We start from the raw sequence: 458746 nt of genomic DNA, 5'->3' as shown, positions 1-458746 counted from the left end.
ACTTGGACGACATGATCAGAAAATTCGAGGCCAGCGGCAAGATCGGCTGCTTTCTGGCAGTGCACGCGCCGCTGACTTACCATTTGGCCGACATCGCGGAAGATGGCCGCGTGCGCGAGTTTCGTGCGGCCGAGACATCGGAGATCTGGATCAATGGCGGCTACTTTATATTCCGTCCGGAAATTTTCAACTACATGCGCGACGGCGAGGAACTCGTTGTCGAGCCGTTCAAGCGTCTGATCGATGACAACATGCTGATGGCGTACAAGCACGAGGGTTTCTGGCGTTCAATGGACACGCTGCGCGATTGGCAATCACTCGAAGACATGGTCGAAAAGGGCGACATGCCCTGGAGTATGATAGCCACCGCCGAGAAGAATAGGCGTAGTATGGGGTTGGCCGCATCATGAAGGGGCTTGGTCTCGCGCGTGGCGGCGAGGAACTCTCGATTCTGTGCGTCGGGGCCCATTCCGACGACATTGAGATCGGCGCGGGAGGCACAATCCTCAGTCTGATCGCGTCGGAGGTCAAACTTCACGTCTACTGGTGCGTCTTAAGCGCCGGCGGCCAGCGGTCGGCCGAAGCCAGGGCTTCGGCCGAAGCCTTCCTCGAAGGATCCCATTCGTCCACGATCGACGTTGCGGATTTTGAAGACGGCTATTTCCCAGTTCACAGCCGATCGATAAAGCACTGGCTGATGGACGTAAGATCAAGGGTTCATCCCGACGTGATATTAACCCATGCCAGGTTCGACGCCCATCAGGACCATAGGGAGGTCAACCAACTGACCTGGAACGTTTTCCGCGATCACCTTGTGCTCGAATACGAGATTCCGAAATGGGACGGCGATCTTTGCCAACCCAATGCGTATGTGCCGATTGCAGCCCACGTGCTGGAACGCAAGATCCAACTCCTTCACGAGCACTTCGGGACACAGCGCTCAAAGGACTGGTTCGATCGGGAGACATTCGCCGGGCTTGCGCGGTTGCGTGGAATGGAATGCCGGGCACCCGAGCACTTTGCGGAGGCCTTCACGCTTAGGAAGGTCAAAATATTGTAGCGATAGCCCTCCGGGGTCGCTGTCGCAAGGATTGGTCCCCCAGGACGGCACGACCAGTTCCACGAGAGAGCAGCAACCTCGTCCTCGCCATTGACGAAGTGTCACTTCCGGCTGGTTGCTGGACAGTGAGGCAGGAGTGCTTTGGACGCCTCGCAATGGTTAGTCTTTAGGAACAGGACATATGGGAGCTGGCTATATGCGGGGCGTCCACCACGGGTGTCCAGCGGGACGGAGGTCCCTCAATTGTGCAGCAATCATCCCCCAGATCAGACGCTACGCGAGAGCAAAACGGCCCGCACGATTTAACCAAAGTTAGCGTCTCATTTGCTTCGTCACTCCACAGCCAGAGATCCTTCGGCGAAGAGATCGTTGACCTTGTAAGCGACTTCCGTCCGGTTGGTCGCCTTAAGCTTTTTCATGATGTTGCGGATGTGCACCTTCACGGTGCTTTCTCTCAGGTTCAGCTCATAGGCGATGATCTTGTTCGCCTTGCCGCGTCGGAGCGCCTGGGCGACCTCAGCCTGTCTGAGCGTGAACATGCCTGTCAAAGGTGTTTCAAGGCTGCCTGAATCTATCAGGTGCCGCATGGACAGGACACTACTTGCAGGAACGAAAATGCCTCCTGCCACCGCAAGATTGATCGCCTCGACACAGACGTCGATCCCGACAGAGGTCGGAATGTAGCCACGTGCGCCACATTCGAGAGCCGCCAGTATCTGTGCAAGGTCTTCTGTGTCGGCCAAGATCACCACAGGCACCGACCTGAACTCGGACGAAATGCGCCTGATCTGATCCGCTATGCCATGGTCGGTGACTTTCCGGCCGCCCAGGTTGAAAAGAATGGCTGCAAGGATCATCCCCTCTTTCACGCGCCATTCGTCTATCGAACCCTTGGCCTCGACGGCCATGCCGAGTTCGTGGTCTTCCAAGGCCGATGCCAGACATTCGCGATCTAGCGCCCTTCCGTCCAAGATGAGGAGGCATTCTCTGCCTACTTGTTCATGGACCGTTGCTTTTCCGCCGGACGGAATTCCTGCCGGCTCTACCGAAGTGTATTTATGCAGTTCTACTGTGGAACTCATACTCTAACCCACCCTTTTCCCAACAAAATTCGCCCTGAGGCGGCAATTAGCCCCTCACTCGCCAGTTTCTTCAGAAAGTATAGTAATGCCCACCCGTTCTGAGAGCCTGGCTGGAATTGTCCAACCTGGTGCACCCGCTGTTCCTCATTCCCAGCCAGAACAGCGTGAGTAGCTTATGGGCTATTCACAAGCGGGCGCTAACATAAGTTAATTTTCGGTAAATTTTTGAGCCACGAAATCCCGACGCCTACCGGGAAACGCGAAGCCAGGGCGGCCGCGCCGCGCTTGTGCCGACACAGATACGCGTTGCGAAGGCTCGGGCTGAGGTGGCCACCTGAGGACCATCCTCCGTCAGCAAACACATATCCAGAACGGATCCGGCATTCTGGATCTCGGCTTCCAGCGCGTCGATCAGTCTTTCGACAGCTTTGCTGGCAATATGGCTGTCAGGGTACTTGGCTTTCACAGTGGCGCACTCGTAGATTTCCTTGAATTGCCTGACCCTGCTTGGGTCCGAACATGCGATATACATCGTGGGTGTCATATCGCCTCTCCTCCTTATGGTGGATTCTAGACAACCCGCCCGTTGCCAGCCTTCGGTCCGTCACGCGCATTTCTTAGTGCCGACATAGATGCGGCCATTCAGCCCAGGATCGCATTTTGCGCCGGCCACTGCCTTCACCATCAAGGGCAAGGGCGATGGAGACGAGCGCGTCCGCTACCTCCCTTCGCGGGTGAAGGCTACCCCCTTTGACTCTCTTGCGGGGGATACTCACCTGCCGAAAGATTGGCCATCGGACAGCTTGCTGTATCCGCTCACCGGGAACTCGATCGGCATGCAGGTGTCTTTGCCGGGACTGCTAGTATGCGCGGCTATTTTGCTTGTTGCGTACTATTCAAGGGGAATGCTGATCATTGGCTTGATCGCTTCCCAGGCTTTCGGTGCGACGGCCGTGATGACCCTGAGCTTTCTGGGTGGCTCATCCCCCTTGATCTACACCTTATTCGCGGGCCTGCTCGTCACGGCCGTCGCCGCGAGACGGCGTATCTGGTTTGATCTTGGATTCGTGTTCGGAAGCATCGGGTCGATCTGGGTCCTTACAAGCCTTATGCTTTACGCAATCATCGGATCATGGCTGTTTCCGAGGTTCTTTGCGGGACAGACGACCGTATTCGTGCAGTCCAAGAACCGTGGAACAGTCGTAGAAGATTCGTTGGCGCCCGTTTCAGCCAACATTTCGCAGACGGGCTACTTTATTCTTGGTGGCCTCGCCGCGATAGCACTTTGCGCCCTGCTGCTGCACTCCAACCGGATCGATCAAATCAGGCGCGGCTTCTTTTTGTGGTGCGGCCTGCACGCGGGAATGGGGCTGATCGATTTCATTGGCAAGACCGCGGGGGCGGGAGACTTTCTGGCCCCGATCAGAACCGCCAACTACGCGATTATATCGAACGCGGTCGAGGCAGGCTTTGTGCGGATCACCGGGCCTTTTTCGGAGGCCTCTTCGTTCGCCAGCGTTTCTCTCGCCTGCCTGGCATTCTGCTACAGCTACTGGAGAAAGACCAAATCACCGCTTGCGAAATGGCTGGCCGGAATCCTGCTCTTCTTGTCCATTCTGTCGACTTCATCGACGGCTTACGTCGGGCTGACACTGCTATGCATCCCCGTTGCGTTGTCCATGCTACAGTCGGTCATCAGGGGAAAAGTTGCGCGCGAAGAGATACTGATAATAGCTCTCATGGTGGTGGGCGGGACCGCCGTACTGGGCATTAGTCTTTACAAAGCCGAGGCGTTGGACCCGTTCGTCAGACTGATCAACAGCACCATCATTAACAAAGCGGATTCCGGGTCAGGCCATGAGCGCACTTATTGGAATGTAAAGAGCCTGCAGTCGTTTCTCGATACGAGCGGACTGGGCGTTGGTTTCGGCAGTTCAAGGGCATCGAGTTGGCCGATCGCTGTCCTGTCGCAGTTGGGTCTGTTTGGATCGCTGATGATAGTGGCCCTGCTCTATGTCGTGACCAGAGGCCTGGGCGCGGTTCGGGAACGGGTGGATGCAGAGACAGATGCAATCGTGACGAGCGTCAGGAATGCTGCCCTTGCAAGCATAATTGCAATGTCGGTGTCGGGTGGCAGCGCTGATCCAGGCATCCTCTTCTTCATCGCACTTGCAGTTGTTTGCGCCACGAGAGCCCGTGCTCGGCGCGGCGTAGCCGCCTTGGAACGAAGCGTTCCGGCGCCGGGCCACGCCACCGTCAACGTCCTGTAATCCAGTTCCGCCGAATTGGCTTCGCGGTGGCAAAGGTTCCTGGCGATGTGCCAGGCCCCCGTCCTGTGCAATATCGGCAGCGAAGTCGAATAAGGGACGGTCGTCGCGATCGAGCGTGCGACAGTACCGCGGCGGTCGCTTGCGAACGAGTAGAAGGGCTGCCGGCAATGTGCATTCGAAGCTTGCGTGGCTGTATCGAGGAGGTGCAGCAGCATCGTGCGGCCTTCTCCGCTTACGTGGTCTCGGGGTATAAAAGTGATCAGAAGCCGCTGCCGTAAGTCAAGTGCGGCCAGGACAGCTGCACAAAGCTTGCTGCATCCCGACGGAGCCAACTAGGTCCAGGGCTATCGGGAATTTGTCAAAAGACTTTTATGCTGCAATCGATATTTGCTTCCATAACGGGCCGACGACTTTCGTCAGAAACAGTCACCGAAAGGTTGCTTTGTAACCCGCCCTGAACTTCGTCCTGTGCCATGGCGACCAGCATTTTAACCGCGTCTACCCGGGCCTCGAGCGCACCAACGTAGTGGGTGCCCTCTGTATCGGGAGAATGGGATTTGCCGTCCCGGATATCGAAAAAAAACAGCGGCATTTTTGCGCCCGTGCTTAAAGCTGTGCGTTCGTCAGAGCAGAAGACTTGCTTCTTGCTCACGGCTGCTTAAGGCATTCCCCTGGGGGATTCTAGCAACCGCAGATGGTCAATGGGACGCGGCTGTGGAGAACTCGAATGGCGGCGATCACAAAATATTACAAGGTTTATTAACGCCAGGAAACGCTCCTTATGGGTGGTCCTGGAGGTCGCAATCCAGCCTACGTTGGAACGCGGCACGGTCGTCGATCAGATCGCGGCATCACGACATTCAGCGGTATTCGGATCTTTGCGGGCATCAGGGCTTGCAGGGCACCGCGGAAATAGCCCGACAACGATGCTCGCCGGCTTTCCATGTCGTGAAAGGGATCAACCAAACTGATAGATAGGCCGGAAGAACGGTTCCGGTAAGCTACCGCCTCGACAACCGCATTTGTGTCGTTCGGAGTGTCCTGTCTTGTCGCTGAATTTCGTTGACGAAGCCCGGCCCAACACGTTCGAGTTTGAAACCTCGGCGCTGATAAAGGCGTCCGGGTTTAGGGAATATGATGCGCGCTGGTGGTTTGGCCAGGTCGCGCCCGAACTTAACCTGATCGGCGTCCAGGCGCTCGGAATGGGGCTTGGCACGCTGATCCGCCGTGTCGGTGCCGGTCCCGATATCGTCACCGGGCATGATTTCCGCTCCTATTCGCTTGGCATCAAGCTGGCGCTGGTGTCCGGTTTGATGGCTGCAGGCGCTCGGGTGAGGGACATCGGACTGGCGTTGTCGCCGATGGCCTATTTCGCCCAGTTCGCACTGGACGTGCCTTCGGTCGCTATGGTCACCGCCTCTCATAACGAGAATGGCTGGACCGGGGTCAAGATGGGCGCGGCGCGGCCGCTGACTTTCGGGCCGGAAGAGATGAGCGCGCTGAAGCAGATTGTAATGGCCGGCGATTTCGACCTTGTCGGCGGCGGGTCTTATGATTTCGTTCCCAATTTTCGCGAAACGTATCTCGACGATCTGACCCGGGGCAAGCGCATCTCGAAAAAGCTCAAGGTCGTGGCCGCTTGCGGCAATGGCACCGCCGGCGCCTTTGCGCCTGAAGCGCTGGAACGGATCGGCTGTGAAGTGATCCCGCTCGATGTCGAACTCGACCACACCTTTCCGCGCTACAATCCCAATCCCGAGGATATGCAGATGCTGCATGCCATCAGGGACAAGGTGCTTGAGACTGGAGCCGATGTCGGCCTTGGCTTCGACGGTGACGGCGACCGCTGCGGCGTCGTCGACAATGAGGGCAATGAGATTTTTGCCGACAAGGTCGGTGTGATGCTGGCGCGCGATATCTCCAGCCAGCATCCGGGCTCGACCTTCGTCGTCGACGTCAAGTCGACCGGCCTGTTCAACACGGACAGCGTGCTGCGCGCCAACAGCGCCATCACCGACTACTGGAAGACCGGCCACTCCTACATCAAGCGCCGCGTCGCCGAGCTTGGCGCCGTCGCCGGTTTCGAAAAGTCGGGCCATTTCTTCTTCAATCCGCCGATCGGGCGCGGATATGACGATGGGCTGGTCACCGCCATCGCCATCTGCCAGATGCTGGATCGCAGCTCCGGCAGCTCGATGGCCGATCTCTACCGCGCGCTGCCGCTGACCTTTGGCACGCCGACCATGTCGCCGCACTGCGCGGACGATGTGAAGTATGGCGTCGTCGCGCGGGTGGTTGCCGACTTTCAGGCCATGAAGCGGGATGGAACGGTTTTTGCGGGCCAGAAGATCGCCGACCTCATCACCGTCAACGGCGTGCGCGTTGTCGCCGAAGACGGCACCTGGGGACTGGTGCGCGCCTCTTCGAACAAGCCGGAACTGGTCGTGGTCGTCGAAAGCCCGGTGTCGTCGCAGCGTCGACGGGAGATGTTCGAGGCTGTCGACACCGTGCTGCGCCGCAGCCCCGAGGTGGGCGCCTACAACCAGACATTCTGAGTATCCTTAGGCCGCCGGCTGACAGCCGCACGTCTGCCTGATCGATCACACCCCAACGCGCGCGCTGTTGGAGCTCGCGGCGTCAAAAGTACCGTTGTGGGTCACCTGCGCTTCGCCCAGTAATTGCAGGACCCATCCCGGCGTCCGAGTGAACCTTGGTGGCCGCTGGGATACGCATCATGATCGGAGACGCGCCGCTCGGCTGCAACAGGTGCAAACTTCCCCTGTCGGTGATGAGACCCAAGGATCAGTCGCTTGACCTGTCCTGGTTGTGGCGCGCTCTTCTCGTCAACAGGCGGATGCCATCTTCATCCATGATGAGCTGAGTGCGATACCCGTCGAATTTGATCTCGTGAATCCAGTCGCCCCGCTCGGGCGGGTGTCGACAAGCTCCGGCTCAATAGGTGGGATGAACTTCAAACGCATGAACTGCCTCGCAAGACTGCGATTCAATATAGCGTGCGCTAAAAAATGGTTCCGGACCATTTTAGACGAATTGAATGTTTGATAGCCATGGCGAATCCGACCTTGGACCACCAATCCCCGGCAAGCTGCACGGTGGCCAGCCAGCCCACGAGACGACAATTTCCATACCTGCCCGATTTGCGGTCAGCAGGTCGACATGCGCGACCTGCGCCGTCATTTGGCACGAACGGCCGAGGCACAGACCGCTGCTGCTGTTGGTTGATCAGGCGAGAATGCCGCTCGAACGGGGCGGCGTTTCGTTGCCCCGGACCCCTCCGACTGCCTCTTCTCAAAAGCTGTTCCATTGCGCGGAGCAAAGTCACGATTCAGAAGGGAGTCTCGCGTGGCATCGGTCGTGCGGCAACGCGAAATCCATCGACCTTCATTCAAATGTTCTGTTGACAAAAAACACGACCCGCCAGCACTAAACCAGGACGGGCCGTCTTGTTGATGCGATCACTCTTGGCCCAGAGGTCCTTCCGCGAAGAGATCGTTCACCTTGTAGGCGACCTCCGTGCGGTTGGTCGCCTTCAATTTCTTCATGATGTTTCGGATGTGAACCTTCACAGTGCTTTCGCGAAGGTTCAGTTCGTGGGCGATGATCTTGTTCGCCTTGCCGCGTCGCAGTGCCTGGGCGACCTCTGCCTGCCTGAGCGTGAACATGCCCGTCAAGGGCCGGGCGTCGCAGTTGCCTGATTTTATCAGGTGCCGCATGGAAAGGACACTACTGGCCGGAACGAAGATGCCTCCGGCTGCAGCCAAGTTGATCGCCTCGACACACACATCGATCCCGACCGAAGTCGGAATGTAGCCGCGTGCGCCGCATTCGAGAGCCGTCAGCACCTGTGCAAGATCTTCGGTGTCGGCCAGGATGACCACCGGAACGGTCTTGAACTCGGACGAAATATGCCTGATTTCTTCTGCAATGCCGTGATCGGTGACCTTCCGGCCCCCGAGGTTGAAGAGTATGGTTGAAAGGGGAGAAGCCGAACCCTTCCTTATGCGCCATTCCTCGATCGAACCCATGGCGACGACCACCATGCCCAATTCATGATCCTCAAGCGCCGAAGCGAGACACTCGCGGTCCAAGGCCCTCCCGTCCAGCATGAGAAGGTATTGCTTACCTGCTTCTTGGTGGAGATTTTCTGTGCCGCTGGACGGAACTCTTGATCGATTTGACGAACCGTAACTGTGCAGTCCTGCTGTAGAAACCATACCGATACTCACCCTTCCCCAACGAAGGTACCTGTGGCGCCCGATAAGTGCCCTTTCTTAGAATTGGAAGTTTTGGTACCCGACCCCTTTTCCACGCTCAAGGCTGATTGCGAACCTCAAGCAACGTGGCTGCTGACATCTAAAGCAGCCTCGGGAGTGTAGGAGCTATTTATTAGCATTCTCTAACATAAGTTAATTTTTTCGGTAAATTTTTACGTTGAGAAGACGGGACTCCAAACCGGTTTGACCCGCGCGAGCGGCCCGAACTAAGGCGCATGCCCGTGCCGCACCAGGCTATAGATATCCTCGGTTACCGCGCACTGTGTTGGTTGCACGCGCTCTTGCGATTAATTCGGCGGGTCTCATACGATAGGCGGTGGTTGGGTTTGCTCGCACCTCCTGACAACGCTGCATCATACCTCCAAAAGCTTCGTTGACGATGTATACACCACGCTGAACACTGGATTGCCGGCGTCTGCTCGAGCTTACGCTGCCTGTCTGCGAACAAATGCGGAGACAGGATAGGGGAGCCACCGCCGCCCAACACCCCATGGCTCCCCTATCGCTCCGCATGGCGACCCACTTCCGAAATTTGATTTTGAACGGCAAGCACGATCCGCCTGCAGGGCATGGCTGACGTCGGCAGATGAAGCGGTTCATCGTGAGCCTTCGCCAGACAACGTCCGGGTCTCAGGCGGTCCCCAGGGGGTTTGCTTCGCATAGCTGCTGAAAATCCAGAACCGTCCCGTCAGTCTGGATCTCGGCTTCGAATGCCTCGATCAGCCGTTTGGCGGCTTTGCTGGCAATGTGCGAATCGGGGTAAGTTGCCTCCACAACGCGCGCGCGCTCGTAGACTTCCCTGAATTGCCTGACCTGCTTGGGACCGAATACGCGATGTACAACCTGAGTGGTCATACCGCTTCTCCTCCTGGTGGCGGAACTTGAATTAACCTGCCCGTTGTCAAGCGCGCGCATGATTTCATCATCGGCACAGGATTACAACTGAAAGCCCAACAAGCCTGCGCCGGTATTGTAAGATACCAATTTCCTTGGTCGAGGCGTTCTTTAGTAGCGTTCGCTCGATTGCGAGTTAGCCGTTTGCAGGAGGCAAGGTCGCATGGTGAAGATTGCCAGAACCGCTGACCAGCCTTCGTGACGCCTTGCTCGAAACAAAAAAGCCAGGAGGCTTTTGCCTACTCATCCCGATGCCGCCCAGGGACTACGCGAAGCTGGCGTCGTCATTGGCCATTCGGTGCTGATCGTGGTTGACATCGACCGGGAAGGAGATCTCAGCGGTTACGGCATCGCTCGCCCCCCTGTCGCAAGCAATCCTCATAATGATGGTGGTTGCTGGGCTACAGAGAGGGCCCGTATCCTTCAGAAAAGAGGGCCGAGCAACGATTTCGGGTCGGGGGCGCCGGTCACCCGTAGCACGAGGCCCATGGTTGCTACTCGATGCTCAGGCCTGCCACACGATTCATTTATGATCTTTCAAGGGGAACCAAGAGTGCTTGGGCAGAGCGATATCCAATCGGCTGGGGGCTCAACGAAGACCGGACGAAGCGACTGGCACTGTAGGTCGCGGATTTACGATTTTGGTAATCAATGGAGGCCATCAGAGGGAAGGGGAGGCGGTGTTGGTCATCGAACGACACTACATCGCACCGGGCAAGTCGATGTGTTGAAAGCTTCGGCCCGCCTGCGTCGGCGCCGAACAACGGAGGCTCGGTCGAAATGGGAAATAACCCATCCGCGCATCCCGTTGATACGCAATGCAATCATACCGTCAAAAGGGCTAACTTCGAAATGCGGTGGGGAGAACCCGCCACCTTAATCATAATGGAGGAGCCGACACTATCGACATGGCTGTGGTATTTTGTCTGCCGGGTCACGTAAAGGAGCGGTGAGTGGAACAGGTCACGACTTGCTGGGCCAGTCAGCTGGCGGAAGGACGCCTCAATGGTTTCGTGCCAATCCAACAACAGCGCTCAACGATGGCTGGACTTGAATCCGAGCGCGCCGAGAGGCATGCCAAGGCTTGTGGGTTGAGACGGCTTCGGTCCTACGCCCAGTGGCTCGTGCCAGATGATCTGGCCGTGTTCATTGAAGAGATCGATTGTTCCGCAGTCTTCGGGCGTGACGGCAAGTTGCTGGGGAAGAGGCATCCATGGTCTCGGACGGACTAAGGGCTAACGCCGCACGAGCGGCCGAATTTCTGGAGGTGCTGGGCAATGCGCGGCGGCTGCACATTTTGAGCTTGCTGCTCGACTATGAATTGCCGGATCGCAAAATTCGCGAACGGCTTAATATTAGCCGGACAGCCTCGTGGCACCACATAGCCAAGCTCCGGGAAGTTGGGCTCGTAAAAATCCGCCGGGACGGCCGGAATGTATATTTTTCCTCTGAAAATCGAGCGGTACGCGATCTGCTTTGCAAATGGAATGTTATGGTTGCTGTCCAGCAGTCTGGGCAAGCGGTTCCGCTCGGTGGCGGTGCCTTGGCGGTGACATGCCAGGATCTTGTGCACTCGGCCCCCGGTCTGGAAAACCGAGTTTGTCAAAGCGTCAGCGATTCCCGGAGGGACGAGTGATCATCCCCAGGAATCTCGATTAGACACCGTTGGATCGAGAAGATCACCCGCGCGATTGTTGCCACCCGCCGGTTTTCTCTGCGGCGTCAGCCCCCGGATCGCGAAACGGCTGACGCATACCCTGTGGATCGGCGAATGCCGCCGACTATGGTCGCGCTGACGACGCGCCCGATTGGACGTACTCCGACTTGCGCTATAAACACTCGGTATCCTGCTACTGCCTCAAGGCCGGCATAGAAATAAATCCTGCGGTCAGTCAGTTGCCAGCGGGTAGGTCAGGTGCGGTGCCACCCCTTAAAATATAGACAGGTTTCTTCGCGTGGAGCCCCATCCATGATCTTTGGGCCGTTGCACGTTGTAAAGTTCCTCAATAGAGACAAAGCCGATCAAATGGGAAACTCGAAATATGCAGAATGACGCTGAAGCACCGCAGGTCCAGTTGTTGCAGCTCACCGCCGACATAGTGGCGGCATATGTCCAGAAGAACGCCATTCCGGCGGCCGGTCTTCCCGAATTGATCGCCAGCGTCAATTCTGCCTTGTCGGGATTGGGTCGGCCGGTGGAAGCGACGCCGCCCGCGTTTGTTCCGGCAGTCAATCCAAAAAAGTCCGTGTTTCCCGATTACATCATCAGCCTGGAGGACGGACGCAAGTTCAAGTCTATGAAGCGCCACCTTGGGTTGCTGGGAATGACACCCGACGAGTACAGAGCCAGGTGGGGGCTCGCCAAGGACTATCCCATGGTTGCACCGAGCTACGCGGCCCAGCGGTCAGCCCTCGCGAAATCCAGCGGACTCGGCCGCAAGCCAACTGCAAAAACGCCGTTGAGGAAAACACCAGCGAATCGGAAAGCTAAGGCCTAACAACAAGTGTCTATCAAAGGCGGCGGGGCAAACTGGATCACTAGGCAAGCATCACAATATCGCTCGGCTCTAAAAATCGGCCTGGATAACAACATACCGTCCTCTGTTGAAAGTGACCGTGAGCCATCAGCAGCTCTGACGAATGCCTGGCAACCGATGGATGGTGAGACCACCGGACACTCATTGGGAGACCCCAGGGCGCAGCGTCCAATCTCATATGGTGCGGGGATGGCGGTAGGCTGCGGCGGCTGATCGGCCTCGCACCTGTTCAGAGACAGGAAACTGCTCCATCCTTTTACCAGTTGCTCCGTTACGGCCGCAGCAATCTAGTGCGTGGTGCCTCCGCGCTCGGCATGTAGACAAGTTCTTCACCTGGAGACGCATTCATGATCGGCGGGCGTGTTGCCGTCTCTCTTGGTACTTTCGATTTGTGCAAACAATCCATAATTACGATAAGACGTTTCACTATCTCCGTTTCGAGGTCCAATGTCTGAAGTGGACTGGCTGAGCCATCTCCTGCAAATCATCACCGTGACCGGCCAGCTCGAGGTCCGCTGCGCCTATGGTGCACCGTGGCGCGTTGCCTGGAACAAGGCTGCCGCGAACGAAATTCCCTACCACGTCATAGTCAAGGGCCGGGCCATTCTCGAGGATCCGAAGACGAGAGCGGCGCGGGAGCTGCTGAGCGGAGATATTGTGCTGCTGCCTCACGGCGCGGCGCATGTACTGCACGACGGTAGCGGGCAAACACCAATTCCTACCCAGCAACGCCGGGGGTCAGCCGGATGGATGCTGAGCGAGAATGATGGCGAGGGCGAGCAACTGGATCTGCTGTGTGGGCGATTTTTTATCGCGCCACCCCATGATCGACTGATCCGCAACTACCTGCCCGCCAACCTGGTGACACGCGCTGTGGACAGCCATGGAGAAGACGGCATGGGGTCCGCATCCAACCAACTTGCCGGTCTTGTCGGGCTGATGCGGATGGAGTCCTCCGGTGACAGGGCGGGAGGGCGCGCCATTCTCAACGCGCTTTCCTCGGCGCTTTTCACACTGGTACTGCGCGCGGCGAGCCAATCCGGGAAAGCCCCCGAAGGCTTGTTGGCCCTGGCTGGCCATCCGCGGCTGGCACCAGCAATTGCGGCAATGTTCGCCGATGCGGCACGGCCTTGGAAACTGCCCGATCTGGCCGATTTGTGCGGGATGTCGCGCGCTACGTTCATGCGCCAGTTTCAGGACAAGCTGGGTCGCTCCGCCCTCGATTTTTTGACTGATCTGCGCATGAGCCTGGCCGCCAACGAGTTGAAGAAGCCAGCCATCAGCGCCGAGGCCGTGGCCGAGACCGTCGGGTATCAATCCGTTTCGGCATTCCGGCATGTCTTCGCCGAAAGGATGGGGATGACGCCGGGGGAGTGGCGGCGACTGGCGCACAAGGGCGAGTAACGCACACGGTCTGGGATCGCGAAGGCGCAGTTTGATCCTTTCGCGCATCATACTGAGCTGAATCAGTCTCGAAATAATCACTCGTCCTCGTAAATTGGGCTCCGCAATCACTTGATAAGGGAGCCATCCAATGAACTGCATCGCCACCACCGGACCCGCAACCCGCGTAGCCGCCGAGATCTTCGGGGAGAGCGGGAAGAGCGAAAACGCTTTCGCCACGAACGCCGTCATCGAAACGATCCTGAGCCGCAGTGCCGCAAAGTACTACGACCCTGCTGCCACCTTGAGCGACGACCAGATCCGCGACCTGGTGCGTATCGGCACGTCCGCGCCAACCTCCTTCCACCTGCAGAACTGGCGTTTCATCGCCGTACGCTCGCCGGAAGCCAAGGCCCGGCTGCGTCCGATCGCCTGGAATCAGCCCGCGATCACCGACGCGGCCGTGACCTTCATCATCATCGGCCAGCTGGCCGATGCCAGCACCGTTCCAGCCCGCCTGGCACCCGTAGTGAAAGCCGGCATCATGCCGGCGCACCTGGTGCCGGAGTGGGAAATCCCCGCTCGCGGTCTGTATGATGATCAGCCGCAGCGCCAGCGCGACGAAGCAGTGCGCTCCGCGACCTTTGGCGCCGCGGCGATCATCTACATGGCCCGGTCGCTGGGCCTGGGTTCGACGCCGATGATTGGTTTCGACGCTGAAGCCGTGCACCGCGAGTTCGGCCTGGCCGAAGACGAAGTGCCGGTCATGCTGTTGACCGTCGGACCGGAGCGAGCTGGCAACTGGCCGCAGAAGCCGCGCATGCCGGTGGCCGATGTGCTGGACTTCGCATAACGAAAATCCTGGAATCGCGGGCGCGCGAGAGCTCCGAGGAACCCAGGCAGGGACCTCAAGGTCGTCGTGGAGGACGCGAAGCCGACGCGTGAAAGCTCGAAAGAGCTGCCACGCCCGCTAATTACCCCAACACAAATGTCTGAGGAGACAATTCCCATGAAAGCGATCGTAGTGACGGACCAGGCTGCAGGAGAGGCCGGGATGAAGCTGGTACAGCGGCCCGAGCCGCGGGCGGCAATAAACGATGTTGTTGTGGAGGTTCATGCGGCGGGATTCGTCAACACCGAACTGGAGTGGCCTTCGACCTGGGCCGATCGAGCCTTCCGTGACCGGACGCCATCGATCCTCGGCCATGAGCTCGCAGGTGTGGTCACTGCGCTCGGCTACGGCACCACGGGACTGTCAATCGGTCAGCGCGTATTCGGCCTCGCCGACTGGCATCGCGACGGGACCCTCGCTGAGTATGTCGCCATGGAGGCACGCAATCTCGCGCCGCTGCCCGGCGACGTTGACTTCACGGTGGGTGCGAGCCTGCCGATCTCCGGCCTGACCGCGTGGCAGGGGCTGTTCCAGCATGGCCGCCTTCAGGCGGGGCAAAGCGTGCTCGCGCACGGCGCGGCCGGTGCCGTCGGTTCGATGGTGACGCAGCTTGCAAGGGAGGCCGGGGCCTATGTCATCGGCAGCGGACGCGCCGCCGACCGCCAGAAGGCGCTCGACTTCGGCGCGAATGAGTTCGTCGATCTCGACAACGACAAACTGGAGGAGGTTGGCGGCGTCGACCTGGTGTTCGACGTCATCGGCGGCGATATCCAGAAGCGGTCCGCGGCCCTGATCCGGGCCGGAGGAACGCTTGTGACAGTCGTTGGACCGACGGATATTCGACCTGCAGATGGCCTGGCGATTGACTTCATCGTCGAGGCTGATCGCGGCCAGCTTTGGGAGATCGTTCAGCGGATCCGGGACGGACGACTGCGGACGAATATCGGCAAGGTCTCCAGCCTTGAAGATGCCGTCGCCACCTTCAATTCGACCGAGCGGCGTGCGGGAAAGACGATCATCCGCGTTCGGCCGTGAGGACTCGGGGGAGAGAGGGCAGTTCCTCTCCTTGAAAGCCTAAGGTCCGCGGCAAATGCCGCAGCGTCAGATGTGATTGCATCTTGGGAGTTCGAGTTCGCTAGCCTCTGCCTGCAGCAATCCCGGTAGCTGGCGAGATTTTGATCCAATACTGCGTTGTTTGTTGAATCTGAAGCCTGGAGGCAAAGACCCAGGCTTGGCGGCGAGAGACGATTAAACATTGATCGATAGCTTTAGACCTTGCTTTGCCGTCGCGTGGTATATGCGCGTAGGCTAATGTCCGTCGGGAGTAGAAACATGCTGAGAATTGTTGGGCGGTTCGCGCGTTCCCATGACGGTTCGATGGCCCCGTTGTTTGTTTTCATGCTGGCGCCCATCATCACCGCCATCGGGTTCTCGGTCGACTATACCAGGGCGGTCCAGACCCGGTCCAACGAGCAGCAGGCGCTGGATGCCGCGGTCCTATCGATCACCGGTATGGACACAACTTCAACGTTGGCGCAGCGCCAGACTATGCTGCAGAATACCTTCATCGCCAACCATGGCCTGGGTACCCCGACACTGAACAGCTTTGTGGTTTCCGCCAATGGCACCGCCACCGCGCAGGCCATGGCAAGTTACTCCATGCCCACCGTGTTCATGCAGATCGCCAGGATCAACACGGTGCCGGTCGCCGTTGGGTCGGCGGCGAGCAAGACGCCGGCCCTGGTGCAGACTACCTTCAAGGTTTCCAAGGTGTCGGGCTGGTGGAACAAGACGATGACGCTCTACGGCACGACATTTGGAGCGACGGTGGCCAAGCCGCTGATGTCGATCGAGTATACCTATAACGGCTTCGGTGATCCGAAAGGCTACGGCACAACGAATGTGTACACAATCACCAACAACGGCGGGGCCGACATCAAGACGCTTGTCCAGTCGCAAGTTTGCACCACCGCCAGCGTGAGCACCTTCACGGGTCTGACTGCAGACGCGATACTCCAGACCAGCGGCACCAAGAAATATTCAACCACTTGCCTCAACACCATGTACCCAGCCAACAGCGCCGGCGCGTCGATCGACGTCAGCCAGATGGCTGGCCTCTCCCTGCAGATGTACGTGCCATCGGGCAACCCGAAGTACCTAAAGTCGGATGATCCGACCACCTCCAACCGACTCTACAGCGGCGTGGACGCGAACAACCTGACCGAGACCCCGACTGGGCAGAAGGTCGACATCTTCACCATCGTGCCTTGTGGTGTAACCAGCTATCAAGCCTGGGAGGACGGCGGCACAACCGTGCCGACGCCGTCTTCAAATGCCGACTTCTTCTACAGCGTCACCGGCAAGTGCGACTTCAACAAGCGCCCCTCGATAACGGCCCTGACACAGTAGGAGGTGCATCTCTTGCCTTTGGAAAGCGGCACGTGCTGCGCGTGTGACAAGACTTGATACCGGGATCACGCTCATCGGGCAAAGTCTGCCGCGTCCGATCATCCTGGCCCGATAGCATATCAGCGGCTGGTGCATCCGGAAGGCGAGGTGGCGGCGGCGCGCGGCTCCGGAGTGGCGCAAGCGGTGTTCACTTTGGGTACCACGGCGACGGCAGCGATCGAGGATGGCGTGGCGGTGAGCCAGTCTCCAGTCTGGTTCCTGCTCTATCGGCAAAGCAATCGCGGTTTTAATGGCACGGCACTTGGCCAAGCGATCTGTGTAGCGGTCGACATGCCGAAGCCAGGCGATCGCCGTAGGCAGTTCCGGGCAGGATTCAAAATTCCCGACGCCTCGCAACGCCATACTCCAAGCACCGGAACACCGGCGTGCTCAAAGTTGGCACTGCGCAGCGTCGGCCATGCCGACCTGGGCGGATATTGCCTGGCTGCGTTCGCTGACAACCCTGCCGCTTATCCTGAAGAGCATCCTCGATCCTGAGGATGCTGAGCAGGCGATCGGAACGGGTGTCGATGCCATCGCGGTCTCGAACCACGGTGCGCGTAACCTCGACACCCTCCCGGCAACCATCGACTCCCTGCCCGCCATCGCGGACCGGTGGCCGGACGGATTCCCATCATCCTTGCTGGAAGCGTGAGCCGTCGCGCCGATGTTGAAGATGCTTGCCCTGGTGCAACCGCAGTCATGATTGGCCGCCCCTATGTCTACGCCCTGGCAACCGATGGTGCCGAGGGCGCAACCTGCTTCGCCGAGACTTGGAGATGGCAATGGCGCTGACAGGCCGGGCGCGCATCGGCGAGATCGACCGGCCGGTAATCTGGTGAAGCCCGAAACTATTTTTCAGCAAGTTCAGCATTGCACTTTTCGCTTCACCTCCGTCGCGCCCTTTGTCCGGCCGAGCGCCGACTACCTGGATGTCCGATTAGATTTACAGCTGGCGGTCTGCTGTCGGCCACAATCGTGCCTTCGCATTTTGACTACTGGCGTCGAACTTGCCGTGAGGATGACTCGGACGGAGGACAGGAGCGCGATGCAACTGACTGCCTTTACCGGCTTCGTAGCCGTTTACCGGCCGTTATAGCACAATCGATGCCGGACCGAAGTGCACGGACAATGGCACCGTCGTGTACAATGTCGCACAATGGTATAGAAAGGCGGTGGTTCGCGAGCCGAACGAAACTGCGAACCATGGTGTTGCCGGTCGCTACTTCTGGTGCTGAGTTGCGCCAACTTCCCGCCGCCAAGGCGGGTTTTTTGTTTCTGCCCTTCGTTACGATCAAGGCTCCGATCAGGCAGGCTTCGAGACGATGATGGCCAGCGATGCCAATCTGCCTTCGCTCAGGCTACGGATGTAGTTCTTGCGTCGCTGCACGAATTCGGTGCCGAGCACGATTTCATTGACCTGACGTTGCACAGGCGAAGGAATGATGCCGGAACTGGCCCTTTGCATCGCCAGTTCGACATGTTCGCCGGTCTCGTCGATGACTTCGTCAATATGGAAGCCCGCGTCGGCGAACAGGGTCTTCAGGGTATCCCGGTCAACAAGGTGGCTGGTTTCCGGCGCAACCGCCCAGGGCAAGGGATAATTCGGCTCGCCGGCAGCCAGCACGGCTTCGGTCCAGATCAGTTTGCCGCCCGGCTTCAGAACGCGAAAAGCCTGCCCGATGACGGCGGCCTTGTCGGCGATGTTCATCCCGACATAGAAGCAGATTGCCGCGTTGAATGTGTTGTCGGCGAAGGGCAGTTTCGCCGCGTCGGCTTCGTGGAAGCGAACCTTGTCGCCAAGGCCGCTGAGCATGGTCAGTCGGCCGGATGCCTCGACAAAGACTGGTGTGAGGTCGACACCGTCGACCTGGCAGCCATAGGTGGCGGCCAGGAAGCGCGCCGGGCCGCCAATGCCGCTGCCGACATCAAGGATCCGGTCGGTGGGCGAGGGGGCAAGACGACCTCCATGGTCTCGCGTGGCGATGAGCTCGCGGCCGTGAAGCTGGTCGAACGGATAGAGCTGCGCGGCATTGATTTTATCGGGCTTCGCATCGGAAATCGCGGCCAATATACGCTCGACGATGCCGTCGCTGCCGTAATGCGTGGTGACGTTGCTCATTGCTGTCCTCCTCGAACAGCCAGCTTCCCATCAATAGGTTGTCTCCGCAACGCGCGCTGATTCAGGAGTGTGATTCATGACCCGCTACGCCACCGTCATCACCGATGCTGACGGCCGGGAAATCGTCAGCGCCATCGGCGAATTCGCAGGCACTGCGCCGCACCCACACCTGGGGCGTGGCGAGCAGGTCGCATCCGGCGTAGAAATCGGCATGGTGCAGGATGGGGCCGGGCCGATAGCAAGTTGCGCGGCTACAATCTCGTCGAGCTCAAAATCGGTAACCTGGTTTTAGGGCTGGAACCCCAGACTAGCTTATAGCGCAAGGTCGGCACTCTGTCAGGCGGCGCCGGACTCCTGGCCGCGCTCAGAGCGGGCAAAGTCGCGGGCTGCGGCAGTGCCTGCGGGAAAGCCGCTGCGATCGCTGTAGTCGCGCGGCTTGGTCCCCCTGCGAGAGTGGCGCGCGGTGACGCCTTTCGCACCGATGATGTCGAGCAAAGCGATTCCGGCGACCACGGCAAGCGCAATGCCCACGTTGTCGCGCTTTGGATTGTCATGCCGATAAGCTGACAGCAACGTCGCGATGTCCAGGCCGTCGCCAGCCACCCGGCTCCAAAGCCCAGCCTGCTTGTCCACGGAAAGCGAGAGTATGCCGCTGCTTATCTCCCGCGCCCCATAGGCTCGGATGAGATCTTGCTTGCCGCTCATGCCGAGCGCACCGGCAATCCGCTCGGCACCAACCAGTTCGACGACGCCCAGCGCGATGCTGAACCAGCCGAGCTTGCGGGCAAGGCCATCGAAGGCACCGGCCACACTCGGCCCGGCCTGCAGCACTTTGGGATCGCCAGGCGATCGGGTGATGTTGGTGAGTTTAGCGACCACGTTCATGACGATTCCCTACGGTTTCAAAACTACCTTGATGCAGCTGTCCTGCTTGTCGCGGAACACCTTGTACATCTCGGGTCCCTGCTCGAGCCCGACGGTGTGGGTGATGACGAAGGAAGGGTCGATCTGGCCGTCCACGATGCGGCGCAGCAGATCCTCGGTCCAACGGGTGACATGGGTCTGCCCCATGCGGAAGGTGAGGCCCTTGTTCATCGCCTGTCCCATCGGAATCTTGTCGACCAGCCCGCTGTAGACGCCGGGGATCGAGATCACGCCGGCCGGCCGGCAGACATAGATCATCTCGCGCAACACATGCGGTCGATCATTTTCCATCAGCATCAACTGCTTTGCGCGATCGTAGACGGTGTCGGGCTGGGCCAGCGAGACATGGCTTTCCATGCCGACGCAATCGATGCACTTCTCCGGGCCATTTGCGCCGGTGAGTTCCTGCAGCCGTTCGACGACACTTTCCTCGGCGAAATTAATGGTGATGGCACCGCCGGCCGCCCCCATGGAAAGCCGTTCCGGCAGGCAATCGATCGCCACCACCTGTTTGGCGCCGAGCAGCAGGGCGCTGCGTATTGCCATCTGCCCGACTGGGCCGCAGCCCCACACCGCAACCGTATCCGTAGGCTCTATGTCGCACTGTGCCGCGGCCTGCCATCCGGTGGGAAAAATATCGCCGAGGAAGAGAACCTGCTCGTCGGTAAGGTTGTCAGGCACCTTTACGTGCGTGGCGTCGGCGAACGGCACCCGCAGGTATTCCGCCTGTCCCCCGGGATAGCCGCCCGTCAAATGGGTGTAGCCAAACAGACCAGCGGTGGTGTGCCCGAACACCTTGTCGCCGAGGTTCTTCTTGCGGTTCGTACGTTCGCAAACCGAAAAGTTCTGTCTCTTGCACTGGTCGCACTCACCGCAGATTATGGTGAACGGTACGACAATGCGGTCTCCCTTGTTCAGAGCGCCGTTGACGCCCCTGCCGACCTCCACGACCTCTCCCATCATCTCGTGGCCCATAATGTCGCCTGGCAGCATGGCTGGCACGTAGTTGTGGTAAAGGTGAAGGTCGGAGCCGCAGATGGCACAACTCGTCACCTTGATAATCGCGTCCCGTTCATCCTCAATTTCTGGATCGGAGACCTGATCGCAGCGTATGTCTTCCTTACCGTGCCAGACCAACGCACGCATAGCCCGCTCCTCTGTTGGCAAGGTCGATCGGGGACCCGCGCTTGGCAAGCGGGCCATGCTATTCATCGACCGTGCCCGCGGCCTGTCGAACCGCGATGGCCGACCTATGTTCCGAGAGCTTGAGAGAATATTTTGGGCCATTCCAAACGGCGCCTTCGCCTGACCGCGCCCCGCTTGCCGCTCCGTCTGAAGTCGGTTCCTTAGTCTTAATGCAGCTACGGCATGTCTTCGCTGTTTGTGCCATGCACGTTGGAGCCGTGCACGAGGGACTGGATTTCGTCTAGATCGATGTTGCCGTCACCATTCTCGTCGATGCTATTGAACATCCTGCCGACCGCGCTTTGAACCTCAGCCTCGGACAATGACCTGTCCCCATCCGTGTCCAACAGGCCAAACATAAGTCGCATGCCGGCACCGCGCATCATTTGGTGCCCCCGGTGTCGAGCCATTCTGTGTCCTCTGCCCCAGTCACCACGATTTCGCCAATGGTCGCCATGACGGCTAGCTTCATCGGGACGGTCAGCATGCCCGTTGCGGTCGCCCTGGTCGTTGCGGCTATCTTCGTCACGGAAAGCTTCTTCAGAACCGCGATCCTGGTGCATTCTCTCCCGGACAGCTTGCTCAACCATCTCATGGCATGCCTCCATCGAACCATCGGCCGTGTTTGTTTGGGTCAAACTGGGGCTCGGTCAGATTGTTCCCTCAAGGGGATGAGGTCACGGCGAAGTTACAGGCCATGTGCCCGTGGGCGCAGGGCGACCACAACCAGAATGGTGGAGATGGTGATGGCATTCATGTCGTCGTAGCCGTCTTCTGGAATGGCGGAACGTGCCAAGGTGTTGCAGCGCTGTGGTGAAGCTTGCTTCGCTGCCGCGGCCTGCAGGGCGAGAGATCGCGCATCTCGATCTGCATCCACACGACTGGAAGCCAGAACAGGCCGGTAATGAGGTAAAGCAGGATCGAAAAGCGCAATCCACCTCTCGGTCGGCGAATAGGCGGAATGCCAGGCGAGGGCATGAGCCACCACCGCGGTTGCAGTGAACACGAATTCAGCGATCACGGCGATGCGTGCGACCGCTACGATGGTCGCGGAATTTGCGGTCTGATGGGCGAGCAGCATGAAGAAGGCGATGCCGGCCGGACGGCGAGTTGTTCGCAGACCGCCTCGGACGGTTCAGTGCAAGGATCAATCCCCCTGCGCCGCTCATGGACGCAGCGCCAGCTCAGGGACCTGATCGGCGGGATCCGCGATGGTCATGGACCCGATTCCCGGCGGATTGTGGGCTGGATCGTTTGACAAGCGATCGGAATGTCAGGAAATCAGAGCGAGGCGGCGCGGCACAACCGGCGGCCAGCGCCTTGGCGAAGGTGACGCATGTCGACCTGCTGACCGCACGTCGGACAGATGTAGGAATATCCTTTTTGGGCTCGCCGCTGTAGAGCTTGCCGGGAATTGATCCACCAAGATCAGATAGCTCGTCATATCCATCGACTTGTCTCAAATGTTACCGAACTGTTCTGCGCATATTCCCGTCCGCTCGGTCAAAGTCTAACGATCAGGGAAGCACATTGGAAAGCACATGCGGTAACGGTTGATTCAACCATTGCTGGTATGTTGGTGTGGGTGGCGACTCCGACAGTTGGGCGGGCGCTTCAGTGCCGGAGCCGCCTGCGCAGTCCGGTTGGGGTTTGACCGCGCCGTCCTATAATGGGACAGCGCGGTCAACGATTCGTTAAAATGCTCCGGAGCTAATTAAACGTGTGCTAAATTGAATCGCAGTGTTGCGAGTCAGCTCATGCGTTTGAAGGTCATCAGGCTATCGCGCAGGAAGGACGAGGCGGTGTTAGCCGTCAGTCATTCTATCTCACGCGCTGACGACCTCTGGCGCCTTCCAAGTCATCACTTGTGACATCAGCCGTTGAATCGAAGCCGGTCCAACCGCCTGCTTCGTTTCGCTTCGCCGGAACCACCGATAGCTTCGCCCGTTGCTAAGCTGCCCCGTGACACACGGAATCATCGATCACTGCTTGATGTATGGCTAGCGACGGTGACTCACCAGAGACATGAACTCAGAAAAGAACCAACGAAGCTGGACCGCGTTTAACGTGTTGACTGGGCAGCCAGCAGACCCGTGGGCGCTACGGCTAAGCTATGCCCGGACTCTTGTTCGCCTTTTGAACGCTGTCGAGTTGAAGCGAAAGGTCACATGCGGCGAAAGATTGAATAAAGAAGCCGGGGTACCGCTTCAGCGGTGCCGACGGAAACCGTCATTATCCAGTCCCAGTGCAGCCGCCCATGGCGCGCTCCAGTAGACCGCGAAAAGCCACATCGACGGAAGAAAGATCGGCAGCCATTCGATCGAGTTTGAATTAGCGCGGATTGTCCGCTCAAGCAGCGGATCCCCAGTCATGGTCGGGGCGAGAACGCCCGTCCTCTTGTGGGTTCTGGCGACTGTCAGCGCTATGCCAAAAATCATTAGGCTGCAAAGCAGCGTCACAATAGCCACCGAGAAATACCGTTCCATGCCTGCCTCCTCTCGTCGCGGAACAGGCAGGCAAGCAAAGGTTGTCGCCAGTGGCAAGCTGCATGTGCGTCCCTGACAACCAATCGCCAGGATTTTGCGGCCGGCTTGAGCCGCGAGCTCTTGTCTCCCCTATGGCGACAGGGTCTTTGCCGAAGGACGCTTAGAGCCGCTTATGCTAAGCTTCTTTCACTGCTATATCTGAAATGCAGGCAGGACGTCCGCAACCCCGGAAAGCCAAGGGATGGATTGGGATCGAGAACGCGACGATCGCGATCACCGTCGAAGGCATTGATCGCGCCGATTCCAATGTGCGCCGTGTCGGACTTCCGGCTTTTAGACCATGCGACAGCTCCCTGACTCGAGAGGCGAACCCACTACGGCGCACTAGACGCGGAAAGGGAGAATGCTGGTTCAGTGGGGGGCCCTTGGGCCCAACGGACCGCACCGGCCACTACGGAAGAGATTTGGACAGTCCGCGGTGCTCAAGCCATAGTTCGATGTGTTCATGGCGCGAGGGGCGCCTGCTATCTTGACATGGTACGCGGTCACAGCGTGGACCTCCTGAATGGCGAGGACCCGAAACATGGATGGCCGAGGCAATTCGCTCGTGTAGCAACGCGTCCGGGGCAACCGAGCCACAGTTGTTCTTAAGCATTTTAATAAAATATCAGCGTTGTCCTATATCCGCAGGACACTATACCGCCGGATCATACCGGCTATTGTGCAACTCGGTGGCGCCTTAGCGCGTACTAATATGAGCGGCAGGCGAAGCTTGCTGCACATCGTAAGGCAACCACAGGAGAGTGTCATGGCTAGTATCTTCGCGAGAACTGCCAAAACATTGGCGAGTGGCGTGATCATTTCAGTTTTGTGCATGCCGGCAAATGCCGCCGGAATTGGCGCCGGTGCGGGCGCATCCGTTGGGGGTAGCGGCGGCATCAATGCCGGTGCTGGTGCCTCTATCGGCGGTTCGGGCGGCGTGGACGCCGGAGCGGGTGCGTCTATCGGGGGTTCGAGCGGCGGCAATGCTGGCGCAGGCGCCTCAGTCGGTGGCTCCAGCGGCGTCAATGCCGGTCTGGGCGCCTCCGTCGGCGGCTCTAGTGGCATCAATGCTGGGGCAGGTGCGACGGTTGGTGGCACTAACGGCGTGACGGCAGGTGTTGGCGCAACTGTGGGCGGCACGAGCGGCATTGGTGTTGGTGCCGGACTGGGCGTTGGCAATGGTGTCAATGCCGGTGTTGGCGTTGAAACAAGCCCCTCCAACCCTTCCAATCCGAGCAATCCTTCTAATCCCAGCAATCGTAGACTGGTCAACGTCGTAGCTGACCTGTCGGATACGCAACTCGCACGGATGAAGAAACGTTGTGTGGACGTGCTCGGCAGTCAGGGGACCTACGATCGCGACTTACGCCAGCTTTGCCTGCTGATCTCCCGCCGCTAAAAAGAACAGCCGGGACGGAAGTGCGAACCAGCCGCAAGGCGGTGTGACACTCTCCTGCCTTTGGCCAGTCAGAAAGCCCGTTTCCGCAAGTGACGGGCTTTTTGCCGCCATTAGTTTAAATTGACGCTGCATCATTTCTTCCAATTAGCGCCAATGTGAAGAAAACGGGAACGACGTGCTAATATCGAGTGTGCTCCAAATTATTTGATTTGCCGTGAGCGCTGGAGAAATACCATTCCAATGGCGTCAAAAAAATTGGAAAGTGGCCGACATATCATTGGCGCTAATGTGGAGATTTAAACTAAACTTTAAGACGAAAACCCGACTTTGATTTCTGTTGGGATATCTTACCATGTGAATTGAAGATCAGTATATTTCCACGAATGTATAATATATGTGATGATTGGATCGTCATTTCCGGCAATACTTCCTAACTGAATTGCGGATACCATTAGCAACAGCAAATATCCCTTTACGCGTTGAGCTCAGCGGTCTCTGAGATGTTAGTTGAATCTTAACGGAATTTGTGCCAAATGCATTTTGGGTCGGGAGCTTTCGACGGTTATCGCCATTGGCGAGCAGCCGAAAGATAAGGAGCACACTGAATGCGTGCCTGCCTCGCGGCCTTTTTGGCTCTCATTTCCGCGGCATCCCTGACCGACCCAGCCCTTGCGGCGGTCGCGACAGGCAACATGACGGTTCGCATTACCATTACCGCCGAATGCAAGGTTCAGACCGCCAGCGATCTGGATTTCGGCTCAAAAGGCGTAATCGACGCCAATGCCGATCAAACCAGTACCATCGGCGTGCAGTGCACTTCCGGTCAGACCTACAATGTGGGTCTGAGCGCAGGCGCGGGTGCTGGTGCGACCGTAGCAGTTCGCAAAATGACCGGCCCTGGTGCCGCTACGGTTAACTACATGCTGTACAGGGACACTGGGCGCACCCAGCCGTGGGGGATCACAGTCGGCACCGATACGGTTGCAGGAACCGGAAACGGCAACGTGCAAAACCTGACTGTCTATGGGCGAGTCCCGCCGCAAACAACGCCGGCCGCAGGCGTCTACACGGATACCGTCGCGATAACCGTGACATATTGAACTTCCCAAACGGAGGATACGACATGCGACCCATGCAGTCATGCGTAGGGGCGGCAGCGCTCCTTTTGCTGTGCGTCAGCCTTTCGGCAGCCGCTTCCCTTAGAGTGGCCCCAACCAGCCTGGAGTTGATTGCGCCCGACAGCGCGGCAGTTTTGAATCTGCACAATGATGCCAAGCGGCCGATAAACGTGCAGATACGCGTATTCCGTTGGCGTCAGGCTGACGGCGTAGAGCAGTTGGAGCCGACCACCGACGTGGTTGCCAGCCCGCCATCGACCCAGGTCGGGCCGAATGCCGACTATTCCGTTCGCGTGCTCCGCGTCAGCAAGGCGCGAGTGAAGACCGAGGAAAGCTATCGCCTGCTTGTAGACGAGCTGCCCGACCCATCGCGCAGGAAGGCTGGGACCGTGACGCTGGTGCTGCGCTATTCCGTGCCGGTCTTTTTTCGCAATCCCGACTCCAAGGCACCTGACGTGTCCTTCAGCATGTCGCGGAAGGGCCGCAGCCTTGTTCTGACGGCGCGTAACAATGGTGAAAGCCGGCTGAGGTTATCCAACATCGATCTGACGCAAGGCGGCAAGAAGGTCGCCAGTCGCAGCGGACTTGTCGGCTACATTCTTGGCGGAGCCACCATGCAATGGCCGATCGGCAGCAGCAAATCGCTGGCCGCAAGCTCTGTGGTGCTGAAGGCACAGAGCGATTTTGGACCATTTGATGCTCCGGTTGCGATCAAAGGGCGGTAGAATCGCGGTCGTCGCTGCAGGCACCTTTCTAACTTTCCTGCCGGCGAACGCGCAGGCTCCGCAGGCTCAAATTGCGGAACCCGCCCCGGACCAAACAGGACGTCGCGACCTTTATCTCGAGGTGTTCATCAATGACGTTTCGACGGAGCTGATAGGGACCTTCACGCAGTTCCCCGACGGGCGCCTGGCGGCGACGCCGGACGAATTGAAGCAGGTCGGCCTGAAGCCCGTAGATAGCGCAAACGCGGACGGGCTGGTCAGGCTGGACCAACTGCCCGATGTTGCCTTTCGTATTGATGAGCCGACGCAGCGCCTCTTTGTCACGACCACGAACGAGGGGCGCGCCGCCCGCGTCGTCGATGTTCAGGCCGCTGAGAAGGGAGATCGTATTCAGGCGCAGTCGGGTTATGGCGGCGTATTCAACTACTCTCTCTTCGCAAGTTCCAACTCCCTGGTTGAGAACAGGGTTGACCTGTTTCAGGGAATTTCAGGAGCCTTTGATGCGCGCGTGTTCAGCCCCTACGGCACGCTCAACCAATCCTTCATTGCCGGCTATTCCGATGGCGAGTTCGGTGGCTTCACACGGCTTAATACGACGTGGAGCTATTCAGACCCTGAACGGATGATGACCTACAGGGCGGGGGACTTCATTTCCGGCGGGCTGGCCTGGACGCGGCCGGTCTATCTCGGTGGCATACAAGCACAGCGCAACTTCGCGCTCCGGTCGGACCTGGTCACGCTGCCGCTGCCGTCCTTCGGCGGAACCGCTGCGGTTCCTTCCACCCTCGAAGTCTATGCCCAGAACGTCCGCACCTATACCGGAGAGATTCCCGCCGGGCCTTTTCAGGTCACCAATTTGCCAGTCTTTGCCGGAGCCGGTGAAGCGCAGGTCGTGTTGAGGGATAGCCTCGGTCGCGAGACCACAACGAGGCTCCCCTTCTATACCTCCAGCGACATGCTGGGACAGGGCTTGCTCGATTTCTCGGCGGAGATCGGGTTTCCACGGCGTAACTTCGGCACCGAGTCCAACGATTACGCCAACGGGGTGTTTGGGGTCGCCACCGCACGCTACGGTCTCACCAATTGGCTGACGCTTGAGGGCCATGCCGAGGGCGGCGAAGGATTGATCAACGGTGGTGTAGGCGCCGCCTTTCCGCTTGGACCATATGGCGCAGCCTCAGTCGCCGTCGCCGGCAGCCATCAGGACGGTCGCACGGGTTCGCTTGTCAACGCGTCTCTGGAAATGAGCTACGAAGGGTGGTCGATCTACGGTCGCATCCAACGCGCCTTCGGCGACTATGATGACATCGCCGCGGTGACGGCAGAGCCGACGTTGTCAGAGCCCGGTGACGTGCCGATCTTCAGCACGGGCGTGCCTCGCGCAATAGACCAGCTCACGCTCAGCATCCCGGCGCCGATAGATTTTTCCAGCCTCAATCTCTCCTATACGCATCTTGAAAGTGCCGAAGGCCAGAAGAGCCAGATCGTTGGCCTTTCCTACAGCCAACAGATATTCAAGCGAAGCAGCCTTTATGCCACTGCCTTTACCGACCTTGAGGATAGCGGCGGCTTTGGAGTCTTCGCCGGCCTATCGGTTCCGTTCGGTGACGATATCACCGCTTCCACGGGAATAGAGCAGGGACCGGACGGCCTGAATGTCGTCGCCGACATCGCCAAGTCGCAGCGGTTGGAAGACGGCAGCATTGGCTGGCGAGCACGAACCTCGGAAGGCGACACGCCCAACCGGTCGGCCGCAGCAAGCTATCGCGCGCGCTTCGCCCGCTTCGAGGCTGGCGTCCAACAATACGGGAAGGACGTGCGGGCAACTGCGCAAATGGATGGCGCGATTGCCGTGGCAGGCGGCGGGGTCTTTGCCACAAATCGCATAGACGATGCTTTCGCCGTGGTCGAAGTCGGCGCTCCTGATGTCGACGTCCAGTTCCAGAACAGGCCGGTGGGAAAGACCAATCGGCAAGGGCGCATCCTGGTCCCCGGGCTTAACTCCTACGAACCGAACACGGTCTCCATCGATCCAAAGAATCTGCCAGTGAATGCGGACGTTCCGGCAACCAAGGAAGTCGTGATGCCAGCCGATCGCAGCGGGGTCGTGGTGAAGTTCGGCGTTTCGGAAGCGCCCGAAGCAGCGGTCGTCACTCTGGTCGACAGCACAGGGACCCCTTTGGAAGCCGGCCTGAAGGGGCGCATGGAGGCTGGCTCCGAAGAGTTTGTCATCGGCTACGATGGTGAGGCGTACATTCGAGGCTTAAGCGCACAGAACACGGTCGTGATCGATCGTCTGGATGGCACCTCCTGCAAGGCCGATTTTTTCTACACGCCCGCACCCGGTCAGCAAGTCGCAATCAAGGACGTGGCATGCAGGTAAACATGGGAGAACGAATGCTCCGTCTTGTCATCTTCATGGCCTTTGCCATGTTTCCGTTGTCCGCTTTGGCGCAAAGCTGCAGCTTCAGCGTCTCGAACATGAATTTCGGGTTGGTTGACACCCTCTCGGGCAGTCAGACCAACACGACCGCGACCATCAACATGAATTGCAGCGGCATTGTCGGTCAGCGCATCCTGATCTGTGCGCATCTTGCGGCCGGCACAGGCGGCGCGTCGTCGGCGACGGCCCGCCAGATGTTTAGCGGAGCCAACGCACTCAACTATCAGCTCTATTCCGACTCGGCACGCAGCGTGGTTTGGGGTTCTTATGCCTGGGCCTACGCTTCCCGCCCTCCGGCACTGGCATTGACCCCAAATGTATTGGGCTCAGCCACTGGAACGGCGACTATCTATGGCGCCGTGGCCGGAGGGCAGGGAACCGTTCCACCTGGAACCTACCTTTCGACATTCTCCGGTGCGCAGGTCGAATTTCGCTATCGCTATACCTCCGGCAGCAGTTGCAGTACCGCCTCCGGTACGGTGGCGGCTGATCCGACTTTCACCATCAATGCGACGGTCGCCGCCAACTGCCTTGTATCGACGCAGAACATCGATTTTGGATCAAAGGGGGTACTTGACGGCAATGTTGATGCCACCGGCCAGGTGTCAGTCACCTGCACACCAGCAGCGGCCTACACGGTCTCGCTGAATGGCGGCACGACAGGATCGCCGCCGACAACTCGCAAGATGTCGAAAGGCGTGGAAACAGTGACCTATGGCCTCTACAAGAATGCTGATCGAACTCAGCCTTGGGGCGACGCTTCCGTGCCCGGCAGCACAGTGCCGGGAACTGGAACTGGGGTCCCGCAAGTCTTCACGGTTTATGGTCGCGTCCCGCCGCAGGCCACTCCTTCCGCAGGCGTATACACCGACACGGTTGTCGTCACTGTGACCTATTGAGCGATGAAGGCCTTTCCGACAAGACCTTGGTCCGAATTGACATTTAGCTGACCCGCTCGAATGATCCGGCCAATGCAGGGGCAGGGATCATGCTGGTAACAAGCATCGCGAACGGCACCTTCGAGCCGGAGGAACTGTCTCTTCTCCAGGGGCTGTTCGATATGCTTTGTGAGCTGCGCGGCATTAACCGCGAAAGCCCCGAAGCTACGACGGCTGCCGAAAGCCTGATTGCACGCTACAAAGCCGGCCTTCGCGGCGATGAACTTTTTCTATCGGTCGCGCCGGAGTAGCTGCAGCTCCAACTCTCTTCAGGCAATCCATCGGGAACCATTAAGGTCACAAAGGGGTTGGGCTCGGTCTAACCGTGCGGGCCAACCATGCAAGAGCTTTCTCCCGAGCAACAGCAGGCTACATCGCGTCTCATTCGGTCGTGGATTACTTCAGAGACGCTGCGCCATCAAATCCGCCAACTGCTGGGAGGTCCAGCAGATTGGGATGTGACCGAGCAGCATCGGTCCATGCTTGACGAGCTGGATCGGAAGCTGAACGAATGACCCATGGCACAGCAGCGGTACGACTTAAGGCAAGAGCCAGGTAGAAGCTGGACGGTGTTCGACGTGTTCACCGGCCTGACGGCTGATGCGTGGGGCGCGCCGGCTGAAGGTCTGGACATGGGACATGCCGACGATCTGGTTGGCCTGCGAACGGCATTGACCTGAAGCGTAGGGTCGCCCGAGGTGACTTCTAACCGTTGCTTCAATCTTCCCGCCGACCGCATCGACAGATGGTGATTTGGCAGGCTCGCCTATCGTGCTCTCTACCCGCTGCAGGATCGTATCGAGGGGCTCCGCGACCAGGATCTCGGCGAGCGGTCGATAGACGAATCCCAGGGACTCGGCGCGAGCAGACAGCTGAAGGCCCTTGCGATCCTCGGATTTGACTTCGCCGCGTCGGGAGTAACCCGTCCTTTCAGCGTGCGCAGCCCAATGGTCTCCTGGGCGTCTTGCTCCCAGCGCTACAGCTCGAACCGCAGTTGACGTTGATCCGGCGGCAACACATCGCCTAGCGACGAAGCGTGACGCCATTCGGATGAGTTTCATGCCGCCCGTTCGCCAGTCGCTTCAATTGCCAAAGGGGGTGCGGTTCTATGTCAAAAGGGTAGGTCGGCACGATCAGTTTACCAAGCAAGGGTGACGGTGACCGTGCCGACCGGCACTGGTCATAAGGAGGGACCCAAACAACCAGATCTACAAACTACGCGCAAAACGGTAATCCCGCAACTAAGCCCCATGGCCTAGGCTGCCCGTCAGGGCCATTGCGCGATAGCACCATAGGCATCAGAGTTGGGTATATATTAGCTTGTGCTTGCGGCGGCCCACCCCCGCCCGCCCGGCCGGCGCCTAACGTCCCAACAAACCCGCCACAGGCGCCGGCCACCCCTCCAATCGCTTACCGAGATGTGGATTGTGGGGGATGCGCACCATGTGTCGAGCGATGACCAGTCGATGCCCGTCCGCGTGAACGTCTGCGCCCGCCGTCCTCTGGGGTCAACCTGGGGAGAATTCGACCATGGAACACAGTTTGGCTGAAATAGCGGCGCGGCTCTCCCGCGATCGCCTGGGTCGCGGCGGCCCTTGCATGATATGGACCGTCTAGCTCCGATAGTTGGGCTTCGCCATTTGCTCGGCTACAGTTAGAACCACTATGGCTCAAAGCCCCTCCAGCATCATCGGTTCGCCGGCTCAAGGATCAGGTAAGTTCCGGCTCCACCTCAGTGATCATCCCTGACGCCAAGGGAAGCCCGCTTTGAACTGCACATTTTACGTCGCGGACCCCATGTCGGTCTGGTCGCCATGTTAGCCGACGCTAAATCAGAGCGATGCGACACTTCTTGCTGGGCCTTACAGTCTGTCTCTATTGCACCACATTGCTAAGGGCCGAAGCATGGCAGCCCTTTGGCGTCCGGCAGCTTGGCTTTACATTCGATATTCCTCCAGGTTTCGTCCTCACCCAGCACTCGGATCAAGGCGCGGCTTTTCAGGGGCCGAGAGAAGCGTCCCTAGTCATTTGGGGCGCACGATTGGGCAAAGCCAGTTTTCGCGCCGAGATCGAGCACCGCATGATAGAGGACAAAAAGTCCGGTTGGCGACTGACCTATCGGCGCATAACATCCAGATGGGCAAGCTATTCGGGTGTCAAGAATGGCGAGATCCGCTATGTCCGCGCAATCACGGTCTGCGGCGACCGCGCCGCGCTTTTCACAATTGATTACAGGAAATCGGAAAAGAAGCCATATGAGCCTGTTGTCGTGCGCATGGTCCGGTCCCTGAAGGCACAGGGCTGCTAAACTGGGGGTGGGTGGGCAACGCAGATTGCTGCGCCCTGAATTGCTGCCCGGGAAGACGACGCGGACAGCATCATCCCGACCGCTTCCTGCAACGGAGGGGCGATCATTTCCATTACTATCGCCGTGTGCCCGGAGAGGTCAGGGACCTCGACGAGCGCTGCGTGCTCGTGCGCCGCGCCCTCGACAACACAGACCGGATAAAGGCGCGCACCGCCCGAGATCTCCATGAGGCTGCTGACAATGCTTTGTGGGCTTCGTTGATGCTGGTGAAAATCCACATCAAGCGCGTCGAGTCCCTGGGATTCGTCTATCGACCTCTCGCAGAGATATTGGTCGCCGAGCTCCTCGGCACGATCCTGCGGACTAGCCGAGAGCACGATAGGCGAGCCTGCCAAATCATCATCTGTTGACGCGGTCGGCGGCCGCCGAGAACAATACACACTGTCTATTCACTGCGCCGCTCGTTCGAAGACCGCATGAAGAACGGTAGGCTCGGCGAGGAGCTTCGGCGCATGTTGATGGGCTACCCGATCTACCGGCCGAAATATGGCGAGGACGGCGACATGAAGATGTGGCAACAGGAACTATGAAGATCGTGTGGCCGCTCGATCCTGGGATCGTATGACCCGCTGACGCACTGCGGCAAGACGTTCTTCCTTCGCCCGGTTGTCCTGCAAGGCGCGTTCCAAGTGGTCGTATAACGGGAGCCATGCCTCACCATGCTCACCTCGTGCCACAATGATTTCGGCGACGCGGTCGAGTACTCGCTCAATCCGCTGTGCCGTGACTGGTCGAGGCGTGGGCGAGTATCGCCTCACGGCTTCGCCCGTCCGCAAGGCCATGAATGCACCATGCCTTATGTGTAGCGGACTTTTTGGTGCAGTGAAGGCCTGTGTTCGGCTTGGGCTGCAATCGGCGGCTGCGGCTTGCAAATGTGAAAGGCTCTTTGCTCATCGGGGTTGGCAGCGGGAGGGCGATCGTCCGGACCCCCCGAATACGATAGCGCGAGTTGCCGGCGCAGCCCGTCCGTCATCTGGTCAACCGAGCCTCTCCTCCTCGTGAGCGCGTGGCAGATTGTTTGCTGCGGCGGCGTGATTGCCGCCGCAGAGAGTTTTAACGGTTAGTCCGTGTGCACTGCCAATCTTCGGCCCTGTCATCCAAGACGGCGCCAAGGGAACGTCTTCGATCACACCCACCCTGCGTGCCCAGGTCGCAAACGCCTTGTGCGCGGCCTCGACCGACTTGCGACCATCATACGCCGAGTAGCATGTATCACAGGCCGCTCCGTGGAGAAGGCCGCGCCTTTCGACCGGCCATTCTTCCAGAAATTCTATGGCATCCATGACGCAACCGATCTTTTTGAGGACGAAACTGTCATCTCGCACGAAAATCGGCTGTTTGAACGTAGCGCTCTCCATCGTGACCTCCCTTCAAGCCCTAAAGCGGCGCTTGTGTCTCTTCGGGTGACGGAGGATGATTCCTCGGCAAAACATGCCGGTCTGCGTGACGCCTTCGGCACAGAGAGGATATTGGAAATGGCTCTTTTCAGTTCAAGAGAGAATTGGCCGGCCGAGCCCAGCAGCCTCTTGGCAATTGGCACCTCATCCCGCTGCCAGCGCGTCTGTCCGCGAGGCCCTCGGCCCACCAACCTGCACGTCGGCGATCTTGCCGTCGCGTAGCAAGGCCTCTAACCGGCTATTTGGATTTGCGTCACGAGCTGCGTAGCTGGAAGAGCATCAGCGCAGCGAAGGCGGCGTTGTGTTTTCCTTTACTCATGTCCATTGCGGCCACTCCACACAGCGCGGGATATAGGTCGTCAAACCGAGCGCATCAATTCTGGCACGTCAACGCCTTTCATCGCCGCCGGCATCGTCTCGCGAAAAAAAGAGCGGGCCCGGAAGAGTCGGACCCGCCAGCGGCTATGATCAGGCTGCAGAGAGCGGTCGGTCATTCGCGAGCCAAAGGCTGGCTGCTGCCAGGGCAGCAACCACAGCGCCAGCGATGGCGTGCGACCACATTGCTGCCGCCAGGCCGGCAAAGCCAAGCACCCAAGGTGCGGCCACAATCCACAGGCCGACGACAAGGTTCGCCCATTCCTCATATTTGTGGAACGCCACCAACGCGCGCGCTGCGATCAGAACGGTGATTACGCCCGCGATGAGGGCGTGCCAGACGGCAACAGCATCGGCAGCATAGCCAAGGAGCCAAGGCGAGAGCGCCAGCGCGATGCCGGCAAGGATGTTTACGACATCGAGCGCCGGCCTGCTGCTGTCGGAAGCGAGATTCTTCAACATCGTCATTCTCCTTTCCTGCGTTTCAGTACGTCAATGTACCGCCCTTGAGTCGAGGGCGGGTGCGGCAGCGGGCCTGTTCGGCCCGATGCCGCAAAGCTTCTTGGGTCCGGATTTGAAACGGACGCAGTCCTTCGGCGAGATCGGCTCAGTCAGGAGGAAGGGTTCGATCTCCCGAGGTTCGAACGCATTGCCGGCGATCTCACTCAATGCGAGATGCGGCCGGCTCTTCGGGCTGGCCGCCAACCGGGGCGCTGCGCCGCGCGCCAGTGCGCGCGCCCGCCCTGCTGCCGAGACCGCAAGTGCGAAGGGGTTCGGGATGGTCCGTTGGGCGTCGAAGACGATCAGTGGGTCCATCCTTGCCTCCAATCATGCGGCTATCCGGGATCGTACCGGGCTGAGCCGAGTCTGGAATCTCTGGGTACTGCCTTCCAAGGCCAGCAGAGCGAGCTCAACCTCGTCCAATCGCGTCGGACGTGCATTTTCCGGCATGCCTTCAGCGGTGGCCAGGTCGATCAGGTACTCGTTCCAGGCCCAGTTCTTGAGCACGGCACGTTTCTCGTCGGGTGCGAGTACCGGGTCATCCACCACCTCCATCGGAGAGGCATAGAATGTCTCGGGCTCGGAAAGCGCCGTCTGTATGTGCGCTGCCTGTGCACCAGCGCCATAGTTGTGGCTTGCCTGGAGCCATGCCAATTGTAGCCGTTGCCAAACCACGTCGGAAAAGGCGTGCCTCTCCTCCGATGCTTGCCTGTTGCTGACCTTGGCCTGAGAGCCAGAAGATGGAGCCTGCACCACGTAGCTGAGGCCTTGGCGCTCCGCATAACGGATCGCCGCCCCCAGCGTCGGAAAATCCAGTTGAACCTGGGTCAGGGTGTCCCGGCCGCCCGTATAGCCCATCAGCGGCTCGATGAACGGGGCTGTGCGAGGTTCGAAGATCAATCGCCAGTCCTGGCGGGGCTTTGCCGAGGTCGTGGCCGAGCGGCATGGCTGGTAGATCCGTGCCGTCACGCCGTCCGGAAACACTGACCGCCCCATTGACAAAGCCGGTTCGTCGACACGAGGCCGATTGTCATTGTCCGGCCGGCCGGAAGTCCTTGTTGGGTTTCTGATGTCGCTGCTTTGAACTGTCTCCATTGTCTGTCCCTCCCATCATGAAGGGTGGTACGAGCAGCGGCCGTGACGGCCGCTGCTCATACTGCCGTGCGTCAGTTCTTGCCGTTGATTGCGATCCGCTTGGCCTTCGCCTGCGCCCGCTCGGTCTTGGGCAAGGTCACGGTCAGCACCCCGTTCTTGAAGGCGGCGTTGACCTTGTCTTCCTCGACCTCGTAGCCGAGCGGAATGAGGCGCTCGAAGCGACCGTAGAAGCGCTCGGAGAACTGCCGGTCTTTGTCCTCGGTCTCGGAACGCTTCTCGCCTTTAAGCTTGAGCGCCCCGTTGTCCAGCAGGACTTCTATGTCGCTCTCGTCCAGGCCGGGTATTTCCGCCGTGACGCGGACTTCCTTGTCCGTGTCGGAAATTTCGACGCTGGGCCAAGTGGCGGCAAAAGAGGGACTGAAGGCCGGCAGTCTGGCGCCGAAGCTGCGGAAGGCGTCATCGAACAGCCGGTTTACCTCCCGGTGGAGGGAGACGAAGGGGTCTCGATCTCCATCAGGGAAGAGACTGGGCGCCGAGTTTCCGTTGCCCCGGCCCCATGGGATCAAGTCACGTACGCTCATTGTCTTTCTCCTTTCGTAGGTCTGTGAGCCGGGCCGGACGCCCGGCTCAAGCGATGCCTTCATCGTGGATTGCTCAGGCCGCCAGCTTCTCGGTCTCGACCTTGGGGGCTTCGATCTTCGGCATGGGAGCCCCGCTGGAGATCTCGACCTTGCGCGGTTTCATCTCCTCGGGAACCTCGCGCTTGAGATCGATGCTCAGCAGCCCGTTCTCAAGGCTGGCGCCAGCAACTTTGACATGATCGGCCAGTTCGAACCGACGCTCGAAAGCGCGCCCGTTGATGCCGCGGTAGAGATACTGGTCGTTCTCATCGCCGGATTGCGACCCGCTCACGACCAGCATGTTGGGCTGGTGAGTGATGGTCAGCTGGTCCTGCGAGAAACCGGCGACCGCCATCGTGATGCGATAGTCATCATCATCAACCTTGGCGATATCGTAGGGCGGCCAGTTGTCGAACGAGGCCACACGGCTCGCATTTTCAAGCATGTCGACCATGCGGTCGAAGCCGATGCTGGACCGGTACAGGGGGGTAAAATCGAGGTTCATAACCACATCCTCCTTTGAGCAACATGGATCATAGGAGGCGCCAAGAGCCTTGCCGCCTCCTGGTCTTGCCGGCCCCATCAGGCGACCGGCGACCATCAATTTAGAATCGCGACTTGCACCTTCAAGAGGTATTAGGAAAATTTTCAGCGGCAATCCGGTCGAAACGCACCCATGCCACCCCCCGCCGGCGGGGTCACTCGCCGACGGGTCAATGGTTCACGAACAATCAGGTCGCGCTTAAATCCGATCGATGAATGGCACGAACCCGGCCACCATCGCGCTGTCACTGCCATCAGGACCGGCAAGCTCGTCCGATTGATCCAATTGTTGCAATGCATCCATGATCGCATCGAAGCTGACTGGTTCACCCGCCCTCGGCAGCATGCGAAGCGCTGGCACGGATTCTACCGCGCAGGCATCCGACGCCCATGACGAAAGGATGGCGCGCTTCTCCTGACCGTCCAGGGCAACGTCGGCCAAAACGTCGTGGGGATGTTTGAAATGCCGTGCCGGGTGCAGCAATCGGTCCAGAAAAACATCGGGGGCCACGGGTTCAATCGAGGCAAAATGGGTCGAAATGGCTGCTTCCATTGATGGTCCTCCGCTTCAGAAAATCTCCTGCGTGTTTGAGTTTGGCGGCTCTCGCGATTCCCGCCAGACGAAATTTTGGGACGTCTCAAGCAAGTTTCAATGGCTTGGCACGGGTCACATTTCCCGTGGTCAACGCCTTAGAACCATTTTATCCAGCCCGTGAAACAATCGGCGAGAATCTCAGTTCTGACGTCGGGCGAAAATCAAGGACCCGAATCCGGCAGGAGAACCAGTCATGTCTTACCTCTCTAGGAACTTGTGCATTGGCTTGATCACAGGAGCCCTGATGCTCTCGACTGGCGGCCTTGCTCCGGCCACCGCACAGGAAATTCCGAACGACTTCAGCGCAATCGTGCGTCAGAAGCTGCCCGCGGTTGTCGCCATCACGACCAGGCAGATCATCCAGGATCAAACGACGCTCAACGACTTTCTCAATCCCTTCGACGGAGGAGGGCGTATCCAGCCCCAGGTGCGGGAAGCACTCGGCTCCGGCTTTGTGATCAGTCCCGAAGGCTACATCGTCACCAATAACCATGTCGTCGCCGACGCAACTGAGATTCACGTCGTGTTCTCCGACAAGGAGACGGCGCCCGCCCGGGTGGTGGGCCGCGATCCGGCAACCGACATCGCGGTATTGAAAGTCGATCCTCGGCCCAACATGACGGCGACGGCCTGGGGGGATTCGGACGCGATGCAACCAGGGGCCTGGACCATCGCCATCGGCAGTCCCTTCGGCCTCGGGGGCACGGTCACTGTCGGCGTCCTTTCTGCCCGCTCTCGCGATATCCAGGCCGGTCCTTACGACGATTTCCTGCAGACTGACGCCTCGATCAACAGAGGTAACTCGGGAGGTCCTTTGTTCAACGCGCGCGGCGAAGTCATCGGAGTCAACACGGCAATCGTGTCGCCGTCAGGCGGTAGCATAGGCATTGGGTTCGCGGTGCCCTCGCGCACAGCTCGGACTATCGTCGACCAACTGATCAGCACTGGCCGCATCGAGCGCGGCTTCATCGGCGTGCGTCTTCAGGAGATCACGCCCTCCATCGCCGAGGCGCTCGGAATGCCGGGCGCCAAGGGCGCGCTGGTTGCCTCGGTCGAGGCAGGCAGCCCGGCGCAGAAAGCGGGAATCCAGGCCGGCGACGTGATAACCCGGTTCAACGACAAGGACATCCAAGGCGTCCATGACCTGACGCTGGCGGCAGCAAGCCAGAAGCCGGGATCGAAAGTGACCGTAACAACGAACCGGGGCGGCACAAACCAGGAATTGTCGCTGACTGTCGATCGACGCAGGGACCAGGAGGAACAGACCGGTGCCATTCCAAGCCTGGGTACTGAGGACCAGCGCCTTGGTATGTCGCTGAGCGCCATTCCGGACGAAGCGCGCCAGCAACTCGGCCTACAGGCCGACACCACGGGCGTGTTCGTCCAGGATGTCGCTCCCAACAGTCTTGCGGCCGAAAGCGGCATCCGGCCCGGCGACGTCATCGTGTCGGCCAACAACCGAAACATGACCCAGCCGTCTGACGTCCGCGAGGAATGGGCGAAATCCCGTCAGCAGAAAAAGCCAGTGCTGTTCCGTATCGACCGGCGGGGACAATCGCTTTTCGTTGCTGTGGCAAACTCCTGACTGACAGGCCAGAGACGGCGTCGCGATCTGTGCTGCTGGGCTGCCCCCTACCGGAGCGCACCAGAGTTGTGAAGCCGATGAGCGGTATGTTTGAAGTGGCGGTCCGGCTCAACATGCGGCTGCGGGAACTGCTCTGCGGCTTTGCGCGCACGGTCGGCGACTCCGGTCGGCGAGGCGAAAGTCCTTACGTTTCGGCGCATCCGGCGACCACACAGGTGGACAACAAAAGCCTGCGATCCGCTTCTGAGCGCGTGTGCTTTTATCGATGTAAGGAACTTCGCGCCGCAGGTTTAGACTAGCGATCTCTGGCGTGTGAACGCAAGAGAAGTCGGCGATCTCCGAAATCGGTTGATTGATCAATGCTGTAGCGTTGTCCAGTGGCCGGCTGAGCCGCACGAGGCCTGTGATGCCTGCTACTCGGCTACGATGGTCGGGAGTCTGGAGCCCACGCGCAAGACCGACTGAACTGAAACGGGCACAAAGGTCGGTTTCATCAAGGATGTGTCTGCAACGCTGCCGTGGATGACAGGGCCAAATTGCGCATTCGATGGGTTTGCTGATTTATTCCAGGCGGGTGCCCGGTTCAGCCGGGTCGTCTTCGTCGGGCTTAAGCAGGTCGATAAGCGCGGCCGCTCGTGTTCCCGGAAGCGGGCGCCCCTGTCCCATTAACGCCTCGTCAGCAAAAGCCCATGCCCATGCCTCTCTCAATTCCTCGATCGACGCACCCGTTGCGATGATCTCCGCAACCGTAATATCGTCGGCTGATCCAATGACGGAGAGAACTTCTTGCCGTGTCATCGTTTGACCGCGTTCTGACTACAACTGAACTAGATGGAGATTTCATGGAGCACTTGCAACCGATCTAATGAGGGCTGTCGCAGGATTCCCTTGCGCAAGATCAGGGGCTGCGCAATGGGCGCCATTCACCTAGCCAAACGCGCGCCACATAGGGCGCAGGGCGCAGAAATCGACGGAGCCCATGCGCTCGGCATTTGCGAAGACCCGGCAAGTCATCCAGATGATCGCCCATCACTGAGGCCATTTGGTGGAACTCCCCCTGGACCATCCACGCAGCCGGAATCGGCCATGGGTGTTCTGAACAACCCGGAAACTCGTTTCAGGGGATTATTCTCGAAATCGTAGTCTGCCGGGCGCGATGTGGAGATTACAGGGGAACCCTTCGTCTCGGTGGTCCAAAGTCCCTGAACTAACCTGTTATCGTCGACGCACGGGAAACCCCGTGATTCAGAAGAGCAGATCTCGGGCCACGCACGGCCTATGCCCCGAGGCTGCCCGGCCGAATGTGTTTGCGCGCGGATAACTCCGGTCTGTGAAGCAGCACCCTGTTGCGGCCCGTCTGCTTGGCAAGGTAAAGTGCGGCATCCGCTCGCTGCTGTAACTGCTCCGGCGAGATCGCCTCAGAGGTCTGAACGGCAACTCCAATGCTCAGGGTGACCCAGCGCGACACACGGGATCCAGGGTTGGGCAAAGCGGCAGCCTCGACGCTCTTACGCATTCGTTCAGCCACAGCGGCGGCCTCTTCCTCGTTCACCCCGGGCAGGAGCACGAGGAATTCTTCGCCGCCATAACGGGCAACGTGATCGCGATCACGCCTCACGTTTTCCTTCAAGATAGTTGCGACCTTTACCAAACACCGATCTCCCTCCGCATGGCCGAGGTGGTCGTTTAGCTTCTTGAAGTTGTCAATGTCGCACATCAGCATCGCGGCACCGGCAAGGCAACGTTTGTCACTTCCCCATAGGCGCTCGAGTGTTTCCGTCATCCAGCGACGGTTGGAGATGCCGGTGAGTGGATCGGTCCTCGCCAGGAGTACCAGTCGATCATTCGCTTTCGCCAGTTCGGCGACCCTGCGTCGGTCGCGAAGCTCAAACAGGAAAGTCTTTTGAGCAAGAATTGTCATGATGCGCCGCGCGGCCACCGTTGCAAAGATACCGCTGGCGAAGAACAGCGTTCCAGCCACTGCACTCCCATGCGCGATGGCCGGGTTCTGCAGTTGAAGCATGAGATAGAGTCCGAGCGCCAGCGCAGCGATCGTCATCGTCCACGCCAGCGGGATCCCGAAGATTATGATGGCTGTGATGGCCACGAACAACATGACGTTCAATTGCCGTTCGTAGAACTCGCCACCAGCGCTTGCTCCGACCAATGCGACTGACAACAAGATCAGGAACATGCCTGCGATCAGCGAAGCTCCTTGGAGCCAAGCCGCCTGCGGTTTACGCCAGGCTAGGACCACGGCCAACGCGACGGGCGGGATGATGGCGCCGGGCAGGAGCATGGACTGCGCTACGCCCCATGGAAGCAACGCCGCGTTCAGTGCCAACGTCAGCACATCCAAAAATGCCACCCAGATCATCCACGCGCGGATGATTTTCGCCGTTTGCGACCAGACACGTGCTCGAAATAGGCGTTCGATCTCGCCACGCAGGCTGATTTCGCGCGTACGGCGCGCCAGAAGCCGGTCGACCTCAGCGGCTAGGGCAGGATCATCCTGCACATCGGGGGGCATCAGATCTGACAAGTCGATAGGCCCTACGCTGCTTTCTCCTGAACATCTATCCAAGCCATAGGCGGTCGGCGGTGGGCAAGCATGTCAACTTACCCTGAAGTTTTGATTTATAGCTGCGATTTGCGAACAATCAGTCCCAAACCATCCGATGCTCGATGCGTAGCCGAATTAACCTTTGTAATTGCGGTGGCGCTGCACCGCTGTTATCCACGCCCCGCCGCTGGGCTCGGCGAAATGTTCCGAGAGCTTCTGAAGTTGACCGCGTGAAGGAACGGGTGATGCCGATTCTTGTCATGTCGACCTTTCGAGTATTGCCTGCAGACCAACAGGATGGATTTGGCCATGAAAGGAAGCCGACCGGTTATTTCGTTGTTGGATTTCGACATACTCTCCCGGGTTCTTACGTCAGCCATCAGGGAGAGCCCGGAATCCGATTCGACGGTCCAGGCCCGCGAGCTTGTGTGCCTATACACCGGGAAAAAGTCAGCCGACCAAAATTTGATCGCGGCCTTGCTTCACGCCAGTCGCGCCCAGCTGGACGTGGAAGCATCCAAGGCCAATCGCCCGGCCAGAATTGACTGAGTGCCTGCATCTGCTCGACGTGACCTCTCACCGGGTTGTCTCCTCGACGGAGCTACGTCCGAGACGAAGCCCAAAGGCGCGACCGACTGAGACGCAGAGCAGAATTCCCGCAGGCGACAGGACGAATATCCTGACCGCGACACGATAGCCAGCAGGTCACCGAATGGACCTTTGGAAGTCATGGCAGCGGGTTGGACTTCGATCGAGATGGCCGAGGCCATCGAGCATCCGGCCGTGGCCGACCGTCGTGGGCGCGAGGAAAACGCTGCTCTAGATCCTGCTGCTCGCACGAGCATTTTTACCCCAGGGCCATAAATTTTGCACTGACCTGAGGAACACGCATCTGCAGTCGAAGTTCGGGATGTGCTTGGTGAGGACGACTCCCTCCTTGAAACGACCAAGCTCTGGTGCGAGGGCCCGCCTCCGGTTCCGAGACCCGGGCCTGTGCAATGCAAGCATGCGTTAAGTTTTTTCTGCAGGCCTGGAACCTCTCTCTGAAATCGAAATTGGGTCTGCAGCTTGGCTCCCGGGCCAGGTCTCAAAGCAGGGCCCGCCGCTGTTTGTGTCCTCAGTGGCGGGCCCACTTCGTTTCCGCTCAACGCTACATTGCGATTGACTAAAGCAACGAACATCCAATGAACGCAATCTCACATGCATCGATCCATGGCCAGGTCGGCACGATCATTTTTTGGGTGACGGTGACCACGCCGACCAGTTGGTCACAAGGAGAACCAAACGACGAGACCTATAGCTACGGGCACAACGGCAATCCGGCCCTCCGCGATTTGTCGCGTCGGGTGTTCTTTCCTCCCGATTGCCGCAGCGTCGCAGTGCGACGAGCCGGTGAGATTGGCCGAAGGCCTGACGCCGGAAACGCGCGAGCGCGCCAAAACTACTGGATGATGCGCGGTGATGGTGGGATTGCTATCTTTAACTATGCCGATTTGCGGCTCTTGGCCTTTGGCCGGTCTTGGCCGATGCCTTCCTTGGCGAGGCTCTTTCGCAAAACCGAGGCCAGGTCGACCACGTTCTCCTGAGGCTTTGGCGCTGGTTTCGGCGGTTTTTTGCCCTTGCGCTTGGCGTCGATCATGGCAATCAACGCATCCTCGTAAGTATCCTCGAATTTCGAAGGATCGAACTTTGTCACCTTCTTGTCGATGAGAAGCCCCGCGATTTCGAGCAAATCCGAATCGTAATTTGGGCTTTTCACGTCATTAAAGACGGTGTCTTCCGATGTCATCTCATTGTGGGTGCGCAACTCGGTCAGCAGCATTCCTTTTTCAAACGGCTGTATCAATACTTCGCGGCCGCGCTGATAGAGTACGACGCAGGAACGTGCCGCGACGCGCTTCTTGGCCATCGCATCGCGCAGGACGGCAAAGGCCTCAAGGGAAGCGCCATCTGCCGGGATCAAGTAGTAGGGCTTTTCGAGATAGCGCGTGTCGATCTCGGCAACCGGAACAAAGGAATCGACATCAAGCGTATGCTGGGACGTCAGTTTCAGTTTCTTGATCTCGTCCGGCTCGACGTGGATGAAATCGCCCTTGTCCGCCTCATAGCCTTTGATCTGATCCTCGGCTTCGACAACATCCCCGGTGCCTTCGTCGACATAGGCACTCTTCACGGGTAAACCGTCGCTGCGGTTCAAAATCTTGAAGTGGATTTTCGATGCCTCGCTGGTGGCACCCACTATCTTGACCCCGCACGACACGGAACCGACCCTCAGAAAACCCTTCCAGACCGCGCGTGGCGCCACCATGCCGTTTCTCCTAGACGTCGACTTCCGCACAACGCCAGGCACACGGTTCTGTTCCGCGTCATGGGCAGCACCTTGTCGCAAGCTTATTCCTCACGGTAGTCCAGCAGCTTCGCATGGCGAAGCTTCTCCTCGCCTTTCAGGAACCGCACGCGACCGACCAGACCAGGCTTGAGCCATTCGGCCTTTTCTTTCTTGAGACCGATCGGCACTGGTCCCCCGACCTTCCCTTGCACGCGATCCCAAAGTCGCTGGCGCTTGTCAGCTTTAAACGCAACGAAAGCGCCGCCGGCATATCGGCCTTTGTCGGCCATGAGCACCATTGCGGGCTTTCCGGCCTCGCGCTGCACGCCAATAATGTCCATTTCCTTTTCGGCATAGCACTTGATCTTGCGCCAGTTCATCGTCGGTCCGCTGCGATAGACGCTGTCCTTGCGCTTCGAGACCATGCCCTCCAACCCTGCCCTGTCGACCAGGTGATAAACCGCGTCACCGGTGCCGGGCATGGCTTTGCTGACCTGAATGCGGCCGACGGCTGGAATCAGTTCCTGCAGGATCTCGCGGCGGTCTTCCACCGGCATGTTGCGCAAATCATGCCCGTTCAGGTGCAGGAGGTCGAATGCCACCAAATACAGATCGCGCGACGGCTCACGACGGGTGACGGCTGACTGCAGGGCCTGGAAGTCGGACAGGCCGGCCTCGTTGACCGTGATTGTCTCGCCATCGATGATGAAACTTTCCGCCTCGATCGCCTCTGCCTCTCCGGCAAGTTCGATATAGCGGCCTGTCCAGTCGTATCCGTTCTTGGTGAACAGCCGGATCCCGTTTTCATCCTTCATGATTTGGGTCCGATACCCGTCGAATTTGATCTCATGGAGCCATTCGTCGCCCTGCGGTGGCGTTTCGACCAGCTCGGGCTCCATGGGCTTGATGAACTTCAGACGCATGCGCTGACTCGCATAGTGCGATTCAATTAGCGCGCGCTAAAATGGTTCCGGAACATTTTAGACGAATTGAATGTTTGATGGTTATGACGAAGCTATCCGACCTTGGACCTCCGATTCCCGGCACGCAGCACGGCGGCGAGCCTGCCGACGAGCGCGACAATTTCATGACCTGTCCGGTCTGCGGCCAGCCGTTCGACATGCGCGATTTCCGCCAGGTCGCTTGGCACAATCTGCCTCAGCATGAACCGCTGGAATCGGAGCTTGCCACGGGCCGGAACGCGAACTGGTTGCGGATCCGACCATTGAAATAGCGGCCCTTGGCAAAGGCAGATTTGAAATCGGCGACGATCTCCGGCGGTACATCCAGAAAGTCGTACTGCCTGCCACTCGCTACAAACCACACTGAGAGAACCCTGGTTTCCGGGTCGTATTCGAACTTGCGTATTGAGGTCGACGGCATGGTGCACCAGGTCATTGCCAGTGAGCGACCCGCGAGATGGCCCGCCCTGTGAGGAAGCAGAGAGCGGGCCGACCACGGCTGTACGTCCATGGCCATCATCGCCTCCACGGAAGGACGGTGACAGCATTCCAACTCCCATTGGATTTCGGTGTTCCACACATAAACAAAAAGGCCCGCCACCTCTCGGCAGCGGGCAGTGTAGGTCGCTAGGATCACCCAGCGGTACCTAAAGTACACCCCGCCTCGCCAAAAGGGAAATGTTAGGTATCTCTAATGGATGATTCGGACCCTGGGGCTGACCGTGGGGTATCAAATCCGAGAATATCCTGCGGGCCAGGTCGATAGCGGAATACCGAGCTGGGGCCCCGACATCCTATTGGGCCGCCGCACAGGCAACGAAAATGCCCGTGACGCTACACCGATCCGGAAACTACTTTCTTGAGGTGACCGATGCGAGCACGGGAGGGTGTTCGCCTACCAATACACCGATTTGCTCTACTGAGTGGCTTTGAGCAGCGGCTGCTGCTTCACCTCCGGGCCAAACCGGCCGCTCCATTCATAGCCGCAGCGGGCTGTCCTAGGGATAGTTGGACTGGACGGTGTGTTGATTCACCCCTGCTGGATGGCTGAGGTGCAAAACCATGCAAACCACAATGCCCCGATACGCGACAGAAAAGCCGTTGCATCGTCGACTTTATTCAAGCCGGAATTCAACCGCATGCTTGTCGGACTCACGAATGAGGCCACTGTCCATGGCGGCTTCGAACGCCTTGGTGAAATACTGATCATCGGAGGCCTCGTGATCCTGCTGCGCAAGATCGATCGGCAGCGCTCCGATCACGCGGCCCGTTGTCTTCTCGATAACCGTGACGGTCCTCTGCATCATGGTTTGTTGACCGTGTCGTCGACTGCGTTGGCCGTTGCCTTGACGTCCCGGCCGACGCCTCGGACGGTGTTGGCGCAGGCCGCAAGGGCAAAGGCACAGGCAAGAATGACAATCGGTGTGATGCGTAGCAGTTTCATGGACGGGTTCTCCTATTTGTGATTATCAAGTCCGCTTTGCCGTATCGCACCTGTAACCGCCATCACCTTGTTGTGGGCGGCCGCTTCATCTGCGGTGTCAAAGGGCGTTGCGATGGTCGTCCCATCCAGAGCCAGTATCACAGCCAGGAACGGAAGGCCGATCAGCGGTGGTGCGTAGACAACGTACGCTGGGCGGGCATTCTTCATCGCCCATGTAGCACCATTTGTCGGTCAGGACCTAATCCCCCTTAAAATGCCGAAGCGCCTCTATTCTTCACATCGCCGACTTCCTGCACCACCGTGGCAAGCGATTCCTTCTATAGGAAACAGCCATGATTTTTCCTTCCGGGTAGTGATTGGGGTATGGTCGTGGAGAAATCTGCTGACAGCAAGTCGGCGACCTGGCCCCAAGTCATATGCGTGCGAGGATGGCCATGGATCAGAAGCAGAGGCGGCCCAGATCCGCCATGCCGAAGCCTTATCGGCCCGCCCTCGGTTTTTTACCAACATTTCAAGCACGAAGTTGTCGAACATCTGCCATCCTCAAAAAGGGGCGGTTGTCGGCTTGAAGAACTCCATGAGCATGGATTGGTTCGGGACGTGCCAATCGCGACTGCAGATCGTTTCGGCTCCCGGTTAGCTTTCGCTCAGGGCTCATTCTGGACGCGAATGGCTAGACGGATTTAACGGAGCAGGCCCTCGTCGTCGAACGCGTTCCAGCCCTTCAACTTGGGCCGGGGAGCGTCATCTCTGGGGTTATTCCCGGCACCGCGACCCTTCTCGCTACCCTTTCCCGCCCGCGTCAGGGCAGCCTTGCCGGCGCCACGTCGCCTGTTCTCTGTAACTTGCTGCGCGTCCTCTTCACGCCAAAGGCTTGGCAGATCACGATCAAGGATGTCTTCGATGTGCTTGGGATCGAACACGTGGAAGGTGACGGCCTTGGATCGACCGCGCATCTTCACGGTGCGGGTGCCAATGCTTTGCAGCCGTCCGTTTTTCAGCCACTTGTGACGCTCACGCGAAGAGATCGCAAGGATGTCTTCGGCCTCGCGCGGCAGGACCGGGAGTACTGCGATGGTTTCCAGTGCCTTGGCGATCTTGTTCGAGGCGGCCTCGAACTCTTCGGCATCGTCTTCGCGCATCCGCAATGTCATGCGACCAGTCTCGGCTTTGACGTACTTCCTCACCGCCCAAGGCAGGCGGGCACGTATTTCACGCTCGATACCTTTCGTGCGCACCGACGAGCCAAGCGTCGCTGATGGCGGAAGGGGCCACTCGGTAATCAGTGACAACGAGGTGCTGACGCTTTGGCGAGAGCCGCGATCTCGAGGGGCCACAATTGCCGCAGCCAAGCCGCCAAGAATCTTTCGTGTTTGCGCAAAACGCACCGGCATCTGAGCTAGTCGCTTCCTTGTCGCACGGTTTCTACCGCCAGCGACCCGGCCGGCAGGGCCTTCAACAGCTCCACCTCGGGTTTCGTGAGGTGGATCCATGCCGCCCAATCATCCGGGCGCAGAACCACAATCTGGCGATTGTGGATGGGCGCCACGTCCAGGCCGGGTTCCGTCGTCAGCATTGCGAATGTCGGGGGCTTGTTGCCTTCGCCATCGCGCCACAGGCCGGCGATCGCCATGAACGAGGCGCCGTTGAGCGTGAAGCGATGCTTAGCCTTTGGAGACTTCTTTCCCGTGAATTCGAAGAAAGCCGACGCCGGAATAAGGCAGCGCTTGCTGTTGGAGAAGTTCCGTCCTTCCGAGCGGAAGTTGAAGATCGGCCCGCCTTTGGGCCCGGAGGGCGGAAAGGCAAAGGTCATGCGCGTGAGTTCGATCGTGTCTCCGGCGGCGCGCATGATCGGGGCGGGATCACTGATGCGGATGTCATCCGCCTGCGGCAGATCCAGTTCGGTTTGATAAGTGGGAATGTCGAGCGCCAGCAATTGCCTCATCCTGCAATATCGGCCCAGGCGATATGCTGCTCATAGTCGTTGCACATAGCTGCCCACGCTTTCAGTCAGTTGATGACTTATAACAGATAACGCGGCTTGGCTGCGGCGCCACCATCCGGAGATTTTCCGCTATGCCCGAAATCTCGCGATCTGCTTGAGCATCGCGCAGTTTGTCCGTGATGACATCGCCGTGGCTCACAATGATGCGCTCAAGGTCCGGTTCATCAGACCATCTGCGGAAAGCCGCGCCCAGCGCCTACCGCCGCCAGGCCAGCGGGCAGTTCTCATGGGGAAGCACTGAATGGGAACAGTGCAACGGCCGAAGTTTGACAGCGCGATTTTGTTCCACCGTCCGTGATCAGCTTCGCGCCATTTTGGAAAACCGTACAGCACTCTGGTCTGTTCGACTTCATGTGGTATGGCTCGCTATGTCTTGGACCTTTCCGACACCGCAGTGCTGACCGAGATTCTGGCAGAGTTCGCCCGTTCTGGTGCTGGCTCCCGTCTCGATCTGATATGCAAGGCTGCGATGCCAAGGGCAACGAATCCAGCAGTTCAGGGTAGGGTTACGGGTCCTGAGAACCGCGACGTGATGCTTCACCGGCCAACCTGCCATTGAAAAACCCGCCACTGAGGGAGCAGTAACGGGCCTCCGGTGTATGCTCGGCCAGGGAAACCGAGCGCAATCCAAACTTCATTTTCGGAGCCATTTTGCAGTGGGTCCGCCCCTGCTGGCGGGCAGAGGCGGACCCGGCCAAGGCTTGGGACCTAGGCCCGGCAGCGGGGGACGCTGCCGCCGTTTCCAACCTGCATCGACATATCAGGTTCCACTAATGCACAAAAAGCCCGCCACCTTTGAGCAGCGGGCGTTCCAAAGCTGCAATTCTCTTGATTAATCGATAATCCCGGAGAGCCCGGATGAGTTGGGCGAAGCCGTGAAGGCACGGGTCACGCCGGCGATGGATCCGCAGCAGAGATCGCCGAACGAAACGACTGCGGGAAACGCGGTCGCTGATTTGCTCAGGCCTGCCGGTAGATGTGGCCTTCGTCGACGGTGGTCAAACGGCGCGTATCTCGACTGCGGCCGGACGGCGACCTCGCCGAACCGCTCGGCAACACGATCGAGGCCCCGCGGCATGCGGGAGCGCCGTGCTCGGTGACGACAAGCTCGGCTGCAATGCCGCAAGTTGCCACCGAAGTCGCCGACGATGCATTTCGAAGCCGTGCACGGGCGACGTGGATAGACGTGTCGTCGGCAATCAAAGTCCCGTCAGCCTCCCGCCACAGAGGTGCTCCGGCGATGGCCGGGAACCTGTGCAACCACAGCCACCCGGTATGTAGGAACGGAACGAGGCAGTCTGCGGCTGGCTCCATCGCCGCCCATTTGTTAGGCGCAACGATGTTGCAGACCGTGACGAGGGAGACGAAGTCCGGTGCTACAAGGCGAACCAGTCGATCGAAGGTCGCGAAATCATCAGCCAGAAGATGGCGAGCACTGCCGCGAAGGCAGGAAAGCCAAAGGCGAACCAGAGCCGAAACAAGGTGTCATAGCGCTGTGGTGGAGGTTGCTTCTCTGCCGCGGCCTGCATAGCGAGATTGCGCATCTCGATCTGCATCCACACGACTGGAAGCCAGAACAGGCCGGTGATGAGGTAGAGCAGGATCGAAAGCACAATCCACCCCTCGGTCAGCGGATAGCCGGAATGCCAGGCGAGGAATGCACCGGTGACAGGTTGGGCGACGACGGCGGTTGCAGTGAAAATGAAATCGGCGATCACGACCATGCGTGCGACCGCCGCGATGGTCGCGGAATTTCCGGTCCGGTGAGCGAGCAGCATGAAGAAGGCGATGCCGGCGCCGGTGCCCAGCAGCACGGCCGCGCCGACGACATGCAGGAACTTGAGCATGAAGTAGGTCATCAGCGTTCCTCCAGGACCGCCAGCGCGACAAAATGCAGAACCAGGATCGGCAGGATCTTCAGGAATGGGCCGAGCGGCTCGTTCCACAGTTCTGGTCGCAGCATGGTCCCCGCGATCGCATAGAAAAGAGCCACCGCGATCGCCCCGAACAGCCCCAGCCGACTGGTCGGTCGCCAGGCGATCAACGCGCCGACCGCCATGTCGGCCAGCGCTCCGGCGATGACCGCCGGTTCCGCCAGCGGACCGATGGCCGTGCCGACCAGCAAGTCGACCCCGCGGCGCCAGCCGGTGGTCAGGGAAATGATGCCGGTCATGATCCAGAAGAAGGGCAGGACAGTAAAGATCGCCGGCTTGACGAAATAGAGACGGGCGAACCATCGCTCCTGCACCGTCGCGGGATTGAGCTTTAGCGCCGCTTCGAGGCTGGATGGTTGGATCCCTGTCGCTGTGATCCACGCCTGCGGGTCGCCGACAGCGCCCCGCACGATTTCCTTGGCCGCATTGCTGCGCATCGGCGGGCGCCAGCCGAGCAGAGCCGCCGCATCGCCGACCCGGTACAGGCCGGCCGCGACGCTACCGGGCAGAGTGAACTCTCCAGCCGGTCTCGACCCGAGCCAGCGGCGGTAGAGGCCGACCACCTTTCTCATCGGCAGCGCTTCAGGTCCGGCAAGGTCAAGCGCAAGGTGCGATGCGCTATCGGGCCGGAGAAAATGCAGGACAGTGGCGATCACGTCATCCAACTGTACGACCTGAAGCCGACCCGTGCTGGGCATCACCGGCAACAGTGGCAATGCGGCCAGTCCGCGAAACAGCGCACTGGCGCCGAACGCCGGCCGGCCCAGCACGACCGACGGGCGCAGGATGACCCAGTCCAAATCGCGCGCCATCAACGCCTGGTCGCCAGCCAGCTTGGTGGCCGAGAAGGCGGACGGCTGCAGCCGATCGACCCCGATTGCCGAGAAGTGAATGACTTTTCTCACGCCCGCCTGCTCACAGGCGGCAAAGAGTGCCGATGCGCCATCCGCATGCACACCGCCAGTGCTTTCTTGCGCGCTGTCCTGCAGCACGCCGGCGCAGTTGACGACCGCGTCGATGCCTATCAGATGCGGGCTCCAGTCCTGCGTCTGCAGCGCCTTTGCCATGTCGAGCAAGACAGGCGGCAAGCCTCTGAAGGGCGCGGCGCCGGCACGATGCAGCACGCGAACGATTTCATATCCATCGGCGGCCAGGCGCGCACAAAGAGAAGCTCCGATCAGACCCGACGCGCCGGTGACGAGGACCCTCACCTGGCACCTGAAAACTGCAGTGACAGTCGCGCCTCATCCTGTCTGCACGCGGAGCCGGACGAAACAGCGGTGTCGCTGCGATCGGGCCGCACGATCGAGCGATTCCGCGCGCCTCGCCGAGGGCAGATGGAAGCGAGCGTCGCGGCGCTGCTGGCGCGTCCGGCCAGAGCTCCGACAGTTTCGAGCAACGATATCGAGCGGAAGCTCGGGTTGATTGTTCCTTTGGTTTCTACCATGGGCGCTGATCCCAAGCTGCCACGGATGTTCCTGCAACCATTCATGGGCAAGGCGAATTGTTCGCGCAGGAATGATCGCCTCGGACGGTTCGGTGCAACGACCGTATCCACTATTTGCTCATGCACGCAGCGCCAGCCAACCTGATCGACGGTGTCGATGGACTCGATCTCCCTCCCGCCCAACGCGTTCAGCTAGATCTAGGCGGCATCTTGCAGCGCCCTTTCATTTACGTTGGTTTCTCCAAGCTGCGTCAACGCCTCGTCCGTTGCCTTCTCTTCGTCGAGCGTCTGCTGCAGCAGCGGAACCGCGTCATTCAAGCCGAGCAGCCTTGCCCAGGTTACCAATGTCCCATAACGGGCGATCTCATAATGCTCGACGGCCTGGGCAGCGGCAACAAGCCCGGCGTCGAGGGCCGGCGCCGCCTGGAACTCCTCCAGTATCTCCCCGCCCTCCTCAATGATGCCGTCGATCGCGGGACAGGTCTTGCCCTGCGCGCGCTTGCCGAAAATCTCGAACACCTGCTGCAGCCGCTCAACCTGACCCTCAGTCTCGTCGCGGTGCTTCTCGAACGCGGCGGTCAACTCTTGCGATTCGGCACCCCTGGCCATTTTCTTGAGGGCACTTAAGATCTTGCGCTCCGCGTAGTATATGTCCTTCAAGGCTTCGTAAAATAGATCTTCCAGGCCCTTTGTGCTGCTCTGGGCGCTTTTCTTCGTCGCCATCTCCATGTCCCACTTCGAGTTCAATGCTTCGCGGCATATGCAGCTCTAACAACCAAGGCCATCGGTTGTTCCTCGCCCTCAAAGACATGGTGGGAACACGAGCAAGGACCGTGATCTCGCTCCGTTCTGGTCGGCACAACCGGCGCCATGTCGCCTCTGCGCCTGGCTAGCCTCGCGGCCGCTTGTCAAGCCGCCTGCCGCGCCTTAACCGGCGTTCTCGCCTATCGAAGTCGATTGCTGGTCACGCTTTCGCCGATCAATGTTGATAAGACGGCGGTCGGGGGCCGCGGCGCCGGAACGACCTCTTCAGCGTTTTGTGGGCAAGCTGCTGTGAGACCAGATCGCGCGCTTTTCGGCACATATTGCAAGCCACAATGGTCGCTCGGCTGCCTCTGCCGGTCTAAACGGGACCCGGCCCGCGGCATGCCCGGATGGTTGAAGCGGATTGTTGAAAAGGTGTGTCGGGGTGAACTAGATCATCCGCCGCCATCGGTTGCGACGATCGAGTTGCTCCTACCGGCCGCCCGACCGCCGTTTCGCTTCTTCATCGATCCTGCGACCTGAGAATCTTGAGTGCCTCGTCCTTGGTGAGGCCGCACTTTCGGGCAAAGTAGTTCGCTTCGATGGCCCTTTCGCGATCCGTCCGAGACGCGGTGTTCTGCTTGGCCTTCTTGCCCATCGATGCTATCGCCTCGATTATATCGCCTGCTGGTGATCAAGCGCCTACGCCGTGGGAGGGCTCACGCGGGGATCGGGTCACCAATCTTGCAGCTCCGCTGCCTGGCTCGAACTGTGGTTTGACGCGATTGTTCTGCGATTGCAAAACTTCGCAAGAGATGCCTGGCGCCGGACTTTGCTGTGGCCATTCGGGATCTGTCATCCCATCGCTGTGACCTGCAGACGAATGCAGAGCCTCAGCAGTTTTTCGCCGCTTTCATCGTGGGTTAGTCCCGACAACATGTTCGTTCCAGTACCCGGAGGAAAAAACGTGCGCGACCAGTCTTTTTCCCATCTGGAGGCGCTCATTGATGTGCGTCCCGACACGAATTTCACCCCTAGCGCGCCATGGCCTCGCGGATCGGCCACTGCGTCACTCGATGCAATATGGAACAATCCTCGCGGGCGGATGTTGGGCAACCCAACCCCCTGGAGGATTGCCAATGTTCATGCACAACAAGCGCCTGCAATACACCGTCCGCGTTTCGGAGCCTAATCCCCGCCTGGCCTGCATGATCATGGAACAATTCGGTGGCGCCGATGGCGAGCTTGCCGCGGCGATGCGCTATTTCACGCAAGGCCTCGGCGAGGATGATCTTGGCCGTCGCGACATGTTGCTCGACATAGCCACTGAAGAACTCAGCCACCTTGAGGTGGTGGGATCGATCGTCACCATGCTGAACAAGGGGCTCAAGGCACAACTTGCCGAAGGCCAGATGAAAGAAGCGGACCTTTATGTGATGATCGGCGCCAGCGGTACGACAGCCAAGGAATCCATCCTGTTTGGCGGTGCTCCCGCGCTGTGCGACTCAGCCGGCGTTCCCTGGACCGCGGCCTATGTCGACTCACGCGGTGAACCTACCGTGGATTTGCGGTCGAACATCGCCGCTGAAGCGCGCGCCAAGATCGTTTACGAACGCCTCATCAACATCACCGATGATCCGGGCATCAAGGACGCGCTCGGCTTCCTGATGACACGCGAGATCGCTCATCAAAAGTCGTTTGAGAAAGCACTCTACGCCATCGAAAACAATTTCCCGTCAGGCAAGCTCCCGGGCATCGAGAGGTACGCCAGCATGTACGTCAACACCTCTCAAGGTGACGGCGATACCAATGGTCCATGGAATTCCGGCGAAGAGTGGGATCGGATCGATGACCTTGAAGAGGTGATGCCCGTCGACGGCGGAGACGGCTTGGCAACCGTCAAAATGGGCGCCAGAGACATGAAGGTGGTGGCCAAGATGGCCGACCGTACTCTTTCTGATCCGGCGTCCGATCCGATCACGGGCGCTGATCTAGGTGCCGGTCCGGGAGCTGGCCGAACCAAGAACGCGGATTTTGGCGGCGCGGCAAGCATTCAGGAGGCCCCGGCCGTGGCCGAGGCTGCTGTCAAACGCGCACGTAAGCGTTAGTTTGAACTGACCTCATTGCGGGCAACTATGTTCGGGGCAGGAAGCTAACGACGAAAGCAGGGCATCCGACTGGCAGCAGCGGACTGGCCGGAGTGCTCGCTATTTGCTGAGTGGGTGAAGCACATATGGCCACCGCCGCACCACGATCAGAGTCGGAACATGCGGGGCATTCGGAGAAGGTCCGTGCCTACGGTTGCGAGAACCGGTGCATTGTCGCAATCGGAGCCTCGGCGGGGGGCCTCGACGCGCTGAAGAGACTTGTCCGGGATATTTCGCCGGACATTCCGGCGGCCCTCCTCATCGTACAGCACGTCGGCCTCACGAGTTACCTCGGCGACATTCTTGGTCGCGCTGCCAGCATGCCCGTAGCGAATGCCGCCAGCGGCACGAAGGTTAAAAACGGGCACATCTTCGTTGCACCGCCAGGAGCTCACCTGCTTTTACATGATGATCACATTCTGCTGCGGCGCGGGCCGCGGGAGAATTTGGCGCGCCCTGCCATCGATCCCCTTTTTCGATCAGCGGCCTGCAGCTTTGGCGGCAGCGTGATTGGTGTCGTGCTCACGGGCAGCCTCTCCGACGGGACCGCCGGCTTGCGCGCCATCAAGATTTGCGGAGGGGTCAGCGTGGTCCAAGATCCCGACGACGCTGAAGTACCCGATATGCCGCTGAGCGCCTTGCAGAATGTGGAAGTCGGCCATTGCGTCGCCCTGTCCGAAATGGCTGGCCTGTTGCGCAGGCTTGCGTCCGAACTCGCAGGGCCGACACCAGAAATCCCGCCTGTCATCCGCCTTGAGGCTGCGATTGCTGCTCAGGAGCACAGCACAATGGAACAGACAGAACGCCAGCTTGGCACCCCCTCAACATTTGTCTGCCCCGAATGTCACGGACCGCTTTGGGAGATCGAAGACGGGCCGATTACCCGTTACCGTTGTCACACCGGACATGCATTCGGAGCGGACGTTTTGATGCAGGCCCAGGCGGACGATGCGGAACAGGCCCTTTGGAGCCTTCTAAGAGCGCACCAGCAGCGGGCCGAGTTGGCGAAACGGACGGCGAAACGAGAAGCCGCTCGGGAAAGACATAGCTTGGCCAGCCAAATGGCTACGCGGGCCGCGGAACACGAAGCCGACGCGAAGCTTATTGAAGAAATTATCCATCGTCGAAGGCCGTGACAAAACATACGCCCCGACAACCATGAACTTATTTCGGTCCGGGGCTCACGGTTACCGGTTGGCGGCGTCACTTGCCGCGCTCGCCGCTCCGTCTGAAGTAAGTCCTCACCTCTAAACAGCTACGGCATGTCTTCGCTGTTTCGGCCATGCATGTTGGAGCCGTGCATGAAGGACTGGATTTCGTCCAGATCGATCTTGCCATCACCATTCTCGTCGATGTTGCTGAAGATCCTGCCGACCCCGCCTTCAACCTCGTTCTGGGACAATGAACCGTCGCCATCCGTGTCCAACAGTCCAAACACCAGTCGCATGCCGGCACCGCGCATCATTTGGTGACCACGGTGTCGATCCATTCTGTGTCCTCTGCCCCAGTCGCCACGATTTAGCCAATGGTCGCCATGACGGCTAGCTTCATCGGGGCGGTCAGCATCCTTGATGCGGCCGTCCTGGTTCATGTAGCGATCTTCCTCATCGCGGAAACCTTCCTCAGAACCGCGATCCTGCTTCATTCTCTCCCGGACCGCTTGCTCAACCATCTGGCGGATCATTTCGCGTGTTGGTCCGTCCGCTTGTCGGTTGATATCCGGCAACTGCCCGCCGACCGGCTGTTCGGTGGCCGGAGGGGGTGCGGGTGTCGAGGGGGCCGGTGTTCCGCTTGTCTGGGCCAACGCGGGGAAGGTCAGAGCTATGAAAGCGGCCGCGGCCGTCGTGACGTGTGAATGTCTCATGGCGTGCTCCATCTATCGCGCCTGCTTGCTTGGAAGGCCAAACTGGAGCTCGATCTGTTTGTTCCCTGAGGGGACTAGGTTCCGGCGAAGGCAAGCTGCTCGTGAGCCCTTGGGCCAAGCCTCGAATGCCTGTGATTAATGAAGCGGCTAGTTCGGCTTCCGCAATGCGTCAAACGATTGCCCCGGCGATCGCCGCGATTGGGCGGTCAAGGGAATTCAGCACCGGGGCCCCAAAGCAGATGATCCCGTCCGCAACCTGCTGGTCGTCGCAGCTGAAGCCATTCGTGCGGATATCGCGCATTTCAGCAATGAGGTCGTCAATAGTTTGCACGCTTTCTGTGTTCGAGGCTCGGGAAGACCATCGGCATAGAGCCGCCGTACTTCGAAATCGCTCATCTGGCTGAGAAAGGCTTTGCCGGTGGCCGTAAAGGCTGCGGGCAAACGCATTCCTGGACGGAACTGGATCAGCGAATGGCTAACGCTCGAATTGCGTGCGGCGAGATAGAAGACCTCTCTCCCTTCGAGCACCGAAAGGATAATTGTTGCCCCCGGGCAACTCCGTCTCGCCAACTCCGTCGCCACGTCGGATTGCTGGGCAAAGGCGTTCGACCATCGCATGACGGGGGGCCTAACTGGAAGGTCTGGTCGCCGCGGCGTATCAAGAGCTCCAAGTGTACGAGCGTCGAACATAGCGCATGCGCAGAAGAACGCGCGATTCCAAGCTCGCGAGCCAGATCCGATAGCGTTGGGGAAGTTCGTGATCTCGCGACGATGTCCAAGATACGCACCCCACGGTTCAGGGCAGGGGGAAGGGCCGCTTTCGCGCCTCGTTTTGATTGATCTCGGTGTCAGCCATGGCCCCTCCCAAGCGCGTCACGCCTAAACCTTGAGGTGACAGGGCCGCAGATAGCGAGCCATCGGGCAAAAATCGAAAGGCCGGAAGGGTTGCCGTACGGTTTTACAAGGCAACGACGCTAGGTCGTTCGAACAAAAACCGCGCTGTCGAGATTGGGTCATTGCACTGTTCCCATTCGGTGCTTTCCCCATGAGAACTGCCCACTGGCCTGACGGCTGGCGGGCTTTTTTGTATCAGCGGAACCTTATTACTCATGCTCAGTTCTTGGCGGCAGCGCCCCGCACGCTGCTGGCCAAGGAAAGGCAACCCTTGGCCGGGCCCGCATCGGTCCTCACCCAAGCGGTGCGGGCCCACTGTCGATGCTGCCGAGCCCGTCTTCACACCCTTGGGCGTATCTTTCGAACAGTTCCACCTTTTCTGGATAAGGAAGGCGGTGTAAACGCTGGCAACCTTCGCACCGATAGTGGGCGGCAACGATAAACCAACGCCCTGGCTTGGTGAACTCGTTTCCACATCCGGGGCATTTGAGTGTCATCTCAACCGAAGATAGTTTCTGGGAGAGCGGCATCAGGTCGCGTAACTCAAACTGCCGACGCCAGAATCAGCGTTATCCCCACCACCGTCGACCTTGTCGGACGTGTGAAGACCTTGAAGCGAGAGGACAAGCTAGGCCACGCGACTTTGCGGGCGATCCGTGAGGCGAAATCGTGAGGTTAAATGAAGTAAGCCCGCCGCTGAGCACACAACAACAGCGACGGGCCTTGCTCGCCTACGCTTGGTGGGGATTGATAACCAAGCTGAACTTAACTTGGATTTCAGAAACAGGTTCCAGCGCTACCAAAAGATTTGATCGCAGGTGGCCCGGCACCGGGTCTCGAAATCGGTGGCGGGGCCTTGCTCGGCTGTTTCAAGGAGATTTCCGTACCAATCGCGTCCCGAACTTCCATTTCAGAGACATGTTCCCTGGTCGTGGGACAGACACTTCAGCCTTTACAGGACGGCTTGATTTGGGGGGCCTTGGGCGTCGCTAGTGCTTGAAGCGAAGCTTCTGCAAAGTCCGACCGTAGATGGTAGCGAACAGCAGAGGCGTCCCTGACTTCCATGCGGACGCAAGCAAGCTCGTCAAGCAAGACACGCCCGCTGGCGCATAAGGTTGGCACGGATCGCACGCGAAAGCTCGATGTCGCTGAGGCGTTGGGAATGGGAAAAGTCAGCCCGATGTAGCACGTTCGTTTATTGATCACCTAATTGCCCACTGCTGCGGGCGTAGGCGGAGATCGATGAGGTCCCCGCAGATCTGACAATGCCCGCTATGCGGATAGCGACGGCATCAAGTCCGCCCTGGCAATCTCGTCAGGACGTGTGCCGCCGCTTCGGCCGTGTGGGCAGTGCACCCGAGAAGGTCGCCACCGCCTAACCTTGCCGGGTATTGGCGACGCCGGCCTATTGGCGACGCAATCCCAAACTCCCCACGATCCGTCGCTCAATATGACAGTTGAATCTGTGCTGGTGATTTTCCATGCAACCTCGAGGGGAGAGATGGTTCTGCTTGGAATGGGAAGCGTGGTGGGCTGGGTGGCGTAAGGCCAAGGTATAGTATGCCAACGACGTTGACCTCCCTGAAGGATGTCGATCTGAAGCGCCGGATTGCGAGATGATCTCTAATGGCAACCGGTTGTGCTCCCCAATGATCTAAGTCAGGTCTGGAGACGAGCGGATGTCTCCAAGCAGCCTCACGTAGTCTGCCTCCGGCTGACCGTAGGTGCCATTTGCAGATGCCAGAAGGCCGCTGCGGTCCCGGATACGCACTTCGCCACGTCGGGAATAGATGAACCCGCGTCCTTCCAGCACCTGAAGCCCAACGGTAACTCCCGGACGCCTCGAGCCCAGCATGATGGCTAGAAACTCATGGGTGATCACAACGCGTCCACCGTGGACCCGATCATCACACATTAGAAGCCATCGCGCCAAACGCTCTTCAAGGTTTGCGCGCGCGTTGATCAGCGCCGTATAGCTGGTCTGGATGTGGAGATACTGGACATAGCGCAAGAGTAAGAGGCGCAGCGTCGGGCTGTTCGCGAGTGCCGCCTTGAATGGCTCAGCTCCGATCCTGAAAGCGTTGCCGGGCAGCTGGACAAAACATTCATGCGCGGCATAGTCAGCCCCCATCACGAGCGCCGCACCAGTCATTCCCTCAAAACCGATAAGCGCAACCTCGGCTTCCCTCCCCAAGGTCCTCGCAACCACAGAACCGATGCCGTCCTCCAGGAAGTACACCGTAGTGATCTCCGAAGCGGCTTGCTCCAGATTCATTCTCAAATTGAGGGCACATGGCTCAAGGTGTGGCTGCAGAAGCGCTAGGTCATCGGGGTTGAGCCGACACAGCAATCCGTTTTTATAGGAATTGTTTTTTGGATTGGTCATGGCTCAATCCCGCCTGGGGCAAGAGCTTTCCAATCTCCTTGCCGTCCGCGCCCGTAAAAACGTGCAGACGATCTTGTGACGCTACGCCTCTTGGCGCGACAATCATAGGAGAATGCGAATCGATGCACGGCGAGCCCCCGCCACCGTGATTACAAAAGACTTGGAAGAAATGTCAGAGTTGGAAACGTACCGAGCTCGGGTTTGTACTAAACCGACATTCTGACGCCCCGGCCTGCCCGTCTTCATTTTGCCTGACCAGCGGAAGCGGCAACGGCCTAGTCTTGGCTTCTGACAGCAACGATGCGAGGCATGGCCGAGCCTCGCTTCGACTCCCGTGCCCGTCTCGCCATCTTGTACCTTCGTCGCGACCTGACTGCTTCCTCCGCCTGCTCGCGCGACATCTCCCCCGCGCGGCCAAACGGCTTCTTTTCTGGCATTCGATTGTCGTTGGCACGTTGGGTCACTGCCATGTCCGTCTCCGTTCGGAGCCGAACTTCGATTTGCCGGAACTATTCCATGCAGCACCCGCTGGTGCTGAGCGTGTTTTGAGCTGAGGTGAGGCGTTGTGAGGTCAAATTCCGTCGCGCTGCATTTCTAGCCTTGCATTAGAAACGCCATCCAGAATCCGGTGATAAAGCACGTCGAGCAAGTGGAGGTATTCAATCAATCTTGCCGGGCCGACCGGCCTTGGATTCCTCCAAGTCCAACTGGGCGCGATTGGCATGAACCAATGCTGCGATCAAATTTTCGTCGGCTGACTTTTTGCCGGTGTAGAGGCGCACAAGCTCGCGCGCCTGGACCTTCCAATTGGAGTCCGGGCTATCCCGGATGGCTGACGTAAGAGCCCGGGAGAGTATGTCGAAATCCAACAACGAAATACTCGGTCGGCTTCCTTTCACGATCAAATCCATCCTGTTGATCTGCGGCGTTCGCGACACTCGAAAGGACAATGACCAGCATCGGCATCACCCAAAATAGGTCCATTCCTTCACGTGCTCAAGTTTCGGAAGCTCTCGCTGACCGATCATAGGACGCAGCGGCGCAGCGTAAATACCGCAGGGCAGCACCACTGCAATAACAAAGGTTAAGCGGTAGGCATAAAGCCGACTAGCTGCGGTTTTCTTGTCCAGCTTGCCTCTTCGGCAGCCCTGCCGATGACCGAACGCGTCAAAGATAAGCGGAACCTAATCTCCCGGCGTAGCTTGTCTCGATATGAGCGATCATGCCGAGAAACTAGTACCTCGCCCTCCACCAAGGTGGCAGAACCCGAAAGGAATTCTGATCTCGGCCGCTGTCGCTGTGCTTGCGTTCTGTGCTCTTCGCGGCTGGTGGAACTTTAGATGAGCACACGCGGCATCAACTTTCTGCACAAGTGGATTGCTAACGACATCCCAGAGACGGCGCCTCCCGACGCGGTCTCAATCGGTGAACTCACCCACAAGCTCCTGGCCGACGCCAAAGCGGTCGGCATCAAGAGAATAGAGCTGGATGAGGATGTGGATAGCCTTTACCGTATTTTCGTCGAAGCCATCGCTCACTTCGACGCCGGAATTCCAGAGTAGGTCCGCGGAGCTACGGTCCCGTTCAAAAAGCGGATGCATCCGCTGGTGGGATTTTTATCAGATGGCGATGCCGTTCGAACAACACCAGCTTGTCTGGGTAGCCGAGACGAATCCTGGCATTGCAGGCCTCGCAACGAAACATGGATATTACCTTGAACCATGATCCTCGCCTTACAATAGGATGGCAGCATTTGGGGCAGTCGAAAACGAGCTCCGCATCTCCCAACTCGTCAGGTATGGGCATTGAAAGTCCTTTGTGGGGAGTTTGATCCATCCGGCAAACTGCGGTCAGGGTAAGCCCCGTGACGGTTGTAGAAGATTGGGTAGTCATAGGTCCATCCCACGCTACAATCCCTTTCAAGGCTAGGGTTCGCCCCCCGTGCGAACCGACGACCGCGGGGAGGGACGTAGCTGTGGCTGCCCACGCAACATCGATCTCCCGAGACAGTTCCTTACCGGAAGCCAAGCTCGGACCAATGCGTTTTGGCGGCGGGACTTAGGTCCGGCCCGTGAACTCCGCCACGTTTGTATCTGGCTTGGTCTTCAGCGAGCTACCCATCCGGTAATGCTGCCCGCAGGTGTCGACGGGGTGGCGGGCTAGTCAGTCTTTTCATGAGCAGCTCGGAACTGCCCCTCCGCGAAGCACCTCCGCGCCTCTTGAGCCGTCGCCTCACCAGCCATAGCGGCCATGCAGGCGCGGACAGCTTGGTTCCACTTAAGGCCACGCTTCGTCCATTTCACCAGATATTCGGAAGCGGCCTCCACGCTGTTGACGTTGTAGGTCATGCCGGGTCGCTCCCCGATGACGGGAACCGGAGGGGTGAACCAGTGGGTTGCCATCATACGACCCTCCCTCGCGACAATCGACGCTTGAGGTCTTCGGCATTCAGTATGCCTACCAGATCTTCGGCGTATTCCTGATCCAAATATTCCGCCGGTGCCCCCCATGCATCGGCTGGCTGTCCGGTAAACACGTCGAATACCGTCCAGCTCTCGTCCGAGTCTTGCCTTAAGCCGTATCGCAGTTGCACCACGAGGCTAATTTAGGAGATCGGAATGTCTGATGCAAATGTCCGAGCGAGGGGATCGTGTGACTGGGGGGCACGTCAGCCAGGAGCTGCCAGCCCTGCTTGTGAATTGAGAAGGTTTGCGAGGCCCGTGATGATCTGGGGCATAACGAACGGCTTGGTTATCATGAGGCTGTTTGGCACTCCAAGTGACGGCCAGTCCTCCGCACCATCGCCACTCATGTAAATGACTGGCAAACTGGGGTTGACGGTCCGCATGTGACGGGCGACGTCCCAGCCGGTGGGGCCTTCTCCGATCCTTATATCGGTCAGGAGGGCTGCGACACCATCCGGGTTACGATCAAAGGCCGCGATGGCATTGTCCCCTTTATAGCGGCAATCACCTCGAACCCGGCTTCACGCAGCGAGTGTTCGATATCCAGGAGGATAAGGCTCTCATCCTCCACGACCAGGACGGCACCTGAGTTCATTCGACGCCAGCTTCGCTCGTTGGTATCCGGGCATGCAACGGTGGCCGGCTGCGAATGTTCCTCGACGCCCCTAACATTGCTACTCGGGCAGCAGCATTTCCTCCTCCTCAGCCGCATCCTCGAAGAGTACACGGAAGTCGTTGGTCGGCATCTTGCCATCCATCGCCGTCAGGCAGGCCTCCGCCGCCAGTCGCCATTTGGGGCCACGGTTGGACCACTTCAGTAGTTCCTCGGCGGCAGTGTCGATACGGCTGATCCCAAGGCGGAATCCCGGTCTGTCGGTCTTGACGTAGACAGGCGGGTTGAACCAACGAAGGGGCATCAGGATTCGCGCACGTCGAACGCAACGAAAAGCTCCCGTTTCGTGGCACAATCGACGATCATCGCGACCAACTGGCAGTCCGTCTCATGGAGATAAAGGCCGCGCTCGCGCACTGCTGTAATGGTTGCTTTCACGGAAATGATGGCGCCCGGTTGAGGGCCCAAAAGGACTTCTCGAACCAGCTCCTTGGCCGTCGTCTGCGCAGGCCGGACAGGTGTTTGAATGTCCATCCCATCCTCCCAGAGAGACAGAACCTCAATCGTCTATTCTGTGGCGCACTTTCTGAAAAAGACAAGTACCAGAAGCGTACAAAGCGGGTAGTAACGGGCGCGACCTTCTTGGGTCTGTGCGCTGTCATCAGACCATCCATGGGCGCTCATGGTCATCCAAACACAGCGCGGAAGGTCGGCCACCCCGAAGGAAGAATGTGCCTGTTCGGACATACATCGTCCGGAAGATGGTGGGATTACGGTCGCAGGAGCGCGCCGCCAAACTGCGCCCATAAGCGTTCGCACTCTCTCGCCCTTAGGCTCGGCGTCGCCGGTTCGCCGTAGAAGACCATGGCTCGGCGAACGTCGTATCCAGCACCGATGCGTTCGCCACGAATTGAATGGCCATTCCCAAGGTGAGGGGAGCGATTTTGGCACCCGCTTTGGTCGTGAGGTCAACCACACCGAACACTTCCGCACTGGCACGCCTGCCAGCCAAAACGGCCCTCGAGATGGCACTCTTCACGGCGAGGAGCATTTCGGTCAGTCGTCCGCTGAAACGGCTCTACAAACTCTCAAAAGCAAGGTTTGTTCCCGGTCACGCGGCATCTCCCCAAGTGCCGGTGTTCGGCTGCAAAAACCAAACTGGATCACGCGGCCTTTCTCATACCTGTGTAGTTGATATCAATCTGCTCGACCGGAAGGTCAGGCCGCCTAGCCCAGTTCCTCTCAGCGTCAAGCAGTTCATTCGGCCCAGTCAAGCCGTTCATGAACAGCCTGAGCACGTGCGCAGCTATGCGCTCTCCTCTCTCCGAAGCGAGAGGTACGCCGCACTCGTTGCAGACCGTGTGACAAACGTGGGCCAGCATCTCAACATCGCTCGGCTCCAAAAATCGGCCCGGATACAACAGACCATTTCCTTGTTAGACGATTGCGATGGATGTCCCTTACGCAAGGTCAGCGGCAGCCACAATCAACTATGATAGTGACGTCTCGACGCTGGCAAGAAAGCAGGTCGGTCGCGCTGGCTGGCCACGGGTCGTCTGCTCTGGGCAGCGCGGCGGAACATTAGCGCCCGCTGTAAGTTGGGCGCCAACCCCAACAGGTTCTTCATGGCGCAGGTTCCTTCCTCGAACATTTTGATACGCAAGCTCCAGACCATCTCGGAACTCGCAGAACCAGATATTGCAATTTTGGGAAATGCCCGGATTGAGGAGAAGCAATATCAGGCCAACGCAGACATTCTGCGCGATGGCGACCAGCCGACGCTTTCGTTTGTTGTTCTTGACGGCATGATAGGCTCGACCAAAATGACAGGCGACGGCAAACGCCAAATCACCTCCTTTTTTGTTCCCGGCGACATTCCCGACCTTCATGGACTGCGTCTGTCGGTCATGGATTGCACCTTTACGGCTCTAATGCCCTCTCGGGTGGGCTTCATGCGGCACGACGCTCTTCGCTCTATTTGCGACCAGCACCCTTCGATAACCACAGTGTTTTGGCGCTCGACGCTTGTCGATGCGGCGATCTATCGAGAGTGGGTCACCAACGTCGGAAGACGCGACGCCTATACTCGCATGGCTCATATTTTGTGCGAACTTATTGTCCGCCTCCGCGCAGTCGGCCGCATAGAAGATCATGTGGCCCGCCTTCCGATAACGCAGGCTGCGCTTGGTGATGCGCTCGGCCTTTCCACCGTACACGTGAACCGAGTTCTTCAGGATCTTAGACGCGACGGCCTGATATCCACCGTGGGCTCGCATTTTCATGCAACCGACTGGTCAGGGCTCGTTCGCGCCGGGGATTTTGATGGGATGTATCTGCACCAAAGGGCCGCTGACGTGTTGCGCCAATAGAGGTGTTCCATGGCGATATTTCTTTGACAGCAGTGTCCGCGACGAGCTCATAAAAGACGATGAGGGGATCGAATGTGATGGGATCGAGGAAGCATGCCGAGAGGGCATGGACGGGCTCAGAGATTTGGCGCTTGAATTCTTCAAGGACCCCGATGGCCAGCAATTGGCGATCTATGTCAGGGACGAGGCTGGTGAAAGGCTGCTGAGCTTGAGCATCACCCTTCAGGGAAGCTGAGTGGCTTTGAGCTTACTCGGGTTCGCTGTGTAGCCGCGCAGGGGCTCCAGCGTGCGAACCCGCCGTACGCATCGGCGGGGCCTTACGACAGACCGCCGGGACCGTTGTGCCGCAACCAATGAGCCGGTCGGTTTGCGAACGTCAATAGCGCCGAGGAAGGCTAATCGGCGGGTCGCGCGGGACTCATGGTGGTGCGCGGTCTCAGCGCCCAGAAGACCTCGATCACGAGTAGACGCGCGTCTTGCATGGGCCTGGCCTGCGCGAGGCTGTTCTTTGGGCAAGAAAGTGTTAAGACCGGAACATCCGTGCGCGCCCAGGGTTGGATCACTGCGGTCTACGTCCGGCATGCTTGGAGCGCTATAATCGAACTTAGAGCGCTATAATCGAACTAGCCGAACGTAATCGGCTTCTGGCTTGCCGTAGGTGCCGTTTGCGCAGGCCGCAAGTCCGCTGCGGTCCCTGATGTGCACTTCGCCACGTCGAGAATAGATGAAACCACGTCCTTCCAGCACTTGCAGCCCAACGGTAACGCCTGGGCGTCTTGCTCCAAGCATGACGGCAAGAAACTCATGGGTGATCGCAAGGCGCTCGCCGTGGACCCGATCGTCACACATTAGAAGCCAGCGCGCCAACCGCTCTTCAAGGTTTGATTTTGCGTTGATCAGGGCCGTATAGCTGGTCTGGATGTGGAAGTAGTGGACATAGCGCAACAGGATACGCCCTCTGGCGCGCGATTGACAGTGAAATGCAACCTGATGCACGGCGGCCCCTCGGCCGCCCAATTACAAATCAGGGGTGTACAAAGTTAAAGGGTTGGAATCGTACAGACTCTGCTCCGTACGAATCTGACTATTTCCTGATCGAGGCAAAAGCGGGCATGATGTGCATCTTGGAAGGATGTCGACATTATCCGGTGGAATAAGGAACCAGCTCTCCCCTTAGGGCTGGATAGCGCCTGCCTTCTCGACTAGCCGCTGTAGCAGCTAGTGGGACTCAGCAATAATGCGGCGCGTTGACGTGATGTTCGGAAAGGATGATGTCAGCCTCAGCGACGGCATGCCGCTGGCGTTGGTGCGCAGCCATAATGAATAGCTAGGGCCGCGTCTTCATCTATCGGGCGGCTCACGCACCAACTCGACCGTGACCTTCACGGTGAATAGGAGCTTGCTGGTGTGATCGCGGACATGGATGGCAACCTCTCTGAAAGTGCCGTCCGGCATCCGGTCTTTGGCCATTTCAAGCAACGCTCTTGCTGCCTCATCTTCAGCGGCTTCCCGGCTCGCAATTTCGGTTCCTTCAGGATCGGGAAAGACTTCGCCATCGTCGGTTAAATCAAAGAAGAAGCGGGCCATGCGACCCTAATTCCGAACCCCCAAAAAGGTTTCCTTGTAGCGCTACTTGCTGGTGATCCAATCCACCAGGCCAGTTTCCATTCGCTCGCACCCGGCGAATTCATGTGCCAGGCTCGTGGCCAGATCACGCCATTGATACTCAGGCACACCCGTTTGCCTGACCAACTCTCGGAATGCCGAGCGGAGAATGTCGGCGTCAAAGGCGGAGACGGCGACGCTTGCCACGCCCGGATCTTCCCACCCTCGCGCCATGTCATCGTGGTGACGTTGGCGAAGGCGTTTGAGCAGTTCGCGCGATGTCTCGATTGCGCGCCTTGAACGATCCACGTCATGGCGAAACTTGGCAGTTCCGATCATGGAATTATGCCGAACAAGATAGCCGGTTGCGATTACGGCTTGTGCAACTTCTAAATGCGTTCGAACCATCGCGGCCTCCCTTCCAGCGAAAGGAATTGTTTACCCCGTTGTCCAGCATAACCCCAACGGATTCGCTGTACGTTTTCAACCAATCGGCTATTCGGCGATTGTCGGCCAATTGCTGGGTTCTAGCTCCGGTGAGCGGCACTTCACCTCAAAGTGCCGTGGCGGCCGGCGCAGAGGTGCGCGAACCCTGGCGCCGACCAACAGAATCTGAGCGGTCATGCCTCGCGCTGGTGGAGTATATCGGCCCTTCGGGAACCACAGGGACGCCAAACACAACGACCCGGAGAAGTCGGTGCGCACAGTCACCATTCATTTACAATATTAGCGCAGGCTGAAAATCGGACATGCAGGGTAGCTCGTACATGGCCCTTAGCCCCGGTGAAGACCCAGCGCCAGCGCTTCTGTTTCGCTGCTGGGTAGGCCCTGTCCGCACTCCTGCTTGACTGCGCGACTGCGAGAACAACGCCTCGCGGGTTCCCAATTCCTTGCAAACAGTTAGATCCGAGAGCTAAGTGCGGCATAGGCTGGTAGGGCAGGCGACCAGAGCGATCTTTCGAAGAACGAAGTCGTCCTCCCGCACGAATCGGCTGCTTGAACGTACACTTTCCATAGAAAACTCCCTTCTGACCGCCGAGCAGGTTGCCGCTTCGCAAGTACTCTCAGAGAAAAATATTGGAGGGTCTTGTCCCAGCTTGACGCATCAAGGAACTCAAAGGGGGTGGTCTCTAAGGCGACCCTACGCGACATTAGCGGCTGCTATTGCGTTCGCCAATTCTTCTTCAGTAAACGGCTTGCTGAGAATTTTGATGTCGCGAGTCCCCGGGAGTTCGGCGTAGCCCGTTGCTATAATGACGGGTACGTTCGGCCACTGGACTTTGATCGTATTCGATAGCTGCAGGCCCGTCATCTTCGGCATAGCATGATCCGTTATGACGAGGTCGAACGGCTGCTCCTCCAGCAACCTGAGGGCTGCCGCCGCAGAATGCGCCTCCGCGACAGTATGGCCGAGATCCTCGAGCATTGCCGCGGTGTTCAAAAGGACCAGCGCATCGTCATCCACTGCCAGAATCCGCAGCGACGCCGTCTCAATGGCTTCCTCGGCAAGAACATCCGGCCCGCGCGCGACTTCCGAGCTCGCGGTGGCCACCGGCAGCCACAGTTCCGCCGTCGTTCCTGCTCCCTTGCGGCTCCTAAGCGTCAGGCGCCCGCCCATTTGTTCTGTCATCCCATGGACCATAGACAGACCGAGACCCGTGCCTTTGCCTACGCCTTTTGTGGTGAAGAACGGTTCTGTCGCCCGAGCTAGTGTTTCTTCGTCCATTCCTTCGCCAGCGTCTGCTACCGAGAGGCAGACGTAGGGGCCCGGGGCCAAGCCAGCCTCTTTGCTTTCGCCGACCTGTTCCATCCGAGTGGAGATGACGATCGTTCCGCCGCCAGGCATCGCGTCCCTGGCATTGACGCACAGATTGAGCAATGCGAGTTCGATTTGACTTTCATCAACCATCACACGATCAAGCGAGAGCGGAAATTTCGTCTCTATGATCGCCCTTGAGCCCAGCGATCGTTCCAAGAGATCCTTCATTCCGTCTATGAGCCCTATCAAATCGACAGGCTTTGGATCGAGTTGCTGCCGCCGGGCAAAGGCCAGCATGCGCTGCGTCAAGGACGCTCCCCGTCGCGCGCCGAGCACCGCGTTGTCGAGAAGACGCAGCAATTGTGGATCGTCGGGAAGCCGTTTGCGGAGCAGCTCAAGACTACCCAGAATCGCCATCAGCAAATTATTGAAATCGTGAGCGACGCCGCCCGTCAGTTTGCCGATCGCATCCATTTTTTGGGAGTGGAAAAGGGCCTCACGTGCCTGATCCAAGGACTCCTGCGCCTTCTTCCGCTCCGTAATGTCGCGTGTGATCTTCGCGAACCCCAGGAGTTCGCCATCCTCGTGCCGAATGGCGTCGATGACCACGTGCGACCAGAACGCAGTGCCGTCTTTGCGTATACGCCAGCCTTCGCGCTCAACTCGCCCTTCACGGGCGGCGATCTCCAAGGCACTTTGCGGACTGCCTCGCTCGCGATCCTCGGGCGTGTAGAATTGAGAAAAGTGCTTGCCGATTATTTCGTCGGCCGAGTAACCTTTGATGCGTTCTGCACCCGAGTTCCAGCTCGTGATTACGCCTCCAGGATCAAGCATGTAGATCGCGTAGTCCGTCACGCCCTGAACCAGACGCTGGAACTGCTCCTGATTTTTCCGGATTTCCTCCTCCGCTTTCTTGCGCTCGGTAAGATCACGGGTGACTTTGGCGAAGCCGGTTAGTTTGCCGCTTGGATCGAGTATAGGATCCACCACAACGTGAGCCCAGAAAGGAGTCCCGTCGCGACGAACCCTCCAGCCCTCGGTCACAAATTTGCCATCGCGGACTGCTGTCTCCAGAGTCCGCGATGGAAGACCAGCTTCGCGATCCTCCTCCGTGTAGAAGCACGAGAAATGCTGACCGATGATCTCGCTGGCGGAATAGCCTTTGAACCGCTCGGCCCCCGCGTTCCAACTCGTCACGGTTCCCGAACGGTCCAACATATAGATCGCATAATCAGTAACGGCCTCGACGAGAACGCGGTAGCGATCCTCATCGGCTTTATCGACGGTTCCTTGAATCATACCCCATCCGTTCATTTGTTAACTCTGTGAAACTGCTGGCGTCTTGGATGGTTCCACAGACGATGGGAAGGCGTGCGCGCTGTGGCACAGGCCGTGACTGCCGTGGCCTGCAACGAGCTACTTGCCTGACGGGGGCGCGGCCATTACAGAAATTGGAATTTCAGATACCGGGCCGGGCCGCCGATCGCTCCACCCAGTTCTACTTCGAACCTGTGATACTGGCGGCTTGCGATTCCTGTTTGGAGACGATGGCGGAATGACCGAGCGAAAGAAGCAGCCCGTTGTAAGTTCCGGCATTGCCGGCTTGGACGAAATTCTTCGCGGTGGATTGCCCGCTTCAAATTTCTATATCGTGCAAGGCGATCCAGGCGCAGGCAAGACGACGGCGGCGTTGCAATTCCTGCGCGCTGGTGTGGCAGCCGGTGAACGCTGCATCTATGTCAGCCTTTCGCAAACCGCCGCCGAACTGCAAGCGATTGCGTCCTCACACGGCTGGACGCTTGATGGCATCCGCGTTGAGGAATTGTCCGCTTCGGAGACCCTGAGCGGAGCGGCCGATCAGACGATTTTCCAGACTGCGGACCTTCGATTGGATGAGACGCGCAAGGCGATTGAACGCGCGATTGAAGAACACAAGCCACACAGGCTTGTTTATGACTCGCTGCTCGAGATCCGGCTGATTACCGGCGACACACCGAGGTTCCGGCGCGAGCTGATTGGTTTCAAGGCCTTCCTGGCCAAGCGGGGCATTGTGGCGGTGTTGCTCGACACCCAGACCAGCGGAGGCGATCACAATGGCGAGGAAATCGAGGGCATTGCCCACGGCGTGATCCGGCTTGATAAATCTCTCGAGGACTACGGCGGCGTGCGGCGGCGTATTGAAGTCAGCAAACTGCGCGGTGTGCCGTTTGCAGACGGTTATCACGATATGGCTATTCGCGAAGGCGAAGGCGTTGTGGTTTTTCCGAGGATTGTGCCCGGGTCGCCTGCCGAAGTGACCAAGCCGCAGCTGATCAAGTCAGGGGTAGACGCTCTCGACGAGATGTTCGGCGGCGGCCAGGAATCGGGAACCATAACGCTCGTGATTGGTCAGTCGGGGACAGGCAAGTCGACGATGTCGTCGCTTTACGCCACTGCCGCGCTTCAGCGGGGCGAAAGCGTGGCCCTGTTCCTGTTTGAGGAGCGGCTGGAGACTTTCTTTCGCCGGTCCGAGGGACTTGGGATGGATCTTCGGCAGTTCTACAGGGATGGCCAACTCGTCATCTACGATTTTAGTCCGAACGAAATCTCGCCCGGAGAGTTCGGCCAGATTGTGCAGCAAGTCGTCAGTCGCAACAATACCCGCGTAGTCGTGATTGACAGCTTCACCGGCTATCTGAATTCTCTTCCCCACCGGGAAAAGGCGGTGCTGGACATCCAGTCTCTCCTGAAACATCTCGCTCGCGCTGACGTGCTAACCATGCTCATTGTCGCCCAGCATGGCTTGCTCGGGCAGAATGTTGGAATCGACGTGGACGTCAGTTTTCTCGGCGACACCGTGCTTCTGCTGCGCATGTCCGAGCATGAAGGCCGCCTTAGGCGCAATATCACGGTCGTCAAGAAACGCCACGGTCCCCACGATCTCGATGTCCGGGAACTTTTCATCGCGAGTTCCGGCGTTTCCGTGGTTGCTTACAATCCTCTGCCCGAGACGTGAGCGACGTCGAGCGAAACGGGCTGGGAACACTGGATTGGGTGCTCATTTTGGCGCCTTACCGCAAGGATGCTGGTTACACCGCCTCCCTGCTGCAGGAACGTGGTTTACGGGCTCGAGCGGCGAGCCCCGAGGACTTAGAGGGATTGCTTGCACTGTCTCCTGGAGTGCTGGTTGTTACCCATGAAGCCTTAAATCCTCAGGCTATCGCAACAGTTGAAAGTTTCCTTCAGGCGCAGCCGAATTGGTCGGAAATTCCAATCGTTGTTTTGTTGGACCGTGGGGCACAGCAGTCACGCATCCAAGCGGCGCTGAGCGCTGCCTGGCCACGTTCACGTCAGATATACTATCAGCGTCCAGTGGCTGCGCTCGAACTAATAAGCGGAATCCAGTCGGCACTCCTCACCAGAATTCGCCAGCGCGACGTGCGTGACTATCTTGAGCGGGAGACGGAACTCCGCCTTGAACTAAATCATCGAGTGAAAAACATCCTGGCGACCGTCATATCCATCTTCGATATGACCAGGCGCGGTGCGATCTCGGCAGAAGGGCTTGCAGAAGACTTCAAAGGGCGATTGAGAGCCTTGTCGGATGTTCATTCTGCAGTTTTTGCTGCCGGTGGCGAGACCGTGGCCTTAACGGATGTCGCAAAATCGGTCCTCGCGCCATACCTTTCCAAGCAACAAACTGCCATCACGATCGACGGACCCGAGGTGCTGCTTTCGCGCGATGCCGGTACAACTCTCGCCCTCTCGCTTCATGAACTAGCAACAAACGCCATTAAATATGGCGGCTTGTCCCGCCCCGAAGGCAGGATACGAATGGAATGGAATATAACGGCGAGTTCGGAACCAGTGCTGACGCTGAGATGGATCGAATCAGGAGGACCGTCGGTAGTTCAACCCTCGCGAGTAGGATATGGAACACGCTATATGCGCGCCGCATTGACCAGCCTATTTGGAGAGGCTCCAGATCTTGTTTTCGCGTCGGATGGCCTGCGTTTCTCTATTCGCGGCCTACTGTCCCGCCTTGCACCCGATGAACGGCTAGGCTGATCGCGGCAGCGCCTACAATTTGGGCAGCGGAAATTCTAAGGTCGGTTGAGACCGGTGACCACTCCCTTGGCATTCAACGACCGCGCAATCTGAAGCTCGGTCCGACCAGCCTTCACGTATTCATGGTAGATCCAGCGCACCGTCGCAATTTCATCAGGTGGTCCAGGCACGAGGATGCCCCGATCCGTCTGGAGGCCCTTGTACTCTTTGAGAGCGAGCATGGTCTTTGTGCACCCAAGCTGGTCGATGAACCGGCGCCTCAGGCCCAGGCCGGCCGACCCTCCCTGCCGGTGTCACCATTCGAACGAGCCTGCACTGGCCGGCAAACACCTTGACCGACAACACCCGGCTGTGCTCGGCACGCCATCGTGCGCTTTATCGCCTTGAGCAGGTCTGATCCGATGCTGCCATCGTTTGCGAACTGTTCGCCAAAATATTCAATTCAACGCCGGCAACACGACACCGATACTCGTACGACGCACTCTCATCGGGGTTCGGGAATCGCCCCCAGCGGCTCACATCGTAGACGATGACGATTCGAAATCCGCGTTCTTCGTTTCGACATCCGCCAACAGCCTTTGCTTCGAGGTTCAAGCGCAGCGACCGGCGTCCTCGTATGTGGCCACGGTGTCGTAGTTCATCGCATCCGCGAATGCACGGATTGCATCCTTCTGATTGTCGATCGAATAGCTCTGGTGGTCGGTGGACATTCGCAGGTATTGAGCTGCGCGCACGCGCTGTGCGTTCTCAGCAGGTCGACGGACCGTGTGCGCCTGTTCCATCATTTAGCGCCTGGAAGGCAGATTGAACGTCCGCTTGAACCGGACGATCCTAGCGGTATGAGGCTTCAATCTCGTTACACAATGATCGACACTTTGTACCGACTGGGACTTGTCGCCATAAAACGAGAAGCGAGGAAAATAGCAGGCAGGCTTCTATCAACACCCGAGAAACCATGTCTTTTATCGTGACGGCTCGTGCCCCCGTTCCGCCGCATTGCAGCCGCAGGTGGCAAGCCATAGGGATATCAGGCCTTCAAGGGAGACCTTACATGAACGTTCACAAAGTCATAGCCGCCGTGCTGATGACCGCGGCACTGGCCGGGTGCGCGCAGACCGAAGGCCAGCAGCGGGCCGGAACTGGCGCTCTGATCGGCGGCGCTGGCGGCGCCCTCGTCGGTCAGGCCATCGGCGGCAACACCGAAAGCACGCTCATCGGCGCTGCCGGCGGCGCCCTGCTCGGCGCCGTCGTCGGCTCGGCCACTACGCCGCAGCGTCGCGGCGAACAGATGTGCCGCTACCAGGACCGCCGCGGCCGCATCTACACGGCGCCGTGCGACGACAGGTACTACAACGGCGATTATTAAGCAGGGTTAGTCTGCTCATCCGTTGTCTGAGTGGGAAATGGGAACGGAAGCTCCACTGTGGGGCGGTGGCCCTGCTGGTACATTGTTTCTGGTCGCGCCGCCGGCGGCGGCGCTGCGTTGTCATCTTTTGCCCATAACATAGTGCTACCAGCAAGGACGGCGGGTCTCTGGAGGTCGTGATGACTGAGAGCCTTGCCGGCACCCTGAAGAGCCGTGGCAAACAGGCAGCCAAGCGGCTGCTTGGCTATGATTCCCGCAACTGGCTGCGTATCCGCCAGATCGAGGCTTTCAGCCTCTTTCTCGAAGCCAGCAACCGTAAATCCTCCGACGTGATCGAGATCTCGCCCGGCTGGAACCGCTATTGGCGCACGATGTGCTCCAACTACCGCTCTGTCGACTTCCCCGCCTTCGACATCTGCAACGACCGCACCGATGAGCAGTATTCGATCGTCATCGCCGACCAGGTGCTGGAACACGTGCAGCGTCCGCAGGCGGCGGTGCGGAACATCCACGCCATGACCCGACCCGGCGGTTGGGCGATGGTGGCAACGCCCTTCCTGTTTCGCGTGCACGCCAGACCGCACGACTACAACAGATGGACGCCCGCCGGTCTCAAGCAGCTGATGGTGGACGGCGGCTTCCCCGAAGCCAACGTCAAGGTCCACGGCTGGGGCAACAAGGCCTGCGCCAGGGCCCATATCGGTGGCCCTGTTCGCGCCTACGGCCTGTGGCGGGATCTCAGTAACGACGAGGAATACCCGCTGATGGTCTGGGCGTTCGCTAAGAAGGGGTGAGTGGTGGAAGCCGCGCTCCATCCCGGTCATAGCCAGGGTGTCTGGCTGGACACTTGACCGGATCCGCCGCCAGTGACCTACTTCGAAATCCGAGGAGCCGTTCGCGAATGGACATTCGAGCCACATTGACGGAGCTTTGCGAGGCCTTCAATGCGCACGATCTGGACCGCATCATGGCGTTCTTTGCCGACGACTGCGTTCTGGAGATGCCAAGGGGGGCCGAGCCTTGGGGAACGCGCTGCGAGGGCAAGCGCAGCGTACGAGACGCGCTAGCGACACGCTTTGAGGGTTTGCCCGATGTGCATTACGGCAGTGGACAGCACTTTGCGGACGAGGCTGCCAGCACCGGCATGTCGAAATGGACCCTCACCGGCACCACCCGCGAGGGCGTCAAAAAGGAAGTTCGAGGTTGCGATTTCTACACATTTCGTGACGGAAAGGTGATCCGCAAGGACTCATACTGGAAGATCGTGGAGTAGGGGGTTGGCATTCCTGTCGGATCTTTTCGTTGTCCCGCATTCCAAAACAGGTGGATTACGCGATGCACGTTTGCATCGCTGCACTCGCCGACGAAATGCCAACCTCAGAATTCCGGAACGCATTCAAAGTAGCTGCCAAGGATGAAACCACCTCCAGCTATTCCATGTCCGGCACGTCGCCACCCGCAAACAGAGTCGTCGGCTCGCCATAAGCCACCGAAGGGTTACCCTCGCGCGACCACGCAATGAGGCCAGCATGCTTGCCGGTTTGCAGGTCGCCGGTCTCATGACGGTGGAAGGCCGTGACCACGATCAGCCTGGTGCTTTCTGTTGGGAGAGTAAACTATTCAACCTGGAAGGGTTTTTCCGCTGACCAACAGCCGGTTGAAGTTGAACGGCGCAGGGGGAAGCATCTCTGTCATCTCGAATAGAGGCACAGGGCCTTCCGGGTCCGGTGCTTTCTGCTTGGCCTTCAGGTCCGTGATCTCCTCGTCGCGCCGCGCAATCCGGCTTTCCAGATTGGCAATGCGCTCCGCAAGGAAATAGCGCCCCACGGCAAATCCGCCGGCGCCGAACAATGCGGCAGACGTAGCAAAGGCCAACGGGTTAGCCGCCACCAGCGCAGAGTTGCTTTGTATGAAAGCGATAAGGTCATGCATGGCTAAAAAGCTCTCCTGTCACGCCGGGAACGATTCAACCTGCCGAGGTCGCGCGAGGGGTCGCAATACCAAGTCTCCTCCGATCAGTTTATGGGCAACTTCGTTTCCCGGCCTCGCCCTGCCGTGCGGAGCGCCGCGAGTGCGTCAGCACAAGCTGCCTCGGAGGTCGTTCCGTTCATCCGCGCTATCCTAGCCGCAGGGCGGGACTTCGCAATGTCCACGCCGGTCATCCTACAACAGGGTATCGTCGTAGCCAATGGAACCTATCCCCGGATGCCTGGGCTATGGCGAGTATCTGAGTCTCTGGCTCGCGGTTGTAGGCCATCAGCGCCTTCACGGTCTCAAGCGGGCTTTCGTAGCGGGCGACAAGCTTCACGGCTTCAGAGTGCAACTCGGCTTTGACCTCGGCATTGAAGTACATCGTTCCCATCGCGGTTCCTCCTAGCGTGTCGCACGCGTGATGGAGGGAGCACATCAAGTCGCTCCTAAGTTCGCCGTTGAGCAGGTTCATCCCTTTGAGCGCCTTACGTGATGATCGGCATGAGCATGGCAGTTGGCCTTTCCGGCAGGCTCGGGAAGTGAACAGAACGGGAACATAAATGTCAAGCAAGAATTGACTCGGGCGAGGGGTCAATTCCTATTTTTGGCCATGCCGGACGCGGCAGAACTCGGTCGGCTATGTCCTGGCATGCTGCAGCCACCCTCAAGGCGCGGCTCCACTCGGTCCTTAACCCCTAGGCCGGTTGAGCATTGAAGCCAACGTGCCCGCGTTCGACGTCCCCATGCCTTTTACCTCGGAGGCGGCCAGTGGATCGAGGCCAGCAGGGAGTCGTCGAGGATCAATAAACCGAAAGCAGCATTCTGCCAATTTCCCAGCCGATGAATGCTCGCGGCGGGAAGCGGCCGGTCGCTGCAGCCCAGGCGCGCTTCACTCCTCCCGGAATGCTCGCTGAATCTGATCGGCCAGGGGCTTGACGAGATAGGACAGCATCGTGCGGCTGCTGGTCGTGAAGAACACCTCGACCGGCATGCCGGGCGCCAGGGTCAGTCTTTTGAGTCTGGCAAGTTCCGTGCGCGGCAAAACGATATGCACGGTGTAATAACCGGCGCCGGTGCGCTCGTCGGTGCTGAGATCGGCGGAGATCTTGCTGACGCTTCCGTTGAGTTCAGGCGTGGTCCGCTGATTGAAGGCCGAAAGCCGCAGCGTCGCCTCCTGCCCCTGTTTCAGCTGATCGATGTCCTGTGGAGCGACACGGGCTTCGACGGTCAGTCGGTCCGCGACCGGCACGATGAGCATGACCGGTTCGCCCGCAGTGATGACACCCCCAATCGTATGTACGGCAAGCTGAAGGACGACGCCGGCCTGCGGGCTTCGAATGTCGATGCGCTTGAGCTGGTCCTCGGCCGATACCTTGCGTTCGACTAGCTCCGAGAGTTTTGCCTGGACCTCACGCAGCTCCGTGGCGACTTCGCTGCGCAGATCCTGATCGATCTGGATGATCTGCAGGCGGATTTCCGACGTGTGACCTTTCGACTGCGCTATCGCCGCGATCAACTGCCCGTGTTCAGCCTCCAGCCGCACGGCCTCGCGCTCGAGCGCGGTGATGCGATCGATCGAGACCAGCTTGCGCTCCCATAATGTGCGCATGCCCGCGAGCTCGGTTCCGATCAGCTTGATTTCCTGGCTCTTGGCGTCCTTTTGCTCGGTCAGGCCGGAGACTTCTTCGGCGAGCTGGGAGATACGTTCCGCCAACTGCGCCTTCTGGCCAGCGCGTGCCTGCCGGCGGAACTCGAAGAGCGACTGCTCTCCGGCCATTGTTCCGCTGACATCCGGATCGTCCCGCCGAGACATCAGCGACGGCGGAAAACCGATGGCGTCCGCACCATCGCGCTCGGCCTTGAGACGTGCCAGGCGGGCATCGAGTTCATCCGCGCTCTTGGTGACAATGGCCAGATTGGCGCGGGTGACGGTTTCATCCAGATGAATCAGAACCTGTCCCGCTTGCACGGCATCGCCTTCGCGCACGAAGATTTGGCCGACCACGCCGCCCGTCGGATGCTGCACCTTTTTGACGCTGGAATCGACAACCAGCTTTCCCGATCCAATGACCGCGCCAGAGAGGTCGATCACGGCGGCAAGGCTGCCCGCTCCACCGACCAGTAGGATGGAGGTCGCAATGCCGCCAAGCAGATAACGTCGAATGGCCCGGTCGATCACCGATGTCGCCCTCTCCGGCATCAGAGCGCCGCCTCTTCAGGACTTGGGACAACTTTCAACGGAACGCTGATGGGACGGGTCACATTGGTCATGATCTCATTCTTCGGGCCAAAGGCCTGAATGCTGCCGTTCGTCATGACAAGGATCTGGTCAAGACTTTGCAATGCACTCGGGCGATGCGCCACCACGATGGCCATGCCGCCTCTGTCGCGCACGCCTTGGATCGCCGCCGTCAAGGCGGCTTCGCCATCGGCATCGAGATTGGAATTCGGCTCGTCGAGTATGACAAGAAACGGATCGCCATAGAGAGCACGCGCCAAAGCGACCCTCTGTCGCTGGCCCGCCGAAAGCGCCGACCCGGCCTCGCCAATGCGCGTTTCATAACCTTCAGGCAGGTGAACCACCAGATCATGAACACCGGCGGCGCGCGCAGCGGTCAGTATTTTGTCCGAGGGGGGCCGGGGTTCGAAGCGAGCTATGTTCTCGGCAATGGTGCCGTCGAACAGCTCGACATCCTGCGGCAGATAACCGACATGCTTGCCTAGGTCTTCCGACGACCACTGGTCGAGCGTCGCACCGTCGAGCCTGACGGTACCGCGCACTGGCAGCCAGACGCCGGCGATGGCTCTGACGAGCGAGGATTTTCCCGAAGCGCTCGGACCGATGATGCCGAGGCCGGCGCCCTTCTCCAGCACGAAGCCCGCATCCTGGACGACAAGGCGGCGCTCGCCCGGCGGCGCCACACTGATGCGCTCTACCGAGAGGCGAAACGACGGCGGCGGCAGCGAGACAGTTGTTGCAGCCTCGGGCAGCAGCCCCAGAAGGTGGGTGAGGCGGGCCCCGGCCTGGCGGGCGCTGACGAAGCTCTTCCAATGCACGATCGCGAGTTCAATCGGTGCCAGCGCCCGGCTCATTATGATCGAGCTGGCAATCATGATGCCTCCTGTTGCCTCCTGATGGATGACGAGCCAGGCGCCGATCGCCAGGATGCCGGATTGAAGCATCATGCGCACGACTTTCGAAATCGTTCCGAGCGTCCCCGCCAAATCGCTCGCCTTGGCATTCGTCTTGAGATAGTCGTCGTTGACGGCAGACCAGCGATCGGCAATGCGTGGGCCAAAACCCATTGCCTGAAGCACCTCGACGTTGCGGCGTGTCGCTTCCGCCAGCGTGTTGCGCGAAGCGGCCTGGCTGTTAGCACGTTTCGCCGTCTCCCTCGTGCGTAGTTCCGCCAGTAAGGTCAGGGCAAACAGAATGATGGCGCCCAAGAGCGCGGTCATGCCGATCCAGAAATGGAACAGGAAACAGATTGCGAGATAAAGCGGCATCCAGGGCAGGTCGAACAGCGCGGTCGGCCCAGCGCTCGACAGGAACGATCGGACCTGATCGAGGTCCCGCAATGACTGCAAGCCATCGCCGGGAAGCTTCGTGCGCAACGGCAGACGCATCAGTGCGGTGTAGACCTGCCCGCTGAGCCGCGCATCGAGCGCCATGCCGATACGCACCAGCAGCCGCGATCGGATCAGCTCAAGAACGCCCTGGAAGAGGAACAGCGTGCCCGCAAACAAGCAAAGGCCGACAAGCGTCGGCACGCTGCGGCCGGGGATGACGCGATCGTAGACCTGCAGCATGAAGAACGAGCCGGTCAGCGCCAGGACATTGACGACCCCGCTCATCAAGGCGATGCCGGCGAATGCCCGCCGAAAGGAAGCCAATACGGCCGTGAGCGTTGTTCGCGGCGGCTCAGAAGGGCGGGAGTGAGACATCGTCCTTCACCTCGGGCCTAGTGCGGCGGCAAGCGGCAATGAACGCGTTCGAGACCAGTTGGTGAAGGATGTCGGTTTCACTCCATCTTCCAGCATGGCACCTAGATGAACCAGTCATTCAGCGCGTAGGCATGAACATAGTCGACGTGCATTTCAGAAGGGGTGGCAAGCCCGTCGGCGGGCGCTCCCGCCATGCCGCCGACAGCCTGGTCGACCAGCATATACATTGGCTTGTGCATGTCGGCAGGCGTTGGTGCGCGGGCAACTTCGACATCGTCGAAATACCAGACCAGTTCGCTTGGGGTCCAAAGCACCCCATATTTGTGGAACCCTGCGGTATCCGCTGCATATACGGTCGAGGTCACTTTTGTATGCGACCCCGTGGCATTCGAGTGGCTGGTCAGGGTGAGCTTGTTGGGATCCTGGCCGATCATCTCCACTGCGTCCAGTTCCGGCGGCCAGGAGCCATCCGCCGGAAGAAGCCAGAAGGCCGGCCATGCACCCTGCTTTTCGGGCATGTCGGCTCGAATTTCGAAATAGCCGTAGGTCTGTGCGAAGGAATGGTAGGTCGTCAGCAGACCTGACGTGTAATCATAGTTGTTTATGTAGGGCTTGATCGCATCGGGAGCCCGGGCGGCCGTAATGGTGAGAACACCGTCCTGTACGCTGAACGGGTTGACCGAACTCGTGGGGGCGTAGCTGGTGTCGATATACCACTGAAGCTCGCTGTTGGTGGTGAGCGAGCTGCCGTTCGGAGCACCCCACCAGAAGTTCGTATCCCAGGTCCCGCTAGAACCGCTGTGCAGGTTCAACGTATTGAACTCGTCCGAGAAGGTGAGCGTCAGATGCGACTTGTCCAGGGCGAGATCGAACTGGTTGGCGCTGAACTGGTCGATGGTCTTGTTCTCGAAGACGAGAAACTCGGTTGGCGACAGGGTAAGTCGGACGTTCGATCCCGACTGCACCATGGCGGCGTGCACCTGGTCGAAAGAGAGGAAGCCGTAGCCTCCGACGCGCACGGTGTCGTCGGCGCCGAAGTCGAGAATAAGGTCGCTGCCATTGCCTGGTTTGACGACGAAAATGTCAGCGCCGGAGCCACCCTTGAGAACGTCGTCGCCCTTCAAGCCGTCGAGCGTCTGCTGGCCGGAACCGCCGACGACGATATTGTTCAATGCGTTTCCGAAGGCATATTGTTTATCGCCGGTGACCGTCAGATTCTCAAAATTCGCCGGCAGCCTGTAGCTCATCCAGGTCGAGATCGTATCGATGCCCTCGTTGGGCAGCTCCGCCGCTTTGTTTTTCGCGGAGTACAGGTAGTAGATATCGTCGCCCTGGCCGCCATACATCGTAACGCTGACGCTGCCGTCGCCATACAGCGAATCGTTGTAGATGCTGCCGTAGAGGGCCGGGCCCGAATTCGTCGCCGAGTACCACCTTGCGGAGGACCCACTATAGGGGAGCGGAACGCCCTTGGCATTGGTTACGGCGGCCATTTTGCTTGCAGCTCCGTTGGTTTGTTCCAAGCCCTAACACGATGCAAGGCAAAAGGAGCCGATAGGTTTTGTCTTCAAACTCAGGAGGGTTATCAAAACGTAAATGCCCGAGGGGCAGGACGCGTCCGTCAGGCGAAGCTGGCTTGAGCGTGAAGTGGGGCGACTGGGGCCGGTTGGGCGAAGAGCGCGCACCAACGAGAATGCTGCCGAAACGTGGCAGGCTTCTGAGCGGAACCTTGGACCCGAATCGCAAGTTTGGCGGGACACCCGCGAGAGCCCTGCCCATCGGGCGCGGATGCGGGACCTTCCCCCTAGCCGCCGAACGCTTGCGGCCATTCCTCGCAGATCAGAGGCCGAGGGTCTGACCCGTTTCCATCTGAAGGAAATCTGCCGACGAATTCCGCAACACCGAGTTCTGGAACGCGTCAAGGGCAGAGCCGTGGGTGATATCGACCAGCACGGCCGCTGCGGCTTCAACCTTATCGGCCGCTTCGTCTACCTTGTCGAAACGCATCAGCATTCGATCGTGGAGCATCGACAACCGCGTGGCGTGGTAAAGCACGCTGCGCTTATGGTAATCCGAGTCCAGCGGCTCAAACAGTATTGTCATGACGGCAACTCCTCGCCATTTCATGTCCATTCGGGGGTGATTTGGAGGCCGCCCGCGTATAGATATTGGTCTGGCGCTCCCGAGGCCTCCGTCACGCGCTGTTGAGCTGCCCGGACCCTGCAGCACAGGGCGATATTCACCACGCCATTTTTCCTGTCCGTTTCTTCCTTTGCGCGCCTCAACGATTTCTCAGCACGTTTGAAGCGCAACCTTGAACTGCCAAGTTTCAAGAATTTCAGCCATCGTTCCGCTTCCTATGCGGTTGCTTCCCTCGGCTGATAATTACGGCTGTTCTGTTTGGTTCCGGCCAATCGCGACCGGCTCCCAGATTTTACAGAGCCAGGCCGATCTGGCGCTGCCGATTTAAATCTCTCCGGCAATGGGCTTGAGCGCATCTTCTGTCTCAGGCTCCAGCGGGACGCCGGCGACGTTCCGGAGCATCAAAGCGGCGCGCTGAAGGACGGACTGCAAATCCGCCCCGGATATATCCGCGATGCGATCGACCGCGCTTCAACCTCTTCCGCGATAAATAGGCGCGCCGATGATCATTCCTTCGACCATGTCCTCTCCGAGGAGGTTTCAGCTTGTTTGGGAATGGCATGTGCTGGCCAAGTGGTCTATCTCACGCACCACCAGAACCTGTGCGAAATTGCCAGGACGGTTGTGCACGGCGTGACGGCCACGAACTCGGATAGCGATCCAGGGGCCGCTGGAGGTCAAAAAATTGCGCCGTTCGCAACCGCGGTGGAGGTAGGTCCGGAGAGCCAAAAACGTCGGCTGCGGTCGAATGAACAGCCGCCTTGTGTGCATGCGTTATGAACCATCGGATCGATCTTTGAACGAGCAAACTGGCCAAAAGGCGCGCATTGCTGCTCCTCAATCCAAAGGCGCGGCGCGGCCAGGAGCTGATCGCCCCGATTGTGGAGCGGCTGGAGCGCGGCCGGCTTTCTGTCACTGTCGAAAAGTTCGAGGCGTTGCCGGAGATCGCTCGTGACATCGTTCGCTTGCGCCAAACGGCGGACCTTGTGGTCGTGTGCGGTGGCGATGGTTCGTTGTCGGCGGCGGCGATGGCTGTAGTGGAAAGCCGCCTGCCGATGGGCATTATTCCTATGGGAACGGCTAATGACCTCGCTCGCACACTCGACATCCCTATGGATTTTCTGCAGGCCGCTGACGTGATCGTGCGGGGCCGACTCCGGCAGATCGATATCGGCACGGTCAATGGCAATGCCTTCTTCAACGTTGCGAGTATCGGACTCAGCACTGAATTGGCGAAGGGTCTGGATCCCACTTTGAAGAAGCGTTTCGGCAGGCTCGGCTATGCGCTGGCGGCGGTGAAAGTGTTGACGCGGGCCACGCGATTCCACGCGAAGATTATTGAGAAAGGCGCGTCGACCGACGTCGAAACCTACCAGATTGCGGTGGGAAACGGTCGCCATTACGGCGGCGGCAACGTGGTGGAAGAGACGGCCGAGATCGATGACGGACATCTCGATCTTTATAGCTTGGAAATGACGAACCTCTGGAAGCTGGCGCTGATGCTCCGCTCCTTCCGGTCTGGAAGGCATGGCGCCTGGCGAGAGGTGCGCACGGCTAGGTGCGTCGAGTTCGACATCGAGACGGAGAAGCCGATGCCGGTCAACACCGATGGTGAGATCGTCACCTCGACACCAGCCCATTTCAAGGTCCATCCAAAGGCGATCTCGGTCTTCGCGCCTCCGCCCGTCGACGACGCTGACCTCCACTAGGCAAGCAATTTGGCCCCACGATCGTCCCGAGGTCATCAAAACGGCGACAACGACCGGTCCATACGAGAAGCGGCGAGCTCGACAAATTATGATTTCCTTGGTCTGTTGCTAGCAGGTCGACATGCGCGACTTGGGGCCGTGGCCGCTTGGCACGACCGGCCTGAAAAGAGTCCTTGGCCGGAGCTTTGCGTCATGAGCCGGAATGCAAACGGTTGCTGCGGCTCGTTACAACGCGCCTTGGCAAAGGTGCCGAACGCGGCCCTTAGGCGTTCCCGAAGGCTGGTTCAAAATGAACTGATATGTGATGCAGGCAAAGGATTGTTGCCCTTTGCCGTTCGAATATTAGCAACCTCTTGACGACCGCCGGCCGCGCTCCAGAATCTCTCACATGGCGCAGAGACAGACTGGCATCGACTTTGGGCTCGAGGTGACGGCAGGCGGCGTCACTCATCTGGAACTGCGCGACGACCGTCGGGCAAGCAACGCGCCGGAGAAGGCAAAGGCGCCGGGCCACGCCACGCCGGTCGACTATGAAGCTGGCAAGGCCACGGTCGGCGGTTTGGTCACAGTCGAAGCGGGCTCCCATCAGGGGATGGAAACGCGCCGCGCCGGTGCTTCGCGATGAGAAAATCCGGGACTGACAATCTCGTCCCGGCCATCAAGAGCCCCGGCGATGCGCCGTCGATGAAGGGCGCAGAGCAGTTCGAGATTTTCCCCGACTACGGCCCGACGATCAACAGGCGCCACATGGTAGCGGCAGCGGTGGTGGCAGTCCCGCTCCTGTTCGGTTTCACTGGCCTTGCCATCCGTTATGCCGCTGTTGCTTCAACATTGGCAGAGCCAGGCTTCGAGGCTTATGCTCGTGCGCTCTGCCGATGGGATTGCCACTGGTATGTGGATATTTCCGAACGCGGCTACGAGCGCTTTCCCATCCCGAACCAAAGCAATGTCGGACGATGGGGCTTCTTTCCATTCTACCCGTTGCTGGTAGCGGTGATCCGAGCGATTTTTCCTTTCCCCACGATAGTGGTCGCAACCGTCGCTTCACTTGCATGCAGCTACGCCGCATGTCTGGTGGCATGGCCGCTGCTGAAGAAGAACATGCAGGCCTATGTGCTGTACTGCGCTTTTTTGCTTAGTGGCCCGTTCTCCTTCCACTTCACCACTTTCCTTTCCGAACCTCTTTTCGTGCTCCTGACCTCGAGCGTTTTCCTGGCACTCAAACGCTCCAGCTATCCCGCCGCTGGCATCTCGTCAGCGCTCCTCTCGGCAACGCGGCTTGTTGGGGTCCTTGTCGTCTTTGCGACCGTCATTGAAATGTTCCAACAGCATCGGAAAGGGGGCGGCTCACCACTCTCCTTTCCTCGTTGGGTGCTCGGTCGGCCGGATCTGCTCGTCGCTATCTTGATCTCGCCTGCCGGCTTGTTCGCTTACATCCTGTTTTTGTATGTCACTGTCGGCGACGGCTTTGCGTTCCTGCACGTCCAACGCGCCTTTGGACGAGTGGCTGGGAACCCGATCCTGTTTCTGTGGGACGGCCTCTCAGCGTTTCCCAAGACCGGGTGGCTGCCCACGGCGCCGCAATGGAGTGCGCTCGCGGCAATCGCCGGGCTGGCGCTATCAGTCGTGCTGATGGCTCGCAAGCAATATGGCGCTGGTATCTTTTGCGCGATCAGCATTGTCGTGCCATTGATTACGAATCTGGCCTCCATGGTCAGATACGTCATTGGGCTTGCGCCTCTGATACTGTTGATGGCGTTCTTGCTGTCGGCATCGAAACTGACCTGGATAGCCGCTTTGTTTCTCTTTCTGGTCGCCTGCTATTTCATGACAGTGGCATGGATTGGGGGCTACCTTGCTTTGGTCTGACGTCGGCAACCCCTACGCACGCGCGATCTCGCTTGGGTGTTACGCGCTCGCCGCGGCTTTGGCCGTGTCAGAAATCCTCATCCTTGCGCTGGCTCTCCATCCGAATGTCCACCCCGACTATCGGGCCTATTACATCGACCGCACGACAACCTGCCTCAACCGCGATACCGTTGGCATCTACTCACTCGGCCAGACAGTGTCCTTCCGGTCCGACGGCGCCAAACGGGCTTCCGGCATGAAAGTTTGTGGCTGGTCGGGGCCAGCAGCCGACGGCACGCATTCGCTGGGTGAAACCTCGCGGCTCCGCCTGCAGATACCGCCGCTTCGCGACGGCCTAAAGGCAACGCTACAAATGGCCGCTGTCGTTCGTCCGCCACAGATGACCCAGAGGGTGATTATCTCAGTCCATGGCGTATCCGTGCATAAGGTTACGCTGTCGGGCAAGCAACCCATGACCGTCTCGTTCTTCATTCCGCACGCAGCTTTTTCGAACGCCAGCACGTTCGAGATGACGTTTGACTATCTCGACGGGATCCCGCCCAGCAAGGCCGCCAGCAGCATTTACAAACGCTCCATCAAATTGGTGTCGTTTCGACTGGACGCCGTTTAAGTATTATCGCCGCTGGCGGGAGCGGTTGCCCTGCCGACCGGGACGGCGATCGGCAAAAACCCACCGGTCAAGGACGAAGAAATTGATGGTGGGAACGAGCAGGCACGTAATCAGGACGGGAACGACGAGCGGCAAGCCCAGCTTCACCGTCATAAGTGCCGGCGCGCCATAGGCAATGGCAAAGCCTGTTGCCGCCAGCAGGAGAAAACGTGGCGCTGCGGTTCGATGCGACCGGCCCGACACGAACGTCAGGTATTTGTGCGCGAGATACGAAAACAAGGTGGCTGCGGCATATGCCCCAAGCGAAGCCTGGATGGGCGTGAAACCGAGCAGTTGCGATTTGGAAAAAGCGGCAACCAAAGCGGCATACAGAATTGTGGCAGAGATGCCGACCATGCCGAAGCGTGCCAGCAGCGTGAGCGCGTCGTCGCCGGGAGACAGGTGCTCAGGCACGCGCACTAGACACATACTGTGCTCCCAACGGCAGGCGGGCGAGCATGCGCTCGACGTTTCGGGCAAACGGTCTGCCTGACGGCAGCAGCAGGAAGTGCTCGGACCGGATGTTCGTGAAGCCTGTCATCTGCAAGAGTGACGCTGTTTTGGCTGCGCTGAGCAGCACGGCATCTCGGTCGAAGGGACACCGGAACACAGCCAGACGCGTCAGCGGGTTATAGGGATTATGCTCGATGATGCAGGCGACACCGCCCGGGCGAAGGACGCGCCGCATCTCGCGTACGAACTCAAGCCAGGAAGCTGGCGGTACATGATGGACGACGCAGCTGGCGAAGGCCAGATCGAAGACGCCGTTGTCGTATGGCAGGGTCAGGCTGGAGCAGACCTTGTACATGACGCCAGGATTTTCCTCCCTGGCACGCAGGATGGAGTCCGGCGAGATGTCGCAGCCGTCCAGGGACGCGAAGGCGCCTTTGAGAAATGGATGGAGAACGCCTACGCCGCAGCCGACATCAAGCGCCCGCACACCCGAGCCATCAGGGCCCAGCCCTCGTTCAACCACAACGCGTCGCAGAAACTCGGCCTTGGCCTTAAGAAAGAAGTCGTGCTTAAGCCCTGAAAATCGGATCGATCCCTGGACTGTCTCGTCATAGATCGATCTATAACTGTCGAAGAGTTCGGACATTGGCCGGCACTCCAATCCGGGATTTTCGAGACGATCGTCGGTTCTTGACGGGAACGGCAGGCATCGCCCGGTCGAAGCCGGTGAGGCGATCGATCACGTAAAGTGGGCGCCGTTTCACTTCAGCGTGGATGCTTCCGACATACATCCCGACTACGCCGGTCATGAAAAGGTTGATGCCGCACAGGAGCGATACAATCATCACGGTCGAGGTCCAGCCGGCAACAACGCCGGTTTCAAAAGCCCAGGCATAAATTGCAAACGCACCAAAGGCGACGGCCAGCGCAGAAATGGCCAAGCCACCCCAGAGCGCCAGGCGCAGCGGCCGTTCCGAGAAGCTGACGATGGCGTGAGCAGCAAGATGCACCATCTTCCAGAATGGATATTTGGTCTGGCCAAGGGCTCGTGCTGGACGTTCGAACGGCACCGCCGCCTGCTTGAATCCCATCCAGCCAAACATGCCCCTGACGAAGCGATCCTGTTCGGGCATCTGTCTGAAAGTTCTCAGCGCTTTGGGGCCGACCAACCGGAAATCTCCAACGTCGCGCGGAATGTCGACGGTCGTCATCTTTTCCAGTAAGCGATAAAAGAGACTTGCCGTGAAGCGCTTGAACAAAGATTCGCCTTCGCGTTTAACGCGCCGGGCATAGACAATCTCGAAACCTTCCTTCCACTTCGCCACCAGATCGAGGACCACCTCGGGTGGGTCTTGGAGGTCGGCATCCATGACGATGACAGCATCCCCCTGGGCGGCGTCCATACCGGCTGTAATTGCTATCTGGTGCCCAAAATTGCGGGAAAGCTCGATCAGCCGAAAACGAGGCTCGGCGGCAACCACGCACCGAAGGTATCTGACGCTGCCGTCGCGGCTTCCGTCATCAACGAAAATAGCCTCGGTCTCACCGTCCAGCTGGTGGATTAGCAACCTGATGCGCTCGACCAGGCGAGGCAGCACTTGTTCTTCGTTGTATATCGGCAGAACCAGTGAGTAGCGCAGCGACACGTTCGCTCCGGTCCCGGTACCTTGGATCACAGTGGCCTCCATGCCGATGAAATGAAACGCCAGCCCCAAAGTTCCATAAGACGTTACTAATTTAATGGTTGTCGTAGGCGGGTGGCGAACTGTACGTTCTGAACGTCTTCGGTCTGATTAGGAGTGAGATATCGTTTCGCGCACCGGCGGAGCAATGCGCTGTTTTCGTCATTTCCCAATCAATTGGGTAAGGCCGCCTTGCCAGCTCTTGTCAGCGCGTCGGCGCGCGATAATTTTTGTGGGGAAGGGACTTCGATCAAAAGGAGCCGACGATGGAACACCAAACTCTCAGCCAACTGCAGACAATTGCAGATGTAGAACCCCTGTCGACATACCCGATCATGACCCGCCAACAGCGCATCGAGCGCTGGGCAGAGTTGCTGGAACAAAGTCCCGAGCGACGCCTGAGAGCGCTTACTGGCACTGAGTATCTGAAGCGCGAAGCTCGCGACGCGGCGCGCGGTGAGGGCTCGCCGATTACAGTGGCCTTCGAGGACCCGCTACTGCGTGCGTTAGGCCTGAAGGATGACACCTATGGGGAAGCAAAGCGCTTCTTCGAACTGTCCGACGGGGAATTGCATGACATCGTCTGCAGTTGCCATGTCGGAACCACGTTCAGAGGGCAGTGGGCTGCCGCTCGAGTCCGCCGGTCAATCGGAGGGAACAGGCTTCTCAAGTGGCTTAGAGAGAGAATGTGGCATTGAGGTCGCCAAGGACGGCGATTGAAGCTCGTTCAGAGCGAGGTGGATGAACGATTGGCGCGCCAGCGCTCCGCCGTGGTGACGAGGGGGTTCGGCACCCAAAGGTTGTCACGCAAACGGGTGGGCGCTCTACTTGCGGTGCGTTCCAGGCAAGGCTGCATTCCCAGGGGCAGGATTCTGGGCTTCTCTTTGCGGCTGGCACCCTCTGTTGCGCTAACCTCGGCGGCGCCTGGCCTGAATGGCAGCAAAAGTCACTGGGCGAAAATCCCAGGCGTCGACCCCGACATCGTGCTGGCGCGTCATTGGCTTCAGCCGGCCATGAGAATGGCCGTGCAGGTTTATTGATTTCTTGCCGATCTGGTTCCAGGTGCGGAACGGGTAGTGGCAAAGAACCAGGAAACTGCCCTCGACAGTTAGCTCCTTGTAGTGTTGGACGCTTGCCCAAGCCGAAGCGCCGAGCGTTACCACGCCGTCGTTGTTGCCGATGATCAGGTGCTTGGTGCCGTGGAGGCAGGACAGCAGCGAAGACACTGTCTCGGCAGATCCCTTGGCGAAGTCGCCGAGGTGCCAAACCTCGTCGCTTGGAGCAACAGTCTCGTTCCAAAGTTCAATCAGTGCTTGGTCATGCCCCGCCAATGAACTGAAGGGGCGGGGGCCGAGCCGCAGAATGCGGGGATCGTTGAAATGCGTGTCGGAGGTGAAGAAGATCATGCCGCCGCCGGCTGTGACGAGCGATCGACGATCGCTTCTAAGTTCGGTTGCCGGAGCTTTTTTTGGGTCCACCATCGATCCTGATTTGGGCTTCCCTGAGCATCTTGAGTGCCTCCTCCTTGGTGAGGCCGCACTTGCGCGCAAAGTAGAGCGCTTCGATCGCCCTTTCACGATCCGCCGTGGCTTCTGAGGGCTGTTTGGACTTCTTACCCATCGTTCCCAATCACCTTTTGATGCCACCGAACCATCACCGTGCCGGGTTTGTTCCCCCCTCGGATCTGCTAACCTGCCGAGCGTCGCCGCCTGATACGCCGATGAAACAACATCCGAGCCCTGCAACCGGCATCATCTCCAACAACGAGCGAGCAGGTCGGCCCTTAGGTGTATAAATTCCACGCCGGCGTGGGGAGGGACCGGCGGTGCGCTTTATGGGTGAGCCAGTCTACAGGCGCTTCTAAGCGCCACGCGACCAAGCCGGCGGGGGCGGAGCATCGTCGTTGGTTCAAGGATCCGTTCTGGTCCGCCCTCGCTCAAAAACCGGAACGTCTTCATCATCTCCTTCGCTTCGTCCGGTAGGGATGTCTTCAGCGAAGCTGCGGGTCATCTCTTCGGTGTCGCTCAACCCGTCGACCGTTTCATTTGCGCCGGCCCCCTCGTCGTGACGGCCCGTGATCTCGCTTCGAGGCTGCGCGCCGATCGGCTGCTCGATGTCGTGGGACCCCAAAACGCCCGGTTCCGCACCGTGTCTATCCTCGTGGCCTGCGATGCTCTCCAGTACGGCCGCATCCTCCTCGGGGATGGGCTTGTCATTGGCAAAGTCGCTCTTTTGCTTCCGGGTTGTTATCGGCATGTTGTGAACTCCTACGCAGTGAATCGCACAACGTACGACTACGGCCGAAGTTGCGAGGCGGCCGCTTTGATTTTAAGGAACCCCGACTTCGGGCAAGCGGTCGCAAAATGGAGACAGCGGCGCACGTGCTGAAATGGAACAATCAAGCGCGCAAGTTGGCACGATGGCGGGATTTTGAACGAAGCACTCCTCTCCTCGCTATCGACTCCAGTCGGGTAAGGCCTGCTCCGAGCCACGGTTCTTGCACGGCGCTTTGCAAAAGGCGCCAATCGAGGCCGAACGAACTGCGCTCGGATGCTTTACAGCCGCCAACAGGCTGCGCGGTCGCGTCGTTTTTCGCCGCTTAATGGCACAGCGATGGCGAAGGTGGCGGACGAGCCTTAAGCACCAGCTTACGAGTATGCGTGCCTCGCTGGCGAGCTTGCCCACATTCGCGCGGCGCGAACTAGAGACGCTGCCGCGATACGTGCGGGCAGCAGATAGACTGACACACAGGAAGCGGCCTCCGAATGTGATGAAGCAGCCCACGTTAGGCGCGAGTTGGGCGCAGTCACTCAGCAGCTGCCGGTGTGATCATCACCGGCGAAGCCTGTCGGCGAGGCGGAGCCCAAGGGCCAAAATCGTCAAGGTGGGATTCGCCTGGCTGGATGTTGCCAGAACCGAGCCGCCCGCGATGTGCAGGTTCATCAGTCCATGAACTCGGCATTCAGCGTCAACAACCCCGTCGGTCGGGCTCGCAGACATTCGCGTGGTACCGAGGTGATGACCGTCCATGGCGCCTGATTTGCCTGCCATTTCGATCACATGGCCAGGTTCAAATCCTGAAATGGTAGCTCCGATCTTCTCCAGCTTCCAACCGAGCAGTCGATAGGCGCGCGCGATGCTTTGGAGATCGTTGCTCGTGGTTTTCCAATCGACGCGCAGCTTCGGCATACCCAATCGGTCGCGTTCGCTCACCAACGTCAGTCTGCTTGCGGGGTTCGGCTCCTGTTCCGAATGAAACTCAAGATTGACCCCATTGGCGCGCGGACCCAATACGATGGAGGGCAGCTTTCGCCGTGCGAAAGTTCTGTTCGCCATCCAGCGCAAACCGAAGCGCCCGAGGCGCACTGGCGACGATACGACGTTCTGAACGTGCGCGAGCTTTTGGTCCAGCGTCACTGAATACTGCTGCCGACCTCTGAGGTGTTTCGGGAGAAATGTCCTTTTCACGAGATACATCGCCGAGAGGATGGGGTCGTTGTGGCTGGGATCGGCTGGATCTGGGAGATGGGTGCGGAAGATCTGGTTGAGCAAGCAATGCTCCCGCTGCGCTCGCTCCGTGAGCGACAGCCGCCTTCGGCAGTAGATGCCGGCCGTGTCCCGCTCGTAGCCAAAAGCAACCGCCTGCGGGGCGTTCGGCAACTTTAATGCTCCGCCTGTGGCTCCCAGATGGGCCATATAGAAACGACCGAGCTGATCTCGGGCGTTGCCGATACCAGCTGGCATCACATCATTCGAGGCAAGTAGCAATCGGGTGGTCTCAAAGCCGCCAGCGGCTACAATGTAATGGCAAGCCGTGACCTCACGCTTTTTGTGCCCTTCAAGTCAACACAGTCGATGTGGTGGACGCAACGCCCGTTCGGCGCCAGGCGAATTCCCGTCGCCGCAGCGTTTAACCAGATGTGGATATGACGCGAAGTCCGCAGCAACCCGGAAAGCCGTTTCCAGACGTTGGTTGGTCGACTAAACCGCTCCAGGCGGGTCCTGAACAAATCGCCGTCGACGCCCTCGAATAGTTCAACGCGAGAACCAGGCAACGCGCTTGTTGGATCGTAGTCGTAAGACCCGACCTCGATCACCTCGTGCGCCCGACGGTAGTAGGGCAGCAGGGTTTCATAGGTGATCGGCCAGCCCGAATTGCACACCCATTCCCGCTTCTGGAAGTCGATGCCATCGAACGGCACGCAGCGGCCACCCCATGCTCGGCTCGATCCTCCCAGCGCTCGTATCCGGAAATTCTGGACAGGCGGGTGGACGAGGGGATCTGCGACAATGCCGTGGTAGAGCTCCTGCGATCTCTTGGTCTGCCACCTGCCGCCCGCTTCCAGAACGCAGACGCGTAGCTTTGCATTTTCGAGCGCCGCGGCAATGGCCAGGCCGACAGTGCCACCTCCGACAATGCAGATGTCGTAGGCAAGTCCGTCGCCCGCTGCGGTGAATTGAGCGATCAACGTTCACTCCGGATTTGTTCGATCCCCGAAGGCACGCTCCCACCCTTCGCGCCCGGCTTGGGCGAAGCAGGTAGCGCGTGAGGAGCAGTTGGCAACCACCCGATTGATCGCATTTGAAGCGCCGGCCCAAAAGAGGTGGCTTTGGTGGCGAGGTCCGTGACGACTTCAAGGGGCCCGAACCGGAAGAGTTTTTGTTGCGACCACCCTCAAAGGGCATGGTTATGGTGAACGCACTTCTCAGCCTGAGTTCGGTGGTGGTATTCCGGTTCCATTCGCGAGATTTCCCGCCCATGGCTCGCCGACAGACACGCTGTTGGCTCCGGCTGAAGCCTTGCCTCTGCTTGCGAGGTTGCCATGGCGATCCGGAACCTCGAGGCATGTGGAGAGTTGTCCAGCAGCCCAGCGGAGATCCAAGCCATGGCGCTACCAGATGCCAGTTCCGGCGCGGCCGCGCAGCCGAAACGCTCTAGCAAGCCGGCAATCCCATCGCCGCACGCCACAAGGCTTCCGGAGCAGGATTATCGATAGACGGGCGCCCAACGATATGAAGGACAATGGCCCATGAACGTCGCCAACCTGCAATTGGAAGGTTTGCTTATGGCGGTCGCTGCCGTCAATAACGCCTTGGTCCGGAGGGGCCTTCTTTCGGTTGATGATATCGATATGGCTTTGAAAACCGCGGAGGCCTCGTTCACGGCTGATGAGCGCCTCTTCGAGGACATGTCGCCCGCCAACCGGGACGCAGTCTCTTTTCCTTTGCGGCTTTTGCGGTTGGCTAACACCAAACAGTTCGAAGCGGGTGTGCCACCGTTTGCCGAGCTGGCCAGGCAAGTCGGGATAACCAAGCAGCCCTACAACGATCAGATGTGAAGGGAGGAAGACAGGCAGGTGCAGGAAATCGTCGTGGTCAACAAGGTGGTCGAATTCCGGGGAGAGGCGGTGACCGCATACCGTGACGGTCACGCACACTGCAATGCCACCGCTTTCGGCGAGGCGGGCCGCGACCCTGGACGCGAGACCATTCCCGCATTGAACCCGTAGCTCTGGCGAAGGCACCACATGGAATATTTTTCGAGCACAAGGAACATGTCAGCCCACGGGTGTTTAGGCCGCAATGACAATCATCGCCGTCACGACAATGAACTACCCTCTCGCCGTCTCCCCTGGCCCGAAGCGACGCAGGCTCTCAGCAATTGCGCGACTGGAACGAAGCCGCGGCAAGTGGCTGGCGCAGAACCGGATCCACATGACCGGTAAGCAGAAACAGGAGCCGGTCGCGGGCAGCGAACCACAATGCGGCTGCCATGAGCCGTGCGGTTCCAGATGGTTGGCTGCATTCCAAGATCGACAGCAACCGAAACAACAAGCGCCTTTAGGGTCTGCCTGCGCGCGTGGCCTCGAAAGCCTTGGCCATGAACGATGACCCTGTAGATTCGCTCGCCAACGCAATTCACCACCGCAGCGCAATTCTGTTTGTTGGGGCAGGGGTGTCGATCAGTGTTGGACTCCCTTCTTGGGAGAAGCTGATAGAGCGAATGGCAAAGGAGCTCGGTGTCGACGACGAATTTTCCATGCGACGCGATCGTTTTCAAACCCTGGCCGAGTACTATCGGATCAAGCATGGCAGCATCGGGCCACTTCGCAGTTGGATGGACCGAAATTGGTCTGTCCCCAAGGACCGGATCGAGAAATCCGAGTTGCATCGTCTCATCGTGAAGCTCGATTTCCCTGTCATCTACACAACCAATTATGACCGTAACCTGGAACTGGCTTATGAAATATACGGTCGGGACTACGTGAAAGTGGCCAATGCACGCGATGTAGCGCAGGCCCGCCAAGGCGTTACCCACATCGTCAAATTCCATGGTGATTTCGACGAGGATTCTTCCCTCGTCCTCACCGAAACGGACTACCTTGATCGTCTCTCCTTCAATTCTCCGCTGGACGTGCGTTTTCGCTCGGATGCACTCGGCAGCACGATCCTCTTCATTGGCTATAGCCTTTCCGACCCAAACATTCGGTTGTTGCTGCACCGTCTCTGGCAGACGTGGCATCGGTCCGGCTATGAGAAAGATCGCCCGCCGTCGTTCATCTTCATGACCAGCCGAAACCCTGTGGAGGAGGCCGTGCTTGGACGTTGGGGCATTTCGGTCGTCGTCGGCGAAATCGACGAGCCGCAAGCTGCTTTGGTGGACTTCCTCAGCCGGCTGGCGGAGATGGTTGGGGACGGAGCCGAGCCTGGAGAGACGACCCATGAGGGAACCGTCGTCAGACAAAGAGCGATTGAAACAGTCAGGTCAAGGGGCAGCTAGGCGGGCTCTCAAGGAACGCCCTACGGCAGAGAACGTCGTTCCAGAGGCGATCATAGCCAGTTTGTGTGGCCAGTTTGAAAATCGCATCCCATAGAGCATGCGATCTCCCATGTGAGCTTTCAACTATTCTGGCGGACGCGCTGGAACATTCTCGCATCAACAAGCTTCGAAGGGGGCACTGTTCCCGTTCAGTGTGTTTTCCCCCTGTGAGACTGCCCGCCGCCGAAAGGTGGCGGGCTTTTTTGTTGGGACGCAACCTTGGACATTATAGCGACCTTGGCCGGACACGCGCAGCGTCGCTTCCCATCATCGGTGCCGAAGTTGGCGACAGCTTCGAAGTCCTCCCGATGCGATCGCAATTTTTGGGATAGATGTTCGTGTGGTGCCTGTCGGCGACCTGGACGCTGCCTACCAGAACCGGCCTCCTCCGGTCCGAACCACGGCGCTGGAACCCTTGTGAAAAGATCGATGTTCGGCATGCAGCTTGGCCTGCACAGCCAAGCGGTCTGGTGCGGCCCGTCGCCGCCTGGTCCGTTCAGCGGCGGGCCTTTGTGTGGTGATGACGCCACCGGCATTATTTGGCCAAGCTGGGAACCTGTGTCGCGAATCAAAGTTTGGGTGGCAGCTTGGCTTACAACCCCGGGCCAAGTGGTCTCAAAGCAAGACCCGTCATTGCTGATCAATGACGGGTCTTCGCTGTGCATCGATCGATTGACCAACATCCCGAAGCTCAGCGCCGCGCCCCGTCCTTCGCACAGAGCGTTGGCGTCACACGCCTGTCATGGGACGAGCTTATTCGCTGAAGAACCGGCCTGCGGCCAGCGACCTGCGTTTTTAGGATGGCTCGACGCCGAGGTCGGTCCGCTCCTGCCTACCTGGCTGCCGTTGCCGGTCGGAGGGCGGGAGAGGAATGACCTCCTGCTCACTGCGCCCGGCAGCTTCGCCGAGTTTGTATGCCGCATATAAGGCGCCGATTCTGACTAGCCAACGGATCATCGCGATCTCCTTTGGCGCCAGAACACAGCGGCTTTCGATATGTTCCACATGCTGGAAGCGCCACCCTCCGCATCGTGCAGAATGGCGAGTGCTACAGACCGTCGCGGCATGCCGACGTTTGGCATGTCTATCAGTGTCGATGCTCTCATCAACGCCTCGGCAATCTTTATCATTTCATCTCGGCCATCGTAATCTGTGCGCCGCGGCAAGGTGCTTGCAGCGGATGAGGGCCGCTCGATCATGTGGCGGCCGCTACGGGACGCCGTCCTAAACGTGAAGCCAGGCTCAAACGAACCTCCTCGGTTTTATGAACCAAAGCTCTGCCGTCGTCGCTGTCATGCAACGAGATGGTCAGAAAACGAGTGATCGAACCAAGCATCAGCCGGACGTGCTGGCAGGCGAACACTCTTCCGCTGCCTCGTCGGTTACCCTTCCCGTCCCGGTGGAGCGTCACTGGCCTTGTCGTTGCCTTGTAAGCTGGGGCACTCGCGCGGCCTCGTTGTCCCTCGCTGCGAGACTGTCGTCAGACGCTTGGTATATCTGTCGAACAATTCCACCTTTTCTGGATAGGTAAGGCGGTGTAAACGCTGGCAACCTTCGCACCGATAGTGGGCGGCAGCGATGAACCAACGCCCCGGTTTGATGAAAGCCGTTCCGCATGCCGGACATTCGAGCGTCATCTCAATCGAAGACAGTGTCTGGGGGAGCGGCATCAGGTCCCGTGGCTCAAACCGCCGCCGCCAGAAGCAGCGTTATACCCACGACCGTCGACCCACAGATCGTCGCTAGAAGCACAATCGGCCGCGGATACTCGGTGGGTGCTGCGCTGGTGAGGTCGGAACCTCGAAATCTCACGGCGCTGGGCGACTGGACGTCGGCAGCGGTAGACTTGTCATTGCACGCTAGCACAGAAAGACGCTGGGCGATATCGGCGGCGATGAGAGGATCGTCCGACACCAACTTCGACCAGTCCGAAACAGTGCCGATTTCGTGATGCAACATCGTTCCCTCCCAGGTGATCGCACAACTGCGAGATCTGACCTTTGTTCCTTTGATTTTTGCGAGGGGGGAAGTCGCGCCCGCTGTCTCGATGGACGGCGGGTCACATGCGACTGATCGCTATTTCCGGGGCTCCGGGAACTTGATTATCGTCGCGCTGTCTTCCGGCTCCAGCGGCTCGTGGCCAGGCCGTTCGTGCCACATGACTTGCCGCAAATCGGTCTGATCGACTTTCTGGCCGCAAGATGGACACGCGTAGAAGCGGTCCTTTTCGCGAATGCAATTACCCCCGTTGCGGGGGATGCGAGGTCCAAGGTCAGACAGTTTTGTCATGGCGACGAAAATCACCGCCGGAGGAAAAAGTTCCCGCCATTTCAGCAAAAAGCAACGGAACACTCTTTGGCGCCCGAGGTTCGATGAGCTGAAAGCATCGTGACTGCATGGACGCTTCCGCCAGCCCATCGACAGCCTCTATGGCACGATCCACGATGCCATCTCCACTACGATCCTGGTTTGACCGGATGATGCTCGCGGCCGCAGGTTCCTCGACGATTGGATCGCGAGCCATCTGCCGTTTCCAGAACCGGCTCCCCCCATGGCTGCCAGCGACCTTGCGGACCAGCCGCCGGTGATGCCGGTACCAAGCCTGACGAGGGCAATGAAGAAGTCAGGAGCGTATCGGAAGTAATGTTCAAACGATGCATACAGCAACGACGCCTCACCGGCTTGACCGGTTTCTTGGCTCGCGCCTTTAGGTGGGCTGTGGGTCAAGTGGATTGCTAATACGAGGCTCAAGGACCTTTATCGTTATGCTTGTCTCTGCCGGCTGCGCCACATTCTATTGGTGGTGGAGAGACTGCTATGCCCTTCAGGGCGGGCTAGCGATGGAGCGCCTTCGAAGGTGAAAGCAATTCCCGCGTCCTCAAACGCCTGACGCATGGCCGCGATCTTGTGGGGACGCGGATTTCGAATACCGTTCTCAAAATCTCTGATCGTCATTTCGCTAACGCTCGCTTTTGCGGCAAGCCGTACTCGCGGCCAGTTCAGCAGGGCGCGTGCTGCTCTCGATTGAGCTGGTGAAAGTTGGGTTCGGCTGTCCATAGGATTTGAACATTCGATACGTCTAAAATGTTCCTTCGATCTATCGACGATCGAAAGATCGAGCAATTCCCGCGCGGGGGACGGTCGTCACGAGCGATGTCTCAGCGATGCATGCGTCAGGCAATAGGCCGGCACTGGGACGAGGGGGGCAAGCAGTGGGCGCCTGAAGCGAGCGCTGAGGGTTGGCGGGCGTCCGCCCGCTATCGCAACCAACCCTGTTGCGGCTCGTTAACCTATGCTGGTTGGTCCCAGCACACTCCAGAACCTGCCCGCCACCCCTTCGCGGTGGCCGGCTTTTTGTTAATCAGCGGAACCTGATATGCCACGGCAGGTTGGAAGAGCGGCAGCGTCCCCCGCTGCCGGTCGAGGTCCCCAAGCCTCGCCCGGGTCCGCCTCTACCCGCAAGTGGGGGCGGACCCACTAAATATGTTGCGGATCCAGGCAACCTGGTTTGTTGCTGATGACGGGCCTTCGCGCTGGCGCTGCTACACACCTCATTGCAAGCACTCTACCGTGTCTGGGCCCGACCAAAGCCCGACATGGAATCGCAAAGGTCTGACCTATGAAACAAGGAAGCCTTTTCCACATTTGGAATGTGACCGTCGATCATCGTCCCTTCATCGTCGGTTGGTTGTTTACCCGCCACGGCTCGCTTGGCGTGGCGGGTACTCATTCATGGAGAGTGTATGCAGCCTGGTGAGATCATCGCGAACGTGTTTGCAGCGGGGTTGGTCAGTGTCCTGGTAGCAGTCGTTTTTCTGATTTTCGGGAACCCGCTCTGGCCTGAACGACACGTCCGGATGGTCATCATCCCGCCTGTCCATCGAATGACAACCACCGCTATCAAAAATGCCTGGCCAGACCTGCCGGACAAAATTGATTTGAACGTTTCGCGCCCGAGGCCGGCCACCGGTGAGCGGATCTGAAGCGTCCTTCGAAGCGCACTGACCTGGAGCGTTATGGCGCGCGCCCTGTGCTAGGGTGGCCGGTCAGCTTTCCGGTCTAGACTGAAGTGCATTGTGGATATGTGTTGCTGCGGTGGCGGCATGGCCAAACGCAACGGCAATTTGATTGAGGCCCTCAGCCACGTCTCCAATGGCATAGAGACCCGCAGTCGACGTTTCTAGGTGTCGGCTGACCAGAACATATCCTTGCGCGTCACACTCTGCACCGAGTGCGACGGCAAGTTCAGAGCGCACATCAGACCCCATTGCGGGGTACACCACATCCAATTCCCGCATTGGCGCACCGTCGGGCATGACAACGCCGAACCCGGTTGCCCGAGCAACAAGATCCTCGACGGTGTCCCAGATTTCGATGCCGCCTGCCGAGGCCATGCCGCGGGCGGCATCCGAAATATCCTCCGGATAGTTGGCGAGCAAGGTAACCTGACCGCTGTACTCCTTCAAAAACAGGGCTTCCTTGAGCGCCAGATGCTCTGGGCCGACGACGCCGATGCGCTTGCCCACGGCCTCATAGGCGTCGCAGACCGGACACAGTCGGACAGTGCCGGCCGCGACGGCCTCCTCCAGCCCTTCTATTGCCGGGGCCTTGTCCACGATCCCGGTTGCAAGAACCACGCGCTTTGCTCGGATGGTCCCGAAGGTGGTCGTCAGCACAAAGGTCCCGTCGCGCTTCTTGGCGCCCGCTACACGACCGTCCACTACGCCTGCACCGTATCTCTGTGCCTGGGCTTTGAGACGGCCGAGCAACTCTGACCCGCTTACGCCGTCCGGGAAGCCAGGACAGTTATGCGATTTTGGAATGAGCTTGGCTCGTGCGTCGCCGGCGTCGACCACGATCACCGAATGCAGGAATCTGGCCAGATACATGCCTGCCGCAAGTCCTGCGGGGCCGCCGCCGACAATAGCCACGTCGAATTCATGACCGCGGGAAGAAATTGGCATTTCGCCCAACATTGCAAACAGGATCTTGTTCCCTGCTTTGGCAGAGGGGATGAGCAGGCGACGGTCAGGCCTCCAAACGTGATTTACGCGGCAACTCGTCGAGGTCCCTTTCACCGGGCGATGGCGCGCGCCTCAATCTGATTTGCGCAGTCTTCGCCATCAAGCGATTCCAGCTTCTGCAAATCAGGCTTCAATTCGAGGTGCCCGAAAATGCCGACATGGCATTTCACAGGCCAACTTGCCATTAGACCTGCGACCGTGCGCATTTCCCAAGCCCACGCGATTCGAATCGGATCGACCTGCCGGGAAAACCCACCTGATAGCCCCGTCCTTCCGATCCGAAGGGGCGCAATGCTGATCGTCTGAAGGGCCGCTCAAATTTACTGACCCAGTCGAGGTGCAGACTATCATAGTTGATTGTTGCTGCCGGTGACCTCGCGTAATCAAAGGCTCACGAGGCTTTCCAACAGAGGACGGTATGTTGTATCCAGGTCGATTTTTGGAACCGAGCGATATTGTGATGCTTGCCCGTGTTTGTGCGACGGTCTGCGAACAGCGCGGCGTACCTGTTGCTTCGCGGGCCGGAGAACGGACAGCTGCGCACGTACTCAGGCTGTTTCTGAACGGCTTGACTGGGGAGAATGAGCTGATCGATGCTGAGAAGAACTGGGCTCGCGGGAGTGATCTGGCTTTCGAGGGGGCTCCTGTCAGCTACGAAAACAAAAGAGAGGCCGCGTGATTCAAGCTTCCTGAGAATTGAATGTAGCCAAGAAAACTGCTCGCCCACGGGTCAGGCACCAGAGGCACCCTCCCTGCAATCGGGGGCGTTGCTGTGGCACTTCAGGTGAGAAAAGGATCTCCGCACGCCGCCCGATCCGTGGTGTCCGGGCGATTTTCCAGGTGGACTCGACATGAGGCAAGCGCATGCTTTTTGATCCCGGCTCGGGCCTTCCTGGTTTGGGGCTGAAGCGTCGGATTGGTCGGGGCACATCGATGTCTGTCAAAGTCCGAAGACCGCTTCGTAAGATCCGTTTCTAAACGCTGCCGATCCGCTCCTGGCCAAACGCCGCCGGACCGCTTTGGCCCAGCAATGAGCGAAGCAACAAAAGGGGCGGTTTGGCCGTTCTCATTAGTCGCACTGGCGGGCCGGGGCATTCGAAGACATGACTACGCCGCAAATTTTGTCATTTGCCGTAACCTTCGTGATGATGGCGGCGTTCGTGTGGGGTCGCTATCGATATGATCTGGTCGCGGCTGTGGCACTGTTGCTTGCTGTCGCGGTTGGCATTGTGCCTTTTGACGAAGCCTTCAGCGGGTTCAGCGACGATATCGTGGTTATTGTCGGCAGTGCTCTGCTGGTGAGCGCAGGGATAGCACGCTCGGGAATCATGGAGGCAGCGATCAAGCGCTTTGCTCCGAAATTATCGGGAGTTCGGTCGCAACTGGCGCTGCTGGTGATCGTGGTCACGATCCTCTCTGCCTTTGTAAAGAATATCGGGGCGCTCGCTATCATGATTCCGATCGCCTTCCAGTTCGCGCGCCGGTCTAACATTTCACCCTCGATATTCCTGATGCCCATGGCATTCGGGTCACTGCTCGGCGGACTAATGACGCAGGTGGGAACATCACCCAACATCGTAGTGTCCCGAGTGCGAGAGGAGCTGATCGGAACCGCCTTCACAATGTTCGACTTCACACCTGTTGGAGCTGCCATAGCCGCTGCCGGAACGATCTTCCTGCTGTTTTTCTATTGGTTGTTGCCGGTGCGCGAAAAGCATGGCGGGTCACTGAATGAAGCCCTCGACATCAAGAATTACCTTACAGAGGCTCGAATTGTCGCCGACTCCACGGTGCTCGGGAAAACCGTCGCAGACCTCATGAAGCTCGCCGGGGGCGATGCAATCGTGACGTCGATCCTGCGCAATCGCACGATGCGGATGACGCCACTGCCCGACGTGGTCCTCAAGGTGGATGACATCCTGTTGCTCGAGGGCGACCCAGAAGCGCTGGATCGCCTTGTCTCCCAGGGCAGGCTCAGCGTGACCGGGGATAGGGGCGGTGGTGACGACACCACCAACGAAATGGTCGCTATCGAAGCCGTAATCGGTGAAAGCTCCTCTTTGATCGGCTGGACCGCCCAGCGCCTTGCCCTTTACGATCGCTTCAATGTCAACCTCCTGGCCGTCAGCCGTCGTGGGGAGCGCCTCGACCGCAGGCTGGCCGCAGTCGAGCTGAGGCTCGGGGACGTTGTCGTCTTGCGGGGCAGTGCAGCGAGGATGCCCGAGATACTTCGTGAACTCGGCTGCTTACCGCTGGCAGAAAGGGCTATCCTTCTTGGCAGCGTCCGCAAGGGTATCGTGCCGGTAGTGGTCCTTGCTCTCGCCATGGTGGCGACGGCGTTTGGGCTGCTGCCAGTGTCCGTCGCTTTTTTCGCGGCCGCGGTCGCGATTGTGCTTTTCAAGGTCATTCCGCTCCGCGATGTTTACCAATCGCTCGATGGGCCTATCCTCGTCATGCTCGCCGTTCTCATTCCAGTGAGCGATTCACTACGCAGTACAGGAGCTACGGGAGTAGTTGCCGGCGAGCTTGCCAGACTGGGGACCCTCCTTCCGGCGTCCGGCGCACTGACGCTCATCCTTGTCGCCGCCATGGCCGTTACGCCATTCCTCAACAATGCCGCCACCGTCCTTGTCATGGCGCCTATCGCCGCCGAATTTGCTAGTGATCTGGGCTACAGGCCCGAACCGTTCTTGATGGCTGTCGCCATTGGCGCCGGCTGTGATTTTCTCACCCCGATCGGACACCAGTGCAACACGCTTGTCATGGGGCCGGGTGGCTACCGCTTCAGCGACTATCCGCGTCTGGGACTGCCCCTGTCTTTCCTCGTAGTCATTGTTGCTGTGCCGATGCTTATGATCGTCTGGCCAATGAACTGACATCCGATATTCGGATGTCTTCTTGGAAATCCCACACGACACCACATTCGTGAATGAGGTCGCCGCGCAAGCCTGACGCGGGCTGGCCAACCTGCGGTCAGTGTCGCCAGCAGTTCCCCTCTCGTCCCGCCCGCGGCAACAGAAACTGTGTTCCGGCCGCTCTATCGGGGCAAAGGGAAAGCCAGCAAACAAACCTTAGGCCATGGACTATAGACCGCAGCGAGATTGTCAGGGGCTTGGCGGAGTATTGACGTCGTTTCTCACCTAGGAAAAGCCGGTTCACCTTCGTGATGACGACAGGCCGATAACTCTTTCTTCGAGAATACGAGGCCCTTTCGGGCTGCGATCAGCATCACAAGTCGTGTGTTGCTCAGCGGCAGGGCCCTGGTGAACTGCAAGTCGTCGCGACGACCATTCGACCTTGGTGCTACCTGAGATACCAGCGTTGCACATCGCGCAGGAAGGACGAGGGCGGCTGTTAGCCGCCCAGTCATTTCATCTCACACGTTGCGACGACCTCTGGCGCTTTCCAGGTCATCACCTGTGTAGACTTCATCCGTTGGATCGAAGCCGGTCCAACCGCCTGCTTCGTATTCGGTTCGCCGATGGGCTATGTCGACGGAATTATATTGCTTCAGTATCTGTTCCGCGTCGGGGACAAGGTCGTCTTCGACCCTGGCTATAACCATTGTTCCCCCGCGCCGAACGCCTTCGGCATAAACATGTGCGTCGCTTTCCGGCACACCGGACTCTGTCATCGCGCCGATGATGCCGCCAGCTGCGCCACCGACCACGGCACCGCCGACAGCGCCGACCGCAGTCGCCGCCAGCCAGCCCGCGGCAACCACGGGGCCGAGACCAGGTATGGCCATCAGGCCAAGGCCGGTGAGCAGGCCGCCGGCCCCGCCGACTACGGCGCCGACACCAGCCCCTGCTGCCGCATCCTCGCCAGCCTCCGACGCTTCGCCCGTAAGCCGGCCGCCCGAATTACCCGCCACGATGCTAATATCGTCGTGCGGAACGCCCGTGGCTTCAAGCTCGCCCACAGCGTCGCTTGCTTGATCATAATTGTCGAAGAGGCCTGTTACGGTTTTCATCTGATTTGTCCTTGGTTGGTGATCAATTCTTGCCGGCAACGACGTTGCCTTGAAAGTCGAGGGCGATGGGTGCTGCTTTGCCGTCCTTGCTCGCCGTTCCACGCCAGATGCCCTTGTCATCCTTCGTCAGGGCGGAGACGTCCGAGTAGCCCGCCTTCTCGATGGCGTTCTTGGCCTGGTCCTCGGTGAAGCTGTTGGCGCCAGGCACCGGTGCCACAGAATTTGTGGCGTCCGCATCGGACGCGGCTGGCGCGGAACTGTCGGGGGCAGGAGCGGCAGCCGCGACCTTGCCAATCATCTCCTGATGCATCTTGAGTGTCGGCAACGTCTCGCTTGCAAACGACTTGAGAGCGGAATTGTCGCCTTCCTTGGCGTAGCTTTCAAACATGCTTACAGCATCGGCATGCGCCGTCTTCTGCATGTCGGCATAGGTTGCATCGACTGGCGCCGCAGCTGACTGCAACTTGTCGACGTCGTTCTTGTGGGCAGCGTCGAGGTCGGCGGGCACCTGCAATTTCTGTTCGCCGGCAATACTCTCGAGTTTGGCGTTCGCAGCACCGTGGTCGGAGATCATCTTCTGCGCGAAATCCTTAAGGGTCGGATCCTGGAGCTTGCTTTGAGCGACCTTGCTGGACTGCACTTCGAACATCCCGCCGATCGCGGCCTTCGTGACGAAGTCCTGGGCCGTCTCTGCTGACAAGGCAGGCAGTACAGCGGTCATTGCGGTCGCGATCGACAGCGATGCCATGCGTAGTTTGGTTCTCATGCTTAGGTTCCTTGTTGAGGAGGACGATGAACTCCAATCTCCCGGCGCCATCTTTGTTCCGGGCCTTGATAAATGTCGGATATTTTCGGGGCGCCATTCCCGCCGTCACGAGCTGGGCGGAGTGACACCGATCCCAGATTGTCCAGGAACCCCAGCCCGATCGAAGAGTTGCCATTGCTCGCAGAGGGGACCTGATGGCGGAAAAAATCCAACGGTGAGTTTGGTATGCTTGCCGGCAAAGAGCCTGAAGCAGACGGGACGGCCGACCAGAAGATCACCACACGGCGGAAAGACGTCGGTAGCGCCACAGATTGCGCTTACCCAAGCATCCCGGCGGCGTCAGCAGGTCGACATGCGTGACCTTCGCCAAGTAAAATGCCGGCCAAGGCTCGTTTCTGAGGGTTAGCTTATGAAAGCCCGCCGCCCCATTTGCGAAGCGGCGGGCTTCATCCGCCCCAACTTGTCAATGCAACTTTGATGCCAAACCTTTTTGGCTCTTGATAGGACAGTGGCCCCTCCGACAGCGATCAAACAGACATCCAAAATGCCAGCAGCAGGGCGCATAAGGACGAGACGAGGGCAGCGGTGGCAAAAAACACGCCCTGCCAATCTGGCGGTGGCTCGGATATCAACTTGTCGGGGGGCGGCTGATTGTCATTCATGAAAGCAATTTGCGACGCCAAGTGTAGTTCCCCCTGATCCTTCAGGTTGTCGGCGGAAATGCTCGTCGCCTACCGAAGGCCAAAAAAACTCAAAATCGCCAAGACGACGACCACCGCACCAACGAGCCAAATGAGATTGTTCATGATCTCTCTCCTGTTGCTTTCGAAAGTTCGCGCCTGGCAGCCCCGACTGTTCGGGACGCTTCTTCTTCGAGTTTTACAAGCTTCTCCCTGATCTCGTCCGGCTCGGCATGCTCCAATCCGACAACGTCGTTCCTGGTTTCGTTCAGTGAAACGATGATCTCGTCGAGTTTTGCGTGAATGGCGGCGGTATCGCGATAGCCTTGTAAAAGGACAACACCGGTGATCACGATGGCGGCAACCGACAGGGCATAGGTGACCGCATTTGTCAGTCCAAAAGGCACCAGGGCGGTGCACAAAACCATTGCCACGAGCATGACATAGAAGCCTGGCGGCCGAGATAGGAAGTCGGAGGCTGCGAAAAGGAACCGATTCATATGCTGGCCAAGGTCATCAAGGCGACCAGTGCGGTAATCGCCACACAAACAGGCACCGCCGCCAGCAGGCCTGCCTCTAAGATCCGACTCTCCTTGTCGCGCAACATCAGGTCACCTACTGCAGGTTAAAGATACAGGGGTTCGGCGTCGGAAGGGACGTTGCTGCGCCGATCCACCACAGGCCAGCCAAGAACGAGTGCCATCACGAGAAAGGGAACAGCCGCGAATAACCAGCGTGCTTGGTCCACACTTTATCCATCTGCATTCTTCCAAATTCGAGAGACAACAGCCGCGGAAGCCAAGCGTTCCAGCCGCTGCCGCTGACAGGACCAATGCGGTTTCCAGAACCAGACTTAGGTCCCAAGGGGACTAGACCTAAGTACCTAGGGCGGAACGTTTAGGGCGGCTCCATGTTCAACTTGCCGGGCGGCGCGGGACGATGATCGTGTTGCGCCCGTCCCTACAGGAGTGCAGATATGAACATGCTTCTAAAGAACACCGCAGCAGCGATGTTGCTATTGGCTGGGATCGGCTCAGCCGCCGCGGACGACATCATCATCCAGCCGGAACAGGACACCGTCATCCGCGAATATGTGAAGAAGCAGCCCCTGGCGTCGGTCAAGCTCCCCGGCGTGGAACTGAATGTCGGGACAGCCCTGCCGGAAACGGTTGAGATCCATGAGGTCCCCAACGTCAAATATCGCTACGTTGTGGTCGACAACCGCACGGTGCTGGTGGACCCGGGCACCCGAAAAATCATCAAGGTTTACGACTGAACGAACCATCCAACCCCGCCGCCATCGCCTGGCGGCGGGGTCGAAGCTTACAAATCTCCACAATCCGGTGACGAGCCTTGAAGTCGCGACATCGCAACCTTCCAAAGGTCCGGGCTTTATGGATGATGGTCGCGGCCAGGCAGAGTTTTCCGCTCAACAAGCAGTCCAGGAGCTCAAGGACTTTCAGGGCAAGATCTGTGCACGAGTAATACGCTTTATGGCGCTCCTGCCTCCGGGTGACCAGACCAGATTCTCGCATCATGCCGAGATGCTGGGAGAGTGCTGAGTTGCTAAGCCCCAGTCGCGGCGCCAGATCAGAAACGGATATTTCTCCGTCAGCAAGAATCATTAGAGCGAGAAGGCGCTTTTCATTAGCCATGGCAGCGAGCAGCTCGGCGGATGGCGCATAAATGCTGGGCTTTTCGGGATTCATGATGTTGCCCTCGCTCAGGCGTCGAGCGCGCCTTGCGCCGGCCTCCTTGACGGCAGCGGCGGGCGCCCCAATGAGGATGTGCCGGGATCGTCGCGTGCCCCGGCGCGCTAGAACTATTAGCGTGGTGTATGTTCCATCAGAAGGGCGTCGCTGTCTCACGGCCAGCCTCGGCGGCTAAGCGCCTTAGCTCCTGGATCGGCCTTTCTTCGAAGCCTGGGGACCCTTGGCTTCGGCAGCAAGGCGTTGTTCTCGAAGTCGCGCAGTTTTCAAATAACGCGCCTCTCTCTCGGCCGCGCTAGCAACTTTTGCCTCGCGGTCTGCGCGCTCCAATCGGTCTTTGTCGACGCTTCGCTGGGACACTTTTGCCTCCTACCAGAAGACCGTTGAATTTACTGTTCGCTAAATTGTTCCCGTCAATCGGCGACTGCCTTCCTGACGCATGCCGACCCAGCCGCCTCCGCAGCACCGATGGCCACGACGATCTCGTCGGCAGCCGGGCCGTCTGCGATCTGAAAATTGGCGGTGATGAAGTGTGAGCGGCGACCGTTCTCACTCTTGTGCATCATCGGAAGCGACAGCAGCGCGCCAGGCGCGCTGCGTGTGTTGCAGAATTCGAGATAGGTCGTGCCGCCCACGAGGTGAAGGAAATTGCTTCTCGCCTCGCGGATAATGGCGTCATTAACATGGGCTAATGCGAGAGACCCTCCGAGAGGGTATTGGAGAGCTTAGCGAAAGGGCTGAACGATGACGATAGTCGAACTGGCTTTCGATTTGCTTGCGAAGAAGCTCGCCGCCCGCACCGGCATTTCCAGCGAAGAAGCTAGTGACCTCGTCGCCACTATGGGAGCTGATTGGTCGTCACTCGTGCGAGCAGCAAGGGTAATGAAAAAATACTCCGGTGTTGCCTGACCCGCTCGGCCTGGAAGGACTTCCTCCTCGCATGAGGGCACAAACGACCAGCTTGATGGGACGAATCGTCAGGCCATAACGGAGGCCGCGTGGCATGCGCATTTCCCAGAACGCACTCGATCACCTGCCAAGAAAACATGGCGGTGCGGGTCGCCCCAAACTCCCGACACAACGCCCGACCGCTGCCGAATGTTTCGTGGCCCGGCCCGACGGAGGTTCTCACTTCAGTGGCCTAACGATGCTTCTTGCGACTGCGTCTTGACGCAAGATGCCGCTCTCTCAGTTCCTGTTTTCAATCGGAATGACGCTCCACGCCGCATGAGGAACTGCCGTCATCAGACCAGGTCGTTGGTTTGTCGTTGCCGCCCAAACAGGACGGTCACCCCCAAGACCGATACGAATATTACCTGGTCAAGGTAGTTGCTATGTGGGCCCGCGCCACGGCGGTCAGCGCGGGTCCGTACGCTGCGCTGACCGGCGCTCACTTATCGCCTGCGAGCCACGATCCTAGATCAGCGCTTGGCGTTGTCACTCTCCGAGTCGGCCCGCGCGAGGAACTGCTCGGCTGTCGCTGGAATATGGCTTTTCAACCAGTCCGCCATCGCAACTTCCTCACGCAGATTCTCTTCGCAGAGCTGGGCGACCTCTGCTTCCCCTAGCGATTTGGCGGCGGCGATCAGGATTGTGTAGGAGGCGATTTCCATGTGCTCGAACGTGTAGCTTGCAAGCGATCCCTTCATCACTTCGTCCCCGGCGAACATCCCACTGAGCGACTGCGCCATTGCCGTCAGCTTGCCGCCGGCATCCTTCAGTGTGGAAGATCCTTGTCCGATGCGGTCAAGACAGGTTTCCAGCCGAGCAGCCTGCTGTCTGGTCTCCTGGATGTGCTGGCGAATCCGCTCGCTGAGCTCAGGATAGTTCTCTATCCGGTTCAGTTGCCCATTCAACATGGTTTCGGCCTGCTCCTCCATGGCGTGAGCATCCCTGAGCCATTGGACAAGCCATTCGCGTGATTCTGACATTTCATACCTCCTTCATGGGTCGGCCAGAACTTTCAAAGGGAGATATTGTTCCTCATCGGTTGCTGCCGAGTCAGCCTGTATTGCAGGCTCCTCGAGGTAGGCGCTGCAAGCGGGCGCTTGGCACCAGGAGAGAGTGGCGGGCGACGGGCATGGTCGCGGTGTCGGCGTTGGCAAAACGCATTCCTGCAGAAATGACGAAGCTGCTGCCTGCCGCGGGTTCCGTGATGGATGATCTCAATGAAGCGTTTCGCGTCGGCTCGCATTCCAATACCCGCGCCGCAATGTGTCAGGCTGTGTCTTGCCCGAGCGCCTTGGCCGCTTGCCATTCGTCTTGCGAAATCAGCCCGTTGCCGGTGCGCCCCAGCAAGGCCTCCAGGTTCAACAACGGAGATCATATCGCGATGGAACGTCCCGGCGTTTCGCAGGTTGGTATTGGAGTTTCGCGCTAGGGAAAGAGCCATGACTTCTTCAGACAAGTCTTCAACTGACATATCACCCCGCCCCGAGAAATCGAGCGGCAGGACCCCGTCAAAGCCGGCGACACCTTCACCGGCCCCAGAGAAAATATCCGGAGCAGGCCCTGCGGTCGCCGAGCATTCGAAAGACGCCAAGGCGCCCAGAGGCGGGCGTCAACCTGGGGCCTATGTCAAGGATTAGATAGCCGAGCTGGGTTGCGTTTGTCTGGCCAATGCAGGAAGCGACGAGGAGGTTTTTATGCAGATGATGGGAGTTGTCGTCAGCCGAGACCAGGCTCCGGTCGTGGAATTTCGGGGCGAGGGAGGCGAGTGTATTACAGTTACCCTGCAGGCCGGGCATACTCTTCCCGACGATGAACTCATTGCAAAGGCCAGGGCCATGATGGTTCAGGTCGCTCAGTTCGGGACGGACCAGATCAACAATGCGGCGATGTCTGACGGGTCGTCGGCCGATGGGGTGATACAATCCGGAATGTCGGGATAGATAGCTTCGCTCGATGCAGGCCTGCTGCAAGGCCACGAGTCGGCAGCGGACGTGCAGTCATCAGCCAGAAGATGGCGAGAGCGGTACGCAGGCAAGGCACGCAGATCGCACCCTCCAAAGCAGCGACACCGGTGATCATCGAAAAGCCGAGCGTGAGCGTTGGGGCTATCAAAGCTATGGAACAAAGCTTGCGCGCACTGGTTGGGGCCAAATTCAACGCTGTGGGGAGGGGATATGTCGCGTATCTTCAATCTTGGTTTGCCGGTCCTGCTTGGCGCTGCAACGTTCACGCTCAATGTTGCTTCGGACCCGCTGCCGCCGGATCTGACGTATCGTCCATTGCCAAGCTTGCCTTTTTCTGCGGTCAAGGAAACTGACGAGGCGCAAAAGCCGGCTGTGACACAACGGCAACGCGGCCTGCTCGAGAGCCGTTACGATCTGGCCGACCGGCCGATGCCCGGCGTCATGATGTCGGGCGGGCGCAAGGCTGTACAAGAAGGCTCGCGAGTGAAACTGCCGGCAGGCGAAACCTGGAGCAGCCTGGCAGCGAAAACCCCTCAGGAAATTCGTGATCGTGGTCTGTTGCCGCAAGGCTTCCTACCGTTGCCGCACGTCAAGCAGGCCGCCGGAGGTCAGGTCTTTCCTGAAAGTGAGATTAGAGAGATCGGCGCTGATGAAGGACGCGATCTGCGCCGCTTCGACGTCGATTTCGATCTACCGGATCACCTTACCCCGGAGTTTCCACCTCCAATATTTCTGACCACGCACCCGGAGCTTGGAGATGTGTCGCGAGGGGATCTGCTGACGATACGCAACTTCTACGAATACATGAACGGCATCATCACGCCCGTGCAGATGGAAGGACTTCGTCTGCTGCTGACGCCATTTCCGCAGGAGGAATTCAACCAGACCGAGGACAGGAAGGTAGCGATGCAAAGCACGGGTGTCGCTTGCCTCGATTGCCATTCCAATTTCCACACCAACGGGGCGTTTCACCTCACCCCGGACGTGCGGCCGCAAGCCGAGCGCTTCCGGCTCGACACAACCAGCCTGCGCGGCTTGTTCAACCAGCAGATCCACGGATCCAAGCGCTCGCTGCGTTCCGTGGAAGACTTTACGGAGTTCGAACAGCGCACCGCCTATTTCAACGGCGATCACGTGAGCGCCACCCGCAAGGGCGTGAACCTGCCGGATCGGCCCAACCAGGTCGCGATGATGGCGCAGATGCAGAACATCATCGATTTTCCTCCGGCACCCAAGCTCGATCCCTTTGGACAACTTGACCCGGCTACCGCCAGTGCGCTGGAGATCAAGGGCGAGCAGGTGTTCATGGGAAAGGGCCGCTGCGGCGAATGTCATGTTCCAGCCCAGTCCTTCATGGACAACAATATGCACGACCTGAAGCTCGAGCGATTCTACAAAGTTGGTCAGACGTTCAACGACCAGGTTGCCATTCCAGATGGACCCATCAAGACCTTCACGTTGCGCGGGATCAAGGATTCTCCGCCCTATCTTCATGACGGCCGTCTGATGACGCTGGGCGATACCGTTGAGTTCTTCAACCTGGTGCTCGGAACGAAGCTCGACCAATCGGAAAAGGAAGCATTGGTGGCCTATTTGCTCACGCTCTAGACATCATCCGGGAAAAACCGTGGCCGACAATTAACTTGGTATTGAATGGAGGACAGTTCATGCGTGCCGCCATAATGACAGTAGTCCTGGCAGTGTCGCCCTGCTGTGCGCTGGCGCAAATCGGCAATCCAGCCGGTCTTGCCCCCGATACCAGTATGGAGAAGCCTGGAATTCCAGCACCGCACCAGACGAATTATCAGGATCGGCTTTTCGTACAGCTAATTACGGCAGGCGGCAGGGCCGAGATAGAGTTCGGGCGACTCGCGGCTGGAAAGACAAGCCACGAAGACCTCCGTGAATTTGCAAATCGGATGGTCGATGATCACAACAAGGCCAATGAGCAGCTGAAATCCGTGGCCGATAAAAGCAAGATTCCACTTCCCGAAGGGCTCGACCCAGATCACAAGAAAATCCGTTCCGATCTCGAAAAGCTCGACGGCGCCGCGTTTGAGCTGGCGTACCTGAGGGCGCAGATCGTCGATCACCAAAGGACGGCGCAGCTCCTGGCTTGGGAGATAGGCTCGGGCGAGGATGCAGCGCTTCAGCGCTTCGCCTCCGAAAAGCTGCCGACGGTGCTTGAACATCTTGACCTGGCCCGCACGTTGCACGCGAAGCTGGCAGGCCAAGCCCTGTTCGCGCCGGATACGCAAAAGGCCAAATGAAGCGGCGGTCATGTGGCACCTGAAAGTTCAGCTGCCTTCCGTGAATGTCAGCGCACGCGCGTCTGCTTGTCTGATTGAGAAAGTGACGCCATGGCGGAACTTCGGATCGCCGCCGCGCTTAATCCGGTGGAGGAGTTATCCGATGAACGCGACCAAAGAGTTTTTTGAAAGCTGGCTGCAGGAGAATGTCGGCACTCTTGCCGGCCAAGAGGAAGTGAGCTTCGCCGTGCTGGCCCAGCAATTCGAGCAGGATGCCGAAGCGGCCGGTTATGGTCGCGAGGTGCGTGAGGACGAGCTCGGAAACATTGAAGATGCGATCGAGCAAGCGCTCAAGAAAGCGCGAACTGGCGTGCATGGTGACGCCGCTGGCGAACCCAGCGATGTGGCAGCCCTCATGGATGCGCTGGAGGTCGAAGATGCCAAAAGCGGGCCGTAGGCCATACCAGATCAGCTCTTTTCGTTTGTCGAAGTTGCCGGGGTAGCCCCATGGAGCAGTTTCGCAAGGACATGGCCGCCTTGGCAGAGCCGGCTTTCTGGGTGACGATAGGTTTGCTTCTGGTCCCTTATGCGCTTGGAACGGTGCTGCTCGTTTGGACCTGCGGCTGCCTGTAAGGTGCTGCTGACACACCCCGGTGGTGGTTCAACGGCCCTAACGCCCTACAACACCCAGCTAATGCGCTCGCGGGGGGATCCTGCGCCGCAGCAAAGTCCGAACGATCTCGTCGCCAGGAAGTTCATCGTCGACACCAAGCTCCTTTGCTGCCGGTAATCGCACCGCCGCGGCTGACAGCGTTTGGGAGAGGTCCGCCGTGTGCAGGCGCCGACGCTATCTGCGCTCTCAAAGTTCCAGCTACGGCCCCCTGTCACGGTTCCCCGATCACGCGCCTGAAGCGCGTTTCCTTGCATCGAAAATAGCCCAGCAGCTTGCGCGTTGCCTTGGAACACTTGGGTCATATCGAAGTTCGGCCCGCATAGGAGAACCGAGATGGCCATCCCACAAGCGGACAACGACAACCACCTGCGCAAGAAGCCGGCTCATCGAGGCAAAATCTCGCCCAAGGGGGCGATACACCAGGTTAGAGCACGACCCAGGTACAAAATGGCTCTGCGGGCGACAAGAATTAAGGCGAGGCGCTGAGATGCCGCGGACCAATAATGACGCTCGCAACGAGAAGACCACATCAGCTGCAGCAATCATTGTCGACAAGGAACGTGCTGAGCGCGCCGCCAAGACGGCGCGGTTGAAGGAAGCGCGCCTCGCACAGGCCATCACGCCGTCTCCCATAGAACGCAAGCAGCGTGTCACCAAAAAGGTTCGCAGGATTTTTGTTGCTGGCTAGGAGGTGTCCGTGACGCGCAATCATGACAAGGAAAGATACGACCGCGCCAAACGCATCAGCCAAGAGACGCTGGACGCTGAACGCGCACAACGCGCCGAGAAGACGGCGCGGCTGAGACAAGCAAGGCTTGCACAGCGTCCGGTGGAGTCGTCGCCGGCGCAGCCGCAGACTCGCCGCAAACCCATCCAGGCTCTCAAAAAGAGAAGCCGTAAGGTGATCGAAGTCTTTTAGGCTCTCCACATCCGTGCGGAACACTGGGAGAGTCCAGCGGCGAGCGCGGCTGGGAGGGAGGGCTTCCGCGACCTGATCCAGCAAGGCTGCGAATACCTGGCGAGCAATCGCGGGGACTTTGGATCTCCGCCTCCTCGCCATTATCAGAGCTGGGAGCGAAACCTGCTCGCAAAGTAGTCGGTGACCTTTTCGCTTAGCGGACGCGCTTGCCATTCTTCCAGACTGACCTGCCTTGATCGCTTCAGGTCCTCGTTGAAAACGTCTATTTGCGTCCGCGCGAATTCCAAGCCGTAGACGTTCAGACTGGCCTCATCGTTGAGGCGCAAGGATCGCTCATCCAGATTAGCCGAGCCAAAGCTCACCCAGACATCGTCGACGATCAAAAGCTTGGGATGGTACATTGTGGGTTGAAACTCAAAGATGCGCACACCGGCCTTGAGCAATTCGCCCCAGAAAAAGCGCGAGCCCTTTCGCACCACAGGCACATCCGTGAGCCAATTGGGGACGATGACATCGACCGAGACGCCTCGCTTCCTTGCATCAAGAATCTGCTGCAGCGCGATGTCGTCCGGCACGAAGTAGGCCATGCCGATGCGCAGATGATCCTTGGCCGCGGCTATTGCCGCCAACATCATCAACTCCATGTTCTCCGAGCCGTTTGGCTGCGAAGAAAGTATCAACTGCGCATCGAGACCGCCAGCGGCCGCAACTGCAGGGTAGAACTTCCCGCCCTGCAATGTCTCGCCGGTCGTCTCAAGCCAGTTTTCGGCGAACGCCGCCTGGAATGCGGGCACGGCTGGTCCTTCGATCCGGTAATGGGTGTCGCGCCATTCATTTGAGTTGCGTGCGTTCCCGCGCCAATCATCGGCAATGCCGACCCCGCCAGTGAAAGCGATCCGGCCATCAACGATCAGCAGCTTGCGATGAGTTCGGTTGTTTACACGGTCCAACGTATACCAGCGTAGCGGCCGATAGCGCTCGAACCGCACACCTGCCGTCGTCATGATGCGGATCAGGTCCTCGTCGAAGGGAAGGCTGCCAACCCAGTCGACGTTCACGCGGACTTCCACGCCTTCGCGGGCCTTCGTCGCCAATGCGATCGCGAACTCGTAGCCGATGGCTCCTGACCAATAAATATACGTTTCCATGTTGACGCTGGATCGAGCCGCCCCGATTGCTTGCAGCATTGAGGGAAATATTTCGTCTCCGTTGACGAGAGTTTGGACCGCGTTGGAACCGAACATCTGCCCTTGCGAATAGCTGCTCATCGTCTTGGGAAATTGGGGATCCGTAGCGTCGAACCGGTGGGGGACGATAGATCGTAGAACGCGCGGCTGTGGAGTGAGGTTTATGATCAACACCGTGAGCAGGCTGCCGATGGCGGCAATGGCCAGATAGATGAGCACCTTTCGCCAAGGCGCAATGCGGGAGGTCTTCTTGCGGGCGCCTGACGCAACGGAACCGAAAGGCTGCACGTCAATCGCCCTGTTGCTGGCGATGGCGATGTTTTTCGATCTCCTCAGGCTCTTCATCGTCGATCCGGGTGATGTTTGAAGCCGCGTGATCTGACCGCAGGATCTCGTCCAGCTTGGCGTGGATCGCTTGAGTGTCGCGGTGCTCCGCGCGCTGGATGAACAGCGTCATCGCCCACGTGAACAATGTTGCGGCTCCATGCCAATCCAAGCTCTGTCGCTCGAAAATCATCCAAAGAATTGCGTAGGCCAACAAGACCAGGAACGCAGCGGGACGGGAAGTCAGTGTGCCGATTGTGGTAAGGGCGCTGGTGATCGGATGATTTGCCATTCCAGAGAACTCGCGGCAGTCCCCCCTGGTTCCGGCGAGACATCATACCGCCCCGCCGTGCCTGCAGTGGATTTGGGTCGGCCGCTTGAGTACATCGCCTCTGGCCGATCGTTACTTTCGATCGAGCACCTTTCGGACCTTCTCGGCCAGCTCGTCGATCGTGTAGGGTTTGGTCAAAAGCTCCGTTCCAAAATCGAGCGTGCCATTGTGAACAATCGCGTTTCGCGTGTAGCCGGTGGTGTAGAGCACCTTTAGTGACGGGTGCGATGTCCTGACCTTGTCCACCAGTTCGCGGCCTGACATTTCCGGCATGACCACATCGGTGAACAGAAGCGAAGGCACATGCCCGCTCTCCACGGCGGCAAGTGCATCTCGTGGCCCCGACATTTCCAGGACGGAATAGCCCAGTTCTCGCAGCGCTTCTGCGGCCATCAGGCGTACACGATCTTCATCCTCGACGATCATGATGACCTCGTCTGAATGTCCCGGATGCTCGCCCGCCAAGGCGGCGGCCGGGCTGTCGGGAATGCCGCCATGCGACCGCGGTAGATAGATCTTCAAGGTGGTTCCGACACCGAGTTCGGAATAGATCTTGACGCTGCCGCCGGACTGACGAACAAACCCATACACTTGGCTAAGTCCCAATCCGGTACCCTTGCCGACTCCCTTTGTGGTGAAGAACGGATCGAAGGCTCTTGCCAGCACGTCCGCAGTCATGCCCGTTCCGGAATCGGTGACCGCTATCATCACATACTGGCCCGAGGAGATCGCGTTTTCTCTCGCATACCGATCGTCAATATGGGCGTTAGACGTTTCAATCGTGAGCTTTCCGCCGCCGGGCATGGCATCGCGTGCGTTGACGCAAAGGTTGAGCAATGCGCTTTCCAATTGCCCTGCATCGGCCTCCACATGCCACAGCCCAGCGGCGAGCACCGTCTCGATTGCTATGGTCTCTCCAAGCGTTCGGCTCAGCAGTTCGCTCATGCCGGAGACGAGTCGATTAGGATTCAGGCGCGTCGGTGCCAAGGGCTGCTGGCGAGAGAAGGCAAGCAGCCGCTTGGTAAGTTCCGCAGCGCGTTGTGCCCCATCGATTGCACCGGTGACGAAGTGGTTCACGTTCGTGTCGCCGTTTCGGAGCTTGCGCTGCACGAGATTCAAACCGCCAATGATGACAGCCAGCATATTGTTGAAGTCGTGGGCGATGCCACCGGTAAGCTGTCCCACGGCCTCCATCTTCTGCGCCTGGCGCAGGTGCTCTTCTGCTCGGACGCGTTCGGCAACTTCCTCAGCCACACGCTGCTCAAGAGTGGCGTTGAGCGTCTGCAGCGCTTTGAACAGTCGGGAGTTGTCGATTGCCGTGGCGGCATGACCGGCCAGCCCCAGCAAGGCTGTCTCATGCTCTGCGGCAAAGACACCGCAACCGGAATGTCCGAAGAACAGCCCACCCAGCACTTCGCCCGATCGCGAAATGACCGGCACGGCAAGATAGGATCGCACGGGAAGATGGCCTTCCGGCATTCCCTTCCTCGGCGAATTTTTTCCATAGCGCACATCCATGAGGATATCATCGGAACGCACCACGCCCGTCCCGCGAAAAGTAGGCTCGAACACGGCCGTGTTGCGTGGCATGGGAAAATTTTCGAAAGCGGAGCGTGGCGCTCCCGACAGGGCGTAGAGCACATAGCTGTCCCCCTTGTCATCGAGGACATTGTAGAAAAAAGCTCCGAATTGCGCGCCTGACAGCGCGACGCCAGCGTCGGTGACAATCTGGACAATGCGCTCCACGTCCAGCTCGGCTGCCACGGCGGCGGCAGTCGCATTCATCATCTGAAGCTGGTTCTCCACCCGCTTTCGCGCGGTAATATCCATGACGGTGCCGATGAAACGCACCGCGCGCCCGGACCGGAAAAGAGATTCGCCCGTTGCAGCTATCCAACGCTCCTTTCCGTCGCGCAGCCCGATCGTCCGATATTCGATGTCGTAGCGGGAAGACTCGCCCGGCGCGAGCGCCCGGCGTACGGCCTCATCCGCCCGTTTGCGGTCTTCTGGATGGAGACCGGCCAGGAACGCGCTCTCATATGTCACCTCCGCCTCAGGTGGCAGACCGAAGAGAGCTTTGCATCGGTCGTCCCAACGCAGCACCCTTGTGATGGGATCATAGTCCCACGTTCCGATAGCGGCTGCATCGGTCGCTAGCCTTAGCCGCTCCTCGCTCGCTCGGGCAGCCTGTTCCGAGCGGACGCGCTCGATGTGAGCCCATGACCGCTCTGTCACCTCCGCCAGCAAGGACAGTTCGCGCTGCGACCAGACGCGGCGCTGCGTGTCGTGAACGGCCATTAGCGCAGCCAGCCGGCCTTGCTTGACCAAGGGCATGCAGATCGTTGCCGTTATGCCGATATCCTGAAAGGTCTTTGCTTCCTCGGGTGCAATTTCCTCGAGATTGTTGTTGATGACGAGCGGCCGATTGGCGGTCAGATTGCCAACAGCGAGGCGACCGAAATCGGCAAGACTGTAGTATCCCCTGATGCTAGGCGAGCCAGGAGCGCTCCAGTCGCCGCGAATGGTGAAGTGGTCCTGGTCCGGCTCCATGTCAGCGTAGGCGCAAATCGAAACGCCTAGATGTTCGCCAAGTAGACGGGTGGTGACCTCCATGACAGCGTCGGCATCTGTCGCCGGGGAGATCTCTCTGCCGAGGCGATCCAGAAAGGCCAGGCGCTCGGCATTTTCACGCAGGGCCTTCTCCGCACGAAGCCGTTCAATTGCGGTGCGCGTCCGGTCAGCCACTTCCGAAACCAGAGCAACCTCGGCCGGCGTCCAGTGTCTTGGCTCGGAGTGATTGAGGTACAATAACGCAACCAACCCGCCGCGCTCCGTAACCGGCATGTTGATGACGGATTGGGCGCTGATTGCTTTGAGAGCCTCGGCATGGTCGTGGGTTCGCGGGTCTGTCTCGGCATTCTCGAAGACGACCGTCTCGCCTCGTTTCAAATCATCGACATAGGAGCCGTAGTCCCTGAAGTTCAGAGTTCCGGCCAGACTTCGGATTCCCGGCGCGTTCCAGTCTCTGTCGATGACTATCGTTTCTTTCTCGAGATCGATCGTGCCATATCCGGCTCGACTGATGCCAAAATGCTTCCCAAGCAATTCCGCTGCCGCAAATGCCAGTTCGGCAGGATCATCGATCTCCCGAATCCTGTCACCCAACCCCGCCAGAAGCTGGAAGCGCTGCACTTCAGACGAACGTTCGCGTGACGTGACTCCCATTTCGCCCCCGGTTGGTCGGACTAGATAATGCCGTCAGTCGCGAAGAGTTCCAGGCGCCGGACAACAGGTCGGGGCTAGGCCGCCGACGCATTGCGAAGAAACTTGCGTCACGACAGCCAAGGACAACTCCATATGCGCCCTCAACGGGCGAACGACGCGCCGTGCATCATAGTTTAATGACACCTGCCGGGCTGTGCCGCATAAAGCCATTGTCAGCGGCTGTGTAACGGGCGCCGCTGCTTGGGAGCAATCCCACTGTAGCCGAATAGGAGCGCCTGATGCTTAGCCGACCAACCCGCACGAATACGGAAGCTCTCTACCCCAGTGACCTGAACATCCTTCGCGACGCGTTCGACGCGCTGTGCCAGGAATTTGCTATCTTGCCCGACACGGCGGCGGCCAACGCCGTAGCGAGAGAGCTGATCAGGTTGTTTGAAACAGGAATGACGGAAGCGGCCACACTGATGATCGCCGTGCGCGCACGTTGGCAAGGCGACTGGGAGATGGGAGGCAGCAATGCTGCCTGAGGTTTGATGATCAAGCGCAATCAACCCGCTGCATCCTTTTCGACACCGCCGCGTTGAGCGTCAAACCTGCCAGAAATGTCCGATGCGCTGGCACAATGACTGGAGCGACCGATGCCGAAATTCCGCTTCGAGTTTATCGAAGGCATGGCCCAGCCTGCAATCTTTGCCGATATGGCTGATCGAGATGAGGCTGTCAGAGAGGCGAAGCGTGCAGCCAAGGAGGCCATGCTCGACGGAATTGTCGATGGCGTGGACCCGACCAGTTGGGTGACGAAGGTTTACGACGAAGCAGGCTATCTCGTCGCCACTCTCGGATTCCAGGATCTGGTCGCCGCGCCCAGGGATACGGAAGAGTTCAAGGAAACAGAGGAGCCAGGCGTCTTGCGATCGGGTTGAAGCCGGTTTCTCCGCTGTCGCCCTCGAGCCAGATGTTGCGGCCGCCGGGCAGATCACGCCGTGAACCCGAAAAAGACCGTTTCTGGCTGGTGCGGACAGCCTTTTTGTTTAATCTCCGAAAGACGCGCAGAGGCTGCAACACGGCTTCAGCCCGCCTCGACGCTCTCGAGACGGGCGCGCGGGAGTTGAGATGCGATGCATAGAGACGCCTTCACCCCATCAGAACTTGCCCTGCTCAGTCGCGTCTTCGCACGCAGCAAAATCAAAAACGAAACCGCAACCGAGAAGGAGCGGCGCGCATCACGTATTCTGGCTTACTACCAGGCTGGGGTCACGGATGAGGATGAGCTAGAACTGCTTTTCTCGCCAACCGCTCGGAAGGTGACGATTAGTCTTCCTTCTTCAGAGCTTCCGCCTCGTCTTTGAGCTTCGGCCAATCAGCGCCATGCCTGCGAAGCAGCGTTCGTGCCTGCTTGGGGTCAATTTCCGTGAGCTCGACCAGATGTTCGACCTCAAGGTCCTGGCCTTTCGCAACCCGGCTTGCCTCGTTCGCTTTTCGTTGCATCTCGACGACCCTCTGCTGAGACAACATGAACGAGCGCTGAGAGTGCGCGTTCCAGAACTTCATACAAAAATCGCGACATCGATTAAATCAGTCGTATTGCGCCACTGAGGCGGGCATGCCCTTCTGCTGCGGCTTTCCGATTTCTCCAATGTGGAGAACCCGAGCTGGTCGCAAATGGCGGCGGCATCTTCGTGCGACAGTCCGGCCACGCGGCATTCGGTTTCGTCGCCGCTCCGTTTGGTGTGCCGGCGTTCGGCAGCGTTCTGTCGCAGCAAGTCCTATCGCACGTTATCTCATCAGCTTGATCTGAAGCGAGATGCTCAGCCTCAGAATCCTGTCGCCGTTTTCGTTCCGCACTTCAACAAATACTTGCTGCCCGTCCACCTCGGTCAGTGCATCTTTCGTAAGGTCGATAAGGCCTTCGAAGCCCACGCGGCGCACCTCCTCCAGACCGGCACATTCGATGCCGATTTCGTCGTGGATGACCACATCTTGATCGCCACCATCAAAGAAAAATCGTGCCATCCGAAAGCTTCCGTCACCACTAAGCTGCGGGGTTCCTTTGGTGCAAGTAGGTCGTTTCGAAATCACCTGCACGAGTGAGGCCGGGCCAATCAAGAGCCTGCACCCTTGGGCCTGTGGTGGCGATGAGGCCTCTACGTCGAAGTTCCTGAAGCATTCGGTTGACGTGGACTGTAGACAAGCCCAATGCATCGCCAAGTGCTGCCTGGGTAATGGGAAGATCCGCGACGTGATCCTGGATGCGTCCAACCGAGCGCAAGCGAAAGATCAGTTCGCACAAGATGTGAGCCATGCGCGTATAGGCCTCGCGTCGTCCCACATTCGTTACCCATTCCCTGTAAATCGCTGCATCGATCAGCGTCGAGCGCCAAAAAGCCGTCGCGATTCGGGGATGCTGTTCGCAAATGGCTCGAAGAGCGTCATGTCGCATGAAGCCCAGTCTGGCTGCTGTCAGGGTCGTGAAATTGCAATCCATGACCGACAGATGCAGTCCGTGCAGATCGGGAATGTCCCCAGCCACAAAGAAGGATGTAATCTGCCGTTTGCCATCGCCGGTAAGTTTGGTGGAACCGAGCAGGCCATCCAAAACCACGAACGAATTGACAGGGCGGTCACCCTCACGCACCAGGTCGTAATTGGCAAGAAAATCCTTCTCCTGAATTTGGATGTCTTTCAAAACATCAATATCGCCCTCTCGGAGATCCGAGATGCTCTGGAGCTTGCGGATAAGTACATCCGAGGATGAAGTGGGTGACAAAGTGGCTACCTAGCTGATGTTGGTTATCGAACTTGCATCCGCGTCAAAAGTTCCGAATAGCCGTAACGAGGCGCCGGACTGCTGGTCGGGAACTGGGAATTCAGGATGCCGAGGCAGGTCCTTGGCCGGGACTTCATTGCACGGGGCACAGGAGTGCTGCACTCCCATAATCGAGCCCCTCGAGCAGCGCATTAACCTATGACATAGGCTGCGCTCGCAATTGTCGCTGCGACATCACATGAGGTGGTTGATCCGCCAAGGCCTGACGCTGCAACCTTACCTATGAGGACCAGATGGCTCCGGCCAGGCATCAGGCAAAAGGCGTCTCACCTGAACCGAGAAATCCGGCCTTGCAAATGGGCATCTCAACGAGCCCGCTTGAGGTGCGGCCGCGCAATGTCGCTACACGGTTGACGAGCGGCTATCTATTGGGGTCACTCATGGTTCATCAGGCGTCTCCAAAATCCGGCCTGGTGGGGAATGGAACTTTCTGCCGATCAGCGGGCTTTCGGATATGTCCTTCGGAAACGATGTGGAGAAATTGATGCGGAACCTTATACTGGCCTTCGCAGCACTTGCCCTACCCGCGTGCCAATCGGCTCCTGAACCGCTGCAATCCGCCGCTATCGAACCTGCTGCCATTCCCTCCCAATCCGCCTTGGATCCTGCCGTTGTTCCCCCCGGCCCGGCAATAATGGATCAATCCGTGGCAATCATTCCTCCTTCAAAGGGCGTTCCAACAAAGTACGCCGCTTTTTCGGGCAACTGGGTCGGGCGATTGGAAGGCACATATGAAGGTAAACTGTCTGTTCAATCTGTTTCTTCAAACGGAAAGGTGACCGTAACCTACGCATGGGGAATTCTGAGCGATGACAATCCGGGTGAGGCCGCGGGCGAAGGAAAAATTGTAGGGAATACGTTGAAGCTGGGGCGCCTCCCGAATGGCGCGGACGTCAGTTTTAGGATGATGCCCGACGGCACGCTGTCCGCAAGCCATACGCTCGCCGGCCAGACCTATACGGGCATGTTCATCAGGCAGTGATCAAAGAAGATACGGCCGCGTTCCCGCGGTTTTTGATCCGAGCATCCCGCGCCCTTGGACCATCTCCCATAGCGGCCCTTGAAATGCCAGTCCCTGGCGTCATAGCCGCTACGTTCGAGGACCGTGGCGGCCCCGGACCGAAGCATTTCCTCAACATGGAGGTCAGGAGACCCGCCTGACCGCCCACGTCCCAAAACACACCACCGATGCCAATCCCCATTAATTCTGAGGGGCTGCGGGGCGTTTCGGCGCGGCTTGCACGGGGTTCGCGCAGGTTCTGTTGGGACCCGGTTTGCGTACGTTATCGAAGGTGTGCGGTGTTGGTTCGCCCCAGGTGGACCTGCTTTGCACCGCCTGCGACAGTCCCGAGCGAATGGCGCTATCCTCGCTGCCGCGAATCGGACGCGGGCTTTTTTCTTGTTTCGTGAAACGAAAGGTCATTCCGCAAGTTGGCTTCCCAAAGGAGGAACCCAATGAAAAAGGATGGCGATGGCCGAGTCGAAAAGGGCAATCAGCAATTGCTTGCCCGACGTCTGTCTGAAGAAGTCGGTATTTCAGAGCCGGATGCGCGCGGTCTGATCAAGCTTATCGGCACGGATTGGAATTCGCTGCTTCGTGAAGCCCGATTTCTGAAAGAGAGGCACTAGAACGCTTCTGCCGGTCACATGATCTCGACTGAAAATATTATTGCTCTCGCGGCGGTAGTTTCTGGGCTCCGCCGGCTGTGAGCGAAGAACATGCTTCCGCCCCAACGGAGGGTGTCATGACTGCTCCCGCTACCACGCGCTTTCAGAAGGCAGCGTCGACGACAAAACCCGTGTGATGTGGCTGCTCCAGCACTCCGGAGCGCACTTCGAAGAAGCCACTTTAAAGACATGCTACGGGGTAGAGGCTGTTGAGCCGCGCACCTTATGGCTGGATCAGCTCATTGCCAGAACAGGACCGTCCAAGGGAACTGCTGCAGGTGGCGCCTGGGCCAGATGCCAAGGAAACATTGGCTGTTTCGAATGGTTGAGTTCTGCTCGGATGTTGTCACTGGCATCCGACGAAGGCTAGTGGGTCATACCTCGGCCGGGCCGCGCTATTGGTCCCTCCATGGCGCGGCCTTCTTGGGAGAAGAGATTGACCCGTGGGTACGGTTTGGCTCACGCGCGACTGTGCCGCGTAGCGTCGCAGGCGGACCGAAGCGATGGCGCGATGAAGAGGCGCAGGGCCAACCGCCGTTGATCTTCAGGCCGTAAGCCCAGCCCCACACCTCAAACGTTGAAGCCGTTCGCTCGGCACTCGACGCCGTGCGTGGTGCCCGTCAGAGGCGTGAGCCTTGACCGTGGGGTCATCTGCAGTGACTGGCAAAGGCAAGATCATCCGAGCCGGCGCCGTATCCCTCCATACAGCTTGCGGCTTGCTCAACTGCGACTGATTTATGCCGATCGTCGGCGCGTTGCGATGGCACCTCGTAGGAAGGGTCTGCCCGGATAACCGGCTCCAGATCGTGGGGGAAGTTCGGCGCATGGACAGGCAGTGCTTCGGCCGAGTTGTCGCCCTTTTGAGCCATCTCTGGAAGGATTTCAGCGATCTCGACCAGGATTTCCTTGACCAGATGTCTCATCTGCGCGCCCGCCCTGCGGCCCCTTGCTATGGCGATCAAACTTGCTGACGTAGCCAATGTTCCCGCTTGAGCTGAATGGCGCGCGCTCTGCCGGCAAAGATCGACGGAGCGGCTTGACGCGACGGGCCGCGTCCCTCTCGCCTGCATGATCGATATTGGAAAGTCGAAATTTGAACGGACTGTCGCCTGCCTTCGTCGGAGCGTTGGATGATCCGATCACGGCATGTGCCTGACCCCCGACTTGCCTCGCGCAGCTTCTTCCCTGGCTGCTATCTGCCTCTGACGGGGTCGACGGGAACAAAGGCTCGATCATCCGGTTTGGAACCATCCCGTTAAGCACAGGACGAAAGTGCAGCCTGGCGGATGAGATACGGCAGCCGGATTGCTCATGGCTGCTTCGATCTGCATTCGGCAGCCGAGACTGAGCCCAAATGCCTGCAGGAGACTTCGTATGACCGAAGCACGACACAGCGAAGGCAATGAGGTGACTTCGATTGCGGGCACGTCGCCCTTCGCCAGTTTTTTCATGGCTGGTTTTGAGTGCTCGTCGCACCGGCGCAAGGACGGCGTCCGCCTCGATCTTATCCGTGCGACCTCGCATTATTTGCACGCCCTGGGCGACTACCGCGGTTGCGCCGAACTCGGTCTTCGTACCGTCCGCGACGGGTTGCGCTGGCACCTCATCGAAACCGCTCCTGGAAACTATGACTGGTCAAGCTGGACGCCGATGGTCGAAGCAGCGCAATCGGAAGGTGTCCAGGTCATCTGGGACATCTTCCACTACGGATGTCCAGACCACGTTGATCAAGGGTCGATGCATTTCATCGATGCCTATGCCTCGTTCGCTGCAGAAGCTGTGAGGGTTCATCGTTCAATCGCCGGTACAGCGCCTTTGTTGTGCCCGATCAACGAAATCTCGTTTTTCGCCTGGGCTGTTGAGGTTGGCTATTTCCCGCGCGTTGGCCCGAAGAAGCGGGGATGGTTCAAGAGGCACCTCGTGAGAGCTGCAATAGCTGGCGTTCGCGCGATGCGCGAGGTCGATCCCGCTTGCAGATTTGTCTGGGCCGAGCCGCTTATCCACATTGCCCCTCGCGACCGAACGCGGACCGAACGGCGTCGGGCCGAAAATGCCCGTCTCGGACAGTTCGAAGCTTACGACATGCTGCTGGGCCGGGCAGAGCCTGAGTTGGGGGGCAGCGACGATGTTGTCGATGTCGTTGGCCTGAATTTCTACCCGCACAATCAGTGGTACCTCAACGGGCCGACGATTCCCATGGGGCACCACGAGTACCGTGCCCTATCCGAGATGCTGATCGAGGTCGCGCATCGATATGGCAAGTCGATGTTCATCGCCGAGACCGGCTCCGAGGGATCAGGCGGGGCGGCGTGGCTCCATTATGTCTGCGACGAGGTGCGTGCCGCAATTGACCTCGAAGCGCCGATCGAAGGTATTTGCCTATACCCGATAACCGCCTATCCGGGCTGGGACAATTCGCGGCATGCGGAGGTGGGATTGTTTTCGGTCGTCCAGGCGGACGGCAGTCGGCACGTCCGCAAGCCCATCGCGGAGGAATTGGCCCGCCAGCGAGCTTTGTTCGCGGCGAACCTGACGCGTTAATACATGAGCGGCACGAGGGATGTTGCGAGCGCCTGTCGGCGCCGCCTTGCCACGCTCGATGCTCCCAGGTACGTCCGGGTGGGCGAGCTACAGCGCCCCTTCGGCCAACGACGCCTTCCCCGCGCTCGCCCATTCCGGGACGCTCTTCTGGATGCGGGCGAAGGTTGCCAGGGCCTGCCCGACCACCTGATCCATGTTGTAGTAGCGGTAGGTTGCCAGGCGACCGACAAACCACACGTCGGGACAGGTTGCGCCAAGCGCTTCGTAGCGCTTGAAGAGCTCTTCGTTTTCGGCCCGCGGCACCGGATAGTACGGGTCCCCGATGTCGGTGGGATATTCGTAGGTCAGGCTGGTCCGCGCGTTCTGCTGGCCGGTCAGATGTTTGTACTCGGTGATGCGGGTGTAATCTTCCGTCTGGGGATAGTTGACGACGGCAACCGGCTGAAACTGCTCTTGGTCGAGGGTGACGTGCTCGAAGCGGAGCGAACGATAAGGAAGACGCCCCAGCCGCCAGCCGAAGTACTCGTCGATCGGGCCGGTATAGATCAGGCGGTTGAACGGTATCTCGTCACGAATTTCGCGGAAGTCGGTCTGCAGCATGATCTTGATGTTCGGATGGTCGAGCATGCGCTCGAACATCCTCGTGTATCCGCCGGCAGGCATCTTCTGGAAGCTGTCGCTGAAATATCGGTCATCGCGGTTGGTCCTGGTCGGCACTCGTGCCGTCACCGATTTGCTCAGCTGGTTCGGATCGACGCCCCATTGCTTTCTGGTGTAGCCACGGAAGAATTTTTCGTAGAGTTCGCGTCCCACGGTGCTGACGACAACATCCTCGGCCGTTCGCACGTCCTCTACCGTTTCGCGTCGCGACGCGAAGAACTCCTCCAACTGTGCAGAATTCAGTTCGAGGCCATAAAGGCGGTTTATCGTGTCCAGATTGATCGGGATGGGGAGCAGTATCCCATCCACCGCCGCCAGAACCCTATGCTCGTATGTGCGCCATTGGGTGAACTGCGAGAGGTAGTCCACGATCGACTGGCTGTTGGTGTGAAAAATATGTGGCCCATAGCGGTGGATGAGGATGCCGGCTTCATTATAGCAATCATAGGCGTTGCCGCCGACATGGCTGCGGCGATCGACCAAGAGAACGCTTTCATGACGCTGCGAGGCTATTCTTTCGGCAAGCACGCTGCCGGCAAACCCCGCGCCGACGATCAGCCAATCGAACATGGCTATGCGCTCCTGCGCAACGGGACGACCTTCTTGTGTCGGTAGGCGCCCTCAATGTGAGCGGCCATGGCCGTCCATGTTCTTTCCCACGACATGTCAGCCAGATAGGCATCGACTTGCGGCAGCAGCATCTCACGCGGTCGCAAAAGCATGGAGCGCAGCTTGCTCTCCAAGTCGTCACTGTCGGCGATTTCCACCAGTCCAGCAGCGCCGTAGCTGCGCACGACGTCAACGATCGCCGTCGAGATTACGGGCAGGCCCGCAGCCAGGAACTCTGGCGTCTTGGTTGGGCTGATGAACCGGGTCGCTTCGTTGAGTGCAAACGGCATCCAGCCGGCATCCCAATGGCGCAGATAATCGGGCAGGTCGCAGTAGGTCTTCGCGCCCAACCAATGCAGGTTGTCGGCCTTTGGCAGGATTGCAGGATCGATTTTGACCACGGGGCCAATCATGACGAAATGCACGTCCGGCAACGTCCGCGCCGCTAGCGCCACGAGTCCGGCGTCCAGCCGCTCGTCGATGACGCCGAAATACCCCACCCTCGGGCGAGGAATGCCGGCCTGATCGGCTGGGTCCTTTCCTGGCAGCCTTGCCTTGTGAAAGTGTTTCACGTCGATGCTGCTCGGAAAAGGGTAAATAGCCTGATGCAGGCGGCGCTTGGTCTCGAACAGGCTCAGACCACCGGTGAAAACGAGATCGGCACGGCGCAGAAGTGCCTTTTCCATCTGCGCCAGTTCGGGCGGCGCGTTCTTGAAGGCGGAGAGTTCGTCCATGCAGTCGTAGACGCATATGTCTGGGTCAAGGAACTCCGTGAAGCGGAGAGCCATCGGCGTGTAATACCAGGCGATCAGCCGGCTGTGCGGCATAGAAGCTATGATCTGCTGAACAAATCTCCGCTGCACGGCATCTGATTTGGCGGCCGACGCGCCGAGCGGCAGCACTGGTGTCACGATCAGGATGTTTGGCGATGCCTCGCTCGTCCGCATCTGCGGCTGTGGCAGTTCTTCGAAAACAGGCTCCTCAAAGTAGACCACTCTCTGCTGCTCGGATGCGAGGGTGAGGATATGCTGCGGCCGTTGATGAACGAAATTCCATCGCAAGTGGGAGAAGCAAACCAGTAGATTTTCCCTGCCAGTGTGTTTACTGGCGGATACCCTGCCCAAGGCTGCTTCCATTGAGATGTTCCTTCCCGTAATCTTTAGTTTATGTTACGACTAACATTTGTTAAGCGCGGATCGAGGAAAAATAGACTTCGATGCCAGCTCCTAACTTTCCAGCGCGTGAGTTGTTCCAAGGTGAAGTGAAGAGCTCTCGGTCACCGCTCGGATCACGAATGCGACCATATTTCCGCGAAGCTGAGAACGCCCGCCGCGCATCGCCGGGCTTTGAAAGCGTGAGCGACGGGGGAATGTCGGTGGAGAACGGACCTGCCGTATTTGCGTTGAAGTCGCTGGCTATAAAATGCGCAGGACATCAAGTTGATTCGCCCGCATCGCTGGCGAGTCCGTGCCAGGCGAATTCCGGGGCTGATATGAAGATCGACTTTGCGACCAACGTTTTTCCGCTGTTTCATCCGCAAAGCGTGGATGACCTCAAGGACCCTTGCCCCGTCTTTGATGGCAGCCTGTGGCACGTCTTCGGCTCGAGCGGCACGGTGACCACCGAGACGTGGACGATACTGCACGCCACGGCGCCGGACCTTTATGGGCCGTGGACCGAGCATCAGTCGATCGAGCTTCCAATCAATGGGAGTGGTGTTGCGGCTCCGGGGGTCATCCACGAAAGCGGCGTCTTTCACATGTTCATCCAGACCGAGTTCATGAAGTCTGGCGGCCGCTGCGAGCATGCGGTTTCCAATGACGGGTTCCAGTGGGTGGTTCTTAGCCCCGCAATCCTCGCCATCCCGGACACGGAGGAAGATGGCATTTACGATCCGCATCCCGCACTTATTGGCGGCAAGCGCTACCTCGTCTATTCCGCCATGCCAAAATTCACCAGGGTGCCGCAGCCCGACATCTATCTCGCACGCAGCCAATCCGACTCATGGTTCGGTCCCTGGAAGCGGATCGGCAAGATCCTCGACCACAATGATGTGCCTCACCACAACACGAGAGAGGATCCCGACTATGAATGGGGCATTGAGGGCGCACAACTGGTCGAATTGCCGGACGGTCGCGTGCTTCTCAATGCCACTTGCTTTCTGCCCAATGGCCTTCGCGGGAACCGGCAACGCGTGTTTTTTGCCATCGCGGATAACGTTGCTGGACCTTACGTCTCGATCGGCCCGGTGCTGGAACCAGGCCAGCCGGGAGAGAACGGCCACTCGACAGTGATGATCGAAGGCAGCCAGCTTTCACTGTTTTATCAGAGCCGGGTCGCCACGACTGATCATCGGTGGCGCTACGGCTTGGCCAGATGTGACGTCGCTCTGCTTTCCAGGGTCGCGTGATCCGGTCGGCGCCACTCGTAGCGACTGCATCAACGAACTGGACGGCTCGCATTGCGAATAAGCGTCCGTGGCTCGAGACATTCCCGCGGAAAACTGCCGGAATTAAGTGTTCCTCGCACGGAACAATGCATCAGAGCTGAGGTTCGGCTGACTTCCAACCAGGAGTCAGCCATGTATTACACCGACAAGAAATTGCAGTACCCGGTTCGTGTGGAAACGCCCAATCCAGTCTTTGCCCGTGCCTTGCAGCAGGCCATCGGCGGAGTAGAAGGCGAGATCCGCGTGGCCTTGCAGTATTTCTTCCAGGCATGGGGATGCCGCGGGCCGGCCAAATACCGCGACCTGTTGTTGAACACGGCGACCGAGGAGCTCGGCCATATCGAAATGCTGGCGACTGCGGTCGCCCTCAATCTTGAGGGTGCACCACTTTCGCTGCAGGAGGACATCTCGTCGGACACGGTCGGCGGCTCGGTCCTCAACGGGATGAACTTCCGCCATATCTTGTCGACCGGCCTGGCCGCACTGCCTGAAAACGCCAACGGCGTTCCCTTCAATGCTTCGCATGTCTATGCCAGCGGCAATCTTGCCGCGGATATGGTCGCAAACGTCACCGCGGAAGGAAGCGGCCGCGTGCTTGCGACCCGCCTGTACAACATGACCAGCGATCCCGGCATGAAGGACATGCTGTCCTTCCTTATTGCGCGCGACACCATGCACCAACAGCAGTGGCTCGCGGCAATCGAAGATATGGGCGGACTGAACGCGTCTCTGCCGGTCCCCAACTCCTTCCCGCAGGAAAAGGAGCATCAGGACGTATCCTATGCCTTCATCAATTGCTTCGTCGAAGGTGTCGAACCAGCGCAGGGTCGTTGGAGCGAAGGACCGTCGATGGACGGCAAGGGCGAGTTCTCCCTGGTCGCCGGTTCGCCAATGGGCGAGGAGCCCATGCTGTCGCCGCCTCGGCCAAGTTCCGGCGCCCAGAGCGAGCAGATGATCGACAGGCGGGCAGCCGAATAGGCAAAGATAGCAATGCCGGAGGCAGCCGGCACTCGGCTGTCTCCTGCTAGCGGCTCCTGCGGAGTCGGGCGCACCCGGTGGTACCGAGCAACTGGCGCTCCGCACGAGGGATAGCGCGACCCATTGGTGACTGGTGCGTGCCTGACGAAGCTCTCCATTTCCGCTTCGACATAAATGCTTCACCTAGGGAACATCGCCGGCTCCGCGAAGTTGGACAGCCACGGAGGACGTGCACATGAACAGTGTCATCTATCTTATCGGCGTTATCGTTGTCGTGCTGGCGGTCCTCTCCTTCCTCGGTCTTCACTAGGTGGCCCCATGCAGCATGAAAACGATCAGGGCGGACAGCCCACCGATTTCGACAAGGCGAAAAGCGACGTTTCCGAAAGGCTTCGCCAGGAAAATGAGCGTGCCAGCGAGTTGCTTCACGACGCGCGTGACGAGGTGACCCGCAAGGCTGGCGACTATGCATCTGAAGCCAGGGAGGTCATCTCCGACAAGGCGCAGGAAGCGCAGCGCGACATCGGATCGAGCCTGGCGGCGCTGGGCGGCGCACTGCGCGCGGCCAGTGACCACCTGGCCAACAACGATGAAAGGAACGCATCGAAGTTCGCATTGGATGCTGCCGGTGGCCTGGAGCGGCTTTCATCGTCATTGAAACAGAAGCCGTTCGGCCAGGTCCTGGAGGACGTGCAGTCCTTTGGCCGGCAAAATCCCGGTGTCCTGCTTGCCGGATCGGTACTGGCCGGATTGGCTCTCGGGCGCTTCATCAAGGCCTCGCCGCCGGCGGGTCGAGAATTTCAGGATGCGCCGGGAGACCTCAAATCCCACACCGATCAGGCACAAGGTTGGTCCGCTGATCGGTCGCAGGATTCGGGCGTCGTCGGCGATGATGGGGCTATGCAGAGCGCGGAGCAGGACAGATGAACACCCAGGACAACCCAAGCCTTGCCGGGCTGATCACCGACTTGGCCCAGAATGTCACCACTTTGGTGCAAACCGAGGCCAGGCTGTTTCGGGCCGAGCTTTCTGAAAAGCTTGCCAAGGCCGGAGCAGGTGCCGCGGAAGTGCTGGGCGGCGCGATCTGCCTGCTCGCCGCGCTAATGGTGTTGCTGCAGGCACTCGTTATTGCACTGACGCGGGCAGGACTTGGCGCGGGGTGGTCTTCCCTGCTGGTCGGCGTGGTCGTGGCGGCCCTCGGCATTATCCTGCTGCGGACCGGGACGGCCAGCATGGCGCCTTCGGAACTTACCCCCGACCGCACCCAGGAACAGCTCAAGCGCGACGCGAGCGTGATCAAGGAACAAGTGAGATGACTGAGAAATCCGCAGCCGAACTTGAACGCGAGGCCGAGGCAGCCCGTGCGCGGGTGATGGAGACCGCCGAATCCATTCGAGGCAGGATGTCGCCGGGACAATTGCTGGATGAGTTCACCGGGCTGTTCTCGGGAGGGGAGAGTTCGGCCATGCTCGCCAACCTCAGAACGCAGGTCCGAGACAATCCTTTGCCGGTCACCATGGTGGGAGCGGGTCTGGCTTGGCTGATGTTTGGCAGTGGTATCGCAGACACCGCCCGCGGTTCGGCTGGCTACTCAATGCCCTCGGCGCCGGGACGACATGATGAACGGGAACGTGGAGGCCTGGGCAGCACGCTTTCCGATGCCGCCGCATCTCTGTCATCAGCTGCCACCAGCGTCGGCGATACCGTTTCCAGCGCGGCAAGCAGCGCCGCGGAGGGTTTGACGGGCAGCACGGCCACTGCAAGATCGGTGACCGGCGACATGGCGGCGAAAGCCACCCGCTCCGCGCAAGATCTGTTGGAGAACCAGCCCTTGGCCATAGCGGCCGCGGGTCTCGCCATCGGCGCCGCCATAGGTGCAATGCTGCCCCATACCGCAACGGAGGATGAGCAGCTAGGCGCCTATGGCGACAAGCTTCGCGATACCGCCGAAACCATGCTTGACAGGGGTCTCGACGAGGCCAAGCAGGTCGCCGCCGAAGCCTATGAGACCATCAAGCAGGAAGCTGGCCGGCAACATATGGAAGCAGACACGATCGCCGATCAGCTCGGCGAGATCGTGAAGTCCACAGCAGACAAGACCGAGCATGCCGTGCGTGAACGGATATCCGATCCGTCTCAGCATCAAAGCTAGATGATCCTGGATCGGCGATAGTCGGTCTCTTCCACACAGGGTCGGCGTTGCCCGTCAAACGGTGAACCGCTCAATCATTTCAGAGCGTAGAGGTAGGCCGCGATATCGCGCGCCTGCTGCTCCGAAATTCGGGTCGATGGCATGGCCGTGCGCGGATTGATTTCCCTGGCAGATCGTATCCAGCGGATCAGGTTCTCTGGATTGTTGGCCAGCCCGCCGCCGATAAAGGTGCGGTCAGCAAGACTGGCGTCGAGGCGTGGACCGACCTGCCCTTGCGCGCCCGGCACGCCCGAAATCGTATGGCAGCCGGAACAACCATTCGCAGTCATGATCGGCATGGCGCGCGCAATGTCACCTCCCGTGGCCGCCTCCGCCTCGTGGCGGATGCGCGCCGCCTGATCGGACCACCAGGTCATTCCGGCCACGCCCGCAACGAGCAGCACCAGCGCGGCGCTGGCGCCGGCAAGCAGCCTAGACAAGCTCGTAGGCATGCGCCGCCTCCCCCCTTCCGCTCGCCTTGATCCACAGCGCGGCCAGCAGCAGCGCTGCGCCGCCATAGATCAGTCCAGCGGGAACCCACATCACCAGCCCGGCAAGTTGCTGGTCTTCCAGGGGGCTCAAATTCCATAGTGCCGCACCCACCGCGTTCTGCGGGTACCAGAGCCGCGGCGAGAGCAGCAGGAGCACGCCAAGCAGGCCAGTGTGCAGCGAGGTGACGAAAAGATGCATCACTGCGGTCCCATAGGCATGCTGGCGGCCGGGACGCGGCAAGAGTACCCACCAGAACAGCAGCCCTGTTCCGAAGAAGCTCGCGTGCTGTGCATAGTGCATCACGCCGCGTTCGAGCGCGGCCTCGAACAACGCCGGAAGGTGCCAGATCCATATGGCCAGGCCGTGGGCAATGGTCGCGCTGAGCGGTCGAGTTACGAAAGACCAAACCGCATTCAGCCATCTGCCGTGCCCGGCCATTCCAAGAATGCGCCGGACCCCGGCGGGAAATCCCCACATCAAGGCCGCAGCCGGGCTGGCGGAGACCAGCAGCGGCGCCGCCACGGCCATCAGCAGTTCATGCTCGATCATATGCGCCGCAAAGATCTGCTCACCGAGTGCATGAATCGGGCTGACCAACGCGGCCGTCAACACGCCCCATCCGGCCGTGAACAGCAGAGCCTGGCGCAGCCGCAAAGTCCTGCCGCGGCTGCTGCGCCGCCAAAGCCGGCCAGCTCCAACGACATATATCAAGGCAAGCACGGCAAGTGGCAGGGTGATGGCCAGCGCGAGCGTCCACCCGGCCTCGGGTGCGCCGGCGCCGTAGCAGATGGAAGTAGAGAACAGCCCGTCCAGATTCATCGCAGGCACTCATCCAGGATCAGCGCCGCGCTGCCTTGCATGAGGATCACAAGCGCAAACAGCAACGCCGACAGCATGCCGAGATTGGCGACGAAGCGCTCTGTGGCGCGCGTACGCTCCGGCTTGAATGCGGCACCGCCTCGCCGCTTCGCCCGCCACGACAGCGCCCCGCCGAGCAGCGACAACAAGACGAGCAGCAGCGCCACGGGAAGCACGACCGGCACCTGGCGATTGCATTGCCAGGGCACCAGCGCATAATTCAGCTGTGTCGAGACCGCCCACGCCAGCGGCCCTGACAGAAGACCACCCCAAGACGTTCCCAGGCGTAATGCACGCATCTCAGCCTAGCCTCGGCACCCAGTAGATGAGCAGATAGATCGGAATCCAGGTCAGGACCACGAAGTCCCAGTAGAAGACATTGTCGCCGACATCGCCGAAGCGACGGCCGCTATAGCCGTGGCGCGTGAACATCAGCACAGTCAGCACGATAGTGTCGCCGACATCGGTGATGAGATGGGTGGTGTGCAGCCCGAGCAGCACCCAGAGCATCGATCCATAGGCATTGGTGTCCCAATAGATGTTGAGGGCCGGGAATTCGAACCAGCGCACGACGAGCGGAGCGATGCCGAGCAGCGACATGACCATCAGCCCGATCCGCACCGGCACCATCGAACATTGCTTGGCATAGCGGTGGAGGATGTGGTTAGGCACAAGGCTGACGATGAACAAAATGGTGACGATCGTTCCGGGCCAATGGTTCGGGCGCGGTGCGCTGAGCGGCCAGTCTGGCCATGACTGCGCAAGGTAGAGATAAGCGCCGGCCGCCAGCGCGAAGCCCGTGCCTTCCAGCGCCATGAAACCCAGCGTGCCCCACCAGGTCGGGCTGCGCGGACCGTGCCCGAAGGTGGGCAGGCCAGAAAGATCGGCGGCGGCGCGCTGCTTCATTCCTCGTCCTCCGGATCGCCCTTGGGCCAGAACCATCCGATCAACGTGATGGCGATTGGCGCGGCGCCCCAGACGATCGCCCAGGGCGTGAAGATTGAATAGAGAAACGTGCCGCCGACGGCCAGCGCCGCTAAAAGCGGCCAGATCGAAGGGGCGGCCGATTTCTCGCGAATGTCGGGATGAGCTTCGGCCACGGTCGAGATGAGGAGTTCGCGCGCGTCGACGCGGAGCCCGGTCGCTACAGGGAGCGCCTCGCGCTCGGCCCAGAGCGGCTCGATATGAGTGACGATGGGAATGCGTGCGAAATTATAGCTCGGCGGCGGCGAGGATGTTGCCCACTCCAAGGTTCCTGCGTCCCACGGATTGTTCCCGGCCGAGGTGCCTTTCAACGCGCCATGCACAAGGTTGAAGGTGAACAGGACAAAGCTCAGGAAGAAGAGTAACGCCCCAGCCGAGATGAAAAGGTTGATGTTGCCCCAGCCAAGCTCGGCCGGATAGGTGTAGACACGTCGTGGCATGCCCCACAGGCCGACCAGATGCATCGGGAAAAAGGCTGCATTGAACCCGATGAAGGCCAGCCAGAAATGCCACCGCCCGAGGCGTTCGCTCATCATGCGGCCGGTGACCTTCGGGAACCAGAAATAAGCCGCGCCAAGCAGCGGGAACACCGAGCCGCCGATCAGCACGTAATGGAAATGAGCGACGACGAAATAGGTGTCGTGGACCTGAAGATCCAGTGGCACTGAGGCGAGCATCACGCCCGTCAGCCCGCCGATGACGAAGATGAAGAAGAAGCCGAAGACGAACAGCAACGGAGTTCGGATCACCGGTCTGCCGTCCCATAATGTTGCCAGCCAGCAGAAGATCTGTACGCCGTTCGGGATGGCGATCATCATGCTGGATGCGGTGAAGAAGCTGGCGCCAAGCTTTGGCAGGCCGGTGGCGAACATGTGATGGACCCAAAGCCCGAACGAAAGGAAGCCGACCGCGATCAGCGACAGGACCAGCCCGAGATGACCGAATGTCGGTCGCCTGGCGAAAACAGGAATGATCGAGGACACCATGCCCGTCGCCGGCAGGAAGATGATGTAAACTTCCGGATGGCCGAAGAACCAGAAGAGGTGTTGGAACAGCAGAGCATCCCCACCTTCGGCCGGGTTGAAGATGTGCGTGCCAACCAGCCGGTCAAGGATCAGGAAAGTCGAGGTGATCATCACCGCCGGCATCGCGAAGACGACGACGAAGGAAGTGACCAGCATCGCCCAGACATAGAGCGGGATCTTGTCCAGCGACATGCCGGGGGCTCGCTGCTTGAAGACCGTGACGATGGTCGCCACCGCGACGGCCAGTGACGACACTTCGGTATAGGTGATCATCTGCGCCCAGACGTCAGCCCGCTTGCCCGGTGCGAATTCGGGGCCGGACAGCGGTACGTAGGCGAACCAGCCCACATCAGGGGCCATGTTGAGGGCGAAGGACACCCAGGCGAAAGCGCCGCCCGAGACGTAGACCCAGTAGCTGAACGCGTTCAGGCGCGGAAACGCGATGTTGCGGGTGCCGACCATCAGCGGCACCAGGTAGATCCCGGTCGCCTGCACGATGGGCACGGCGAACAGAAACATCATCGTAACGCCATGCATGGTGAACAGCTGATTGTAGAGGTCGGGCCCGATCAGCCCGCGTTGCGGTCCAGAAAGCTGGATGCGCATGACGACAGCGTTGAGGCCGCCAAGACCAAGGAACACGAAAGCGGTGATCAAATAGCGTCGTGCGATCACCTTGTGATCGACGCTCGACAAGGCTCCGACGATGCCGGATGGCGTCCGCCAGGTGCGCTCGAGCCAGCGATGCAGGCCGGCATCATCCATGCCGGTGTCGCGCGGTCCGTCATGCTCGGGCGCGATGTCGCCTTTTGCAGATACCTTGCGCTCCGGCGGCAGGTCGCGTTGGCTTGTGAGATCCGCGCTGCTCATTTCAGACCCTCGAGATAGGCGACCACGGCATTGAGCTCATCGCCGCTGAGCTCCACCACCGGCATGTGGGAGCCGGGCTTGATGCCTTGCGGGTCGGCTATCCAGGCGGCGAGATTGCCGCGGCTCATCGTCAAGGTCCCGGCAGCGAGCGTCTGCCGGCTGGCTATGTGGGTGAGATCGGGAGCCACCGTTCCGCCGGCCGGCGTCCCCCCGATCCTGTGACACATCACGCAGGGGCGTTTGAGGAACAGGTCCGCACCGACCTTGGCTTCGCCGCTCGCCGGCGCGCCGGCCGGCTGCAACTGGTCGTTCAGCCAGGCATCGAATTTCGGGCGCGGCTCGGCGATGATGAAGGTGCCCATGTTGGCGTGCTGCGCACCGCAGAATTCAGCGCATTGACCACGGTAGACGCCTGGCTTGTCCGCCTTGATATCCAGGACGTTCATGTGGCCCGGGATAAGATCGAGCTTGCCGGCCAAGCTTGGGATCCAGAAGGAATGGATCACATCGGTCGAGGTCAAAAGCAGCCGCACCGGCTCGCCGGCAGGGATATGAATCTCGTTTGCCGTCGTCAGGATGCGGCTCGGCGTAGCATCCTCGTAGCGCACCTCCCACCACCACTGGTGCCCGGTCACCCTGATTGTCAGCGCAGCCTCCGAGCCGATCGCAGCCAGCGTCCTGTTGGCGAAAAAGCTTAGCAGCGTCAGTCCGATCAGGATGATGGTGGTCACTCCGACGGCGGACACGACCACGCGCATCTTGCCGCGTTCGGCCGCTTCGTCGAGTAGGAGGGGTTCATCGCCGGAACGCGATCGCATGACCAGCGGTGCTGCGAGAGCGATCATCACCAGCGCCCAAACAACCGCGCAAAGCGCGGTAAAGAACCAGATGAGCCAGGCCAGCTCGCCGGCTGCGGGGCCCTTCGGGTCAAGCGCCGACTGCCAGCCTGCGCATCCCTGCAGAAACAGGACACAGAAGGCGAAGGCCATCGAGGCCGGGCGCTTCACGGTGATTTGCCCAGTGTCGCGGCATCCGGCAGGCGGTTTTCCGAGGGATGCACCATCATGTCGTCATCGCGTTGCGGCGCGGCGGAAGACGGCGCGTTGCCGCCCAGTGCGCGCACGAAGGCCGCCAGCTCCCATATCTGGTCGTCGGGTATCTTCTGGCCGAAGCTTGGCATCCCGTTGGGCCTGCCGTCGCGGATCGTGGCGTGGATGCTTTCCATCGAGCTGCCGTAGATCCACTTCTCGTCCATGAGCGCCGGACCCATGCCGCCACCGCCATTGGCATGGCAGCCCGAGCAGTTGAACCAGCCGAACAGGCGTTTGCCCTCGCTCATGTGGAAGGCGTTGGCCTCGAAGCTCGCCGCCTTGTTGTCGGTGGGGGAGGGTCGCTGTCCGCCCGGCTCCAACGTGGTCACAGGCGTCGGCTGCTCACCTGAGCCGAGCGCCGATTGCGGTCGCGTGTCGCGCTCCTCGCGCTGGCAGGCGACCAAGGCCAGCGTCAAGGGCAGCAACATCGCCAGAGCGCGCCTCATCGGGCCGGTCTCCCGGCCATGTCCAGACGCGGTACGCCGTATCGCGCCAGAACCTCGTCGATCTCGGCCTTGTGTCGGGCAAGCGCGCTATTCACATCGCCACGCAGCGCATCGTCCTCGCGTCGAACACCCATTGAGATGTCGTACATCAGCGGCAGTTGCGGTCCATCGATGCGAGGCGTGACCGGCGTGATCCGGAGCGGCACCTTTTGCCTCTGCGCGAAATAGCCGGCGAGCGGACCCCAGACCACGGCAAGGTCGATCTCGCCGTTCGCGACAGCTTCGACGATGCGCGCCGGCGGGTTGGGAGCAGAGTAGTCGCCATAGACGGGGTAGCCGATGAGGTGCCCGACAATGCCGCGGCGGCCAAGCGCCTGGACAGGCGGCGAGTTGGCGCCATCGTCGCCGATGAGCTGAACACCGATGCGCAATTCTTGCAACCGCGGGTCGTTGAAGGACGTCACGTCCGGGCCGTCCTGGCGGGTCACGAAGACATAGGACGAACGGTAGTAAGGCGTGGTGGTGCGCAGCATTTCGAGATTGGCAGGCGTGCCGGGCACGAGATCGCAAAGGCCTGCCTTCAGCGTGTTGCGGATGAAGCCACGGCGCTGCGCCCACCAGGTATACGTCAGCTTGGCGCCAAGATCAGTGGCGACAATTTCCGCGATCCTGTTCTCGAACCCTTGACCGGCCGCGTTGGAAAACGGCATGTTGTTCGGGTCGGCGCACACTCTCAATTCACGTGCGTTGGCAACAGCCGGAAAGAGCAACAAGGCGAGCCCGGCCATGCCGATCGCCACCCGTTGGAACGCCTTTCGCGCCGGACGTACGGTCAAGTTCAATCCATCAAGGCAGCCGGAACACATAAAGCGTGCCTCCCGCCGTGGTAGCGTTCTTCAGATCCTTCATCGCGTTGACGAAGCCCAGTGCCGCGGTGGCATCGCGTGGGTCTAAGTCGCCCGAAACGATGGCGCCGGCCCAGCCACCGACGCCTGACAGAATTGCGACATACTGGTGCCCATCGGGGCCGCGATAGGTTATTGGCTGGCCGATGATGCCGGACGACGTCTTGAACTGCCAAAGCAGATCGCCAGTCCTGGCGCTGACCGCCTTGAACCAGCCTTCCATGGTCCCGTAAAAGACGACATCGCCGGCAGTGACGACGGTGCCGCTCCATACCGGAAAGTTCTCCTTCAGGACCCAGGCCGGCTTGGCGGCGGAAACATCCCAGGCGGTAAAAGCACCACGATTGCCGCCCGGCCCGGGGATCATGCGTACGTTCATGCCGACATAGGGCGTGCCTGCGATGTAGTTTACCTCGACGCCTTCTTCATCCATGCAGAGATTGTTGTGGGGGATATAGAGCAGGCCGGTCCTCGGCGAAAACGCCGATGGCTGCCAGTCCTTGAGGCCGGATGCCGTGGGACAAATGTCTCGGACCACCTTGCCGGTGCCGGTTCTCTTGTCAGGGTTTGCAATCAGGCGGCCGGTCTTCAGATCGACGCCTTTGCTGGAATTGACCGGGCCATAGGCTGTGGCCGATAGCACCTCTCCAGTGGTCCGATCGAGGATATAGAGGTAGCCGTTGCGTTCCGGTCGGACAAGGACCTTGCGCGGCTTGCCTTGCCAGGTCATGTCCAGAAGGATCTGCTCGTTGATGCCGTCGTAGTCATGGAGGTCATGCGGGCTCCACTGATAGAACCACTTCGCCGCTCCGGTATCGGCGTCACGCGCGAAAATACCGGACGTCCATTTGTTGTCGCCTGGCCGCAAATCCGGATTCCACGGTCCTGGATTGCCTGTGCCGTGGAAGATCAGGTTCAAGTCCGGATCGTAGGAGATCCAGCCCCACATATTGCCGCCGCCGATCTTCCAGGCTTCCGGTGGCCATGTCGTCACGCCAAGGTCTGTGCCCCTGTCCATGTCGTAGTGGGGCTTGAAGTCCGGGCCGATCAGCACATCCTTGTCGGGTCCAGTGCCATAAGCCGTCCAGACAACATGCCCGTCTCCGGCATCCAGCGCCTTGACCCAGCCGCGGACGCCCATTTCGCCGCCGGAATTGCCGACCAGAACTTTGCCCTTCACCACCAGCGGCGCCATGGTGATGGTCTCGCCGATGTTGATGTTGCCGATATGAGTGTTCCAGATCGGCTTGCCCGTATTGGCATCGAGCGCGATCGTGTGGCCGTCCAGCGTGTTGAAGAAGATGCGTCCGTTGGCGAAGGCCGCTCCGCGGTTGACGACATCGCAGCAGGCCACTCCTTGTGCCGCCGGCTCGGGGTTGGGCTCGTACTTCCACTTCATCGGCGCGCCGGGCCTGGAAAGGTCGAGCGCGTAGACGATGTTGGGAAAGGGCGTGACGATGTACATGTTGTTGCCGACGACCAGCGGCGCTGCTTCCTGGCCCTTGTTTACGCCGGTCGAGAAGGTGAAGGCGACCTGCAGGTTCTTGACGTTGCCTTCGTTGATCTCGCTGAGTTCGCTGAAGCGGGTCGACGCGTAGTTCTTGGCCGGCATTGTCCATTGCCCGTCATCGGGTGGCGCCGCGGCGGCGGGCGGCGCGATAGCCGCCGCCGATGCGGGCTCCGAGGCACCGCTCAGAAACAGGCCGCATGCCAGCAGCATCACCGAGAGTATGCCCGTGCGAAAGGAATTCTCGGTCGCCAATGCGCGGGCGCCTTGTCCTGCGTCAACGCGCGCTGGTGCCGGGTGCAGCATGCCTTTCATTTGTGGATCGAGCCTCCCACGCCGGCGCCGAGCTCCGCCGCGATGTCAGCCTCGGTGCCGGCACAAAGCGGATGGCCCCAGCCCGAGGCGCTTTTGCCGCCGGGATCGACATCGTAGACGATGGCGTCCTTGCGATTGGGATTGACCCCGGCGGGAACCTTGTCGAGGCCAAGCGCCGCGCGAACACGCCAGGCGACATTGTGATCGGCGCATGAGGAATCTCCTGAGACCCCGAGGCCTCCGACGATGCTCTTGCCGTCATAGAGGGCAAGCCCGCCGCCAAACACGACGACGCCTCCAATTGGCTTGCCGACGAGAGGATCGCTGGCACTTCCAAACATTTTGGGATCGCCCGCATAGGCTGCGGCCTGGTTGACCGGGTTGGTCTCCTGCAAGCCGAAAAGCGGCCCGCCCGGCTGCGTCCCCGCGTAGAGATTGGCCGTCGATAGGGCCATTTGCGCCAGGCTGAGCCCATTGGCTGTATTGGCCTTCTCCGCCGCGACGAGGCGACTGCCTGGCCATTGCGAATCGGCGGTGGGACCGCTGAAAGCGATCGCGCACACCGCGCCGTCGCGAGCAACGACAGCGGCCCATTCGTTGGTCTCAAAGCCACCGTTGGCAGGTCCGCCGCTTGCTTTCACATTGGCCTTGAGTGCGGCGAGCAGCTTATCGTGGTCGGCCGGGCAGGGCGCCTGTGCCATGGCTTGGCCCTGTGGGAACAGGCCACTCGTCAACAACACCAGACCAAAGGCTGATAGCAAACGCCGACAGCGATACATTGTCCTGCCCATTCGTTCGAGCATCAAAGAACCCCGGAGCATTCTGGCAGCCTGGAAAATGCGAAAATGAGTCCGTGGTCCAATGCCGTCGCTATTTAACTTGGGCGATGCAGCTATGTTCCTGCTTTTGCAAAAAATTGCGCAGCCGCGTGCGCCGATGCAAGGTTGCCGTCTGTCCGTGTCGCCGGCGCAATATCCGCGGCCGAGATCGTGGTACCTACTGTCATACGTGTATTGTGATGCAAACGACACCCGGCGAGAAGGAATAAACGTAGCCAAAACAGGCAGTTGACGGGCTGACTGATCCCTGCCCATTGTGCCGGCACCTATGAACGTTGCGCCAGCATTGCCAAGGCAACCTGTCGGCCCTTGGCAATGGGAGAAAACCTGCCTGTCATCGAGGAGTCGGGCACGCCCCTTTGCTTGGTCGAGGCTCGCCTACATCCAACCAGACGCCTCCAACTGCGGCGGTGTCACGGGCTGGCTGCGGGTGGCAGCACTTTCACGCAAGGCCAGGATTCCCATCTGCAGTCACGGAATGCAGGAACTTCCCGTCAGCCTGGTTCACGTTTACGCCTTTGCCCGCAGCGTCAGCCGATGGAACATGATGCCGGTCGCCGCCGTTGGAAGAGCTTGGAGGCGGCCGCATGCACCTTGTCCAGATCCTGCTTCCTCGTTCCGACAACGCGGGTGAGCCCTTCGCCAAGGAAGACTTCGATCGTGTGAAGGACGAACTCGCCAATACCTTCAAAGGTGTCACCGCGTATTTTCGGACGCCCGCGGAAGGGGTATGGAGGGAGGGAAAAGAGTCCGACATGGACGAGATTGTCATCTTCGAGGTGATGACGGAAGAAGTCGATCTGCCCGATTGGCGAAGGCGCCGAGCGGAGTTGGAGCGCCGTTTCCGGCAGGACGAGATCATCATCCGCTACCTACCGATGGCATTTGGTCTAAAGGTCCAGACGCCTCCGGGATTGGGTTTTGCCACCCTCCTTCCCGAGTTGAACTGCATTTGAAATCTGGAATGGCCTATTAGAGGTTTAATTGCGATCCTTTGGACTGCGTGATTGCTTCAGTGGGTCTTCTGCAGGGCAAAATATTGCGCATCGGTCGATTTGTAGAGAGAAGGAAATATAACATACGTCCCATTAACAATTTAGACCTTTTGTCGATGGCTTGTACTGATGACACTGGTATTTTACTGGTTGCAAGCCTTGCAAGTCGACCTGACGGGGCAGTCTGGACAGGACCGAACCGCCTGCTTCAAAGGGTTGACCGGAAATGGGCGTCAAAGGTCGCATTGTTGGCTGTCCAGTGACTACGCTCCTACGGCGTCGGTCATTTTTCTTTTGCTGCCGCCGATCGGTTCTGGCCGGTCGGCGCCGTTGTCTTCGCGTCTTTCGAATGCGCTGCTATTGCAGGACCCGCGCCAGTCGACTTGCGCATATCGCCGTTGCCAGCGGGGCCGGGCTTCTTGCCGAGTAGTCTTGAAACGAGCGTACCTGGATATCCCATTTGATACCTCCCGTGAGATTCGCGTACGCGACGGGCCAGTCTTCGCCTGGTGGGGCTACTACACGTTTTCGGCCTCCATGTTGACAGCCGATTCAGCGAGTTGTGTCAGCGCCTCGTCGGTCGCTTTTTCCTCTCCAAGCGTCAAATTGAGGAGAGAAACCGCTTCATCCAGCTCGAGTTCGGAGGCCCAGGTCTTCAGTGTGCCATAGCGTGAGATTTCGTAGTGCTCCACAGCCTGGGCCGCAGCCAGCAGGCCGGCGTCCAGGGCAGGTGTGCCCTTATATTCCTCCATGATCTCGGCACCTTCATCGGTGATGCCCACAATAGCCGCACACGTCTTTCCCTGCGGCTTCTTGCCGATCACTTCGAAAACCTGTTCGAGCCGGGCAACGTGTTCTTTCGTTTCCTCGCGGTGCTTTTCGAACGCCGCCTTCAAATCTGGGCTTTGAGCGGCCTTTGCCATTTTCGGCAGCGTCGCAACGATCTTCTTTTCGGCGAAATAGATGTCCTTCAACGTGTCGTGGAAAAGTTCGTTCAGGCCCTTCGGTGATGCCTTCTTAGTGGGTGCCATCCTGTGTTCTCCCGTTCGCGCTCAAAAGCGAGGCGGAATAGCAACTCGATGCAGGGCAACTGGTTCCGGAGAGCGTTCTCTGATTGCAGTGAAATTGAACGCGACCAATTTATTCAGGACAGCCATGACGCTCAAGACCTGTCTCCCAGCACCCGCCGCCCGACGCTCAGGTAGTCCTGGCTGCAACGTGACGGTCCAAGCGCAAATAATAGAACTCCTTGAGAGCATGAATCAAGGCACCGGATCGTCAATTCTATTCATATCCCATAATATCGCGCTTGTGTCGGAGTTCTGCTCAAGAGTTATTGTAATGTATGCTGGAAGTATAGTTGAAGAGGGTCCCGTATCAGAAGTTTTCTCTGCGCCATCGCATCCCTACACCTCGGCGCTTATCAAGTCCGTGCCGCCGCTCGACATTCGCCTTGAAAGCGGTCTGGTCTCAATTGAGGGACGGCCGCCGGATTTGGCGGACAAACAGATTGGATGCGCATTTTGTCCGCGATGCAGTTCCAAAATCGAAAAGTGCATAGATCAGCGTCCGCCTCTTAGGGGAACAGGGTTGCGCAAAGTGGCATGCTGGGTTGCCGGTAAAGAGCAAGCTTCACTGGGGGCATAACCCTCAGGCACATTTGTCAGATCACATGCTCAGGGCGTTTAGGGATAAAGGGGAGGCAAGTCACTATATCTGAACGACAACCAGGCAGACGCGCCGTGGCTACGCCGCGAGTTCGACCGTGCCCGGAAAAACGAACGTGCCTTGTTCATCCATAGTTAGAATAGGTCGGCTCCTTGCACGAAACAAGGTCCCTCTTCCCAGAAGCCACCCCGGTTTGTAGAAGGCCTTTCGCAGCCAATGTCCCGCAATGGCGCGCTTGAAAGACAGGACAAAGGCTGGTCGGTTTACGACCTGACACGACTCCGATTATCAGGAGGAGCCGTTTCCGCGTCCATTTCCGCTATATCCTGGAACCTGTCGGCGATGCGGGCGTGAACACGTCCGCCATTGGCGGCACCGATGGCAACCAGCACTTCGTCGGCACCCGGCGCGTCGGCAATCTGGAAATTCGCGGTGATAAAATGCGAACGCCTCCCGTTCTCGCTCTTGTGCATCATTGGCAGTGACAACAACGCCCCCGCGGCGTTTCTGGTGTTGCAGAATTCGAGATAGGTGGTGCCGCCGACGGCATCGCGGAACAGATTGCCAAAGCGCAGCGTGTGGATCAGCGCCGAGGCGTGTTCGATTTCGCCATTGATACCGACGGCCGCGGCCTTGCCATAGGATTCGATCTCGGCCGGCGGCATCAAGGCGGTTAGCCGCTGCGTAAGTTCGGCGCCGAGCCTGGGGGCGATGTCGATGATCTCGGGGCGAAGGTTTTCGACGAAGCCGCGTCCCCTCCACGGGTTCTTCAACACGGCGGCGACGACGATCGATGTGACCGGTTTGCCAGCGACCTTGCCGCCCTCGATCAGAACCTCGTCGATGAAGGTGCAGACTTTCCTGATTTCCATTCGCGCCAACGGTCCTTTCTGCCCAAACTCGAAAGGGCCAGGCTAGGAAGGCGCGCACCACGCGTCTTCCTCTGCTTCAGAGGAAAAACCGGATGTCTCGCTCTCGGAAGACGTGTAGCTTCACTCGGCCGCGAATTGCTTATATCGGGGCTCGCAGTGCCAACAGGAACAGATCGGTCAGCCGGAACAGTCGCACCAGTGAACCATCAGTCGCAAATCCTGTCGCTACGCGACGCCGCCAGCCTGATCAACTCAGGCGGCGATCTCAGCACGGTGTTGCGTGATCTGGTGTTGGCCGCCTGCCGGCATGCCGGATGGACAATGGGGTCGATCATGAGCATCGACGCACCGCATGGCCATGCTTACGTGATCGTTCGCCACGACCCGACCTTGATCCAGCGGTCGCTCCCCGACCGCTGGGAACTCGCCACCAGTCCGTCGATCGTTGCCCTGCAACGCAACGAGGCCGTCTATATCAGGGATGCCCGGGTCTCGGAGGAGTTTCCTGGCTATCGCATGGAGGCTTTCGAACGCGACTACCGCAGCGTTCTGGTAATGCCGATGAGTTGCCTCGACGAGGCCGGAAGGCCGATGGTGCTCAGCGTCATCTCGCGAGAGATCATGGACGTCAGCGCCGACGATCTCGCCTTCATCGGGATGATCGTCCATCTCGGTGAAATCGCTGTCGAGAAACAGCACAAGCTGCGCGAGGAGAAGCGTGCATCGGAACGGCTCCAGCAGGCGCTCCAGGCACATACGTCGCTGCTGCAGCAGGCCTTGGCCGAAAGCTCGATGCGTTCGCTTGCCGGTAAGATCGCAGCATTGGTGCCCAACCCCGTCGTCGTGGTCGATTTCACCGCCAACCTGATCGTCGCCAGCCGCTCCCCGAGCGAGAAGCATTTCGACGACGCGGCCTGGCAGCTTGCCGCCAACACCAGCCTGCACCGGCAGATCATGAAGGTCGCGCGGTCGGCGGTGGATCAGCCGCACAGCGAGGCTCATACGTTCTTCCTCGACGACGGCAAGCGCCGTCTGCGTCTCACCGCGAAGATCGAACCGTTGAGTGTTGATGCCGAGGCTGTCGGGGCAATGGTCATCTTCACCATGCAGGAGCCCTTCAGCCAGCTCGACCTGCTTCTGCTGGACAGCGCCAAATTCGCGCTCAGCGTCCAGATGATGCGCAGCTTCATCCGCTTCCGATTCGAGACACGCACGCTGACGGAGTTGTTCATGGAGGTGGTCGAGCATCGCTGGCACGACCCCGCCGATGTAACGCAGCGGGCGCAGCGGCTTGGCGTAGGGCTGGCATCACCAAAGCAGATGATCCTCATCGACCTGCCTGAAGCCGCCCAAAGCAGCGCCGGACGTCTGGTCGATCCGCATCATGCGGTGATCCGGTTGCTGCAGCAGAACTCGGTCGCGGCTGACATCATCGTCGTCGACAATGGCCTCGTCTGCCTGATCCCGGCTGAGCTGGGCGAAGACAAGGACCGTGTCGCCAAGCTGCTGCGCAAGGTTGCCGAGGAACTGGGGCGCCAATTCGGCCAGGAACCGTTCGTCGTTCTTTCCGGCCTCTGCACGAAACTTGCGGACTATCCCCCGGCATGGGATCGCTGCCGGCGCATGATCCGTATCGGACGCTCGTTCGGCCGGACCGGCGTCTTTGCCAGCCAGGATTTCGGCCCGCTGCCGATGCTGATCGCGGCCGCCGAGGTGGAGGATGTGCGGAGCTTCGTGCAGGACAGTGTCGGCGCCATCGCCGATCACGATCGCCAGCACGGCACCCCCTATATGGAGACGTTGTTCTCGTATCTGCGCGAAGGCTGCCGCAGCCAGGCCTGCGCTGATGCGATGGGGCTGCACGTGACCACCTTGCGGTACCGGCTGGCGCGCATCCAGGAACTGTTCGGTGTCGATCTCGATACCCCTGAGCGGCGCTTTGCTTTCGAGCTCGCCATCCGCTTGCGCGAGGTCATCGACAACCGCGATTCGGTCGAAAGATAGCATCGTTCCAGCCTCCGCCGTGCGGACTGTTTCCAGCTTGGGTATCTTCCCTGCCGTTTGCGTTGTTGTCCGCGATCCTTGCTCGCAAACACAGCAGCCTCTCTGCCTGCTGTTCCTATCAACAGGAGGAAGAACGGCTGCAGGTCAGCGGCTAACGTCTCGCGCAATACGAAGAGGGAACACGAGGCCAGATGCTGACGACCCCACAGCCAACGATCGATCCGATTGCACTGAGAAGGGCATTCGGAACCTTCGTGACCGGCGTCACAGTCATCACCACCCGTGACGCCGATGGCACGCCGCGCGGCATGACGGCCAACTCCTTCACGTCGGTCTCGCTTGATCCGCCGCTGCTTCTGGTTTGCGTCGGCAAGGCCGCTGCCAGCTATGCCGCGTTCAACGCGTCCGACTCCTTCGCGGTCAATCTTTTGCATGAGGGGCAGACTGACGTCTCGGCGGTCTTCGCCTCGAAGGCGCACGACAAGTTCGGCTCGATCAGCCATGACCGTGTCCACACCGGGGCGCCGATCCTCAACGAATGCCTGACCTGGTTCGACTGCACCGTGCACAACCGCGTCGATGCCGGCGACCATGTCGTTCTCATTGGCGCCGTGCAGGCGTTTGGCACCAGTCCGTCGGCACCGCTCGGCTTTTGCCGCGGACGCTATGCCGCGGTGAAGGATCCACTGCCACCGGGCTGGCTTGCGTCCCACTCGATGATCGTCGGCTATTTGATCGAAGCCGAAGGCAACATCCTGTTGCGCGCCGACGGCAAGGGCGGCTGGGTGCTGCCCAGCGCCAAGAGCCGCAAGGCGGAAAACGAACTCAAGCTCGAAGGCGGCGACGCACTGACGCTGCTTCCGGATGAGACGTTTCTTTATTCCGTCTTTGATGTCGCCGACAGCGATCCCGGCTACCTCATCTATCGCGCCCGTCTCTCCGGCGCTTCCGCCGCCCTCACACTGCCCGCGGGATTCAAGTTCTTTCCGCTGGCGGACCTTCCCTACGAAGACATTCCGGCGCGCGAAATCCGCGCGCTGCTGCGCCGCTACAGCCGTGAGCGGCACGACGAGCGCTTCAGCATCTACATGGATTCGGGCGATGGCGGGCGTCTCGCCAGCATTGATGGCGGTTCGAAGCCATGGATGCAAAGCCCCAAGGACGCCGAACAGGAACAGCCATGAAGACGTCAGTCAAATCGATCGAGAATTCCCGCCAGCAGCTGTTCATCGGCGGCGGTTTCGTCGCACCGAAAGGCGGGCAATATATTCCAAGCTACGATCCAACGACCGCCAGGCCCTGGTATGAACTGGCCGAGGCCGACGCATCCGATGTCGATGCCGCAGTCACTTCAGCGCGGGCAGCCTTTGCCGATCCGGCTTGGCGCCGCATGACCCAGACCGACCGCGGCAAGCTCGTCTATCGCCTGGCGGAACTGGTGTTCGAACATGCCGACGAGCTGGCGCTGATCGAGACACGCGACAATGGCAAGCTGCTCAAGGAGATGCGGGCGCAGATGCGCGCCATGCCAGATTCCTACAGCTATTTCGCCGGGATGGCCGACAAGCTGCTGGGCGACACCATCCCCGTCAACAAGCTTGACATGCTGAACTTCAACATGCGCGAGCCGCTTGGCGTCGTCGGCATGATCACGCCCTGGAATTCGCCGCTGATGCTGCTCACCGGCACCTTGGCGCCGTGCCTAGCCATCGGTAACACCGTTGTCATCAAGCCGTCCGAACACGCCACCGCCTCGACGCTGGCGCTGGCCGAACTGATCATGGAAGCCGGCTTCCCCGCCGGCGTCGTCAATGTCGTGACCGGCACCGGCACCAGCGCCGGCGACGCGCTGACGCGTCATCCCGACATCGCCAAGATCGTCTTCACTGGCAGCACGGCCACCGGCCGGCGCATTGCCGCAAATGCTGCGGCGAACCTGGTTTCGTGCCAGATGGAGCTTGGCGGGAAATCGCCTCAGGTCGTCTTTGCCGATGTCGACATGGACCATGCCGTCAACGGCGTCGTCTCCGGCATCTTCGCCGCCGCCGGCCAGAGCTGCGTTGCCGGATCGCGCTGCTTCGTCGAGGCCAGTATCTATGACCGTTTCGTCGACGCGCTGGTCGAGCGCGCGAGGCGGGTCAGGGTGGGCCACCCCCTGAATGACGATACCGACATGGGTCCGCTGGCGCTGTCGGCACAACTTGCCAAAGTTGAAAGCTACGTCGCCTCGGGCGTCCATCAGGGGGCGAGGATCGCGGCCGGTGGCCGCAGACCGCAGTCGGCCGAGCTCGCGGAAGGCTGGTATTTCGAGCCGACCGTCATGGTCGACGCCCGCAACGACATGGACTTCATGCAGGAGGAGATCTTTGGTCCGGTTGTCGGCGTGGTTCCTTTCTCATCGGAAGAGGAGATGACCGCGCTCGCCAATGACACGCGCTACGGACTGTCCTCCGGCATCTGGACCAAGGACATCGACCGCGCGCTGCGCTTTGCCCGCAATGTCGATGCCGGAACCGTCTGGATCAACACCTATCGCGCATCGTCCTTCATGTCGGCCAATGGCGGCTTCAAGGAAAGCGGTTATGGCCGCCGCGGCGGCCTCGATGTGATGGAGGAGTTCTCGCGGCTGAAGAACATCATGATCGATTATTCCGGGGTCATGCAGGACCCGTTCGTCATTCGTCTGCGCTGAGCGCGTCCAACCGATCGAAAGCCTGCGGGAGAAGAGAATGAAATTTGCAGTGTCGCTGACCATGGAGCGGTTCTCGCCGGAAACGTCGATGGCGATGGTGAAGAACAATCTGCTCGAGCTGGCCCGCATGGCCGACGAGGGCGGCTTCGAGACGCTGTGGACGGCAGAGCATCACACCATCGAGTGCACCATCTCGCCCAATCCGTTGATGACCCTGACCTGGCTGGCGCAGCACACGCAGCAGATCCGGCTTGGCACCTCGACGCTGGTGGCGCCGTACTGGAGCCCGATCCGACTGGCTGGCGAAGCCGCCCTTTGCGATCACCTGACCGGCGGCAGGCTGGAGTTCGGCATAGCCCGTGGCTCCTATCAATACGAGTTCGACCGCATGGCCGGCGGCATGCCACAGCAGGAGGGCGTCGCCTACCTCAAGGAACTGGTGCCGGCGGTGAAGAAACTGTGGGCCCATGACTATGCCCATGACGGCCACTATTGGAAGTTTCCGCTGGCCGCGGGCGTGCCCAAGCCATTGCAGAAGCCGCATCCGCCGATCTGGGTGGCGGCACGTGACCCTGGCACATTCGACTGGGCCGTAGGCATTGGTGCCAACATCCTGTCGACGCCGCTTTCAGCGCCCGCGGCCGAGATTGCCGTGCTCGGCGAAAGATTTCGCAAGGCGGTCGCCGACCATCCGGAAGTGCCGCGCCCACGCCTGATGATGCAACGCCGCACCTGCATCTACGATCGCCCGGAGGACTGGGAAGTCGCGGTCCGCCACGCCATCGACTACGGGCGCTCCTTCGAGAACCTCTTCCAGAACATCGGCACGGTAAAGAACGGTTTCCCCGAGGCTGTGCCTTATGAAAGCGTCAAGGGCAAGGACAACTACAATCCAGAGAGCATCCGCAAGAACCTGATGTTTGGCACCCCAGGCGAGATCATCGAGAAGCTCGAGGATTATGAGGCCGCGGGCGTCGACCAGTACTGCCTGGGACTCACCTTCAACCTGCCGTTCGAGCTGCAGAAGAAGACGATCAGGCTGTTCGTCGATGAGGTCATGCCGCACTTCGCCACGCGGGATCGCACCAGGGCTGTCGCGGTGGGGCACTGATGGCGATGGCGACCGGTTCCTTCGTTCACGGCGACGTGGCGCTCAACTATCGTGTCGACGGGAACGGGCCACAGAAGCTGGTCTGCATCCATGGCGTCGGCTCCTATCTGGAAGCGTGGAGCGGCGTCGTCGCTCGCCTGCCGGATCAGTTCACCGTGCTCACATTTGATCTACGTGGCCATGGCGGGTCGGCGCGCATCAAGGGACGCTACGAGATTGATGACTTCGTCGGCGATACGCTGGCGCTGGCCGATCATGCTGGCTTTGCGCGCTTTCATCTTGCCGGCTTCTCGCTGGGCGGCCTTATAGCCCAGCGCCTGGCACTGACCCATCCCGATCGGCTTCAAAAGCTGGTGCTGCTGGCGACCGTCGCCGGGCGCTTGCCGGAAGAACGGCAGGCGGTTCTGCGTCGTCTCGCCGCTTTGACCGCCAGCCAGCCGAGTGCGCACCATGCCGCGTCGCTCTCGCGGTGGCTGACCGAGGAGTTTCAGGAGCGCAACCCGGATGTGATCGCCGAGCTGCATCGGCGCGACGCCGAGAACGATCCTGCGTGCTACGCCGCCGCTTACCGGGTTCTGGCCGAGACAGATTTCGGCGGCATCCTCGACCAGATCAGGTCGTCGACACTGATCGTGACGGGGGAGGACGACCAGGGATCCAACCCGCGCATGGCGCGTCATATGCACGACCAGATCCGCGGCTCGCGGCTCGAGATCCTGCCGGGGTTGCGGCATTCGATCCTGATCGAAGCGCCCGGGCCGGTCGCTGGCCTGATTGCGGATTTCCTGGATGACCACTCACGACGGGCAGGGGCGACCAGCCATGGATAGCAAATTGCAGAAAGCCGGCGAGGCAGTCCGCCGCAAAGTACTGGGCGACGACTATGTCGACCGCGCAATCGGCAATGCCGATGACTTCTCCAGGCCCCTCCAGGACATGCTCAACGAGTATTGCTGGGGCACATGCTGGACTGACGCCGCGCTCGATCTCAAGCAGCGCAGCCTGCTCAATCTCGGCATGCTTGCGGCACTGGGGCGCATGCATGAATTCGGCGTGCATTTTCGAGGTGCGATGCGCAACGGGCTTGGCGACGACGAGCTGCGGGCGGCCCTGATCCAGATCGCGCTCTATTGCGGCGTTCCGGCAGGTGTCGAGGCCTTCCGTGTCGCGCGTGCGGTGCGCGACGAAGCCAAGGCCGACACGCCATGACAAGCGTTTCGCGACCGTCGGCTTACCTTCGTTCCGAGCAATCGGCGCGGCAAACCTCCTCTGCCTCGCCGGAAGACGGCGACGGCAGTCTCATTTCTAAATTAGCAACAACAACAAGGGGAACGGTGCACATGAAAACATCTCTGAAATTGGCGACATTGGCGGCTTCGCTTGCCCTGACATTGACGACGCTTCCGGCTCAGGCCGGCGCGGTGCTGGACCGTGTCGTGGCGGCCGGAACTCTCAAGGTCGCAACTGACGCCAACTGGGCGCCGCAGTCCTTCCTCAATGCCAGCAACGAGCTGGACGGCTTCGACATCGATGTCGCCAAGGAGATCGGCAAGCGCATCGGCGTCAACGTCGAGTTCGTGACGCCGGGCTGGGACATCATCACCGCCGGCAACTGGGTCGGCCGCTGGGACATGCATGTCGGCTCGATGACGCCGACGAAGAAGCGCGCCGAGATCTTCGATTTTCCCGCTGTCTACTACTACACGCCAGCAGCGGTTGCGGTTCACAAGGACAGCAAGGCCAAATCGTTGAGCGATCTGGATGGCAAGGTTGTCGGCGCGACGACGACATCGACCTTCGAAGCCTATGCCAAGAAGGATCTGACGCTCGACGCGGCCGGTGCGCCGCCATTCGAATACAAGCTCAACCCGAAGGAAGTGCACTCCTACGAGAACTCCACCACCGCTTTCGACGATCTGCGGGTCGGTGACGGCGTTCGGCTCGATGCCGTCGTCTCGTCGCAGCCCAGCATCGTCGATGCCGTGAAAGCCGGTTATCCGATCAAGCAGATCGGCGATCCGGTGTTTTATGAGCCCCTGGCTGTCGCAATCGAACACGGTGACCCGGAATTCTCGGCCAGGATCGCCGATGCCGTGAAGGCCATGAAAGGCGACGGAACGCTGAGCACGCTCTCCAGGAAATGGTACGGGGTCGACTACTCGGTCGTAAAGTAGTTCCGACGTTCGCTGGCGGCTCGCCTGTGCGGGCCGCCGACCATTCGAAGGGACAGGCTATGCTCTACCCCGATACCGTCGAAGCTGAAGTCCTCGTGCACAAGCCGTGGTTTGTGGCGACGATGTTCGGCGTCGTCTTTGCGATCTTCCTCGCCTTCAACCTGACGTCGACGAGCTTCGGCGAATTGATGCGCCCGGTCATCGGCGAACCGTCGCAGAGCGGCCTCTATGGTCGGTTTGCCATCGCCTTCGTGATCGCGCTTCTGTTCGTCCTCAATGTCGTCCTGATCGGCTTCGCCTCGCTGCGTGTCCAGATCGCCATCGTCTGGTTCGAACTGCTGCTGCTCTTCCTGGCCTTCTTCGCGACCTTTCATCTCAGCCTGCCCTTCATCCGGGAAAAGCTGCCATTCCTGATTTCCCAGGGCGTGGTGACCACGCTCTACGTCTCGGCCATCTCCATCATCATCGCCTCCCTGATCGCCATACTGGGTGCCGTAGCCAAGCTGTCCACCAACGGCTTCGCCTACGCCATCGCAAGCTTCTACACTTCGTTCTTTCGCGGCCTGCCGCTCCTGATGCAGGTTTATCTGATCTATCTCGGTCTGCCGCAACTGGGCTTCGTGGTCGGTGCGGTTCCCGCCGGCATCCTGGCGCTCTCGCTGTGCTACGGCGCCTACATGACCGAAATTTTCCGATCGGGAATCCAGAGCATCGACCGTGGTCAATGGGAAGCATCGCGCTCGATGGGTTTTGGCTTTTCGCTGACCATGCGCCGGATCATACTGCCGCAGGCGCTTCCGGTCATCATTCCGCCGACCGGCAACCAGTTCATTTCCATGCTCAAGGACAGTTCGCTGGTCTCGGTCATCGGCGTCTGGGAACTGATGTTCCTTGCCCGCACGCTGGGTCAGAAGACCTTCCAGCACATGGAGATGCTGATTTCGGCGTCTCTCATCTACTGGATGCTGTCGATCTGCCTCGAGCTGATCCAGTCCCGCATCGAACGGCACTATGCCCGGAGCAAGGTGCGATGAGCGCTGAAACCATCATTGAAGCCAGAGCCGTCTCCAAATGGTACGGCCAGTTCCATGCCCTGAAGGACATCAATCTGACGGTCCACAAAGGCGAACGCATCGTCATCTGTGGTCCGTCCGGCTCCGGAAAGTCGACACTGATCCGCTGCTTCAATCGCCTCGAATCGCACCAGGAGGGCGACATCGCCGTCAACGGCATCCATCTTCACCCAAAGATGAAGAACGTCGCCGACGTGCGCAGCAATGTCGGCATGGTGTTCCAGCACTTCAACCTGTTTCCGCATCTGACCGTGCTGATGAACTGCATGGCCGGCCCGATGTGGGTCAAGGGCGTTTCCGCCGCCGAGGCACGCAAGACCGCGCTGCAGTTCCTGGAGCGCGTGCGCATTCCCGAACAGGCGAACAAATTCCCGGTCCAGCTGTCGGGCGGCCAGCAGCAGCGCGTCGCCATTGCGCGAAGCCTGTGCATGAAGCCGGCGGTAATGCTGTTCGATGAGCCGACATCGGCACTCGACCCGGAAATGGTGTCGGAAGTGCTCGATACGATGACCGGGCTAGCGCGCGACGGCATGACTATGGTTTGCGTCACTCATGAAATGGGCTTTGCACGGGCGGTGGCCGACCGCGTCATCTTCATGGATGCCGGCCAGATAGTCGAGGAAGGCAAGCCGGACAGCTTCTTCGGCAATCCTCAGCACGATCGCACCAAGCTGTTTCTCAGCCAGATACTGAAGCACTGATACGCACATTTTGCCAAGCCAATGGCGGTGAGGGTAGTGGGTCAGTTATTCAGCGATAATGCGGACGGTCTCTGCTATGGTGGAGCGCAAGTCTCCACCCGTGCCGCCGCTCGCATCTGAAAGCGTCGGGCGCTTTCAACAGCAAGATGGTTAGGCTCCCACTTGCTGATCGGGATAAGGCTCGTTGCGGATTAGCTCGAACGTCGCTTTTACCACAAACAGCGACGCGGTTGTACCGGCATGAACTTGCAATGCGACTTGGCGGAATGTGCCGTTCGGCATCTGGTCCTTGGCTATTTCGAGCAACGCCCTTGCTGCCTCATCTTCGGCAGAAGCTAGGGTTGGAAGGTCTGTGCCTTCCGTGTCCGGGTATGAGGTTCCATTGTCGACTAGATCGAAGAAGAAGCGGGCCATTTAGCCCTAATCGCGAACCCTCAGAAATGTTTCATTGCTACTACATCTCAATCAGGGCGTAGGCCACGCCGAAGATTGCAAGCGTTGCAGCCGCAAAAAACGCCCAGCCATTTAAGGCGGCGCGCACATCCTCTGGCTTCGCGCCCTTCTGATTATCGTATTCGTCCATAGTAAAGACCCTGGTTCATCGGTCTGTCTTGATACCAACATCAATCGGCAGTGGGCAACCCTTCGGTGGGGTCTGTCAGGCGAACGCGCGCTTCTTATAGGAGCCGCGCACCGCCGGCTTCTCGGATTCCTTCGCTTCGATCAGGGCCACGATATCGCCAAACTCCCAAAGTTTGCCAGTCACGCCAGCGGCCATTGCCGGGGTCAGAGGTCGCATGGATACGGCCAAAATTGTAGTACATGAAGTGAAGCGCCACGGCGTTGGCGTGAGCCTCCACCTTTTTGGAAAAGCCATTTGTCAGGCGCGTGAAGCGGCGCATGTGCATCCGCATGGTAAGGTTCTGGCGCTCTGCAAATGACGTGCTGACGTGCTTGATGTCTGGATTGCCTTCGATCCATTCTTTCCGCGCATCAGTGCATTCGGCAGGGCTGTAACGGCCCTTGGCACTGTCAGGCGAAGCCCCATAGAGCGCGATCAGCATGGCGTAGTCGATGTCGCCGCCGAAGGTACCTTCAACGGCCTCTAGAAATGGGCACTGCGAGAAGATTGTGCTCGCGAGGTTTGAACCTGCCGAAATCCTCGGTGAAGACCTTGAAGGCACGCGCCATAGATGCCTCGACGACGACGGAGTGCCTTACAGGCTCGGTAGCAGGATGCTTGCTCATACCTGGTCCTTCTTTGGAGGCTCGACGACTAGTTTGTAGCCCGCCAGGGTCTTGCTCCAGAACTGATCGACTTCCGCGCGCAGACTTGCCAGGCCGCCGGGATCGATACGATATATGCTTTCCTTGCCCGAGCGCGTGTCGGCAACAAGCCCGGCCTCCTTGAGTACCTTCAGGTGCTGAGAGACCGCTGGTCTGGTTACAGGCAGCGCACGAGCAAGTCCGCTGACCGAACAAGGCTGTTCGAGCAACAGTTCGAAGATCGTTCGTCTCGTCGAATCTCCGAGCGCAGTCCAGTAGTTCGCGTTAGTGGCCACTAACGCGAACTTAAATCGACGGGCCTTCCATGTCAACCTTGGAGTAGTCGACGGGCGGCCCGTTGACTCTGATTAAGCCGCCTTGGCGGCCCGGTCTCGTCGCGCCTCCCGGGCGAGCCGCGGCGCATGCAAAAGCGCGAGCCGATGAGAGCGTTGCAGGACGATCTTGCCAAGGACCCGGACAGCCCATGCCGAGGTCATTACTGCAACCGGCTCCGATCCTGAGCCGATGGGAGGATCAGCGCGTCGCCGCCGGGAGAAGGTGAATTGACGGATGCATTCCCCTGTTGTCTCACCGCCTCTATCAACTCATGTGTTGCTTGAGCGACCTTGGCAACGGGCAATCGGTGCACGCAGTAGACGCCGCCCGGGTTGTTGGGTTTGCACAAATGGGGAGCAACACACTGGCAAGGCAATGGCGGCTCAACCGTGCGGTAAGGCACGCCAACTGGCCCCCAGACATCTGGGGGAGTGAGCCCGTAGAGGCCCACAACTGGAGTTCCGACCGATGCGGCCAAGTGCATTGGGCCGCTCTCGTTTCCCAGGAAGATAAACGCGTCCGCAAGCAATGCTGTTAGTGTCTCAAGCGAGGCTTTGCCAACAACGCTTGCCAACGGGGAGACCGCCACACTCAGGATACGTTGCGCGATTGCGCTCTCGTCAGGTCCGCCAATCAGCAGTGACCGCAGGCCCGTCGTTTCATAAACCTCATCGATCACTGCGGCGAACCGTTCAGGTTGCCAGCACCGCCCTTCGAACCTTGCTCCGGCGTGCACCGCGACGAAAGCTTTTGCATTCAGATTGCTCTGAACCAGAATCTGGGTCGAAGCGCCTCGTCCGATGGATGTGGGCTCAAGCCTCGGTGTCACTTCACTCGACGTTATCCCGAGCGCTCTCAGCGGCGAAAGATATCGGTACAGGTAATGCGCGCCTCCCTGGCCGAAGGTTTCAGCAAATATATTGGCAGGCTGACTTTCCCAAGATTTTAGAGGCACTTCGGGGGGATCGTATCCGACGCGCATTGGGGCGCCGATCAGCTTGTGTAGCATCCTCGATGTCTTCGAATCGGTCAGATCGATGGTGAGATCGAATTTTCGGCGGCGGAGCTCAGCGACCAAGCTTGAATATTCCTTCAAGCGCCTGGTTAGGCTTCTACCACCACCTCGAGGGTCGAATCCGATGGCTATGTCTGCGATACCCTGGCTGACCACCAAGTCTCGCAGGCCAGGAGCGCAAAGCATGGCCATGATGGCGTGTGGGTAGGCGACGCGCAGATTTCGCATAAGCGCCGAGGTCAGAATGACGTCCCCGATGTACTTCGCCTGGATAACCAGAATGGATTTGACAGCCAGCCGATCAGCCATCGAGATATTCAGCACGTCAAAACGATGGGGCAGGATGTTGGTCATTGGGCGCGCACAAACGTCCAAGAGAGCTCATGTGCCGCTTGTGGTGATCGATGGATCGGCAGCCTTGGAACCTCCGACCCATGCACCTCTCGTTTGTTCCACAAACAAAAAGGCAATCCCACGCAGCGCTCGCTGCCTGGGAGGAGCGGAACCGGGGCCTGTCGGTCTGCGGATGCCGTGGTCATGGCGTCTGTCCCTGCCAAAGCGGCAATCCGCTTTCTCTGGCGAAGTCTCTATCTTCCGCGTAGATGGGCTCGCCTCTTCTCGCCACCCGCCGAAGCAAATCCGCATCTTCGTCGGCATGATATCGGAAGGCGTTTCGGCTATCGTATCCATGTCCGGCCTGAGACAGGGAAAACCCGCTGACCACAACCGGAGCGAAGCCGGCGAAACGCGCAAGCATGACAGCGAAAGCCCCCGTGGAGATGTTCCGGTGCCAGCCGCGGGATACGTGAAATTTGCCGCTAAGCCGCCAGACGATGTTGGCAAGCTGCCACCTGGTAAGCGCCTGCAAGGTCTCGTAACGATAATCGAAGGTGCGACAGCCGGCTTTCAGCTTGTCCTCCACGTCAGGCCAGATCGGGACGATCAGATGCTTTGCCTGCCGCCCTTTTAGCAAGTCACGCTTGTAGAAGTCCTGCTCACCTTGGCCAACCAGAATGCCGCGACGCATCAGCGCCATATCAGGAGCGGCGAGGCCAAAGGTTTCCGCCAAAATCTGGGAAGCGTTGACGGTTACAAGCGCCCAACCGGCATCATGTCCGTACGGGAGGCGAAAATTCGGCGCCGATCCCATGACCAAGGCGGGACCCGTGAGCCTGGGCAAGCGGAGGATGGGCTTTGAGAGCACGGGCAAGAGATCCGAAAGCGGAGGTTTCATGCGGGGATCTGAACCGCATTTTCCTCAAACGCACGCAGAATGCTTTCTTCTCGGCTCCACAATTCGTCCCATTGTGTGGCGCCCGACCAACCGGCAAACCAGGGACCGCCGAGCGTGTAGTGCGCCAGCGACACCTCGGCGGGGTCGAGTTCGGAAGCCGACGCCCCTACGAGGTAGTTCCATGCCAGAGGCAACTCCCCGATCTCATGATCCTCGAGCCATTTGAAGGCGTGGAGGTCACGTCCGGGCCACGTATTAAGCATTTCGTTCGTCAGTCGTTTGTTGGCGGGATGATCTAGATTCCACAAAACGACCGACGACCAGTTCTTGCGCCGATAGAACGTCTGCGTTTGTCCGTCCATCTTGACGGCTTCAGACTCGCGTTGCCGGTGCTTAACCGCCATGATCGCGTAGGAAGGATCGACCAGGTCGAGCAGCTTGACGGGATCCTGCAGAAAAAGAACGTCACAATCGCAGAACATGGCCCAGCCGCCTTGCCGCATAAACGGAACGGCAAAGCGCGATATGGCAAACTCGGTCGCCATCGGTGCCTCGGAGATCGGGCACCAGAGCCTACCGTCACGTACCTCCATCGGTCGCTTCATGATTCCTTGGGCTTCAAGGTCTTTGAGCACCAGTGGGTGGATCTGCAACGGCGTGCTTGTCCGGCGGAAGGCGCTCCATCGCGCCACCTCGAGGACTCGGGCTTCGCGTGGGTCGTACCCGATGTAGATTGGCATCATAGTGTAACTCTGCAGTTGGAAGTGAGTTTGCCCGCATTATGCAAGGTTGCGCGGCTGGCGGTAGACCCCAGGTAAATGGATCAACCCGCCGCGATGGCGATCGTGCAAGGCCAGAGCGCCACAGTCGGGATATTGTTGCAGTCAGGCCGGAGTCAAGCAACCGTGAGCGACGGTATTTCGTTTGGCTCGACGGAACATTAGCCGGGCCGGCGGCCCAAATAAAGCGAACAGATGTTATCGCGCTCGCTAGCTCCTTTTCCGTAAACGGCTTGCTGAGAATTTTGATGTCGCGAGTCCCCGGGAGTTCGGCGTAGCCCGTTGCTATAATGACGGGTACGTTCGGCCACTGGACTTTGATCGTATTCGATAGCTGCAGGCCCGTCATCTTCGGCATAGCATGATCCGTTATGACGAGGTCGAACGGCTGCTCCTCCAGCAACCTGAGGGCTGCCGCCGCAGAATGCGCCTCCGCGACAGTATGGCCGAGATCCTCGAGCATTGCCGCGGTATTCAAAAGGACCAGCGCATCGTCATCCACTGCCAGAATCCGCAGCGACGCCGTCTCAATGGCTTCCTCGGCAAGAACATCCGGCCCGCGCGCGAATTCCGAGCTCGCGGTTGCGATCGGCAGCCATAGTTCCGCTGTGGTTCCGGTTCCCCTGGAGCTCTTGAGCACTAGGCACCCGCCCATTTGCTCTGTCATCCCATGCACCATGGACAGACCGAGACCCGTACCTTTGCCAACGCCTTTTGTGGTGAAGAACGGTTCCGTCGCCCGAGCCAGCGTTTCTTCGTCCATTCCTTCGCCAGCGTCTGCTACCGAGAGGCAGACATAATGGCCGGGAGCCAAGCCAGCACCATTGCTTTCGCCGACCTGTTCCATCCGGGCGGAAATGATGATCGTCCCACCATCAGGCATGGCGTCCCTGGCGTTGACACACAGATTGAGCAAGGCAAGTTCGATCTGACTTTCATCGATCATTACATGATCGAGCGAGAGCGGAAATTTCGTCTCTATGATCGCCCTTGAGCCCAGCGATCGTTCCAAGAGATCCTTCATTCCGTCTATGAGCCCTATCAAATCGACAGGCTTTGGATCGAGTTGCTGCCGCCGGGCAAAAGCCAGCATGCGCTGCGTCAAGGATGCTCCCCGTCGCGCCCCCGAGCACCGCGTTGTCGAGAAGACGCAGCAATTGTGGATCGTCGGGAAGCCGTTTGCGGAGCAGCTCGAGACTACCCAGAATCGCCATCAGCAAATTGTTGAAATCGTGGGCGACGCCGCCCGTCAGTTTGCCGATCGCATCCATTTTTTGGGAGTGGAAAAGGGCCTGACGGGCCTGATCCAGGGACTCCTGCGCCTTCTTCCGCTCCGTAATGTCGCGTGTGATCTTCGCGAACCCCAGGAGTTCGCCATCCTCGTGCCGAATGGCGTCGATGACCACGTGGGACCAGAACGCAGTGCCGTCTTTGCGTATACGCCAGCCTTCGCGCTCAACTCGCCCTTCACGGGCGGCGATCTCCAGGGCACTTTGCGGACTGCCCCGCTCACGGTCCTCGAGAGTATAGAATTGCGAAAAGTGCCTGCCGATTATTTCATCTGCCGAATAACCCTTGATGCGTTCCGCACCCGCATAATGCGCTGACCCTTGGCGTTGAACAGATGCAACTGGGTGAGGTCCGGCGCCAGGAAAACCTTCTGGCCCGGCATCACGGAAATCCGCTCGCGCAGCAACGCGCTCAGCGTGTTGTTGCCGGCTTTGGCCATGACAAGGGTTTCCGCGCCGGTCGGCTCGACCACTTCGACCACCGCCGGCACGCCGCTGTCTGAGAGCTTGAGATGTTCGGGCCGGATGCCCCAGGCAAGCGCACTTTCGCCCTGTCCCAACGCAGGCAGCGGAAATACCGTGCCGTCGCTGGCGACAAAACCGTCCGTAGTGGTGCGGCCGTCCAGGATGTTCATCGACGGCGAGCCGATGAACTGGGCAACGAACAGATTGGCCGGCCGGTCGTAGAGATCGAGCGGGGCGCCGACCTGTTCGACGATGCCGCCATTCATGACGACGATCTTGTCGGCCATGGTCATGGCTTCGACCTGGTCGTGGGTGACGTAGACGATGGTGGTTCCCAGGCGCTGGTGCAGCGCCTTGATTTCGGCGCGCATCTGCACGCGCAGCTTGGCGTCGAGGTTGGAGAGTGGCTCGTCGAACAGAAACACCTTCGGGTCGCGCACGATAGCGCGGCCCATGGCGACACGCTGGCGCTGCCCGCCGGAAAGCTGGCGCGGATAACGATCCAGCAAGTCCTGCAGTCCGAGGATCGTCGCGGCACGCGCAATCTTGGCGTCGATCTCGCTTTTATCGATCTTCTTCAGCGTCAGTGCGAAGGCCATGTTCTCACGCACCGTCATGTGCGGGTAGAGCGCATAGTTCTGGAAGACCATGGCGATATCGCGCGATTTCGGCGCGACATCGTTGATAACCTTGCCTTCGAGCGCGATCTCGCCGGCGCTGATGTCTTCCAGGCCGGCGATCATCCTGAGCAAGGTCGACTTGCCGCAACCGGACGGGCCAACCAGGATGACGAATTCGCCCGACGCGATGTCGACGGACACGCCGTGGATGACCTTCGCCTTGCCATAGGCCTTATCGACACCTGATATGGTGAGCGCACTCATTGGTATTTTCCTTAGAAAGAGACCTTGTCGCCGCCCTTGAGCTGCAAGATCTGGCGTGCCTCGTCAGGGGTGGCCACCGAAGCGCCAAGCCCTTCGATGATCTGGCGTACCTTGCGCACCTGCTCGGCATTGGATTTCGCCAGTTGGCCCTTGCCGATCCAGAGCGAGTCCTCCAGCCCGACGCGCACATTGCCGCCGAGCGCAAAGGCCTGGGTGGCGATCGGCAGCTGGCTGCGGCCGGCGCCCAGCACCGACCAGTGGTAGTCCTGTCCAAACAGCCGGTCGGCGGTGCGCCTCATATGCGCGACATCTTCCGGATGGGTGCCGATGCCGCCCAATATGCCGAACACGCTCTGGACGAAGAACGGCGCCTTGACCAGGCCGCGCTCAACGAAATGGGCGAGCGTGTAGAGGTGGCCGATGTCGTAGCACTCGATCTCGAAACGCGTGCCGTTTTGCGCGCAGGTGCGCAGGATGTGCTCGATGTCGCCAAAGGTGTTGCGGAAGATGCGGTCGCGCGAGCCTTCGAGATAGGGGCGTTCCCAGTCATGCTCGAAGGTCTTGAAGCGCTCCAGCATTGGGTAGAGGCCGAAATTCATCGAGCCCATGTTGAGCGATGCAACTTCCGGCGCAAAGGTCGCCGCCGGCTTGACGCGCTCCTCGACGCTCATTGTCGCGGCGCCGCCCGTGGTGATGTTGATCACGCAGTCCGAGCGTTGCTTGATCACCTTCAGGAAGGGCGCGAAGGCCTCGGTCGATTGGTCGGGCCGGCCATCGGCGGGGTTGCGCGCATGCAGGTGGACGATGGCAGCGCCGGCCTCGGCCGCGCCGATCGCGGCATCGGCAATCTCTTGGGCGCTCACCGGCAGATGCGGCGACATGGACGGCGTGTGGATCGAGCCGGTAACCGCGCAGGTGATGATGATCTTGTTCTGGTTCGCCACTTGAAGATTTCCTCGTCTATTTGACCGCAGTCTATTTCACCGCGCCTTGGGTGATGCCGGAGATGAACTGCTTCGACAGCACGATGTAGAGCAGCGTTATCGGCAGCGCCGCCAGAGTGAGCCCGGTGAACATCACGCCCCAGTCGGTGGTGAACTCGCCGACGAAGACGGTGAGGCCCTGCGGCAGCGTCTTGAGATTGTCCGAGGTGATCAGCACCAGCGGGAAGAAGAAGTCGTTCCAGATCGGCACGGCGTTCTGGATGGCGACGATGACCAGGGCCGGGCGCGCCAACGGCAACATGATCGAGCGCATGATGCGAAATTCGCTGGCGCCGTCCATGCGTGCGGACTCTTCCAGTTCGCGCGGCAAGGTCCGGAGGAAGCCGGTCATGATGAACACCGCCGAAGGAATGCCCATGGCGACATAGACCAGCACCAGGCCGGCATAGCTGTCGACCAGCCCAAGCGAATCCAGCTGGATGAACAGCGGAATGATCGCCAGTTTCAGCGGCACCGTCATGCCGCTCAGGAAAAACATCAGCACCAGCGCGCTCAGCCTGAACTGGTAGCGGGCAATCGCATAGGCGGCCATGGTGCTGAACAGGAGGATCAGCGCCACCGCGGCCATGGTGATGCCGACGGAATTGGCGAGGTAGCGGACGAAATTGGTTTCGCTCCACACCCGTTCGGCATTGGCCAGCGAAAAGTGCGCCGGCAGGGCGAAGGGCGAGGAGAAGATCTCGGCGTTGGTCTTGAAGGACGACATCACCATGACGAACAGCGGATAGATCATGATGACGGCGTTGATCGCCAGCATCAGCTGGATGGCGCCATTCTTCAGCAACTCGGCGGGTTGCCCGGTGCGGGCTGTCGCGCTCACAGCTCGATCTCGCGACGGCGCAGGTAGCGAAGCGCGATTGCAGTGACGCCTGCAACGATGATGAACATCATCACGGCCAGCGCGCTGCCCTGGCCGAAATCCTGGATGCCGGTCGTCGTCGAGCCGAAGGCGGTGCGGTAGAAATAGAGGCCGAGCACATCTGTCGCGCCGCCGGGCGAACCGGTGAGGCCAGCCATGACATAGGGGATTTCGAACCAGTTGAAGCTGCCGATGAAGGTCAGGATGGTGACGATGGTGACGCTCGGCGCAATCAGCGGCCAGATAATCCTGGTCATCAGCACATAGTCGCCGGCGCCGTCGAGACGGGCAGCCTCGATGACTTCCTTGCTGACGCGCTGCATGCCGGCGAGCAGCACCAGGGTGGGGAAGCCGAGCCAGTGCCAGACGTTGGCGAACAGGACGCTGCCGAGTGCGGTGTGTTCGTTGCCGAGCCACGGTATGGCGCCGATGCCGACCAGCGCCAGCGTCTGGTTCACCAGGCCGAACAGCGGATGCAGGAACAGTTTCCACAGGAAGCCGACGATGACCGCCGACAGCACGACCGGAAGAAAGACGATGACCTGGTGGATACGGTGGCCGGGCAGCGCCTTCAGCAAGGCATAGGCGAGCAGGAAGGCGGTGCCGTTCTCGAACACCATCAGCGCCACGAAGGCGATGATGTTGTGCTTCAGCGCATTCCAGGTCCAGTCGCTGTAAGGCTGTTCAAACAGCACCTTGCGGAAGTTTTCGAAGCCGATGAATCCGGTCGGCTGCAAGCCGTTGAACTCATAGAAGGCAAGGCGGAAGGCTGAGAGCAGCGGCCAGAGCACGAACAGCACCATGACCACCAGGGCCGGTGTCAGCAGGGACGCGATCCAGAGTGACCGGCGCCACGGAAAGGCTTTTGTGGTGTGGCGCCGGCCGCTGTTCATGTCACTTGCCCTGGAAAGGCTTGTACCATTTGGCGAGGCCGCTGGTCAGGTCGGCGGCCAGCTGGTCCGGGGTGATCGAACCCGACATCAGCTTGGTGATGTCGCCCTGCAGCAGCTCCGATCCCGTCGGCTTCTCGAAACGGAAGTAGACGACATTGATATGCGGCATGGCGGTTTCGTTCAACTTGGCGACATGGGCGAGAAGCTCGTCCTTGATGACGACGCCCTTGATCGGCGAGATGTTGCCGAGCAGCGCGGAGAACTTGTCGCCGAACTCCTTGGTGCCCATCCAGTTGACCAGCTTCAGCGCAGCCTCCTTGTTGGCCGACTTGGCGTTGACGGCATAGCCGCCGTCGAAGAACTTGGTCACCTGCGGCGTATCGCCGGCCTTGGCCATGGGCGGGGCGACGAAGTCCATGTTGATGGCAGGGTTCTGGCTCCTGTAGGTGGCGATGTCGAAGCTGCCGCCGGCCAGCATCGCCGCCTTGCCGCTGATGAACAGCTGGCCGGCGGTGTCGTAGTCGATGCCTTCGAAACCGGGCGGCATGTAGTCGCGCAGTTCGAGCAGCTTGCCGAGTGCGGCGACATAGCGCGGGTCCTTGAAGTTGGTCTTGCCCGACGTCAGGTCGCTGACAAAATCCTGGCCAAGGAACGGGTTGGTGAAGATGGCGACGAACATCTCGTTGAACCAGCTTGTGCCCATGCCGTTGGCGAGGGGATAAATACCCTTGTCCTTCAGCGCCTTGCTGACGGTTATGAACTCATTCCATGTGGTCGGCGGGGTCAACCCGGTCTTGGCGAAGACGTCCTTGTTGATGAACAGGCCGAGCGTCTGCGAGGCGAAGGGCAGGGAATAAACCTTCTTATCGGCGCGGTAGGTGCCGGCCACTAGCGCATCGGCGGGCTGGTTAGCGAGTGAAGGCACCGTGGTCAGATCCTGCGGCTCGAAATAGCCGGCCTTCACGAACTGCTCGAGCCAGCCATAGGCGTGGGTGTGGATGACGTCGCCACCCTTGCCGGCGGCCAGGGCCGTCGAGACGATGGTCGGATAGTTCTCGTCCGGGAAGGACTCGAACTTCACATGGATGTCCGGGTTGGCCTTGGTGAAATCGGCGAAAAGTTCGTTGTAGGCGGCCTTGTCTTCCTGGCGCCAGGTCCAGAACGAGATGTCGGTGGCATGCGCTACGCTGGCTGCCAATCCCCATGCGAAAGACGCGGCCGCGAGGGCCAGCCCAATCCTTCTCCTGCTCATGTTGCAATCTCCCAATCGCGCTTGATGCGCTTTTTACGACGATTATCAAATCATAGTTCTTGCCGTCTGGAAAGATAGTTTGTAAAGTTTCCTAACTAACAAGGATTTGGACGCGGCAGCCCGGCTTGCGCGGTGGATATGGTGACCCAGAAAATCATTGCAGGCGTGGATATAGGCGGCACCAAGACGCGCATCATGGCGTGCCAGGGCGAGCGCATCGCCGACGAGGTGCTGGTGACGGAGAGCTGGCGCATTCGCCAGATGGAGACTGATGCCGAGACACTGGCTGGGATCGTCGCGGGATTGTGCGGCGGGGTCGCGCCCGCTGTGCTGGCCGTTGGCGCGCATGGCTGCGACACGGGTGAACAATGCCTTCGCTTCCAGGCGCTGCTGGCAAGCAGGACCGGTGGTGCGGTGCAGGTGGTCAACGATGCCGAGCTGATGGTTCCTGCCGCTGGCTATATCGACGGCATCGGCGTCGTCTCCGGCACAGGCTCGATCGCGGTGGCACGCACGGCCGATGGCAAGATGCTGGCAGCCGGTGGCTGGGGCTGGATCCTTGGCGACGAGGGCAGCGCGCCGGCATTGGTGCGCGAGGCGGCGAAAGCAATCCGGCACAGCCTCGACCGGGGCCAGGATGGTGACCCGCTGATTGCCGGGCTGATGCGCGAACTGGGTACAGACGACCAGACCAAGCTTGGCATCCTGCTCAACGAAACGCGTGGTGCCGCAGTCTGGGGCCGCTATGCCAATGCCGTATTCGACGCGGCGATCGCCGGCTCGGCTCTGGCTATCCGTATTATCAGCGAAGGCGGGGCAGGGTTGGCCGCATTGGTCGAACTCTTGATCGAACGCGGCGCCAATCCCGCCCTTGTCGTGGCTGGCGGCGGGGTCATCTCGGAGCAGCCGATGTTGATGACGGCATTCGTCGAGGCCATGGCAAAGGTCTCGCCGTCGAGCCAGGTGCTGCTGCTGCGCGAGCCGCCGGTGCTGGGTGCGGTCGCCTTGGCGAGACGACTGCTGGTCGGTCAGGGCCAATCTTCGGGAATTGGAGCGGTTTGAATGATGAAGCGTATCGGCTATCGCCCGGCGGTGGCGCGCCAGACGGAAAGTCTCGAAATCGGCCGGCGTTCGGTGGCCTCGTCGCTTGACGACCTCGATCTCGGCGCTTTTGCCGGCAAGACGATCGGGCTTGCCGGCATCGGCGCCAGCTATCAGGCGGCGCTGGCCGGTGCGCTTTATCTGCGCGCCTCCGGTATCAAGGCTTTTGCCTATACGCCGACCGATCTCTATGGCCGGACGGATGCAGCCGCCGATGCGTTCATCGCGCTGTCGGCCTCCGGGCAGAGCCGCGAAATCTACGACGTCATGCGCGAGGCGTCGGGCGCGCCGCGCCTGGCGGTCTGCCGTGGCAGCGGCAATCCGCTGGCTGATCTGACTGGTGCTGTGCTTGCCACGGATTCTGGCGCCGACAATGGCGCAAGCTCCACCGGTTACACCGGGACCTTGCTGGCGCTCGGCATGCTGATCGACAGGCTCGCCGGCAACAGATTCGACTGGACGACTTTGTCACCTGCAGCCGCCACCGTCCTTTCCGGTGCGCAAAGCGCTGCCGGGCAGGCGGCCCGGCTGCTGCAGGGCAGAACATCCATCGACATCGTCGCCGCCGGTGTCGGCTTCGCCAATGCCGGCGAGGCGGCGATGCTGATACGCGAGGCGGTGCGGGTGCCGGCATCGGGATGGGACACGCTGAACTATCTGCACGGGCCGATGGAATCGCAGGATGCGGCGACCGGACTGATCGCCATCGGCGACGGTCGCGAGGTGAAGATCGCGCAGGATCTTGCGGCGCTGGGCTGCCCCTCGGTGCTGGTGACGCGGCGCAGCGATGTCGCTCCAGCCGACAGGCTGGTGGTGATCTCGATTCCCGCGCTCGGCAACGCCATCGCTGATGCCATACTGGAGATCATCGCCATCCAGCTCATTGTCGGCGACATGCAGGACGCGGCCGGCCTCACCGACATCGTGTTCCGCTACCGCCAGACCGATACCAAGCTGAAGCCGTGGTCGCCGACCGAAGTCTGACGTCCTTGTCCGGACATCGCGGAAATTGCCAAACCGGTCAGCAATGAGGCATTGAGGACAGGATATGGCTTTCGAGTCGGGGCAGCGAATGCGCTTTCGCCGACCGGAGACAGGATTTCAGGCAAAGGTCGAACGGCTGAGATGGCGGCTGCGGAAATCCCCAATCTGACCGACAGCGCCCGGGCGGTGCTGCGCCTGCTTGCCTCGCACGGGCCGGTGACGCGGCCAAAGCTCGGCGCCATGCTCGACCTGTCGAAGCCTACCATGTCGGCGGCGGTGTCGGAGCTGAGCGCGCTCGGCCTCGTCGCCTCGCGTGGGATTGAGCGCGGCGCCATTGGCCGCACGGCGACGATCTACGGCATCGGTCCAGGTGCCGGCTACGCGATCGGCATCGATGTCGGCGCCGCCCAGGTGCGCGCCGTCGCCTATTCGATGGATGCGCAGAAGCTGGCATCGATCGAAGAACCCATCCCGGAAGCGATAGCCGGCGACGCCGACGCGGTCGGCGCCGTCGTAGAGTCGGTGGCGCGTGCCACCATGGCCAGGGTCGCCAAGAGTTTTCGCGCGCTGCGCGCCATTGCGGTGGCGGTGCCGCGCATCGTCTCCAACAATCGTTTTGACCGGCCCGGCGGGCCGTCCGCCGTGCTTGGCCTGCTGCGGCGCAGTATCAAAGTGCCGATCATCCTGGAAAACAACGTCAATTGCGCGGCCATCGGCGAGATGCATTTTGGCGCCGCGCAAGGCCACCAGACCTTCGCCTTTCTGCAGGTCGGCGTGCGGGTTGGCCTCGGCCTCATCACCGAGGGGCGTTTGTTTCGCGGCGCCGGTGGTGCGGCCGGCGAAATCGGCCGCATGCCGTTTCCATGGTCGGCCAGCGAGACGCCCTATCGTGAAGGGCTCGAACATTATCTCGGCTCGCGGGCGTTGATCGAGCGCTGCCGTGTCGACTGGCCCGCAGGAGAAGGCGTGCCGCCCGACTCGGCCAAGGATCTTTTTGCACGCGCGCTCGAGGGCTCGCCGCCGGCGGTAGCGGCCGTCGCGCGCCATGGCGCCGATATCGGCAGGCTGGCGGCCGGCTGCATCGGCATGCTCGACCCCGGCCTGATCGTGCTCGGCGGCGGTGTCGGCAGAAACCCGCTGATGACGGAAAACGTCGAACGCGTCGCAGCAGAGCTTGCATGGTCAACACCCATCGCTGTCAGTTCCCTGGGGGATGACGGGACCGCGCTCGGTGCCGTGAAGCTGGCAGTTGATTACACTCTCGGGCTGATGCTGCGCGAAGGGCGTCACCCGGCTGTGGTGCTGCCCCCAGCGTCAAACGTGGAGAGTTAGAGGTGGTGTATTGTGGAGCACAGTATCTCGTCGTCGCTGAGCAGTGACTGCTCTTACCTTGCCAAGGAAGCGCCTGATTGACGAGAGAGAGATTGTGCCATGTGGATTTCGCTCATTACGGACTTCGGGAACGTTCGGGGCAGGGATTCAGGTGGTTGGACCGACCGGCGAGGTCCAGGAACTTGCCGTGATAGTCGCCGTCGACCTCCTGGTTGAGGTGCGGCATCAGCCTCGTTTCAGGCGATCATGAGGTCGGCTTCGAAATCCTGCTCGAGAACTGCATCTGCTCGAGGCCCGAAACGGCATCAGGATTTATTGGGACCGCTTGAGCCCTCTGGTGTCTGAGGCGACGCCTATTTCGTCACATCAGGCTGCCGACGCGTCAATGTGGCGCTCGCGATACCGAGGGATATTGCCTACCAGCGTTGATGCACATGGGGCTTGATGTCCTGGTCGTAGACGTCCCGGATCTTGCCCATGAGTTCATCGGACAGCCGCGGGAGGTCCGCGGCTTCAGCGTTGGAACGGGCCTGTGTGGGATTGCGGGCGCCCGGAATGACGACGCTCACCGCGTCGAACATCAAGATCCAGCGCAGCGCGAATTTCGCCATCGTCGTGTTGCCGGAAACCATCGGTCGGATGCGCTCGACCGCCGCCAGGCCTACCTCATAAGGCACGCCCGAAAACGTCTCGCCGACATCGAAGGCCTCGCCGTTGCGGTTGAACAGGCGGTGGTCGGTGGTCTCGAATTTGGTGTCGGCCTTGAACTTGCCCGACAGCAGGCCGCTGGCCAGGGGCACGCGGGCAATGATGGCCACGTCGTGCTTTTTCGCCTGATCGAAGAACAATTCCGCCGGTCGCTGGCGGAAGGCATTGAAGATGATCTGCACGCTGACGACGCCGGGATATTGCATCGCCTTCAGCGCTTCTTCGACGCGCTCGACGCTGACGCCATAATTGCGGATCTTGCCTTGCTCGACCAGCCGGTCGAGGCTCTCGAACACTTCAGGGTGGTAATAGAGGTCGGTCAGTGGGCAATGCAGTTGCACGAGGTCGAGCGTGTCGGCCTCGAGATATTTGAGGCTGCGGTCGACCCAGTCGGCCAGGTTCTTCTGGTTGAAGCCCTCGACCGTTTGTGACGGCAGCCGCTTTCCGGCCTTGGTGGCGATAAACGGCCGCTCACCGCCCCGTTCCTTCATCACCCTGGCGATCAGCTTCTCCGAGCGGCCATCGCCGTAGACGTCCGCCGTGTCGATGAAGGTGACGCCGGCGTCGAGGGCTGCATGCAAGGCGGCCACCGCGTCGTCGTCATTGACCTCGCCCCAGGCGGCGCCGATCGCCCATGAGCCAAAACCGACTTCGCTGACTGATCTGCCGGTGCGGCCGAATTTCCGTGCTTGCATCTTGCTGTTCCTGACTGCGGCTTTGCCGGCAATTCCGGCTCTGCGATTCTGATTTTCGGGGAGCCATGGCAATGCGATTGACATCCCTCTGCGTAAGATTTACCAGATTACAGGGTTGTATGACAACCCGGTAAGACTGCAATCATTTGGAGTCGGGAGGATCTCAAATTGAACACCGTTCTTAAAATGGGCGCGGCCCTGTGCCTTGGCGCGCTAGCTCATCCTGCGTGGGCCGAAGACAACATTGTCAAGATCGGCGTCGTAGCCGCCGAATCCGGCTCGTTCGTCTCCGCCGGCCATACGCTGCCGGCGGGCGTCGGCCTCGCCGTCAAGCAGATCAACGATGCCGGCGGCTTCAAGGTCGGCGGCAAGACCTACAAGCTGGAAATGGTCAAGCGCGATGACCGCACCGATATCGCCACCGCAATCGCCGCCACCCAGGAGCTGGTGCGCGACGTGAAGGTGCAGGCGATCTTCGGCTCGGAAACGCATGACTTCACGCTGGCCATGGCCAAGATCACGCAGCCGGCCAAGATCATCCATTTCGCCGGCAATTCGACGTTGGCGAAAATCTTGACACCGGACTCGGTCAAGCCCGGCGGCGAGGATCACTATCTCTTCCAGTCCGAGCCGCAGGAATTCCAGCGCTCCGGATCGACCGCGCGCGGCGTGCTCACCCTGCTCGAGCCGCTACTTGGCTTCAAGCCGAAAAAGTCAGTGATGATCGTCGGCAACGATGCCACCGGCCAGTTCCTGTCATCCTACTACTACAAGGCATTGAAGGCCGAAGGGCAGGACGTGCCGGACATCATCTTCTATCCGCCTGATACCACCGATTTCTCGCCCTTCCTGACGCGGGCCAAGAGCCTCAATCCGGACATTATCCACTTCTGGTACAATGGCGATTCAACGCTGACGGCGCTGCCGCAGGCGCTCGAACTCGGTGCGGCGAAAAGCTACTTCCTGTTCGGCGTTGACCCCGGCATCTGGAAGGAAAAGCAGCTGTCCGCCGATGTGCCGGTGGCGATGAGCTGTGTCCCGGTGTGCTGGGGCGAGTCCTCGAACCCGAAGGTCAAGGCTTATTTCGACGCCTACTTCGCCGCCGGCGCGCCGCATGGCGTGACCTCGTCGGTGTCGCTGCTCTACCACGATTACGTCCACTTCCTCGTCGAAGCCTGGCAGAAGGCCGACAGTTTCGATCCGGACAAGACGGTCGACGCATTGCTGAGCCTCCACCACCAGGGCGTGGTCTCGGATGATTTGACCTTTAACCCGACCCACCAGGTCACCCACGCGACGGAAGTCTGCGCGGCGGCACCCGGCGGCGCCATCTCCTGCGCCATGCAGCAGCCCCCGGCCGAAGCGCCGAAGAGCTGAAGCTTCATCATACCCGAGTTGGCGGAATCCACCGCCAACTCCCTTTCTTGCAAGACAGGCAGGTCTCGATCGCCGTGGATATCTTCATCCAGCAAATCCTCAACGGCCTTTCCATCGCCAGCGTCATCACGCTCATCGCCATTGGCGTGACGCTGATCTTCGGCCTCACCGGCATCATCAATTTCGCTCATGGCGAATTCCTCATGATCGGCGGCATCGTCACTTGGCTCGCCGTCAGCGCGGGCCTCGGCTTTCCCATAGCGGTGGTGCTGGCCATCCTGGCTGTCGGGCTGATGGGCTATGTGCTCGAGCGCGGCCTGTTCCGCTTCACGCTGGAGCGACCGACCAACGGCTTCATCGTCTCGCTCGGCCTCATCGTCGTCCTGCAGCATGTCGTCGTGCTGTGCTGGAACCCCAACCAGAAAAGCATCCCGCGCCCGCTGACCACGGTGTGGGAGGTCGGCGGTGTACGCATCGCTTCTGTGCGCGTCATGGTCATACTGATCACCATCGCCGTGGTGGCGCTGAGCTTCCGCATGATCACCGCGAGCCGCTACGGCCGTGCCTTGCGGGCCAGCGTCGAGGACCGTGACACCGCCGCTTTGATGGGCATTCCGGTGCGCCGCTACATCACCGGCGTCTTCGTGCTCGGCAGCGCGCTGGCCGGCCTTGGTGGCGCGCTTCTGATCGCGCTGTTCCCGATCACGCCGTTCACCGGCGGCACCATGGTGATGAAGGGCTTTGCCGTCGCGCTCATCGGCGGGCTCGGCAACATCTATGGCGCCGTCGCCGCCGGCCTCATCCTCGGCATCGTTGAAGGCTTCAGCGCCGGCTACGGCTTCTCGCAATGGACCGATGCCTACTCCTTCGTCTTGATGATCCTGGTGCTGATCGTGCGCCCGCACGGCCTGTTCGGCGGCACCAGCGGACCGAGGATGGCGTCATGAACGGCGGTGCCACCCTCAAGCCGCTGCGCGCGCTGCTGCCGGTGCTGGTCATCCTGGCGCTGATCGCGCTGGTGCCGCTCGCCTCGCCCTCGAACCGCTTCCTGTCGCTGGCGATTTCGGCCGGCACCAACGTCATCGCGCTTTACGGCCTGTCGGTCCTGTTCGGCCAGACCGGCATCCTGTCGATGGGGCATGCGGCGCTGGTCGGTGTCGGTGCCTACGGGGCGGCGATCCTCGCGCGGGACTTCGGCGTCGGCTTCTGGACGGCACTGCCGGTGGCCGCCCTGGCAAGTGCCGTCTTCGCCATGATCGTCGGCATTCCCTCGCTGCGCGTCGGCGGCCATCACTTCGTCATCATGACCTTCGCTTTCGGCCAATTGCTCGCCATTGTGCTCACCAATGGCGGCGACTATACCGGTGCCGCCACGGGGCTCGACATCGCCGGTCCGGTCACCCTGTTCGGCGCCGACATGAGCGATTTGACGCGCTACTATCTGATGGTGGTGGCTTTCGTCACGGCAGCGGCGGTGGCGAGCTGGGCGATCATCCACTCCTCCTATGGCCGCACGCTGCGCGCCATCCGGGAGAACCAAAAGCTGGCCGCCTCGCTCGGCATCAATGTCGGCCGCCACAAGATCGGCGCCTTCGTCGTCAGCGGCGTCTTTGCCGGCATCTCCGGCGTGCTGTTGGCCTATTTCCTCGGCCACATCTCGCCCTCGCAATTCTCGTCTTTCCCCAGCATCTACCTGGCGCTGATGGTGATGATCGGCGGGGCAAGGCTGATCGAGGGCCCGCTGGCCGGCGGCATCCTCGTCGCCTTCCTGCCGGAAGTGCTCAACCTCGATCCGGTGCAGTCGCGCATCGTCTACGGCGTCTGCCTGATCGCAGTCATCATGCTTTTGCCCGATGGCCTGATCGGCGGTGTCGTGCGGGCGCTTCGCTCGATGTTGGCGGGCAATCCGAAGCGGGAGACGAAAGAGCGCGATACCGCCCCCTCGGAGGCACGGCGGTGAGCCCGATCCTGGCGATCAGCGGCCTGAGCAAGCAGTTCGGCGGTGTCACGGCACTTGGCGGCGTCGACCTCGCCGTCGAAGAAGGCGAAATCCTCGGCGTCGTCGGTCCCAACGGGTCGGGCAAGACGACTTTGTTCAACGTCGTCACCGGCGTTCATAAGCCCAGCGCCGGCAGCGTGCTGTTTCGCGGGAGCGACATCACCGGTCTCAAGCCGCATGCCATATCGCGAGCCGGGATCGGCTACACCTTTCAGCAAGCGATGGCCTTTGCCGGCCTCGGGGTGCTGGAGAATGTCCAGATCGCTGGCGAACATGCGAGGGCAGGCGGCACTGCCAATCCGTGGCCGACACCAGAGGCCCTGCTCGACTTCGTCGGCCTGAAGGCGCTTGCCGGCGAGAAAGCCGGCGTGCTGCCGTTCGGCAGCCTGCGCCTGCTCGGCCTGGCGCTGGCGCTGGCCACGCGGCCGTCGCTGCTTCTGCTTGATGAACCCGCCGCCGGCCTCAACGACCGCGAAACCTCTGCCCTTGTCGGCCTTGTTCGCCAGTTGCCGGGCCATGGCATCACGGTCTGCGTCATCGACCACGACATGAAGCTGATGCAGATGCTGTGCCGGCGCCTTGCCGTGCTCGACTTCGGCTCCAAGATCGCCGACGGGCCGACCGAAAAGGTGCTTGCCGATCCCAAGGTGCTGGACGTCTACCTCGGAGGCGATCTGTGAACCTGCTCGCCGTCTCCGATGTCGTCACCGGCTATGGGCCGACCATCGTCAACCGTGGCGTCTCGCTGACATTGGCCGAAGGCGAAATCGTCACCATCCTCGGACCCAATGGCGCCGGCAAGTCGACGCTGCTCAAGGCTATCGCCGGGCTGATCAAACCCCGCTCGGGCAACATCGCTTTCGACGGCGCCGACGTCACCGGGTCCGCCGCCGATGTGATGGCCAGGCGCGGCGTCGTGCTGGTGCCGGAGGGCAGAAAAATCTTCGTCGAGATGACGGTCGAGGAGAATTTGCGCCTCGGCGCCTATGCGCGCCGCGACGAGGCGGCCGTCGAGGCCGACTTCCAGACCATGCTTGCCTTCTTTCCGATCCTCGCCACCAAGCGCCGCGACCGGGGCGGCTCGCTGAGCGGCGGCCAGCAGCAGATGCTGGCGATCGCGCGCGGGCTGATGACGCGGCCGCGCGTGCTCTTGCTCGACGAGCCGTCGCTCGGCCTGTCGCCGCTGCTGGTCAAGGAGATCAAGGCGATCATCCTCGATATCGGCGGGCGCTTCGGCGCTTCGGTGCTGCTGGTCGAACAGAATGCCGGCCTGGCGCTCGCGGTCGCCGCGCGCGGCTACCTCATGCAGAACGGCCGCATCGTCGTCTCCGGGCCGATCGCCGAATTGCGCGACATGTCGCTGATGCGCGAACTCTATCTCGGCGGTGTGGCAGGGGCGCCCGCATGAGCGAGCAGTCAGTCGTGGCTTGCCCCTTATTCGTGAACAGCTTTGTCGCGCAAATCTTCGAAGCGAGCATAGCTCTTGGTCAAATGGTTGCGCATGGCGCGCCGCGCCGCGTTGACATCCCTGGCTTCGATCGCGGCAAGGATGGCGCGATGCTCGCGCTGCATGCGGTTGAGGTATTTTTCCCGCTCGGCTTCGGTCATCCGGTCGAGCCGCGTCCATTGGCGCGGGATCATGGCGCTGCCGAACGTGTCGAACAGCCGGGTGAAATTGGGGTTTTGCGTTGCCGCGAGAATGGCGCGGTGGAAACCAAAGTCCTCTTCCGAGCCGGAGCCGCCGGCACGCACCGCCGCTTCCAGCGCATCCAGCCGCGCGCTCATCTGGCCGAGCGCCGCTTCGCTGCGCCGCTCGGCCGCAAGGCCGGTCGCTTCGACCTCGATGCCCATGCGCAGTTCCAGCACGCGCAGCACCTCGTCGATCGATTCGAGATCGTCGGGCAGGATCGAAAAGGTCCGTGGCAGCGGGTCCTTGGCGACGAAGGCGCCGAGCCCCTGACGTGTGGTGATCAGTCCCCGCGCGCGCAGTGCCGCCAGCGCCTCGCGCACCACGGTGCGGCTCACACCGGTGGCGGCGACGATCTCCTGCTCGGTCGGCAGCCGCTGGCCCGGCGCAAGATCGCCGGATTCAATCTGCGCGATCAGCGTGTTGACGAGCCCGGTCCGCAGATTGGGCGCCTGCGGTATGGCATCGAAAAGCATGATTTCCGCCATCGCGCGGGCTCCGGTCCGAGTCTTCGGAAAGGCCGTTTCTTGTTCGAAGGCCGATTCTTGTTCGAAGCATTGCATCGATAGGTGCCCGCCGCAAGGTGACGAAAGTTGAGCCCGCCGGCACGGGCCAAAGGAGGATTTTATGAAAGAACGCATTGGCTTCATCGGCTTGGGCAGCATGGGCGCCGGCATGGCCGACAATCTGTTGCGCAAGGGCTGGCCGCTCAACGTCTGTATTCATCGCAGCCGCACTGCCGCCGACCGGCTGATCGCCGACGGAGCCACGGAGGCGGCCAGTCCGCGCGAGCTCGCCGCCGCCTGCGACATCGTCATCCTCTGCGTCACCGGCTCGCGCGAGGTCGAAGCGCTGATCAAGGGCCCGGATGGGCTTGCCGCGGCGGCGAGGCCGCTGCTGATCATCGACTGCTCGACCTCCAATCCCTCGTCAACGACCGCGCTCGCCGCGGAGCTTGCCGCGCAAGGCGTGACGCTGATCGATGCGCCGCTGGCGCGCACGCCCAAGGAAGCGGCCGAAGGCAAACTCGACGTCATGGTCGGCGGCCCGGCCGATGACGTCGACCGCGCTCGCCCAGTACTTGAAGCCTTCGCCGCGCGAATAATCCACACCGGGCCGACCGGCAGCGGCCACACCATGAAGCTGCTCAACAATTTCGTCTCGATGGGTTATTCCGCCATCTATTCGGAAGCACTGACGCTCGGCGCCAAGGCCGGGCTGACGCCGCAGGTCTTCAACAGCGTCATCTCCGGCAGCCGCATGGATTGCGGCTTCTACCAGGCTTTCTTCGATTTCGTGCTGACCCGCAACGAAAACGCCCAGCGCTTCGCCATCGTCAACGCACTGAAAGACATGACCTACCTCGCGTCCTTCGCCCAGGCCACAGGTATCGCCAACCCGATCGGTGCGGCGGTGCGCAACGGCTTTGCCACTGCGGTCACGACAGGCCATGGCGAGAAGTTCGTGCCGGCGCTGTCGGATATTGTCGCGGGGTTGAATGGGGTGTCGCTGGTGGTGCCACCGGGGGCGTGAAATCGCATGGGGCTCTGGGGTGGGGGAAGCGATCGGCGTGTTCAGGCGAGCGCGGCTGGCTAGGACTTTATCCCCCGGCCCGCCCACGAACCCCCTTTCGCAATCTCGAATGCCGCACCGGAGACGCCACCTCTGGCACCAGCGCTGCCTCCGCAGCCACGTCCCCATCATGCAGCCCAACCCGCAGCGCCGCGCCCGCCAGATGGTCGCGCATCGCCGCTTGCGCACCCTCCACATCGCCGGCACGGATAGCGGACAGGATGCGCCCGTGTTCGCCGAGCGTGATGCGGGCCATGTCGTCCGATTTCTGCTGGTTGCCGGCGGCGAGGATGCTTTCTCGAACACGCTCGGAAACGAAGCCGAGGAACTGGCCCATGTAGCCGTTGCGCGTCGCCTCGGCGACGGTGCGGTGGAACTCAAGGTCGCTGCGCAGCCAGGCGACGCTGCCATAGGGTGCCGCACGCATGCCGGCCAGCGCATCGTCCATCGCGGTGAGATCGGCCTCGGTGCGGCGCCTTGCGGCAAAGGCCGCCGCCTGCACCTCGAGGATGCCGCGCAGTTCGAACAGATTTCGGAACGAGTCGGCGCGCTGCAGCGCCTCATAGTCTATGGTCAGCACCGTTGGGTTGTTGCCCTCCACCACGAAGGCGCCGCGCCCCTGCTGCGACCAGATGCGGCCTTCCGAGCGCAACCTTGCGATCGCCTCGCGCACCACGTTGCGGCTGACGCCGAAGGTCGTCGCCAGCGCCTGCTCGGTCGGCAGCTGGTCGCCGGGCTTGAGGCGCCCCTGCGCGATCTCGCGCGAGATGGAACTCGCCACCAGGGTGGAGAGATGCGGACCGCGATTGACCTTGTCGAGTTTCAGCGTCATCGCTCACCTATAGTCGACGGCGGATGCGGACGCCAGAATGCGGCCGTTGCTCAGGATATGGCGCGGATCGAATGCCTCTTTGATGCCTGCGGCAAGGTCGAGCGTCACCGGATCGATCCGTTCGAGAAACGCCTTCTGCTTGACCCGTCCGATGCCGTGCTCGGCGCTGATCGAGCCGCCATAGCGGTCGACGACGGCAAAGATCTCCGCCTCGGCCTGCTCGAACAGATGCTCGATCGCTTCAGCGCCCATGCCTTCCGGCGGCACCACATTGAGATGGATGTTGCCGTCGCCGACATGGCCGTAGGTGACGGCCAGCGCATCCGGGCGCGCCCGCTGCAATTCGAACAGCGCGTCGGTGACGAAATCGGCGAGCTTCGAGATCGGCACCGAAACGTCGGTGCGCAGGTAGCGGCCGCCGCGGCCCTGCCGCTCGACCATGATCTCACGATAGAGCCACAGCCGCTCGGCCTGAGCCCGCGTCGAAGCGACGATGCCATCCTCGACGATATCGGCGACGCCGCCGAGAAAACCGAGAAGCATGGCGGAGAGGTCGATCAGCCCGCCGGAGGACACCTCGATCAGCACATAGGCCGGGTAGGGCTTGTTGAGCGGATCGGCAAAATCCTTGCCCTCGCGCATGGTGATCTCGATGCCGCCGCGCAGGATCAGTTCGAACGCGGTCAGCAGGTCGCTGCAGTCGCGCCGCGCCCGCGCATAGAGCGCCATCGCGTCCTCGACCGAGCGCAAGCCCACCAACGCGGTCTCGATCTGCGTCGGCTTGGGGAACAGCTTCAGCGCGGCAGCGGTGACGATGCCGAGCGTGCCTTCCGAGCCGATGAAGACCTGCTTGAGGTCGTAGCCGCGATTGTCCTTGCGCAGCACCTTCAGCCCGTTCCAGATGCGGCCGTCGGCCAGTACCACTTCGAGCCCGAGCACCAGGTCGCGCGTCATGCCGTAGCGCAGCACGTTGAAGCCGCCGGCATTGGTGGCGACATTGCCGCCGATGCGGCAGCTGCCTTGCGCGCCGAAGGTGATCGGCAGCAGGCAGTCGCTCTCCTCGGCGGCGCGCTTGGCCTCCTCGAGGATGCAGCCGGCCTCGACCACCATGGCGAAGTCGATCGGGCTGATCGAGCGGATCCGGTTCATGCGCTCCAGCGAGATGACGATCTCGCCGCCATCCGCCGCCACCGCCGCACCGACGAGGCCGGTCAGGCCGCCTTGCGGCACGACGGGGATGCGTTCGGCATGGCAGTGCCGCATCAGCGCCGACATCTCCTCGACCGAGGCCGGACGCGCCACCGCCAGCGGGCGGCCGAAATGGTCGCCCGACCAGTCGCGGCTGTAGCGCGCCAGATCCTCATCCGCGGTCAGCAGCCCACCATTCGGCAGCACGCCGGCCAGGGCAGCGATCAGCGATGCGGAGGTGGGCGGCACGGCATTCATGAATGGACTCTGGACCCCTGGGAAAAACGACTGGACAACCACCGTTCTTGTCGTGTTATCATACAACCCTGATTTAGAACATCAAGTGAGGCCATCCCCGCCGTTTGATGTGGATGGTCAGACCCGCAAATCACCCAATTCGGAGGACTTACCCAATGAGCGACGCCCCGGGCTTTCGCTATATGCACACCATGATCAGGGTGCTCGACCTCGACAAGTCGATCGCCTTCTACACCGAGGTTCTCGGCATGACATTGCTGCGCCGCGACGACTATCCCGGCGGCAAGTTCACCAACGCCTTTGTCGGCTATGGGCCGGAGGACAAGGAGGCCGTCGTCGAGCTGACGCTGAACTGGGGCAGGGAAGAGCCCTACGAGATCGGCACCGGCTTCGGCCACCTGGCGCTCGGCGTCAACGACATCTACGCCGTCTGCGCCGAACTCGAAAAGCGCGGCGCCAAGATCCCGCGCAAGCCCGGACCGATGCAGCATGGCACCACCCATATTGCTTTCGTCGAAGACCCGGACGGCTACAAGATCGAGCTGATCGGCCTCGACACGATGTGATCTGACCAAGCGGGGTCGCATCGGGCTTGTGATGCGACCCCGTCCTGTCCGCGCTGGCTTGGGAGGCGGTGCGGATCGAGCTGTCACTTGATGACCGCGATCTTGCTGCGGTCGATGGTGATGGCGACGGCGGCGATGAGTACCGCGCCGAACACCATGTTTTCCAGGAAAATATTGACGCCGACGAAGGTCATGCCGATGCGCACGATCGAGATGATTAGCGCGCCGACCGCGGTCCGCGCCACGCCGCCCAGTCCGCCGGTGATGGCGGTGCCGCCGACAATGACGGCGGCGATGGCCGGCAAGAGCAATTGATTGGCAAGCACCGGCGAGCCGCTCGACAGTCTTGCCGCCAGCACCACGCCGGCGACAGCCGCCAGCATGCCTGAAGCGGCGAAGGCGATGATCTTGGTGCGGTCGACATTGATGCCCGCCGCCCAGGCGGCCGGTTCGCCGGCGCCGACGGCAATCGCCTGGCGGCCAAAGCGCGTGTAGCGTAGCGCCAGAAAGGCGGCGATGCCGATGACCGCCGAGATCAGCACCGCCACCGGCACCCCGGCGACCGTGGCGTTGATCCAGGCGGTGTTTTCGCGGCCCGCTTCCTCGATGGTGATGGCGCGACCGTTGGAGACCCAGAGCGCCAGGCCGGTGACGACGCCGCCGGTGGCGAGCGTCGCCACGAAGGACGGCACGCGCAGCTTGACATGGACGATGCCGCTCAATGTGCCGAAGGCAAGCCCGGACAGGATCGCCACCGGGAACGCGGCAAGCCCTAGCGAAGGCAGCAACTGCGCCAGGATGACGCTCGCCAGCGAGGCGACCGCCTGGATCGACAGGTCGATGCCGCCGAGCAGAATGGCGAAGGTGACGCCGGTCGCCAGGATGAACAGCACGGCGGTGTTGGCGAAGAGCAGCGCTACGGTCTCGCCGGTCAGGAAGCCGGGCGCGGCGAGTTCGATGATCAGCAAAAGCGCGACCAGCAGGACCAGGGGAATGGCGCCCTGCGTCCACTTGCCTTCGAACACCTGCCTGATGGAAAAACCTTCACTCATCGGTTCATACCATCGCTCGCAGTAGATCAACCTGGTTCGGCTTCTTGCCCGAGGTGGCGTCGAAGCGCGCGGTGATTTCGCCGTCGCGCATCACCAGCACCTGGTGCGACAGGCCGATCGTCTCTTCCAGCGTGTCGGAAATCAGAAGGATCGCCACGCCTTGCGCGGAGAGATCGCGGACCAGTTCGTAAACCTCTTCCTTGGCGCCGACATCGAGGCCGCGCGTCGGGTGATCGAGCACCAGGATGCGCGAGCCCGCCGTCATCCAGCGCGCCAGCACCACCTTCTGCTGGTTGCCGCCGCTGAGCTTGCGGCAGGCGGCATCGGGGCCGGGCGCCTTGATGCGCAGCCGCTTGATCCAGTCGGCGGCGAGCCGGCGCTCCTTGCCATAGTCGATGGCGCCATGGCGCATGACGCTGGAGAGATCGGCCAGCGAAATGTTCTCGGCGATCGACAGGAACATCACCAGGCCTTCGAGCCTGCGCTCGCGCGGCACATAGCCGATCCCCTTGCGCACCGCCGGCTCCGGCGAGGCGAAGCGCACGGCGTCACCGGCGATTTTCATTTCGCCGGCATCGTGCTGCAGGAAGCCGCCGATGGTGCGCGTGACTTCTTCGCGGCCGGAGCCGACGACGCCGGCAATGCCGACGATCTCGCCGGCCCTGATTTTCAGGTCGACACCGTGATAGGCACCGTTCGCGCCCAGTCCCCTGGCCTCGACCATGACCGTGTCGCGCGGCGCCTGCTGGCGAGCCTCGCGGTAATATTCGGCCTGCAGGCCGCGCCCGACCATGATCTCGTGCAGCTCCGGCGCGGTGACCTCGGCCGCGCGGTGTTCGGCGACGACCGCGCCGTCCTTCATCGTGTAGACGCGGTCTGATATCGCCAGCACCTCGTCGAGACGGTGCGAGACGAAGACGAAGCTGGCGCGCGATTTGAGCGAGCGCACGCGCGCGAACAGCACTTCGATATCGGCGGCGTTGAGCACCGAGGTCGGCTCGTCGAGCAAAATGAGCAACTGCCGTTCGACCACTTCCTCCAATGTCAGCGCCTTGGCCAGCTCGACCATCTGGCGCGCCGCGAAGGTGAGTTCGGAGGTGCGCGCCGTGACATCGATGTCGATGCCGATCTTGGCCAACTGCCGGCGCGCCGCCGCGTTCATGGCGCGCCAGTTGACGATGCCGAAGCGGGTGAAGCGATCCTCCTCGCCGAGATAGATGTTTTCGGCGACGGTCAGATTGAGCACCAGCGACTGTTCCTGGAACACCATGCCGATGCCGTGCCGTGCCGCGTCGCGCGGACTGCGCATGCGCAGCTGTTCGCCGTCCAGCGTCAGGCTGCCGCCATCCGGCCGGTAGCTGCCGGCCAGCACGCGCATCAGCGTCGACTTGCCGGCGCCGTTCTCGCCGATCAGGCCTACCACCTCGTTCGGCCGGACTTCGATCGAAACGTCGCGCAGCGCCTGGACGCCGGGAAAGTTCTTGATGATGCCGGATGCGTTCAGCATGGCGCTCACTTGACGATCCTGAGGCGAACGCGATCGAGCGACAGCGCCACCGCGGCGATGATCATCAGGCCCTGCACGGTCTGCTGGATATAGGGCGAGATGCCGAGCAGGATCATGCCATTGGCCAGCACGGTGACGATCAGCACGCCGATCAGCGTGTTGACGACGCCGCCTTCGCCGCCGGTGAGCGCCGTGCCGCCGACGACGACGGCGGTGACCGCTGCGAACAGCCTGCCGTCACCGATGACGGCATGCGACTGGCCAAGCTGGGCAGCGGCAAGCACGCCCGATATGCCGAAGAAGAAACCGGCCAACGCAAAGGCGGTGATGCGCACACGCACCACGTTGACGCCGGAGAGCTTGGCGACATCCTCATCACCGCCGATCGCCAGAATGTGGCGCCCGAGCTTGGTGTGGTACTGAATGACGGCGGCGAGCAGGAAAGCGCCAAAGGCGACCCAGACTGCCACCGGCAAGCCCAGGAAACGGTGCAGTGCGAGGTCGCGGATCGAGGCGTCGTTGAGCCGGATCGCCGAGCCGCCCAGCATATAGACTGACAGGCCAAGGCCGATGAACCACATGCCGAGCGTCGCCATGAAGGAGGGGATGCGCAGCATGGTCTGGACGAGGCCGCTGACGAACCCCATCGCGGTGCCGGCGACAATTGCGGCGAGCACCGCCCACCAGCCATAGTCATTGGCGTTCGCGTCATTGGCGGCGAGCAGCACCACCACCATGGCCGACACCGACAGCGTGCCCTCCACGGAGAGGTCGATGCTGCCCATCAGGATGATGAAGGTCAGCCCCATGGCCAGCGTCAGCGGCACGGCGGCCGAATTGGCAAGCCGCACCAGGTTGCGCAACTCGATGAAATTGGGATTGGCGATGGCGATCAGCACGCAAAGCACGATCAGCACCGCCAGCGGCGCCAGGCTGCGCCAGCGCCTGCCACCGAACACGGTGGCGATGCGGCCGGGGAGAACTGTCATAAGCGTCGTCCGCTCGATGTCCGAAACGGACTTCAGGGGTTCTGTATGGATTGTCAAGAAACCGCTTCCCGTCTGCTGATGACAGCCGTCGCGACGAGGGGATCGCGACGGCTGCGGGAGGAAGCGGGCCACCAGGGAGATGCGGCCCGCTCCGGTTGATCAGGTGCGGATGGCTCCAGTCACCCGGCCCCACAGATCGTTCCAGTCGATCTCCGGCTTGGAATCGACATTGGTCTTGTAATATTCCTCGACATTGTCATGCGAGATCAGCACCGCCTTGCCGTAGAACTCGCGGTGTTCCGGCGGCTCCTTGGTCGGATCGAACTTGCCGATCTTGGCGTTGTAGCCGATGGCGAGACCCATGCCGCCCTGCCAGAACGGATCGGACGTAACGGTGCAGGCGAACTCGCCCGTGCGCACCGCGTCGACCGCCGTCTTGATGCCGTCGACGCCGACGATCGGCACCTTGCCGGCAAGGTTCTCGGCGCGCAGCGCTTCGAGTGCACCGGAGCCCATGTCGTCATTGGCGGCCCAGATGCCCTTGATGTCGTCGCCGAAGCGGGTGAGCAGATTGCCCATCAAGTCGAAGGCTTCCGTCGATTTCCAGTTGGCGACCTGGAAGTCGAGCAGCTTGATGTCGGGATTGGCGGCAAGGGCCGCGTCGAGGCCCTTCTTGCGTTCGATCGCCGCCGTGGTCGAGATCAGGCCGCCGAGCGCGACGATGCCGCCCTTGCCGCCGATGGTCTTGAACAGGATCTCGGCGATGGTCTTGCCGCTTTCGATGCCGTCGAACTCGATGTGGGAAACATAATTCGGGTTGAAGTCCTTCGGGTGCAGGTCGGACGGCTTGTTCCACTGCGTCACCACATAGGCGCCGGCCTTGGCGCAGGCTTCGACGATCGGGCGCGCGTCAGGTGTGTCATTGGGATCGGAATTCAGCACCATGTTGCCGCCGGTCTTGGCCAACATCGCCTTGATGTCGGCGATGCCTTTCTCGCTGTTGCCTTCCGACACCAGCGTGACGTGCTCAAGCCCAGCCCATTTGGCATAGGCCTCGGCGCCGGTCTTCCACACCGCGTGGTAGGGGTTGGAGAGCGAGCGGATCGACGTCACCAGCGTCGGTTTTTCCTGGGCCCGCAAAACGCTCGGCATGGCGAGCGCCGCTATGCCGGCGGTGGCGCCCATCATCAGCGTCCGGCGGCTGACCGAAAGCGTAAGATCTGTCCTGTCCTTCATATTCAAACCTCCCGATTGAAATCTGTTTCCCGCCCGGCGGCATGCGCGGGGAGCGCGGCCGGGCCTCCGATCGATGGGTTGTCAAGTTCCTCCACTTGTACGACAACCCTTCAACACCATAACCATACCCTTTCTCTTGACGCGGCACAAGCGACTTGAGATCGTTGCGTAGAGGAGAGCAGGGCACTGATTTCGCACTGCCAAGGGAGCGAGAATGTCTGACTACATCATCGTCGGCGGCGGCTCGGCCGGCTGCATTCTGGCCGCCCGCCTGAGCGAGGATCCGGACGTGTCGGTGACCTTGCTCGAAGCCGGTCCGCCCGACACCGATCGCTACATCCATTTGCCGGTCGGCTTCTTCAAGATGACGTCGGGACCGTTGATTTGGGGTTATGACACCGCGCCCGGCAAAGCGATCGACGGCCGCACCATGGTCTATCCGCAGGCGCGTGTGCTCGGCGGCGGCTCCTCGATCAACGCCCAGGTCTTCACCCGTGGTTGTCCGCAGGATTACGACGGCTGGGCGGCTGACAATGGCTGTGCGGGATGGAGCTACGCCGAGGTGCTGCCGTACTTCATCCGCTCCGAAGGCAACGACATCTTCGCCGGTCCGCAGCACGGCATCGACGGCCCGCTCGGCGTTTCCAGCGGCGCCCCGCATCCATTGACCCGGATCTTCGTCAAGGCGGCGCAGCAGGCGGGTCTTCCCTTCCGCGCCGACTTCAATGCCGGCGAACAGGCCGGCGCCGGCTTCTACCAGACGACGACGCGCCGGGGAAAACGCTCGAGCACCGCGGTCGCCTATCTGAAGCCGGCGCTTGGCCGCAAGAACCTGGCGTTGCGCACCGACGCCACGGTCAGCCGCATCGTTGTCGAGAATGGCCGCGCCATCGGCGTCGAGATCATCGTCAATGGACGCACCGAGCGGCTCGGCGCCGAGCGCGAGGTGATCGTCACCGCCGGCGCCATTGGCTCGCCTAAACTTTTGATGCTGTCCGGCATCGGCCCGGCCGCGCATCTCGGGGAGCATGGCATCAAGGTGATCCATGACCTCGCCGGCGTCGGCCAGAACCTGCACGATCACATGGATGTCGACGTGGTCGCCGAACTCAATGGCCCGCACGGCATCGATCGCTACAAGAAAAAGCGCTGGCAAGCGGTCGCAGGCCTCGAATACGCGTTGTTCGGCAAGGGACCGGTGGCCTCCAACATCGTCGAAGCCGGCGGCTTCTGGTGGGGCGACCGGGCGGAGAAGACGCCCGACATCCAGTTCCACTTCCTGCCTGGTGCCGGCGTTGAGGAAGGCATCGGCTCGGTGCCCGGCGGCAATGGCTGCACGCTGAATAGCTACCATGTCCGCCCCCGCTCGCGCGGCAGCGTCACGCTGCGATCGGGTGATCTGCGCGATCCGCCGATCATCGACCCCAATCCCTTCGCCGAGCGCTACGATCTCGAGCGCGCCATCGACGGCATCGAGATCAGCCGCGAGATCCTGTCGCAGCCGGCTTTTTCAAAATACATCAGCCGCGAGCATCTTCCCGGCGCAGCAATGCAGGGGCGCGCAGCGCTCGAAGCCTTCGCCCGTGAACATGGCCGCAGCGCCTACCATCCGGTCGGCTCATGCCGCATGGGCGGTGATACCGGGAGCGTCGTCGATCCAGAACTTCGTCTGCGCGGACTGCAGGGCCTGCGCGTCTGCGACAGTTCGGTCATGCCAAGCATCGTGTCTTCGAACACCAATGCAGCGGTGATCATGATCGCCGAGAAGGCGGCGGATTTGATCGCCGGGCGAGGCCCGCTGCCGGCGGTGACGGCCTAGTCGTCCGGGAACATCGAACGCGGCGGAAAGTCTGCACGGCTGTAGTCCACCACAATGAACTTGCCGCCCTGGTAGCGCTCGACCACCGGATTGTCCGTCACCTTGCCGCGCACCCGCTCGGCCTGGCTGTCGGAACTGTCGAGCGGCGTCCAGCCGAGCTTCAGCCTGGCATCGTGCCGCCAGAAACCGCGGCTGTTGTTGGACTGGCCCCAGATGACTGAGCAATCGACACGATCCGCTTCGGCGCAACGCTCGATCAGGCGCACAAAATCGTCATGCGATATCCAGGTCGACAGGATCCTCTCGTCCGGAACCTCCGGCAGCACCGAGCCGATGCGGATCAACACGCTTTCCACCGCATGCTTGTCGAAGTAGAGCCGCGCCAGCATCTCGCCATAGGCTTTCGACAGGCCGTAATAGCCGTCCGGCCTGAGCAGGCAGTCCTGGTCAAGAATCTCGGTGCGCTCGTAAAGGCCGACCGCATGCACCGAAGATGGAAACACCACCCGCGCCTCCTCTCTGCGCGCCGCCTCATAGATGTGAAAACCGCCGCGAAGATTGGGGCCGAGCACGGTCTCGAAGGATTGCTCGGTGGAGATGCCGCCGAAATGCAGGATCAGGCCGCAGCCCTCTGCCAGATCGTTCACCGCCTGCTGGTCTTCGAGATCGGCGATGGCGAAGCTTGCGTTTGGCGGCAACGGGATCGGCAAGGGCACGACATCGGTCAGCCGCAAGGTCCAGCCGAGCGCCGCCAGCCTGGCCGAGAGCAGCCGTCCGATCGTGCCGGAGGCTCCGGTCAACAGCACCGGTTTTTGGGGGATCATCACGCCCTGTCCTTTCACTGAGACCGCGGACATGTTCGCGCGGCGCTGATAAGGCGAATGAAGATTGGTCGTGTCCAACGCGTCGCAAATGTCATCATATCACCGTATAAATAATGGGTTGCCAAGGACAGAGGTTCGTTTATTGCTTGATGGCGATGAAACGTTCCTTTGGCCTTCCCCCGCAGATCAGCCGCACGGCGCAGGTTGCCGACTGGTTTGCGCGCGAAATACGCGCCGGCCATATGACCAGCGGCGAGAAACTGCCGACCGAACAGGAACTGATCGCGCAATTCGGGGTCAGCCGCACGGTGATCCGGGAAGCCATGGCTTCCCTTCGATCGGAGGGCCTTGTCGTCAGCCGCCAGGGCTCCGGCGTGTTCGTCGCCGACCATGAGGCCAACACCACATTCCGCATCGTTTCCGACGAGCTGCACTCGCTGACGGAAGTCCAGAACGTGCTGCAGCTTCGGCTCGCGGTGGAACAAGAAGCCGCCGGCATCGCCGCCGAGAAGCGCGGCGACGACGACCTTGCCCGCATGCGCGACTGCCTCGACGCCATCGACGCCTCGATCGCGGCGGGCGAGAGCGCGATCGAGCCCGACTTTGCCTTCCACCGAGCGATCGCCTCGGCCACCGGCAATCCCTATTTCGAACGCTTTATGCACTTTCTCGGACCTGTCCTCATTCCACGCCAGCTGATGCGCCCGCGCGACGAAACGCCGGAGCAGCGGCGGCACTATCTGGAGCAGGTCCAGATGGAGCACCGCCGCATCTATCAGGCCATCGAGCGGCAGAATGTCGAAGCCGCCCGCTTCACCTTGCGCGAGCATCTGGAGGCGGGGCGCGAGCGTTACCGCCGCATGGTCGATGGTCACGCCAGATCGTAGCAAGCCGTCAGTTCCGGTCTTCGATCCGCTCCCGCAAATCATCCCGTGCTACGCCAGCTCCGCGACCGGCATTTTGCAGGAGTGCATGAGAGCCGCGAGCTGCCGCTCTTCGTCCGCTGTCAGGTCGAGCAGCGGCGATCTCACCGGGCCGCAGTCGATCCCGGCAATACGCGCACCGGCCTTGACGATCGACACGGCATAGCCGGCGCGCCGGTTGCGGATGGCGAGGTAGGGCAGGAAGAACGAGCGGATGAGATCACCGACTTCCGTTGTGCGGCCGGCGCGCAGAGCATTGAAGAAACGCAGCGCGATCTCGGGCGCGAAATTGTAGATCGCCGAGGAGTAGGTCGTCATGCCGATCGCAGCCGCGGCACTGGCATGGACTTCGGCCGTTGGCATGCCGCCGATGAAGACCAGCCGGTCGCCCATGCGGTAGCGTGTTGCGGTGAGGAGTTCGATATCGCCGACGCCGTCCTTGAAGCCGATCAGGTTCGGGCAATCCTGCGCTACACGCTCAAGCGTGTCGGGCGTCAGCACCGCATTGTCCCTGTTATAGGCGATCACGCCGATGCCGACCGAGCGGCAGATGGCCGTCAGGTGGCGACGCAGGCCTTCCTGCTCCGACTTGACCAGATAGGGCGGCAGCACCAGCAGCCCGTCGGCGCCATTGGCCTCGGCGGCCTGGGCGAACTCGACCGCCATATGCGTGCCGTAGCCGACGCCGGCCAGCAGCGGCATCGTATCGGGCACTTCGTCCGACGCCGCCCGCACGACGCGCTTGTATTCCTCAAGCGTCAGCGAAAAGAACTCGCCGGTACCGCCTGCGGCGAACAGCCCGCTCGCCCCGGCTGTGCCTTGGGCCGCGACATGGGCGCGGTAACCGTCCTCGTTGAAGGCACCGTCATCGTCGAAGAAGGTCAGCGGAAAGGACAGCAGCCCGCGCCCAAGGGATCTGGTCAGTTCGGTGGGTGAGAACGTCAAAACGAATACTCCGTGCGAGGGGCCGGCCGATGGGAGGTCGGGCCGGCAAGGATTGTTCTAGCCGTGACTTGCCGGCAGGTTCATATGAGGCCCGGCCGGACTTCGGCCGCGGCAGCTTCGATCGCCCTGGTGCCCAGGCCCGACTTGACGATGCGGATCAGTTCCTCCTCGCTGGTGTCGGCCGTGGAGGCATCGAGCGCGACCTCGCCCGAATGCAGGAAGTTGATGCGATCGCAGACTTCGAAAATCTGGTTGTAGTTGTGGACGATCAGGATCACCGAAACCTGGCGCTGCTGGCGCAGATTCTGGATCAGGCCCAGCACATGCGCGCTCTCGCGCACGCCCAGTGCCGCCAGCGGTTCGTCGAGCACCAGGATCTTCGGCGACGAATAGATCGAGCGGGCAACCGCAATGCACTGGCGCTGCCCGCCCGACAGGAGGTCGACCGTGCTGTTGACGCTGGGGATCGTGATGCCGAGCGTATCGAGATAGAGCTGCGCCTGTTCGCGCATCTTCCTGTTGTCCAGCAGGTTCAGGCCAAGGAAGCGCTTGTGGTACTCGCGGCCCAGAAACATATTGTGAAAGACGCTGAGGTCGCCGATCAGAGCCAGGTCCTGATAGACGGTTTCGATGCCTTGGGCGCGCGCATCGCGCGGCGAGGCGAAACGCACCTCCTTACTTTGCGAGACGATCGTGCCGGTATCGGGCTGGTGGAAGCCGGACAGGATCTTGATCAGCGTCGATTTACCGGCGCCATTGTCGCCGACCAGCGCCAGGACTTCGCCCTGGCGCAATTTGATCGAGACGTCGACGAGGGCGGTGACGGCGCCAAAACTCTTGGAGATGTTGGACATCTCCAGCACGACAGGCGCATCGGGTGCCAGCGGCGGAATGGTTGGCGAATTCATACGCGCCTCCGTGTGCGCAGGCGGTCGACCTGGATTGAGAGGATCATCGCGGCGATGATGGCCGCGCCGAGATAGATGTCGGACACAGTGGCCTGGGCGCCGATCATCACCAGGCCGTTGTTGAGCGAGGCGACGACGAAGGCGCCGATCAGCGCGCCGATGACGGTGCCGGAGCCGCCCAGCAGGGAAGTGCCGCCGATGACCGCCGCCGCGATCGCCTGCAAGGTGAGGAACGGGCTGCCGGCCTGCGGATCAGCCGAGGTGAACTGGGCGGTGTTGATGATGCCGGCGAAGGCGGCGCAGCCGCCGGCGATCATGAAATTGTAGATCTTCATGCGGTCGGTGCGCACGCCGATCTCGCGGGCGCCGATGATGTTGGAGCCGGTGGCGATGGTGTGCAGGCCGAAGGTGGTGCGGTTCAGCACCAGCGCCAGCACCAGCACCACCAGCACCGCCCACAGGAAGGGCGTGAACGCGGTGATGCCATGCCAGGACAAGAGCGCATCCGACGGCTGGTACAGGCTCTGCCCGAAGATGGCGTTGAAGGGCTGCTCGACCGGCGCCACGATCGGTTGGCTGTTGTAGATCGAGACGACGATGCCTTGCAGGAAGAACAGCATGCCGACGGTGGTGATCAGCGACGGCACCTTGAAGCGCACGGTGATGATGCCGTTGATGGCGCCGACCAATATGCCGATCAGCACGCCGATCAGCGCACCGACGGCCAGCGGCACGCCATAGGTGACCGACAGCAGCGCCATGACGTAGGGTGCGATCGAGAAGATGGCGCTGAGCGACAGATCGATTTCGCCGGTGATCATCAGCATGACTTCCGCCGCGGCGATCAGGCCGAGCCGGCCGGTGTCGCGCAGCACGACGCTCATGAATTGCGGCGACAGGAAGCCGCCATCGCTGCCGAACTGGAAATAGATCACGAGCACGATGGCGACCACGGCGATGCTGGCCTCGCGATAGCGCGACAGCAGGATCAGCAGCCTCTCGGTCATTGTGTGCGGAACCTTGACGCCGGTCTTCTTCGCAGGCTTGGTTTCTGTGGGCGGCACTCTTGTCTTCCTGATTTCGAACTTTGGGCGAAGAAGAGGATCGGCGACGGGCAGCCGTCGCCACCCCCGCCACATCACGCAAAATGACGCGGCGAGGGCAGGTGTGTCGCGGTTCGGCCGCGTCAGGTCGGCTCGACCTCGCTGCGACCCTCGAAGCGCGACTTGCCGACATAGGCGTCGACATTGTCCTTGGTCACATAGGCCTGGCTGGTGTCGCTGTTGGCCGGGCCGACAAGGCCGCCCGAGAGCTTGTAGAGATACATCTGCTGCACCGGCAGGAAGCCCTGCAGATAGGCCTGCTGGTCGGTGGTGAAGTTGACGTCGCCGGCCTTGATGAAGTCCAGCGTCTGCGGGAACAGGTCGAAGCCGGCCACCGCGCCGCCGGCTTTCACCAGGCCGTATTTGTTGGACACGAAACCGCAGGCATAGGTGTCGGAACCGCCGGTGCCGAACAGGCCGTTGACGGTCTTGTGGCTGAGATAATAGCTCTCGACGCGCGAGATTTCGGTTGCCGGATCCGGACCGGTGTTGACGACATCGTAGGTGACGCCGCTGCCACTGTCCTTGATCGCCTGGATGTAGCCGTCGAGGCGCGGCTGCGTGTTGAGTGAGCCCGGCACGCCGATCGACAGCATGACGTGGCCGCCCTTGGGGATCAGCTTCAGCCACTTCAGCGCCGAGTTGTAGCCGGACTGATAGAGCGGCTGGCCGACATAGGAGAGCCGCTTGTTGGGGCTGCCGACCGGCACGTCGGCGTTGAAGGCGACAACCGGAATGCCGGCTTGCGCGGCCATGTCGGTGGCGGCGTCGAAAGCCGTCGGGTCGACCAGGCACACGGCGATGCCGTCCGACTTCTGCGCGATCGCCGTCTGCATGGCGCTGACCATTTCGGAGACGACGTTCTTCTGCGAACCTGTCCACTGATAGCTGCAGCCGAAAGCCGCGCAGGCATCCTGGATGCCGTAGACCGTTGGCGTGAAGAACTGGTCGAGCGTCACGTGGCAGACGAAGTGGAATTTGTAGGGCTTCTTCGGCAGGCCGGGCGATGAATCCGCTGCTCGTGCCGCGCTGATGCCGCCGACAAGACCAGCACCCAGTCCGCTGGCGAGGCCGGCTGCGCCAAGGCCGAGTTTTCCGGCCAGCGCGAAAGCGCTGCGCCGGCTGATGCCGGCATTCACCATCTCCATCAGATTTTTCGTCTCGTCGTCCATGCGTTCCTCCGTTGTCGCTTTGTAGGCATCGCTATTCATCTGGTTACATTGTTATATGACAACTTTTGTGTCAATGCTTTTTCGCCGCCGAGTTCAGGACGGCCCTCTGCGGCCTAATGGCGCGAAGGCGGCCTTCTGGGCGGCACAAATGGACGATCAGGGATTACAGGAAGAGAAAATGGCTGAAATCGAATTCAGGGCTGTTAGCAAGGGCGGCCTGAAGGTGACGACGATCGGGCTCGGTGGCACGGGGCTCGGCAACATGTACCGCGCCGTCGACACCGATGCGGCGGTGAAGACTGTGCAGGCGGCCTATGAAAATGGCATCCGCTATTTCGACACCGCACCTGTCTATGGCTTTGGCGTCAGCGAGACGCGTCTGGGCCTTGCCATCAAGTCGCTGCCCCGCGCGGACATCGTCATCTCGTCGAAGATCGGCTACGACCTCGTGCCGATCCCGCCCGAAGAATTGAAGCCGGCGCTGTGGGACCAGCCCGGCTCCTTCCGCGCCGAGTTCGACTATTCGCGCGATGCGGTGATGCGTTCGCTCGAGGGCACGCTGAAGCGGCTGGACACCGACTATGTCGACATGGTTTCGATCCACGATCCCGACGAGGCCATTCATTTCGGCCCCGGCGAGGATCCCTATGCCCGGAGCCGCTTCCGGGAAGCCATGGACGGCGCCTATCCAGCGCTCGACGAACTGCGCTCGCAAGGCGTCATCAAGGCGGTCGGCGTCGGCATCAACCAATGGCAGATGCTGTCCGATTTCGTCGTTGCCGGCGCCTTCGATTATTTCCTGCTCGCCGGCCGCTACACGTTGCTCGAACAGGAGCCACTGGCGACCCTGCTGCCGCTCTGTGAACAGCGCGGCACGAGGATCATTATCGGCGGCCCCTACAATTCCGGCATCCTGGCGACGGGCGCGGTCAAGGGCGCGACCTTCAACACCAGGCCGGCTCCCGAGCCGGTGCTCGAACGCGTCCGCCGCATCGAGGCGGTGTGCGCCAGCCACAAGGTTTCGCTGCCGGCGGCGGCGCTGCATTTCCCGCTCGGCCATCCCCTGGTGTCGAGTGTCATCCCGGGTGCAAGGTCTGCCGATGAGCTGAAGGAGAATCTGGCCTATCTCAGGGAAGATATTCCGCCAACCCTTTGGGCCGATCTCAAACGACAGGGACTCATCGAGCCCGGCGCGCCCGTTTCCGGAGCGTGACAAGCAACCACCACGAGGGTTGCGAGCCGTGCTGTCGGCGGATGCCCGTGCCGTCTGCTGCCCTTTCAGGGTGGAATCAAAAGGCCTCAGTCGCGGCGGCCTGCCGGACAAGCGCCGCGATCACCTCCACAAGACGTGTCTTGCCTTTGACGCTGTTCTGTCCGCTGTTTTTGAAATCGATCCAGCCTTCGTTAAAGCCGTCGAGCATGCGGATGCGCGGCAGTGGGTTACGCGTACCCTGGGCACGGAAGAGGTCCTCCCAGCTTTCGCGCGGGACGATCTCCACCCGCACCGGATGCCCGAGCACTGTTGCGAAAGCCTCGGCGAGATCATTGGGCGAGACCCGCGCCGGGCCCTCCAGTTCCAGGACCCGCTTGCCGGTCCACTCCTCGCGAATCAGATCGGCGGCAAGCCGGCCGATATCCTGCGTCGCCACCATGGCGAAGGTCCTGTCGGCCGGTTGGAGGAAGCTGTGCAGCACGCCTTTGTCGCGGGCCGGGGCGACATCCCAAGCCGCATTTTCCATGAACCAACCGGGCCGCAGGAACGTGATGGGAAGGTCGAGCTTGCCGAGGGCGTCTTCCAGCATCGCCCGCTGGCTCAAGAGATTGTCCTGTACCGCATCGGCGCCGATAGTGGAGAGGCAGACGACCCTTTCCGGGCGGGCAGCAAGGAGAGCAGTGGTCAGGATCTCGTTCTGCCTCGCCGCTTCCGGATAGCCGGGCGCGGGATCGAACTCCGAAGGCGGCAGAATGAAGACGCCCTTGGCGCCCTTGAACGCGGCGGCGAGCCGCGTCGCATCGCCCATGTCGGCGAAAGCAATTTCGCAATCGCAATCTCTCCAGACATCCGCCTTGGCGGGGTCGCGCAGCACCGCGCGGACTGGTTCTCCGGCTTCAATCAGGGCTTTCGCCAGCGCGCCGCCGACCTTGCCAGTAATTCCTGTAATCGCATACATGATGTTCTCCTGGTGTTGAGGTGGGAATTGATCAGGCGAGGCCGTCGTAGAGGCCGCGCTCGAATGTGCCGTAGAGCTTCACGACCTTTTCGTCGTAGAAGGGCAGAAGCTGGGTGAAGATGGCTCCGGTCACCTTCCTGACCGGATCGAGCCAGAAATAGCAGTTGAGCAGGCCGGCCCAGGAAATGCTGCCTGCCGACCGACCGTTCGGACCGGGCAGCGTGTTGATGTCGAACGAATAACCCCACTTGTGGGGCTCGCCTGGAAACTGGTCGAAGCTCTGCGAATAGGCAGGCTGGGCGGTCCGCATGGCCTGGACGTCGAGGTCGCCGATCTGGTTGCGCATCATCGACGCGACCGTTTCCGGCTTCAGCACCCGTACGCCTTTATGAGTGCCTCCGTTCAGCAGCATCCGCAGGAAGGCCATGTAGTCGCGCGGCGTACTGAAGCCGCCGCCGCCGCCCATGAAGAATTCCGGCCGCTGCGGCATTTCGAAGGGCGCGGGCGTCAGGCCGCCGTCTTCGCGACGGTTATGGAAGGTGGCGACCCTGGCCTTCTGCTTGCTTCCGATCAGGAAGCCTGAATCGGTCATGCCGAGCGGGGCGAAGATGTTCTCGAGGAAATAGACTTCCAGAGACTGGTCGCTGACCGCTTCCACCAGCTTTCCGACCCAGTCCATGCTGATGCCGTATTGCCAGCGTTCGCCGGGGTCGAATTCGAGCGGTGCCAGGAAGGCGCCGTTCTTGCACGTGGCGATGTCCGGCATGCCGGTGACGTTCTCGTAGCGGGTCAGTGCATCGCTCCAGATCGAATAGGTATAGCCGGAGGTGTGAGTGAGCAGGTGACGCACCTTGATGGCCCGCTTGGCCGGACGCAGGAGCGGCTGGCCGTCGCCGTCGAAGCCCTCCAACACCATCGGATTGGCGAGTTCCGGCAGATATTTCGCCGCATCGTCCCCGGGATTGATCCTGCCCTGCTCGATTAGCTGCATGCAGGCCGTGGCGGTGAAGGCCTTCGTCATGGACAACAGCCAAAATACCGTATCGGCGCGCATCGTTGCTCCGGTGGCCGTATTGGCCTTTCCGAAGGTTCCTTCGTAGATCATGCGGTCTGGTCCTGCCGCGGTGGCAACGACGCCGGCGACGGTGCCGTCGCGCACCGCCTGTTCCATGGCCATGTCGATGGACTTGAAGTTGCCGGACCGCGCTTGCGGGTTGGCCGCCAGTGCGTGGACCGGTGAGTTCACGGCGGCGGCGCCCGCCGCGAGCAAAAGGCTGCCACGCGCCAACAGGCTTCTGCGTGAGATCGCATTCATGGATGAATTCCTTCTCGCAAGGCCGGAGATTTCCGCGGTCCGGCATGCCGCCGCGCCGACCGGGCGCTCAAAAATCATCTAGGGGAAGCAATGCGATGATTCACGCGCAATAAAATCAAAGATAAGGTGACTCAAAATCATCATGAAGAGACGGTTGAGATCACCGACCTCGCAAAGGAGAGAAGGCATGAGTTTCGACACGCGGCTGCTGACCGGGGTCGGCGTTTTCGGGGCGGTGATGGAAGCGGGCAATTTCGTGCGGGCTGCGGATGTTCTCGGTCTCACGCCGTCGGGGGTCAGTCGTGCCGTGGCGAGGCTCGAACAACGCGTCGGTGTCAGGCTGTTCGACCGCAATCCGCGCGAGGTCGCGCTGACGGAGGAGGGCGCGCGCTTCCATGCCCGCATAACGCCACTGCTGGCTGGACTGGAGGAGGCGGCTTCCGAAGCCGCCGGTTCGGCGGCATTCGTCGGCGGACGGCTCAGGGTATCGATCGATCCCTGGTTCGCGCGAATGGTGCTGGCGCCGAGGATCGGTGAATTCCTGGCACGTTACCCCGCACTGTCGCTCGATCTGACCACCAGCAACTATCGCGAAGAGATGATGAGCGGCGCGGATGTCGCCGTGCGCTTCGGTCCGCCGGACGAATCCTCGCTAATCGCCCGCAAACTGCTGGACGTACCAGTCCTGACCTGTGCCGCCCCAAGTTATCTCGACCGGCACGGCATTCCAGCCACGCCCCACGACCTGATGCTCCACGATTGCATCCTGTTTCGCAACCCGCAGACCGGGCGGCCGTTCACCTGGGAATTCCGAGGGGAAAGCGGGGCCATCGAGATCAAGGCCTCGGGGCGCTTGGTCATGGACGATCCCTCCGCTGCCGTCGCGGCCGGTCTCGCGGGGCAAGGCATATTCCAGAGCCTTGCCATCGGCCTCGACGAGTGGCTTGAGAGCGGGGCGCTCACGACGATCCTGGCAGAATGGTCCGACGAGCAGTTTCCGCTTTACGCCTATCATCCGTCACGCCACATGCCGCCGGCAAAAGTGCGAGCTTTTCTAGATTTTGTTCAACGGATCGCGGCGAAGAGATGACCACGCCTTTCTCAGTCGAGTCCACCATCCGGACTATCTCAGCACTCACCAGTTTACTCGCTTGGTAGATGGGTGACTGCAATGGCTACCGACGGGAAGGCTACGGCACGAACCCGCTTCGGCGCACCAAGGCCGCAATGATCTACAAGATGACAGACAACCACGCCTACAACCCTTCGTACCACCGCGACCTGCGGGTTTGAGCTGAACGACTGCTTGGTTCGTATCTGTCACAAAGCAAACAGTCCGCAGACGGCCCCAATCGAGACGCTTCTTGCTCGTCGAAGAACGTCGTTAATGGTGCGACCGCGACTTTCCAATGAGGGACTGATACACCGTCACGATCCTTCTTCGCGAGATAGGGCGAGTGAGGCGTTCATCGGGCGAAATGCAGCGTGGTAGGTGGGACAAGAACATCGAAAAACATAGGAACAGATTTGAATGCTTTGCTGTCCCACTAGTTCCTAACTGCTTGATTTAGCTTCTTTTCCAAACATCCCTCCGGGCCCACCATTATTCTTATATTTCAGCGGGTTAACCCGAATTCGCCGCAAAGGTGGGCCTATCTAGAGCTCGTTGTTAGTTATTCGTACACTGATCGTTTCCCGGAAGCAGTGCAGCGTAAGGGCAAACGCTCATTCTCATCCGGGAGCTATTCTCTTGCTTGTTAACACCAGCAACACGTAGTGCAGATGCTCTTACTCTGAAAGATCTCCGAGTGATGAGTGCGGTGATCGGCGGCAACGACGTGCGAATAGGCGGGTTTTGACTGGCCACAGATCTCTATTTCTGGCGGACGGCAGCTTGGCGCCCAAAGTCGGACGCAGAACCTACTTTGCGGTCGCCCGAAAGCCCACAGATGCAGCGGTGTCGCGTCAGGTATCTACCTGTGCCGAGGGTCAGTATAAACTACCGATCAGAGCGAGCCGAGATGCTCGTTCGCGTGATGGCGCGGGCGCACTGAAATCCGCGACTATTCGGCACTTCTGTTTTCAGCGGCCCGGAGACATTCTCGTGAACCCCTACTGCGTAGCCCCGACTTGCAGCCTTGCCGATCATCTTGATCACGGGAAATCGACAATCCTCTTCGATAGTGCGTCGAATTGAGGTCGAAGCAATCATGAGCCCATCTCGCAGGATCGCAATCGCCGTCGTCGCGCTCGTGTTGATCCCATCGGCAGCTACGTGGAGCTGGCAGTGGTTCAGGGTTGGTCGCTACCAGGAAACGACCGACAACGCTTATCTGCGCGCAGACATCACCAGTATCGCTCCCAAGCTGGCCGGCTATGTCGTCGACGTTGACGTGGACGACAATGCCAGCGTTGCAAAGGGCGCAGTTCTCTTTCGCATCGACGACAGCGACTATAAGGCCAAGGTGGTCCAGGCAAGCGCCAATGTCGCAGCCCGGCAGGCGGAAATCGCCAACATCGAGGCAAGCCATAAACTGCAAGATGCATTGATCGCGCAGGCCGAGGCGCAGAAACAGTCAGCCGCCGCAGACCTCCAGTTCGCCCGTGCCAACCTGACCCGCTATGTCACACTGCAGAAGAACGGCACTGCCAGCGATCAGAAACTGCAGGATGCACAAGCCAGCTACGACAAGGCAAAGGCGTCCTTGGACGGCGCAGAAGCCAATCTGCTGGCTCAAAGGCTGAAGCTCGGCGTCTTGGAAGCACAATTGTCCGGTTCGCACGCGGCCCTGTCACAGGCGAAGGCCGCTCTCGACCTGGCTATGCTCGACCTCGACAACACGGTCGTGAGAGCCCCGGTCGACGGGATCGTCGGCAATCGGCAAATCCGTGTCGGCCGTTATGTCACTCCAGGGAATGCGGCCTTGGATATCGTTCCCGTCGACGATGTCTGGATCGTCGCCAACTTCAAGGAAACGCAGCTCAGCTTGGTCAAGATTGGCCAAAGGGTACGCGTCACGGTCGACGAATATCCAGATCAAGAAATCGACGGTGTTGTCGACAGCTTCGCTCCCGGCAGCGGCGCGGCGTTCAGCCTGCTGCCGCCGGACAATGCCACCGGAAACTTCATCCGCGTTGTCCAGCGTGTGCCGGTGAAGATCAGGATGATACGAAACCCGTTGCCTGGCCGCCTCGTTCCGGGGCTCTCCGCCCGCGTTGCCATCGCCCTGGGAGCGGGCGACGTTCCAGCGGTGGCGTTGGAAATGCGGTCCGGCGACAGTGCCAACGGACGCCTGGTACAGTGATGCACCGCACCGAAGCCGAAAAAAGAGCGTTCCGCCATCCTGATACCCTGCCGTGTGCCTGGCTAGTAGCAACTGGTGTTGTATTGGCCGCCTTCATGGACGCAGTGGCATCCACTGCACTGTCGATCGGCCGGATCGACATGCTCGGCGACATCTACGCAACGCCGGATGAACTGGCGATGGTCGACATCGCATTCATCGCCGCCAAGCTGACGGCTTTCCTTGTCGCTCCGCTTCTTGTCACCGCCGCCAGGCCGACCGCCTGCCTGCGCGCGGGGGTCGTGATGCTTCTGCTGGGTTGCGCGGCAATGACGCTCTCGGTGGATCATGTCTGGATTTGTGTTTTCCGCGTCGTCCAGGGGCTGGCTGGCGGCACAATTCTCGTAGCTGGCCAGACGCTGCTGTTTTTTCGGTTCCCGTCTCGACATCAGCCGATTGTCCAAGCAGTTTTTGCCGTCGGCGCCGTAATGGCTCCAACGACGATTACGCCGGCCCTGCAGGGCTGGTTGGTCGATCATTTCTCCTGGGACTGGATATTCCTCGCCAACGTCCCGCTCGGCATCGCCGCCCTTGTCCTTCTGGCGGCGGATGGCAATCGGACATACTGGCGGGCAACCACGCTCCCCGTCGTCGAGGTCATTGTGCTCGGCATCAGTACCGCGCTTTTGACATACGTGCTGCTGCAGGGCAGCAGGTTCAACTGGTCGGACGACATGGGGATCACCGGCCTTTCGACCATCGGTGTGGCGGCCGCCGGCCTTGTGGTTGTCCGGGAGGCCCGGTTCCGCTCAGGCTCACTTCAGGCGGTCGCGCCTTTCGCCGATCCGGACTTTCGCTTTGGCTTTCTTGTCAGCCTCGTCGCGGGCTTTGCCCTATCGGGCAGCACCTATCTCATCCCGGCTTTTGCCCTCAACGTTCTCGATTTTACGGCCACGGCCGCAGGAGTGCTTCTGCTGCCCAGCGGAGCCATGCTGGCGCTGGGACTTCTGTTCTCCGGCCTCCTCATCGAAAAGGCCGGCGTTCACCCGATCGCCCTTGTTCCGTTTGGAGTCCTGCTCTTCTCCGGAGCCATGTGGCTCCTGTCCGGTTCGACGAGCGGTAGCGGCACCCCCGACCTGACCCCGGCCCTGCTTCTGCGAGGATCAGGTCTCGGTCTTCTGTTCGTGGCACTGACGCTGGTTACGCTGCGTGGACTTGCTGCCGATATTCTGCCGTTTGGAATAGGGCTGTTCAATCTCGGGAAGCAGGCTGGTGGTCTGATGGGCACGGCGCTCTTGCAAACGTATATCGATCACCAGAACGCTCTCAACCGAACGATGTTGTCCACCCACCTTGTCCGTGGCGATCCGGCCCTGGACCAGCGCTTGAGGGCCAGTGCGAACATTCTCACTTCGAACGGTGCCGACATTCTAGCGGCGCCCAAGATCGCTTTCCCATTGTTGCAGCGCTCTCTCGAAAGGCAAGCCTCCACGATCTCTTTCGACGAAGCTTTCTTCGCGCTCGTGTTGCTGTTCGCGGTTGCTGCGCCATGCCTGATTGGCGCCAAGCAATTGTTCAGTCGCAAAGTCCTCCGGCGGAGCCGAACTGGGTAGCCTCCTATGCGTTGGAACAGAGTCCTTATCGTCATGGCGTCCAACTTGAATCTTGCGAGCCACGTCCACCAGACCAGACGGGGATGAACACGCGGGGTCGTCGCGGCCGCGTCGCGCTGCGGTTCATGGATTTCCGTGAGGTGCCGCTCGGGCGCGGCGCTGCTTATGGTGAGTTTTGGTTCGTCAGCCCAGATCCCAGCTGCTGAGAGCAAGTGCTATACGGGGAGCCGACCAGGCCTTGTTTCAGGGGCTGTAGCTTCAATCGGGACGTCTAGGTGCCTCACCCCGAAAGTTAGGTCACTCACATCTCATGGATTTCCATGAGGTGCGGCTGCGGCGTGGTCCGGTTAAGATGATGAACCAATTCGCGAGCCCAGATGGTCAACGATGAGAGTTAAAGAAGGCGCTGACAGTCTCCGCCTTTCATTGTCCGGTAGGAGAAGACAATGACGACAGCGTTCAACTCGCTTGGCGATCCCGACGCGGAAGCGTTGCGGGCGGCTCGGCTCATCGAAAGCGTGGTCGGCAATGGGTGGGCGACAGACGCGGCCGGCAGATTCAGCTATGTTACTCCCAGCACGCTATCGCTTCTCCGCACGACGCTGGAGGAGTTCAACACTTCGTCAGAAGATGGCTCCGCGGGTTGGAAGCGGCTAATCCATCCAGACGACTATGACCGAGCCGTGGCCGAGTGGCGTCGCTGCCTGCAGACAGGTGAGCACTACAATGTGGAGCACCGCATTTTGCGCGCGAGCGGTGCTTACGGTTGGAGCCGGATCTCCGGACAGCCGCTGTGCGATAGCCAAGGTAACGCCGTTGCATGGTTTGGCACACTGATTGAAGGCGATGCGCCGTCCGCAGCCACAAAGCGATTCGCTGATGTGATCAGTGCGGCACTCGAGAAGGAAGCCGCCTCCGACGCTCTCCATTCTCTGAGTCTGGTCCATCCGGATGACCGGACAGCGGCGGCGCACGCAGTCGCCCGCGCCTTCTGGACGGGTGTCCCCCAAGTAACGAGGCACAGGCAACTGCAGGCCGACGGAAGTTATCGCTGGAACGAGACCCGATCGGAGCCCGGCTACAGTGTCAGTGTTGACATTGATGATCTGGTGACAGAAGGGGAGCCGCTTTCCGGGGCGGATCTGGATCCCTTGGTTGAGAACAATGCCGGGCCAATTCGATCGGCGAAAATCGTTGAAAGCATATTCGGGAACGGATGGGCGTTCGATGCGGCGGGTAGATGGATCTACCTGCATCCGTTCGCGCTGAGCTCCCTAGGAGTGACGCTGGAGGATCTGAACGCTCCATTGAACGAGGGATACACCGCCTGGAAGCGCTTGCTGCATCCGGACGACTATGAGCAGATCGCGGTTACCTGGCGCCATTGTCTGAGGACCGGCGATCATTTCAATGTCGAGTTTCGCTTTCGGCGCGCAAACGGCACCTATGTATGGGCTCGAACCGCCGCGCGGCCCGCGCGCGACAGCCAGGGTCGTATCACAGGATGGTACGGCATCGCGCTCGACAACGATGTCTACAAGAAAACCGTGGCGGAGCTGCGCGGTCGGGAGCGGGAACTTTCTCAGCTCGTCGACATGGTCCCAGTCCAGATCAGACGGCTGACGCCTGAAGGCGAGCCGATTTTCTTCAACAGACGTTTGCTTGACTTCTTCGGTCTCGACGGTGTGGCGGATCTGGACAAGCCGGGGATGAGCCGGCAGGCGGCAGCCATACAGTCCCTCGTCTATCCCGAAGATGCGGCACGCCTCCTGGAGACCGTCCGCCACTCTCTGGCTACCGGCGAACCATACTCCATGAAGTATCGAATGCGCCGTGCGGACGGAGCGTACCGCTGGGTGGATGGACGCGGCGAGCCGCTGCGTGATCACAGCGGCGCGATTGTTCAGTGGTATGTGATCTCTATCGACATCGACGACGAGATGCGCGCACAGGAAGCGTTGCGCGACCGGGAGCGGGAACTCTCGCAACTGGTCGACATGGTGCCGAGCTTCCTCTGGCGCCTGTCTGCGTCGGGCGAGCCGGTCTTCTTCAGCAAGCGAATGGTTGAGTATCTCGGCCTTGACGTAGGAGGATACGAGAATGTCGGAGGAAATGGCCTGAAGGCGGCCATTGCGGCTGTCGTACATCCCGATGACGCCGCCACGCTGGAAGCAGCGATCAACCACTCGGTCACCACCGGGGAAAGCTTCTCCCTGAACTATCGCCTGCGTCGTGCTGACGGCGTCTTCCGATGGATGTCGGGCCGAGCGGAACCGATGCGAGACGAGTGTGGGACTGTCGTCCAATGGTACGGTCTTTCGCACGACATCGACGACCAGGTGAGGGCAGAAGAAGCGCTGCGGAAAGCCAACCGGCAACTGGAGCAAATGATTGACGCTGTGCCCGTGAATCTCCTGAGCTTTGCCCCTTCAGGCAGGATCACCTACACCAGCAAGCGATACCTGGAGAAGGTCGGTTCGCCACCGACGCACATCAATGATTTCGATGCCCTGGCCCGGGACCTGGCCCATCCTGAAGACTTTCCGACAATGTTTCGGAGGGCGTCGAATGGCTTTGCGTCCGGCCAGCCTTTCATGAACCGCTTTCGTCGACGCGAGAAGGATGGCGTCTACCGCTGGATAGAAGCACGAGCGCAACCGTTAAGGGATACCGATGGCGCGATCGTTCAATGGTATATGGCTTCAATCGACATCGAAGACGAGATGCGCGCGCAGGAGGCTTTGCGCGAAAGAGAGCGCGAGCTCCAGCAGCTTGTCGATGCCTTGCCGGTCCACATCTGGAGCTGGACGCCCGATGGCAAGCTTGCGTACGTGAATAGGCGGTCTTTGGAGGATCTCGGCATCTCCGGGGCGAACTTCGAAGAGTTCACCAGGGTGGCGCAAGAACTGATTCATCCCGAAGATGCTCCCGAGGTGCTCAAAAGGTCAGCCAACTGCCTCAAAACTGGCGACTCCTTCATCATGCGGTATCGCCGGCGTTGGAAAGACGGCAGCTATCGCTGGATAGAAGGGCGTTGCGAGCCTCTGCGCGATCGGGATGGAGCCATCGTTCACTGGTACCAGGTCTCCATCGACATCGACGAGGAGATGCGCGCGCAGGTGGCACTGCGCGAGAGAGAACGTTCGCTGTGGCAGCTGGTTGAAACGCTGCCGGTGATGATCGATTGCGCCGCACCGAACGGTGAGCCGATATATCGAAGCCGTCAGCTCCGCGAATTCCTCGGATATGAGTTGGAGTTATTGGACGGCAAGGGAAAATCCCGCCTGTCCGGGACACTCGATGAAGGCGTTCATCCTGACGACCTGGCGGCCGTCAAAGCGAACTATGCTCATTCGTTGGCCACTGGCGAACCGTATGCGCGCAGGCACCGTCTGCGTCGCTTCGACGGCGAATATTGCTGGGTCGATACGCGCGCGGCACCGATGCGCAACGCAGAGGGAGCGATTGTTCAGTGGAACGTCGTCTGTCTGGACATCGACGGTGAAGTTCGAGTGCAAGAAGAACTGCGCCTGGCGCAAGAGAGACTTGCACGTGCGAGCCAGGCGGCGAGTCTTGCCGAGCTTTCAGCCTCTATAGCCCATGAGGTGAACCAGCCTCTGGCGGCTGTTGTCGCCAACTCATATGCCTGCCAGCGTTGGCTCACGGCCGAACCGCCAAATATCGAGCGGGCGCAGAAGACTGTGGAGCGTATTATCCGTGATGCCAACTCAGCCGCGGATGTCGTCAGCCGCATCCGCGCCTTATTCAAGCAATCTGCAGACGCGATGGCTTACACAGCACTCGACAGCGTCATAGCGGAAGCGCGCGACCTCATCGCCGAGGAGGCGGTGCGGCGCCGTGTTCGTCTGGATCTCGATGTCGAAAGCGACCTTCCTATTGTCGCGCTCGATCGGGTGCAGATTCAGCAGGTTCTGGTGAACCTCATCCGCAATGGGATCGAGGCGATGGACTCTGTTCCGGGCGACAAGGTTCTTGGACTTCGCGTGCGCCGGATAGGGGACGCGATCCAGATCGAGATCAGCGATTGTGGCCCGGGCATTGAGTTTCCTGACCGAATATTCGAGCCGTTCTTTACGACGAAAGAGCACGGCATGGGCATGGGACTCGCGATCTGCCGTTCGATCGTCGAGTCCCATGGCGGACGGTTGTGGGTGGAGAAGAACGATCCGCACGGAACGGCGTTCGTCTTCACGATGCCAGTTGAAATGAAAGCGGCAGCATGACGCCCCACGATCAAATGGTCTTCATCGTCGATGACGACGTGCGTATTCGGGAAGCGCTTGGTGAGCTTCTGGAGTCCCATGGCATGCGCGCCGTAGCGTTCGGATCGGCCGGCGACTATGTCCTTGCCGACAAGCCGGACGTCCCCGCCTGCCTGATCCTCGATGTGGAATTGCCTGACATCAACGGTCTAGATCTGCAGAAGCAGATCGCCGAGGGCGATCATCCGCCGATCGTCTTCATAACGGGGCATGGCGACATCCCGTCCTCTGTGCGTGCGATCAAGCACGGCGCTGTGGACTTCCTGACAAAGCCTTTCAGCGATACGGACCTCATGGTCGCGATCCGGGCAGCGATCGCCCAGGACCGGGAAAGGCGATCAGAGCGCGCCGAACTCACCGTGTTGAGGCAACGCTATCAAGAGCTCACGCAGCGAGAACGCGAGGTGCTGCCGCTCGTTGTGAGTGGCCTGCTGAACAAACAGGCCGCGGCTGAGTTGGGGATCAGCGAGGTCACGCTGCAAATCCATAGACGGAACGTGATGCAGAAAATGGTTGCGGCATCACTCGCTGATCTCGTGCGCATGGCGGAGCGGTTGGAGATACCGATCAGCCACTCTCGACGAACGGGAGGGAACGGAGTGTGAGCAAGGTGCGACCTGTCGTGGCGATTGTCGATGACGACCCAAGATTGCTCGAGTCGCTCGAGAACCTTTTGGAGTCTGCGGGCTATGCTCCCCGCAGCTTCTCGTCGGCGGGATCACTGCTCGTCAGCGGGCTCTCCGACGTGGACTTGCTCATTACCGATATAGGGATGCCTGGAACGGACGGCTTTGAACTTCGTGACCAGGTCAAGAAGACGCGTGCGGACCTACCGGTGTTCCTGATCACCGGCCGCCACGAGATAGCGGATCAGTACCGTGCCAAGGGCATCAGCGGGTTTTTCCGCAAGCCATTCGACGGCCAGGCCCTGCTTGCGGCGGTGGCCAACGCTTTAGCCAACCAGGAAACCGAGGGATGAACATGAGAGTTGACCAACCACTCTTGCAGAGATCGGCGCCGGTGTCACGGCAGCGGAAGGCTGAGCCGCAGCAGCCGCTCGTCATCATTGTCGATGACGATGCGTCTGTTCGCGAAGCACTGTCGGAGTTGATCCTGTCGATGGGCTTTGAGCCGGTCTGCTTTGCCTCGACCCGCGAATTGCTCGACGCGGACGTCTTGAACAGCCCCGGATGCTTGATCCTCGACGTGCGCATGCCAGGGGCAAGCGGTCTCGATCTACAGCACCATCTTGCGACAAACGGCAATCCCAAGCCCATCATCTTCCTGACCGGGCATGGCGACATACCGATGACTGTCCAGGCGATGAAGGCGGGCGCCGTGGATTTTCTCACCAAACCGGTGCGCGACCAAACACTCCTTGACGCCGTGATCGCGGGCATTGCGGTGGATGCCAAGCGGCGGGCGGATGCGGTGGTCGTCAAGCGCAACATCGAGCGTGTCGAGACGCTGACCCCGCGCGAGCGCGAGGTGCTGCATGAAGTGGCGCGTGGGCGCCTCAACAAACAAATCGCTTTCGACCTCGGCATCAGTGAAGTGACCGTCAAGCTTCACCGCGGCAATGTCATGCGCAAGATGGAAGCAGCTTCCATCGGAGAGCTGATCCGGGCCTGGGAAACGCTGCCCCCGGCGATGCGCGAGGCCGGCGCGGCCAGGACTTTCGAAAGGGTGAACCTCGCCTCCGTCCGATAGTATCGCCCAGCGGCTGGCGCTTCTCCGTTAACAGTAGCCTGCCCAGGACGATTCGGACTCAGACAAATTTTTATGAAGTTTAGAGCGATGATCGCCGCGTGTAACCTGGTGTTGAGGCTACACTGCCAAGCTCTTGCCGCGCATCGCCAGCTAACGGCGGCGCATTGGGAAAGCTTTGGAGTGGCGTATCTCCATCACGGCGACTATCGCTAATGTTGTGCTTCAGCCAGCCGCGAAGCTTAGTATGCTGGTGGCAGGAATTCGATCAGGGCCCTTGTGACGGCGGCCGGCTGCTCCTCCGGAACCCAATGGCCTGAGCCTTCGACTACTACGGCGCGTACGTTTTCGGCGACGTGGCGGAGATGGCCTTCGTACATCGATGCCAGGCCACCCGAACCGCTTATACCGAGTACCGGCATCGTCAGCTTGTGTTTCGCAAAGGCTTTATTCTGTTCTTCGTCACGCGGGAAAGCCCGGTAGTACTCGAAGCCTGCGCGCAATGCGCCAGGCTGGGCATAAGAACGGCCGTAGACTTCGTCGGCTTCGGTGTCGAACGCGCGAGTATTTACCCCCTCTGCATTGTGAAACCACTTCAAATACTCAAGCTCGCGACCGGCAATGAGCATTTCCGGCACGTCGCGTACGGAGTGGAAGCGAAAATGCCAAGTGCGAGGGCCTTGGATCAATTCGTTCCACGGTTCGATGCCTGGCAGCGGGACGTCAACGATTGCCAGTGTGGTGACTTCCCCCGGGTGCTGCGCCGCATAGGAATAAGCGACCATGCCACCCATATCGTGACCGACGAGATTGACGACCGGACCAAGGTTCAGCTGATTGACAAGTGCTCGAATATCCTCGGCAATCGCCGCCTTTTCGTAGCCGGCCGCAGGCTTGGCGGTGTCCCCCAAACCGCGCAAATCGGGCGCAAGTACCGTGTAACCGCGCGCCACCAATTGCGGCATTACAAAGCGCCACATGTATGAGGTCGTGCCCCAACCATGCAACAACACCACGGTTTTCGGGCCGCCTGCTGCCAGCAAATAGTGATAGGCCACACCGTTAACGTCGGCCTTGCCGTCGACGATACGTGCCGACAGGTCGGTCGATTGCCCGAGCGGCACGCCGGAGTGCGGTGCGCTGGCAGAAGTCGATGGCCCGGCAGCAAGAACCGCAATGAGGAAACCAGAAAGAAAGCTAAGGCGCATAAAGCACTCCGGGGTTGTGAGGTCCAAAGTGCTCCAAGAGCGGCAAATGCCGTGCAATTTCTATAAGGCGAAAGCTTTAAAGCCTTTGTCGTTATAATAACGCGTTGTACACCTAAGCATATTGCGCTCTGGCCGGCGGTGAGTTGATTACTCAATATGAAGACCACGTAGGCGAAACCTATCGCGGTCCGTTCGGGCGGTGACTTGCTCGCGATCAGCCCCTCCTCGTTTTGAGAAGAATCCTCATACGGCTTGATAGGTCGTGTTTGTGACAGCCGCACGCGGCACGTCGCGCACGAACCAACGTCATCGCGTCATTTGCCCCATCTCAGCGACAGTTCCAGCACCTCGGCGTACCTACCCTGCACCTTGGCATCGTACGACAGATGCTTGCGTAGAATAGGTTCGCGGGGCGGATCGGCGCATCTTCTCCTCGCAAGCCATCACGATCATCGGGCGTCGCCGCTCCTTCGCCCGCTCCTCCCCCCGAAAGCGACGGTGCAGGTCGACCCGGTGATCGTGATGGTGAGCCGACCCGAGAAGCCGCTCACCAAGGATGGACACGATGAGTATGGATGGACTTTTCACCCTCGGTGCAACCCGCCGCGACGTCCTGTTGGCCAGTTTTTCAGCGGCGGTCATAGCCGGACTGCCAGTCGCTTCGTCATCCGGCGCCCAGCAAAACCCACATGTTCCCACCCCTCAATCAGGACGCAAAACAATGAGCACCATCACAACCAAGGACGGTACGGAAATCTATTACAAGGACTGGGGTAGGGGCCCGCCAATAACCTTCTCACACGGCTGGCCGCTGAATTCCGACGCCTGGGATGCTCAGATGCTCTTTCTGGCCCATAATGGCTTCCGCGTGGTTGCTCATGACCGGCGGGGCCATGGCCGCTCCAGCCAGGCCACCTCCGGCAACGACATGGATGGCTACGCGGACGATCTTGCAGCCGTGATCGAGGCGCTGGATCTCCGGGACGCCACGCTGGTCGGGCATTCAACCGGGGGAGGGGAGGTCGCTCGCTATATCGGACGGCACGGGACGGAACGCGTGGCCAAGGCTGTTCTTATCGCCGCTGTTCCGCCGATCATGGTGAAAACGCCGGCCAATCCGGAAGGTCTGCCGATCGAAGTGTTCGACGGCATAAGGGCTGGCCTCCTCAAGGATCGCTCGCAGCACTATCTGGACCTCGCACAGTCGTTTTATGGTGCAAACAGGCCAGGCGCCACGGTCTCCCAGGGGGTTCTGAATCAGTTCTGGCTCTGGAGCATGCAGGTCGGTCTCGTGAATGCATATGAATGCGTCAAAGCGTTCTCCGAAACCGACTTCACCGAGGACCTCAAGAAATTCGATATACCGACCTTGATCCTGCATGGCGAGGACGACCAGATCGTCCCGGTCAAGGATTCGTCAGTCAAGTCGGAGCGGCTGATCAAAGGCGCAAAGGCCATATATTACCCCGGCGCGCCCCACGGGATCACGGCCACACACCAGGACCAGCTGAACGCCGATCTGCTCGCCTTCATCAAGGGCTAGTGCTCTCAAGCGGCGGTCATGGCTGGCAGCACAACACCGGTGCGGCCAGCCTGACTATGAAAACTCAGCATCGATGGCTGCTGGAGATGCTTTCTGGTCTCAGCCGTCCGAGTTCACGCTGAAAACTGCGGTTGGCAACTGCGGCGGCTCTCGTGAAAATCATCAGAGGCAATGCAAATGGGTATACTTTCAGGAAAGACCGCGTTGATCACCGGGGGAAACAGTGGGATTGGGCTATTCGCCGCGAAAGCTTTCGCGTCGGAGGGGGCGCAGGTCGTAATCACCGGCCGGAGGCAGCGTGCCGTCGAGGAGGCAGTCTCCGAGATCGGAGCCGGCGCACTGGGCATTCAGGGTGATGTAGCCGACGTGGCGCACCACGAGGATGTCGCGCGACAGATCCATCAGAGGTTTGGGGCGTTCGATATCTATATGGCGAACGCCGGCGTGAACACCATCACGCATTCGTCGGCAGTTCCCGAAGACGAGTACGATGCGCAGTTCTCTATCAATGCGCGCGGCGTCTTCTTTGGTGTGCAGAAACTGATCCCGCTGATGCGCGATGGCGGCGCAGTCATACTGACGGGATCAATCGCCAGCGAGAAGGTCTTGGAAGGCCATGCCGTTTATGCAGGCTCCAAGGCAGCCATCGGCGCCTTCGCGCGCAGTTGGGCGATAGAACTGAAATCGCGTCGCATACGCGTCAACGTGCTCAGCCCCGGCCCCGTCGATACGGCTATTCTCGACAAATTGGGTGTACCGGCCGAAATGCGTGGATCCTTCGAGAAGTCCATGGCGGAAGCAATTCCCCTTGGTCGAATGGGCCAGCCGGAAGAACTGGCAAAAGCCGCTCTGTTCCTGGCATCGGACGCAAGCAGCTTTGTCACCGGTGTCAATCTGCGGGTCGACGGCGGAATGGCATTGCTTTGAGCGGGGGTAACCAAGTCGCTGCAGCCGTTTGATTGTCGAGCGTCGAGCGCCATCTCACCGGGCCAGGTCCAAGGGTGCAAGGGCGTTTTACAAATTCCCAGGCTCTCAGATCCTGTGGCAGGCGGCTCGACGCGACGTTCAAAGTTATTGCAAAGCGTGGAGAGGACCGAGGCGGCGCCCCGATCCTTCCAGCTTCCACAATTTTCGGGTGCTAGTGACCCCAGATGCCCTGGCCCGGGTCCTTGCTGGGAGCAATGGGCTTGCGCACGGTCTCCTGCACGCCGGCATCGTTGCCCGTCTTCCTGATCGAGGAGGTGTGCATGCTCCCGGAAGTTGCGGGTTGCTGGACCGAGTTTGATCCGTAGTGATCGCTTCCGGCGACGGCGTTTCCTGCTGCAACGAGAAGGATTGCGGCAGCAAGAGATGTCTTCTTCATTTTGGTAACTCCATGGTTAATATTGGATCGTATTCACAATAACAATATAAATGCCGCGCCATTGCGGAACGATCAGACGATGTGGCTGTTTGATCCATACGAAAGCATGGGCTGTGAAGGCCTAAGGTCAGGGGCAATGTCGTTCGCGGTGGGAGTCTTGCCGTTACGCCGGGGCTGCAGTGGTGTTTGGAGGCAGCAGCTCCATGGATTTGTATTGGTCACGAACTCGTGCGCTGCCGGCGATCCGCGTGCGGAATACCCAGGTCACCTGATCGCAGCGATGACCCACCCTGCACCTTGGCATCGTATGACCGACCATTCCGCACAATAGGTCAGCGCCCCGGATCGGCGCATCCTTCTCCACATTGGTCAAACGCAAGGCCGACAAAGGAGAAAGCAAATGCGAAATGTCACTGGAATCCTGGCGCTGGCCGCCGCGCTTGCCGTCGCGGGTGGCGCGACGGCAAGCGCGGCCGGAGCGAAGCCCAAGCCGACGATCGTGCTGGTCCACGGGGCCTTCGCCGAATCGTCGAGTTGGGACGCGGTCATAACCAAACTCGGCAGGGACGGCTATGTAGCGAAGGCGGCAGCCAATCCCCTCCGCAGCGTCGCCAGCGATGCCGCGGCGGTCTCGGCCATCATCCGGTCGTTTCCCGGACCGATCGTGCTGGTGGGGCATTCCTACGGCGGACCCGTGATCACCGAAGCGGCCAATGGCAATCCCAATGTGAAGGCCTTGGTATACGTGGCCGGATTCGCGCCGGACACCGGCGAATCGAGCGCCACGTTGTCCAGCATGTTTCCCGGCAGCACTTTGGCTAGCGCGCTTGCTCCAGTCGCGTCGCCGAATGGCGGCCAGGATCTCTTCATCCAGCCGGACAAATTCCGAGCCCAGTTCGCGGCCGACGTTCCCGAAGAGCAGTCGTCGCTGATGGCGGCCACCCAACGCCCCATCGCGCAGGCAGCTCTGGCCGAGGCCTCGGGCGTCGCTTCATGGAAAACGCTGCCGTCCTACATGATCTACGGCACCGATGACCGAAATATCCCGGCAGCCGTCATGAGCTTCATGGCCAAGCGCGCGCACGCCGTGAAGACGGTCGTCATCGAGGGTGCTTCCCACGCGCTCATGGTCTCGCACCCCGACGAGGTCACCTCACTTATCGAGGACGCCGCATCGGCCAGCGAGTAGCTCGCCGGAAAGCCGACATTCGACCAACACCCGCAAATCAACACCCTCAACAAAGGAGATTGGAAATGAAGATCGTCGTCATCGGCGGAACCGGGCTGATCGGTTCAAAGACTGTGGAAAGACTGCGCAAGAAGGGACACGACGTGCTCGCGGCGTCACCGAATTCGGGAGTGAACACCGTCACCGGAGAAGGGCTGGCCGTCGCTCTTGCCGGGGCACAGGTTGTCGTCGATCTCGCGAACTCGCCGTCGTTCGAGGAAAAGGCCGCGCTCGAATTTTTCGCGGCATCCGGGCGTAATCTTCTTGCAGCCGAAGCGGCCGCCGGCGTCCGCCATCACGTCGCGCTGTCTGTGGTCGGCACCGACCGGCTGCAGGACATGGGGTATTTTCGCGGCAAACTGCTTCAGGAAAAGCTGATCAAGGAGTCCGCTATCCCCTACACGATCGTGCACGCCACACAGTTCTTCGAGTTCACCGCCGCCATCGCAAACACCGGCGCCGTAGGGGATACCGTCCACATGTCACCGGCGTACTTCCAACCAATGGCAGCCGACGACGTTGCCGATGCGATGGCGGACGTCGCCCTAGCAGCGCCAGTGAACGGCACGATCGAAATTGCCGGCCCCGATCGCGTTCGTATGAGCGAACTAGTCGGACACTTCCTGAAGGCCACCAACGATCCGCGCAAAATCGTCTCGGATCCTGGCGCTCTCTACTACGGTCAAGTGGCAATCGACGATCAAACGCTTGTCCCCGGCGAGAACGCGCGTATCGGCGCCGTCCACTTCGACGACTGGCTCAGCCGATACACGCCACCGGCGTAAGCAACTGAACGCCGGTTCGCGACCCATCAGACCAGCATTCCCTAGCTCTCATTCCAACAAGGATATCGGACATGATCAGGAAACTCCTCTGTGCAGCGCTCGCCGCCGCATCCGTCACCGCAGCAATGGCCAAAGACGCGGACAGCGTGAAGCTCGTCTACGACCACGCCCTTCCAAATGTGCCCGGCAAGAGCTTGAAAGCCGTGCTCGTCGTGTACGGTCCGGGCGGGACATCGCCGGCGCATACCCATCCCAGTTCCGCGTTCATCTATGCCACGGTGCTGGAGGGGGCGATCCGAAGCCAGGTCAACGGTGGGCCCGTGAAGACGTACCGTGCAGGCGAAAGCTTCTCGGAATTTCCGGGCGACCATCACGCCGTCAGTGAAAACGCCAGCAAAACGGAACGCGCTCGCCTGCTTGCGGTCTTCGTCGTCGATACCAACGAGACCAACCTGACGACCTACGCGAAATGAACTGGCGACGCCCTTGCCAAGGTAAGGGCGTCAAACGACACACAATCGGCGCAGGAAAGGCACTGACATGGATGCGATCGCCAGGCGCACGCTTGCAGGGGTTTCGGTCCCCGATACGCCGCTTGTCGGCCGGGCGATCGAACATGCCCGCCAGCTATGTGAACCGTATTTGTTCAACCACGTGGTTCGATCATGGCTTTTCGCCGTCCGCATCGCACAGGTCCAGAACATCGAGCACGACGGTGAAGTCGTTGCCATCGGAACCCTGTTGCACGACGTCACGCTCAACGAGACCTTCGCCGGGCCGCGCCGTTTCGAGGTGGAAGGCGCCTATCTGGCCCGCGCCTTCGTCCGGCAAGGCGGCTTCGACGAGCGTCGTGCTCAGTTGACATGGGACAGCGTCGCTCTCAATTCGACGCCGTCGATTGGCCTCTACAAGGAAGCCGAGGTGGCGCTGTGCACAGCCGGCATCTGCCTTGATGTCGTCGGCCTGCAATACAGTCTCATCTCTTCCGCCGAGATAGCCAGGATCGTCGGCGAATTTCCGCGTCTTCAAATGAAGCGGCGGATGACGCGATGCTTTTGCCACATCGCCAAGGTGAACCCGGAAACGACCTACGACAACTTTGCCCGGGATTTCGGTGAGCGCTTTGTGGCCGGCTACAAGGCGCCGTCTTCCGTCGATTTTGTGATGAACACTCCCTTCGAAGAGTAGGCGAAACATCGAATCTGATCTCTCCGGCCGCGGCCGCGAGACGCCTCAGGAGGCCACCATGCGAATTGACAGTCTACATCCAGAAACATCGGCGCGCCTTGCGGCGGTCGACCTCGACACGTCGCTGCGGGCAGCTGCGCTATGGCTGTCCAAGCCGGCCATAGGCCTGGTTGTCGTATGCCATGGCAGTGGCGAGGCGGCAGGCGTGCTGAGCAAGTCCGACCTTGTTCGTCATCTGGCGAATTCGGGACCGGCGGAAGCGCCGGTATCCACGCTGATGAGCCGGTCTTTCGTATCCTGTGGGCCCGATGACGACCTGCATTCGGTCTGGCAGACCATGACAACACAGCGGCTCCAGAACCTACCGGTGCTCGGCGCCGGCGCTAAGCCGATAGGCGTCCTTGATATCCGCGACGCGATGAAGGCGCTCTTCCAACAGGAAGAACTCCAGGAGCGGCTGCTCGCCAACTATATCGGGGGCATTGGCTACCAATAGAGGAGAATCTCGCGACGGTGCGATGAGCACGAAAGAGGGAGATCCGTCTCGCGAGATGTTGGTCCCGCACTGGCGGTGGTTCGCAGATCGCGGGACATATACTGCGGTATGGTTCGGCTTCTTACTCGATCTAATCGACCACTCCCGTCCTCTATTGTACCATCTTCAAGCAACTGAATTCTGCCTGAGCAAACATGAGGGTTATAATGTCTCGTCCGGAAGTGAAAGTGGATGTCTTCGACATCGCGCCCGAGATTCCCCGAGATGGCCTGCCCATCCAGATGGCGACCGCCGGCATCGTTCATGACCTTGGCAATCTCATCCAGGTCGCGTCGTCAGCGTTGAATCACCTGGCCCGTGACCCGAGCGTCTCAGCGGCTCCAACGCTTGGGCTTGCAATTTCGGGCGCCAGAACGGCCTTGGAACGAGCTGGCGCGCTTGTCCGCCAGACTATCAGTTCTGCCCGAGAGAGCCGCAGAGAAAGCGAATATGCAAATGTCGGCGCCTGCCTGGCTGAAATCGAGACCCTCATTCGAAGCGCGTGGGACCCCAAGATTCGTCTCGAGGTTCGAGTGAGGCCGGACTTGCCGTCAGTGAGGTGCAATCGCCTGGGTTTGCAGAACGCGATTCTGAACCTGGTATTCAACGCGCGCGATGCATCCCCCAATGGGGGCCTGATCTCGATAGATACCGCAGTGGTCTTTGATGGCACCTCAGCCGCTCAGGTGGATATCACCACCGCCGACAACGGTGTGGGGATGACCGCCGAGACGATTGCCTTCGCATTCGATCCCTTCTTCACCACAAAAACGGAGGGCCTCGGCGGCGTCGGCCTGCCGATGGTGAAGCGCTTTGCCGAAGAGTCAGGCGGAAGCATCGACATTCAGAGCGCGCCCGGGACAGGCACCACCGTCAGGCTACGGTTGCCCGCGATGCGATAGCGATCGGGCAAGCTACGTCCAGCCTCACGCAACGCACATCGAGAGATAGAGATGGATGCAAAGGTCACAGAGAACATTCGGCAGCATCGGTTCGAGCTCCCGGTCACCGGTCAAGCCTTCGCAGTGGCCTACTATACGCTCCAAGACGGCAAGGTTGCGCTGATACATACCGAAGTGCCTTCGGAATTTTCCGGACAGGGGATCGCGTCGCGGTTGGCGCAAGGCACCTTCGAATTGCTCCGCAAAACCGGCCGCAAAGCTGTCTTGAAGTGTCCCTTCATGAGCGGCTTCGTCGCCAGGCATCCGGAATACACGGATGTCGTTGCAGGGTGATCAGGCACGAATACAGCTGTTTTGCAAAAAAGGTCTGAGTCGAGATGGACGACCAATATAATTTGCAGAGGTTCGTCAGCGCTCAGGATCTGGTGTACGGCGACGCGCTGGCTATGCTGCGTCGAGGCATGATGTGTACTCCATACATGGAGTTGATCTTCCCGACGTTGGCTACCGGGCGAAGCGACACTGGAGCCGATCCGTACGCGATCACATCACTCGACGAGGCAGGCGCTTACCTCCAATCGCCTATACTGGGCGGTCGTTATCGGGAATGCGTCGGCAAACTGCAACGACTTTCCGATCTAAGTGCTCGCGCGGTCTTCGGTGATGAGGATACAATGAAATTGCACGCGTCCCTCACGCTGTTTTCCGAAGCAAGTAACGACGAGTTCGTGCTCGAGACCATCTTCGACGTCTGGTTCGATGGTCAAATCGACGAGGGCACGATGCGCAAACTCTACTCGGTGTCATGACGCCGCCCGGCGACCCGCGGATGTGGCCGCCGCCGAAACCGTCACCACTTTGTTTCTTCCTGCGGCAGAGGCATCAACCCGTTTTCCCCTGGTACGCCCGGGAAGCGGCCTTCACGCCAGTCCGCCTTTGCCTGCTCAATCCGTTCGACTGAGGAGGAGACGAAGTTCCAATGGACATAGCGTGGTTCGGAAAGAGGTTCGCCGCCGATCAGCATCAGCCGCGCGGCATGGAAGGCAGGCGCCCCGAGCACGATCTCAGCGCCAGGCGCCAGCATGATCAATTCGCCTTCACCGAACGTGCCAAGTTGGCCCATGACTTCGATCTCGCCGGCGACAACATAGATCGCACGCTCGCGATATCCGGGTTTCACCTGATATCGCGCACTGCCCGTGAGCACGATTTCGGCAAAGACCAGATCGGAGTACGTCCTTGCCGGAGAGACCAACCCGTCGGACACTCCGGCGATCAAAGTGTACTCGACCCCATCGGCACAGATCCGTGGGATTTCGGGAGCGCCATAATGTGCAAAGTGGGGAGCAACTTCTTCGTGCCGGGAGGGGAGCGCCACCCACGCCTGAACGCCGAAGAGATTGCTTCCGCGCGCTCGGGCTTCTGGCGACGTGCGTTCGGAATGGACGATGCCCGACCCGGCCGTCGTCCAATTGACTTCGCCGGGGCGGATGGCCTGCACTTCACCGAGATTGTCGCGATGGATGATCTCCCCGTCGAACAGGTAGGTCACGGCCGCGATCCCGATATGCGGATGCGGGTCCATGTCGAAACCACGACCCGCTTCGAATACCGCGGGGCCGAAATGGTCGAACAGGATGAAGGGGCCGATCATCAGGCGGTTCGAGGAGGGCAATACGCGCCGTACCTTCAAACCGTCGTCAAAATCACGCATAGCAGGCTGCCTGAGTGGATCGATGCCGACGATGTCGCTTTGGCGGATGGTCATGAATCTCTGTCCTTTCGAATGCTTGGTCGACCACGTGCTCGAACGTGCTCCGATGGGGCGGTGTGGAAGACAGCCTGTATGGCTTTCAGGAGCGCGAATTTGGAGCTCTCGTGCTGCTGGCCGCCGGGGATGCCGGTTTCGCCGTAAGCCGAAGTCCCCCTCGACAGGGTTGCCGCAAGATCTTCGGCCATCTCGGGCCTGTCGAGCAGCAGCGGCGCGAAGCTCTCCTGGTCTATCTCGTAGACCTCGACGTGGGTCATTGCCCGCAATGTCGACGTCTCGCCAATACCGGCGAGCAGGCCGGTCTCGCCGAAGAAGTCGCCAGGCGCAAGCCGACCAACCTCCTGCATGCTAGCATTGCCTTGGCCATGTTGCCGAACGATCACGCCCTTCCGAACAATCATGAGGGATGGCAGCATCTCTCCTTGTTCTGCAATGACGTCGCCCTTGCGGTAGCTGCGAACCGAGATCGCCGCGGCAAGCGCCTCCTGCTCGGCATCCGTTAGGGCCGAGAAGATCGGTATGGCCTTGATCAAGTCGATCGCGGCGAAGCCTTGGTAGGTCGCCGTCCCGTCGATTGGCGGGGAGGTCACGGCAATCGAAGCCGAAAGTGGCGCTGCCAGCAGCACCCCAACCGACCTTGAATGGCGATAGACGAGATCGAAAATTTCGTTCCGAGCTGTAATCCGCTGATCAAGGCTGGCGACGCGAAATGACAGCTCGATCTCGATTGCCGCCGCATCCAGGCTGGTGATGGCTACCACGGGCGAGGGGTCCTGGAGGATCGAGGTGCAGCTCAGCAGGACCATGCGCATCGTGTCTACGATGATAGCCGGCGTCTTCGTCAGAGACATCTTTACCGTCACGGCAAGTCCATGGCTCTCGTCTGGGCCGCTAAGGTTTGTTACCCCAATTTTGGCGACAAGGCTGTTCGGAAGTGCGATGACGTTGTGGGCCGGGGTGAGGAGTTGGGTCGAGCGCCAATTGGTCTCGACGACGCGGCCCTCGGTTCCGTCGTTCAGAATGATCCAGTTTCCAAGCACATAAGGGCGGCCGAGGTTAAGCGCGATTCCCGAAAATACATCACCAAGCGTATTCTGGAGCGCCAGACCCAGCATGACGGCGAAGACGCCCGACGTGGCGATGAGCGTTCCGACCGGCACGGCAAAGACGAATGCGAGGATCGAAAGGAGCATTCCCGTGTAAACGACGCCGACCACGACGTCCTGCAGGAGGCGTGCCTCGTGCGGCTTTCGCTCGAACACGACATAGATGCGGACAAACCCGATCAGCGCCCAAGCAAGATGTACCCACCACAGCAGCTTGACCAATCCGATGAGGATCGCTCCGCTGGTTGTCTCATCGCCTCGTGCGGGCTCGTACGGGACGACCCGCAGTTCAAGAACCATGATCGACATTGCAAGGAAAAAGACCAGTTGGACGATCAACCTCGCATTGGCGAAGCGTGCCGGAACGAGGTTCCAAACGACAATTCCGGCGAGGCCGAGCGACACGATGTAGATTAGCGGTGAGTTCCACAAATTCATCGCCGGACCCAGATCGACCATGATCGCAATCCCTGTTTTTCAGCTTCGGAAGCAGCGTGGTTCCTAGCGCGCGACATGAAGTTGTCTCGTCACCTAGACGCAGCGGCTCGACCCAAAACGTGTTGCTATCGGCGACTTTCGAGGCCGGCTGGCGAGACACGATCATCGCCTCTTCTCATCAACGTCTGGTCTCCGGCCGCCGCGCTCGCGCCTTTGCCGCCGACCCCCTTGTTCTTCTCGAGCACCGCTTCGGTGATCGAGTTGGGCAGCCGCCGTGGCTTCTCGATCAAGCCCAGCACCGGCAGTGCGATCAGGAAGAAGGCGAAGTAGTAAAGCGTCGCCAACTGAGACATGACGACGTAGTTCCCTTCGGCCGGCCGCGAACCAAGCCAGCCGAGAAACAGGCCGTTGGTGACGAAGAGCCAAAAGAACACTCTGTACCAGGGCCTGTAAACGGCCGAGCGAACCTTGGACCTGTCGAGCCAGGGCACGACGAAAAGGACCACGATCGAGCCGAACATGGCGAGCACACCACCAAGTTTGGAATCGATCGGCCCGACATTGAAGGTGATGGCGCGCAGGATCGCGTAGAAGGGCAGGAAGTACCATTCCGGCACGATATGGGCCGGCGTCTTGAGCGGATTGGCGATTGTGTTGTTGTCAGGATGGCCGAGATAGTTCGGCAGGTAGAAGACGAAATAGGCGAAGAAGAACAGGAACACGACGATGCCGAACGCGTCCTTGACGGTGGCATAGGGTGTGAAGTCCACGACATCGGTTTTTGATTTCACATCAATGCCGGCTGGATTGTTCTGCCCGACGACGTGAAGCGCCCAGACATGCAACGTCACCACACCTGCAAGCACAAACGGCAACAGGTAATGCAGCGCAAAGAAGCGGTTCAGCGTCGGATTGCCGACCGCGAACCCGCCGAGCAGGAGCTGCTGGAGCCAGCCGCCGACCAGTGGGATGGCCGTGAAAAAGTTGGTAATGACGGTGGCTCCCCAGAACGACATCTGTCCCCAAGGCAGCACATAGCCCATGAAGGCGATCGCCATCATCAGCAAGAGGTTGGTGCAACCGAGCACCCACAGCAGCTCACGCGGCGCCTTGTAAGAGCCGTAGTAGAGTCCGCGGCAGATATGGATGTAGGCGGCAATGAAGAAGAAGGAGGCGCCGTTCGCATGGAGAGAGCGCAGCAGCCATCCCGAATTCACGTCACGCATGATTTTCTCGACTGAATCGAAGGCCAGCCCGGTATCCGGAGCATAATGCATGGCCAGCATGATCCCGGTCAGGATCTGCGAAACCAGCATGACCGTGAGAATGCCGCCGAACGTATAGGCATAGTTCAAATTGCGCGGGACGGGATAGACGATGAAGCTATCGTGCACCAACCTCGGCAGCGGCAGGCGGGCGTCGAACCAGCGTTCGATACCGGTCTTGGGCGTATAGGTCGAATGTTTGTCGCTCATCGAAATGCCCCCCTCTCAGCTGATACGGATCCTGGTGTCGGAAATGAACTGGAACACGGGTATCGCCATGTTCTCGGGCGCTGGGCCTTTGCGGATGCGGCCGGCAGTATCGTATTGCGAGCCGTGGCACGGGCAGAGCCAGCCCCCGAACTCGCCTTGCTGACCAACCGGAATGCAGCCGCTATGCGTGCAGACCTGGACCATTACGATCCAGGCTTCCTTGCCCGGAGCAGTACGGTTGGCGTCGATTCCCGGCGCATCGGCCGGCAGATTGGCGTTACGGGCGATTGGGTCCTTGAGCTCGGCCAAGCTTACAGCTTTGCCGTCCTCAATTTCCTTCTCGGTGCGGTTGCGAACGACGACGGGCTTGCCGCGCCATTGCACGACCAGCGACATTCCCGGCATCAGCGAGGAGACGTCGACTTCGACCGTGGCCATTGCCTCGGCGGGCAATGCGGCAGTGCCGGTCTCGATTTCGGAAAGCTCGGCCATGATGAGGACTCCTCTGATTAGAAAGCTGCTTCAGTGCGTCGGCGTGGTCGGGGAAACCCGACCGCGGCCTTCGCCTTTCGCGCTTGCTCATTTCGAGTTGAACTATGCCGGCCGTGGCGGGATGTGGGCCATCGTGCCAAGGGCCCGTGCGTCCAATACTTTCGTTTATGATTCCTGAGCGAAGGACTGCCGGACTGTCGAGGACGCCAGGCTTGGTGGCTCTGAATCCTTGCTGTTGTCTTTCCCGCTTCAGCAGGATTTCAGCATTGGATGCGGCAAATCGCAGAACGATTGCTTAGCTTGATCATACCTCGGCATAGGCAGGCCTATCTGTCGGCGTCGTAGCCGTCCTCCACGGCAAATGAGAGTTTCTGGAACCTCACTGGACGCCCCGCGCAAGGATAATCGGTGCGCGGAGCCAGGTGGGCTTCCGCTCGACGAATTTGCGAGCCGTGTCCGGATTTAGACAAGGATAAAACCGTGAAACTCTATTACAGCCCGCTCGCCTGCAGCCTGGCCGACCACATCGCGCTGGAGGAGGCCGGTGCCGCTTTCGAGCGCGAAACGGTCAATCTCAAAACCAAACGAACGGGCTCCGGCGATGATTTCACCACGGTCACGCGCAAGGGGTATGTGCCAGCTCTCGTTCTCGATAACGGGGAAATTCTGACAGAGAATATCGCCGTCCTCGATTGGATTGCGGCGCAATACCCGGCTCTGGGGGTGGACGGTCCGATGGGTCGTACGCGCGTTCTCGAAGCGCTGACTTACGTATCGACCGAAATACACCGAAGCTTCAAACCCATGTGGCACCGAGGCAGCGACGCTGAAAAAGCCAAGGCGCGCACCACGATTACGGCGCAACTCGATCTCTTCGCGAACGGTCTCAAGACGGATTATCTGTTCGGCGAGAAACCCAGCGTGGCGGACTTCTACCTTTTCGTGATGCTGCTTTGGGCAGCCCGCTTCCAAGTCCCTGTTCCCGCTCCTTTGGAAGCGCTGCGCGCCAGAATTGCGGCCCGCCCGGCCGTTCGCATCGCAATGAAGCGCGAGGGCCTTGTCTAAGTGCGAGACCGGCCGCATGTCGTGTCACCCTTCAGCCACAACACATTGCGAAGGAGTTTGTCCATGCTTCCGTTGCTGCAGAACCTCCACCTGTTCGCTGCCAAGCGCGGCGACGGGTTACGCCCCGAATTTGTAAGGATGGTCGGCGAGGCGCCACTCAGCTTGCCCTTCCCGTGTGTTCAAACGCAACTTTCTACGCTGCCCGGCAATCGCGTCATGCCAAGGGCACGCAGTTTGGGAACGCCAAGCCGATGAATGAAGGTGATGCCGATGCTGCGCCAAAACAGGTGGCATCCGATGGTGCCGGGGAAGAGGTTGCGAGGATGGAAAATCCAAGACCGCCGGGAGAAATTGATCGCTATCGCAGGGCCTTTGTCGGCGTTGCTGCAATGGGTCTGGCTGCTACTCAATTCACGACAGTACGCTCAGCTAAGGCGCAAGGCGGTTCAGCGCTGAACGGAGCAACGACAGAACGCTCGACGGCTGCCTCGCTCGCGCTCCGGCAAATCGACGCCGGCCTGCTGAACGTCGGCTATGCTGAAGCTGGTCCGCCCAACGGTCCCGTCGTTATGCTCCTTCACGGCTGGCCCTACGACATACATAGCTTTGTCGATGTCGCACCCTTGTTGGCGATGGCCGGCTATCGGGTGATCGTTCCGTATTCGCGCGGTCATGGCACGACGCAGTTTCTTTCCAGTCAGACGGTCCGCAACGGCCAGCAGTCTGTGCTGGCTGTCGACGTCATCGAATTGATGGATGCACTGAAGATCGGCAACGCGATCCTTGCCGGCTATGACTGGGGCGCGCGCACAGCTTGCATCATTGCGGCGCTCTGGCCGGAGCGTTGCAAGGCCCTTGTCTCGGTCAGCGGATATCTGATCGGCAATCTCGCGGCAAACAGGATGCCGCTGCCGCCGAAGGCCGAGCTCCAATGGTGGTATCAGTACTATTTCGCGACAGAACGCGGCCGTGCCGGCTACGAACGATACCGTCGTGATTTCGCAAATCTTATCTGGCGGATCGCCTCGCCGAAATGGGACTTTGATGACGCCACATTCAATCGCAGTGCTGCGTGCCTCGACAATCCGGATCACGTCAGCATCGTCATCCACAATTACCGCTGGAGGCTCGGCTTGGCGCAAGGCGAGCCGGAATATGACGGCCTGGAAAAGCGGCTGGCCGTAAGCCCCATGATCACGGTGCCCACTATCACCCTTGAGGGCGATGCCAATGGCGCACCCCATCCCGACAGCAGCTCCTACGCCAAGAAATTTTCAGGCAGATACGCGCATCGGATCATCACGGGCGGAATTGGCCACAACTTGCCGCAAGAAGCCCCACAGGCTTTCGCTCAGGCAGTCATCGACGTTGGCGGAGACTGATCGCGCAATATCGTGACCAGCTGATGCGGAGGTGATCCAAGCGCTATCTCCAATGGGCAGGTTGCAACTCCAACCTTCCCCGAGGCCCGTCGACCAGCTGCGCTGACGAACAAGTAAAAGAGGATCTATTGTGGATTTGACTTTGCCATCCCCTGTTTCTCAACCCGTCGTCGCGCAACTGACGCGGGCCGCGATATTTCTCGTCGTGACGGTCAATTCCGGACCAGAACACGAAGCGACCGTGCGCGCTCTATGTGGCGATCTTTCCGCGCTTCTGCGCGCAGTCGGGTCCCGCGATCTTGAGGGTCGGCTCTCGTGTGTCATGGCGTTTGGTTCAAATGCCTGGGACCGTTTGTTTGGAGCCTCCAGACCGAAGGACCTGCATCCATTTCGCGAGATACAAGGCCTGCATCACGCCGTCTCGACGCCAGGCGACATCCTCTTTCACATTCGTGCGCCGCGCATGGATCTTTGTTTCGAACTGGCGACGCAGATCATGTCGCGGCTCGATGGCGCAGTCTCCACAGCAGATGAGGTGCACGGCTTCAACTATTTCGATGACCGCGACCTGATCGGCTTCGTCGACGGCACGGAAAACCCGGTGGCTGAGCGCGCCGTCAAGGCCGCAATCATCGGCGAGGAGGACCCCTTATTTGCCGGAGGCAGCTATGTGATAGTGCAAAAGTACCTGCATGATCTGAAAGCATGGAACGGGCTCCCAATCGAGGAGCAAGAGGGAATTGTTGGCAGGAAAAAACTCACCGATGTCGAGCTGGACGATGCCGTAAAGCCGACCTCCGCCCACAATGCGCTGACCACAATCATCGAGAACGGAGAGCAGTTGGAGATCGTCCGCGACAACATGCCATTCGGCGACGTGGGCAAGGGCGAGTTCGGCACTTATTTCATCGGCTACGCCCGTTCGCCGCGCAGAATCGAGCAGATGCTCGAGAACATGTTCATTGGCCGCCCGCCAGGCAACTACGATCGGTTGCTGGACTTCAGCCGTGCAGTCACCGGCAATTTGTTCTTCGTACCGTCGGCGACATTCCTGGAAAAGGTTGCGACGGGGGAAGCCATGTCGACCGCTGGTCTGGGCCCGTCGGGTTGACCTGTTCGGAGTCGCCGTCAAATAGGTTCCCACCAAATATCGATCACCCCGTCATGGGAATGGCTTGCCACGCGCGGTGTCTTGTCGAAGACCTCCCAGCGGCGAAAATCCCTCTCAATGGCGTCGGTCAGCTCGAACAGCATCGTCTCGATCCCGATGTGGTGGATGAGGCGCATCATGTTGTCGACGCTGACGAAGGGCACCATGGCCTTTGCGGACGGAAGGGGGCTCGGCATGCTCGGTCTCCTGCGGGCTATCTGGACGTTTGCAGCCAGCGTACGGCCAAGCCATACTGATCAAAATCTCAACATCGCCCTGCAAATTGCGCAAGGATAGCAAATATGCCCAATGAAATTGTCAAATCGGTCAATATTCGATGATCGGCAGCGACATCGCAAAATATGCCCCCGATGCGCTCGACCGGGCAATCATCGCCCATCTGAGGGTAGACGGACGCGCCTCGCTGGCAAAACTTGCCGAAGCCGTCGGCGTCGCGAGAGGCACGATCCAGAACAGGCTCGACCGGCTTCTGGCAACGGGAACCCTCACGGGCTTCACGGTCCGCGTGCGGGAGGACTACGACGACAACGCAGTCCATGCCGTCATGATGATTGAGCTCGTCGGCAAATGGACGACACAGGTGAACCGCAAACTGCGCGGTCTTCCCGAGGTGCGCGCCTTGCATACGACGAACGGCAACTGGAGTGTCGAGTGGCGGGTGGTCGGGCCGCAAGGGGTCTGGCGTCATAGGCTAACCTCCAGTTGCGGCGATCCTGTCGTAAGCGGGGCGGCATCGCAAGAGAATTGGCTCTGCTGCGCACAGCCTGTAAGCCAGCGTGCAATTTTGCTCTAATGCAGATTTGCTGGAGTGGCGGTCGTTTCCAATTCGCCGACCTAGTTGTCGACCGCGATCATCACGTCGGATGCCTTAACCGCAGCACAGGTTCCAGGCCGACTTCGAGGCCAGTTCGTCGTCCGCCTGATGAACGGCGGGTATCAGAATAGTGCCGTTCGCTCGCGAACGACGGGGGATGGAGTCGTGAGCTGACAAGAGAAACTTTGCCCGAGGACGCGTGTCAGCGAGCGTACGGTGCATCTAACCCGGTATCCAAGATCGAGCAGCTGCAAGATACAGCACATACCGAGGAAGCCGGAACCTCCCGTAACCAGCACTTGTTGGGATTGCGTAGGACGTTTCAGAGGTCTGATCATCGGCATCTGAAGTTGCGGGATTTCCATCGCAGTTTGAGCACTGATTCGATAGCCGACCACGCCCTTTCCCGATAGCTTGGTCCTCTCCCCGGAAAAGCACAATCTCATACAGCTGGAAGACATTCTGCCCGACGACTATGCAGTGTGGGTCAAACCACGCCAAAGTTCGGCTTGAAAATCGACGGCGGGCGGAACCGATCTTATGTCGATGAATAGGTCAAACCCTCGTTTTTCGAATAGATGCCTAACGCTGACAAACACCACGCCTACGGCGCGATCGACCCAAAGGTGCAGCCGGTAGGGAATGATGCGGATGAGCCCGGTGGGATGATCGGTCAGGACGGCCAAGGGTCGCGCCGCGCCACCGGCAACAACCCTAGAGCCACATTGCGACTGGTGCCGACATCTTTGTTGCGGAGGCCCAGGCAGCTTTATTCCCGTAAACCAGACATGCCAACGACAACACTTGAGGCCGCTGTTGCGCCAGGGTCGGCGAATCTTCCATGTGCCGCACGCCACCTTGGCTCCCGGCCTTCATTGTCGTACCCTCGCGTCGCAAAGTCAGCGTGTGCAGAGGAGGCGCGTTCGAATGCGGGTTCCAATTTGGCTCCTTTCGACCTTTGTGCTGTTGTTGGCAACATTTCCATCCGGGGTGCACGCTGCCAGCGACAATCCGAAGCTCACGCCACTCGTTGCGGAGATCATCGCTCCCCCGCATGTTATTCCAGGCTCGGACGGCAGGCGTCACATCGTCTACGAACTGGCAGTGACGAATATCACTAGCGGCGATGTCCGTTTCGAGAAGCTCAAGGTCGTCGATGCCGACAGCGGAGCACCGCTTGCAGAACTCGGCCCGGATGAATTGCGCACGCGCGTCACGCCGGGCGCAAGCCGCGGCAACGAAAACCGCGAGTTGGCCGCCTATCAGTTCGCCGTCATCTTTCTGCATGTCGTGCTTGCGGACGGCGCGGCGGTTCCGGCTCGCATTACCCACGAGATCACGGCGTTTTTCGCGGTCATCGGCGCCGACATGACGGTGACGATTGGCGAGGGTGCCGTCGTTGCGAAGGCACCGGTGGCTCTTGGGCCGCCTTTGCGCGGCAAGGGTTATGTCGCGGCTGACGGCTGCTGCGATTCCATCCGCCATGTCCGCGCCCTGCTGTCGCTCGACGGCAAGTTCTACCTTGCCCAGCGTTTCGCTATCGACTGGGAGCAAATCGACGACAACAACACGCTGGTCGTGGGCGACCTTAAGGTTCCTGCGAACTACCACATCTATGGCAAGCCTATCCTTGCCGTTGCCGACGGCACCGTGGTCGGGACGCGCGACGACTTGCAGGACCAAGTGCCCGGTGCGCTGCCCGCCAACTTGCCGATTGACGAGGCCGACGGAAACTTCGTCGTGCTCGACCTCGGCTCGGGCTTGTTCGTCAACTACGCCCACATGCGGCCGGGGAGCGTTAAGGTGAAGCTCGGAGACAAGGTGCAGCGCGGCGATCAGATTGGCGAAGTCGGCAATACCGGGAACAGTCAAGCGCCGCATTTGCACCTGCATGTGATGGACAGCGCTTCTCCGTTGGCCTCGGACGGCCTCCCCTATGTGTTCGACAGCTTTACCATCACCGCGGTCGGCGAGACCACCGAGGATTTTGACAAGGCGGAAGCGACCGGATCGCCGATGACGCTTACGCCGCGCGTCCCGCCCCAGAAACTGGAAGACGTGCTGCCGCTTGACCTCTCTGTTGTTGACTGGCCACAGTGATCGCCCTGTAAAAGGCAGTGGACAGTCCGCCCTGATTTCCGAAATGGTGAGCTCGAAGCCGATGACCGCCACCCGCACAATACCCTTACGTCTTTTCCTTGCCGCTGCCGTCCTTACCTGCGCAAGTCCTGCAAACGCCGATCGGCTGCTGGACGAATCGGTCGAATTCACCGGCACATTCGCTTTTGTGAGTTCAGGCGCGCCGGGCCTGGTGATCGCCGGCGTTCGCAACGGCGAGACGGCGTTTGCCGGTTTCGGCGAAACGGTCCGCGGATCCGGCATAGAGCCGAATGCCGACACAATGATGCGAGTGGCATCCATTTCGAAGGCATTTTGCGGAGACGCTCTCGCCAGTTTGTTGGTAAAAGGAGAGATCGGCCTGACTGACCCTGTTCAGACGCACCTGCCTGACGGTTTCGTGGTGCCGGAGAAGGATGGGCGGACCCTAAGGATCATCGACCTCGCGACACAGACATCCGGCCTGCCGCGCGAGATGCCGCAGGCAGGTGGAACACCCAACGACCCTACGCCGGCCACACAAAGGAAGCGATGATCGCAGCCATGCACGGGGAGCCGTTTCTGTTTCCTCCCGGAACTGGCGCGCTCTATTCGAACCTGGGCTTCGACCTCCTGGGACTGGCGATCAGCGGAGCGGCTGGCAAGCCGTACGCTACCGTCTTGGAGGAGCGTGTGTTGCGGCCACGCGGCATGGTGGACACGGTCTTCAATCCGCGACCTGGTGACGAGGGCCGGCTGATGCAGGGCCACAATTTCGACGGCACGCCGCTTCCCTTCGTGCCGACACCGATGACGATGGAATGCGCCTCGGGGCTTTATACGACGCCCAACGATATGCTGAAGTGGATAACCTGGCACTTGGCTCAAGGCGGCTCCGAGGACGATGCACGCCGCATTATCGACCACGCCAGCCTAGTCCGGAGGGATGGGCTCTCTCCGGCGCTGGGCCTCGACGACGGTGGCGCGCCGATGGATGCGATGGCACTCGGTTGGGTTGTGGTAGAGGCCGACGGCAACCGTCCGCTGGTGCTTCACAAATCCGGAGGGCGACAAGGCATGTTTACATATGTTGCCATCGCGCCGACGCGCGGCGTCGGCGTCTTCGCGGCGATCAACCAGTTCAACGCCGGGGGCTTTGAAGCAATGGTGCACGCAGTAAACGAACTGATCTATCAGCTCGCGCCCCGCTGACTGCGCTCTCGTCTCACAATCAGATTTCTCGTCGAGGACATTCCAATGACCGGTTTAGGCCACAGGCGCTTGCTCATCCTCTGCTTCACGGCAGCCTGCGTCCTTGCGGCTCCTCACGTCGCCGCCGCCAAAGATCGTCTGCTTGAGGAAGCCGTGGGATTTGCCGGCGGCATCGCCTTCCTGGGCTCGGGCGCTCCTGGCCTCGTGATCGCCGCGGTTCGCAACGGCGAGACGGCCTTCGCTGGCTTCGGCGAAATCCGCAAGGGCTCGGGGCAGGTGCCCGACGAACATACGCTGATGCGGATAGCCTCGATCTCCAAGACCTTCTGCGGCGATCTGATGGGCTCGATGATTGTGGATGGCGTCATCGGCGCGACCGATCCCCTTGCCAAACACCTCGGGAAGGACTGGACCGTGCCTGGGCTCGAAGGACGAACGCCGAGGCTCATCGATCTGGTGACGCAGGCATCCGGCCTGCCGCGCGAGGTACCGAACCAGACAGGCGGCACGCCGGACGACCCGTTCGCCGGCAATACCTTCGACCTCAGCCGCGCTGAGCTTGCGAAGCCAGAACCCTATCTTTTCCCTCCCGGCACGGGTGCCTTTTACTCGAACTGGGGTTACGATCTGCTCGGCCTCGCGCTGGCCAATGCCGGTGGCAAGTCCTATGGCGATCTGCTGGCCGAGCGGGTGCTCACGCCCCGCCAACTGACCGACACCAAGCTCAACCTGGCGGAAGGCGATGCGGCGCGGACCATGCAGGGCCATTTCTTCGACGGCACACCGTTGCCCCTCGTTCCTTCGCCGGAAACGATCGGATGCGCGGGCGGGCTCTACACCTCCGCCGCCGACATGATGAAGTTCATGGCCTGGCACCTTCGCAAGGATGCGGCCGGCGATGGGGAGCGTACCGTCGACCATGCGGGCTGGCTCTGGCGCGACGGTCTCTCGCCGGTAATCGGCATCGACGATGCGGGGCCGATGGGAATGATGACGCTTGGCTGGGTCGGAGTTCTGGCCGACAAGGACAAGCCCATGATGCTCAACAAGACCGGCGGATTGCAGGGGCAGTTCAGTTATGTGGTGTTGGCGCCAACGCGCGGTGTCGGTGTCTTCGCCTCGATCAATCAGTTCAGTGTCGGTGGGTTCAAGGCGATGGTCGCAGCAACGAATGATCTCGTCGCGCAACTTGCGCCAAGATAAGGGCAGTTCAGGCGGGAGCTACGCCACCTAATACGAGCTGATTAGCTGGAACAAAAAACGCGTGCCGGTATCAGTCAGACCTCGGTTATCTCTGAACGGTACCGCAACAAGCGCCCTTGCATTGAGGTGTTGCCCAAATGCAGCCTTTGCACCTATTCCGGCCGAGCCGAGTTCCGCCTCAATGTAATCCACGCCCGTATCGTGGTTCCAGACCGCACCGTAATCGACATAAGCAAACACGTTCAGATTTGGGATCGGCAAAGCCTCCGGGAGTTCGATGTTGCGTCCCAATTCCAGCGAGGCCGCTATCCCGCTATCGCCTGAAGCGGCCGAGCCATCGAAAGCCAGGCCATAGGGATCGCCGCCGAGCACCAACTGGACCGACGATGGCACCGCCGTCGGCGCATATTGCGCAGCCACTCTGAGGTGGGCGACGGCCAGCGAAGCGATCTCCTTGGTAAGGTCGAGGTCGCCCCGAAAATACCTGTAGTCATCAGGAACGCCTGGACGCGGTGCAAGCGGATCGGTGCTGCTGCTCGCGCCAAAGCCGTCGAGGCCTTGGCCGAAAGTACCTGTCAGCGTGATGGCGCCGTTTTCCAACTCACCGGTATACTTAAGGGAGGCCGCCAGCCATCGGAGGTCCTCATCCGTCTGCGTTTCGCCGCCCAACGCCAGCGAGTTGTCCTTGAAGTTCAATTCAAGGCGGCTAAACAGGCTGTGGTCAATTGTCCGCAGCAGTGGGTAGTTGACATACGCGCTGCCGAACCTAGAGGCTATGTCGAGATCGAGAGGCTTGAGGTCGGCGCCCGGCTGGGAAGAGACATAACCGATGCTGTATCCTACATGCAGTCCGTCATACCCGATCGGGACATCGTGCGAAGCCAGCACGAACTTCAACTCCTCGGGACTGTCCGGAATGGTCACCAGGGCGATGTTCGCCACATCGAACAGCCTAAGCGCATCGTTGAAGGTGCCGGTGCCGGTCAGCTGAAATGGGCCGACGGCTTTGCTGCCGAGATTGTCGACTATTGTGTTTGCGCCGGCCCGCTTGAAGCCAATGTCGAGTTTCAGATCACCGCCGGCGGAGGGCGTTTCGGGCCGAATGAAAGTGCCTTCGATGGTCAGGCCGCCAAGATCGCTCATCAGCAACAGCACGCGCTCGGCCTCCTTGATCCGGATTGGCCGCATGGCGACGATGCGATCGATGTAAGGTTTCAAACGCCGGTCAATATCAGGGATGGCGCTGTTGATGGTGACCCGGCGCACATAGGATTCGTAGAGAACGATGACGACGTTGCCGGATGAAAAGTCCTGCTCGGGAACGACGGCCCACGAGAAATATCCGGCCTTCTGGTAGATCTCGTCGATCCGCTCGGCGATGGCGTAAAGGTCGGCGGCGCTTATCTTTTTGTTCCGCTGCGCGGCCCACGCTTGCTCCAGCGTAGCGCTGGGCACCGTCACCGCGCCTCGAACGGTTATCGACCTCAAGGTAAACATTGTTTTTTCGGCTTGTTCCGAGCTCGTTGCCTTGCGTGCATCCGGAACTGACAGGTCAATCGTGCCGGGCTTCCTCGGAGCGGAATAGCGTCGGATGATCTCGTTCTGATCCGAAACCACCGAATCGATCCGCTCGGGGATCGTCTGGCTAAGGCTCGGTCCGACCATGAAGGCACCGGTTGCAAGACTGATGGACACGCGACGTACTGCGTCGAACCAGTGGGACAGCGCCTTGCGAAGAGGCATCAATCAAACTCGCTGACATGTCGTGGCAGGGATAATCAACGGTTATTCGAAACTTGGTTTAGCAAATTAGCAAATATGTTGGGGTCCGTCATCCCGCGATGCACACCCGTCAGTGCCCCAACAAAGCGCAGACCGCCTGAGCCTGAACCTCCCGCAAGCGGTCGAGCAACGCGCCAGCCGGCTCAGCGATGTTCAGCGTGGTGGTGACCGAGCGCGTCCCGTCGGCGGTTGACGCCGCCCACTGCGTGTAGCCCGGGAAACTGCCGGTGTGGCCATAAACGACACCGCACGGCGTGGTGTAGCGGAACAGTCCGAGACCGGCCTCGTTCGTCCCGGGTCCGGGCGGACTGGAATTGCCGGCCACGAACTTCATCTGTTCAATCTGCTCGGCAGCGCCGAAGAACTTCAGTCCGAGATCTGCCCGTATGAACATCGACAAATCATCAGGCGTCGACACGATCGCGCCCGACGCCCACGCACCGCTCGGGCTGACGAAGGTCGTGACATCTTTCGGCTCGGATCCGGGCGCGACGACATAGCCGTGGATGGCGGGCCCAGGCAGCGCGATGTCGCGCGTGGGGAAACTCGTCCGGGCGAGGGCGGCAGGACCAAACGCGATGTTCTTCAGCAGCGTCCCGTAGGGCATTCCTGTGACCGCCTCGGCGATCAGCCCGACGACGACGTTGTCCGTGTTGGAGTAGGTATACTGGGTGCCGGGCGTAAACTCGAGCGGGTCGTTGCGGACCCAGCCGATGATCTCAATGGGCTGCACGTAACCTTGAGGATTTGTCGCGACCTGCTCGGCCAAGCCCTTGGACTGCAAGTAGTCGGGCAGGCCGCTGGTGTGATTCAGCATCTGGCGGACCGTGACGGCCGACCATGCCGCCGGCAGATCAGGCAGGTGCTGGCCGATGGTGTCGTCGAGGCCGAGCCGGCCCTTCTGGACGAGGTGCAGGGCAATGGCGCCGTTGAATGCTTTTGAGATGCTGGCGATGCGCATGTATTGGTCGACCCCCAGCGCCTCACCCGATATGACATCGGCGCGCCCCGCTGTGAGTACGGTCATGCGACCGTCGCGGTAGAGCGTGGCGATCGCCCCGGGAGGTCCATCCTCTGCATCGAGGAGCTCCTGTAGGCCGGCCTGGACCTTTGCATCGGCCGTTCTCAACTGAGCCGCGGTTAAGCCGGTCGAGCGTGCCGGGCCTTCGCTATCAGGATGTTTTACATAGAGATCCGGATTCATCTCTTCAGAAGACACGATGACCTCGTCATTGACGCCCGAGTCAATATAATCATCGGTAATTGAAAAGCCTGCCAGAAGCTGTTTGTCCGTGAGAGGATACCAGGAGCCAAGTTCGTGCGAGTAGGCGGCAATGGCCAGCATCGCGAGTTCGCGATTGCTATACAGGTCGACTTCATAATCTTCGACCAATTTGCCATCCGAATATTTCTTATATCCATCAATGTAAGGATCGCGGGAATTGTCGCCTCTATACTTATCAACAATGTCGCCGACGGTGACCTTAGACTTGTTTCCGTGGAAATAGATCTTGCGGAGGAGAAAACCCCAAGCAGCTACCCCATACTCTGGGGTTTCATAAATGGCAGTTTGGTTGCCGTACCGGTCTGGCAGAGTGCAACCCACATATCCTCTCATGCTGTCTCGCTGCCATTTCGAGATGTTTATGGCGCCGGGATTGTTTGTTCGAAGGGCCCTCCGAGTAAGCGCATTTGAGGAACTATAGTCAGCGTCCGGCAGGCTGCTAAAGAAATTGCCGATCCCGACCAGACTTCTGAAGTTGAATTCAGTAGCTTCAGGATATTTCGCATCGTCGCGAAATGGCGGGGCTAGACTGCGCGCCTTGTTCGCTTGCCAAAACGGCAGCCCGAGTGCACTACCGGTCTGCATCCCCACTGTGCCGTCAACGGGCATTCCATATGTGCTCTGGAAGGACTTCACAGCGCTTGCTGTCTGCGAACCAAACACTCCATCAATCGCTGAGGCGTAAACAGATTTGTCCGTGAGTACGCTCTGTAGAAGCGCAACCCTACGATCAAGAACGTTGCTTCGTGTTTGCTGAAAGACCGGACCGACGGGTTGACGCTTGTCGCTGATGCTGAAGTTGCTGACCCATTCGCTCGACCCGGAATAATCGTCAGGTGCTCCGCATTTCAGGGGATTCGCTGCGCTAACTTCATCCGGGCTTTCAAAAGCGAAGGCCGGACCGTAAGGCAAGAGGGCCAGGAGCGCAATGCCAAGCCAACCGCCCATCCCCGGCCTGAAACAACCGCCTATCATCTGGCGACTTCACCGCATGCGTTGACTTCATCGGTCTTCGACATGCATCCTCCGATCTTCGGCGAATGTCAGTTCGCCTCCTTAACCGACCTTCTCGTCTCCCGAGCACTTTTTCCATATCATCCAAAGAGTGGATGACGGAAGGTGAACTCGATTCTGATCTGGCGAATCTTTGTCAGAAACGCCGCTATCGCCGCGGCAGCCTGCAACTTCAGCGCCGAGAGCTTCCGCTTGTCCGACGTGAACTCGGAGCGAGCCATGTTTACGAGCTCGTATCGGCGAGAAACAGTCCTTTCCGGCGAATGGTTGAGCCGTGCGGTCTCCGATTGGAGCAGACCCTGACATGCGGAATTCCGATCCCCTATCAAGGGGTGCGCTTACGCACCTTAGGCGACCAGCGCGCATTTGCAGCCAAGTGGAGTCACTTGGCGTCGCGAAAGTGCGGCTGTGTTGAACGATGCCGGCCTGTCTGACTTCGCCGAGCTGCGCAAGGCGATCACACGACGGCAGCACGACCTCTACTTTGTCGCCTTCGACCTGCTGCACCTCAATGGTCATGACCTGCGCGACATGGCACTGGAGGAACGGCGTGAGATCCTTGAAAGCGTGATCCCCGCCAAAATCCGCATCCAATTCAGCCAGGCGCTGCCCGGCGAGGCCAATCCATCACCTGATCGATGAAGCCGGTCTGGAGGGGCTGGCATCAAAGCCACGCCAGATCGGCGCCAAAAGGCATGAAGCGTGAAGCATGTGCGTGGCGAGGCAGACTCTTGCCATGCATGGCTGCAGGACTTTCGGGAAGAATGAGCAAGCGGGGAAGCGATTTTCTCTCCCATTGGATATCGGATGGTGATCGATATGGCTGTGGACGCAAAACGGGCAGCGCGAGCCAGGGCATTCCGGGCCAAGAGATCGATGAAGAGATCGGCCCGATCTTCGAAGACATCATGCAGGGTTGCGGGGCGCCACGCTTAGCCGCTGCGAGGAGGACTAATGCTCGGCAGCCGAGGGTTCGACAAGGTGTTGCTAATATGCAGCAGCGGCGGCATCTCTGACGGCCACCGCCTGGAACCGCTTCTCACGGCTGGCTGTAGACGTCAAAATGAGAACGAAAATCGGGAGGTGACGAAGATGGATAAGCGAGAGAACAGGATCATTGAGACGTGTTGCCTTATAGCCGTTCCGGTATCGATGGCTCTCACTATGGTGCTTGCTCAACTGATCCTTGGCTGAACCCAAGGCACCGACCAGGCAAGACATGAGCCGTATTACGCGACCGCTAAACCGGCAGGCGATCTGGCAACGCTAGCTATCGTTGCTCAGGTGGTTTCAGGATTACCTGAACATCGCGGGCAAAATCTACTACGAAACCCACTTGCTCCGCTGATGCGGATGCAAGCATTTTTCAGCGAGGTCGCGCTGGACCTGGTCTGCGCGGATGGATCGACCCTTCCTGTCCTCGTCAACGCCGCGGAGCGGCGAGGCGAATCGGGCAATCTGCGGTTCATCCGCATCACCGTCTTCAATGCGTCCGACCGCCGCCGCTATGAACGAGAGCTTCTGGAAGCGCGCCGCACTGCAGAGCGGGCCAACGCCGAACTGCTTAAACTCCCATACACTCGAACGTCGCGTGGCCCAGGCGGCCGAGGTCGCCTGAAGAGCGAGCGGGCACTTCACCAGGCGCACAAAATGGAGGCGGTTGGCCAACTGACCGCCGGCATCGCCCATGATTTTAATAACATGCTCTCAGTCATTGTGTCGTCGCTCGGGCTACTCGAGAGGCGGCTTGCAAACGGCGAGGACCTTTCCCGGTTTGTTTCCTCCGCAAACCCGGTTTGTTTCCTCCGCAAACTTAGACTAGCGCTGGGCCTCTGAGTTCGCCTCACCGAGCGCGCAATTCAATCTATAGGTTCACGGACGCAACGGCTTGTTCTTGTGCATCGCAGCAACGATATTGCTGCATGTGCGTTGTGCAGGACCGTGCCATTCCGGCGCACAAGGACACCGACTTGCGAAATATATCCGATACGATCGCTCGCCTGAACGCGATGCACGCGCGGCCAGCAGCTGGATCCGGAGAACGGAACGACGCTCACTTGTCCGAAATTACAGGGTTCGGGTCCAATCCCGGAGCCTTGCGCGCGAGGCTTTATCTTCCGAAGAACCTGGCCCGGCAGGCGGCGCTGGTCGTCGTGCTGCATGGCTGCACCCAGAACGCGGCCAGCTATGATCATGGCTCCGGCTGGAGCGAGCTCGCCGCCGAGCATGGTTTTGCGGTGCTGTTCCCCGAGCAGCAGCGCGCCAACAACCCCAATCTTTGCTTCAACTGGTTTGTACCAGGCGATATCAGGCGCGACAGCGGCGAGGCACTGTCCATCCGCCAGATGATCGAGGCGGCAGTGGTTACGCATGGCCTCGATCGCAAGAGGATCTTTCTCACCGGTCTGTCCGCCGGCGGCGCTATGGCGGCGGTGATGCTGGCGGACTATCCCGAACTGTTTGCCGGCGGCGCGATCATTGCCGGGCTCGCCTATGGAAGTGCCTCGACGATCTCCGCAGCCTTCGACCGCATGCGCGGCCATGGCGGTCCGTCCCAAGCCGACCTCCAGCGGCTGTTGCGGGCGGCCTCGCCGCACAAGGGTCCGTGGCCGCGTATTTCGATATGGCAGGGCTCGGCCGACACGACTGTTGTGCCTGCCAATGCGGATGCAGTCCTGGCGCAGTGGCAAAGCGTGCACAATCTCGGCGAAAAGCCAACACGCATAGAGAAGGTCGACGGCCAGACGCGGAAGGTCTGGAGCGACAGCAACGGGCGCGAGGTAGTCGAGACGTTCACCATTGCCGGCATGGGCCATGGGACGCCACTGCAAACTGGCGGCGGCGATGGTCTCGGCAACGCAGGGCCTTTCATGCTGGATGTTGGGATTTCCTCGACACGCCACATCGCCCGCTTCTGGGAATTGACGAAGCCGGACGTGCGACGCAAAGCCAAAGCCGAGGTCGCTTCAGGCGCCGCATTGCAGTCCTTTGCACCCACGGAAAAACCGCGGGCAGTCCGAAACGATCCCACGCCGGAGCGAGCCAATGCGCGCGGTCCGGAAAGTGGGATTTCCAAGGTCATCGAAAATGCTCTGCGCGCTGCGGGGTTGATGCGCTGAATTGTTGTGGCGGAGGAGCTCTTTGTCTGGACCCTGCTGAACCAAGAGCCAACCATCGATAAGGCAGTGAACCCCTGCTTACCCAAGACAGCGGCGTCGTTTGGGCCAAGGCTATTTACCATCGGCCCTGGAAAGCGCTCTTGAAACAGGCCGGCCTGTCGGATGTGACGCTACATGAGCTGCGGCATACCTACGCCAGCACGATGGTTCGAAATGGCGCTCCGTTGATCATCGTGGCACAGGCCCTTGGTCGCAGCGACACCCGAATGGTGGAGAAGCACTATGCTCACCTCGCCCCGTCCTATGTAGCGGACATCGTTCGCCGACTCGCACCCGACACTTAGAGGACAATCGCAATGGCTGAGGTCGTAATTGCCTGCTCACTTGCCGTGATCGCGTGCTTCTGCGCGTTGTGCATAATCGCGTTTTTCACGCTGGCGAAGTCCGCTACCCATCCTTCTTACCTTGAACAGAAAGATGACGCCGCTCGGCGCTTGGCCGAGCCATTAGGTCCAACCGTGCGAGAAGCTGTAGCCACGGCGATGGCAAAGGCACGGCGCTCCGAAACCTATTAAGCTCAACTCGACCTACGCCATTGCCGTGAGGCGCTTGCCCGCGCGCTCGTGCACGAAGGTGGCCATGTGAATAATAGGACCGGACCGCCCCACCTTCCGTGGCGTTACAGCTATTCAGAGCGATCGACAGTTCCACGCATTTGCGATGCCGCTTGGGCTTCGAAAAAGCTGACCGGCTTATCCGACGTCGCCCAGACGCAAATTCCGTAGGCAATCCCGAAGGAGATCAACAGGGCGGGCAAGATGGGTAAGCGGTGCATGGATCGGCTGGGCCTCTTTGTTGCAGACCCGCCCACAACCTCCTGCAACCCGATCGGTTCGACATAAAATATTTACCGTGTTGGCATGGTTTACGGATGGTTTCGCAGGCCATCGCGGATGCTTGCCACTGTGTCTGCTGGCGAAGACAAAAAAAGCCCGCTGCCGGGAGGAGGTGGCAGCGGGCTCGATTTTCGAATGTGGCGCGGGAGGAGGTGCGCCTCATTCAGCGCCGGCATCGCATCTGGGAGGAGTAGATGGCCGACAATCAAAATCTACCCGCTGCCCAGCGATTTCTGCAATCGTGGATCGTGCATAGCTGCTGTGCAGATTTGCTTGTGCCGACACACGTGTAGCATCAGGCCTCCGAATTGGGCAATTTTGTAAGCTCAGCAATCGAGGGAAGGCCGGTCCCGATCCTTGGAGGCGACACCAAGGCCATTCGCGACGCAGAGGAAGAGGACGTGTTCGACAAGATCGCCGCCCCGCCCCGGAAAAAGTTTGCCAGCGGGTCGGAACACTACTGCTGCTCCGGCATTTCAGTATTTTCCTGAGGGTCTTTTTTCACGCCCGGGCTGGGTGACGTATCCACTGGCGCATTACCGCCCTGGTTTTGCACAGGAGCACGCTTGAACGGTGCCAAGAGCCGTTCGATAAGGGCGTGAGTACAAAGAATGCCATTAGGCCTAGGAAAATGACGGCAATAACCGCCACGCCCCACGCCATGAGTCTTCGCGTGCCGCGTTGTTCTTCCCTGCGAGATAGATTGTCCACCATTGCTCCGGCCTCTCGTGAAGTGGCGCCTGTTGCGAAAGCATCTCCCTCCTCGAACTTCGCTATTGCATCAAAGTTCCGGCCCCGGTGCAGCATCCGCGAAAGAGCATTTTTAAGCTTAGCGCTCTAACGGCGTCGCCGGCGCATTGGGGGAATAGGCTTCGGGTTTAGCCTTAGCCACTGACCGGCGGCGAAGTTCCTCGCGAATTCCTCGGTCTCGAAAAGATGCTGGGTGGTTTCGCCATTCTCGACGAGTTGTACCGCCCACTGGCCGTCGATGTGTTCGATACGAACACCAGCCCTTTGGTCATCGTCCACGGCCCGCACTCCCACACACGACGAAGGCACCAACAAATCATAGCGCCCAAAGCGCTTCAACGTTCGAAATGTACAAAGCGAAGGAGAAGTCCTGTGACCGGCGTGGTGCGCACACTTCTGGAACGCTGGCAACCGAAGGGTCGATCACGAAGACGGTCATAGGCGAAAATGCGACTGACGCGGCATCCCTGGATTGCTCGGTCGCGCTCGGTAGGCTCGGCCTGGAGGTCACTGTTACCGGCGTTGCAGCAAATCCTACGCGTGGAATGCCGTCGTGCGGATTCTAGAGGTTTAGTTGTATCCGAGCAGGTGACGCAATCCGACAATCGGTAGATAGACGGTCCAAATCATGCCGATGGCGGAGGCAACACCAAGGCCAATCGCGGGAGCCCACGCCCTCCATTGCATCTGGAGCCGCGCTGCCAATTCAGTCAAACTGTCTTCCATGGACGAATTCTTCCCAAGTTGATCGAGGGGCGAAAATGCCAATGAACCTCAAGACTGCCGCGCTTGCAATCGCTGCTAGTATTTGCATCGCTGGTTTCGCCTACTCCAGCGGTCACAAGGCCGGTCGTGTTTCTCAACTAAAAGACGCCGTCACGGCCTACAACCGCCGCATCGGGATTGACGACAAGGCCAACAGCCTCGGCCGCGTCGATCTCTGCCTGGAGCTTGGTGGCCTACTTGATGAGTGCCAGCGGCTAGACCGCTGATTTGCTTAACCGGCTGATTTCAGCCGTCCACCTCCATTGCCAATTCAACAACTGCCCATCAGGGCGGAAAGGTACTAGCCATGGACCGCAACTTTGCGCGGGCGCTTGCGCTCGTTCTGAAATCTGAAGGCCTCTGGTCGGGACAATCCGGCGGATGGCGGCGCCACCATGAAAGGCGTCACGCTCACCAACTTCCGCCGCTTTGTGAAAGCCGATGCTACCAATTCCGACCTGCGTCAGATCACTGACGCCCAAGTAGCGATGGTCTGTCGCCGGTTCTACTGGGATTCGACGGCCGGTGCCAAATGTCGGCGATGTGGTCCTCGATGCGTTCGACCGCGCGCAGCCGGTAGATCAGCCTGCATAGGATGTGCGCCATGCGGGTGAAGGCCTCGCGGCGCCCGACATTGGTGGCCCATTCCCCGTAGATCGCCGCGTCGATCAGCGTCGAGCGCCAGAACGCGGCGGCAAAGCTAGGGTGCTGTTCACAGATGGCGCGCAGTGTGTCGTGGCGCATGAAGCCGACACGCGATGGCGTCAGGGTCGGAAGGTGCAGTCCATCACCGAAAGATGTAGTCCGTGCAGATTCGGAATGTCGCCGGTCACGAAGAATGATGTGATCTGCCGCTTACCCTCGCCGGTGTGTTTGGTAGAGCCGACCAAGCCGTCGATAAGGACAAACGAATGCGAGGGCCGATCGCCATCACGGACAAGGTCATGATTGGCCTGGAATTCCTTCTCCTGGATCGGGATGCCTCTCAGGACCGGCCTCGGATGGAATCTTCCATGTCTCTGCCTGGCACGTGCCGGCAATCCTTATGCCGAGCCGCGTTCCGGCAGCTCGTTCTCTTCCGCCACCTCTTTTTGCACGTCTCGGCGCGAGCGTTCCGCCTCGTCGGAACTATATTCGTCATCGGTCCGCTCGAGTTCGCGATCGATTGTCTCGCGAGACCCCTCCACCGGATCCTGTTGCGGAGATGTTTTCGGGCCGGTTTCGATCTTGCCTTCGCCGGGAACGGTGCGGTCGGAAGACTTCGACATCTTCGGTTTCCCTTCGTCTGTTGTACTGCCTTCACATTCCGGTTTCCTGCCCCAACAGGATCGTCGATGATTTGTTCCGAGGCAGGTCCCCGCTGGTTTCTTTTGCTGCCACGCTCCGGTTGCGACGCTTCGATGCCAAAGCTTTATTGTCGAGACCAACCACCCATGGCGTGGTCGCACTGACCGCTGCGCTCGCCAAGCTTGGCCGGTTAGACGAAGCGAGGGCCGCCGCCGCTCGTGTGCTTGAGCGGTGAATACCCAAGGGCGTCATAGATGAACTGATTGAGGCCGTACCTGGCAGCTTGCGGAAGTTCAGAAGGGCTGTGTCATTCGCCCTCTGGGCTTCGAAGGCGAAGAACTCAATGAAGGCCATGCAAACGAGTTCGGGATAAGCGTAATGGGTAGAACCATTGCGCTGTATCTCCATAAAGAGCGTCGGCTCGTCGTACCCTGCCTGCCTAAGGTAGTCGGAAAAATAGAGCGACCGCCCGCGCTGGAGATCGAGGCCGAAGTTTGTCTTCCCACTCCTTGGTGATCTCTTGGATGGCAGACCGTGCCGCGCCACAGATGGCGAAAGGCCGCTTTGCGTGAGATAGGCCATGCCATTTTCAAGCACGCCCATTTCGATGCCGTTGACGTCTTTTTCAACCTCGATTCCGAGGTCGAGAGGAAGCTGTTTATAGGTGGCCGGAAATCGAGGTGAACTTGCCATTAACCCGTTGATTGCTTGGCGCAACCCTTGATTCGAGTCACGTAAGGTACACAACTATAGCGATTCCTAATACAGGAGCTTTACTTATCCCCGGAGCGCCCGCCCGCCATTCCCCTACGGCTGGGTAGCGCCATCTGGACTCCAACAAGCAAGAGTCGCATTCTTCGATGGGGAGAGGGTTATGGGCCTCCAAAAACAGAAGCCTATAAGGCGGCATAGGCGTTCGCTGTTAGAGCAGCGGGCGCTGATCCCGGTTTTGCTTTGCGGTGTTGCCGGGGCAAGCTATCTCATACCGCCGCAAGCCGAACAGCATCCCCTTCCCACAGTGCATCGTCTGGGTAGCCCTAGCTCGCCAAGTGGATGCAACATTAAGGGCAATATCAGCGAAACAGGCGACCGTATCTATCACATGCCAGGTCAGCGCTACTATGACGAAACGGTCGTTAACCCGGCCAAGGGGGAGCGCTGGTTTTGCTCTCAATGGGATGCTTGGTGGGCTGGCTGGCGAAAGTCGAAGGTATGACGGGAACTGAGGCTGCGGAATCGGCAAAAACATCTGTAGGTCGGCGCGCAACAGAATATTAGCAATCGGGAACATACGGCTCCTGCGGAAGTTTCTCGGCTGAAGGGACCTCAGGGAGGTTGCTATGAGAAAACTGTTCCTTGCTTCCGTGATCGCCATCGCCTGCGCCGCAGCCACGGTCGCGCCTGCGGATGCACACTTCGGTTCTGGCATCGGCTTTTTTGGTCCGTTCGGCGGCTTTGGTCCGTTCGGCGGTGGCCCCTTCTACGGCGGAGGTCCGTTTTACGACTATGGCGGCCGCTACTACGGCCCCCGCTATCCTGGCTACGTGGTCCGCTACCCGCATCGCTACTATTTCCGGCATCGTCACCATTGCCGCGTGAAGTGGGTCAAGCACTGGCACCATCACCACCGGGTGCTGGAACGCGTTCGGGTTTGCCGTTACTGACAAGCCGGATTGGCCTACCGCCCTTCGTTGGCCTTGGCATAAGCATTCGCCTGCCCCATGCCGGAATGCTTCGTCGGGTCGGGCAATAGCTGAAACCGACGCTTGCTGTTCGCAATTCGAGCAGCGCATCTAGGCTCGAGATCAGCGGCCATCGCTGGCGCATCAGCGCCGTACCGCTCGCGCTGCGCCTCCAGGTCGAGCGTGCGGAATGATTGCAGCGGGCGCAATGCGCCGTCATGCCGCTTTCGATCAATGAACCAAACGTCCATCCCATGGCGTGAACATAGCAGGAACGGGAGCGGCGATCAACGATATCTCAAAGTGGCCGGCGCCCTTTGGCGGGGTGCTTCGGAGATGGACGCCGGCCTGGCGGGCGGGGTTGGCACGTCACATGGTGGTCGACACGGTCGGATACCAAGCGACGGTGACAGAACCGTGCCGACCAATCTGGGCACGAGGGTGGGCCTAGTGCCCAAACTTTTACGCTACTCGCAAAACGACAGCGCAACAATTAGACCTCATGGACTAGTTCGCGCAGTACGATCTTCGAAAAGTCGGAACTATCCTTTGAATCCCAGGTTGGCACAGTGGCGGTCGATTCTCAGGATGTAGCCGCCCTAATTGCGAACTCGTCGTGCTTGGCCAACGCGGCGGGTTCTGCGCGTGTCATCCCTTTGCAACCATTTTAGCTTAATCTAATTTAAACTCGGTCAGTCCGAGTTCGCGTATGTTGAAGTTCATCCGGCCAATGTTCCCCACGCTTGTCGAGGTGCCGCCGACAGGGGACAACTGGATTCACGAAATCAAGTACGATGGCTATCGGACGCAAATCATAATCGAGGACGGCACGGCCCGAGCGATCACCCGAAGGGGCTACGACTGGTCATCGACGTACAAGACGATAGTCGAGGTGGCGGCAACCCTTTCTCCCAAGTCGGCAATCATCGACGGCGAGGCAATCGTCCTCAATGGGAAGGGCGTGTCGGATTTCCATTCGCTGCGGTCCGCAATGCGATGGGCGCCGGATCGGATCATCTTCGTCGCCTTCGATCTACTGCACCTGGACGGGGTCAACCTGCGCCCAGCACCTCTGCTGGAACGTCGGGAAAAGCTGCTCGAACTCGTCGGGCCTGCCAAGGGCGTGATCCAGTACAGTCACCATGTGCATGGCGGCGGGGCCGACTTCTACGCCGCGGTTGATCGCATGGGCCTGGAGGGCATGGTGTCGAAGCGGCCTGACAGCGTTTATCGGTCAGGCGACACCGAAGCGTGGCTGAAAACCAAATGCTACGAGGAAGTCGACTTTGAAGTGGCAGGCGTGCAGCTAAAACCGGGATCGGCACCACTCGCTTTGATGGCAACCCGCGATGCGGAACGCCGCTATGTCGGATCGGCTCACATCGCCTTGACCAAAGCCATGCGAGAACGCCTATGGGCCAAGGTGCAGGAGGGGAAAGGCACGCCACCGAAGGGAGCCGACAAGCCAGACGCCGAATGGATCAAACCTGGCCTTGTCGGACGAGTGAAGACCCTTAAGCGCGAGGACAAGCTACGCCATGCGACTTTGCGGGCGATCCGCGAGGCTAAGGCATGACGCCCCGGCCGCTCCACCATGTGAACGTCGAACCCAACTCCCCTGTGGCAGTCGATCAGCGTGCAGCCTTGAAGCTCGTCCGAATGGCCATCGAGCAGGTATGCCCTGCCGGCGTGCTGCCTAGCGAGGAATGGGTGACGGGCTACTATGGCCCAGAACCGATCTATGAAGGCGAGGCATTGGCCAAGGCGATCATTGAGACCGTGGAGCGCCTGACGAAGTAAGCCCGCCGCTGAGGACACAATTACAGCGGCGGGCCTTGCACTTGCACCAGAGCTTGGATTTGAGGAGGGGAATCTCAACCAAGCACATTTCCAACTTCAATTTCAGAAACAGGTTCCAGCCCTACGAAAAAGATTAATCGCGGGTGGCCCGCCACCGGGTCTCGGAGCCAGTGGCGGGCCTTGCTTGGCTGTTTCAAGGAGATTTCCTTACCAAGCGCATTCCGAACTTCGACTGCGGACGCATGTTCCTCCCAGGTCGGTGCAAGAGTTTATGCACCCGGTGGCAATCGATGCATTGGCCAAGGGACGCCCAACAGGTCAACAGACCTTAATCGGCTTTCCAGCGCGCAACATGGCCCGCGCAATTGCGAGTTGCGTTTCCAGCCTGGCGTTCTCTTTCTGAGCCATATTGTTGGCCGCTATGAGCCGTTTCAGCGCCCGCAATGTCTCGCCTCGCGTCCATCCCGCCTCCAGCATGCAATCGACAATCGCCTGAAAGCCCGGCTCCATGGCCTCCTGGCAGTCGATGGCTCGGTCCTGATAATCGTCCTGTCGCTTGGGCGGATTGACCATATCTGATTCTCAGTTGGCGGGGCCTTTGGGCTTTGTCTCGGACGTAGATCCGTCGAGGAGATCGAGAAATGAGTGCAACGCCTTCACCATCATCCGAGCGCCGTTTTCGCTCAGGGTGAAGGATCGCTTCCCCTCGGCAGTCAATAGCCCGACAAGGCAGACCTCGGGATTATCGCGGTCATCGATTTCGATTGTGACGCCCGAGACCGCTGGCAGCATTACGTCCTTTGGCTTCTTCGGCATCACCACAACCTTGATACGTTCTCACTCCGTTCCCATCTTGGGCGGGCCTCGATCCTTGTCAATGAGACGACCTGAATGTGTGGACGCGTTTTTGTAAAATCGACCATCCCGGACATGGTGCGGCGCTTCGAGTTCGCGCACCCTGGCGACGTTGAGCGTTTGGGCAACGGGTTCCCGGTCTGGAATGGCGCGCCCAGCCTGACCTATCCAATCATTGTACGTGAAGAGCTTTCCACGAGCATGGCCGGTTTCCTTTCTGCGAAGTGGGGGCTGGTTCCCGGCTGGGCGCGCGATGGCGGCGGGCGGCCACCGCCTGTCAATGCGCGGTGCGAGACGATTGCCAGCAACGGCATGTTCCGAAAAGCATACGCCGCGCGCCGTTGCCTGGTGCCCGTCGACGGCTATTTCGAATGGCAAAAGCTCGATGGTTCGGGCACGAAAAAGCAGCCTTACGCTATCGCGATGACGGAGGACGAGCCTTTTGCCATGGCTGGAGTATGGGAAGAATATGCCGACAAGGCGACCGGCGAGTTGATCCGGACCTTCGCTGTCGTCACCTGCGAGCCCAATACGTTGATGGCGACGATCCATGATCGGATGCCGGTTATTCTGGCGCCTGCCGATTACATGCGCTGGCTCGGACCGGAACTGGATCCACGCGACCTCATGAAGCCATATCCTTCGGAGCTGATGAAGATGTGGCCGATTGACAGGAAGGTCGGAAGCCCGCGAAACAACACGCCGGACATCATTGACGAAATTGGCGTGGGACCAAACGACCTTTTCGACGTTTGAGCCTTTACACTGAACGGTCGCGGTAGGAATATTGTCCTCAGGTGGGGCGACTCTCAAAAGGTGTCGCAATGGCTAGGTCAAAACCCTCAAAGCAGTTATAACAGGCTGAAATCGAGCGCTTCCTGGTGGCAGCGGAAGCGCTGCACCTAAGCATCATCAAGCCGTTCATATCACCACATTGCGACCACTACAGGCAGACGCGCGTCCTGCACGAGGTGCTATTGAAGGCCGTGCGGGACGTCACCGGGAAAGAGGTCGAGTTCATCCGGTGGAACACCACTGGACCGGTGCTGCCCCCCTAAGGCTGGGTAAGCGCCTGGCTGCCGGGGATCGATCAGGCCGAACCCGCAGAACTGACAATGCCAGCGATGCGGATAGCGACGGCATCAAGTCCGCCGTCGTAAATTCTCGTGAGGACGTGTTCCGCAGCTTCAGCCCGTTGGGCAGTGCAACCGCGAACGTCGCCACCGCCCAACCTTGCCGGCCTGTTGGCGACGCAATCCCAAACTCCCCACAATCCGTCGCGCTCAATATGACAATAGAATCTGTGCTTGTGATTTTCCATGCAAGGTAAACTCCCCGCATCCCCATTGGGGTCCGATCTATCCAGGAAGGTGGTTAATGGGCCCGCGTTCGCCGATCGCACTTTAGGCTGGCCGCAGTGGTCCGTCGCCGCACGATGGACTGCTCACTGCACCGGCCATTCTCCACGACACCAGCGCGCGTCAGACGGCTGCCGATGCGGAATCGGCGAGATGCGGGAACAGAGTTCAGACGCCGACGTTTTTTCCCCAGGTCACGCGATTTTGCGCGTGTAGAACTAACGGAGGTAAAAATGAGCATCAAAATGCTTACGATGGGCGCGATGGCGCTCGCAGTGATGACGGGCTCAGCGCTGGCTGGCAGCAGCACCACTTCCGCGCTCGATGATCCTGCAAAGATGTCACCTTTCTTCACGGATGCCGGCATGAAAACCTTGAGGTCGGAAGCGGATTTCAAGACCGCATGGATGTCCATGAAACCGGATGAACAAAAGGCGGTGCTGAAAGACTGCGGCGACACCACGCTCAACAAGTCGCACGCTGATTTCTGTGCCATGGCCAAGAAGATGGGCGGCTGAGAATAACCGCTCTAGGCATTGTTCCCGAAACGTATTTGGCCCGTCCCTTAGGCACGGGCCTTTTTCTGCGGACCATTCCCTTGCGAGCCATGTTGCTAAGCGCTCCCGTCGGTCTCGCTTTCCTCGTCAATCATCCGGACTGGCAGATAAGCATTCGTTTCCAGCCACTCACGCAAGACGATCTGAATGAGCTCCGACCGGCCGATTTTCATTTCAGCGGCAATGGAGTTCAGTGCGTCCTGTGTTGCTGGCTCTAGCGGGAGGCCGGCGACGTTCCGGAGCATCAACGCAGCGCGCCGAAGCATGATCGGAAGATCCGCTCGCGACATGTCGGCGATGCTATCGGCGGCGTTCTCCAGTTCTTTGGCGAAGGATGATAGGGGCATGGCTCTCATCCTAAAGACAACAGCGGAATAATACACAGCAATTCAATTGAACAACGGGTGTATCGGGGAACGCCGCAAAATTATCTTGGTTGGATTGGCAGCAGGGATCACGGTTCACCTGGGCGGGCATCAATGGATGAGACGGTGATCCGAATATGCAGGCGGAACCTGTCGAAGAACAGCATGACCGCGAAGCCGTGGACCTCAGCTCTGTCATTGAACGCGTAACTGCGAGGGTTATCCACAGGTCACCAAGATTGGTAAAACGCTCCGAGCTTCGTTAAGGTTCCGTTAACACTCTGAGAGCATCGTTCGCGTGGGTTCTGAACCCCTAATCGCCTACGAAGCCCGCTGCCTAACCCCAAGCCCCCCGCCCAGGCAGCGGGCTTACTTTTCCAAAGAGAGCCACGTTGGCAGACAGCGCTCACCGGTTCAATTGAGCCTGAAAGCGTGTACGAACGGCGAACAAAGACCGCTTTGGGTCGATTCGGCGGAGCCGTTCGCCAAAGGCTTGGCGGAACTGCAAGAGCTTAGCAGCCGGCATCGCTGCCCAATCATGTGCGCGGAAGCCGTCTGGTGGCGGTGCCACCGCCGCATTATTTCCGACTACCTGCTCGGAGAAGGCGAACGCGTCATGCATACTCTTGGGGCCGGTCATGCCGAGGAGGCCAGCCTGACGCCAGGCGCTGTGTGCGCGATGATGGAACAATCGTTTATCCCGGGAGCATCTCCTCGGGACGCAAGCATGGATCATTGCAAGATCGCGGCCATGGCGATCGCCAGGCGTTGAAAAGCCTTCCACGCCAGGCACAGGGTCTGGCGGAACAAGCTGTGACCTCGAAGGTTGGGTCACGCAGACAGCTTCTAAGGCACGCGCATGGCGTTGGACAGAGACGGGGCGAAACTAGCGGCCGGATTGTCCGTCGCTGCATTAGCGGCACTAGCGGGATACAACGCCATCCGCGCCAAACGTGCGATCGCCAGCCTGACATGCGGACGTATGATGGCAATTGATGGTCTGCGCCTGCATTTTATCGAAGCCGGAACCGGCATGCCGCTGCTTCTCCTGCATGGCAATGGATCCATGGCGGAGGATTTCAAGTCGAGCGGCGTCTTCGATGAGGCGGCAAAGACCTACCGGGTGCTCGCATTTGACCGTCCCGGCTTTGGGCGAAGCTCACGTTCGCGCACCCGGCGCTGGTCCGCTTGCGACCAAGCCGACCTCATACATGCCGCCGCCGGCAGATTGGGTATTAAGAAATATCTCGTCCTTGGACATTCCTGGGGAGCCTGGATCGCCCTCGAGTTGGCGCGCAGGCATTCTTCATCGGTCGCCGGCATTGTGCTTGTCTCAGGCTATTACTATCCGCCACCGCGGCTGGATCTTGCACTGGCCGCACTCCCGGCATTGCCGGTGATCGGAACGGGGTTTCGCCACACCTTGTTGCCGCTGCTTGTGAGGCTTGCCTGGCCTTGGGCAATGGAAAAGATATTTCGACCCGCTATGATCGCCAGCGACTTCGCCGCATCCGCCAAGGATGCCGCCAGCCGCCCTTCCCAACTGCGGGCGGTTTGTTCGGAGTCAGCATCTATGCTGGCCGCGGCCCTGTCGAAGAAGGCCAGCTATAAGGACATTTCCGTACCGACCGGCATCCTGGCGGGATCTGGAGACCGGTTGTTCGATGCGGAACGGGATGCACGGCGCCTGCATGCCGAAGTTGGTGGGTCTCTCCTCGAGGTGATTCCGGGCGCTGGCCATATGGTTCATCAGAGCGCCCCGCAGGCAGTAGTCGGTATGGTGCACACGATTTCAGCACGGCACGCCCTTTCCCAATCGGGCCGTCGGCAGCGACGTAAGCTGCGTGCCGACGAGTTCAAGCTAGGTCCGGCTCCGCAAATGTTCCAGGCGGGCGACAAGTGACGCCGCTTGCACGAGATCGTCGTTCAAACGAGCTTTTCAAATGAGCGACCAACGTCCAGCCAACATGCAGTCGGTGCTCCACCAGAACATAGAGGCACTGGTCGAGCACAGGCGACAACAGGAGGAGCACCAAAGCGTTCAGGTGCGGATTGCCGGGGCTATTTCGCGCTTCGCGGGGAGCATGACTTTCGTCTATCTGCATCTCGCAATCCTCGTCGCCTGGATCCTTGCAAACCTAGGCGCGATACCAGCCATCCCAGCTTGGGACCCAACTTTCGTGATCCTGGCCATGGTCGCTTCCGTCGAGGCAATCTTCCTGTCTACCTTCGTGCTGATCAATCAGAACAGAATGGCCGAACACAGCGAGCGCCGAGCGGAACTGGATTTGCAGATCAGCCTCCTTAACGAACATGAAACCACGCGGCTGATCGAGATGGTGGCTGCCTTGGCGGTGCGTCTGAATGTCTCCACCCCGGCCGACAAAGAGCTGCGGCAACTGGCAGAGAATGTCGATCCCCGAAAGGTGATGACCCAAATCCAGCAGGCTTCTGAAGATCAGCAGGAAGCTTGATCAAAGCGACCGCGCCGGCAAGCCGCCGCAGCGTACCAACCCAACACGAGCTTACAGCGAGAAACCATTCGCGCGGCTGCTGTAGGCCTGCAATCGTCCTCATCGTCTGGCACTTGGCTGTCGAAGCACCAAGCCCGTCTTGGCGTTGTCCAAGGCGACCTCAGGACGTCAATCGATCGCGGCAGCGTATCAGCGGCGATAGCGAGGTACACTGGGGAGCCGAAGGTGTTCCCAACAGCATAATATGATCACCAAGCCCTTCTTTCTGCCGCAGATCATAACGGCCGTACCTCAACTCTTAAATGCTCAGCAAGGTCCAGAAACTCACATCCAGGATTCGGATCTTGGCCCGAGCTGCTGACTGGATCGCACGCCGGCAAGTCTTACATGCCGTATCCTGCGCCGTGCTTCTGGCTCTTGGCCAATTATTTTCGCCTCACCAAAACTCCCGGAACATTCTGTCCATCCTGCGTTGGGCCGCGCCGGACAATCCCTCTTGCACAATCGCCTGTTGCCCGGCATCGGAAGCTGGATCCCCACAGCTTCAGCCCGCCTCGGCTCCCCACCCGAGGCGGGCGGCGCGGAGTTGATGCAAGCATAGAGACGCCTTCACCCCATCAGAGCTGGCCGTACTGAGCCGCGTTTTGGCGCGCAGCAACCCCAAAAAACGAGACCGAAACCAAGAGAGAACGGAGTGCATCGCGCATCCTGGCTTACTACCAAGCTGGGATAACGGACGAGGACGAACTCGAACAGCTTTCTCGACAATCCCTCGCGTGGTTATCGACATTTCGGCAATTCAGCATGTGCACATACTAACTCCGGCGGACGGGCCACCGCGCGGCATGGCCCGACGCACAGAGCGTTCTGCCGGCGTCGAGCGTGATTCACAGCCGCCAGTTCTTAGGGCAGCTAGGAAGCAATGCATCAACGCCGCACCGGCTGCCCCGTCCTGGAACTTTAATGCGCGCCGCCAGGAACGGGGTCGCTGTGCTGACGTTCTTCTGGGGACAAGGTGAGATTTCAGTGAACAGGCATATTTCGCGGACGGATGTCGAACAAATCGATCACACGGATGACAGCGGGTTTACGATAGAGCACGGCGTCCCGCCATCTTCAGCTATCGCGGCAGCGCTGGCCGGTGGGCTGGAGGCCAGCCGGCACAAGCACATTATCCATATAACTGCCTCGGAACGCAGCGCCGACGAGATCGTCGGGGCTTTGCGTCAGTTCCTGCCGCACGCGGAGATCATCTTGCTGCCGTCCTGGGATTGCCTGCCTTACGACAGGGTGTGGCCCACACGCGCCAATATGGGGCGGAGGCTTCGTGCGTTGTGTCACATGGCAACGAAGCCCGATCGTGCGCGCATCGCTGTAATGTCGATCGAAGCCAGTCTGCAGCGGGTGCCGCCCGCCCAGGTCATTGCTGGCGGTTTCGCAATTCTGGAGGTGGGACAAAAGTTCGACCGGGATGATTTCAGAACAAGGTCCGAAGCTTTTGGCTATGTCGTCGACGAGAGGGTCGACGAACCGGGTGAAATAGCTTTTCGGGGCGATCTCATGGACATCTTCCCCGCTGGCGCGGAGGACCCCGTTCGCGTCGTCCTTGGCCCAGACAGCTGCATTCGAGAGCTCAAGACCTACGATCCGATCAGTCAGCTCAGCGACCAGGTTCGAGACTCGATTGCTGTCGGACCGGCATCCGAGCTGATGTTTAAAGCTGGTGATCATCCTGAGCTGACAGCGATGCGCGCGACGTCGATGGAAGAGCGCCTGGTCGCATTATATGGCGCGATGCCATCTGTCTTCGACAGTGCGTCGAGCGCCTCGATCTCCTTCCTTGAAGGGATCGATGGGCAGCCGCTCGACAAAATTCTGGACCTGATCGAGGATGCACGCCGTGCCAGGCAGGAGGCTGCCGGGCGCGAGAAACCTTTGCCGGAACAATTTTACCTGTCGCGTGAAGAGTGGGATGCTTCCGTGCGCAACCGCTCCACGAGACTTGCCGTTTCTGCCGAGCGAGTTCCCAAATTCTTTCGCCTGGCCCGGCCCGGGTACGAAATCGCTGAATTCGTGACAAGGCAGACAAGCGCCGGGGCCAGGGTGGTGTTGACCGGCGATGCCTCTGAACTGCAGCGAGCAGATCGCCTGCTCAATAGAAAGCTAGGCCGGCGGGCTGAGGAAGCGGTCGACTTACCGCAAATACTTTCGGCCGCGAGAGGCTCTCTTCTCAAGGCTGGCTTCGTCCTCCATGAAGGGTTTGTCGACGCGCAATCCGGTATCGCGATGGTCGCCGCAGCCGACCTGTTTGGCCCTGCGTTGAAGGCGGATGCCGGCATGGCCGCAAGCATACTCGAACCCGAGTTGCGCATCGGCGACGTCGTCGTCCATGAAGACCATGGCCTGGGCGTGCTCGCGGCGGTCGAACAGGTCGACTTGGCTGGTCAGCACCAGGATGTTGTCAGGCTGGAATATCATGGCGGGGCTTCCTTGCTGGTTCCGGTCGACGACTTTGGGAAAATATGGCGCTACGGCTCGGAACCGGAGGCAGTGTCGCTCGATCGCCTCAACGGCGAGGGCTGGCCCAAGCGACGCGAGGCTGCGTTGCGCGAGATCGACAGGCTGGCCAAGCGCCTGGTGGGCCTTGCCGAGATGAGGTCCAGCCAGCCCGCCGAGATCATCAAGCCCTCCCGCGCGGACTTGGCCCGTTTTGCGGCGAAATTTCCCTATACCGAGACTCCTGACCAGGCCGCCGCCATCCGCGCTGTGCTCGACGACCTTTCCTCGGGGAGAACAATGAACCGGCTCGTCTGCGGTGATGTTGGCTTCGGCAAGACAGAGGTGGCTTTGCGTGCTTGCGCCGCCGCCGCCCTCTGCGGGAAACAGGTTGCGGTCATAGCGCCGACAACCGTGTTGGCACGACAGCACTATGAGACGTTCAGCCGCCGTTTCGCAGGAACGGGCCTGCAGGTCGCCCACCTGTCAAGGATGGTCGGGGCAGCAAAGGCAAAAGCGGCAAAGGAGGGCCTGCGGAGCGGCCAGGTTACGATCGTCGTCGGTACTCAGGCCTTGGCGTCCAGGAGCGTCACTTTCGCCAATCTTGGACTGCTGGTGATTGACGAGGAGCACCGGTTCGGCGTCAAGTTGAAGCTGGCCCTGCGGAACATGGCGCCCTGCCTTCACACGCTGAGCATGAGCGCCACCCCGATACCGCGGACGCTGCAATCGGCGCTGTCGGGCATCCAGGATGTCAGCGTTCTAAACTCTCCGCCCGCCAAAAGACGTCCCGTCCGCACGATCCTGGCAGCGTTCGATCCAGCATCGGTGCGCGCGGCCCTCTTGCGTGAATTTCACAGGGGTGGACAGAGTTTCTTCGTGGTTCCTCGCATCGAGGACATTGGCCCGGTCTCTGACCAGCTGAACAGGCTGGTGCCGGAACTCGGCGTTATGACGGCGCACGGTGAAATGAAAGGGAGGCAGCTGGACGAAGTCATGGTCGGATTCGCTGACGGTGATGGCGACATTTTGTTGAGCACCGACATCATCGAGAGTGGGCTCGATGTGCCTCGAGCCAACACCATCATTGTCTGGCGCCCGGACCGGTTCGGTCTGGCGCAGTTGCACCAGCTACGGGGTCGGGTCGGTAGAGGAGCGATGCAAGCGGCTGCGTTTCTTCTGACGGAACCTGGCGTTGAGCTGGCCGACGGCACCAGGGCCCGGCTTTCGACAATGCTTGCGCTCGATCGGCTTGGCTCCGGCCTGGCAATCAGTCAAAGGGACCTCGACCTGCGCGGCGCCGGCGATCTGTTCGGCGAAGATCAGGCTGGGCATATGAAACTGATCGGAGTGGGCCTCTACGAGCACTTGCTGGAGCGGGCGGTCTCGGCGGCTGGAGAAGGGGCCGACCCCAACAGGCAACTTGCCAACATCAACGTGCCTGCAAAACGGGCTTTTCCCGAAAGCTATGTAAACGAGCCTACTGTCCGTGTTGGCCTCTATGCGCGGCTCTCTCGTATTCGTTCTGACTTGGACCTTGATGCATTCAGCGAGGAGCTCGAGGACCGCTTTGGTGACATGCCTGGCGAAGTGACCGTTCTGCTGGAACTTACCAGGTTGCGGATAGCAGCGTCGGAACTGGGTGTCGGCAAAGTTGATGTTGGGCCCGAAGCCGTCGCGATCACCTTGCGCAACAAGCCTCTGGCGTCACGATGGCGGGACAGGAAGGTGTTGGGCCTGGAGTACCGAAACGGCCGCGTGATTTTCAGGCGGATCGAGCCCCGCGTCTCAGGCATCGATGCCGTTCGCTTGGCGCTAGATGCCATACGTGCAGTTCAGCCAAAGCACGAGGTCTGACGAGCCTTTTATCTCCACCCCGGCGGTACAATGTACCAGCTTCATATCACCTCAGCCAAGACTAGCAGGGCGAGGTTTAAGGCATCGTTCCGGCTTGATGGGCCGTCATGGCGGCCATGTTCTCGTTCAGGTGGGCCATGATCCAAACCGAGCCCAGGACCACCAGCGCAACGATCAGCACGCCGAAGGCCAAGGCCAGGATGTTGTTGGTGTTGTCCGGCCCGGTGGTCAGGTGCAGAAAAAAGACTAGATGCACACCCATCTGCGCAACAGCGAGCACCACCAGGGCCGAAATCACCGCCGGCTGGTAAATCAGATCGGTTTGAGCCGCCAGGAATGACGCGATCGTGAGCAGGATGGCCAGGCCGTAGCCGATCACATAGCCCAACAGCCCTCCAGCCACTTCGTGCTCGGTTATACGTTCCTCGCCCGGTGCGGAATCGCGGCGGTCCTGCATCTCGCCGGGCCTGCTCTCGGTGTCGGTCATGGCGATGCTCCCAACAGATAGACCAGGGTGAAGATGGCGACCCAGATGATGTCGAGTGCGTGCCAGAAAAGCCCGAAGCAGTGGAGCCGCCGCAAAATATCCGACCGAAAACCCTTGACCCATAGCTGCGCCATCATTGTACCCAGCCAGAGCAGCCCCAGCCCGACATGGGTGCCGTGGCAGCCAACGAGCGCAAAGAAGGCTGATAGAAATGCGCTGCGCGAAGGCCCCGCCTGCTCGCCAATCATCGCCGCGAATTCCTGTACCTCCAGAAACAGGAAGGCTGCCCCGAGCAATCCGGTGACGAGCAGCCAGGCCTGCGTGGCAGCCATCGATCTGCGATGGGTCGCGAGTGTCGCCAGGCCACCGGTGAAGCTCGACGTGAGCAGAAGGCCCGTCTGCACCGCAACGCGGGTGGGCTCGAACAAATCCTTGCCGGTCGGTCCGCCGGCGGTCGCCTTGGCAAGCACGGCATACGCCGCGAAGAAGGCCGAGAATATGATGATGTCGGACAGCAGAAAGATCCAGAAGCCATATGCCACGGTGACGAATTTCGAGGCCGGGCCGCCTTCTCCGTGGCCGGTCGCGGAGCGCACGCCATGTCGGCCGCCCTGACCAAGCCGATAGGGGTCTCGGGCCTGGGTGCCCGCGCCGAAGTCGCCGGGTAGCGCGTGATCGCTCATGCCGGCCGCTCCCAGCGCCGCAGCCGGGCTGACTGTGCGGCCTTGTGGTCATCGTCGATGCGCGCGACCTTTTCGGCGGGAATCTCATAATCCCCATGATCGCGCCAGGCGAAGACGACGAAGGTCGCGTAGGCGCCGATGAAGCCGACGATCGCCAGCCACCATATATGCCACATCAGCGCGAACCCGATCAGCGTGCTGAAGAAGGCGGTGACGAAGCCTGTCGGGCTGTTGCGCGGCATCTCGATAGGCTCGTATCCTTCCTCCGCACCGGGCCTCTTCTCCTCCCTTGCCCGTTGCTTGATGCGCCAGTAGGGCTCTTCATCCTCGACGAAAGGCAGCCGCGCGTAGTTGAAAACGGGGGGAGGGGAAGACGTCGACCATTCCAGTGAACGCCCGTCCCATGGGTCGCCTGTCTCATCGCGAAGCTTGTCGCGATGTCGGATCGAAACGGCGAGTTGCATGATCTGCAGTGCGGCGCCGGCGATCATCACCAGCACGCCGAACGCGGCCCACCACCAGCCATGGCGCCCAAAGATCCATGTCGATATGCTGCAGGCGCCGCGTCATGCCGAGCAGACCGACGATATAGAGCGGCACGAAGACCAGCATGTAGCCGGCCAAGGTGACCCAGAATGCGGCCTTGCCCCAGCCTTCGTGCAAGCGGAATCCGAACGCCTTGGGAAACCAGTAGGTGAAGCCGGCGAACGCGCCGAACAGCACGCCCGAAATGATGACGTTGTGGAAATGCGCGACGAGGAAAAGGGAGTTGTGCAGCACGAAGTCGGCCGGTGGAACGGCAAGCAGAACGCCGGTCATGCCGCCGACGGTGAAGGTGGTCACGAAGCCCAGCGCCCAAAGCATCGGCGTGTCGAAGCGGATGCGCCCGCCATACATGGTGAAGAGCCAGTTGTAGATCTTCACCCCGGTGCCGACGGCGATGACCGACGTGGCGATGCCGAAGGCGGCGTTGACGTCTGCTCCGGCGCCCATGGTGAAGAAATGATGCAGCCAGACCATGAACGAGACGATGCAGATGAACATCGTGGCCGCGACCATCGAACGGTATCCGAACAGCGGCTTTGACGAGAATGTCGAGAAGACCTCGGAGAAGATGCCGAAGGCGGGAAGCACCAGAATGTAGACCTCGGGATGGCCCCAGGCCCAGATCAGGTTGACGAACATCATCTGATTTCCGCCGGCTTCGTTTGTGAAGAAATGGAAGCCGAGATAGCGGTCCAGCGTCAGCATCGCCAGCGTGGCGGTGAGGATCGGGAAGGCTGCGACGATGAGCAGGTTGGACGCGAGCGAGGTCCAGCAGAACATCGGCATTCGCAGGTAGCCCATACCAGGCGCACGCATCTTGAGGATGGTCGTCACCAGGTTGACGCCGGTAAGCAGCGTGCCGACGCCGGAGATCTGGATCGACCACAGATAGTAATCGACGCCGACGCCCGGCGAGTAGGTGGTCTCCGACAAGGGGGCATAGGGCAGCCAGCCGGTGCGCGCGAACTCACCGATGACAAGCGAGATGTTGACCAGCAGGGCTCCGGAAGCCGTCAGCCAGAAGCTGACGGAATTGAGTGTCGGAAAGGCTACATCGCGTATGCCAAGCTGCAGCGGTACGGCGAAATTCATCAGGCCGATCATGAAAGGCATCGCCGCGAAGAAGATCATAATCGTGCCGTGCGCGGAGAAGATCTGGTCGTAATGCTCCGGCGGCAGGTAGCCCGGCCCGTGGATCGCCAGCACCTGTTGCGTGCGCATCATGATGGCATCGATGAAGCCACGCAGAAGCATGAGCATCGCCAGCACAATGTACATCACGCCGATGCGCTTGTGGTCGACCGAGCTTATCCACTCGTTCCACAGATAGGGCCAGTAGCCCTTCACCGTTATCCATCCAAGCACGGCGACCGCTGCCAGAAAGACGCCGAGAGCCGCGACGAGCGGGATGGGTTGATCGAAGGGAATGGCCGACGAGTCGAGCTTGCCCAGCATCGTCATTCCGCCCCTTCTGCCTGTGGATGATGCCCCGTCGGCGGCGCCGCCGCGGGCAATGCCTTTGGGCTCACCTGTGGCTCGCCGCCGGCGGCACTTTCGGCCGGCCCCGGACCCGGGGGCAATATCTGCTGAGCGACGGCATCGAACAGCCCGGGCTGAACATGGCCGAACGTGGACGGCGGCACGTTGGTGCTTTGCCGGGCGAGCTCGCGATAGGCATTCGCGTTGAGCACGCCGCCGCCGCCACGCAGCGACGACGTCCAGCGGGTGAAGGCATCGGCTGAAACCGCGCTCACGCTGAAGTTCATGTCCGAGAAGCCGTCGCCGCTGAAGTGCGCCGACTGGCCGAAAAAGCTGCCCTCATAGTCGGCCTGCAGATGCAACTCGGTCTGCATGCCGTTCATGACGTAGACCATGCTGCCAAGCTGGGGCACGAAGAACGTGTTCATCACGCTGGCCGAGGTCAGCTTGAAATGAACTGGAACGCCGGCGGGGATAACCAATTGATTGACAGCGCCCACGCCCTGCTCGGGATAGAGGAACAGCCATTTCCAGTCGAGCGCCACCACCTGGATGTCGAGCGGCGGCTGCGCGGAAGGGATCGGTTTGCGCGGATCGAGCTGGTACGATCCGTAATAGATCAGCCCGCCAAGGAAAAGGATGGTGAGCGTCGGGATCGACCAGACGATCAACTCGATGCGCCCCGAATAGGTGAACTCCGGGTCATAGCGCGCGTCGCTGTTCGAGGCGCGGAATTTCCATGCGAAGGCCAAGAGCGCAACAAGCGTCGGAACAACGATCACCAGCATCACCGCCAGTGAGTTCAAGAGGATCGTGCGGTTGCCCGAGCCAATGGGTCCTTGCGGGTCGAGCACACCCCCCGCGCAACCGGGCAAGAATGCGATTGCCGGGATCCAGAGCAGTTGCCGCCCCGGCTTGGGGCTGGATGGCAACAACACTTGCTCGGCCACCAATCCTGGAGAGGACGCGTTCTTGGGGCACGCGCTCTTGGCACTTCTCATCTGAAGCCTTCCTCTGAACCAACTTCAAGGCGCGTGGCCGGGGTGCCGCCCTCCGCCGGACGAAGGACCTAACTGGCGCTTCCCCGGTTTGTTCCTCCTCGCTGGCTCATGCACAAACTCCAATTCGGCGGCACGGCGATGGAGCACAGCTAAGTCGATCACCCCATCAAGCTGGTGGAGCCAGAACCGCTCCACGGTTTTGGCCCATGAGCGAATCGACGCCAGTCATGGCTAATGACGACCGGTGGGGCCCGAACTTCTTGCCGATCGCCGCGCCGGCGGAGAGGACACGTCCTTCGGGGTGCTCGTTTTCCATCTGACGTCTGCTCCTGACGCGGGATTTTTTCGGGGCTGGCCGCAAGTCGCCCAAGCGTGCGACGCCTAACTGGCGCCTCCCGGGATTGTTCCGCTTGTCAGTGTTTGGGCGACATGGGCGCGACCCGAGGGGGGAACTCTACCTGCTCGAGAGATGGAGTTGTCCAACGTGACCATATTCACAACGACGGCGGCTCGGTTACCTCAGCTATTTGCAGCCATCGCTGGCTCGCGTACGAATTTTGATTTCGGCGGGACGGCGAACACCGTGAAGCGCTCAGCCAGACTGTCAAGAGCTTTACGCATGCCCACTCCAGCGGCAGCCGCACCGTGTCCGGTGATGACCATCTGAGGGTTCAGGGCAGCCAGACGCTTCACAGATCTTTCCGCCGCATCCCAGTCCGGCGTGAAGTAGCGCGGCGGACCGTGCATCTCGAGATCCTGGACGGCGACCTCATAGACCGACTCCTGACCGGTGGTGATGAAAGCGTCCCCTACGATCAGCGAGCGGTCTTCCTCGCGCCAGAGCGAAATGTGACCAGGGGCGTGCCCGGGTGTGTGCAGCCATTGCCATCCGGGCATTCCGGGGACCGATCCGTCGGCGGGCAAGAGTTCCAATCGGTTGCCAAGATCGATCGGCCCGCGTGGAAAGAGCGGCGAAAGCAGCGCCATCAGTCCGCCCCCGACCCAGGGATCCGGTGCCGGATAACATTCAGTTCCGTCCAAATAGGGCCGCTCGAGTCCATGCGCGAAGACGGGCACCTCCCACCTATTCGCGAGGTCCAGAACCGTTCCCACATGGTCAAAATGGCCGTGTGTCAGGATAACCGCGGCAGGCCGTGCGTTGGTGCCAAACCGCTTTTCCGCGACCGCAAGAATACTGCTTCTCGACGTCGGCAACCCCGTATCTATTAGCACCCAGTTCCGATCTCCGCTGCGCGGTGCGCCGAAGAACACGACATTGACGATTGCCAGCCGCAAATAACCCAGGTCCGGTGCGATGCTCCAGGCACCGTCGCCATGATCTTCGCGCCTGGCGTGGTCGATCTCGGAAAGTCGAATCTGAACGGTCATGATCCCGTGCCTCGGTTGTTGCTGCGCAGCCGCTCGAGTTCATCGGCGGCGGTGGTACATGCCCCGAACTTGGGCACGGCCCCCTTGTTCCTTCCTTGATCCTCGTTCGCCACCCGGATTGCAGACAGCGCGACGAACCCGTTATTTATTAACTGGTTACGAGGCGGTTCGCCCAAATTGAGTCAAGAAGCTAGGCCACCCATTCGCTGGCTGCATTTATCTTACACCCCTTGGCAGCTTTGCTGCCCAATCTTGGTCATTGAGAGATTAGCAGCCGCTTCCAAAAAGCAGACATCACAGGGACTGCGTCGTAGCTCCGATGTGCCTCAGAGCGCTTCTTTTAAGCAAACAGAGGCTGCCGTTCGTGAGCTAATACCGAGATCTCCTGGGTCGCCAGCTTTCTTAGCGACGAAACGGTGAAATGGTTGGCTCCGTTTGTCGGGCTGGCCAGCCCGATTGAAGCGGAGCACGATCATGCCCTTCAAAGCACGTGGAAGGATGCCAGGGGCCTAGGTGGACGGGGTCCCCCTGTCAGACCTTCCGGCTGGCCAGCAGCCTTGTAAGCCAGTCCGGATCCATTTCCGGTACGGACGACAAAAGCCGTTCGGTGTAAGCGGCATGGGGAGGTGTGAGAACTTGGCTCTTCAGTCCCTGTTCAACGACTTTGCCCTGGTGCATGACAACGATTTGGTCGGCTATCGCCCTTACGGTAGCAATGTCGTGGCTAATGAAGATGTAGCTCATTTCGAGTTCACGCTGCAGGCGCATGAGAAGCTTGAGGATTTCCTCTTGGACGATCTGGTCGAGCGCGGACGTGATCTCGTCACAGATGATAAGCTCTGGATCGGCTGCCAACGCCCGGGCAATGCAGACGCGTTGCTTTTGGCCGCCCGATAGCTCGCCAGGCAGGCGTTCCAGAAAATCCTCGCTCATCTCGACCATGTGCATAAGTTCGCAGATCCGGCGATCCTTCTGCGCGCCCTTTAGGCCGAGGTAGAATTCGAGCGGCCGAGCTATGATTTCTTCGACCGTCTGGCGCGGATTCAGGGCGTTGTCGGGCATTTGGTAAATCATCTGCATGCGGCGCAGGACCTCCTTCGGCCGCGTCTTCAGGCTCGTGGAAAGGGGCTGCCCGGCAAAAGAAATCAAACCTGAAATTGGCGGCAAGAGACCGGTGACGACTCGCGCGAGCGTCGATTTGCCCGAACCGGATTCGCCGACCACGGCCACGGTTCTTCCGCGCGGAACCTTGATGGAGACATCCTGGAGCACCTTGACCTTTCCTGCATAGGCCGCGGTAACGTTGTCTATCGTCAGCAGATAGTCATCGGCTGGAACTTCGGGCTTGGCGAGCTTGCGTACGGCCCAGAGCGTTTTGGTATATTCCTGGCTGGGCGAGGCCAGCATCTGGCGTGTATCAGCCTCCTCCACGGTGCGTCCGTGGCGCAGAACCATGATACGATCCGCCATTTGCGCCACCACCGCCAGGTCATGCGTCACGTAGATTGCAGCGGTGCTGAATTCCTCCACGATGTTGCGAATGGAAGCTAGAACTTCAACCTGCGTGGTCACGTCGAGCGCGGTTGTTGGCTCGTCGAATATTATGAGGTCCGGACGACAAGCCATTGCCATCGCTGTCATTGCCCGTTGCAACTGCCCGCCGGAGACCTGATGAGGATAGCGAAAGCCTATGGTCTCCGGTTCTGGGAGTTGAAGGCGTCGATAAAGATCGACGGCGCTCCGGTTCGCCTCTTCCCGGCCGGCAATTCCATGCGCCACCGCTGTTTCGACGGTTTGTTCCAAGAGCCGATGTGCCGGATTGAAAGAGGCAGCCGCGCTTTGTGCGACATAGGCAATGCGGGAGCCCCTGAGGCGACGGCGCCCTTTTTCATTGACTGCCAGAAGATCAATCCCGTCGAACAGGACCGAGCCTTGCATGATCCGGCAGCCCGGCTTGGCATAACCCATTGCGGCAAGGCCAATGGTGGACTTGCCGGCGCCTGATTCGCCGATCAGGCCAAGAACCTCGCCCCGCTTCAGCGTCAGATCGATCCCGCGGACAATCGGATGCCAGCGCTCGTCCGAGAACCCCTCCACATGCAGATTGCGGATTTGAAGTAGATCCGTGCCTTTTTCGCGTGAGCCTGGACCGCTACTTTTCATCCCGCAACCCGCTTGTTGCGTGCAGGAACCAGTCCACAACGAAATTCACGGACACGGTAAGGAGAGCAATCGCGCCGGCCGGAAGTAGCGGGGTGACGTCGCCGTAGGTGATCAGGGTCGCGTTCTCGCGCACCATTGATCCCCAATCGGCCGTCGGCGGCTGAATACCGACGCCGAGAAACGACAGCGCCGCGACTGTCAGGAACACGAAGCAGAATCGCAAGCCGAACTCGGCGACCAGTGGCGGCATGACATTGGGAAGGATTTCCTTGGCGATGATCCATTTTGGTCCCTCGCCGCGTAATCGTGCCACCTCGACATATTCCATCACCGCCACGTTAAGCCCGACGGCGCGAGAAAGCCGAAAGACCCGGGTGGAATCGAGAAGCGCAATGATGACAATCAGGCTCGTGATCGACGAGCCGAAGATCGTCAGCAGCACCAGCGCGAAGATCAGACTCGGGATTGACATCAGCACGTCCACCGCACGTGACAAGATCTGGTCGAGCCACCCCCTGTACAATGCGGCAAGAAGGCCGAGCGAGACGCCGACCGCGAAGGACAGCAACGTGGTCGCGACCGCGATAGCGATGGTGTTGCGCGCACCGTAGATCAAGCGGGTGAGCATGTCGCGGCCGAGCTGATCGGTTCCCAGTTTGAACTCCTGGCTCCACGGCGCGAAGGCTTCGCTGAAAACCTGCGTCTCGCCATATGGGGCTATCCAGTGCGCGAAGACCGCAACAAAGACGTAGCCGAGGATCACGACGATGCCGAACCACGCGCTGAACGGTGCCTTCTTCAGCGCAGTTTTCGCCCGGGTGGCACGCGAGCGCCTCAGCCTCTGAAGCTCCGCGACAGATTCGGATCTGGTCATCGTGGGTGCAAGAGCCTGGGATTGGTGGCGATGGAAATAATGTCGGCTAGCAGGTTGAGAAGGATATAAGTCGCGGCGAAAATCAGGGCGCAGGCCTGGACAACCGGAACATCCCTGGATTTTACCGCGTCAACCATCAGCTGGCCGATGCCGGGGTAAACGAACACGACCTCGACCACGACCACTCCGACGATGAGATACGCCAGATTGAACGCGACCACAGTGACGATCGGAGCCCAGGCATTGGGCAGGGCATGCCTCAGCACGATCACCATCGGGGACATTCCCTTGAGGCGCGCCATATCGATGTAGGGGCTTGACAGCATGTTGATGATGGCCGCTCGGGTCATGCGCATCATGTGGGCCACGATTACAAGCGTAAGGGTGATTGCCGGCAGGGCGACTTTCCAGAGATGCTCCCAAAATGGCGTCTGATCGTTCACATTCGACAATGTCGGAAATTTGGGAACCGCATTGAGCGCCCAGTTCAGCGAGACAGTGAGCCAATGAGGCAGCGTTTGAGCGAAATCGGATCCGATGAACGTGTCGCGCGAGATCACCAGGTAGGCGAGCATATAAGCGACGAAAAATTCCGGGAATGAAATGGTTGTCAGTGTCGCGACATTCACCAGCCGGTCGAACCAGCCGTTGCGGTACAGCGCAGCCAGAATGCCAAGCCCCAAGGCCAGGGGAACGGCTATCAGCGCCGTCACCGCTGCAAGGAACATCGTGTTGTAGAGGCGGGGTGCGATGATCTCGGCCACGGTACGCCGATATCCGGTGCGGCTCGCAAACGAAGAGCCGAAATCGCCATGGAGCATCTGGGCGACCCAAGCGAAGTAGCGCTCGACAGGCGGACGATCGATGCCGATCTCCCGCTGGAACGCGGCGACCGTTTCGGGCGTCGCCGACTGCCCGAGCGTGGCCTTGGCGAAGTCGCCTGGGAGCATCGCGATCGCAGAGAAGATGATGATGGACACGATGAACAAAGTGACCAGACCGAGGCCAAGGCGCTGCAGGACCGTTCTTGCGACGGGGTTCATGTGCGTGGCGTTTCCCTTTGGGCGGCAACCCTGCACTCGGAGCCAGCTGACCGGAGCCTCAAAACCATCGCGGCTCCGGCCCGCCATCTCATGCCGTGGCGATCCACCAGCGTTCGGCCATTTTCAGTCCATCGTTCTCCCAGTTGGGCGCCACATCACCGTGTGCGAGCTTTTTGGATTGGGCGCTGACGAAATTGTTGAAGACCAGCACGATGCTGCCGCCGTCATCGTGGGTTAGTTGCTGCATCTCGGCATACATCGCCGCTCGTTTGGCTTCGTCCGTCTCGGCGCGTGCCTGGACAAGCAATTCGTTGAAGTGGGGATTTTTCCAGAACGTTTCGTTCCAGCTGGAGTCCGCGGCAAAGGCTTGCGTGAACATCCAGTCGGCGGTTGCCCGACCGCTCCAATAGGAAGCGCACCAGGATTTCTTCAGCCAGACATTGTCCCAATAAGCGTCCTCGGCCTCACGCACGACATTGACGTCGATGCCGCATTGGGCTGCCGTTTCGCGAATGAGCGAAGCCGCATCCACCGCCCCCGCAAAGGCGGCATCGGCCACCGAGAGGTCCACCTTCAGGTTCTCCATTCCGGCCTTTTTCAGGTAGTGCTTGGCTTTTTCCGGATCGAAGCTGTGTTGCGGTTGCGGATCCTTGGCGAATTTGATGGCCGGCGCGATCGGGTTGTCGTTGGCCACAGTGGCGTGGCCAAGAAAGATCTTGTCGACGATTTCTTGGCGATTGATCGCCCATTTCAATGCCATTCGCACGTCCGGATTATCAAACGGCGCCATCGTGACATTCATCGGCAAGGTATAGTGCCCGTAGCCAGTGACCTCGACGATTTCCACCTTGGGATTGCGTTTCAACATGCCGAGGGTCTTGAGGTCGGCGCGGCCGATATAGTCCACCTCCCCCGTGGATAGCGCCGCCATGCGAGCGGCGAGATCTGTGATGGCGATGAACTCCACCTCGTCGAGATAGGGCTTGCCATTCTTGAAGTAGTTTGGATTGCGCTTGAGCTTGGCCGAAACGCCGGGCTGGAAATTCTCGAGGACGAAAGCACCGGTGCGAACGCCTGAAGCCCAATCCGCCTTGCCGTCCTTGGCCGGCATGATGACCAGATGGTAGTCACTCATGATGTAAGGGAAATCGGCGTTGCCGCTCTTGAGCGTGAAGACCACCGTTTCCGGGCCGTCCGACTTGACATCGGCGACGGAGTCCAACAGCGACTTCGCCGCCGATTTGGTGTCCTTGCCCATGTGATATTGCAAGGAGGTCACGACGTCATCCGCCGTCACGGTCTTGCCGTTGTGAAAGGTTGCGCCTTTGCGCAGCTTGAAAGCCCAGGTTTTGGCTCCATGCGAAGTTTCAAAGCTCTCGGCGAGGTCCGGTTGGACATTGCCTTTAGCGTCGACCTCAGTGAGGCTGTTGGACAGCGAGCCCGAAAATGCGGTTTGTGTGAACGTGTCGGGGTAGCCGGCCGGATCGATCGAATCCGTCGTCGCGCCATGAGCCATGCCGAGCTTGGCGAAGCCGCCCTGCATCGGTTCGGCCCGCGCCGTGCTCACGAACAGCCGGTCGGCGGCGGCAACGGTCAGGCCCGCGGCCAGCCCAAGATGAATGAAGTCGCGGCGGGAAACCTTGCCGCCTCCGACCAGGCTTTGCGCGATACCAAGCTTGTATTCAGATTCTGACATTTGACTCTCCCATTGCGGAGTTCCCCGCGTTATTTCTCGTCAAGCACCGGCGAACAAATCTGCTTATTGGCTCCGCCACCTTTCCTTCGAATTTTTCCAATCCCAATCGGCTTGCGCCAATCAGGCCGTCACGTAGATGCCGCCGGCTTCGACGGTGACTGGAAATGTGCGCGCGCGAACGGAGGGATCGACCAAGGCCGCGCCTGACTTGATGTCGAACTCCCACCCGTGCCAGGCGCATCGAACGATCTCGTTTTCGCGATGATAGATGAATTGCGCCTGTTCAACGGGCGCGGTTGTGCCGCATTGCGGCCCCTCGCAAAGCGGAGCGCCGCGGTGCGGACAGACATTCAGCAGCGCGTGGAATGAATCTCCGATGCGGAAAATCCCGACCGAAAGGCTGCGGATCTTGGCGATGAACGGAGACCATGTTTCGATCTCGTCGACGCGGCAGATATATGTCTTCTCGGGCATCGTATGCTTCCTCAGGCGGCATTCGCGGCTTGCGCGCGGGGGATGCGTTTGTAGACTTCCAGCGCGTTCAGTCCCATGATCTTGCTCTTCCATGCAGGAGGGATTTGCAGCGTGTTGGCATCGTCGTAATCCCAGTGCGGATAGTCTGATGCAAACATCAGCGTGTTTTCGCCGTCCATCGCTTCGAGCGTGGACCAGAGATGTTGGATGTTTGCAGGCTGCTCCAGCGGCTGCGTGGAAAAGCGGATGTTGCGCCGGCAATATTCAGACGGCAGCATCTTCAGCCATGGCGTCTCCTTGCGCAGCGCTTTGTAGTCGGCGTCCAGGCGCCAAAGGACCGACGGAACCCAGGCGACGCCGCACTCGATGATCACGAAGTAGAGGTCCGGCCATTTCTCGAAGACGCCATGGGCGATCATGCTTGCCACGTGCGACATCGCCGACATGTGCAGAATGGCATGCGTTTCCCAGAAGAATGTCGTCGGAGCAGGAGCAATGGCAGTTGAATTCACGCCGCCATGCCCGCCCAGATGAATGGCGAATGGCAACCCCACTTCCGCGCAGGCTTCGTAGATCGGATGGTAAAACGGGTCGCCATACGGCTTGACGGACCCCTGGGAGGCGAGAACCTGGACCATGCGCGGATGGCGGCCAAGACGGCGTATCTCGGCGGCAGCGAGCTTCGGATCCTGTGGCGCGATGATGATCGAGCCCATGAACCGATCGTCTTTCGGCAACCACTGATCGATCTGATAATCGTTGTAAGCGCTGACCAGAGCGCTGGCATAGTAAGGGTTAGCCAGGGTCGACGCCTCGATAGGCTCATCGCCGGTCAGGATCGCCACGTCGACTTTGTATTTGTCGAGGTGCTTCTCTTTCATGATGAGATAGTTGTCGGCTTCCGTTTTCGGACGGATGTCCTTGCGGGAAAAGTCCTGCGGGTGGAACCAGGGCCGATGACCATGCGGAAAGGCCCCAACGGGCCCTGTTTTCTCGCCCTCGATGAACATGTCTTTCCACAAGCCGGAGAGATAGGGCTCCAACACAGTGGCGCTTGACCAGTAATTATGACAGTCGCAGTCGACTATGAACACTTCTTCCGCTCCGTATCCGTATCTCGTCCCGGCGGCGCTGCCGGCCGCTGATGTGCTACAGCTTCCGCCTTGAGTATTGTTTGATCAAGCTTATGATACGTGGAATATGATCGAGTTTTTCGATTGGAGATTTCATGCAACTTGATCACATCGAGACCTTTCTGGACATCATCGAATCGAGAAACTTCAATCGCACCGCGGATCGGCTAGGATTGACCCAGTCGACGATCAGCACCCGCATCAAGAACCTCGAGAGCGCAATCGGGTCCGAACTGTTCCAGCGCGGACGCGCCGGGGCGGAACCGACCGCCGCAGGACGCCGGTTCGAAGCTTACGCAAGATCCCTGCTGTCTACATGGTCGCAGGCTCGCCACGATGTCCGGGCGTTCAATCGTTTCGAAGGCACCTTGCGCGTCGCCGCGCAGGTCGGGATGACCCGCTCGGTTTTGCCGGGTTGGGTGGAGACGCTGTGTCAGGCTCTTCCCAAATCGTCGATCCATGTCGAGTCGGATTATTCGAACCAGATGGTCAGCGACCTAAGCATGGGAAATCTCGACATCGCAGTGCTTTACGCCCCGCGATACCTACCCGAAATCTCCTATGAACATTTGATGGTTGAGGAATATGTGATGGTTTCCACGGTAGCCAGAACCCTCTCCGAGGTCGATCCTGAAACCTATATTCGTCCTGGCTATACGGTCCTGCTGGAGAAGGCCCATGCCGAACTGCTTGGCGAGTTGGCGATCTGTCGCCTTTCCATGGGATCAGAAACCTTGGCGGAGATGATGCTACGGCGCGCGGGCGGGACCTGCTATATGCGAAGTGACGATGCGCGCAGGTTTGCCCTCGAACGCCCATCGTTCATCGTCGAAGGCGCTCCGACCCTGCATCAGCCGGTACACACGGCCATCCTGGCGCGCCGCAAGCACGAACCGATCATCCGCAAGGGAATCCGCGCCCTTCACGTTGCCGTGATGTCACTGGATATGTGATCGAAATAATCGATCATAACTCGCGAGGGAGGCTCCTGTTATGGCGGGCCCGGAAATGGCATCTTGGCTCTACTTCAAACCGAGATGAATGATGAACGCACACGTTGGGACCCCCGGCCTCCTCCCGATGATGCGTCATCGGCAATGGGCACAAACCACATCGCAGCTCGTACTCTGCCGTCGTGTAATCGAGGAGACGCCCGATGTGAAAACTTTCGTTTTCACATCCCCGACGGATCGGATGTTCTGCTTCAGCGCGGGCCAGTATGTGCTCGTGCACCTCAAGATCGAGGGTGCCGCGGTGACGCGCTCCTACTCTGTTTCCTCACCACCGACGCGACCGCTCGACCTGCAGATCACGGTGAAGCGAACACCGGGCGGCCTGGTTTCGAATTGGCTCCACGACAATTTGGGGGCGGGCGACGAGATCGAAATCGAAGGGCCGCTCGGCTCATTCAATCTCGATGACCTGCCATATGAAACGCCGCTCTTCCTTTCGGGCGGCAGCGGGATAACGCCCGTGATGTCGATGTTGCGTGCGCTTACCGACCGCGCAACCGACCAGGATATCTCCTTCATTCATAGTGCCAGAACGCCAGGTGATATAATCTTTCGAAGGGAATTGGACGCACTTGCCTCTCGCTTCCCCAACGTGCGGGTAACGTGCGTTTGCAGCCAGGAAGATCGCACCTGGAGGGGGCCAACTGGCCGAATAGACAGTCAGATGCTGCTGACCCTCGTTCCCAATCTCCGCAGGCGCACCGTTTTTGCCTGTGGACCCGAAGGGTACATGAAGACGGCACGGGCCTGCCTTCACGCAATAGGCTTCCCGCCGGCGCAGTATCACGAGGAGAGTTTCGGAGGCAGCAATGGTTCGCGGTCGGAATTGGCTTCAGCGATTTCGTCTTCGGTCCGTTTCGCCCGCTCGGGCGTGGAGCATCACTGCGCGCCCGGAGAGACCCTGCTTGAAGCGGCACGGAACTGTGGCATCTACATCCCAACCGCCTGCCAGCAGGGCGTTTGCGGAACGTGCCGAATAGCCAAACTATCCGGCGAAGTTGCCATGGACGATCTAGGCGGGCTGAATGCTGAAGATAAATCGGCCGGCTATGTCCTGGCATGTTGCAGCCGCCCGCAAGGAACGGTTTTGCTCGACGTTTAACTCGGCGTTGTTGACCTTTGAAAAGGCCGCCTTGCGCGCGCTTGGCCTCGAGGGTCTGGTCTCAAAATGTTGCCGCCGCCTTCGAAATGGGAGCAGAGCCGCCCCCTTCCTCCAGGTTTTCGGGTTTACCACCCGCGCACCCGTGGCACCGTTCGACTTATTCCAACCCTTACTGAGCTACAGACGCGAATGTCAGCTTTAGGGCTCGAAACGTGGCAGCGCATTGGCCGGCCGCTAGGCAACTACGATCGGTTGCTGGACTTCAGCCGCGCGGTCACCGGCACATTGTTCTTCGTGCCGGCGACGACATTTCTGGAGAACGTTGCGACCCGGGAAGCAGTCACCTCGACCGCTGGTCCGGCCCTGTCGGACGGATCTATTCGGAGTCATCGTAAGTAGGTCCGCCAGACCATACAGTACGAGGAAACGGCTTGGCGACCCGTACAGAGAACGCTGACCCTCAGCGACTAGCACATCGTTATCTGTCAACTGGTTACGAGGCGGTTCGCCCAAATTCAAGAAGCTAGGCCCCCCATTCGCTGATCGCATTTATCTTACACCCATTGGCAGCTTTGCGCCTCAAATCGGCCGATAGGGCGGCCCTATCCGTGCCGTTAAGCGGACGTCGATGAACGGCACGCCACGAACGGCTTGCGCCATCTGGTCACCCGAGGCGTTTGTGGCGTGCCGAGTTGATATGAGACCCAGCGTCTTGGTCGAAATTAGAACGGGAGCTTGATATCGCCCACCGACAAAGGGCTACCGGCCGCTATGAGCGCGGCAACCGTCTCTCTGTCCTGTTGCCGGCGCCTCATGAGTCCGTTCAGCACCCTGTCGAGAGATATCGCGCCGGCTCCGGCGATGGCGAGGACGAACATGCCGCCCGCTATGGCGAGATCCTTTTCCAAATGCAGCAATTCGTTCTGGCTGGCGAAATTGGTGTGGAACAGGGCTGCCGTTGCCAAACAGAACAGTCCGAGCGCGACCGCGCCCAGACGCGTCAGCAGGCCCAGGCCGATCGAAAGACCGGCTCCCAGCTGCAGCGCTATGGTGGCCATCAGAAGCGGCAGGCTGACGCCGAGGGCGGCCATGGCTTTTGCGGCACCGTCGAAATGGATCGCCAGCTCAACGCCTTCATGCACGAAGAGCAATGAGAGCAGCAGGCGACCCGTCAGCAGGGTCAAGTCGGTGAGATGTAGTTTCAAGGCGATTTGTGTCGTTGTCACGATTGGCTCCAGATAGGAAAGAGGGCAGGCGCCGCACGAAGGCGCCCGCCTGGCTTCATTGGGTCACTTTGGTGTCGATGGCCTTCTGCAGGTCTGCGCGTTCCTCGCAGCCTGCCGGGCAGAGCTGGGTCAGCGATGCCAGCTGCTCCCTAGCTTTGGCCATGTCGCCGGTCTCGACATAGAGTTCGCCGAGATATTCGCGCGCCGCCTTGTGGTCCGGCTTCAGTTCGAGCGCCTTGGTGTAGTAGGTCAGTGCCGTCGTGTAATCGCCGGTCTTGCGCAGCGTGAAGCCGAGCAGATTGTAGACGTCGGCCTGCTGCGTGTCCTGCGCCAGGTCACGAAGATCGGCCAATGCACCCTTATAGTCCTTGGCATCGATCTTGGCTTTTACTGCGGTGAGGTCGGGCGCGTCGTCGCCTTCAATGTTGTCCACGGCATAGGCCGGCACGGTGACGGCGACCGGAACGGCAGTCAGCACGGCAACGGCGCCGAGCAGCCCGAACAGGTTGTGCCTGTTGAAGAGGGAAGGTTTCATTGTCTTTCTCGCTTTGGGATTGCCGCGCTTAAATTTGCACGGGGGTGAAGCCGTAGGCGTTGCCGTCCTTGACGAAGGTGCCGGTGCCCGGGAACGGGAAGTGCGAACCGGAGATGCGGATGTTGTCGGCAATCACGCGATCGATCAGTTTGTGGCGCGTGGTAATGGCCGTCGGCCCATCCTGGTCGTAGGTGCCTTGCCAGTCCGGATGCGGCGCCAGCAGTGCCGGCACATACATTGTGTCTGCCGAAATCATGATCTGCTCCTTGCCGGAGTTTGCGAGGTAGACCGAATGGCCTGGCGTATGACCGGGCGCGGCGATGATCTGCATGCCAGGCGCCACTTCGGCGCCGTCCTCGACCAGCTTCCAATTCTTCCATTTCGGGAAGTTTTCGGCGATGCGCTTGCCCGCCGGCTTGCGCCCTTCGGGCAGCTTTGCCAGTCGGCCGGGGTCGGTCCACCACTTGTATTCCGTGGCGTTGACGATGAGCTCGGCATTGGGGAACACAGGCGCGCTGGTCCCCTTTTCCATCAGGCCCCAGACGTGGTCGGGATGGAAATGCGAGATCATGATGGTGTCGATAGTCTTGTAGTCGATGCCAGCGGCGGCCATGTTGGCCGGCAGATGGGTGGCATTGGTTTGCCATTGGCCGACGCCCGAACCGGCATCCATCATAATCACCTTGCCGTTCATCTTGAGGACGACGACGGTGAGCGGGATAGGCATGAAGTCTGTCGTCAGGCCGGCCTTGGCAAGGGCTGCCTTGGTGTCCTCGACGGAGACATCCTTGATGAAAGCTGGGTCGTGCGGCTTGCGCCAGATGCCGTCATAGATGGCGGTGATCTCGATATCGCCGACCATGTATTTGTAGAAGCCAACGGCCGGCTCGACTGCTGTTTCGGCGAAGGCAGGACGGGTGAATTCCAACCTGCCGGCGAGGCCGAATGCGGCAGCGGCAGTTGCGGACCCAAGCAACGTGCGACGTGTCATGTTAAACATGATGATCTCCTGTGTTAAGAGGTGGGGGTGGCGGAAAGCCAAGCGTGGCCCTCCGTCCTGATTGCCGAACCTATCGGTCCTGACCGGATGAAACTCAGTTGCCCCAGGTGCCCTGGCCGTACTGCGCCGGCACGCCGGCATCGGCACCACCATGGATCTTCTTGACCTCTCGGATCGAGCTGGTGTGCGAGGTGTCGATTTTTGAAGCCGAATGGCTGGCGACCGGCTGGCGGGAAGTGTTCGAGCCGTAGTGGTCGCTGCCGGCGAAGGCCGTGCCACTGGCAACGAGGATGGCGGCAGCGGTAAGGACGATCTTTTTCATTGAAACAGTTCCTGATCTTGAGGATTGAGAGAAGTTGTTGTTTGGAGGTCGAGGCGCGTTCAGCGGCCCCAGAGTCCGTCGTTGTTGTGCCGGTTGATGATGTCCTGAACCGACCCCTGGCTCGGCCCGGTCGTCACCTTGGAGTCGACGCTGTCCTGACGCGGCGTGGAGCGAATGGAAGCAGTAGCGTTGGTGTCGACGCTGGTGGCCGGCTGGTTGGAGTTGTTGGCGCCATGGTCGCTGCCGGCAAAGGCAGCGCTTGAGGCAAGCAGCATGGCAGCCACGCTGAGAGCGAGCTTGGTCATTTTGGTAGATCCTTGTTTCGTTTCTTGGTTGCGTGCCGGGAAATTGGCCCCGCTAACAACAAGACTCGCCAAGACATCCCTTTATTCCCGGGTGGCGCGAAATTCTTTTGGAGGGTCCAAAATCAGGGACGGCGGCTGTCGGGAACTGGGCCAGCCGACGCTGCACGCGCACGTCCGAGGTCGGCACCATCTGGTGCCGTGGGTCTGTCTGACCGCGAAGTAGCCGAGCCAGCGGTGACGTCGCACTTGATATTGGCTGAAAAGGTCTGGGCGGTCGGCTATCAGCCGGTCACGGTGGCGGCGCGGAAGCGCGCTACGAAATCGTCCAGCTCCGGCCGCTCCATGTCGGAAATCGCCCAGTAGGAGAAGGCGCCGTCGCTCCACTGCACCAGCGAAAAACCGCCCTCAGAGAGATCGACAGGGTCGGTCACAGCTCCGGCATTTTGAGGCTCGGCGACAAGGGTGATCAGATGCTCGCGGTGGCGATAGACCAGTGCCGGCACCGCCCGGCCGCCGATGACCTCGACCCTGCCACCGATGAGTGCAAATCCATCCTTGGCCATGTCCGGCGCCGGCGGCGAAAGACCGAGCCTTGCGTCGAGCCAGGGCTTCACCGTGTGTCGGTCCGACGAGACGACATCCACCGGGCTCATCGCCAACAGGCTGCGCTGGTGGCCGCTGGCTACCCCTGCGGCAAAGCCATCGGCTACGCCAGGCTGCATCGCCCATTGCGTTGCACCGCTGGCCAGCACCGCGCTGAGCATGATAGACGCCGCCATGGCGCGCCAATCGAATGAGCCGAAGTTGCGCGCCGACCACCCCGTTCGATTTGCCTTCGCTGGTGCCGTCGGCGCTGTGGGGCGCAGTACCTCGACATTGCCGGCAGCAGCCATGGCTGCGATGCGCGCGCTGAAGGCGTCGCTGACTTGCGGCTTCGGAAGTCCGGCCACAGCCCCTTGCAAGGCGATGACGCGGGCATGTTCGGCGGCCAGCTTGGGGTCGGCGGCTATGCGCCGCTCAACGGCTATGGCCGCGGCGGCGTCAAGCTCGCCATCGACCAGCGCGTGCAGCATCAGGTTCATGCCTGCGGCATCCTCGGGCAATCCGTCGTTGTGCGCGCTCATTGCGCCCTCCCAAGGCCAGAGATCAGCAGGCCACGCGCCCGCGCCAGCCGTGACATCACCGTACCCATCGGCACGCCTAGCATGGCCGCGATATCGCGGTAGGCGAGGCCATTGATGTCGCGCAGCACGAGGGTCTCGCGAAACGGCTGCGGCAGGGCGGCGATCGCGGCTTCGAGTGCCACGGTATCTGCCTTGGCGATCAGGGTCGCCTCCGGGCTCTCGCTGTCGGGTGGATCGGCTGCGTGAGCGGAGCTCACCTCGTCGAGATCGGCGAGATCGCCCACCGAGACGATGCTGCGCGGGCGGTTCCGCGCCAGCCATGTGTAGCACGCATTGCGCACGATGGTGAGCAGCCAGGCGCGTGCATTGCCGCCGGCATAACTGGCGATGCTGGCATGTGCCTTCATGCACGCGTCCTGCACGACATCCTCGGCGTCGGTGGCATTGCCGGTTAGCCAACGGGCCAGCGAAAGCGCGTCGGCGAGATGAGGCATTACCACTTCGCTGAAGCGGTCGGCCTGCGCATTGCTGCTTAGCATTGGTGTACCGTGATATGCGCCTCGCCTTGAGTGCCAGGAAGCGAAGATGGTTCTGTCTTGCAAGCGAACCCAGCGGAAGTATTTAGGGTCGCCAGCTGCGGTGAATGTGAAGGCAACTGTTTCATCGATGTCAATCACACACTGGACCGCAACGATGCATCCACCCCGATGCGTTCTCGCATCCGCGGCGTCTGAGCGCTCTCGATCCCGACTGGGCAGGACGTTTAAGGCAGACAGGCTGGGAGCCGCAGGCGGCCAACGCGTCGCCTTCACCAGGGAATGCGTCGACCATTGCCGTCGCGGTCGTCAGTGTGTGGGGTTGCAGGGGGACGTTCCTTCAAGGTCAATCAGCAGCGTATGCATGGAAGACCAGGGCGGGCGGCGTTTTATTCCCGGGTAGCGAAAAATCTTCTTCGCAATGTAAATTGGTCCGGCCGAGCCAGCTTTTCAACGCTCTTTAGCCTGCGATATCAACCTTCCAGCTCAGCCGATCAGAGCCGGTCGAAATTCGGGCATTGCCAGAGCAAGGGTTTTGTCCATCACTTTAGCCAATTTCCGTCTAGCCGAGAATGAGGCGCATGGCGCAGCGCCTGCTTGCCGGCATCCCGTGTTCGATCTCCCGACGCAGTATTTGACGAAGCCGGTCTCCCGCATGCGTCTCGCCCAGCACCTGAAAGCCCAGCTTCTGATAGAAAGGCGCGTTCCAGATCACATCCCGAAACGTTGTCAGGGTGATCGCGACAAGGCGGCGCTCCCTCGCATCTGTGATTGCTTTTTCGAGCAAGGCGCGTCCGATACCTGAGCGTTGTCGGTCAAGGCGCGCAGCTAGTTCCCAGATGTGCAATGTGTCGTCCTGGATCTCCGCGCTCAGGAATGCGACCGTCCGGCCATCCTGCTCCACCGCTACCCAGCACGTGCCCTTAGCGATAAGTTCACGGTGACGCTCGACGGTCTGGTTTTCGTCATCGGCAATCCAGGCCAGCTCCGCAACTTCGCGGTAAGCGTCACCCTCCGACTGTTCGATATCGGGTAGTGCGTCCGCGTCAGCTACCTGCGCTAAATGGTGGTCATGGAGTTGCCGTCGTGGCTTCCAGGGTTCTGCAGAGAATAACGTTGGAGTGTCCCTCCGGCCAATCTGCAAACTCAGCTACACACACAAAACCGGCTTTTTCATACAATCCTGGCGCCTGGAAATCGTGGCTCTGCACCCAGATCCGCCGAACACCCCTAATGGCAGCCTCGGCGGCGAAGGCGTTCAACAACTTTCGCGCATATCGTCGACGGGATAGATGAACTTGGCGTGCTTCTTTAGGGCCATTCAAGAAACGCGTTTTGGTACGGTTCGCAGCGATTGAAGACACGACAGCTCGTGCACCATCACAATGCTACTGGGCTTCAGGTCACGTCGGCTGTGCTCGCAGGCATGGTCTGGGCGCTTGAAAACCCCGAGGCCGGCATCGTGGAAGTTGAAGATCTGGACTTCCGCGCTGCCTGGAGATCCAGAAGCCCTATCTTGGCTCTCTCGTTGGTGTCTATACGGACTGGACGCCTCTGGATGGCCGGCCTGGGCTCTTCCCGGAGGACATCGACACATCCGATCCCTGGCAGTTCCGGAATGTGCTGGTTTCATGATAGCCGCCGGGCAGGGCAGCGGCGCAACGGGTTTCTGCTCCGGCAAAGCTGCCGACATGGTTCTCTCCCGGCGCGGAGGCAATTGGCGTGGACCGACGGTTCCGTACGGACGGTCTCGTCCAACTCGAGACGTTAGAGTTGGCAATAAGGAAATTGACCTGATGGATCTCACCACACGGCTTGTCGTCGCGATCGGGCTTGGCGCGCTTCTTATCGGGGCGTTCATTCTCATATAGCCGAATGTGACGTTTCAAACGCCTTTCACGCGTTACATTGCCTGTCGTGCGGCAATTCTGGCGGGACTGGACGGCAGCATCGATTTCTCGTCCTGCCGTCGCTTGTCCGTTGGTCGGATCGCCCTGTGCCTACCCAGAGAAGCGCTTTGACTAAGCGAGCTGCAAGCCCACCGAAGCATGGATCGCCGCAGACGGTTCCCATCGCCCCCCGGGGGTCGTTGCGCAGCTAAGCAGCACAAGCACGCAAGCTAGGTGCGTGCTCTATCGCCTCTGGCGCGGTCACGCCTGAGAGTTGCAAGCCGTACGACGCGGCAGAACAGCTGGTTTCAAAATCCGGCATCGACACCGTCGCCAATTCCCATAGCTTGACCACGGCACTGAAAACGCGCTCCCGCCACAGCCGCCGCTACTACGGAAGGTGATGCGATTCTCGCCGGCTCGCCTGCATCCAGAGGGACGAGGACTTCGATCCTGTATTGCTATCGCGACTGCAGTTCGGCTGGGTCATCGGCTGGCACATCCTGCTGCCGGCTATTACTGTAGGATTGGCCGCGTTCATCGCGATGCTGGAAGGCCTCAATTTCTTGACCGGAAGGGACATCTATCTCCGCATCTCGACGTTCTGGATCAAGATATTCTCGATTGCGTTCGGAATGGGCGTCGTCACCGGTGGCGATGGCCCAGGACGGCGTGAAGGCGCGGATCGAGGAGATCATGCCGAAATTGAAACGGCGGAAGGGTGAATGAGACGGCTTGCAGTTGCGCGCACGCGTACGCGTCCACCGAATGTGACATTAGCGCAACCTGATTGAGCTAACGAACACGCGAACAGAACAGTCGCTTGACGATCAAGGCAGACTGCGACAGCGTTTGCCGTCCGGGGGTAAGCGGCGCACGGCTCGTCGAGAGCTAGTAAAAAGGGGCAGGGGCCTTTCTCGACGAGCCTGCCTCGGACATACCCGCTCGCTAAGGGAGATCGGCGACAAGGTGCGGGTCGAGGAGATCACGCCGAAGGTGAAGAAGCGCTGACGTCGTCCTAATTTCAAATTAGCCCGGAGAGGTGGAATAGCCTGGCAACTCGCACGCCAAGGCCAATAATGGTTTGGCCATCATTGGCGGCGAAATCCCAACCGAAAAATGCTGCCCAGCCAAAAAGCAGGATTGAGAAGCGCATTAGCACCTTCTAAAATAGATAAGTTGAATAAGCGTTAAAGGCTTCTTTTGCGCGCTGGCATTCCCAGTGCGCTTTTACAAAGGGGCGATACTGGGGAGGGACCAGGGTAGGGGTTCAGGGCAGCGGAATCGGCTTGTCGCTGAGTGTGCGCAAGTACGCGATCACGTTGACCCGTTCGGTCTCGTCCGGGACACCGGGCGTCTCCATCTTGACGCCCGGCGTTGTGAGCATGGGCCCGAAGAGATATGTGTTCAGGTCCTCATACGTCCATACACCCTCCCAGCCCAGCAATGTGTCGGAGTAACGCATACTTGCCATGGATGCCTTGTCGCGGCCGACGACGCCCCACAAGTTGGGCCCCGTCTTGGTCTCTCCCTGTGGCTCGGCATTGTGGCAACCGTGACACACATGGGTGAAGTAGGTTCGGCCTTTCTCGACATCCGCATTTGACAATTTCAATTTCATCGAGATAGGGGCTGGCGTTGGCAAGACGACGCCGTGCGACAAGAGATATGCGGCAACTTCATGTTGCCCCTTGAATTTTGCCATGTGGAGCGGTGTCTTGCCGTCCTTTGTCTTCGCATTCACATCGGCGCCGGCCTCGACCAGTGCCTTCACGCAATCGAGACAGCCGGATCTGACGGCGATGTGAAGGGCGGATTCACCGCCGCGCTGCGCATTTGGATTTGCGCCCCCCTGCAGCAACAGATTGATCAAGTCGACCCTGCGTTTTGCCAAAGCCGGCATGAGGGGAGGTCCCAAAAGCGGCGTCGGGGCAACGTTGGCGTCGGCACCTCGTTCCATGAGCAGTTTTGCCGCCGCAAGATGCCCGCCCCTAACCGCAAGATAGAGCGGCGTTGCTTTTCCATCGCTCTCGTCGACGCCGGCACCGGCGTCGAGCGCTGCCGTAATTGCCGCGACATCTCCCTTCACGGCGGCGTCGTGAATGGCGGCGGCATGCGATACAATCGGGATGTGTGCAATCAGCAGTGAAATGAAAAGCAAGGACATGCGCATTCGGCACCCCTGTGTCAAACCGGAGGACGCGGCACGCTGCGAGAAGGGATGACTTTAGTCCGAATGCTTAATCGCGGCAATGTATTTCAGCAACTGCTGTCGTAAGCACATGAGTTGTCCGGATTAGGTAGCACGCGAGTTGTCCGGTTTTATCGCCAGCGAATGGAGGCTGGGCATGAAGCGGGCAGCGTGGCTAGAGGACCGGAGAATGCAGAAGTTTCGGGATTATTGAGCCGCTGGAATGGCGGCGATCTTTCGATGATGGAGGCAGGCGAGTTGCTGGGCATGTCGGAGCGGAAATTCCGGCGTTACCGCGAGCGTTACGAAGAGGCTGGGGAGGCTGGGTTGCTCGACCGGCGTTTGGGCAAGCTTTCGACGCGCCGGGTGCCCGCGGAGGCGATCGAGGAGATGCTGGAACTTTATCGCCACCGCTACCTTGGCTGGAACGTGAAGCATTTCCACGAACACCTGCTGCGCGATCATGACTTCAGCTGGGGCTACCCCTTCATCAAGACGCAGCTTCATGCGGCTGGGCTGGTGGGACGGGCCAAGCGGCGCGGTGCTCACCGGCGCAAGGAAGCCGTGCGAGGGGAACCTCTACAAATCCGACGGACCTCACGGTCGTCTCGAACACTGCACGAGACAGATTTGCGGGCATTCGGAACTTGCGTCGTATCTCGGCCTTCAACTCACCCCGCTCTGTAATAAAGCAGGCCATTGCTGCGTCCTTGCGCGAATCCAGCGCGAGCTTCTATGAAGCCGGAGCGGTTCTCAATTACTGCGGATCCCACCCGAGGTTCGGTTTCTCCGCCGTCAACACTGGACGACAGGTTCTGGATTTTGAGAGCGTGCTCTCTTTGGATCAGGAGGCCGCCATTCCGTCCAACCCAAGCAAGTGGTTTGGTTAGACCAGACGGACCCTAAGCTGTCGTTCTCATTAGGTCGCGATTTCTGAGCAGTGCTCAGGAACGAGCGCTGCCTTCGGCAGCACGATTTTCTACGCGAGCCGATCCAGGTACATCTCGAGCGCCGAGATGGGCCGATGATCGAATTGCAAGACGCCAGGTCAGGCGAATTGTCACTGATTTCATCGCTGGTGTTCCTAAGCACCGCGGAGCGAGGCCATCAGCCTGTTTTCCTCATCGACGAACCCGAGCAGCCTTCACCCGAACTGGCAGCGCGAGTATGTCGAACGTGTAATGACCTCCACATACTACAGGCAGACCCATGTGGTCATCGCGACCTATGCGCCTCTTGTCGTTACAGGCGCCTTGGCGTGGTCCAAGGACGTCGTTGGGTCTTCCAGATGGTCAACGGCTGGCCGCTGCGCATTCCGCTCGTGGATTCGACTCCCGAGTATAGAAGAGGTCCTTTGGCGAGCCTTCGATGTGGTTACGCCTGCTAACCATTTCGCCGTGAATGAGGCGAGGCGGGCTTCTTGCTCTACGTTGAAAGCCACTGAGGGTAAGCCCGCCGCCTATTGGGGCGCCGGCGGCGGACCCTGTGTAAGCGGCTACATCCTTTTGAATCGACCGCTCAGAGGGTCAATGTGCCACTTGAAGGTGAGTTCCCTTTAGGATTCCAGGCAGTGCGGTTTGCGTAGCGTCCAGATCGCCATGCGACTTCGATTTTCAAGCGCGACATAGGCCATCAGGCGTAGTTGTAGCAAGACCGGTGTACCGGTAGCATATGGAGCCTGGACATTAGGCCCACCCTCGTGTCCAGCTATGGTCGGCACGGTCGCACAACCCGTTTTTGGTCTGCCTGATCGTGCCGACTACCGCCCCCCAGGGGCCCCTTCCAAGGGCTTGTGCTTTGGTGGCGATTGTCCGCAGTCGGACAGGAACGTAAGGTGAAACTAGCGAGGACTTTGCGCGGCTCCGCTACTGCGGGATTGCGCCTAGTTGCAACGGCCAGAACAAATCAAGGCCAAAAGCGAGCCGCTAGGCGCTACCCAGCCGTAGACCCAAAAGAATGGCCGGTGCGGGGATGCTTAGGTTGAAGCGTGGGCCGCACCTGCCATTGCGGGATAGCTCATAGGGATCATCCCCAGCGCTGCCTAAGTTATAGGCATATTTGCGATTGCTCAATTGAGACTGACGTCCCTACCCAGCCGTAGGGGGATAGCTAAATCCAGCTAGGGGAAAGACCGTTGCGCAGAAAACCAAAGGAGCCGCTAAGCAGTTAGACCGTTGCACGGCTGGCGATCTGTGCACATGACGCCGACCCATCCAACGTCTATCCTTAAGCCGGTGAGGGAACACCTGAACCGCCAAGGGGCGGCGGACATGAAGGCGTACCGCCCGGCGGGCAACGCCTGAATCCAACATCCTGTTGAATTGGCCCGCTGCCGAGAGGTGGCGGGCCTTATTCTTTGTGTTGAACGATGTAGCTATTGCTGACGGCGTTGCTCCCAACACCGCGCGTGACAACAACGGTGGTGTACCCGGCGGGCAGGGAACCGGTGACAGTCTCGTCGAGGGGATGACATCGTCCGACGATTTCCCCATTTGGCGCACCTGCGAGCCTGTCTTTCAGAGATGCCTTACACACGTCAAGCGACGCATATGTGGTCGGCGCGGCATCAATGGGCCTGCAGACGACAGCCTCGCCTGGGCTGCAAGAGAGTAAAAGCAGTACTGCTGCGGTTGCCGGATCCATTGTCGAAGCTCCACTGAGACGAGCCTCAACGCGCATCGACGGCCTTTGTTGCACAGGCAGCCCTGGCGGCGGCCCGCTGCCGAGAGGTGGCGGGGCTAATCCCTATTTCGCAAGCGAGTTGCCGGACAGCTCAAAAACCATCGGCTCGCCTCTGAAATCGGAATAGCGAATCCATCGAGGCGAAATCGTAAAAAGTTGTGCCCCTTGCTTTAGAAACTCCGCTTCAAGCGGACAGTTGGCAACGTGGACATCTCTCAACCGCTGTGATTCGTTAGCCTTGGCAGGTCGGGCCCGGCCTTCGATTTGAACCGTGACATTTTCATCCCAGCCGATCACCATGGCGATCCGGCTGTCTCGTTTGATATTTGCCAGCTTCCGCTTCCGGGAAAGCTGTCGAACACGATGTTGAGGTCGTCGCCCAACGTCACCTGTATGACGGCTGCCTCTGGAGACCCGTCCGGATGCACGGTGCTGATAGCCCCGAGCTTATGCCTAGGTGCCCGCGATCATGCTGACCCCAAGGGAACTTTCGATCAGTTCGCCTCAGTTTGTCGAAGGCGCTTAATGTGTCGCGGCCGAGATGTTTTGGTTGACGCTAAAAAAGTTGGTCGGGTCGTATTTGCTTTTCACTTCCGCAAGCCGTCTGTAGTTTTCGCCGAATGAGGCGCGGATAACTTGGTCCGCGGGCTCGCTCTGAAAGTTCAGAAGGTGCATTCCGCTCGAATGCGGCTCGAACGCATCATACATGGCGCGTACCCAGGCAATATGCCTTTCGCTTTCGGCCGGATCCACCCACTGCGCGGTCATTCCTATGTTGTATTCCGCGCCGCGCTGGGCGAAGGCGGATTCAGCGCGACTGATCCTGCCTGGCGCGCCGCCATAGAACTCTACGATGCAGGCCGAAAGAGGCGACTTCATCCGATTTCCATGCTCGACAAGCAGGTCTATGATCGTGTCGGTAAGTTGCGGAACGAAGCTCGCCTTCCAGAAATTGTGGGTCCCGTCCGGGAAAGCGCCGTCAAGCAGCTTCTGCATCGTCGGGAAGGGCATTAGCTGGATGGCATCGAGCATTGGGGGACCGAAAGCTCGCAGCGGCGCCAGCACACGTGCGCCTTCTACCACGTCACCGCACCAGCATGCGATTACGCCGACCGCCGGCATACCGTCCGGCGTCGTCAGCATGGCCGCGTAGGCAGTCAGTTCCTCCGGTGCCGTGGCCATGAAGTCACGATAGAAGCGCAACACCTCACCGGACTTGTCGCGTGCGTGAACGATCAGGCCGCCGAGCACTGAAGATATTTGCTGCGCTCGGAAGGTGAAGCAGGTGACGATGCCGAAATTGCCGCCGCCGCCGCGCAAAGCCCAGAACAGGTCGGGGTGTTCTTCCATGCTGGCCGTCAGCAGGTTGCCCTCCGCTGTCACCAGCTCAAACGAAATCACATTGTCGCAGCTCAGTCCGTGCTTGCGCACCAGCCAGCCTACGCCGCCGCCGAGCGTCAGACCGGCAACGCCGGTCTTAGAGACGACGCCGACCGGCACCGCCAACCCATGCAAATGCGTCTCTCGGTCGAGATCGCCAAGCGTCGCGCCGCCCTGAACTCGCACGGTCTGGGTCTTGGCCTCAACCATCACGCCACGCATGGCGGAGAGGTCGATCACGATGCCGTTGTCGCAGAGCGCGCGCCCGGCGACATTGTGACCGCCCCCACGTACCGCGACAAGAAGGTCGTTTTTAGAGGCGAATTTCACTGCGTGGATTACATCAGCAACACCGAGGCAGCGTGCGATGAGTCCAGGGTGTCGATCAATTGCCGCGTTCCAAATACGGCGTGCCTCGTCGTAATCGGCATCAGCGAGCCGGATAAGGCGGCCAGCCAACCCCGAAGCGAACTCATCGATGAGGTCGGCGCCAATCGGCATGCCATTGCGACTTTGAAGCTGCGTCTCTAACATATCCTCCTCCTCAACTTCTCACCGCGTAAGCTCAAGCCTCGCGGTGAGAAGTAGCATAACACCAGTTGGCGGGCCTGTGACGCCGAAAACACCTTCGATCCGATAACTGGCGCTCGGTGCGGAATGGCCGCTTTTGCCAACTGGATTCTAGGAAGCTGCCAGTCGGCTCGCGGCCCCATTACAGTCACATCAAGCAACGGAGAGGCGCACGCCACCAGCCGAGCAGCTCGCACACCACGGTATACCTCGACTAAGGTAACACCGCCGCCGGTTGCGGCGTAACATCTGGGTGGATATCGACTATCTGTGACAGGGTAGCGTCAGGCCTAAACCTTGAGGTGACAGGGCCGCAGAGTAGCGAGCCATCGGGCAAAAATTGAAAGGCCGGAAGGGTTGCCGTACGGGTTTACCAAGGCAACGACGCTAGGTCTGTTCGCGGACGGTGGAACAAAAACCGCGCTGTCGAGATTCGGTCGTTGCACTGTTCCCATTCGGTGCTTTCCCCATGAGAACTGCCCACTGGCCTGACGGCTGGCGGGCTTTTTTGTATCAGCGGAACCTTATTACTCATGCTCAGTTCTTGGCGGCAGCGCCCCGCACGCTGCTGGCCAAGGAAAGGCAACCCTTGGCCGGGCCCGCATCGGTCCTCACCCAAGCGGTGCGGGCCCACTGTCGATGCTGCCGAGCCCGTCTTCACACCCTTGGGCGTATCTTTCGAACAGTTCCACCTTTTCTGGATAAGGAAGGCGGTGTAAACGCTGGCAACCTTCGCACCGATAGTGGGCGGCAACGATGAACCAACGCCCTGGCTTGGTGAACTCGTTTCCACATCCGGGGCATTTGAGTGTCATCTCAACCGAAGATAGTTTCTGGGAGAGCGGCATCAGGTCGCGTAACTCAAACTGCCGACGCCAGAATCAGCGTTATCCCCACCACCGTCGACGCATAGATCGTGGCTAAAGCACGATCGGTCGAGGAATACTCGGCGGGTGTGCGAGGCCGGCGAAGTCGGGGCCTCGGAATGTTTCGGTGCCCACGGGACGTTGGCGGAAGCGTTGTCATTGCAAGCGCGCAAAGATAGACGCTGGGCTATATCGGCGGCGATCAGAGAATAGTCCGCCACCAATTTCGACCTGTCCGAGACAATGGAGATTTCACGTTGCAACATCGCGCGCCTCCCATGAGTTCTCCCAACTGACGGGTCTAAATTATGTTCCGCCAATTTTGAGAGGGGTGCTGCTGCCGATGTGCTGGCGCGGCTAATCTACCAGCAACAGGAGCGGCTTGCTTTGGCTGCTCGTGCCAAATCACCTGCCGCAAGTCGCGCATGTCGACCTGCTGTCCGCACGTCGGGCAGGTATAGAAGTTGTCGTCCTCATCGGCTGGTTCGCCGCCGTGCTCCTTGCCGGGAATGGATGGTCCACGTCGGACGGCCTCGCCATGACTGTCAAACAGTCAATTCGTCTAAAATGTTCCGGAACCATTTTAGCGCATGCTAAATTGAAACGCAGTCTTGCGGGTCAGTTCATGCGTCTGAAGTTCATCAGGCCAATGTTTCCCAGGCTTGTCGAGGTCCCCCCGACAGGAGACAACTGGATTCACGAAATCAAGTACGATGGCTATCGGACGCAAATCATAATCGAGACGGCACGGCCCGAGCGATCACGCGAAGAGGCTATGACTGGTCATCGACGTACAAGACGATTGTCGAGGCGGCGGCAACCCTTTCTCCCAAGTCGGCAATCATCGACGGCGAGGCAATCGTCCTCAATGGGAAGGGCGTGTCGGATTTCCATTCGCTGCGGTCCGCAATGCGATGGGCGCCGGATCGGATCATCTTCGTCGCCTTCGATCTACTGCACCTGGACGGGGTCAACCTGCGCCCAGCACCTCTGCTGGAACGTCGGGAAAAGCTGCTCGAACTCGTCGGGCCTGCCAAGGGCGTGATCCAGTACAGTCACCATGTGCATGGCGGCGGGGCCGACTTCTACGCCGCGGTTGATCGCATGGGCCTGGAGGGCATGGTGTCGAAGCGGCCTGACAGCGTTTATCGGTCAGGCGACACCGAAGCGTGGCTGAAAACCAAATGCTACGAGGAAGTCGACTTTGAAGTGGCAGGCGTGCAGCTAAAACCGGGATCGGCACCACTCGCTTTGATGGCAACCCGCGATGCGGAACGCCGCTATGTCGGATCGGCTCACATCGCCTTGACCAAAGCCATGCGAGAACGCCTATGGGCCAAGGTGCAGGAGGGGAAAGGCACGCCACCGAAGGGAGCCGACAAGCCAGACGCCGAATGGATCAAACCTGGCCTTGTCGGACGAGTGAAGACCTTGAAGCGAGAGCACATGCTACGCCACGCGACTTTGCAGGCGATCCGTGAGGCGAAATCGTGATGTTACGAACGCCAATGAAGTAGGCCCGCCTGACAGCCCACGTCCTAAAACACACCACCGATGCCTATCCCCCCACTAATGTCTGGTGGGGGGGCTATGGGGCGTTGCGGGACGGCCTGCGCGCGTTTCGCCGCCTTGCGGCTGGGGCCGGTTTGCGAAGGGCCGTTGTCCGACGCGACTTTAGCCGGCTTGGCCTTGACGATGACCGGCTGCTTGCAGATTCTGCCGGAACGCAAAAAGAGATCGCCGAGCAATCCGACGGTCGGCTCGGTCGTGGGTGCGATCTGTTTGGTGTTTTTGTAGTAGTCGGTGAGGGCACGGATGGAGCCTGTGCCCCAATCGCCATCAACTTGCATCCGGTAGCACCCCAGGCGACGAAGTTCGGTCTGAATGCTGCGCGCAAGATCGCCTGCCTTGTCCTTTTCCGCTTCGCCCGCCGAGGCGCCGACAATGAGAGTTTCGAGGCCGGAGACGACGCTCTGGCGAGCGACTGCAACGCTTTCGGTTGAAGACAGATTGGCGACCCGAGTGCCGACCGGCTCCGCTGAACCGCCTGACGGTGCCGGAATCTCGACGGACCGCAGCGTCTGTCCGACGATGAGCACGGCGGTCTGCAGGTCGTTGGAGGCGAGCTCTATCTGCAGCTTCTTCTTGGCGTCTGGATCGGACAGGATGCGCGACAGGCTCGCGCTCAACTGCGCCGGATCGAGCATCTGCTGTTCGGTGAAATAGAATTGTTCACGCAGGTTCGACTGATCCCACGGCACCTGGCGGCCGACGGTGAGCGCCTCGGTCTCGTTGCGGACGCGGATCATCATGTCCGAAATGCTCAAGCCAGGAATTTCGACGTTTTTTAGAAGCGCAGTGGTGAACGGGCTGTTTTCGCCTGTCCCGTCGACGGTGACGTTCCCGGGCTGGGTGGCGAAGGCGACAAACGTGTTTTCGCCGACCTCGACCTGCGCCAGACCGTTGGAGATGTTGGCGCCGCTGCCCAGCGGATTGTTGCGGCAGGCATCAAGGAAGATGAAGGTCTGACGGCCGCGACTGGCGAATTTGGCGATCACATCATTCAGCTTGACGGCGTGCGCCGTCAGCTTGTCCAGGTTTTCCGGATCGGGCGTATCGATCGGTAGCAGGTAGTTTTCGCCCTGCACCTGCATGCCGTGGCCGGCGTAGAAGATCAGTACGGCGCTGCTTTCGGGCAGCTTCGCCTCGGCGTCATGGAAAAGCTTGACGAAGCCATCGGCGGTAAGATCGGTTCCAGTCAGAACCTCAAAGTTCAGCCGCTTCAGGCTGTCGGACAGTTTCGTCGCATCGTTGACCGCGTTGGCGAGGTGCTCGAGACGCCTGCTCTGGTAGTTCGTGTTGCCGATGACGATCGCCAGCCGGTTGCGCGGCTGTAATGAGGCGTTCTGTTCGACCGCGGCGCGAACGTCGATCGTGCTCAAAATCGCGAAAAGCATGAGCAGCGGGATGCGCAAGTATCCGTGGCGGTGGGTCATATCGGCATGCTCGTTCCAGCCTGCGTCAATCTTGATCCGGCGGCCTTCGAACGCACCAGACGCAAACGCAATCCTGCCCGAGCGTTTGGACCCCGTGCCGCCAAAGGCCCGCAAATTTTTATACCAAGTATCCTGTCAAAGATAGGAAAAAGGGATTTGTATGCAGTCACTGGACCGTGGAGGGCTCGATGCCGACCAAGATCAACCTCGCGCTGCCGGTTTACGGAGCAGCCTACAAAAGCGTATTCGTTCGCAGCCTTTTTGCGGCCCTGACTCACGAAAGCCTTTCCAGCTACGCGTTCACGCTGTCGGAAATCGAGTACACGGATATACCGTTTTCCCGGAACTATCTGCTCACGAATTTCTACTACAAGAAGCTGGACTGCAGTCACATCCTGATGATCGACAGCGACATGGGCTTTTCGCCCGATCTCATTGCCGCGATGCTGGCGCTCGACAAGCCTGTAGTCGGCACTTTGTATCCGCGGCGTCTGGTCGACCTTCGCAAACTTCACTCGCTGTCGAAACTGCCGTTCGACAAGGCCTTTGCGCAAAGCCTGGAGTTCCTCGGAACCATCATCGAACCGCGGCAGGAGATGGGCGGCTTTGTCCGGGTATCGCTATGTGGCACGGGTATCTTCTTGGTTTCGCGCGACTGCGTCGCCAGGATAATTGAGAAACTGCCCGAAACGGTGAACCGGTCGCGCTACAGAAAAAACAAATACGCCGCACAGTTCGAGAGCTTTCTGACGCCATTTTCGAAGATCGTGACGCCGGACGTGGACTTGCCTACCGATTTTTCTTTTTGTCATCGCTGGGCCCAGCAGTGCGGCGGGGAAATATGGGCAAGTTACGACCGCAAGGTTGCCCACGCGGGAAGCCTGACCGTTTCGGCAGCCTATTCTGACCTCTAGATGTTCCCGTCCTTGTACGGCGTTGTACTGCATCCCAGCGGTTCAATCTGAGTTCGATAGTGACCTTGTCGCCACACATGACCTTATAGTGGCCTGAGAGCGAACGCCTAACCATTGCCGACGAGCAGCGCGCTGCGTACACTGCCTGCAATCAAGTCAACGAGCCCCATTGAAGGGCCGGTGATTTATTGTAATTGCCTTAACTGTGACGGTATCGATTCTCGTAAGGTGGGATCGAATGAGAGTGCCGCGCGAGGCCTATCAATTGGCGGGTGTTTCGTTGCTTGCGTTAGCGGCGGCATCCACGTTGCAGATATCTGGCGCGGAAGCGTGCTCGGCTATCGCAAGCGGTGCTGGTACAACAGTCGGCTCAGGCATCTCGGCCGAAACGACGTTCGAAACGACATCGGTCACGGTCGAGTGCAGCACAACTGGAAACGTCCAGGATGTCGGCGGCGTATTCACAACGGGGTTCGCGGGATACAAGGGGCAAGCCAACGACTCGTCGACAGTCATCGTCAACGATTATGACGGAAACGGCGATGACATTGTTAGCATCTTTGGCGGTATCCTGGACAACAGCACGCCTACCCCCGTCATAAGTGGCCTGCCGCCGGTAACGTCATCGGCAACGACATCCTTGCAGTCGGCAGAGGGGACCCTCGAACTCTTTGGCGGCAACGACCGGTTCGAGATGTCCTATGGGGATTTGTCGGGCGATCCGTTCGCCCCAAATGTCGACGCCAATCTCGACGCCGGGGCGGGCGATGACACCGTTATCATCCAGGCCGGCAGCATCCACGACATCGATCTTGGAGATGGTGTCGACAGTGTCGTGATATCCGGCAGCGGCACACAGGTCGGCAATGTGACCGGTGGCATCGGTGACGACCTGATATCGGTCGGTATCCTCGAGGTCGAGGAAGGCGTTTTTTTCAGCGAGCCAATCGTCGGTATCATCTCTGGGGGTGAGGGCGGTGATACCATTACCATAGGGGGAGGCAACGTCGAGGCCGTGGATGCCGGGGCCGGCGACGACCAGGTCAGCATCGGCGGCAATACCGCAATCGAATTGGATATCGATGGAGAGGCCGGCAACGACACAATAACGGTCAGTGGCAACGCCACCATAGGCGGCAGCATTTTCGGCAACGATGGCAACGACACCGTCAACATCGACGGTGGAACCGTCGGCACAACCATATCGCCGGGCATCGTTGATCTTGCGGGCGGCGCCGACATTTTCAACATGACCGCGGGCCATGTGACCGGCTCGGTGTTCGGCGAAGGCGGCGGCAACACCTATACCGTCAGCGGCGGCACGGTCGACGGCTCGATCTATGCCGGCAGCCAGGACGACAGCGTATCGATCTCGGGCAACGCCAGTGTCGGCATCGACCCAGGTGAGGGTGGGGAGGGCACGGATTCTGTCGGGCTGGAGGATGGTGACGACACCTTCGACATGACCGGCGGCACTCTTGCGGGTGCGGTAAGCGGTGGTGCCGGCAATGATGTTATTACGCTGCGCGGCGGCACCATAAACAGTTTTCTGGAAGGCAACGACGGCAACGATCAGATATTGGTCTCCGGCGGCGTGCTTGCGGGAGAGGTCACCGGCGATGTCGGTGACGATCTGATTGTCATCAGCGGCGGCGCCATCGGATCCAGCGTTTCCGGCGGCGCCGGCTTCGACAATGTCTCGGTCACCGGCGGCACCATCACGGGCGGCATAGACGCCGAGCATGTCCATCTGTCGGGCGGCACGATCGGCGGTAACATTACCGGTCTTGGTCCCGACACGCTCGTGATCGACGGCATCGGTGCGGTTGACCCCCTCAATTTGAGCGATGGCGTTCTGTTCAGCGGCACGGGCGCCAACGGCACCATCACCGGCACCGATCTCGCTGCCGGCGGCAAGAGCCAGAACTTTACCGGCTTCGACAATTTTTCCTCCGACAATTCCACGCTGCGCTTCAACGGCGGCATACAAGGCATCAACCACCTCAACCTGGGCAGTGGCTCGACGCTGTTCATCAACGGCAACGTCACCATGCCGGGTTCGATCATCGCGACGAATTCGCTGATCGACATGACGAACGGTGTCGCTGGCGATGTGTTGACGCTAGGCGGCCTCACCCTCAACGGTGCCAGCATCGGCCTCGACATCAACCAGCAGACATCTCAGTCGGATCAGCTCATTGCCGATGCGTTTTCGGCAACCGGCGCCAATACCATCATCGTCAACCTGCTCGGCACGCCGCAATTTGCCGAGCCGACCGACATACCGCTGATTGTTTCGACCAACGGCCCGGTCACCGGGACGTTCAGCGTCGCAGGCGTGCCCGGCACACCGGGTTCGCTTTTCACCTATGCGATCGTCACAGGCCCGAATGGCAGCGTGTTCCTGCGTGCCACGCCAGTCAATTTTGGCATTGCGGCGGCGCCGACCAGTGCCACCAACGCCGGCGCGGTCGCGGTGGCAATCGAGGCTCTCTACGGCATAAACCGCGACGCGCTCGATGCTGACCTGCATCTCTCGCCCGCATCCGGTTCTGGAATGGTGCAGGTTTCGGAAAGTTTCGGGGTCTTTGCTTCAGGCCAGTTCGCCCATACCGAGCATGACGGCTACAACATCAGCGGCGGCGGCTTGAACGGCTCCGGCCCGAGCTTCGATGCCAATGATTTTTCGGCTGCCATCAGCCTGGATTTCAATGCCGCCAAACACTTCCAGTTCGACAATGAGTACGGCCTGAACATCGGCGTTTTCGCCGGCTACGCCTCGACCGACGTCAACCTCGGCGCGTTTCGGGGATTTGATGCCATCGGCGAAGGGACCAACAAGGCCGGCCTGTTCGGCGGCTACGCGCTGTTTCGCAAGGACTACAATTACGCGCTCGTCTCGGCCTCCGGCTTCATCGGCGGAAGCGACGTGACGAACGGCGTGCTCGGCACCACCGGCAGCTATGATACCAAGGGCTATGCAGTGACGGCATCGGTCGGCCATATCTTCAAGCTGGGCGAGCGCACCCGCTTCGATCTGCGTGGCGGCCTGCTTGGCGTTTCCTTCCGCGGCGATCCCTATAAAGACAGCGGCGGCAACGAGTTCGGCAAGAGCCAGCTTTCTTTCGGCGCGATCAAGCTCGAGCCCGGCATCTATGGCGACTACACGTTGAGCAACGGCATGGTGATCAGCCCCTATGCGCGAGGCGAATTGCAGCAGCGTTTCGGCTACAAGAACACCACCGAAATCGACACCAGGGAGATCGACTTCGACGATGCCGATTTTTCCGCCGCGCTGTCGACCGGCTTCAACCTGAAGATGTCGGCCGCGACCACCGTCAACGGCGAAGTTCGCGGCAAGGTGTCATCGGACAGTTCCACCATCGGCGCCAAGCTCGGACTGAAGATCGCCTTCTAACCAAGACGATGAACCCGAGATTTGCATCGCTCGGGAGTGGTGCACCGCACCACGCGAGATGCTCGCCAAGCGACAGCAAGTGTTCTATGCTCCTCGCTGAGAAATCGTGAACTGCTCTAGGCAGGGGGTTCCATGTTCGAAGTCGTGGGAGTCTGGTGGAAAACACGGGCAAGAGGCTGGCTCGTTATAAACGCGCTTGGCTTGGTCGTTGCGTTGTTGGTGTTGATTTGGCCCGGACTGGGAACTGCGAAGGCAGAGACGAACTGGACGCTGGACTCGACCGCTTCGGTCCTGACCTATCAGTCGGTCAAGAAGAACACGATCGTCGAAACCAACAAGATCAGGAATATTTCCGGTAGCCTCACCTCGGCGGGTGATGCGAAAGTCACCTTCGACCTCAATTCGGTCGATACAGGGGTTGACCTTCGCAACGTCCGCATGCGGTTCCTTTTCTTCGAGACATTCAAGTTTCCCTCCGCCGAACTGACCGCGAAGGTAGATCCCGCCGCATTTGCCGACCTGGCGACCAAGCGACGTGTGAAGGCGGTTCTTCCGTTCCGTCTCAGCCTGCACGGGGTCGACAAGGATCTTCAAGCCAACATCGTGGTCACCATGATCAGCGACACCATGGTGTCGGTCGCTTCGGAGGCTCCTGTCGCCGTGCATGTGGAAGACTTCGGATTGCTGCCGAACGTGGATAAACTCCAGCAGGCGGCCAACGTGACCAATATTGTTCCCACGGCATCGGTTTCATTCGATTTCGTTTTCATCGCTGACGGCAGCAAGCCGGCTGTTGTCCAACCGGTTGCGGCGAGCACTGCCGATGTCGGGCCTGTCACCACCGATGCGGCGAAGACCAGCTTCAGCGACGAGGAGTGCCTCAACAGGTTCGCGGTGCTGTCGCGCACCGGAGCCATCTACTTTAGAACGGCGAGCGCGCGGCTCGATAGCCAAAGCCGGCCGCTGCTTGCTGAGGTCGTCGGCGTCGTGGGCAAGTGCCCGGGCCTGAAGGTCGAGGTTTCTGGACACACCGATTCCGACGGGTCGCCCATCGAGAACAAGCGCCTGTCGGAGCGAAGGGCCCAGGCGGTTGCCGACGCCATAGTTGCCGCTGGCATTCCGCGCACCCAGATCGCGGCGACTGGCTATGGCGAGGAGCGCCCGGTTGCCGACAACGACACGCCGAAGAACAAGGCGCTCAATCGGCGGATCGAATTTTCCGCCACTAAGCTCGTCAACTGAGGGACGACCTGTTGTCCCGGGTGGGTTTTGATCGTATCGGCCATTGCGGTGGACTTGTGGGCGCCATTGCGCTTGTAGCGCTGGCACTGCTTTTGACTTTGTCGGCCGCCAGTGCTGAACGCCGTGTTGCGTTGGTCCTTGGCAACTCCCAATATGAGCATGCGCCGGCGCTGACCAATCCGGTACGCGACGCCCACGCCATGGCCGAACGCCTCGAGAATCTGGACTTTGAAGTCGTTTCCGGCTTCGATCTGACCAAATTGCAGACCCAGACGACGATTGCGCAATTCGCAAAGCAGGTGCGCGGCGCCGATATCGCCCTTTTTTTCTACGCCGGCCACGGGTTGCAGGTTTCAGGCAGCAACTACCTTCTTCCGGTCGACGCAGCACTCGAGGACGAGACTTCGCTCGATTTCGAGGCGGTGCCCGTGGACTTCGTTCTGCGGCAAATGTCGCGCGAGACCAGCATAAGGCTGATTTTTCTCGACGCTTGCCGTGACAATCCGCTTGCCGAAGTGCTGGCAAAGACCGCCGGCGTGAAGGGAGCAAGAAGCGGCCTTGCCGAAATTCCCATCGAGAATGGTGGCGCCGGCACGCTTGTCGCGTTCGCCACCAGTCCCAATCAGGTCGCCTTTGACGGGTCGGGCCAACATTCGCCGTTCGCTTCGGCGCTGCTGGCGCATATGGGCGAAACAAACGTTTCCATCACCGAAGCCATGAACCGCGTTACCGCCGATGTCTTCAAGGTAACCGCCGGCAAACAGCGCCCCTGGAGCAATGTCTCGCTGACCACTGAGGTCGTCCTGCACAAGATCGACCTCAACGCACCGCTGATCGTCGGCGAGGCGACCACTCAGAAATCGGAAGCCGGTTCGGATGGGCGAAACGTTGCGGCAAACCCGTCGGGCGCCGACGACGCCCAACTTTCGCTCGATATGCTTCGTCAGAAAATCCCAAGGCTTGCCTCCGACGAGCCTATCTTTTTTGACCATCCTGTCGATTTCGGCGATCCGGAAATCGACGGCAAGAGCATTGCGGAGCTGATCAAGGGCAAGCCACGCTTCAGTCCTGTGGAGGGGCTCGACAAGTCGGTATGGGAAGGAAAGCACTGCGACGGTTGCCATGAATGGAACGAGGCCCGGCTGTGTGAACAGTCGAAAAATTTCGCCGCCAACGACGTGTCTGTCTTACGGCTTCAACATCCGCTTGGAACGCGCTTCAAGGTGGCGCTCGCAAAATGGGCGCAAGGTGGCTGTAAGTAAGCCAGGATGATGACGGCATCCATCGGTTTCTGCCGGGCGAATGCTCTAATCCGCATCCGCTGCTTGGCTCAGGGCCTCGATCTCAGCCATCTGGATGCCCATTTCGACAAATGCCGAAAGAACGGCGAACCGGTCAGCCAGTGCGACACGCGCCAGTCCGGCCAGAATCCCGGCATTGATTGCGTGGGCGGCTGGAAACGGCAGCAACGCCGGTGCCATCGTCGCGGCCCTGGCCGAACCATTGTCACGCCATCCCGCGGCCAGAGCAATCCAGCCGACCGGCGTTGTTGGCGGCGTCGCGCCGGCTGTGCTGAGCGCCGCCTGGTGGCGGAGACTGTCCGGTTCGCCCACCCAGTTGTGGACCAGCGGGAGCAACTGATGATCGGTCTCATCCAACAGGTCGGCCAGGTGGCTCAGGCATTCATGGGCCCACCAGACCGCGGCTCGCTCGGGAAGCAGGTAGGCACAAAATGTAACCGCTTCCTCGGGAACGCGCCCTGCGAGAAGGTCGCGGCAAAACTCGATCGAGCGCTGGTCGGTTGGAAGGCTCCTCATGTCCCGCGCAATAGCAGGACACGCCGCGAAAAGATCCCTTGCCGTTTTGAACCGGAGCCCATTGGCCATGACCGCCACGCTTTCATCGAGAAGCTTGGCCACTCAAGCCTTAGGCGCGGCGCGGGTCAAGTCTCAACCGGTGACGCGGCAACAACTGTCACGCCCCCGGCGATTGCAGACAGACAATTGCCTGCGAATTTGCTATGATCCCAACATCGAAAATCGGAATACTCAACCAGGAGGAGCCGCTATGCAGTGGAGCAGTTCAGCTTTTGTGTTGGCGGTCGTGCTTTTCTCGACCCACGCTTCCGCCGACCCCGTTCAGAAATCGGAAGACATCGTGAAGTTTTTTGCTGGTGCGGCCGATCTCGGCAAGTCCCGCGGGATTTGTGTTGGCTCCGCGGAGGAGTGCAAAAGCAAGTCCAATGACGCGTCGGCAGTGAAAACCGGCCTCGACATGCTGATCAATTTCGGCTTGGATTCGGCCGAACTTGACGCCACCGCGCGCGCTGAACTCGACGAGTTCGCCAAAGCCCTGAAGGACAACCGGCTGAGCACGTTCAGCTTCGTCGTCGAAGGCTATACCGATGCCACCGGCACGGTGCACCACAACGAAGGCCTGTCGCAACGACGAGCGAAATCGGTAGCCGCCTTCCTCACGGCCAGCGGCATCGAGCCTGATCGCATCAACGCGGTCGGCATGGGTGAAAAGAACCCGCGCAGTTCCAACCCATACGATCCGCTCAATCGCCGCGTGGAAATGCGGATAAAGACACAATAGCCACGCAAAGCTGCGCCGCAGCCTGGGGATGGGGCGAAGATTGTTCTACCCGATGGAACTTGGACAGGGGTGAGCATCTGATAGAGCAGCGCGAGCGTGGTTCAAAGCGTATTCTGAATTGAGCTTATGACGGCGGTGACGGCCTGCTTGTATTTTTCAAACTCCGGTGACGTCTGGCGGACCTCCGTGGTCGTTGTCTGCTGGGCGGCGCCAGTGGCCATGCGGCCCAGCTTCTGGCCCATTTTCCTTTCGGCCCAGTCCACGACGTAGCTGGCGGTCTTGCCGGTGAGAAACGGGTTGGCCTGGATGACGGCCGACCCCAGCACGGCGCTCAGTTGCGCCGAACCTGTGGCCGACAGCACCTGGTGCGCGCCTTCCATTCCCAGGAAATGACAGAGATAGAGTCTGCCCGCCGTAATCTGGTGACCACGCTCCCGAAGATAGGCCTCGCCTTCGCGAGCCAGGTTGCGAACCATCTCACGCGAGATCGTGGCGTCGTAGCGCAGTGCGAGCAGGTCGGCTGTCGACAGCGTGCGCGCAAGTTCCGGGCGGTAGGTGTTCATCATCCTGATCCAGGTCTTGCTTATGAATTGCCCTGCACCGGTTGCTGAGGAATTTGGGTTCTTGGCGCGAGCGCTGCCGCCGCTTTCGACATGAACGATACGGTCGGTGAGCGTCTCGACCGCGGAATCGTCGGAAGCGACCGCGGTGACCGTGCCGAGTGGGTCGATCGCTGCGCCATTCTGGTAGAGTTCGAAATGCAGGTGGGGCCCGGTCGAAAGGCCGGTGGTGCCGATATAGCCGATCACATCGCCGGCTTTCACCCTGGTTCCGACACCGGTCCCGATTGCAAATCTCAACATATGCGCATAGCGCGTCTCGCGCCCGTTTGGGTGCGAGATCTTCACCAGATTGCCATAGCTGCCGCCATCGCCCTGGAAGGTGATCTCACCATCGAAGGCGGCTGCGATCGGCGTGCCAACGGGAGCCGCCCAGTCGACGCCCTTGTGGATGCGAACGGTGCCGAGAATTGGATGCTTGCGTGGCCCGAAGGTGGATGTCATCACCCCGTTGACGGGCGTGACCATGCCGTTGGTGACCGTCAGCGAGCGGACCTGATCGTCACCGGTAACGCACGCAAACTGGCCCTCGCTCAGCTGGAAGACGAAACAGTCGAGGCTCTTTTCGGTGCCCTGCACGCCGACATACAGCACACGCCCGTCAGTCTCGCCCTTGCCGCGCGGCGTTTGCGAGTAGATCAGCACAAGGCGCTGGTCCTCGCTGGCGAAGGCGTCCAGATCCTGCCCTCGCGATAGGTACATGATCGCTTCGCCGATCACGCCGGTTGGAACACTGTTGCGAGCCGCCGTCGAGTAGATCGCGTCGAGCAGGCGATACTGCCGCTTGTGCGTGCCTTCCCCCTGTGCGCCCGAATAGTTGAACAGATCTTCACGGACCCAGGGATCGACACCCGATACGAATGCGCCCGCCGCATTGCGTGTCAGCGTGCCGACAAAGACGTTCTTGGCGTAGATGGACACCTGCATCAGCGACATGGTCGTCCTCTCGCGCCTCGGCCTGAAACCACGCATGGCGATGACATAGCCCGGTTCCAGGCCGTCGCGGTTGAAAAGCGCCTTCAGCGCTTGCCCTGCCAGCTTGGCGTCCTCTGCGGAGAAATGCGCATCGAGCGCGACGCTGTCCAAAGAGCGGTCGTTGAGGATTTTCACGAACGTGTCTTCGGTCGCCTCGAACCGCTGATACTCATTCGAGACGGTTGCGACACTCGTGTTGTTTTCGATCTGCGTCTTCTGGAATGCGGGAAGGGCTGCATCGCCCGCATCGATGGTCTCGCCCCAGCCGGCTTCGGGATCATCGGCGTCCGCCCTTTGGTCGGGCGCTGCGGCTGGTTCCCCCTCTATCGGCGATGGCTCAAGATCATTCTGCAGATCACCGGATGGTGGGGCAGCAGTCTTTCGTTGCGCCTGGAAGAATGCAAAATCCTCTTGCGTCGACGGTATCGTTGTCATGAATTTTTCGCTCGCGCTAAGCATGACGTCAGACAGGATTTCGATCTGTGGAGAAACGCCGGCCTGGTTGAGTTCCGCCGGGCGCGGCATTGTCCGGCCTTTGGTTGCGGCGCTGGCATCGGGCGCCAGCGTGATCCACATCGGGTCCCCCGCCAGATCGATAATGGCTGGCACATACACGGATGCGTCCGCCGGCATATCGTCCGCCCCTTCGACCGCATGCAACTCCTCGTCTTCGTCTCCGAACGACCAATACTCGGCGGTGAGGTAGAAACCGGCGGCGATAGAGAGCAGCACAGCCACCGCGAGACCGGCAACAAGCCTGCGCCGAAGCGTGCGCCTGCGAAGGGCCGCGCGCGCCTGCTTTTTCTGCCTGAAGCTCGTGTCGATACCGTGCGTCACGGATTGCTTCCCGTAAGGAAGAACGTCCACCGCGCCTGTTCGAGGGTATCGACTTCAAGAAATTGTGCCGCGATATGGCCGCGCTGCCAGCACTCGTCGATGCCGCGTATCGAAAAACGTCGCCGCTCAATGCACATTTCGGTCGATCCTGTGAGGATCGCATGACCAAACACGTCCGTTGCGTAGATGTAGATGTAGCGGTTCGTGAGTTCCTCACGAATGACGTTTACGCATTGATTGGCGCCGATGGTCCACCAGCCATCGGTCTGGTCCGCATTGTCGACCTTCTGGCCGACGGCGAGATTGACGACATCCAGAGTCTGATTGCAGACCGTGAACTCGGCGCGCGCTTCGCTGGATGACAGCACGGCCAACAGGGCCGCCCCCCCCATGACCGCAAGCCTCATGCTGCCACGCAGGGCAGGGGCCCGAACCGGATCAAACTGCTTTATCGGCGGGTCAGAGCGGCTGAGTTGCATCGGGCGCCCATGCTATCCGCCGAGCCGGAAATACTGGGCGGTGGCCGAGAATTGAGACCCGTCGGTCTCGATTTCTTCGAGAATCTTGGGGAGCAGCACCGAGGCTGGCATGGGCGTGGAGAACGCGGCTGCCTGGATGTCCTGAGGGCCCGTGATCACCATTATGATCTGCGGCACCGCCTTTCCGGCGGCTTTGTCGGCGGCCCCGAGACCAATCGGGATGCTGAAAGTAGCCTTGCCGGGTTCTACGACGATGCGGTCGTCGAGATTGAACACCATGCCTTTATGGTCGATCAACAGCACGCTGGACCTGAGCCCGCCACGCGTCACCAGCGTTCCGCTGATCGGCGTACCGTTTGGCACCGATGTCCGATCGAGAACAAGCTGCGGCTTGTCTGATGCGGTCTGCCCGATAAAGCGCAGAAAATTGGTGACTTCGCATTGGCTTGGTTCAATGAGCCGGACGCTGATGTCCGGCTCGACATGGAATTTGGCCTGGAACTCGGCCAGCATGCCTTCGAATGGCTGGACCGATGTTCCAAAGCCTTCGATCGCGGCAGCCTTGTCGGTTGCTGAGGTCATCGTCGCATAGAAACAGTCGCCGCCGCCGAAGTCGCGAACCCATGACACCCGTTGGGCGATGTCGTCGACGGCCGGGGGAATCTCTGGTTTGGGCACGTTCAACGCGACAGCAGGTTGGTCCGGCTGGTTGCTTGTCGGCAAGGCAGGGCTCTCGGCGTTCGCGACAGCCGGCGGGGCCGCAGTGGGATTGGGCTCCCGCGTTGCGGGTGCCGCCGGCTTGCTGGCCTGCGGTTCGGGCTTTTGGCTCTCGCCAACCTTGGGCTCAGCGGGCGGCAGCGTCGAGGCTTTCTCTACCGGCGGCGTCGGGGCGGTTGTCTCACTGGAAGCGGCCAACGTTTGACTGTCGCTGGTCATCGTATCCGGCTGGATTGGCGGCGATGCCTTTTCGGGTGGCGGCCTGGCGTCCGTTGCGGGTGGCTTCGCGACGACGTCGTTCTGCGAGGGGACTTCGGCGGGCTTGGTTGGCTCCGGCTTTTGAACCCCCAACGTATCTGCCGGATTTTCAGCCGCCTGTCCGCTGGCCTGCACGGGCGAAACTGCCTTTGCCGGCTCAGGGGCGGCAGAGTCCGCCAGGGGCGGCTTTGACAGGCCGGGCGGGAGCTTGGACGGCTCCGGTGGCAAAAGCGATGTCTTGCCGGCAGTCGGTGTGGCAGGCGTCATGAAGCCGCCCAGGTAAAGGCCCGCGCCGGAGGCCACGGCCAGCATCGCCAAGCCAGCGATCGCCAGGGTTCGGGTCTTTGTGGACCTTCCAGGCAAACGCGCCGTGGCCTCGCGCGGCATCGGCGCCGGAGGCGGCCGTTCGAACAAATGCGCGGGCCGCACGTGCTCTACGAAGGGCTGTCCGCCTGGGCCCGCTGCGGCTGCGTCGTCGTGCCTCTCAACATTCTGTGATCGTGCCTGGGTTTTGCTGCCGGATGCAAAGGTTCGCGGCAAAGCCGACCGATCGCGGGGTGTGATGGACGCCGGCGGGGTTGTCTCCTCGTTTTCGTCACGCGTCATCCTGGCGATTTCCGCCATGCTAACCGGTCGGTCCTGCGGATCCGGTTGCAGCATGGGTTCAACGATGTCACGAAAATCATCGTCGATGTCGGTGAGATCAGGCACGGTCCGGCGCTTTTCGATGACCTCGAATTGCGATCCGCTCATATCGATTGGCTTGCCGCGCAAGGCGGCAACCAGCACCAGCCCCAGGCTGTAGATATCGGATTGCTCACTGACATCGCCGCTGTAGAGCCCGAGCTGTTCGGGTGAAACATAGTTGTATTTTCCCGCAAACTTTCCGCCGATCAGGGTCTCACCGCCGACACTCGCCGACCGGGCGATACCGAAATCTATGATCTTCGCGCGGTCGACCCGGCCTCCCGGCAAGATGATGTTATCGGGCGAGAGGTCGCGGTGTATTGCTCCCGCCTGGTGCACGGCGCTCAGGCCGGAGGCGAGGCGGTGGCAGAGCTTGCGCACATCAGCCGCCGGCATCGCGCCACGCCGCATGATGTCGAACAGCGACTCACCGTCGACGAATTCCATGGCAAGGTAGGGACGGCCGATCCCGGGATCGATCGTGAAGACGTGGTAGCGCACGACCGCGTCATGCGACAGGTGATTGAGGATCAATGCCTCCTTGCGAAACAGCGACAAGATCGTCTGGTCACGGGCGAACTCGGGCAAGACGATCTTGATCGCGACATGGTCACCGGTCTGGATATTATGACCACGGTAAACCTCGCCCATGCCACCGAATGCGATGCGTTCGTCGAGCTCGTAGATGCCGCTGAGTTGCGTGCCTACGACGGTGTTGGCCATGCCCCCCGATATGCGCGTCTTGTCGTCGGAGCCCATCAACCTCAGGCCTTCGCTCTATGCAGATATGGAGGAGGCAATTGGCCATCGCGCTCGTGTCCTATCTTTACGAGGACGATCGTGACGTTATCCGTTGCGCCGCGCGCCAGCACCATGTCGAGCAGGTTCTCGCAGGCTGCCTGAGGTGTCGCCGACACCGTCGCCGCCTCGATCTCGGCGTCGGTGACATGCGCCGTCAGACCATCCGTGCTCAACACAAAAATATCCCCCGGCATGATTTCTCCCTGCTGGAAATCGATGACAATCTCGTCGCTGACGCCGATCGCTTGCGTGATGACATTGCGGCGCGGCCACGTGCGTGCTTCGGCTGCGCTGATGATACCGCGGTCGATGAGCTCCTGAACTTCGGTGTGGTCTCTCGAGATCTGCGAGATCGAGGCGTTGCGGACAAGATAGACGCGGCTGTCACCCGCCCACAGGCAGGCAAACCGCCCGTCCATCGCCAGCAGGGCGGCAACGGTGGAACCGATGGTTATGCCGCGGGATTCAGATATGCCTCGGATCTCGGCATTGGCCCGGCCCAGCCTGTCCTCGAAGCGGGCGCGAAGATCGGGAGCTGAGCTCGCAATGCCGATTGTTGACAGATGATCGACGATACTGGCGGAAGCGACCTCTCCGGCGTCATGTCCACCCATTCCGTCGGCTACCACCCAGACGCCAGTTTGTGGCTCGACCAGATAGCTGTCTTCATTGAGCTCACGGACACAGCCTTTGTGGCTCACGCCGAAGCTCTCAACGGAAAGGGCGACAGTATTCAATTTGCCACCAAGCGCTTTTCAAGCGTCCTTCTGCGGCGCACCTTTGGACGCTCGCTGGCGCCACTTTGCCACAGGCTCGAACATTAAAGTATCGAAAACTAAGGAAAACCAGGCTTTGAACGCCGTGGTCAGCGGACCGACGCCATGTTCAGCAGATGAACCCTGTTCAAAACGCCTTGGGACAGCTGAATCCGGACAGGGCCGGGAGGAAGAAGGGGTTGGAGCCTGAGCCTGTCTGGAGAGCATAAGTAACGTCGCGTCCGCCGATCACGAAGCGCGCTTGCATGTTGCTGTCGTCGCCGGTGACGGCAGCCTTGTCCAGAAGTCGTTTCAGCGCCCAGGGCCCTTCGAACTTGATGGCGGATTCGCGGCCTGGCATCTCCGGCGTCAAGCTTAGGCTGGCGGACGCGGAAGCTGCCTCGCCCGGCCAGGTGACCGCGCTCGGCGCGTTGCCCGTCTGATTGCTCCAGACGATCTGGCCTTCGGCGTCGAGTATCGCCGTATCGACATCGCCATTCAGTGAGAACGGTGTGAAAGTGATGCTGACCGAAGGCAACGAACCGCCCGATGGGAAGAAGGCGCTGCGGATTTCCGCCGCAAGCTGGAAGTCTTTCAGGGTCGATTTCGACAGGTCGCGTCCAAAGCGCGCATCCTGTTTCCAAGTCCAGTCCTGGCTGGTCATGTCGATCAGCGATGCTAGATTTTGTGCGAAGAACCGGTCCAGCAAGCCGCCAGGGGCGAACAATTTGGCGAAATCTGCCATCGCAACATCCTCGGTGGCGTCGCGGGCGAAGGGATAACGGCCGCTGATTGCGGCTTCACAAGGGGCTGTGACCGTCTGGTCAAGTATCTGATTTAAGTTGGTCACCGAGGTTTCGGCAACGTTGCCTTCGAACTCATCCGCCGTCGCGTTGACCATCCGGCCGAGTTGCTTGGGCAGGCGCGAGACATTGGCGCGAAGCGTGGCTATCTGCAGCTGCAGGTTCGAATTGACGCGTTCCGTCTGCGAAGGAACTTCGGCCGCCAGTTGCAGGCTCTGATAGATATCGCTGAAGTTTTGGGTCAGAGCATCGATCGGGCGATGTCCGGCAGGGCCGTTCACCAGGGCCTGGAATGGTCTGAATTGCGCTTCGATGTTTGCTCCTGGACTGAAGTTCCGTGCGTCGGCGGCCCCGGTGCCGGCGCGGCTTTGCGATTTGCCGCTGGCGATTGTTATGCCGATGCGGGCCAGGCCCTTGGCCAGATCCGCGGGGTTGCGCGGCGGGTTCTGGACCGTGCCTTCGATCTCGGTGCCGGGATCGGGGCCGTCACCTGAGTCCCGCGTCAGAGCTGTTTCATCGGCGATTGCCGCAAAGAGCTGATTCATCGGTGAGCTTGGGGAGGCAGCGGCCGAAAGCGCGATGTAGTGCGGCTTGTCCGTCAGCATCGCCTTGAATTTCAACTGGCCGAGAACGCCGTTCCACGCGGCCGCGAACTCCTTGCCGTAGCGATCAAGAAGTTCGGGGCCGAGCTTGAGCAATTGCTGGTTGATGTCGCCTTGTTCGCCGCCGCCCCCGAGAACCCACTGCTCGTCGACAAGCATCTGCGCAATGCGCGACAGTTGCCGGAGATAGAAGGTGTTGAAGCCGGAATGAGTATAGATGCCGGGAATACGAAGCCCTGACAGATCGCCGCCATCGATGCGCTCGAACAGCAGCTGCGCTTCCGGCCCGCCTTTCTGAGACAGTGAAAAATCGTCCAGCACCGCTGCGTATATAGCCGACTTGATCAAGGCCGAAGCGCGATCGGCAAGGCTCATACGCCCGAGTGAACGTTGAGCGGCTTCGACAAGCGGCTGGTTGAGTTCGAAGACCGGATCATAGGCGTCGTCCAATGCAAGCATGGCGCGCAGGTGCTTTTCGAGCTGCTCGCGTCCTTCGCGATTGTTTTCGCCCGGATATCGGTTCTGCTCCCAGTCCCGCTTCATCCACGAAACGATCAAAGCGTCATCGACCTTCGGTGCCTTGCCGCCAAGCATCAGATAGATTTTCAACGGTTCGTAGAGTGCGACGGGATCGGCCATCTTGGCCTGGATCGTCCGCTCGGCCTGGATCAACAGGCGCGATCGGAGCAGTCGCTCCAGCGCCTGCCGATAGGCTGTTTTGGATGCCGAAAGAAGTCTCTCCCTCTGGCTGAGGCCGAACGTCTCCTCTAACGGTGTCGGCAAGTCACCGGTTTCATACCCGGCCGGCAGATCGCGCAACTGGTCAAGCGGGCCGATGACGTTTTCAAGGTCGACATCGGTGACCGTGCTGGCCTGGAGCAACGGGGCCGCCGTCTCGCGATACTGGCCCATGGCCAGCGTTGTGGAGGCGATCAGCGACCGGTTGGAAGCAAAGCTCAGGGCGAGCGTACCCAGTGCGGCGGCGGCGATCAGCGTTATGGCACCCAGGCCACCAAATCTGACGATCGCCGCACGCCTTGCAGCCGATTTGTCATACGAAACCCAGCCCGATTCGGCAAAAATGACGTCCGTCAGCAGATCATGCAAAAAGAAGCTTTTGCCGGTTCCAGAAAGGTGAGGGCGGGAATTGCCGCCGAAATTGCGGCCGATCGCGCCCAGCACCTGATCGATAGGCGTGCCCTCTTGCGTGCCGGACGAAAAATACAATCCACGCAGGCTGACATTCACCTGGCTGCGTCCGGGATCGAACAGAGCGGCGACAAAGCTGGTAACTCGGCCCTTTAGTGCGCCGAACTGTGCCGGAAAACCGAAGATGGAGATGCGCGTGACGGGATCAGCCTCTTCCTGGAGGCGGTCGGCCATCTCGTCGGCCAGTCGTTTTGCCAGCGCATCGAATTCGGCAGGGGCTCCAGCGGCCATGTTCCTGTCGCGCTCCGCGGTCTGGAATGTCGCGCCCCACACCTTGCGCCTTCGTGACTCGTCGAAACCGCCGAAGTAGTCCAGGAAACCGGAGACAAGATCGGCCTTGGTGAAAATCAGATAGACTGGAAACTGAACTTTCAGCGTCTCGTGGATTTCCCTCAGCCGGTTGCGTATCTCGGCGACGTGGGTATCTAGCTGCCGGTCGTCGAAGCTCATCAGATCGGCAAGGCTGATGGCCAGGATGACGCCGTTTATCGGTTGCCGGGCGCGGTGCTTCTTGAGCAGTGACAGGAAGGAGAGCCAGCTCTTCTTGTCGCTCTCAGCATTGGAATCCTGCGTCGTGTAGCGACCTGCGGTGTCGATCAACACGGCCTGGTCGGTAAACCACCAGTCGCAGGCACGTGTTCCGCCAATGCCGGCCACCGGTTGGGCGTCTCCTGAACCGGCAAGCGGAAAATTCAGCCCCGAATTGACCAGTGCCGTTGTCTTGCCGGCACCCGGCGGGCCTATGACGACGTACCAGGGGACGTCGTAGAGGAAGTTGCGCTTGCCGCTCGACCCTTTGAGCGCCGCCAAGGCCTCATTCATGCGGGCTTCGAGCAGCCGCCCATCGTCATCATCGCGGTCATCATTGTGCGCAACGACGGTTTCGAGCGCTTTTTGCGCCTTCCTCGCCTGCCAGAAACGAAGCCCGTGAACAAGCGCCAGCGTCGCCACGATTACACCGATGATCGTTGCACGCAGCCAGGCAGGCCCGAGCGGCCGGCTATCGGCAAAGCGGATCAAGGGGCCGGCAAACCATATGGCGGTCGCGAAGCCGATCAGCGCGGTCATGCTGAATATCCGCAGCAGCCAACGCGTCATGGATGCTTCCAGCAGGTCGTCACAATGTCTCCTCCCTGGGGATCATCACATCGACACGGCGGTTCCTGGCGCGGCCTTCCGGCGTCGCGTTTTCGGCGATCGGTTCGTCCTCGCCCTTGCCGTCCACCGTCAGTCGCGAGGGATCGCTGAATTTCGCGGCCATCAGGGCTTCGACGGCTTTGGCCCGGGCCAGCGAAAGGTCGAAGTTGGATTTGAAGGCGCTCGACCGACGCGGTTTGACATTATCCGTGTGGCCGACGATCCGGATCGGTCCAGGCTCGTGCTCAAGAGCCGCGGCGATGTCGGCGGCGATGGGCTGAAATTCCGGCTTCGTCTCGGCCCTGCCGGACTGGAACAGCAGCAGATTGTTGATTTCCACGACGATGAAGTCGCCCTTGGTGCCAATGGCCAGTCCGCCGCCTTCGACGTCCTTGGCCAGCGCCGCACGAATACGATTGATCTGAGCGTTGGCCGCCGGTGGGGCGACTTTGGCTGGCTCGACCAGCGGCGCCACGCTGGCGCGCTCGATAGCGACGGGTATTGATGGGTTGAGTGCCAGCAATTCACCTGCGGCGGCGTCGCCTTCATTGGAGATGAAGACCCGCAATGCGAAGAACGCTGCCGCCAGCAGCGCCGACGCTGACGCGGCAACCACCCAAAGCGGCAGGCGGGCCGAGGACTGCGCCATCGTCTCGGCCAAGCCCTGCCAGCGCGGCGAGATGTCTTCACCCGCACGCGTCCTGAAGTAGCGAAGCGTCTCGTAGACGTCGCGTCGAACGCGCTCGAGATTGTTGTCTTCGCGCCTCACGCCGCGATACTGGCCCTCGAACCCCAGCGACAGACAGACATGCATCAGTTCGAGCAGATCGTAATGTGTCTCGGGATGGGCCAGGATCTTGTTCAGTGCTTCGTAGAAGCCTGTGCCGGAGGACTGGGTATGAAAGAACTGCCACGACATGCTGCGTTGCGACCAGTCGTCTTTCCCAGGCCAAGGCAGGTTGCCGATAAGATCGTCGGCTGTTTCGCACAGAACATAACGCGCAATCCGCGCATCCTCTTCGGCAACGTCCGATTTCTCCACCGTCCGGTCGAATTTTTCGATGGCCTCCGCGACATGTTGCGCCAGTGGCTCCGCCTGTCTTTCGACAGGCATCAGCCTGAGTTGCCCAAACAGCATCAGCAAAGGAGCGGCCGCAGCGAGAATAGTGTTTGCCGCGCAGTATCTGACCACCTCGGCGGCGCCGAGCAGCATGCGCTGCTCGATGGGCGGCTTTGATGCGGCGGCCGAAGAGCTGGTACCTGCTGGGGCACCCAGGGCCGGGCCTTGATAGATGACGGTTCCTGATACCCAGCCCGGTGGCCGCACGACGCCAGGATCGAACACGGTTGAATCCTCGATCCTGGAGGTGTCCGCGATGGATTGCTCCGGAACCGGCGGCGGTTTTTGCGTGCGCCGTGGATTTGCGCGAATGACGGTCTTGCCCGCCGGACCGAAGGGGTCGTCCTTCGAGCTCATCGCCGATCACCCGTGCAGGCGGGATACCCGCGATTGGGCGAGACAGGCGCAAGACGGTTTCTGGTCGGGTAAAGGGGCAGCTCCGGTCGGCCGCGGCAGTGTCCGCAGAAGGATTGGCCAGAAAATCCTGTCCCGCCGTAGCATGACATTGCCGCAGACCCCCAGGTCAATGAGTCTTACCCGCTTGGCGAACTGTCGTACGCGATTGTAATCTCAGAAATTGTTTATTGGAACCGGATGCCGGGCGTCGGAGGACTTTTCTGATTGGCCTGCCAGGCGTTTCCTGGATCGCCTATTTTTGCTTGTCGGCTTTGGCGTAGGCCTCGCTGAAATACGCCAGGTAGATGTCCAGCATGCCGTTTTCATGTGCCTCCTCCATGGTCCGCCATGTCGCGACATAGGCGTCCCAGGCCTGCCCCTTCTTCGATGTGAACGACGTAGGCGGGAGTTTCCTGCCGATCGCCTCGGGCGACAGGTCGTCAAGCAGTCGGGAGAGCGCAGCTTGCATGGCGGCATAGGTGGCGAATTCGTGCGTCTTCAGATCGCGGAATGCGTCCTCGATACTGCGCCTGGCATCAAGATAGCCGGCCCTGCGACGGGCGAACATGATTTCGAGGATTTCGTCGGTTCCTGGAACGAACTTCAGCGGATTGTTGTCGGCGGCGCTGATCATCGTTCGTTGTGTGCTCTTGGCCAGCATTTTCGCGGCCGCACGTGCTTTCAGCAGCAACGTCAGTTCCTCGACCACCGCCCGCAGGACCGCGCCGATTTCGGCGGCAACTTCATGCGGGTCGCGTAATTGAAGCAATTCCGGCGAAATGCCGGCTCCGATCGCGATCTCCCGCAAGACCTCGTCTCTGGTCGAAGGCAGGGGTGGGGAGTGTGGCGGAATGCGCTGCCCGGGCCGTTGCTGCGCGGGATCGAAGAAAGGTGCATCTTTGAATTCCAGCGGTCGGCCTGTCGCGGGCGGCATGTCTCGCTGCTCGGATTTGTAGCTGGGGTAGCCCGCCGTGGCGCGCTCTTCGTCGATCGATACCAAGATGACATAACGGCCGATCAGTATCCGGTCGCCATGGCCAAGCCGGTGTGGCCCGGTCATGCGCTGGCTCGATCCGTTGATGAAAGTCCCATTGCGCGAGATGTCGTGCAGCCAGAACGCGCCCGCCTCGTAGCGAACCTCGCAGTGGCGGCCCGAGATGAACTTGTCGGGATCCGGCAAGGTCCAGTCGCAAGCATCGCGTCCGATTTCGAAGCCGCGATCGCGCGCCGCGTAGCTGGTCGAGGTACCAGCGGGCAAGGCGTCGACATTGTTGATTTCCAGACTGATGTGCATCCGAGATCGCCGTCGATCGTTGATCGGTACTCCGCCATTCTAGCAGCTTGCGGGTAAAACAGGACAGAAGCGTTTCAAGCCGATGAACCGGCTGGTTAATGCATGTCGCCCAAAAGTGCCCTCCGTTTGAGAAAACGACATTGCATGAAACAAGACCTGAAGGTGCAGCGCGTGAATCCGACCAACCGCGATACGGTTTGGGTTTCTGTCGCCCCATGTCCTCTTTGGCCAGTAGGAAAACATGTGGTAGGCTCAACATGGCCTGGCGTGGCGGATTTAAGAAGTTCCTGAACGGAATGCTGTTAATATAGCGGGAACTTCAAATCCATCACATTGGCGGCCGCGTCCAGGAGGGGGCTCGACCCATGCCCAATGAACGTGCCACCGTTGTCCGCACACCGGTTGGCTCCGAGCTGTTGACCTTCACGCATCTTGTCGGACGCGATGAGATCAGCCGTTGTTTTGCCTATACGGTCGGATTCGTGAGCACCGACTCCGATATCGATCCGTTGAAGATGCTGGGCGGGCCGCTCTCGATCGAAGCTGAATCTGATCCGAAACGCTGGTTCAGCGGCATCGTCTCCGAGTTCCGGCTCACCCGGCTGGAAGATCGGCTGGCCTACTATGAGGCGGTCATCAGGCCGTGGCTCTGGTTTCTCGGCAACACCACCGATTGCCGTATTTTCCAGAACAAGAGCGTCCTCGACATCGTCAAGGACATCTTCAAGAAATACGGTATCGCGGAATTCGATCTGCGCCTGCAAGGGTCCTATCCCCCGCGCGAATATTGCGTGCAGTACGACGAACCCGATCTGGATTTCGTGCAGCGGCTGCTGGAGCATGAAGGCATCCTGTATTTCTTCGAGCATGATGACGGCAAGCACACGCTTGTCCTGGCCGATGCGATGAGCAAGCTGAAGCCTGCGCCGGGCTACGAGAAAGTGCTCTATAACTTTGAAGGTCAGGGTTCGCGGCGCGATGTCGAATACATCACTGAATGGATACCGGGCAGTTCGGTGCGCCCAGGCGCGTATGCCCACACCGACTATGATTTCACGAAGCCGGGCGCCGATCTCATGGCCAAGTCGGCCCAGCCGTTCAGCCACAAGGAGGCAGCGGGCGAGAACTACCGCCAGCCCGGCGCGCATCTCGAAACGGGCCGGGGAGACAGCCTGGCCGCGATCCGGCGTGAGGAAATCCAGGCCGTCCACCAGCGCATCGCCGCCGTCGGCACCGTGCGCGGCCTCTATTCGGGCTGCACGTTCAAGCTGGATAGCTTTCCGCGCGAGGACCAGAATCAGGAGTATCTGGTGGTCAGCGCCGAATACAGACTGTTTGATCCAGGCTACAGAGCCCATGCTGACGTCGACAGCGAGAACTTCAAGGTGATCCTCGGCCTGGCGCCGACCGCCTTGCCCTATCGTCCACCACGGATCACGCCACGGCCGATCATGCGCGGGCCGCAGACGGCGACGGTGGTCGGCCCGTCCGGCGAAGAAATATTCACCGACAAATATGCGCGGGTGAAGGTGCAGTTCCATTGGGACCGTCTGGGCAAGAACGACCAGAACAGCTCCTGTTTCGTGCGAGTGTCGCAGACCTGGGCCGGCAGCGGCTGGGGCTTCATCCAGATCCCGCGCATCGGCCAGGAGGTGATCGTCGACTTCATCGAAGGCGACCCGGACCTGCCGATCATCACCGGCCGGGTCTACAACGCCTCGCAGATGCCGCCCTACGGGCTGCCGGGCAGCGCCACGCAATCGGGCTGGAAGTCCGACTCCTCCAAAGGCGGTGGCGGCTATAACGAGCTGATGTTCGAGGACAAGGCCGGCTCCGAACTGGTCAATTTCCAGGCGCAGAAGGACCATAACCTTCTGGTCAAGCACGACCGCACCAAGCTGGTGCAGCACGACCAGTCCGACCGCATCGACCACGACGCCAAGCACTCCGTCGGCCACAACCTCGACGAGGACGTCGGCAACAACAAGACGGTCAAGGTCCGCGTCGACCAGACCACCAACATCGGCAAGAACGATACCGAGACGGTGGGCGTCAACCGCTCGCTGACGGTTGGCTCGAACGAGACGATCGGCGTCGGGGCGAACTCGATGGAGACGATCGGGTCCAATCACACGCAGACCGTCGGGTTGATCCAGACGATTACCGTGGGCGCGGCGCGAGTGGATTCAGTGGGCGCAGCGGAAACCCGAAGCGTTGGCGCCGTCCAGACGAATGAGATCGGCGCATCGCGCTCGATGACGGTGGGGGCCGGACAGACTCACACCATCGGAGCGGCGGACAATTGGACAATCGCCGCCGCGCAGAGCGTGAAAATCGGCGCGGACCAGAGTTTCACCATCGGCGGCGCGCAGTCGTCGCAAATCGGCAAAGGCAGGTCGGCAAAAATCGGCGCTGACGACGCAACCGATGTCGGAGGCGGGCACGCGCTCAAGGTCGGCAAGGGCAGCGGAATCCAGATTGCGGACGACAGCTCGATCAAGGTCGGCAAGAACCTGGTAATCGAGGCGGGTGACTCGATCACACTCAGATGCGGCTCGGCGTCGATCACAATGAAAAAGGACGGCACCATTGTTGCCGACGGCAAGGACATAACGCTCAAGGGCAGCGGCAAGATTACCGTCAAGGCGGACGGCGACGTGATCGTCAAGGGAAGCACCATCAACAACAACTGAGGGCGTCATCATGGCAGTGCTGGATCGTATCGATGGCGTAGTGATCGGCCTGCTGATTGGTTTCGAGGGCGGGGCGCCGCTTGTCGTCTTCGTTGGCAATCCGCGCGAGACGGCGATTGCGGCGCGCAGCCTGACTGAACTGGACATTTCGGCGATCGGTTCAGAACTGGCCCTTCTGTTCGAGGAGGGTGATCCCACGCGGCCGCTGGTCGTTGGACGCATCGTCGATCCGGCGCACAAGAACAGGGGGTTGAAAGTCGCTCGCGAAGGCGACCGTGTCGTCATCACCGGAGACGAGCGCATAGAACTGCGCTGCGGCCTGGCGTCGATCATTCTAGAAAAGAATGGCCGCGTGACCATTCGCGGCAGCCAGTTGACGAGCCAGGCCAGCGGGACCAACCGTATCCGCGGCGGGGCCGTGCATCTCAATTGAGGTATTGCCGATGCACCCCGTCGCGACCATCGCCGCCATCGTGGATCAACATGCCGAAGATGCCGCTTTCCTCTGGCTTCGCCGCCGCCGCGAAATCGATGGTTCGATTCTCGAGGAGACGGACATCGGCCGCATCGACCAGCGTCTCGACGCGAACATCGAAGGGCTCATGGCTGCCGGCAAGGCCGGCTGGGATGCGGCCTGGGCCCGTTTCACAGACTATGCCGAGCCGGGCGAGCTTTTCGCACTTGGCACGCTGGCATTGCATTGGGGCGATGCTGATCTGGTAGCGATTGCGATCGACGCCGCGGCGAGCCTCGGTGAGGCCGGCCTGTCGAGCCTGTCCGCCGCAGTCGCGCGCACACCGCGTGAAAAACTGCGGCCGTTCGTGGCCGAATGGCTGGACACCCGAGATGCGCCGCAGCGTTGCCTTGGGCTGTCTGCGCTCTGGCATCACCGCGTCGATCCGGGACCGCGCCTGCATGATCTGGCCAGCCATTCCGACGCGAATGTCCGCCGGCGCGCCGTTCGGCTTGCCGGTGGGCTCAAACGGCGCGACCTGCTTCCGGCAGTCCTGGCTGGCCTTGATGGCGAGACGGCGAAAGAACGTCTTGCGGCCGCCTTCGCCGCTTGCCTGCTTGGCGAGGCGCGGTCCGCGCACCCAGTGATCGACAAGATCGTGCTGACGGAGACGGACCAGGCGGAGGCGGCGATCGAGATACGCCTGCTGACAACGCCGCCCGAGGCCGCGAAAGCCTGGTTGCAGACGCGCCTTGGCCAACCCCTGCTACGCGTGGCGGCAACGGCATCGATCGGCCTGTTTGGCGATCCGGCGGTGATGCCCTGGCTGATCGAGAAGATGCGCGAACCGGAGCTTGTCTTTGCAGCGGGGCTGGCAATGCGCGATCTGTTCGAGGTGGATTTCAACGATACCGGCCTGTTTGCGATAGACCCGGCCGATTTGGGGAAGGCGTTTGAATATCTGAACGACAGCCCGTTGCCTGTCGCCGATCGCGTTGCTGCTTGGTGGGACGAGGGACGGGGCGGGCGCGGCCGCACGCCTTTCCATTCGATGCGCCGGTTGCGGCTCGACGCGTTGCGCGCGGCCATCGCGGCAACCGATACGCCGCTGGCCGACTGGCGAAGGACGCGCCGGTTTCCGGCATGGCTGTAATCTATCGGCGGTTCGCCCGCGCCACGACGGCGGCGGCGCGCAATCCGTTCTCGGATGCGACTTCGCACATGGCAATCGATCCCGGCGCATAATTCTGGACAAGACTGTCGGCGGCCAGCATCAGCGCCAGCGCGCCGCTGGCCGCGCCGGTGTCGCCGACCGTCATCGCCGGATAGGCCGTCGCCATCAGGGTGCGGTGCGTGCGATAGAAGCGCGGTCGGGCAATCAGCATCTCCCAGCCATGATAGCGCTCGCCATTGCCGTTCGAGACGACGAAATCGATGTCGGGTTCCGATGGTCCCGATCCCGAAACGGCGTCGCGCAGCGCGCCGAGCATGGCGCGGCCCTGGCTGTAGCGCTCGGAAAGGATGCTGTCAGTCTCCTGGGCCATGCCGATGCCATGGATGGCGGCCACGACAGGCCCGCGGCCGGGTTCCCGGAGCAGCCGCACGAAGACCGCCGCCTCGCTAGGAATCACTCCTTGGGCGTTGTCCGCGCCCTGTAAACGCCCGGTCCGGCTGAGCCGGCCGAGGTCGGTGTGGTTGACGAGGCTGTCGACGCCACCGAGCAGCACCTGTGCGGCGCCTTGATCCTCCATCAGTGCAATCGCCCGTTCTATCAGTCCCACACTTGCCGCCGCGCCGCCGTCGACGACGCACGAGGCGCGGTGGAACCTCAGGCCTGTTGCGTCGACAACCGCGGCCAGGAAATCGCGCGCCGGGATATCAACGAAAGCCGGATGGTTGCGAAAGCTCTCTGGCGTCGTGATGAGCAGCGCGGTGGCCGCCGCGACCCCCGGTTCGCCCGTGCCGAGCGCTTCGTTGATAGCTCGGGCGGCCATGTTGACCAGCCATTCGCCTTCGTTGCGGCGCAGGTGCCAATGAGTGGGTATGCGCGCGACTACCTGTGGCACTCCGAACGGTTCGGCGAGCGTGATTTCCTCGAAGGCCGAAAGGCTTGCCCGAATGGCCGCGATCGTTTGCCGCGCATTCAGCCCGGCGGGCGTGACGGCGCCGCCACCGGCGACGTAGAGCGGCCGCTTCATGGCTGCCACACGGCGCGGTCGACGGTGCCGTCACCGCCACGCGGGCTGAGATAGATCTTTCGCTTGCGCCGGGCCATGAGAAAGGCGGGCGTGACATGGCCGAAGACGATCTCCCGCAGCGCCGGCGTGTTCCGTTTTGTCATGTGTGAAAAGCGCGCTTTCAGTGTGACGCGCCACAGATCCGGCTCGACAATCACCGTGTCCGCGGCAAACGGACGTTCCTCGACCCGGTCGTCATAGATCAGCCGCACAGGCGCAACGATGCGCGGCAGGCGGAAGGCCCAGCGGCCGTTCGGTGTCATGCCGATGATCGTGACAGTCTCACCGCCATGGATTGCCGGCAGGTGCTGGTCCGCCGGGGCGCACAGATTGTAGCGCGGATCGAAATCCCCGGGAGGCAGGGGCCACTGCGTGTCGATCCAGGCTTGATCGTAGGTGCCGGCGAGCGGCAGTCTCGGGATCCAACCCCGCCCGAGCGGGCCGAAGCCGGCCGGTCTGGGTCGATCGGAGGGGCTGAGACAAGGTTCAGCGGGATAGGTGACATTTGGGGCTTGTGTGCGCACTGCCGGATCGGCGGAGGAGGCATGGTGATAGCCGACGCCGACCGGGTTGCGTCGGTCAAGCCGACCATCTGGCAGCGTCCCGCCATAGGCGCGCTCGTAAACGATCGGCATCGTTCGGAACAGGGCCGGCGCGCTGAAGCCGCCGGCGTCGTAGATGCGGTCTCCGACGACGTTGAGCACTTTTTGCAAGCCACTGACGCGGAAACCGACCTGCATCTCCGTCACCGGACGGCCGTTCGGCGCGTGCGCCGAACCGTTGACAAGGATTTCGGCGGCCGGCTTATGCGGCGCAATATCGGCTTCGTAGCGATTGGAGGAATTGGCTGGATCGCCGAACGGGATATCCCAGAGCGCGACCGGCATCTGGTCTTCGCAAACGTCCATCGCCGGTGCGCCGTCGAGCGCATCGAAGCTTGCCGAGAACATGACGACCAGGATTTCCTGGCCGTCGGCGTCGAGTTGCACATGTGTTGCGGTGGCGAACGGGGTGCGATTCTCTATCCCGACCGCGAACGCCATCGCTCAGCACCAGTTGCCGTGTTCGTCGAGGCCGATCGGCCAGTAGGGCATCGCGGTCAGCAGCGTCGCATAGTCGTCATGGCCGCCCTGGATCAGCCACTCGAGAAGGAACACTTCGGGAGGCACCGCCCTCGACACCGAACGCCGGTTTTCCTCGTCGCACGCAAGCCAGTACTTGCGCACGAGCCAGACCACTCTCGGGTGGCCGGCGGGGCCGGCAATCCCCTTGGCCTCGATCGTTCGGAGGATTGCCTCGCCCATCGGCAGGCCGGTCTCCATACGCTCCTGGACACTCGCGTTCCATGTCTCGGACGCGACAGCGAACACGTCCACGAAATCGAGCAGATAGGCGGCGAACAGGCCGCGATGTCCGGCCGCGCCGGTCCCCGGCGCCGCCTCTTCCGCGCGGCCTCGGACGTCACCGGGCGCGCGCAGCAGCCGGTAGGTCCCGTTCTGGATGTTGTGATTGACGAGCAGTGCCATCGCTCAGGACTCCTCGAATTCCGGATCTTCCCCGATGGGAATGAAGTCGAACGTCCTCATGAAGTCCGCCAACTCGGGCTCGGTGTCGTCCAGCCACGAGAGGAGCAACGTTACGGGTGGGACCGGACCGTCCCCCTCGCTCTCTTCGGACAACTGCTTGGCCTCGGAGCCCCACATCTCACTCCCGTGCTCCGGCCCGCCGCCCGAAAGCGAGTCGTTCAGTCGCGTCGTTTCGAAGTAGTACTTCCGAAACAGGGCAATGACTCGAGGATGACTCGCTGGTCCCGCCGGCCAGCGGGCGTCGACAACCTCCCTGTTGACTTCCTGCGCATGAAGGTCACGCCACCATTCCAGCATTGGTGGCACGACGATCTTCAGCTCGTTTGTCCAACGATCATAAATGTCTTGATGCGTTATCGAGATCATTTCATATCTCTATATGCCCAGGCCGCCAATGTGCTTGTTCATCGCATCGTAAAGCTCGCGGCGATCCAGTGCCCGCATATCTTGGGACTGCTCCATGCTGTGAGCATGACAATGCGGCTGGCACGGAAGGTCGCGCATCCGCTGGGCGAAGCTGCCCGGATCGTGGCACGCTCCCATCTCCCACGCGGTCTTCTGCGGCGGCTGGTGATCGGCGATCATCGTGACCTTACCGTCAGTCTGCCTTTTGATTTTCTTGTCAATGTCCTTCAGCGCCTTGTCCTTGGCTGGGCCTGAAGCCCGACGAAGGATGTTGGCACGGTCCTTCTTGCACTGCCAGCAGGTCTGCCCTTGCACGGAAGCGCGCTGGGTCTCGGTCGTGGGGGTATAGTCCTCCGAGTACTTGTAGTCGCGCGGGCAGTCCTCCTTCATCGCGTCCTTGCCCAGCACCACCGAGAAGTCGACCATGGCGGACACGTCGACCGTGTTCGGCAGCGGGCTCGCGGTATTCTGCTCCATCGGATCGCCGTGGCGGCAGACACCCTTGCCCTCGACCTTGACCGTGAACGACCAGAGCTTGAACGAGCCCTTGCCCTTGATGCGATGGGTGACCACGCCGGCGCCTAGTCCTGGCGTGGCCGCTTCGTTGCCCGTGCTCAGCGCCACTTCGGAAGAGTTCTCCAGCGCCGTCGGTGTTCCCTGCACCTTGACGCTCTTGCTGCCTTTGATGAGATCGCTGGCCGAAAGCATGTTGACATATGGAACCGGCACCGGTCCCGCCGGCGGCGGCGGCGGGCTGAGGCAGACGTCGCCGGGCGCGACGCCCTTGCCGCCGCTTGCCTGGTGGAAGAAGCCCATCTTGTCGGCGTAGACCGTGTTACCCATGGCTCAGGACTCCGCCGTCTCCGGCCGTGCCGCGCATCGCTGGCAGGCCATTTTGAGCAAGGTCGTGGATGTCGGCGAAGCCGAACTCCCTGACCTCCCAGTCGTCGCTCCAGAATGCGATCTTGTCGGTCGCGGCGGCGCCGCCCGGACGTGGCAAAGTCTGAAGGCTTTGGGCCAGCCGGGTCTGCGCCCAGTAGTTGTCGACGCAGTTCTGAAGAAGCGAGGCCACTGCATCGTACCACGGGTCGCCCGGCTCCGGCGGCGGACCCAGCCGCACGATGGCGAACGGATAACGGCGGCCGACGCGATCCTCGCTCATGCGCCAAGCGCCGGAGCAGGGCTGTTCGCCGAAAATACCGCCCTTGACTATGAAGCGCCAGACACGCGAATCTAATTCCCCCTCGTCTGGCCTCTCGCGCAATTCCATCGACATCCAGCGGTCCCAGCGGTCGATGAAAGTCCGCGGCAGGTTCGCGGAGACGAAGTCTCCAGTTGCCGGAATCTTACCGAAGAAGCCGATGATCATATCTGCGGTGGACATGTGAACTTCTTGAACATTTCGAGGTTGTACGGATTTTCGACGCTGGCGGCCTTGAGCTCGAAATCGGCATACATGCCTTTCGTGCCCAGGCGCAGGCTGTAGACATCGGTCAGCGAAGTGCTGGCGAAGCGGCCACTGCGGAGCATCCTCAGCCACGCCCAGCTGCCGGTTTCGTTAAGCATTATTTCAGGCGATCCGTCGATCGGCTGGAAGGCGAGCGAGATGACGCCCGTGCCGTCCTTGCCGGGCCATGTCATGGGTTGCGGCCGCGTTGCGTTGTTGTAGTAGACGAGGCTCTGGCCATCGAGATTGAGCGTGACGCGCGTGACGTTGGGAGACAGGTCCTTCGGTTCAAGCGTGAAGCTCATCACGGGTCCGCTGCCGCCCGCAAACAGATCGTCGCGGATGTGCCTGGCCTGCTCGAATGCCGCCAGGGCCGAAGCATCAAGGCCGAAATCGGCGCGCCACTTCCACGGCTGGCTGGTCATGTCGACATAGTTGATCAGGTGGTCGTTGATGAAACCGTCGATCAGCCCGGCCGGTCCGAACAGCCTTGCGAAATCCCGCACGTTGACGTCCACCGCGCTCTCGGCGCTGAACGGATAGCGGTCGTTCAGCGCCGCCTGGCAGAAAGGCAGGATATCGGCCCGCCAGATGGCGTTGAGCTCCGAAGTGACCGCCTTCTGAGTCAAATTGCTGGTGTCGCCGGCAATCCCGCCCAGCCAGGCGTTGATAGGGTCGGGCAGGATCTGTGCCTGCCGGGCGACCGCTCCCGTCAGTTCGGCAAGGCCGCCCTGCTTCTTGATGGCATCCTGCGGATTGGGGTTCGCGGTGACCGTCTGCAGCACGTTGGAAAGTGCGGTCAGCGCGACGACCGCAGCATCCAGTGCCGGCGGCTGGCCATCGACCTCGGCAATGGTGCTCTTGAGTGGTTTGAAATGCTCGGCCACAAGATTGCCGGTCAGGTCCACCTCGCTGGCCGAACCCGCCCGTGGCAACAGTTTTGCCCCTGTTTTCACTATCTTGCCAAGCTTGCCCAGTTTGCCGAGCAGTTTCGAGCCGCCTTTGGCTGCCGCCTTGTCATCTCCGGCGGGCGCGTCATCCGAACGGGTGAGCTCCGTCTCTTGCACCACTGCCGTCAGCAGGCGCTTCAGCGCGGAATCGGCGCTCGAAAGATCCTTGAGGTTCTCACTGGCGACGATGAGATCGGTCAATGGCGCGAGCCTCATGTCGCGCAGGAAGCTGTCCCATTGCGCGATATAGTCGTCATAGTAGAGCTTCAGAATATCCTCGGACAGCGCCGAGACCGAGGTTTCGGAGTTCTCTGAGCAGCCGCCAGCGAAAACGGCACGATCGAGCGCGGCCTGTGCGGCGACATCGTCGATGCGATCGAGAATGACGTCGTGGAAGCCGGCATAGGTGAAGGCGCCGGAAATGCCGACGCGAAGCGTCTTGGCGGAACGCCGCGCAAACACCTTGCCGCCGTTTGGGCCGGCGAAATTCGCCGGGACCCACTCCTTGAGCCCGGCCACTGCCGGATCGGCCAGCAACTGTTTGTAGGCGCGCGCCGGCAACGAAATGGTGCACACCGTTTTCAGCGCTTCGGCAACCAGGGCCTGGTCGGGCGCGACATAGCTCTCGTCGACCGTCATCCGGCGGATGGCGGCAAGCTGATGCTCTTCGGCATCGGCGGTCGGAAATGGTGCCGCGGCCGCGAATTCGGGCAAGCTGTTCGCCCACCAGTCTTGGGCGTAATCGGGATCCATCTGAGACAGGCCCGTCATCATGCGATAGGTTTTCAGCGCTCCGAGCATGAAATCCGGGTCGCGGATTTGCCGCCACATCGTCGCTTCGAGCAAGGCGATCATGCGCGGCTCAAGAACATTGCGCAGGGCATGATCGTACGTGTCGGTCTGCGCCCGCACCATTTCCGCGGAGGCCGATGGTCCCAGCAGATCCTGTGCGGCGCCAGGCGGTGCTGTCCGGGCGGTTGCGACCGCGTCCATCGCACCGAGCGCGCCGTCCATGGCGGGCTGCTCCACCGATGCCGGCGTTGCAGCGACGGAGGTCAGCGGCGTCTGCAGCGCTTCGAACTGGCCTGCCTGGGCCGTTATCGCGTTGCGGTTGTCAAAATAGGACCAGGTGAACAACCCGCCGGCCAACAATGCCGCCGCCGCGCAAGCGGCTGCCGCACCCCGCCAGATCCAGGCGCGGCGCCGTTGCGCCAGCGGATCGAACGTGCCGAGGCCCGCTTCCTTGAAGATGACTTCGGTCAGCAGGTTCTTCAGGAAGAAGCTGCGTTTTTCGACCCTTGGTGCGGGCAGCGCCCGTCGCGTCGGCAGGCCGAAGGACGAAGACAGCGCCGCGGTCAGCCGGTCGATGGGCGCTCCTTCCTGCGTCGCCGATGTCAGATAGAGCCCGCGCAGCCAGGCGACCTCTTCATACCGGCTTTCGCCGAACATTGCCTCGACCAGCACCTGTATCGGTTCGGACAGGCTTGCCAGTTGGGCGGGAAAGCGGAAAATCTCGGCACGGGCGGCGAGTTTGTCCTCATCTTCCAGCCGCGGCACCAGCCTCCGCTCAAGTTCCGTCGCCAGCGCGGAAATTTCCCGTTCAATGGTCTTGGCATCGACACGCGCTTCCAGCGCGAAGGTGGTCCCCCATACCTGCTCGCGCGAAGCCGTGGACAAGCCGCCGAAGAAAGCCTCGAAGCCCTTGATCAGATCGGCCTTGGTCAGCATCAGATAGACCGGAAGGCGGATTTCGAGCCGGTCGTTGAGTTCGGCCAACCGGCGGCGGATCTTGCGGCCGTGCGCCTTGATGGCTTCATCGCCCTCCCAAAGCACGTCGATCGAAAGCGCGACGATTACGCCATTCAGCGCGCGGCGTCCGCGGTGCTTTTTCAACAGGTCGAGGAAGCCCAGCCATTCAACCGCGTCCACATCGGGCTGGCTCTCCTGCTGGACATAACGGCCGGCCGTGTCGATCAGAACCGCATGTTCTGAAAAGAACCAGTCGCAGTTGCGCGTGCCGCCGACCCCCTGCAGGTCGTCGGTGAGGTCGATCGGAAAATTCAGCCCGGACTGCCGCAAGGCCGTGGTCTTGCCGGTGGCCGGCGGCCCGACGATCACATACCATGGCATTTCGCGCAGAAACTTTCGTCCGCCCAGCTTGCGGCGCTTCAGTTCGGCCATCACCTCGGCGAACTTGGCACCGACGGCCGCGACATTCTCTTCGCCGGGTCTGAGCGGCTTTTCCACCACCGGCGCGGCAATCTCGGCGACGAACATACGGTTGGCGCGGATCGCCCGGCGCTGGGCGACGATCAGCCAGATCAGCCAGAAGATGACCAGCAGCGCAATGATGACGATGCGCACGTTATCAGAGGCGAACGGTTCATAGGGACCGACCCTGACGATCGGACCGAACACCCAGATGACCAGGGAAAGCAGCGTGAGGCCGATCAGCGTCCATAGCCAGCGTGATGTCAGGACAGCCCAAAGGAAGCGCAGGATGAACATCTCACAGCCTCTTTTCGACAAGCACCTCGACGCGGCGGTTCAAGGCCCGCCCCTCGCGCGTGCTGTCGGTGGCGACTGGATCGGTGGCCGCGCGGCCCTCGGAATGGACGCGATCCCGCGGCACTCCGTTCTGGACCAGCATGTCGGCAATCGTCTGGGCGCGAGCCTCCGACAGTCGCTGGTTGGTCGACAGCGGATTGGTCTTTTGCAGGGGAACGCTGTCGGTATGACCGACGACGGTGATGTTTCCGATCAGCTCCTGGTTGGCGAGGATCACCTTGGCGAGCGACCCGATCAGGGGCTCGAAGCCTTCGGTCAGTTGTGGCCGTGACGACTGGAACAGTTCGGGATTGGAGGCCTGGATCGTCAGCTTGGCCAGCGAAACGCTTTCGGTGCCGCTGAGGGCGGATTTGAGGTCGGCGGGCGCCCCGGCCTGAAATTCCGGCAACAGCGCAAAATCCACCTTCTCCGGCGGCGGGGCATCGACCTTGGGCGACGTGCGGGTGATGTCGCCGCGCGCGGGCGGCGGCAGTGCGCGAACAAGTGCGGAGAGCTCGACCGCCTGGCTGCTCAGTGCCATCGAGAGCCCGACATGGATTGTCATGGCTGCAACCGCCGCACCGAGCGCCATGACCCAGATCGGAACGATGAAGCGCTGCGGCTCGTCAGATGCGATCACGCCTTTCCAGTTTGGCGACAGTGGCGCGCCTTCGGCGTCGGCATCGCGTAGGAAGCGTGCCGCCGCCACGCGAACGGCATTGAGCGAGCGGTCGCCGGATCGGGCCGACACGCGATATTTGCCACGAAAGCCAAGCGCCATGCATTGATACTGCAGTTCCAGCAATTCGCGATCACGGTTGGGATGGCGCTCGAGTTCGTCGAGACGGGTGAAGAACTGCGTGCCGGCATCGACATCGCCGCGCAGCATGACCACAAGCGGCTGCCGCGGCCAGGCGCTGGCACCGCCCCATGGCGTGTTCAGGGCCAGATCGTCGAGCAACGCCGCCACCACCCAGGCCGCCTGGTCGGCGCGCTCCATTGAGGATCCGACCGACATAGCCGTGTCGCGTGCCCGGACCAGTTCTTCGAGCAATCGGGTACGCAATGCTTCCGGATTGTCGGGCGGCAGCGCACTTTCAAGCTCGGGAGCGAATTCGAGCAAGGGCGCAAATGCGTTGACGAGTGCGTTCGGATGGGTGCGGGAGCGCTTTACCGACGCGCTCGGCAAAGGTGGCGCCATCGGCCGCGGCATCGGCGCGCCGGTCAATCGAATGCGGGTGCGTTCGCGATCCTCCGACAGTCCGAACGGATCATCGCGGCTCATGATCTCACCTGTTCACCGAATAGCAGTCCACCTGCGGCTCGCTTGGCAACACGCCCGAAACGCCGATGACGAAGCCGGGAGCGTCGAGCAGCGACGCCCAGTGCTCACTTTTCTGGTCCAGTTCCAGACATAACCGATCGCCATCGTAAGGAATCTCGCGCGGCTGAGAATGAAGCGGTTTCAGCGGAATGCCGGGCAAGCGCGATTTCCACAGGCCCTCGAACTGGTCGGCCGAGCCGACGGTTGCCTGATTGACGAATATCTTGCGCAGCGCGTCTTCCGACAACTCCGAACCGACCCGGATGACGATCCGGCTGGCCACCAGCAGCTTCGGATTGTCGATACGGATCTTCCAGACATTGGTCGAATGCCGCATGACAGGCAGCGCACGCGATTTGGGCTCGATGTAACGCAGGCTGAGGATGAGCGAGCGCAGCGCATCCGCCAGCGCCGAATAGGCGGGGCCAGGCGCCATGTGATCGTAGGCGGGCAACTCGCCCAGCCGCCGCGCGCTCGATCCGTAGGTCGCCATCGAACCGGCGAGACCGGCAAGTTCCAGGTAAAGCTCGGCTGGATGGAACACATCCTGAGCCAGCATGTGGGCCAGCCGCGGACGTGCCGCATTGGCGAGATTGAGCATCAGCAAATCTTCGACGCTGCGCCCAGGTCCGCCCATGACCATCTTGCCATGCGCCTCGGCGATCTGGTCGAGGCCGGTGACAACTTCCAGCAGCAATTGCCGGTACCAGGCCACGGCGCCCGTAACCAAGGTCGGTGGCAGGAAGGTCTCGTCCAGGGAGACGCCGCCATCGGCTCGAATCCCCTTGAGGTCGGCTATCGGCAAGGCCGTGTAGCCACCGACCGACTTGCCGGGTGCGAGCAGCAGCGCCTGCGGCCGGGCAATTTCGATTTCTTCAGGGTCTGAACCGCCCTGGACGGCGTCACGCACCGAAACGATCCGCCCATGATATCGCGCACCCGAGGCGGCAGCGTGTGCCGGATCGAAGCCGACACCGCCCGGAGGCTCCAGCGGCAAGGCGATCAGCACCGGTCCGGCGCCCGTGTCAGGGGTGACCGGCAGCGGTCGCGGCGCATCCATCATGTCCGGGATGGAAAAAGGTGTCCCATCCGGAAAGATGCCCCGCGCGGACAGGATCGAGATCTGGCCGGCTTCCAGCAACGCCTGGTCCAGTGTCAGCTGTTGGAAACCGAACGTATGCAATTGCCCGGCCTGCAACGCGCCGCGCACCGTCGCCTCGAAAAAGCGATCCTGCTGCTGGAAATGCTGGGTCCGCAGGAAAAGCCCTTCGGACCATAGCACCCTGTTTGCATTGCTCATGCCGCTACTCTCTGCATCGAGCTCCCCTTGCCCTTTGCCGCTAGGCGGAAATGCCGCCGCTGCCAAGCGTGACGTTGATCGTGAATTTCGATCCCGACGACACCGACTTGGTTGTCCGCCAGTTCCGGCCGCCGGGCTCGCGGATCAGAGCAACAAAGCCCAGCGCCGTAGCGTCCGGCTCGACCGTGATGGTTTTGGATGCGGATTTTCCCGGCCCGACGGAAATCTGGTCGGATCCGATGAGATCGCCCGCCAGCGCCGTGCCGGCATCCCCCTGCAGCGCGAAATAGTCGGCGGAATTGAATTTGCCGGTGCTTTTCAGCCGCATCACCAGGATCGTTACCGGCCGGTCGCCGCCGCCTGGTCCCGGGTTCATGCCAGCACCGCCGGTTACGTTGACGGTGATCACCGATGGTTTCGGCGGACCACTCTGGCAAGCCGCAAGCAACCCTGTCGCGCCCAAGGCAACAACAAATTCACGTCGATCAATCATCTCTCACTCCTCCTCATATGCATCTCGAAAATCAGCGCCGATTTCGCCAAGGAAGCTCTTTTCAGCACTCTCGGCGATTTCACGATGGCGCTTCTGGTAAAGTTCCCACAGCTTGGCGCCCCGCCCCCCAGAGAGAAGGGTTCCGATCGCGGAATTCGTTTTCAGCTCTTCCTCGATCACTACCGGGTCAAAACGGTCGATCATCCGCCGCATGGCGGTCTGTATGCCTCGCCAGGCGCGTACGTGATGTTGCGCGAGATCGCGCACCGCATCGGTGATTGCCGCTTCACCGCCGAGAAATCCTGGGCTGCGCTCAGCGATAAGCGTTATGATGGCGTCGTCGACGGTCGGCAGGAACTTGAGCGGATTGACTTCGGAGGCCCCGACCATGGTCTGCGCGACGCGCGCGTTTCCCTTTTCCTCGGCCCGCTTGCGCAGAAGCTGCATCAGGCCTTCCATCATCATCCGGTATTCGCGACCGAACTTCTCCATTTCCGCGATGCTGTCGCGTCCGGGGAAATCGGCTTCCTCGACACCCATGCCATGCAGGAATGCGGCGCGAAGCGCCATCTCCTCCGGCCGCGCCGCACCCAGCGCCGGGGCGGCTTTGGGAGCAGCACCCACACGTGGTGAAGCAGGGGTAGCTGCGGGCTGCACCGGCAAATCCCAGGGATTGGCTGATTGGGATCGCTGGGCGATGCGCTCGCGCTGTTCGATCGAACTGGCGCCGTTCGCCGAACTGAGCGTGGCGGCTGGTCCGAAAGCAAAGTCATCATGGGTTCCGGACGGCTTGTCACGGGCGGCTTCGGCTGCGCGGTCGGGGGACGGTACCGCGTCGAGGCTGAACGGGTCCGCTTGGCTCGCCGCGCCGCCCGGTTCGCGATAAGGGGCGGGATTTTTCGACACCGGCGTCGAAACCGGATCGAGGCTGAACGGGTCATCGAAAGCGGCCGAGTGGCGCTGGTCGGAGTTGGCACGTTCGAATGCACCCGCAACCGGCTGCTCGAAAGGGTTCGGCAGATCGGCCGGACGTGGCCGTCGCGGCTCTTCTTCGACCTTGGCGGAAAAGAAGTCATCGCCACCGATGCTCACCGGGGCCCGGGATGCTGGCGGCGCGCGTTCCGAAACCGGCTGGCCGGCCGCTGGTGCTTGAGTGGCTGGCGTTTGCAGGTCGACATGGACGACGTAGTCGCCCAATCTCAGCCGCATGCCACTTTGAAGGCGCGTCGACTTGCCGGCACCGAGCGGGCTGTCGGAGTCGTTTATGAACAATCCGCTGCTCGACGTGTCGGTGACAAAATATCCATCTCGCCCGCCAGAGATCTTGCAATGTGCCCTTGAAACGAACATGTCGGGATCGTTGATCTGCCAACCCGCGTCCGCGCTGCGGCCGATCACCAGCTCACCCTCGTCAAGCCGGGCCTGCCGCACCGCCTGGGTGCGTGGTCCTTGCTCCAGTGTCAGCAGCAGGCTCATGCCGCGACCCCCGTCATTTCCGGCCGCCATCCGACGATTGTCCGCAGCCGCATGTCGTCAGCATCGCCCCTTTCGATGGGTCGCGCAAGCCAGGCGGTCCGCCCGAGCCGAACCGCTCCGATTTGGGGCGGCGGTACGGCTTCACGCGCAAGCACGATGCGCAGATCGACGTCGAGCGACTCCCCGACCATGTCGCGAACGGCCTGCTTGAACAGCTTGAGCCGCTCCCCGCCAGGCAGGAACGCCTTGAACTCCTCATACCCCAGCGGGCCGACACGCAGTTCGATCCTGCTTTGGCGGCTGAAAACGCGTGGGCCGATCGTCGCGCCCTTGCCGAGCCCTGCAAAGGCCTTTGCAAGACGGGTCTGGAGACCGGTTGGTACTGTTATCCAGGCGGAGATGAACTCCTTGATCTGTACCGGCGCCTTGAACGCTTCCGCCAGGAACAGCGTCAGCCGTTCCGGGCCCTCGACCTGATTGGCCAGCGAAGCCGCCTGCCGAAGCTTCACCGTATCGAGATTGGGGTCCTGCGTGCCGGGAAGTCCGATCCCGGCCATGGCTTCAAGCATGGCGCGAACGCGCCCGCCGACCGCGCGTTCGGCCTGCACGGCCGGGTGCGCATCCGCCCACGCCCGATAGTAGAGGGCGATCATACGGTGCTGCAGAATGTTGACGAAGTCGACGAACGTCGTGTCGCTGGTCAGTTGTGCCTCGGCGCCGGCGAACCAGCGTTGCGAGAGCCGGTCGAGCACCCAGCGCGTCAGATGCAGCGGCATTGGACCCTCGGGTCCCAGCAGACCGAAATTTGCCACCGTGACCCGGGCCGGTGCCGCATCGCGGGCTTCGCGGAACACAACCAGGTCGCGTGCGGAAAAGGCTAGGCGCACATGCTGGCCGAGCCGTGCCGGCTCACGGTCGGGACGGCCCGAATGGCCGAACAGACCGTTCCGTTGTTCGAGGCGGCGCAGCAGTTCGAAAAAGTCGAACGACTCGGACAGACCTTCGGCCCTGTTCGGGCCGGGCTTGTCTAGATCAGGTAGCGATTGCCGGGCGTCATCGGCCATGGCACATCCTCCTGCTTCTGCAGCAGCCGCGTGCGAGTTCGCACGAAGCCGTTTATCCCGGCGTGACGAGCAAACAACCGCGCCAGCAAGGCCGAAAGCAGCAAGGTACTTTGGCCGGCCAGGACCGATTGATCAACATGCAACGTGACTTCGGTACCGCGTCCAAAGCACATCGGTCCATCGATTTGCAGACGTTCGATGACCGGCTGCGAGTCGATACGCACGATCGAATGCACATTTCGGGCAAGGCTTGGATCGCCGCGATCGGCATAAAGGTCGAGTAGCGCATGCAGGGGATCGATGCCACGGCCTTCTTTGGCAAGACTGAGAAAGTTGAGCGCGAGCTGCGCCACCAGCCGCCAGGCGAGATCATCGGCCCGCGATTCCCCGTCGGCACCAGCAGGCAGTGCCGCAGGAATAGCTGGCTGCGGCGCACGCAAGGCGCCAAGAAGCCTTACGGTTTCGACCGGGTCGCCGGCCTCTAACGTCAACGTCGGATTGTCATCGAGGATCGGCAGATCACGATTGGTGCAAAGCGCCATCACGTCGAGCCGCTTCAGCGGCCGGGTCGCCGGCCTTGCGAGCGGCCGGGACACGGCCAGGAAAACGTCATCCCCGGTATAGGACGTTCGCGTCAGGCCTTCGCGGCGCTCCTCCTCCATCGCGCGGCGAGGGCGCCTTTCGGTCGAATAGACCCAACCACTACCGCGGTTCTGACCCAGGCTGAAGAGCTCGGGGATTTCGGCGTCGTTGCCTTCCGTGTCGGCGTCCTCGACGCGGATAACCCGGTAGATTTCGAAGTCACGCGCCCGCGTCCGGTCCGCATGCAACACCTGGCGCGTCTTGCGTTCATCGACTTCGACGACGTTGCACTCGCGTTCGAACAGATTGATGATCGGTGTCGCGAAAAGTTCGAAGTCCGCCGGCGTCAGATCGGCCAGCTCGGGAACCGTGCGTTTGAACAGGAAAATGATCTCGAGTCCGGCCGCGCATTGGCGCACGACAGGCTGCAATCCCAAAACCCGTGCATAGTGAAAACGCTCGGGCATCATGAAGTATTCGCGCAGCAACCGGTATCCTTCGAATGTCGGGCGGGTGCGCGGCATCAAGGCCTCGTCGTCGCTGATGCCGATCATCTCGGGTGCCGGCAACGGCGACAGCGGGTTGGTCTTGCCTTCCGGTCGCGCTGCTGTGGCCGCGCAGGCGCCGAAAATCGCATCGAACAGTAGCGGCGCCTTGGTGCGTCCGGCAAAATAGAGGTCAAGCCGGTCGAGAGCCAGTTCGTCGAGCTTGCCTTTTCCGGTCCTGGCCAGCGTGAGGCGGAGCGCCGACTCGCCGCTGACACCGCCGATCGGTCCTATGCCAGCCATCGCCATCGCACTGCGGTCCTGAAAAAAGCTGACCGAAGTGACCGCGATCGGCCATAGAGTCATTTCCTGGGCGGTTGAGAAAATGCAGCGCGTTGACAGGCCTGGCTGCAGGCTGGAAACCAGCCGTGTGTTGCGCTTGACGACGTGGCCGGCCAGCATGGTCTGGACCTGCTGGCCGGGTTTCAGCACCGCCATCGCCGTTGCCGGCGCCGGCGTGACCAGATCGGGATAGAGAACGTCGAGCACACTGCGGGAAAATCGCGAGCGCTCGGCATCGACCTTTAGCCGGGTGCGCGCGGCCAGGAAGGCTACGCCATCGAGCAGGCGCTCGACATATGGGTCCGGACACGGCACCGTATCGAGGGAAAGGTTGCGCGCCACCGCCGGATGCATGTCTGCGAATTCCGCTGCAAGAGCGCGGATATGGCTCAGTTCCTCCTCGTAATATTCGACGAAGACCCGATCCATCTCAGGCCTCCCCAATTTCAGTCCGCGCCAAACCGTTGTCGAGATTGATCGTGGTGCGCAGGCGCATGCGTTCGGGAGTCGGGGTCATGATCAGAACGGCGTCTATCTCGATCTTCAGGCCGACGGTGTTGTCGCCAAGCGTGACCGTTACCTTTGTTGCGCTTTCCTTCAGGCGGGGCTCGAAGGTCGCGAGCACCATGCGGATCTCACGTGCCAACACCTCGCGATCGAAGTCGCGCGACGAGCGGCCCGAGAAGGAGGGCACGCCGTAATTGACCACGCTGCGGCGGACCTCCGGGAAATCGGCAAGCGAAGGGGGATTGTCCGCAACCTGTTCATTTTCCAGGTCGGAAAGAAGCGGCGTCGCCTCGAAGCGCTCTGTGTTGAAGAGCGCCTCGATGTCACGCCGTACCGCTTCCCTGAGCACGCGCGCCGATACCACCACGCCACGGCTTTCGATTTCGACGCGGTGCTGGGTCTGAACGGCCAACCGATGCAGACGGCGTTTCTGATCCGGTGTCAGTACCACATCGGCGTCGATGGCACGCGTGCTGCCGGCAACGAGTGTGTCGAGACGGTCCGCGCCAAGCTCGTCGAGCAGGACATGGCGCAGCCCGTCTATTTCCGAGGTCAGGCCCGGCAGATCATTGACGAGACGATCCCAAAGCGACGGCTGGACGGCTTCGCTTTTCGCCCGCAAGCTGCCAGTGGTCTGCTGCATGCCCGCGCCGGGTCGCCGAACCTCACTTGCCGACATAGACATCCATTTCGGCTTCATCATTGCCGTCATAGACGAATTTGATCTTCTTGTAGGCGAAGCTGACCTCTTCCTGGATCAGGTCTTCCTCATCCTCGGCCTGCGACATGTCGTATTCCATGATCGAGGCGTCGGTGAGGGTAACGACCAGGTAATCCTTGGTCTCGCCATCGATGGTCCGGCGGGCCGAGAACACCACCTCATCAAGGGCCTTGTTTTCGAACAAAGCCTTTTTCAGATAGGGCGATGATTTGTCGTAGTGCTTGGTGAATTTGATCATCCCCATGGAGACGCGGCCACGGCGTGACAGCGAATTGGGATCATAAGGTGCGACCATCTTGTAGTCGACGCCATGGATTTCAATCTCGTCATCGTGGCCGTCGCGGGTGCTGGGGCCTTTGATATCGGGAACCTTCAGGAAGCCATCAATCTTCGTAGTCGGCATTGTTTTTCTCCACCGCTTTCAAAAAACCAGGTTGTCGTTGCTGCGATCAAGTCTTAACGGACGGTAGTTCCGAGACCAGTCGGAGCGACGCGTTGATGCCCTCCAGCTGGTAATGCGGGCGCAGATAGAAGCGGGCATTATAATAGCCCGGCCGCCCCTCCACGCTGTCCACCTGGACCTCGGCGGCGGCAAGCGGGCGCTTGGCGCGTGCCTTGTCGTCGGCAAAGGCCGGGTTGGCCAGCACGTATCGATTGATCCACTCGGTCAACCAGATCTGCATGTCGGCGCGCTCCTTGAACGAGCCGACCTTGTCGCGCGCGATCGCCTTGAGGTAGTGCGCAAAGCGCGAGACCGGGAACAGGTAGGGCAGGTTGGCGCTCAGCCGCTCGTTCGACTGTGCATCGGGGTCGACCAGCCGCCCCGCCCGCGTTTCGTCGTCCTGCAGCGAGTGTGCTCCGATGAAGGCCGCGAGATCGGTATTCTTCCGGTGCAGGATGGGCATCAAGCCAAGCTTGGCCAGTTCCGCCTCGCGCCGGTCGTCGATGGCGACTTCCGTGGGACATTTCATCGCGATCGAGCCATCATCGGTCGGGAAGCTATGCACCGGCAGGTTGAGCACCGTGCCACCATTCTCCACGCCGCGGATCTGCGTGCCCCAGCCGAAAAGCTTGTGGCTGCGGTTGATGTTGACGCCCATCGGGAAGGCGGCGTTCATCCAGACATATTTGTTGTGATCGCCCTCCACCTCTTCCTCGAAGGTGAAACCCTTCACCGGAACGGTATCGGTGCCGTAGGGCAGCCGCGCCAGGACGCGGGGCATGGTCAGGCCGATGTAGCGAGCGTCCTCACTCTCGCGCAACGACTGCCACGAGGCATAGGCGGGGTTGGAGACGATCTGCTGCAGGTCTTGCGGGTTCGGCAGTTCCTGCCAGCTGTCCATGCGAAATAGGCGCGGCGAAGCGGCCGCGATAAACGGCGTATGCGCGGAAGCGCAGATGCCGGAGATGTTGCGCAGCAGGCCGACGTCACGTGGGTGATTGGAGAACTCGTAGGCGCCGATCACGCAGCCGATTGGTTCGCCGCCAAGCATCGAATACTCGTCTGTGTAGACTTTCTTGAAGATCGGGCTCTGGTCCCACATCTGACCTTCATAGTCTTCAAGCGTATCGGCCAGTTGCTCTTTGGAGATGTTCATCACCCGGATCTTCAGCTTCTGATCCGTCTCGGTGTTGTTGACGAGATACCACAGCCCGCGCCATGTGCCTTCCATCTCACGCACTTCCGGCGCGTGCAGGATTTCGTTGACCTGTGTCGTCAGCATCTTGTCAATGCCGGCGATCAGCGACTTGATCGATTTGATGGCATTGGACGAGATGGTCGTGGTGTCGGAACGGGACTGCGCCGCGAGCGCGAGATTGCGCACGAGCTGTTGCAGCTTCTCGCTGTCGTCCTTCTTGACCTTGAAATCTTTTTCGAGGAGTCCGCTGAATTCATCGAGGTTTATGGCTTCGGCCTCCGCGGCGACCGAGGCGGTCTTTTGCTGTTCGGCCATGATCATTCCCCAACCTTGTCGTCGTCGGCCAGCGCCTGGCTGGCAATCTTGCCAAGCAGCGGTTCGTTGTTCAGAAGCTGCGCGATGCGCTTTTCAGCATCGACACGGCCATCCATGAAGCCGAGCAATTCCTCGAGTTGGCGACGCATCTTGAGGATCTCGGCCAGTTGCGGAACTTGCTCGGCAATCTTGTCGGGGGCGAAATCACCCATCTTGGAAAATGTAAGATCGAGAGCCAGTTCCTCGTCACGCTCCTGGCCCTCGGCCTGCGGCAGCGTGTTCTTCACCCGCGCTTTGACGCGGGGGCCGAGCGCCTCCATGAATTTTGGGAAGCGGTTCGCGTCGGTCTCGACAAAGGAGCGGTCCAGCACCGACTTTGACGCTTCCTTGGTTTGCGAAGCACCGGCAAGGTCGGCCATCACGCCCATGACAAACGGCAGTTCGATCGTCGTCGGGCTGCCGTAGGTTTCCACATCGTAGGCGATCTGCACCCGCGGCGCGCGATTTCGTTCGATGACCTTGGCTTTGCTTTCGGCTGGCATGTGTTGTTACCTTTCATCCTTCTGAGCCGTCTTCTTGGCATCGGGAACGCCGGCCAGCAGCCTGAACTCCTTCAGCCCCGAAGGGGCGAGATCTTCCATCAGTTCAACGAAATCCATGTGCACCATCCGACGGACCCGCCGAGCCAGGTGCGGAATTGGGCTCGACGGTTCGGTACGGTCATAGAAGGCGACGACCAGGTCGAGGCATTTCACCACGTCGTCGCGCGAGGAGATCCGGTCGGGGAGTCCCGTGCTCGAGTCCGCATAGCTTGCCATACTTGCCATAGCATCGGCTCCATGACCGTTTCGAGCAGGCGTTGCCAGTTCCGTCGGCACCGCCTGCGTGGCTGCGCCATTCGTCACCGCGCCGGCCGCTGAATTCCGTTCAAGTGTCGTCAGCAAACGCTGCAGGAACCGTTTTAAGTCCGGAACGGGAGTGCCGCTGCCCTCGAGACGAGCGTTGAGCGCAGTCTCGAGCGCATCCAGTGCCGTGATCGTCGCCCGGGCGTCGGCGATGAGCTGGACCATCTTCGCATTGGCCTGATCGATCTGTGCCGCACATGCGGCACGCACCCGATTCAAGAGTTGTCCGTGCGCACTGACCAGCTGCGCTTTTTCCGCCGCATTCAGCCCCGAGGCGGCTTCCTGGAGCATGACGCGATCGTCGAGCGCACCCTTCTCCAGGTCCTTGCCCTGAACCGGGCCGATTGCGCGCGGCGCGAAGAACGTCATTTGCCGCAGATTCGCCAACAACCCGTCCTGACCATTCTGCAGGTCGATCAGCGCGTTGATACGGCGCAGGGCGGCATCGCGCGGCGAAGCGTTGGGCCGCAGAGCCGGATGCATGGTGTCCCAATGCTGATCGAAGGTCTGCGCGATCAGCGTCAGACCTTGCGCCAATCCGGCCAGCCCGTCTTCATTGGCCAGCGCGCGCGTGACGATGACAAGCAGGCGCAAGTCCCTGCCATGCGCGCGCAATTCATCCGCCTTTGCGAGCACAGCGGGCCAGTCGACTGGAATCGTGCTTTGCGAGCCGGCCTTATTGTTGCCGTCGTGGACGACCTTGAGTTGGGCTTCGGTCAGGCGCTCCAACTCATGGAAAGCCGGGTCGTTGCGCAAATCTTCCCCGGACGGGTTCTCACCGTCTAGCGAAGAAAGCCAGAGTGCGAGATCAATCACACCAACCCCCAGCGAAGGCCCTCAAACCTTATGTGACCCTACGTTATCACACCGGTGCACTTTACCACAATTCAACGAGTGCTCCAAAATTAACAGAAGCTGAACACCGCCATGAGTACCGAACTCCGTGGCGCAATTGTCAATCCGTATGAGAAATGCATCGAGCAGGGCGCGCAATTCCGCTGTTGTTTGCAGCCGGTGGTGCAAGACTTCCACAATACGAGGAAGCTGGCTGAACCAGGCATTGAGGCCTCGTCCACAACGCACTTTGTCAAGTGGCGGCATCTGTGGCAGTTTATCGGCTGGCAGATTGCAGGAGCACGTTCGATGGAACAGCGCCGGTCGTCGCAGAGCTTCAAGCGTAAGGAACTGGTCGGCAAGCTTAATCCTGTCGGGGTGCGCGCCTTCAAGGCCGCGGCCGATAGCGCCAAGCTGCGCGGCAATCCTTACGTCGAACTCGTTCACTTCATCGAGCAGCTGGTGCTTTCCGACCGCTCCGACGTGCAAATGATAATCGCCGATGCGGGACTGGATGCCAGCCGGCTCACGGCAGATATGACCCGTGCCGTCGACAAGTTGCCCTATGGCGCAACCTCGATCGAGGAATTCTCCGATCATATCTTCCATGCAATCCAGGAAGCCTGGAACCTCGCGACGCTGGAGTTCGGCGTCGAGGAAGTCCGCAGCGCCCATATTCTGCTTTCCTGCCTGAAAACCCCGGTTCTGGAAGGCCTGCTGTCGAAGATCAGCGGCGAGTTCGACAAGATCGACGCCGACGCGGTTGTCGCGCGGTTCGCCGATGTCGTGGAAGGTTCGCTCGAAGGCGGCGCAGCCATCGCGGTTCCCGCGGCCGAAACGCCGAAGCGGACCATGGGCGGAGATTCGGCCTTGTCGAAATTCGCCACCGATCTGACCCAACGCGCCCGCGAGGGCAAGATCGATCCGGTCGTCGGCCGCGATCCGGAGATCCGGCAGATAGTCGACATCCTGATGCGGCGTCGGCAAAACAACCCGATCCTGACCGGCGAGGCCGGGGTCGGCAAGACGGCGGTCGTTGAGGGCTTTGCCTTGCGTATCGCTCAGGGCGATGTGCCGCCCACGCTGCAAGGCGTCAGCGTGCGCATGCTCGATGTCGGATTGATGCAGGCGGGCGCCAGCGTGAAGGGCGAATTCGAAAAACGGCTGAAGGCTGTGATCGACGAGGTTCAATCGTCCGAAACGCCGGTCATCCTGTTCATCGACGAGGCCCACACCTTGATTGGCGCCGGCGGTGCTGCCGGAACCGGTGATGCCGCCAATCTCTTGAAGCCGGCGCTGGCACGGGGCGAACTTCGCACCATCGCCGCAACGACCTGGGCCGAATATAAGCAGCACATCGAGAAAGACCCGGCGCTGACCCGCCGTTTCCAGGTGGTCAAGATCGACGAGCCGTCTGAGGCGGTGGCCGTTCTGATGTTGCGCGGGGTGGCAGGGGTTCTGGAGCAACACCACAAGGTGCAGATACTCGACGAGGCGATCGAGGCAGCAGTCGGCCTGTCGCATCGCTACATCCCGGCACGGCAACTGCCTGACAAGGCGGTGAGCCTCCTCGACACCGCCTGCGCCCGTGTCGCCATATCGCAGCATGCTACGCCAGCCGAGGTCGAGGACATCATGCGCCGCCGCCAGGCTCTGGAGGTCGAGCGCGGCATCATCGGGCGCGAGGCCGCGATCGGCATCGAGGTGGCTGAACGGCAGGCGCGCGTCGACACCGGGCTTGCCGAAAGCGAGATCACCCTGGCTGCGGCGCAGCAGCGTTGGGATCGTGAAAAGGTGCTCGTCGCCGAGATACTCGAACTGCGCGCCAGGCTGCGCGGCGAGGGTGTGGCGCTCGATGCGGCCACCGTTGGGGCCGATGCCGAACCGGCAGCGGCGAACGCAGAAAAGACCAAGGTAGCGGAGTCGTCAGAGACTGAGCCGCCCAAGGCCGCCCAGACGGACGCGGAGACACAGGCCGCTGCCGATCCTGCCGCCGATCTCGCCCGATTGCGCGCACTGATGGCCGAATTGGCAGCGGCACAAGGCGAGACACCGCTGATTCTGCCCTCGGTTGACCGCAATGCAGTGGCCGCCGTGGTCCAGGACTGGACCGGGATACCGACCGGACGGATGCTGTCCAGCCAGACCGAAAAGGCGCTCAAGCTCGCCGCCACGCTTTCGGAACGGGTCGTCGGCCAGGATCACGCCATGGAGATGATCGCCAAACGCGTGCAGACCAGCCGCGCCGGGCTTGGCGCGCCTGAAAAGCCGGTCGGGGTCTTCCTGCTTTGCGGCCCCTCGGGCGTCGGCAAGACCGAAACGGCATTGGCGCTGGCCGAAACGCTTTACGGTGGCGAGCAGAACCTGATCTCCATCAACATGTCCGAGTTCCAGGAGGCGCACACCGTCTCGACACTGAAGGGCGCACCGCCCGGCTATGTCGGCTACGGCAAGGGCGGCATCCTGACCGAAGCGGTGCGCAGAAAACCCTATTCGGTGATTCTGCTCGACGAGGTCGAGAAGGCGCATCCCGACGTCCACGAAATCTTCTTCCAGGTCTTCGACAAGGGCATGATGGACGACAGCGAGGGCCGCCGGATCGATTTCAAGAACACCCTGATCCTGCTCACCTCGAATGTCGGCTCCGAAGTCATCATGGACCGCACAAGGAATGGCACGCTGCGGACCGGGCTCGACGATCTGGATACCGCCTTGCGCAGCCCATTGCTGAAGGTCTTCCCGGCTGCCTTCCTTGGCCGGGTGGTGACCATTCCTTACTATCCGCTCTCTGATTCGATGATCGAAGCGATCACTGGCCACCAGTTCGCCAAGATCGCTCGCCGGTTGCGGGCAACCAACGATGCGGAACTGGTGATCGGCGACGGTGTCATGGATCTGGTCAAGGCCCGCTGCACCGAGATCGAATCCGGCGGGCGGATGATCGATGCCATCCTGACCAACACGCTGCTGCCGGAACTGAGCCGCGGCGTGCTTAACCGGTCGCTCGAGGGCGAAAAGATGACCAAAGTCACCGTCGGCGCCTCCAAGGAAGGTTTCACTTATTCCTTCGAGTAGGTTCTGATCGTGTAGAACCTCGTCGCCCTCGGCTGCCGGCCCGCTATTCGCGATCCCCCGTGGCGCCGCAATTCGAGAGGTGGCGGTCTTGCCCGTGCGCGAGAACGACGTGCGCAGCCGGTAGCGGATCGTCCACGACAGCACCGGCCCGCCGGTAGCATCGACGATCGTCCATCTATTGAAGGTTACCGACTGTCCCGCGCATTTCCAGCTGCGGGGACGCCTGGGCTTGAAAGAAGCTCACTGGCTTATCCGATGTCGCCCAGACGCAAATTCCGCAGGCAATCCCGAAGGAGATCAACAGGGCGGGCGAGATGGGTAAGCGGTGCAGGGATTGGCTGGGCCTCTTTGTTGCAGACCCGCCCAAAACCTCCTGCAACCGGATCGGTTCGACATAAAATATTTACCGTGTTGGCATGGTTTACGAATGGTTTCGCGGGCCATCCACCTCATGGCCGCTTTGGCTTTGGCCGGACCGGTTAAGGTTGAGCCGGATGATTTGACCGGCTGCGAAACTCCTCGCAAATTCCTCGTTGTCGAAAAGCTGTTGGGTGGTCAGGCCATCCTCGATGATCTGCACCGCCCATTGGCCGTCTATGTGTTCTACCCGAACACCGTCCTTCTGATCGTCGCCCACGCCCGCACTCCCACACAACGATGTGGGAAAAAAACCATGTGATCGGCAATCCAGCAAGTCACAAAACCGTACGAATCCGGCCGCTGGTTAACTTTGTAAAAGCGTCGAAATTTTCGCAAATGCCCGCACCCGCAGGAAACCAATTTTGGAAGGCCCGTAGCTCACACGGCCGCAGCCCGATCATCATCGATCCAGAGAAGCTGTGGACGGCATGTTGCGAGTACTTCGAATGGGTCGACGCGCACCCGCTCTATGAGGCCAAGCCCTTTGCGTATCGGGGCGAGGTGAAGATAGAGAACGTGGCGAAGATGCGCGCCATGACGATTTCACCAGCCAGGTCGAGGAAATCATCCGCACCCAGAAGTTCGAATCGGAACTCACCGGCAAAGACGGCGAACCGTTGCCGCTGGTCCCCGTGGTCAATGTCACAGTCCGCAGTTCTTGACCTGGAGCTGCATCCCAAGCAGGGGATAGCATACAACACCGAAGCGACCGAAACGCTGTATGGTGGCGCGGCCGGCGGCGGCGGCTCCTCATCATGGCGCCGATTGCTCGGTCGGCCGCGCTCCTTCGACACCAGCCCGCCGGCGCCGTCCTGGTCATAGGCTTGCAACAGCCGGTGAACCTGACTGCGGCTGAGATGAAGAAGCTCCGCCGCCTGGACGCTCAGCCGCCGGTCGCGGATCTTCTGGATGGCTTCAAGACGATGCAGCTCTTTTTTGCGACAAGGTGATCAAAGGCATGCCGGCTCCGCAATACGCCCGGTCTCACGCCAGGCAGTGTGAAGTCGTCAGCCTTCCTTTCCAGCTTCGAGTTGGCCAGAGCATGAGCTGTGAAAGTCGGGGACTGTCGCATCTCTAAATTGCTCAAGTGTCGCATCTCTATATAACTGCTACATCCAGAAGTCGCATAACATACATTATGGAACATGAAATTATGATTTGAAATCAATGTGTTGGCAAAATTTATCGGCTGTTAGCCACCCGCTCCATCATGCTTTCGCCGCACAAGAAAAGCAAAATGCGTTTCATCGTTGGGCCACCTGGGCCCCTTTTGTTGCGAATAGCTGCTTTGTGCCGCGAGGACCTTGGGAAGCTATTTCCTTTCGAAAAAACAGATTTTTCCTTTCGGGTAGAGGTTGGGATATGATTGCGCGACAGGAGTGCGATCTATGCAGAGTTTCACTGTCGAGCTGATACGCGACGGCAAAGCTGTGGAACGTGCCGAGGTTCAGGCCGAAAATGTTGTTGAAGCTGCGAAGACGTGGGGACCAGTAACCATCCCGTACGCCGAAGAGCCTGACATCGGCGAATGGATCAGGGTAACGCACCCTTGCGGCAGCACGACAAGTTGGTTCGAGCCGGATCGTTAAGCGCGGCCAATTTAGAGCTCACTGGCCAGGATGCGTCAGGGCTGTGGGTAAGAGCCGTGACGAACGTCACGGCGTCGGGATCATAGCAGAAGATGGACGGATGACCCGGTGCGAACCAGCGATGACAGCATGTAGTAGGCTAATCCATCTTCCTGATGTCGATCTCGCCCCTCCCCTCTCCCAGGCTGTCCGTCTCGCTTTCCCTACCCTTCTTCCGCCCGAGCAGGACGACCCTGCTGTTCGGCGCAGCAGGACTGGCCGGCACAGGCCCAACGGTACTACGCGCAGCGCCCAAGCGCAGCCTTTCGAAACTTGGTGGCACAGACCAGAAGCTTTTACGCAGATTGGAAGTCCAAATTTAAACAGTTCATCCTACGTTGGCCGATGGGCTTTTTGTCAAGGAAACGCAATTGAGCCGGTCGGGCAGAACGGATTTTGACTTTGATGGTGCAAGAAAGGCGGTTTTTTCGACCGCCAACTTGCCGGCGGCAATTGCGTTGGCCGTGCTTGTGATCTGCGCGGTCCTTGCGGACTTGCAGAACACGAAAGTGTCCGATCAACTCGCGCGCGCCGAAGTCCAGGCCAAGGTCAACATCATAAGGGCCAAGCTCGAAGGCAATGTAAACGGTAATCTCCAGCTTGTTCAGGGCCTCGTCTCGGCCATAGTTACAGAGCCGTACATGGGACAGCAGAGATTTGCGTCCCTGGCAAGCAACCTGTTCCGACAGAGATCGCAACTGCGCAACATCGCCGGTGCGCCCGATCTCGTCATCTCGCTGATGTACCCGATGGAAGGCAACCAGAAGGCGATCGGGCTCGATTACCGCAAGAGCGAGGCGCAACGGACGGCGGCGCTTCGCGCGCGAGACCTCGGCGTTCTTGTGTTGGCAGGCCCCGTCGACCTGGCCCAGGGAGGGCGAGGCTTTGTCGGGCGCATTCCCGTCTTTGTGCCGACGGCGGGCGGCGGCAGCCGATTCTGGGGCATCCTCTCCGCTGTCATCGATGTCGATCAGCTTTACGCGGCGAGCGGCTTGAATGACCCCGGGATTGATATTGATGTCGCCCTGACGGGGACCGACGCGCTTGGCGGTGGCGGCAAAAAATTCTTCGGGGGAGACAATGTCCTCGCCGGCAAGCCGGTGTCGGCCGATGTGCAACTGCCTTCGGGCTCCTGGCTGATTTCGGCTATACCGAAGGGAGGCTGGCCGGCCATTCCGAACAATGCGTGGATGTTGCGGGGGCTCATAGCCTTTGCCGGCGCGCTGGTGGTGCTGCCGATCCTGGTGGCCGGGCGACTGTTCGGCGAACGACAGAAAAACTATGCCGAGCTCAGACGTCTGTCTGGCCGCCTTGAGTTGGCCCTGGAAGCTTCTGGAATTGGCGTGTGGGAGCACGACCTGGCCACAAAAGAACTGCTATGGGACGACCGCGTCCACCAGATCTACGGCAAGCCAGCCGATGGCAAACCGCGCGGTTATGAAGACTGGGCGATGGCTATTCATCCCGAAGATTTCGACAGGGCGCGCCAGGAGTTCGACGCGGCCGCCGAGAGGGAGGGACCGTATTCTTCGCAATACCGAGTCCTGCTAGCGGACGGTACCACGCGCCACGTGCGCACGCGCGCAGCCTTCTTCCAGGACATCGGCGGCACGCCGAAGATGATCGGCGCCGAGTGGGACGTCACCAGCGACGTGCTGCTCAATGAGACGCTCATTCGAGAGCGCCAGCTGTCGGAATCGAAAAATGCCGAACTCAAGGTCGCAAAGGCGCATGTAGAGCATGTTGCGCTGCACGACCCGCTGACCGGCCTGCCCAACCGCCGCTATCTCGATGAGTTGCTTGCCGAAAAAAGCGTAACGGGGACCCGCACAGCGCTGCTGCATCTGGACCTCGACCGCTTCAAGCAGATCAACGATACACTCGGCCACGCAGCCGGTGACGCCATGCTGGTGCACGCCTCCAAGGTCATCAAGGTCAACACGGGTCCCGGTGATTTTGTTGCACGCATCGGCGGTGATGAGTTCGTCGTGGTGAGCCATGGACGTGATGACAAGCAACTTTCCGCGCTCGGCGACCGCATCATCACGCAGATGCGCCGACCGGTCGATTTTCAGGGCAACCCGTGCCGGTTCGGGGTGAGCATCGGAATTGCCGCCGGAACCGACGCCAAGCAACTGCTCGTCAACGCCGACCTCGCTCTTTACCGGGCGAAAGGAAGCGGTCGCAACCGACACGAATTCTTTGACGAAGAGCTGCAAAGCGAGATCGTGCGGACCAAGCAAATTGCCGACGAAATCCTGGGCGGGTTGGAGCGCGCCGAATTCACAACATACTATCAGCCGCAGTTCGACGCCAGGACACTTGAGATCGTCGGGGTCGAGGCGTTGTCGCGTTGGAAGCATCCCGAACGCGGCATCCTGGCCCCACAAAGCTATCTCAAAGTGGCCGAAGAACTCAACGTCGTGGCAATCATCGATCGCGCTGTCCTGGAACAGGCGCTTGAGAGTTTCGACCAATGGTCGAACAGCGGTCTCAAGATCCCGCACGTCTCGGTCAATGTCTCCGCCAAGCGGTTGGAGGACAAGGATCTGATCGATGGCTTGCGCAAGCTTGCCATCAGGAAGGGCACGGTGTCGTTTGAGCTGGTTGAGTCCATCTTCCTCGATGAGAATGACGACCTGGTCACCTGGAACCTGGAGCACATTAAGGAACTCGGCATCGACATCGAAATCGATGACTTCGGCACCGGCCATGCCTCGATCGTGTCCCTGCTCAAGCTGCAGCCGCGCCGGCTCAAGATCGACCGCCAACTGATCACGCCCGTCACCCAGTCGATCCCGCAGCGTCAGCTGGTCTCGTCGATCATTGAGATCGGCAAATCGCTCGGCATCGAAGTCATTGCCGAGGGTGTCGAGACGAATGATCACGCGCGCATCCTGAAGGAGCTTGGTTGCGATATTCTGCAGGGCTATGTTTTTGGCCGCCCAATGGACGCCAAGGCCTTCACGGCGTTTGCCCAATCGCGCAAATGGTTGGCCGTGGGGTAAGGTCATGCCTCGCGCGGTAAGGCAGGCAGGCCGAGCGGTTCAACCGGCGCCCAGTCGCGAATTGGCTCGAGCACACTGCACTTGCATCGGCAAACCCACCGCCACCCTTGTCCCCAAAGTGCCCGACCGGCTCTGCGTGCCGGTGAAGTGACCGAACGCAAATTTCTCGTCAGGTCTCTCAGATCTCATGATCCGACGGTCCGGTGGCGCGGCATGGGCTGTTAGCTCCAGACAGCTGAAGATAGCCAAAAGCGTCCGGCGTTATGGGCGAAGGAGCGCGGCACCAAATTGCGTCCACAATCGATCGCAGTCATTTGCCCTGAGGCTTGGCGTTCCCGGTTCGCCGTAGAAGACCATCGCCGAACGGACATCGTAACCGAGCACCGAGGCATTGGCCACGAACTGAATTGCCATTCCCAAATTCATCGCGTTGATCCTTACCTCGGCTTTAGTGCTGAGATCGACCACGCCGAAAATTTCCGCACCCCCACTTCTGCCGGCCATAACCGTCGTCGAGAGCGCGTTCCCCAAAGCGAGTAGCATTCGTGTTCAGTCCCCGCAAAGGCCGCTCTCGAACGCGCGCGCGGCGAATTTGTTCCTTGGCAGTTCAACGCCGGGTTATCGAACTGGCCTTTTCAAACGTGCAGCTTGCCTGATGCCGCGCCTTTAACGGTCCAGCAGTTTTCTTAGCGTAAAGCAGCCTCATGACGCTGCTCCGGCATTTCGGCGAACCAACACGTCGCCTTTTTTTCAAGCGAACTGCTTTGCCCATCATTGTCGTGACGCTGCTTGTTGCGACCCTCACCACAGGCCTTTTGCTGTGGTCGGCGACCCAGTCCGATGGTGTTGCCGTGTCACGGCAGAAAAGCTTGGTCGCCTTGATCATATCCAAGCTGGAGAGCGGAATAGCCCACGATCAGGAGAGCGTCACCGTCTGGGACGACGCGGTCAGCGCCCTGCGGAGCCAGGATGCCAAATGGGTCGACACCAATCTCGGCACCTGGATGCACACGTATTTCGGCCACGATGAGGTCTACATTCTCGATCCGAAGGACGCGCCCGTGTACGCATTCGCCGATGGATCGGCGGTGGATCCGGCGAGCTACCAATCCATACGCCCGACCACTGCGCCTCTCGTGGAGAAACTCAGGGCGGGGCTGAAACAGGGGGACACCGACGGCGTCACCGAGCAGGTGCTCACGATAGGTGCTTCCGACATGGTCGTCATCTCCGGCCATCCTGCCATTGTCAGCATCAAGCCAGTCGTTTCCGACAGCGGCCACATTGCACAAGTACCAGGTCAGGAATTCCTACACGTTGCCGTTCGCTATCTGGACGGCAGTCTGCTTGCCTCCTTGCGCCAAGACTATCTCCTCGACGACGCACACTTCTCCTGGTCAAACATGCTTAGCTCTGAAGAGGCGTCCTATCCCCTTGTCGGTCGCTCTGGTTCGACTGTCGGCTTCTTTGTGTGGCAGCCATATCGGCCCGGGGCGTTTGTCCTTTTTCAACTGGTGCCAACACTCGTGGTGGTGTTCGGACTGGTACTTGGCGGAATTATTGTAGCTCTGGCCGCTTTGCGCCGGCGGACTTTGAGGCTGATTGAGACCGAGAATCACATCTATCACCTGGCCCACTACGACCTGCTTACAGGGCTGCACAGTCGCGGCCATTTCAACAGTCGTTTGGCTGATGCGCTGACACTGCTGCCCGCGACGGGCGAGCAGCTCGCGATCCTCTATCTTGACCTCGACCGGTTCAAGCAGGTCAATGACAGCTTTGGCCACCCTGCCGGCGACGAGTTGCTCAGGGAGTTCGCAGACCGGCTGAGGCGGCTGACCGTGGAGGTTGACACGGTGGCGCGCCTGGGCGGTGACGAATTCATTATCATCCAGCGCGCGGTCGCAGGCGAGAATGAGGTCAAAACATTGTGCGAGCACTTGATCGAGTCCGCGCGCCGGCCGTTCGAGGTCGCCGGAGTTCAGGTTTTTGTCGGGGTGAGCGTCGGCGTAGCTCTTGCTCCCAGGGACGGGGTGGACCAGGTCGAGTTGGTGCGGAAAGCCGACCTCGCCCTGTATCACGCCAAAGCCGGCGGTCGCAGCGGCTATGCTCTGTTTGAACCCGAGATGGACCAGACGCTGGCAAAGCGTAAGGGTCTCGAACAGGACCTGCGCAAGGCGCTGCAAACGCCCGGCCACATCCGGGTGCATTATCAGCCGCTTTACACCGCCGACACCAACAGGATGACGGGCGTCGAAGCCCTCGCGCGCTGGTCGGACGCAGAGCGCGGTTGGGTCGCCCCTGACTTGTTCGTACCATTGGCAGAGGAAACGGGGCTCATCGAATTTCTAGGCGAGCTGGTTCTGCGCCAGGCCTGCCTTGACGCGGTGCATTGGCCGATCGAGACCCTGGCAGTGAACGTATCGGGGTTGCAGCTGAACAATCCGAGCTTTGCCATGAAAGTGACGAGCATCTTGTTGGAAACGCAAATAGATCCACGGCGGCTCGAGCTGGAGGTTACGGAAAGCACGCTCTCCCAGCGCCCCACCGAATGCCAGCAGAACATGGCAGCGTTGCGCAGTGTCGGGGTGCGCTTTGCGCTTGACGATTTCGGTACGGGATTTTCCTCATTGGGCCGACTGCAGAGCCTGGAAGTGGACAGGATCAAGATCGACCGAAGCTTCGTGCAGGGCTTTGGCGGCTCGAACGGTGACGAGGCCATCGTTCAGGCGATTATCGACCTGGCTCGCGCGACTGGCCTCAGCACCACAGCGGAAGGGGTCGAGACCGAGAGCCAGTGCAATTATCTGCGCAAGCTCGGCTGCGACCAGCTACAAGGCTTTTTGCTTTCAAGACCGGTGCCAAAAGAGGACCTTCAGGAACTCCTCGACGGCGGATCAAGGCGGGCGACCGCATGAAAATGCGTCTATGTGATTCCCGACGGTCGACGATGCCGCACGCGGATGCAAGCAGCGAATCTTGGCGGCCTGGGACAAGGTGCGTCGACACTCCCCTGGCCAGTGACGCCTGACGATCTGTGTCACCCGCTTCGGGCCAGAGCGATTGATGCGGCTGCGCATGACGCTGGGCTCAACTCTCAACCTCAGCGCACATCGGGCTCTAGATCGAAAATGGTAGGTCGAGATCAACTCGCGCGACGGCGTAAGCGTCAAGCGAGATGAATTGGTCATCCAGCGGTCTTGCGGTACTTTCCATGAAGTTGGGATCGGTTGCCGCCCGTTCGAACTGCTCGGCGCCAAGAAGAGCTATACGGGCACTGCTCGGCGCATCCGGAAGTTTCACAGATTGCGCCTTGGAGGTGAGGTTGGCGACCCACAGTGTCACGCGCCAATCTTTTTCAGCTGCGATCGTCGCAATGGCGTCAGCGCCGGAAGTTCCTACGGACAGCAGGGTGGCTCCGCCGAGCCTTGAGAGACCCGCCATGACATGGAAAGCGGGATAGACCGTTCGGCCGTCCTGCTGGTCATACCATGGCTGGACGAAATCAGCCTTCCTGTGGATATGGCCAAAGGGGCCGGTGAAGTCCCCTACCGCGACGGCCTCGACCCCTTCGCGAGCGCAGGCCGCGAAATAGCCGAGCGTCCATGCCGCATTGAACAGCCCGCGCTGCCGCGGATCGATGCGGCTCAGACATATGCGGGCGTTCGCTTTGTTCGGCGCGGTGCCCTTTCCGTAGGGGTTCTCGCGGCAGCCGAGCTGACTGGGACCTATGCGCAGCGGCACGCGGTCGCCCGTGAAAGCATGTGCCGAGCGTATCTGATGAGGGATAGCCTGAAGCGTTTCCATCACCGAAATATCATCCGCCGCGTGCACGCTTGGACAGGTGGTGAAGGTCACGTAGTCGAGCGCTTCGGCTGGCGGACGCTTGCGATTGAGTTCGGTGAAGTAAGCGGCCATGCCTCCGCCCAGCCCGATCCCCGGGAAAGCCCGGCGAGCGGCGGAGTAGCATTCGTGGAAGCTGGGCATGACCGGCCGCGGTGCTCCCGGCTGAACGGATTTCATGTCCTGCGCCGGAAAGACGGAGACAGCTTCCAGTTTGAGGCCGATTGTATGGACCGCATCAGCGACGGGCGCCAATTCGCCGAATGGGTCGAGCGTGCCCTTGGTGATGATCTCGAGGACCACGCCTGCGCCGGTCAGCCGTGCAAGCGCGGCGTAGCTTTCGAGTTCATCTTGGCCGTGTCCGAATCGGAGATCGACTTGGCAGACCATCCACTGCGGAGCCATTCGTCGTAGAAGCTCGGGGGATTCAAGCGCGTGCCTTGCCTCGTCGCCAGCAACGCCGACGCCAACGCGAGGCACTTGGCCGACGGGTCTGCCGATCGTCAGGTTGATGAGTGGATTGCGGTTTTCAGACGCCCCGGCACGAAGCGTTCCTGACACGTGAAGCCGGACGACCTGGGTGAATTTCTGGCCCTTGGGCAGTCGGTAAGGCCACGGGCGACGCAGAGGGCGGACATAGGTTTTATAGGAAGCGTCAGACCAATTGCGTTGATCCTCCATCTCGAAGGCATCACCGTCCATGGTGCATGTGGCCCAGATCCCAGGCGCGATCTCATGCGACAACGCCCGGATATCGGTGAACGGACATTTAGGGTCGATGTGGTCCGGAAAGAGCGATAGCTCATCATGACCATCCTCATGCAGCACCTTTACCGGCTTGCCCGCCAAGGCTTCGATTGGATGAAGGACGATGAAGCCGGTCCGATTCGTCAAAAGGTCAGTCTCGGGCTCTGCCTCGGCCGCAAAAGCCAGCGCACCATCACTACTGCCCGAGATCCGTACCTGATAAACCAGGCGACCGGATGTTGCGGAACATGTTGCACGGTATGCGACGCTGAACACATCCAGCCCTTCATCGATGTGGAGATCATCGAGAACGGCTGTAGCGGTTCCCCAATTTTCGTCCCGCACAAGGAACGAGATTCCGCGCAGGATCTCAATTCCGTCAAGGCGGATGTAGCGTAACGCCCCATTGTCGAAGTCGACCGACAACGGTCCCGCGCGAAGTGTGCGCAAGGGTGGCTCGACCTGTTCGGTTCCACACAAGCGGATGGCTCGAGATGCTGCCAAGGTCAAATTGCTTGCTCCGTCGCAGCGTCAAAAATCGACGCCCGGTTCATGTTGATGTCGATCGGCAGTCTCTCGCCGGGACGGCTGACGTCGTGCGCCTGAAGCTCCGCCACCACTGGCGCGCCGGCAAGGCGGAAGGTCGCATAGCTGCGCGAGCCAGTCGGCTGCAGCAGGTCGATGGTTGCATCATAGCGCAGCGTGCCCGGCTCGGGGGTAGCAGCGTGCGCGCGTGTCAGATGTTCCGGGCGCAGCCCGAGCAGCACCGAATGCCCATCTATAGCGCCATTTAGAGTCCGCCCGGGGGCGATCGGCAGCAGACCATCGGCCAGCCGGATGGCGGCGGCGCTCCCGTCCAAAGCCAGCGTGCCCGGCAGGAAGCTCATGCGTGGGGAACCGAGAAAGCCCGCGACGAAGATCGAGGCGGGGCGCTCGAACAGTTCGAGTGGCGCGCCCTGCTGCTCGATCAACCCGTCGCGCATCAGCACGATGCGGTCAGCCAGTGTCATCGCCTCGATCTGGTCATGGGTGACGTAGATCATCGTCGTGGCGATGTCCTGGTGAAGGCGCTTGATCTCGCCGCGCATTTCGTCGCGAAGCTGGGCATCCAGATTGGACAGCGGCTCGTCGAACAGAAAGATGCGGGGGTTGCGGACTATGGCGCGGCCGATGGCGACGCGCTGACGCTGCCCACCGGATAACTGGCGTGGAAATCGCCCGAGCAAGGGGATGATGCCGAGCATACGCGCAGCCTCGGCAACGCGCGCCTCTACCTCGGGCTTCGGCATCTTGCGCGCCTTGAGACCGAAGCCGATGTTCTTCGCCACGCTCATATGTGGATAGAGCGCATAGTCTTGAAACACCATCGCCACGTCACGATCGCGCGGCCGCAAGTCATTGACCACCTCGCCGCCAATCTCGATCGTGCCTTGCGAACTCTCCTCCAGTCCTGCAATCGTCCTCAAAAGGGTACTCTTGCCGCATCCGGAGGGGCCGACCAGAACGGTGAACTCACCGTCGCGAATGTGGAGGTCAATGCCGCGCACCGCATGGAAGGCGCCGTAGCGCTTGTGCAAGCCGGTGATCCTGACTTCAGCCATGCCTGCCTCTTTCTATCCGCGAACGGCGCCGAGCGTCAGCCCGCGCACGAGATGTCGTTGAGCAAGGACTCCCAGAGCGATGGATGGCACGAGGGAAACAATGGCCAGGGCCGCCGCTTCACCATATTGCGCGCCCTGGAAGCCGATGAAGGAGCGGAATACGGTTGGCAGCGTGAACGCAGTTCGACTGGTCAAAATGAGCGCGAAGAAGAACTCCGTCCAGCAAGCGATGAAAGCGAAGACGGCCGCCGCGACGATGCCCGGGGCGGCAAGCGGCACGGCAACACGCCAGAACGCCTCCCAACGCGTGCAGCCATCGACCAGGGCCGCCTCCTCCATCGACTTCGGCATGCCGCGGAAATACGCGAACATCATCCACACCGACACCGGCAGCGTGAAGACCGTGTAGGCGATGATCAGGCCAATATGGGTGTCGTACAGCCCGACGCCACGATAGATAAGGAATACCGGCAGGACGATGCCGATCGGTGGCAGGAAGCGCTGTGACAGCACCCAGAAAGACAGGTGCTGGCCGCCCGTGTTGTAGCGCGCCAGACTATAAGCCATCAGCGTGCCCAACAACGCTGAAAGCACCGTGGCCGACAGCGAAATGATCAGACTGTTGATGAGCCCGTCGAGGCCGCGATAAGCGAACAGCGCAGCTTTGTAGTGTACAAGGGTCGGCTCGGTAGGGAACCAGACGGGCGGCACGGTGAGGTAGTCGTCGCTCGGCTTGATCGAGGTGTTGAACATCCAGTAGAGGGGCCACAGCACGAACACGAGGAAGAAGCCGAGCAGCAGCATGCGACCGATCGGCACCGACCGGCGTTTCCTGCGGCGGGCGGGCGCGACGGCGGCCATCAGACCGGCTCCACCTTCAAGAGCCGCCGCACCAGCAGCGTCACTACCAGCGCGGTGAAAATCAGGAATAGCCAGCTTCCGGCCGTCGCCTGCGACAGATGAAACTGGGTGAAGCCGACCGTGTAGAGATAGTAGGAAGCCGTGTAGGTTTGCGTACCCGGGCCGCCGCCGGTCATGATAAAAATGGTATCGAACATTCGGATGGCGTCAAGCAGGCGGAAGGTCAACGCCAGCAGCATCATAGACCCGAGATGCGGCAGCGTGATCGCCCAGAAGGCCTGCCAGGCATTGACGCCGTCGAGTTCCGCCGCCTCGTAGAGGTTCGGAGGGATTGCGGTAAGCCCGGCGAGCAGGACGACAAACATGAACGGAGTCCACTGCCAGACATCAGAGATGATCAGCGAGACATAAAGCCATGGGCGCTCGGTCATCCAGCCGATCGTCACCTCCTGCCCCAACAGTTGCGTCAGGATGTAGTTGGTTGGCCCGAAAGGCCGCTGAAGCAGCAGCGTCCACGCTTGGCCGACTATCACCGGGCTGATGAAAAGCGGCACGATCAGGATCGACATGACGACACCGCGCCCCGGAAAGCTGCGCACCATGGTGAGCGCCACCAGAAGGCCCAGCACGAATTCGATGGCGACGCTGATGCTCGACAGGCAGGCCGTCAGCAAGAGCGACCACCGTGCCACGGGATCGAACACCACCCGCTCGAAGTTTTTCAAGCCGACAAAGGCGTGGCCCGGCACCTGGAAGTCGTAGTTGATGAAGGACACGACCAGTGAGAACAGCAGCGGATAGATCGACAGCGCCAGTATCAACAGCACCGCGGGCGCGACCAGAAGCCATTTGAAGTGGCGGTCCGCCCACTGTGCGAGGGTCGAAAGCCGAGGCGGGGCGCCGGTGGTCGTCATGCGACTGATCGTGGTGGTGTGCGGCATCGATTTATTCCAAAGATCGCCACGCGGTTGAGCCAGGGTGTTGCGAGCGAAGCGCCCGCAACACCGGTCTGGTGCTAGAAACCCGGCTCCCCTCCAGGCGAGTCTCAGAGGGTGACTGCCATGCCAAGCTTCTCCACTGTGTTGTCAGCGGTGGCGCCGGGCAGTTTCAGGAACTCGGTGTAGAATGCCTTTTGCGACTCCATCCCGAGCCGATCGGTCGTCTCGTTCCACTCGGCGGCCGCCGTTTCCAGCGATGCTTTCGGATCCGCACCAGCCCACACTGCGGTGCACATGCGGTCGATGCTCAAGAAATAGTCCTGCGCACCTGGCATGATCGGGTCGAGCAGGCCGACATTCGCCGAGTTGTTGAGGTTGGCCAGGTACTCCTTGGCGCTCGGGAACAGTGCTCCATAGAGCTCCGACTTGAAATGCGAAATGCGGTATGGGTCGCGCAGCGCATAGGGCAACATGCAGCGCGCCAGTGAGACGGGAGGCGAGCAGGCCCACTGCATGAACAGATACGCCGCCTCCGGATTGGGCGAATCCGCCGACAGCGCCTTGTTGTAGCCGGTGGCATGTTCCGGATTGCCCGGCACGACGGCATAGCCAACCTTGCCAGCGATCTGCGACTGGGGAATGAAGTTGATCGCCGTGGCGGATTGCGAATAGTTCGCCGCCATCCGGCCGCTTGGAGGCCAGGAATAGATCATCGCAACCTTCCCCGTCAGGAATGCCGCCCAAAGGGAGACGGCGTCGAGCTCGTTGTTACCGGGGATCGAGGCCTTGTTGGCCGCGAGCATGTTCGTCAGCGTCTTGACGCCCGCATCCGACACCAAGCCGGCCTTCATGTCGTCGCCGAACAGTTTCCCGCCGTTGGCACGGTACTGCTGCAGAAAGTCGAACTGATTGCCCGGGCTGCCCGCCTTGCGGAAGTGGCCTGCACCATAAACCTTCGGTGCCATCTGGTCGGTGATGAATTGGGCGATCTGAGCATATTCCTCCCAGGTCTTCGGTGGTCCGAGCTTCGCGTTGAACTTGGTCTGGTAGGCCTCCATCATCTTCGGATCCTCGAAGATGTCCTTGCGGTAGTAGAGAGCGAACATGTCGCCGTCGTCGAAGAAGCCCCAGATCTTTCCCTTGTAGGTCGGCAGCGCCTTGTAGAGAGGATGATAGTCCTCGAGGTCTGCAGGGTTCATATATTTGGCGATATAGTCGTCGAGAGGTGCGATGACGCCGCCATCGGCGAGCGACGGTGTCCAGGCTGGCGAGATGTCGAGCACGTCATAGGCGCCTGAGCCGGCAATGTGCTCGGCGACCGCCTTGGAGTATTGATCGGGATTCGACAGTTCGACCACATTCGACTTCATGCCCGTAAGCTGCTCCCACATCGGCCCACTGAAATTGCGTGGATCGAGCGCCTGCAGGCCTGCCTCGTAGGTCATGTTGATCGTGACGCCCGCATGCGCCTTGGCCGCCTCGACCGCGCGGAAGGCGGAGCCCTCCGCCGGTCCTTCCTTAGATGCTTTCAGCGCAGCGGCCTGCGCCTGTCCCAGCGGCGACGTGGCGTCGGCCAGTTCGAGCTTCTGCTGCGCCAGCGCCCAATCGGTCATCATACCCAAAATGGGTGCAGACGCTGCCAACATACCGGTCATCTGGCCGAAGCGGGTTATGAAATTCCGGCGGGTCGTTTGGCCACGCATGAAGGCGTCGACCTCTGCTTCGAGACCGGCCTGAAAGTCACGTTTTTCACGATCGTTCATAGTGCTTGGTCCTCCCGTTTTCTCATTTGCTCACTCGTCCGCAGGCGCGGCGGTCGAGCATTCCTCCCGTAAGGCCCCCGCAATGGCCGCGGCGGCGCGCCAAATTCTCGCACTCCTAGCTTCCGAAGCGGCCCGCGAAAACGGCCAGCCTATCCTTCCACCGCTCGCTCGAAAGCACCTCGCGATTGACCACACCGCGCGGCTCGCGACCATGTTGAACCTCGATTACCGCTTTGACGTCTGCAGCGCCGTTGCCGGCAAAGCACTGGTCGGTCCAGCACAATGCGTGCGGCGCAAGGATGACGTTGTCGAGTTTGAGGATTGCATCGTCAGCATCCGGCGGCTCCTGCTCCAGCACGTCGAGACCGGCGCCGGCGATACGACGCTCCCGCAGGGCTTGTGCCAACGCCTTCTGGTCGACGATCGGGCCGCGCGCTGTATTGATCAGGTAAGCAGTAGGCTTCATCAGGGCGAGCCGCTCGGCACTGACGAGATGACGCGTGTCAGGCGTCAGCGGACAACTTACCGACAGCACGTCGGCGCGACGAAACAGATCTTCCAGTCCGACCAGCTCCACGCCTAGTTCGGCAGCGACCTTCTTGTCTGCAAATGGGTCATGGGCGATGAACCTCATATCGAAGGGCTTTGCCAGGCGAAAAACTTCGGCGCCTATGTTGCCGATGCCGAGCGACCCCAGCGTACGCCCCACGAGCCCGACACCCATATGTTGGGAGCGCTCCTGGAAGCCATGAGGTCCCTTACGGGTGAGGGCGTCCTTCGTGAACAGCTTGCCGGTGAGTGCCAACATAAAGGTGATGACGGATACGGCGACCGGCCGTCTTACCCCATCGGGCGTGATGACCAGAGCGATGCCGGCGGCAGTGCAGGCCTCGACGTCGACAGTATCGTAGCCGACGCCGAAGCGGGCAACGACGGCCAGCCGACCGCTCTTGGGGACACTCGTGGAAACGAAGCGATGAGTGAGAAGGATCAGCGCATCGAAGTCCTCAAGCTGGTCGGCGCGAAGCGGGTTATTCGATTCCAGGAATGTCATCTCGAGGCCTGGCGCCTTGCGCAGAGGCTCCAGGTCGAAGTCGGGATAGGTCAGCGAGCCGTCCGGCATGCGGAAATCACCGGAAAGCGCCACCTTGAACTTTAGGTCGCCCATTCTCTCCTCCGTTCTTACTGGCACCCGGCCCGGATTTTGGAGACCGCGTCGGCGATCGCGTCGTGCAGTATCCAGACGTCGCCCGAATAACAAATGAAGTCGAAGCCTTGTGCGTAGAACTCGTGGCCCTGCTGGACGTTGGGCACCAGGCGCCCGAGCGACTTGTTGTGCCTTTTGGCGGCGGAAACGATTTTGGCCATCGCGGCGATGAAGGTCGGGTGCGCGAAGTCGCCGGGAATGCCGAGCGAGACCGACAGATCAAAGTGACCGACCCACAGACAATCGACGCCGTCCAATCCCGCAATGCCGTCGATGTTCTTGACGCCGTCGGCGGTCTCGATCAGGCAGATGAACACCGAGCGCTGGTTGGCCGCCTCGAACTTATCTGCAACCGAGCCCGGACGGTAACGGTCATGCGCGATCTGCAGCGCCACGCCGCGAGCGCCAGCCGGATGGTATTTCATGGAACTGATGATGTGCTGCGCCTGCTCGACGGTACTCACCATCGGCGCGATTAATCCTTCGGCCCCCATATCCATGGCGCGGGCGAGGAAATGGTAGTCCTGCGATGGCACACGCACCATAACCGGCAGGTCGGCCGCCTCGAAATAGCGGATCGCGCTCTTGACCGTTTCCAGGCTGAAGCCCGAATGCTCCATATCGAAAAAGGCGAAGTCACAGCCAGCGGACTTCAGGATGTGGCCTATCCCCGGCGTCGCGAACTCGGCGACAAGGGTCCCGAGCTTGACGCGTCTGTGAGACGCTAGCGCCTTGAGACTTGGCTCCGACATGAACTTCCCTCCCGTTCGCCCACAAAGGGCGCATTGCGCCTACGCGTTCTTCAAGACGAAGCTTCGACAACAAGGTCGCAGATCGTCACCAGCTTGGTGTCGACGAGCGGCGCGCTCTGCGAATTGAATTCCTCGAAATGGGCTGTCCGGCAGTGGAGCTTGAATGCAGCCTCGCTGTCGTAAATCTCGTAGAGCAGGACCCGGTCGGGCTCGCCGCGCGCCTGCGTCACATCAAAGCGGCGGCAGCCGGCTTCGCTGCGAACCGACGCGGTCGCGTTGGCGTCCACGAGCTCTCGGAATCTGCCCCGGGCACCCGGCTTGAGGCGGAAATCGACCCAGACCACGAAGCCGCTCATCCCTTGCCACCCGCAATTTCAAGATAGCGTCTGGAGACATATTCCAGATGCCTGCGCATAGCCGCTTCGGAGGCGTCTGGATCGCGCGCGGCGACGGCATCAAAGATTTCGCGATGAGCCTCGTAGGCCTTTCGGTCTTCACCTTTGGCCAAAGTTGTGCGCCGCTGTTCCAGCAGCCATTCGGCCAACGCCGCGTGAATGGCTGTGAAGATACGATTGCGGGTGATCACCGCCAGCACGTAGTGGAAGTCCACATCGGTGCGCTCGAAGCGCGTCAGGTCCCCGATCGACTGCCGGTTGATTTCGAGCGCCTCCTTGAGGCCCTCAATATCCTCTGACGTGGCATTGATGGCGGCGTTGCGGGCAAGCCCGACTTCGAAAAACAAACGCGCGCTCTGGAAGTCATGAACCCCGCCAGGGGCCGAAATCATGTGGCGCGCCGGCCCCGAGAGGGCGTCGATCACGAATTGGGGGGTTGGCCGAGTGACGCGGGCGCGCTCGCCGGATTTCACCTCGACAAGCCCCATCTTGCTCAGATGCAGCAGGGCCTCGCGGATTGAAGGGCGCCCGACCCCGAACTGCCGCATGAGTTCGCGCTCGGATGGGAGCCGGTCGGCTTCGGCCAGCTCTCCCTTGCGGATCATCCGCTCGAGGTGCGCTGCAACCTCCTCCGAAAGCTTCCGCGGTTTGATCAGAACTCCGATCATGTGGCATACCTGTTATACCAGTCGGATACGCTAGGCTCCCAGAGCGCCTCTGTCAACGATCAATTGGGCTGGATAGAGACCGAACAGAGATGCCCAGGCTCGCGCGGCCCGCCTCTTGGATGGCAAGGACGACGATCGATGGGCTGCTCGTAAAAGATCAGCGGCGCAACCTTCACGCCCTCGACCTCGACCACAGGAGTGGCACAGACATGTGCCCTCGCCCCGCTGCGCTGCCCGACCCAGGCAAGCCAGGGCTGCCAAGGGCGAGCGGATTTCCGCTCCAGCCGATCGCGCCAGCGGCCACACCGCCGGTGATGAAACCAAGCGAATGCAGCGCTTCAAGGCATGAAAGTGAGGATAGGCCTTGCAAGGCCGAGAATGCCGTCGACCTGAACCCGTCCACCGTGAGTCATATGAACCTGGGTATCTGGAGTGAAGGAAGCCATCGCCCGGAGGAACCACACCGCCGACGAAGGCTGTGATGATCCTACCCTCGGAATCGATTGTGCGAAGTTAGGAATTCCCAAAGCGGACCGGTTCCGCGGGCGCACAGACCTCGCGGGAGATAGCCGCGCACAACCGCAAGGTAGAAGGCCTGCGACCGGGGCGGACAGATATGGCGATGTCACCGACTCTGGGCTCGTGCTGAATTGCTTCGATTCGCCGAAGGCCAAGCGGATAGCTCGGTGTCATGTTCAGCCGACACCCACTCCATACGACGTCGTCGAACCACTGCTGCGCGGCGTGACGCAATGGGTTCCGGAACCAAAACTGCGACCCGATTGCAGGATTGCGACTCGTCGCCAAGCGCATTTGTCCGCGAAAACGTCGCCCGCTTCATCAACATGACACCGGAGACATTCTCGGGCATCTATGGGGCCGCATCCAGGGAAACGCACTGGCTGTCCTATGAGCTACGCCGCGCTCGTCTCGGGCAGAAGTTTGCGACCGACGAGGTTGCAGCGGGCAAAATCGACATCTCATCAACGTCGACTCAACACACTCGAGAACCATCCGGACCTCGCCCGGGTCATCATTGGCTCACTGATGAATGCCATCTACAATCGCAATGAAGCAGGCCAGTTCGGATCTTGTCGATGAGCTGATTTCCATGAAATTCGTTCAGGAGATGAAATCCACCCAACAGCGCGTTGGCAAGCCTCCGACCCCGCTTGAAGATGGGCCCCCCTCCCCTTCCCGAGATCAGCTGTTCAACGGTGTCCGCGGCAGCCTACGGCGACAGCGACCTCAAGGGCCAAGAGTGACACCATAGAGCCGGGAATGATGGTCTTGGCATCGTTGTTCCCGAGCCGACAAATTCGGTTTCTACCTCAGGCCGGATTTCATCACCAAGCGTCTGCTATCAACGCTCGGGTGGCACCCTCGTCGGTTGCGAACGCTCCCTTGGCGAGCAGATAAAGGAAGTTTCGGGCGCTCGCCCGCACCGCTCAAAACGATGGTGCGCGAACTGCGGTCTCCAGCGATCGGCTTTCAGTCGGGTAACGGTTGACCTCCGCATGCAAACGCACCTGCAGGAGGCACGCTGACCTACCCTATGTCAGCGAATATCGTTTGAGGCCGCTAGAGACGAATTGGGGTCGGTCCGAGCTTTGGACGTTTGCGTCTCGTCATGATGGAGGAGGTCGGCCATTGCTTTTGATGCCTTCGACCAAGCCTCAGCCGGCAAAGCGAGCCCGCCTACCGCCTTGAGCGGGTGGAAGCGCCCTCCCCTCCCCTAAGCCGCTCCGCTGATGGGGCGGTTTTTACTGCCGTAAAGACTGCTCTTTGTGTCAGAAAAACCAGGCGTTTAGCCAGATGAGCGGGAGAGTTCCAGTCGAACGACAACCCGCCATTATCCGACGACAGCAGGAATCGGCCGCAAGGAAGCCCGCTAGTGCTGTTCACCTTCTGTTAACCTAAAACTTCTTGCCGGGCTTTCCGAATCGGAGCTTAATGGCGCTTGTTGAATAATTTCATCGCAAAAAGCGCCAATTCAGGTTTTCGACGAGAATGAATATCGCCATGCGGCTACCGAGCTTCGAGTTCGATGAGAAAATCCTCGAGCAGGGTGCTGAGATATCACGGCGCCTTAACCAGCTTCGGATGGAGAAATTTCCCCCCGATGCGGCGAAGACGCTGCGTTCGTTTTCGATGGCAGAAGTCGCTCACTATCTTGGTGTCTCGCAGAACAATCTGAAGCGCCTTCATCTGGAGGGCAAGGGCCCCCTGCCCGAGCAGATCCCATCGGGACGCCGGTCCTACACTGCCCAGCAGATGCTTGAGCTGCGCCATTTCCTGGACCAGCATGGCAGGACCGAAGTCAAGAAGTATGTCCCGCACCGCAAGTCCGGCGACAAGCTCCAGGTCGTTGCTGTCGTCAACTTCAAGGGGGGCAGTGGCAAGACAACGACTGCCGCCCACCTCGCCCAGCATCTGGCCTTGACCGGCCACCGTGTTCTTGCAATCGATCTCGATCCTCAAGCCTCACTGTCGGCCCTGCATGGCTTCCAGCCGGAACTTGATAACAACCTCTCGCTCTATGAGGCGATTCGTTACGATGACGAACGCCGCTCGATTGCGGACGTAATCCTTCCGACGAATTTTCCAGGTCTCGATATCATCCCCGCCAATCTCGAATTGCAGGAATACGAATACGACACGCCCCTCGCCATGCAGGATAAGACGTCAAATGCCGGGCGCCAGTTCTTCACGCGCATGGCGAAGGCGTTAACGGAGGTCGACGATCGCTATGACGTTGTCGTGGTTGATTGCCCGCCCCAGCTTGGCTACCTGACGTTGACGGCCATGTCGGCGGCGACGTCGGTTCTCATTACAGTTCATCCGCAGATGCTCGACCTGATGTCTATGAGCCAGTTCCTGCTCATGCTCGGCGGCATATTGAAAACCATCAAGGCCGCCGGTGCGGCAATCGAGCTCGATTGGTTTCGATATCTGATCACACGCTACGAGCCGACGGATATCCCGCAGGCGCAGATGGTAGGCTTCATGCAGTCCATGCTTGCCGGCCAGATCCTGGAGAACCCGATGTTGAAGTCGACGGCGATTTCGGACGCGGGTCTCACCAAGCAGACGCTCTACGAGGTGGAGAAGTCGGCCTTTACCCGTTCCACCTACGACCGTGCACTGGAATCCCTCGATGCGGTCAATGCTGAAATCGCGACGCTGATCCATCGTGCGTGGGGACGGTCATGACGGCGAAGTTTACGGCAGTAAAAACTGGAAATTTTGTCTTTGAAATCAAATCGCTAACCGCGATTGGAGGCGGTTAAATGGCACGCAGGGACATTTTCGGCAGTGTGTTGGGCCCTGCGACGGCAGTGGCTGATGCGAAGGACGTATCCGGGTATGCCGTTCGCGGGGCGTCGCGCTCCATCATGCAATCCTTCGAGGAGCTCTCCAAGAGCTCGGTCGTGGATCTCGATCCGGCATTTGTGGACACCTCCTTCGTTTCGGATCGCCTGGACGAAGACGATGAGGCATATCAGGAGTTGCTTGCGGCCATTCGGGAAAGAGGACAAGATTCTCCGATCCTGGTCAGGCCTCATCCTGAGCTCTCCGGTCGCTTTCAGACCGTCTTCGGGCATCGGCGCGTCAAGGTTGCCCGCCAGCTGGGACGGCCAGTACGCGCGGTCGTCAAGAAGATGGGCGATGAGGATCATGTTATTGCCCAGGGCCAAGAGAACGCCGCAAGGGCCAATTTGTCCTTCATCGAAAGGACCCTGTTTGCCGATCGCATTCTCAAGCGCGGCCACACGCCCGACACGGTGAAGTCGGCTTTGGCGCTCGATGACACGACCTTCTCGAAGATGCGTTCTGTTACCAGCAACATTCCAGAGCCAGTCATTGTGGCCATTGGCGCCGCCAAGACTGTTGGTCGGGACAGATGGTGGCAGCTCGCCAAGCTCATGGAGCATCCGGATAGCGCGGGCAGGGCGGCCGACTATGTGGCAAGTCCAGAGTTCGCCACGTCAGGCAGTGACGCACGATTTGCGCGTCTGTTCGACTTCATGAGCGCGCCGGCAAAACGCGCGCCAGCAGCATCGAAGACACAGGAAAAGGCTTGGGCACCGCACGACAGATCCGTGCGAGCCAAGATCACCGACACAGGAAAAGTGTTTACGCTTGCCCTGAAGGCCAAGGAAGCCTCGCCGTTCGGAGCGTTCATAACCGATCGGCTGGACGAGCTTTTCGAGGCTTTTCGGCAATCGGAAACAGCCAAGAAAACAGGAGACTGAAACCGCAAAAGAAAAAGGCCCCCGAACGTCGCCGTCGCGGAAGCCCTTCTCGTCTGTAGCAAGCTGAGAATCGCACTTCCCCGAATCACTGTCAAGAGTCGTGGCGCCATTTCGGCGAGCAGATTTCTTTTGCCTGATTGAAAGGTGAGGGAAATGGAGAGTGGGTTTGCGACGACGCCCTTCGGGCGGCGGCCGATGACGCTTGCGTTGGTGAAAGCCAACACGGCGTCAAGGCAGATACCTCAGGGGTCTGTCGTCGAGAAATGGCAGGTTTATCGGTGGCTGTGCGAGGGCAAGTCGATTGTCGGCGTCGGCGATCGCGCCCTGGCGGTGCTCAGCGGGCTTTTGACGTTTTATCCAGACGACCAGATCAGCGAGGAAAACGGGTTGATGGTCTTTCCGTCCAACGCTCAGCTATCGCTGCGGGCGCACGGCATGGCCGATTCCACGCTGCGCAGGAACCTGGCGGAACTGGTAAGTTGCGGCCTCATCATCCGCAGGGACAGCGCCAACGGCAAAAGATTTGCCCGCAAAGGGGCGGGCGGGGCTGTGGTGGAGGCCTTCGGCTTCTCCCTGGCCCCGTTGATCACCAGGGCAGCGGAGTTTCAGCAGGCGGCCGACCAGGTTCGAGCCGACGGTCGGGCGCTCAGACTGATGCGGGAGCGCATCACGCTGCACCGCCGCGACATCCATAAGCTGATCGAGGCGGCTGTCGAGGAGGATGTGCCCGGGGACTGGGGAACGCTGTGGAAGCGGTTCCGGGCCATTGTGGACGCAATTCCACGCCGGGCAGGCCTGTCGGAGCTGGAAGGGGTCGTCGCCGAGCTGGTAGAGCTGCACGAAGCGGTCAACAAGATGCTGGAAAGCTTCACAAATGCCAAGAATCCTAGCGGCAATGAGTCCCATAATGAGCGGCAGCAATCTGATTCAAACACAGACTCCGCTTTTGTATTTGAACCGGCTTTCGAAAAAAGCAGGGCGGAGGCCGAGCCAACATCCCACCCCCCCGAGAAGCCGAAAGGCTACCCGATTGGACTGGTGCTGCGGGCCTGTCCCGATATTGCCGACTATGCCGTCAACGGGATCGGAAGCTGGCGCGACTTGATGATGACCGCCGCCCAGGTGCGAGGATACCTTGGCGTGTCGCCTTCAGCCTATGAGGAGGCTTGCCATGTGATGGGCCAGGAAGTTGCCGCGATCGTGATCGCCTGCATTCTGCAAAGAGCGCAGCATATCAACTCGGCTGGCGGTTATCTGCGCGTGCTGACCGAAAAGGCAAAAGCGGGTGAGTTTTCTGTTGGACCTATGCTCATGGCGGCGCTGAAAGCCAATGGCGCGTCAGCACGGATGACCGGATGAGCGGCAAGATGTCGCGGGGCAGCGGCGTAAGGATGTGACCGGTGCTGTTGAGGTGGCCTGGCACATTCCCACCTGTCGGCGGGGTTTGCGGCGCGGCCACTGAACGGGTTCGTTCTTGAAAACAGTCTACAAGTGCCATATCTTCTGCACACGAAATATGACTCCCGATATGGTAGGATGAACACCATGGGCCAGGCACTCAAGATAGCCGAGCAGAATGGACCTCTCATCTTGTCCTACATGGACCGGAATGGGAAGATTGCGATTGGGCAGGTCGCGGACGGTTTTGGCATGTCCAAAGGCCAGTTGGCCCAGACTGCAGGTCTTGCACGCGAGACGCTTTATCGGTCAGAGCGTAGCGCCACGGTAAAGACCCAGGGGCGTCTGCGAGAAATGCTCGAGATCATCAGCCGAGTGACGGAATGGGCGGGTGGCAAGGAGCAGGCGATGGCCTGGTATCGGGCTCAGCCGCTTCCGGCATTTGGGGGACGCACCGCTGAGGCGCTGGTGAAGGACGGCAAGGCAGCAGCGGTCCGTGATTATCTCGATCACATGGCCGTTGGCGGGTTTGCGTGAGGTTCGTCGGAACCTGCTACCGCGCACATGATCCACGTTGGGCATTCAAGCCGACTTCCGGCGAAGGAGCGGCGATCCGAGGGGCTCGATTCAATCCCAAAGGCGTGCCGGCGCTCTATCTGGCGCTGACCATCATGACAGCGATCAAGGAAGCCAACCAGGGCTTCGCACAGCGGATCGATCCCTGCGTGCTTTGCTCCTATGAGATGGATTGTGACGACATCGCGGATCTGACAACGGAAGAGCGGAGAGGAGAGTTTTCTGTGACGCTCGAAGAGATGGCCTGTGCCTGGGCGACGGCTCTCAGCAACGGAGAACGTCCAGCGTCCTGGTCCATCTATGAGCGGTTGCAACCCCGAAATGTTGCCGGCATCGTGGTTCCGAGCTTCGCGCCGGGGGCCGAGATGGAGGATCGCAATCTGGTCCTTTGGAACTGGGGCCCCGATCTCCCGCACAAGGTGGCTGTATTCGACCCCAGTGGTCGGCTGCCGAGGGATCAGCTGTCTTGGCGATAGACCGATCCGCCAGGGGAGGGGGCCTACAGTCCACTGGCCCTGGTGAGATTGACGCGAAACCGGTCCCTGCGCCGCTGGTAGCGGCGGGTCATTTCGGCCGACGTATGGCCAAGCTGCTTTTGAACGTAACGCTCGTCGACCTCAGCCGATGAGGCAAGACCGGCGCGCAAGGAATGACCGGAAAATTTCTCTGCACGATCGCCTTCGGACAGGTCGCCACGAACCCCGGCTGCGAGGACGGTGCGTTTGACCAGCCGCGCCACTTCCTGGTCGTTGAGCCGCTCGGCTGCAACTGCTTTGCCGTTTCCGGTGACGCGTCGAAACAACGGCCCATGGCCGACCCTCGCCAGTTTCAGCCAGGTTTGCACCGCCACAACCGGGCATGTGGCATCGGACGAGCCACGGCCGATCTCGACCTCGCGCCAGCCGGTCTTTCCGCGCAATGCGACGAGAACGCCTTTGTCCAAAACCTCGATCCAGCCGCGGCCGTCCTGGGTTTGGTCCCTGGCAACGTCCAGGCCAACGATTTCAGAACGCCGCAGGCCGCCGGCGAAACCCAACAGGAGCATGGCGCGGTCGCGCAGGCCGCGCAACGTTCCACGGTCAAGGGTCTCGAGCATGGCAATCAGGTCTTCAGTCAGAATGGCTTCCTTTTGCCGGGGAGGGGAGGCGTGGGTGTTGCGAATGCCGGCCAGCACAGTGGCGATATGCCGGTCCTTCCTGTCCAATGGCTGGCCACGCTGAGAAAAATTCCAGGTCATCGAGGAGAGACGTCGCTCGATGGTCGAGACGGCGTTCGGCTTCTTGTCGCCCGTCACCTTACCGGACGCGCAGGCCGTGATGTAAAGGCCAACGACCTGCGGGTCGGGCGGCAACACATCGAGATGCTGGCGGCGCGCCCAGGCGCAAAAATGCTTCCAATCGGCGGCGTAGGCGCGCCGGGTGTTCGCCGAGCTTGCTGCCTCGACGTAATCGCGCGCGCGCTCGGCGAGCCCTTCCAGGTGCGCCGGCAGGGGAGGGGCGTTTTGCGGCTCGCAGGGTGCCTGCGCCATTTCCATGACGATATCGACAATATCAGGCAAGTCGTCGGCTGGAGGCGAGGGAGGGGAGGTGCTGGCGATCGCGGTCGTGCTGTGGGACGGCACTGAGCTGTCCTCAGGACGATTTTCGCGGCTCAGGTCGACGATAGGGGCTGTCACTCGACTTGGATGAGTGGACTGTATGTCTTTGTTTTGTAACATTCATCGCTCATCCTAATTCGGTGGATTCGTCCAGGTTAGGTGGATTCTTACCCTGATTTGGTGGACGAAGGCGAGGGCGACGGTGATGGGTCGTAACCCCGACAAGCTCGCGGCCGATGATGCCGACTGGCGCAGGGCGGTAGAGCGCGAGGCCGTCATTCGCCCTCTGGCGTCCAAGGATCGCTTGTCCCCCGCCGACATAGGCTTGGCCTGCCGCCAGCTCGGTATAAAGCGGGCACGTCTTTATGAACTTATCGGTCGATATCGGGCCTCTCCTGTTACGAGTTCCCTGCTTGGCCACAATCCAGGCCCGGCGAAAGGGCGGCGGCGCCTGTCGGAAGAGATGGAGACACTCATCGAGACCGCGATGCGCGACACCTACCGCCGACGGGAGAAGCCTTCGGTCACCGCCCTGCATGATCGCGTTCGAGAATTGTGCCGCAGTCGCGGAGCGGTGGCGCCCTCCTGGAAGGCGGTAAGAGCCCGTGTGAAGCTTGCCGATCCGCGGCTGCTGATGCGTGATCGGGAAGGGGCAAAGGCCGCGCGAGAACGGTTTGATCCCGTGGTGCAGGAATATCGCGCCGATCATGCTCTTCATATTGTCCAGATCGATCACACATTGGTCGATTTGTTTATCGTGGACGCGGTGCATCGCCGGCCCCTTCAGCGGCCCTGGCTTACGCTGGCCATCGATATTGCCAGCCGCATGGTGGCGGGGTTCTATCTCACGCTGGAAAATCCGTCGTCGACATCTGTAGCGCTTTGCGTCCAGCACATGGTGATGCCGAAGGAACCCTGGCTTGAGGCGAGGGATATCAAGGCGGCGTGGCCTGTTTTCGGGCTGCCTGACGTGATCCACGTCGACAACGGCAAGGAATTCCATGGGAGGGCGCTGGCCCGAGGGACGGCGGAGCACGGCATTGCCCTTGAGTACCGGCCCGTCTTGCGGCCACACTATGGCGGTCACATCGAGCGGCTGATCGGCACGATGATGGGTGCGGTCCACCTGCTTCCCGGCACGACGTCCAGCGACGTCGCCGCGCGCGGCTCCTACGATCCGCAAAAACACGCCGCCATGACGCTCGATGAACTGGAAGAGTGGCTCGCGCTTCAGATTGTCGGTCGCTACCATGCAGAGATTCACAGCAGCCTGCAGTTGCCGCCCGTCAGTGCGTGGGATGACGCCGTTGCGGCGCGTCGGCATCCCCTGCGACTACCCCATGATCGCGAGCGGTTTTTGCAAGATTTTCTGCCCTACGAGAAGCGGAGCATCCGGCGCGACGGCGTGCATCTGTTTGGACTTCGCTATTGGGACGACGTGTTGAGCCCATGGGCAGGCCGGGTCGATCGCCAGATGCGCGTCAGATACGACCCGCGCGACCTGTCATGCGTGTTTGTGGAAGGTGCCGATGGCACGAACTGGCCGGTCCGTTTTGCCGATCTCAGGCGCCCGCGCATTACGCTCGGGGAGCACCGCATAGTCCGTGCGGCATTGAAAGAACGCGGCGTCAAAGCCGTGGACGAGCAGCTGATTTTCGAGACGATCGAAACGCAGCGGCAGCTCGTCGACGCAGCTGGACAAAAGACCAGGAGCGCGCGCCGGCATGCCGAGCGCCGCGACCGATCCTTGATGGCGACCGACAACAGGCACTTTGACGCGCCGGAAATCACTCGCGACGAAGAACCGGATTCCGGTCTGCCGACGTTGGCCGTGGAAGAGTGGTCTTGAGCGACTATCAGCATCTGCTGCCCGCCTATCGCTCGCATGCCGCTCTTGGCGACGCCGAAAGGATCGCCTGGATCCGGGCCGACCGCTGGCTCGAAACCGCCCAGGCGCGCGCGGCGCTGGCGCGACTGGAGGACCTTCTGTCCTATCCTGCGCGCGACCGCATGCCCTGCCTGCTGCTTTATGGCGACACCGGCATGGGCAAGACCAAGATCATCCGCAAATTCCTGCGCGATCATCCGCCCTGTTTCGATCGCGGCACAGGCATCAGCAGCATGCCCGTCGTGGCCATGCAGATGCCGGCCGAACCGCTGGAGCGGGATGTCTATGGCGAACTTCTCAGCGCGCTCGGCGCGCCAGGGCCGATGACCGATTCTACCTACCGTCTGAAGGAGGTCTGCCGGAGCCTCTTGCGCAGCATGTCTGTGCGCATGCTGATCATCGACGAAATCCACGCCATGCTCGCCGGCAGTTTCCGCCAGCAGCGGATTTTTCTCAACGTCATCCGCTTTCTCGCCAATGACCTGAAGGTCCCGCTGATCTGCGCCGGGACCGATCTGGCCCGGCAGGCGCTGCTGACCGATCCGCAGCTCGCCGAGCGTTTCGAGGCCTTCCACCTTGATCGCTGGGCCGATAATTCCCAGCTCTCCCAGCTTCTGTCGAGCCTGGCAGGGATCCTGCCGCTGCGCCGTTCCTCGGAGCTTGGGACCGCCGCCGCCCGTCGACGGGTCCTCGATCTCACCCAGGGTGTCACCAACCGTGTCTTTCGCCTGATAGAGACGGTCGCAGTCGAGGCTATCTGCAATGGTAGCGAGTGCATCACGGCCGATAGTTTCGCCAACGATGAACTCGTGCTGCCGCTGGTCAGTATGACGCGCCACATGGAAAAGCGGCTGCAGCGCCGGGCGAGCCGGTGAGACCGGTCCGCGTCCTCCCCCTTGCGCCGCGTCCCTTCGAGGACGAGTTGCTTTCCTCCTGGCAGGAGCGGGTGGCCTGTCGCTACGGATGCACGCTGCGCGTGGTTGAAAGCTGGCTCGGCCCGGACGTCGATCCGGGGCGGCGAGGCGGGTTGATCGGGCGGGACTTCGATCCGGGCGATGCAATGATCACGTTTTGGGCTCGCGCTTGCCGCGTGGATGCGGGCCGGCTTGCCCGGATGGCGCTGCGCCGGCAGGCGCGCGCATCCAACTGGTACATCCAGGATCGCTGGCATCAGGGCGTCTGTCCCGCCTGCCTCGATGAAGATCACACTGCCGGCCGGGATCATTATCTTCGTAGCGTGTGGTCTCGGGTCGAGGCGATGATCTGTCCCCGGCATATGACCATGCTGCGGGACACGTGCGGCCTTTGCTTCGCCCGGACGGGATTTCGCTTCGATTGCCGAGAGGGGAGGGGGCGTCTGGTTTGTGGGAGCTGTTCGGCTCCCGTGTCTTTCGGCCGCGCGGATAGGGTCGTTTCGGCACGGCAAAACTTCCTCCTGGCGCTTGCCGGCACCGTCACATTGGCCATCGAGGAGGGGCCGGAGGGCGCGACGGCCAAGGACATCATGCGGGCGGCGCGGCTGCTGTGGTCGTCGTCGCAGACAAGCGGAAAGCCTTTCATCGCATGGCTGGGACAGTCGCGCCTGAGCGTCAACGACATGCCGGCCGCTCGCGACGAGCCGCTCGCCACCGCTTCATTGTCAGGCCGCATGCTGACCCTGTTCGGGATCGCACGGCTGCTGGACCTGGCCGATGCCAGAAGCCGCATCGGGCCGCCGCCTCTTTTCCTGGCGGAAGAATTCGCGGCGGGCGACCTGTCGCGGTCTGCAGCACGCCGGGCCGCGCGGCAGCCCCGGAATGTCGAGCGCCCTGCCACGACATACGCGCCCCGCCCGGACGCCGAATACCGTGCATTGGCCGAACAGATCCTCGCCAGTCCCCAATGGAGGGCCGTTCAGAGCGCCTCAAGGATCGAGCGAGAGCGGGCGCTGGCACGCCTCATGGACGAGGCCCTGGATCGGGCACCACGAGACCGAGCCGCCGGGCTCGATCCAGCAGCGCCTTGACCGACGACGGCTGCCATTGGCGGGCGCCGCGGGGCGTGCGTTCATGCATCCGTTCCAGCTGGGCGCCGATCTCGAGCAGGGTAAGATCCGGATCGGCGAGCGCAATGCCGGCGACCAGGGTCATCAGCCGGTCCTCCGGCGGCCGGCGAGGGGCGCGTTTGATCAGGGCCGGTTCGGCTATGCGTTCGCGCACCAGCCGATGCACCGCGCGCCGCAGCCGCTCGATCGTCCAGCTGTGTCCCTTTCGGTTCAGCACCCGCACCACGTCGTCCCAGCTGTGCTGCGGCCGCAGGCGACGCACGGTCGGCAGCCAGGTCTGCGCCGAGGTGATGAGATCGTCGAGATAGGCGCGCTCACGCGCTGCCGCGATCGCCCGGACAGCTTCGGGACGGCGTTCGCGAAGCCCCGGGTTGCCGGCCAGCCGGCCGCGCGCCTTGGCCGCCTTCATCCCCGCCTTGGTGCGCTCAGCGATCAGGGCACGCTCGAGCTGCGCCACGGCGCCGAGCACCTGCAGCGAGAACATGCCTTGCGGCGTCGACGTGTCGATCGGATCGCGGAGCGAGCGAAAGTGCGCGCCCCGCGCCTCGAGTTGCTCGATGACCTCGAGCAGATGGCTGACCGAGCGGGCGAGGCGGTCGAGCCGCACGACGACGAGAACGTCGCCGGCGGCGATCTCGCGCATCAGCTTCGCCAGAACTGGTCGGGAGCGCGAAGCGCCGGAGCCATGCTCCTGATGAACGATATGGCAGCCGGTGGCCTTGAGTTCGTCGACCTGGGCGTCGTTGAGTTGGTCTTCGGTGGAAACCCGAGCATAGCCGATGAGGCGGCGGGAGCGGGGAGGGGGTGTGGCTGGGGTGCGCGGTTTGGCCATTTTCGGGTGATTTTGGGCCGGTTTTTGCAATAATGCAATGTGTCAGGAAAGGTTCCTTTGCAGGCGTGTATTATTGACCGATTTGCAGGCCCGCAGAGCGCGATCGGGGCCTCCGGACGCGTCCAAGGACTCAGAAGGGGTCAAATCGCGCCCACGAGGCCGCTATGGCCGAAAGCGGGCAAAACTGGCCGTTTCGAGCCCAGGCACCCTGACGGACCGACACCGGTGCACAGGAAACGCCCGATTTGGTGCTGTTTCGCTCAGCTGCGGAGCGGATTTGATGAGACTACGTGATGCCGAGTCGGAAATAATGAGACTACGTGACAGCGTGCCCTTGCGCCTGGCGTCAGCTAGCGAAAATACGTAAATTCAGATGGTTAGAAGCCTGAAGGCGATCTGATCTGGCGCGCAGTCTCACGAAAACCCCTCCAAATCCGCCGATCCTGGCCGATCTGTCCGCTCAATTAGGGCGAGAATCCACCGAATAAAGGTGAGAATGACGCCTGAAACCGCGCTTTTCCGGGCTTTTCCAGCGAACCAGGCAGAGCGACAGGGGCCATTCTGCTAGCATGGCTTGTAACGAACGATAATGCAATATTATCATTCATTATATCTGCACGACAGGCTGTGCGTTTTTGCGCGAAAGCCATGGCCATAAGCGCACCGGCACTTTACCCTCCAAATCATGATTCGCCTTGATCCCGCGACCGCCAGCTCGGGTGCGCCGCCCTCCGTTCCGGCTTGGGCGATCACAAACGCCGGCGCGCCGAGCGACGGCGCCGCCGCCTTCCGGGCCGGCGCCGCCCTGGGTGTCCTCGACACGCTCGCCCGCGCACAGCCTGCCTGGGCCGGCGTTTGGCGGCAGCGGCTGGCGCTGAGCTGCGCCGCCGCCAGCATGCGGCTCGCCGGCCGCGCCGAGGACGCGGCCGCCTTGCGCGACGCCTGGTATCTGCGCCCAGCCGGGGCCGACCCCGGACCCGCGGGCACCATCTTTGGCGCCTGGCGGCAGTTGGCCGGACAGCCGCCCGTCGCTACCCCTGACCGGCTCGAAAAGATACTCGACCAGCTTGGCCTCCATTGGGATGTCGAGGCGATTTGTGAACACATCGACGACATGGCGCGCTCGGGGCGGCCGGCGCCGTTCGCGGCCGCAGCGATCGCCGCGCACGTCGTCGCCATCCGTCCCGATGCGGAGCTTTTGGCCTGGTGGCTCGCCGACCTGGTGCTGGCGCAAGGCCTGCGCTGGCCGCGACCGCTGCCGCTGCTGATGGCGCAAGCCTTTGGCCCGTCCTTCCGCGCCGAGGCCGGCGGCAGGCGCATCCGACCCGGGGACGAGAATTTTGATCGGGCGATTTGCCTGGCGCTGGTTGCGGCGGCGGCGGACGCCTGCCGGCTGGCCGCCGAGCTGTCGCGTCGGGCCGAAAAACTCCTGGCGGCGGTGCCAAAACTGCGCGCGAAAGGCGCCAGCGACGTGATTTTTTTGCTCCTGAATGAAGATGCCGTCCCTGGCACGCTGACGACGAAAAACCTGTCTCGCTTTGCATCGCGGCGGCTGTTCGAGCGGCTGCAACAATTGGATGCCGTGCGCGAGCTCTCCGGCCGTACCACCTTTCGGCTTTTTGGGTTGTAGGGATGACCGAAGCCTCTGCCCGCCGCAAGCCGACCGAACAGCCTGTGTTGCTCGACACGGAATTGGATCACTTGCCGCCAGAACTGCGCTGGCGCGAATGGATGGGCCGCGTCGAAGCGGTGATCTTTGCGGCCAGCGAACCGGTGACACGTAGTGTCCTCGCGCGGGTGGTGGGAAGGAATTGCAATATCGAGCTGGTCATCGACGACATCCGCGCCGAGCTCGCCGGCCGGCCCTATGAACTGGTCGCAGTCGCCGGCGGCTGGCAGCACCGGACCAAGAAAATTTTTGGCGACGCCATCCGCGCCGCCTTCGGCACGGCAGCGGGCGAGGGGGCAAAAGAACTGTCGCAGGCGGAGGCACTGGTTTTGATGTGCATTGCCTATTTCCAGCCGATCACGCGCGGCGAGCTGTCTTCCTTCTTTGGCAAGGATGTGTCGCGCGACCTGATCGGTGTGCTGCGGGGGCAGGACCTCATCGCCTCGGGGCCGCGCAGTCCGCAGCCGGGCGCGCCCTATACCTATGTGACGACCAAAAATTTTCTGTCGCAATTCGGGCTCGACACGCTGCGCCAGCTGCCGGATTTCGAGGCGCTCGAGGACGCAGGGCTGCTGTCGAAGGAAAAGCTGCTGGCCGGCGATATTCTGACTGGGCTGAAGGGAGACGGGGAAGATGCAAGTGTGGACAATGAAGGTGTTGAGTTCGGTATCTGAGAGAAGGTAGACGCGCGATCGCGCCATCGCCGGACACGCATTGACGCGACTGGTCCGAAGCCGTTCCCTCGGGCACAAGTGATAGCCCGCTTGGGCTGACCAACCGCCGGAAAATTGGCGTGTCGTTCGCGATCCGTCCAGGCCTAGCAGTCGGAATACGAAGAGCCCGGCATGACCGTGACCGCATGCCGGGCTCTTGGGAGCTGCATAGTATCCCTCAACGATCAACCTGAACCGGTCCGACGAGGTTGACGTTGGCTGATGCCCCAAGGCTCTCAGTCAGCCGGATGCGCACGCGAGTAAGCAGCCTACTGATTGTCTTGACGCTGGTATCGAGGAGTGAGGCGATGTCAGCCTGTCTGAGCCGCGTGCTCGACGGATCGATCTTCATGCGACGGGCGCGGGCCACTATGGCGTTCCCATCTTGATGACCAATCTTGGCAAGCGTGCACCGAGCGCGAATGCCATCGATGCCAAAGCCAAGCTCCGGATGGAGGCCGTACCCGATACAAGCGCCAACGGAGGCGCCATGAACAAATTAGTGTCGACGAGAAGGCCCATCGACGTTTCCCAGAACCGAGCACCTGGTTCAAACGTTGTCGAGCAAGCCATTGTCGATTGCGACGCGTGGTCAAACATGAGCGATAGCATGCCAACTTCGAACGGAAACGATCGCCCCGGCGCGGCGGCGGCATTTCCGTATGACCGCATGACGGTCGAGCGTTTTCGAAAGACATTTCCGCGCGCCCGTTGGAACGATGATCTGAAGGCGTGGTTCGTCCCGGGCAAAACCGCGGCGCGGCGTTTCGATCGATGGCTCGAACTGGAGCGTTCTCAGACGGAAACGCATGCCGACATCAAAGGCCGCGACGCCTTTGTCTTTGATCCCATTTCCTCGAAATATCTTCGGCGCCTTGATAGTCATTTGGAAGTGGTGACGCCCTATTCCCGCACTGTCGTTGATGAGATGCGGCAGGTGCCGTTTGCCTCCTGGGATGCCGATCGCCGTGTGTGGACGGTCCCCTACCGGTCATATGAGGCCCTGCGCCTGCACTGGAGTCGCATCGAGGAGGCTGCCAAGCGAAACGAGCCGGACGAGCGCAAAAGCGCCGAGAAGCCAATCGCTGGTCGGAAAAAGAACGGGCCGCACGTGCGCGCGCCACCGAACGCCGCCGCCGCCGCTATCCGCTCGATCCGGAGAATCTGCCGCCCCTTGGTCGGCCGGTGATGACGTCTACCTATGGGGTAGTCGTTTTCGTCGGTTGCGATGGCGAGCCGGTCGATCCAGAGGTCATTCGCACCTCCTACGCCGATATCCCAACCTCGGCCGACAGCGTTTGGGGGCAATGGCGCCCGGCTACGCTCGCCGAACTCGTGAAAACTTGGCCCTCGCGTCCCGGATCCAAGATTGATTACGGGATCTGGAGGCAGCCCACGATCGAGGAGTTGCGCGTGGCAAGAAAGACTGCCGCCAGCAGGGAGCGACAACGCTCTGGCACTGGCGACTAAGCGCGGCCGTTGGGTCTGCTTTGTCTGGCAAGGCCATGCCAGAGGGTCCTCGACGCTTAGCATCCGCCCGGGCCGCACACAATCGTGCCCCGTTGATATGGTGACGGAACCAAACGTGTTCCGAAAAATGCTACAGATTTCGGACATCGCGAACGGGACCCGCCGACGGGGTCGGAGTAACGTCCGAGTGAAGTGACCGCTCCGTGTCCCAACGGGCCCTTCAATGAACGTGGCCTAGCGCCTCGCCGTCTTCTCATGAGTGACTTTCACAGTCTTGCATGTCAGAAAAATATAGGCTATTTTCTGACATATGAAGACCGCTGTTTCATCTGTCCCATCTCGAATCGTAATGCGAGCCCGCAGCTCCGGGCGCGGTAGCGTTTTCACGCCTAACGATTTCCTTGACCTCGGGGGGAGGGACTCGATCGATCAGGCGCTCTCGCGCCTCGCCAAGGCCGGCAGGCTGCGACGCCTCGCACGCGGCCTCTACGATTTCCCTAAGGTGCATCCAAAGCTTGGCCCGCTTTCTCCGGCCCCCGATGACATTGCCCAGGCTCTGGCCAGAGAGACAGGCTCTCAGGTGCAGGTTGCGGGCTCGCGCGCGGCAAATGTCCTCGGTCTATCGACTCAGGTTCCGGCCCGCAGTTCATACCTGACTGATGGTCCATCCCGTCGGGTGGTGCTCGGAAAGCGCATCGTTGATCTCCGCCACGCTTCGCCCAAGCATCTCATCGCGCCGGGCAGTGCGGCGGGGACTGTTGTTCAGGCGCTGCGCCATCTGGGGCCGTCACGGGCGGCCGATATCGTTCATGTCGCGTCGCGCCAGCTGTCGCCGAGCGACAAGAAGAGGCTCGCCTCGACGGCCGTTCAGGCTCCGGCCTGGATGCGCTCGACGCTGCGCGCCATTGCGGACACCACATCGGACGCGGTCAATGGATAGCTTCGCTCGCCAGAACGCGTCCGAAAGGGCGGCTGTCTTCGGCGAGTCCGGCGCCTTGCGTGGCGTCGCCAGCATCATCATTGAGAAGGACTTCTGGGTTTGCTGGACCTTAAAGCGACTCTTTGAACTTCAGAAGGGCGATGCGCCCACTCTGGTATTCAAAGGCGGCACCTCTCTCTCCAAGGCCTATGGTGCAATTCGACGCTTTTCGGAAGACATTGACCTCTCCTTCGACCGCGCCGATCTGGGCTATGATGGCGATCGTAATCCAGAGCGGGAAGGGATCAGCAAGAAGCAGTCCGCCAAGCTCATCGACGCGCTCATGGCCGATGTCGAAAAGCACATCGCCAACAAGATGCTTCCTGCCCTTCGAGAGTCGATCGCCGTCCAACTTGTCGAGCCGGTCAAGGGCAACTGGTCGCTCGAGATCGACGCCAACGATCCCCAGACCCTGAACTTTCACTATCCGGCCGCCCTGACCGGTCAGGACTATCAAGGCGTCACCTACATCACCCCGCGCGTCAAACTAGAGTTCGGTGCGCGCGGCGATCCTTGGCCGACCGAGCAGAAGACCATCCGGCCCTATTCAGCTGACGATTTCCCCGCGTTCTTCGAGAATCCGGATTGCACCGTCACAGTGCTGGCGGCGCGCAGAACGTTCTGGGAGAAGGTCACTGCGCTTCACTCCGAAGCGCACCGTCCCGACGACTCTCCGACCACTCAGTATTTTTCACGCCATTACTATGATGTGGCGATGCTTCTCGACACGGCCGAGGGGCAGGAGGCGGCGGTTGACTTCGACATGCTGGCGCAGGTCGCCAGGCACAAGGCCGTGTACTTTCGATCGAGCTGGGCGAGCTACGATACCGCCCACCCCGGCACGTTGCGCCTCATGCCCGCCCAGCACCGCCTGAAAGATTTGCGCGCCGACTACTCGGCCATGCAGGCGATGATGTTCGACGAGACATCTTATTCGTTCGACGAGATCCTCGCGCGCATCGAAACGCTGCAAGCGACGCTCAACACAGATGTGCCGGCCGCTGACACGCCGAAATAGCGCCTGCTGTCGGAGCATGGCGTTCCACTTGGCGGTGTCGCTATCTAGCCGCGCGCGCCATGCTCTTCTACGGTCACTATCTATCCGCGCGTCGAAAGCCAAAGTATGTCAGCTGCGCCAAGCGCTTCAACGATTTCCGTTCGTCAAACCCTCGACATCCTCGATGGTCCCTTTCGCAGCGTCGCGACGGGCATCGCCGAGGACCAGTATGCCTTTTGGCTTGGTTCGGGCATCTCATTCGGACGGGTAGATGGCCTGAAGCACATCATCGTGCGTGTGATGGAGTTTCTGCGCCAGCAGAGCGATCCGGCCAACCCCAACTGCCCCTATAACATAGCCCTCAAGCGTGCCCTCGGCCTCGCCCCGCTGTCGGCCGACGAATGGGCAAGGGTCGATTTCACCCTTGGCTTCGCCGCTTGGCCGGACCAGGCCGCCATTGTCGCGCGGCTGACCAACAATTATGCTCGGCTGCTCGACGTCACCGTTGCCGGCAAGGCCGATGACTATTTGCTGTGGGACGGCGTGGGCGTCCCCGCCACCTTCGCGAACCCCGCCATCGAACCCGATGTCGAGCATCTATGTATGGGCATTCTAGTTCTCGAGGGCAGTGCGTCCAGCATCGCCACGGCGAACTGGGACGGACTGGTCGAGAAGGCTGTTGCCGAACTGACGGGAGGCGTTCCCAAGCTCGTGGTCTGCGTTCGCGCCGAGGATCTTCGTCAGCCGGAGCTTACCGGTCAAATCATCAAATTTCATGGCTGCGCGGTGTTGGCCGTCGCCGACGAGGAAACCTACAGGCCGTTTCTTGTCGGTCGCTACTCGCAGGGCCGCCGCACCCGAAAATCAAGCCGTGATCAACCGTCTGCTCGATATTGCCGTTTCGAAGCCGACCATCATGATGGGCCTGTCGGCCCAGGACTCCAATATCCAGGCCTTCTTCGCCAAGGCGGAATCGGTGATGCGCTGGCCCTGGCCCGGAAACAAGCCCAGCTTCGTCTTCTCGGGAGAACAGGTCGGCGCCGACCAGGAGGGGCTACTCAAGAACGTCTATCCGGAGACCTATACGGCGGCGACCCGCGACCAGATCAACGAGCAGTCGCTCGTCAGAGCATACGCCAACCCGCTTTTGCTCGCGCTCGTCCTCTCGGTCATCGCCGACAAGATGCAGGTCATGGTCGACACGGTCCAGGGTAACCTCGACCCCGCCGCGCGCGCGGCTCTGCAACAGGGAGTGGTGGCACTGCGGGACCATCTGGCGACCCTCGACAATGGCGATCGGCTGCAGTTCGTCCGCAAATTCGTCGACCACGCCTCGCGCACGATGACGATGTTCCGGGACGGGGCCGCAGGGGTTACCGCCCTCTGTCAGTCCCGCTGTCGATCGCCGGCCTTTCGTTCGACCTTCCAGCCGCCCTCGTCGGCGAAAGCCCGTCGCCCGATCTCATCCTTGTCGCTGACACGGCGTTCGACACCGAACAGAAGATCCTCCGCAAGGTGGAAGGGGTGGCGCGCGCGCTCGACGTCACCCGCTCCAAACGTCCCCTGACCACGATCCTTGTCGGGCCCAAACCCTCCGCCGCCACGCTTGATGCGATGACCAAGGTTTGCCGTGTGCTTCCCGTCGGTGTGACCGAACAGGGAGCGACAACTGCTCTGCTGGAGAACTGGCTGGCTGTCCTGCTGCCGCTCAAGCTGCCCGAACCGACCAGCGACACGGCGGAGTCGCTAGACTCGATCGTCAGCAGATCCGCCGATCTCGACCAAAATATCGTCGGCCTGATCGGGTTCCTCGACTGGGCGACTGGCCGCGTTTGGTGTGATTTGATCGCATTCGACACGCGCGGCGGCGTCAACAACCGTGATGTGATCGAAGTATTTGCGGCCATGGTGGATCATCCAGCCTTCGGCCTGCCTGAAGCTCTCTATATCGACAACGGCAATGAATACGGGTTCGCGACGTACCTCGACGACGCCATGACACTGATGGTGCCCGGGTTCCATGGGCCGGGTCGCTCGATGCGAGTTGTCAATGCCTTGCCCTACAACGCCTCGGCAAAGCCCATTGAACGCTGGTTCGGCGACTTCGAGCCACGCTATCTGAGCACGCTACCGGGCTGGATTTCCGGCAACCGTATGAACAAGCGCCAGGAGGCGATCGGCCGGACGGTTGCGCCCTATGGCACCTTCGAAGATTTCGTTCCGGCGTTCTTCGGTCTCCTGAAGGCCTATCACAGCATGCCTACGGGAAAGCAGAGCGGCCTCAAGGGGCATTCGCCCAACACCACTTTTCAACAGCACGTGGTTGCGGGCTGGTCAGCAATCACCATGAGCCAGGACGAGGTCCGCGCTGCAGTCGCGCGCCGGGTCGAGCGCACCGTCATTCAAGGCGCGATCCAACTCCGTGGGCGTCGGTTGTCCTGCGAAGAGTTGTGGCAGTACACGCACGACAAGGTGCTGGTCTGCGACCCGGTCTATCATGCGCCGGCAGAGCTGCTTGTGCTGGACATGAAGGGTAAAAGGCTCGGGATCGCAACCCCCGATGTCCCACTTCATCCACTTGATCATCGTGGCGCCCAAAGCACGGCAGCACGAGCAAAGGCGCACCGCGATGCGATTGTGCAGATGGGCAGCTCGGTCCCGAAAATCGACGTTGCAGCTCGGCTGATGGCGCTTGGTCAGGATCAATCTGAAGTCATCCCCAACGAGCCGGCGGGCAAAGTATCATTCGACCCGTCTCAGCGGCCGGCGCGGATTCTGATGCCGAAGAAGCCGTTGATCCCTGAAGAGCGCCGACGCGAACAGGACGAGCGCATGGCCGCTCAGATGGACTTGGTGAAGAGGATCGTCGGATGACGATATTCGTTGAAACCCGGGCTGCGCTCACCGTGCGGGCTGCCTTCGATACGGCGGTCAAGATGCGATATCCGGTGCTTGCGGTCGGCAAAGCCGGACTCGGAAAGACCGTAGCGCTCAACTGGATAGCCGCCCAAAGCGGAGCTGCCTATTGTGAGGTTGCGCAGCATACCAAGGCTATTAGGCCGATGTTCCTGATGCTGCATGACGCGTACGGCGTCCAAAGGGACAGCAAGCACACATATGATCTTGCCAAGGATTGCATGAACTTTTTGGGCGCCCGATGCGGCCCGACGCGTCCGTTGCTCGTGGACGAATATCAGAACTTCACGCCCCCTGTTTTGCGGGAGCTGCTGCATCTTCAGGAGCGCTGCGGCTTCGCTTTACTGCTCGCCGGCAACACCCATCGGTTGGCGGGCACGAGGCGTGATATCCACGCTATGGATCAGATCGAAAGCCGCATCGGCATGCGTTTCGAGATCGGGCAGCCGACGCGGGAGGACTGCATAAGGATCGGCGCCGAAAACAACGTTGAGGGAGCCGACGCCTACGAAGCGATTGTTATCTACGGTGAGAACACCTCGCTTCGCGCGCTTTGCCACCTCCTTCAGAACTGCGCTGCCGTTACCAATGGCGTTGGCAGCATTCGTCTTTCTCGGATCGAGACCACGCTTCGTGTCGTGTCGTGCGGCAGCCATGCGCTCAAGCTTTTGCACGAGCGCGGCGACGACCTCCGAAGATCGGCTTAATTCCGGACAGCGACAGATAATTCCGGACTGCACACCGGTGTGATGTCCGGAATTATTTGTCGTCGTGAGGGGCAAGAGTCCAGAATTATCTGTCGTCGGCCGGACTTCTAAGTGGATGATATCCCGCCGCTTTCGCCCAAAGAGGTTACCAATGCCCTTTGGACAACAGGTTACCAATGTGCCCCAACGACATCAATTCCCGACTGACCTTAAGCGGATGTTTTGATTGAGCTATTGCAGCCACGATTGGGAACCTAAGGCCAACCAACACGCGCATTGGTAACCTCCAGCGACAGGTTTGGTAACCCTCATTGAGCGAGTGGCGCCCGCACTCGCCGGGGGTGACATTGATATTGTCTCCGCGAGGTGGTCTGGGACGATCGTCAAATAGCCTACACGTTCGCGATGTAGCATTTGCCCACAAGATTCTCAGGAATTGCCCCGCGTCGACGCCAGGTTGCTAGCTATGAGTGAGTGGCTGACCACAGTTGAGTTTTCTGCGCTGGTCGGCATTGGGCGGCAAGTCGCTCACCGCGCTCTTCGTCGGCGTCGCTGGCGAAAAAATTCGCTCGAAGTGCGGAAGGTCAATGGTCGGCGCGGCGGGAATGGCTATACGCCCGAATTTGCCGCCACCACCTTCAAGCAGCCCGAGGGCTTTGGCAGCTATGGTTTCCCCGAGAGCCATGCCGCCAGCTTCGCGCTCATCGCCTATGCCTCGAGTTGGATGAAATGCCACCACCCCGACGTCTTCTGCGCCGCGCTGCTCAATTCGCAACCGATGGGCTTTTACCTTCCCGCCCAGATCGTGCGCGATGCGCAGGCGCATGGGGTCGACGTCCGCCCTGTCTGCGTCAATGCGAGCCGCTGGGACTGCACGCTGGAGGCGATCGACGAGGAGGGACGCTTCGCCGTTCGCCTTGGTCTGCGGCTGGTCAAGGGACTGGCCAATGCCGACGCGGCCGCGATCATAACGGCCAGGACCGACGATCCCTTCGCCTCGATCGACGATCTTTGGCAGCGCGCCGGCGTGCCGGCGGCCTCACTCGTGCAACTGGCCGAGGCCGATGCGTTCCGGCCAGACCTAGGCTTGGCGCGGCGCGAAGCCTTGTGGGCGCTTAAGGGAGTACGTAAGCGCCGTGAAAAGACGGCTCAGCTGGAGCGCGACGAAGGGCGGCAACGGCGCTATTTCGACAGCCAACCCCCATTTTCCCGTACACGTCATGTGACCTCGATCGCTTCTTGCGGAAGGAGAGAATCTAGCGTTCTGGCTGACCCCGTTTATGAGAAACCAGAGCCATAAGCCGACGGTTGCGCCATGCCGAACGGGCCTCGAGCTCTGGCTTTGCCAGTATTTCCCGGCGCTCGGCCGTGGCGAGTTTAATCAGATCAGGGGACCAGGGTTTCGGATCGCGGCGATCCTGTGCGATCGAGTGGTACAGCGTTCCCAAACGTTGTGCGTAATCGTCTATGCCACCGGGTGCATTCAGATCGATCGTCTCGAACGGTCCCATGAACGACCAGCGCAGGCCGAGACCATGAGCAACTGTTCGATCAATGTCGGCCACACTTGCCAAGCCCGCATCCAACAGCGCCCAGGCTTCGTTCAGCAGCGCACCTTGGAGGCGGTTGAGAATAAAGCCTTCGATCTCACGGTTGACGACGATCGGCACCTGTCCGACTTGCTCCATCGTCTCGCGCAGCCATGGAACGATTTCCGGATCCGTCCATGGGGCAGCTACCAGTTCGACAAGCGGCACCAGATGCGGTGGATTGACCGGGTGGGCGATTAGAAAGCGCGATCGCCTTGGGGCCTGTTCAGTGAACATCGAAGCCGGTATGCCGGAACTCGAACTGCCTACCACCGCATCGTCACGTATGGCAGCGCCGATCTCGGCGGACACTGCCTTTTTTACGTCGACGCGTTCGAAGACGGATTCCTGCACGTAATCGGCCCCCGACACTGCATCGACCAAGCTGTCGACCACTTCGATGCGTTGCGCGATTGCATCGACATCGCTGACCAGGCCGAACTCTTGCATGTCCGAAAGACTGCCACGGATACGAGAGGACGCGCCTTGCCGGATGTCTTCACTTGCGTCGAATAGCCGAACCGGGATGCCAGCACGCGCAAAGACGACCGCCCAGCCGCTTCCGACCAGTCCGCCGCCGATAACTGCGACTTGCTTCAAGTTTGTTGACATCATCGTACCTTGGATGTCTCGCCGTCAGCCAGGCAGATCTCCGAAATGCGCAGTCCGTCCTTGGTGATCCGCGACGGAAAGCGGTCCTTGAGCCTTTCCTCATGTACTGGAATGACACGTTGCGCTTCATAGCCGACCTGTTTCATCATCGCTTCGGTGGCCATCAACAGGTTCTGTTGGCTGCCAAGAGCAAGACCGACCGGCACATACATCGGCGTATCGACATCGACGACGGCCCCTGGGCCTTCGACATTCTCGAAGACATAGACCAGGTCGCCGGCGAGCACCCAGGCATCGGAAGACCGCGCCTTGCCGTCGTTGCGGACATTGACCCACATGGACGCAAAGGTGTGGCTGTCGTAGGCGACATGAAGGTCGATCCCCGGAAGAGCGTTCTCTACGATGCCATCGACGCAAATGAGCCGTTTCTGGCGCGCAAGATCGACGCCACGGATGATGTCACCGGGATCGACAGCCACCATCATCCAGCGGAGCCTGTCAGGCAGCGACATCGCCCAGGTCCACTTCGCGATCTCGCGTTCCTGAATGTAGAATTTCGCCTTCGGAAAATCCTCGACATTGCCGAAATGGTCGAAATGGGCGTGGGTGATGAAGACCGTATCGACCTCCTCGGGTGTCAGGCCGACCCCGGCGAGAACCTCCTTTGGGGAGCGCCAGTTCTCGACACCGAACTTGTCTCCAAGGTGCTTTCCATAGTCTTTGTCGTTGTAACCGACATCCACCATGGCAACGTGTCCGTTGCCTTTGATCAGGGCGTAGCAGTACGGAAGTTTGACGTAGCCCTGGTTGTGCGCACCATAAAGAACACCACTTTTGTGGTATTTGGTGACGTAGGAATATTCGAGAATCCAGATCGAATACTGTGACATTATTTCCTCCCTAGACTGATGATAAGCGGCCTTCGGCCCCGCAGTTGCAGCAGGAATGCCTGAAGTCGACCATGGTCATTCCGAAGCGATCCTCGGATGCCGATTGCAGATGCCTGTAAGCCGCCGACAAATTGCCGAGCGGCTCGGCGAGGTCTGGGGTGTTCTTGGCAGCTTGCTGCTCGCGCAAAACAGTGAGGCAGGTGCCCACGAGCCTGTGTGCGCTGATCAACTGCTGCAGATGCACATTAAGGCGAGACGTTGTCCGCAACTTTGAAAGGCGTTCGCGGAGTTCGTCGAACAATTCCGCGGCACTGGCGATAGACGGAAGATCGAGCACTTCGCGGCGGCCGCTTGCCTGCAGCAGGATCATCAGGCCAGCGACCTGCCCGATTAAACGCTTAAGACCGTTGTAGACCTGGCGGGCCTCGAGACCATAGGCGACCACCTCATCCGCCACACCTTCAGGCAGAGACAAGGCCGCGACTTCGCGAGCGGGGCCAAAGCCAGCACAGTCCGGGCCATGAATTTGCGCCGCCCAGTCCAGCATCGACAGAGAAGACTTATTGCCTGCCATCGATGGCCCTCGTGGTGCTGCGTTCGACGAGTTTTCCCGGAATGCGCTGCAGGGCGGGCTGACTGGCATCGTTGCGCGACAGGGACAGCGTCAGGTCCACGGTGCGCTCCACCATCAGTTCCATTGGCTGACCAACAGTTGTGAGATCGTGCGACGGCCAGGAGGCCATCGCGATGTCATCGAAACCAACGACGGACAGACGGTCCGGTATCGAAAGGCCGAAATCGCGTCTTGCCGCGTCCATGGCGCCGATCGCTAGGATGTCGTTCGCACAGAAAAGCGCAGTCGGTGGTTCGTCGGACGAGAGAAACCCATGCGCGGCGGCATAGCCGGCCGCGTAGCTGAATTCCTGCCCTACGCTGCTGAGAGGAGCCTGCACGCCTCTTTCCAGGCAGCGGGCATGAAAACCCTTCCAGCGATCGACGTTGGTCGAGGCATTCGGCAAGCCGGCGACATAGGCCAGGCGCCTGTGTCCGAGATCGATCAGGTGGTCGGCGACCGTCCTGCCGCCGAGTTCATTGTCGCAGGTCACCGCATAGGAGCGCTGGCTGGCATCGTAGCGGTTGAAGAACACGACGGGTGTACCGACCTTGCGGCAGGCATCGGACGATGCCGAAGAAAGCGTCGTGGCCAGGATGATCACCACGTCGGGGTGATAAGAGAGCAGGACGCGAAGCGTCTCATCCTCGCTGCGCTTTGGATCGGTCACCACCAGCATCACATTCAGGTCCAGAGCTTGCAGCTTTCCCGTCAGCCGCGTCAGCACTTCGGGATAGAATGGATTGGTGATGTCGGACACGACGATGCCGACGATGCGGCTGCTCTTGGTGATGAGGCCGCGTGCGAGCGGATTGGGCTGGTAACCGAGTTCCGCCGCGCGCGCGAGGATTCTCGCGCGCGTCTTTGGCGCGATCACGGCGTCCTCGTAAAAGGCTCGCGAAACCGTGGATACCGACATGCCCAATTGTCTTGCCAAATCTTTCACCGTTATGCGGGGCGTGTGAGGCTGCTTCAGGGCGACTTCGGTCATGGCTGCTAGGCTCCAGTTTTAGCGGCGAACCATGTTTCGACGTGCTTTGTTCAAGGTCGTCAAGCGGCGTTTCGGCCGCCGTAGCGCCGCACGCGGATATTGGCCTGCTCAGCGTGTCCGGCAAAACCTTCCAGCATGCACAACCTCGAGCAATATTCGCCGACCAGTCCACTGGCCTCGTCGGTGAGGATCCGCTGGTATGTGCAGGTCTTGAGAAATTTGCCGACCCACAGTCCGCCAGTATAGCGGGCTGCTTTCTTGGTCGGCAGCGTGTGGTTCGTGCCGATGACCTTGTCGCCAAATGCCACATTGGTGCGAGGCCCAAGGAACAAGGCGCCGTAGTTGGTCATGTTGTTCAAGAAGTAATCGGGGTCGCTCGTCATGACCTGCACATGCTCGGAAGCGATGCGGTCCGCCTCGCGCACCATCTCCTCATCGGACTCACACACGATCACTTCGCCGTAGTCTGCCCAGGCCTTGCCGGCGAGTTCCGCTGTCGGCAACCGCAGAAGCTGCCGTTCGACTTCGGCCATGGTTGCCCGGGCGAGCTTCTCGGAGGTGGTAAGCAAGACGGCGGGCGAGGTGGGCCCATGCTCGGCCTGGCCGAGGAGATCGGTTGCGCAGATCTCGCCGTCGACGCTTTCGTCGGCGATGATCAGTGTTTCGGTCGGGCCGGCGAAGAGGTCGATACCGACGCGGCCGAAGAGCTGGCGCTTGGCTTCGGCGACAAATGCATTGCCGGGACCGACCAGCATGTCGACCGGGGCGATAGTACCGGTGCCGAGCGCCATGGCGGCTACTGCCTGCACACCGCCAAGCACGTAGATTTCGTCGGCACCGCCCAGATGCATGGCGGCGACGATCGCCGGATGCGGGCCGCCGTGGAAAGGCGGTGCGCAGGCAATCACGCGCTTCACGCCGGCTACGCGCGCCGTGACCACGCTCATATGAGCCGAAGCAACCATCGGATATTTGCCGCCGGGCACATAACAGCCAACGGCATTGACTGGAATGTTGCGGTGGCCGAGTACGACGCCGGGCAGGGTCTCGACTTCGATATCCCTGATGGAATCGCGCTGATGCTGGGCAAAATTGCGCACTTGCGCCTGGGCGAAGCGGATGTCTTCGAGATCGCGTGGAGCAACCGCGGACAGGGCTTTTTCAATGTCCTGCTCGGAAAGGCGAAAGCTTTCTGGCGACCAGTTGTCGAATTTTTCAGAGAGCTCGCGCACGGCCGCGTCACCTCTCGCCTCGACGTCGGCGAGAATATTTTCAACGGTCAATCGCGTTCTGGCGTCGACCGCCGCCACTGTGCTCGCGTCCTGGCCGCGCTTGAGATAACTGGGCATGTTCGTCCTCGTTCTTGAAAAAGGTGGAGCGGGCGGCGTGACGCCGCCCGCCTTGGCCATTACGGATTGACGGTTGGCTGAACCTTGGTGAGCTTGTACTGGTCTGCCGGCGGCTCGCATTTCTGGCAGTTGATGCCGGGCTCGTCGGCGGCTTTCGGAACATCGGCCGGCAAAGGCTGGATGGTCGCGCCTGGGGTTGGCTTGCCTTCAAGCGCCGACTGAATGGAAAGCTCCGGCAGCAGCGTCGGGCTGAACACCTCCGTCACGAAGGAACTGGGCACGACGCCTTCCGGGAAGGCGTTGCAACCATCTTCGAACGTCTGGCCTTTGCACAGCTTGACCTGGTCGGCGGGCACCCATGGCAGAGGATATTCGATGTTGCCCGGCTTGAGATCGCGCTTTCCAGTCAGGGCTTCCATCATCAGCTTGAAAGCATAGCCAGCACTGGCCGGCGGCGAGCCGGCGGAAACGCCTTTCAGGCCACGCTTCTGGAAATCTGGATTGGCCAGCGCAAGGCGGAAGCCATTCGAGTTTTCGCCCGTCATCGGCACCAGTTTGCTTCCCTTGTCCATGAGGGCCTGGATCGCACCGTATTCACCGGCCTGAGCCCAGATGCCGTCGACGTCGGGATGCGCTGCGAGCGCCTTGGCTGTTTCCTGCTGGGTCGTACGGTCGTCCCAGAAGGAATAGTATTCGTCCACGACCTGTATGCCGGGGTACTTCTTGAAGACCGACATGGCTCCATCGGTGTGGCGCTTGTCGACCGAGTTGCCGGGAACGCCGCGGCTGAGGAAGATCTTGCCTTTGCCGCCGAGCGCATTGACCAGGGCCTGAGCGCTGTTCTCGCCAAAGCCAGCGGTAATGTAACTGACGTTGTAGGCGCAGGGCTCGGTGACCGTCGCGTCGTACATGAAGAACTTCACGCCCTTCTCGCAGCCTTTGTGGATGACGCGATTGAGGGCGGTGGAAGAAATCGGAAAGCTGATAATGCCGTCGGCTTTGGCGGCAATCATGCTCTCATACGCAGCGATCTGAGCCTGGGGATCCGTGCCCGAGATCACTTGGGTCAGTTCCACGGTCTTGTCGTAGGGTGGGGTGGCGGCAAGCGCCTTGACGATGTTGGCTGCCTCCGACTGCCAAGAGTTGCCGCTGTAGCTCATGCTCAGGTAGATTTTGAACTTCTTGTCCTGCGCTGACGCCGACGGGGCGGTGAACGAAAGGCTGACCGCGGCAGTACAAAGAGCGGCTGCGCATAGACTTAGTTTTCTCTTCCAGTTTGGCATCGAAGGTCTCCCAGATCGTTGACCGCTTGTTGATGGGAACGTTCTCACTGAACGTCCCGGATCGCCGGGCGCGGGCGGTCTTTACCGCGCCAGTCGGCGTCTTAGGAACGCGAAGGTGTTTTCCCTCAGCAGGAGCAGGGCAATGAGGATGATCGAGCCCTCGATGACCGTGCGCCAGCCCTGTGGAATGCCAAGCGCCGAGATCACCGTACTCAACGCGGTGAGCAGGATGGCACCGCCTATCGTGGCGACGAAAGAGCCGCTGCCACCAAGAATGGACGAGCCGCCGATGACGACGGCCGCAATCGAGGGAAGCAGATAGTCGTCGCCCATGCGCAGCGTTGCGCCGTTTGCGTAGCCCGCCAGCATCATGCCGGCAAACCCGGATGCGGCTGCGCTCAGCATATAGGCGATCAGAACCGAACTGCGCACTGCAATGCCCGCGACATGAGCCGCGACCGGATTCGCGCCGATAGCTGTCAGGCGGCGACCGTAGGATGTTCGACCCTGCAGCACTGAGCCGAGGATGGCGAAAGCCAGGAAGAATAGGAGGATGACCGGGATGCCGATCCAACTCGCTTTCATCAGAGCGGTCAGGATTGGGGGAGCCGCGCCGCGCGGTGTGCCGCTCGTAAGCCCAAGTGCTGCGGAAGCGGTGATGATCCCCGTCGCCATGGTCATGATGAAGGGCGGGATACGCAGCAAGGTCACCCCAAGGCCGCTGATCCCGCCAATGCACGCGCAGATCAGCAAGATCGCTGGTATCAGCGGCAAGCTCATGCCGCTGGAGGCATCGATCCAACTGGTCGTCAGCACGCCGCCAAGCGTTATGAGCGCCGGGACTGAAAGGTCGAGACCTCCGATCATGATGACGATCCCCTGGCCGAAGGCCACGACGATCAGGAACGACGCCAGAAGGATTATGGTGTTGACGTGATCCCATGAACCGAGTGCCGGGCTGACGAAGCGTGAACCCAGCACCAGCAGGATACTGATACCGAACACGCAGACCGCCGTGATTGTCTCTGGCCGCAAGCGTGCGGTACGCCTATTGTCGGCGACACGTTCCGTGTGCCGTTGGGCCCGCGGGGCAGGAGCTACAGTCGCCCCGGGAGGGTGCGCTTCGGTCACGTTGCACCTCTTCGTTCAACAAAATGCGTCACGACATTTCCAAACACCACCGCCTGCACGAGCACCACGCCCTGGAAAATGCCGGTGTAGAAGGACGACACGCCGCCGGCGAACAGCACCTTCTGCAGCAACATGAGCGTGGCGGCGCCGATGATGCTGGCGATGACACTGCCGCGCCCACCGCTCAGCGACGTGCCGCCGAGCGCCACGGCAGCGAAGGTCAGCATCAGGAAAGAGGCGCCTGCGTTGGGATTTCCTGTCGCAGTTTGAGCGCTGAGCATGAAACCCGCGAGGCCGTAGAGCATGCCACCGATAACAAAGCTTAGAATTCGGACGCGTTTGACATTGATGCCTGACAGATGCGCAGCTGTTTCATCAGCCCCCACGACATAAAGGCCTGTGCCGAACGCCGTGCGTCGGCAAATCATCCAGAGAACGACAACGGCCGCGACGAAGAGCCCCGAGATCGGGATCACGCCGAAAAGCACGTCGGTGAGATCATAGGAGATGAAATCCGCGACCGTGCCTCCCGGCGCGTCGAGGATCACCAATGAAAGGCCCTGGCAGATGATCATCGTCGCCAGCGTGGCGGCGATCGACTGGAGACGCAGCACAGCGACCAGGAAACCGTTTACCAGGCCGACCACGCCCCCGATCGCCAGGCAGATGGCAAGGCTTTCGACTGCCCCCAACGGGCCGTCCAGCGGATAAGCCGCCATGATGACATTGGTTAGCGAGATGACGCCGGCGACGGAAAGGTCGAAGCCTCTGGACAGCACGATCAACGTCTGACCCGCCGCCGCGATCGCAAGGGGAACGGCATTGTTCGTCAGGTTGAGCACTGTGTCGGCGGTCAGCGCGGTAGGATCCCATATGGAATACAGGCCATACAGGATGATGTAGAGAACGATGATGATGCCGGTGCCGCTGGCCAGTAAGGCTTTTGCCCTTGCCGGCATTGACGGGGCGAGGCGGTGAGAGGTGGCTGCCGCCTTGGTTGCAAGAATGCTCATGCCGCGGCCTCGCGCTTTGATTTTGCGGGGTCTCGGGAATGACCGGTAAGGGCTGCGACGAGCGCACGCTCTTCGATGGCTTCGCCCGTGAACTGCTCGAAAATTCGTGCGCCGTAGAGCACCAGACAGCGGTCGGCCAGACGCGTCAGTTCTGTAAGTTCCGATGAATAGAGAAGCACCGATCCACCCCTGTCGGCGAAGGCCCGAATGGCCGCGTAGATAGCCTGCTTGGTACCGACATCGACGCCTCGGGTCGGATCGTAGAGAAGCAATGTACGCGCGCCCGTAAACATCGCACGCGCAAGCAATGCCTTCTGCTGATTGCCTCCGGAGAGGTCGGCGATACGAAAATCGAGATAGCGAGGATTGAGTTCGACCCCTTCGGATGCCCGTGCGGCACTGTGCCGTTCCAGCGCGGGCCAGACAAAACCGGTCCGGCTGATGTTCTGGATGACGGGCAGCACGATGTTTGCTGCCGTCGACAGTGTCGAGAATATCCCTTCCACCTTGCGTTCCTCGGGAAGGAAGCTCAGTCCGGCCGCGATGGCATGACGCGGGCTCTTTGGTTGTACGGGCTTTCCTTCGACCAGGATTTGTCCCGACGTCGCTTTATCCAGGCCGACAAGGGTGCGGAAAAGTTCGCGCTGGCCTTGGCCTTCCAAAGCGGCGATGCCGACGATCTCGCCCTCTTTCACGTCGAGTGTGACGCCCTTGAGCTTTGCGCCGGTGACATTGTTCAGTTCGAGCACGGAACGCGTCTCGCGAGCGAACGAGTGGGCGCGGCGCCCGTGCGCCTTCTCCGTGCGGCCGACCATCAGCTCGAAAATATCGGCATCGCTGGCGTCCGATAGTCCGACGCTTGCCACGGAACGGCCGTTTCGCAGCACCGTTGCCTGCTTGCACAAGGTGCGCACCTCGGCCAGGCGGTGTGAAATATAGAGGACGGCGGTCCCGGCCGCAGTCGTGCTGCGAACCAGATCGAACAGCCATTCGACATCGGTCAATGCTGCCGTAGGCTCGTCAAGGATAAGAACCTTTTCGGCATAGTGCATGGCTCGGGCGATCTCGAGCCGCTGCCTGTGGGCGAGCGACAGGCTGGCGATGCCGGCGATCGGCGAGACGTCATCCAAACGATAGCGATGCAGGATTTCAGCTGCGGCTCGCGCTGTCTGGTAGGGAGAGACCAGGCCGAACGCCCCGCGCTTCATGGCGGGCAGCAGCAGCGCTTCGGCAACGGTCAAGTTGGGCGCGAGACTCAATTCCTGGAAAGCCGTGGCGACGCCTGCTTGTCGCGCATGCAGGATCGAATGCGGCGCATAGACCGCACCGTCGAGACGCATCTGACCGCTGTTTGGCGCAATCACACCGCTGAGGATCTTGACCAGCGTGGATTTGCCGGCGCCGTTTTCGCCGAGCACCGCATGGACTTCGCCCGCCGCCAGATCCAGCGACACATTTTCCAATGCTGTGGTCGCGCCGTAGGATTTGGTAACGGCAACGGCCTGCAATCGTGGCGGCGACACACTCAACAGATTTCCTCCAAAACGCCCTCTTCCATCCCAAAACACGCAGTGAGAACGTTCTCTTTCTACTATTTCATCGAAATGCGCTGTGATCAACAGATCATCGACCCTTTAATTGCGGAGCCGCATATCTTCCGATTTCATGCCGGGCTGCTGCTTTCAACGGCGGTTCAATGAGACCGCAATGATGATGATGGCTCCCTTGATGACCTCCTGGATGCTGGTCGATAGACCGAGCACGAGAAGACCAAATCCGAGAATGCCTATGAAGATTGCCCCGACGACGGAACCGACGATTGATCCATAACCGCCAAAGAGACTTGTCCCGCCTATGATCACGGCCGCGATCACGTCCAGTTCAAGGCCCGCTCCCAGGCTGGGATTGCCAGCTGTGGAGCGGGCCGCGAGCATCAGGCCCGCAAGGGACGCGGTCATGCCGGATATCGCAAAGGCGAAGATTTTGACGCCGTCCGTGCGCACACCGGAAAAGCGCGCGGCAACAGCATTTCCACCGGTCGCATAAACACGCCTGCCGTAGGGCATTTGATGCAGCAGGTAGTAGCCGACGGCCGTAAGAACGATCGTCCACCAGATAGGAGCCTGCATGCCCAGAAAACTACCGTTCCAGAACAGATTCGAAAAATCATCATCGACGATCGACACGGGCCGGGTGCCGGTGATGGTCAGTGCCAAGCCGGAAAAGATGGACAACATCCCAAGCGTTACGAGAAACGATGGAATGCGCAGTTTTGTAACAAGCACGCCCGACACCGCGCCGATCGAGGCCCCGGCGCCCAACACCAGAAGGGCGGCGACATAGGCCGGGACACTTTGATCGAGCAGCAATGCTCCGATCATACCTGAAAAGCTGGCAACCGACCCGACCGACAGGTCGATTTCGCCGCAGATGATGACGAACGTCATGCCGATCGCCATCACGGAGACGATGGCTGTGATGCGCAGAACGGCGCTTGCGGTTGAGACCGACGCAAGGTGGGGGGCGAACAAGACGAAATAGAGGGTGATAGCCAGGAAGATCACATAGGTGATGTGATCGCGGAAAAAATTCATCGCACTTGCGCGCATCGGCATCGAGGACGGTTTCATGCTGCAACTCCCTGAGCGCGTACGCTGGTCTGTCTGGCGGCCTCGGCCTGCAGCAACGCGCGAAGCCCGGTCTCGTCGTGCGCGCTGCCCATGCTGCGCGTTATCCGGCCCTGCGCCATCACCAGAATGCGATCGGACAAATCCAAAAGTTCTTCGAGTTCCGAAGAAATGAGCAGCACGGCGACGCCATCGCCTGCCGTGCGGCGCACAAGCTCGCGCATATCGCGCTTGGCGTTGACATCGACGCCGGAAGTTGGCTCATCGAGGATCAACAGCTTCGGTTTCATTGCCAGCCATTTTGCGAAGACGATCTTCTGCTGATTGCCGCCTGAAAGCTCCTGGGCTCTTTGTAAGGGACCGCGGCACAGGATATTTAGGTCGTCGCGGTATTGTCTGAACAGAGCCGCTATTCGCGCCTTCGCCATCGGTCCAAAGGGACCCGCGAGCGAGAAATCGGAAAGACGGGGAAGCGCAAGATTCTCCTCGATTGAGCGCCCGCCAACAAGCCCTTCGAGCCGGCGGTCTTCTGGAACAAGCGCGACCCCAGCAGTGATGGCCCCGCTGACGCTGCCCAGCCGAACGGATTCGCCTGCGACGGTGATGTGGCCGGATACATCCGGAACGATACCGAACAAGGCCTTGCCCAAGGTCGAGCGGCCGCTGCCGACGAGCCCGGCAAGTCCGACGATCTCGCCTGGATCGATCGAGAACGATATGTCGGACAGCTTGCGCGACGTGGCTAGATCGCGGACCTCAAGCGCCGGCGCCCCGACCGACGTTGCCGGGCGGCGTTTTGTGCGCGCCGCTGCGGTCGGCAAAGGCGCGTCGCCCCTCGGCCGCGACATCATCGCAGCGATATCCTCGATGGATGTCTTGCTCGGATCAAGTGGGCCAACCAGTCGGCCATCCTTGATGATCGAGATGCGATCCGAAAGCCGCAGCACATCGGCCATGCGATGGCTGATGTAGACGATACCGATCCCGTTTTGCTTCAGCTGACCTATGGTGCGAAAAAGCGTTTCTTCCTCGTGGATGGTCAGAGATGAAGTCGGCTCATCCATGACGAGCAGCTTGGCGCCCCGCGAGATCGCCTTGAGGATCTCGACCATCTGCCGTTGGGCGAAGGCCAGATCGCCCACGCGCGCGAAAGCATCAAGCGAGAAGGCGTACCGCTCGATCAGAGCCTGGGCATCACGAACCATTTTTCTGCTGTTGATACGCCGGCCAAAGGAGAGGGGCTCGCGAAGGACGAAGAGGTTTTCGGCAACCGATCGGTTAGGCAAGACGCTCAGTTCCTGGAAGATCATTGCAATACCGCGATCGATCCTCTCGCGAAGCGACAAGCTGGTGACGTCCTCTCCGGCGAACAGAATGTGGCCTTCATCCGTTCGATAGGCTCCCATGAGAATCTTCATGAGCGTCGATTTGCCCGCACCGTTCTCGCCGAGCAGCGCGTGCGTTTCACCGGCCATGACCTCGAACGAAATATCAGACAGCACGCGGTTCGCGCCAAACGACTTGCTGATGCGTTGCATCGCTACGATCGCGTTCTGAGACGTTGAAGTTTTCGCTTCGGCCATGACGATTTTCTCGATCGCTTGGGGAGCGTCGGCGGACCGCTGGGGCCCACCGACGAAAAGTGGCTAGAAGCATTCGCCGTTGCAGATTTTCACCACCGAGGCGGGAGCATCTTCCTTGGTGACCTCCTTGAGGGCACTGAGAAGGTCGAGTTTCTTGACGCGCAACGTCGGCACCGAGATGTATGGCGGGACGTTATGTCCAAGCAATGCAAGCGCGGCTGCCTTGGCCTCGGCGACGCCTTGGTCGTAGGGACGCTGCGCGCCTACGGCCAGGAATTCGCCACGTGCAACGTTCAGAGCACTGTCCGCGGCAATGTCATTCGTGGTAACGACGATATCGCGGCCGAGTGTCTTTGCCGCGGCCACGACTTGCTGGGCGGGCGTGTCCCAGGCAACGAAAATACCCTTCATGTCAGGATGCGCCGTCAACATTGCGGTGGCAACCTCGTAGGCCTTCTCTGGCGCCGTGAAGGTACCGACATCCGCGACCTTGATATCGGGATGTTCGCCGAACGCCTTCAAGGCACCGACCTTGCGGGCCGCGACGGAGTAGTAATAGTCATAAACCAGCGTGATGATGCCGACCTCACCCTTGCCACCAATCGCCCCGACAAGTTCCTGCGCGGCGAAATAGGCGTTCTTCTCGTTGTCGGAGGCGACAACGGTCACATAGTCCTTGCCCGGCGCCATATCGACCGGGACGTTGTCCATGAAAACCAGCTTGATGCCGGCTGCCGCCGCCTTCTTGTAGGCCTCGGACTCAGATTTCGGATCGATCGGAATCGAGAAGATCACGTCCGGCTTGCGGGCGGTCATCTGCTCCAGATCGCTGATTTGCTGGCCCGGTTGGAACTTGGCGTCGGTGGTTCCGACGACTTCGATACCGAGGTCCTTGAGGGTGTTGCTGATTCCGGCGACCTGCAACTGAGGCCAGCCGGCATCCATGGTGTGCATCACCAGTCCAGCGGTAAACTTTCCCGCCTTGAGCTTGGCAAGGTCCTCATCGGAGAATTTCAGTACGTCTGGTGAAACCGCCGGCGGACCGTCCGGGAAGCCTGGGACGGGTTGGCCCCGCGGCGACAGGGGAAGCGGCTCGAGCAGAGCTTTTGCTTCCGGTGGAATGGTGTCATCGGCGCGCGCCGATGATGCGGCCAATCCCGATAGCGTCAAGGCCAAAGCGGCCGCCATAAATCCACGATAGTGCATTTCATTTCCTCCCGATCATATGAAACGGCCGTAGCGGCCGGGTGGCGACCTGGCTGGTCGTACTGGTTGGGCGCTGTTCAGCGCCCGTAAGGCATCAATGCCGCTGTGGCGGCACCCGAATAGTTCACGTAGACAGTCTTTTTGCGCATGTAGCTCTCGAGCCCATGCACGCCGTCGTCACCGCCCAGTCCGCTTTCACGGAAGCCGACATGGAAACCCTGCAGCATTTCCGGTCCGATCCGGTTCACGTAGATCTCACCGAACGAAACCTCGTTGACGGCGTTCATGACGCGGCCCAGATCATTGGTGAAAAGATAGGCCGACAGGCCATAGTTGCTGGTATTGGTGATGCTGACAGCCTCCTCGAAGGAGTCGAAGGGCATGATCGGCACGACCGGGCCGAAGATTTCGCGCGTCATGATCGGCATGTCGGGCGTCACATCTGTCAGTACGGTCGGATTGAGCCAGTAGCCGCCATCGATGGGCGCCTTGGTCGGGCGTCCGCCGGCGAGAGCAAGCCTCGCGCCGCCCGCTACGGCTTCCGCAAGGACCGCCTCGACCTTTTCCAACTCTTCAAGACTGACTTTCGGGCCGATATCGGTATTTGCCTGCATCGGATCACCGACGACGAGCGACTTGGAGAACTCCACAAAGCGTGTGACGAATTGATCGTAAATCGAACGGTGAACGAGCGTGCGTTCGTTGCATATGCAGACCTGTCCGCAATTCATGTAGCGCGACGTGGCTGCGGAACGAACCGCCAGGTCGAGATCGGCATCAGCCAAGACGATGAATGGCGCTTTGCCGCCAAGCTCCAGCGAAACAGGTGTCAGATTGCGCGAAGCATTCGCCATGATGCGCTTGCCGGTCGGTACGCTTCCGGTCATGGTGATGAGGTCGACGCCGGGTTCCGTGCAGAGCACTTCGCCTATGGTTTCACCTCGTCCCGTTATGATGTTCACGACGCCGGCTGGCACGCCCGCTTCGACAAAGATGCGAGCCATTTCGAGCGCCGAAAGTGGCGTGTCTTCATGCGGTTTCAGGACGATGGTGTCGCCGGCGATCATGGCGGGCGCCACCTTTCGGCTGACCAGGGCGCTCGGGTAATTCCACGGAATGATGGCGGCGACGACGCCTACCGGCACACGCTGTATCCAGACCTGCTCTCCCGCGTAGTCGGATGGCAGGATTTCACCTTGAATGCGACGGGCAAACTCGGCGTAGTAATCGAAGAACTCGGCCGCGCCGCCGACTTCACCTATTGCTTCATTGATCGGTTTGCCTTGTTCCCTGACCACCACCTCGGCCAGATGTCGGGCGTTCTGCCGGATCAAGACCGCGATCCGCTTCATGATCGCCGCACGGGCAAGAGGCGCTTTGAGCCCCCAAGCCTTCTGCGCCTTACGGGCGGCCTCTATCGCCTGGCGAGCCTGATCCGGGCTTGCCTCGGGCACGTCGACAAAGGCCTTGCCATTGGCCGGATTGATCACCGAACGCGTGCCGGCTTCGCCGGTGACAAACTTCCCGTCGATCAACATGAGATAGGATTTCTTGTCTTCTGCTGCCATGGTTCAATCCGCTTCCGCGTGCGTTGCAGGCGTGCCGACGCCTAAGGGTTGGATTTCGCCGCGGCCATCTGGACCGCGAACTCGATCGCTTCGACCAAACTGTCCTCATTGGCGATGCCCTTGCCGGCGATGTCGAAGGCCGTGCCGTGGTCGACAGAGGTGCGGATGATCGGAAGGCCGAGCGTGACATTGACACCAGAGAGCGCTTTCCACTCACCGGTCGCGGGATCGATGTTGAAGCCGAGCAGTTTCACCGGGACATGGCCCTGATCGTGATACATCGCGACCACCGCGTCATACTGGCGGGCGCGCAACTTGACGAAAACCGTATCGCCCGGAACAGGCCCAAACACCGCAAAATCGGCGGACGTGTAGGAGGCGACGACCGGGGTCGTGATGTCGATATCCTCACGGCCGAAAATGCCGCCTTCGCCGGCGTGCGGGTTGAGCGCGGCGATCGCAATGCGGGGATGGGCAATGCCGAGGCCGCGCAACGCCTCGACCGTCAGCTGGATAACCCGCCGCAACCGAGGTTCGGTCAGTTTCGACGGAACCTGGGCCAGCGCTACATGGGTCGAGACATGGCTGACGCGAAAATCGCCATGGGCGAGCATCATCACGGAATCGCGGGCGCCTGTGAGTTCTGCCAGCATGTCGGTGTGACCGGCATAATGATAGCCGGCCAGATTGAGCGCCTCCTTGTTGAGGGGAGCCGTAACGATGCCCGCAATTGAACCGGCCTGCGCCAGGCGAACGGCCTTTTCGATCGCCAGATAGGCGAGGCGCCCGCCTTCCGCCGACAAGACGCCTGTCTCGATAGGTGTGCGTTCGGGGCCGGCTTCGAGAATGGCTAGCGGCGGAAAAACCCCCGCGGCCGAAGCTGACGGTTGTTCCTCCTCAATGCGCCCGGAAATCGACTCCATTGCACGCATGGCGGCGACGCTGCCGATGATGAGAAGGGACAACGATCCGTCGGCAAGACGCGGTTTCAGCCGTGCGCATGCCTTTGCGATGATCTCGGGGCCGATCCCCGCAGGATCACCCATTGTGATGCCGAGTCTTGGACCAGACATGAACGCCTCTAATCGGTCAATTGTGATCATCTTCTAATCCTTGTAACCAGAGATGCGCAATAGTTTTCTTTTGCAGTCATTCGTAATCAGCCGCACGGTGAAATCCGCCTGTTTTCCCACCTCTCTGTGGGAGCAGTCCCCGTGTAGCCGGCTGCTGAAAGATCGCTTGACGTCATTTGACCGGCAGGAATGGACCCGACCGATGCTCTTGCGGACGATCGTCTTGATTAGCGACGCGCGAGAGTCGCGAGCCTGCAGAAGAGGGCACTGTCGCCGAACGCGCCAGATTTGGAAATTGTGGCTAGCGCCTCGAAAACGCCGCCTTTGATTCTGGAGATCGGAAGCCCCGGCTCAATCTCGCTCTCGACCGTGAGTTCGACGACGCCGAGGCTGGAGCACACCGATCGCAATGTTTCGCCGCCAGTGACGAGCAGCGTTCCGGGCTTTGGCAAACCGTCAAGAAGCGACGCAAACACCTTGCCGATATGATCTGCAATCGCGTGGCGATCACCCGATGCAACCACAGTGACAACCGACGGCGCACCTCGCATGATCCGTTTTGCCAGATCCCTTTTCGCTTTGTCGATGTCGCGTTCCACAACGATATGCCCATCAGCATGCTTGGTGGCAAACGAGGCCACCTGTCCCGCCGTGACTTCGTGATTTGTGCCGATAAGGCCCAGGAACGGGGCGGGCAGTGCCGGAACAGGCTTGTGTGGTATGCTCAGGTGTCGCGCCAGCGCGGCAGCCAGGCCGCCCGTACCAACCCAGAGTGTCTGCGGCGCGCTCGCCGTTGCAACGATTTCGTCCAGGTCCTTGTCCGTTTCGGCGTCGTAGAGTGTGAGGAAATGAACCGGCCGCGTGCCCGGTACCGACCGGCCAGAGGAAAAGCGCCGACCGAGGCCGGCGAGGATGTCGGGACCGACCATTTCGGGCCGATCGAGCCGCCATTGACGCCCAAGGCGTGTAACACGGCCCTGAAAGGGGAACGCGGGCGCCAGTACAACCCGCTGGTACGCACCTTCGACGATGCAGGCTTCTATTTCGGCAATGACGTGACCGCGCAAAAGGCTGTCGATCTTCTTGAAGCTCAGCTGTCCGGCGGCCAGCCATGGCGCGAACTTCAAGTGTCTGGCGACGGCCGTTGTCTCGGCGCCCTCACGTGTGGCGATATCGACTGCCGAACGGCCCGAGAGCCTACGATCCAGTTGCCAGCTCACGCCGACACCTTGGCCTGGCGAGGCGAAGCAAACCGCGCTGTCCAGAGCGCCGGTCAGGTCGTCCGCGATGATCCGGATATCGACAGTCTCAAGAGCGCTCAATTGAAGAACCCGAACGGCTGACGCGCACGACGCGGACGTTCACATCGAGCGTCCGAAGATTGCTGAGGTTGGCCTGATCGATGCCGTCATCGGTAATGATCTGGTGGATGTCGGCCAGGCGGCAGATGGTGCAGAAATTCGGAGTGGTGAATTTGGAATTGTCGGCAAGCACGACCACCCGTCGCGCCGCGGCGATCATCGCCTGCTTCATCGCCGCGACCTCGAGCGAGGTCTCCGTGAGCATGTCCCCGGTGATGGCGTGAGTGCCCAGAATTGCCACATCGGCGTGGATGGTACGCAGGAAATTCTCGCCAGGCTGGCCAACCAGAGTTAGAGAACCCGGCTTGCAGGTGCCTCCAAGCATGACGAGGCGTACTCCCGGCACGGTTGCAAGTATCTGCGCGATCGCGAGACTGTTGGTGACGGCCGTAAGCGAAATGGGCGCGGCGGCGATGGCGCGGGCGACTTCCAGAACAGTCGTGCTTGCGTCGAAAATGACACTCTGCCCGGGGCGAAGTTCCGACATCATGGCTGCGCCTATGGCCTCCTTCTCAGCCCTGGCGAAGTGTGCGGCAGTGGCGAGATCTGGCTCGAAGGTGGCGAGTTCCGTGCGTTGAAGCATCGCTCCGCCATGCGTTCGCTCCAATGCTCCCTGCCGTTCAAGCGTCTCGAGGTCGCGCCGTATGGTCGAAGGTGACGCGCCGATGAGATCGATGAGTTCCTGAACGCCGACGGTTCCTTCCCGTTTGAGGCATTCGAGAATGAAAGCATGGCGCTTGGCCGGAATTAGATCGACCCGTCCACGCCCGCCATCGTCTTCCCATGACCCGGCGGACGCTGAGGGCCCGGTATCTTCCACCGTTGATTTTCGAACATTCCTTGCCACGTTCGTATCTCCGCACAGTGCAGCAACACGCTCGCCGGAATCATGGCGAGCCCAGCATCGCGAATATCACGAATTCATTCGGCGAGCCCACTGGTTTGTCATGGCGATGAGCGAATTCCTATCGCTTTTGGCCTTGTTAGAATTATTTTGACTGATTTTGACCATATGTGATAAGCGATGACCGTCAATCCTCGTCAATTGGCACTGACAAGTGCGCAGTTCTTGTCAAAAAAATGGGAATTAAAGTCAGCGATTCAGAGCGCTTGGGCTCTGTCGCGAACCGGGTTGGAGGAACCATGTCTTTCTTGTCGAAGCTGAAATCGGCCCTTGTCGGCGCCGCTGCCGCGGCCTTCTTGTCAACGGCGGCCCTAGCTGCCGATGAACCCACGGTCGGCGTTGTCGTGCCGACCCTGGATGCGCAATTCTGGAATAGCTATGTCGCTTTCATGAAGAAGGGAGCGGATGAGCTTGGTGTGAAGCTCGTTGTCCTCAATGCCGACAACAAGCCTGACCAGATGGTCAAGTCGCTTGAGGACCTGGTGGCCCAGAAGGTCGACGGCATTGTTTTCACGCCCTATTGGGCCACTGCCGCTCGCGGGCTTACCTTGGCCAAGGAAGCCGAGATACCGGTCATCCTCACCGACAGTTATCCGGATTTTTCGCCTCAAACCGAGCGTTTCCCGAATTACATTGCCTTTATCGGGCCGAGCGATGAGGACGCCGGATACCAAATGGCCAAGGCGCTGTTCGCCGCCATCAAGCCGGGGCCTGATGGCAAGAAAGTGATCGGCGTGGTGAACGGCACCGCCGGCACCTCGGTCGCCATTGATCGCCGCAAGGGGCTGGAAGACGCTCTCAAGGAAGCGCCCGATGTGCGCGTCGCCGGCGAAGTCGATGGCAATTTCGTCCGTGATACGTCACAGACCGCATTTGAATCCCTCTTCCAGGGCAACCCGGACATCACCGGCGTCTGGGCCGCGAATGGCGGCACCGCGACCGGCGTGATGGCTGCGCTCAAGAACCATGGGAAAGCGCCCGGCAAGGACGTTATGGTCGTCGGAATGGATCTCAACCCCGAGAATGTCGATGCGGTAAAGTCCGGCGACCTGCTTTTCGATATTGGCGGTCATTGGCTTCAGGGCGGCTTCGCCCTTGTCGCCCTTTTCGATCAGATCAAGGGTATTCCGGTTCCCGCCGGCGCCGACAATGTCAAGCTGAAGCTGCTGCCGCTGACCAAGGATCGCGTTGCGCAGTTCGAGAAGGACTTTCCCGGCGGCGTGCCGACATATGATTTCCGGCAGCACTCGCGCTTCTACAACAAGGACGCCAAGCCGGCCGTGTTCGAGATGCAGTATAGCAACTGAACGTCCGATTGGACCTGCCCGCAATCCCACGGTTGCAGGCAGGCCCTGCCTGGCATTTGGGCGTAGTCAATGATGACACTTGCTGCGAGCGACCTGCGCAAAAGCTACGGCCAGACACGTGCCGTGGTCGGCGTATCCGTAGTGCTTCGGCCCGGCATGGTTCACGCCATCGTCGGCGAAAACGGGGCCGGCAAATCGACGACCTTGCGTATGCTTGCGGGCGCAGAGCGGCCTGACAGCGGCGTCATGACGTTGGATGACGCAAGCTATGCACCACCAAGCGTCATCGGTGCGGCGGCCCTTGGCGTATCGCTTGTATACCAGGAAATCACGATCAACCGTTCGCTGACTGTTGCCGAAAACATCTTCATCGATCGCCTGCGGCAGTTCGCCGGCCCCCTCGGCTTTATCGATCGCAGACGTATGGAAGCCGCGTCGCAAGCGATCCTGGAACGGATCGGCGCGCAAATATCAGTCTCTGCCGATACAGGCCGCCTCAATCTCGGCGAGCTGAAATGCATCGAGATCGCTCGAGCGCTGTCTACAAATCCGAAAATCCTGCTTCTGGACGAATCCACCGCCTATCTCGATCATCGAGAGGTTCAGGCTGTCCTTCGCGTCATCAGCGAACTCAAGGGGCAGGGGATGACCGTCGCCTTCGTGTCTCATCATCTCGACGAGGTGCTTGCGGTCGCGGATGAATTGACGATCCTGAAAGACGGGCAATATGTCGGAACCTATCGCACGACCGAGATCGAGCCGAATGAAATTCATCGCCGCATGGTGGGGCGCGAGCTCGCCAGAAGCATCTATCCGCCGCGGCCGCCGGGAGATCCAGGCAAGCCTGTTGTCTTCGAAGCCTCCGAGGTCGCCGTTGGGCGAGAACTCGGCGGCGTCAGCCTGGATGTGCATGCCGGCGAAATCCTCGGCCTTGCCGGATTGAAGGGCGCTGGCGCCGAGGCGCTGTTCGCAGCCATTTGCGGCGACTTGCCCTTGCGTGGTGGCTCGATGAAGCTTGCGGGTGGTTCTTATGCGCCGTCGAGTCCGACTTTCGCCTGGGGACAGGGCGTCGCCTACCTGCCGGGTGACCGTCACAATGAGGGCCTGATCGCCGACTTCAGTATCCTCGACAATCTGGTGATGGCCCGCCCGCCGCATCATGGGCCGTTCTTTGATCGCGCCGCTGCCACTGCTATCGCGGGTGACCTGATCGCCCAGATCGGCATCAAGACACAAAGCGTCGATTCGTCCTGCCGTTCGCTCTCGGGCGGTAATTTGCAAAAGGTGGTGATCGGCAAATGCCTGGCTGTCCAGCCGCGCTTGCTCCTGCTCAACAATCCTACACGCGGGGTCGATATCGGCGCCCGAACGGAAATCTATCGCCTCGTCAGGCAGAAGGCGGCGCAGGGCCTCGCCGTGATCCTGTCATCAGAAGACATGCCCGAACTGATCGGTATGTCGGACCGCTTGCTGGTGCTCCGGCAAGGACAAATTACGCATCGCATCGAGACGGCAGCCGATGCCACCGAGCATGACATTATTGGACATATGGCCTGACCATGGAAACGAACGTGACCTCGATCGCCACCAAGACACCGAACGCAACCAGGGAACCCGGCGTCAATGCCAAGTTCGAAGTCGTCAAACGCGGCTTTCCGCTTGCCATGCTCGTCCTGCTCATTGTGATCTTCTCGATGGCCTCGCCACGCTTCCTGACCTTCAGCAACCTTCTCATCGTGCTTCAACAGGGCACGGTGCTGCTGGTTGCTGCGCTCGGCATGACCTTCGTCATCATGGCCGGTTCAATCGATCTTTCGGTCGGTTCAATTGTTGCACTCGCGGCATTGGCAGCCGCATTGACAGCTGACAGCCTTGGCGCCGCGGCGATCATTCCCGCCATTGCCGTCGGTGCTGTTGCCGGATTGATCAACGGTGTTCTCCTGGCCAAAGGCAAGGTGCCGTCCTTCATCGCAACCATGGGAGCGATGGTGGTCTATCGCGGCATCGTGCTGCTTTTTACACGTGGCGCTCCTGTCTCGATCGAGGATGAGCAATTCCTTGATGTCTATACCAATCGGACTTTGGGCATTCCGCACTCCGTGATCATTGGCCTGGTGCTAATGGTTGTCGCGTATGGCATCATCAACAGGACGGTGTTCGGGCGCGAGGTTCGCGCCATAGGCGGTGGGGAACGTGTCGCCATTCTAACGGGCATTCAGGTCGCGCGCGTGAAAATCTATATGTATGTGCTTCTCGGTGCCTTGTGCGGCATTGCCGGCTTGCTACAAGCCGCGCGCGCCATGGCCGCCACCGCCCAACTCGGGGAGGGGCTTGAACTGGACGTCATAGCCGCGGTGGTCGTCGGCGGAACACCATTGACTGGAGGCGTAGGCAGTGTTGTCGGTACCATGCTGGGCGTTTTGATCATCACTCTGCTTTCCAACGGCATGAACATGGCCGGTGTCGATCCGTACCTTCAGAATATCGTCAAGGGTACGGTTTTGGTCTGCGCCGTATTCGTGACCATTGATCGCAAGAAGATCGGCATCATCAAGTGAGCGGAAGCGTCGACATGCGGTTGGGGGAGATCTTGCGCCTTCTTAGCGGATCTTCGCGCACTCGACGTTGTATATCCAGTCTGCGGCAGTTCGTTTCACGGCCTCTCGATGGACGCTGACCGGGCCTGTGAATAGACTGCCACTGCGATCAGGGTCAGCAGGCCGATGAACCAATATTGCCAGGCTTGCGACAGGCCCAGGAAAACCATCGATGAATTGACTTCCTGGATCAGGACGGCGCCAAGCAGCACGCCGATGAAACTGCCGCGTCCGCCAAAGAGACTGGCTCCGCCGAGGACCACTGCGGCAATGCTGCCCAGCGTGTATTCGATGCCCTGATTGGGATCGCCGATGCCGAGCTGCGCCACCACCATCATGCCCCCAAGCGCTGTGAGCAAGCTGCAGGCGATGAACGCGCCGACGACGGTCCAGCCTGTGCGCACACCAATATGCGCCGCTGCCTTCTCGTTAGAGCCAACGGCGCGCAAGCTCATTCCCCAACGGCTGTAGCGCAAACCGACTTCGAGGATGATTGCCAGGACCAACGCGACGATGAACACGACCGGAATGCTACCGATTGTGGCTTTGATGGTATCCATGACGGTGGCGCTGATGGCTCCATCGGGATAGGGCCGCAGCAACACCGAGATGCCCTGAATGATGATGTAAACCCCTAGCGTCGCGGCGACGGAGGTGAAGTTCCCGAACCGAACCAAGGTCCCGCTGGTCAGGCCGACGAGGGCTGCGGCGCCAAACACGGCCAACACGCCAACGATTATCGTTCCCATGCCGGCACCTTCATTCAAAAAGAATGACGCGATGACGAGGCTCAAGCCGATCAACGGTCCGACCGACAGATCGATCCTGCCGGTGAACACTGCGCACATCTGGCCAAAGGAGACGAACGCCAGTGCTGCGGAAAGGAACAGGATCTTCTCGATGTTGAAGCCTGAGACGAAACGAATGTTGTGGCCAGACGCTACCAGGCCCAGCAACACGATTAGCCCGGCAAGCACGAAGCTTGGAACATAGTCGCCGGCGGCAACCATTCGCAGCCAAGAGCGCGTAGTGCCGGATCTGTCTCGTCCTTGCTGGTCGGTCTTGCGATGGGTGGTGGCCGTTATCATGGTCCGGCCGATATTGGCCTCATTGACGTCTTGGCCTGAGAGTTCGCCCACGACGTGCCCACGGGAGAAGACCAGCACGCGGTCGCATAGGCCCTCAAGCTCGACGATATCGGATGAGACGATAACCACCAATGTCCCGCGCGAAGCGACGTCACGCAGGATGCGATAGATTTCGGCGCGGGCACCCACGTCAACCCCGGCTGTCGGCTCCTCTGCCAGCACGAGTGAAGCCTCTGCCAGGAGAGCTCGTGACAGGATCGTCTTTTGCTGGTTCCCGCCAGACAGCGTGGCGACATTCTGCTCGATCGATGCCGCGCGAATGTTCAGGTCCACTCGCTGGGCTTCCATTTGCCGCCGTTCGAGCGAACGGTTCACGACGCCAAAGTTCGCGAAACGTGACAGGGCCGAGATGGTACCGTTTTCGCGCACGGAAAGACTGGGAAAAAGGCCTTCATGCTGGCGGTCGGGAGACAGATAGATAATGCCGGCACTACGAGCGGCACCCGGGTTGCCGAGCGGCACGGTCTTCCCGTCCAGAGTGACGGCTCCACGGGCATTTCCAAGACCTGCCAGCGAACGCAGGAAGTCGCTCTGGCCGTTTCCGGTAATGCCGGCGATACCAACGATCTCGCCGCCACGCGCCGACATGTTGATGTCTACGAAATCAGCGCCCGAAAGCCCTTTGACCTCAAGAACACTTGCGCCACTCATGACACCGGATGATTTGGGCGGAAATTGCTTGGTAACGGTGCGTCCGACAATGAGGTTGAGGATCTGGTCATCGCTGACATCGCGCACAGGTGCCGATCCCTTCACTTCTCCGTCACGCATGACGGTGACAGTGTCTGCGATCTGTCTGATTTCCTGCAGCCGATGCGAAATGTAGATGACCGCCGCGCCGCGAGCCGCGGCTTGGCGCACGTTGCGAAACAGGATATCGACAAGGTCGGCTGTCAAAGCCGCGGTGGGTTCGTCAAGAATGAGGATCTTCGGGTCGATCGCAAGCGCCTTGGCAAGTTCTATCAGTTGGCTTTGTGCTATGTCGACATCACACAGCCGGGTCTTGGGATGAACGGCAGAGCCAACACGATGGAGTTGGGCGACTACCCAGTCATTGGCATTCGCATAATCCGTTCGAAGCGCTGCTGGAACTGCAAGCAGCAGGTTTTCAGCCACCGTCAGATCAGGAAGCACTGCCGGGTGCTGATGCACGATGGCGAGCCCGAGCCGTTGCGCCTGTGCCGCGCTCAAGCGATCTACAGTTTGTCCGCATATTTCGATCGAACCCTGATCGAAGCTCAAATTTCCGGAGGCAATGCCCATCAATGTCGACTTGCCTGCGCCATTTTCTCCCAGAAGCGCATGAACCTCGCCACATCGCGCGTCAAACGAGATGTCCTTCACGGCGACGACATTGCCGAAACGCTTCCACACGCCTTGCATGCGCAAACCCAACGGGCTGTCCAACGCAGTACTGGTCGGCGTTGCCCTGTCAGCCTGAAGCTGCTCGACGGTGGCCATGGGTCGATCCTCCTAAGTGACTTCCATCATCCTGCTTGAGGAGATGAAGGGGCGGACAGAAGCCCGCCCCTTTTGGCTCGAGATCAGAGACCGCCCTTGAGGGCTGCCAGGACCTGTTCGTCAGGCAGGCTGGTGCCGTTTGAAGCGGATTCAGGAAGCTTCGGATTGCAGAAAACCGTTCCGGCAAGCGAATCCTCGAGCTGGAAGTTCGTCACTTCCTTCACACCGGCCTCGGCCACCGTATGCTTGGTGCCGTTGGGGTCGGTTATGACGAGCGGCTGATCCATCTTGCCGCCGGCTGCCTCGGCGATCGCCCAGCGTACGGCCAGACGTACGTTCCACTGCTCGGCGCTGTTTGTCGTGTACTGGAAGGTGGACTTCGCGTCGGCGTCATGCAGCTTCTTCCAGGTGCAGCCGAACACATTGGCGTCTTCACCGGCAATAAGCGGAAGCGGCCGACCGGCGCGTTCGAAGACGCCCGAGGCGACAACGCCCATGCTGAGGTCGGCGATGACACCGTCGATCTGCGGATACTGGGCAATCAGCGCGCCCAGTGATTTGGCGACCATGCTGGAATCCCAATTCGTCACTTCGAACGGCTTCTGCCCGATCTGGACGATGCCCGGATAGTCCTTGAACGCTTCGAGGATGCCATCGGCGCGCTCACGGCTCTGGCTGGTTCCGGCAGGTCCGCCGAGATAGGCGACATTTCCCTTGCCGTGGAGGGCCTTCGCCATCCATTTTCCCCAGTCGACGCCGTCCTGGTGGAAGTTCGTGCCGACGAAAACGCTGTAATCCTTGCCTTCCTCACCACCGACACGGGCTCGGTACGGCACGACGGTGCTGCCCTGCTTGAAGGCGTCGCGGATCGCCGGCAGCATGGCCGGGCCGGCATCGGGGAACACGACAATGGCGTTGACGCCGCGCGCTGCGAGACCGCTGAGGTCGGAAATCGCCTTCTGGGTGTTACCTTGCCCGTCTGTGTGATCCCAGCCGGTGACGTTCGGGCACTGGCTGGCCTCGTTGATCGCTGCGGCCGTCGTCATCTGCCGCCAGGGGTTCTGGGCGAAGCCATCTGCCAGCGCGACAGAAATCTCCTTCGTTCCGCAAAAGCTCGGTGGTGTCGCCGCCGGTTCGGCGCAGAAGACACCGCCGGCGATGCCCTTGCACCAATCCGCGGCGCCGGCTTGTGTGACCGACAGCGGTGAGACAGTTGCAAAGGCCGACAGGGCGAGCGCGGCGCCCGATATCACGTTTAATCCAAGATAAGACTTCATCATTTCCTCCCAACGAAGTTTGGTTGCTGTTCTCCAACCTGCCGTGATGGACAGCGTTGAAACTGTTTATTCCCTTGGCCGCCGACATCATGCGGTCGACCTGTTCCTCAAGCTGATTGCACGCTTGAGATTGCGAAAATTAAGACCATAGATGCCGACCCCGACCAGGATCGCGGCACCTTGAAAAAGGTATTGAACGCCGATGCTGGCGCCCGTCGTCAGCACCAATTGCTGGAGCTGTGTGAGAAAGAGAGCGGCGATCACGGTTGCCGCCAGATTGCCCTTGCCGCCAAACAGCGAGGTTCCACCCAGAACCGTCGCGGCGATCGACGGCATCAGGTAGTTGTCGCCCTGCTGCGGACTTGGCAGTTGCATAAGGCCGCCGAGCAGAATGCCGCCGGCCGAATAGAGCAGGCTCGCGCCCACATACGCGGCGATCTGGTAGCGGTCAGCGACGATACCCGCCGCGCGGGCCGCCCGGCTGTTTGCGCCGACAGCCTCGAAATTGCGCCCGAAGGTCGTCGCCTTGACGACGAAAATGACGACAATAGCCATCGCTACTGCCAAATAGGCGAGCTGCGTGATGCCAAATATCTTGCCGTTGGCGAATGCCGCTATCGACCCGGGTACCGACACCGGTGTGCCGCCCGAAATCTTGACGTTCATGCCATAGAGCAGCGCGTTCATGCCGATTGTGGCCACGATCGGCGCAACACGAACCTTGCTGACGAGCAGGCCGCTGATCAGCCCCGCTACAGCTGCCGCGGCGAAAGCGTAAAAGAGTGCCAGGACGACACTGCCCTCGGCATTCGGTTGGCTCTCCGAGAAGTAACAGACGATGACAGCGCTGAGCGAAACCATCCCCGGCACGGACAGATCGATGCCGCCCTGCTGGATGACGAGTGTCTGACCCAGGCTGACCAGGGCCAGGATCGCGGCAAAGGGAAGCATTCCGCTCATCGCTCCGGTGCCAAGACTCTGCGGGGCGATCAGGCCGCCGAAGACGAACAGGACCAGCGTTGCCGCCGCGATACCCGCGGTCGGCCCACCAGCTGAGGCAAACCAACTGCTCGGTCCGGATGCACCTTCTCCTAAGGCCGTGACCGGCTTTGGCTTCTCTGAAGGATTTTCCACGTGTCTTGTCCTTCTGCGGATTCGCGGCATCGAACTTGTCGGTTAAAGCAGTGCGGATCTTGCTCCGCTGGCCAGACAGATTTCGCTGATCCGCAGCTTCTGGCTGGAGAGCCGGGACGGGAATGTCTGTTCGAGCCGCGACTCGTGAACGGGTATGACCCGTCGAGACTCATGGCCGACCTGTTTCATCATGGCTTCGGTGGCCATGATCAGATTGATCTGGCTGCCGGTGGCCAGGCCGACAGGGAGATACATGTCATCGATCTTGAGCTGTTCGGAGGCGCCGTTCAGGTTCTCGAACTGGTAAACAAGATCACCGGCAAGCACCCAGGTGTCCTGGGAATCCGTCTTGCCATCATTGCGCACCGTCACCCACATGCATGCGAAGGTGTGGCTGTCATAAGCGACGTGAAGATCGATGCCGGGGAATACGTTTTCCATGGCGCCATCGACCGCAATGAGGCGCTTGTCGCGCGCCAGCTGCACACCGCGCAGGATATCCGCCGTATCGATGCCGGACAGGATCCAGCGCATGCGATCCGGCAGCGACATCGCCCAGATCCATTCCTGCAGCTCCTTCTTCTGGACGTAGAAGGTGGCATTGGGAAATGCATCGACATTGCCGAAATGATCGAAATGCGCGTGCGTGATAAAGACCGCGTTGATGTCTTCCGGCGTCAATCCGATTTCGGCAAGAACCTCGCGCGGTCCGCGCCAGTTCTGGACATTGAACAGCGTGCCAAGATAGTTCCCGTAGTCGCGGTCGTTGTAACCGACGTCGACCATCGCGGCCCAACCGTCTCCCTTGATGACGGCGTAGCAGTAGGGCAGCTTGACATAGCCTTCATTGTGAGCGCCGTAGATGACGCCGCTCTTGTGGTATTCGGGTACGTAGCCGTATTCGAGGACGTAGATCGAATAGAGTGACACCGGTTTCCTCCCTTGATCCAGACGATTAATTTTTCGCGGGTCGGCAGTTGCAGCAGGCCGCCGTGAAATCCACGGGGGTCAGTCCGGCGGAAGGTTCCGAAACCATCCGCAGCGACCGCTGCGCGGAAAAAAGCGCGTCAACGACGGCATCGAGATCGGGACTTGCCGGATCAATGAGATCGGCAAGACGATCAAGCCGCGAGAGTATCCGGCCGAGAAGCACTAGCAGATCGGCGAGCGCGGCTTGGTGGCGGGCCGCTGTCGGCGGCGCCTTCACCGCACCAAGCCGGTCGGTTGCCTCGCGCAACTGCCTTGTCACCGACGCCAGCAAGAGATCGTTGCGGTTGCGGTCGAGGCTGTCGGTCTGGAGCAGAAGCAGGATTCCCGAAAGCTGGCCAACGCAACGCTTGGCGGCGTCATAGAGCGGACGGGTGTCTGACAGGTAGGAGGCAACCGCTTCATCCTTGATCCCTGACTTCAACAACGCATCGGGCTGGTACTCGCGGGGGGTGTCCCATATCGAGCAGGTGGGACGATGCACGCCTTCGATCCCTGAAGAAGGCGCTGGAAATTCGCGACGAAACGTTAGAAGCACCGCCCCACCCGCAAGCGGAGCCTCGTCTTGTCCGGAATTGATCGTAAGCATGCGTCGCCTCCAATGTTCGTCGTTGCATCGATCCGCAGGCCCGTGCGGACTGTCTTTTCAGTGCATGAATCGGCCGCCGTTCACGTCGAGAATGAGTCCCGTCACGTAGTCGGACAGGTCCGAGACCAGGAACAGGCAGGCTTTTGCGATATCGTCAGCCGTCCCGAGCCGGCCCAGCGGGATGTTCTCGACGATGTCGCGCCGCTTGTCTTCGGTCAGCTTGTCGCCAAAGATGTCCGTGTCGATCGTGCCGGGGGCTATCGCGTTGACGCGGATATTGTGCTGCGCCAGTTCACGCGCCATCGACTTGGTGAGGCTGTGGATGCCGCCCTTGGCGGCGGAATAATGCGGTCCGCCGAAAATGCCGCCGCCGATCTGGGCCGCGATCGAGCCGATCGAAACGATCGCGCCGGAGCGCCGTTCGATCATCGAAGGCACGGTAGCCTGGGTCATGTTCAGGCTGCCACGCAGGCTGGAATCGATGACCAGGTCGAAATTCTCCTGGGTGATATCCATCAGCCGGTCTGGTTGGCTGATGCCGGCATTGTTGACCAGGATGTCGACATGTCCGAAGCGGGCCATGACGTCACCAACTGCCTTGCGACAAAAAACAGGATCCCGGACATCGCAAGCCACGCCGATGTGTTCGGAGCCGATGTCGCGGGCCGCATTCATGGCGGCCTCTTCGTCGAGGTCGAAGATCGCCACGCGGCAGCCCTGCGCGGCAAACCGCCGGGCCGTGGCCTTGCCTATGCCGCGCGGCGAGGCGGCGCCTGTGATAATGGCGGTCTTGTCGTTCAGCATCACGGTGTACTCCTCCCCATATGAATTCATTCGGCGGCCTCGGCCGCGTCTTCGATATTCAGGCCTGCCCAACCCTCGATGAGGGCCGCGATGCGCGAGCAATCGGCGTCGGCCATGCCTTGCGTCATGGCGAACTGCCAGAACTGGCGGACGTTGGCCCCGAGCCACATTGGCACGCCCATACGCTCGGCTTCCTGCATGCAAAGCGTCACGTCCTTGTGCATGAGCTCGGTGCGAAAATTCTGGTCGTAGCGGCGTGTCACCACATGCTTTGGATAGGCGATCTCGGACACCCAGGACCGGCCTGAGCCGGCATTGATGATCCGGAACAGATCCTCGGGCTCGATACCGCCCTTTTCGGCGAATGCTAGCGCTTCGCCGACAATCACCATGTTGGTTGCGGTGAGAAGATTATTGGCGAGCTTGAGGATCTGTGCCTTGCCGACGTCCGGGCCGAGATGGACAAAAGTCTTTGCAAATGTCGCCAGGAACGGTCGTGCCCGTTCCAGTGTCTGCTCCGACCCCGACGCCATGACCGCCAGCGTCTCGTTGCGGACGCCGATTGGTCCGCCGCTGACGGGCGCATCCAGCACAGATACGCCGCGTTCCGCCATCGCATCACCGACCTTGCGCGCCATTGTCGGGCCGGTGGTCGAGAGATCGATATAGTGCTTGATGCGTTTGCCATGGATAAGGCCGGCCTCACCCAGCGCGACGGCCTCGACGATCGGCGCGTTTGGCAGGCTGACGAAGACCGTCTCGACCGCATTGGCGACCGCGGCGGCGCTGTCTTGCCGCTTTGCTCCCTGCGCGACAAGGACATCGACGGCCGCAGCGTTGGTATCGAAAATGTGCACGTCGAGCTGGGCTGCCAGAGCCTTGGTGACCATGGGCATGCCCATCGCACCGAGACCGATGAATCCGTAAGAATTACTAGGCACGCGCGCTCTCCCCGATCGCTGTAAGATGTGACGGCGCGCCTTCGTAGAGGCGGTAGATGCCGGTGCCGTCGATGTCGCCGTGGCCGGCGGCGATAAGCAGATGAAAGAGCTGGGCGGCTTGGCCGGACATTGGGGTCGCCGTGCCCGAACTACGGGCGAGCTCCTGCACCATGTCGAGGTCTTTCAGCAGCTGACGCGCATAGGCCCGCGGCGCGAAATCATGTGCGGCGATACGTGGATAGAGCTGTTGCATCAGAACGCCGTCGGCATGGCCGTATTTCACGCATTCAGGCAGCAGCGCAGCATCCATTCCTGCCGCTTCAGCGAGGCGCACGGCTTCGGCCAGAACAGCATAATTCGTGCCGACCACGAGTTGCGCGATCATCTTGGCAACCGAACCCATGCCTGTCTGTCCGACATGGGTGAACTGGCGGCCGATGTCCTGGATCAAGGAACGGATGCGTGCGATCGCCCAATCCGAGCCGCCGGCCATGATCGTCAGTGTGCCTTCGCCTGCCGCCGAGGGACCACCTGAAACCGGAGCGTCGATCCATTCGCATCCCGTGGCCGCTTGGACGCGCCAACCGATGGACCGGCAGAAATCCGGCGACACGGTTGAGAAATCCACCACGATCTGCGGTGACAGCAGAGCATCCGACAGGCCCGCTTGGCCAAACACCACGGTTTCGACTGCCGCCTGCGACGGCAGGTTGAGGAGCACGAGATCCGCGTCCTCGACACAGTCTTTTGGCGACGCAGCGCCGACTGCACCCGAAGCCATAGCCGCAGCTTGCCGGCCGGCATCGGCGTCGAAGACTCGTAGCTTGTAGCCAAGCCCTGCAAGGCGCGCGGCCATGGGTCCGCCCATCAGGCCGACGCCGATATAGGCAAGGCGCGGCTTACCGGATGTCATAGAATTGGACCGCATTGTCGTGGAACAGGCGCTTTTGCGCTTCGGGTCCGAGATCCGCCGTGATCTCCTTGTAGCCACCAAAGATCTTATCGAGCGTGCCGCACACACTGTCGACCGGGAAATTGCTCCCGAACATGCAGCGCTCGACGCCGTAAATCTCGATGATCGACCTCACGATGTCGCGGTTGTTGGCGACCGTCCATGGCTGGCCAGGCAGGCCGATGCCGGAGATCTTCACCGCCACGTTCGGCCGCTTGGCGAATTCGGTCATTGCCGCCTTCCAGCCGGCAATCCCCTCGGCACTGCGATCGGCCGGCAGCCCTGAATGCAGCAGGATGATCTGCGTCTGCGGGAAGCGGTCGGCGAGCGTGCTCGCCTCGTGCAGATGCCACCATGGTGTCTGCAGATCGAACCGCAAACCATAGCTGGACAGCATGGCGAAACCTTCGACCCAATGCGGGTCGACCATGCTGCCTGGAGCGGCTGAGCCGGGCTTGGGATTGGATTTCGGCTTGTGACGCAGGCCGCGTACGAAGTCGAAACCGGCCAGCCGCTCCAGCACCCGGGCGCGGTCGTCCCGGTCGAGCCATGCCTGGCCGACAGCGACGTTAGGCCACCCCGTCTCACGACGAAGGGAGGCGATATAATCCATCTCGCCGATTGGATCACTCGGATCCCACTCGGCTTCGATATAGACCGTCTTGACAACGTGGTGACCGGCAGCGTCCCGCATGTAATCGGCCGGCAGATACGGCCGGCATATCGAGGAGTAGTCGCCATAGCGGAATGGGATCAGCGGCCGATCGTTGAGCCACGGATAATAGTTCTGCTCGGGATTCCAGAAGTGGACGTGAGCATCCACCATCGGCATATCAGTCACGTCTGTCTCCTCTCCGTCTCGGGACGACCCGTGTCAGATTGGATGCCAGCTCCTCTTCCGGCATCCGCAGTCGTCGCCGCGATTTATCGCGATTTATTCAGCGGCGGCCGCATAGGGGACGTTGCGCCCGCCATAGCGACGGACACGAACGTTTGCCTGCTCGGCATGGCCGGCGAATCCTTCAAGTATGCAAAGGCGCGAACAGTATTCTCCGATCATTGCCGAGGCCTCATCGGTCAGGACGCGTTGATAGGTAACGGTCTTCAGGAACTTGCCGACCCAAAGGCCGCCGGTGTAACGGGCGGCTCCCGCCGTCGGCAGCGTGTGGTTGGTTCCAATCACCTTGTCGCCATAGGCGACGTTGGTTCGCGGCCCGAGAAACAGCGCCCCGTAGTTCGTCATCCGCTCGAGGAAGATATCCGGATCGCGAGTCATCACCTGCACATGTTCCGATGCCATGCGGTTTGCTTCACCGACCATTTCGTCCTCTGTCGAACACAGGATTACCTGGCCGTAATCCTCCCATGCGCGACGGGCGATGACGGCAGTCGGCAGGATGTTCAGCAGCCTTTCGACCTCTGCGATCGTGGCTTTGGCGAGAGCCTCTGAATTGGTTAGCAAGACTGCCGGTGAGTTGGGACCATGCTCGGCTTGGCCGAGAAGATCGGTCGCGCATAGCTCGGCGTCGACGCTGTCATCGGCAATGACCAGGGTTTCCGTCGGACCGGCGAAGAGATCGATGCCGACTTGTCCATAGAGCTGGCGCTTGGCTTCCGCCACAAAGGCGTTGCCTGGACCGACCAGCATGGCAACGGACTGGATGCTTTGTGTGCCCAGTGCCATGGCGGCTACCGCCTGAACACCGCCGAGGCAGTAGATTTCATCCGCGCCTGCCAGGTGCTGGGCCGCAACGATCGCCGCGGCAGGGCGCCCCTCGTAGGGCGGCGCAGCCGTGAAGATGCGCGGCACGCCGGCAACCTTGGCCGTAATGACCGACATATGGGCCGAAGCCAGCAATGGATATTTTCCGCCTGGCACATAGCATCCGACGGACTGAACGGGGATGTTCTTGTGCCCAAGAACAACGCCCGGCAGGGTTTCGATCTCGATATCGCGCAACGCTTCGCGCTGATGCTGCGCGAAGTTGCGAACCTGTTCCTGCGCGAAGCGGATGTCGCTCAGGTTCTGTTCGGACAGTTCCGCAAGGCAGGCGCGTATTGCCGCATCGGTCAGGCGAAAATCCTTGCGGTCCCATTTGTCGAAGCGGATCGAAAGCTCGCGCACCGCAACATCGCCACGCGCACGGACATCGGCGATGATGCCCTCTACAGTGGCTCTGACGGTGGCCTGATCGGCTGCCACGGCGCTCGGATCGCGCCCCTCTTTGAGTTTGCGGATCACTTGGTCGCCCCTTCCGTCGTCCTGCCTTCGAAGTAGCTGTCGAGATCGAGCGCCAGTTTGATGATGCTCGAATAGTCCTCGCCGGCATGTCCATTCTGGCAATGGATGGCGAAGAGCTCTGTTGCCAGATTTCCCATCGCTGCCAGGACTTTCGAGCTGTTCGCCAGTTCCTTGGCGAGCCGCATGTCCTTCAACTGGAAATCCGAGCGGAAACCGCCGGCAAAACCGTTGGCAGAGGGCACATTCTCCATCAGGCCCGGGAATGGGTGATAGCGCTCGAGCGCGTAGTTGTTGCCCGAGGAGTTGCGCATCACATCGCTTAGGATTGCTGGGTCGAGACCATTGGCGACACCGAGTGCCAGCGCCTCGACAGTTCCCGCCATGCATATTCCGGACAGAATGTTGTTGCAGAGCTTCGCCGTGTGGCCCGCTCCCGAAGCCCCGACATGATAGATGCGCTGTCCCATTGCTTCCAGCAGAGGGCGGGCATGCTCGACATCCGTGGCCTCGCCGCCGACCATGAAAGTCAAAGTGCCGGAATGGGCGCGCGGCGTCCCGCCTGAAACCGGTGCATCGATCATGCGCCGGCCGGCGGCGCGGGCGGCAGCGGCGATTTCCAAGGTGACGGTCGATGAAATCGTGCTGCTATCCATCAAGAGCGCACCCTTGCGGGATGCCGCGATGACACCCGACGCTCCAAGATAGGCGTCGCGGACATTGTCTCCGGTCGGAAGCATGGTGATAACCACATCGGCCGATGAAGCCGCCTCGGCGGCGGAGGTGGCACGTTTCACGCCCTGCTTCTCAGCCGCGTCCTGTGCGGCCGAAGACGGGTCGAAGCCAATGACTGGAAAGCCGGCTTGGACCAGATTGCGGGTCATTGGTTGACCCATATTGCCAAGGCCAAGGAAAGCGACGGTTTTCACTTGAGCATTCTCCCGGTCAGGCAGCCGACGTGTTGACGATGACGGTCTTCGACCAGGTGAAATGCTGGATCATGCTCGCCAGCGAGAGTTCACGCCCCATGCCGCTCATTTTCGTCCCCCCATATTCGATGTTGGCTTCCGCGACGGCAAACTGGTTGACCTGCACGAAGCCGGCGTCGATGCGCGACACGAAGTCGAACGCCGCCGGGAGGTTTTCCGTGAAAATCGTTGCCGCGAGGCCGTAAGGCGTATCGTTGGCCTCCTGCAGCACGGTCTCGAAATCGGTAAAGCGTGAGACAGTCGCGACCGGCCCGAAGATCTCGTCACGGCAAACGGGTGAGCTTGCGGGAACGCCCTCGATCAGCGTCGTCGAGTAGTAGTAACCCTTGTCCAGACCTTCGGGACGCTGGCCGCCGCAAAGGATACGGGCGCCCGGCGTCTGCCGCGCCATTTCAATATAGCGTTCGACCCGATCGAACTGCTTGCGCGATACGATACAGCCCACCTGTGTCGCTTCATCCAGCGGGTTTCCAACCCGGAAAGACGGAATGCCGGCCAGGACGCGCTCGATCACCGCATCATAGATGGCGTCGTGGATATAGATCCGCGTACCGGCGGAACACGACTGGCCCTGACGCTGAAGCCGAAGCCCCTGCAGAATGCCACGCGCCGCGCGATCGACATTGGCATCAGCCAGGACGATGTTCGGATTCTTGCCACCGAGTTCGGCTGTGACTGGTATGATCTTGTCGGCGGCGTAGTGCATGATCAAGGCGCCGACGGCGCTCGATCCGGTGAAGCTGATCTTGCGTACAGCCGGATGATGGCAAAGCAGGCGACCTGCTTCCTCGCCGAGCCCGGTGATTGCGTTCGCGACGCCGGGTGGCAGAACCGCCTGTAGCAGTTCGAACACCCGAAGCACTGCCAAGGGTGCTTGCTCGGCCGGCTTTAGCACGACGGTGTTGCCCGCGGCGAGTGCCGGGGCGATCTTGCTGGCAAGCTGCATCAGCGGTGCATTCCACGGAATGATCGCGCCAACGACACCAAGCGCCTCGCGTCGCGTATAGAGCAGCCGGCCAGGATCGGGCGGATAGGTCCGGCCGTTGATCTCGCCAGCCAGGCCACCGAAATAACGCAGGATGTCGACCATGGTGCCGGCTTCATTGCGCGATTGGGTTGGAAGTGCGTTGCCAGTCTCCAGCGACGAGAGCCGGGCAATGTCTTCACGGAAGCCGTCGAGATGATCGGCTGCCCGCATGAGCAGGGCGCCGCGCTCTCTCGCCGGCGTTGCCGACCAAGACCGGAACGCAAGGGAAGCCGCATCCACCGCAGAATTGACATCCTCTATGCCGCAGCGTGGCGCAGAGCCGATGATCTCTTCGGTGGCGGGGTTCTCGATATCGAATTGCGCTGTTGTGAGCGCTTTTCTCAAGCCGCCGCCGCAGACGATCTGGCCCGAAAGTCGTCTCGCTTCCGTGGTTTGCGCGCCGATGCGCGCTTCAAGGGAGTCTGTTGCAAAGGCGTTCATACGAGATGGCTTCTGTTGTTTTTGATTGAGCATACGTATGCACTCTGTTAGACATTTGAAATGAGTTTGTCAAACGGGAGTGAGAAATGTCTGTGACAACAATCGGCCTCGTCGCTGGAGACCCATCCGGTGTCGGTCCGGAACTTTGTGCCAAATTGGTCAATGCAAAGGGGCGCCAGAGTGACCTCCGCGTTGCCGTCTTTTGTGGGAAAGGGAGCTTTCGCGACGGAATACGAATCGCTGGTCTCGATGGTGAAATCCCGGTCGTCGATAGCGTCTCATCGATTCCGGAGCGTGGCGGCGTGGCGCTGATTTCAGGTCTGGATCGAGGCGGCTACAAACCCGGTGTGGCGAGTGCGGAGGGCGGAACTGCCACGCTCGCGGCGCTGGAGAGTGCAGCAGACGCGGCCGGGGCAGGGCAGCTCGATGCGATTGTCTATGGTCCGCTCAACAAACAGGCGATGTGGCTGGCCGGTCACAAGGCGATCGACGAACTGCATTTTTTCTCAAGTCGCCTCGGTGTTACTGGCTTCTGCTGCGAAATGAATAACCAGGGGGCTCTCTGGACGGCCCGCGTAACCTCGCATATCCCGCTTCGCGCCGTGGCCGACAACATCTCCGTGGAGTCCATCATTGCGGCCACGGTGGCCGGCGCCAAGGCGGTCGAATCATCAAGCGGCAAACGTGCGAGAATAGCCGTTGCCGGCCTTAACCCGCATTTGGGAGAAGGCGGCGCAATGGGCACTGAGGAGATCGAGATTATCCTCCCCGCCATCGAAAGGCTAAAGGAACTTGGATACGATGTCGCCGGCCTCTATCCGGCCGATACCGTCTTTCTGCGTGTGGGGCCGGAGAAGCTCGACTTGATCATCACCATGTTCCACGATCAGGGCCAGATCGCGCTGAAGACACTCGGTTTCGCCAACACCTCGACCGTTCTTGGCGGATTGCCGCTGCCAATCGTTACCGCCTCGCAAGGAACAGCCTACGACATTGTTGGCCAAAATCGCGCCGACCCCGCCGGCCTGACAGCAGCGTTTGATCTCGCGCATCGTCTTGCTATTGCTGCGCGCAAGGCAGCATAACAGGCGCAAAAGCTGATTTGCGCAAGGATCCAATGCATGAGACGGTCAACTTCGGTGGATGTCGCGCGGGAGGCTGGCGTATCGCAATCGACGGTGTCTCGCGCGCTCGCCGGCGACGGGAGGATTTCAGAGGAGACAAAGAAAAAGATTCGCAAGACGGCGGAGCGCTTGGGCTATACGCCAAATGGGATCGCGCGAAGCCTGCAGACGAAGAAGACGAATATGGTTGGCCTGATCATGGCCGATATCCTCAATCCGTTCTACCCGGCCGTCCTGGAAATCTACACCCAGAAGCTCAACGCCATGGGCAAGCAGCTCCTGTTGCTTTCCGTGCCCAAGGGTTTCGAAGTCGATGACGTGCTGCCATCGATGCTTCAGTACGAGATCGACGGTTTGATCGTCACGTCAGCTGTGTTGTCGTCGCGAATGCGCGACATCCTGCACAACAGGAACACTCGGGTGGTTTTGTTCAACCGCTCCGTCGACGACTTTTCGATCAATTCAGTGTGCTGCGAGAACAGGTCGGCTTCTATGGAAGTTGCCGCCCTTCTTGTTGCCGCAGGGCATAGGCGTATAGCCCTTATAGGGGGCCGCCCTGATACGTCGACCCACCGCGAACGTAGCGCCGGTTTTCAGGATGAATTGCGCCGCCATGGAGTCCAAATCATTAGCGAGCAATTCGGCGAAAACACCTATGGCGGGGGTTACAGGGCAGCGATCAATCTGCTGTCCGGCCCGACTCCCCCGGACGCCATCTTCTGTATCGCCGATGTCATGGCGCTTGGCGCGCTGGATGCAGCGCGCTTCGGGCTTGGGCTGAAAGTTCCGCGCGATGTTTCCATCGTGGGCTTCGATGACATTCCCTCGGCCGCCTGGCCGGCATACGACCTCACCACCTTCCGCCAGCCGATCGAGGCGATGGTGGGGCGGTCCCTGTCCCTGCTGTTTGATCCGGCAGACTTTCCACCAGCGGCTATTCGCATACCCGGCGAACTGATCATTCGCGGCTCTACCAACATTGGTCCTGCAACCGTCTGAACTGATCAACGCCAGATACTAATTTAGCAAATTCATATGCATACGTATTCTCAAGTTAAGGAAATGGAGAGTGATTTATGAAGGAAAATCAAGTCGCGCCAAATTTCAGGCTGGACGGAAAACGGGCGCTTGTTACCGGAGCCGGGCGGGGTTTGGGACTGGCCGCCGCCCATGCGCTCGCCCACTTTGGTGCCGAGGTCGTTCTGATCGCCCGCACATTGAGCGAGATCGAGGCTGCCGCTGCCAATATCACTCGCGCGGGCGGACGAGCCGAAGCAATCGCTCTCGATATCCGGGACGTTTCGGCAGTGAGTGAAGCTGTTTCACACAGGCCGGCTTTTCACGTGCTGGTCAACAATGCCGGGATGAACCGCACCAACCCATTCCTTGATGTAACGCAGGCCGATTTCGATGATATTATGGCCCTCAATCTCCGTGCTTCCTTTTTTGTCGCGCAGATCGTCGCGCGACGCATGGTCGAGCAAGGCGTCAGTGGCAGCATCATAAACATGTCGTCGCAGATGGGCCATGTCGGCGCCGCGACGCGCAGCGTCTACTGCGCCTCGAAATGGGCAATGGAGGGCATGACCAAGGCGGTGGCAATCGATCTTGCGCCATACAAGATCCGTGTGAACACCATTTCCCCGACGTTTGTAGAAACCCCGCTCGCTCAAAATTTCCTGAAGAACGAAACATTTAAGGCGGAGGTCATGTGCAAAATAAAGCTCGGCCGCATCGGTCATGTCGACGACATAACCGGAGCAGTTGTTTTTCTTGCGTCCGATGCATCCTCTCTGATGACGGGGTCGTCCATGGTCATCGACGGCGGATGGACTGCGGACTAAAGGCAATTCTCAACCCGCAAATTGGCAATCTCTGGTGGTTTTCGCTCCGTCTTTGACGCGACACGCAGTGCACGAGCGGCCAAAGCACAAGCCGCGGCTGTCATTGGTGGGCTGAACGCCCACCAGTCTTCACTCCTTAGGGATATGGCAGTCCCAGGGGGCCCGCGAACTATTTGCTCAATCCCGTGGGTCATCGCCAGGTAAAGGGCGAGCACGGAGATCAAGCAAACCCCATTCCTACAACCACGGCCGTCCGCTCAGTTCGACAGACAAAGCTTTCGTGCGATGCCATGCCCGATCCTCACCTGCGAGAAGACTATGCTGCGAAAGGCGTTCTCCAGGATCACGACACGCTCTTCAAGCGCAACGGCAAGTGGCCCCGGCTCGCTCCTCGGCTACATCGTGTGATTTTTCATGGAATGAGGACCCTGTTTGAGGGGTGATTTTCGTCCAAACGGGACCCCTTAACGATGGGTCATCAAGATGCCTCCGGTTTGATCGGAGGCATTTGTGTTTTGGATGTTGGTTGTGGACACGATTGCGAAGATACGCCGGCTGTCGCTGGTGCAGGGGAAGTCGATCAAGGCGATCTGCCGGGAGCTGAAGATCTCCCGGAAGGTGGTGCGCAAGGTTTTGCGTTCCGAGGAGACAGAGTTCCGCTACGAGCGCAAGCATCAGCCTTATCCCCGGATGGGCGCCTGGCGTGACGAGCTGGATCGGCTGCCATCGGCGAATGCGGCCAAGTCTCAGCGGGAGCGGCTGACACTGATCCGCATCTTTGAGGAGCTTCGCGGCCTCGGCTATGACGGCAGCTACAGTTCGGTGTGGCGGCATGCTCAGAGCTGGGCGGCGGATCGCGGCAGCGCCGCGGCCGAAGCCTACATTCCGTTGAGCTTTGCGCCGGGCGAGGCCTACCAGTTCGACTGGAGCCACGAGATCGTTCTGCTCGACGGCGTGACGGTAACGGTGAAGGTGGCGCACATGCGGCTTTGCCACAGCCGTATGTTCTTCGTGCGGGCCTATCCGCGCGAAACGCAGGAGATGGTGTTCGACGCCCATGACCGGGCGTTCAGCTTCTTCCGCGGCGCCTGCACGCGTGGCATCTACGACAACATGAAGACGGCGGTGGACGCGATCTTCATCGGCAGCGATCGCCGCTACAACCGCCGCTTTGCGCAGATGTGCGGGCATTACCTTGTCGAGCCGGAGGCCTGCACGCCGGCGGCCGGCAGGGAGAAGGGGCAAGTCGAGAACCAGGTCGGGCTGGTGCGCGAGCGCTTCTTCACACCGAGGCTGCGCTTCAAGACGTTGGAGGATCTCAACGGCTGGCTGGCCGACAAATGCGTTGCCTATGCCAAGGCGCATCGGCATCCCGAACAGGGCGAGCGCACGATCTGGGACGTATTCGAAGAAGAGCGCGCCAGCTTCATTCCCTATGCCGGGCGCTTTGACGGCTTCCATTGCATTCCCGCGTCGGTGTCGAAGACCTGCACGGTGCGCTTCGACAACAACAAATACTCGGTGCTGTCGAGTGCCGTCGGCCGGCCCGTCGAGATCCATGCTTATGCCGACCGGATCATTATCCGCCAGGACGGCGTGGTCGTGGGCGAGCATGCCCGCTGCTTCGGCCGCAACGAGGTCATCTACGATCCCTGGCACTACGTGCCGGTCCTGGCCCGCAAGCCGGGCGGATTGCGCAACGGCGCGCCGTTCCTTGGCTGGGTCCTGCCGTCGGCAATGGAGAAGGTGCGCCGCAAGCTCAAGGCGGTTGATGACGGCGACCGGCAGATGGTGTCGATCCTCACCTGCGTGCTGACCGACGGATTGAGCGCGGTCGAGGCCGCCTGCCAGGAAGCCATCGAGCACGGCGTCTCGTCGGCCGCGGTGATCCTCAACATCCTGGCCCGCAGCCGCGATCCGGCGCCGGGCACGATCCTTTCCATTCCCCAGGCGCTGAAGCTGGATCACGAGCCGGTCGCCGACTGCGCCCGCTATGACAGCCTCAGGAGGACGAACAGCCATGGAACGCACCGAAGTACTGGAACTGATGGGGGCGCTGAAACTCTTCGGGATGCGCGCGGCCTATGACGAGATCATGGGCGTCGCCATTAAGCGGCAGCACGAACCGCCGAAGATCGTCGGCGATCTGTTGCAGGCCGAGATATCGGAGAAGCAGGCCCGTTCCATCAAGTACCAGCTCACCGTCGCCAAGCTTCCGCTGGCCAGGGATATCGAGGACTTCGATTTTGCCGGCACGCCGGTCAACGAGAGCCTGATCCGCGACCTCGCCGCCGGCGCGTTCGTCGCCGATCAGCGCAATGTCGTCCTGGTCGGCGGGACAGGCACCGGCAAGTCGCATCTGGCGATCGCCATTGCCCGTTCTCTCATCCGCAACGGCGCACGCGGGCGCTTCTTCAACGTTGTCGACCTCGTCAACAGGCTCGAGACCGAGACCCGTGCCGGCCGGCAGGGCCGCATTGCCGATCATCTTACCCGGCTCGACTTCGTCGTCTTCGATGAACTCGGCTATCTTCCCTTCGCCCAGGCCGGCGGGCAGTTGCTCTTCCATCTGGTCTCGAAGCTTTACGAGCGCACCAGCGTCATCATCACCACCAATCTCGCCTTCGGGGAATGGCCGAGCGTCTTCGGCGACGCCAAGATGACAACCGCGCTGCTCGACCGCCTCACCCATCACTGCGAGATCGCCGAGACTGGCAACGAATCCTGGCGCTTCAAGAGCCGCTCTCAAAGCTGAAGTTCGAAAGCCAATCAGTCGCGCCCGATCAGGCTGTGCAACCCCGACCAGCTTCGCCTGATCGGGCGCTTACCGGCGTGCCTCTCAACACCGAAAGCCGGGGTCCCTTTTGCGGGAAAAAACAGGGTCCCGATTCCGTGGCCATTGACAGTTCTTCGTTCGGCCGACCCGCATCGCGGGTCTGAAGGGCATAGATAAGCGCGCCCCCGATTCCGACGCTGGCGACCAGGCCGAGACCCGCCAGCAGGCGAGCACGATGTCGGCGATGGCATACCAAGGCGCCGCCGCCAAGCACGATCTAGGCAAGGTCGCGGCGTCGCAACGAGCGCCGACCGACAGCTCAGGCCGGAGCAGGGTCAGCCATCGTGCCACACTGTTCCATCATCGCGATCGGGCCTCGCAACCGGTTGGATACCGACATAGGTCGGCGACGATTGTGCCGCCAGCAGGGCTGTCGCGCTCAGCCTCCCTGCGTGGGCTTTGCGTTGACATTTTCAGTGCCCGTCAGGAGAATAGTCCAGCATCGTCGCCTGAAGGCTTATTGTGGCGGTGCGCACGGCTGTCATCGCATCCTTGATCGCGGTTTCGTCGAAAGGCTCGCTTTCTTCACTCCTCAGCCCGGCCCATTCTGCAACGCCGGCGCTAGCTGCCAAGCCAGTCCCGAATGACTCCATTAAATTCGCGCGGGCGATCGATCATTACCATGTGACCGGCATTGGCGAAAATGTACATATCGGCTTGCGGGGCGCGTTCCAGCAGCTTGATGCCACGCGCCACCGGCACGGTTTCGTCACAGGCCGACCAAGCTAGGAATAGTTTGGCCCGCATGGTGGGCAAATGCGGAAGGAGATGGTCCTCCTGAATCTGGGTATATTCGGTGTCGTCCTTTATCCGGGCAGCCTGCCTGAAGCGTTCCAGTTGACCGGTCTCGCAGGCTAGGCGGTAGTTCTTTCTTAGCAGGTCCACGAACTCCGGCGGATTCTTCATGCTTAGCCTTGCGTTGGTGCGCAGAAAGTCATCCTCTGTATCGCAGCCCTCGAGCACATTATACGCTGCCGCCGCTGCTGCCTGCCAAGCGTGGTCCTCATTCCCGCCGAGACGCGGCGCGGTGGCGCCGCTGCTCACGACGACCACCTTGTCGACCAGACCCGGATTTTCAACGGCGAGCATTGCCGCGATGAAACCGCCTTCGGAATGGCCGACCAGCGCGCATCGGGTGATCCCGAGCGCTTCGATGAAGGCTGACACGTGATGGCGCCGGTCGAGGCGGGGAACGTGTTTCCCATCTGCCGACGCATCTGAGAGACCGAAACCGACCAGATCGGGCGCCAGCACCCGGAACTCATCCGCGAGTGCCGGGATGGTGTTGTGCCAGGTAGACCAGGCGTCGATCGCCAGTGACGAGCCGTGCAGAAGGATCACGGTCGGTCCGCTCCCAGCTTCGAAATAGCGCGTACGGATTCCGCCCGCCGAGACATAATTTTCCTCAGCTCTCGAAGAGGGTAGCGGCGGACGGGCGGCGTCAGGCGCTTGCAAGCGCCGATTAGCTGACGGATTGGTTTTCAAGCTGTTCGATCATCCCGAGTGCGAATTGTGCGGCTTTGCGTACATGTTTTTTTGCAAGCCGCTCGGCATCCGATGCCTTGCGGTTCACCAGGGCGTCGAGCAGGGCTGCCAGCTCTTCTTGAGATGCCTTTCGCCGCTCTGCATTGGAAAGAGAAATCATGCGCAACTGTGAGGCCCGCATATGTATGCTGCGAAGCATCCGTTCCGCCTCGGAATTGTTCGCGCCTGCTATCAAAACGTCGTAAAACCGGGTTTTTGCGGCAATCATTTCGCGCGGTACACCGACGCGATAAGCTTCCATCAGCTCGTCATACATGTCCCCGCAACGCGTGATATGATCGTCAGCCGCATTCTCGCAAAACAACCTGCATATAAGCGCCTCCAGCACTTCGCGAAGATCAAAAATGTCCTTCGCGACCTTAGGATCGACGACAGAGACGATCAGCCCCCGGTTGGGCAGGTTCGTGACTAGGCCCTCGTTCTCGAGCTCGCGCATCGCTTCCCTGAGCGACGTCCGCGAAACGCCCATGCGCTCGCAAAGTGTGCGCTCCACCAGCCGCTCTCCCGGCGCCAGTTCTCCGACGACGATGGCGTTGCGGATGATATCGGCCACCTGCGTATACAGCCGCGGCGCAACATGGACTCGCAGGTCATACACGGCGACTTTGATCCTTTGAAAGGTGCGTGGACGAGTGCAATTTCACAAGCATATCACCTTACCGCAAGGCATTGTGCTCACTCAGTGGCCTGAGGCGTTCAGCGGCCGTGGCTCGTAGGCCCGGTCGATGCAGTCAATCTGTTCGGCGGCAAGCGCTATGTCCAATGCCGCGACGGCCTCGTCGACATGCTCTATCGAGGTTGCTCCAAAGATGGGCGCGGCTATGCCGGGGCGCGCCAATGTCCAAGCGAGAGCCACCTGGGCCGGTGTCTTTCCGATATCAGCGGCAACGGCAGCGACGGCTTCGCGTACGGCGTGGTCGCCCTCGCGGTAGTAATATTTCTGCGTATAGTCGTCGCTTTTCGTGCGCGCCGTCTGCTGGCCGGGATCGCGACGGTCCGCGGCAAGGAAGCCGCGTGCGATGGGGCTGAACGGTATCAGGGCAACCTCATCGTGACTGCAATAGGGAAGCAGTTCCCGCTCGCACTCCCGGTGAGCGGGGTTGTATTCGCATTGCATCGAGATGAACGCCGGAAGGTCACGTGCGCTGGCAGCCGCACGGCATTTTGCGAGTGTCCAGCCGGGCATCGTCGTGACCCCGACATAGAGCGCCTTTCCGGCGCGCACGATGTCCGCCATGGCTTCGACCAGTTCGTCGAGATCTGTATCCTTGTCCCAGATATGTGTCTGGAAGAGATCCACGTGATCGGTTCCAAGGCGGACCAATGAATCATCGATTGCCTTGAACAGATGCTTCCTGGAGTAGCCGCGGCCATTGCAGTGCGAAGCCATCGGGTTGCCCGCCTTGGTGGCGATGACGAAGCTGTCGCGCGGCTGCTGGGAAACGAGTATCTGGCCCAGAATGCGCTCGCTCTCGCCAGCAGAATAGAAGTCGCACGTATCGAAGAAATTGATGCCGTGGTCGAGGGAGCGCGCAAGGATCGGAGCCGACGCCTTCGCATCGAGCACCCAGGCCCGCCATCGCGCGGATCCGAATCCCATCGCGCCGAGGCATAACCGGGATACTTTCAAATTGCTCTTGCCGAGCCTGACGTAGTTCATTTGTCGATCTTTTGCTTGCGTGGTGAGGATTTGGGTTTCTGCCCAGAGTCGCGCAGCAGCGACAGCGCGAAAGCCGCGGACCTTTCAACATACTCGCGCGTGAGCTTTTCGGCGAGGTCGGCATCGCGCGCGCGCAACGCGTCGAAAATGCCGTTGAGCAAAGCCATCGTGTTCCTACGTCGTTCAGCCGATGCGACGCGGGTGGTGATGGTGCGCAGATAAGTGACGCGGGCACGTAGCAGAAAGGTCATTTGCCTGGTGATGTCGTTGCCTGCGCCTTGCATGATGATCTCCCACACCGCATCGAGCTTCTCGGCATGCTGCCGGGCGAGCTCGGCGGTGTCGGTTTTGCCCGCTTCTGAAATACGCGCCGCCAATTCGTCCATTTGTCCCAGGCTGGCCCGTTCGACAAACATGCGCGTCATCGCCGATTCGAGGATTGCGCGGGCCTCGTAGATTTGCCGGATTTCCTGTTCCGACAGACGCGTCACGAACATGCCCTTGCCGGCTATCCGAGTGACGAGCCCTTCGGATTCAAGCTGGCTAAGCGCTTCCCGGATGCTTGTGCGGCTTACGCCGGTCTGCTCGGCCAGCTTCCGTTCCACCAGCTTGTCACCCGGCTTGAACACCTCGTTGAGCAGCGCCTCGCGCAACGTGACAACGGTCTGCTCGCGCAACGTCGGCGAACCAGCAATCGACCACCCAGTCCATTCATGCATCGCGGCTCTCCCGTCGTTCCTGTCATCACAGCTACGCGTTCGATTCATTCACCACAAGTAGCCCATTTAAATACGGTTGACCATATGTTTGCCTGTTGGTATACCAAAAAGATGAGCTTGAACGGGAGTGCCTAGAATGGCGCTGATGCGCACCAAAGATGGTCTGATCGCCTATAAGAGAAGCGGTGAGGGTCATCCTCTCGTGCTGGTGCACGGTGTCGGCGCCAATCTAGAAAGCTGGGACGGCGTTAGCCGCGAACTGGAAGGCAGTTTTGACGTTGTTCGTTCCGACCTGCGCGGGCATGGCCAGTCCGCGCGCATCGACTCGGAATATTCCGTCGAGAAGTTCGCCGCCGACATCGTTAAGGTGATGGACGAAGCGGGCGTGCGCAAAGCCCATCTGGTCGGCTTTTCGCTAGGTGGTCTGATCGCGCAGGAGCTGGCCTACTCCTATCCAGCTCGCTTCGAGCGTGTCGTTCTTCTTTCCGCCGTTGCTGGCCGCACACCGGCCGAACGGGAAAAGGTTGTGGCGCGCCTGCGGATGATCCGCGACGGTGGCATGGATGCAATCGTCGGGGCCGCGCACGACCGCTGGTTCACCAAGGAGTTTGCCGATCGCCACCCGGATGTAATCGAGCAGAGAATTGCCGAGCTCAAGGCTGTCCATGTGCCTTCCTATCTGGAGGCGTATCGGGTGTTCGGCCTTACCGAACTCGTGGATCGGCTTGCCGAAATCAGGCAGCCGACGCTGGTGATGACGGGCGAATTTGATCAGGGGTCGAATATCCGAATGGCCGAGACGATGCACCGGCTGATCCCTGATTCGGAATTGCGCATTTTGACCGGCCTGAAGCACAGCGTCCTGGTCGAGGCATCCAAACTGGTGTCCGACCACGTCCGCGAGTTTCTCTTGCGCCCACGCTGAAAATGAAGGGAAGACGAATGAACGAGACGTTATTTGAGCGTGGACTGGAGCGCCGCAAGGCGACGCTGGGCAGCGAATACGTTGAAAATTCACTGAGCAAAGCGACCGAATTTTCCAAGGGCTTTCAGGCGCTTGTTACAGAATATTGCTGGGGAGCTGCATGGGGCGACGACAGGCTGAATGCCAAGACCCGCAGCATGCTGAACATCGTGATGATTGCCGCGCTCAACCGCATGGATGAGTGGGAACTCCATTTTCGCGGCGCCCTTCGCAACGGTGTCACCCGTGATGAGCTGGACGCGCTGATAACCCATCTCACGATCTATTGTGGCGTTCCTGTCGGCGTCGAATGCCATCGCATCGCCAACCGCGTCCTTGCCGAGCGCGCAGCCGGCGGAGCGGAAAAATGACTGGCGTCTTGATCCGCAAGATCGTCGATTTCGTCGAGGACACGCTTGTCGAAGGGGGTCGCGCCGCGCCTGTTCCGCTTCGCATGGCCGCCTGCGCGGCGGTAATCCGTAATCCCTGGGCGGGATCGGCATTCGTCGAGGATCTTCAGCCGCACATTATGGAGCACGCCACGGCTCTCACGGACGCCCTCGTGCCTCGCCTAGTGGCGATCATGGGCGGTCCAGACCGGATAGAAGCGTTTGGAAAGTGCGCGGTGACCGGAACGGACGGTGAAGTCGAACATGCCGCCGGCCTGATCCACACGCTGCATTTCGGCAATGTCTTCCGCATCGCCGCCGGTGGAGATTCCTTTCTCCCCTTCACCAACAAACGTGCCGGCGCCGGCACCTCACTCACCGTTCCTTTGACCCACAAGGATGCCGAGAGGAAGGGTAGCCGCGCTCATTTTCTAACCGTGGAATTTACGATTCCAGACGCGCCTGCCCATGACGAGATCGTCATCGCGTTAGGCGCCGCGAACGGTGGGCGACCGCACCATCGCATTGGTGATCGGTTCAACGACATGCGGATCATGGGAGTCGATCAGGCCGGCCGGCCGCTGCCAGCCGAGAGCAGATAACGTGCAAGCCTCGGGTTCTCGTCCCGAGGCTAATAACGGCAATGCCGATAATATTGGGAACTGAACCTACGGAGGACTTGTCATGGATAGAAGGCAATTTATGGCCGCCGTCAGCGGCTTCGCAATCGTGGCCTCTTTGCCGACGGTAGCGCTGGCTCAAGATGCCCAGCCGGTCACCGGCGGCACGCTCAACGTCGGCTTCATCAGCGACGTTCGCACGCTTGACCCCCTTCAGTCGTCGCAATGGACCGAGCGCCAGATCCTTTTCCTGATATTCGATACGCTTCTCGAAACCGAGGCCGACTTCTCCCTGAAGCCCGCCTTGGCGAAAAGCTGGGAGTTTTCGGACGACGGCAAGCGCGTGATCCTGAAGCTGCAGGAAGGCGTGCAGTTCCATGACGGCACGCCATTTAACGCCGAGGCGGTGAAATGGAACCTAGACTCGCGTCTCGATCCGAAAGGCAACTCATCGCAGCTCAAGTTGCTGGAAGGCGTCAAGAATGTCGAAGTGCTGGACGAATTCACTGTCGCCATCGACATGAAGGAACCCTATCCGCCCCTGCTGGCGCTGTTTGCCGACCGCGCTGGGCTCATGGCGTCACCGGCGGCGGCCAAGAAGAACGGCAGCGACGTCGGTTCCAACCCTGTCGGGACCGGTCCGTTCGTTTTCGGCGAATGGGTCCGCGGGTCGCGCATCGCGCTCACCAAGAACGCCAGCTATTGGCAGAAGGGAATGCCCTATCTCGACGGTATTATTTTCCATGACATTCCCACGAACGTCGTCGGCATTCAGCGCATGGCCATCGGCGAACTGGATTTCATCAGCCAGCTTGATCCGCTGGATACGCGCCTTTCCAAGGCCAGCCCGGATATCGAGCTTGTGCCATCGAAGGGTGGCGTCTGGTATTCCTACCAGTGGCGGTGGGACGCCGAGCCATACAACAAGCCGGAACTACGCCAGGCCATAGCGCACGGCCTCAACCGCGACCGCCTCAACCAGATCATATGGGCTGGACAAGGCAAGATATCCGATAGCTTCACGCCAGATGGCCTCTGGTGGACGCCGACCGATCTGGTGCACTACGAATACGATCCGGAAAAGGCGCGCAAGATCGTGGCTGATTCTGGCCTGAAGGGCACCACCATCAAGCTTGCGGCGCCAAGCGGCGATACGCTTCGACGCTTCGCCGAGCTTGCCAAGGAAGACCTTGACGCGATCGGCCTCAACATTGAGCTCGATCCGGTTCCGCAAAGCGACTACTACGCCAAGGCGGTTTCCGGCGAGATACGCTTCACGCCTATGCGCTGGACGCAACGGGCGGATCCCGATGGCCTTATCCACTACCTCTTCTCCAGCAAAGGCACCGCAAATTCCACGGGCTACAAGAATCCCGACGTGGACAAATGGATCGATGAGGCGCGGGTAATTTCCGACCAGGCTCGCCGCAAGGAACTGTACGAGAAGATCCAGCGTCAGATTTCTGCCGATCTGCCTTACATGCCCGTCGGCTTCAGCGTCGAATTCAACGCCATGCGCAACACCGTCAAGGGGTTTGCTCCGATGCCGGATGAAATCCCGCGGTTCCGTTATGTTTGGAAAACGCAGGCCTGATCGTCATGCTTTGCCGCGGCGTGGTGCGCCGCGGCTTCTGGCGCGGGTGGAACCTTATCCCGCCTGCAACCGGTGGAAAGGATTTGATCGCCATATGACCGCCGCCCATCAGATGCGCACCAACCGCCCGCTTTGCGAGACGCGCGCCCGGAGCCGTTCGTTCAATCCCCTCGCGATGCACTGAGGTCAGAAATGCTTGCGCTTGTACTTTCCCGCATAGCGATCATGGTTCCGAACGTTATCGTTCTGACCTTTCTGCTGTTCACGTCGGTTACGTCCTTTCTGGGGACACCGGCGGCGATCATGCTGGGAGAGAACGCGTCCCCTCAATCGATTGCCGATCTCAACGCGAAGCTGGGCTTCGACCAGCCCATCCTGTCGCGTTACTGGAACTGGATCAGCGCGGCATTGTCGGGCGACCTGGGTCGATCCTACTCCACCCAGCAGCCTGTCGCGCAAATGATCGCGGATGCTCTTCCTCTAACGCTCGAGCTGGCATCCTGGGCGATCCTCATCGCATTCCTGGGGGCCACGCTAATCAATTCGGCTACGTTCATGAAAAAGCTGGTGGACCGGCTCACCGCCGCCATAAGCATCGTTGGCATCACTGTACCGAATTTCTTTCTCGGACTGCTGCTGATCTACCTGTTTTCGGTTCAGCTACGCTGGCTGCCGACGACCGGATGGTCGCCGTGGTCACGGGGCGCTGGGCAACATCTCATCCACATGATCCTGCCCATTATCACGCTTACGACCTTCTATTTCAGCTCCTTCACGCTCGTCTACAAGGCCGAATATCAGTCGGTGAAAGGCAACCTTTACATCCAGGCCGCGCGGTCCAAGGGGCTGTCGGAGGCGCGCATTTCCTACCGGCACATTCTGCCCAACAGCATATTGCCCTTGATCACCTATGCCGGACTTTCGCTTGGACAACTGGTAGGCGGGGCGGTCGTGACCGAAACCGTCTTTTCCATGCCAGGCATGGGCCGGCTGCTGGTCGAAGCGATTTCGTCCCGGGATTTTCCGGTGATGCTGTCGGTGGGAATGGTGATCATCGTCGGCGTGATGATCCTCAACCTTGTGGCGGACATCACCTACAGCCTCGTCAATCCGCTCGTGCGAACATCGGCTTAGAATCCAATGAGAAAACTTCCGTTCCGATTGGTCCTTGGCCTGACGCTTCTGGTGATCATCACATTGATCGCGGTGTTCGCGCCCTTGATCGCGCCACTGCACCCGACCGCTACGACGATCAATGTCCTCGGGCCGCCTTCGGCTGAGAATATTCTTGGCACGGACCAACTGGGCCGGGACGTGCTGTCGCGCGTCATCTACGGGACAAGGGTTTCGTTGCAGGTGGGTGCTTCGGCGGCGATCGTGGCTGTGCTGATCGGCGCGCCCATTGGCCTGATCGCCGGGTTTTTCCGTGGCTGGGTCGATTTTGTCCTGGTCCAGATAATCGACATTTTCATCGCCTTGCCGGGGCTCGTTCTCGCATTGATCATCACCGCCATGCTCGGGCCATCGGTGGTCAACCTGGCGGTCACGCTGGGTGTCGTCACTGCGCCGACGGTCGCCCGCCTGGTTCGTGGCCAGGTTTTCGTTGTCCGGGAAATGGTCTTCGTGGAAGCTGCGCGTGCCACGGGCGCAAGCTCTTTCTGGATCATCCGCCATCATATCATGCCAAACACGATGCGCGTGGTGTGGGCGCAGTTCGCAATCAATGTGGCCTTCGCGATCTTCACCTCCGCAAGCCTCAGCTTCCTGGGGCTGGGCGTGCCTCCGCCGGCTCCGGATTGGGGCGGCATGGTGCGCGACGGTTCGATGTTCCTGCCGATCCTGCCGCTGCTCAGCTTGGGGCCGGGTGCTGCGGTCGCCCTTACCGTTTTCACATTTTATCTAGTCGGGTCGAGCATGAACGAGGCCGCGTCCCGCAATGATCGCTGATTGGAGCAGGGAAATGACGTCTAGCCAGGTCGAGCCGCCGCTGCCGGCATTCATAGAACAACGCCTGCAGGAGTTCGCGGGTCCGGAAGGTGCGTTGAAGGCGCGGCGATGGATGCGGCCGGCCGATGTGTTGATGCGCGTCGAGAACCTTCGCTGCTTCAAGGCTTCGCGCGTCAGTTTTGCCGATATGCTGCTGCGCAGGATCGTTCGCGAACGCTGGCAGATAAGAATGATCTCGGCGGAGTGCGACGATGACGGCGCGGCGAGATTTGTCTACCGGATCGACGCGGAAGGCCATTCCTTCTCCTATATCGCCCGAGCATATCCATGGGACGGAATCGAAAAAGTCGGACGCCGCTCCGACGGCGCGGATCGCGACATGTTCGGCGCGCTCTTCGTCAATCTTGCCAGCCAACAGCGTATCCAGCGGGAATTTGAAACCTTCGACATCAAGGCTGAAGGCCAGATGCGCACGGATTCGGATGTGGTCGGCTGGACCCCCGCCAATCGCAGCAGCCGGCATTTCGACGCCGTCGTCGAAGCATTGTCCCGCGGCGAACAGCCTGCCCCAGAGCTTGGCATCGCCTACCTCATGCGGAACGGTGGCTTTCAAAGCAGTGGCAGGAACGGCACGGTTTCCTATCCCGGCATTCCCGAGGAGCACCCGCTGGCGCACCCGTTCTTTGCGGACATCTTCGCGATCTACCTGGTTCGGCTTGTCTCCATCGATCTCGTCAATGCCGTGGCGCGGCGGCGCAATTCGGACGCGGCGCAGCTCGACATCGCGATCGCGCGCGGGCTTGGAATAGGCAACTCCTCAGGTCAGGGGATGTGTGTAGCCCTCCAACGCTGGCCGCATTGGGTCGCCACCTGGGTGACCGTGCGCGAGGCGGCGCTTGGCTACGCAAAAAGCCTGCCGGTCGAAGCGGGAAGCATTGCACTTGTCCGCAGCTCGATAGAGAGCACCATACGTATCTATGCGCAGACTGACCCACAGACGCAGGACTATGTGGCGGCTAACGAAACCATCATCGAGAACTTGAAACGCATTTCGGCAAGCCTGCGCGAAGGTCAGTGGCATTGCTGGGGCGACGTTGCTGCGCACGTCGCGGAGGTCATGGATGGCGAGACCAGTGAGCAGTTTCACAGCTTGCTTCTCGACGTAGTGCCGGACTTCTGTGACGCCATCGCGCCCTATTTCCAGATCGGCGCAGGCCGCAAGCGGCAACTTCAGCCAGCAATGAGGATCGGTGAACTGCGCGAGATCCTGCGCAGAAATTACGTCTGGGCCTTAACTGCCGACCGTACGCTCGCCGAAACGCACCAGCATTTCTGGTACCATTCGATCGACAATGGCGAACAGAGACGCGGCGAGAGAATCGTCGATCCGCACGAGCGTTTCGAATCCTTCATCGATCATATCGGACTGATCCAGAGGCTGGCGGCAGTGCTGGTCAGCCGTGATGATAACGAGCACGTCGGCGATGTCGTCCTCGACCATCCGGATCTGCACTACGCCATGTCGCGCGTGCAGTATCTGGATGGCCTACCCTACGCCGAAATACGGGATCCGCTCGCGCATCGCGATTTCGTCCCCGCCGAGCTCATACGTTTTTTCCTTGCGTCGCTGGGCATTCGTGGCTCGACGCCGCTCAGCATCCGCTATGTGCGGGGCACTTTCTTCCAAGATCAGCCGCTGCCTTCGGAAATCCTGACGCCTGACAGGCCGAGTCCCCAGCTTCGCAAGCATGACAATGAGGTTGCCCTGTGAGCATGACCACCGTTGCATATTCCGAACTGACCCGCATCCTACCATGGTCGCTTAGAGCTCTGGGGTATGCGTTCGGCACCGCTGATCGGGGGGCTCATATCGTGGCAGCGGGTGCAGCACTCGATCCGGCTGTTCTGGACGATATCCGTCAGGCAGGCCCGCGGCCCTCTCATGGCTTCAGCTATCACAAGTCGAACGGCCTCACGATGCTGGATGCCGCTGGCATTTCATTTCTGGAAACCGGACCAGCCGCAGTCGATGCTCTCGCCGCCCATGTAAGCGACGCCAAATGGGAGCTATGTCGGATATCTTCGGCGACCGAGTTGTCGCTTGTTCCGGCCACGCTGATCGGCGCGATGAACTACAATCTCTCTTCTATCGGTATCGTCGCCCGCGACGGAACCTTCGACTGGCTGTTGGCTGAACCGGATCCAAGGGGTGTGCTGTATTCGGGCCAAGGGGAAGATACCCTAGCGGCGCTCCTCGGCGGCGAAACGGCAGCCTTGAAATCGATCGACGCCGCCAGGCCTGCGCCGGGGTGCGCGCTTCTCATGGTCAGCGCCCGCAGACCTGAACTGAAGGCGTCCGGATGCGCTGCCGTTCGGCCTGGGGCGAAGATCGCCTTGGCACACAACAAGGGTATTCCCGTATCGCGCGAGACACTGGATGCGCTGTACGGGCTCGAAATGCTCACCTGGGCTCCAACGTCGGAGCGCTCCCGCTCGCAGGCGGGCTTCACTGTTGCACCGGCACCAAGCTCATGAATGAACCGATATCCAATCCGGTGGTTGAGGTGAACGGCCTCAGCGTCGCTTTCGGCAAGCATCAGGTGGTGCATGACGTCGATCTGGCCATCCATGCCGGCGAGACGCTGGCGCTTGTCGGCGAGTCGGGATCCGGCAAGAGCGTCACTTCCATGACGATAATGGGACTGCTTGCCGGCAATACCCATGTGAGCGGTTCGGTCATTGTCGATGGCCAGCAAGTGGTGGGCGCGTCGACATCGACATTGCGGCAGGTGCGTGGCGGCATTGCCAGCATGATCTTCCAAGAACCGATGATGAGCCTGAATCCGGTGCTGCAGGTCAGCACCCAGATCAAGGAAATGCTGCGCCAGCATCGACCCTTGAGCGATGCCGAGGCGCGGGAGGAGGGCATCCGGCTTTTCGACCGCGTTCGCATTCCGGACGCGCGGCGGCGGTTCAACGACTATCCTCACATGTTCTCCGGGGGAATGCGGCAAAGGATCATGATCGCCATCGCCTTGGCGTGCTCGCCGAAGCTGCTTATCGCCGATGAGCCGACAACAGCGCTCGATGTGACGATACAGGCACAGATCCTCGACCTCCTGGACGAGGTCCAGCGCGATACCGGCACCGCGATCCTGTTCATCACGCATGACATGGGCGTAGTGGCCAACATCGCCGACCGCGTCATGGTCATGCACAAGGGACGTGTGGTGGAGATGGGAGCAGTAAAGGACGTTTTCGAACGTCCGCGCGAGGACTATACGAGGATGCTGATCGACGCGGTCCCGCGCTTGGGGCAAGGCGTGGCCCGCACCTACCGCGCGCCTGCCAAGGATGCTGTGCCCAAGCCGGTTTTGAGCGTGCGCAACCTGGTGACCCGGTTCGATGTGCGTGGCGGAGCAATGCGCCGCAAGGTTGGGCGTCTCCATGCCGTCGAGGGTCTAAGCTTCGATATCATGCCTGGAGAAACGCTGTCGCTTGTTGGCGAGTCCGGCTGCGGTAAGTCGACCACCGGCCGCAGCATCCTGTTTCTCAATCCGCCGGATTCCGGCGAAGTGGTCTTCGACGGACGCACGGTGCGGCGCGACAACAGGTCCGATCTTTCGGACCTCCGACGCAACGTGCAGATGATCTTCCAGGATCCTTTCAGTTCCCTGGACCCGAAGCAAAACGTCGGTGCAATCCTGGCAGAGCCCCTGCTATGCCATGGGTTGGCGACCAAGGCCAAGGCTTTGGAGAAGGCGAAACATCTTCTGGAGCGTGTCGGCCTCGAACCGTCGATGATAACCCGTCTTCCGCACGAGTTTTCCGGCGGTCAGCGCCAGAGAATTTGTATCGCCCGGACCCTGATGCTCGACCCGAAGGTCATCATAGCCGACGAGGCCGTCTCGGCGCTCGACGTTTCGGTCAAGGCCCAGGTGATCGACCTGCTGCTTGAGCTGCAGGAGGAACTACGGCTGTCATACCTCTTCATCAGTCACGACATGGCTATTGTCGAACGTGTCAGCCACCGCGTGGCTGTCATGTATCTTGGCGAGATCGTGGAGATCGGGCCCAGCCGCGAGGTGATAGGGAATCCGAAACATCCTTATACCCAAAAGCTGATGTCGGCGGTGCCGGTCCCAGAGCCGACCGCCGACAGGCACCGCTTGATCGGCAAGCCGGTGACCGAATTGCCGTCGCCCATGCGGTCGCTCGATTTCATTCCGCCGAAGCGGCAGCCTCGCGTGGTTGGACCCGACCACTTCGTGATCGAGTGACAGGCTCTAAAGGGCGCTTCAGATGGACGCCTTTGGACGAATCCGAGCAAGGCGCTTCCCTATACCGATGGAGAATTCGATGAACACATATGCTGAGCAGTTCCAAATTGGAGTGAAGGCGGCGTCCTTTTTACGACAGGAAAAAAAACTCCTTATCGATGGAAAATGGGTGCCGGCTCGGTCCGGGAAGGTTTTCGACACATATGATCCGGGCACGGGACGCGTAATTGCGCAGGTTCCGGAGGGCGACACCAAGGATATCGACATGGCCGTCAAAGCTGCCCGGCGGGCCTTTGAAGAAGGCCCATGGAGCCGCATCACGCCCAGCGAGCGTGGACGTCTCATCTGGAAACTCGCGGATCTGCTGGAACAGAACGCCGATGAACTGGCCGAACTGGAGGTTCTCAACAATGGCAAGCCGCTTGCCAATGCTAGGAATTCAGACGTTGCGCTCAGCGTAGATATGTTCCGCTACATGGCGGGCTGGGCGACCAAGATCACGGGGGAAACCATTTCGATCTCGGCGCCGGACAAGTACCATGCCTTCACCGTGCGTGAGCCGGTCGGGGTCGTCGGGCAGATCATTCCGTGGAATGCGCCACTGCTCATGCTGGCCTGGAAGGTCGCTCCGGCGCTGGCCACCGGCTGCACGATCGTGCTCAAGCCGGCAGAGCAGACCCCGCTGACAGCGCTGCGCTTCGGCGAACTGGCCCAGGAGGCCGGCATTCCCGCTGGCGTGATCAACATCGTGACCGGTTTTGGGCCGACGGCGGGCGCGGCGATCGCCTCACACCCGCAGATCGACAAGGTTGCCTTTACGGGTTCCAGCGAAATCGGTCGTATAATCGTCAGGGCCGCCGCTGGCAATTTGAAGAAAGTGTCGCTCGAACTGGGAGGGAAGTCGCCCGTTATCGTCTTTCCCGATGCTGACATGTCGGTTGCCATTCCCGGTGTCACGCAGGGCATTTTTGCCAATAGCGGCCAGGTCTGCACTGCGGGATCGCGACTGTTCGCCCATAAGAAAGTGTTTGACCAGATCGTGGATGGGATCGGCCAGCGGGCCGGGAATATCCGGGTCGGCCATGGCCTCAGCGAAGGCGTCCAGATGGGCCCCGTCATTTCCCCGGTCCAGTGCAACCGCGTAATGGACTATATCGAGCAGGGCAGGAGCGCCGGCGCAACGGTGGCGTTTGGCGGCACGCGGATCGGCAACGAAGGCAACTTCATTGCCCCCACGGTGCTGACCGATACCCGACCCGACATGGCGGTGGTGCAGGAAGAGATTTTTGGTCCCGTCCTGTGCGCCATGAGTTTCGATGACGACGACCTGGAACAGATCGCCCGGCAGGCGAATGACAGTATCTTCGGGCTTGCCGGCAGTGTCTGGACGCGGGACCTGAGCGTCGCCCACAAGATGGTACGGCGAATTCGCGCCGGCCGGATTGGGGTCAACGTACACGGTTCGGTTAATGCGGCGATACCCACCGGCGGCTTCAAGCAATCCGGCTGGGGCAGAGAACGGGGACAAGAAGGGCTGAACCTTTACACGGAGACCAAGTCGGTGATTATGTCGCTTTGAAGGGCTGCCAAAAACGGCATTGTGGGGCAGGGATGTCGCATTTCTATCGCTCCAAATAAACGATCACACCGGACAATTGGCTAATTTTGCTTCTATCAACCCGTCGCGCCGCCCGACCAGCATCGCTCATTGTCCATGAAAAGGAAGAAAGCCCGGCCAGGCGTGGCAGCCAGCTAAAGCTTTTCAGGCTTGGCGATGACTTTCGACGCATTCACGCCGGCTCTGATATTTCCCGAGCAGCGAACCATTCGGACCGTCGACCGTGTTTGCAGGGTAGTGCGTGAGTAGTATCGGACACATAGAATGTGAAATGCGACATCGCCTAAGCGATAGCAGTCATAGTTCGCGCACCTCTTGAACCAGACCGTCTACGATAACTCTTATCTTAGCCGGCAGAGCCTTTGTACGCAGCCCAAGGACGTTGACCGTCACCTCGCCGCCGGACATCCCATCCAGTTCGGTCAGCAGCTTTCCATCGCGAATGTCATCTTGAACTATCCATAGTGGAACCTGCCCAAGCCCGTGTCCCCTACTGCCATCCGCACCGTCTCGAAATCCTGGAGTTCATGTTTGACGGAAACAGCATGCAATGCGATCGAGCCGGATCTTGCTGAGCATCTCGAGCATGGCTGGCCGTTCGCAGAAGCGGACCGATCAACCTATTACACCCGACGGGGCGAGGTGGGTTACACGGACTTCCCTGCATATCGATCGGCAGCGTTGCACGCGGAGGTATGCTGACCGAGGCGGGTCGCGCAGGCAAGGAATACGGTTTGGAGGGGATCCACGTCGGCCACGTCATCGTCGATGGTGCCGTCGACGGCCACAAAATCCGCCGACGCTTTCCAGACGACGACTCGCGCCGTGACCGGTTGCTCGATATCGAGGGCGTCGTGGAATGCTCCGCCTTCCTCTATCGGCAGCACCACAAGGCTTGGTCGTTCGAGGTCGACGTCCGAACGTCCTTGCAGCCTTGGTGAGCTCTCGGTGGCGGAAACTTAGCGGCCTTTGAAGTTTGCAGCTCGGCGCCGACCAAAAGGCTATGCCACCGCATGCCGCGCCGGTCGAATGCGCGAACGCGGCCCAACTCGTACGTTGGAAATAAACGACCGCTGCTGCCCCGAAGGCTCGGATGGACCTTGTCAGGAAACGACGTTCCACTGTCCTGATCCACAGGATCGGGTTCGTTGTCCAAAGCAGGGTCCAGCGCGATATATGGACAAGCCGTCCGATAAATCGCCTTGGAGAGCGACCATGCGACTGCCGTGGCACCTCTCACCGAGGCACGAGCGAGAAAGTCCGCTTCACGGCAGTCGCATCGAACAGGCGTGATGCGTCACCGGCGAGCGCCAAGTCGCCGACGCAGAGCGTGACATTCGAGGCTTCGCCCCAGGTCGGCCGAGAGTGCAACAGGGCCGTCCTCGACAACAAGGTCCACCCATCGGCGGTGGCAGTCATGACGAGCCGAGCGCAAGGAGAATGACATGACTTCCAGCAGCATCGTTCGTCAAGATAACGGAGAGCGAACTCATTCAACAATGATGGCTTGGCGCGTGCACGAGTTCGGGCCACCAGAGATCATGAAGTACGAGCGCGTTCCGCGGCCTGATCCTGGCCCCGGCGAGGTCCTCGTCAAAGTTGAAGCCGCCGGCGTCGGACCGTGGGATGGTTGGATCCGGGCGGGCAAGAGCGCCTTACCGCAACCGCTCCCTCTCACGCTAGGCTCGGATCTCTCCGGCGAAATCGTCGCCAAGGGGTCCGGAGTTTCAGAACTGCGTGTGGGAGATCAGGTTTATGGCGTTACGAATCCGCGGTTTATAGGGGCCTACGCCGAATACGCAGTGGCTTCCGCTGAGATGGTGTCGAACAAGCCGACGTCGCTAACCTATGCTGAAGCCGCCTCTGTTCCTGTCGTTGCCGTGACGGCATGGCAGGCGTTGTTTTACCACGCGCAGCTCAAAGCCGGTCAAACGGTTGTGATCCACGGGGCGGCGGGAAATGTCGGCTCGTATGCGGTTCAATTGGCGCGTGAGGCGCACCTGCAAGCGATTGCGACTGCAGCGACGGACGACATTACTTTCGTACGCGATCTCGGAGCAAACACGGTCATCGACCACCAGACCCAACGCTTTGAGGAAAAGGTTAGGGACGCGGACGCTGTCATCGATCTGGTCGGCGGCGAGACGCAGAACCGCTCGTTCCAGGTCCTTCGTCGAGGCGGAAAGCTGATTTCGGCTGTGTCAAATCCGGATCAGAAACTCGCAGAACGCCATGGCGTTGAAGCCTCCTTCTTCCTGGTCAACGTCACGAGGCAGGACCTGGCGGAGATCGCCTGTCTCGTCGACGGTGGAAAACTGAGAACCAGGGTGGGGGCGGTCTTGCCGCTCGCGGACGCGCGCGAGGCGCATTTGATGTTGGAGCGCGTGCGGACTCCACCGAAGGGAAAGATCGTGCTCGATGTCGGAGCGAGATGATCGATCAAGCCTCGTCGTTGCACTCGCGAGCCCCGATTTGCCCACTTCCAAAGCTAGTCTTGAAGGACCAAGCAAATGACTAAGCTAAATCTCTCCAATGCCCTCGTCATTCCCGATTCTTTGCTCGCGAAAGAGGCGACAGATATCCTACGCGAGCACGCCAGCGATCTGCTCTTCAATCACTCGATCCGCGTCTACCTTTTCGCAGCTGAGCAGGGTCGTCAGAGGAAACTGCGCTTCGACTCTGAACTCCTCTACGTGGCGGCCGCATTTCATGATCTCGGCCTTATCAAGAAGTTTTCGAGCCCAGACGAACGCTTTGAGGTCGATGGCGCAAATGCCGCCCGACAGTTTCTAAACGTCCACAACATTGCTGAAGACCAGGTGCAGACCGTGTGGGAAGCAATCGCGCTGCACACCACCCCCGGCATTCCCCGATATATGGGCGCCGAAGTAGCGCTACTCAACTCAGGTGTTCTTCTCGATGTCATCGGAGTGGGCTTCGATCAGTTTCCCGTGGAGCTGCGTGAGGAAATCGTGGTCAAGTACCCGCGGGCAAATTTCAAAGAGGGCTTTATCCAGGAGTATTTCGCTGGCTTTGCGCATAAGCCCGCGACGACGTATGGCACCGTTAACGCGGCCGTCTGCGAACGTTTCATGCCGGGATTTAAGACTCCCAACGCATGCGACTTGATCGCCGCGTCTCCGTTCCCGGATTCCGCACCGCAGAACTCAACATGATGACGAGGACGTATCCCGTGCTCCAGGAGCTTGATCGCGATTGCGGGCGGGCTGCCGACGATGAATCGCTGATCTCTCCCAGGTGGTTAACTCTCGGCGCATTTGCCGCGCGCCGGACCCCAATCGTTGGTGGGAAATTGAGCTGCTTGCCTATCTTGCCTCTCGGTCAGCGCGGCGCTCCGACCGCCCGGGCAATGCCGGTCCGGCTTTTGGCGACTGGCCCGCTGGGGGCTGATAACCGGGCAGCAAGCCGCTGGTGGCGCTGGCGCCAGAATGGGCGCCCTGAGCGTATTGGATGCCGCTGCGGGTGCTCAGGTCATTGCCGGCGGCGCGACGGAGCGGATCGGCTGGGGGCTGCGGGATCAGTCTGGCGGCGCTGCTCTCTATGCTGCTCAAGGAAAGAAGCAGGTTAAAGCGACCGTGATATCGTGACGATGGCTTCGGACGTGAACCGTAGCGGTGACAATCAGTTCGGCCCTGGTCTTGTTTGAACCAAGCGTGAGACATTAAAGAAAAAGTGCGATGATGTTGATCAATGGATCTGCCAATCGGATTAGTGCGCTGTCAAGAGCAATGCGAACGGCCTCCGTCCCACTGATAGCAACGGCGATCGCTCTGGGAGCTTCGCCCGTGATGGCACAGGACCGGGAGCAGGTGAGAATGGCCTTCGAGCACTCACTGCCGAATGTCGAAGGAACGAGAATAGTTGCTGTGACCGTGACTTATCCTCCGGGAGGCAAATCGCTCGCTCATCACCACGCAGCCTCGGCATTTATTTACGCCTACGTGCTCTCCGGGGCTATCCGCAGCCAAGTCGGCGATGAGCCGGCGAAGATCTATCATGCAGGTGAAGGCTTCTACGAAATGCCGGGCTCACATCACCGCATCAGCGAGAACGCGAGTGAGACCGAGCCAGCCAGCCTATTGGCGCTCTTCGTTTTGGACTCTAAGGACAAGCCCTTGACGACGCCTGACAAGGCGGCAGGATCACAATAGTAGCGCGACAAACTCGCCTGTCGCCGCGACGACTTTTTTGGCCGGTATAGATCGTCCGGTATCGGCTGGAAAATCGACCAATTAAGTCCAGTTCCTGACGCACGGACATTTCGGTTGGTTGATTAACAGACCGGACTGGGCCTTTTGCAGTGTGCTAACTACATGCATAGTACGGCATCTGACTGGAGAGGCCGTAAGAGGTGCCGAAACACGTTGTCGCGATCGTTGTCTATGAGGGTGTTCAGGCCCTGGACGCGGCAGGGCCGATGGACGTGTTCAGCGAGGCAAACACGTTTCTGGACAGTGCCGACCGTTATGAGACAGTATTGGTTGCCGCTCACCGCAATCCACTACGCGCGTCGAACGGGATGCGACTGGTAGCGGACCTGACCTTTGAGGAGGCAGCGGGGGGCTTCGACATCATTCTGGTGGCCGGCGCGCCGACGCCTCCGGCGACGGAGCCGGAACCGTACTTGGTCCAGTGGGTCAAAGAGTTGCCGTGGCGCTCGAGCGTTTATGGATCAATCTGCACCGGAGCCTTTGTCCTTGGCTATGCCGGCCTCCTGGATGATCGACGCGTCACAACCCATTGGCAGGATGCGCAGGCTCTGGCGGCCAGGTTCCCCAAGGCAAGGGTCGAACCGGACTTGATCTATGTGCGCGATGGGCGGCTGATCACCGCGGCCGGTGTGACTGCGGGAATAGATTTGGGCTTGGCGCTCGTCGGGCAGCAGCACGGCGCGGAAACGGCGCTCAAGGTCGCCAAGCGGCTGGTCGTGGTGGCCCAACGCCAGGGCGGGCAGTCGCAGTTCAGTCCCTACCTTACGGCACCTGCCGATCTGGAATCGCCCATCGCACGCATTCAGGACCACGTGATGGGCAACATCGGGGATCGCCACACGCTGGAGTCGCTTGCTGCTGTCGTCGGCATGAGCCCGCGAAATCTAGCCCGGCATTTCGTGCAGGCGACGGGGATTACACCGCATGAGTTCATCGAGCGCGCCCGCGTCGATGCGGCGCGCAGTATGCTGGAAGGAAGCGACAGACCGCTGAAAGCCGTCGCCTTCAATTGCGGGTTCGGATCCGCAGACCGGATGAGGATTGTTTTCACCAGCCGTATTGGCGTGACCCCCGGCCAATATCGCGCCAGCTTCCGGCGGGCGGAATCGGAATAGATCGCGAAGTCACGGCGGGTTGAGACGTGAAGGCTCAGACGGGCATTTGTCAGGAAACGACGCACGGCTGTCCTGATCCGCACGATCCCGTTCGTTGCCCGAAGCAGGGCCTTGTTGCGTAATGCCGACAAGCCCCGCCGGCGGCTGCCCAACGAAGGAGATTTTTCCATGTCTGAGATCATCGCCGAAATTCGCGTGCCTGACAGCGCTATCGCGCGGGCCGCCACACAGCTTGTGCGCGATACCGAAGACGACCTGCTTTTTAACCACAGTCGCCGCGTCTTCTTCTGGGGCGCGCTGACCGGCGAGCGCCGCGGCCTAAAATTTGATCCGGAACTGCTTTACCTTGGCGCCATGTTCCACGACATGGGCCTCACCGAGAAATATGCCAGCCCTGACCTGCGCTTCGAGGTCGACGGCGCCAATGCCGCGCGCGACTTCATGAAGGGCTACGGGGTGCCGGAGCGTGATGTCGAGGACGTCTGGACTGCCATTGCGCTCCACACAACCCCCGGCATCCCAGAGCATATGCGTCCCACAATCGGGCTGGTGACCGCCGGTGTGGAGATGGACGTGCTCGGCGTCGCCTATCACGACTTCACGCATGAGCAGCGCGACAGTGTGTGCGTCCATCATCCGCGCGAGACGAACTTCAAGGAGAACATCATAGACCACTTCGCCAACGGCATCATCAAGAAGCCGTTGACGACGTTCGGAAATGTGAAGGCTGACGTCCTAGCGCTGAAGGACATGAACTATGTCCGCCAGAATTTCTGCTCGATCATCCTTGGCTCACCTTGGCCGAGCTGACCCTGGTTGCCGCCGGTCGAGGAAGCTGAAATGGGCGCCATTCCTATATTTCTCGTCTCAGTTTGAGCCGCAAACCGGTGGCGGCGAGACCATTTCGGACGGACGCTATGCTGGAACAAGGAAATTTCTTCTACTGCCTGAGCTGCCAGAGTCCTGGCACGACGTGATCGCTGCTCTGCGTAGAAAATCCGAATAACGGGGTGAGATAGTGATCCGGGACCGTATGGGTCTGCTCTAGATCGCGGACGGCACCTACAGCGAGCCGGAACAGGAGTATGAGCGGTTACTCTATAACCGCCTAGCTGCCGTGATCGGCGGTCTCGGCGAAGGTAATGATAGCGGCGATGGCGGCGCCGTCGTCGGCTACGATTTCAGCGGCCTACCAGCCTGTAATTAGTCGCGTTCATCGTCCTTAGGTTCGCCAAACCATACGAGAGCCTTCCACGACGACCTCGATGTCGAATTGCTGTGTGATGTAGACTAGGCCGCTGCCTGGAGTCCTCGGAGCCATCGCGCGCCGCGGATCCAGGATTTTTGTTGCCTTCAACCGCGCAACTTTGGCCGGCGCTTCATAGTGAGAAGCTCCGTCACATCATGCAGTTCATCTGCCGATGAAATGGCAATCGTCAGCCATTTTCCATCGATGTATGTTTTGGCTTCGTCGTAGAGCTTGACCAATTGCGGACGCCAGACATAACGCCGCTCCTCGCGCTGGCGGCGTTTCTCGGGCAAGCCTTCAGAACGCAATGATCGCCATCGGCGTCTCGGCCACGCCGGTTTTCATTAGGCTGACGCGAGGCCAAGTGCTGTCGATCAAGAACGAGGACTACATCACCGCGGCGCGCGCGCTCGGCTCGCGCGACCGCAACATCATCCTCGCACATGTTCTGCCCAAGGTGCTGGCTCCAATCGTCGTCCAAATCACCATCACCATGGCGGTCGCCGTCCTCGCCGAGGGCAGCCTTGCCTTTCTCGGGCTCCGCCGGCGCCAGCCGGCGCAGACAGTTCCTGAGTGAGGCCCCGTGGATGACGGTCTGGCCGGGACTGCGATCATCGCCGTCGTGCTCGGCTTCAACCTCTTGGGCGACGGGCTGAACGACACGCTCACGCCACAGTTCGAGGACAGTTGACGTCGGCGAGTGATCTCCGATGCCCACACCCCAAATCGGTTGTCAGCAGTTGCGCCACAAGCTGAGATGATGATGGCGCGAATGGCTGACGCGGTCTCGCTGAGGCAGGCGGCATGATCCGATTAAATCGATATGAACGCCCGATACTCGTGATAGATAGGAGTGGCTGCACCTGCTAGCCACGAGACAGACAGACCGCAGGCCTGTCGTGCTTCACCCCACCCTGGCGCTTCGGCTCATGTCGAAGGTCGTCACCGGATGGCCTGAAGCTTATCCAAGCAGGGAGAGTTTCGATGTCTGGACACGGGTATGAGGGCGGACGGCTCGATCTCCCCTTCGTAGGACTTAGCACCTTCGGTAAACGGCCGATCTGCCTGGATTGGGACAAGATCGATGCCGATGTGGCGGTGCTGGGTGTTCCCTTCGACATGGGCACGCAGTACCGCTCCGGCGCGCGCTTCGGGCCGCGCGCCATCCGCGAGGCGTCGACGCTGTTTTCCTTCGGCCATGGCGGCGCCTACGACCATGAGGACGACCAGACCTATCTGCCGCTTGACAAGGTGCGGATCGTCGACATCGGCGATGCGGATATTGTGCACACCGATACCGTCACCAGCCACGCCAATACGGCAAAGGCGGTCCGCAAGATTCTCGAACGAGGCGCGTTGCCCGTCGTTCTGGGCGGCGACCATGCCATCAACATCCCCTGCGTCCGGGCGTTCAGCGAACATGGCCCTATCCATATCGTGCAGATCGACGCCCATCTCGACTTTGTCGACGTGCGTCACGGCGTACGCGAAGGCCACGGCAACCCGATGCGCCGAGCGGCCGAACAGTCGCATGTCAGCGGCCTCAGCCAGCTCGGCATCCGCAACGTCTCCTCTACGGCCCGCGACGGCTACGAAGACGCACGCCAGCGCGGCTCGACCATCCTTTCCGTCCGCCAGGCGCGCAAGCTCGGCGTCGAAGGCGTGCTGGCAACCATCCCGGAGCGCGCGCGCTACTATGTGACGATCGACATCGACGGCTTCGATCCATCGATTGCGCCGGGCACCGGCACGCCCAGCCATGGCGGCTTCCTGTATTATGAAGTAATGGAAATGCTCCAGGGCCTAGTGAAGCGCGGCGACGTGGTCGGCATCGACCTCGTCGAGGTCGCCCCGGCCTACGACCCTTCGGGCATCACCGGCTTTCTCGCAGCACAGGTGCTCCTAAATTTTCTCGGCTACATCTTCGTCGAACGCGAAGCGCGCGGACGCTGAACGGAAGGAACACAACGATGCCAACGAACGCCAGTGACGGTCAGGTTCAACTCATTCCCGCCCGCAAGGGCGTGGCGGCGCCCGTTGCCCAAGGCCAGGTGATCACCGTCATCAACACCCATGGCACCCAGGTGGTGGACACCTGGGCCTTCTGCGCCGACGACATCGCGGAATTCATGTCGATGGAGCACAGTCGTGGCGGCATGCTCAAGGTGAATCCCCAGAACGGCGACACGCTGCGCAGTAACAAGCGGCGTCCGATGCTGACCCTGATCCAGGATACGTCGGGCGGCGTGCACGATACGCTGATCGCCGCCTGCGACCGCTATCGCTACCAGCAGTTGGGCCATGTCGGCCACCATGACAACTGCACTGACAACCTGGCGGCCGCTCTCGGCGCGCTCGGGCTGACGTCATCCGAAACCCCTTCGCCCCTCAACCTGTTCATGAACATTCCCGTCCGCAAAGACGGTTCGGTCTCGTTCGAGGCACCGGTGTCGGGACCGGGCTCCTATGTGTCGATGCGCGCGGAAATGGATTTGATCATCGCGTTCTCGGCCTGCCCGCAGGACCTCATTCCGGTGAACGGGGAAGACTGCGTTCCAACCGAAGCGCACTACCGAATCGACGCCAAGGCGCCGCGCCTTTAAGCACCGCGCTCAGACCATTGATCCCGAAAAGCGCCCCCCCCTTTCGGGATTGATGCGTAAAGAAGTTTTTACACGCCGCGTATCTTGGGAAGCGGCTTTTTCGCTTCGGTCGGTTGCCCTTTACCGGCAGTTTTTTCGGCATTCCCCACCCTTTTGCGCAGTTCCTGGACAAAAATCCGCTCCGACAGCGACGCCTTCTTGTGCTTTGGCGCGATGATGACGAAGGGCGAGCGTATCTGTGCCTCGGGTACCAGCAGCGCCTTCAGCCGGTCGTTCTGTCTAAACGTGACGGTCATGTGATCCGGCAGATAGCCGACGAAGTGGCCGCTCAGGATATACATCGCCTGCGCCTCGATATTCGAGGCATAGGCGCCGACATGCGCGTTGGGAAAATGCTGCAGTTCCGACTTGTTGGCATAGGGCCGCACCACCATCTGCGATGCCTCCACATCGGCCTTTGTCACCAGCTTGCGGGAAAACAGCGGGTGACGCTCGCTGCAATAGAGCGAGTTCCTTTCATGATGGAACTCAGTTTGCGAATAGCCGGGCAGCAATTTGATGCGCGGGGAGATCGCGAAATCGATCCCGCCCTTGGCGGTGTCCGCGATCAGCTGCTCGGGCGAGCCTATGGTGATGCGCAGATCGACTTCGCTGGCCTTCTTGATGAACTGGTGAATGACGTCATCGAGGCCAAGGTTTGAATCGGTAACGGTCGCATCGACGATCCCGACGCGCAGCACGCCCGTCGCCTTGGAGCGCAATTCCCCCAATTGCATCTCGAACGCCGACAGCGCGGATGTCAGCGAATGGGAATATTCATAAACAGCGCTGCCCCTGTCGGTCAGTTCGAAGCCCCGTCTGCCGCGCTGGCACAGCGAAAACCCCAACCGCTCCTCCAGCGCATTGATCTGGAAACTGATCGTCGACTGGCTCATCGCCAAGGCAAGCTGCGCTCCAGTGAATCCGCCATGTTCGACCACGGAACGGAAAACCCTGAGCGCACGGATATCGGCTACCGACAGACGCAATTCTGACACTCCTCCCCGAACCTGTGCAGGCGGTGTCCGGCATCAGCCTTACATCGCCAATTTCGATGTATAGTCTATTCATTCCATGTTTATCAAAGATTCAATCCTGCCATGCTGCCCTACCAGATGGCGGCGTGCCGTCCTGCCGCTGGGAAGTTCAACAACCGGGCCGGCAACGCAGTCGGCCGGCGACTTGGAGGTTTGAGGCTCGTCACGCATGTGAGATTCCTGAGCGCTTACAGAAGCCTCGGACTCCAAATAATCCATAATAAACGAGAACATACGAAGCTGGAGGAAGTCATGCGATCCGCTCTGAAACTGTGCACTTCGATACTGCTGGCCGCGTCACTCTCGCTCGCTGTGGCGAGCATCGCCACAGCCGCCGATCTTCTGGATCGGATCAAGGAGAAGGGCGAGATCACCATCGCGTCCGAGGCGCGCTACCCACCATTCGAATATGTCGATAACGGCAAGGTCGTCGGCTATGGCGTCGACCTCTTCGAAGAAGTCATGAAGGCGCTACCGGACGTGAAGGTGAACCGGCTCGACCTGCCGTTTCAGGGCTTGCTGCCGGGCCTCCAGACCGAAAAATTCGACGCCATCATAACGTCCGTCACCGTCAACAAACAGCGTTACGATACCTACAGGCTGTCTCTGCCGATCGCCGACGCGTCGTTCTCCTACGTCAAGCGCGAGGGCGATACGTCGCTAAACACGCCCGAAGACCTGAGCGGCAAGAATGTTGGCACGCAGGCCGGCTCGGCACAGCTCAAGGGCACCGAGGCCTTTTCCGAGGCACTCAAGGCAAAAGGCATGGCGCCGATCGCCAACATCCAGACCTATGTCGACTTCAATGAGGCCTATGCCGACCTGGCTGCCGGCCGTACCGATGCCGTGGTGAATTCCCTGCCCAATCTGCTTTACCTGCAGACGCAGCGCGGCGACGCCTTCGAAACCATCCGCACGACGTTCGGGGAGCCGACCTATTTCAGCTGGGCCTTCCGCAAGGATGACGACAGCAAGGCGCTTGCCGACTTCATCGACAACCAGTTCCGCAAGCTCGCCGCCGATGGAACCATGGCCAAGCTTCAGGAGAAGTGGTTCGGCTTCACCATGAAACTGCCGACGGATGCCCTGCCCGAACCTAAGAGCTGACAAGCCGGCATGGGCTCACAGCACCCGGATAAACGGCGAGGCTTCCCAGCCTCGCCTGCGAAAAACGTCCAGGCTGCACGCCTGGCCTCAAGTCCATAAGGTCTGACCACGTGGCAATGCTCGCCCTCATCCGGGACAATCTGCCCATCATGCTCTGGGGGGCGGGCATGACGATTCTGGTGTCGGGCGTCGCCATCATTCTCGGCATGCCGCTCGGCCTCGTTCTTTGCTTCGGGGTCACCTCGAAGAAGATATGGCTGCGCCGCTTTTCGCGCATCTATCAAAGCGTGTGGCGCGGCACACCCATCCTAGTGCAGTTGCTGATCATATACTATCTGCTGCCGCTCATCGGCATCAACGTGGCTCCTATCCTTGCCGCTATCATCGCGCTGACCCTCAACACGATCGCGTTCCAGGCCGAGATATTTCGCGGCGGGCTTTTGGCCATTCCGCGGGGGCAATTGGAAGCGGCACGCATGGTGGGCATACGCAAATGGGCGGCGCGCCAGCACATTCTCGTCCCCCAGATACTGCGTCTCGTCATTCCCTCGCTGGTCAACGAGACCATCAGCATTCTGAAAAATTCCTCGCTGGTTTCCGTTATCGCGGTGACGGAACTGATGCGGGTGAGCCAGCAGATCGTCGCGACCACCTACCGCCCGTTCGAAATCTACATCGCCGCCGCCATCATCTACATCGTCATCAATTTCCTCCTGTCGCTGCTCGGTCGCATGGCCGAGCAGCGACTAGCGCGGAGGGCCTGAGCCATGACGCAGTTCTTCGACCTGTGGCTGCAATATGGGCCGCTGATGCTGGCCGGACTGGCGACGACGGCCTGGATCTGCGCGCTGGCTGCTGCCCTCGGACTGGCTGTCGGCCTGTTGCTCGCCTGCCTCGAAAGCACGCAGTTCACGCCGTTGCGCTGGGCCGTTCGCGCCTATATCGAGATCATGCGCGGCCTGCCGATCCTGATCCTGCTGTTCGTGCTCTATTATGGCGGCCCGCGTATCGGCCTCAGGCTGAGTGCCGAAGCAGTCGGCGTTTTCGGCCTCGGCTTCTACGGGGCCGCCTATTTCGCGGAAATCTTCCGCTCCGGTTTCCAGTCGATCCCCAAGGGCCAGATCGAGGCCGCGCGCATGGCGGGGCTGACCGGCACGCAGATCATCCGCCATATCAAGTTGCCGCAGATGCTGGTCATGATCACCCCGCCGACGGTCAACCAGATCATCATCCTCATCAAGGAATCCGCGGTGCTGTCCATCATCACCGTCGCCGAGCTGACCAAAAACACGACGCAGTTCGTCAACGAGACCTATGCGGTCATCGAACCCTATCTCGCCGCTGCCCTGCTCTACTGGCTGCTGGTCGAGGTAGTCGCGCAGCTCGGCAAATACGTTGAGCGCCGGGTGCGGTTCTAGGCCGCTCAACCACCAATTGGGAACAAACGATGGCCACTGAAACCACGGAGCCCGTCATCAAGATACGGAACCTGACCAAGGATTTCGGCACGTTCGCGGCCTTGTCTGGGATATCGCTCGACATCAATCTCTCCGAGGTCGTCTGCATCATCGGCCCCTCGGGATCAGGCAAGAGCACCCTGTTGCGCTGCGCTAGCTTCCTTGAGGACTATACGAGCGGCGAGATCGAGATCGAGGGCCGGCTGCTCGGCTACAAGCGCGGCGCCGGGGGACTGGTGCGCGAGAGCGAACAGAACATCGATGCCGTGCGCCGCAATGTCGGCATGGTGTTCCAGCACTTCAACCTGTGGCCGCACATGACCGTGCTGGACAACGTGACGCTGGGCCTACGCCTTTCCAAGCGCACCCCCGTCGCCAAGGCGAAGGACAGCGGACGCCGGGCGCTGGCCAAGGTCGGCCTCGCGGATTTCGCCGAGCGCTATCCCTCGCAGCTTTCAGGCGGCCAGCAACAGCGCGTCGGCATCGCCCGCGCGCTCGCCATGGAACCACATGTGATCCTATTCGACGAGCCGACTTCGGCGCTCGATCCCCAACTCGTGGGCGAGGTGCTCGACACCATGAAGCAACTGGCTGTCGAGGGCATCACCATGGTGGTGGTGACGCATGAGATGGGCTTTGCTGCCCAAGTCGCCGACCGCGTCGTCTTCATGGACTGCGGCAAGGTGGTCGAGCAGGGCCCTCCTGCCAAACTCTTCAACGATCCGCAAAGCCCGCGCCTGCGGGAATTCCTCGACACCTGGAGACAGCGCAACATGCTCTTCCAGAACGAGTCCGTCGCCGGCCGCTAGGCCAGCGACACCATCGACAAGATAAGACGGAGGACCGCATCCATGAACGAAGCCCTGAGCCCAGCGGGCGTTCCCCGCATGTATGGTGACGTGCCGCCATTCATGGCGTTTCCCCATGTTCGCGACCTGGCCGGCCTTTCGGCCGACGCCGTGGTGGTGGGGATGCCCTATGACGGCATCGCCACATTTCGCGGCGGCGCGACACGCCGCGCGCCGCAGGAAATCCGCAAATACTCGCTCCTCTACGGCAGCTACAGCTTCGACTGGGACCTCGACATGCTGGCGCATATCACTGTAGCCGACGCCGGCGACATCGATGTCGTGCCGGGCGATAATGCCGCCAGCTACGCCCGCCTCAAAGCGCGGCTTGGTGCGGTGCTGGCCAACGGGGCGGTGCCGCTGACCATCGGTGGCGACCATGGCATCAGCTACCCGGCGGTGCGCGCCGTCGCCGATGCCGGCGACACCCCCGTCGGACTCATCGTCTTCGACACCCACCTAGATCTCAGCGAATCCTTCGGCGGCGACCGCCTCACTCGCGCCTCGCCCCTGCTGCGCATTGCCGAACTCGACAAGGTGGACCCCCGCCGCATCGTCGTCATCGGCGCGCGAGGCCCCCGCAACCTGCCCGAATGGACACCGCTCTACCGCAAGTTGGGCATCACCGTGTTTTCCATGGAGGAGGTGGAGCGCCTCGGCATCGAAACAGTTGCTGAACGCGCGCGCACCATCGCCAGCGCCGACGGCGCGCACCTCTATATCAGCCTCGACATCGACGGCGTCGACCCCGCCTTCGCACCGGCGACCAACAGCCCGGAACCGGGTGGCCTCACCTCGCGCGAAATCATTCGCGGCGTGAGGATCGCGGCCCGCGACGGCTTTGCTGGATTCGACCTGGTGGAGGTATCGCCGGACTTCGATGCCAGCAGCGGCACCACCAGCATCCTGGCTGGCCGGCTTCTGGCGGAGGCCCTGTTCTGCCTCGCGGCCAAGCGCGCCGGCCGGCAGGACGCCTGGCGCGACGCCCACAAGACCGACGCGCAACAGAAATAGCATCACCCTTCGGAAAGCCTCGCGGTCGAGTGACCCGATGCACCAACAGGACACAAGACCATGAGCATTGCAGATTTCCAGCCACTAGATTCAGGCAGCGTTCCACGTTTTGCCGGCCCTTCGACCTTCATGCGCCTGCCTATGGCGCGTCCGGAGCAGGTCGACATCGCCCTGATTGGCGTTCCCTTCGACGGCGGCACCACCAACCGGCCGGGCGCGCGTCATGGGCCGCGCGAAATCCGCAACCAATCCAGCCTAGTGCGGCGCGTCCACCATGTCACGGGCCTCTCGCCGTTCGAACAGGTGCGTACCGGCGACTGCGGCGACGTGATCGTAAACCCGCTCGACCTGCCCGGCTCGCTGGACACGATCAGCGCCTTCTTCAAAAACGTCCACCGCGCAGGTGCCCGGCCGCTGGTTGTCGGCGGCGATCATCTAATCACGCTGCCCATCCTGCGCGGCATCGCCAAGGAGCCAGCCGGCCTCATCCACTTCGATGCCCATTCCGACACCTATGACGAGTTCTTCGGCAACCGCTACAACCACGGCACCCCCTTCCGTCGTGCCGTCGAGGAGGGCCTACTGGATCCGAAGCGCATGGTCCAGATCGGCATCAGAGGTGCAATCTCCGATGCAGAGAACTACGATTTCGCCCGCGAGGCCGGCATCCGCATCATCGTCATCGAGGAATTCATGGAGCGCGGCGTGGACGCGGTGATGGCCGAGGCACGCTCGATCGTCGGTGAGGCGCCGGCCTACGTCTCGTTCGACATCGACGCGCTCGATCCGTCTTTTGCCCCCGGCACCGGCACCCCCGAGATCGGCGGCATCACGACGCGCGAGGCCCAGAAGATGGTCCGCGCGCTGGCCGGCGTCGACATCATCGGCGCCGATCTGGTCGAAGTTTCGCCTCCGCTCGATCCTTCAGGCGTCACCGCGCTGACCGGTGCCACCCTCCTGTTTGAGCTTCTCTGCGTAATGACGGTCCAGATGCTGGCTCAATGAGACCATGCACGGACATTGTCTTTTCGGTCATATCAGGGAGTTGGCATCATCGCAGATAGGAAATGTTGCTTTATAGGCAAGCCAGATTGCCATTCGATCGGAACCGCTGCTCAGCGGATTCACGTTCCGTCCAAAGGTTCTTGGTGAAGCGCTCGCGCGACAGGTCGATGACGCCATAACACAGCACCGCCACTCCGCATGGCGGTGCTTGGACTTTGATCAGCTTTCGAGCTTGCGCGGGCCTTCTCAGCCTTTCGGGCTGAGGTCGACGCCGAACCATTCTTGAGACGTGGCCGCCAACGTGCCGTCGGCTACCATCTCGGCGAGCGCCTTGTTGAGAAGGGCCTGCAGTTCCGGCTCGTTCTTGCGGATGCCGAGGCAGACATTGGTTGCCATGATGCCGCCAACCAGCAGCGGTCCGCTGGTCACAAGCGCGCCATTGCTCTTCGACGCGCGGTCGCGCGCGAACACGATGTTGTCGAACTGGCCGTCTAGTCGCCCGCTCTCGAGATCGAGCTGAACCTGTTCGGAGGAATTGCAGGTCTTGACCTCGCGACATCGCCGAAATTCTGCTGAATGAAGGTCAACTGGCTGGTCGAGAGGGATGCACCCAGCGTCTTGTCTTCAGACCTTCCTTGAGATCGGCGACGGCCTTCTTGCCTTCTTCGGTGTCGGTGGATATCTTGCGACTATCGTTGTGCAGTTCAGTCACCGCCATCGTTCGGAGTAGAAGTAATATTGCCGCTGCCATATCGTTCGAGTCTGCCGGCACACTTCCCGCTTTGGTAAAATCACGACGATGCCCACGCCAAACCGGAATGTCCGCTCTTTAGGGTCGCAGCCCGAAGCGCCCGTCCGCTTGCGTGAAGAGTTTCGGGCGCCGGCAGGCGTACGAAAGTCCCCGAGGAAGGAACCCGTGGGCCACAGTCGATGGCTATGGGGATTTCGATTTTGCGGCTGGTGTCGGCGATGGCGCGACCGCCGCCGGCAAGCGGCGGGTTTGATGCGGACGGACCGTTTCGCCTTTCAGCCACGTGGTATTGTCGGCTCGTCGCGCGGCCGGGCGCGACCCGTTCCGATGAGTTCGGCTGGGCGGCGACATCGGCGAGGCGAAAGCGGATGGCTTTGCCATCGTCGATGAGGAACTAGAACTCGGCCTGCGCTCGGTCGCCGTGCCGATCGTCGACCGGCAGAACGCACGGTCGTGGCCATCAACGTCTCGACCCAGTCGGCCCGTTTCTCGGTCGCGGAGATGGAGCGGGAACTCCTGCCGGCACTGCTGGAGGCAAAGAGCGCATTGAGGATTTTTTCGTGGTGTGATGGTCGAACAAGCACAAGAACCGAGTAAAAGGTTATGCGTAGATGAGAATGACCTCTCTACACCAAGCGCTCACATAAACTGTCCAGCTGATGCTGTACGCCGGAAACGGCCATCCAATGGTGACCCTCAGGAGCTACGACCCTCTATAAATCCCTTAAGGAATGCCGCGAGCGAACGCTCAAGAGTCGGAGAGGGATAACCACCCTCCTGAACTATCAGGGTCGGTCGCGACAGCGCCCCCAGCATTTTCCCCATTCGGTGAAACCCACTTTCGTCCACAGCCATACAGGCAAAGGGGTCCGCTTGGGAGGCGTCCAAACCAAGAGCGACAACCAGGATATCCGGCGAGAATTGCCGCGCCGCGTCGCAACTTTTTGCCGCGGCAGCCAAATAGACCTCGCTGCCACTCATCAGTGGCACTGGCAGGTTTAGATTGTATCCTTCACCAACTCCGGCGCCGACCTCATCGGCATATCCGGCGTAGTAAGGGTAGAGCCAGGCCGGATCGCCGTGCATCGATACCGTGAGTACATCGCATCTGTGGTAGAAAATGGCCTGAGTGCCATTGCCGTGGTGCACGTCCACGTCGATGATTGCCACACGCGCGCCTTTTGACGCGGCCCAGTTGGCCGCGATCGCGGTGTTGTTCAGGTAGCAGAAGCCGGCTGCCTGATCGCGGTAGGCGTGGTGGCCAGGCGGCCGGCAAAGCGCATACATTGCCTTTTCTCCCGCCAGCACCCGCACCATGGCATCGAGTGCCGTGTTGGCGCTGGCGCGCGCTGCTTCCCAAGTGCCTTCGACCAACACGCAGCTGGCGTCGGCTTGGTAGAAGCCCGCCCGGCCAAGCAAATCTTCTGGCAGGCGGCCCATATGCCGGCTGGGATGGACGCTCGATCGCAGTTCTGAACCGTTCCCTGGCACTGCCCGCCACGTCTCGAAACCGGTCTGCAGGAAGGCGAGATAGTCGCGATCATGGATTGCCGCGATGCCGTCCAGCGCGTGTTCACGGGGAGGCTGGACGGCGACGCCTGCCGTTTGCAGGCCGGCAAGCAGCGCCGTGATCCTTTCGGGTTGCTCGGGGTTCGGTTTCAGCACGCCGCCGGCAATGCGGGTGAGCGGCCGATGCAAGTGTTGCCGCTCGTCGAAGATGGCAAGCATGGGAGCTAATGATCCTCGGCGATGCTGCCGTCACGACGACGGACGAACTGGGCGGCGATCAGAACGATAATCGACAGGATCACCAGCATCGAGGAGATCGCCGCCACCGTGGGGTCGACCTGGTCGCGTATGTTGGCGAACATGCGCTTGGTCAGCGTCGAGGTCGCGCCACTGGAGATGAAGAGCGAAACGACCACTTCGTCGAAGGAAGTGATGAAGGCAAACAGCATACCCGAAATCACGGAAATGCGAATCTGCGGCAAGGTCACGGTCAGGAAGGCGCGCACCGGCGACGCGCCCAGGCTGCGCGCCGCGCGCTCCAGATTGATGTCGAAGCTCGCCAAGCCGTTGCTGACGGCAATGATCACGAACGGGATGGCGAGCGTCGTGTGCGCCAGCACCAGGCCGGTCAGCGTGTTGTTGAGGCCGAGCCGCGAATACACGAAGAAGGGGTCGGAACAAGAGCAGTGCGAAATCGTACGCTAAGGGCGAACGGATCATGAACTCTTCTGTAGTGCTGCTATGCAGCATCCGATCCCTGTGGATTGCCCTCGCAGGGCACCAGTTTTGATTTCTTCGCCTGACCGACTCGACGACGCTCCCGGCACATTGGTCGTGGATGGAGTTGGGCGATGGGTAAACGGAGGCTTCTCAAGGTTCAGGATCGACAGAGACTTTTCGATATACCAACCGATGAGGACGGCCTCATCCGACACTATTCGTTGTCGTCGGCTGACAGGCTTGAGATTGGACTTCGCAGACGGGAACACAATCAGCTCGGATTTGCCGTTCAGCTCTGCCTGATGCGATATCCAGGCCGGGTGTTATCGACCGACTAAACTCCGCCTCGCGCAATGCTAAAGTACGTTGCTGAGCAGATTGGCGCCGACGCTGGAAAGTTTGCGCTCTATGCACGCCGTGAAGAAACGCGTCGCGATCACATTGCTCGCTTGATGGTTTATCTGGCCGCGCGGAGCGCGACGGGGCAAGACCGTAGAGCTGCGCTGCTGGCTGCAATTCAAGCGGCCACGACGTCCGACGACGGTGGCGCGATAGCGAGTGCCACTGTCGCCATGTTTCGTGAACGCGGATCTCTTTTGCCAGCGATCGACACGATCGAACGGATCGGTCTTGCCGCCCGCGCCATTGCCCGTCGGCGGGCGGAGAGAGCGCTGATCGAAGAAATTTCGGTCGATACACTTCAATCATTGGATAGGCTGTTGGAGGTTGAGCCGGCCATTGGCCAAACGCGCTTTCATTGGCTGCGATCAGCGCCGGATGCGCCAGGTGCTTCAAACTTGGTCGGGCTGACCGAACGGATCGCCTTCCTGCGCAAGCTAGAAATCGATCCGAAATTGCAGATGCGTATATCATCTGGACGGTGGGATCAGATGATCCGTGAGGGCAACGCCACACCGGCATGGCTGGCCAACGACTTCAATGCCAGCCGTCGACACGCGCTGATCGTGGCGCAGATTATCAAGCTCGGCCAGAAGCTCACTGACGATGCAGTGTCGATGTTCATCAAGTTGATAGGCCGGCTGTTCTCGCAAGCCAATAACCGCAAGAAGCAGCGGCACATGGACTGCAGGCCGGATACGGCCAAAGCGCTACGCATGTTCCTGGACACGATCACAGCCCTGCAGTCCGCGAACGATTATGGCCGCAACGCATTGGAGGTTCTCGATCAAGAAGTTGGATGGCACCGGTTGCTTCGGATGAAGCCTGAGCTTGAGTCGATGGTCGAGGACAACGAGGCGTCGCCTTTGACCTTGGCGGCCGAGCAATATGCGACCGTCAACAAGTACGCCGGTGCGTTCCTGCAGGCGTTCACATTCCGCTCAGCGCGCCGCCATGACCCCCTTCTTGCGGCGATTTCGCTGCTGAAACGGCTCTATGCCGAGAAGCGGCGGAGCCTTCCGGATCGCGTCCCGGTCACCCACCTCAGCCAAGCTGATCGACGGCTAATCCTCGGGCAGGAGAAGCCCGATCGCCGTCTCTATGAGATTGCTACGCTCGCCGCTTTGCGAGACCGCCTTAGATCCGCGGACATTTGGGTCGACGGCAGCCGATCTTTCCGACCGATCGACGAGCACCTGATGCCGCTGCCAACGTTCACAATCCTGAAAGATGAAGGTCGCCTCGGACTTGGTGTCCAAGAGGACGGTGCGGCGTGGCTTACCGAAGCGCGGCAGATGCTCGACTTCAACCTGAAGCGCCTGGCGCACAGGGCACGATCCGGGAAGCTCGACGGTGTTCGTCTCGAAGGTGGAACGCTTATCGTCACGCCGGCAGCTGGCGAAGTTCCCGCAGCAGCCGAGGACCTGAATGCCGAGATCAGCGAGCTCTATCCGTTGGTCGAGGTGCCAGATCTCTTGAGGGAGGTGCATGAATGGACCGGCTTTGCGGATTGCTTCACCCATGTTCGCACGGGTGACACTCCGAGGAATGTCTCGGCCATGCTGGCTGGCGTACTGGCCGATGCAACCAACCTTGGTCCGAAACGGATGGCCAGCGCGTCCAAAGGCATCAGCGCTCACCAGATCAGTTGGATGCGCACCTTCCATGCGCGGTCAGAAACCTACCGTGCGGCCCAGGCCTGCGTGACGGACGCACACACCCGCCATCCGCATTCTCGTCTTTGGGGCAATGGCACGACGTCATCATCTGATGGCCAATTCTTCCGAGCAAGCGACCGAGCCGCAAAGCGCGGAGATATCAATCTGCATTACGGCAGTGAGCCCGGATCGAAGTTCTACAGCCATCTGTCAGACCAGTACGGCTACTTCAGCATCTTGCCCATCAGCCCGACCGAAAGCGAGGCTGCCTTTGTGCTCGACGGACTATTCGATCAGGACACGATCCTCGACATCCAGGAACACTTTACCGATACAGGCGGCGCGAGCGATCACGTCTTTGGGCTATTCGCTCTGATCGGAAAGCGGTTCGCACCGCGACTGCGCAATCTCAAAGATCGGAAGTTCCACACGTTCGAGAAAGGCGATGCATACCCGGCGCTGTCGAACCACATCGGAGCGCCAATCAACACCACCCTGATCCTCGATCACTGGGACGATCTGCTTCATCTGGCGGCATCGCTAACCACCCGTGCCGTCGTGCCCTCGACGATCTTGAAGAAGCTCTCGGCATCACCGAAGGAAAGCCAACTGGCCAAGGCTCTTCGGGAACTCGGCCGCATCGAGCGGTCGCTTTTCATGATTGAATGGTACTCGAGCTCGACACTGCGCCGGCGCTGCCAAGCCGGCCTCAACAAGGGGGAGGCAGCGCACAAACTCAAACGCGCAGTCTTCTTTCATGAGCGTGGCGAGCTCCGCGACCGGTCGTTCGAAAGTCAGGCATTCCGCGCATCGGGCCTCAATCTTGTCGTCAGCGCGATCGTCCACTGGAACACGGTCTATCTCGACCGCGCGGTCACAGAGCTCAAACGAGCGGGAAGGAACATCTCAGATACGCTATTGAAGCATATCTCGCCGCTGAGTTGGGAGCACATCAACCTGACAGGTATCTACACTTGGGACAGCGAGCAACATCTCCCGGAAGGCTTCAGGTCGCTTCGCCTCCCGGCAGGGCTACGCCGTGCCGCATAACGTTCCTGCTCCGTTCGACCTTAGCGTACGATTTCGCACTGCTCTTGTTCCGACCCCAGGTAAACGGCTTCGACGCCGGGCCGATTGAAGCGCCCGCCATCGATCGCCGCGCCCCCACCACTGGTGGGCAGGAAGGCCCATTTGGGTGTCAGATAGCGATGGAAGATCTCGTCCGGCCCGACGCGGGTGACCTTCACCCGCGCGCCCCGTTCTCGAGATCCCGGATGAAGGCCAGCACTGCTTCGACCTGGCCGCCCGCGACGAGTTCGGCCGCCGTGCGATGGCCATAGTCGGCGATCGGCTCATTGCGATACCAGTAGATCGCCTTGTCGACGTCGCCGGTGAGTTCCGTTGCGGCCGAAATCACCTTCACCATCTCGCGCATCCGACCCTGCAGTCGCTCCGACGACGGGTTACGGAGCGTGTTGCGGTGGACGCCGGTCAACTGCGCCAAGTTGGCCACCTTCACGCCCAGCGCCTGCGACAGGCGCTTCGGCGAGATATAAGGCGTGCGCGGCTCCTGCAGGCTGTCGACAAAACCTGAGACCACTTTCGATTGTGCGAGCTGTGCGTGGGTCATGACAAATCTCCGACCTCTCTCTTACGCACAATATATGCACATTCCTAGGCATAGCAAGTGAACAGAGCCCGACGCCATTTCCAGCGCACTGCTTGTGCTTCCCCATCCTCGTAGCGGATGATAGCTAGCTGTGAGCTAGCGGCAGCAATGCGCCTCATTACCGCCGTACAAGCCAACATCGATATAGACCGAAAGCGGACGTGGGAAATCAGCAGCTCTCAAGGCGCACCGGCGCGCTGCTTGATGGTCGATTCAAGCCCGGCGTCATCCTTTTGAAAGCGGCAAGGTTGGAAGCCCAAGCTCGCGCAAGAATGTGTTGTGCTTCGCTGTCGCTGCGCGAAACTGCTTCTCGATGTCGACCAAGTCTTCATTGGCGGCTATTAGATCGATTTCGAGCTCATCCTCAGCCGTTCTGATGTAGCGGGAAATATTGAGGTTGTGACCCTCGTCGGCGATACGATCGATGCTGACGCGCTTGGAATAGCGGTCCTCCTCCTTACGGAACTTGTAGGTTTCGATGATCTTGCCGATATGGTCCGTTGTCCCGTTCTTGCCATCCCCTAATTTGTTCTGACGCTTGTCCTTCAAAAAGTGCTCGGCTGCGTTGATGAAGAGAACATCGTCGGGCTTCTTACACTTCTTCAGAACAAGGATGCAGACCGGGATACCCGTCGAATAGAACAGGTTGGCGGGCAGTCCGATGACGGCGTCGATGTGACCGTCCTTCAGCAGCTTGGTTCGAATGCGCTCTTCCGCCCCACCTCTGAACAGCACCCCGTGGGGGAGGATGATGGCCATTACGCCTTCATCCTTCAGGTAGTGGAAACCGTGCAACAGGAAGGCAAAGTCCGCGGCCGACTTGGGCGCCAGCCCATAGTTCTTGAACCGCACATCGTCGCCCATCGCCTCAGTCGGATCCCAGCGCAAACTGAAGGGCGGGTTGGCCACAAATGG

The 458746-nt window shown here is 60.4% G+C and carries 427 protein-coding genes and 24 pseudogenes (2 of these 451 only partly in view); 205 read left to right on the top strand and 246 right to left on the bottom strand.

Annotated features, from left to right (window positions below; genetic code table 11):
• Positions 1-410: the 3' portion of a sugar phosphate nucleotidyltransferase gene (locus A4R29_RS32350; RefSeq protein WP_063170845.1), read on the top strand. It extends 406 nt beyond the left edge of the window; 410 of the gene's 816 nt are visible here — the last part of the coding sequence; the start codon falls outside the window, past its left edge; its stop codon occupies positions 408-410.
• Entirely contained in the window at positions 407-1060 is a 654-nt protein-coding gene (locus A4R29_RS32345; protein ID WP_024505401.1) for a PIG-L deacetylase family protein, read from the top strand. Before A4R29_RS32350 ends, A4R29_RS32345 begins: the two co-directional genes overlap by 4 nt.
• Before the next feature lie 332 nt (positions 1061-1392).
• Here the strand turns inward: A4R29_RS32345 and A4R29_RS32340 are convergent, their stop codons facing one another.
• Positions 1393-2142: a response regulator transcription factor gene (locus A4R29_RS32340; protein WP_024505400.1), complete on the bottom strand. Its 750-nt coding sequence runs from the start codon at positions 2140-2142 to the stop codon at positions 1393-1395.
• A gap of 836 nt (positions 2143-2978) precedes the next feature.
• Here A4R29_RS32340 and A4R29_RS32330 point away from each other — a divergent pair.
• A complete protein-coding gene (locus tag A4R29_RS32330; protein ID WP_024505398.1) occupies positions 2979-4412 on the top strand; it encodes a hypothetical protein in 1434 nt (477 codons plus the stop codon).
• A gap of 358 nt (positions 4413-4770) precedes the next feature.
• Here A4R29_RS32330 and A4R29_RS32325 read toward each other — a convergent pair whose 3' ends face one another.
• The gene (locus tag A4R29_RS32325; protein WP_127218776.1) at positions 4771-5064 is read right to left on the bottom strand and encodes a DUF6894 family protein; all 294 of its coding nucleotides are present in this window, start codon (positions 5062-5064) and stop codon (positions 4771-4773) included.
• Positions 5065-5458: 394 nt separating this feature from the next.
• On the opposite strand from A4R29_RS32325, the gene A4R29_RS32320 reads away from it, so the two are divergent.
• On the top strand, positions 5459-6967 hold the full coding sequence (locus A4R29_RS32320; protein ID WP_063174059.1) for a phosphomannomutase/phosphoglucomutase: 1509 nt from the start codon (positions 5459-5461) through the stop codon (positions 6965-6967).
• A gap of 283 nt (positions 6968-7250) precedes the next feature.
• On the opposite strand, the pseudogene A4R29_RS35700 reads toward A4R29_RS32320, so the two are convergent.
• The 3 genes and pseudogenes from A4R29_RS35700 to A4R29_RS32310 form a co-directional block, all read right to left on the bottom strand.
• A pseudogene (locus tag A4R29_RS35700) lies at positions 7251-7393 on the bottom strand (ATP-dependent DNA ligase); the annotation flags it as partial.
• 495 nt (positions 7394-7888) lie between these two features.
• Entirely contained in the window at positions 7889-8647 is a 759-nt protein-coding gene (locus A4R29_RS32315; RefSeq protein WP_063174058.1) for a response regulator transcription factor, read from the bottom strand.
• A gap of 690 nt (positions 8648-9337) precedes the next feature.
• Positions 9338-9562 (bottom strand): hypothetical protein, encoded by a 225-nt coding sequence (locus A4R29_RS32310; protein ID WP_024505842.1) that lies wholly within the window; start codon positions 9560-9562, stop codon positions 9338-9340.
• A 1252-nt stretch (positions 9563-10814) separates the two neighbouring features.
• Here A4R29_RS32310 and A4R29_RS35695 point away from each other — a divergent pair.
• The 8 genes and pseudogenes from A4R29_RS35695 to A4R29_RS35690 all read left to right on the top strand — a co-directional run bounded on the left by A4R29_RS35695 (position 10815) and on the right by A4R29_RS35690 (position 17656).
• Positions 10815-11237, top strand: coding sequence for an ArsR/SmtB family transcription factor (locus tag A4R29_RS35695; protein WP_127218896.1), 423 nt, complete (start codon positions 10815-10817; stop codon positions 11235-11237).
• 406 nt (positions 11238-11643) lie between these two features.
• Positions 11644-12099 carry a Ros/MucR family transcriptional regulator gene (locus A4R29_RS32295; RefSeq protein ID WP_027163549.1) on the top strand — a complete coding sequence of 152 codons (456 nt, stop codon included), beginning with the start codon at positions 11644-11646 and terminating at the stop codon, positions 12097-12099.
• A gap of 486 nt (positions 12100-12585) precedes the next feature.
• On the top strand, positions 12586-13542 hold the full coding sequence (locus tag A4R29_RS32290; protein ID WP_063174055.1) for an AraC family transcriptional regulator: 957 nt from the start codon (positions 12586-12588) through the stop codon (positions 13540-13542).
• 130 nt (positions 13543-13672) lie between these two features.
• The gene (locus A4R29_RS32285) at positions 13673-14374 is read left to right on the top strand and encodes a nitroreductase family protein (protein WP_027163551.1); all 702 of its coding nucleotides are present in this window, start codon (positions 13673-13675) and stop codon (positions 14372-14374) included.
• 156 nt (positions 14375-14530) lie between these two features.
• Complete coding sequence (locus A4R29_RS32280; RefSeq protein ID WP_063174054.1) at positions 14531-15448, top strand: NADP-dependent oxidoreductase; 918 nt, start codon at positions 14531-14533, stop codon at positions 15446-15448.
• A gap of 297 nt (positions 15449-15745) precedes the next feature.
• Positions 15746-16822 (top strand): TadE/TadG family type IV pilus assembly protein, encoded by a 1077-nt coding sequence (locus A4R29_RS32275; protein WP_063174053.1) that lies wholly within the window; start codon positions 15746-15748, stop codon positions 16820-16822.
• Positions 16823-16951: 129 nt separating this feature from the next.
• Complete coding sequence (locus A4R29_RS35290; RefSeq protein ID WP_338039897.1) at positions 16952-17359, top strand: alpha-hydroxy-acid oxidizing protein; 408 nt, start codon at positions 16952-16954, stop codon at positions 17357-17359.
• Positions 17280-17656: pseudogene (locus tag A4R29_RS35690) on the top strand (alpha-hydroxy-acid oxidizing protein). The gene A4R29_RS35290 and the pseudogene A4R29_RS35690 overlap by 80 nt, the downstream one beginning before the upstream one ends.
• 511 nt (positions 17657-18167) lie before the next feature.
• Here A4R29_RS35690 and A4R29_RS32260 read toward each other — a convergent pair.
• Positions 18168-18983, bottom strand: a complete 816-nt coding sequence (locus A4R29_RS32260) for a class I SAM-dependent methyltransferase (RefSeq protein ID WP_013525007.1) — start codon at positions 18981-18983, stop codon at positions 18168-18170.
• Positions 18984-19059: 76 nt separating this feature from the next.
• Here A4R29_RS32260 and A4R29_RS32255 point away from each other — a divergent pair, with 76 nt between their 5' ends.
• On the top strand, positions 19060-19275 hold the full coding sequence (locus A4R29_RS32255) for a hypothetical protein (protein ID WP_013525008.1): 216 nt from the start codon (positions 19060-19062) through the stop codon (positions 19273-19275).
• A 44-nt stretch (positions 19276-19319) separates the two neighbouring features.
• Here the strand turns inward: A4R29_RS32255 and A4R29_RS32250 are convergent, their stop codons facing one another.
• The 6 genes from A4R29_RS32250 to A4R29_RS32230 all read right to left on the bottom strand — a co-directional run bounded on the left by A4R29_RS32250 (position 19320) and on the right by A4R29_RS32230 (position 23578).
• Positions 19320-19868 carry a hypothetical protein gene (locus tag A4R29_RS32250; RefSeq protein ID WP_013525009.1) on the bottom strand — a complete coding sequence of 183 codons (549 nt, stop codon included), beginning with the start codon at positions 19866-19868 and terminating at the stop codon, positions 19320-19322.
• A gap of 9 nt (positions 19869-19877) precedes the next feature.
• Positions 19878-21053: a zinc-dependent alcohol dehydrogenase gene (locus A4R29_RS32245; protein WP_063174051.1), complete on the bottom strand. Its 1176-nt coding sequence runs from the start codon at positions 21051-21053 to the stop codon at positions 19878-19880.
• Positions 21054-21268: 215 nt separating this feature from the next.
• Positions 21269-21478, bottom strand: a complete 210-nt coding sequence (locus tag A4R29_RS35280; protein WP_082827636.1) for an EF-hand domain-containing protein — start codon at positions 21476-21478, stop codon at positions 21269-21271.
• Positions 21475-21687: a hypothetical protein gene (locus A4R29_RS35275; protein WP_013525011.1), complete on the bottom strand. Its 213-nt coding sequence runs from the start codon at positions 21685-21687 to the stop codon at positions 21475-21477. Before A4R29_RS35275 ends, A4R29_RS35280 begins: the two co-directional genes overlap by 4 nt.
• 93 nt (positions 21688-21780) lie before the next feature.
• Complete coding sequence (locus tag A4R29_RS35685; RefSeq protein ID WP_063174050.1) at positions 21781-22173, bottom strand: hypothetical protein; 393 nt, start codon at positions 22171-22173, stop codon at positions 21781-21783.
• 1126 nt (positions 22174-23299) lie between these two features.
• Positions 23300-23578 carry an MAPEG family protein gene (locus A4R29_RS32230; protein ID WP_244507005.1) on the bottom strand — a complete coding sequence of 93 codons (279 nt, stop codon included), beginning with the start codon at positions 23576-23578 and terminating at the stop codon, positions 23300-23302.
• An 808-nt stretch (positions 23579-24386) separates the two neighbouring features.
• Between A4R29_RS32230 and A4R29_RS33885 the strand changes: the two genes are divergently transcribed.
• The 8 genes from A4R29_RS33885 (at position 24387) to A4R29_RS32200 (ending at position 32551) form a co-directional block, all read left to right on the top strand.
• Positions 24387-25019: a hypothetical protein gene (locus tag A4R29_RS33885; protein WP_082827660.1), complete on the top strand. Its 633-nt coding sequence runs from the start codon at positions 24387-24389 to the stop codon at positions 25017-25019.
• Positions 25020-25624: 605 nt separating this feature from the next.
• A complete protein-coding gene (locus tag A4R29_RS32225) occupies positions 25625-26119 on the top strand; it encodes a Csu type fimbrial protein (protein ID WP_024505608.1) in 495 nt (164 codons plus the stop codon).
• Between the two features lie 23 nt (positions 26120-26142).
• Entirely contained in the window at positions 26143-26862 is a 720-nt protein-coding gene (locus A4R29_RS32220; protein WP_063174049.1) for a fimbrial biogenesis chaperone, read from the top strand.
• Positions 26834-29245, top strand: coding sequence for a fimbria/pilus outer membrane usher protein (locus A4R29_RS32215; RefSeq protein WP_063174048.1), 2412 nt, complete (start codon positions 26834-26836; stop codon positions 29243-29245). The genes A4R29_RS32220 and A4R29_RS32215 overlap by 29 nt, the downstream gene beginning before the upstream one ends.
• Positions 29246-29259: 14 nt before the next feature.
• On the top strand, positions 29260-30204 hold the full coding sequence (locus A4R29_RS32210; protein ID WP_024505610.1) for a Csu type fimbrial protein: 945 nt from the start codon (positions 29260-29262) through the stop codon (positions 30202-30204).
• 89 nt (positions 30205-30293) lie between these two features.
• Complete coding sequence (locus tag A4R29_RS32205) at positions 30294-30494, top strand: hypothetical protein (protein WP_024505611.1); 201 nt, start codon at positions 30294-30296, stop codon at positions 30492-30494.
• A gap of 267 nt (positions 30495-30761) precedes the next feature.
• A complete protein-coding gene (locus A4R29_RS33875) occupies positions 30762-30923 on the top strand; it encodes a hypothetical protein (RefSeq protein WP_244507004.1) in 162 nt (53 codons plus the stop codon).
• 1172 nt (positions 30924-32095) lie between these two features.
• Complete coding sequence (locus tag A4R29_RS32200) at positions 32096-32551, top strand: hypothetical protein (protein WP_244507003.1); 456 nt, start codon at positions 32096-32098, stop codon at positions 32549-32551.
• Here the strand turns inward: A4R29_RS32200 and A4R29_RS34405 are convergent.
• From A4R29_RS34405 to A4R29_RS32160, 8 genes are all read right to left on the bottom strand, one after another.
• On the bottom strand, positions 32548-32946 hold the full coding sequence (locus A4R29_RS34405) for a hypothetical protein (RefSeq protein ID WP_145923812.1): 399 nt from the start codon (positions 32944-32946) through the stop codon (positions 32548-32550). The genes A4R29_RS32200 and A4R29_RS34405 overlap by 4 nt on opposite strands.
• A 642-nt stretch (positions 32947-33588) precedes the next feature.
• Complete coding sequence (locus tag A4R29_RS32190) at positions 33589-33969, bottom strand: DUF982 domain-containing protein (protein ID WP_063174046.1); 381 nt, start codon at positions 33967-33969, stop codon at positions 33589-33591.
• Between the two features lie 507 nt (positions 33970-34476).
• Positions 34477-34851 (bottom strand): SPW repeat protein, encoded by a 375-nt coding sequence (locus tag A4R29_RS32185; RefSeq protein WP_395316767.1) that lies wholly within the window; start codon positions 34849-34851, stop codon positions 34477-34479.
• A 24-nt stretch (positions 34852-34875) separates the two neighbouring features.
• Entirely contained in the window at positions 34876-35199 is a 324-nt protein-coding gene (locus tag A4R29_RS32180; protein WP_063174045.1) for a hypothetical protein, read from the bottom strand.
• 12 nt (positions 35200-35211) lie between these two features.
• On the bottom strand, positions 35212-35979 hold the full coding sequence (locus tag A4R29_RS32175) for an NADH dehydrogenase ubiquinone Fe-S protein 4 (RefSeq protein ID WP_063174044.1): 768 nt from the start codon (positions 35977-35979) through the stop codon (positions 35212-35214).
• Positions 35980-36050: 71 nt separating this feature from the next.
• Positions 36051-36560, bottom strand: a complete 510-nt coding sequence (locus A4R29_RS32170) for an Hsp20/alpha crystallin family protein (protein WP_013525023.1) — start codon at positions 36558-36560, stop codon at positions 36051-36053.
• A gap of 73 nt (positions 36561-36633) precedes the next feature.
• The gene (locus tag A4R29_RS32165) at positions 36634-37104 is read right to left on the bottom strand and encodes an Hsp20 family protein (protein ID WP_063174043.1); all 471 of its coding nucleotides are present in this window, start codon (positions 37102-37104) and stop codon (positions 36634-36636) included.
• 237 nt (positions 37105-37341) lie between these two features.
• Positions 37342-37695: a hypothetical protein gene (locus A4R29_RS32160; protein ID WP_024505617.1), complete on the bottom strand. Its 354-nt coding sequence runs from the start codon at positions 37693-37695 to the stop codon at positions 37342-37344.
• A 286-nt stretch (positions 37696-37981) separates the two neighbouring features.
• On the opposite strand from A4R29_RS32160, the gene A4R29_RS32155 reads away from it, so the two are divergent.
• The gene (locus tag A4R29_RS32155) at positions 37982-39322 is read left to right on the top strand and encodes a Do family serine endopeptidase (protein WP_244507002.1); all 1341 of its coding nucleotides are present in this window, start codon (positions 37982-37984) and stop codon (positions 39320-39322) included.
• A 561-nt stretch (positions 39323-39883) separates the two neighbouring features.
• Here A4R29_RS32155 and A4R29_RS32150 read toward each other — a convergent pair.
• From A4R29_RS32150 to A4R29_RS32085, 12 genes and pseudogenes are all read right to left on the bottom strand, one after another.
• A complete protein-coding gene (locus A4R29_RS32150; RefSeq protein WP_013525027.1) occupies positions 39884-40120 on the bottom strand; it encodes a hypothetical protein in 237 nt (78 codons plus the stop codon).
• A 478-nt stretch (positions 40121-40598) separates the two neighbouring features.
• Positions 40599-41852, bottom strand: coding sequence for a GGDEF domain-containing protein (locus A4R29_RS32145; RefSeq protein WP_063174041.1), 1254 nt, complete (start codon positions 41850-41852; stop codon positions 40599-40601).
• A 1516-nt stretch (positions 41853-43368) separates the two neighbouring features.
• Positions 43369-44193, bottom strand: coding sequence for a non-homologous end joining protein Ku (ku, locus tag A4R29_RS32135; protein WP_063174039.1), 825 nt, complete (start codon positions 44191-44193; stop codon positions 43369-43371).
• Positions 44194-44276: 83 nt separating this feature from the next.
• A complete protein-coding gene (locus A4R29_RS32130) occupies positions 44277-45137 on the bottom strand; it encodes an ATP-dependent DNA ligase (RefSeq protein WP_063174038.1) in 861 nt (286 codons plus the stop codon).
• A gap of 235 nt (positions 45138-45372) precedes the next feature.
• A complete protein-coding gene (locus tag A4R29_RS32125) occupies positions 45373-45696 on the bottom strand; it encodes a KTSC domain-containing protein (RefSeq protein WP_244507001.1) in 324 nt (107 codons plus the stop codon).
• A 595-nt stretch (positions 45697-46291) separates the two neighbouring features.
• A complete protein-coding gene (locus A4R29_RS32120; protein WP_013525035.1) occupies positions 46292-46483 on the bottom strand; it encodes a hypothetical protein in 192 nt (63 codons plus the stop codon).
• The gene (locus A4R29_RS32115; protein ID WP_032809501.1) at positions 46480-46620 is read right to left on the bottom strand and encodes an entericidin A/B family lipoprotein; all 141 of its coding nucleotides are present in this window, start codon (positions 46618-46620) and stop codon (positions 46480-46482) included. Before A4R29_RS32115 ends, A4R29_RS32120 begins: the two co-directional genes overlap by 4 nt.
• 344 nt (positions 46621-46964) lie before the next feature.
• A pseudogene (locus A4R29_RS35265) lies at positions 46965-47102 on the bottom strand (alpha/beta hydrolase); the annotation flags it as partial.
• A gap of 201 nt (positions 47103-47303) precedes the next feature.
• Complete coding sequence (locus tag A4R29_RS32105) at positions 47304-48014, bottom strand: hypothetical protein (RefSeq protein ID WP_024505780.1); 711 nt, start codon at positions 48012-48014, stop codon at positions 47304-47306.
• A gap of 5 nt (positions 48015-48019) precedes the next feature.
• Positions 48020-48612: pseudogene (locus tag A4R29_RS32100) on the bottom strand (SOS response-associated peptidase).
• A gap of 1389 nt (positions 48613-50001) precedes the next feature.
• Positions 50002-50484, bottom strand: coding sequence for a DUF2269 family protein (locus A4R29_RS32090; protein WP_063170818.1), 483 nt, complete (start codon positions 50482-50484; stop codon positions 50002-50004).
• Positions 50484-51770, bottom strand: coding sequence for an SDR family oxidoreductase (locus A4R29_RS32085; protein WP_063174034.1), 1287 nt, complete (start codon positions 51768-51770; stop codon positions 50484-50486). Before A4R29_RS32085 ends, A4R29_RS32090 begins: the two co-directional genes overlap by 1 nt.
• 126 nt (positions 51771-51896) lie before the next feature.
• On the opposite strand from A4R29_RS32085, the gene A4R29_RS34400 reads away from it, so the two are divergent.
• A complete protein-coding gene (locus A4R29_RS34400) occupies positions 51897-52151 on the top strand; it encodes a hypothetical protein (protein WP_145923811.1) in 255 nt (84 codons plus the stop codon).
• A gap of 53 nt (positions 52152-52204) precedes the next feature.
• On the opposite strand, the gene A4R29_RS32080 is transcribed toward A4R29_RS34400, so the two are convergent.
• Positions 52205-52729, bottom strand: coding sequence for a YciE/YciF ferroxidase family protein (locus A4R29_RS32080; RefSeq protein WP_063174096.1), 525 nt, complete (start codon positions 52727-52729; stop codon positions 52205-52207).
• 544 nt (positions 52730-53273) lie between these two features.
• On the bottom strand, positions 53274-53408 hold the full coding sequence (locus tag A4R29_RS35425) for a hypothetical protein (RefSeq protein WP_013525051.1): 135 nt from the start codon (positions 53406-53408) through the stop codon (positions 53274-53276).
• Between the two features lie 481 nt (positions 53409-53889).
• On the opposite strand from A4R29_RS35425, the gene A4R29_RS32075 reads away from it, so the two are divergent.
• Together A4R29_RS32075 and A4R29_RS32070 are read left to right on the top strand one after the other, a co-directional pair.
• The gene (locus A4R29_RS32075; protein ID WP_063174033.1) at positions 53890-54858 is read left to right on the top strand and encodes a manganese catalase family protein; all 969 of its coding nucleotides are present in this window, start codon (positions 53890-53892) and stop codon (positions 54856-54858) included.
• 125 nt (positions 54859-54983) lie between these two features.
• The gene (locus A4R29_RS32070) at positions 54984-56033 is read left to right on the top strand and encodes a chemotaxis protein CheB (RefSeq protein ID WP_063174032.1); all 1050 of its coding nucleotides are present in this window, start codon (positions 54984-54986) and stop codon (positions 56031-56033) included.
• A 119-nt stretch (positions 56034-56152) separates the two neighbouring features.
• Here A4R29_RS32070 and A4R29_RS32065 read toward each other — a convergent pair whose 3' ends face one another.
• The 5 genes from A4R29_RS32065 to A4R29_RS32050 form a co-directional block, all read right to left on the bottom strand.
• Positions 56153-56761, bottom strand: a complete 609-nt coding sequence (locus tag A4R29_RS32065; RefSeq protein WP_032809502.1) for an EF-hand domain-containing protein — start codon at positions 56759-56761, stop codon at positions 56153-56155.
• 169 nt (positions 56762-56930) lie between these two features.
• On the bottom strand, positions 56931-57092 hold the full coding sequence (locus A4R29_RS35715) for an IclR family transcriptional regulator domain-containing protein (RefSeq protein WP_082827634.1): 162 nt from the start codon (positions 57090-57092) through the stop codon (positions 56931-56933).
• Positions 57093-57225: 133 nt separating this feature from the next.
• Positions 57226-57549 carry a helix-turn-helix domain-containing protein gene (locus A4R29_RS35675; RefSeq protein WP_084652747.1) on the bottom strand — a complete coding sequence of 108 codons (324 nt, stop codon included), beginning with the start codon at positions 57547-57549 and terminating at the stop codon, positions 57226-57228.
• A 1760-nt stretch (positions 57550-59309) separates the two neighbouring features.
• Positions 59310-60041: a Crp/Fnr family transcriptional regulator gene (locus A4R29_RS32060; protein ID WP_013525055.1), complete on the bottom strand. Its 732-nt coding sequence runs from the start codon at positions 60039-60041 to the stop codon at positions 59310-59312.
• Between the two features lie 659 nt (positions 60042-60700).
• Positions 60701-60952: a hypothetical protein gene (locus A4R29_RS32050; protein WP_063174031.1), complete on the bottom strand. Its 252-nt coding sequence runs from the start codon at positions 60950-60952 to the stop codon at positions 60701-60703.
• A gap of 429 nt (positions 60953-61381) precedes the next feature.
• Here A4R29_RS32050 and A4R29_RS32045 point away from each other — a divergent pair, with 429 nt between their 5' ends.
• A complete protein-coding gene (locus A4R29_RS32045; RefSeq protein WP_013525056.1) occupies positions 61382-61603 on the top strand; it encodes a DUF768 domain-containing protein in 222 nt (73 codons plus the stop codon).
• 597 nt (positions 61604-62200) lie between these two features.
• Here the strand turns inward: A4R29_RS32045 and A4R29_RS32040 are convergent.
• From A4R29_RS32040 to A4R29_RS32020, 3 genes are all read right to left on the bottom strand, one after another.
• Positions 62201-62389: a DUF982 domain-containing protein gene (locus A4R29_RS32040; RefSeq protein WP_244507000.1), complete on the bottom strand. Its 189-nt coding sequence runs from the start codon at positions 62387-62389 to the stop codon at positions 62201-62203.
• A gap of 791 nt (positions 62390-63180) precedes the next feature.
• A complete protein-coding gene (locus tag A4R29_RS32025) occupies positions 63181-63423 on the bottom strand; it encodes a DUF982 domain-containing protein (RefSeq protein ID WP_063174029.1) in 243 nt (80 codons plus the stop codon).
• Positions 63423-63653 (bottom strand): hypothetical protein, encoded by a 231-nt coding sequence (locus A4R29_RS32020; RefSeq protein WP_063174028.1) that lies wholly within the window; start codon positions 63651-63653, stop codon positions 63423-63425. The genes A4R29_RS32025 and A4R29_RS32020 overlap by 1 nt, the downstream gene beginning before the upstream one ends.
• Positions 63654-64744: 1091 nt before the next feature.
• On the opposite strand from A4R29_RS32020, the gene A4R29_RS32005 reads away from it, so the two are divergent.
• Positions 64745-65488: a Crp/Fnr family transcriptional regulator gene (locus A4R29_RS32005; protein ID WP_063174095.1), complete on the top strand. Its 744-nt coding sequence runs from the start codon at positions 64745-64747 to the stop codon at positions 65486-65488.
• Positions 65400-65723, top strand: a complete 324-nt coding sequence (locus tag A4R29_RS35670) for a DUF6894 family protein (RefSeq protein WP_395316774.1) — start codon at positions 65400-65402, stop codon at positions 65721-65723. The genes A4R29_RS32005 and A4R29_RS35670 overlap by 89 nt, the downstream gene beginning before the upstream one ends.
• Positions 65724-66100: 377 nt before the next feature.
• Here the strand turns inward: A4R29_RS35670 and A4R29_RS31995 are convergent.
• From A4R29_RS31995 to A4R29_RS31980, 4 genes and pseudogenes are all read right to left on the bottom strand, one after another.
• A pseudogene (locus A4R29_RS31995) lies at positions 66101-66436 on the bottom strand (Crp/Fnr family transcriptional regulator); the annotation flags it as partial.
• 393 nt (positions 66437-66829) lie between these two features.
• Positions 66830-67075 (bottom strand): DUF6894 family protein, encoded by a 246-nt coding sequence (locus A4R29_RS31990; protein ID WP_063174025.1) that lies wholly within the window; start codon positions 67073-67075, stop codon positions 66830-66832.
• A 42-nt stretch (positions 67076-67117) separates the two neighbouring features.
• Positions 67118-67501, bottom strand: coding sequence for a hypothetical protein (locus A4R29_RS31985; protein ID WP_063174024.1), 384 nt, complete (start codon positions 67499-67501; stop codon positions 67118-67120).
• Positions 67502-68234: 733 nt separating this feature from the next.
• Positions 68235-70151, bottom strand: a complete 1917-nt coding sequence (locus A4R29_RS31980; protein ID WP_063174094.1) for a hybrid sensor histidine kinase/response regulator — start codon at positions 70149-70151, stop codon at positions 68235-68237.
• Between the two features lie 256 nt (positions 70152-70407).
• Here A4R29_RS31980 and A4R29_RS31975 point away from each other — a divergent pair, with 256 nt between their 5' ends.
• Together A4R29_RS31975 and A4R29_RS31970 are read left to right on the top strand one after the other, a co-directional pair.
• A complete protein-coding gene (locus A4R29_RS31975; protein WP_024504654.1) occupies positions 70408-71847 on the top strand; it encodes a DUF7125 family protein in 1440 nt (479 codons plus the stop codon).
• Entirely contained in the window at positions 71844-72899 is a 1056-nt protein-coding gene (locus A4R29_RS31970; protein WP_063170811.1) for a sensor histidine kinase, read from the top strand. Before A4R29_RS31975 ends, A4R29_RS31970 begins: the two co-directional genes overlap by 4 nt.
• Before the next feature lie 35 nt (positions 72900-72934).
• On the opposite strand, the gene A4R29_RS35255 is transcribed toward A4R29_RS31970, so the two are convergent.
• Together A4R29_RS35255 and A4R29_RS35250 are read right to left on the bottom strand one after the other, a co-directional pair.
• Positions 72935-73120: a recombinase family protein gene (locus A4R29_RS35255; RefSeq protein ID WP_027161844.1), complete on the bottom strand. Its 186-nt coding sequence runs from the start codon at positions 73118-73120 to the stop codon at positions 72935-72937.
• 369 nt (positions 73121-73489) lie between these two features.
• The gene (locus A4R29_RS35250; protein WP_244506999.1) at positions 73490-73684 is read right to left on the bottom strand and encodes a recombinase family protein; all 195 of its coding nucleotides are present in this window, start codon (positions 73682-73684) and stop codon (positions 73490-73492) included.
• A gap of 266 nt (positions 73685-73950) precedes the next feature.
• Here A4R29_RS35250 and A4R29_RS31960 point away from each other — a divergent pair, with 266 nt between their 5' ends.
• The 3 genes from A4R29_RS31960 (at position 73951) to A4R29_RS31950 (ending at position 75538) form a co-directional block, all read left to right on the top strand.
• Complete coding sequence (locus A4R29_RS31960) at positions 73951-74265, top strand: YMGG-like glycine zipper-containing protein (protein ID WP_013525070.1); 315 nt, start codon at positions 73951-73953, stop codon at positions 74263-74265.
• Positions 74266-74444: 179 nt separating this feature from the next.
• Positions 74445-75059, top strand: coding sequence for a class I SAM-dependent methyltransferase (locus tag A4R29_RS31955; RefSeq protein WP_024504651.1), 615 nt, complete (start codon positions 74445-74447; stop codon positions 75057-75059).
• A gap of 107 nt (positions 75060-75166) precedes the next feature.
• Positions 75167-75538: a nuclear transport factor 2 family protein gene (locus tag A4R29_RS31950; protein WP_063174023.1), complete on the top strand. Its 372-nt coding sequence runs from the start codon at positions 75167-75169 to the stop codon at positions 75536-75538.
• A 347-nt stretch (positions 75539-75885) separates the two neighbouring features.
• On the opposite strand, the gene A4R29_RS31940 is transcribed toward A4R29_RS31950, so the two are convergent.
• From A4R29_RS31940 to A4R29_RS31915, 6 genes are all read right to left on the bottom strand, one after another.
• Positions 75886-76197, bottom strand: coding sequence for a hypothetical protein (locus A4R29_RS31940; protein ID WP_063174022.1), 312 nt, complete (start codon positions 76195-76197; stop codon positions 75886-75888).
• A gap of 226 nt (positions 76198-76423) precedes the next feature.
• The gene (locus tag A4R29_RS34760) at positions 76424-76708 is read right to left on the bottom strand and encodes a hypothetical protein (RefSeq protein WP_244506998.1); all 285 of its coding nucleotides are present in this window, start codon (positions 76706-76708) and stop codon (positions 76424-76426) included.
• Between the two features lie 417 nt (positions 76709-77125).
• Complete coding sequence (locus A4R29_RS31930) at positions 77126-78436, bottom strand: HlyD family type I secretion periplasmic adaptor subunit (protein WP_013525075.1); 1311 nt, start codon at positions 78434-78436, stop codon at positions 77126-77128.
• Positions 78436-80181 (bottom strand): type I secretion system permease/ATPase, encoded by a 1746-nt coding sequence (locus tag A4R29_RS31925; protein WP_063170807.1) that lies wholly within the window; start codon positions 80179-80181, stop codon positions 78436-78438. The genes A4R29_RS31930 and A4R29_RS31925 overlap by 1 nt, the downstream gene beginning before the upstream one ends.
• Before the next feature lie 101 nt (positions 80182-80282).
• Complete coding sequence (gene eglC / locus A4R29_RS31920) at positions 80283-81674, bottom strand: endo-1,3-1,4-beta-glycanase EglC (protein ID WP_063170806.1); 1392 nt, start codon at positions 81672-81674, stop codon at positions 80283-80285.
• Positions 81675-82020: 346 nt separating this feature from the next.
• A complete protein-coding gene (locus tag A4R29_RS31915; protein WP_013525078.1) occupies positions 82021-82284 on the bottom strand; it encodes a hypothetical protein in 264 nt (87 codons plus the stop codon).
• Positions 82285-82581: 297 nt separating this feature from the next.
• On the opposite strand from A4R29_RS31915, the gene A4R29_RS34550 reads away from it, so the two are divergent.
• The 5 genes from A4R29_RS34550 (at position 82582) to A4R29_RS31895 (ending at position 86511) form a co-directional block, all read left to right on the top strand.
• The gene (locus tag A4R29_RS34550; RefSeq protein WP_156949288.1) at positions 82582-83103 is read left to right on the top strand and encodes a hypothetical protein; all 522 of its coding nucleotides are present in this window, start codon (positions 82582-82584) and stop codon (positions 83101-83103) included.
• A 47-nt stretch (positions 83104-83150) separates the two neighbouring features.
• Complete coding sequence (locus tag A4R29_RS31910) at positions 83151-84032, top strand: lipid kinase (RefSeq protein WP_063174021.1); 882 nt, start codon at positions 83151-83153, stop codon at positions 84030-84032.
• Between the two features lie 388 nt (positions 84033-84420).
• A complete protein-coding gene (locus tag A4R29_RS31905) occupies positions 84421-84657 on the top strand; it encodes a hypothetical protein (RefSeq protein WP_013525080.1) in 237 nt (78 codons plus the stop codon).
• Complete coding sequence (locus tag A4R29_RS31900; protein WP_027161849.1) at positions 84654-85901, top strand: hypothetical protein; 1248 nt, start codon at positions 84654-84656, stop codon at positions 85899-85901. Before A4R29_RS31905 ends, A4R29_RS31900 begins: the two co-directional genes overlap by 4 nt.
• Entirely contained in the window at positions 85888-86511 is a 624-nt protein-coding gene (locus A4R29_RS31895; RefSeq protein WP_013525082.1) for a hypothetical protein, read from the top strand. Before A4R29_RS31900 ends, A4R29_RS31895 begins: the two co-directional genes overlap by 14 nt.
• A gap of 3 nt (positions 86512-86514) precedes the next feature.
• On the opposite strand, the gene A4R29_RS31890 is transcribed toward A4R29_RS31895, so the two are convergent.
• The 3 genes from A4R29_RS31890 to A4R29_RS31880 are packed head-to-tail and all read right to left on the bottom strand — an operon-like array spanning position 86515 to position 88691.
• Positions 86515-86964 (bottom strand): GtrA family protein, encoded by a 450-nt coding sequence (locus A4R29_RS31890; protein ID WP_224673146.1) that lies wholly within the window; start codon positions 86962-86964, stop codon positions 86515-86517.
• Positions 86957-87649: a class I SAM-dependent methyltransferase gene (locus tag A4R29_RS33810; RefSeq protein ID WP_027161851.1), complete on the bottom strand. Its 693-nt coding sequence runs from the start codon at positions 87647-87649 to the stop codon at positions 86957-86959. Before A4R29_RS33810 ends, A4R29_RS31890 begins: the two co-directional genes overlap by 8 nt.
• The gene (locus tag A4R29_RS31880; RefSeq protein WP_164753819.1) at positions 87624-88691 is read right to left on the bottom strand and encodes a glycosyltransferase family 2 protein; all 1068 of its coding nucleotides are present in this window, start codon (positions 88689-88691) and stop codon (positions 87624-87626) included. Before A4R29_RS31880 ends, A4R29_RS33810 begins: the two co-directional genes overlap by 26 nt.
• A 260-nt stretch (positions 88692-88951) precedes the next feature.
• Here A4R29_RS31880 and A4R29_RS31875 point away from each other — a divergent pair, with 260 nt between their 5' ends.
• Positions 88952-89383 (top strand): hypothetical protein, encoded by a 432-nt coding sequence (locus A4R29_RS31875; RefSeq protein WP_063174019.1) that lies wholly within the window; start codon positions 88952-88954, stop codon positions 89381-89383.
• Between the two features lie 210 nt (positions 89384-89593).
• Here A4R29_RS31875 and A4R29_RS31870 read toward each other — a convergent pair whose 3' ends face one another.
• The 5 genes from A4R29_RS31870 to A4R29_RS34750 form a co-directional block, all read right to left on the bottom strand.
• Positions 89594-90091, bottom strand: coding sequence for a metallophosphoesterase (locus tag A4R29_RS31870; RefSeq protein WP_013525087.1), 498 nt, complete (start codon positions 90089-90091; stop codon positions 89594-89596).
• 37 nt (positions 90092-90128) lie between these two features.
• Entirely contained in the window at positions 90129-90305 is a 177-nt protein-coding gene (locus tag A4R29_RS33805) for a hypothetical protein (RefSeq protein ID WP_082827628.1), read from the bottom strand.
• A gap of 288 nt (positions 90306-90593) precedes the next feature.
• Positions 90594-90941 carry a hypothetical protein gene (locus tag A4R29_RS31865; RefSeq protein ID WP_063174018.1) on the bottom strand — a complete coding sequence of 116 codons (348 nt, stop codon included), beginning with the start codon at positions 90939-90941 and terminating at the stop codon, positions 90594-90596.
• A gap of 576 nt (positions 90942-91517) precedes the next feature.
• The gene (locus A4R29_RS34755) at positions 91518-92429 is read right to left on the bottom strand and encodes a GMC family oxidoreductase (RefSeq protein WP_167355207.1); all 912 of its coding nucleotides are present in this window, start codon (positions 92427-92429) and stop codon (positions 91518-91520) included.
• A gap of 50 nt (positions 92430-92479) precedes the next feature.
• Complete coding sequence (locus A4R29_RS34750) at positions 92480-93154, bottom strand: FAD-dependent oxidoreductase (protein WP_063174016.1); 675 nt, start codon at positions 93152-93154, stop codon at positions 92480-92482.
• A 561-nt stretch (positions 93155-93715) separates the two neighbouring features.
• Here A4R29_RS34750 and A4R29_RS31850 point away from each other — a divergent pair.
• The 3 genes from A4R29_RS31850 (at position 93716) to A4R29_RS31845 (ending at position 95466) form a co-directional block, all read left to right on the top strand.
• Positions 93716-94024 (top strand): hypothetical protein, encoded by a 309-nt coding sequence (locus tag A4R29_RS31850; RefSeq protein ID WP_063174015.1) that lies wholly within the window; start codon positions 93716-93718, stop codon positions 94022-94024.
• Positions 94025-94042: 18 nt separating this feature from the next.
• The gene (locus tag A4R29_RS34545) at positions 94043-94195 is read left to right on the top strand and encodes a hypothetical protein (protein ID WP_156949289.1); all 153 of its coding nucleotides are present in this window, start codon (positions 94043-94045) and stop codon (positions 94193-94195) included.
• Positions 94196-94566: 371 nt separating this feature from the next.
• Positions 94567-95466 (top strand): SIR2 family NAD-dependent protein deacylase, encoded by a 900-nt coding sequence (locus A4R29_RS31845; protein WP_013525092.1) that lies wholly within the window; start codon positions 94567-94569, stop codon positions 95464-95466.
• Between the two features lie 1722 nt (positions 95467-97188).
• Here the strand turns inward: A4R29_RS31845 and A4R29_RS31835 are convergent.
• The 5 genes from A4R29_RS31835 to A4R29_RS34540 form a co-directional block, all read right to left on the bottom strand.
• A complete protein-coding gene (locus A4R29_RS31835; protein WP_013525094.1) occupies positions 97189-97464 on the bottom strand; it encodes a hypothetical protein in 276 nt (91 codons plus the stop codon).
• A gap of 313 nt (positions 97465-97777) precedes the next feature.
• Entirely contained in the window at positions 97778-98029 is a 252-nt protein-coding gene (locus A4R29_RS34745; RefSeq protein WP_167355206.1) for a hypothetical protein, read from the bottom strand.
• 239 nt (positions 98030-98268) lie between these two features.
• Positions 98269-98562 carry a helix-turn-helix domain-containing protein gene (locus tag A4R29_RS33785; protein WP_032808422.1) on the bottom strand — a complete coding sequence of 98 codons (294 nt, stop codon included), beginning with the start codon at positions 98560-98562 and terminating at the stop codon, positions 98269-98271.
• A gap of 989 nt (positions 98563-99551) precedes the next feature.
• Positions 99552-100481: an NAD(P)/FAD-dependent oxidoreductase gene (locus A4R29_RS31820; protein WP_244506996.1), complete on the bottom strand. Its 930-nt coding sequence runs from the start codon at positions 100479-100481 to the stop codon at positions 99552-99554.
• Between the two features lie 98 nt (positions 100482-100579).
• Positions 100580-100735 carry a hypothetical protein gene (locus tag A4R29_RS34540; RefSeq protein ID WP_161491093.1) on the bottom strand — a complete coding sequence of 52 codons (156 nt, stop codon included), beginning with the start codon at positions 100733-100735 and terminating at the stop codon, positions 100580-100582.
• Positions 100736-101632: 897 nt separating this feature from the next.
• Between A4R29_RS34540 and A4R29_RS31810 the strand changes: the two genes are divergently transcribed.
• Positions 101633-103405 carry an SLC13 family permease gene (locus A4R29_RS31810; RefSeq protein ID WP_027161861.1) on the top strand — a complete coding sequence of 591 codons (1773 nt, stop codon included), beginning with the start codon at positions 101633-101635 and terminating at the stop codon, positions 103403-103405.
• A 500-nt stretch (positions 103406-103905) separates the two neighbouring features.
• Here A4R29_RS31810 and A4R29_RS31805 read toward each other — a convergent pair whose 3' ends face one another.
• The 3 genes from A4R29_RS31805 to A4R29_RS31795 form a co-directional block, all read right to left on the bottom strand.
• Positions 103906-104502, bottom strand: coding sequence for a hypothetical protein (locus tag A4R29_RS31805; RefSeq protein WP_013525101.1), 597 nt, complete (start codon positions 104500-104502; stop codon positions 103906-103908).
• A gap of 22 nt (positions 104503-104524) precedes the next feature.
• The gene (locus A4R29_RS31800; protein WP_063174013.1) at positions 104525-105268 is read right to left on the bottom strand and encodes a DUF4142 domain-containing protein; all 744 of its coding nucleotides are present in this window, start codon (positions 105266-105268) and stop codon (positions 104525-104527) included.
• A gap of 802 nt (positions 105269-106070) precedes the next feature.
• On the bottom strand, positions 106071-106448 hold the full coding sequence (locus tag A4R29_RS31795) for a low affinity iron permease family protein (protein ID WP_063170791.1): 378 nt from the start codon (positions 106446-106448) through the stop codon (positions 106071-106073).
• A gap of 476 nt (positions 106449-106924) precedes the next feature.
• On the opposite strand from A4R29_RS31795, the gene A4R29_RS31790 reads away from it, so the two are divergent.
• Positions 106925-107224, top strand: coding sequence for a DUF1236 domain-containing protein (locus A4R29_RS31790; RefSeq protein ID WP_013525105.1), 300 nt, complete (start codon positions 106925-106927; stop codon positions 107222-107224).
• On the opposite strand, the gene A4R29_RS31785 is transcribed toward A4R29_RS31790, so the two are convergent.
• A complete protein-coding gene (locus A4R29_RS31785; RefSeq protein ID WP_167355205.1) occupies positions 107208-107657 on the bottom strand; it encodes an ArsR/SmtB family transcription factor in 450 nt (149 codons plus the stop codon). The two genes, A4R29_RS31790 and A4R29_RS31785, sit on opposite strands and share 17 nt — an antisense overlap.
• Before the next feature lie 452 nt (positions 107658-108109).
• Positions 108110-108304 (bottom strand): annotated as a pseudogene (locus tag A4R29_RS31780) (amino acid synthesis family protein); the annotation flags it as partial.
• 97 nt (positions 108305-108401) lie between these two features.
• Between A4R29_RS31780 and A4R29_RS34740 the strand changes: the two are divergent.
• Complete coding sequence (locus tag A4R29_RS34740; protein WP_164752019.1) at positions 108402-108566, top strand: hypothetical protein; 165 nt, start codon at positions 108402-108404, stop codon at positions 108564-108566.
• A 512-nt stretch (positions 108567-109078) separates the two neighbouring features.
• Here A4R29_RS34740 and A4R29_RS31775 read toward each other — a convergent pair.
• A complete protein-coding gene (locus tag A4R29_RS31775; RefSeq protein ID WP_063174012.1) occupies positions 109079-109588 on the bottom strand; it encodes a ferritin-like domain-containing protein in 510 nt (169 codons plus the stop codon).
• Between the two features lie 149 nt (positions 109589-109737).
• On the opposite strand from A4R29_RS31775, the gene A4R29_RS34380 reads away from it, so the two are divergent.
• From A4R29_RS34380 to A4R29_RS31745, 7 genes are all read left to right on the top strand, one after another.
• Positions 109738-110037 (top strand): hypothetical protein, encoded by a 300-nt coding sequence (locus A4R29_RS34380; protein ID WP_127371340.1) that lies wholly within the window; start codon positions 109738-109740, stop codon positions 110035-110037.
• 265 nt (positions 110038-110302) lie between these two features.
• The gene (locus A4R29_RS31770; protein ID WP_013525108.1) at positions 110303-110548 is read left to right on the top strand and encodes a hypothetical protein; all 246 of its coding nucleotides are present in this window, start codon (positions 110303-110305) and stop codon (positions 110546-110548) included.
• 234 nt (positions 110549-110782) lie between these two features.
• Positions 110783-112180 (top strand): hypothetical protein, encoded by a 1398-nt coding sequence (locus tag A4R29_RS31765; protein ID WP_063174011.1) that lies wholly within the window; start codon positions 110783-110785, stop codon positions 112178-112180.
• Between the two features lie 59 nt (positions 112181-112239).
• The gene (locus tag A4R29_RS33770; RefSeq protein WP_082827624.1) at positions 112240-112842 is read left to right on the top strand and encodes a DUF4142 domain-containing protein; all 603 of its coding nucleotides are present in this window, start codon (positions 112240-112242) and stop codon (positions 112840-112842) included.
• Positions 112843-112984: 142 nt separating this feature from the next.
• Positions 112985-113278 (top strand): DUF768 domain-containing protein, encoded by a 294-nt coding sequence (locus A4R29_RS31755; RefSeq protein ID WP_013525111.1) that lies wholly within the window; start codon positions 112985-112987, stop codon positions 113276-113278.
• A 703-nt stretch (positions 113279-113981) separates the two neighbouring features.
• Complete coding sequence (locus tag A4R29_RS31750) at positions 113982-114182, top strand: hypothetical protein (protein WP_013525113.1); 201 nt, start codon at positions 113982-113984, stop codon at positions 114180-114182.
• A 9-nt stretch (positions 114183-114191) separates the two neighbouring features.
• Positions 114192-114413 (top strand): hypothetical protein, encoded by a 222-nt coding sequence (locus A4R29_RS31745; RefSeq protein ID WP_013525114.1) that lies wholly within the window; start codon positions 114192-114194, stop codon positions 114411-114413.
• 143 nt (positions 114414-114556) lie between these two features.
• Here A4R29_RS31745 and A4R29_RS31740 read toward each other — a convergent pair whose 3' ends face one another.
• The 3 genes from A4R29_RS31740 to A4R29_RS31730 form a co-directional block, all read right to left on the bottom strand.
• Positions 114557-115945, bottom strand: a complete 1389-nt coding sequence (locus A4R29_RS31740) for a phospholipase D-like domain-containing protein (RefSeq protein ID WP_082827623.1) — start codon at positions 115943-115945, stop codon at positions 114557-114559.
• Entirely contained in the window at positions 115890-116216 is a 327-nt protein-coding gene (locus A4R29_RS31735) for a low affinity iron permease family protein (RefSeq protein ID WP_027161870.1), read from the bottom strand. The genes A4R29_RS31740 and A4R29_RS31735 overlap by 56 nt, the downstream gene beginning before the upstream one ends.
• A gap of 111 nt (positions 116217-116327) precedes the next feature.
• On the bottom strand, positions 116328-119480 hold the full coding sequence (locus tag A4R29_RS31730; protein ID WP_063174008.1) for a GAF domain-containing protein: 3153 nt from the start codon (positions 119478-119480) through the stop codon (positions 116328-116330).
• Positions 119481-119758: 278 nt separating this feature from the next.
• Here A4R29_RS31730 and A4R29_RS31725 point away from each other — a divergent pair, with 278 nt between their 5' ends.
• Together A4R29_RS31725 and A4R29_RS31720 are read left to right on the top strand one after the other, a co-directional pair.
• On the top strand, positions 119759-120007 hold the full coding sequence (locus A4R29_RS31725) for a hypothetical protein (protein WP_013525118.1): 249 nt from the start codon (positions 119759-119761) through the stop codon (positions 120005-120007).
• A 111-nt stretch (positions 120008-120118) separates the two neighbouring features.
• A complete protein-coding gene (locus A4R29_RS31720; RefSeq protein ID WP_027161872.1) occupies positions 120119-120403 on the top strand; it encodes a DUF6894 family protein in 285 nt (94 codons plus the stop codon).
• A gap of 388 nt (positions 120404-120791) precedes the next feature.
• Here the strand turns inward: A4R29_RS31720 and A4R29_RS31715 are convergent, their stop codons facing one another.
• From A4R29_RS31715 to A4R29_RS31705, 3 genes are all read right to left on the bottom strand, one after another.
• Complete coding sequence (locus A4R29_RS31715) at positions 120792-121031, bottom strand: hypothetical protein (protein ID WP_032899472.1); 240 nt, start codon at positions 121029-121031, stop codon at positions 120792-120794.
• 225 nt (positions 121032-121256) lie between these two features.
• The gene (locus A4R29_RS31710) at positions 121257-121493 is read right to left on the bottom strand and encodes a DUF6894 family protein (RefSeq protein WP_063174007.1); all 237 of its coding nucleotides are present in this window, start codon (positions 121491-121493) and stop codon (positions 121257-121259) included.
• A 19-nt stretch (positions 121494-121512) separates the two neighbouring features.
• Complete coding sequence (locus tag A4R29_RS31705) at positions 121513-122247, bottom strand: Crp/Fnr family transcriptional regulator (RefSeq protein WP_013525123.1); 735 nt, start codon at positions 122245-122247, stop codon at positions 121513-121515.
• Positions 122248-122779: 532 nt separating this feature from the next.
• Here A4R29_RS31705 and A4R29_RS33755 point away from each other — a divergent pair.
• Together A4R29_RS33755 and A4R29_RS33750 are read left to right on the top strand one after the other, a co-directional pair.
• Complete coding sequence (locus tag A4R29_RS33755) at positions 122780-123289, top strand: hypothetical protein (protein WP_244506995.1); 510 nt, start codon at positions 122780-122782, stop codon at positions 123287-123289.
• Positions 123290-123762: 473 nt separating this feature from the next.
• On the top strand, positions 123763-123936 hold the full coding sequence (locus A4R29_RS33750) for a hypothetical protein (protein ID WP_013525125.1): 174 nt from the start codon (positions 123763-123765) through the stop codon (positions 123934-123936).
• A gap of 686 nt (positions 123937-124622) precedes the next feature.
• Here A4R29_RS33750 and A4R29_RS31695 read toward each other — a convergent pair.
• Positions 124623-124898, bottom strand: a complete 276-nt coding sequence (locus A4R29_RS31695) for a hypothetical protein (RefSeq protein WP_082827654.1) — start codon at positions 124896-124898, stop codon at positions 124623-124625.
• A 451-nt stretch (positions 124899-125349) separates the two neighbouring features.
• On the opposite strand from A4R29_RS31695, the gene A4R29_RS31690 reads away from it, so the two are divergent.
• Positions 125350-126516, top strand: a complete 1167-nt coding sequence (locus tag A4R29_RS31690) for a hypothetical protein (protein WP_063174005.1) — start codon at positions 125350-125352, stop codon at positions 126514-126516.
• 87 nt (positions 126517-126603) lie between these two features.
• On the opposite strand, the gene glf is transcribed toward A4R29_RS31690, so the two are convergent.
• Together glf and A4R29_RS31680 are read right to left on the bottom strand one after the other, a co-directional pair.
• Positions 126604-127746 (bottom strand): UDP-galactopyranose mutase, encoded by a 1143-nt coding sequence (gene glf, locus A4R29_RS31685; RefSeq protein ID WP_063170784.1) that lies wholly within the window; start codon positions 127744-127746, stop codon positions 126604-126606.
• Between the two features lie 2 nt (positions 127747-127748).
• Positions 127749-128921, bottom strand: a complete 1173-nt coding sequence (locus A4R29_RS31680; RefSeq protein WP_063174004.1) for a glycosyltransferase — start codon at positions 128919-128921, stop codon at positions 127749-127751.
• 158 nt (positions 128922-129079) lie between these two features.
• Here A4R29_RS31680 and A4R29_RS31675 point away from each other — a divergent pair, with 158 nt between their 5' ends.
• The 5 genes from A4R29_RS31675 (at position 129080) to A4R29_RS31655 (ending at position 133364) form a co-directional block, all read left to right on the top strand.
• On the top strand, positions 129080-130195 hold the full coding sequence (locus tag A4R29_RS31675) for a glycoside hydrolase family protein (RefSeq protein WP_164752036.1): 1116 nt from the start codon (positions 129080-129082) through the stop codon (positions 130193-130195).
• A gap of 171 nt (positions 130196-130366) precedes the next feature.
• On the top strand, positions 130367-131212 hold the full coding sequence (locus A4R29_RS31670; RefSeq protein WP_013525132.1) for a manganese catalase family protein: 846 nt from the start codon (positions 130367-130369) through the stop codon (positions 131210-131212).
• Positions 131213-131530: 318 nt separating this feature from the next.
• Positions 131531-132139: a hypothetical protein gene (locus A4R29_RS31665; RefSeq protein WP_013525133.1), complete on the top strand. Its 609-nt coding sequence runs from the start codon at positions 131531-131533 to the stop codon at positions 132137-132139.
• Positions 132136-132528, top strand: a complete 393-nt coding sequence (locus tag A4R29_RS31660) for a phage holin family protein (RefSeq protein WP_013525134.1) — start codon at positions 132136-132138, stop codon at positions 132526-132528. The genes A4R29_RS31665 and A4R29_RS31660 overlap by 4 nt, the downstream gene beginning before the upstream one ends.
• Before the next feature lie 56 nt (positions 132529-132584).
• Positions 132585-133364 carry a hypothetical protein gene (locus A4R29_RS31655; protein ID WP_244506994.1) on the top strand — a complete coding sequence of 260 codons (780 nt, stop codon included), beginning with the start codon at positions 132585-132587 and terminating at the stop codon, positions 133362-133364.
• Between the two features lie 74 nt (positions 133365-133438).
• On the opposite strand, the gene A4R29_RS31650 is transcribed toward A4R29_RS31655, so the two are convergent.
• From A4R29_RS31650 to A4R29_RS31605, 10 genes are read right to left on the bottom strand one after another with little or no spacing between them, the layout of a single operon-like run.
• Positions 133439-133855 (bottom strand): c-type cytochrome, encoded by a 417-nt coding sequence (locus A4R29_RS31650; RefSeq protein ID WP_013525136.1) that lies wholly within the window; start codon positions 133853-133855, stop codon positions 133439-133441.
• Positions 133836-134714, bottom strand: a complete 879-nt coding sequence (locus A4R29_RS31645) for a cytochrome c oxidase assembly protein (protein WP_013525137.1) — start codon at positions 134712-134714, stop codon at positions 133836-133838. Before A4R29_RS31645 ends, A4R29_RS31650 begins: the two co-directional genes overlap by 20 nt.
• On the bottom strand, positions 134711-135052 hold the full coding sequence (locus A4R29_RS31640) for a hypothetical protein (protein WP_013525138.1): 342 nt from the start codon (positions 135050-135052) through the stop codon (positions 134711-134713). The genes A4R29_RS31645 and A4R29_RS31640 overlap by 4 nt, the downstream gene beginning before the upstream one ends.
• A gap of 1 nt (position 135053) precedes the next feature.
• Complete coding sequence (locus A4R29_RS31635; RefSeq protein ID WP_013525139.1) at positions 135054-135659, bottom strand: cytochrome c oxidase subunit 3; 606 nt, start codon at positions 135657-135659, stop codon at positions 135054-135056.
• On the bottom strand, positions 135656-137632 hold the full coding sequence (gene ctaD / locus A4R29_RS31630; RefSeq protein ID WP_013525140.1) for a cytochrome c oxidase subunit I: 1977 nt from the start codon (positions 137630-137632) through the stop codon (positions 135656-135658). The genes A4R29_RS31635 and ctaD overlap by 4 nt, the downstream gene beginning before the upstream one ends.
• Positions 137629-138621 (bottom strand): cytochrome c oxidase subunit II, encoded by a 993-nt coding sequence (gene coxB, locus A4R29_RS31625; protein WP_013525141.1) that lies wholly within the window; start codon positions 138619-138621, stop codon positions 137629-137631. Before coxB ends, ctaD begins: the two co-directional genes overlap by 4 nt.
• Before the next feature lie 14 nt (positions 138622-138635).
• Positions 138636-139169, bottom strand: a complete 534-nt coding sequence (locus A4R29_RS31620) for a c-type cytochrome (RefSeq protein ID WP_027161881.1) — start codon at positions 139167-139169, stop codon at positions 138636-138638.
• Positions 139166-140035, bottom strand: coding sequence for a substrate-binding domain-containing protein (locus A4R29_RS31615; protein ID WP_063174003.1), 870 nt, complete (start codon positions 140033-140035; stop codon positions 139166-139168). Before A4R29_RS31615 ends, A4R29_RS31620 begins: the two co-directional genes overlap by 4 nt.
• Positions 140016-141896: a methanol/ethanol family PQQ-dependent dehydrogenase gene (locus tag A4R29_RS31610; protein ID WP_063174002.1), complete on the bottom strand. Its 1881-nt coding sequence runs from the start codon at positions 141894-141896 to the stop codon at positions 140016-140018. Before A4R29_RS31610 ends, A4R29_RS31615 begins: the two co-directional genes overlap by 20 nt.
• Positions 141893-142597 carry a heme-binding protein gene (locus tag A4R29_RS31605; protein WP_082827622.1) on the bottom strand — a complete coding sequence of 235 codons (705 nt, stop codon included), beginning with the start codon at positions 142595-142597 and terminating at the stop codon, positions 141893-141895. Before A4R29_RS31605 ends, A4R29_RS31610 begins: the two co-directional genes overlap by 4 nt.
• Positions 142598-143003: 406 nt before the next feature.
• Between A4R29_RS31605 and A4R29_RS35665 the strand changes: the two genes are divergently transcribed.
• Positions 143004-143369, top strand: coding sequence for an enolase C-terminal domain-like protein (locus A4R29_RS35665; protein WP_366212637.1), 366 nt, complete (start codon positions 143004-143006; stop codon positions 143367-143369).
• Positions 143323-143691, top strand: a complete 369-nt coding sequence (locus tag A4R29_RS31600) for a hypothetical protein (RefSeq protein ID WP_338039893.1) — start codon at positions 143323-143325, stop codon at positions 143689-143691. Before A4R29_RS35665 ends, A4R29_RS31600 begins: the two co-directional genes overlap by 47 nt.
• 557 nt (positions 143692-144248) lie before the next feature.
• Here the strand turns inward: A4R29_RS31600 and A4R29_RS31595 are convergent.
• The gene (locus A4R29_RS31595; RefSeq protein WP_063174000.1) at positions 144249-144761 is read right to left on the bottom strand and encodes a YciE/YciF ferroxidase family protein; all 513 of its coding nucleotides are present in this window, start codon (positions 144759-144761) and stop codon (positions 144249-144251) included.
• Between A4R29_RS31595 and A4R29_RS35515 the strand changes: the two genes are divergently transcribed.
• The gene (locus A4R29_RS35515) at positions 144694-145377 is read left to right on the top strand and encodes an oligopeptide/dipeptide ABC transporter ATP-binding protein (protein ID WP_082827653.1); all 684 of its coding nucleotides are present in this window, start codon (positions 144694-144696) and stop codon (positions 145375-145377) included. The two genes, A4R29_RS31595 and A4R29_RS35515, sit on opposite strands and share 68 nt — an antisense overlap.
• 284 nt (positions 145378-145661) lie before the next feature.
• On the opposite strand, the gene A4R29_RS31590 is transcribed toward A4R29_RS35515, so the two are convergent.
• Positions 145662-146270: an amino acid synthesis family protein gene (locus tag A4R29_RS31590; RefSeq protein WP_063173999.1), complete on the bottom strand. Its 609-nt coding sequence runs from the start codon at positions 146268-146270 to the stop codon at positions 145662-145664.
• Between the two features lie 198 nt (positions 146271-146468).
• Here A4R29_RS31590 and A4R29_RS31585 point away from each other — a divergent pair, with 198 nt between their 5' ends.
• The 9 genes from A4R29_RS31585 to A4R29_RS31545 all read left to right on the top strand — a co-directional run bounded on the left by A4R29_RS31585 (position 146469) and on the right by A4R29_RS31545 (position 156025).
• Complete coding sequence (locus tag A4R29_RS31585; protein ID WP_063173998.1) at positions 146469-148274, top strand: helix-turn-helix domain-containing protein; 1806 nt, start codon at positions 146469-146471, stop codon at positions 148272-148274.
• A 191-nt stretch (positions 148275-148465) separates the two neighbouring features.
• Positions 148466-149458 (top strand): flavin reductase, encoded by a 993-nt coding sequence (locus tag A4R29_RS31580; RefSeq protein ID WP_063173997.1) that lies wholly within the window; start codon positions 148466-148468, stop codon positions 149456-149458.
• Positions 149455-150966, top strand: a complete 1512-nt coding sequence (locus A4R29_RS31575) for an aldehyde dehydrogenase (protein ID WP_063173996.1) — start codon at positions 149455-149457, stop codon at positions 150964-150966. The genes A4R29_RS31580 and A4R29_RS31575 overlap by 4 nt, the downstream gene beginning before the upstream one ends.
• A gap of 37 nt (positions 150967-151003) precedes the next feature.
• On the top strand, positions 151004-152077 hold the full coding sequence (locus A4R29_RS31570; RefSeq protein WP_063173995.1) for an LLM class flavin-dependent oxidoreductase: 1074 nt from the start codon (positions 151004-151006) through the stop codon (positions 152075-152077).
• Entirely contained in the window at positions 152077-152907 is an 831-nt protein-coding gene (locus A4R29_RS31565; RefSeq protein ID WP_063173994.1) for an alpha/beta fold hydrolase, read from the top strand. Before A4R29_RS31570 ends, A4R29_RS31565 begins: the two co-directional genes overlap by 1 nt.
• Positions 152900-153286: a carboxymuconolactone decarboxylase family protein gene (locus tag A4R29_RS31560; protein ID WP_063173993.1), complete on the top strand. Its 387-nt coding sequence runs from the start codon at positions 152900-152902 to the stop codon at positions 153284-153286. The genes A4R29_RS31565 and A4R29_RS31560 overlap by 8 nt, the downstream gene beginning before the upstream one ends.
• A gap of 131 nt (positions 153287-153417) precedes the next feature.
• Positions 153418-154251: a transporter substrate-binding domain-containing protein gene (locus A4R29_RS31555; RefSeq protein WP_063173992.1), complete on the top strand. Its 834-nt coding sequence runs from the start codon at positions 153418-153420 to the stop codon at positions 154249-154251.
• Positions 154252-154310: 59 nt separating this feature from the next.
• On the top strand, positions 154311-155285 hold the full coding sequence (locus tag A4R29_RS31550; protein ID WP_013525195.1) for an amino acid ABC transporter permease: 975 nt from the start codon (positions 154311-154313) through the stop codon (positions 155283-155285).
• The gene (locus A4R29_RS31545; protein ID WP_063173991.1) at positions 155282-156025 is read left to right on the top strand and encodes an amino acid ABC transporter ATP-binding protein; all 744 of its coding nucleotides are present in this window, start codon (positions 155282-155284) and stop codon (positions 156023-156025) included. The genes A4R29_RS31550 and A4R29_RS31545 overlap by 4 nt, the downstream gene beginning before the upstream one ends.
• A 150-nt stretch (positions 156026-156175) precedes the next feature.
• Here the strand turns inward: A4R29_RS31545 and A4R29_RS34735 are convergent, their stop codons facing one another.
• From A4R29_RS34735 to A4R29_RS31480, 14 genes and pseudogenes are all read right to left on the bottom strand, one after another.
• Positions 156176-156439 (bottom strand): DUF6894 family protein, encoded by a 264-nt coding sequence (locus tag A4R29_RS34735; protein WP_063173990.1) that lies wholly within the window; start codon positions 156437-156439, stop codon positions 156176-156178.
• Positions 156440-156479: 40 nt separating this feature from the next.
• Positions 156480-156608 carry a hypothetical protein gene (locus A4R29_RS35415; RefSeq protein ID WP_276327774.1) on the bottom strand — a complete coding sequence of 43 codons (129 nt, stop codon included), beginning with the start codon at positions 156606-156608 and terminating at the stop codon, positions 156480-156482.
• Between the two features lie 75 nt (positions 156609-156683).
• Positions 156684-157137: pseudogene (locus A4R29_RS34375) on the bottom strand (IS1 family transposase); the annotation flags it as partial.
• A pseudogene (locus tag A4R29_RS35230) lies at positions 157133-157273 on the bottom strand (ATPase); the annotation flags it as partial. The pseudogenes A4R29_RS34375 and A4R29_RS35230, both read right to left, overlap by 5 nt.
• Entirely contained in the window at positions 157270-157587 is a 318-nt protein-coding gene (locus A4R29_RS31535) for an ArsR/SmtB family transcription factor (protein ID WP_063173989.1), read from the bottom strand. The gene A4R29_RS31535 and the pseudogene A4R29_RS35230, both read right to left, overlap by 4 nt.
• Before the next feature lie 200 nt (positions 157588-157787).
• Positions 157788-158996 carry a glycosyltransferase family 9 protein gene (locus A4R29_RS31530; protein ID WP_063173988.1) on the bottom strand — a complete coding sequence of 403 codons (1209 nt, stop codon included), beginning with the start codon at positions 158994-158996 and terminating at the stop codon, positions 157788-157790.
• A 181-nt stretch (positions 158997-159177) separates the two neighbouring features.
• Positions 159178-159876 (bottom strand): hypothetical protein, encoded by a 699-nt coding sequence (locus A4R29_RS31525; RefSeq protein WP_063173987.1) that lies wholly within the window; start codon positions 159874-159876, stop codon positions 159178-159180.
• Positions 159873-160421, bottom strand: coding sequence for a hypothetical protein (locus tag A4R29_RS31520; RefSeq protein ID WP_224673393.1), 549 nt, complete (start codon positions 160419-160421; stop codon positions 159873-159875). Before A4R29_RS31520 ends, A4R29_RS31525 begins: the two co-directional genes overlap by 4 nt.
• A 424-nt stretch (positions 160422-160845) precedes the next feature.
• Positions 160846-162247, bottom strand: a pseudogene (locus A4R29_RS33725) (response regulator); the annotation flags it as partial.
• Positions 162208-163293, bottom strand: coding sequence for an ABC transporter ATP-binding protein (locus tag A4R29_RS31500; protein ID WP_063173983.1), 1086 nt, complete (start codon positions 163291-163293; stop codon positions 162208-162210). The gene A4R29_RS31500 and the pseudogene A4R29_RS33725, both read right to left, overlap by 40 nt.
• Before the next feature lie 11 nt (positions 163294-163304).
• Positions 163305-164237: a 3,5-dioxohexanoate:acetyl-CoA acetone transferase gene (gene kce / locus A4R29_RS31495; RefSeq protein ID WP_063173982.1), complete on the bottom strand. Its 933-nt coding sequence runs from the start codon at positions 164235-164237 to the stop codon at positions 163305-163307.
• Positions 164238-164268: 31 nt separating this feature from the next.
• Positions 164269-165054: a carbohydrate ABC transporter permease gene (locus tag A4R29_RS31490; protein ID WP_420891096.1), complete on the bottom strand. Its 786-nt coding sequence runs from the start codon at positions 165052-165054 to the stop codon at positions 164269-164271.
• Between the two features lie 59 nt (positions 165055-165113).
• Positions 165114-166049 (bottom strand): carbohydrate ABC transporter permease, encoded by a 936-nt coding sequence (locus A4R29_RS31485; protein WP_027161988.1) that lies wholly within the window; start codon positions 166047-166049, stop codon positions 165114-165116.
• A 1-nt stretch (position 166050) separates the two neighbouring features.
• Positions 166051-167301 (bottom strand): extracellular solute-binding protein, encoded by a 1251-nt coding sequence (locus tag A4R29_RS31480; protein WP_063173980.1) that lies wholly within the window; start codon positions 167299-167301, stop codon positions 166051-166053.
• Positions 167302-167439: 138 nt separating this feature from the next.
• Here A4R29_RS31480 and A4R29_RS31475 point away from each other — a divergent pair, with 138 nt between their 5' ends.
• The 3 genes from A4R29_RS31475 (at position 167440) to A4R29_RS31465 (ending at position 170718) form a co-directional block, all read left to right on the top strand.
• A complete protein-coding gene (locus A4R29_RS31475) occupies positions 167440-168363 on the top strand; it encodes a BadF/BadG/BcrA/BcrD ATPase family protein (RefSeq protein WP_063170674.1) in 924 nt (307 codons plus the stop codon).
• A complete protein-coding gene (locus A4R29_RS31470; protein ID WP_027161991.1) occupies positions 168364-169386 on the top strand; it encodes an SIS domain-containing protein in 1023 nt (340 codons plus the stop codon). It abuts the gene before it with no gap.
• 141 nt (positions 169387-169527) lie between these two features.
• The gene (locus A4R29_RS31465; protein ID WP_063173979.1) at positions 169528-170718 is read left to right on the top strand and encodes an ROK family transcriptional regulator; all 1191 of its coding nucleotides are present in this window, start codon (positions 169528-169530) and stop codon (positions 170716-170718) included.
• A gap of 416 nt (positions 170719-171134) precedes the next feature.
• On the opposite strand, the gene A4R29_RS31460 is transcribed toward A4R29_RS31465, so the two are convergent.
• Positions 171135-172121: an aldo/keto reductase gene (locus tag A4R29_RS31460; protein ID WP_063174089.1), complete on the bottom strand. Its 987-nt coding sequence runs from the start codon at positions 172119-172121 to the stop codon at positions 171135-171137.
• Positions 172122-172289: 168 nt separating this feature from the next.
• Here A4R29_RS31460 and A4R29_RS31455 point away from each other — a divergent pair, with 168 nt between their 5' ends.
• Genes A4R29_RS31455 through A4R29_RS31435 form a run of 5 tightly spaced genes read left to right on the top strand, consistent with a single transcriptional unit; the run spans position 172290 to position 176905 of the window.
• The gene (locus A4R29_RS31455; RefSeq protein ID WP_063173978.1) at positions 172290-173498 is read left to right on the top strand and encodes an ABC transporter substrate-binding protein; all 1209 of its coding nucleotides are present in this window, start codon (positions 172290-172292) and stop codon (positions 173496-173498) included.
• Positions 173499-173545: 47 nt separating this feature from the next.
• On the top strand, positions 173546-174445 hold the full coding sequence (locus tag A4R29_RS31450; protein WP_244506993.1) for a branched-chain amino acid ABC transporter permease: 900 nt from the start codon (positions 173546-173548) through the stop codon (positions 174443-174445).
• Entirely contained in the window at positions 174442-175458 is a 1017-nt protein-coding gene (locus tag A4R29_RS31445; protein WP_063170669.1) for a branched-chain amino acid ABC transporter permease, read from the top strand. Before A4R29_RS31450 ends, A4R29_RS31445 begins: the two co-directional genes overlap by 4 nt.
• Positions 175455-176177, top strand: coding sequence for an ABC transporter ATP-binding protein (locus A4R29_RS31440; protein WP_063170668.1), 723 nt, complete (start codon positions 175455-175457; stop codon positions 176175-176177). Before A4R29_RS31445 ends, A4R29_RS31440 begins: the two co-directional genes overlap by 4 nt.
• A complete protein-coding gene (locus A4R29_RS31435) occupies positions 176174-176905 on the top strand; it encodes an ABC transporter ATP-binding protein (protein WP_082826775.1) in 732 nt (243 codons plus the stop codon). Before A4R29_RS31440 ends, A4R29_RS31435 begins: the two co-directional genes overlap by 4 nt.
• A 26-nt stretch (positions 176906-176931) precedes the next feature.
• On the opposite strand, the gene A4R29_RS31430 is transcribed toward A4R29_RS31435, so the two are convergent.
• On the bottom strand, positions 176932-177672 hold the full coding sequence (locus A4R29_RS31430; protein WP_063170883.1) for a FadR/GntR family transcriptional regulator: 741 nt from the start codon (positions 177670-177672) through the stop codon (positions 176932-176934).
• A gap of 139 nt (positions 177673-177811) precedes the next feature.
• On the opposite strand from A4R29_RS31430, the gene A4R29_RS31425 reads away from it, so the two are divergent.
• A complete protein-coding gene (locus A4R29_RS31425; protein WP_063173977.1) occupies positions 177812-178717 on the top strand; it encodes an NAD(P)-dependent oxidoreductase in 906 nt (301 codons plus the stop codon).
• Between the two features lie 67 nt (positions 178718-178784).
• Here the strand turns inward: A4R29_RS31425 and A4R29_RS31420 are convergent, their stop codons facing one another.
• Positions 178785-179588, bottom strand: a complete 804-nt coding sequence (locus A4R29_RS31420; protein ID WP_063170667.1) for a FadR/GntR family transcriptional regulator — start codon at positions 179586-179588, stop codon at positions 178785-178787.
• 3 nt (positions 179589-179591) lie between these two features.
• Complete coding sequence (locus tag A4R29_RS31415) at positions 179592-181034, bottom strand: FAD-binding oxidoreductase (protein ID WP_063170666.1); 1443 nt, start codon at positions 181032-181034, stop codon at positions 179592-179594.
• A gap of 155 nt (positions 181035-181189) precedes the next feature.
• On the opposite strand from A4R29_RS31415, the gene gloA reads away from it, so the two are divergent.
• Positions 181190-181600 (top strand): lactoylglutathione lyase, encoded by a 411-nt coding sequence (gene gloA / locus A4R29_RS31410; RefSeq protein ID WP_019856614.1) that lies wholly within the window; start codon positions 181190-181192, stop codon positions 181598-181600.
• An 83-nt stretch (positions 181601-181683) separates the two neighbouring features.
• Here the strand turns inward: gloA and A4R29_RS31405 are convergent, their stop codons facing one another.
• From A4R29_RS31405 to A4R29_RS31390, 4 genes are all read right to left on the bottom strand, one after another.
• On the bottom strand, positions 181684-182652 hold the full coding sequence (locus tag A4R29_RS31405) for an ABC transporter permease (RefSeq protein ID WP_063173976.1): 969 nt from the start codon (positions 182650-182652) through the stop codon (positions 181684-181686).
• Between the two features lie 4 nt (positions 182653-182656).
• Positions 182657-184159, bottom strand: coding sequence for a sugar ABC transporter ATP-binding protein (locus tag A4R29_RS31400; RefSeq protein WP_063173975.1), 1503 nt, complete (start codon positions 184157-184159; stop codon positions 182657-182659).
• A gap of 5 nt (positions 184160-184164) precedes the next feature.
• Positions 184165-185148 (bottom strand): ABC transporter permease, encoded by a 984-nt coding sequence (locus A4R29_RS31395; protein WP_063170664.1) that lies wholly within the window; start codon positions 185146-185148, stop codon positions 184165-184167.
• Positions 185149-185307: 159 nt separating this feature from the next.
• The gene (locus A4R29_RS31390; protein WP_063173974.1) at positions 185308-186384 is read right to left on the bottom strand and encodes a sugar ABC transporter substrate-binding protein; all 1077 of its coding nucleotides are present in this window, start codon (positions 186382-186384) and stop codon (positions 185308-185310) included.
• A gap of 214 nt (positions 186385-186598) precedes the next feature.
• Here A4R29_RS31390 and A4R29_RS31385 point away from each other — a divergent pair, with 214 nt between their 5' ends.
• Entirely contained in the window at positions 186599-188203 is a 1605-nt protein-coding gene (locus A4R29_RS31385) for a GMC family oxidoreductase (RefSeq protein WP_063170662.1), read from the top strand.
• On the opposite strand, the gene A4R29_RS31380 is transcribed toward A4R29_RS31385, so the two are convergent.
• A complete protein-coding gene (locus A4R29_RS31380) occupies positions 188200-189027 on the bottom strand; it encodes an NAD-dependent epimerase/dehydratase family protein (RefSeq protein ID WP_244506992.1) in 828 nt (275 codons plus the stop codon). The genes A4R29_RS31385 and A4R29_RS31380 overlap by 4 nt on opposite strands.
• A gap of 155 nt (positions 189028-189182) precedes the next feature.
• Between A4R29_RS31380 and A4R29_RS31375 the strand changes: the two genes are divergently transcribed.
• Complete coding sequence (locus A4R29_RS31375; protein ID WP_127224710.1) at positions 189183-189914, top strand: FadR/GntR family transcriptional regulator; 732 nt, start codon at positions 189183-189185, stop codon at positions 189912-189914.
• Between the two features lie 48 nt (positions 189915-189962).
• Here A4R29_RS31375 and kdgD read toward each other — a convergent pair whose 3' ends face one another.
• From kdgD to A4R29_RS31355, 4 genes are all read right to left on the bottom strand, one after another.
• Positions 189963-190895 (bottom strand): 5-dehydro-4-deoxyglucarate dehydratase, encoded by a 933-nt coding sequence (kdgD, locus tag A4R29_RS31370; RefSeq protein WP_063170660.1) that lies wholly within the window; start codon positions 190893-190895, stop codon positions 189963-189965.
• Positions 190896-190975: 80 nt separating this feature from the next.
• Positions 190976-191803, bottom strand: coding sequence for an ATP-binding cassette domain-containing protein (locus A4R29_RS31365; RefSeq protein WP_063170659.1), 828 nt, complete (start codon positions 191801-191803; stop codon positions 190976-190978).
• Complete coding sequence (locus A4R29_RS31360; protein WP_063170658.1) at positions 191800-192867, bottom strand: ABC transporter permease; 1068 nt, start codon at positions 192865-192867, stop codon at positions 191800-191802. The genes A4R29_RS31365 and A4R29_RS31360 overlap by 4 nt, the downstream gene beginning before the upstream one ends.
• Before the next feature lie 122 nt (positions 192868-192989).
• The gene (locus A4R29_RS31355; RefSeq protein WP_063170657.1) at positions 192990-194078 is read right to left on the bottom strand and encodes a sugar ABC transporter substrate-binding protein; all 1089 of its coding nucleotides are present in this window, start codon (positions 194076-194078) and stop codon (positions 192990-192992) included.
• Between the two features lie 178 nt (positions 194079-194256).
• Here A4R29_RS31355 and A4R29_RS31350 point away from each other — a divergent pair, with 178 nt between their 5' ends.
• Positions 194257-195291, top strand: coding sequence for an aldo/keto reductase (locus tag A4R29_RS31350; protein WP_063173972.1), 1035 nt, complete (start codon positions 194257-194259; stop codon positions 195289-195291).
• A 76-nt stretch (positions 195292-195367) separates the two neighbouring features.
• On the opposite strand, the gene A4R29_RS31345 is transcribed toward A4R29_RS31350, so the two are convergent.
• On the bottom strand, positions 195368-196249 hold the full coding sequence (locus A4R29_RS31345; RefSeq protein WP_063173971.1) for an NmrA family NAD(P)-binding protein: 882 nt from the start codon (positions 196247-196249) through the stop codon (positions 195368-195370).
• Between the two features lie 31 nt (positions 196250-196280).
• Positions 196281-197564 (bottom strand): serine hydrolase domain-containing protein, encoded by a 1284-nt coding sequence (locus tag A4R29_RS31340; RefSeq protein WP_063170654.1) that lies wholly within the window; start codon positions 197562-197564, stop codon positions 196281-196283.
• A gap of 187 nt (positions 197565-197751) precedes the next feature.
• Here A4R29_RS31340 and A4R29_RS31335 point away from each other — a divergent pair, with 187 nt between their 5' ends.
• The 7 genes from A4R29_RS31335 to A4R29_RS31305 all read left to right on the top strand — a co-directional run bounded on the left by A4R29_RS31335 (position 197752) and on the right by A4R29_RS31305 (position 208454).
• Positions 197752-198654: a LysR family transcriptional regulator gene (locus A4R29_RS31335; RefSeq protein ID WP_063170653.1), complete on the top strand. Its 903-nt coding sequence runs from the start codon at positions 197752-197754 to the stop codon at positions 198652-198654.
• A gap of 1120 nt (positions 198655-199774) precedes the next feature.
• On the top strand, positions 199775-200869 hold the full coding sequence (locus tag A4R29_RS31330) for an HlyD family secretion protein (RefSeq protein WP_063173970.1): 1095 nt from the start codon (positions 199775-199777) through the stop codon (positions 200867-200869).
• Positions 200869-202461: an MFS transporter gene (locus tag A4R29_RS31325; protein ID WP_082826772.1), complete on the top strand. Its 1593-nt coding sequence runs from the start codon at positions 200869-200871 to the stop codon at positions 202459-202461. Before A4R29_RS31330 ends, A4R29_RS31325 begins: the two co-directional genes overlap by 1 nt.
• A gap of 446 nt (positions 202462-202907) precedes the next feature.
• Positions 202908-206705, top strand: coding sequence for a PAS domain-containing protein (locus A4R29_RS31320; protein ID WP_063173968.1), 3798 nt, complete (start codon positions 202908-202910; stop codon positions 206703-206705).
• Positions 206702-207349 carry a response regulator transcription factor gene (locus A4R29_RS31315; protein WP_023767341.1) on the top strand — a complete coding sequence of 216 codons (648 nt, stop codon included), beginning with the start codon at positions 206702-206704 and terminating at the stop codon, positions 207347-207349. Before A4R29_RS31320 ends, A4R29_RS31315 begins: the two co-directional genes overlap by 4 nt.
• Positions 207346-207723 carry a response regulator gene (locus A4R29_RS31310; protein ID WP_027161970.1) on the top strand — a complete coding sequence of 126 codons (378 nt, stop codon included), beginning with the start codon at positions 207346-207348 and terminating at the stop codon, positions 207721-207723. The genes A4R29_RS31315 and A4R29_RS31310 overlap by 4 nt, the downstream gene beginning before the upstream one ends.
• Positions 207724-207725: 2 nt before the next feature.
• The gene (locus A4R29_RS31305; RefSeq protein WP_063170880.1) at positions 207726-208454 is read left to right on the top strand and encodes a response regulator transcription factor; all 729 of its coding nucleotides are present in this window, start codon (positions 207726-207728) and stop codon (positions 208452-208454) included.
• A 239-nt stretch (positions 208455-208693) separates the two neighbouring features.
• On the opposite strand, the gene A4R29_RS31300 is transcribed toward A4R29_RS31305, so the two are convergent.
• On the bottom strand, positions 208694-209659 hold the full coding sequence (locus A4R29_RS31300) for an alpha/beta fold hydrolase (protein ID WP_013896617.1): 966 nt from the start codon (positions 209657-209659) through the stop codon (positions 208694-208696).
• A gap of 721 nt (positions 209660-210380) precedes the next feature.
• Here A4R29_RS31300 and A4R29_RS31295 point away from each other — a divergent pair.
• Together A4R29_RS31295 and A4R29_RS31290 are read left to right on the top strand one after the other, a co-directional pair.
• Positions 210381-211202 (top strand): alpha/beta fold hydrolase, encoded by an 822-nt coding sequence (locus A4R29_RS31295; RefSeq protein ID WP_174564980.1) that lies wholly within the window; start codon positions 210381-210383, stop codon positions 211200-211202.
• Between the two features lie 177 nt (positions 211203-211379).
• Positions 211380-212129, top strand: a complete 750-nt coding sequence (locus tag A4R29_RS31290) for a glucose 1-dehydrogenase (protein WP_063174088.1) — start codon at positions 211380-211382, stop codon at positions 212127-212129.
• Between the two features lie 211 nt (positions 212130-212340).
• Here A4R29_RS31290 and A4R29_RS33720 read toward each other — a convergent pair whose 3' ends face one another.
• A complete protein-coding gene (locus A4R29_RS33720) occupies positions 212341-212565 on the bottom strand; it encodes a DUF680 domain-containing protein (RefSeq protein ID WP_082827620.1) in 225 nt (74 codons plus the stop codon).
• Positions 212566-212965: 400 nt separating this feature from the next.
• Here A4R29_RS33720 and A4R29_RS31285 point away from each other — a divergent pair, with 400 nt between their 5' ends.
• The 8 genes from A4R29_RS31285 (at position 212966) to A4R29_RS31250 (ending at position 218012) form a co-directional block, all read left to right on the top strand.
• The gene (locus tag A4R29_RS31285; RefSeq protein WP_063173966.1) at positions 212966-213754 is read left to right on the top strand and encodes an alpha/beta fold hydrolase; all 789 of its coding nucleotides are present in this window, start codon (positions 212966-212968) and stop codon (positions 213752-213754) included.
• 65 nt (positions 213755-213819) lie between these two features.
• Positions 213820-214578 carry an SDR family oxidoreductase gene (locus A4R29_RS31280; RefSeq protein ID WP_063173965.1) on the top strand — a complete coding sequence of 253 codons (759 nt, stop codon included), beginning with the start codon at positions 213820-213822 and terminating at the stop codon, positions 214576-214578.
• A 71-nt stretch (positions 214579-214649) separates the two neighbouring features.
• Positions 214650-215051, top strand: a complete 402-nt coding sequence (locus A4R29_RS31275) for a cupin domain-containing protein (protein WP_027161976.1) — start codon at positions 214650-214652, stop codon at positions 215049-215051.
• A 67-nt stretch (positions 215052-215118) separates the two neighbouring features.
• On the top strand, positions 215119-215766 hold the full coding sequence (locus A4R29_RS31270; RefSeq protein ID WP_063173964.1) for an HD domain-containing protein: 648 nt from the start codon (positions 215119-215121) through the stop codon (positions 215764-215766).
• A gap of 58 nt (positions 215767-215824) precedes the next feature.
• A complete protein-coding gene (locus A4R29_RS31265; RefSeq protein ID WP_013896609.1) occupies positions 215825-216262 on the top strand; it encodes a CBS domain-containing protein in 438 nt (145 codons plus the stop codon).
• A gap of 206 nt (positions 216263-216468) precedes the next feature.
• The gene (locus A4R29_RS31260; RefSeq protein WP_063174087.1) at positions 216469-217203 is read left to right on the top strand and encodes a sensor histidine kinase; all 735 of its coding nucleotides are present in this window, start codon (positions 216469-216471) and stop codon (positions 217201-217203) included.
• A 51-nt stretch (positions 217204-217254) separates the two neighbouring features.
• Positions 217255-217536, top strand: coding sequence for a GNAT family N-acetyltransferase (locus A4R29_RS31255; RefSeq protein ID WP_027161979.1), 282 nt, complete (start codon positions 217255-217257; stop codon positions 217534-217536).
• 44 nt (positions 217537-217580) lie between these two features.
• Entirely contained in the window at positions 217581-218012 is a 432-nt protein-coding gene (locus tag A4R29_RS31250) for a DUF1810 domain-containing protein (protein ID WP_063173963.1), read from the top strand.
• 41 nt (positions 218013-218053) lie between these two features.
• Here the strand turns inward: A4R29_RS31250 and A4R29_RS31245 are convergent, their stop codons facing one another.
• From A4R29_RS31245 to petA, 4 genes are all read right to left on the bottom strand, one after another.
• Positions 218054-218971 carry a pirin family protein gene (locus A4R29_RS31245; protein ID WP_063173962.1) on the bottom strand — a complete coding sequence of 306 codons (918 nt, stop codon included), beginning with the start codon at positions 218969-218971 and terminating at the stop codon, positions 218054-218056.
• Complete coding sequence (locus A4R29_RS31240; protein ID WP_063173961.1) at positions 218968-220539, bottom strand: mechanosensitive ion channel family protein; 1572 nt, start codon at positions 220537-220539, stop codon at positions 218968-218970. Before A4R29_RS31240 ends, A4R29_RS31245 begins: the two co-directional genes overlap by 4 nt.
• A gap of 104 nt (positions 220540-220643) precedes the next feature.
• Positions 220644-221993 carry a cytochrome b gene (locus tag A4R29_RS31235; RefSeq protein ID WP_027161983.1) on the bottom strand — a complete coding sequence of 450 codons (1350 nt, stop codon included), beginning with the start codon at positions 221991-221993 and terminating at the stop codon, positions 220644-220646.
• Between the two features lie 15 nt (positions 221994-222008).
• Positions 222009-222485 (bottom strand): ubiquinol-cytochrome c reductase iron-sulfur subunit, encoded by a 477-nt coding sequence (gene petA / locus A4R29_RS31230; protein WP_063173960.1) that lies wholly within the window; start codon positions 222483-222485, stop codon positions 222009-222011.
• Between the two features lie 480 nt (positions 222486-222965).
• On the opposite strand from petA, the gene A4R29_RS31225 reads away from it, so the two are divergent.
• The 3 genes from A4R29_RS31225 to A4R29_RS31215 all read left to right on the top strand — a co-directional run bounded on the left by A4R29_RS31225 (position 222966) and on the right by A4R29_RS31215 (position 226043).
• Positions 222966-223550 (top strand): glutathione binding-like protein, encoded by a 585-nt coding sequence (locus A4R29_RS31225; RefSeq protein WP_027161984.1) that lies wholly within the window; start codon positions 222966-222968, stop codon positions 223548-223550.
• A gap of 323 nt (positions 223551-223873) precedes the next feature.
• On the top strand, positions 223874-224932 hold the full coding sequence (locus A4R29_RS31220) for an alpha/beta fold hydrolase (protein WP_027161985.1): 1059 nt from the start codon (positions 223874-223876) through the stop codon (positions 224930-224932).
• 142 nt (positions 224933-225074) lie between these two features.
• Positions 225075-226043, top strand: coding sequence for a Dyp-type peroxidase (locus A4R29_RS31215; RefSeq protein WP_082827619.1), 969 nt, complete (start codon positions 225075-225077; stop codon positions 226041-226043).
• Between the two features lie 35 nt (positions 226044-226078).
• Here the strand turns inward: A4R29_RS31215 and A4R29_RS31210 are convergent.
• A pseudogene (locus tag A4R29_RS31210) lies at positions 226079-226279 on the bottom strand (ornithine cyclodeaminase); the annotation flags it as partial.
• 140 nt (positions 226280-226419) lie between these two features.
• Between A4R29_RS31210 and A4R29_RS31205 the strand changes: the two are divergent.
• Entirely contained in the window at positions 226420-226896 is a 477-nt protein-coding gene (locus tag A4R29_RS31205) for an Lrp/AsnC family transcriptional regulator (protein ID WP_082827618.1), read from the top strand.
• Positions 226897-227390: 494 nt separating this feature from the next.
• Here the strand turns inward: A4R29_RS31205 and A4R29_RS34730 are convergent, their stop codons facing one another.
• Positions 227391-227603 (bottom strand): hypothetical protein, encoded by a 213-nt coding sequence (locus tag A4R29_RS34730; RefSeq protein ID WP_164753728.1) that lies wholly within the window; start codon positions 227601-227603, stop codon positions 227391-227393.
• 274 nt (positions 227604-227877) lie between these two features.
• Between A4R29_RS34730 and A4R29_RS31200 the strand changes: the two genes are divergently transcribed.
• From A4R29_RS31200 to ampH, 4 genes are read left to right on the top strand one after another with little or no spacing between them, the layout of a single operon-like run.
• On the top strand, positions 227878-229017 hold the full coding sequence (locus tag A4R29_RS31200) for a M23 family metallopeptidase (RefSeq protein WP_244506991.1): 1140 nt from the start codon (positions 227878-227880) through the stop codon (positions 229015-229017).
• Entirely contained in the window at positions 228986-229570 is a 585-nt protein-coding gene (locus A4R29_RS35410; RefSeq protein ID WP_276327773.1) for a serine hydrolase, read from the top strand. Before A4R29_RS31200 ends, A4R29_RS35410 begins: the two co-directional genes overlap by 32 nt.
• Positions 229567-230226, top strand: coding sequence for a serine hydrolase (locus A4R29_RS35405; protein WP_063173956.1), 660 nt, complete (start codon positions 229567-229569; stop codon positions 230224-230226). Before A4R29_RS35410 ends, A4R29_RS35405 begins: the two co-directional genes overlap by 4 nt.
• Positions 230227-230271: 45 nt before the next feature.
• Positions 230272-231429: a D-alanyl-D-alanine-carboxypeptidase/endopeptidase AmpH gene (gene ampH / locus A4R29_RS31185; RefSeq protein WP_063173955.1), complete on the top strand. Its 1158-nt coding sequence runs from the start codon at positions 230272-230274 to the stop codon at positions 231427-231429.
• Between the two features lie 27 nt (positions 231430-231456).
• Here ampH and A4R29_RS31180 read toward each other — a convergent pair whose 3' ends face one another.
• Both A4R29_RS31180 and A4R29_RS33700 read right to left on the bottom strand, forming a co-directional pair.
• A complete protein-coding gene (locus A4R29_RS31180) occupies positions 231457-233172 on the bottom strand; it encodes a ShlB/FhaC/HecB family hemolysin secretion/activation protein (RefSeq protein WP_063173954.1) in 1716 nt (571 codons plus the stop codon).
• A gap of 109 nt (positions 233173-233281) precedes the next feature.
• On the bottom strand, positions 233282-235444 hold the full coding sequence (locus A4R29_RS33700) for a serine hydrolase (RefSeq protein WP_082827617.1): 2163 nt from the start codon (positions 235442-235444) through the stop codon (positions 233282-233284).
• 477 nt (positions 235445-235921) lie between these two features.
• Here A4R29_RS33700 and A4R29_RS31170 point away from each other — a divergent pair, with 477 nt between their 5' ends.
• From A4R29_RS31170 to A4R29_RS31145, 5 genes are all read left to right on the top strand, one after another.
• Positions 235922-236152 (top strand): ATP-dependent DNA ligase, encoded by a 231-nt coding sequence (locus A4R29_RS31170; protein ID WP_063170633.1) that lies wholly within the window; start codon positions 235922-235924, stop codon positions 236150-236152.
• Positions 236153-236863: 711 nt separating this feature from the next.
• Positions 236864-237346, top strand: a complete 483-nt coding sequence (locus tag A4R29_RS34370) for a sensor histidine kinase (RefSeq protein WP_145923808.1) — start codon at positions 236864-236866, stop codon at positions 237344-237346.
• A 173-nt stretch (positions 237347-237519) separates the two neighbouring features.
• Positions 237520-238629: an extracellular catalytic domain type 1 short-chain-length polyhydroxyalkanoate depolymerase gene (locus A4R29_RS31155; protein WP_082827650.1), complete on the top strand. Its 1110-nt coding sequence runs from the start codon at positions 237520-237522 to the stop codon at positions 238627-238629.
• 164 nt (positions 238630-238793) lie between these two features.
• Positions 238794-238973 (top strand): tyrosine-type recombinase/integrase, encoded by a 180-nt coding sequence (locus tag A4R29_RS31150; protein WP_244507027.1) that lies wholly within the window; start codon positions 238794-238796, stop codon positions 238971-238973.
• Between the two features lie 12 nt (positions 238974-238985).
• A complete protein-coding gene (locus A4R29_RS31145; RefSeq protein WP_063173950.1) occupies positions 238986-239204 on the top strand; it encodes a hypothetical protein in 219 nt (72 codons plus the stop codon).
• A gap of 1158 nt (positions 239205-240362) precedes the next feature.
• Here the strand turns inward: A4R29_RS31145 and A4R29_RS31135 are convergent.
• The gene (locus A4R29_RS31135) at positions 240363-240554 is read right to left on the bottom strand and encodes a hypothetical protein (RefSeq protein ID WP_082827649.1); all 192 of its coding nucleotides are present in this window, start codon (positions 240552-240554) and stop codon (positions 240363-240365) included.
• 488 nt (positions 240555-241042) lie between these two features.
• On the opposite strand from A4R29_RS31135, the gene A4R29_RS31130 reads away from it, so the two are divergent.
• Both A4R29_RS31130 and A4R29_RS35225 read left to right on the top strand, forming a co-directional pair.
• On the top strand, positions 241043-241267 hold the full coding sequence (locus tag A4R29_RS31130; protein ID WP_063173947.1) for a hypothetical protein: 225 nt from the start codon (positions 241043-241045) through the stop codon (positions 241265-241267).
• Positions 241268-241435: 168 nt separating this feature from the next.
• Positions 241436-241654: a glycosyl hydrolase 108 family protein gene (locus A4R29_RS35225; protein ID WP_244507020.1), complete on the top strand. Its 219-nt coding sequence runs from the start codon at positions 241436-241438 to the stop codon at positions 241652-241654.
• A gap of 150 nt (positions 241655-241804) precedes the next feature.
• Here the strand turns inward: A4R29_RS35225 and A4R29_RS35510 are convergent, their stop codons facing one another.
• Genes A4R29_RS35510 through A4R29_RS31115 form a run of 3 tightly spaced genes read right to left on the bottom strand, consistent with a single transcriptional unit; the run spans position 241805 to position 243044 of the window.
• The gene (locus A4R29_RS35510; protein ID WP_338039908.1) at positions 241805-242080 is read right to left on the bottom strand and encodes a cyclic nucleotide-binding domain-containing protein; all 276 of its coding nucleotides are present in this window, start codon (positions 242078-242080) and stop codon (positions 241805-241807) included.
• A gap of 3 nt (positions 242081-242083) precedes the next feature.
• Complete coding sequence (locus A4R29_RS31120) at positions 242084-242308, bottom strand: hypothetical protein (RefSeq protein WP_063173946.1); 225 nt, start codon at positions 242306-242308, stop codon at positions 242084-242086.
• 31 nt (positions 242309-242339) lie between these two features.
• Entirely contained in the window at positions 242340-243044 is a 705-nt protein-coding gene (locus A4R29_RS31115) for a hypothetical protein (protein ID WP_145923807.1), read from the bottom strand.
• A 157-nt stretch (positions 243045-243201) separates the two neighbouring features.
• On the opposite strand from A4R29_RS31115, the gene A4R29_RS35710 reads away from it, so the two are divergent.
• Positions 243202-243543: a sunset domain-containing protein gene (locus A4R29_RS35710; protein WP_082827615.1), complete on the top strand. Its 342-nt coding sequence runs from the start codon at positions 243202-243204 to the stop codon at positions 243541-243543.
• A 124-nt stretch (positions 243544-243667) separates the two neighbouring features.
• On the top strand, positions 243668-243991 hold the full coding sequence (locus A4R29_RS31105; RefSeq protein WP_063173944.1) for a hypothetical protein: 324 nt from the start codon (positions 243668-243670) through the stop codon (positions 243989-243991).
• Positions 243992-244005: 14 nt separating this feature from the next.
• Here the strand turns inward: A4R29_RS31105 and A4R29_RS33670 are convergent, their stop codons facing one another.
• Positions 244006-244260 carry a hypothetical protein gene (locus tag A4R29_RS33670; protein ID WP_063173943.1) on the bottom strand — a complete coding sequence of 85 codons (255 nt, stop codon included), beginning with the start codon at positions 244258-244260 and terminating at the stop codon, positions 244006-244008.
• 458 nt (positions 244261-244718) lie between these two features.
• Between A4R29_RS33670 and A4R29_RS31095 the strand changes: the two genes are divergently transcribed.
• Positions 244719-245585, top strand: coding sequence for an ATP-dependent DNA ligase (locus A4R29_RS31095; RefSeq protein WP_063173942.1), 867 nt, complete (start codon positions 244719-244721; stop codon positions 245583-245585).
• Positions 245586-245668: 83 nt separating this feature from the next.
• Entirely contained in the window at positions 245669-245809 is a 141-nt protein-coding gene (locus tag A4R29_RS35215; protein WP_244507019.1) for a hypothetical protein, read from the top strand.
• A 318-nt stretch (positions 245810-246127) separates the two neighbouring features.
• Here the strand turns inward: A4R29_RS35215 and A4R29_RS31085 are convergent, their stop codons facing one another.
• Both A4R29_RS31085 and A4R29_RS31080 read right to left on the bottom strand, forming a co-directional pair.
• Positions 246128-246382: a hypothetical protein gene (locus A4R29_RS31085; RefSeq protein ID WP_024505445.1), complete on the bottom strand. Its 255-nt coding sequence runs from the start codon at positions 246380-246382 to the stop codon at positions 246128-246130.
• Between the two features lie 9 nt (positions 246383-246391).
• A complete protein-coding gene (locus A4R29_RS31080) occupies positions 246392-246625 on the bottom strand; it encodes a hypothetical protein (RefSeq protein ID WP_013525244.1) in 234 nt (77 codons plus the stop codon).
• Between the two features lie 75 nt (positions 246626-246700).
• On the opposite strand from A4R29_RS31080, the gene A4R29_RS31075 reads away from it, so the two are divergent.
• From A4R29_RS31075 to A4R29_RS31065, 3 genes are all read left to right on the top strand, one after another.
• A complete protein-coding gene (locus A4R29_RS31075; RefSeq protein ID WP_024505444.1) occupies positions 246701-247420 on the top strand; it encodes an SOS response-associated peptidase in 720 nt (239 codons plus the stop codon).
• Positions 247421-247530: 110 nt separating this feature from the next.
• Positions 247531-247722 carry a hypothetical protein gene (locus A4R29_RS35210; protein ID WP_244507026.1) on the top strand — a complete coding sequence of 64 codons (192 nt, stop codon included), beginning with the start codon at positions 247531-247533 and terminating at the stop codon, positions 247720-247722.
• Positions 247723-248255: 533 nt separating this feature from the next.
• Complete coding sequence (locus A4R29_RS31065; protein WP_013525246.1) at positions 248256-248540, top strand: hypothetical protein; 285 nt, start codon at positions 248256-248258, stop codon at positions 248538-248540.
• Positions 248541-248635: 95 nt separating this feature from the next.
• On the opposite strand, the gene A4R29_RS31060 is transcribed toward A4R29_RS31065, so the two are convergent.
• Complete coding sequence (locus A4R29_RS31060; protein WP_063170623.1) at positions 248636-248926, bottom strand: hypothetical protein; 291 nt, start codon at positions 248924-248926, stop codon at positions 248636-248638.
• A gap of 436 nt (positions 248927-249362) precedes the next feature.
• On the opposite strand from A4R29_RS31060, the gene A4R29_RS35505 reads away from it, so the two are divergent.
• The 4 genes from A4R29_RS35505 to A4R29_RS31040 all read left to right on the top strand — a co-directional run bounded on the left by A4R29_RS35505 (position 249363) and on the right by A4R29_RS31040 (position 255771).
• Positions 249363-249716, top strand: coding sequence for a DUF488 family protein (locus A4R29_RS35505; RefSeq protein WP_338039907.1), 354 nt, complete (start codon positions 249363-249365; stop codon positions 249714-249716).
• Positions 249717-249803: 87 nt separating this feature from the next.
• Entirely contained in the window at positions 249804-250847 is a 1044-nt protein-coding gene (locus A4R29_RS31050) for an alpha/beta fold hydrolase (RefSeq protein ID WP_063173940.1), read from the top strand.
• Positions 250848-250887: 40 nt separating this feature from the next.
• Positions 250888-251418, top strand: coding sequence for a DUF1003 domain-containing protein (locus A4R29_RS31045; protein WP_063170620.1), 531 nt, complete (start codon positions 250888-250890; stop codon positions 251416-251418).
• Positions 251419-252381: 963 nt separating this feature from the next.
• Entirely contained in the window at positions 252382-255771 is a 3390-nt protein-coding gene (locus tag A4R29_RS31040; RefSeq protein ID WP_063173939.1) for a DEAD/DEAH box helicase, read from the top strand.
• 76 nt (positions 255772-255847) lie between these two features.
• On the opposite strand, the gene cyoD is transcribed toward A4R29_RS31040, so the two are convergent.
• The 11 genes and pseudogenes from cyoD to A4R29_RS30985 form a co-directional block, all read right to left on the bottom strand.
• Positions 255848-256258: a cytochrome o ubiquinol oxidase subunit IV gene (gene cyoD / locus A4R29_RS31035; RefSeq protein ID WP_013525252.1), complete on the bottom strand. Its 411-nt coding sequence runs from the start codon at positions 256256-256258 to the stop codon at positions 255848-255850.
• On the bottom strand, positions 256255-256941 hold the full coding sequence (locus tag A4R29_RS31030; RefSeq protein ID WP_082826763.1) for a cytochrome (ubi)quinol oxidase subunit III: 687 nt from the start codon (positions 256939-256941) through the stop codon (positions 256255-256257). Before A4R29_RS31030 ends, cyoD begins: the two co-directional genes overlap by 4 nt.
• Positions 256938-258942, bottom strand: a pseudogene (gene cyoB, locus A4R29_RS31025) (cytochrome o ubiquinol oxidase subunit I). Before cyoB ends, A4R29_RS31030 begins: the two are co-directional and overlap by 4 nt.
• Positions 258943-258944: 2 nt before the next feature.
• On the bottom strand, positions 258945-259967 hold the full coding sequence (gene cyoA / locus A4R29_RS31020; RefSeq protein ID WP_063170617.1) for a ubiquinol oxidase subunit II: 1023 nt from the start codon (positions 259965-259967) through the stop codon (positions 258945-258947).
• 519 nt (positions 259968-260486) lie between these two features.
• Positions 260487-261356: an MBL fold metallo-hydrolase gene (locus tag A4R29_RS31015; protein WP_063173938.1), complete on the bottom strand. Its 870-nt coding sequence runs from the start codon at positions 261354-261356 to the stop codon at positions 260487-260489.
• 531 nt (positions 261357-261887) lie between these two features.
• Positions 261888-263519: an ABC transporter ATP-binding protein gene (locus tag A4R29_RS31010; protein ID WP_063173937.1), complete on the bottom strand. Its 1632-nt coding sequence runs from the start codon at positions 263517-263519 to the stop codon at positions 261888-261890.
• Complete coding sequence (locus A4R29_RS31005; RefSeq protein WP_027162024.1) at positions 263509-264393, bottom strand: ABC transporter permease; 885 nt, start codon at positions 264391-264393, stop codon at positions 263509-263511. The genes A4R29_RS31010 and A4R29_RS31005 overlap by 11 nt, the downstream gene beginning before the upstream one ends.
• A complete protein-coding gene (locus A4R29_RS31000; RefSeq protein WP_063173936.1) occupies positions 264390-265436 on the bottom strand; it encodes an ABC transporter permease in 1047 nt (348 codons plus the stop codon). Before A4R29_RS31000 ends, A4R29_RS31005 begins: the two co-directional genes overlap by 4 nt.
• Positions 265437-265524: 88 nt before the next feature.
• The gene (locus A4R29_RS30995) at positions 265525-267132 is read right to left on the bottom strand and encodes an ABC transporter substrate-binding protein (RefSeq protein ID WP_063173935.1); all 1608 of its coding nucleotides are present in this window, start codon (positions 267130-267132) and stop codon (positions 265525-265527) included.
• A 120-nt stretch (positions 267133-267252) separates the two neighbouring features.
• Positions 267253-267606, bottom strand: coding sequence for a Rieske (2Fe-2S) protein (locus A4R29_RS30990; RefSeq protein WP_063173934.1), 354 nt, complete (start codon positions 267604-267606; stop codon positions 267253-267255).
• A gap of 11 nt (positions 267607-267617) precedes the next feature.
• Positions 267618-268700: an amidohydrolase family protein gene (locus A4R29_RS30985; RefSeq protein ID WP_027162027.1), complete on the bottom strand. Its 1083-nt coding sequence runs from the start codon at positions 268698-268700 to the stop codon at positions 267618-267620.
• Between the two features lie 134 nt (positions 268701-268834).
• On the opposite strand from A4R29_RS30985, the gene A4R29_RS30980 reads away from it, so the two are divergent.
• The 3 genes and pseudogenes from A4R29_RS30980 to A4R29_RS35205 all read left to right on the top strand — a co-directional run.
• Complete coding sequence (locus tag A4R29_RS30980) at positions 268835-269692, top strand: LysR family transcriptional regulator (protein ID WP_027162028.1); 858 nt, start codon at positions 268835-268837, stop codon at positions 269690-269692.
• 205 nt (positions 269693-269897) lie between these two features.
• Positions 269898-270854: an FAD-binding oxidoreductase gene (locus tag A4R29_RS30975; RefSeq protein ID WP_161491092.1), complete on the top strand. Its 957-nt coding sequence runs from the start codon at positions 269898-269900 to the stop codon at positions 270852-270854.
• A 222-nt stretch (positions 270855-271076) separates the two neighbouring features.
• Positions 271077-271253: pseudogene (locus A4R29_RS35205) on the top strand (Dyp-type peroxidase); the annotation flags it as partial.
• A gap of 323 nt (positions 271254-271576) precedes the next feature.
• Here the strand turns inward: A4R29_RS35205 and A4R29_RS30970 are convergent.
• From A4R29_RS30970 to A4R29_RS30935, 8 genes are all read right to left on the bottom strand, one after another.
• On the bottom strand, positions 271577-272038 hold the full coding sequence (locus A4R29_RS30970; protein ID WP_338039906.1) for a DoxX family protein: 462 nt from the start codon (positions 272036-272038) through the stop codon (positions 271577-271579).
• A 97-nt stretch (positions 272039-272135) separates the two neighbouring features.
• A complete protein-coding gene (locus A4R29_RS30965; protein ID WP_027162031.1) occupies positions 272136-272615 on the bottom strand; it encodes a tetratricopeptide repeat protein in 480 nt (159 codons plus the stop codon).
• Between the two features lie 28 nt (positions 272616-272643).
• Positions 272644-273615: an MBL fold metallo-hydrolase gene (locus A4R29_RS30960; protein ID WP_027162032.1), complete on the bottom strand. Its 972-nt coding sequence runs from the start codon at positions 273613-273615 to the stop codon at positions 272644-272646.
• A gap of 94 nt (positions 273616-273709) precedes the next feature.
• Positions 273710-273937 carry a DUF680 domain-containing protein gene (locus A4R29_RS30955; protein ID WP_027162033.1) on the bottom strand — a complete coding sequence of 76 codons (228 nt, stop codon included), beginning with the start codon at positions 273935-273937 and terminating at the stop codon, positions 273710-273712.
• Between the two features lie 59 nt (positions 273938-273996).
• Entirely contained in the window at positions 273997-274242 is a 246-nt protein-coding gene (locus A4R29_RS30950) for a DUF680 domain-containing protein (RefSeq protein WP_027162034.1), read from the bottom strand.
• Positions 274243-274523: 281 nt separating this feature from the next.
• Complete coding sequence (locus A4R29_RS30945; protein WP_063173933.1) at positions 274524-275366, bottom strand: anti-sigma factor family protein; 843 nt, start codon at positions 275364-275366, stop codon at positions 274524-274526.
• The gene (locus A4R29_RS30940; protein WP_027162036.1) at positions 275363-275905 is read right to left on the bottom strand and encodes a sigma-70 family RNA polymerase sigma factor; all 543 of its coding nucleotides are present in this window, start codon (positions 275903-275905) and stop codon (positions 275363-275365) included. Before A4R29_RS30940 ends, A4R29_RS30945 begins: the two co-directional genes overlap by 4 nt.
• A 559-nt stretch (positions 275906-276464) precedes the next feature.
• On the bottom strand, positions 276465-277046 hold the full coding sequence (locus tag A4R29_RS30935) for a GNAT family N-acetyltransferase (protein WP_198032098.1): 582 nt from the start codon (positions 277044-277046) through the stop codon (positions 276465-276467).
• A gap of 132 nt (positions 277047-277178) precedes the next feature.
• Here A4R29_RS30935 and A4R29_RS33635 point away from each other — a divergent pair.
• Positions 277179-277537 (top strand): annotated as a pseudogene (locus A4R29_RS33635) (homospermidine synthase); the annotation flags it as partial.
• Positions 277538-278219: 682 nt separating this feature from the next.
• Positions 278220-278444 (top strand): annotated as a pseudogene (locus tag A4R29_RS30925) (cytochrome ubiquinol oxidase subunit I); the annotation flags it as partial.
• A 371-nt stretch (positions 278445-278815) separates the two neighbouring features.
• On the opposite strand, the gene A4R29_RS35400 reads toward A4R29_RS30925, so the two are convergent.
• Both A4R29_RS35400 and A4R29_RS30920 read right to left on the bottom strand, forming a co-directional pair.
• The gene (locus tag A4R29_RS35400) at positions 278816-278947 is read right to left on the bottom strand and encodes a hypothetical protein (RefSeq protein WP_276327777.1); all 132 of its coding nucleotides are present in this window, start codon (positions 278945-278947) and stop codon (positions 278816-278818) included.
• Positions 278948-279061: 114 nt separating this feature from the next.
• Positions 279062-279964: an ankyrin repeat domain-containing protein gene (locus tag A4R29_RS30920; RefSeq protein WP_027162038.1), complete on the bottom strand. Its 903-nt coding sequence runs from the start codon at positions 279962-279964 to the stop codon at positions 279062-279064.
• 228 nt (positions 279965-280192) lie between these two features.
• On the opposite strand from A4R29_RS30920, the gene A4R29_RS30915 reads away from it, so the two are divergent.
• Positions 280193-280669, top strand: a complete 477-nt coding sequence (locus A4R29_RS30915; RefSeq protein ID WP_161491091.1) for a helix-turn-helix domain-containing protein — start codon at positions 280193-280195, stop codon at positions 280667-280669.
• 2058 nt (positions 280670-282727) lie between these two features.
• Here the strand turns inward: A4R29_RS30915 and A4R29_RS30910 are convergent.
• Both A4R29_RS30910 and A4R29_RS30905 read right to left on the bottom strand, forming a co-directional pair.
• Positions 282728-282964 carry a hypothetical protein gene (locus tag A4R29_RS30910; protein WP_063173931.1) on the bottom strand — a complete coding sequence of 79 codons (237 nt, stop codon included), beginning with the start codon at positions 282962-282964 and terminating at the stop codon, positions 282728-282730.
• A 222-nt stretch (positions 282965-283186) separates the two neighbouring features.
• The gene (locus A4R29_RS30905) at positions 283187-284578 is read right to left on the bottom strand and encodes an FAD-binding oxidoreductase (RefSeq protein ID WP_063173930.1); all 1392 of its coding nucleotides are present in this window, start codon (positions 284576-284578) and stop codon (positions 283187-283189) included.
• 1499 nt (positions 284579-286077) lie between these two features.
• On the opposite strand from A4R29_RS30905, the gene A4R29_RS30900 reads away from it, so the two are divergent.
• Positions 286078-286974 carry an ATP-dependent DNA ligase gene (locus A4R29_RS30900; RefSeq protein WP_338039912.1) on the top strand — a complete coding sequence of 299 codons (897 nt, stop codon included), beginning with the start codon at positions 286078-286080 and terminating at the stop codon, positions 286972-286974.
• Positions 286975-287018: 44 nt separating this feature from the next.
• Here the strand turns inward: A4R29_RS30900 and A4R29_RS30895 are convergent, their stop codons facing one another.
• Positions 287019-288590: a caspase family protein gene (locus A4R29_RS30895; RefSeq protein ID WP_244507017.1), complete on the bottom strand. Its 1572-nt coding sequence runs from the start codon at positions 288588-288590 to the stop codon at positions 287019-287021.
• Between the two features lie 74 nt (positions 288591-288664).
• Here A4R29_RS30895 and A4R29_RS30890 point away from each other — a divergent pair, with 74 nt between their 5' ends.
• From A4R29_RS30890 to A4R29_RS30875, 4 genes are all read left to right on the top strand, one after another.
• Positions 288665-289390, top strand: a complete 726-nt coding sequence (locus tag A4R29_RS30890; RefSeq protein ID WP_013525277.1) for a hypothetical protein — start codon at positions 288665-288667, stop codon at positions 289388-289390.
• A 238-nt stretch (positions 289391-289628) separates the two neighbouring features.
• Positions 289629-292808, top strand: a complete 3180-nt coding sequence (locus A4R29_RS30885; RefSeq protein WP_064993472.1) for an autotransporter domain-containing protein — start codon at positions 289629-289631, stop codon at positions 292806-292808.
• Positions 292809-292940: 132 nt separating this feature from the next.
• Positions 292941-294050, top strand: a complete 1110-nt coding sequence (locus A4R29_RS30880; RefSeq protein WP_013525279.1) for an OmpA family protein — start codon at positions 292941-292943, stop codon at positions 294048-294050.
• A gap of 20 nt (positions 294051-294070) precedes the next feature.
• Positions 294071-295312: a caspase family protein gene (locus tag A4R29_RS30875; RefSeq protein WP_224673649.1), complete on the top strand. Its 1242-nt coding sequence runs from the start codon at positions 294071-294073 to the stop codon at positions 295310-295312.
• Positions 295313-295357: 45 nt separating this feature from the next.
• Here the strand turns inward: A4R29_RS30875 and A4R29_RS30870 are convergent, their stop codons facing one another.
• On the bottom strand, positions 295358-295969 hold the full coding sequence (locus A4R29_RS30870; RefSeq protein ID WP_244507016.1) for a DUF6931 family protein: 612 nt from the start codon (positions 295967-295969) through the stop codon (positions 295358-295360).
• A gap of 148 nt (positions 295970-296117) precedes the next feature.
• Here A4R29_RS30870 and A4R29_RS30865 point away from each other — a divergent pair, with 148 nt between their 5' ends.
• A complete protein-coding gene (locus tag A4R29_RS30865) occupies positions 296118-296648 on the top strand; it encodes an OmpA family protein (protein ID WP_013525282.1) in 531 nt (176 codons plus the stop codon).
• A gap of 101 nt (positions 296649-296749) precedes the next feature.
• Here the strand turns inward: A4R29_RS30865 and A4R29_RS30860 are convergent, their stop codons facing one another.
• From A4R29_RS30860 to tagH (A4R29_RS30830), 7 genes are all read right to left on the bottom strand, one after another.
• Positions 296750-299080, bottom strand: a complete 2331-nt coding sequence (locus A4R29_RS30860; protein ID WP_063173928.1) for a M23 family metallopeptidase — start codon at positions 299078-299080, stop codon at positions 296750-296752.
• Positions 299077-299487, bottom strand: a complete 411-nt coding sequence (locus tag A4R29_RS30855; protein ID WP_024504491.1) for a DUF1036 domain-containing protein — start codon at positions 299485-299487, stop codon at positions 299077-299079. The genes A4R29_RS30860 and A4R29_RS30855 overlap by 4 nt, the downstream gene beginning before the upstream one ends.
• A gap of 84 nt (positions 299488-299571) precedes the next feature.
• Positions 299572-301980, bottom strand: coding sequence for a serine/threonine-protein kinase (locus A4R29_RS30850; protein ID WP_063173927.1), 2409 nt, complete (start codon positions 301978-301980; stop codon positions 299572-299574).
• A 5-nt stretch (positions 301981-301985) separates the two neighbouring features.
• The gene (locus A4R29_RS30845) at positions 301986-302759 is read right to left on the bottom strand and encodes a PP2C family protein-serine/threonine phosphatase (protein ID WP_013525286.1); all 774 of its coding nucleotides are present in this window, start codon (positions 302757-302759) and stop codon (positions 301986-301988) included.
• A 166-nt stretch (positions 302760-302925) separates the two neighbouring features.
• Positions 302926-306489 (bottom strand): type VI secretion system membrane subunit TssM, encoded by a 3564-nt coding sequence (tssM, locus tag A4R29_RS30840; protein ID WP_063173926.1) that lies wholly within the window; start codon positions 306487-306489, stop codon positions 302926-302928.
• Positions 306490-306508: 19 nt separating this feature from the next.
• Complete coding sequence (gene tssL / locus A4R29_RS30835) at positions 306509-308005, bottom strand: type VI secretion system protein TssL, long form (RefSeq protein WP_063173925.1); 1497 nt, start codon at positions 308003-308005, stop codon at positions 306509-306511.
• Between the two features lie 292 nt (positions 308006-308297).
• Positions 308298-309338, bottom strand: a complete 1041-nt coding sequence (gene tagH, locus A4R29_RS30830) for a type VI secretion system-associated FHA domain protein TagH (protein ID WP_027163195.1) — start codon at positions 309336-309338, stop codon at positions 308298-308300.
• A gap of 365 nt (positions 309339-309703) precedes the next feature.
• Between tagH (A4R29_RS30830) and A4R29_RS30825 the strand changes: the two genes are divergently transcribed.
• Genes A4R29_RS30825 through A4R29_RS30815 form a run of 3 tightly spaced genes read left to right on the top strand, consistent with a single transcriptional unit; the run spans position 309704 to position 313638 of the window.
• Positions 309704-312031, top strand: a complete 2328-nt coding sequence (locus tag A4R29_RS30825) for a type VI secretion system Vgr family protein (RefSeq protein WP_063173924.1) — start codon at positions 309704-309706, stop codon at positions 312029-312031.
• Between the two features lie 10 nt (positions 312032-312041).
• A complete protein-coding gene (locus A4R29_RS30820) occupies positions 312042-312464 on the top strand; it encodes a DUF6484 domain-containing protein (protein ID WP_063173923.1) in 423 nt (140 codons plus the stop codon).
• A gap of 10 nt (positions 312465-312474) precedes the next feature.
• Complete coding sequence (locus A4R29_RS30815; protein WP_063173922.1) at positions 312475-313638, top strand: hypothetical protein; 1164 nt, start codon at positions 312475-312477, stop codon at positions 313636-313638.
• A gap of 1 nt (position 313639) precedes the next feature.
• Here the strand turns inward: A4R29_RS30815 and A4R29_RS30810 are convergent, their stop codons facing one another.
• The 18 genes from A4R29_RS30810 to tssA are packed head-to-tail and all read right to left on the bottom strand — an operon-like array spanning position 313640 to position 333627.
• On the bottom strand, positions 313640-314683 hold the full coding sequence (locus A4R29_RS30810; RefSeq protein WP_063173921.1) for a hypothetical protein: 1044 nt from the start codon (positions 314681-314683) through the stop codon (positions 313640-313642).
• Positions 314680-315765: a DUF2169 family type VI secretion system accessory protein gene (locus A4R29_RS30805; protein ID WP_063173920.1), complete on the bottom strand. Its 1086-nt coding sequence runs from the start codon at positions 315763-315765 to the stop codon at positions 314680-314682. Before A4R29_RS30805 ends, A4R29_RS30810 begins: the two co-directional genes overlap by 4 nt.
• A gap of 3 nt (positions 315766-315768) precedes the next feature.
• The gene (locus A4R29_RS30800) at positions 315769-316248 is read right to left on the bottom strand and encodes a hypothetical protein (protein ID WP_063173919.1); all 480 of its coding nucleotides are present in this window, start codon (positions 316246-316248) and stop codon (positions 315769-315771) included.
• A 3-nt stretch (positions 316249-316251) separates the two neighbouring features.
• Positions 316252-316674 (bottom strand): hypothetical protein, encoded by a 423-nt coding sequence (locus A4R29_RS30795; RefSeq protein WP_063173918.1) that lies wholly within the window; start codon positions 316672-316674, stop codon positions 316252-316254.
• 9 nt (positions 316675-316683) lie between these two features.
• Positions 316684-317556, bottom strand: coding sequence for a DUF4150 domain-containing protein (locus A4R29_RS30790; protein WP_063173917.1), 873 nt, complete (start codon positions 317554-317556; stop codon positions 316684-316686).
• Complete coding sequence (gene tagF, locus A4R29_RS30785) at positions 317549-318082, bottom strand: type VI secretion system-associated protein TagF (RefSeq protein ID WP_063173916.1); 534 nt, start codon at positions 318080-318082, stop codon at positions 317549-317551. Before tagF ends, A4R29_RS30790 begins: the two co-directional genes overlap by 8 nt.
• Positions 318079-321618, bottom strand: coding sequence for a type VI secretion system membrane subunit TssM (gene tssM / locus A4R29_RS30780; RefSeq protein WP_063173915.1), 3540 nt, complete (start codon positions 321616-321618; stop codon positions 318079-318081). Before tssM (A4R29_RS30780) ends, tagF begins: the two co-directional genes overlap by 4 nt.
• Before the next feature lies 1 nt (position 321619).
• A complete protein-coding gene (gene icmH, locus A4R29_RS30775; protein ID WP_027163187.1) occupies positions 321620-322942 on the bottom strand; it encodes a type IVB secretion system protein IcmH/DotU in 1323 nt (440 codons plus the stop codon).
• A gap of 4 nt (positions 322943-322946) precedes the next feature.
• Positions 322947-324281, bottom strand: a complete 1335-nt coding sequence (gene tssK / locus A4R29_RS30770; protein ID WP_013525301.1) for a type VI secretion system baseplate subunit TssK — start codon at positions 324279-324281, stop codon at positions 322947-322949.
• Between the two features lie 40 nt (positions 324282-324321).
• Positions 324322-324774 carry a type VI secretion system lipoprotein TssJ gene (gene tssJ / locus A4R29_RS30765; protein WP_063173914.1) on the bottom strand — a complete coding sequence of 151 codons (453 nt, stop codon included), beginning with the start codon at positions 324772-324774 and terminating at the stop codon, positions 324322-324324.
• Between the two features lie 3 nt (positions 324775-324777).
• Positions 324778-326250: a type VI secretion system-associated FHA domain protein TagH gene (tagH, locus tag A4R29_RS30760; protein ID WP_063173913.1), complete on the bottom strand. Its 1473-nt coding sequence runs from the start codon at positions 326248-326250 to the stop codon at positions 324778-324780.
• Positions 326247-327314 (bottom strand): type VI secretion system baseplate subunit TssG, encoded by a 1068-nt coding sequence (gene tssG, locus A4R29_RS30755; RefSeq protein ID WP_063173912.1) that lies wholly within the window; start codon positions 327312-327314, stop codon positions 326247-326249. Before tssG ends, tagH (A4R29_RS30760) begins: the two co-directional genes overlap by 4 nt.
• Complete coding sequence (gene tssF, locus A4R29_RS30750; protein ID WP_063173911.1) at positions 327278-329152, bottom strand: type VI secretion system baseplate subunit TssF; 1875 nt, start codon at positions 329150-329152, stop codon at positions 327278-327280. The genes tssG and tssF overlap by 37 nt, the downstream gene beginning before the upstream one ends.
• Position 329153: 1 nt before the next feature.
• Positions 329154-329909, bottom strand: coding sequence for a type VI secretion system baseplate subunit TssE (gene tssE / locus A4R29_RS30745; RefSeq protein ID WP_013525306.1), 756 nt, complete (start codon positions 329907-329909; stop codon positions 329154-329156).
• Positions 329896-330354 (bottom strand): Hcp family type VI secretion system effector, encoded by a 459-nt coding sequence (locus A4R29_RS30740; protein ID WP_013525307.1) that lies wholly within the window; start codon positions 330352-330354, stop codon positions 329896-329898. Before A4R29_RS30740 ends, tssE begins: the two co-directional genes overlap by 14 nt.
• A gap of 46 nt (positions 330355-330400) precedes the next feature.
• Positions 330401-331906, bottom strand: a complete 1506-nt coding sequence (gene tssC, locus A4R29_RS30735; RefSeq protein WP_024504477.1) for a type VI secretion system contractile sheath large subunit — start codon at positions 331904-331906, stop codon at positions 330401-330403.
• A gap of 2 nt (positions 331907-331908) precedes the next feature.
• Positions 331909-332448, bottom strand: coding sequence for a type VI secretion system contractile sheath small subunit (gene tssB / locus A4R29_RS30730; RefSeq protein ID WP_013525309.1), 540 nt, complete (start codon positions 332446-332448; stop codon positions 331909-331911).
• A gap of 6 nt (positions 332449-332454) precedes the next feature.
• Positions 332455-333627: a type VI secretion system protein TssA gene (gene tssA / locus A4R29_RS30725; RefSeq protein WP_063173910.1), complete on the bottom strand. Its 1173-nt coding sequence runs from the start codon at positions 333625-333627 to the stop codon at positions 332455-332457.
• 327 nt (positions 333628-333954) lie between these two features.
• Here tssA and tssH point away from each other — a divergent pair, with 327 nt between their 5' ends.
• From tssH to A4R29_RS33605, 3 genes are all read left to right on the top strand, one after another.
• The gene (tssH, locus tag A4R29_RS30720) at positions 333955-336720 is read left to right on the top strand and encodes a type VI secretion system ATPase TssH (protein WP_063174083.1); all 2766 of its coding nucleotides are present in this window, start codon (positions 333955-333957) and stop codon (positions 336718-336720) included.
• A gap of 427 nt (positions 336721-337147) precedes the next feature.
• Positions 337148-337399, top strand: a complete 252-nt coding sequence (locus tag A4R29_RS34720; protein ID WP_167355204.1) for a hypothetical protein — start codon at positions 337148-337150, stop codon at positions 337397-337399.
• A gap of 77 nt (positions 337400-337476) precedes the next feature.
• Positions 337477-337962, top strand: coding sequence for a terminase small subunit (locus tag A4R29_RS33605; RefSeq protein WP_082827647.1), 486 nt, complete (start codon positions 337477-337479; stop codon positions 337960-337962).
• On the opposite strand, the pseudogene A4R29_RS33600 reads toward A4R29_RS33605, so the two are convergent.
• Positions 337887-338069: pseudogene (locus A4R29_RS33600) on the bottom strand (helix-turn-helix domain-containing protein); the annotation flags it as partial. The gene A4R29_RS33605 and the pseudogene A4R29_RS33600 sit on opposite strands and share 76 nt — an antisense overlap.
• A gap of 459 nt (positions 338070-338528) precedes the next feature.
• Between A4R29_RS33600 and A4R29_RS30700 the strand changes: the two are divergent.
• Both A4R29_RS30700 and A4R29_RS30695 read left to right on the top strand, forming a co-directional pair.
• Positions 338529-338729, top strand: a complete 201-nt coding sequence (locus A4R29_RS30700) for a hypothetical protein (protein ID WP_013525315.1) — start codon at positions 338529-338531, stop codon at positions 338727-338729.
• A 410-nt stretch (positions 338730-339139) separates the two neighbouring features.
• On the top strand, positions 339140-341776 hold the full coding sequence (locus A4R29_RS30695) for a bifunctional diguanylate cyclase/phosphodiesterase (protein ID WP_082827646.1): 2637 nt from the start codon (positions 339140-339142) through the stop codon (positions 341774-341776).
• A 261-nt stretch (positions 341777-342037) separates the two neighbouring features.
• Here A4R29_RS30695 and A4R29_RS30690 read toward each other — a convergent pair whose 3' ends face one another.
• Complete coding sequence (locus A4R29_RS30690) at positions 342038-342319, bottom strand: hypothetical protein (protein WP_063173908.1); 282 nt, start codon at positions 342317-342319, stop codon at positions 342038-342040.
• A 161-nt stretch (positions 342320-342480) separates the two neighbouring features.
• Between A4R29_RS30690 and A4R29_RS30685 the strand changes: the two genes are divergently transcribed.
• Positions 342481-344694 (top strand): putative bifunctional diguanylate cyclase/phosphodiesterase, encoded by a 2214-nt coding sequence (locus A4R29_RS30685; RefSeq protein WP_063173907.1) that lies wholly within the window; start codon positions 342481-342483, stop codon positions 344692-344694.
• Positions 344695-344896: 202 nt separating this feature from the next.
• On the opposite strand, the gene A4R29_RS30680 is transcribed toward A4R29_RS30685, so the two are convergent.
• The 9 genes from A4R29_RS30680 to nanR all read right to left on the bottom strand — a co-directional run bounded on the left by A4R29_RS30680 (position 344897) and on the right by nanR (position 354551).
• Positions 344897-346792, bottom strand: coding sequence for a D-apionate lactonase family protein (locus A4R29_RS30680; RefSeq protein WP_063173906.1), 1896 nt, complete (start codon positions 346790-346792; stop codon positions 344897-344899).
• An 80-nt stretch (positions 346793-346872) separates the two neighbouring features.
• Positions 346873-347967, bottom strand: coding sequence for an ABC transporter ATP-binding protein (locus tag A4R29_RS30675; protein ID WP_063173905.1), 1095 nt, complete (start codon positions 347965-347967; stop codon positions 346873-346875).
• Positions 347968-347979: 12 nt separating this feature from the next.
• A complete protein-coding gene (locus A4R29_RS30670) occupies positions 347980-348828 on the bottom strand; it encodes a carbohydrate ABC transporter permease (protein WP_063173904.1) in 849 nt (282 codons plus the stop codon).
• The gene (locus A4R29_RS30665; RefSeq protein WP_063173903.1) at positions 348828-349769 is read right to left on the bottom strand and encodes a carbohydrate ABC transporter permease; all 942 of its coding nucleotides are present in this window, start codon (positions 349767-349769) and stop codon (positions 348828-348830) included. The genes A4R29_RS30670 and A4R29_RS30665 overlap by 1 nt, the downstream gene beginning before the upstream one ends.
• Positions 349770-349873: 104 nt before the next feature.
• Positions 349874-351529 carry an extracellular solute-binding protein gene (locus A4R29_RS30660; RefSeq protein ID WP_063173902.1) on the bottom strand — a complete coding sequence of 552 codons (1656 nt, stop codon included), beginning with the start codon at positions 351527-351529 and terminating at the stop codon, positions 349874-349876.
• A 115-nt stretch (positions 351530-351644) separates the two neighbouring features.
• Entirely contained in the window at positions 351645-352652 is a 1008-nt protein-coding gene (locus A4R29_RS30655; RefSeq protein ID WP_206619016.1) for an NAD(P)-dependent oxidoreductase, read from the bottom strand.
• A 59-nt stretch (positions 352653-352711) separates the two neighbouring features.
• Positions 352712-353488, bottom strand: coding sequence for an HpcH/HpaI aldolase family protein (locus A4R29_RS30650; protein WP_013525325.1), 777 nt, complete (start codon positions 353486-353488; stop codon positions 352712-352714).
• A gap of 50 nt (positions 353489-353538) precedes the next feature.
• Positions 353539-353844 (bottom strand): putative quinol monooxygenase, encoded by a 306-nt coding sequence (locus A4R29_RS30645; protein WP_063173900.1) that lies wholly within the window; start codon positions 353842-353844, stop codon positions 353539-353541.
• Positions 353841-354551 (bottom strand): transcriptional regulator NanR, encoded by a 711-nt coding sequence (gene nanR / locus A4R29_RS30640; protein ID WP_027163180.1) that lies wholly within the window; start codon positions 354549-354551, stop codon positions 353841-353843. Before nanR ends, A4R29_RS30645 begins: the two co-directional genes overlap by 4 nt.
• 759 nt (positions 354552-355310) lie before the next feature.
• Here nanR and A4R29_RS35200 point away from each other — a divergent pair.
• The 6 genes and pseudogenes from A4R29_RS35200 to A4R29_RS30615 form a co-directional block, all read left to right on the top strand.
• Positions 355311-355622, top strand: a pseudogene (locus A4R29_RS35200) (type IV secretory system conjugative DNA transfer family protein); the annotation flags it as partial.
• A 939-nt stretch (positions 355623-356561) separates the two neighbouring features.
• Entirely contained in the window at positions 356562-357764 is a 1203-nt protein-coding gene (gene repA / locus A4R29_RS30635) for a plasmid partitioning protein RepA (RefSeq protein WP_013525328.1), read from the top strand.
• Positions 357765-357841: 77 nt separating this feature from the next.
• On the top strand, positions 357842-358807 hold the full coding sequence (gene repB, locus A4R29_RS30630) for a plasmid partitioning protein RepB (protein WP_013525329.1): 966 nt from the start codon (positions 357842-357844) through the stop codon (positions 358805-358807).
• Positions 358808-358960: 153 nt separating this feature from the next.
• Entirely contained in the window at positions 358961-360166 is a 1206-nt protein-coding gene (gene repC / locus A4R29_RS30625) for a plasmid replication protein RepC (RefSeq protein ID WP_063173899.1), read from the top strand.
• A gap of 186 nt (positions 360167-360352) precedes the next feature.
• Positions 360353-360742: an MbcA/ParS/Xre antitoxin family protein gene (locus A4R29_RS30620; protein ID WP_013525331.1), complete on the top strand. Its 390-nt coding sequence runs from the start codon at positions 360353-360355 to the stop codon at positions 360740-360742.
• Positions 360739-361257, top strand: coding sequence for an RES family NAD+ phosphorylase (locus tag A4R29_RS30615; protein ID WP_063173898.1), 519 nt, complete (start codon positions 360739-360741; stop codon positions 361255-361257). Before A4R29_RS30620 ends, A4R29_RS30615 begins: the two co-directional genes overlap by 4 nt.
• Before the next feature lie 23 nt (positions 361258-361280).
• Here the strand turns inward: A4R29_RS30615 and A4R29_RS30610 are convergent, their stop codons facing one another.
• Positions 361281-362315, bottom strand: a complete 1035-nt coding sequence (locus A4R29_RS30610) for a site-specific integrase (RefSeq protein ID WP_244507024.1) — start codon at positions 362313-362315, stop codon at positions 361281-361283.
• A gap of 268 nt (positions 362316-362583) precedes the next feature.
• Here A4R29_RS30610 and A4R29_RS30605 point away from each other — a divergent pair, with 268 nt between their 5' ends.
• Genes A4R29_RS30605 through A4R29_RS30595 form a run of 3 tightly spaced genes read left to right on the top strand, consistent with a single transcriptional unit; the run spans position 362584 to position 366271 of the window.
• Positions 362584-364227, top strand: coding sequence for a Mu transposase C-terminal domain-containing protein (locus tag A4R29_RS30605; RefSeq protein WP_063173896.1), 1644 nt, complete (start codon positions 362584-362586; stop codon positions 364225-364227).
• Positions 364224-365141 carry a TniB family NTP-binding protein gene (locus tag A4R29_RS30600; RefSeq protein WP_366214770.1) on the top strand — a complete coding sequence of 306 codons (918 nt, stop codon included), beginning with the start codon at positions 364224-364226 and terminating at the stop codon, positions 365139-365141. Before A4R29_RS30605 ends, A4R29_RS30600 begins: the two co-directional genes overlap by 4 nt.
• A 47-nt stretch (positions 365142-365188) precedes the next feature.
• On the top strand, positions 365189-366271 hold the full coding sequence (locus A4R29_RS30595) for a TniQ family protein (protein ID WP_161491090.1): 1083 nt from the start codon (positions 365189-365191) through the stop codon (positions 366269-366271).
• Here the strand turns inward: A4R29_RS30595 and A4R29_RS30590 are convergent.
• Entirely contained in the window at positions 366204-367142 is a 939-nt protein-coding gene (locus A4R29_RS30590; protein WP_063173893.1) for a recombinase family protein, read from the bottom strand. The genes A4R29_RS30595 and A4R29_RS30590 overlap by 68 nt on opposite strands.
• A gap of 685 nt (positions 367143-367827) precedes the next feature.
• On the opposite strand from A4R29_RS30590, the gene A4R29_RS30585 reads away from it, so the two are divergent.
• The 5 genes and pseudogenes from A4R29_RS30585 (at position 367828) to A4R29_RS30565 (ending at position 372991) form a co-directional block, all read left to right on the top strand.
• On the top strand, positions 367828-368772 hold the full coding sequence (locus tag A4R29_RS30585) for a DUF1403 family protein (RefSeq protein ID WP_063173892.1): 945 nt from the start codon (positions 367828-367830) through the stop codon (positions 368770-368772).
• A gap of 2 nt (positions 368773-368774) precedes the next feature.
• Positions 368775-369485, top strand: coding sequence for an SMC-Scp complex subunit ScpB (gene scpB / locus A4R29_RS30580; protein ID WP_063173891.1), 711 nt, complete (start codon positions 368775-368777; stop codon positions 369483-369485).
• 637 nt (positions 369486-370122) lie between these two features.
• Positions 370123-370994, top strand: a pseudogene (locus A4R29_RS30575) (hypothetical protein).
• 310 nt (positions 370995-371304) lie between these two features.
• A complete protein-coding gene (locus A4R29_RS30570) occupies positions 371305-371934 on the top strand; it encodes a DUF6088 family protein (RefSeq protein ID WP_063170578.1) in 630 nt (209 codons plus the stop codon).
• Positions 371927-372991 carry a nucleotidyl transferase AbiEii/AbiGii toxin family protein gene (locus tag A4R29_RS30565; RefSeq protein WP_063173890.1) on the top strand — a complete coding sequence of 355 codons (1065 nt, stop codon included), beginning with the start codon at positions 371927-371929 and terminating at the stop codon, positions 372989-372991. Before A4R29_RS30570 ends, A4R29_RS30565 begins: the two co-directional genes overlap by 8 nt.
• 234 nt (positions 372992-373225) lie before the next feature.
• On the opposite strand, the gene A4R29_RS30560 is transcribed toward A4R29_RS30565, so the two are convergent.
• Positions 373226-373567, bottom strand: a complete 342-nt coding sequence (locus tag A4R29_RS30560; RefSeq protein WP_063173889.1) for a hypothetical protein — start codon at positions 373565-373567, stop codon at positions 373226-373228.
• Positions 373568-373841: 274 nt separating this feature from the next.
• On the opposite strand from A4R29_RS30560, the gene A4R29_RS30555 reads away from it, so the two are divergent.
• From A4R29_RS30555 to A4R29_RS30540, 4 genes and pseudogenes are all read left to right on the top strand, one after another.
• Positions 373842-374537, top strand: a complete 696-nt coding sequence (locus A4R29_RS30555; RefSeq protein WP_063173888.1) for a hypothetical protein — start codon at positions 373842-373844, stop codon at positions 374535-374537.
• Positions 374495-375844: a hypothetical protein gene (locus tag A4R29_RS30550; protein WP_063173887.1), complete on the top strand. Its 1350-nt coding sequence runs from the start codon at positions 374495-374497 to the stop codon at positions 375842-375844. The genes A4R29_RS30555 and A4R29_RS30550 overlap by 43 nt, the downstream gene beginning before the upstream one ends.
• Positions 375841-376593 carry an AAA family ATPase gene (locus tag A4R29_RS30545; RefSeq protein WP_127224613.1) on the top strand — a complete coding sequence of 251 codons (753 nt, stop codon included), beginning with the start codon at positions 375841-375843 and terminating at the stop codon, positions 376591-376593. Before A4R29_RS30550 ends, A4R29_RS30545 begins: the two co-directional genes overlap by 4 nt.
• Before the next feature lie 604 nt (positions 376594-377197).
• Positions 377198-377722: pseudogene (locus A4R29_RS30540) on the top strand (helix-hairpin-helix domain-containing protein); the annotation flags it as partial.
• A 127-nt stretch (positions 377723-377849) separates the two neighbouring features.
• On the opposite strand, the gene A4R29_RS30535 reads toward A4R29_RS30540, so the two are convergent.
• The 17 genes and pseudogenes from A4R29_RS30535 to A4R29_RS35495 all read right to left on the bottom strand — a co-directional run.
• Complete coding sequence (locus A4R29_RS30535) at positions 377850-378782, bottom strand: 3-hydroxyacyl-CoA dehydrogenase (RefSeq protein ID WP_206516562.1); 933 nt, start codon at positions 378780-378782, stop codon at positions 377850-377852.
• Positions 378783-378793: 11 nt separating this feature from the next.
• On the bottom strand, positions 378794-379684 hold the full coding sequence (locus A4R29_RS30530) for an N-acyl homoserine lactonase family protein (RefSeq protein WP_063170573.1): 891 nt from the start codon (positions 379682-379684) through the stop codon (positions 378794-378796).
• Between the two features lie 10 nt (positions 379685-379694).
• A complete protein-coding gene (locus A4R29_RS30525; RefSeq protein WP_063170572.1) occupies positions 379695-380258 on the bottom strand; it encodes a hypothetical protein in 564 nt (187 codons plus the stop codon).
• Positions 380245-381288, bottom strand: coding sequence for a LacI family DNA-binding transcriptional regulator (locus A4R29_RS30520; protein ID WP_082826751.1), 1044 nt, complete (start codon positions 381286-381288; stop codon positions 380245-380247). The genes A4R29_RS30525 and A4R29_RS30520 overlap by 14 nt, the downstream gene beginning before the upstream one ends.
• Positions 381289-381347: 59 nt before the next feature.
• On the bottom strand, positions 381348-382637 hold the full coding sequence (gene hisD / locus A4R29_RS30515) for a histidinol dehydrogenase (protein WP_027035677.1): 1290 nt from the start codon (positions 382635-382637) through the stop codon (positions 381348-381350).
• A 59-nt stretch (positions 382638-382696) separates the two neighbouring features.
• On the bottom strand, positions 382697-383920 hold the full coding sequence (locus tag A4R29_RS30510) for a sugar ABC transporter substrate-binding protein (protein WP_063173884.1): 1224 nt from the start codon (positions 383918-383920) through the stop codon (positions 382697-382699).
• 81 nt (positions 383921-384001) lie between these two features.
• Positions 384002-384925, bottom strand: a complete 924-nt coding sequence (locus A4R29_RS30505) for an ABC transporter permease (protein ID WP_063173883.1) — start codon at positions 384923-384925, stop codon at positions 384002-384004.
• 122 nt (positions 384926-385047) lie between these two features.
• Positions 385048-386064, bottom strand: a complete 1017-nt coding sequence (locus A4R29_RS30500; RefSeq protein WP_063173882.1) for an ABC transporter permease — start codon at positions 386062-386064, stop codon at positions 385048-385050.
• Positions 386061-387683 (bottom strand): sugar ABC transporter ATP-binding protein, encoded by a 1623-nt coding sequence (locus A4R29_RS30495; RefSeq protein ID WP_082827606.1) that lies wholly within the window; start codon positions 387681-387683, stop codon positions 386061-386063. Before A4R29_RS30495 ends, A4R29_RS30500 begins: the two co-directional genes overlap by 4 nt.
• 63 nt (positions 387684-387746) lie before the next feature.
• A complete protein-coding gene (locus A4R29_RS30490; RefSeq protein WP_063173880.1) occupies positions 387747-388694 on the bottom strand; it encodes an ABC transporter permease in 948 nt (315 codons plus the stop codon).
• On the bottom strand, positions 388691-390274 hold the full coding sequence (locus A4R29_RS30485; protein WP_063173879.1) for a sugar ABC transporter ATP-binding protein: 1584 nt from the start codon (positions 390272-390274) through the stop codon (positions 388691-388693). The genes A4R29_RS30490 and A4R29_RS30485 overlap by 4 nt, the downstream gene beginning before the upstream one ends.
• A 63-nt stretch (positions 390275-390337) precedes the next feature.
• Entirely contained in the window at positions 390338-391429 is a 1092-nt protein-coding gene (locus tag A4R29_RS30480; RefSeq protein ID WP_161491089.1) for a substrate-binding domain-containing protein, read from the bottom strand.
• A 128-nt stretch (positions 391430-391557) separates the two neighbouring features.
• Entirely contained in the window at positions 391558-393048 is a 1491-nt protein-coding gene (gene aldA, locus A4R29_RS30475) for an aldehyde dehydrogenase (protein WP_063173877.1), read from the bottom strand.
• Between the two features lie 41 nt (positions 393049-393089).
• Positions 393090-394121: a 4-hydroxythreonine-4-phosphate dehydrogenase PdxA gene (gene pdxA / locus A4R29_RS30470; RefSeq protein ID WP_206616457.1), complete on the bottom strand. Its 1032-nt coding sequence runs from the start codon at positions 394119-394121 to the stop codon at positions 393090-393092.
• 227 nt (positions 394122-394348) lie between these two features.
• A complete protein-coding gene (locus A4R29_RS30465) occupies positions 394349-395443 on the bottom strand; it encodes a four-carbon acid sugar kinase family protein (RefSeq protein WP_063173876.1) in 1095 nt (364 codons plus the stop codon).
• A complete protein-coding gene (locus tag A4R29_RS35500; protein WP_338039911.1) occupies positions 395430-395972 on the bottom strand; it encodes a DeoR/GlpR family DNA-binding transcription regulator in 543 nt (180 codons plus the stop codon). The genes A4R29_RS30465 and A4R29_RS35500 overlap by 14 nt, the downstream gene beginning before the upstream one ends.
• Positions 395973-396116: 144 nt before the next feature.
• Positions 396117-396302 (bottom strand): annotated as a pseudogene (locus A4R29_RS35495) (DeoR family transcriptional regulator); the annotation flags it as partial.
• A 323-nt stretch (positions 396303-396625) separates the two neighbouring features.
• On the opposite strand from A4R29_RS35495, the gene A4R29_RS30455 reads away from it, so the two are divergent.
• The 3 genes from A4R29_RS30455 (at position 396626) to A4R29_RS30445 (ending at position 400251) form a co-directional block, all read left to right on the top strand.
• On the top strand, positions 396626-397693 hold the full coding sequence (locus tag A4R29_RS30455) for an ABC transporter substrate-binding protein (protein WP_063170565.1): 1068 nt from the start codon (positions 396626-396628) through the stop codon (positions 397691-397693).
• Positions 397694-397762: 69 nt separating this feature from the next.
• Complete coding sequence (locus A4R29_RS30450; RefSeq protein WP_063170564.1) at positions 397763-399250, top strand: sugar ABC transporter ATP-binding protein; 1488 nt, start codon at positions 397763-397765, stop codon at positions 399248-399250.
• Between the two features lie 14 nt (positions 399251-399264).
• Entirely contained in the window at positions 399265-400251 is a 987-nt protein-coding gene (locus A4R29_RS30445) for an ABC transporter permease (protein WP_158515814.1), read from the top strand.
• 95 nt (positions 400252-400346) lie between these two features.
• Here A4R29_RS30445 and A4R29_RS30440 read toward each other — a convergent pair whose 3' ends face one another.
• From A4R29_RS30440 to A4R29_RS30385, 12 genes are all read right to left on the bottom strand, one after another.
• Positions 400347-402899: an ATP-binding cassette domain-containing protein gene (locus A4R29_RS30440; protein WP_063170562.1), complete on the bottom strand. Its 2553-nt coding sequence runs from the start codon at positions 402897-402899 to the stop codon at positions 400347-400349.
• Positions 402900-402982: 83 nt separating this feature from the next.
• Positions 402983-404179, bottom strand: a complete 1197-nt coding sequence (locus A4R29_RS30435) for a substrate-binding domain-containing protein (protein WP_063170561.1) — start codon at positions 404177-404179, stop codon at positions 402983-402985.
• 84 nt (positions 404180-404263) lie between these two features.
• On the bottom strand, positions 404264-405310 hold the full coding sequence (locus A4R29_RS30430; RefSeq protein WP_063170560.1) for an ABC transporter permease: 1047 nt from the start codon (positions 405308-405310) through the stop codon (positions 404264-404266).
• A gap of 42 nt (positions 405311-405352) precedes the next feature.
• Positions 405353-406240, bottom strand: a complete 888-nt coding sequence (locus tag A4R29_RS30425; protein WP_024505467.1) for an N-acyl homoserine lactonase family protein — start codon at positions 406238-406240, stop codon at positions 405353-405355.
• Between the two features lie 25 nt (positions 406241-406265).
• Positions 406266-406781: a hypothetical protein gene (locus tag A4R29_RS30420; RefSeq protein ID WP_127224577.1), complete on the bottom strand. Its 516-nt coding sequence runs from the start codon at positions 406779-406781 to the stop codon at positions 406266-406268.
• A 162-nt stretch (positions 406782-406943) separates the two neighbouring features.
• On the bottom strand, positions 406944-407693 hold the full coding sequence (locus A4R29_RS30415) for an SDR family NAD(P)-dependent oxidoreductase (RefSeq protein ID WP_063174081.1): 750 nt from the start codon (positions 407691-407693) through the stop codon (positions 406944-406946).
• A gap of 23 nt (positions 407694-407716) precedes the next feature.
• On the bottom strand, positions 407717-408631 hold the full coding sequence (locus tag A4R29_RS30410) for an NAD(P)-dependent oxidoreductase (protein ID WP_127224576.1): 915 nt from the start codon (positions 408629-408631) through the stop codon (positions 407717-407719).
• Positions 408624-409544 carry an NAD(P)-dependent oxidoreductase gene (locus A4R29_RS30405; protein WP_063173873.1) on the bottom strand — a complete coding sequence of 307 codons (921 nt, stop codon included), beginning with the start codon at positions 409542-409544 and terminating at the stop codon, positions 408624-408626. The genes A4R29_RS30410 and A4R29_RS30405 overlap by 8 nt, the downstream gene beginning before the upstream one ends.
• A complete protein-coding gene (locus A4R29_RS30400) occupies positions 409531-410415 on the bottom strand; it encodes an amidohydrolase family protein (protein ID WP_063170556.1) in 885 nt (294 codons plus the stop codon). The genes A4R29_RS30405 and A4R29_RS30400 overlap by 14 nt, the downstream gene beginning before the upstream one ends.
• Positions 410416-410517: 102 nt before the next feature.
• Positions 410518-411825, bottom strand: a complete 1308-nt coding sequence (gene hisD / locus A4R29_RS30395; protein WP_063173872.1) for a histidinol dehydrogenase — start codon at positions 411823-411825, stop codon at positions 410518-410520.
• Entirely contained in the window at positions 411822-412718 is an 897-nt protein-coding gene (gene mmsB / locus A4R29_RS30390; RefSeq protein WP_063174080.1) for a 3-hydroxyisobutyrate dehydrogenase, read from the bottom strand. Before mmsB ends, hisD (A4R29_RS30395) begins: the two co-directional genes overlap by 4 nt.
• Before the next feature lie 49 nt (positions 412719-412767).
• Positions 412768-414279: an aldehyde dehydrogenase family protein gene (locus tag A4R29_RS30385; protein ID WP_063173871.1), complete on the bottom strand. Its 1512-nt coding sequence runs from the start codon at positions 414277-414279 to the stop codon at positions 412768-412770.
• Positions 414280-414365: 86 nt separating this feature from the next.
• Here A4R29_RS30385 and A4R29_RS30380 point away from each other — a divergent pair, with 86 nt between their 5' ends.
• The 5 genes from A4R29_RS30380 to istB all read left to right on the top strand — a co-directional run bounded on the left by A4R29_RS30380 (position 414366) and on the right by istB (position 420002).
• Complete coding sequence (locus A4R29_RS30380) at positions 414366-415364, top strand: 4-hydroxythreonine-4-phosphate dehydrogenase PdxA (protein ID WP_063170553.1); 999 nt, start codon at positions 414366-414368, stop codon at positions 415362-415364.
• 36 nt (positions 415365-415400) lie between these two features.
• The gene (locus tag A4R29_RS30375; RefSeq protein ID WP_082826744.1) at positions 415401-416402 is read left to right on the top strand and encodes a LacI family DNA-binding transcriptional regulator; all 1002 of its coding nucleotides are present in this window, start codon (positions 415401-415403) and stop codon (positions 416400-416402) included.
• Positions 416403-416479: 77 nt separating this feature from the next.
• The gene (locus A4R29_RS30370; RefSeq protein WP_063170551.1) at positions 416480-417247 is read left to right on the top strand and encodes an SDR family NAD(P)-dependent oxidoreductase; all 768 of its coding nucleotides are present in this window, start codon (positions 416480-416482) and stop codon (positions 417245-417247) included.
• Positions 417248-417766: 519 nt separating this feature from the next.
• Positions 417767-419335: an IS21 family transposase gene (gene istA / locus A4R29_RS30365; protein ID WP_063173870.1), complete on the top strand. Its 1569-nt coding sequence runs from the start codon at positions 417767-417769 to the stop codon at positions 419333-419335.
• Positions 419268-420002: an IS21-like element helper ATPase IstB gene (gene istB, locus A4R29_RS30360; protein WP_063173869.1), complete on the top strand. Its 735-nt coding sequence runs from the start codon at positions 419268-419270 to the stop codon at positions 420000-420002. The genes istA and istB overlap by 68 nt, the downstream gene beginning before the upstream one ends.
• 642 nt (positions 420003-420644) lie before the next feature.
• Here istB and A4R29_RS30355 read toward each other — a convergent pair.
• The 4 genes from A4R29_RS30355 to A4R29_RS30340 all read right to left on the bottom strand — a co-directional run bounded on the left by A4R29_RS30355 (position 420645) and on the right by A4R29_RS30340 (position 424007).
• On the bottom strand, positions 420645-421424 hold the full coding sequence (locus tag A4R29_RS30355; protein ID WP_063170548.1) for an alpha/beta fold hydrolase: 780 nt from the start codon (positions 421422-421424) through the stop codon (positions 420645-420647).
• A gap of 121 nt (positions 421425-421545) precedes the next feature.
• A complete protein-coding gene (locus tag A4R29_RS30350) occupies positions 421546-422226 on the bottom strand; it encodes a GntR family transcriptional regulator (RefSeq protein ID WP_082826741.1) in 681 nt (226 codons plus the stop codon).
• An 81-nt stretch (positions 422227-422307) separates the two neighbouring features.
• The gene (locus tag A4R29_RS30345; protein ID WP_063170546.1) at positions 422308-423288 is read right to left on the bottom strand and encodes an aldo/keto reductase; all 981 of its coding nucleotides are present in this window, start codon (positions 423286-423288) and stop codon (positions 422308-422310) included.
• Positions 423285-424007, bottom strand: coding sequence for a GntR family transcriptional regulator (locus A4R29_RS30340; protein ID WP_063170545.1), 723 nt, complete (start codon positions 424005-424007; stop codon positions 423285-423287). Before A4R29_RS30340 ends, A4R29_RS30345 begins: the two co-directional genes overlap by 4 nt.
• A gap of 136 nt (positions 424008-424143) precedes the next feature.
• Here A4R29_RS30340 and A4R29_RS30335 point away from each other — a divergent pair, with 136 nt between their 5' ends.
• The 17 genes from A4R29_RS30335 (at position 424144) to A4R29_RS30255 (ending at position 441576) form a co-directional block, all read left to right on the top strand.
• Positions 424144-424932 carry an alpha/beta fold hydrolase gene (locus A4R29_RS30335; protein WP_063170544.1) on the top strand — a complete coding sequence of 263 codons (789 nt, stop codon included), beginning with the start codon at positions 424144-424146 and terminating at the stop codon, positions 424930-424932.
• Between the two features lie 17 nt (positions 424933-424949).
• Entirely contained in the window at positions 424950-425342 is a 393-nt protein-coding gene (locus A4R29_RS30330) for a carboxymuconolactone decarboxylase family protein (RefSeq protein ID WP_063170543.1), read from the top strand.
• Entirely contained in the window at positions 425339-425962 is a 624-nt protein-coding gene (locus tag A4R29_RS30325) for an amino acid synthesis family protein (RefSeq protein WP_063170542.1), read from the top strand. Before A4R29_RS30330 ends, A4R29_RS30325 begins: the two co-directional genes overlap by 4 nt.
• A gap of 100 nt (positions 425963-426062) precedes the next feature.
• Positions 426063-427574 carry an ABC transporter substrate-binding protein gene (locus A4R29_RS30320; protein WP_063170541.1) on the top strand — a complete coding sequence of 504 codons (1512 nt, stop codon included), beginning with the start codon at positions 426063-426065 and terminating at the stop codon, positions 427572-427574.
• Positions 427575-427766: 192 nt separating this feature from the next.
• Positions 427767-428708: an ABC transporter permease gene (locus A4R29_RS30315; RefSeq protein ID WP_063170540.1), complete on the top strand. Its 942-nt coding sequence runs from the start codon at positions 427767-427769 to the stop codon at positions 428706-428708.
• A gap of 72 nt (positions 428709-428780) precedes the next feature.
• Positions 428781-429521, top strand: a complete 741-nt coding sequence (locus A4R29_RS30310) for an ABC transporter permease (RefSeq protein WP_244507023.1) — start codon at positions 428781-428783, stop codon at positions 429519-429521.
• A gap of 133 nt (positions 429522-429654) precedes the next feature.
• Positions 429655-431292, top strand: a complete 1638-nt coding sequence (locus A4R29_RS30305) for a hypothetical protein (protein ID WP_140671174.1) — start codon at positions 429655-429657, stop codon at positions 431290-431292.
• The gene (locus A4R29_RS34530; protein WP_127224475.1) at positions 431289-432056 is read left to right on the top strand and encodes a hypothetical protein; all 768 of its coding nucleotides are present in this window, start codon (positions 431289-431291) and stop codon (positions 432054-432056) included. The genes A4R29_RS30305 and A4R29_RS34530 overlap by 4 nt, the downstream gene beginning before the upstream one ends.
• Positions 432053-433801, top strand: a complete 1749-nt coding sequence (locus tag A4R29_RS30295; RefSeq protein WP_063170536.1) for an ABC transporter ATP-binding protein — start codon at positions 432053-432055, stop codon at positions 433799-433801. Before A4R29_RS34530 ends, A4R29_RS30295 begins: the two co-directional genes overlap by 4 nt.
• 79 nt (positions 433802-433880) lie before the next feature.
• Positions 433881-435380, top strand: a complete 1500-nt coding sequence (locus tag A4R29_RS30290) for an aldehyde dehydrogenase family protein (protein WP_063174079.1) — start codon at positions 433881-433883, stop codon at positions 435378-435380.
• 734 nt (positions 435381-436114) lie between these two features.
• Positions 436115-436360: a Rossmann-fold NAD(P)-binding domain-containing protein gene (locus A4R29_RS30285; RefSeq protein ID WP_063170534.1), complete on the top strand. Its 246-nt coding sequence runs from the start codon at positions 436115-436117 to the stop codon at positions 436358-436360.
• A 504-nt stretch (positions 436361-436864) separates the two neighbouring features.
• Positions 436865-437854: an NADP-dependent oxidoreductase gene (locus tag A4R29_RS30275; protein ID WP_127224675.1), complete on the top strand. Its 990-nt coding sequence runs from the start codon at positions 436865-436867 to the stop codon at positions 437852-437854.
• Between the two features lie 75 nt (positions 437855-437929).
• Positions 437930-438595, top strand: coding sequence for an HD domain-containing protein (locus A4R29_RS30270; RefSeq protein ID WP_063170531.1), 666 nt, complete (start codon positions 437930-437932; stop codon positions 438593-438595).
• A gap of 273 nt (positions 438596-438868) precedes the next feature.
• Positions 438869-439027 carry a hypothetical protein gene (locus A4R29_RS34525; protein WP_158515811.1) on the top strand — a complete coding sequence of 53 codons (159 nt, stop codon included), beginning with the start codon at positions 438869-438871 and terminating at the stop codon, positions 439025-439027.
• Between the two features lie 141 nt (positions 439028-439168).
• Complete coding sequence (locus A4R29_RS30265) at positions 439169-439591, top strand: cupin domain-containing protein (RefSeq protein ID WP_063170863.1); 423 nt, start codon at positions 439169-439171, stop codon at positions 439589-439591.
• Positions 439592-439791: 200 nt separating this feature from the next.
• Positions 439792-440766, top strand: coding sequence for a GlxA family transcriptional regulator (locus A4R29_RS30260; protein ID WP_063173865.1), 975 nt, complete (start codon positions 439792-439794; stop codon positions 440764-440766).
• A 168-nt stretch (positions 440767-440934) separates the two neighbouring features.
• Positions 440935-441576: an HD domain-containing protein gene (locus A4R29_RS30255; RefSeq protein WP_063170529.1), complete on the top strand. Its 642-nt coding sequence runs from the start codon at positions 440935-440937 to the stop codon at positions 441574-441576.
• A gap of 543 nt (positions 441577-442119) precedes the next feature.
• On the opposite strand, the pseudogene A4R29_RS30250 reads toward A4R29_RS30255, so the two are convergent.
• Positions 442120-442299 (bottom strand): annotated as a pseudogene (locus A4R29_RS30250) (DUF3788 family protein); the annotation flags it as partial.
• Between A4R29_RS30250 and A4R29_RS30245 the strand changes: the two are divergent.
• From A4R29_RS30245 to A4R29_RS30235, 3 genes and pseudogenes are all read left to right on the top strand, one after another.
• Positions 442255-442706 (top strand): annotated as a pseudogene (locus A4R29_RS30245) (ABC transporter permease); the annotation flags it as partial. The pseudogenes A4R29_RS30250 and A4R29_RS30245 sit on opposite strands and share 45 nt — an antisense overlap.
• A 293-nt stretch (positions 442707-442999) precedes the next feature.
• On the top strand, positions 443000-443968 hold the full coding sequence (gene speB, locus A4R29_RS30240; RefSeq protein ID WP_063170527.1) for an agmatinase: 969 nt from the start codon (positions 443000-443002) through the stop codon (positions 443966-443968).
• Between the two features lie 17 nt (positions 443969-443985).
• Positions 443986-444618, top strand: coding sequence for a DUF1989 domain-containing protein (locus A4R29_RS30235; protein ID WP_063170526.1), 633 nt, complete (start codon positions 443986-443988; stop codon positions 444616-444618).
• 68 nt (positions 444619-444686) lie between these two features.
• Here A4R29_RS30235 and A4R29_RS30230 read toward each other — a convergent pair whose 3' ends face one another.
• The gene (locus A4R29_RS30230) at positions 444687-445646 is read right to left on the bottom strand and encodes a LysR family transcriptional regulator (protein WP_063170525.1); all 960 of its coding nucleotides are present in this window, start codon (positions 445644-445646) and stop codon (positions 444687-444689) included.
• 300 nt (positions 445647-445946) lie between these two features.
• Between A4R29_RS30230 and A4R29_RS30220 the strand changes: the two genes are divergently transcribed.
• The 6 genes from A4R29_RS30220 to speB (A4R29_RS30195) all read left to right on the top strand — a co-directional run bounded on the left by A4R29_RS30220 (position 445947) and on the right by speB (A4R29_RS30195) (position 451125).
• Positions 445947-446801, top strand: a complete 855-nt coding sequence (locus A4R29_RS30220; protein WP_063170524.1) for a transporter substrate-binding domain-containing protein — start codon at positions 445947-445949, stop codon at positions 446799-446801.
• 167 nt (positions 446802-446968) lie between these two features.
• Positions 446969-447565, top strand: coding sequence for an amino acid ABC transporter permease (locus A4R29_RS30215; RefSeq protein WP_206516560.1), 597 nt, complete (start codon positions 446969-446971; stop codon positions 447563-447565).
• Between the two features lie 3 nt (positions 447566-447568).
• Positions 447569-448219 carry an amino acid ABC transporter permease gene (locus A4R29_RS30210; RefSeq protein ID WP_063170522.1) on the top strand — a complete coding sequence of 217 codons (651 nt, stop codon included), beginning with the start codon at positions 447569-447571 and terminating at the stop codon, positions 448217-448219.
• A gap of 29 nt (positions 448220-448248) precedes the next feature.
• On the top strand, positions 448249-449067 hold the full coding sequence (locus A4R29_RS30205; protein ID WP_063170521.1) for an amino acid ABC transporter ATP-binding protein: 819 nt from the start codon (positions 448249-448251) through the stop codon (positions 449065-449067).
• A gap of 42 nt (positions 449068-449109) precedes the next feature.
• Complete coding sequence (locus A4R29_RS30200) at positions 449110-450120, top strand: agmatinase family protein (RefSeq protein WP_063170520.1); 1011 nt, start codon at positions 449110-449112, stop codon at positions 450118-450120.
• A gap of 60 nt (positions 450121-450180) precedes the next feature.
• Positions 450181-451125, top strand: coding sequence for an agmatinase (speB, locus tag A4R29_RS30195; protein WP_174564978.1), 945 nt, complete (start codon positions 450181-450183; stop codon positions 451123-451125).
• A 246-nt stretch (positions 451126-451371) separates the two neighbouring features.
• On the opposite strand, the gene A4R29_RS35660 is transcribed toward speB (A4R29_RS30195), so the two are convergent.
• A complete protein-coding gene (locus A4R29_RS35660; RefSeq protein WP_063170519.1) occupies positions 451372-451596 on the bottom strand; it encodes a transporter substrate-binding domain-containing protein in 225 nt (74 codons plus the stop codon).
• Positions 451597-452225: 629 nt separating this feature from the next.
• Here A4R29_RS35660 and A4R29_RS33580 point away from each other — a divergent pair.
• A pseudogene (locus A4R29_RS33580) lies at positions 452226-452445 on the top strand (IclR family transcriptional regulator domain-containing protein); the annotation flags it as partial.
• Positions 452446-452572: 127 nt separating this feature from the next.
• Here A4R29_RS33580 and A4R29_RS30185 read toward each other — a convergent pair.
• Together A4R29_RS30185 and A4R29_RS30180 are read right to left on the bottom strand one after the other, a co-directional pair.
• Positions 452573-453604: a histone deacetylase family protein gene (locus tag A4R29_RS30185; RefSeq protein ID WP_063170518.1), complete on the bottom strand. Its 1032-nt coding sequence runs from the start codon at positions 453602-453604 to the stop codon at positions 452573-452575.
• Positions 453605-453609: 5 nt separating this feature from the next.
• On the bottom strand, positions 453610-454047 hold the full coding sequence (locus A4R29_RS30180; protein ID WP_063173861.1) for an ABC transporter permease: 438 nt from the start codon (positions 454045-454047) through the stop codon (positions 453610-453612).
• A 189-nt stretch (positions 454048-454236) separates the two neighbouring features.
• Between A4R29_RS30180 and A4R29_RS30175 the strand changes: the two are divergent.
• A pseudogene (locus A4R29_RS30175) lies at positions 454237-457212 on the top strand (Tn3 family transposase).
• Between the two features lie 20 nt (positions 457213-457232).
• Here the strand turns inward: A4R29_RS30175 and A4R29_RS34350 are convergent.
• The 3 genes and pseudogenes from A4R29_RS34350 to A4R29_RS30165 form a co-directional block, all read right to left on the bottom strand.
• Positions 457233-457409: an RES domain-containing protein gene (locus A4R29_RS34350; protein ID WP_145923805.1), complete on the bottom strand. Its 177-nt coding sequence runs from the start codon at positions 457407-457409 to the stop codon at positions 457233-457235.
• Entirely contained in the window at positions 457406-457792 is a 387-nt protein-coding gene (locus A4R29_RS30170; protein ID WP_013525337.1) for a hypothetical protein, read from the bottom strand. The genes A4R29_RS34350 and A4R29_RS30170 overlap by 4 nt, the downstream gene beginning before the upstream one ends.
• A gap of 264 nt (positions 457793-458056) precedes the next feature.
• A pseudogene (locus A4R29_RS30165) lies at positions 458057-458746 on the bottom strand (type I restriction-modification system subunit M) (its annotated part continues 244 nt past the right edge of the window); the annotation flags it as partial.

Source organism: Mesorhizobium ciceri biovar biserrulae (assembly GCF_001618845.1).
Classification (GTDB): Bacteria; Pseudomonadota; Alphaproteobacteria; order Rhizobiales; family Rhizobiaceae; genus Mesorhizobium; species Mesorhizobium ciceri.
Note: the sequence above shows the minus strand (reverse complement) of the source record. Positions and strands in the feature narration are given on the sequence as shown.

Excerpts from the sequence above, each read along its gene's own strand:
- A4R29_RS32345 (WP_024505401.1), top strand. The coding sequence starts at position 407 with ATGAAGGGGCTTGGTCTCGCGCGTGGCGGCGAGGAACTCTCGATTCTG.
- A4R29_RS32340 (WP_024505400.1), bottom strand. The coding sequence starts at position 2,142 with ATGAGTTCCACAGTAGAACTGCATAAATACACTTCGGTAGAGCCGGCA.
- A4R29_RS32330 (WP_024505398.1), top strand. The coding sequence starts at position 2,979 with ATGCAGGTGTCTTTGCCGGGACTGCTAGTATGCGCGGCTATTTTGCTT.
- A4R29_RS32315 (WP_063174058.1), bottom strand. The coding sequence starts at position 8,647 with ATGGTTTCTACAGCAGGACTGCACAGTTACGGTTCGTCAAATCGATCA.
- A4R29_RS32310 (WP_024505842.1), bottom strand. The coding sequence starts at position 9,562 with ATGACCACTCAGGTTGTACATCGCGTATTCGGTCCCAAGCAGGTCAGG.
- A4R29_RS35695 (WP_127218896.1), top strand. The coding sequence starts at position 10,815 with ATGGTCTCGGACGGACTAAGGGCTAACGCCGCACGAGCGGCCGAATTT.
- A4R29_RS32295 (WP_027163549.1), top strand. The coding sequence starts at position 11,644 with ATGCAGAATGACGCTGAAGCACCGCAGGTCCAGTTGTTGCAGCTCACC.
- A4R29_RS32290 (WP_063174055.1), top strand. The coding sequence starts at position 12,586 with ATGTCTGAAGTGGACTGGCTGAGCCATCTCCTGCAAATCATCACCGTG.
- A4R29_RS32285 (WP_027163551.1), top strand. The coding sequence starts at position 13,673 with ATGAACTGCATCGCCACCACCGGACCCGCAACCCGCGTAGCCGCCGAG.
- A4R29_RS32280 (WP_063174054.1), top strand. The coding sequence starts at position 14,531 with ATGAAAGCGATCGTAGTGACGGACCAGGCTGCAGGAGAGGCCGGGATG.
- A4R29_RS32275 (WP_063174053.1), top strand. The coding sequence starts at position 15,746 with ATGCTGAGAATTGTTGGGCGGTTCGCGCGTTCCCATGACGGTTCGATG.
- A4R29_RS32260 (WP_013525007.1), bottom strand. The coding sequence starts at position 18,983 with ATGAGCAACGTCACCACGCATTACGGCAGCGACGGCATCGTCGAGCGT.
- A4R29_RS32255 (WP_013525008.1), top strand. The coding sequence starts at position 19,060 with ATGACCCGCTACGCCACCGTCATCACCGATGCTGACGGCCGGGAAATC.
- A4R29_RS32250 (WP_013525009.1), bottom strand. The coding sequence starts at position 19,868 with ATGAACGTGGTCGCTAAACTCACCAACATCACCCGATCGCCTGGCGAT.
- A4R29_RS32245 (WP_063174051.1), bottom strand. The coding sequence starts at position 21,053 with ATGCGTGCGTTGGTCTGGCACGGTAAGGAAGACATACGCTGCGATCAG.
- A4R29_RS35280 (WP_082827636.1), bottom strand. The coding sequence starts at position 21,478 with ATGATGCGCGGTGCCGGCATGCGACTTATGTTTGGCCTGTTGGACACG.
- A4R29_RS35275 (WP_013525011.1), bottom strand. The coding sequence starts at position 21,687 with ATGAGATGGTTGAGCAAGCTGTCCGGGAGAGAATGCACCAGGATCGCG.
- A4R29_RS35685 (WP_063174050.1), bottom strand. The coding sequence starts at position 22,173 with ATGCTGCTCGCCCATCAGACCGCAAATTCCGCGACCATCGTAGCGGTC.
- A4R29_RS32230 (WP_244507005.1), bottom strand. The coding sequence starts at position 23,578 with ATGGAACGGTATTTCTCGGTGGCTATTGTGACGCTGCTTTGCAGCCTA.
- A4R29_RS33885 (WP_082827660.1), top strand. The coding sequence starts at position 24,387 with ATGGCTAGTATCTTCGCGAGAACTGCCAAAACATTGGCGAGTGGCGTG.
- A4R29_RS32225 (WP_024505608.1), top strand. The coding sequence starts at position 25,625 with ATGCGTGCCTGCCTCGCGGCCTTTTTGGCTCTCATTTCCGCGGCATCC.
- A4R29_RS32220 (WP_063174049.1), top strand. The coding sequence starts at position 26,143 with ATGCGACCCATGCAGTCATGCGTAGGGGCGGCAGCGCTCCTTTTGCTG.
- A4R29_RS32215 (WP_063174048.1), top strand. The coding sequence starts at position 26,834 with ATGCTCCGGTTGCGATCAAAGGGCGGTAGAATCGCGGTCGTCGCTGCA.
- A4R29_RS32210 (WP_024505610.1), top strand. The coding sequence starts at position 29,260 with ATGCTCCGTCTTGTCATCTTCATGGCCTTTGCCATGTTTCCGTTGTCC.
- A4R29_RS32205 (WP_024505611.1), top strand. The coding sequence starts at position 30,294 with ATGCTGGTAACAAGCATCGCGAACGGCACCTTCGAGCCGGAGGAACTG.
- A4R29_RS33875 (WP_244507004.1), top strand. The coding sequence starts at position 30,762 with ATGGCACAGCAGCGGTACGACTTAAGGCAAGAGCCAGGTAGAAGCTGG.
- A4R29_RS32190 (WP_063174046.1), bottom strand. The coding sequence starts at position 33,969 with ATGGAGAGCGCTACGTTCAAACAGCCGATTTTCGTGCGAGATGACAGT.
- A4R29_RS32185 (WP_395316767.1), bottom strand. The coding sequence starts at position 34,851 with ATGACGATGTTGAAGAATCTCGCTTCCGACAGCAGCAGGCCGGCGCTC.
- A4R29_RS32180 (WP_063174045.1), bottom strand. The coding sequence starts at position 35,199 with ATGGACCCACTGATCGTCTTCGACGCCCAACGGACCATCCCGAACCCC.
- A4R29_RS32175 (WP_063174044.1), bottom strand. The coding sequence starts at position 35,979 with ATGGAGACAGTTCAAAGCAGCGACATCAGAAACCCAACAAGGACTTCC.
- A4R29_RS32170 (WP_013525023.1), bottom strand. The coding sequence starts at position 36,560 with ATGAGCGTACGTGACTTGATCCCATGGGGCCGGGGCAACGGAAACTCG.
- A4R29_RS32165 (WP_063174043.1), bottom strand. The coding sequence starts at position 37,104 with ATGAACCTCGATTTTACCCCCCTGTACCGGTCCAGCATCGGCTTCGAC.
- A4R29_RS32160 (WP_024505617.1), bottom strand. The coding sequence starts at position 37,695 with ATGGAAGCAGCCATTTCGACCCATTTTGCCTCGATTGAACCCGTGGCC.
- A4R29_RS32155 (WP_244507002.1), top strand. The coding sequence starts at position 37,982 with ATGCTCTCGACTGGCGGCCTTGCTCCGGCCACCGCACAGGAAATTCCG.
- A4R29_RS32150 (WP_013525027.1), bottom strand. The coding sequence starts at position 40,120 with ATGACACGGCAAGAAGTTCTCTCCGTCATTGGATCAGCCGACGATATT.
- A4R29_RS32145 (WP_063174041.1), bottom strand. The coding sequence starts at position 41,852 with ATGCCCCCCGATGTGCAGGATGATCCTGCCCTAGCCGCTGAGGTCGAC.
- ku (WP_063174039.1), bottom strand. The coding sequence starts at position 44,193 with ATGGTGGCGCCACGCGCGGTCTGGAAGGGTTTTCTGAGGGTCGGTTCC.
- A4R29_RS32130 (WP_063174038.1), bottom strand. The coding sequence starts at position 45,137 with ATGCGTCTGAAGTTCATCAAGCCCATGGAGCCCGAGCTGGTCGAAACG.
- A4R29_RS32125 (WP_244507001.1), bottom strand. The coding sequence starts at position 45,696 with ATGATGGCCATGGACGTACAGCCGTGGTCGGCCCGCTCTCTGCTTCCT.
- A4R29_RS32120 (WP_013525035.1), bottom strand. The coding sequence starts at position 46,483 with ATGATGCAGAGGACCGTCACGGTTATCGAGAAGACAACGGGCCGCGTG.
- A4R29_RS32115 (WP_032809501.1), bottom strand. The coding sequence starts at position 46,620 with ATGAAACTGCTACGCATCACACCGATTGTCATTCTTGCCTGTGCCTTT.
- A4R29_RS32105 (WP_024505780.1), bottom strand. The coding sequence starts at position 48,014 with ATGCCGGTGCGTTTTGCGCAAACACGAAAGATTCTTGGCGGCTTGGCT.
- A4R29_RS32090 (WP_063170818.1), bottom strand. The coding sequence starts at position 50,484 with ATGACCTACTTCATGCTCAAGTTCCTGCATGTCGTCGGCGCGGCCGTG.
- A4R29_RS34400 (WP_145923811.1), top strand. The coding sequence starts at position 51,897 with ATGGAAGCGAGCGTCGCGGCGCTGCTGGCGCGTCCGGCCAGAGCTCCG.
- A4R29_RS32080 (WP_063174096.1), bottom strand. The coding sequence starts at position 52,729 with ATGGCGACGAAGAAAAGCGCCCAGAGCAGCACAAAGGGCCTGGAAGAT.
- A4R29_RS35425 (WP_013525051.1), bottom strand. The coding sequence starts at position 53,408 with ATGGGCAAGAAGGCCAAGCAGAACACCGCGTCTCGGACGGATCGCGAA.
- A4R29_RS32075 (WP_063174033.1), top strand. The coding sequence starts at position 53,890 with ATGTTCATGCACAACAAGCGCCTGCAATACACCGTCCGCGTTTCGGAG.
- A4R29_RS32070 (WP_063174032.1), top strand. The coding sequence starts at position 54,984 with ATGGCCACCGCCGCACCACGATCAGAGTCGGAACATGCGGGGCATTCG.
- A4R29_RS32065 (WP_032809502.1), bottom strand. The coding sequence starts at position 56,761 with ATGAGACATTCACACGTCACGACGGCCGCGGCCGCTTTCATAGCTCTG.
- A4R29_RS32060 (WP_013525055.1), bottom strand. The coding sequence starts at position 60,041 with ATGACCAATCCAAAAAACAATTCCTATAAAAACGGATTGCTGTGTCGG.
- A4R29_RS32050 (WP_063174031.1), bottom strand. The coding sequence starts at position 60,952 with ATGGATTTGATCGTGAAAGGAAGCCGACCGAGTATTTCGTTGTTGGAT.
- A4R29_RS32045 (WP_013525056.1), top strand. The coding sequence starts at position 61,382 with ATGAGCACACGCGGCATCAACTTTCTGCACAAGTGGATTGCTAACGAC.
- A4R29_RS32040 (WP_244507000.1), bottom strand. The coding sequence starts at position 62,389 with ATGACCTACAACGTCAACAGCGTGGAGGCCGCTTCCGAATATCTGGTG.
- A4R29_RS32025 (WP_063174029.1), bottom strand. The coding sequence starts at position 63,423 with ATGCCCCTTCGTTGGTTCAACCCGCCTGTCTACGTCAAGACCGACAGA.
- A4R29_RS32020 (WP_063174028.1), bottom strand. The coding sequence starts at position 63,653 with ATGGACATTCAAACACCTGTCCGGCCTGCGCAGACGACGGCCAAGGAG.
- A4R29_RS32005 (WP_063174095.1), top strand. The coding sequence starts at position 64,745 with ATGGCGCAGGTTCCTTCCTCGAACATTTTGATACGCAAGCTCCAGACC.
- A4R29_RS35670 (WP_395316774.1), top strand. The coding sequence starts at position 65,400 with ATGCAACCGACTGGTCAGGGCTCGTTCGCGCCGGGGATTTTGATGGGA.
- A4R29_RS31990 (WP_063174025.1), bottom strand. The coding sequence starts at position 67,075 with ATGGCCCGCTTCTTCTTTGATTTAACCGACGATGGCGAAGTCTTTCCC.
- A4R29_RS31985 (WP_063174024.1), bottom strand. The coding sequence starts at position 67,501 with ATGGTTCGAACGCATTTAGAAGTTGCACAAGCCGTAATCGCAACCGGC.
- A4R29_RS31980 (WP_063174094.1), bottom strand. The coding sequence starts at position 70,151 with ATGATTCAAGGAACCGTCGATAAAGCCGATGAGGATCGCTACCGCGTT.
- A4R29_RS31975 (WP_024504654.1), top strand. The coding sequence starts at position 70,408 with ATGACCGAGCGAAAGAAGCAGCCCGTTGTAAGTTCCGGCATTGCCGGC.
- A4R29_RS35255 (WP_027161844.1), bottom strand. The coding sequence starts at position 73,120 with ATGCTCGCTCTCAAAGAGTACAAGGGCCTCCAGACGGATCGGGGCATC.
- A4R29_RS35250 (WP_244506999.1), bottom strand. The coding sequence starts at position 73,684 with ATGATGGAACAGGCGCACACGGTCCGTCGACCTGCTGAGAACGCACAG.
- A4R29_RS31960 (WP_013525070.1), top strand. The coding sequence starts at position 73,951 with ATGAACGTTCACAAAGTCATAGCCGCCGTGCTGATGACCGCGGCACTG.
- A4R29_RS31955 (WP_024504651.1), top strand. The coding sequence starts at position 74,445 with ATGACTGAGAGCCTTGCCGGCACCCTGAAGAGCCGTGGCAAACAGGCA.
- A4R29_RS31950 (WP_063174023.1), top strand. The coding sequence starts at position 75,167 with ATGGACATTCGAGCCACATTGACGGAGCTTTGCGAGGCCTTCAATGCG.
- A4R29_RS31940 (WP_063174022.1), bottom strand. The coding sequence starts at position 76,197 with ATGCATGACCTTATCGCTTTCATACAAAGCAACTCTGCGCTGGTGGCG.
- A4R29_RS34760 (WP_244506998.1), bottom strand. The coding sequence starts at position 76,708 with ATGAACCTGCTCAACGGCGAACTTAGGAGCGACTTGATGTGCTCCCTC.
- A4R29_RS31930 (WP_013525075.1), bottom strand. The coding sequence starts at position 78,436 with ATGCCGGAGAGGGCGACATCGGTGATCGACCGGGCCATTCGACGTTAT.
- A4R29_RS31925 (WP_063170807.1), bottom strand. The coding sequence starts at position 80,181 with ATGTCTCACTCCCGCCCTTCTGAGCCGCCGCGAACAACGCTCACGGCC.
- eglC (WP_063170806.1), bottom strand. The coding sequence starts at position 81,674 with ATGGCCGCCGTAACCAATGCCAAGGGCGTTCCGCTCCCCTATAGTGGG.
- A4R29_RS31915 (WP_013525078.1), bottom strand. The coding sequence starts at position 82,284 with ATGACAATACTGTTTGAGCCGCTGGACTCGGATTACCATAAGCGCAGC.
- A4R29_RS31905 (WP_013525080.1), top strand. The coding sequence starts at position 84,421 with ATGGCGCAGAGACAGACTGGCATCGACTTTGGGCTCGAGGTGACGGCA.
- A4R29_RS31900 (WP_027161849.1), top strand. The coding sequence starts at position 84,654 with ATGAGAAAATCCGGGACTGACAATCTCGTCCCGGCCATCAAGAGCCCC.
- A4R29_RS33810 (WP_027161851.1), bottom strand. The coding sequence starts at position 87,649 with ATGTCCGAACTCTTCGACAGTTATAGATCGATCTATGACGAGACAGTC.
- A4R29_RS31880 (WP_164753819.1), bottom strand. The coding sequence starts at position 88,691 with ATGGAGGCCACTGTGATCCAAGGTACCGGGACCGGAGCGAACGTGTCG.
- A4R29_RS31875 (WP_063174019.1), top strand. The coding sequence starts at position 88,952 with ATGGAACACCAAACTCTCAGCCAACTGCAGACAATTGCAGATGTAGAA.
- A4R29_RS31870 (WP_013525087.1), bottom strand. The coding sequence starts at position 90,091 with ATGATCTTCTTCACCTCCGACACGCATTTCAACGATCCCCGCATTCTG.
- A4R29_RS33805 (WP_082827628.1), bottom strand. The coding sequence starts at position 90,305 with ATGGGTAAGAAGTCCAAACAGCCCTCAGAAGCCACGGCGGATCGTGAA.
- A4R29_RS31865 (WP_063174018.1), bottom strand. The coding sequence starts at position 90,941 with ATGCCGATAACAACCCGGAAGCAAAAGAGCGACTTTGCCAATGACAAG.
- A4R29_RS34755 (WP_167355207.1), bottom strand. The coding sequence starts at position 92,429 with ATGCCAGCTGGTATCGGCAACGCCCGAGATCAGCTCGGTCGTTTCTAT.
- A4R29_RS31850 (WP_063174015.1), top strand. The coding sequence starts at position 93,716 with ATGAACGTCGCCAACCTGCAATTGGAAGGTTTGCTTATGGCGGTCGCT.
- A4R29_RS31845 (WP_013525092.1), top strand. The coding sequence starts at position 94,567 with ATGAACGATGACCCTGTAGATTCGCTCGCCAACGCAATTCACCACCGC.
- A4R29_RS31835 (WP_013525094.1), bottom strand. The coding sequence starts at position 97,464 with ATGTTGCATCACGAAATCGGCACTGTTTCGGACTGGTCGAAGTTGGTG.
- A4R29_RS34745 (WP_167355206.1), bottom strand. The coding sequence starts at position 98,029 with ATGGCTCGCGATCCAATCGTCGAGGAACCTGCGGCCGCGAGCATCATC.
- A4R29_RS33785 (WP_032808422.1), bottom strand. The coding sequence starts at position 98,562 with ATGGACAGCCGAACCCAACTTTCACCAGCTCAATCGAGAGCAGCACGC.
- A4R29_RS31820 (WP_244506996.1), bottom strand. The coding sequence starts at position 100,481 with ATGTTGGGCGAAATGCCAATTTCTTCCCGCGGTCATGAATTCGACGTG.
- A4R29_RS34540 (WP_161491093.1), bottom strand. The coding sequence starts at position 100,735 with ATGCGCACGGTCGCAGGTCTAATGGCAAGTTGGCCTGTGAAATGCCAT.
- A4R29_RS31810 (WP_027161861.1), top strand. The coding sequence starts at position 101,633 with ATGACTACGCCGCAAATTTTGTCATTTGCCGTAACCTTCGTGATGATG.
- A4R29_RS31805 (WP_013525101.1), bottom strand. The coding sequence starts at position 104,502 with ATGAAAACCGTAACAGGCCTCTTCGACAATTATGATCAAGCAAGCGAC.
- A4R29_RS31800 (WP_063174013.1), bottom strand. The coding sequence starts at position 105,268 with ATGAGAACCAAACTACGCATGGCATCGCTGTCGATCGCGACCGCAATG.
- A4R29_RS31795 (WP_063170791.1), bottom strand. The coding sequence starts at position 106,448 with ATGAATCGGTTCCTTTTCGCAGCCTCCGACTTCCTATCTCGGCCGCCA.
- A4R29_RS31790 (WP_013525105.1), top strand. The coding sequence starts at position 106,925 with ATGAACATGCTTCTAAAGAACACCGCAGCAGCGATGTTGCTATTGGCT.
- A4R29_RS31785 (WP_167355205.1), bottom strand. The coding sequence starts at position 107,657 with ATGAATCCCGAAAAGCCCAGCATTTATGCGCCATCCGCCGAGCTGCTC.
- A4R29_RS34740 (WP_164752019.1), top strand. The coding sequence starts at position 108,402 with ATGACGATAGTCGAACTGGCTTTCGATTTGCTTGCGAAGAAGCTCGCC.
- A4R29_RS31775 (WP_063174012.1), bottom strand. The coding sequence starts at position 109,588 with ATGTCAGAATCACGCGAATGGCTTGTCCAATGGCTCAGGGATGCTCAC.
- A4R29_RS34380 (WP_127371340.1), top strand. The coding sequence starts at position 109,738 with ATGGTCGCGGTGTCGGCGTTGGCAAAACGCATTCCTGCAGAAATGACG.
- A4R29_RS31770 (WP_013525108.1), top strand. The coding sequence starts at position 110,303 with ATGCAGATGATGGGAGTTGTCGTCAGCCGAGACCAGGCTCCGGTCGTG.
- A4R29_RS31765 (WP_063174011.1), top strand. The coding sequence starts at position 110,783 with ATGTCGCGTATCTTCAATCTTGGTTTGCCGGTCCTGCTTGGCGCTGCA.
- A4R29_RS33770 (WP_082827624.1), top strand. The coding sequence starts at position 112,240 with ATGCGTGCCGCCATAATGACAGTAGTCCTGGCAGTGTCGCCCTGCTGT.
- A4R29_RS31755 (WP_013525111.1), top strand. The coding sequence starts at position 112,985 with ATGAACGCGACCAAAGAGTTTTTTGAAAGCTGGCTGCAGGAGAATGTC.
- A4R29_RS31750 (WP_013525113.1), top strand. The coding sequence starts at position 113,982 with ATGCCGCGGACCAATAATGACGCTCGCAACGAGAAGACCACATCAGCT.
- A4R29_RS31740 (WP_082827623.1), bottom strand. The coding sequence starts at position 115,945 with ATGAAGAGCCTGAGGAGATCGAAAAACATCGCCATCGCCAGCAACAGG.
- A4R29_RS31735 (WP_027161870.1), bottom strand. The coding sequence starts at position 116,216 with ATGGCAAATCATCCGATCACCAGCGCCCTTACCACAATCGGCACACTG.
- A4R29_RS31730 (WP_063174008.1), bottom strand. The coding sequence starts at position 119,480 with ATGGGAGTCACGTCACGCGAACGTTCGTCTGAAGTGCAGCGCTTCCAG.
- A4R29_RS31725 (WP_013525118.1), top strand. The coding sequence starts at position 119,759 with ATGCTTAGCCGACCAACCCGCACGAATACGGAAGCTCTCTACCCCAGT.
- A4R29_RS31720 (WP_027161872.1), top strand. The coding sequence starts at position 120,119 with ATGCCGAAATTCCGCTTCGAGTTTATCGAAGGCATGGCCCAGCCTGCA.
- A4R29_RS31715 (WP_032899472.1), bottom strand. The coding sequence starts at position 121,031 with ATGAAGTTCTGGAACGCGCACTCTCAGCGCTCGTTCATGTTGTCTCAG.
- A4R29_RS31710 (WP_063174007.1), bottom strand. The coding sequence starts at position 121,493 with ATGGCACGATTTTTCTTTGATGGTGGCGATCAAGATGTGGTCATCCAC.
- A4R29_RS33750 (WP_013525125.1), top strand. The coding sequence starts at position 123,763 with ATGAAAAAGGATGGCGATGGCCGAGTCGAAAAGGGCAATCAGCAATTG.
- A4R29_RS31695 (WP_082827654.1), bottom strand. The coding sequence starts at position 124,898 with ATGAGACATCTGGTCAAGGAAATCCTGGTCGAGATCGCTGAAATCCTT.
- A4R29_RS31690 (WP_063174005.1), top strand. The coding sequence starts at position 125,350 with ATGACCGAAGCACGACACAGCGAAGGCAATGAGGTGACTTCGATTGCG.
- glf (WP_063170784.1), bottom strand. The coding sequence starts at position 127,746 with ATGTTCGATTGGCTGATCGTCGGCGCGGGGTTTGCCGGCAGCGTGCTT.
- A4R29_RS31680 (WP_063174004.1), bottom strand. The coding sequence starts at position 128,921 with ATGGAAGCAGCCTTGGGCAGGGTATCCGCCAGTAAACACACTGGCAGG.
- A4R29_RS31675 (WP_164752036.1), top strand. The coding sequence starts at position 129,080 with ATGCGACCATATTTCCGCGAAGCTGAGAACGCCCGCCGCGCATCGCCG.
- A4R29_RS31670 (WP_013525132.1), top strand. The coding sequence starts at position 130,367 with ATGTATTACACCGACAAGAAATTGCAGTACCCGGTTCGTGTGGAAACG.
- A4R29_RS31665 (WP_013525133.1), top strand. The coding sequence starts at position 131,531 with ATGCAGCATGAAAACGATCAGGGCGGACAGCCCACCGATTTCGACAAG.
- A4R29_RS31660 (WP_013525134.1), top strand. The coding sequence starts at position 132,136 with ATGAACACCCAGGACAACCCAAGCCTTGCCGGGCTGATCACCGACTTG.
- A4R29_RS31655 (WP_244506994.1), top strand. The coding sequence starts at position 132,585 with ATGGAGACCGCCGAATCCATTCGAGGCAGGATGTCGCCGGGACAATTG.
- A4R29_RS31650 (WP_013525136.1), bottom strand. The coding sequence starts at position 133,855 with ATGCCTACGAGCTTGTCTAGGCTGCTTGCCGGCGCCAGCGCCGCGCTG.
- A4R29_RS31645 (WP_013525137.1), bottom strand. The coding sequence starts at position 134,714 with ATGAATCTGGACGGGCTGTTCTCTACTTCCATCTGCTACGGCGCCGGC.
- A4R29_RS31640 (WP_013525138.1), bottom strand. The coding sequence starts at position 135,052 with ATGCGTGCATTACGCCTGGGAACGTCTTGGGGTGGTCTTCTGTCAGGG.
- A4R29_RS31635 (WP_013525139.1), bottom strand. The coding sequence starts at position 135,659 with ATGAAGCAGCGCGCCGCCGCCGATCTTTCTGGCCTGCCCACCTTCGGG.
- ctaD (WP_013525140.1), bottom strand. The coding sequence starts at position 137,632 with ATGAGCAGCGCGGATCTCACAAGCCAACGCGACCTGCCGCCGGAGCGC.
- coxB (WP_013525141.1), bottom strand. The coding sequence starts at position 138,621 with ATGGCCTTCGCCTTCTGTGTCCTGTTTCTGCAGGGATGCGCAGGCTGG.
- A4R29_RS31620 (WP_027161881.1), bottom strand. The coding sequence starts at position 139,169 with ATGAGGCGCGCTCTGGCGATGTTGCTGCCCTTGACGCTGGCCTTGGTC.
- A4R29_RS31615 (WP_063174003.1), bottom strand. The coding sequence starts at position 140,035 with ATGTGTTCCGGCTGCCTTGATGGATTGAACTTGACCGTACGTCCGGCG.
- A4R29_RS31610 (WP_063174002.1), bottom strand. The coding sequence starts at position 141,896 with ATGAAAGGCATGCTGCACCCGGCACCAGCGCGCGTTGACGCAGGACAA.
- A4R29_RS31605 (WP_082827622.1), bottom strand. The coding sequence starts at position 142,597 with ATGGCACAGGCGCCCTGCCCGGCCGACCACGATAAGCTGCTCGCCGCA.
- A4R29_RS35665 (WP_366212637.1), top strand. The coding sequence starts at position 143,004 with ATGAACGTTGCGCCAGCATTGCCAAGGCAACCTGTCGGCCCTTGGCAA.
- A4R29_RS31600 (WP_338039893.1), top strand. The coding sequence starts at position 143,323 with ATGCACCTTGTCCAGATCCTGCTTCCTCGTTCCGACAACGCGGGTGAG.
- A4R29_RS35515 (WP_082827653.1), top strand. The coding sequence starts at position 144,694 with ATGTCCTTCAACGTGTCGTGGAAAAGTTCGTTCAGGCCCTTCGGTGAT.
- A4R29_RS31595 (WP_063174000.1), bottom strand. The coding sequence starts at position 144,761 with ATGGCACCCACTAAGAAGGCATCACCGAAGGGCCTGAACGAACTTTTC.
- A4R29_RS31590 (WP_063173999.1), bottom strand. The coding sequence starts at position 146,270 with ATGGAAATCAGGAAAGTCTGCACCTTCATCGACGAGGTTCTGATCGAG.
- A4R29_RS31580 (WP_063173997.1), top strand. The coding sequence starts at position 148,466 with ATGCTGACGACCCCACAGCCAACGATCGATCCGATTGCACTGAGAAGG.
- A4R29_RS31575 (WP_063173996.1), top strand. The coding sequence starts at position 149,455 with ATGAAGACGTCAGTCAAATCGATCGAGAATTCCCGCCAGCAGCTGTTC.
- A4R29_RS31570 (WP_063173995.1), top strand. The coding sequence starts at position 151,004 with ATGAAATTTGCAGTGTCGCTGACCATGGAGCGGTTCTCGCCGGAAACG.
- A4R29_RS31565 (WP_063173994.1), top strand. The coding sequence starts at position 152,077 with ATGGCGATGGCGACCGGTTCCTTCGTTCACGGCGACGTGGCGCTCAAC.
- A4R29_RS31560 (WP_063173993.1), top strand. The coding sequence starts at position 152,900 with ATGGATAGCAAATTGCAGAAAGCCGGCGAGGCAGTCCGCCGCAAAGTA.
- A4R29_RS31555 (WP_063173992.1), top strand. The coding sequence starts at position 153,418 with ATGAAAACATCTCTGAAATTGGCGACATTGGCGGCTTCGCTTGCCCTG.
- A4R29_RS31550 (WP_013525195.1), top strand. The coding sequence starts at position 154,311 with ATGCTCTACCCCGATACCGTCGAAGCTGAAGTCCTCGTGCACAAGCCG.
- A4R29_RS31545 (WP_063173991.1), top strand. The coding sequence starts at position 155,282 with ATGAGCGCTGAAACCATCATTGAAGCCAGAGCCGTCTCCAAATGGTAC.
- A4R29_RS34735 (WP_063173990.1), bottom strand. The coding sequence starts at position 156,439 with ATGGCCCGCTTCTTCTTCGATCTAGTCGACAATGGAACCTCATACCCG.
- A4R29_RS35415 (WP_276327774.1), bottom strand. The coding sequence starts at position 156,608 with ATGGACGAATACGATAATCAGAAGGGCGCGAAGCCAGAGGATGTGCGC.
- A4R29_RS31530 (WP_063173988.1), bottom strand. The coding sequence starts at position 158,996 with ATGACCAACATCCTGCCCCATCGTTTTGACGTGCTGAATATCTCGATG.
- A4R29_RS31525 (WP_063173987.1), bottom strand. The coding sequence starts at position 159,876 with ATGAAACCTCCGCTTTCGGATCTCTTGCCCGTGCTCTCAAAGCCCATC.
- A4R29_RS31520 (WP_224673393.1), bottom strand. The coding sequence starts at position 160,421 with ATGGCGACCGAGTTTGCCATATCGCGCTTTGCCGTTCCGTTTATGCGG.
- A4R29_RS31500 (WP_063173983.1), bottom strand. The coding sequence starts at position 163,293 with ATGAGTGCGCTCACCATATCAGGTGTCGATAAGGCCTATGGCAAGGCG.
- A4R29_RS31490 (WP_420891096.1), bottom strand. The coding sequence starts at position 165,054 with ATGCTGGCGATCAACGCCGTCATCATGATCTATCCGCTGTTCGTCATG.
- A4R29_RS31485 (WP_027161988.1), bottom strand. The coding sequence starts at position 166,049 with ATGAACAGCGGCCGGCGCCACACCACAAAAGCCTTTCCGTGGCGCCGG.
- A4R29_RS31480 (WP_063173980.1), bottom strand. The coding sequence starts at position 167,301 with ATGAGCAGGAGAAGGATTGGGCTGGCCCTCGCGGCCGCGTCTTTCGCA.
- A4R29_RS31475 (WP_063170674.1), top strand. The coding sequence starts at position 167,440 with ATGGTGACCCAGAAAATCATTGCAGGCGTGGATATAGGCGGCACCAAG.
- A4R29_RS31470 (WP_027161991.1), top strand. The coding sequence starts at position 168,364 with ATGATGAAGCGTATCGGCTATCGCCCGGCGGTGGCGCGCCAGACGGAA.
- A4R29_RS31465 (WP_063173979.1), top strand. The coding sequence starts at position 169,528 with ATGGCGGCTGCGGAAATCCCCAATCTGACCGACAGCGCCCGGGCGGTG.
- A4R29_RS31460 (WP_063174089.1), bottom strand. The coding sequence starts at position 172,121 with ATGCAAGCACGGAAATTCGGCCGCACCGGCAGATCAGTCAGCGAAGTC.
- A4R29_RS31445 (WP_063170669.1), top strand. The coding sequence starts at position 174,442 with ATGAACGGCGGTGCCACCCTCAAGCCGCTGCGCGCGCTGCTGCCGGTG.
- A4R29_RS31430 (WP_063170883.1), bottom strand. The coding sequence starts at position 177,672 with ATGGCGGAAATCATGCTTTTCGATGCCATACCGCAGGCGCCCAATCTG.
- A4R29_RS31425 (WP_063173977.1), top strand. The coding sequence starts at position 177,812 with ATGAAAGAACGCATTGGCTTCATCGGCTTGGGCAGCATGGGCGCCGGC.
- A4R29_RS31420 (WP_063170667.1), bottom strand. The coding sequence starts at position 179,588 with ATGACGCTGAAACTCGACAAGGTCAATCGCGGTCCGCATCTCTCCACC.
- A4R29_RS31415 (WP_063170666.1), bottom strand. The coding sequence starts at position 181,034 with ATGAATGCCGTGCCGCCCACCTCCGCATCGCTGATCGCTGCCCTGGCC.
- gloA (WP_019856614.1), top strand. The coding sequence starts at position 181,190 with ATGAGCGACGCCCCGGGCTTTCGCTATATGCACACCATGATCAGGGTG.
- A4R29_RS31405 (WP_063173976.1), bottom strand. The coding sequence starts at position 182,652 with ATGAGTGAAGGTTTTTCCATCAGGCAGGTGTTCGAAGGCAAGTGGACG.
- A4R29_RS31400 (WP_063173975.1), bottom strand. The coding sequence starts at position 184,159 with ATGCTGAACGCATCCGGCATCATCAAGAACTTTCCCGGCGTCCAGGCG.
- A4R29_RS31395 (WP_063170664.1), bottom strand. The coding sequence starts at position 185,148 with ATGACAGTTCTCCCCGGCCGCATCGCCACCGTGTTCGGTGGCAGGCGC.
- A4R29_RS31390 (WP_063173974.1), bottom strand. The coding sequence starts at position 186,384 with ATGAAGGACAGGACAGATCTTACGCTTTCGGTCAGCCGCCGGACGCTG.
- A4R29_RS31385 (WP_063170662.1), top strand. The coding sequence starts at position 186,599 with ATGTCTGACTACATCATCGTCGGCGGCGGCTCGGCCGGCTGCATTCTG.
- A4R29_RS31380 (WP_244506992.1), bottom strand. The coding sequence starts at position 189,027 with ATGATCCCCCAAAAACCGGTGCTGTTGACCGGAGCCTCCGGCACGATC.
- A4R29_RS31375 (WP_127224710.1), top strand. The coding sequence starts at position 189,183 with ATGAAACGTTCCTTTGGCCTTCCCCCGCAGATCAGCCGCACGGCGCAG.
- A4R29_RS31365 (WP_063170659.1), bottom strand. The coding sequence starts at position 191,803 with ATGAATTCGCCAACCATTCCGCCGCTGGCACCCGATGCGCCTGTCGTG.
- A4R29_RS31355 (WP_063170657.1), bottom strand. The coding sequence starts at position 194,078 with ATGGACGACGAGACGAAAAATCTGATGGAGATGGTGAATGCCGGCATC.
- A4R29_RS31350 (WP_063173972.1), top strand. The coding sequence starts at position 194,257 with ATGGCTGAAATCGAATTCAGGGCTGTTAGCAAGGGCGGCCTGAAGGTG.
- A4R29_RS31345 (WP_063173971.1), bottom strand. The coding sequence starts at position 196,249 with ATGTATGCGATTACAGGAATTACTGGCAAGGTCGGCGGCGCGCTGGCG.
- A4R29_RS31340 (WP_063170654.1), bottom strand. The coding sequence starts at position 197,564 with ATGAATGCGATCTCACGCAGAAGCCTGTTGGCGCGTGGCAGCCTTTTG.
- A4R29_RS31335 (WP_063170653.1), top strand. The coding sequence starts at position 197,752 with ATGAGTTTCGACACGCGGCTGCTGACCGGGGTCGGCGTTTTCGGGGCG.
- A4R29_RS31330 (WP_063173970.1), top strand. The coding sequence starts at position 199,775 with ATGAGCCCATCTCGCAGGATCGCAATCGCCGTCGTCGCGCTCGTGTTG.
- A4R29_RS31325 (WP_082826772.1), top strand. The coding sequence starts at position 200,869 with ATGCACCGCACCGAAGCCGAAAAAAGAGCGTTCCGCCATCCTGATACC.
- A4R29_RS31320 (WP_063173968.1), top strand. The coding sequence starts at position 202,908 with ATGACGACAGCGTTCAACTCGCTTGGCGATCCCGACGCGGAAGCGTTG.
- A4R29_RS31315 (WP_023767341.1), top strand. The coding sequence starts at position 206,702 with ATGACGCCCCACGATCAAATGGTCTTCATCGTCGATGACGACGTGCGT.
- A4R29_RS31305 (WP_063170880.1), top strand. The coding sequence starts at position 207,726 with ATGAGAGTTGACCAACCACTCTTGCAGAGATCGGCGCCGGTGTCACGG.
- A4R29_RS31300 (WP_013896617.1), bottom strand. The coding sequence starts at position 209,659 with ATGCGCCTTAGCTTTCTTTCTGGTTTCCTCATTGCGGTTCTTGCTGCC.
- A4R29_RS31295 (WP_174564980.1), top strand. The coding sequence starts at position 210,381 with ATGAGCACCATCACAACCAAGGACGGTACGGAAATCTATTACAAGGAC.
- A4R29_RS31290 (WP_063174088.1), top strand. The coding sequence starts at position 211,380 with ATGGGTATACTTTCAGGAAAGACCGCGTTGATCACCGGGGGAAACAGT.
- A4R29_RS33720 (WP_082827620.1), bottom strand. The coding sequence starts at position 212,565 with ATGAAGAAGACATCTCTTGCTGCCGCAATCCTTCTCGTTGCAGCAGGA.
- A4R29_RS31285 (WP_063173966.1), top strand. The coding sequence starts at position 212,966 with ATGCGAAATGTCACTGGAATCCTGGCGCTGGCCGCCGCGCTTGCCGTC.
- A4R29_RS31280 (WP_063173965.1), top strand. The coding sequence starts at position 213,820 with ATGAAGATCGTCGTCATCGGCGGAACCGGGCTGATCGGTTCAAAGACT.
- A4R29_RS31275 (WP_027161976.1), top strand. The coding sequence starts at position 214,650 with ATGATCAGGAAACTCCTCTGTGCAGCGCTCGCCGCCGCATCCGTCACC.
- A4R29_RS31270 (WP_063173964.1), top strand. The coding sequence starts at position 215,119 with ATGGATGCGATCGCCAGGCGCACGCTTGCAGGGGTTTCGGTCCCCGAT.
- A4R29_RS31265 (WP_013896609.1), top strand. The coding sequence starts at position 215,825 with ATGCGAATTGACAGTCTACATCCAGAAACATCGGCGCGCCTTGCGGCG.
- A4R29_RS31260 (WP_063174087.1), top strand. The coding sequence starts at position 216,469 with ATGTCTCGTCCGGAAGTGAAAGTGGATGTCTTCGACATCGCGCCCGAG.
- A4R29_RS31255 (WP_027161979.1), top strand. The coding sequence starts at position 217,255 with ATGGATGCAAAGGTCACAGAGAACATTCGGCAGCATCGGTTCGAGCTC.
- A4R29_RS31250 (WP_063173963.1), top strand. The coding sequence starts at position 217,581 with ATGGACGACCAATATAATTTGCAGAGGTTCGTCAGCGCTCAGGATCTG.
- A4R29_RS31245 (WP_063173962.1), bottom strand. The coding sequence starts at position 218,971 with ATGACCATCCGCCAAAGCGACATCGTCGGCATCGATCCACTCAGGCAG.
- A4R29_RS31240 (WP_063173961.1), bottom strand. The coding sequence starts at position 220,539 with ATGGTCGATCTGGGTCCGGCGATGAATTTGTGGAACTCACCGCTAATC.
- A4R29_RS31235 (WP_027161983.1), bottom strand. The coding sequence starts at position 221,993 with ATGAGCGACAAACATTCGACCTATACGCCCAAGACCGGTATCGAACGC.
- petA (WP_063173960.1), bottom strand. The coding sequence starts at position 222,485 with ATGGCCGAGCTTTCCGAAATCGAGACCGGCACTGCCGCATTGCCCGCC.
- A4R29_RS31220 (WP_027161985.1), top strand. The coding sequence starts at position 223,874 with ATGGAAAATCCAAGACCGCCGGGAGAAATTGATCGCTATCGCAGGGCC.
- A4R29_RS31205 (WP_082827618.1), top strand. The coding sequence starts at position 226,420 with ATGATCGGCAGCGACATCGCAAAATATGCCCCCGATGCGCTCGACCGG.
- A4R29_RS35405 (WP_063173956.1), top strand. The coding sequence starts at position 229,567 with ATGATCGCAGCCATGCACGGGGAGCCGTTTCTGTTTCCTCCCGGAACT.
- ampH (WP_063173955.1), top strand. The coding sequence starts at position 230,272 with ATGACCGGTTTAGGCCACAGGCGCTTGCTCATCCTCTGCTTCACGGCA.
- A4R29_RS31180 (WP_063173954.1), bottom strand. The coding sequence starts at position 233,172 with ATGCCTCTTCGCAAGGCGCTGTCCCACTGGTTCGACGCAGTACGTCGC.
- A4R29_RS33700 (WP_082827617.1), bottom strand. The coding sequence starts at position 235,444 with ATGGGCGGTTGGCTTGGCATTGCGCTCCTGGCCCTCTTGCCTTACGGT.
- A4R29_RS34370 (WP_145923808.1), top strand. The coding sequence starts at position 236,864 with ATGCAAGCATTTTTCAGCGAGGTCGCGCTGGACCTGGTCTGCGCGGAT.
- A4R29_RS31155 (WP_082827650.1), top strand. The coding sequence starts at position 237,520 with ATGCACGCGCGGCCAGCAGCTGGATCCGGAGAACGGAACGACGCTCAC.
- A4R29_RS31145 (WP_063173950.1), top strand. The coding sequence starts at position 238,986 with ATGGCTGAGGTCGTAATTGCCTGCTCACTTGCCGTGATCGCGTGCTTC.
- A4R29_RS31130 (WP_063173947.1), top strand. The coding sequence starts at position 241,043 with ATGAACCTCAAGACTGCCGCGCTTGCAATCGCTGCTAGTATTTGCATC.
- A4R29_RS35225 (WP_244507020.1), top strand. The coding sequence starts at position 241,436 with ATGAAAGGCGTCACGCTCACCAACTTCCGCCGCTTTGTGAAAGCCGAT.
- A4R29_RS31120 (WP_063173946.1), bottom strand. The coding sequence starts at position 242,308 with ATGTCGAAGTCTTCCGACCGCACCGTTCCCGGCGAAGGCAAGATCGAA.
- A4R29_RS35710 (WP_082827615.1), top strand. The coding sequence starts at position 243,202 with ATGGGCCTCCAAAAACAGAAGCCTATAAGGCGGCATAGGCGTTCGCTG.
- A4R29_RS31105 (WP_063173944.1), top strand. The coding sequence starts at position 243,668 with ATGAGAAAACTGTTCCTTGCTTCCGTGATCGCCATCGCCTGCGCCGCA.
- A4R29_RS33670 (WP_063173943.1), bottom strand. The coding sequence starts at position 244,260 with ATGGACGTTTGGTTCATTGATCGAAAGCGGCATGACGGCGCATTGCGC.
- A4R29_RS31095 (WP_063173942.1), top strand. The coding sequence starts at position 244,719 with ATGTTGAAGTTCATCCGGCCAATGTTCCCCACGCTTGTCGAGGTGCCG.
- A4R29_RS35215 (WP_244507019.1), top strand. The coding sequence starts at position 245,669 with ATGGCCATCGAGCAGGTATGCCCTGCCGGCGTGCTGCCTAGCGAGGAA.
- A4R29_RS31085 (WP_024505445.1), bottom strand. The coding sequence starts at position 246,382 with ATGGTCAATCCGCCCAAGCGACAGGACGATTATCAGGACCGAGCCATC.
- A4R29_RS31080 (WP_013525244.1), bottom strand. The coding sequence starts at position 246,625 with ATGCCGAAGAAGCCAAAGGACGTAATGCTGCCAGCGGTCTCGGGCGTC.
- A4R29_RS31075 (WP_024505444.1), top strand. The coding sequence starts at position 246,701 with ATGTGTGGACGCGTTTTTGTAAAATCGACCATCCCGGACATGGTGCGG.
- A4R29_RS31065 (WP_013525246.1), top strand. The coding sequence starts at position 248,256 with ATGAGCATCAAAATGCTTACGATGGGCGCGATGGCGCTCGCAGTGATG.
- A4R29_RS31060 (WP_063170623.1), bottom strand. The coding sequence starts at position 248,926 with ATGCCCCTATCATCCTTCGCCAAAGAACTGGAGAACGCCGCCGATAGC.
- A4R29_RS31050 (WP_063173940.1), top strand. The coding sequence starts at position 249,804 with ATGGCGTTGGACAGAGACGGGGCGAAACTAGCGGCCGGATTGTCCGTC.
- A4R29_RS31045 (WP_063170620.1), top strand. The coding sequence starts at position 250,888 with ATGAGCGACCAACGTCCAGCCAACATGCAGTCGGTGCTCCACCAGAAC.
- A4R29_RS31040 (WP_063173939.1), top strand. The coding sequence starts at position 252,382 with ATGCGCGCCGCCAGGAACGGGGTCGCTGTGCTGACGTTCTTCTGGGGA.
- cyoD (WP_013525252.1), bottom strand. The coding sequence starts at position 256,258 with ATGACCGACACCGAGAGCAGGCCCGGCGAGATGCAGGACCGCCGCGAT.
- A4R29_RS31030 (WP_082826763.1), bottom strand. The coding sequence starts at position 256,941 with ATGAGCGATCACGCGCTACCCGGCGACTTCGGCGCGGGCACCCAGGCC.
- cyoA (WP_063170617.1), bottom strand. The coding sequence starts at position 259,967 with ATGAGAAGTGCCAAGAGCGCGTGCCCCAAGAACGCGTCCTCTCCAGGA.
- A4R29_RS31015 (WP_063173938.1), bottom strand. The coding sequence starts at position 261,356 with ATGACCGTTCAGATTCGACTTTCCGAGATCGACCACGCCAGGCGCGAA.
- A4R29_RS31010 (WP_063173937.1), bottom strand. The coding sequence starts at position 263,519 with ATGAAAAGTAGCGGTCCAGGCTCACGCGAAAAAGGCACGGATCTACTT.
- A4R29_RS31005 (WP_027162024.1), bottom strand. The coding sequence starts at position 264,393 with ATGACCAGATCCGAATCTGTCGCGGAGCTTCAGAGGCTGAGGCGCTCG.
- A4R29_RS31000 (WP_063173936.1), bottom strand. The coding sequence starts at position 265,436 with ATGAACCCCGTCGCAAGAACGGTCCTGCAGCGCCTTGGCCTCGGTCTG.
- A4R29_RS30995 (WP_063173935.1), bottom strand. The coding sequence starts at position 267,132 with ATGTCAGAATCTGAATACAAGCTTGGTATCGCGCAAAGCCTGGTCGGA.
- A4R29_RS30990 (WP_063173934.1), bottom strand. The coding sequence starts at position 267,606 with ATGCCCGAGAAGACATATATCTGCCGCGTCGACGAGATCGAAACATGG.
- A4R29_RS30980 (WP_027162028.1), top strand. The coding sequence starts at position 268,835 with ATGCAACTTGATCACATCGAGACCTTTCTGGACATCATCGAATCGAGA.
- A4R29_RS30965 (WP_027162031.1), bottom strand. The coding sequence starts at position 272,615 with ATGAAACCTTCCCTCTTCAACAGGCACAACCTGTTCGGGCTGCTCGGC.
- A4R29_RS30960 (WP_027162032.1), bottom strand. The coding sequence starts at position 273,615 with ATGTTTAACATGACACGTCGCACGTTGCTTGGGTCCGCAACTGCCGCT.
- A4R29_RS30955 (WP_027162033.1), bottom strand. The coding sequence starts at position 273,937 with ATGAAAAAGATCGTCCTTACCGCTGCCGCCATCCTCGTTGCCAGTGGC.
- A4R29_RS30950 (WP_027162034.1), bottom strand. The coding sequence starts at position 274,242 with ATGACCAAGCTCGCTCTCAGCGTGGCTGCCATGCTGCTTGCCTCAAGC.
- A4R29_RS30945 (WP_063173933.1), bottom strand. The coding sequence starts at position 275,366 with ATGAGCGCGCACAACGACGGATTGCCCGAGGATGCCGCAGGCATGAAC.
- A4R29_RS30940 (WP_027162036.1), bottom strand. The coding sequence starts at position 275,905 with ATGCTAAGCAGCAATGCGCAGGCCGACCGCTTCAGCGAAGTGGTAATG.
- A4R29_RS35400 (WP_276327777.1), bottom strand. The coding sequence starts at position 278,947 with ATGCGCTTCTCAATCCTGCTTTTTGGCTGGGCAGCATTTTTCGGTTGG.
- A4R29_RS30920 (WP_027162038.1), bottom strand. The coding sequence starts at position 279,964 with ATGCGCATGTCCTTGCTTTTCATTTCACTGCTGATTGCACACATCCCG.
- A4R29_RS30910 (WP_063173931.1), bottom strand. The coding sequence starts at position 282,964 with ATGGTGATCGGCTGGGATGAAAATGTCACGGTTCAAATCGAAGGCCGG.
- A4R29_RS30905 (WP_063173930.1), bottom strand. The coding sequence starts at position 284,578 with ATGTTAGAGACGCAGCTTCAAAGTCGCAATGGCATGCCGATTGGCGCC.
- A4R29_RS30890 (WP_013525277.1), top strand. The coding sequence starts at position 288,665 with ATGCCGACCAAGATCAACCTCGCGCTGCCGGTTTACGGAGCAGCCTAC.
- A4R29_RS30885 (WP_064993472.1), top strand. The coding sequence starts at position 289,629 with ATGAGAGTGCCGCGCGAGGCCTATCAATTGGCGGGTGTTTCGTTGCTT.
- A4R29_RS30880 (WP_013525279.1), top strand. The coding sequence starts at position 292,941 with ATGTTCGAAGTCGTGGGAGTCTGGTGGAAAACACGGGCAAGAGGCTGG.
- A4R29_RS30865 (WP_013525282.1), top strand. The coding sequence starts at position 296,118 with ATGCAGTGGAGCAGTTCAGCTTTTGTGTTGGCGGTCGTGCTTTTCTCG.
- A4R29_RS30855 (WP_024504491.1), bottom strand. The coding sequence starts at position 299,487 with ATGAGGCTTGCGGTCATGGGGGGGGCGGCCCTGTTGGCCGTGCTGTCA.
- A4R29_RS30850 (WP_063173927.1), bottom strand. The coding sequence starts at position 301,980 with ATGGGCTCCGACGACAAGACGCGCATATCGGGGGGCATGGCCAACACC.
- tssM (WP_063173926.1), bottom strand. The coding sequence starts at position 306,489 with ATGACGCGTTGGCTGCTGCGGATATTCAGCATGACCGCGCTGATCGGC.
- tssL (WP_063173925.1), bottom strand. The coding sequence starts at position 308,005 with ATGAGCTCGAAGGACGACCCCTTCGGTCCGGCGGGCAAGACCGTCATT.
- tagH (WP_027163195.1), bottom strand. The coding sequence starts at position 309,338 with ATGCACATCAGTCTGGAAATCAACAATGTCGACGCCTTGCCCGCTGGT.
- A4R29_RS30825 (WP_063173924.1), top strand. The coding sequence starts at position 309,704 with ATGCCCAATGAACGTGCCACCGTTGTCCGCACACCGGTTGGCTCCGAG.
- A4R29_RS30820 (WP_063173923.1), top strand. The coding sequence starts at position 312,042 with ATGGCAGTGCTGGATCGTATCGATGGCGTAGTGATCGGCCTGCTGATT.
- A4R29_RS30815 (WP_063173922.1), top strand. The coding sequence starts at position 312,475 with ATGCACCCCGTCGCGACCATCGCCGCCATCGTGGATCAACATGCCGAA.
- A4R29_RS30810 (WP_063173921.1), bottom strand. The coding sequence starts at position 314,683 with ATGAAGCGGCCGCTCTACGTCGCCGGTGGCGGCGCCGTCACGCCCGCC.
- A4R29_RS30805 (WP_063173920.1), bottom strand. The coding sequence starts at position 315,765 with ATGGCGTTCGCGGTCGGGATAGAGAATCGCACCCCGTTCGCCACCGCA.
- A4R29_RS30800 (WP_063173919.1), bottom strand. The coding sequence starts at position 316,248 with ATGGCACTGCTCGTCAATCACAACATCCAGAACGGGACCTACCGGCTG.
- A4R29_RS30795 (WP_063173918.1), bottom strand. The coding sequence starts at position 316,674 with ATGATCTCGATAACGCATCAAGACATTTATGATCGTTGGACAAACGAG.
- A4R29_RS30790 (WP_063173917.1), bottom strand. The coding sequence starts at position 317,556 with ATGGGTAACACGGTCTACGCCGACAAGATGGGCTTCTTCCACCAGGCA.
- tagF (WP_063173916.1), bottom strand. The coding sequence starts at position 318,082 with ATGATCATCGGCTTCTTCGGTAAGATTCCGGCAACTGGAGACTTCGTC.
- tssM (WP_063173915.1), bottom strand. The coding sequence starts at position 321,618 with ATGTTCATCCTGCGCTTCCTTTGGGCTGTCCTGACATCACGCTGGCTA.
- icmH (WP_027163187.1), bottom strand. The coding sequence starts at position 322,942 with ATGAGCCGCGATGATCCGTTCGGACTGTCGGAGGATCGCGAACGCACC.
- tssK (WP_013525301.1), bottom strand. The coding sequence starts at position 324,281 with ATGAGCAATGCAAACAGGGTGCTATGGTCCGAAGGGCTTTTCCTGCGG.
- tssJ (WP_063173914.1), bottom strand. The coding sequence starts at position 324,774 with ATGATTGATCGACGTGAATTTGTTGTTGCCTTGGGCGCGACAGGGTTG.
- tagH (WP_063173913.1), bottom strand. The coding sequence starts at position 326,250 with ATGAGCCTGCTGCTGACACTGGAGCAAGGACCACGCACCCAGGCGGTG.
- tssG (WP_063173912.1), bottom strand. The coding sequence starts at position 327,314 with ATGGCCGATGACGCCCGGCAATCGCTACCTGATCTAGACAAGCCCGGC.
- tssF (WP_063173911.1), bottom strand. The coding sequence starts at position 329,152 with ATGGATCGGGTCTTCGTCGAATATTACGAGGAGGAACTGAGCCATATC.
- tssE (WP_013525306.1), bottom strand. The coding sequence starts at position 329,909 with ATGTCGGCAAGTGAGGTTCGGCGACCCGGCGCGGGCATGCAGCAGACC.
- A4R29_RS30740 (WP_013525307.1), bottom strand. The coding sequence starts at position 330,354 with ATGCCGACTACGAAGATTGATGGCTTCCTGAAGGTTCCCGATATCAAA.
- tssC (WP_024504477.1), bottom strand. The coding sequence starts at position 331,906 with ATGGCCGAACAGCAAAAGACCGCCTCGGTCGCCGCGGAGGCCGAAGCC.
- tssB (WP_013525309.1), bottom strand. The coding sequence starts at position 332,448 with ATGCCAGCCGAAAGCAAAGCCAAGGTCATCGAACGAAATCGCGCGCCG.
- tssH (WP_063174083.1), top strand. The coding sequence starts at position 333,955 with ATGGAACAGCGCCGGTCGTCGCAGAGCTTCAAGCGTAAGGAACTGGTC.
- A4R29_RS34720 (WP_167355204.1), top strand. The coding sequence starts at position 337,148 with ATGGTTTCGCGGGCCATCCACCTCATGGCCGCTTTGGCTTTGGCCGGA.
- A4R29_RS33605 (WP_082827647.1), top strand. The coding sequence starts at position 337,477 with ATGCCCGCACCCGCAGGAAACCAATTTTGGAAGGCCCGTAGCTCACAC.
- A4R29_RS30700 (WP_013525315.1), top strand. The coding sequence starts at position 338,529 with ATGCAGAGTTTCACTGTCGAGCTGATACGCGACGGCAAAGCTGTGGAA.
- A4R29_RS30690 (WP_063173908.1), bottom strand. The coding sequence starts at position 342,319 with ATGCTACTCGCTTTGGGGAACGCGCTCTCGACGACGGTTATGGCCGGC.
- A4R29_RS30685 (WP_063173907.1), top strand. The coding sequence starts at position 342,481 with ATGACGCTGCTCCGGCATTTCGGCGAACCAACACGTCGCCTTTTTTTC.
- A4R29_RS30675 (WP_063173905.1), bottom strand. The coding sequence starts at position 347,967 with ATGGCTGAAGTCAGGATCACCGGCTTGCACAAGCGCTACGGCGCCTTC.
- A4R29_RS30670 (WP_063173904.1), bottom strand. The coding sequence starts at position 348,828 with ATGGCCGCCGTCGCGCCCGCCCGCCGCAGGAAACGCCGGTCGGTGCCG.
- A4R29_RS30665 (WP_063173903.1), bottom strand. The coding sequence starts at position 349,769 with ATGCCGCACACCACCACGATCAGTCGCATGACGACCACCGGCGCCCCG.
- A4R29_RS30660 (WP_063173902.1), bottom strand. The coding sequence starts at position 351,529 with ATGAACGATCGTGAAAAACGTGACTTTCAGGCCGGTCTCGAAGCAGAG.
- A4R29_RS30655 (WP_206619016.1), bottom strand. The coding sequence starts at position 352,652 with ATGCCGGACGGCTCGCTGACCTATCCCGACTTCGACCTGGAGCCTCTG.
- A4R29_RS30650 (WP_013525325.1), bottom strand. The coding sequence starts at position 353,488 with ATGTCGGAGCCAAGTCTCAAGGCGCTAGCGTCTCACAGACGCGTCAAG.
- A4R29_RS30645 (WP_063173900.1), bottom strand. The coding sequence starts at position 353,844 with ATGAGCGGCTTCGTGGTCTGGGTCGATTTCCGCCTCAAGCCGGGTGCC.
- nanR (WP_027163180.1), bottom strand. The coding sequence starts at position 354,551 with ATGATCGGAGTTCTGATCAAACCGCGGAAGCTTTCGGAGGAGGTTGCA.
- repA (WP_013525328.1), top strand. The coding sequence starts at position 356,562 with ATGAATATCGCCATGCGGCTACCGAGCTTCGAGTTCGATGAGAAAATC.
- repB (WP_013525329.1), top strand. The coding sequence starts at position 357,842 with ATGGCACGCAGGGACATTTTCGGCAGTGTGTTGGGCCCTGCGACGGCA.
- repC (WP_063173899.1), top strand. The coding sequence starts at position 358,961 with ATGGAGAGTGGGTTTGCGACGACGCCCTTCGGGCGGCGGCCGATGACG.
- A4R29_RS30620 (WP_013525331.1), top strand. The coding sequence starts at position 360,353 with ATGGGCCAGGCACTCAAGATAGCCGAGCAGAATGGACCTCTCATCTTG.
- A4R29_RS30610 (WP_244507024.1), bottom strand. The coding sequence starts at position 362,315 with ATGGAAATGGCGCAGGCACCCTGCGAGCCGCAAAACGCCCCTCCCCTG.
- A4R29_RS30605 (WP_063173896.1), top strand. The coding sequence starts at position 362,584 with ATGGGTCGTAACCCCGACAAGCTCGCGGCCGATGATGCCGACTGGCGC.
- A4R29_RS30590 (WP_063173893.1), bottom strand. The coding sequence starts at position 367,142 with ATGGCCAAACCGCGCACCCCAGCCACACCCCCTCCCCGCTCCCGCCGC.
- A4R29_RS30585 (WP_063173892.1), top strand. The coding sequence starts at position 367,828 with ATGATTCGCCTTGATCCCGCGACCGCCAGCTCGGGTGCGCCGCCCTCC.
- scpB (WP_063173891.1), top strand. The coding sequence starts at position 368,775 with ATGACCGAAGCCTCTGCCCGCCGCAAGCCGACCGAACAGCCTGTGTTG.
- A4R29_RS30570 (WP_063170578.1), top strand. The coding sequence starts at position 371,305 with ATGAAGACCGCTGTTTCATCTGTCCCATCTCGAATCGTAATGCGAGCC.
- A4R29_RS30565 (WP_063173890.1), top strand. The coding sequence starts at position 371,927 with ATGGATAGCTTCGCTCGCCAGAACGCGTCCGAAAGGGCGGCTGTCTTC.
- A4R29_RS30560 (WP_063173889.1), bottom strand. The coding sequence starts at position 373,567 with ATGCTCGACATCGGGTTCGATGGCGGGGTTCGCGAAGGTGGCGGGGAC.
- A4R29_RS30545 (WP_127224613.1), top strand. The coding sequence starts at position 375,841 with ATGACGATATTCGTTGAAACCCGGGCTGCGCTCACCGTGCGGGCTGCC.
- A4R29_RS30530 (WP_063170573.1), bottom strand. The coding sequence starts at position 379,684 with ATGTCACAGTATTCGATCTGGATTCTCGAATATTCCTACGTCACCAAA.
- A4R29_RS30525 (WP_063170572.1), bottom strand. The coding sequence starts at position 380,258 with ATGGCAGGCAATAAGTCTTCTCTGTCGATGCTGGACTGGGCGGCGCAA.
- A4R29_RS30520 (WP_082826751.1), bottom strand. The coding sequence starts at position 381,288 with ATGACCGAAGTCGCCCTGAAGCAGCCTCACACGCCCCGCATAACGGTG.
- hisD (WP_027035677.1), bottom strand. The coding sequence starts at position 382,637 with ATGCCCAGTTATCTCAAGCGCGGCCAGGACGCGAGCACAGTGGCGGCG.
- A4R29_RS30510 (WP_063173884.1), bottom strand. The coding sequence starts at position 383,920 with ATGCCAAACTGGAAGAGAAAACTAAGTCTATGCGCAGCCGCTCTTTGT.
- A4R29_RS30500 (WP_063173882.1), bottom strand. The coding sequence starts at position 386,064 with ATGAGCATTCTTGCAACCAAGGCGGCAGCCACCTCTCACCGCCTCGCC.
- A4R29_RS30490 (WP_063173880.1), bottom strand. The coding sequence starts at position 388,694 with ATGAAACCGTCCTCGATGCCGATGCGCGCAAGTGCGATGAATTTTTTC.
- A4R29_RS30485 (WP_063173879.1), bottom strand. The coding sequence starts at position 390,274 with ATGGCCGAAGCGAAAACTTCAACGTCTCAGAACGCGATCGTAGCGATG.
- aldA (WP_063173877.1), bottom strand. The coding sequence starts at position 393,048 with ATGGCAGCAGAAGACAAGAAATCCTATCTCATGTTGATCGACGGGAAG.
- pdxA (WP_206616457.1), bottom strand. The coding sequence starts at position 394,121 with ATGTCTGGTCCAAGACTCGGCATCACAATGGGTGATCCTGCGGGGATC.
- A4R29_RS35500 (WP_338039911.1), bottom strand. The coding sequence starts at position 395,972 with ATGATGTCGGAACTTCGCCCCGGGCAGAGTGTCATTTTCGACGCAAGC.
- A4R29_RS30455 (WP_063170565.1), top strand. The coding sequence starts at position 396,626 with ATGTCTTTCTTGTCGAAGCTGAAATCGGCCCTTGTCGGCGCCGCTGCC.
- A4R29_RS30450 (WP_063170564.1), top strand. The coding sequence starts at position 397,763 with ATGATGACACTTGCTGCGAGCGACCTGCGCAAAAGCTACGGCCAGACA.
- A4R29_RS30440 (WP_063170562.1), bottom strand. The coding sequence starts at position 402,899 with ATGGCCACCGTCGAGCAGCTTCAGGCTGACAGGGCAACGCCGACCAGT.
- A4R29_RS30435 (WP_063170561.1), bottom strand. The coding sequence starts at position 404,179 with ATGATGAAGTCTTATCTTGGATTAAACGTGATATCGGGCGCCGCGCTC.
- A4R29_RS30405 (WP_063173873.1), bottom strand. The coding sequence starts at position 409,544 with ATGACATCCGGTAAGCCGCGCCTTGCCTATATCGGCGTCGGCCTGATG.
- A4R29_RS30400 (WP_063170556.1), bottom strand. The coding sequence starts at position 410,415 with ATGCCGATGGTGGATGCTCACGTCCACTTCTGGAATCCCGAGCAGAAC.
- mmsB (WP_063174080.1), bottom strand. The coding sequence starts at position 412,718 with ATGGGTCAACCAATGACCCGCAATCTGGTCCAAGCCGGCTTTCCAGTC.
- A4R29_RS30385 (WP_063173871.1), bottom strand. The coding sequence starts at position 414,279 with ATGAACGCCTTTGCAACAGACTCCCTTGAAGCGCGCATCGGCGCGCAA.
- A4R29_RS30380 (WP_063170553.1), top strand. The coding sequence starts at position 414,366 with ATGTCTGTGACAACAATCGGCCTCGTCGCTGGAGACCCATCCGGTGTC.
- A4R29_RS30375 (WP_082826744.1), top strand. The coding sequence starts at position 415,401 with ATGAGACGGTCAACTTCGGTGGATGTCGCGCGGGAGGCTGGCGTATCG.
- A4R29_RS30370 (WP_063170551.1), top strand. The coding sequence starts at position 416,480 with ATGAAGGAAAATCAAGTCGCGCCAAATTTCAGGCTGGACGGAAAACGG.
- istA (WP_063173870.1), top strand. The coding sequence starts at position 417,767 with ATGTTGGTTGTGGACACGATTGCGAAGATACGCCGGCTGTCGCTGGTG.
- istB (WP_063173869.1), top strand. The coding sequence starts at position 419,268 with ATGGAACGCACCGAAGTACTGGAACTGATGGGGGCGCTGAAACTCTTC.
- A4R29_RS30345 (WP_063170546.1), bottom strand. The coding sequence starts at position 423,288 with ATGAACTACGTCAGGCTCGGCAAGAGCAATTTGAAAGTATCCCGGTTA.
- A4R29_RS30340 (WP_063170545.1), bottom strand. The coding sequence starts at position 424,007 with ATGCATGAATGGACTGGGTGGTCGATTGCTGGTTCGCCGACGTTGCGC.
- A4R29_RS30335 (WP_063170544.1), top strand. The coding sequence starts at position 424,144 with ATGGCGCTGATGCGCACCAAAGATGGTCTGATCGCCTATAAGAGAAGC.
- A4R29_RS30330 (WP_063170543.1), top strand. The coding sequence starts at position 424,950 with ATGAACGAGACGTTATTTGAGCGTGGACTGGAGCGCCGCAAGGCGACG.
- A4R29_RS30325 (WP_063170542.1), top strand. The coding sequence starts at position 425,339 with ATGACTGGCGTCTTGATCCGCAAGATCGTCGATTTCGTCGAGGACACG.
- A4R29_RS30320 (WP_063170541.1), top strand. The coding sequence starts at position 426,063 with ATGGCCGCCGTCAGCGGCTTCGCAATCGTGGCCTCTTTGCCGACGGTA.
- A4R29_RS30315 (WP_063170540.1), top strand. The coding sequence starts at position 427,767 with ATGCTTGCGCTTGTACTTTCCCGCATAGCGATCATGGTTCCGAACGTT.
- A4R29_RS30305 (WP_140671174.1), top strand. The coding sequence starts at position 429,655 with ATGCGCGTCGAGAACCTTCGCTGCTTCAAGGCTTCGCGCGTCAGTTTT.
- A4R29_RS30295 (WP_063170536.1), top strand. The coding sequence starts at position 432,053 with ATGAATGAACCGATATCCAATCCGGTGGTTGAGGTGAACGGCCTCAGC.
- A4R29_RS30290 (WP_063174079.1), top strand. The coding sequence starts at position 433,881 with ATGAACACATATGCTGAGCAGTTCCAAATTGGAGTGAAGGCGGCGTCC.
- A4R29_RS30285 (WP_063170534.1), top strand. The coding sequence starts at position 436,115 with ATGCTGACCGAGGCGGGTCGCGCAGGCAAGGAATACGGTTTGGAGGGG.
- A4R29_RS30275 (WP_127224675.1), top strand. The coding sequence starts at position 436,865 with ATGACTTCCAGCAGCATCGTTCGTCAAGATAACGGAGAGCGAACTCAT.
- A4R29_RS30270 (WP_063170531.1), top strand. The coding sequence starts at position 437,930 with ATGACTAAGCTAAATCTCTCCAATGCCCTCGTCATTCCCGATTCTTTG.
- A4R29_RS34525 (WP_158515811.1), top strand. The coding sequence starts at position 438,869 with ATGGGCGCCCTGAGCGTATTGGATGCCGCTGCGGGTGCTCAGGTCATT.
- A4R29_RS30265 (WP_063170863.1), top strand. The coding sequence starts at position 439,169 with ATGCGAACGGCCTCCGTCCCACTGATAGCAACGGCGATCGCTCTGGGA.
- A4R29_RS30255 (WP_063170529.1), top strand. The coding sequence starts at position 440,935 with ATGTCTGAGATCATCGCCGAAATTCGCGTGCCTGACAGCGCTATCGCG.
- speB (WP_063170527.1), top strand. The coding sequence starts at position 443,000 with ATGTCTGGACACGGGTATGAGGGCGGACGGCTCGATCTCCCCTTCGTA.
- A4R29_RS30235 (WP_063170526.1), top strand. The coding sequence starts at position 443,986 with ATGCCAACGAACGCCAGTGACGGTCAGGTTCAACTCATTCCCGCCCGC.
- A4R29_RS30220 (WP_063170524.1), top strand. The coding sequence starts at position 445,947 with ATGCGATCCGCTCTGAAACTGTGCACTTCGATACTGCTGGCCGCGTCA.
- A4R29_RS30215 (WP_206516560.1), top strand. The coding sequence starts at position 446,969 with ATGACGATTCTGGTGTCGGGCGTCGCCATCATTCTCGGCATGCCGCTC.
- A4R29_RS30210 (WP_063170522.1), top strand. The coding sequence starts at position 447,569 with ATGACGCAGTTCTTCGACCTGTGGCTGCAATATGGGCCGCTGATGCTG.
- A4R29_RS30205 (WP_063170521.1), top strand. The coding sequence starts at position 448,249 with ATGGCCACTGAAACCACGGAGCCCGTCATCAAGATACGGAACCTGACC.
- A4R29_RS30200 (WP_063170520.1), top strand. The coding sequence starts at position 449,110 with ATGAACGAAGCCCTGAGCCCAGCGGGCGTTCCCCGCATGTATGGTGAC.
- speB (WP_174564978.1), top strand. The coding sequence starts at position 450,181 with ATGAGCATTGCAGATTTCCAGCCACTAGATTCAGGCAGCGTTCCACGT.
- A4R29_RS30185 (WP_063170518.1), bottom strand. The coding sequence starts at position 453,604 with ATGCTTGCCATCTTCGACGAGCGGCAACACTTGCATCGGCCGCTCACC.
- A4R29_RS30170 (WP_013525337.1), bottom strand. The coding sequence starts at position 457,792 with ATGACCCACGCACAGCTCGCACAATCGAAAGTGGTCTCAGGTTTTGTC.